At 63.4% G+C, this 330650-nt stretch carries 312 protein-coding genes, 1 tRNA gene, 5 pseudogenes, 1 riboswitch and 1 other annotated feature (1 of these 320 cut by a window edge); of the genes and pseudogenes, 147 read left to right on the top strand and 171 right to left on the bottom strand.

Features of this window, described 5'->3' with window-relative positions:
- The 3 genes from WG899_RS05985 to WG899_RS05975 all read left to right on the top strand — a co-directional run.
- On the top strand, window positions 1-262 hold a 262-nt coding region (locus WG899_RS05985; RefSeq protein WP_339594708.1), incomplete at its 5' end, for a hypothetical protein.
- 89 nt (window positions 263-351) lie between these two features.
- Complete coding sequence (locus WG899_RS05980) at window positions 352-4272, top strand: VanZ family protein (RefSeq protein WP_339594707.1); 3921 nt, start codon at window positions 352-354, stop codon at window positions 4270-4272.
- Window positions 4273-4403: 131 nt separating this feature from the next.
- The gene (locus WG899_RS05975) at window positions 4404-5951 is read left to right on the top strand and encodes an alkaline phosphatase D family protein (protein WP_339594706.1); all 1548 of its coding nucleotides are present in this window, start codon (window positions 4404-4406) and stop codon (window positions 5949-5951) included.
- Here WG899_RS05975 and WG899_RS05970 read toward each other — a convergent pair.
- A complete protein-coding gene (locus WG899_RS05970; RefSeq protein ID WP_339594705.1) occupies window positions 5944-7209 on the bottom strand; it encodes a serine/threonine-protein kinase in 1266 nt (421 codons plus the stop codon). The two genes, WG899_RS05975 and WG899_RS05970, sit on opposite strands and share 8 nt — an antisense overlap.
- Before the next feature lie 204 nt (window positions 7210-7413).
- Between WG899_RS05970 and WG899_RS05965 the strand changes: the two genes are divergently transcribed.
- A complete protein-coding gene (locus WG899_RS05965; protein ID WP_339594704.1) occupies window positions 7414-8367 on the top strand; it encodes an AEC family transporter in 954 nt (317 codons plus the stop codon).
- Window positions 8368-8441: 74 nt separating this feature from the next.
- Entirely contained in the window at window positions 8442-10904 is a 2463-nt protein-coding gene (locus tag WG899_RS05960; RefSeq protein WP_339594703.1) for an alpha/beta hydrolase family protein, read from the top strand.
- Window positions 10905-10950: 46 nt separating this feature from the next.
- Here WG899_RS05960 and WG899_RS05955 read toward each other — a convergent pair whose 3' ends face one another.
- Both WG899_RS05955 and WG899_RS05950 read right to left on the bottom strand, forming a co-directional pair.
- Window positions 10951-11412: a CopD family protein gene (locus tag WG899_RS05955; protein WP_339594702.1), complete on the bottom strand. Its 462-nt coding sequence runs from the start codon at window positions 11410-11412 to the stop codon at window positions 10951-10953.
- Between the two features lie 10 nt (window positions 11413-11422).
- On the bottom strand, window positions 11423-13210 hold the full coding sequence (locus tag WG899_RS05950) for a LuxR C-terminal-related transcriptional regulator (protein WP_339594701.1): 1788 nt from the start codon (window positions 13208-13210) through the stop codon (window positions 11423-11425).
- Between the two features lie 316 nt (window positions 13211-13526).
- On the opposite strand from WG899_RS05950, the gene WG899_RS05945 reads away from it, so the two are divergent.
- From WG899_RS05945 to WG899_RS05935, 3 genes are all read left to right on the top strand, one after another.
- Entirely contained in the window at window positions 13527-14183 is a 657-nt protein-coding gene (locus WG899_RS05945) for a hypothetical protein (protein WP_339594700.1), read from the top strand.
- Window positions 14183-16759, top strand: a complete 2577-nt coding sequence (locus tag WG899_RS05940) for a hypothetical protein (RefSeq protein WP_339594699.1) — start codon at window positions 14183-14185, stop codon at window positions 16757-16759. Before WG899_RS05945 ends, WG899_RS05940 begins: the two co-directional genes overlap by 1 nt.
- Before the next feature lie 99 nt (window positions 16760-16858).
- Complete coding sequence (locus tag WG899_RS05935; RefSeq protein ID WP_339594698.1) at window positions 16859-17530, top strand: PEP-CTERM sorting domain-containing protein; 672 nt, start codon at window positions 16859-16861, stop codon at window positions 17528-17530.
- On the opposite strand, the gene WG899_RS05930 is transcribed toward WG899_RS05935, so the two are convergent.
- Both WG899_RS05930 and hemE read right to left on the bottom strand, forming a co-directional pair.
- The gene (locus WG899_RS05930) at window positions 17527-19629 is read right to left on the bottom strand and encodes a primosomal protein N' (protein ID WP_339594697.1); all 2103 of its coding nucleotides are present in this window, start codon (window positions 19627-19629) and stop codon (window positions 17527-17529) included. The genes WG899_RS05935 and WG899_RS05930 overlap by 4 nt on opposite strands.
- A 360-nt stretch (window positions 19630-19989) precedes the next feature.
- Window positions 19990-21081 (bottom strand): uroporphyrinogen decarboxylase, encoded by a 1092-nt coding sequence (gene hemE / locus WG899_RS05925; protein ID WP_339594696.1) that lies wholly within the window; start codon window positions 21079-21081, stop codon window positions 19990-19992.
- Window positions 21082-21198: 117 nt separating this feature from the next.
- Between hemE and WG899_RS05920 the strand changes: the two genes are divergently transcribed.
- The 3 genes from WG899_RS05920 to WG899_RS05910 are packed head-to-tail and all read left to right on the top strand — an operon-like array spanning window position 21199 to window position 23279.
- On the top strand, window positions 21199-21816 hold the full coding sequence (locus tag WG899_RS05920; protein ID WP_339594695.1) for a LemA family protein: 618 nt from the start codon (window positions 21199-21201) through the stop codon (window positions 21814-21816).
- Between the two features lie 12 nt (window positions 21817-21828).
- A complete protein-coding gene (locus WG899_RS05915) occupies window positions 21829-22746 on the top strand; it encodes a TPM domain-containing protein (protein ID WP_339594694.1) in 918 nt (305 codons plus the stop codon).
- A gap of 5 nt (window positions 22747-22751) precedes the next feature.
- Window positions 22752-23279, top strand: a complete 528-nt coding sequence (locus tag WG899_RS05910) for a TPM domain-containing protein (protein ID WP_339594720.1) — start codon at window positions 22752-22754, stop codon at window positions 23277-23279.
- Between the two features lie 40 nt (window positions 23280-23319).
- On the opposite strand, the gene ppk2 is transcribed toward WG899_RS05910, so the two are convergent.
- From ppk2 to WG899_RS05730, 36 genes are all read right to left on the bottom strand, one after another.
- Window positions 23320-24171: a polyphosphate kinase 2 gene (gene ppk2 / locus WG899_RS05905; RefSeq protein ID WP_339594693.1), complete on the bottom strand. Its 852-nt coding sequence runs from the start codon at window positions 24169-24171 to the stop codon at window positions 23320-23322.
- Between the two features lie 64 nt (window positions 24172-24235).
- A complete protein-coding gene (locus WG899_RS05900; RefSeq protein ID WP_339594692.1) occupies window positions 24236-25057 on the bottom strand; it encodes a D-hexose-6-phosphate mutarotase in 822 nt (273 codons plus the stop codon).
- A 148-nt stretch (window positions 25058-25205) separates the two neighbouring features.
- A complete protein-coding gene (locus WG899_RS05895) occupies window positions 25206-25883 on the bottom strand; it encodes a 4'-phosphopantetheinyl transferase family protein (protein ID WP_339594691.1) in 678 nt (225 codons plus the stop codon).
- Window positions 25880-26320, bottom strand: coding sequence for an Sbal_3080 family lipoprotein (locus WG899_RS05890; RefSeq protein WP_339594690.1), 441 nt, complete (start codon window positions 26318-26320; stop codon window positions 25880-25882). The genes WG899_RS05895 and WG899_RS05890 overlap by 4 nt, the downstream gene beginning before the upstream one ends.
- Window positions 26321-26412: 92 nt before the next feature.
- Window positions 26413-26862, bottom strand: coding sequence for an excinuclease ATPase subunit (locus WG899_RS05885; protein WP_339594689.1), 450 nt, complete (start codon window positions 26860-26862; stop codon window positions 26413-26415).
- A gap of 19 nt (window positions 26863-26881) precedes the next feature.
- Complete coding sequence (locus WG899_RS05880) at window positions 26882-28114, bottom strand: beta-ketoacyl-ACP synthase (protein ID WP_339594688.1); 1233 nt, start codon at window positions 28112-28114, stop codon at window positions 26882-26884.
- On the bottom strand, window positions 28111-28866 hold the full coding sequence (locus tag WG899_RS05875; protein WP_339594687.1) for a 3-ketoacyl-ACP reductase FabG2: 756 nt from the start codon (window positions 28864-28866) through the stop codon (window positions 28111-28113). Before WG899_RS05875 ends, WG899_RS05880 begins: the two co-directional genes overlap by 4 nt.
- Window positions 28859-29347: a hotdog family protein gene (locus WG899_RS05870; RefSeq protein WP_339594686.1), complete on the bottom strand. Its 489-nt coding sequence runs from the start codon at window positions 29345-29347 to the stop codon at window positions 28859-28861. Before WG899_RS05870 ends, WG899_RS05875 begins: the two co-directional genes overlap by 8 nt.
- A complete protein-coding gene (locus tag WG899_RS05865) occupies window positions 29340-30563 on the bottom strand; it encodes a beta-ketoacyl-ACP synthase (RefSeq protein ID WP_339594685.1) in 1224 nt (407 codons plus the stop codon). Before WG899_RS05865 ends, WG899_RS05870 begins: the two co-directional genes overlap by 8 nt.
- Window positions 30560-31141, bottom strand: coding sequence for a DUF3261 domain-containing protein (locus tag WG899_RS05860; protein WP_339594684.1), 582 nt, complete (start codon window positions 31139-31141; stop codon window positions 30560-30562). The genes WG899_RS05865 and WG899_RS05860 overlap by 4 nt, the downstream gene beginning before the upstream one ends.
- Window positions 31138-32211 (bottom strand): class I SAM-dependent methyltransferase, encoded by a 1074-nt coding sequence (locus WG899_RS05855; RefSeq protein ID WP_339594683.1) that lies wholly within the window; start codon window positions 32209-32211, stop codon window positions 31138-31140. The genes WG899_RS05860 and WG899_RS05855 overlap by 4 nt, the downstream gene beginning before the upstream one ends.
- Window positions 32212-32269: 58 nt before the next feature.
- Window positions 32270-33496 carry an NAD(P)/FAD-dependent oxidoreductase gene (locus WG899_RS05850; RefSeq protein WP_339594682.1) on the bottom strand — a complete coding sequence of 409 codons (1227 nt, stop codon included), beginning with the start codon at window positions 33494-33496 and terminating at the stop codon, window positions 32270-32272.
- Between the two features lie 22 nt (window positions 33497-33518).
- Complete coding sequence (locus tag WG899_RS05845; RefSeq protein ID WP_339594681.1) at window positions 33519-35849, bottom strand: MMPL family transporter; 2331 nt, start codon at window positions 35847-35849, stop codon at window positions 33519-33521.
- Window positions 35842-36483 (bottom strand): outer membrane lipoprotein carrier protein LolA, encoded by a 642-nt coding sequence (locus WG899_RS05840; RefSeq protein WP_339594680.1) that lies wholly within the window; start codon window positions 36481-36483, stop codon window positions 35842-35844. Before WG899_RS05840 ends, WG899_RS05845 begins: the two co-directional genes overlap by 8 nt.
- Complete coding sequence (locus WG899_RS05835; protein ID WP_339594679.1) at window positions 36480-36905, bottom strand: acyl-CoA thioesterase; 426 nt, start codon at window positions 36903-36905, stop codon at window positions 36480-36482. Before WG899_RS05835 ends, WG899_RS05840 begins: the two co-directional genes overlap by 4 nt.
- A complete protein-coding gene (locus tag WG899_RS05830; RefSeq protein ID WP_339594678.1) occupies window positions 36889-38454 on the bottom strand; it encodes an HAL/PAL/TAL family ammonia-lyase in 1566 nt (521 codons plus the stop codon). The genes WG899_RS05835 and WG899_RS05830 overlap by 17 nt, the downstream gene beginning before the upstream one ends.
- On the bottom strand, window positions 38451-39398 hold the full coding sequence (locus WG899_RS05825) for a lysophospholipid acyltransferase family protein (RefSeq protein WP_339594677.1): 948 nt from the start codon (window positions 39396-39398) through the stop codon (window positions 38451-38453). Before WG899_RS05825 ends, WG899_RS05830 begins: the two co-directional genes overlap by 4 nt.
- An 11-nt stretch (window positions 39399-39409) precedes the next feature.
- Window positions 39410-40156: a glycosyltransferase family 2 protein gene (locus WG899_RS05820; RefSeq protein WP_339594676.1), complete on the bottom strand. Its 747-nt coding sequence runs from the start codon at window positions 40154-40156 to the stop codon at window positions 39410-39412.
- Window positions 40153-41856 carry an ApeI family dehydratase gene (locus WG899_RS05815; protein WP_339594675.1) on the bottom strand — a complete coding sequence of 568 codons (1704 nt, stop codon included), beginning with the start codon at window positions 41854-41856 and terminating at the stop codon, window positions 40153-40155. Before WG899_RS05815 ends, WG899_RS05820 begins: the two co-directional genes overlap by 4 nt.
- Window positions 41856-42401 (bottom strand): COG4648 family protein, encoded by a 546-nt coding sequence (locus tag WG899_RS05810; RefSeq protein ID WP_339594674.1) that lies wholly within the window; start codon window positions 42399-42401, stop codon window positions 41856-41858. The genes WG899_RS05815 and WG899_RS05810 overlap by 1 nt, the downstream gene beginning before the upstream one ends.
- Window positions 42402-42704, bottom strand: coding sequence for an acyl carrier protein (locus WG899_RS05805; protein ID WP_339594673.1), 303 nt, complete (start codon window positions 42702-42704; stop codon window positions 42402-42404).
- Between the two features lie 89 nt (window positions 42705-42793).
- On the bottom strand, window positions 42794-43066 hold the full coding sequence (locus tag WG899_RS05800; RefSeq protein ID WP_339594672.1) for a phosphopantetheine-binding protein: 273 nt from the start codon (window positions 43064-43066) through the stop codon (window positions 42794-42796).
- Window positions 43063-43836 carry a lysophospholipid acyltransferase family protein gene (locus tag WG899_RS05795; RefSeq protein ID WP_339594671.1) on the bottom strand — a complete coding sequence of 258 codons (774 nt, stop codon included), beginning with the start codon at window positions 43834-43836 and terminating at the stop codon, window positions 43063-43065. Before WG899_RS05795 ends, WG899_RS05800 begins: the two co-directional genes overlap by 4 nt.
- Complete coding sequence (locus WG899_RS05790; RefSeq protein WP_339594670.1) at window positions 43826-44557, bottom strand: beta-ketoacyl synthase chain length factor; 732 nt, start codon at window positions 44555-44557, stop codon at window positions 43826-43828. The genes WG899_RS05795 and WG899_RS05790 overlap by 11 nt, the downstream gene beginning before the upstream one ends.
- A 127-nt stretch (window positions 44558-44684) precedes the next feature.
- Window positions 44685-45101 carry a F0F1 ATP synthase subunit epsilon gene (locus tag WG899_RS05785; protein WP_339594669.1) on the bottom strand — a complete coding sequence of 139 codons (417 nt, stop codon included), beginning with the start codon at window positions 45099-45101 and terminating at the stop codon, window positions 44685-44687.
- Window positions 45102-45178: 77 nt separating this feature from the next.
- Window positions 45179-46597, bottom strand: coding sequence for a F0F1 ATP synthase subunit beta (gene atpD, locus WG899_RS05780; protein WP_339594668.1), 1419 nt, complete (start codon window positions 46595-46597; stop codon window positions 45179-45181).
- A 50-nt stretch (window positions 46598-46647) separates the two neighbouring features.
- Window positions 46648-47532, bottom strand: coding sequence for a F0F1 ATP synthase subunit gamma (gene atpG, locus WG899_RS05775; protein WP_339594667.1), 885 nt, complete (start codon window positions 47530-47532; stop codon window positions 46648-46650).
- A gap of 62 nt (window positions 47533-47594) precedes the next feature.
- Entirely contained in the window at window positions 47595-49148 is a 1554-nt protein-coding gene (gene atpA / locus WG899_RS05770) for a F0F1 ATP synthase subunit alpha (RefSeq protein WP_339594666.1), read from the bottom strand.
- A gap of 92 nt (window positions 49149-49240) precedes the next feature.
- Window positions 49241-49774: a F0F1 ATP synthase subunit delta gene (locus tag WG899_RS05765; RefSeq protein WP_339594665.1), complete on the bottom strand. Its 534-nt coding sequence runs from the start codon at window positions 49772-49774 to the stop codon at window positions 49241-49243.
- A 2-nt stretch (window positions 49775-49776) separates the two neighbouring features.
- Complete coding sequence (locus WG899_RS05760) at window positions 49777-50247, bottom strand: F0F1 ATP synthase subunit B (protein WP_263538886.1); 471 nt, start codon at window positions 50245-50247, stop codon at window positions 49777-49779.
- A 38-nt stretch (window positions 50248-50285) separates the two neighbouring features.
- Window positions 50286-50531, bottom strand: a complete 246-nt coding sequence (gene atpE, locus WG899_RS05755) for a F0F1 ATP synthase subunit C (protein WP_058721792.1) — start codon at window positions 50529-50531, stop codon at window positions 50286-50288.
- Between the two features lie 78 nt (window positions 50532-50609).
- Window positions 50610-51512, bottom strand: coding sequence for a F0F1 ATP synthase subunit A (atpB, locus tag WG899_RS05750; protein ID WP_339594664.1), 903 nt, complete (start codon window positions 51510-51512; stop codon window positions 50610-50612).
- A 24-nt stretch (window positions 51513-51536) separates the two neighbouring features.
- Window positions 51537-52037, bottom strand: coding sequence for an ATP synthase subunit I (locus WG899_RS05745; protein WP_339594663.1), 501 nt, complete (start codon window positions 52035-52037; stop codon window positions 51537-51539).
- Between the two features lie 195 nt (window positions 52038-52232).
- The gene (locus WG899_RS05740; RefSeq protein WP_339594662.1) at window positions 52233-53153 is read right to left on the bottom strand and encodes an SMP-30/gluconolactonase/LRE family protein; all 921 of its coding nucleotides are present in this window, start codon (window positions 53151-53153) and stop codon (window positions 52233-52235) included.
- A 73-nt stretch (window positions 53154-53226) separates the two neighbouring features.
- Entirely contained in the window at window positions 53227-53721 is a 495-nt protein-coding gene (locus tag WG899_RS05735) for a GNAT family N-acetyltransferase (RefSeq protein WP_339594661.1), read from the bottom strand.
- 44 nt (window positions 53722-53765) lie between these two features.
- The gene (locus WG899_RS05730) at window positions 53766-54455 is read right to left on the bottom strand and encodes a cytochrome b/b6 domain-containing protein (protein WP_339594660.1); all 690 of its coding nucleotides are present in this window, start codon (window positions 54453-54455) and stop codon (window positions 53766-53768) included.
- Window positions 54456-54624: 169 nt separating this feature from the next.
- Between WG899_RS05730 and WG899_RS05725 the strand changes: the two genes are divergently transcribed.
- Window positions 54625-55086, top strand: coding sequence for a c-type cytochrome (locus WG899_RS05725; protein WP_339594659.1), 462 nt, complete (start codon window positions 54625-54627; stop codon window positions 55084-55086).
- A gap of 67 nt (window positions 55087-55153) precedes the next feature.
- Here WG899_RS05725 and WG899_RS05720 read toward each other — a convergent pair whose 3' ends face one another.
- From WG899_RS05720 to WG899_RS05695, 6 genes are all read right to left on the bottom strand, one after another.
- Window positions 55154-55777, bottom strand: coding sequence for a glutathione S-transferase family protein (locus WG899_RS05720; protein WP_339594658.1), 624 nt, complete (start codon window positions 55775-55777; stop codon window positions 55154-55156).
- A 70-nt stretch (window positions 55778-55847) separates the two neighbouring features.
- Window positions 55848-56507: a VOC family protein gene (locus WG899_RS05715; protein WP_339594657.1), complete on the bottom strand. Its 660-nt coding sequence runs from the start codon at window positions 56505-56507 to the stop codon at window positions 55848-55850.
- A complete protein-coding gene (locus WG899_RS05710; protein WP_339594719.1) occupies window positions 56504-57355 on the bottom strand; it encodes a PhzF family phenazine biosynthesis protein in 852 nt (283 codons plus the stop codon). Before WG899_RS05710 ends, WG899_RS05715 begins: the two co-directional genes overlap by 4 nt.
- Window positions 57356-57357: 2 nt before the next feature.
- Window positions 57358-58566: an aminotransferase-like domain-containing protein gene (locus tag WG899_RS05705; protein ID WP_339594656.1), complete on the bottom strand. Its 1209-nt coding sequence runs from the start codon at window positions 58564-58566 to the stop codon at window positions 57358-57360.
- A 47-nt stretch (window positions 58567-58613) separates the two neighbouring features.
- Window positions 58614-59324 carry an aspartate/glutamate racemase family protein gene (locus WG899_RS05700; protein WP_339594655.1) on the bottom strand — a complete coding sequence of 237 codons (711 nt, stop codon included), beginning with the start codon at window positions 59322-59324 and terminating at the stop codon, window positions 58614-58616.
- 22 nt (window positions 59325-59346) lie between these two features.
- Window positions 59347-59961 (bottom strand): LysE family translocator, encoded by a 615-nt coding sequence (locus WG899_RS05695; RefSeq protein WP_339594654.1) that lies wholly within the window; start codon window positions 59959-59961, stop codon window positions 59347-59349.
- A 171-nt stretch (window positions 59962-60132) separates the two neighbouring features.
- On the opposite strand from WG899_RS05695, the gene WG899_RS05690 reads away from it, so the two are divergent.
- Both WG899_RS05690 and WG899_RS05685 read left to right on the top strand, forming a co-directional pair.
- A complete protein-coding gene (locus tag WG899_RS05690) occupies window positions 60133-61572 on the top strand; it encodes an aminotransferase-like domain-containing protein (protein ID WP_339594653.1) in 1440 nt (479 codons plus the stop codon).
- Between the two features lie 157 nt (window positions 61573-61729).
- Window positions 61730-62362: a response regulator gene (locus WG899_RS05685; protein ID WP_339594652.1), complete on the top strand. Its 633-nt coding sequence runs from the start codon at window positions 61730-61732 to the stop codon at window positions 62360-62362.
- A 24-nt stretch (window positions 62363-62386) separates the two neighbouring features.
- Here the strand turns inward: WG899_RS05685 and WG899_RS05680 are convergent, their stop codons facing one another.
- Both WG899_RS05680 and WG899_RS05675 read right to left on the bottom strand, forming a co-directional pair.
- Window positions 62387-62821: a hypothetical protein gene (locus WG899_RS05680; RefSeq protein ID WP_339594651.1), complete on the bottom strand. Its 435-nt coding sequence runs from the start codon at window positions 62819-62821 to the stop codon at window positions 62387-62389.
- Window positions 62818-64698, bottom strand: a complete 1881-nt coding sequence (locus tag WG899_RS05675; RefSeq protein WP_339594650.1) for an ATP-binding cassette domain-containing protein — start codon at window positions 64696-64698, stop codon at window positions 62818-62820. Before WG899_RS05675 ends, WG899_RS05680 begins: the two co-directional genes overlap by 4 nt.
- A 172-nt stretch (window positions 64699-64870) precedes the next feature.
- On the opposite strand from WG899_RS05675, the gene WG899_RS05670 reads away from it, so the two are divergent.
- Window positions 64871-65671 (top strand): formate/nitrite transporter family protein, encoded by an 801-nt coding sequence (locus tag WG899_RS05670; protein ID WP_339594649.1) that lies wholly within the window; start codon window positions 64871-64873, stop codon window positions 65669-65671.
- A gap of 82 nt (window positions 65672-65753) precedes the next feature.
- Here the strand turns inward: WG899_RS05670 and WG899_RS05665 are convergent, their stop codons facing one another.
- Window positions 65754-66203 carry a hypothetical protein gene (locus tag WG899_RS05665; protein WP_339594648.1) on the bottom strand — a complete coding sequence of 150 codons (450 nt, stop codon included), beginning with the start codon at window positions 66201-66203 and terminating at the stop codon, window positions 65754-65756.
- 266 nt (window positions 66204-66469) lie between these two features.
- On the opposite strand from WG899_RS05665, the gene WG899_RS05660 reads away from it, so the two are divergent.
- Complete coding sequence (locus WG899_RS05660; protein ID WP_339594647.1) at window positions 66470-66616, top strand: hypothetical protein; 147 nt, start codon at window positions 66470-66472, stop codon at window positions 66614-66616.
- A gap of 16 nt (window positions 66617-66632) precedes the next feature.
- On the opposite strand, the gene WG899_RS05655 is transcribed toward WG899_RS05660, so the two are convergent.
- Window positions 66633-67496 (bottom strand): helix-turn-helix domain-containing protein, encoded by an 864-nt coding sequence (locus tag WG899_RS05655; RefSeq protein ID WP_339594646.1) that lies wholly within the window; start codon window positions 67494-67496, stop codon window positions 66633-66635.
- 86 nt (window positions 67497-67582) lie between these two features.
- Here WG899_RS05655 and WG899_RS05650 point away from each other — a divergent pair, with 86 nt between their 5' ends.
- On the top strand, window positions 67583-68962 hold the full coding sequence (locus tag WG899_RS05650) for a cytochrome P450 (RefSeq protein ID WP_339594645.1): 1380 nt from the start codon (window positions 67583-67585) through the stop codon (window positions 68960-68962).
- A gap of 21 nt (window positions 68963-68983) precedes the next feature.
- On the opposite strand, the gene WG899_RS05645 is transcribed toward WG899_RS05650, so the two are convergent.
- Genes WG899_RS05645 through WG899_RS05635 form a run of 3 tightly spaced genes read right to left on the bottom strand, consistent with a single transcriptional unit; the run spans window position 68984 to window position 72260 of the window.
- Window positions 68984-70090, bottom strand: coding sequence for an S-(hydroxymethyl)glutathione dehydrogenase/class III alcohol dehydrogenase (locus WG899_RS05645; protein WP_339594718.1), 1107 nt, complete (start codon window positions 70088-70090; stop codon window positions 68984-68986).
- Window positions 70090-71052: a glutathione synthase gene (gene gshB / locus WG899_RS05640; protein ID WP_339594644.1), complete on the bottom strand. Its 963-nt coding sequence runs from the start codon at window positions 71050-71052 to the stop codon at window positions 70090-70092. Before gshB ends, WG899_RS05645 begins: the two co-directional genes overlap by 1 nt.
- Before the next feature lie 41 nt (window positions 71053-71093).
- Window positions 71094-72260: a benzoate/H(+) symporter BenE family transporter gene (locus tag WG899_RS05635; RefSeq protein WP_339594717.1), complete on the bottom strand. Its 1167-nt coding sequence runs from the start codon at window positions 72258-72260 to the stop codon at window positions 71094-71096.
- Between the two features lie 109 nt (window positions 72261-72369).
- On the opposite strand from WG899_RS05635, the gene WG899_RS05630 reads away from it, so the two are divergent.
- A complete protein-coding gene (locus WG899_RS05630; RefSeq protein WP_339594643.1) occupies window positions 72370-73146 on the top strand; it encodes a class II glutamine amidotransferase in 777 nt (258 codons plus the stop codon).
- A gap of 39 nt (window positions 73147-73185) precedes the next feature.
- On the opposite strand, the gene WG899_RS05625 is transcribed toward WG899_RS05630, so the two are convergent.
- The 3 genes from WG899_RS05625 to WG899_RS05615 form a co-directional block, all read right to left on the bottom strand.
- Entirely contained in the window at window positions 73186-75072 is a 1887-nt protein-coding gene (locus tag WG899_RS05625) for a potassium transporter Kup (RefSeq protein WP_339594642.1), read from the bottom strand.
- A 69-nt stretch (window positions 75073-75141) separates the two neighbouring features.
- Window positions 75142-77244 (bottom strand): S9 family peptidase, encoded by a 2103-nt coding sequence (locus WG899_RS05620; RefSeq protein WP_339594641.1) that lies wholly within the window; start codon window positions 77242-77244, stop codon window positions 75142-75144.
- A gap of 119 nt (window positions 77245-77363) precedes the next feature.
- The gene (locus WG899_RS05615; protein ID WP_339594640.1) at window positions 77364-80105 is read right to left on the bottom strand and encodes a TonB-dependent receptor plug domain-containing protein; all 2742 of its coding nucleotides are present in this window, start codon (window positions 80103-80105) and stop codon (window positions 77364-77366) included.
- 131 nt (window positions 80106-80236) lie between these two features.
- Here WG899_RS05615 and WG899_RS05610 point away from each other — a divergent pair, with 131 nt between their 5' ends.
- Window positions 80237-81211 carry a LysR family transcriptional regulator gene (locus WG899_RS05610; RefSeq protein WP_339594639.1) on the top strand — a complete coding sequence of 325 codons (975 nt, stop codon included), beginning with the start codon at window positions 80237-80239 and terminating at the stop codon, window positions 81209-81211.
- Here the strand turns inward: WG899_RS05610 and gshA are convergent, their stop codons facing one another.
- Entirely contained in the window at window positions 81212-82507 is a 1296-nt protein-coding gene (gene gshA / locus WG899_RS05605) for a glutamate--cysteine ligase (RefSeq protein ID WP_339594638.1), read from the bottom strand.
- A gap of 133 nt (window positions 82508-82640) precedes the next feature.
- On the opposite strand from gshA, the gene WG899_RS05600 reads away from it, so the two are divergent.
- Window positions 82641-83045, top strand: coding sequence for a response regulator transcription factor (locus WG899_RS05600; RefSeq protein ID WP_339594637.1), 405 nt, complete (start codon window positions 82641-82643; stop codon window positions 83043-83045).
- A gap of 81 nt (window positions 83046-83126) precedes the next feature.
- Here the strand turns inward: WG899_RS05600 and WG899_RS05595 are convergent, their stop codons facing one another.
- From WG899_RS05595 to WG899_RS05580, 4 genes are all read right to left on the bottom strand, one after another.
- Window positions 83127-84701 (bottom strand): M4 family metallopeptidase, encoded by a 1575-nt coding sequence (locus tag WG899_RS05595; protein WP_339594636.1) that lies wholly within the window; start codon window positions 84699-84701, stop codon window positions 83127-83129.
- Window positions 84702-85059: 358 nt separating this feature from the next.
- On the bottom strand, window positions 85060-86607 hold the full coding sequence (amt, locus tag WG899_RS05590) for an ammonium transporter (protein ID WP_339594635.1): 1548 nt from the start codon (window positions 86605-86607) through the stop codon (window positions 85060-85062).
- Between the two features lie 40 nt (window positions 86608-86647).
- Entirely contained in the window at window positions 86648-86986 is a 339-nt protein-coding gene (gene glnK / locus WG899_RS05585; protein ID WP_263570651.1) for a P-II family nitrogen regulator, read from the bottom strand.
- Window positions 86987-87017: 31 nt separating this feature from the next.
- Window positions 87018-87767: a TorF family putative porin gene (locus WG899_RS05580; protein WP_339594634.1), complete on the bottom strand. Its 750-nt coding sequence runs from the start codon at window positions 87765-87767 to the stop codon at window positions 87018-87020.
- Between the two features lie 308 nt (window positions 87768-88075).
- On the opposite strand from WG899_RS05580, the gene WG899_RS05575 reads away from it, so the two are divergent.
- Window positions 88076-89584 (top strand): YifB family Mg chelatase-like AAA ATPase, encoded by a 1509-nt coding sequence (locus tag WG899_RS05575; RefSeq protein ID WP_339594633.1) that lies wholly within the window; start codon window positions 88076-88078, stop codon window positions 89582-89584.
- A 33-nt stretch (window positions 89585-89617) separates the two neighbouring features.
- Here WG899_RS05575 and WG899_RS05570 read toward each other — a convergent pair whose 3' ends face one another.
- From WG899_RS05570 to metH, 3 genes are all read right to left on the bottom strand, one after another.
- Window positions 89618-90130, bottom strand: a complete 513-nt coding sequence (locus WG899_RS05570; protein ID WP_339594632.1) for a YybH family protein — start codon at window positions 90128-90130, stop codon at window positions 89618-89620.
- 110 nt (window positions 90131-90240) lie between these two features.
- The gene (locus tag WG899_RS05565; protein WP_339594631.1) at window positions 90241-90990 is read right to left on the bottom strand and encodes a glycine zipper 2TM domain-containing protein; all 750 of its coding nucleotides are present in this window, start codon (window positions 90988-90990) and stop codon (window positions 90241-90243) included.
- A gap of 137 nt (window positions 90991-91127) precedes the next feature.
- Window positions 91128-93875 carry a methionine synthase gene (metH, locus tag WG899_RS05560; protein WP_339594630.1) on the bottom strand — a complete coding sequence of 916 codons (2748 nt, stop codon included), beginning with the start codon at window positions 93873-93875 and terminating at the stop codon, window positions 91128-91130.
- 53 nt (window positions 93876-93928) lie between these two features.
- A riboswitch (S-adenosyl-L-homocysteine riboswitch) is annotated at window positions 93929-94047 on the bottom strand.
- An 86-nt stretch (window positions 94048-94133) separates the two neighbouring features.
- On the opposite strand from metH, the gene WG899_RS05555 reads away from it, so the two are divergent.
- Window positions 94134-95327: an HD-GYP domain-containing protein gene (locus WG899_RS05555; protein WP_339594629.1), complete on the top strand. Its 1194-nt coding sequence runs from the start codon at window positions 94134-94136 to the stop codon at window positions 95325-95327.
- 36 nt (window positions 95328-95363) lie between these two features.
- Here WG899_RS05555 and WG899_RS05550 read toward each other — a convergent pair whose 3' ends face one another.
- From WG899_RS05550 to WG899_RS05535, 4 genes are all read right to left on the bottom strand, one after another.
- Window positions 95364-96419, bottom strand: coding sequence for a homocysteine S-methyltransferase family protein (locus tag WG899_RS05550; protein WP_339594628.1), 1056 nt, complete (start codon window positions 96417-96419; stop codon window positions 95364-95366).
- Between the two features lie 117 nt (window positions 96420-96536).
- A complete protein-coding gene (locus WG899_RS05545) occupies window positions 96537-97355 on the bottom strand; it encodes a ProQ/FINO family protein (RefSeq protein ID WP_339594627.1) in 819 nt (272 codons plus the stop codon).
- A 98-nt stretch (window positions 97356-97453) separates the two neighbouring features.
- Window positions 97454-98128 carry a DUF4197 domain-containing protein gene (locus WG899_RS05540; RefSeq protein WP_444718814.1) on the bottom strand — a complete coding sequence of 225 codons (675 nt, stop codon included), beginning with the start codon at window positions 98126-98128 and terminating at the stop codon, window positions 97454-97456.
- A gap of 45 nt (window positions 98129-98173) precedes the next feature.
- Window positions 98174-99178 carry a fumarylacetoacetate hydrolase family protein gene (locus WG899_RS05535; RefSeq protein ID WP_339594626.1) on the bottom strand — a complete coding sequence of 335 codons (1005 nt, stop codon included), beginning with the start codon at window positions 99176-99178 and terminating at the stop codon, window positions 98174-98176.
- Between the two features lie 42 nt (window positions 99179-99220).
- Here WG899_RS05535 and WG899_RS05530 point away from each other — a divergent pair, with 42 nt between their 5' ends.
- The 3 genes from WG899_RS05530 to WG899_RS05520 all read left to right on the top strand — a co-directional run bounded on the left by WG899_RS05530 (window position 99221) and on the right by WG899_RS05520 (window position 103089).
- Complete coding sequence (locus WG899_RS05530; RefSeq protein WP_339594625.1) at window positions 99221-100225, top strand: DUF3108 domain-containing protein; 1005 nt, start codon at window positions 99221-99223, stop codon at window positions 100223-100225.
- A 169-nt stretch (window positions 100226-100394) separates the two neighbouring features.
- Window positions 100395-100688: a BTH_I0359 family protein gene (locus tag WG899_RS05525; protein ID WP_339594624.1), complete on the top strand. Its 294-nt coding sequence runs from the start codon at window positions 100395-100397 to the stop codon at window positions 100686-100688.
- Between the two features lie 100 nt (window positions 100689-100788).
- A complete protein-coding gene (locus WG899_RS05520; RefSeq protein ID WP_339594623.1) occupies window positions 100789-103089 on the top strand; it encodes an ATP-binding protein in 2301 nt (766 codons plus the stop codon).
- Here WG899_RS05520 and WG899_RS05515 read toward each other — a convergent pair.
- Window positions 103079-103495, bottom strand: coding sequence for a VOC family protein (locus WG899_RS05515; RefSeq protein ID WP_339594622.1), 417 nt, complete (start codon window positions 103493-103495; stop codon window positions 103079-103081). The genes WG899_RS05520 and WG899_RS05515 overlap by 11 nt on opposite strands.
- A gap of 32 nt (window positions 103496-103527) precedes the next feature.
- On the opposite strand from WG899_RS05515, the gene WG899_RS05510 reads away from it, so the two are divergent.
- The 7 genes from WG899_RS05510 (at window position 103528) to glcF (ending at window position 110566) form a co-directional block, all read left to right on the top strand.
- Entirely contained in the window at window positions 103528-104019 is a 492-nt protein-coding gene (locus WG899_RS05510; RefSeq protein WP_339594621.1) for a retropepsin-like aspartic protease family protein, read from the top strand.
- On the top strand, window positions 104016-104954 hold the full coding sequence (locus WG899_RS05505; RefSeq protein ID WP_339594620.1) for a TraB/GumN family protein: 939 nt from the start codon (window positions 104016-104018) through the stop codon (window positions 104952-104954). The genes WG899_RS05510 and WG899_RS05505 overlap by 4 nt, the downstream gene beginning before the upstream one ends.
- A gap of 154 nt (window positions 104955-105108) precedes the next feature.
- The gene (locus WG899_RS05500; RefSeq protein WP_339594619.1) at window positions 105109-105921 is read left to right on the top strand and encodes a PhaM family polyhydroxyalkanoate granule multifunctional regulatory protein; all 813 of its coding nucleotides are present in this window, start codon (window positions 105109-105111) and stop codon (window positions 105919-105921) included.
- A gap of 125 nt (window positions 105922-106046) precedes the next feature.
- Window positions 106047-107561 (top strand): FAD-linked oxidase C-terminal domain-containing protein, encoded by a 1515-nt coding sequence (locus tag WG899_RS05495; protein ID WP_339594618.1) that lies wholly within the window; start codon window positions 106047-106049, stop codon window positions 107559-107561.
- Complete coding sequence (gene glcE, locus WG899_RS05490) at window positions 107558-108643, top strand: glycolate oxidase subunit GlcE (RefSeq protein WP_339594715.1); 1086 nt, start codon at window positions 107558-107560, stop codon at window positions 108641-108643. The genes WG899_RS05495 and glcE overlap by 4 nt, the downstream gene beginning before the upstream one ends.
- Window positions 108630-109322, top strand: a complete 693-nt coding sequence (locus WG899_RS05485) for a class I SAM-dependent methyltransferase (RefSeq protein WP_339594617.1) — start codon at window positions 108630-108632, stop codon at window positions 109320-109322. Before glcE ends, WG899_RS05485 begins: the two co-directional genes overlap by 14 nt.
- Entirely contained in the window at window positions 109322-110566 is a 1245-nt protein-coding gene (gene glcF, locus WG899_RS05480; RefSeq protein ID WP_339594616.1) for a glycolate oxidase subunit GlcF, read from the top strand. Before WG899_RS05485 ends, glcF begins: the two co-directional genes overlap by 1 nt.
- A gap of 297 nt (window positions 110567-110863) precedes the next feature.
- On the opposite strand, the gene WG899_RS05475 is transcribed toward glcF, so the two are convergent.
- Together WG899_RS05475 and pssA are read right to left on the bottom strand one after the other, a co-directional pair.
- The gene (locus WG899_RS05475; protein WP_339594615.1) at window positions 110864-111964 is read right to left on the bottom strand and encodes a hypothetical protein; all 1101 of its coding nucleotides are present in this window, start codon (window positions 111962-111964) and stop codon (window positions 110864-110866) included.
- Between the two features lie 78 nt (window positions 111965-112042).
- A complete protein-coding gene (gene pssA, locus WG899_RS05470) occupies window positions 112043-112660 on the bottom strand; it encodes a CDP-diacylglycerol--serine O-phosphatidyltransferase (RefSeq protein ID WP_339594614.1) in 618 nt (205 codons plus the stop codon).
- Between the two features lie 438 nt (window positions 112661-113098).
- Here pssA and WG899_RS05465 point away from each other — a divergent pair, with 438 nt between their 5' ends.
- Window positions 113099-113785: a hypothetical protein gene (locus WG899_RS05465; RefSeq protein WP_339594613.1), complete on the top strand. Its 687-nt coding sequence runs from the start codon at window positions 113099-113101 to the stop codon at window positions 113783-113785.
- A 113-nt stretch (window positions 113786-113898) separates the two neighbouring features.
- On the opposite strand, the gene WG899_RS05460 is transcribed toward WG899_RS05465, so the two are convergent.
- On the bottom strand, window positions 113899-114072 hold the full coding sequence (locus WG899_RS05460; protein ID WP_339594612.1) for a hypothetical protein: 174 nt from the start codon (window positions 114070-114072) through the stop codon (window positions 113899-113901).
- Between WG899_RS05460 and WG899_RS05455 the strand changes: the two genes are divergently transcribed.
- The 3 genes from WG899_RS05455 (at window position 114072) to WG899_RS05445 (ending at window position 116988) form a co-directional block, all read left to right on the top strand.
- Window positions 114072-114986: an HprK-related kinase A gene (locus WG899_RS05455; protein ID WP_339594611.1), complete on the top strand. Its 915-nt coding sequence runs from the start codon at window positions 114072-114074 to the stop codon at window positions 114984-114986. The two genes, WG899_RS05460 and WG899_RS05455, sit on opposite strands and share 1 nt — an antisense overlap.
- On the top strand, window positions 114983-116062 hold the full coding sequence (locus tag WG899_RS05450; RefSeq protein ID WP_339594610.1) for a nucleotidyltransferase domain-containing protein: 1080 nt from the start codon (window positions 114983-114985) through the stop codon (window positions 116060-116062). The genes WG899_RS05455 and WG899_RS05450 overlap by 4 nt, the downstream gene beginning before the upstream one ends.
- Window positions 116063-116199: 137 nt before the next feature.
- The gene (locus tag WG899_RS05445) at window positions 116200-116988 is read left to right on the top strand and encodes a substrate-binding periplasmic protein (protein WP_339594609.1); all 789 of its coding nucleotides are present in this window, start codon (window positions 116200-116202) and stop codon (window positions 116986-116988) included.
- Window positions 116989-117008: 20 nt separating this feature from the next.
- Here the strand turns inward: WG899_RS05445 and ypfJ are convergent, their stop codons facing one another.
- The gene (gene ypfJ / locus WG899_RS05440; RefSeq protein ID WP_339594608.1) at window positions 117009-117890 is read right to left on the bottom strand and encodes a KPN_02809 family neutral zinc metallopeptidase; all 882 of its coding nucleotides are present in this window, start codon (window positions 117888-117890) and stop codon (window positions 117009-117011) included.
- 111 nt (window positions 117891-118001) lie between these two features.
- Between ypfJ and WG899_RS05435 the strand changes: the two genes are divergently transcribed.
- Window positions 118002-118925 carry a GGDEF domain-containing protein gene (locus WG899_RS05435; RefSeq protein WP_339594607.1) on the top strand — a complete coding sequence of 308 codons (924 nt, stop codon included), beginning with the start codon at window positions 118002-118004 and terminating at the stop codon, window positions 118923-118925.
- Window positions 118926-118965: 40 nt separating this feature from the next.
- On the opposite strand, the gene trhA is transcribed toward WG899_RS05435, so the two are convergent.
- Complete coding sequence (trhA, locus tag WG899_RS05430; RefSeq protein ID WP_339594606.1) at window positions 118966-119613, bottom strand: PAQR family membrane homeostasis protein TrhA; 648 nt, start codon at window positions 119611-119613, stop codon at window positions 118966-118968.
- 71 nt (window positions 119614-119684) lie between these two features.
- On the opposite strand from trhA, the gene WG899_RS05425 reads away from it, so the two are divergent.
- Window positions 119685-120503 carry a substrate-binding periplasmic protein gene (locus tag WG899_RS05425; protein ID WP_339594605.1) on the top strand — a complete coding sequence of 273 codons (819 nt, stop codon included), beginning with the start codon at window positions 119685-119687 and terminating at the stop codon, window positions 120501-120503.
- 46 nt (window positions 120504-120549) lie between these two features.
- Here the strand turns inward: WG899_RS05425 and WG899_RS05420 are convergent, their stop codons facing one another.
- The 3 genes from WG899_RS05420 to WG899_RS05410 all read right to left on the bottom strand — a co-directional run bounded on the left by WG899_RS05420 (window position 120550) and on the right by WG899_RS05410 (window position 127210).
- The gene (locus WG899_RS05420; protein WP_339594604.1) at window positions 120550-122238 is read right to left on the bottom strand and encodes an alkaline phosphatase family protein; all 1689 of its coding nucleotides are present in this window, start codon (window positions 122236-122238) and stop codon (window positions 120550-120552) included.
- 99 nt (window positions 122239-122337) lie between these two features.
- Window positions 122338-126255, bottom strand: coding sequence for a two-component regulator propeller domain-containing protein (locus tag WG899_RS05415; RefSeq protein WP_339594603.1), 3918 nt, complete (start codon window positions 126253-126255; stop codon window positions 122338-122340).
- Window positions 126256-126532: 277 nt separating this feature from the next.
- Entirely contained in the window at window positions 126533-127210 is a 678-nt protein-coding gene (locus tag WG899_RS05410; RefSeq protein WP_339594602.1) for a diguanylate cyclase domain-containing protein, read from the bottom strand.
- Between the two features lie 305 nt (window positions 127211-127515).
- On the opposite strand from WG899_RS05410, the gene WG899_RS05405 reads away from it, so the two are divergent.
- From WG899_RS05405 to WG899_RS05390, 4 genes are all read left to right on the top strand, one after another.
- Window positions 127516-128094: an ECF-type sigma factor gene (locus WG899_RS05405; RefSeq protein WP_339594601.1), complete on the top strand. Its 579-nt coding sequence runs from the start codon at window positions 127516-127518 to the stop codon at window positions 128092-128094.
- Between the two features lie 10 nt (window positions 128095-128104).
- Window positions 128105-130954, top strand: a complete 2850-nt coding sequence (locus tag WG899_RS05400; RefSeq protein ID WP_339594600.1) for a protein kinase domain-containing protein — start codon at window positions 128105-128107, stop codon at window positions 130952-130954.
- Window positions 130951-131301 (top strand): hypothetical protein, encoded by a 351-nt coding sequence (locus WG899_RS05395; protein WP_339594599.1) that lies wholly within the window; start codon window positions 130951-130953, stop codon window positions 131299-131301. Before WG899_RS05400 ends, WG899_RS05395 begins: the two co-directional genes overlap by 4 nt.
- 154 nt (window positions 131302-131455) lie before the next feature.
- Complete coding sequence (locus WG899_RS05390; RefSeq protein ID WP_339594598.1) at window positions 131456-132202, top strand: PEP-CTERM sorting domain-containing protein; 747 nt, start codon at window positions 131456-131458, stop codon at window positions 132200-132202.
- 39 nt (window positions 132203-132241) lie between these two features.
- Here WG899_RS05390 and WG899_RS05385 read toward each other — a convergent pair whose 3' ends face one another.
- Both WG899_RS05385 and WG899_RS05380 read right to left on the bottom strand, forming a co-directional pair.
- The gene (locus WG899_RS05385) at window positions 132242-132844 is read right to left on the bottom strand and encodes a PEP-CTERM sorting domain-containing protein (RefSeq protein ID WP_339594597.1); all 603 of its coding nucleotides are present in this window, start codon (window positions 132842-132844) and stop codon (window positions 132242-132244) included.
- A gap of 53 nt (window positions 132845-132897) precedes the next feature.
- Complete coding sequence (locus WG899_RS05380; RefSeq protein ID WP_339594596.1) at window positions 132898-134520, bottom strand: alkaline phosphatase D family protein; 1623 nt, start codon at window positions 134518-134520, stop codon at window positions 132898-132900.
- 171 nt (window positions 134521-134691) lie between these two features.
- Here WG899_RS05380 and WG899_RS05375 point away from each other — a divergent pair, with 171 nt between their 5' ends.
- Together WG899_RS05375 and WG899_RS05370 are read left to right on the top strand one after the other, a co-directional pair.
- A complete protein-coding gene (locus WG899_RS05375) occupies window positions 134692-135567 on the top strand; it encodes an ion transporter (protein WP_339594595.1) in 876 nt (291 codons plus the stop codon).
- 40 nt (window positions 135568-135607) lie between these two features.
- Window positions 135608-136999 (top strand): TAXI family TRAP transporter solute-binding subunit, encoded by a 1392-nt coding sequence (locus WG899_RS05370; RefSeq protein WP_339594594.1) that lies wholly within the window; start codon window positions 135608-135610, stop codon window positions 136997-136999.
- Here WG899_RS05370 and WG899_RS05365 read toward each other — a convergent pair.
- Window positions 136996-138396, bottom strand: coding sequence for a metal-dependent hydrolase family protein (locus WG899_RS05365; RefSeq protein ID WP_339594593.1), 1401 nt, complete (start codon window positions 138394-138396; stop codon window positions 136996-136998). The two genes, WG899_RS05370 and WG899_RS05365, sit on opposite strands and share 4 nt — an antisense overlap.
- A gap of 207 nt (window positions 138397-138603) precedes the next feature.
- Here WG899_RS05365 and WG899_RS05360 point away from each other — a divergent pair, with 207 nt between their 5' ends.
- On the top strand, window positions 138604-139614 hold the full coding sequence (locus WG899_RS05360; RefSeq protein ID WP_339594592.1) for an ABC transporter substrate-binding protein: 1011 nt from the start codon (window positions 138604-138606) through the stop codon (window positions 139612-139614).
- 8 nt (window positions 139615-139622) lie between these two features.
- Entirely contained in the window at window positions 139623-141281 is a 1659-nt protein-coding gene (locus tag WG899_RS05355) for a diguanylate cyclase domain-containing protein (protein WP_339594591.1), read from the top strand.
- A gap of 29 nt (window positions 141282-141310) precedes the next feature.
- Here WG899_RS05355 and WG899_RS05350 read toward each other — a convergent pair whose 3' ends face one another.
- Genes WG899_RS05350 through WG899_RS05340 form a run of 3 tightly spaced genes read right to left on the bottom strand, consistent with a single transcriptional unit; the run spans window position 141311 to window position 143389 of the window.
- A complete protein-coding gene (locus WG899_RS05350) occupies window positions 141311-141898 on the bottom strand; it encodes an NAD(P)H-dependent oxidoreductase (protein WP_339594590.1) in 588 nt (195 codons plus the stop codon).
- Between the two features lie 58 nt (window positions 141899-141956).
- The gene (locus tag WG899_RS05345) at window positions 141957-142388 is read right to left on the bottom strand and encodes a MerR family transcriptional regulator (protein ID WP_339594589.1); all 432 of its coding nucleotides are present in this window, start codon (window positions 142386-142388) and stop codon (window positions 141957-141959) included.
- The gene (locus WG899_RS05340) at window positions 142385-143389 is read right to left on the bottom strand and encodes an RDD family protein (RefSeq protein ID WP_339594588.1); all 1005 of its coding nucleotides are present in this window, start codon (window positions 143387-143389) and stop codon (window positions 142385-142387) included. The genes WG899_RS05345 and WG899_RS05340 overlap by 4 nt, the downstream gene beginning before the upstream one ends.
- 127 nt (window positions 143390-143516) lie before the next feature.
- Between WG899_RS05340 and WG899_RS05335 the strand changes: the two genes are divergently transcribed.
- The 3 genes from WG899_RS05335 (at window position 143517) to WG899_RS05325 (ending at window position 146179) form a co-directional block, all read left to right on the top strand.
- Window positions 143517-144524 (top strand): NAD-dependent epimerase/dehydratase family protein, encoded by a 1008-nt coding sequence (locus WG899_RS05335; protein ID WP_339594587.1) that lies wholly within the window; start codon window positions 143517-143519, stop codon window positions 144522-144524.
- A 2-nt stretch (window positions 144525-144526) separates the two neighbouring features.
- Window positions 144527-145024: a GNAT family N-acetyltransferase gene (locus WG899_RS05330; RefSeq protein ID WP_339594586.1), complete on the top strand. Its 498-nt coding sequence runs from the start codon at window positions 144527-144529 to the stop codon at window positions 145022-145024.
- Window positions 145025-145114: 90 nt separating this feature from the next.
- Window positions 145115-146179 carry a patatin-like phospholipase family protein gene (locus tag WG899_RS05325; RefSeq protein ID WP_339594585.1) on the top strand — a complete coding sequence of 355 codons (1065 nt, stop codon included), beginning with the start codon at window positions 145115-145117 and terminating at the stop codon, window positions 146177-146179.
- 6 nt (window positions 146180-146185) lie between these two features.
- Here the strand turns inward: WG899_RS05325 and WG899_RS05320 are convergent, their stop codons facing one another.
- The 8 genes from WG899_RS05320 to WG899_RS05285 all read right to left on the bottom strand — a co-directional run bounded on the left by WG899_RS05320 (window position 146186) and on the right by WG899_RS05285 (window position 156360).
- On the bottom strand, window positions 146186-146542 hold the full coding sequence (locus WG899_RS05320; protein WP_339594584.1) for a hypothetical protein: 357 nt from the start codon (window positions 146540-146542) through the stop codon (window positions 146186-146188).
- A 109-nt stretch (window positions 146543-146651) separates the two neighbouring features.
- Window positions 146652-147803: an AraC family transcriptional regulator gene (locus tag WG899_RS05315; RefSeq protein WP_339594583.1), complete on the bottom strand. Its 1152-nt coding sequence runs from the start codon at window positions 147801-147803 to the stop codon at window positions 146652-146654.
- Between the two features lie 53 nt (window positions 147804-147856).
- A complete protein-coding gene (locus WG899_RS05310) occupies window positions 147857-149446 on the bottom strand; it encodes an FGGY-family carbohydrate kinase (protein ID WP_339594582.1) in 1590 nt (529 codons plus the stop codon).
- A complete protein-coding gene (locus WG899_RS05305) occupies window positions 149443-151041 on the bottom strand; it encodes a glycerol-3-phosphate dehydrogenase/oxidase (protein WP_339594581.1) in 1599 nt (532 codons plus the stop codon). Before WG899_RS05305 ends, WG899_RS05310 begins: the two co-directional genes overlap by 4 nt.
- Window positions 151038-152663: an FAD-binding oxidoreductase gene (locus tag WG899_RS05300; RefSeq protein ID WP_339594580.1), complete on the bottom strand. Its 1626-nt coding sequence runs from the start codon at window positions 152661-152663 to the stop codon at window positions 151038-151040. Before WG899_RS05300 ends, WG899_RS05305 begins: the two co-directional genes overlap by 4 nt.
- Window positions 152664-152776: 113 nt before the next feature.
- Window positions 152777-153466 (bottom strand): PEP-CTERM sorting domain-containing protein, encoded by a 690-nt coding sequence (locus tag WG899_RS05295; protein ID WP_339594579.1) that lies wholly within the window; start codon window positions 153464-153466, stop codon window positions 152777-152779.
- 60 nt (window positions 153467-153526) lie between these two features.
- A complete protein-coding gene (locus WG899_RS05290) occupies window positions 153527-155743 on the bottom strand; it encodes a phosphocholine-specific phospholipase C (RefSeq protein WP_339594578.1) in 2217 nt (738 codons plus the stop codon).
- Between the two features lie 35 nt (window positions 155744-155778).
- Entirely contained in the window at window positions 155779-156360 is a 582-nt protein-coding gene (locus WG899_RS05285) for a PEP-CTERM sorting domain-containing protein (protein ID WP_339594577.1), read from the bottom strand.
- Window positions 156361-156715: 355 nt separating this feature from the next.
- Here WG899_RS05285 and WG899_RS05280 point away from each other — a divergent pair, with 355 nt between their 5' ends.
- The 5 genes from WG899_RS05280 (at window position 156716) to WG899_RS22405 (ending at window position 160026) form a co-directional block, all read left to right on the top strand.
- Entirely contained in the window at window positions 156716-157102 is a 387-nt protein-coding gene (locus tag WG899_RS05280) for a hypothetical protein (RefSeq protein ID WP_339594576.1), read from the top strand.
- Window position 157103: 1 nt separating this feature from the next.
- Window positions 157104-157814, top strand: coding sequence for a LiaI-LiaF-like domain-containing protein (locus WG899_RS05275; RefSeq protein WP_339594575.1), 711 nt, complete (start codon window positions 157104-157106; stop codon window positions 157812-157814).
- A gap of 15 nt (window positions 157815-157829) precedes the next feature.
- On the top strand, window positions 157830-158912 hold the full coding sequence (locus WG899_RS05270; RefSeq protein ID WP_339594574.1) for a sensor histidine kinase: 1083 nt from the start codon (window positions 157830-157832) through the stop codon (window positions 158910-158912).
- A complete protein-coding gene (locus WG899_RS05265; RefSeq protein WP_339594573.1) occupies window positions 158890-159633 on the top strand; it encodes a LytR/AlgR family response regulator transcription factor in 744 nt (247 codons plus the stop codon). The genes WG899_RS05270 and WG899_RS05265 overlap by 23 nt, the downstream gene beginning before the upstream one ends.
- 87 nt (window positions 159634-159720) lie before the next feature.
- A complete protein-coding gene (locus WG899_RS22405) occupies window positions 159721-160026 on the top strand; it encodes a transposase (RefSeq protein ID WP_506546867.1) in 306 nt (101 codons plus the stop codon).
- A 147-nt stretch (window positions 160027-160173) separates the two neighbouring features.
- Here WG899_RS22405 and WG899_RS05255 read toward each other — a convergent pair whose 3' ends face one another.
- Window positions 160174-160746, bottom strand: a complete 573-nt coding sequence (locus tag WG899_RS05255; RefSeq protein WP_339594572.1) for a GNAT family N-acetyltransferase — start codon at window positions 160744-160746, stop codon at window positions 160174-160176.
- A 168-nt stretch (window positions 160747-160914) separates the two neighbouring features.
- Here WG899_RS05255 and WG899_RS05250 point away from each other — a divergent pair, with 168 nt between their 5' ends.
- The 3 genes from WG899_RS05250 (at window position 160915) to WG899_RS05240 (ending at window position 162521) form a co-directional block, all read left to right on the top strand.
- On the top strand, window positions 160915-161619 hold the full coding sequence (locus tag WG899_RS05250; protein ID WP_339594571.1) for a helix-turn-helix transcriptional regulator: 705 nt from the start codon (window positions 160915-160917) through the stop codon (window positions 161617-161619).
- 109 nt (window positions 161620-161728) lie between these two features.
- Window positions 161729-161923 (top strand): YgaP family membrane protein, encoded by a 195-nt coding sequence (locus tag WG899_RS05245; protein ID WP_339594570.1) that lies wholly within the window; start codon window positions 161729-161731, stop codon window positions 161921-161923.
- A 67-nt stretch (window positions 161924-161990) separates the two neighbouring features.
- Window positions 161991-162521, top strand: a complete 531-nt coding sequence (locus WG899_RS05240; RefSeq protein ID WP_339594569.1) for a lipocalin family protein — start codon at window positions 161991-161993, stop codon at window positions 162519-162521.
- Between the two features lie 2 nt (window positions 162522-162523).
- On the opposite strand, the gene WG899_RS05235 is transcribed toward WG899_RS05240, so the two are convergent.
- From WG899_RS05235 to WG899_RS05225, 3 genes are all read right to left on the bottom strand, one after another.
- Entirely contained in the window at window positions 162524-163651 is a 1128-nt protein-coding gene (locus tag WG899_RS05235) for an acyltransferase family protein (RefSeq protein ID WP_339594568.1), read from the bottom strand.
- A 299-nt stretch (window positions 163652-163950) separates the two neighbouring features.
- Window positions 163951-165837 (bottom strand): S8 family serine peptidase, encoded by a 1887-nt coding sequence (locus tag WG899_RS05230; protein WP_339594567.1) that lies wholly within the window; start codon window positions 165835-165837, stop codon window positions 163951-163953.
- Between the two features lie 148 nt (window positions 165838-165985).
- Window positions 165986-166945 carry a LysR family transcriptional regulator gene (locus WG899_RS05225; protein WP_339594566.1) on the bottom strand — a complete coding sequence of 320 codons (960 nt, stop codon included), beginning with the start codon at window positions 166943-166945 and terminating at the stop codon, window positions 165986-165988.
- 106 nt (window positions 166946-167051) lie between these two features.
- On the opposite strand from WG899_RS05225, the gene WG899_RS05220 reads away from it, so the two are divergent.
- Both WG899_RS05220 and WG899_RS05215 read left to right on the top strand, forming a co-directional pair.
- On the top strand, window positions 167052-167996 hold the full coding sequence (locus WG899_RS05220) for an alpha/beta hydrolase family protein (RefSeq protein ID WP_339594565.1): 945 nt from the start codon (window positions 167052-167054) through the stop codon (window positions 167994-167996).
- Between the two features lie 70 nt (window positions 167997-168066).
- Window positions 168067-168639, top strand: a complete 573-nt coding sequence (locus tag WG899_RS05215; protein ID WP_339594564.1) for a DUF3617 domain-containing protein — start codon at window positions 168067-168069, stop codon at window positions 168637-168639.
- 2 nt (window positions 168640-168641) lie between these two features.
- On the opposite strand, the gene WG899_RS05210 is transcribed toward WG899_RS05215, so the two are convergent.
- Window positions 168642-169070, bottom strand: coding sequence for a GNAT family N-acetyltransferase (locus tag WG899_RS05210; protein ID WP_339594563.1), 429 nt, complete (start codon window positions 169068-169070; stop codon window positions 168642-168644).
- A 237-nt stretch (window positions 169071-169307) separates the two neighbouring features.
- Here WG899_RS05210 and WG899_RS05205 point away from each other — a divergent pair, with 237 nt between their 5' ends.
- Both WG899_RS05205 and WG899_RS05200 read left to right on the top strand, forming a co-directional pair.
- Window positions 169308-170723 carry an acyl-CoA thioester hydrolase/BAAT C-terminal domain-containing protein gene (locus WG899_RS05205; RefSeq protein WP_339594562.1) on the top strand — a complete coding sequence of 472 codons (1416 nt, stop codon included), beginning with the start codon at window positions 169308-169310 and terminating at the stop codon, window positions 170721-170723.
- Between the two features lie 372 nt (window positions 170724-171095).
- Window positions 171096-173402, top strand: coding sequence for a hypothetical protein (locus tag WG899_RS05200; RefSeq protein WP_339594561.1), 2307 nt, complete (start codon window positions 171096-171098; stop codon window positions 173400-173402).
- Between the two features lie 79 nt (window positions 173403-173481).
- On the opposite strand, the gene WG899_RS05195 is transcribed toward WG899_RS05200, so the two are convergent.
- The 3 genes from WG899_RS05195 to WG899_RS05185 all read right to left on the bottom strand — a co-directional run bounded on the left by WG899_RS05195 (window position 173482) and on the right by WG899_RS05185 (window position 176452).
- Window positions 173482-174327: a hypothetical protein gene (locus tag WG899_RS05195; RefSeq protein ID WP_339594560.1), complete on the bottom strand. Its 846-nt coding sequence runs from the start codon at window positions 174325-174327 to the stop codon at window positions 173482-173484.
- 98 nt (window positions 174328-174425) lie between these two features.
- On the bottom strand, window positions 174426-175532 hold the full coding sequence (locus WG899_RS05190) for an AraC family transcriptional regulator ligand-binding domain-containing protein (RefSeq protein ID WP_339594559.1): 1107 nt from the start codon (window positions 175530-175532) through the stop codon (window positions 174426-174428).
- On the bottom strand, window positions 175529-176452 hold the full coding sequence (locus WG899_RS05185; RefSeq protein ID WP_339594558.1) for a GGDEF domain-containing protein: 924 nt from the start codon (window positions 176450-176452) through the stop codon (window positions 175529-175531). Before WG899_RS05185 ends, WG899_RS05190 begins: the two co-directional genes overlap by 4 nt.
- Before the next feature lie 256 nt (window positions 176453-176708).
- Here WG899_RS05185 and WG899_RS05180 point away from each other — a divergent pair, with 256 nt between their 5' ends.
- Window positions 176709-179279, top strand: a complete 2571-nt coding sequence (locus WG899_RS05180; RefSeq protein ID WP_339594557.1) for a TonB-dependent receptor — start codon at window positions 176709-176711, stop codon at window positions 179277-179279.
- A gap of 17 nt (window positions 179280-179296) precedes the next feature.
- Window positions 179297-180880, top strand: a complete 1584-nt coding sequence (locus WG899_RS05175; RefSeq protein ID WP_339594556.1) for a phytase — start codon at window positions 179297-179299, stop codon at window positions 180878-180880.
- 60 nt (window positions 180881-180940) lie between these two features.
- Here WG899_RS05175 and WG899_RS05170 read toward each other — a convergent pair whose 3' ends face one another.
- The 3 genes and pseudogenes from WG899_RS05170 to WG899_RS05160 all read right to left on the bottom strand — a co-directional run.
- Entirely contained in the window at window positions 180941-183370 is a 2430-nt protein-coding gene (locus WG899_RS05170; protein WP_339594555.1) for a penicillin acylase family protein, read from the bottom strand.
- Window positions 183370-185103, bottom strand: coding sequence for an MFS transporter (locus tag WG899_RS05165; protein ID WP_339594554.1), 1734 nt, complete (start codon window positions 185101-185103; stop codon window positions 183370-183372). Before WG899_RS05165 ends, WG899_RS05170 begins: the two co-directional genes overlap by 1 nt.
- Window positions 185104-185298: 195 nt before the next feature.
- Window positions 185299-185415, bottom strand: a sequence feature (AL1L pseudoknot).
- Window positions 185302-185519: pseudogene (locus tag WG899_RS05160) on the bottom strand (IS3 family transposase); the annotation flags it as partial. Its footprint overlaps the feature before it by 114 nt.
- 320 nt (window positions 185520-185839) lie before the next feature.
- On the opposite strand from WG899_RS05160, the gene WG899_RS05155 reads away from it, so the two are divergent.
- From WG899_RS05155 to WG899_RS05030, 26 genes are all read left to right on the top strand, one after another.
- Complete coding sequence (locus WG899_RS05155) at window positions 185840-186241, top strand: hypothetical protein (RefSeq protein ID WP_339594553.1); 402 nt, start codon at window positions 185840-185842, stop codon at window positions 186239-186241.
- A gap of 95 nt (window positions 186242-186336) precedes the next feature.
- Window positions 186337-186603, top strand: coding sequence for a BrnT family toxin (locus tag WG899_RS05150; protein ID WP_339594552.1), 267 nt, complete (start codon window positions 186337-186339; stop codon window positions 186601-186603).
- Window positions 186590-186889 (top strand): BrnA antitoxin family protein, encoded by a 300-nt coding sequence (locus WG899_RS05145; protein ID WP_339594551.1) that lies wholly within the window; start codon window positions 186590-186592, stop codon window positions 186887-186889. Before WG899_RS05150 ends, WG899_RS05145 begins: the two co-directional genes overlap by 14 nt.
- Before the next feature lie 117 nt (window positions 186890-187006).
- On the top strand, window positions 187007-187378 hold the full coding sequence (locus WG899_RS05140) for a hypothetical protein (RefSeq protein ID WP_339594550.1): 372 nt from the start codon (window positions 187007-187009) through the stop codon (window positions 187376-187378).
- Between the two features lie 144 nt (window positions 187379-187522).
- Window positions 187523-187882: a DUF1801 domain-containing protein gene (locus WG899_RS05135; RefSeq protein ID WP_339594549.1), complete on the top strand. Its 360-nt coding sequence runs from the start codon at window positions 187523-187525 to the stop codon at window positions 187880-187882.
- Between the two features lie 57 nt (window positions 187883-187939).
- A complete protein-coding gene (locus WG899_RS05130; protein ID WP_339594548.1) occupies window positions 187940-188410 on the top strand; it encodes a GNAT family N-acetyltransferase in 471 nt (156 codons plus the stop codon).
- Between the two features lie 96 nt (window positions 188411-188506).
- Window positions 188507-188932: a cupin domain-containing protein gene (locus WG899_RS05125; protein WP_339594547.1), complete on the top strand. Its 426-nt coding sequence runs from the start codon at window positions 188507-188509 to the stop codon at window positions 188930-188932.
- A 146-nt stretch (window positions 188933-189078) separates the two neighbouring features.
- Complete coding sequence (locus WG899_RS05120) at window positions 189079-189660, top strand: hypothetical protein (RefSeq protein WP_339594546.1); 582 nt, start codon at window positions 189079-189081, stop codon at window positions 189658-189660.
- A 97-nt stretch (window positions 189661-189757) separates the two neighbouring features.
- Complete coding sequence (locus tag WG899_RS05115) at window positions 189758-190300, top strand: hypothetical protein (RefSeq protein ID WP_339594545.1); 543 nt, start codon at window positions 189758-189760, stop codon at window positions 190298-190300.
- 111 nt (window positions 190301-190411) lie between these two features.
- Entirely contained in the window at window positions 190412-190942 is a 531-nt protein-coding gene (locus tag WG899_RS05110) for a YdeI/OmpD-associated family protein (RefSeq protein WP_339594544.1), read from the top strand.
- Window positions 190943-191007: 65 nt separating this feature from the next.
- Window positions 191008-191382, top strand: coding sequence for a hypothetical protein (locus tag WG899_RS05105; RefSeq protein ID WP_339594543.1), 375 nt, complete (start codon window positions 191008-191010; stop codon window positions 191380-191382).
- A 150-nt stretch (window positions 191383-191532) separates the two neighbouring features.
- Entirely contained in the window at window positions 191533-192399 is an 867-nt protein-coding gene (locus WG899_RS05100) for an alpha/beta hydrolase (RefSeq protein WP_339594542.1), read from the top strand.
- A 266-nt stretch (window positions 192400-192665) separates the two neighbouring features.
- Window positions 192666-193301 carry an SGNH/GDSL hydrolase family protein gene (locus tag WG899_RS05095; RefSeq protein WP_339594541.1) on the top strand — a complete coding sequence of 212 codons (636 nt, stop codon included), beginning with the start codon at window positions 192666-192668 and terminating at the stop codon, window positions 193299-193301.
- 70 nt (window positions 193302-193371) lie between these two features.
- A complete protein-coding gene (locus tag WG899_RS05090; RefSeq protein ID WP_339594540.1) occupies window positions 193372-193965 on the top strand; it encodes a GrpB family protein in 594 nt (197 codons plus the stop codon).
- A 135-nt stretch (window positions 193966-194100) separates the two neighbouring features.
- On the top strand, window positions 194101-194427 hold the full coding sequence (locus tag WG899_RS05085; protein WP_339594539.1) for a hypothetical protein: 327 nt from the start codon (window positions 194101-194103) through the stop codon (window positions 194425-194427).
- A 112-nt stretch (window positions 194428-194539) separates the two neighbouring features.
- Window positions 194540-194929, top strand: a complete 390-nt coding sequence (locus WG899_RS05080; RefSeq protein ID WP_339594538.1) for a VOC family protein — start codon at window positions 194540-194542, stop codon at window positions 194927-194929.
- 128 nt (window positions 194930-195057) lie between these two features.
- Window positions 195058-195582, top strand: coding sequence for a GNAT family N-acetyltransferase (locus WG899_RS05075; protein WP_339594537.1), 525 nt, complete (start codon window positions 195058-195060; stop codon window positions 195580-195582).
- Window positions 195583-195621: 39 nt separating this feature from the next.
- Window positions 195622-196038, top strand: a complete 417-nt coding sequence (locus WG899_RS05070) for a GNAT family N-acetyltransferase (protein WP_339594536.1) — start codon at window positions 195622-195624, stop codon at window positions 196036-196038.
- Between the two features lie 152 nt (window positions 196039-196190).
- Window positions 196191-196601 (top strand): hypothetical protein, encoded by a 411-nt coding sequence (locus WG899_RS05065; protein ID WP_339594535.1) that lies wholly within the window; start codon window positions 196191-196193, stop codon window positions 196599-196601.
- Window positions 196602-196731: 130 nt separating this feature from the next.
- On the top strand, window positions 196732-197202 hold the full coding sequence (locus WG899_RS05060; protein ID WP_339594534.1) for a GNAT family N-acetyltransferase: 471 nt from the start codon (window positions 196732-196734) through the stop codon (window positions 197200-197202).
- Between the two features lie 295 nt (window positions 197203-197497).
- A complete protein-coding gene (locus WG899_RS05055) occupies window positions 197498-198022 on the top strand; it encodes a nuclear transport factor 2 family protein (protein ID WP_339594533.1) in 525 nt (174 codons plus the stop codon).
- Window positions 198023-198077: 55 nt separating this feature from the next.
- Entirely contained in the window at window positions 198078-198302 is a 225-nt protein-coding gene (locus tag WG899_RS05050; RefSeq protein WP_339594532.1) for a nuclear transport factor 2 family protein, read from the top strand.
- The gene (locus WG899_RS05045; protein ID WP_339594531.1) at window positions 198299-198805 is read left to right on the top strand and encodes a DinB family protein; all 507 of its coding nucleotides are present in this window, start codon (window positions 198299-198301) and stop codon (window positions 198803-198805) included. Before WG899_RS05050 ends, WG899_RS05045 begins: the two co-directional genes overlap by 4 nt.
- Before the next feature lie 48 nt (window positions 198806-198853).
- Window positions 198854-199375 carry a GrpB family protein gene (locus tag WG899_RS05040; protein ID WP_339594530.1) on the top strand — a complete coding sequence of 174 codons (522 nt, stop codon included), beginning with the start codon at window positions 198854-198856 and terminating at the stop codon, window positions 199373-199375.
- A gap of 48 nt (window positions 199376-199423) precedes the next feature.
- Window positions 199424-199861, top strand: a complete 438-nt coding sequence (locus WG899_RS05035) for a hypothetical protein (protein WP_339594529.1) — start codon at window positions 199424-199426, stop codon at window positions 199859-199861.
- A gap of 100 nt (window positions 199862-199961) precedes the next feature.
- Window positions 199962-200354 carry a VOC family protein gene (locus tag WG899_RS05030; protein WP_339594528.1) on the top strand — a complete coding sequence of 131 codons (393 nt, stop codon included), beginning with the start codon at window positions 199962-199964 and terminating at the stop codon, window positions 200352-200354.
- A 45-nt stretch (window positions 200355-200399) separates the two neighbouring features.
- On the opposite strand, the gene WG899_RS05025 is transcribed toward WG899_RS05030, so the two are convergent.
- Both WG899_RS05025 and aqpZ read right to left on the bottom strand, forming a co-directional pair.
- A complete protein-coding gene (locus WG899_RS05025) occupies window positions 200400-200966 on the bottom strand; it encodes a response regulator (protein ID WP_339594527.1) in 567 nt (188 codons plus the stop codon).
- Window positions 200967-201110: 144 nt separating this feature from the next.
- The gene (gene aqpZ, locus WG899_RS05020; RefSeq protein WP_339594526.1) at window positions 201111-201800 is read right to left on the bottom strand and encodes an aquaporin Z; all 690 of its coding nucleotides are present in this window, start codon (window positions 201798-201800) and stop codon (window positions 201111-201113) included.
- 289 nt (window positions 201801-202089) lie between these two features.
- On the opposite strand from aqpZ, the gene WG899_RS05015 reads away from it, so the two are divergent.
- A complete protein-coding gene (locus tag WG899_RS05015; RefSeq protein ID WP_339594525.1) occupies window positions 202090-203034 on the top strand; it encodes a hypothetical protein in 945 nt (314 codons plus the stop codon).
- Here the strand turns inward: WG899_RS05015 and WG899_RS05010 are convergent.
- From WG899_RS05010 to bufA2, 3 genes are all read right to left on the bottom strand, one after another.
- Window positions 203016-203849, bottom strand: a complete 834-nt coding sequence (locus tag WG899_RS05010; protein ID WP_339594524.1) for an HvfC/BufC family peptide modification chaperone — start codon at window positions 203847-203849, stop codon at window positions 203016-203018. The genes WG899_RS05015 and WG899_RS05010 overlap by 19 nt on opposite strands.
- Window positions 203846-204748 carry an MNIO family bufferin maturase gene (bufB, locus tag WG899_RS05005; protein ID WP_339594523.1) on the bottom strand — a complete coding sequence of 301 codons (903 nt, stop codon included), beginning with the start codon at window positions 204746-204748 and terminating at the stop codon, window positions 203846-203848. The genes WG899_RS05010 and bufB overlap by 4 nt, the downstream gene beginning before the upstream one ends.
- A 93-nt stretch (window positions 204749-204841) precedes the next feature.
- On the bottom strand, window positions 204842-205099 hold the full coding sequence (bufA2, locus tag WG899_RS05000; RefSeq protein ID WP_339594522.1) for a BufA2 family periplasmic bufferin-type metallophore: 258 nt from the start codon (window positions 205097-205099) through the stop codon (window positions 204842-204844).
- Between the two features lie 230 nt (window positions 205100-205329).
- On the opposite strand from bufA2, the gene WG899_RS04995 reads away from it, so the two are divergent.
- The 3 genes from WG899_RS04995 (at window position 205330) to WG899_RS04985 (ending at window position 208872) form a co-directional block, all read left to right on the top strand.
- The gene (locus WG899_RS04995; protein WP_339594521.1) at window positions 205330-206622 is read left to right on the top strand and encodes an MFS transporter; all 1293 of its coding nucleotides are present in this window, start codon (window positions 205330-205332) and stop codon (window positions 206620-206622) included.
- A complete protein-coding gene (locus WG899_RS04990) occupies window positions 206619-208223 on the top strand; it encodes a glycoside hydrolase family 10-like protein (RefSeq protein ID WP_339594520.1) in 1605 nt (534 codons plus the stop codon). The genes WG899_RS04995 and WG899_RS04990 overlap by 4 nt, the downstream gene beginning before the upstream one ends.
- Window positions 208224-208428: 205 nt before the next feature.
- The gene (locus WG899_RS04985; RefSeq protein WP_339594519.1) at window positions 208429-208872 is read left to right on the top strand and encodes a hypothetical protein; all 444 of its coding nucleotides are present in this window, start codon (window positions 208429-208431) and stop codon (window positions 208870-208872) included.
- Between the two features lie 94 nt (window positions 208873-208966).
- Here WG899_RS04985 and WG899_RS04980 read toward each other — a convergent pair whose 3' ends face one another.
- Together WG899_RS04980 and WG899_RS04975 are read right to left on the bottom strand one after the other, a co-directional pair.
- Complete coding sequence (locus WG899_RS04980; protein WP_339594518.1) at window positions 208967-210100, bottom strand: PEP-CTERM sorting domain-containing protein; 1134 nt, start codon at window positions 210098-210100, stop codon at window positions 208967-208969.
- Between the two features lie 439 nt (window positions 210101-210539).
- Window positions 210540-211646: a DUF2332 domain-containing protein gene (locus tag WG899_RS04975; RefSeq protein ID WP_339594517.1), complete on the bottom strand. Its 1107-nt coding sequence runs from the start codon at window positions 211644-211646 to the stop codon at window positions 210540-210542.
- Window positions 211647-211714: 68 nt separating this feature from the next.
- Here WG899_RS04975 and WG899_RS04970 point away from each other — a divergent pair, with 68 nt between their 5' ends.
- Window positions 211715-212407: a Crp/Fnr family transcriptional regulator gene (locus WG899_RS04970; protein ID WP_339594516.1), complete on the top strand. Its 693-nt coding sequence runs from the start codon at window positions 211715-211717 to the stop codon at window positions 212405-212407.
- A 48-nt stretch (window positions 212408-212455) separates the two neighbouring features.
- Here the strand turns inward: WG899_RS04970 and WG899_RS04965 are convergent, their stop codons facing one another.
- On the bottom strand, window positions 212456-212947 hold the full coding sequence (locus WG899_RS04965) for a glutathione peroxidase (RefSeq protein WP_339594515.1): 492 nt from the start codon (window positions 212945-212947) through the stop codon (window positions 212456-212458).
- A 20-nt stretch (window positions 212948-212967) separates the two neighbouring features.
- Window positions 212968-213852, bottom strand: a complete 885-nt coding sequence (locus WG899_RS04960; RefSeq protein WP_339594514.1) for a DMT family transporter — start codon at window positions 213850-213852, stop codon at window positions 212968-212970.
- 282 nt (window positions 213853-214134) lie between these two features.
- Here WG899_RS04960 and WG899_RS04955 point away from each other — a divergent pair, with 282 nt between their 5' ends.
- Entirely contained in the window at window positions 214135-215076 is a 942-nt protein-coding gene (locus WG899_RS04955) for a hypothetical protein (RefSeq protein ID WP_339594513.1), read from the top strand.
- 116 nt (window positions 215077-215192) lie between these two features.
- Here WG899_RS04955 and lplT read toward each other — a convergent pair whose 3' ends face one another.
- Window positions 215193-216473, bottom strand: coding sequence for a lysophospholipid transporter LplT (gene lplT, locus WG899_RS04950; RefSeq protein ID WP_339594512.1), 1281 nt, complete (start codon window positions 216471-216473; stop codon window positions 215193-215195).
- A 161-nt stretch (window positions 216474-216634) separates the two neighbouring features.
- On the opposite strand from lplT, the gene alr reads away from it, so the two are divergent.
- Together alr and arfB are read left to right on the top strand one after the other, a co-directional pair.
- On the top strand, window positions 216635-217747 hold the full coding sequence (alr, locus tag WG899_RS04945) for an alanine racemase (protein WP_339594511.1): 1113 nt from the start codon (window positions 216635-216637) through the stop codon (window positions 217745-217747).
- A 23-nt stretch (window positions 217748-217770) separates the two neighbouring features.
- A complete protein-coding gene (gene arfB / locus WG899_RS04940; protein ID WP_339594510.1) occupies window positions 217771-218175 on the top strand; it encodes an alternative ribosome rescue aminoacyl-tRNA hydrolase ArfB in 405 nt (134 codons plus the stop codon).
- A gap of 54 nt (window positions 218176-218229) precedes the next feature.
- Here arfB and WG899_RS04935 read toward each other — a convergent pair whose 3' ends face one another.
- The 3 genes from WG899_RS04935 to WG899_RS04925 form a co-directional block, all read right to left on the bottom strand.
- Window positions 218230-219783, bottom strand: coding sequence for a DUF4124 domain-containing protein (locus WG899_RS04935; RefSeq protein ID WP_339594509.1), 1554 nt, complete (start codon window positions 219781-219783; stop codon window positions 218230-218232).
- Window positions 219784-220009: 226 nt separating this feature from the next.
- Window positions 220010-220456: a carboxymuconolactone decarboxylase family protein gene (locus WG899_RS04930; protein ID WP_339594508.1), complete on the bottom strand. Its 447-nt coding sequence runs from the start codon at window positions 220454-220456 to the stop codon at window positions 220010-220012.
- On the bottom strand, window positions 220453-220719 hold the full coding sequence (locus WG899_RS04925; RefSeq protein ID WP_339594507.1) for a DUF2798 domain-containing protein: 267 nt from the start codon (window positions 220717-220719) through the stop codon (window positions 220453-220455). The genes WG899_RS04930 and WG899_RS04925 overlap by 4 nt, the downstream gene beginning before the upstream one ends.
- 98 nt (window positions 220720-220817) lie before the next feature.
- Between WG899_RS04925 and WG899_RS04920 the strand changes: the two genes are divergently transcribed.
- Entirely contained in the window at window positions 220818-221717 is a 900-nt protein-coding gene (locus WG899_RS04920) for a LysR family transcriptional regulator (protein WP_339594506.1), read from the top strand.
- A gap of 159 nt (window positions 221718-221876) precedes the next feature.
- Window positions 221877-222293 (top strand): PspC domain-containing protein, encoded by a 417-nt coding sequence (locus WG899_RS04915; protein ID WP_339594505.1) that lies wholly within the window; start codon window positions 221877-221879, stop codon window positions 222291-222293.
- 30 nt (window positions 222294-222323) lie between these two features.
- Here the strand turns inward: WG899_RS04915 and WG899_RS04910 are convergent, their stop codons facing one another.
- Together WG899_RS04910 and WG899_RS04905 are read right to left on the bottom strand one after the other, a co-directional pair.
- The gene (locus tag WG899_RS04910; protein WP_339594504.1) at window positions 222324-223211 is read right to left on the bottom strand and encodes a DMT family transporter; all 888 of its coding nucleotides are present in this window, start codon (window positions 223209-223211) and stop codon (window positions 222324-222326) included.
- A gap of 62 nt (window positions 223212-223273) precedes the next feature.
- A complete protein-coding gene (locus WG899_RS04905) occupies window positions 223274-223903 on the bottom strand; it encodes a LysE family transporter (protein WP_339594503.1) in 630 nt (209 codons plus the stop codon).
- Window positions 223904-224041: 138 nt separating this feature from the next.
- On the opposite strand from WG899_RS04905, the gene radA reads away from it, so the two are divergent.
- Genes radA through WG899_RS04890 form a run of 3 tightly spaced genes read left to right on the top strand, consistent with a single transcriptional unit; the run spans window position 224042 to window position 226259 of the window.
- Window positions 224042-225409, top strand: coding sequence for a DNA repair protein RadA (gene radA, locus WG899_RS04900; protein WP_339594502.1), 1368 nt, complete (start codon window positions 224042-224044; stop codon window positions 225407-225409).
- A complete protein-coding gene (locus WG899_RS04895) occupies window positions 225409-225810 on the top strand; it encodes an antibiotic biosynthesis monooxygenase family protein (RefSeq protein ID WP_339594501.1) in 402 nt (133 codons plus the stop codon). Before radA ends, WG899_RS04895 begins: the two co-directional genes overlap by 1 nt.
- Before the next feature lie 11 nt (window positions 225811-225821).
- Window positions 225822-226259, top strand: a complete 438-nt coding sequence (locus WG899_RS04890; protein ID WP_339594500.1) for a hypothetical protein — start codon at window positions 225822-225824, stop codon at window positions 226257-226259.
- A 115-nt stretch (window positions 226260-226374) separates the two neighbouring features.
- On the opposite strand, the gene WG899_RS04885 is transcribed toward WG899_RS04890, so the two are convergent.
- Entirely contained in the window at window positions 226375-226920 is a 546-nt protein-coding gene (locus WG899_RS04885; RefSeq protein ID WP_339594499.1) for a PEP-CTERM sorting domain-containing protein, read from the bottom strand.
- Window positions 226921-227218: 298 nt separating this feature from the next.
- On the opposite strand from WG899_RS04885, the gene WG899_RS04880 reads away from it, so the two are divergent.
- Genes WG899_RS04880 through WG899_RS04860 form a run of 5 tightly spaced genes read left to right on the top strand, consistent with a single transcriptional unit; the run spans window position 227219 to window position 230447 of the window.
- A complete protein-coding gene (locus WG899_RS04880) occupies window positions 227219-228142 on the top strand; it encodes a branched-chain amino acid transaminase (RefSeq protein WP_339594498.1) in 924 nt (307 codons plus the stop codon).
- Window positions 228143-228174: 32 nt separating this feature from the next.
- Entirely contained in the window at window positions 228175-228381 is a 207-nt protein-coding gene (locus WG899_RS04875) for a zinc-finger domain-containing protein (RefSeq protein ID WP_339594497.1), read from the top strand.
- Window position 228382: 1 nt separating this feature from the next.
- Entirely contained in the window at window positions 228383-228832 is a 450-nt protein-coding gene (locus WG899_RS04870; protein ID WP_339594496.1) for a YybH family protein, read from the top strand.
- Between the two features lie 49 nt (window positions 228833-228881).
- A complete protein-coding gene (locus WG899_RS04865; RefSeq protein ID WP_339594495.1) occupies window positions 228882-229877 on the top strand; it encodes a YheT family hydrolase in 996 nt (331 codons plus the stop codon).
- Window positions 229878-229901: 24 nt separating this feature from the next.
- Complete coding sequence (locus WG899_RS04860; RefSeq protein ID WP_339594494.1) at window positions 229902-230447, top strand: DUF2946 family protein; 546 nt, start codon at window positions 229902-229904, stop codon at window positions 230445-230447.
- A gap of 59 nt (window positions 230448-230506) precedes the next feature.
- On the opposite strand, the gene WG899_RS04855 is transcribed toward WG899_RS04860, so the two are convergent.
- The 3 genes from WG899_RS04855 to WG899_RS04845 all read right to left on the bottom strand — a co-directional run bounded on the left by WG899_RS04855 (window position 230507) and on the right by WG899_RS04845 (window position 233255).
- On the bottom strand, window positions 230507-231235 hold the full coding sequence (locus WG899_RS04855; RefSeq protein ID WP_339594493.1) for a substrate-binding periplasmic protein: 729 nt from the start codon (window positions 231233-231235) through the stop codon (window positions 230507-230509).
- A 176-nt stretch (window positions 231236-231411) separates the two neighbouring features.
- Entirely contained in the window at window positions 231412-231969 is a 558-nt protein-coding gene (locus tag WG899_RS04850; protein ID WP_339594492.1) for a c-type cytochrome, read from the bottom strand.
- Between the two features lie 110 nt (window positions 231970-232079).
- A complete protein-coding gene (locus tag WG899_RS04845; protein ID WP_339594491.1) occupies window positions 232080-233255 on the bottom strand; it encodes a hypothetical protein in 1176 nt (391 codons plus the stop codon).
- Window positions 233256-233602: 347 nt separating this feature from the next.
- Between WG899_RS04845 and WG899_RS04840 the strand changes: the two genes are divergently transcribed.
- Both WG899_RS04840 and WG899_RS04835 read left to right on the top strand, forming a co-directional pair.
- Window positions 233603-233677, top strand: a tRNA-Arg gene (locus WG899_RS04840).
- A gap of 163 nt (window positions 233678-233840) precedes the next feature.
- A pseudogene (locus WG899_RS04835) lies at window positions 233841-233981 on the top strand (Arm DNA-binding domain-containing protein); the annotation flags it as partial.
- A 253-nt stretch (window positions 233982-234234) separates the two neighbouring features.
- On the opposite strand, the gene WG899_RS04830 reads toward WG899_RS04835, so the two are convergent.
- Window positions 234235-234366, bottom strand: a complete 132-nt coding sequence (locus WG899_RS04830; RefSeq protein WP_339594490.1) for an ArsR family transcriptional regulator — start codon at window positions 234364-234366, stop codon at window positions 234235-234237.
- A gap of 412 nt (window positions 234367-234778) precedes the next feature.
- Here WG899_RS04830 and WG899_RS04825 point away from each other — a divergent pair, with 412 nt between their 5' ends.
- Window positions 234779-237778 carry a TonB-dependent receptor domain-containing protein gene (locus WG899_RS04825; RefSeq protein WP_339594489.1) on the top strand — a complete coding sequence of 1000 codons (3000 nt, stop codon included), beginning with the start codon at window positions 234779-234781 and terminating at the stop codon, window positions 237776-237778.
- A 643-nt stretch (window positions 237779-238421) separates the two neighbouring features.
- On the opposite strand, the gene WG899_RS04820 is transcribed toward WG899_RS04825, so the two are convergent.
- The 6 genes from WG899_RS04820 to WG899_RS04795 form a co-directional block, all read right to left on the bottom strand.
- Window positions 238422-239321 (bottom strand): FadR/GntR family transcriptional regulator, encoded by a 900-nt coding sequence (locus tag WG899_RS04820; protein ID WP_339594488.1) that lies wholly within the window; start codon window positions 239319-239321, stop codon window positions 238422-238424.
- Between the two features lie 109 nt (window positions 239322-239430).
- A complete protein-coding gene (locus WG899_RS04815; RefSeq protein ID WP_339594487.1) occupies window positions 239431-240618 on the bottom strand; it encodes an AGE family epimerase/isomerase in 1188 nt (395 codons plus the stop codon).
- A 26-nt stretch (window positions 240619-240644) separates the two neighbouring features.
- A complete protein-coding gene (locus WG899_RS04810) occupies window positions 240645-242183 on the bottom strand; it encodes a sialate O-acetylesterase (RefSeq protein ID WP_339594486.1) in 1539 nt (512 codons plus the stop codon).
- A gap of 32 nt (window positions 242184-242215) precedes the next feature.
- The gene (locus tag WG899_RS04805) at window positions 242216-243136 is read right to left on the bottom strand and encodes a dihydrodipicolinate synthase family protein (protein WP_339594485.1); all 921 of its coding nucleotides are present in this window, start codon (window positions 243134-243136) and stop codon (window positions 242216-242218) included.
- Window positions 243137-243191: 55 nt separating this feature from the next.
- A complete protein-coding gene (locus WG899_RS04800; protein ID WP_339594484.1) occupies window positions 243192-244505 on the bottom strand; it encodes an MFS transporter in 1314 nt (437 codons plus the stop codon).
- 3 nt (window positions 244506-244508) lie between these two features.
- On the bottom strand, window positions 244509-245603 hold the full coding sequence (locus tag WG899_RS04795) for a hypothetical protein (protein ID WP_339594483.1): 1095 nt from the start codon (window positions 245601-245603) through the stop codon (window positions 244509-244511).
- A gap of 435 nt (window positions 245604-246038) precedes the next feature.
- On the opposite strand from WG899_RS04795, the gene WG899_RS04790 reads away from it, so the two are divergent.
- Window positions 246039-246599 (top strand): cytochrome b, encoded by a 561-nt coding sequence (locus tag WG899_RS04790; RefSeq protein ID WP_339594482.1) that lies wholly within the window; start codon window positions 246039-246041, stop codon window positions 246597-246599.
- Between the two features lie 12 nt (window positions 246600-246611).
- Here WG899_RS04790 and WG899_RS04785 read toward each other — a convergent pair whose 3' ends face one another.
- Window positions 246612-248246 (bottom strand): mechanosensitive ion channel family protein, encoded by a 1635-nt coding sequence (locus WG899_RS04785; protein ID WP_339594481.1) that lies wholly within the window; start codon window positions 248244-248246, stop codon window positions 246612-246614.
- 348 nt (window positions 248247-248594) lie between these two features.
- Between WG899_RS04785 and WG899_RS04780 the strand changes: the two genes are divergently transcribed.
- Complete coding sequence (locus WG899_RS04780; protein ID WP_339594480.1) at window positions 248595-249203, top strand: hypothetical protein; 609 nt, start codon at window positions 248595-248597, stop codon at window positions 249201-249203.
- A 25-nt stretch (window positions 249204-249228) separates the two neighbouring features.
- Here the strand turns inward: WG899_RS04780 and WG899_RS04775 are convergent, their stop codons facing one another.
- Window positions 249229-250140, bottom strand: a complete 912-nt coding sequence (locus WG899_RS04775) for a LysR family transcriptional regulator (RefSeq protein WP_339594479.1) — start codon at window positions 250138-250140, stop codon at window positions 249229-249231.
- 103 nt (window positions 250141-250243) lie between these two features.
- Between WG899_RS04775 and WG899_RS04770 the strand changes: the two genes are divergently transcribed.
- Window positions 250244-251155 carry a DMT family transporter gene (locus WG899_RS04770; RefSeq protein WP_339594478.1) on the top strand — a complete coding sequence of 304 codons (912 nt, stop codon included), beginning with the start codon at window positions 250244-250246 and terminating at the stop codon, window positions 251153-251155.
- A 66-nt stretch (window positions 251156-251221) separates the two neighbouring features.
- On the opposite strand, the gene WG899_RS04765 is transcribed toward WG899_RS04770, so the two are convergent.
- Together WG899_RS04765 and ampC are read right to left on the bottom strand one after the other, a co-directional pair.
- Window positions 251222-251824, bottom strand: coding sequence for a LysE family translocator (locus tag WG899_RS04765; protein WP_339594477.1), 603 nt, complete (start codon window positions 251822-251824; stop codon window positions 251222-251224).
- Window positions 251825-252317: 493 nt separating this feature from the next.
- Window positions 252318-253502, bottom strand: coding sequence for a class C beta-lactamase (gene ampC, locus WG899_RS04760; RefSeq protein ID WP_444718812.1), 1185 nt, complete (start codon window positions 253500-253502; stop codon window positions 252318-252320).
- 202 nt (window positions 253503-253704) lie between these two features.
- Between ampC and WG899_RS04755 the strand changes: the two genes are divergently transcribed.
- The gene (locus WG899_RS04755) at window positions 253705-254616 is read left to right on the top strand and encodes a CHAD domain-containing protein (RefSeq protein ID WP_339594475.1); all 912 of its coding nucleotides are present in this window, start codon (window positions 253705-253707) and stop codon (window positions 254614-254616) included.
- Window positions 254617-254619: 3 nt separating this feature from the next.
- Here the strand turns inward: WG899_RS04755 and WG899_RS04750 are convergent, their stop codons facing one another.
- Both WG899_RS04750 and WG899_RS04745 read right to left on the bottom strand, forming a co-directional pair.
- On the bottom strand, window positions 254620-255669 hold the full coding sequence (locus WG899_RS04750) for an SdiA-regulated domain-containing protein (RefSeq protein WP_339594474.1): 1050 nt from the start codon (window positions 255667-255669) through the stop codon (window positions 254620-254622).
- A 30-nt stretch (window positions 255670-255699) separates the two neighbouring features.
- Complete coding sequence (locus WG899_RS04745) at window positions 255700-256368, bottom strand: lamin tail domain-containing protein (protein WP_339594473.1); 669 nt, start codon at window positions 256366-256368, stop codon at window positions 255700-255702.
- 277 nt (window positions 256369-256645) lie between these two features.
- On the opposite strand from WG899_RS04745, the gene WG899_RS04740 reads away from it, so the two are divergent.
- Window positions 256646-257410 carry a ParA family protein gene (locus WG899_RS04740; protein ID WP_339594472.1) on the top strand — a complete coding sequence of 255 codons (765 nt, stop codon included), beginning with the start codon at window positions 256646-256648 and terminating at the stop codon, window positions 257408-257410.
- Window positions 257411-257414: 4 nt separating this feature from the next.
- On the opposite strand, the gene WG899_RS04735 is transcribed toward WG899_RS04740, so the two are convergent.
- Window positions 257415-259178, bottom strand: coding sequence for a sensor domain-containing diguanylate cyclase (locus tag WG899_RS04735; RefSeq protein WP_339594471.1), 1764 nt, complete (start codon window positions 259176-259178; stop codon window positions 257415-257417).
- Window positions 259179-259646: 468 nt separating this feature from the next.
- On the opposite strand from WG899_RS04735, the gene WG899_RS04730 reads away from it, so the two are divergent.
- From WG899_RS04730 to WG899_RS04720, 3 genes are all read left to right on the top strand, one after another.
- Window positions 259647-261197, top strand: coding sequence for a methyl-accepting chemotaxis protein (locus tag WG899_RS04730; RefSeq protein ID WP_339594470.1), 1551 nt, complete (start codon window positions 259647-259649; stop codon window positions 261195-261197).
- An 82-nt stretch (window positions 261198-261279) separates the two neighbouring features.
- Entirely contained in the window at window positions 261280-262056 is a 777-nt protein-coding gene (locus WG899_RS04725) for a PA4824 family protein (protein WP_339594469.1), read from the top strand.
- A 159-nt stretch (window positions 262057-262215) separates the two neighbouring features.
- Window positions 262216-262587 carry a hypothetical protein gene (locus WG899_RS04720; RefSeq protein WP_339594468.1) on the top strand — a complete coding sequence of 124 codons (372 nt, stop codon included), beginning with the start codon at window positions 262216-262218 and terminating at the stop codon, window positions 262585-262587.
- A gap of 87 nt (window positions 262588-262674) precedes the next feature.
- Here WG899_RS04720 and nadC read toward each other — a convergent pair whose 3' ends face one another.
- Both nadC and WG899_RS04710 read right to left on the bottom strand, forming a co-directional pair.
- Window positions 262675-263541 carry a carboxylating nicotinate-nucleotide diphosphorylase gene (gene nadC / locus WG899_RS04715; RefSeq protein ID WP_339594467.1) on the bottom strand — a complete coding sequence of 289 codons (867 nt, stop codon included), beginning with the start codon at window positions 263539-263541 and terminating at the stop codon, window positions 262675-262677.
- Window positions 263542-263602: 61 nt separating this feature from the next.
- Entirely contained in the window at window positions 263603-264301 is a 699-nt protein-coding gene (locus WG899_RS04710) for a fumarylacetoacetate hydrolase family protein (protein WP_339594466.1), read from the bottom strand.
- A gap of 142 nt (window positions 264302-264443) precedes the next feature.
- On the opposite strand from WG899_RS04710, the gene WG899_RS04705 reads away from it, so the two are divergent.
- Window positions 264444-265502, top strand: coding sequence for a septal ring lytic transglycosylase RlpA family protein (locus tag WG899_RS04705; protein WP_339594465.1), 1059 nt, complete (start codon window positions 264444-264446; stop codon window positions 265500-265502).
- Between the two features lie 37 nt (window positions 265503-265539).
- On the opposite strand, the gene WG899_RS04700 is transcribed toward WG899_RS04705, so the two are convergent.
- Complete coding sequence (locus WG899_RS04700) at window positions 265540-266289, bottom strand: SDR family oxidoreductase (RefSeq protein WP_339594464.1); 750 nt, start codon at window positions 266287-266289, stop codon at window positions 265540-265542.
- Between the two features lie 103 nt (window positions 266290-266392).
- Here WG899_RS04700 and WG899_RS04695 point away from each other — a divergent pair, with 103 nt between their 5' ends.
- Together WG899_RS04695 and WG899_RS04690 are read left to right on the top strand one after the other, a co-directional pair.
- The gene (locus WG899_RS04695) at window positions 266393-267586 is read left to right on the top strand and encodes a GGDEF domain-containing protein (RefSeq protein WP_339594463.1); all 1194 of its coding nucleotides are present in this window, start codon (window positions 266393-266395) and stop codon (window positions 267584-267586) included.
- Window positions 267583-268743, top strand: a complete 1161-nt coding sequence (locus tag WG899_RS04690) for a GGDEF domain-containing protein (protein ID WP_339594462.1) — start codon at window positions 267583-267585, stop codon at window positions 268741-268743. Before WG899_RS04695 ends, WG899_RS04690 begins: the two co-directional genes overlap by 4 nt.
- A 23-nt stretch (window positions 268744-268766) precedes the next feature.
- Here WG899_RS04690 and WG899_RS04685 read toward each other — a convergent pair whose 3' ends face one another.
- The gene (locus WG899_RS04685) at window positions 268767-270293 is read right to left on the bottom strand and encodes a CoA-acylating methylmalonate-semialdehyde dehydrogenase (RefSeq protein ID WP_339594461.1); all 1527 of its coding nucleotides are present in this window, start codon (window positions 270291-270293) and stop codon (window positions 268767-268769) included.
- Window positions 270294-270387: 94 nt separating this feature from the next.
- Here WG899_RS04685 and WG899_RS04680 point away from each other — a divergent pair, with 94 nt between their 5' ends.
- Together WG899_RS04680 and WG899_RS04675 are read left to right on the top strand one after the other, a co-directional pair.
- The gene (locus WG899_RS04680) at window positions 270388-271338 is read left to right on the top strand and encodes a LysR family transcriptional regulator (RefSeq protein WP_339594460.1); all 951 of its coding nucleotides are present in this window, start codon (window positions 270388-270390) and stop codon (window positions 271336-271338) included.
- 473 nt (window positions 271339-271811) lie between these two features.
- The gene (locus WG899_RS04675) at window positions 271812-272609 is read left to right on the top strand and encodes a YecA/YgfB family protein (protein ID WP_339594459.1); all 798 of its coding nucleotides are present in this window, start codon (window positions 271812-271814) and stop codon (window positions 272607-272609) included.
- A 12-nt stretch (window positions 272610-272621) separates the two neighbouring features.
- Here the strand turns inward: WG899_RS04675 and WG899_RS04670 are convergent, their stop codons facing one another.
- The 3 genes from WG899_RS04670 to WG899_RS04660 form a co-directional block, all read right to left on the bottom strand.
- A complete protein-coding gene (locus WG899_RS04670) occupies window positions 272622-273656 on the bottom strand; it encodes a collagen-binding domain-containing protein (protein WP_339594458.1) in 1035 nt (344 codons plus the stop codon).
- 108 nt (window positions 273657-273764) lie between these two features.
- Window positions 273765-275087: an Hsp70 family protein gene (locus WG899_RS04665; RefSeq protein WP_339594457.1), complete on the bottom strand. Its 1323-nt coding sequence runs from the start codon at window positions 275085-275087 to the stop codon at window positions 273765-273767.
- 91 nt (window positions 275088-275178) lie between these two features.
- Window positions 275179-276453 (bottom strand): D-amino acid dehydrogenase, encoded by a 1275-nt coding sequence (locus tag WG899_RS04660; protein WP_339594456.1) that lies wholly within the window; start codon window positions 276451-276453, stop codon window positions 275179-275181.
- Window positions 276454-276629: 176 nt separating this feature from the next.
- Here WG899_RS04660 and WG899_RS04655 point away from each other — a divergent pair, with 176 nt between their 5' ends.
- Window positions 276630-277559, top strand: a complete 930-nt coding sequence (locus tag WG899_RS04655; RefSeq protein WP_339594455.1) for a LysR family transcriptional regulator ArgP — start codon at window positions 276630-276632, stop codon at window positions 277557-277559.
- On the opposite strand, the gene WG899_RS04650 is transcribed toward WG899_RS04655, so the two are convergent.
- Window positions 277553-277780: a hypothetical protein gene (locus tag WG899_RS04650; RefSeq protein WP_339594454.1), complete on the bottom strand. Its 228-nt coding sequence runs from the start codon at window positions 277778-277780 to the stop codon at window positions 277553-277555. The genes WG899_RS04655 and WG899_RS04650 overlap by 7 nt on opposite strands.
- Window positions 277781-278072: 292 nt before the next feature.
- Here WG899_RS04650 and WG899_RS04645 point away from each other — a divergent pair, with 292 nt between their 5' ends.
- Complete coding sequence (locus WG899_RS04645) at window positions 278073-278288, top strand: hypothetical protein (protein ID WP_339594453.1); 216 nt, start codon at window positions 278073-278075, stop codon at window positions 278286-278288.
- Between the two features lie 7 nt (window positions 278289-278295).
- Here WG899_RS04645 and WG899_RS04640 read toward each other — a convergent pair whose 3' ends face one another.
- From WG899_RS04640 to WG899_RS04625, 4 genes are all read right to left on the bottom strand, one after another.
- Window positions 278296-278718 (bottom strand): universal stress protein, encoded by a 423-nt coding sequence (locus WG899_RS04640; RefSeq protein WP_339594452.1) that lies wholly within the window; start codon window positions 278716-278718, stop codon window positions 278296-278298.
- Window positions 278719-278807: 89 nt separating this feature from the next.
- A complete protein-coding gene (locus WG899_RS04635) occupies window positions 278808-279593 on the bottom strand; it encodes a metallophosphoesterase (protein WP_339594451.1) in 786 nt (261 codons plus the stop codon).
- The gene (locus tag WG899_RS04630) at window positions 279593-280366 is read right to left on the bottom strand and encodes a UPF0149 family protein (RefSeq protein WP_339594450.1); all 774 of its coding nucleotides are present in this window, start codon (window positions 280364-280366) and stop codon (window positions 279593-279595) included. The genes WG899_RS04635 and WG899_RS04630 overlap by 1 nt, the downstream gene beginning before the upstream one ends.
- Window positions 280363-281334, bottom strand: a complete 972-nt coding sequence (locus WG899_RS04625) for a LysR family transcriptional regulator (protein WP_339594449.1) — start codon at window positions 281332-281334, stop codon at window positions 280363-280365. Before WG899_RS04625 ends, WG899_RS04630 begins: the two co-directional genes overlap by 4 nt.
- 126 nt (window positions 281335-281460) lie before the next feature.
- On the opposite strand from WG899_RS04625, the gene WG899_RS04620 reads away from it, so the two are divergent.
- Window positions 281461-281697 carry a hypothetical protein gene (locus tag WG899_RS04620; protein ID WP_339594448.1) on the top strand — a complete coding sequence of 79 codons (237 nt, stop codon included), beginning with the start codon at window positions 281461-281463 and terminating at the stop codon, window positions 281695-281697.
- A 103-nt stretch (window positions 281698-281800) separates the two neighbouring features.
- Here WG899_RS04620 and WG899_RS04615 read toward each other — a convergent pair whose 3' ends face one another.
- A complete protein-coding gene (locus tag WG899_RS04615; RefSeq protein WP_339594447.1) occupies window positions 281801-283681 on the bottom strand; it encodes a phosphoenolpyruvate carboxykinase (GTP) in 1881 nt (626 codons plus the stop codon).
- A gap of 335 nt (window positions 283682-284016) precedes the next feature.
- On the opposite strand from WG899_RS04615, the gene WG899_RS04610 reads away from it, so the two are divergent.
- Complete coding sequence (locus tag WG899_RS04610; protein WP_339594446.1) at window positions 284017-284589, top strand: MOSC domain-containing protein; 573 nt, start codon at window positions 284017-284019, stop codon at window positions 284587-284589.
- Between the two features lie 27 nt (window positions 284590-284616).
- On the opposite strand, the gene WG899_RS04605 is transcribed toward WG899_RS04610, so the two are convergent.
- On the bottom strand, window positions 284617-285687 hold the full coding sequence (locus WG899_RS04605; RefSeq protein ID WP_339594445.1) for an alkene reductase: 1071 nt from the start codon (window positions 285685-285687) through the stop codon (window positions 284617-284619).
- A 151-nt stretch (window positions 285688-285838) separates the two neighbouring features.
- On the opposite strand from WG899_RS04605, the gene WG899_RS04600 reads away from it, so the two are divergent.
- The 4 genes and pseudogenes from WG899_RS04600 to WG899_RS04585 form a co-directional block, all read left to right on the top strand.
- Window positions 285839-287047, top strand: coding sequence for a right-handed parallel beta-helix repeat-containing protein (locus WG899_RS04600; protein WP_339594444.1), 1209 nt, complete (start codon window positions 285839-285841; stop codon window positions 287045-287047).
- A gap of 47 nt (window positions 287048-287094) precedes the next feature.
- Window positions 287095-287952, top strand: coding sequence for a 23S rRNA (adenine(2030)-N(6))-methyltransferase RlmJ (locus WG899_RS04595; RefSeq protein WP_339594443.1), 858 nt, complete (start codon window positions 287095-287097; stop codon window positions 287950-287952).
- Window positions 287953-288064: 112 nt separating this feature from the next.
- Window positions 288065-288733, top strand: a complete 669-nt coding sequence (locus WG899_RS04590) for a CAAX prenyl protease-related protein (protein WP_339594442.1) — start codon at window positions 288065-288067, stop codon at window positions 288731-288733.
- 58 nt (window positions 288734-288791) lie between these two features.
- Window positions 288792-290123 (top strand): annotated as a pseudogene (locus WG899_RS04585) (MFS transporter); the annotation flags it as partial.
- A gap of 30 nt (window positions 290124-290153) precedes the next feature.
- On the opposite strand, the gene WG899_RS04580 reads toward WG899_RS04585, so the two are convergent.
- The gene (locus tag WG899_RS04580) at window positions 290154-290657 is read right to left on the bottom strand and encodes a hypothetical protein (protein ID WP_339594441.1); all 504 of its coding nucleotides are present in this window, start codon (window positions 290655-290657) and stop codon (window positions 290154-290156) included.
- A gap of 43 nt (window positions 290658-290700) precedes the next feature.
- Window positions 290701-291837 carry a tRNA guanosine(34) transglycosylase Tgt gene (gene tgt, locus WG899_RS04575; protein ID WP_263538635.1) on the bottom strand — a complete coding sequence of 379 codons (1137 nt, stop codon included), beginning with the start codon at window positions 291835-291837 and terminating at the stop codon, window positions 290701-290703.
- Between the two features lie 108 nt (window positions 291838-291945).
- Between tgt and WG899_RS04570 the strand changes: the two genes are divergently transcribed.
- From WG899_RS04570 to WG899_RS04560, 3 genes are read left to right on the top strand one after another with little or no spacing between them, the layout of a single operon-like run.
- A complete protein-coding gene (locus WG899_RS04570; protein WP_339594440.1) occupies window positions 291946-292758 on the top strand; it encodes a substrate-binding periplasmic protein in 813 nt (270 codons plus the stop codon).
- A 51-nt stretch (window positions 292759-292809) separates the two neighbouring features.
- Entirely contained in the window at window positions 292810-293646 is an 837-nt protein-coding gene (locus tag WG899_RS04565; RefSeq protein ID WP_339594439.1) for a substrate-binding periplasmic protein, read from the top strand.
- Window positions 293647-293692: 46 nt separating this feature from the next.
- Window positions 293693-294283 carry an IMPACT family protein gene (locus WG899_RS04560; RefSeq protein ID WP_339594438.1) on the top strand — a complete coding sequence of 197 codons (591 nt, stop codon included), beginning with the start codon at window positions 293693-293695 and terminating at the stop codon, window positions 294281-294283.
- 12 nt (window positions 294284-294295) lie between these two features.
- On the opposite strand, the gene WG899_RS04555 is transcribed toward WG899_RS04560, so the two are convergent.
- On the bottom strand, window positions 294296-295078 hold the full coding sequence (locus WG899_RS04555; protein ID WP_339594437.1) for an SOS response-associated peptidase: 783 nt from the start codon (window positions 295076-295078) through the stop codon (window positions 294296-294298).
- Window positions 295079-295147: 69 nt separating this feature from the next.
- Here WG899_RS04555 and WG899_RS04550 point away from each other — a divergent pair, with 69 nt between their 5' ends.
- Genes WG899_RS04550 through speB form a run of 3 tightly spaced genes read left to right on the top strand, consistent with a single transcriptional unit; the run spans window position 295148 to window position 297510 of the window.
- A complete protein-coding gene (locus tag WG899_RS04550; RefSeq protein ID WP_339594436.1) occupies window positions 295148-296017 on the top strand; it encodes an N-acetylmuramoyl-L-alanine amidase in 870 nt (289 codons plus the stop codon).
- Window positions 296018-296073: 56 nt separating this feature from the next.
- On the top strand, window positions 296074-296532 hold the full coding sequence (locus tag WG899_RS04545) for a hypothetical protein (RefSeq protein ID WP_339594435.1): 459 nt from the start codon (window positions 296074-296076) through the stop codon (window positions 296530-296532).
- A 36-nt stretch (window positions 296533-296568) separates the two neighbouring features.
- Window positions 296569-297510, top strand: coding sequence for an agmatinase (gene speB, locus WG899_RS04540; RefSeq protein WP_339594434.1), 942 nt, complete (start codon window positions 296569-296571; stop codon window positions 297508-297510).
- On the opposite strand, the gene WG899_RS04535 is transcribed toward speB, so the two are convergent.
- From WG899_RS04535 to queA, 6 genes are all read right to left on the bottom strand, one after another.
- Complete coding sequence (locus WG899_RS04535; RefSeq protein WP_339594433.1) at window positions 297462-300248, bottom strand: ATP-binding protein; 2787 nt, start codon at window positions 300246-300248, stop codon at window positions 297462-297464. The two genes, speB and WG899_RS04535, sit on opposite strands and share 49 nt — an antisense overlap.
- 68 nt (window positions 300249-300316) lie before the next feature.
- Window positions 300317-301756, bottom strand: a complete 1440-nt coding sequence (dacB, locus tag WG899_RS04530) for a D-alanyl-D-alanine carboxypeptidase/D-alanyl-D-alanine endopeptidase (protein ID WP_339594432.1) — start codon at window positions 301754-301756, stop codon at window positions 300317-300319.
- A gap of 51 nt (window positions 301757-301807) precedes the next feature.
- Entirely contained in the window at window positions 301808-302674 is an 867-nt protein-coding gene (locus WG899_RS04525) for an alpha/beta hydrolase (protein WP_339594431.1), read from the bottom strand.
- A 115-nt stretch (window positions 302675-302789) separates the two neighbouring features.
- A complete protein-coding gene (locus WG899_RS04520; protein WP_339594430.1) occupies window positions 302790-303977 on the bottom strand; it encodes an amino acid aminotransferase in 1188 nt (395 codons plus the stop codon).
- An 86-nt stretch (window positions 303978-304063) separates the two neighbouring features.
- A complete protein-coding gene (locus WG899_RS04515; RefSeq protein WP_339594429.1) occupies window positions 304064-304705 on the bottom strand; it encodes a substrate-binding periplasmic protein in 642 nt (213 codons plus the stop codon).
- Window positions 304706-304931: 226 nt separating this feature from the next.
- A complete protein-coding gene (gene queA / locus WG899_RS04510; RefSeq protein WP_339594428.1) occupies window positions 304932-305975 on the bottom strand; it encodes a tRNA preQ1(34) S-adenosylmethionine ribosyltransferase-isomerase QueA in 1044 nt (347 codons plus the stop codon).
- A 127-nt stretch (window positions 305976-306102) separates the two neighbouring features.
- Here queA and WG899_RS04505 point away from each other — a divergent pair, with 127 nt between their 5' ends.
- Both WG899_RS04505 and WG899_RS04500 read left to right on the top strand, forming a co-directional pair.
- Window positions 306103-306516 carry a TraR/DksA family transcriptional regulator gene (locus tag WG899_RS04505; RefSeq protein WP_339594427.1) on the top strand — a complete coding sequence of 138 codons (414 nt, stop codon included), beginning with the start codon at window positions 306103-306105 and terminating at the stop codon, window positions 306514-306516.
- A 59-nt stretch (window positions 306517-306575) separates the two neighbouring features.
- Entirely contained in the window at window positions 306576-306956 is a 381-nt protein-coding gene (locus tag WG899_RS04500; protein ID WP_339594426.1) for a hypothetical protein, read from the top strand.
- An 86-nt stretch (window positions 306957-307042) separates the two neighbouring features.
- On the opposite strand, the gene WG899_RS04495 is transcribed toward WG899_RS04500, so the two are convergent.
- Window positions 307043-307396, bottom strand: coding sequence for a hypothetical protein (locus WG899_RS04495; RefSeq protein WP_339594425.1), 354 nt, complete (start codon window positions 307394-307396; stop codon window positions 307043-307045).
- Between the two features lie 169 nt (window positions 307397-307565).
- Between WG899_RS04495 and recG the strand changes: the two genes are divergently transcribed.
- Window positions 307566-309629: an ATP-dependent DNA helicase RecG gene (gene recG, locus WG899_RS04490; protein WP_339594424.1), complete on the top strand. Its 2064-nt coding sequence runs from the start codon at window positions 307566-307568 to the stop codon at window positions 309627-309629.
- A gap of 94 nt (window positions 309630-309723) precedes the next feature.
- On the opposite strand, the gene WG899_RS04485 is transcribed toward recG, so the two are convergent.
- The 6 genes from WG899_RS04485 to panB all read right to left on the bottom strand — a co-directional run bounded on the left by WG899_RS04485 (window position 309724) and on the right by panB (window position 315942).
- Entirely contained in the window at window positions 309724-311067 is a 1344-nt protein-coding gene (locus WG899_RS04485) for a cytochrome-c peroxidase (RefSeq protein WP_339594423.1), read from the bottom strand.
- A gap of 68 nt (window positions 311068-311135) precedes the next feature.
- Window positions 311136-312506: a prephenate-dependent tRNA uridine(34) hydroxylase TrhP gene (gene trhP, locus WG899_RS04480; RefSeq protein ID WP_339594422.1), complete on the bottom strand. Its 1371-nt coding sequence runs from the start codon at window positions 312504-312506 to the stop codon at window positions 311136-311138.
- A gap of 90 nt (window positions 312507-312596) precedes the next feature.
- A complete protein-coding gene (locus WG899_RS04475; RefSeq protein ID WP_339594421.1) occupies window positions 312597-313271 on the bottom strand; it encodes a peptidylprolyl isomerase in 675 nt (224 codons plus the stop codon).
- Between the two features lie 129 nt (window positions 313272-313400).
- Window positions 313401-314093: a peptidylprolyl isomerase gene (locus tag WG899_RS04470; protein ID WP_339594420.1), complete on the bottom strand. Its 693-nt coding sequence runs from the start codon at window positions 314091-314093 to the stop codon at window positions 313401-313403.
- A 159-nt stretch (window positions 314094-314252) separates the two neighbouring features.
- Complete coding sequence (panC, locus tag WG899_RS04465) at window positions 314253-315086, bottom strand: pantoate--beta-alanine ligase (protein WP_339594419.1); 834 nt, start codon at window positions 315084-315086, stop codon at window positions 314253-314255.
- A 49-nt stretch (window positions 315087-315135) separates the two neighbouring features.
- Window positions 315136-315942 (bottom strand): 3-methyl-2-oxobutanoate hydroxymethyltransferase, encoded by an 807-nt coding sequence (panB, locus tag WG899_RS04460; RefSeq protein WP_339594418.1) that lies wholly within the window; start codon window positions 315940-315942, stop codon window positions 315136-315138.
- A gap of 147 nt (window positions 315943-316089) precedes the next feature.
- On the opposite strand from panB, the gene WG899_RS04455 reads away from it, so the two are divergent.
- From WG899_RS04455 to WG899_RS04445, 3 genes are all read left to right on the top strand, one after another.
- Window positions 316090-317010 (top strand): hydrogen peroxide-inducible genes activator, encoded by a 921-nt coding sequence (locus WG899_RS04455; RefSeq protein WP_339594417.1) that lies wholly within the window; start codon window positions 316090-316092, stop codon window positions 317008-317010.
- Window positions 317007-319862, top strand: a complete 2856-nt coding sequence (locus WG899_RS04450; RefSeq protein ID WP_339594416.1) for an ATP-binding protein — start codon at window positions 317007-317009, stop codon at window positions 319860-319862. Before WG899_RS04455 ends, WG899_RS04450 begins: the two co-directional genes overlap by 4 nt.
- Window positions 319863-319981: 119 nt before the next feature.
- Entirely contained in the window at window positions 319982-320836 is an 855-nt protein-coding gene (locus tag WG899_RS04445) for a methylated-DNA--[protein]-cysteine S-methyltransferase (protein ID WP_339594415.1), read from the top strand.
- Here the strand turns inward: WG899_RS04445 and WG899_RS04440 are convergent.
- The 3 genes from WG899_RS04440 to WG899_RS04430 form a co-directional block, all read right to left on the bottom strand.
- Window positions 320829-321869, bottom strand: a complete 1041-nt coding sequence (locus WG899_RS04440; RefSeq protein ID WP_339594414.1) for a substrate-binding domain-containing protein — start codon at window positions 321867-321869, stop codon at window positions 320829-320831. The two genes, WG899_RS04445 and WG899_RS04440, sit on opposite strands and share 8 nt — an antisense overlap.
- A 72-nt stretch (window positions 321870-321941) precedes the next feature.
- Window positions 321942-323600, bottom strand: a complete 1659-nt coding sequence (locus tag WG899_RS04435; protein ID WP_339594413.1) for an ATP-binding protein — start codon at window positions 323598-323600, stop codon at window positions 321942-321944.
- 138 nt (window positions 323601-323738) lie between these two features.
- Entirely contained in the window at window positions 323739-324452 is a 714-nt protein-coding gene (locus WG899_RS04430) for a hypothetical protein (RefSeq protein WP_339594412.1), read from the bottom strand.
- 204 nt (window positions 324453-324656) lie between these two features.
- Here WG899_RS04430 and katG point away from each other — a divergent pair, with 204 nt between their 5' ends.
- Together katG and WG899_RS04420 are read left to right on the top strand one after the other, a co-directional pair.
- Window positions 324657-326855 carry a catalase/peroxidase HPI gene (gene katG / locus WG899_RS04425; RefSeq protein WP_339594411.1) on the top strand — a complete coding sequence of 733 codons (2199 nt, stop codon included), beginning with the start codon at window positions 324657-324659 and terminating at the stop codon, window positions 326853-326855.
- Between the two features lie 78 nt (window positions 326856-326933).
- Window positions 326934-327065, top strand: a complete 132-nt coding sequence (locus WG899_RS04420; RefSeq protein WP_339594410.1) for a hypothetical protein — start codon at window positions 326934-326936, stop codon at window positions 327063-327065.
- Window positions 327066-327073: 8 nt separating this feature from the next.
- On the opposite strand, the gene WG899_RS04415 is transcribed toward WG899_RS04420, so the two are convergent.
- The gene (locus WG899_RS04415) at window positions 327074-327649 is read right to left on the bottom strand and encodes a phosphonate degradation HD-domain oxygenase (RefSeq protein WP_339594409.1); all 576 of its coding nucleotides are present in this window, start codon (window positions 327647-327649) and stop codon (window positions 327074-327076) included.
- Between the two features lie 115 nt (window positions 327650-327764).
- Here WG899_RS04415 and WG899_RS04410 point away from each other — a divergent pair.
- Window positions 327765-327899, top strand: a pseudogene (locus WG899_RS04410) (DNA starvation/stationary phase protection protein); the annotation flags it as partial.
- Window positions 327900-328014: 115 nt separating this feature from the next.
- Here WG899_RS04410 and WG899_RS04405 read toward each other — a convergent pair.
- Window positions 328015-328997, bottom strand: a pseudogene (locus tag WG899_RS04405) (IS3 family transposase); the annotation flags it as partial.
- 243 nt (window positions 328998-329240) lie between these two features.
- Between WG899_RS04405 and WG899_RS04400 the strand changes: the two are divergent.
- Window positions 329241-330650, top strand: partial view of a tyrosine-type recombinase/integrase gene (locus WG899_RS04400; protein ID WP_339594408.1) — the 5' portion only. The gene runs 81 nt beyond the window's last position; only the first 1410 of its 1491 coding nucleotides appear in the window; it begins with the start codon at window positions 329241-329243; the stop codon falls past the right edge of the window.

Here is a 330650-nt window from a genome sequence, read left to right as displayed (position 1 = left end):
CATTGAATGGGTAGCTGGATTCAAACACCCTCGCCAACTCTGCACCTTCGGCTACATCAGCACGTCAGAAGCTGAGGCAAACTACCGTCGGCAACTTCCAATCTGGCGGCAAAAGCTGCCTGACCTACGCCCATACAGCCTCCTCGGACCCCGGTGCGAATTACTCCGGCGCTCAGAAAACAAAACCCTGCTTGATGCGGCCATTTTTGTGAACATCGAAATGCCCAAAAGATTTCGATTTGTGACCCGGATTTCCCAATGAATCATTCGCAACACATCCAGCAGCCAGCCTTCCCCTCCAGCGCCCAGCCTGACTGCTCGAACGGATCACTCCAGTTTCCCTGCGGCGCCTTGCTTTGCGTCTGGGTCATCTTTTTGGTTTACGGCAGTCTGCTTCCGCTGGAATTCAGGTCTCTAAGTCTTGGAGATGTCTCAAGTCAGTTTTTGGGGCTCAGTCAGTCGGTAAGAGAGATCAAATCGTGGACCGATTGGATAACCAACATCGCCATTTTTGTGCCTGTTGGTTTTTTAGGTTTAGCAACCTTTAGTCAAGTTTCGAATATCGGTAAAAAACTGGCCGGTGGCTTATGGGTCATGACGAGCGCAACTCTGCTAAGCCTCTGTATTGAATTTGCACAGCTATTCGTACCGCCACGCGACTCCTCAATACTGGATGTCATCGCCAACAGCATGGGTACCGCGTTAGGTTTGATCGCGTGGCTACTGTTAGGGGACATCACACGCCGCCTTTACCAAGTCGTGGCACAGCAGCACTACACGGCACCGAATCTTCCGCACAAACGTGCGCCGCACCGCCTAGTAGGCATTGCATGTTTGCTGCTCATCGCTGTCTGGGCCGGGTTTTTTACGAGGAATTGGGTATCTTTTTCCGAGGCGGGCGCTCGTTGGCAGGCGCTACGTTTTGCGCCCTTTTTGCAACATCAGGCAGCCGACATCAATCTGGCTCTACTCAGCACAATTTTCGCGTTAGCGGCCTACATGCCAATTGGAATATGGCGCTATTGGGTCGATCGGCACACCGGACAGCTACGATCCATAGGCCGTCATTTACGTCGCGCCACTTTGCTAGCAAGCGCACTGGCACTCGTGGTCGAAGTGACAAAGCTGTTTTTGACAGCCCGCAGCCCGGATAGCGGCAACATTGTCATCGCGAGCTTAGCCGCTTGCCTGGGGTATTTCTTTGCGCCACTGATGATTCAGTCAGGTCGTAGCCAGCCTTTGGCTGCTGACAGCATCTCCTCGGTGGCCGCATCGTCGCCCCGCTCCCCGACCAAGAACCATGCGCTAGGCTGGGTGCTGGGGCGTAGCGCATCTCTTTTGAGCACGGTGGGCGCCATTGCCATCGTGATCACCTATCCCATTGGGCAGTTCATGCTGGGCGCGGCGCTATTGGCCTATGCCGGGTTGCTATTGCGTGTACCCAGGGCTTGGCTGGTGGTTTTGCCTGCTCTATTGCCAATACTCGATCTGGCACCTTGGACCGGTCGATTTTTCATCGACGAGTTTGATGCGTTCGTGCTGGTGACCTTGGCAGTGGGCCTGTGGCAAGCAGCCGGGCAGCCTTTAGTCAAGGTGAGCGGGCGCATTTTCAGATGGTCAGCCGGCATTTTTGTCGCTTCATATTTACTGAGTTCGGTCATAGGTTTGTTCCCCTTACAGACCTTCGATGGCAACGCTTTTGCGAGCCTCTACAGCCACTTTTCCTCCTTGCGCATGGGCAAGGGAATGGTGTTCGCGATCGGTCTGGCAATGCTATTCAGCAGCTTAGTGGCTAAGGGCCAGGATGCAGCGCGTACCCTTTGCACTGGCATGATTTTGGGACTGGCAGCGGCCTGTGCCACAGTCATTTGGGAGCGCCTGGCTTACGTAGGTTTGTCCGATTTCAACGGTGACTTTCGGGTCGTTGGCCTCTTTTCGACCATGCATACAGGAGGGGCACACCTCGACGCCTTCTTACTGCTGTCGCTGCCGTTTGCTGCAGTTTGGGGTTTACGTACCAAGCACACCGCGATGCGTGCAGCGGCAGGGCTTTTATTCGCTGCCGGGGTGTATGCCGTAATGATGACATTTGCACGCGCTGCGGTCGCAGCCTTGCTGCTATCGATGCTTACGGTCTCTACCTGGATGTTGCTATCAACGGTAGGCGCGAACAAAAGAGGCCAAACGATATCAGGCCTAAAGTTAGCGGCCGGTTTAGCGCTGGCGATGCTGGTGATTGCCCCGGTGCTGTGGGGCTCATTTATGCAATCTCGGCTAGCCAACACCGATGCAGATATGGGCACGCGCACTAGCCATTGGTCCGAGGCACTAGGCATGATGACGGACAACTGGGGTTCGCAACTGTTTGGCATGGGGTTGGGGCGTTATCCAGAGAGCTACATGCTACTCAGCAGCAACTCCGACAAGCCTGCCTTGAACCGCTACGAACTCGAGGGTAGCAACGGTTACTTGAGCATCCGCCACGGGGCCACACTATATGTGGACCAGATCGTCTTCCCCAAGCCTTCGCAAGACTATGTGGTCCGTCTAACGGCACGCACCCATGGCAAAGCATCAACGCTAAATGTACTGCTTTGCGACCGGACTTTCCTCCAAGGCTTTGCCTGTCAATCCAGCACCTTCCACGCTTCAGGAAGCACAACGCAGTGGCAGCACTTTGAGGCCCATTTGAATTCAGGTGCGGTCGGCCAACACCCACTGCGCATTAGCAAAATCTCGTTGGAGAACTCCAGCCCAGCGACATCAATTGACGTGGACGATTTGAGCATCGTGGATGACGCCGGTATTGATCTCATCCGCAATGGCGGTTTCCAAAACGGTGGAGACCACTGGTTTCCATCCTCACCGTATAACCACCTGCCCTGGCACATCAAGAATCTTTGGTTGGCGGTCTTCTTTGAGCAGGGCTGGCTCGGCCTGCTTAGTATTTTCTCGCTAACGGTGGCAGCTTGTATCCACTTGAGCCAACGCGCTTGGCCTGGTGATGCCTTTGCTGCCAGCTTGTTAGCTGCCGTGTTGGGCTTCTTTGTTGTAGGTGGCTTTGACAGCGTGTTTGACGCACCCCGATTGACAATGCTGTTCGGCCTGCTGATAGCTGCTGCGGGTTTCAGCCCCTTGCGAAAAGATATCGCTTTGGCCGCAGCCAGAGACGTGGATCGCGCGACTCAAGTCCCTCCGTCGCTGACGCTAAAGCCCACATTTGCCGCGCCCTCAGACTCCAAGCTATTGAACCTCCCTAGTTCTAATGCGGCGATGTCTCCAGCGCTTACGCCATCACCAGCCACACTGCCCAGCGGGCTCCCTTGGCGCCGTAGTGCACTCACTTTGCTCATAGGCATCATGCTATTGGCCATGGGCATAGCGGTGGTGGTGCGCCTGCCGTTTGTGCCCTACAACATTCGCGAGCTGCCCAATGAATACCATCCGGTACTCGCTCCAATTGCCTTGTCCGCCTTTTTATTTTGGGCATTTGGCCTCCCGGCTCTCGGCGCGCGCTGGATGAGTACTGCACGCGGCAAGGGTGCGTTCTATCCCGCGCTGCTGGCATTGCATGCACTCTTAGGCTGGGCCTTGCTTCAATTTGCGGTTTTGCCAGAATCGATTCATGACGTGATTGGCTCTCCTATTTTGGGTTGGCCAGGGCAAGCCGAATACGTCTACCGTTTCATCCCGTTGCTAAGCCTATTTACGCTCATGTTCACAGGCGGTGCCATATTGGCAGCGACTCTCAGCGGAGCTCGCATCGGCTTAGCTGGACTTTGGTGGATCCTTTCGGCGCTGTTCTTGCTACCTTTGCAGTATCACGTCATCGTCCTTCAAGCCGCCACAGACAACCTCGTAGAGCTAATCGCCGGGAGAGGAAGCGCAGAAGCCTGCGCGCCATTGCTTGGCTACCTGCTCCTGATCGCCTGCATCGGTTCCTTGCTTGCTTCCCGTCGGCGTATCGCCTGGGCTTTAGTCGGCACGCTGATCTCCTTGCCCGTTGGCTACCTTTTGCTAGTCAATGGCACCGAGCCATTGCTGGTACAGCACAACAGAGCGTTTTCAGCACTGCAATTTTTACTCAGTGCCGATCGCGAACACTACGTGACGGGGCCCGCGCTTTGGGGCAGATTTGCCGTCGCTCACCTCTCAATCATTGCTCTCATCGCCATGACTCAAACCGCGATTTGGTCGAGCTTTCCTCGCCCCAAACAACGGCGTGCCCACGGCCGTAGCCGGCCCATCGAACGGAGTACAGGGAATAGCTAGCAAGCAAACATTAGGCGCCAAACCGTCCACAGCAGCGGCCCCTGCAACCGAGCCGCTAAGGCCTACGCCCCCCTTTGCAGGCGTGGCCTTCACGTCCATCTCGACTCCTTATTTCCAAGCTCAAATTGCCGATGTCAAACCAAGTCCCCACCCGCCGCCGTCTCCTCCAAGCCGCCCTCGCCGCCAGCAGCGCCCCCCTCTTTGTCCGTCATGCCTTCGCTGCAGAAGGCATTGATCGATTTGCGCTCGGCCTAGCCTCCGGCTGCCCGCGTGCCGACAGTCTGGTGCTGTGGACCCGCTTGACCGGCAAAGATCTTCCCGCTCACACCGAGGTGCAGTGGGAATTGGCCGAGGATGAGGCCTTCGGTCGTGTCGTTGCCCGGGGCAGCGAACTCGCCATCGAGGCCGATGCCCATAGCGTGCATGCCGAACCGAGCGGGCTGAAGCCGGATCGTTGGTATTGGTACCGCTTCACTGCCTTGGGCGCGCGCAGCATGGTTGGCCGTACCCGCACGGCGCCGGCCGCCGATGCGCAGGTTCAGCAATTGCGCTTCGCCATCGCCTCCTGCCAGCGCTGGGACCATGGCCGTTATGCCGCCTGGGCCGATATGGCCCGGCAGGACCTGGACCTGGTGCTGTTCCTGGGTGACTACATCTACGAGAACGCCGCGATCTCGAATGCATCGGCCAGCGGCCCCTCGCCGCGCGTGCACCAGGGGGGCCTGTGCCGCTCGCTGGCCGATTATCGACAGCGTTATGCCCAGTACAAGAGTGACCCGGCCCTGCAGGCCATGCATGCGCGAGCACCCTGGATCGTCATCTGGGACGACCATGAGGTCGACAACGACTGGGCCGGCGACCATTCGCAGGGCCTGGAGGCAGACTTTCCGCAGCGCCGTATCGCTTCGGCCAAAGCCTATTGGGAACACATGCCTTTCACCAAGGCGATGCGGCCACGCGGCAGCGATATCCGACTCTTCAATCGCTACGACTGGGGCCGCCTAGCCCGCATCATCACCGTTGACGACCGCCAATGGCGTGACCCGCAGGTCTGCCCCAAGCCGGGGCGCGGGGGATCGAACACGCTGTCGGTGAAGGAATGTCCGGACTTCCTCGATCCACGCCGTAGCCTGCTCGGCGCCGCCCAGGAACAGCGCTTGGCGCAGAGCTGGGACAGCAGCCGGCCCTGGAATCTGCTGGCCCAGCAAACGCTGATGGCGCGCATGAACTGGCAAGCCGACCCGGCGGAAAGTCCGGTGTACTGGACCGATGGCTGGGATGGCTACCCGGCGGCCCGGCAGCGGCTCTTGCGTGATCTGCAAGCAGCCAAGCCACAAAACGCGGTGGTGCTGGGCGGCGATGTGCATGCCAACTATGTGGCCGACCTGAAGCTGGACTTTGCCGACCCCGCCAGCCCGGTGCTGGCGACCGAATTCTGCGGCACCTCGATCAGCAGCCAGGGCTTGGACCAGGCCCGCGTCACGCGTGCACTGGGACACAACCCGCATATCCGCTATGGCCGCAGCGACCAGCATGGCTATATGAGTTTTTCACTGCGCAACGATCGACTCGAGGCCGAGTTGCGCAGCGTGCGCGAGTTATGGGATGCCGCCAGTCCGGTCGATGTGTCGGCGCGCTTCGCCGTCGAAGCCGGGCGGCCCGGCGCGCAGGCTATCTAGTCTCGGGCTCGCTGGCCGCCTTGGCGCCATCGTCCTCGCGGGACGAGATGTCGGCGGTGGGCGACGCCTTCGGTTTGGCCATAGGCTGCGGCCTGGGCAGCCCTGTCGCGGCGGCCAGTTTCACCGAACCGGGGGCCTCGACGTTTGAACGGCCGGCCGATGGCGCGGAGCCGGTTGCACGATCCGTGACGGGCGCGGCTGCGTGATCAGGCGCATGCTCGGCCGAATGCTGCTGCCAGGCCTGCAGGCCAAACCAAGACAGGCCGGCAATACCAGCCAGCACCAGGGCCGTCTGCGCCATGCGTTTGACCGGATGTGCCTTGGGGGGCCATGTGGCCAAGTCGGACTCACGCTCCATCGACACCGGTGTGCTCGGCATAGGCGTCAGGGCCAAGGCCGAATGATTTTCTCCGGCCAACCAGGCGCGCAGGTCTTCGGCCAAGGCCTCCACCCCGGCATGACGGCGGCTGGCGCGCGGCGCCACCGCCTTGGCGCACAAGGCATCCAGGCTGAAGCGCTCTACCGCCGACAAACCCGGCCACGACGAAGCCGGCGAGGCGGCCTCGGGGTCCGCACCGAACTGACTCGGCAAGCGGCCGTCGACCAGCAAACACATCAGCGCGCCCACACCATAGACCTCGCTGACCAAGCTGGGCGGATCACCGGCCAAGGTTTCAGGACTGGCAAGTCCGGGCGCCGAGCCCAGGCTTTGGCCTCGCTCAAACGGGTCGGCCGGATCGGGCATGGGCAACAAACCCATGCCCATCAAGCTGAGTTTACGGTCCGGGCTCACCCACAACATGGCCGGGTCAAGTTCGGCCAGCAACCAGCCCTGCTGGTGCGCGTAGCGCAGCGCATCGCAAAGCGACACGATCAATTGCAGACGTTCCCGCAACGGCAGCGAGGTACAGGCCCGCACGATGGGCTGCCCCTCGGCGGCCGCAAAAATCATATAGGGCTGACCATCATTGGTGACACCGCTATCGGTCGGCACCTTGATGACCGGATGATTCAAATGCCCCAATTCGCCAGCCAAGTCACCAAAGCGCAGCATGATGCCGGCCGCCCGTTCACTGCGCGGCAACACCAAGACATTGCAATGCTGATCGGCAGCCAAGGCATGCCTGGCGCTGTACCACTGGCCATGCTGAGTCGCTTCACGGCCATGGAGCGCGGCACACAGGCGCCAAACGCCCAGAGCGGCGCCTTCGCGCAGCAAAGCTTGGGACGCGGGAGGGGGGAGGGCGAGTTCGGGCATGCGCATAGGGTTTATGCCGAGATGGTAGAGGACAGTCCCGCCAATCGGCAGCGCAGCAGGCCCCGCAATCCGGGGGTGATGCGCAATCGCTCACGCTCGCCGTGAATTTGTGGGCCCAACGCCGAGCTTCGCCTCGCCGGCCCGAGCGGGGGACAGCGGCCATTCAGCCGGCAGCAAGCCACGCTTGCGATACTGCGGGCCGCCATGCAAGCCATCTTCGCCGTCACCCTGCCCTTTTTCGCCCTGGTGCTGTGCGGCTACCTGGCGGCGCAGCGCGGCGTGCTGGCCGAGGCGGCGATTCCCGGGCTGAATGGCTTCGTGCTGTTCTTCGCCCTGCCCTGCATGTTGTTCCGCTTTGGCCTCAACACGCCCTTGGCAACGCTGCTGAACCCGCTGGTGCTGGGCGTCTATCTGGTCAGCGCCATGGTCATGGTGGCACTCACCATTGCCTTGACTCGGTCCCGGCGCGTCGGCCTGAAGGACGCCGCCTTCGGCGCCTTGGTTGCCGCTTTTCCCAACACCGGCTTCATGGGAGTGCCGCTGCTGGTGGCCTTGTTGGGCGAGGCCGCAGCCGGGCCGGTGATCTGCACCATCTTGGTCGATCTGTTCTTCACCAGTTCGCTGTGCATTGCCTTGGCGCGGGCGCATGACGCCGGGCCCGGCAATGCCCGCCAAGCGCTGCTGCAAGCCTTGCGCGGCGCACTGTCCAACCCACTGCCATGGGCCATCGCCGCAGGTCTGAGCGTTGCGGCGCTGGGCTGGACCCTGCCCGGGCCGCTGGCCACTGTCATCAAAATGCTCGGCGATGCAGCCACGCCGGTAGCCTTGTTCACCATTGGCGCGGTGCTGTGGCGTGCAGGACAGCAGGCGCACAGCCGCACACCCCTGGCCTTGTACCTGCCGGTCGCCCTGCTCAAGCTGATCGTTCACCCGGCCCTGGTGTTTGGCCTGGGTCGATCGGCCCAGGCGCTGGGCGCCCCCTTGGGCAGCTTTGAGTTGACCGTGCTGACCCTGGCTGCGGCCCTGCCCAGCGCCAGCAATGTCTCGCTGCTGGCGGAGCGCTATGGCGCCGACAATGGCCGGGTGGCACGCATCATCCTGGCCTCGACCTTGTTGGCGTTCCTGAGCTTTTCGCTGCTGGCCTGGCGGCTGGGCTAACGCTGCGGCGCCCCTCCGCTCTGCCTGCACCTGATCTGATACGCTTTCCCGCCACCCCTAGCCCCGCCCCCACCTTGCTGAACCGACTCTGTATCCGCCGCGCCCGAACCCTGTTGTGGCTCGGTGTGACGCTTTGCGGCCTCGGTCTGCAGGCTGCGCCGCAGCTCACTGGTTACCAGCAGCCAAGCAAAGCCGTGCGCGAGTTGCTGGATGCACCGGCCCTGCCCAAACACCTCGTTTCACCGGACAAACAAACCCTGGCCCTGCTGGAATTGCGCCGCTTCACCAGCTTGGCCGAATTGGCCCGGCCGACACGTAAGCTGGCCGGCCTGCGCTTTGATGAGGCCACCGGCCAACCGAGCCAGACGCCGGCCATCCAGGCGCTGCGCCTGCGCAAGCTGCTGGACCCACAGGCACCGGAGCGGGTGCTGGATCTGAATGGGCCCAATCAAGCGGACAAGGGCTGGTTTCACAGCTTCAGTTGGGCCCCCGACGGGCAGCACTTTCTGCTGGAGCGCCGCGGCGACAAGAACAACGAACTCTGGGTTGGCGACAGCGCCAGCGGGCAACTCCGTCGTGTGCCGGGCTTGCGCCTGAACAATGCGCTCAGCCAAGGTGAGTTGGCCTGGTTAAATCCGCAGCAACTGGTGTTGCTGGCCATGCCCGACAAGCGCGGCAAGGGCCCGCAAGAACCCAAGGTACCCGCCGCGCCGGTGGTACGCGAAAGCAGTGGCCGAGCGTCGCCCGAGCGCACCTACGCCGACTTGCTCAGCTCCCCGCATGACGAAGACCTGCTGGAGCACCATGGCCTGTCACAGCTGACGCGGGTGAGCCTGCCAACACTGCAGACCCAAAAGCTCGGCGCGCCGGCGCTGTTCTTCAGCGTCGCCAGCATCGGCGATGACGACACCTTGCTGACCGAGCGCATCACCCGCCCCTTCAGCTACAGCCTGACCTGGGATGACTTCCCTGAGGTTGTCGAGGTGAGGCGCGGCGATGGCAGCGTCTTACGCGAAATCGCCCGCCTGCCGCTCAAACGCGGCGTGGCCATCAACGGTGTGCTGCCCGGCCCGCGCCTGTTCTTCGCCTCGCCCAACCGGGACGCTGCGGTGTTCTGGGTCGAGGCCCTGGACGGCGGCAACCCCAACCAACGCGCGCCGCACCGTGACCGCTTGATGCGGCTGGACCCGCCTTACACCGGCGAGGCTCAGGAGCTGCTGCGCATTCCCTTCCGTTTCAGCGGCATGCGCTTTCTGGACGATGGGCAGCACGCCCTGCTGAGCGAAGAAGACCCTCTGCGCGCCCTGACCCGCAGCTATTTACTGACGCTGCGCGGCGGCAGCGTCAGCACCTTGTTTGAACATGCGCTGCGCGAACGCTATCGCCACCCCGGCACGCCGCTGATGCGCACCGATGCGCGCCGCGGCCGAGCGCTGGCACAAACCCAGGGCGGCGCCCTGCTGATGGTGGGCCAGGGCGCCAGCCCCAAGGGGGACCGCCCTTTCTTGGACCGGGTCTCGCTGCGCGACGGCAGCACGCAACGGCTATTCCAATCCAGCGACAAAGCCTATGAACAGGCACTGGACCTGTTGAACGGAAATCAGGTGCTGACGCTGCACGAAAGTATCAACAGCGCGCCCAGCCTGCACCTTCACCCGCTGCAGAGTGGGTCAAATGGCCAAGCCCAGACCGGCAGCCACCTGACCCGCGCGCCCGAGACCCACCCCTTGCTGCGCAAGATCCGGCGCGAGTTGATCAACTTCAAACGCGCGGACGGTGTCGAGATGTCGTTCTGGATGTACCTGCCGCCCGACTACAAAGAGGGCGAGGCCCGCCCGACCCTGGTCTGGGCCTACCCGCTGGAATTCAACGATGCGGCACTGGCCGGCCAGGTCAGTGGCTCACCGAATCGTTTCCCCAATTTCAGCGGCATCAGCCCAGTGATGTTGGCACTGGAGGGCTTTGTGGTGCTCAACGATGCCACCATGCCCATCATTGGCGATGCCAAGACCGTCAACGACGAGTTTGTCGAACAGATCACCTTGAGCGCCCGGGCCATCATTGACAAGGCCGAGGAACTCGGCGTCAGCGACCCCAAGCGCATGGCCATTGGCGGCCACAGCTACGGCGCATTCATGGCGGTCAATCTGCTGGCACACACCGATCTGTTCAAGGTCGGCATTGCTCGCAGCGGCGCTTACAACCGCACCCTCACTCCCTTCGGTTTTCAGAGCGAACGCCGCTCACTCTGGGACGCACGCGAGACCTACTTGAAGCTATCGCCGCTGTTGTACGCCCAGCAGATCAAGGAACCACTGCTCTTGATCCACGGCGAAGCCGACAACCGTTCAGGCACACCAGCCATGCAGAGCGAGCGACTCTTCCAGGCCCTGGCCGGCACCGGCGGTACGGTGCGTTATGTGTCATTGCCTTTGGAAGCGCATGGCTATAGCGCACGCGAGTCCGTCGGCCAGGTGCAGTGGGAAATGCGCCAGTGGCTGCGCCAGCACCTCGGCGACCCGAAAGCGGCGCGTTGAACTTAGAGCCATGGGCACTGAGCACTGATCGCTGAGCAGCCCTGCTTCAGAAAACGCGACCCAAGGCACCCAGTGCAAACACCAAAGCGGCTAGGCTGAGATTCACACCCACCAACAAGCGGATGCGGTTCAAAGCCTCGGCAGCCTTCGGCCAAGCCTCAAGCTGCGTGGCCCCGCGCAGGCGTGGGTACCAGGCCCAACGAATCCTGGCAAACACCGCCATCATCAACAGGCCTAACCCGGCCATACCCTGCAAGGGCCAAGAGGCCTGCGCGGCGGCGCTTGGCCACATGGCCAGGCCCGACAGCAGCAACACGACAACGGCCACCAGCACCAACGTTAGAAACCGCCCCAGCGCGCGGGTCAGCAAGGCCAGCCGCAGCGGCGGGGCCTCCAAGGTTTGCAGCACCGCGGGTCGCACTGCGAACAAAAATGTCGCCATGCCGCCCAGCCAAAACGCGGCCGCAAGCAGGTGCAGGTACAAGAGCGCCACATGCGTCAGCGTCATCGCAACCCCCTCATAGCAGCTTGCCCAGCATGCCCAAGGTGCGGGCTCGCGTTACCGCATGCCGACGCGAGCCGGCTTCAAGCTTGCCGTACAGACCTTTCAAATGCCATTTCACCGTCTCGGCGCTGACGCCCAGCGACTGCGCGATCTCTTTATTCGAGTAGTTGCGAGCCAGCAGTTGCAGCACCTCCTGCTCCTTCGGGGTCAAGAGACTGGCTTCCGGTTCTTGTCGGGTCCAGTGCGGGGAGGGCTGTAGCTGCGCCAGCTCCAGCGGCTTACTGGCAACCAGCGGGTCAGCCTTTTGGTAGCCCAGCAGATGCAATAGCGGCCGCGAATCTTTCAAGGCCATGCCGCTCTCTTGCCGCTGCGCCAGGCGCGCACGCCTCGCATAGGCATAGGCTTTGGCCATGTGATCGGCATCTTGATCAGCTTCGGCCCAGGCCTCGGCCAGATAGTCCAGCAAGGCCGGCGGCGGCCGCCAGCCATCAATCCCCATGCCGCGATCCAGTGCGGTCTGGGCATAGTGGATGGTGGCCGTGGGCGCGGTCATCTCCGGCGGCGTAGGTAGTTGCTGACGGCTACGCCGGTGCACCTCGGCCATGGCTTCGCTGATATCGACCTTGACGGTGTCGTAACCATAATGCTCGGTCAGCGCTTTGGATTCATCCAGCGCCGCCAAAGCGGCCTCGATCTGACCCAGTTGCGCCAGGGACTTGGCCTGACGCGCCAGGCTCAGCGCCAGATTGCACATATGTTTGCCGCTGCGGTAGAGCTGGATGGCCTCCCACATCACATCGACCGACTCCTGGGTGCGCTCCACCGCGCGCAGCGAAAAAGCAAGTTCGGCGCAGGCAAAGGCGGTGATCAGGCCGGGCGGTACGGCGCGCAACTGCGCCAAGGCTTCAGTCAGCGCCTGCAAACTTTCTTGCCCGCGCCCCAGCAGGCGCAAGACCCGGCCGACCTGCGTCTGCGTCATGCCCATCAAGGCCGGCCATTGAGTCTGCCGGGCTCGCTGCGCGGCGGCTTCGAAACACTGCGCCGCCTGCTCCATATCGCCCAGTTCCAGCAAGGCATTGCTGGCATTCATCATGGCGATGCAATGAAAGCGCAAGAAACCCATCTCCAAGGCCAGGGCGCCGGAGGCTTGAAACAGCGCGGCCGCCTCGGCCGGCTCGCGCAAACACAAAGGGAAGGCGCGCGAAGCCAGGTCATAGACCTGCACCGCCTTGTCCTCTTGCTCGGGCGCATCAACATCGTTCAGCGGCCCAGCGGCCAGAGCCGACTCGGCCTCGGCGCCTGGGTTGGCCAAGTAGAGGCCCAACTCGGAGCGCAGCAGCGCACGCGTTACGCCCCGGCGTTGCGGATCGGGCAAGGCATCAAACAAGCGCAGCGCTTGCTCCAGCAGCGAGATTTCCTCGGCGCGCTGCCCCCTCAGCTTGCGCAGCAAGACCTCGGCCAGGCAGGCGTCGCCCTCGGCATACACATCAATACTGGGGTTCAGGTGCGCACGCGCCCGGTCCAACCAGGCCTGCGCATCGTCAAAGCGGCAGAACAGGGAGGCGGTTTCACAAGCGGTCAGCGCAGCGCGCGCGCTCAGGGCATTGAGCTGATCCAGCGGCAGGCGGTGCCGGGGCAGCCAGCGCCAGAACTCGGCCAGCAGCTGCTCGGCGCGCAGGCTGTCGCGTTGGCGCAGATGCCAGGCCAGCGCCAACAAGGTATGCAAACGCGCGCTGCCGGAGGCTGACTCCAAGCTCAGCGCCAAGGTCTCGACCCTGCCATCACTCACCGCGTATCTCATGGGCCAAGTCTAGGGCCGGGCTAAGACCGCTCACCCCGGCGCTATCCCCTAGCCCATCCCCTCCATCCGGGGGGGGGCTGCGGGCACCAAGAACGGGCGGGCCTATCGCAGCCGCGCACCCCTTCGGCGCAGCGCTCAGCAAAAACCCTAGGCCGCCCAGGTAATCCATTAGCTGAAAGCGAACGACCCCACCCGCGGCGGGGGGGGATGACAAGGGAGCGAGTCGATAAGGTCACAACCCTGAGCCGCAGCTTCGTGCAGCTTTTCACGTTTTTGTGTTGGTCTTTCCTCCCCGCTGTCATTCAGGAGTTTTGCCATGAAAGTTCTTCGCCCTACCCTCGCGCCACCGCGCGCCCTCAGCAGCGCCATACGCACGGCGCTGCTGGCCGCCTCGGCCAGCTTGGCCCTGCCGGCGCTGGCCACCCAGTTGCCGCCTCAAAACCTCAGCCAGATGATTGCCAAGGCGGACTTGATCGTCAGCGGTCAGGTCACTGCCGTGAAAGACGGTATTGAGAACGGCCTGCCTTTCACCGAAGTGACGCTCAAAGTCAGCGGTAGCGCCAAGCAAACGCTGGACACCAGCAGCAGCTACAGCTTCCGCCAGTACGGCCTGCTCAAGCCACGCAAGATGAGCGATGGCCGCTACCTGCTGCCGGCCAAGATCGAAGGCATGCCGACCTGGCAGGTCGGCGAGCGCGTGCTGACCTTCATGAACAAACCAGCGGCTGCCACCGGCCTGCGCACGCCCGTGGGCCTGGCCCAGGGCAAGTTCAGCATCAACGGCAGCAAAGCAGCCAATGCCTTCAACAACGAGGGCCTGTTCGAAGGGGTCTCGGTCGATAGCGGCCTGCTGCGCAACAGCGAAACCGCCATGTTGGCCAAACGCTCAGGCGCCGTGGATCTGGCCGTGCTGCAAGGCCTGGTCAACCGCGCCGTCAAGAACAACTGGGTCGCCACAGGAGTGATGCGCTGATGAAAACCACCCAACTCTTTACCGCCCTGGCCGCCCTGCTACTGGCCAGCGCCGCTGCCCACGCCGCCGGCCCCCTCTTTCTGGACGGCAACCCCGCCAATCTGAAGCCGCTGCGCTGGGACACCAGCAAGGGCCCGATCAAGGTCTACACCGACGTCGGCGCCTTCTCGCGCAAGGATGACGGCAGCATCTTCCTCAACGAAGCGCAGGCCAACAAGATCACCGCCTTCTCGCTGAAGCAATGGAGTTCGGTAGCCACCTCGACCTGGCGCGCCGAAACTGACCCCGTCAAGTTCACCCCCTTCACCGCCGTGCCCAGCATTGGCGTGGACGTGAAGGACGGCGCCTCCGCCGCCCTGGTCTACGGCAAGTACAACGAGGGCGGCTTCTACGTGATCTATGACGTGGACGGTCGCGTGCTGGAGGAGTTCTTCGGCGTGCCCAAGGATCAGGTGCTGGGCATTGCGATGCCCGAGATCGCCGAAGACCTCGATGGCGATGGCTACCCCGAGACCATCGTCAAGGCCACTGCGGTGATGAACGGCTGGATGGTCAGCCATGAAACACCGCCGCCCGGCCAACGCAATCTGCCGCCCGCTGACGTCGGTGGCAGCCGTTATGCCGGCATCTTCACCCATGAGTTCGGCCATGCGATCAATCTGTCGCACTCGCAGACCAATGGCCAGCTGGCCTATATGAGCATGCCAGACTATGGGCGTGACCTCTACCCTGGCGTGGCGGGCTGCGTGGCGCCAGTGCACCATTGGCTGCGCGGGCCGGTGGCCAGCCATATCGACCCGAAGTACATCGAGACCATGTTCCCCTTCATCGACCCGAGCAGTGTGGCCAAAGGCCGCTCGGCCGGTTATGAGATGAGCACGGTGGACCGGCCCGATGACATCGCCGCCATCTCCAATCTCTACCCCACCGACGACTACCTCAGCAAGACCGGCTCCATCGCCGGCAGCTTGCTGCTGAAAGATGGCAAGACCGGCTACAGCGGCATCAACATCATTGCCCGCAATGTGAAAGACCCGCTGGGCGACGCGATCTCGGTGATGTCGGGCGACCAGACCCAAGGCCAGCTCGGCCCGGATGGGCGCTTCCGCATCAACAACCTGAAGGCCGGCGAAAGCTATGTGATCTATATCGAGGAGATCAATGCCGGCGGCTACCCGACCCGGCCGACGATGCTGATGTCGCAGGCCGAGTATTGGAACGAGGGTGAGTCCAATGACCCGAGCTCGGACACCCCCTGCAAGACCAACGCCATTCAGGCCGAGGCCGGCGTCACCAAGACGGCCAATCTGGTCTTCAACGGCCGCACCGAGGGCGTGCAGTACACCTTCCTGACCGGCGGCTATGTGACCAGCTTGTCTGACGACGCCCGGCGCGGCGGTGGCACCCTCGGCCAGGGCATTCCCTTCCTCTGGGATGCGGACGCCGGCCCCAGTCTCACGCCTGAGGCGCTCAATCTGGGCGGTTCGGCCATGAGCTCGATGACCGGCGACGGCCGCAAGATGATGGTGGAAGCCAACTTCGACGGCGAGGTGCAGTACGACCCAGAAGGCAACCCCTATCTGCTCAAGCAAATGGCCCTGTGGAACACCGACACCAACAAGGTCGTGCCCATGGGCGCCCTGAGCAATCGCTGCGATGAATGGGGCAGCGGCACCACCAGCTATGGCTGGGGCATGAGCCGTGACGGACGCTCCGCCGTGGGCTACAGCACCTATGAAAAGCCTGACGGCAGCTGCGGCACTTTTGACCCAAGCTCGCAGTCCCTCAGCGTCGTGCCTTACCTCTGGACGGCCGACAAAGGCGGCCGCGCTCTGCGTCTGGATGGCTTGAATCTCGACTGGATGCCCTGGATTCGCGCTGCCGGCGTCTCGGCCAATGCCGAGGTGGTGGTGGGACAAGGCAATGGCAGCAATGCCTATGCCTGGTTCAAGGAAGGTGCGCCGATTGACCTGACGGCCTTGACCGGCGCCTACACGGCCGACCTGGTCAGCGCTGATGGCCAGCGCGTTCCGCTGGCCACCGAGCGCAGTGTGCTGATGTGGAACCCTTACCTGGGCACCGATGCAAAAGCCATGCGGGACATCAGCTCACCCAAGTACTGCACGGACTTCCCGCTGCAGACATGGGACGGCAATGACTACTGCAAGACCGAAGGCGCCGCCTGGGTGGAAGCCAACTTCGGCGTGCCACCGCAGCAACTCAATGCCATCAGCGACGACGGCCGGGTGATCGTGGCTCGCGTCGGCAGCTTCTTCACCAGCCTGGCCGGCTTTATGTGGGTGGATGAGCTGGGCTGGATGAACTTGAACGACTTCTTCCGCAAGCAAGGCGTGGTCGAAGCCGCCAAGTACGGCATGGAAAACCCAATCGCCCTGAACGGCCCCGGCACGGCAATAGCCGGTGGCTTGACCGGCGTGTCCATGACCTGGTTGGTCGACATGAAGAAGGTCTACGTCTGCGAAGGCGGCAGCAGCAACACCCTGGTGGGCTTCCCGCAAGAAGCAGTCGCCAAGGTCAAGGCAGGCGCCCGTCTGGGTCGTTGCGAGACCCGCTAAGCCCAAAGATCAGCAGCAAGAAAAGCAAATCAGTCGCCGCCCGCGAAGCCCTGCGCTTCAAGAGCGGCGACACCGCCCACACAAGATTCAAGGATGTTTATGAAACGCGAATACTTCACCGCTCCCGTGCTGGCCCTGGCCGCCTTGTTTGGCAGCAGCGCCGCGCAGGCCGAGATCACCTTCTTCAACTCGCAAGCGGCCTATCTGGCGGCCATCTCGGCGCCAGCCGTGGACAAATTTGACGACCTGCCCTTCTGGGCCCAAGGCCCAGGCTATATGAGCCGCACGACCGGCGAACACAGCTACACCGCTTGGTCGGTGGCTGGCCCCGGCGAAGACTCCACGCTTTACGCCGCAGGCAGCACCGAGGACAGCTGGCTGTCCACCAATCAAGCCAGCGACTACCTGACCTTTGGCTACTTCTCCGACAAGGTTTATGGCATAGGCGGCTTCTTTTTCGGCACCGACGAGTCGGGCGCCTACAAGGCCGGCCAAACCATCCGCCTGAACGTGCTGGACGCCGACAGCAAGGAAGAGCTGATCCTGGTGAACAACCCCACACCGGGCAGCTTCTTTGGCTTTGTCTCGACCAGCCGCATCGATGTGTTCCAGGTCAGCGCGGTGCAGCCGAACGGCGACTTCGCCTGGGTGGCGGCCAATGACCTGACGCTGGGCAATGTGGCTGCCGTGCCCGAACCAGCCAGCTATGCCTTGCTGCTGGCCGGCTTGGGGGTGCTGGGCGCCGCAGCCAAGCGCCGCCAGCGAGCCTAAATCGCCAGCGGGTCCACATCGACCGCCCAACGCAGCAGGCCCTTGTGCTCACGCTTGAGGGCCTGCAATTCGGGCATCCAATGCCACAGCAGGCGTTGCAGCGCACCACGACTGCTGGCCTCGACCAGCATCTGCATGCGCTCAACGTTGGCCACCCGGGCCACGCTCATCGGGATGCTGGGATAGATCAACACCTGATCGGCCTCCGGCAAGGCACGGGCCCAGCGTGAAGCGGCCTCCAGGAAACCCTTGGCCGCCTCGGCGCTGCGGCCCTCGGCGCGCAGCAAAGCCAGGTGGGCAAACGGCGGCAGGCCGGCCGACTCGCGTTCGGCCAGTTGACTCTTGGCAAAGGCCTCAAAGTTATGTTGGGCCAGCGCCTTGTACAGCGCATGCTCGGGGTGCCAGGTCTGCACCCACATCTCGCTGCGCGCCGCCTGCTCCGCATCGCGCCCGGCACGCCCTCCGGCCTGCATCAACAAGGCGAACAAACGCTCAGGCGCGCGGAAGTCGCTGCTGAACAGAGCACCGTCCGGGTTGACCGCAGCCACCAGCGTGATGCGGCGGAAGTCGTGCCCTTTGGTGATCATCTGGGTGCCGACCAGGATGTCGATCTCGCCGTTGTGCACCGCTTGCAGTTGCGCCTCCAACTCGCCCTTCAGCTTGGTCGAATCGGCATCGATGCGCAGCACACGCGCGCCGGGCAACTGCTCTTGCAACTGCTCCTCCAAGCGCTCGGTGCCACGCCCCAAAGGCGCGATGTCCTGGTTGCCGCAGGTCGGGCATTCACTGGGCACGCGCTGGGTGAAGCCGCAATGGTGGCAGCGCAGCGTGCGGTCGCCCTTGTGGAAAACGCGCCAGGCACTGCAATGCGGGCAGTCGCTCTTCCAGTTGCACTCGGCGCAATGCAGCACAGGCGCATAGCCGCGCCGATTCAAGAAGATCAGGCTCTGCTCACCGCGCTCCAGCCGTTTGCGCAGCGCCTCCAGCAGCGGCGCCGTCAGCGCCGTGGTGACTCCCTTGGTGAGCGGCAGCGCCTTCATATCGAACAAGCGCACACGCGGCATGGCGCCGCCGCCGATGCGCTCCGGCAAGGCCAGGCGCTTGTAGCGCCCTTCATTGGCGCGCTGCCAACTCTCCAGCGAGGGCGTGGCCGAACCAAGAATGACGGGCACCTTCAGCTGATGGGCGCGGTAGACGGCCAGATCACGGGCCGAGTAGCGCGCGCCGTCTTGCTGCTTGTAGGACGGGTCGTGCTCCTCGTCGACCACGATCAGGCCAAGCCTCGGCATTGAGGCAAACACCGCCAGCCGCGTGCCCAGCACCAGCTCGGCCTGACCGGCATGAGCGGCTAACCAGTTACGCAGGCGCTGCGCCGGCGTCAGGCCGCTGTGCAATGAAACAATGGCGCGGCCAACAAAGCGTTCGGCAAAGCGCGCCTCCAGCTGCGGCGTCAAGTTGATCTCGGGCACCAGCACCAGCACCTGCCGGCCCTGGGCCAGCGCATGCTCGGCGGCACGCAGATAGACCTCGGTCTTGCCGCTGCCCGTGACGCCATAAAGCAGCAAGGGCGGCGGCGCCTCACCGGAGGCCAAAAGCGCATCCAACTGACCCAGGACCTCGGCCTGAGCCGGGCTGAGCTCGGGCTTGGCCGCGGCCGGCGCTACTCCGCCCTCCGGCACCGCCGCCTTGGCCTGCTCGGCCGCCCATTTATCCAGGCGTTTCAGGCGCAACTTCAGCTGCTGGCCATCCAATTCACGCAATTGCGGCGGCAGCACCGACAGCGCCAACTCGCCAATGCCGCGCTGGTAATAGGCGGCAGCAAACTCAAGCAGCCCGCACCAGGCCGGCGACAGCGGCGGAATACCGTCCAGACTACCCAGAATCGGCCGCAGCGACTCCGCAGGCGTGCTCGGGTCCGGCTCACCGGGCCAGACGATGCCCATCAACTCGCGCCGGCCCAAAGGCACCCGCACCAAACTGCCGGGCGGCAGGGTCTGCACACTCAAATAGTCCAGCGGGCCGCTGATGCCACTGTGCTGCGGGGCGTCCACCGCCACCCTCAGCCGTTGCTCCGCGACCGGCGCCAGCGCTTCACTCATGCCAGCCACCGGCTATTCAGATCAGGTATCAAATGAGCTTTAACGCTTAAGTGCATGATTTGAAAGGACTCGCGACTTTGCCCACAGTTTCTGTGGATAACTTTGTGGGGAAAGTTCTAAGAGTGCTGGCTGCGCACCGCTGTCGCAGTAGCGCCTCGTCAAAGACCATTCAACGAGCACTGGCGACGCCTTCATATAAATCAAGCACTTAGCCCGCAATCGGGAAAACGCGAATGTGCGCCGATGTATGTGAATAGGCCCATTCTCGTTAACGCGTTTCTGGGGATAAGTCCCTACCCTAAGTGCTTACTTCACGTTTCGCGGGCACTATTTCTGGGCCCTAGGGCCCAGGCCTCGCGTTCAGGCGCCAGCGCGAATGCGGCGTGAATGGGCGTGCACCTCATCCACCAGCGCCGTTACATGCTCGGGCGGAGTGAATTGGCTGATGCCATGTCCCAAATTGAACACATGGCCGTCCCAACTGCCGTCGGCGCGGCGCGGGTTGCCAAAGCTGTCCAGCACCGAGCGCACCTGTTCGCGGATCGCGTCCGGCGGCGCGAACAAGACGTTCGGGTCCAAATTGCCTTGCAGGGCCACCCGGCCGCCGACCTGGGCACGGGCGCGGCCGAGATTGGCCGTCCAGTCCAAGCCCACCACATCGGCACCAGCGTCGGCAATCTCATCCAACCAGAGCGCACCGCCCTTGGTGAACAAGATGCGCGGGATGCGCTGGCCTTCGTGTTCGGTCTTGACCTGGGCCAACACGCGACGCGAGTAATCGAGGCTGAAGCGCTGGAACATGCCGTCGGCCAACACACCACCCCAGCTGTCGAACAACATCACGGCCTGGGCGCCGGCTTCGATCTGGGCATTCAGATACTGCGCCACCGCGTCGGCATTGACCTGCAAGATGCGATGCATCAGGTCGGGGCGCGCATACATCAGGCTCTTGACCTGGCGATAGTCGTCCGAGCCGCCGCCCTCGACCATATAGCAGGCCAGGGTCCAGGGGCTGCCGGAGAAGCCAATCAGCGGCACGCGGCCATTCAAGGCCTTGCGGATGGAAGTGACGGCGTCAAAGACATAGCGCAGCTTGTCCATGTCCGGCACGGCCAACTCGGCCACGGCGGCCTCGTCACGCACCACCTTGGCAAACTTGGGACCTTCGCCGATTTGGAAAGAAAGGCCCAAGCCCATCGCATCCGGCACGGTCAGGATGTCGCTGAACAAGATGGCCGCATCGAGGTCGTAACGCTCTAAGGGCTGCAGCGTCACCTCGGTCGCGTAGTCGCGGTTGGTGGCCAGACCCATGAAGCTGCCGGCCTTGGCCCGCGTGTCGCGGTACTCGGGCAGATAGCGGCCGGCCTGGCGCATCAGCCAGACGGGGGTGTAGTCGGTAGGCTGGCGCAAACAGGCGCGCAGAAAGGTGTCGTTTTGAAGGGGGGCATTCATAGGGGAGCGATTATCCAATGCCGCGGGCTCGGCGCTGCGATACTGCGCCCGGACTTGATTTCGATCATCTCGCCACCACCTAGCGCGAGGTCCCCATTGCTGAAGGAGAAATTCCAGATGATGTCGACTCTGAAGCGCGGCGCTCTTGCCGCCATCGTGCTGAGCGCCAGCCTCGGCTTGTCCGGCTGCGGCTACAACCAGTTCCAAACGCTGGACGAGCAGGTCAATGCCGGTTGGTCCGAGGTGCTGAACCAATACCAGCGCCGCGCCGACCTGATTCCCAACATCGTCAGCACCGTCAAGGGCGAAGCGAATTTTGAGCAGGAAACGCTGACCAAGGTGGTCGAGGCGCGCGCCAAGGCGACCAGCATCCAGGTCACGCCCGAGTTGGCGAACAACCCCGAGGCGCTGAAGAAGTTCCAAGCCGCCCAGGGCGAAGTGTCGAGCGCCTTGAGCCGCCTGATGATGGTGACCGAGAACTACCCTAACCTGAAGGCCAATCAGGGCTTCCAGGACCTGCGCGTGCAGCTTGAGGGGACCGAGAATCGCATCACCGTGGCACGCAACCGCTACATCAAGACGGTCGCCGAGTACAACGTGCACACCCGCCAGTTCCCGACCAACTTGACCGCCATGATCTTCGGCTACAAGGTCAAGCCCAGCTTCACCGTCGAGAACGAGGCCGCGATCAAGGCCGCGCCAACGGTGAATTTCGACAAACCGGCGGCCAAATAAGGCTGGCCCGCGATGCGTGGACGCCTGTTCTCGCTGTTAGCCCTCTTGCTGCTTTGCATCGGGCTTGGGCTCGGGCAGGCCGTTCACGCCCAGGATGTCTTGCCCGTGCCCGCCTTGAGCGGCCGTGTGATTGACCAGACCGCCACCCTCAGCGCGGCGCAGAAAAGCGCGCTGGAGGCCAAGCTGGCCAGCTTTGAGCAAGAAGCCGGTTCACAGCTGGTGATTCTGCTGGTGCCCACGGTGGCACCCGAGGACATTGCGAGTTATGCCCAGCGCATCGGCGACAGCTGGAAGATCGGCCGCCGCGATGTCGGGGACGGACTCTTGATCGTCGTCGCCAAAACCGACCGCAAGGTGCGCATCGAGGTGGCCAAGACGCTAGAAGGCGCAGTGCCCGACCTGGCGGCGCGTCAGATCATCCAAAACGCCATCACCCCTGCCTTCAAGGCGGGTGACTACGCCGGCGGGTTGAATCAGGCCGTGGACCAATTGTCGGCACGCATTCGCGGCGAGGCCCTGCCGGCACCCAAACAAAGCGCCAAGCCCGGCCACGCCCGCGACGGCTTCAGCTTCGAGGAATTGGGGGCACTGTTCTTCATCGGCGTGCCGGTGCTGGGCGGTATTTTGATCGGCATCTTCGGCCGCAAGCTCGGCAGCCTGCTGACCGGCGGCGCGGCCGGCGCACTCGGCTGGGTGTTTGCCTCCAGCTTATTGATCGCCGGCATCGCCGCCGTAGCCTCGATGATTTTGGTCGGCGTGATGGGCGTCGGCGCCGGCCGCGGCATCAGCCGTCGGGGCTCTCACGGCGGCCCGGTTATTTGGGGCGGCGGAGGCGGTGGCGGCGGTTTTGGTGGCGGTGGCGGTGGCGGGGGTTTCTCCTCCGGCGGCGGTGGTGACTTTGGCGGCGGCGGTGCCTCGGGAGATTGGTGAACAAGATGCCTCAGCAAAGCCACAAGAAATCAATGCTGGGCCGCTTGCTCAAGCATCGCTGGGTCGACGCCAGCGACATTGCCCGTGCGCTGCCATCCTCGGCCATCGCCGGGCTGGAGAACCGCATTCGCGCCAGCGAGGCTAGGCATAGCGGCGAGATCTGTGTCTGCATCGAAGCGGGTTTGCCGCTGTCTTATCTGAGCAAGCGCCTGAGCGCCCGGCAGCGCGCGGTGACGCTGTTTGGCAAGCTGCGCATCTGGGACACCGAGGCCAATAACGGCGTGCTGATCTATCTCTTGCTGGCCGATCGCGCCATCGAGATCGTCGCCGACCGCGGGCTCAATGCCCAGGTCGATGACGCGTCCTGGCAGGCCATCATCGACACCTTGCGCGAGCACCTGCGTGCCGGTCGCATCGACAGCGGCCTGCAAGCCGCCGTCGACGCCGTCGACTCGCTGCTGCAAAGCAAGTTTCCACTGGCGCCGGGGCAGAGCAACCCGAACGAGCTGCCCGACGCGGTGGTCATCCTCTAAGCACCGGATCCCTGGCCAACCTGGCGGTCGTCGAAGCGTTTCAGCCGGTTCTGCTCGAGTTGATCGGCCGGTGTTTGCTGCCGAAGCTCTCCACCCAGGGCTTGTGGCCCAGCGGCGGAAAACGCAGCTTGGCCTGAGGCACGGTCACATCGGGCAGATGGGCCAGCAAATGCCGGATCAAGGCCAAGCGGCCACGGCGCTGGTCATTGAAGTCCACCAGCGTCCAGGGCGCATGGCGCGTGTGCGTGGCGTTCAACATCACATCGCGGGCCTCGCCGTATTCCTTGTACAAGCGGCGCGCCTCCAGGTCGATGGGTGACAACTTCCAGCGCTTCAGCGGGTCGGCCAAGCGCTCGGCAAAGCGGATCTCCTGCTGCTCTTGATCCACCGTCAGCCAGTATTTGAAGAGCAGCACGCCGTCATCAACCAGCAGTTTTTCAAACACCGGCGCCTGCTTCAGAAAGGCCTGTGTCTGCGCCGGCGTGCAAAAGCCCATCACCGTCTCGACGCCGGCCCGGTTGTACCAACTGCGGTCGAACAGCGCGATCTCGCCGGCCGCCGGCAGATGCGGTACATAGCGCTGAAAGTACCACTCGCCGCGCTCGCGGTCGCTCGGCTTGCCCAAGGCCACGGTGTGGCATTGGCGCGGATTCAAGGTTTCGGAGATGGCTGAGATCACACCGCCCTTGCCGGCGGTGTCGCGCCCCTCGACCACGACCACCAGGCGCTGCCCCTGGTGCTGCAACCAATGCGCCATCGCGTTGAGTTCCAGGTGCAAGGGCGCCAGTTGCTCAAGGTAGTCGCTCTTGCTCAGCTTGCCGGGAGCCCCGGCCTTGGCTTTGCCCTCGGGCTTGTCTCCGGTCCTGGACTTGCCGCCGCTCTTGCTTGCCATGGCTTGCTGCCTCTCTTTTTAAGGAGCAGACAGCTTATGTCAGCCAGGGGCTATCCGACAACGGTCAAAGCAAAGTCAAGGTCTGCATGCCGGCCCAACTCTCGCCGGGCGCCAAACTCAAGGGCCGCTCGACCTGGGCCGCCTCCACGCAGAGCATGTGCTTGTAGCCATCCGCCGGCATGTCCGCCAGCGCCGCGCATTTTTCGGCGCCCGGATTCCAGACCACGGCATCGTCAAAGCCCTGCTGGCGAATCTGCAAACGGCGCTCGCTGGTGGCCAGGCGCTCGCGCAGCGTCAACTCCTCGCGCACGCGGTGGTAGATGCGATCCAGGTCGCCGCCGGGCAGCAACAAATCGACCCGCTGCACTTTCTCCATCTCATCCACCGCGTCCCAATAACGCAAGGCGGTCAGGCCTTGAACGCTGGTGGAGTCGAGGTCATCCAGGCGCAAATAACTGTGCAGCGCAGCGGTGAAGTCAAAAGCCGTCTCGCCTTTGTTCTCGCAGGCCAACTCGATCTGCAACTCGCGGCCGCTGATGCGCACGCTCAGTTCCAGCTCAAACGCATGCGGCCAGAACATCCGCGTGGCCGCATCGTCGCTCAGACGCAAAACGGCCAAGGCATCATCCTTGCCCTGCTCGGCCATCACCAAGGACCAAGGCTTGCCGCGGGCAAAGCCGTGCCGCTGCAAGGGGCCACGGGCACCGAACTGCGGAAAGATCACCGGCACGCCGCCGCGGATCGCCTGCCCCGAGGCAAACGCCGACTTGGGCGACATATAGAGCTGTTCGTCGCCGCCGGCCGGCTGCCACGACACCAGATGGCCGCCATGCAACAACACGGTGGCCCGGGCGCCGTCTGGCGACAGCAGTTCAATGGCATCCATGCCTTGGTGACGGGAAAGAGAAATGGGCTTGGACACAGGCGGGACCGGTAAGTGAGGGAGAAATCATTCGGGTTCACAGCCACGAAGTGGCTGTGCCCGCATTTTAGTGGCGAGGCAAGACCCGCCCGCCTTTAGACCCCCGCCGGACTCAGCGGGCGGTCGCGTAGTCAAACCGGCACCAGACCGGCGCCATACCCGCCAACTCGCTCGGCAAGCGCGAGTGCGCGCAGGCAGGCCCATCCAGCGCCAGCAGCAGACCGATGTGCGGCAGCAAGCAGCAGACGGCAGAACCAGCACTCGGGCTGGGTTCGTAGCTCAGCTGCGGCATGCGCGCCATGTCCAAGCCCAAACCCTGGCGTTTGAACCAGGCTTCTTTCAGCGTCCACCATTGGTAGAACTGTCGGGCTCGCTCGGCCGCTGAGGGGGCCGCCTGGATGGCCTGGCACTGCGCGGGGCTATGCACCAACTCGGCCAAGGCCGCAAAGTCACGGCTGCGGCCGGTGTCCTCGATGTCCAAGCCGAGCGGCGCATCGGCAACAACGCAGGCAACCCAGGCGCCGCTGTGTGAAATCGACAGACACAAATCGGGCCGGTCTTCGACGTGGCTGCGGCCCTGTTCATCAACGATCAATCGGGGCTGAGAGAGCCCCGGCCAGCGGGCCAGGGCCAGTCGCATCAGGCGGCGACCAGCCAAAAAACTGGCCCGCCGCTGCGGATGATTGAAACCATCAAGGCGCTGCAACTCACTGGCGCTGAGCCAGTCTTGCGCCGCGGGCAAGTCTTGAACCAGCGCGTCCTGCCGCGCCAGTTCACAGATCAGGCTCACCGCGCGCCGGCACCGCCGGGAAAGAGCTTGTTCACCAACTCGGCGATCTTGACATCGGCGGCAATGAACTTGCCCATATTGCCGCCGCCGCGGGTCGCGTCGTAAATGGCTTCACCGCTAGGCTTGGCCTGCTTGTACACCTTGATCTCGGCATAAGCCATATAGAGCGCCAGGTCCCAGCGCCAGTTGGCCGTATAGGTGCTCGTGATCGGGCATTCGTTCAGCGCAGCCGAGGGAGGCAGCATGCGCACCTCATAGCCCTTTTGGACCAGCACCTTGCGATAAGACTCCAAGAAGCCGTTTTTGACCGCCGGGCTCTCAATGATGCAGATCTGCCGCTCGGTAAAGCTTTCGGCCGGTTTGACGTTTTGCCGGATGGCGCAGCCGCTCAGAGCGAGGGCCGCCAGTCCGAGCAGAGCAATGCGGTGCTGTTTCATCGTTTCCCTCATCGTTTTCCAATATTTCTTGTTTGCAGGCGGGCTGCTTGCCGGCCCCAGGTGCCGTGCAAGCAGAAGCTTAGCCCTGAGCCTTATTCGGCAACCTTGGCGTAAGTGCCCTTCAAGGCCACGCCGATGATCACGGCGCCGGCATGGCACTCAAAGGTGGTGTCGCTCTTGACTTCGTTCTTCTTGTAATAGCTGACCAGATCGATCACCGCGTTGGCGCCTTCGCGCTTGGCGCTGTTCTGGAAAGCGATCAGCGCCGACAGCGCCGCCCACTTGCAGCCGAACTCATCGCTCTTGCCCACGCCATTGGTCTTTTGGTTGGAAGAGTCGCTGGAGAAGGTCTTCTCAACCTTGGGGGTCTTCTGTCCGGCCAGATAGAACTTGACCGAGCCGTCGAGCTTGCCCTGCGCCTCGGGCATGGCCAACACATCGGCCAGAGGGATGTGCAAGGTGGTGTCACGGGCTTGCGCCACAGGGCTCAATGCGGCCAGAGCCAGACCCAAGGCCAACACTTGCTTGAACGATTTCTTCATTTTCCGCTCCTTGAAAGCCTCATTCGAGGCGTTTGAAAATCAGCGAGGTATTGATCCCGCCAAAAGCAAAATTGTTGCTCATCACGATGTCGGTTTGCAGTTCGCGGCCTGCGCCGGTGATGTAGTCCAACTCCCCGCAACGCGGGTCGACCTGGGTCAGATTCAGCGTCGGCGCGAACCAGCCGCGGCGCATCATCTCGATGCTGATCCAGGCCTCCAAGGCGCCACAGGCGCCCAAGGTATGGCCCATATAACTCTTCAATGAGGAGATGGTCAACTTGGACCCGAAGACCGAGTGGGTGGCCTGCGATTCGGCCACGTCGCCCTGGTCGGTGGCGGTGCCATGCGCATTGACATAGGCGATATCGGCCGGCTGCAGCCCGGCATCATCCAGCGCCAGGCGGATGGCCTGCGCCATCGTTTCGGCCTGCGGATGGGTCACATGGGCGCCGTCGCTATTGGTGCCAAAGCCGATCAGCTCGGCATAGATGCGGGCACCGCGGGCGCGCGCATGCTCGTACTCCTCCAGCACCAAGGTGCAAGCGCCCTCGCCCAGCACCAGGCCGTCGCGGGCAGCGTCAAAGGGACGCGGGGTCAGGTCGGGCGTGCCGTTGTACTTGACGCTGGTGGCGAACAAGGTGTCGAACACCGCCGCCTGGGTGGCGTCCAACTCCTCGGCGCCGCCGGCCAACATGGCGACCTGCTTGCCGGACTGGATGGCCTCAAAGGCATAGCCAATGCCTTGCGAGCCCGAGGTACAAGCACTGGTGGTGGTGATGATGCGCCCGGTCAGGCCCAGGAACACGCCGATATTGACGGCCGCCGTGTGCGCCATCATCTTGATATAGGTGGTGGCGTTGATGCCCTCAGTGCTCTTGTCCGCCATCATGCGGCCGAAGTCGCCGATGGCCTTGGGGGTGCCCGAGCTGGAGCCATAGGAGATGCCCATGCGGCCGCTCTTGACCAGCGGATCACCGAGCAGGCCGGCATCGGCCAGCGCCATTTCGCTGGCGCGCGTGGCCATCACCGCCACGCGCCCCATGCTGCGCATGCTCTTGCGGTTGTAGCGCTCATGCGGCAATTCAAACGCCATGGCCGGCGCGCCGACCTGGGTGTTCAGGCCCTCGTAATCGGCCCATTCACGCACCACCTGGACGGCGTTATGGCCGGCGCGCAGGCGCGCCTCGACCGTGGCCCAGTCATGCCCCAAGGGGCTGATGGCGCCCACACCCGTGACGACAACGCGTCTCATCCGATCATTCCCCCATTCACCGAAATCACCTGGCGAGTGATGTAGGCCGCATCCGGACTCATCAGAAAACTCACCACGGCGGCTACCTCTTCGGGCTTACCAATGCGCTTGGCCGGAATCAGCTTGAGAGCCTCTTCCAGCAAACGCTCATCCACCATTTCGGTCTCGATCAAGCCTGGAGCCACGCAGTTGACGGTGATCTCCCGGCTGGCCAGTTCGACCGCCAGCGCTTTTGTGGCGCCCATGATACCGGCCTTGGCGGCGCTGTAATTGACCTGCCCCCGGTTACCCATCAAGCCCGAGACCGAGGCCAAGGTGACGATGCGGCCCGGCTTGCGGCGCCGCACCAGCGGCATCGTCAGCGGTTGCAGCACATTGAAGAAGCCGTCCAGATTGGTGTGGATGACCGCGTCCCAGTCGTCACCGCTGAGCGCCGGGAAGGCGCCGTCGCGGGCGATGCCGGCATTGCAGACCACACCGTAATAGCAGCCATGCGCCTCCACATCCGCCAACAGCGCCGCGGCGGCCGCCTCGCGCTGGCCCACATCAAACTGCAGCAGCCGCGCCTGCCGACCCAAGCCCTGCACCTCGGCCACCACGGCCTCGGCCTCGGCGCGCTGGCTGCGGCAATGGATCACCAGGTCATAGCCCTCGCGGGCCAGGCGCAGCGCGATCGAGCGGCCAATGCCGCGACTCGAGCCGGTCACCAGCACGGTCAGGCCCTTGCCTTGCGCGTTTTGTCGTTCACCCATCTTGGGCTCCTTCGCCCTGTAAAAATTGTTCGGGATTGGTCGGGCCGAACACGGTCAAGGCGGCGCTGGCCACCAACTGCCCATCGATCAGGATCTCACACGCGAATTGGCCCAGGCCGTTGTCGGCCTGGAACTCGCGCCGCGCCCGCACTTCCAGGGTCTCGCCGGGCACAAACAAGGCGCGCTCGCAGCGGTATTTGCGGCTGCCCAGCAAGAGACCGATTTTCGGCGCTTGCTCGGACTGCCGGCCCTGCCAGCCGGCCCAGGCCGCCACCGCCTGCGCCATGTATTCGATGCCGACCCAGCCACCGACGCCGCCCAGCGCCGCGTCATAGAACAGGTCTTGCTCGCTGATCAGCACGCGGGCGTGGATGCCCTCGGGCTCGGTGTGCAGCAACTCGCTCAGCAGACACATGCGGCCGGCATGCGGCAGCAGCTCGCGGATATCCCAGTCGGACGCCAAAGTTCTGTCGCTATTCATGATCACCCGCGCACAACAGCAAGGCGGCATTGCTGCCCCCAAAGGCAAAAGAATTGCTCAGCACGGCACGCACCGGCCGCCCCAAGGCCTCGCCGGGACGCACCAGATGCAAGGCCGGCAGTTCCGGGTCGGCGCAACCGTCCCACCAATGCGGCGGCAACAGGCCCTGCGGGTTGTCCGTCAGCGTCAACCAGGCAATCGCAGCCTCCAAGGCGCCGGCGGCGCCCAGCGTGTGGCCGGTCAAAGGCTTGGTCGAGCTGCAGGCCAGGTTGGGGCCGAACAATTGCTGCACCGCGCGCGACTCCATCGCGTCATTCTGTCGCGTTGCGGTGCCGTGCAGATTGAGGTAATCGATGTCCTCGGGCCGCAGTCCTGCACGCGTCAGCGCCATCTGCATCGCACTGAAGGCGCCCTCGCCCGAGGCCAGCGGTGCCGAGATGTGGTGCGCGTCCGAGCTTTCGCCCCAACCCGCCAGCCGCACCGGCGCGGGAGACTCAGCCGACGCATCGCTCGGTTCACGGCTCATCAGGAACAAGGCCGCGGCCTCGCCGATATTGATGCCTTGCCGGTGGCTGCTGAAGGGATTGCAACGCCCGGCGTCGACCGACTCCAAGGCGTCGAAGCCCGCCACCGTGAAGGCGCAGAGCGAATCGGCGCCGCCGGTCAACACCGCATCGCACATGCCCGAGGCCAATAGCCGCGCGGCGCTGGCCATGGCCTTGGCGCTCGAGGAGCAGGCGGTGGAGATCACATAGGCCGGCCCGCCCAGGCCCAGCAACTCGGCCAACATCAGCGCCGGGGAGCCAATTTCTTGCTGGCGCAGGTCAAAGCCGGCCGGGAACTCGCCCTGCGCGGCACGCGCCTTGAAGGCCGCCTCGCTCTCGCCGATGCCCGAGGTGCTGGTGCCCAGAATCACCGCGACGCGCTCGGCGCCATAGCGGGCCACCGCAGCGTCCACCGCGGGGCGGATCTGCGCCAGCGCCTCCAGCAGCAGCGCGTTATTGCGGCTGCGATGGCGCTCGGGCAAGCCGGCCAGGTCCGGCAAGTCGGCGCGCACCGCGCCCAGGTGCAGCCGGCGGCCGGGCAACACGCCCTCCAGCTCGGCCACGCCGCTGGGCGCAGGCCCAAACAAGGCCGCGCGTACCTCAGCCTGGCCGCAGCCAAGTGCGCACACCAGGCCCAGCTGATGCAAATAGAAATGCTTGTTCTGATTCATGTCGCTTGCGGCTTCGATTCAATCAACAGCCGGTAGCCCTCGACGAGGTTGAGAAGCTCGATTTTTTCACCGTCCACGCCCAGCGTCTCGATGCCGACGTTGATGACCGTTCGTCCCTCTTGCAACAGTCGCCTCTCCCCAGCGTCGGACTCCAAGGTCCAACCCGACGGCAGGTGAGCTCGCAGGGCCTCGACCGGCCAGAACACCAGGCAAAGGTCGCGCAGCATGCGATCGGTGTCAACCTCGGCCGGCAGCATCAGATGGCGCTGCACCGTCAGATCACGGCCGTCCCACTGCAGCGCCAGCACGCGCTGGCCGAGCGCAAAGCCGGCCAGGCGCAGGCCGCTGGCGTCTGCCTCCAACAACACCTCGACGGTCTGCGGCGCTGCCTCGGGTGCGTCGAGCCGGTAGACGCTGAGGCGCTGCACCAGGCTGAGGCTGCGCCCCAATTCGGCCGGCGACAGATGCAGTTTCGGCAGCAGCGGGGGCGCGGCAGGCCGCGTCGCGCAAGCGGCGAGCAGCAGCGCCAGTGCAGGCCCCCAGGCCAGAGCCGTCCGCCGCGAAAGGGTCTTGCTCATGCCTTGGCAAACCTCAGCAAGCTGTGGCAATAGCCGATACCGTCGCGCACGGTCAGCAGCTTCAGGCCCGCGGCTTCGGCCAAGCGGATGTAGTCCGTGCTTTGGTAGATCTTGCTATTGCCGCTGGCCATCGCGGTGAAATAGGGGCTGGTATTGATCAGGCAAAAGGCCGCGATGTCGTAGCGCTGGCGATCCCAGAAGGTGTCCATGATCAAGATCTGGCCGCCGCTGGCCAGGGCGCCGGCGGCCCGTTCCAAAATGCTGGCGATCACCGGCTCGCTGAAACAGCTGAGGAATTGGCTCATCCAGATCAGGTCCATGCCGGCCGGAAAGGCTTGGGGCGCGGCCAGCATATCGATCGGATGCAGCACCGCGCGCTCTCGGCAGCCGGCCTCGCTCAGGGTCTGCGCCGCCACCGCCAGCTGCTGCGGCAGGTCCAGCAGATGCAGCTCAACCTCGGCGTTATAGGCCAGGGCGGCACGGCTGAACTTGCCGGTGTTGGCGCCAATGTCCATCACCCGGCGCGGCGCGCTGGCGAAGACATCGGGCATCACATCGGGAAACGAGGTGTCCGAGTAATGGTGGTCAAACTCGAACCAGCTTTGCTTGGCCGGCTCGGGCAGCTGCGACATGCCCTGATACAGCGTCGGCCAATCGCCCAGGCGCGCCAGCCCGAGCGGACGCTCCTGGTCGATGGCGGTCTCCAGATCGGCCAGGCCCAGGTAGCAGACATCGTGGACGAAATCGAGGTTGATCTGCGTCATGCGATCGGTGACGAGGATGAAGCCGGTCTTGTCCAGCACATAACGCCCATCGCGCAGCAGTACGACACCGGCCGACAAGCAGGTTTCCAGCACCAGCTTCAAGGCATACAAGGTCCACGGCCCTTCAGACGCCATCGCCTCCACGCTCAGGCCATCGCTGCCGGCTTGGGACAAACGCTCCAGCATGCCGCGCTTCCAGGCATAGCGCACGCACTGAAACACCACCGGCCCGAAGGCGATCTTCTGCGCCTCGAAGCGAGCGGCGAAGGCGCTCTGTTTGTCGGGTGAGAACTTCTTATCCAGCATCAAGGCTCCACAGGGGGTCGGCGACCCCGCATCCATTTCTATTTCGTTGCTATTGCGTTCAGCTCGCGCACAAGGCTTCCAGCGTCTTCAGCCGCTTCGGTTGCGCCACATAGGGATTGTTCAGGTCCCAGGCATAGCCGGCCAGGATGGAGGCGATCATGCGGCGGATGTCGGCCGACTGATCGGGATGGAAGATCACATCCTGGAAGCCGCCGCGGTACCAGCTCTCGACAAAAGCCCGGAAGGTGTCCACGCCCGCCTTGAGGGGCTGGGCATAGTCAGCCTCCCAGTCCACCGCCTCGCCGGCCAACTCGCGCCCGATGGCGGCCGCAGCCAGACTGGCCGACTTGACCGCGATCGTGACCCCGCTGGAGAACACCGGATCCAAAAACTCACCGGCATTGCCCAGCAGCGCAAAGTTGCGCCCCCACAGCGACTTCACATTGGCGGCGTAGCCGATCAGCTGGCGCGCCGGCGTGTCCCAAACCGCGTCGCGCAGCAAATGGGCCAGCATCGGCGTTTCGGCAATGATGGCACGCAAGCGCTCGGTCTCGCTGCCGGCATAACGCTCCAAAAACTCGGTACGCGCCACCACGCCTTGCGAGCAGCGACCGTTCGAGAACGGGATGGTCCAGAACCAGACATCTACATGTTCGGGATGCACGCTGACCAGAATCTTGTTGCGATCAAAGCTGGGGTCACTGATGTGGTCTTCCACATGGGTGAAGTAGGCGCCGCGCAGCGGAAAGTCGGAGGGGGTTTCGAGGTCGAGCAGGCGCGGCAAGGTGCGGCCAAAGCCACTGGCGTCGAGCAGGAAGCGGGCGCTCAATTGATAGCTCTCGCCCTCGGGCGGCTTGACCGTCAACAAGGGCCGCTCGCCACTCACATCAACGGCGCTGACCGCATGCCGGAAGCGCAGCTCGGCGCCGGCCTTTTCGGCCGCGCGGGCCAACACCTCATCGAAGCTGGCGCGCTGCACCTGGTAGGTGGTGCCCCAGCCGCTGCTGAACTTGTCGCGGAAGTCAAAGGCCGTGCGGCGCTCTCCGCGCTGAAAGGCCGCACCGTTCTTGAACTGGAAGCCAGCCTCAACCACATCGCGCAGAAAACCCGCCTCCTCAATGAAGGCCATGGACTGCGGCAACAGGCTCTCGCCGATCGAGAAGCGCGGGAACTGCTCCTTCTCGATCAGCAAGACATCACGGCCCTGCCGGCGCAGCAGGCCGGCCGCCACCGAACCCGAAGGCCCGGCGCCGATGATGACGATTTCACGCTGTTCAATATTCACTTTTTGCTCTCCCTTTTGTACTTCATTCTTCCGGCATGAACAGCGGCGTCAGCGCCCAAGCCAGGGCGATGCCCAGCAGCATGGTCAAACCAAAGGCCCGCAAGGCCGGCGTGCCCGACAGCGCCAGCAGGCCAAAGGCCAATAGCGTGGAGGCGGCCGCCAGCGTGACCGACAAGAAAGGCCGCAAGGCCTGTCGCGCCGGCTGCTCAAGCAGAAAGATGCCGTAGTCCACGCCCATGCCGAGAATCAGCAACAGGGCCAGGACATTGAAGAGTTGCAGCGGCTGGCCGAACAGCGCCGGCACGGCCAGAGCCAGGGCGCTGGCCAGCAGCGTCGGCAACAAGGCGCGCCAGGCGCGGCGGCCAAAGCGCCAAGTCAGCGCGGCGAACACCAGCCCATAGCTGAGTGCAATCACCCCGCCCATCAGGCCACGATAGCGCGCCAAGACCTGCGAGACCTCGCCGACCTTGTCGACCCACTGCACGCCCGCTTGGCCCTCAGCCAGCGCCGCCAGCCGCGGCAGCTTGTTGAAATCGCTCAGGCCACGCAGCAGCACCACGCTGGCGTAGCCGCCTTCAAATGGGCCCAGCCACTGGTGACGCAGCGGCTCGGACACCGGCGCCGCCAGCCACTCGGCCGGCAAGAGCGGCTTGAAGGCCTGCGCCGGTGTGGCCGTGGGCGCTTCACCCAAGATCTTCAGGGCCGCGGGCAAGACCTGACCCTGCACCACCTGATGCAGCAAGGCCGCGTCCGCGGCCTGCCGAGCCTGCGAAGGCAGCCAGTCGCTGACCGACTGCGTGCCGCTGACCAAGCCCGGCTCGGCCATCAAGGTTTGCTTCAGGGCCTCTTCACGCTGCAGCACCTCTTCTTCGCTGGCGCCACGCACCAGATAAAACTGCGCCGGGCTGGGCAGATCCATCAGCGCCGAGAAGGCACGCTGCTGCTCGAGCAAGGCCTTCGGTGAGTTTTGCAGCAAGCGGATGTCGTCATTGGCCTGCAGGCGCAACAAGCCCAGCAGCAGGACCGGCAGCACCACGAGGGCGAAACCCAGCGTGAAGCGGTTGCGACCCAAGACCGGCCAAGACGCGCGCTGCGCGCCAACCCAGCGCGAGAACGGACTCCAGGCCATCTCACCGCGATCAAAGAGCGGGAAGCACCACAGCGTGGTGATGAAGGCCGCCAACAGACCAACGACCGAGAACACCGCGATCTGGCGCAGACCGGGGAAAGGTGTCAAGGCCAGCAAGGCATAGCCAATGGCCGTGGTGCACATGGCCAGCACCATGGCCCCGCTTTGCTCGCGAAGCATCTGAAAGCGTTCGGCGAACGGCCGACCCAGGCGGCCGCTGTAATAGTTGCTGGCGTAGTTCTCGGCCACGCCGACCAGGCTGGCGCCGAACACCAGCGTGATCATGTGCAGGCGGCCAAAGATCAGGCTGGTGATGGAGATGGCGCAGAGCAGGCCAACACCGATCGACAGCGTGACCAGCAAACGCGGGCGGATCGCCTGAAAAGCAAACAAGGTCAGCACGATGATCCCGACCAGCGAGCCCAGGCCGATGGTGTGCACCTCATGCTCGGCTTGTTGCGCGGCCGCCGCGGCATGCAGCGGCACGCCGACCATCAGCACTTCCGCTTGAGGCTGAAGTTGTAGCGCCGCTTGGCGGGCGCGTTCCAGTCGCGGGATCAGGGCTTGCTGGCTGCTCATCGAGAAGCCCGACTCCAGCAACTCCAGCGTCAAGAAGGCGTACTGCCGCTGCGGACCGGACAGCGACAGCCGCCCCTCGGTGACGCGCACGCGGCTGTCACCGGCGCGCTCGGACAGCCAGGCGCCGAACAGATTGAGCGGGTCGGCCTGCCAGCTGCCAATGCGCGGCATGCCCATGGGCCGATAGAGCGATTCGACCGCGCGCTGCGCCAAACTTTCCGGGGATTCTTTTTGCAGCAAGGCGCGCTGCTCGGCCGTCAGCAATTGGCCTTGGTAGGGCGTGAAAAAGCCCAGCCACTGTTCGGCCGAAGCTTCACCGACCTGGTAGCGCAGCGTGATCGGCGCGGCCGGTGCTTCCAGCAACGAAGCGGCAAAGGCGTCGCCGGCCTGGCGCGCGGCGGCCCAGTCCTCGGCGCCGACCAGCACCACCACGCGGCGTGCCGCTGCATCGGCGAGCGCCCGCGTCGCCTGCTGGACCGCAGGCTGGCGCTCGTCCTGCGGCAGCATGGCCAAGACATCGGTGTCCAGTTGCAAGCGCCCGCCCAAGAGCAGCCACAGCGCATGGCTGCACAGCACCGCACACAGCAGCAGCCAGACGGCGGCGCGGCGGCGCAGAGGCAGCTGATCGGGGGCGGTCTCAGTCAAAACGCGCTGCCTCATCGGCACTCAGGCGCGCCGGCTCGCTGCGTTGCGCGCTGAAGCGCAGCTGGGTCAGATCCCCATTCGCTTCATCGAGGCGGATGCTGCCGACATGGCTGTCGCCATTCAGCTCGATCGCCTTGAACAGTTTGCTCAAGGCCGCTTGGCGCGGCTGCAGTTGCAGCTGCCAACGCCGGCCATCGATCTGGCCCTCGATACGGAAGTACTCGGACAAGGCCGCGATATCGCCATTCAACAAAGAGAACATCAGGCCATTGATGATGCGCACCGAGGGCTCCTTGCCGGCGTCGAGCCGAAAGGCGACCGCGCCATTGCCCTGGGTGGCGACGATCTCATCGCGGGTCAGACGCAGATTCGAGGCAAACGGCGTCTTGGTGCGCCACAGCACGCCGCGTTCGCGAGCAACGATGAAGTCGCCCCGCGACAGCAAGGGCTTGGCAAAGCCCTGCACCTGCTTGCTTTGCTCGAAATCACCGCGCAGCACCGAGGGCTGCTGCAGGCGCTCGCGCACCGCAGCGGCGAGCTCGGGGCCCGCCAAGGGCGCGGCCGTGGCAGCTCGGCTCATCAAGCTCAGGCCAAGCAGTCCCAAGAGGCTCACGCCAACAAACCGGCGCCTCATGTCGGCTCCACCCCGAGACGCCCCCACAAGACCGGCGGGCAGACGTAGAGCATCTCGCGCTCGGCGATCGAGTAGGCCACCTGGATGGTGTAGGCGCGGTTGATGGCTTGGCCGCTGGCCGCGTCGGAGATGAGGTATTCGATCTTCAAGCGGTTGTCCCACTCAACGATCTCGGCGCGCACCGAGAGGCGCTGGTTGAAACTGGCCATGCCCACATACTTCAAGCGCATATCGACGATGGGCCAGGCAAAGCCAGACTCACGCATCTGCGGATAGTCGTAATTGAACTTGGCCAAGAGCGCGCAACGCGCCAACTCCAGGTATTTGACATAGTGGCCGTGCCAGACGATGTCGAGCGGATCGAGGTCGTGAAAGGCCGGCGCCAGCTCGATGGTGTGGCTGAGATCAGGCTTGCTGTTCATACAGACTCCAGGATTGCTCGCGCACCGCATCCAGCATCTTGTGAAGATCGGCGTCCAGCGCGCGGTCTTCTTCCACCAGGGCAATGCGAGCCTCCAGATCGGCTTGCATCTGCGCCAGCGCCGGGCTCAGCGTCAGCGGCTGCAAGTTGGCGCGCAAGCTCAGGCCCTGGCGGGCCGCGATCAGCATCGCCGCCAGCACTTGCTCACTCAACTCCAGCACGCGCAGGCAATCGCGTGCGGCAATGGTGCCCATGCTGACCTTGTCCTGGTTGTGGCATTCGGTCGAGCGGCTGAAGACCGAGGCCGGCATCGTGCCTTTCAAGGCCTCGGCGGTCCAGGCCGAGACGCTGATCTGCAGCGCCTTCAGGCCATGGTTGATGGCAGCGCGCTCGCCGGTGGCGCCGGACAGATTGCTGGGCAGGCCGTGGTTGTAGCGGGTGTCCACCAACAGGGCCAGTTGACGGTCCAACAAATCGGCCACATTGGCCACGGCGGTCTTCAGCGTGTCCATGGCCAGCGCGATATGACCACCATAGAAATGCCCACCGTGCAGCACCAGCTCATTGCGAGCGTCGATCAAGGGGTTGTCATTGGCGCTGTTCAGCTCGTTTTCGATCAGCTGACGCAAAAAGGGCAAGGCGTCTTGCAGCACGCCGATCACGTGCGGGGCGCAGCGCAAGGAGTAACGGTCTTGCAGACGCTGCTCATTGCGGCTGGGCCGGTCGCTGGCCAGATCGGCCCGCAGGCGCTCGGCGCAGAGCTGCTGGCCGGGATGCGGCTTGGCGGCGAACAGGGCCTCGTCGAAGTGATGCGCATTGCCACCGCTGGCCACGACATTCATCGCCGTCAAACGCGTGGCAAGGCGGCACAGATAGTCGGCACGTTGCCAGGCCAAGCAGGCCAAGCCGGTCATCACCGCGGTGCCGTTCATGATGGCCAGGCCCTCCTTGGGGCGCAGGCGCAGCGGCTTCAGACCCACCAGAGCCAAGGCCTGCTCGGCCGCCATGCGCGCGCCCTTGAACAGCACCTCGCGCTCGCCGCACAAGACCGCGGCCAGATAGGACAAGGGCGTCAAATCACCACTGGCACCGACCGAACCCTCGGACGGGATCAAAGGCAGGATGTCGTGCTTGAGCAAGGCCTCGATCTGGGCCAGCAAGTCCACGCTAACGCCCGACATGCCCTGGCTCAGCGAGGCCAGCCTGGCCGCCAAGACGGCGCGCGTTTGCTCGGGGCTCAAGACCGCGCCCATGCCGCAGCCATGGTAGGTGTAGAGGTGATGCGGCAGATCGGGCACCAGGGCGGGCGGCACGGTGACGGTGCAGGAGTCGCCATAGCCGGTGGTGACGCCGTAAATGACGCCCTCTTCCGCCAACAAGCGGGCGACGAAATCGGCGCCCGCCTGTATATGGGCGCGGAAGGCGGGGTCACTGCTGAGGCGGGCCAAGCGCTGTCCAGACGCAACGGCGCAGATGTCTTCAATACGCAAGCGCTGACCGTCAAATTGCACGGCTTCGGTAGGGGTCGTCGTTTCGACTCGGGCTGTCATGGTGTTTGGTCCCAAAAGGGAAAGAAATTGAACCAGTCGTAGGGCGACTGGCGCAGCTGCGCGCTGAGCGCCGCCACAAACTGCTGGGCATAGGCTTGCATCGCTTGTTCGCGCTGACCGCGCGGCAACAGCACCTGCTCGGCCAATAAATCAAAACGCATCACATAGCCGCGCCCCTGGTGCAGGCAGGACAGCATATAGAGCGGACATTTCAGCAAGCTCGCCAGCACATAGGGGCCGACCGGGAAGTGCGCCGGATGGCCCAGAAAATCCACCTGCACCGTCTTGCTGTGGCGCACCGGAATGCGGTCCCCGGCGATGGCGACGAACTCGCCGCGGGCGACTTTTTCGCTCAGAACCATGGCCATGGCCGCGTCCATCTCGGTGACCTCGATCAGCTGCACCCGGCTGTTCGGCTGCAGGCGCTTCAGCAGCTGATTGAAGGCCTGCGCATGGGCGGTATGCACCAACACATTGAGCTTGAAGACGCTTTCGTCTTCGACCAACGCGCGGCACAACTCCAGGCAGCCGATGTGCGCGGTGATGATGATGCCGCCCTGGCCGGCCGCGGCGGCTTGGCGCAAGGCATCGGCGCCCTGCACCTGCACCCGCTCGGCCGGGTAGCGGCCGGCCATGGCGAGCAACTTGTCCAGCATGGTCTCGGCAAACAGACCGACATGGCGCAGCCCCTGGCGCCACCCCGGTGTGGCGGGGAAAACGCCGTATTGCGCATGCAATCGCCGCAGATACTGCAGCGAATCACGCCGCAGCTCGGGCCGACTGAGCCAATGCAGCAGCAGCACCGGCGCCATGAAGAGTCGAAACAGCCAGCGTCCGCTCAGGCGATGCACCCAGTAGAGCAGCCAGATGCCGGCAACAAAAGTGTTCTCGCCCAGGCTGGCCCAGTGGCTGCCGCGGGCTTGAGGCTCGACCGGGTCAGACATCTGCGGCCCCGTCATTTGGCGAAACGCCGCCACAAGAGCAGCGGCAGGCGCGGCAACATGCCGAAGAACAGGCGCGTGTGCATCCAGGAGATCAAGACGTTGTCATGCAGCGCACGGAAGTGCGAGATGCCGTCGCTGGGGTAGCTGACGCGGGTCGGCTGGTTGATGACCGGCACGCCGCGCCAGATCAGTCGCACCGCGATCTCGACATCAAAGTCCATGCGCCGGCCGATCTGGACCCGCTCGATCAAGGCGACCGTCGGCGCCAGCGGATAGACGCGGAAGCCGCACATTGAGTCGCGCAGCGTCGTCGACAAGGTGTTGATCCAGACCCAGATATGGGTGGCGTAGCGGCCGTACAAACGTGCCTTCGGCACCGAAGCATCGTAGACCGGGCAACCGCAGATGAAGTGCTGCGGGTGAGCCTCGGAGAGCGCCAAGAAGCGCGGCACATCGGCGGTGTCATGCTGACCGTCGGCGTCGATCTGCAGCGCGTGGCTGTAGCCTAATGCCAAAGCTCGACGCAATCCGGCCATCATCGCCCCGCCCTTGCCCTGGTTGACGGCCAGGCGTTCAACGCTGATCTGCGCCGGCTCGGCAGCGGCCAACTGGTCGAGCACGGCGGCACAGCCGGGCTCGCTGCCATCGTCGACCAAGAGCACCGGCAGTCCATGGGCGCGCAGCGCGTGCACCACCGCACCCACCGCCTCGCCATGGTTGTAGACCGGCACCACCGCCAGGGTTTTGTGCGGACTCATGCGGCCGGCCCGAACAGCACCCGACCGCTGGCGTGGACGCCGCGTGAGGAGCTGTATTTGAAGCTCAGCTGGCCTTGCTCGGGCTTGAAGCTCAGCGTCAAGGTGAGCGCCAGACCGGGCGTGATGACCTGCTGGAACTTGAGTCCTTCAAGCGCGCAGAAGCGCGGCGGCAGCGCGAACAGTTCGCGCCCGAAGCGTATTGCCCAGTCGACCTGGGCCACGCCGGGCAAGACCGGGTGACCGGGAAAATGGCCGTCGAACTGCGGCAACCCAGCCTCGGCGATCAGACTCAGTTCCGCCTCGGTGGCGCTGGCGCTGCGCACGCGCAGCTGCGGGCGACGCGGGTCAAACAAGGCCAGCAGATCGGCTTGCGTGCTCTTGCCCTGGCTATTGCTCGGCAGGGCCGAGACAAAACGCCAGCGCCGCGGCGCCGACACCGGCTCCAAGCTTTGCAGCAGCAGGCTGCGCAGTCGGTCGCCGAAGGCTTTGCGGCCGACTTGCTCCAACAAGGCCCACCCGGACTCGTTCGGCACCGCCACCACGGCGAGTTGCAATCGGCCATGCTGGGTATTGGAGGGCAGGCTCAACACGCGCAGCTCGCTCAAGCAGCCGCTGGCCAGCAAGGCGGCCTCGACGGCAGCCACCGAGACGCGCTTCTCCTCGATCTTCAACAAGCGGTCGGCACGGCCAAGCAATTCAAAGCTGTCGCCGAGATCGCGGGCGCGGTCAGCCGCGGCGCTCCAGTCCAGGCTGGGCAAATGGGGCGAGGAGATCTGCAGCAGCTCATCGACAACGCGCCACTGCACGCCGGGCAAGGCGGTCCAGGCCGCGGTCCGTCCCGGCTCGCGTTGGCGCCAGGCGATGCCGCCGGTTTCACTGCTGCCATAGACCTCGACTGGTGCCTGACCGAAGGCGCGCAGGCAGTCAGGCAAGGCCTCGTCGGGCAGCGGCCCGCCGGACGAAAACACCGCGCGCAAGGCCCTCAAATCGACCTGCGGCAGACGCTTCAGATGCGCTGGGCTGGCAATCAACAAGGCCTGGCGGCCGGCGCTGAGCGCCGCGACTACGTCTTCGACGAAGGCATAACGCTCGACATGGATGGCACGACCCGCGGCCAAGGGCCACAAGATGCGGAACAGCAGGCCGTAGATATGTTGGTGCGAGACGGTGGCCAAAACCTCGGCAGTGGCCAGTCGGTCACCAAAGGCCTGCTCGAGCGCGCTGACCTCGGCGAACAGCTGACTGAGTCGCTTTTCGATCGCCACCGGTTCGGCGGTCGAGCCGGAGGTGAAGATCTGCAGTTGCACGGCCGCTGGGTCGAGCGGCTGCCATGGCGGCTCGGCCAGGCCCTCGTCACCGTCTTCCGGTTCGGGCTGACGCAGTTCAGCGCCGGCAAACTCTCCGGCCAAGGCATCGACTCGCTGGCGCAACTGCGCGGCGGTGGCGGGCAGCTTGTCACCGGGCAAATAGGCGATCTTGCCGGCATGCCAAAGCGCAAACAGGGCGGCGGCGAACTCAAAGCTGTCGTCCAGATAAAGGCCGATACGGTGGCCCGACTGGCGCTCAAACAGGCGATACCAAGCCGCCGCGCGGCACTTGAAAAGGCCCCATGTGAGCGCTTGGCCCTGACGCAAAGCCAGGACTTCGGCGGGATCGCGGGCCTCGCACAACAAGGCGTTCAACGGATGCAGCGGCAACATCAGGACACCTTGCCCGCTTGTTTCAGCACATGCTGGCGCCACAACCATTCGCCGCCCAACAAGAGGCCGATCAGCCCATAGCTGAGCAAGCCGTTGTAGAGCGCCCAAACGGCATCACTGGCCCACAGGCCGGTGGCCAAGGCCACGCTGCCATTGAAGACAAAGAACACACACCAGACCTGGGTGACGCGCCGGGTGTAGGCGACACCGCGCGCGTCGAGATCGGGCTCGCGCAGGCGAGCCAAGCGCTCGATGGCCGAGGGGGGATTGAAAAGGCTGGCGCCAAACACCAGCAAAAGCACGGTATTCACCAGCACAGGATAGAGCTTCAGCGGCATAGCCGTGTTGGCGAACGCGGTCACGCCAGCCAGCAGCATGGCCGCGCCCGCGGCCCAGCGCCAGAAACGGTCAGGACTGCCGAGCGCGCGCAGCAGAGCCAAGCCGGCCAACAGCAAGGCCAGCCAGCGTGGTTCGAATCGACCCAGGCCGAAATAGACCAACAGCGGATAGGCCGCGGTCAACAGGCCCACCAACAGGGCGCGCATTCAGCTCAAGGCGGGGCGCTGCTCGGGGTTCGCCTGACCGTCCTGGCCCTCTGCGCCAGTGCCCTTGATCAGGCCTTGCAAGGCATCGATCACATCTTGCAGGGTTCGCACGGCCTTGAAGGCTTCGGGTTGCAGGCGCTTGCCGACCAAGGGACGCAGCTTCACGATCAGGTCAACGGCGTCGATGCTGTCGATGTCGAGGTCTTCGTAAAGTCGGGCTTGTGGCCGAATGGCCGCGTCGTCGATGTCGAAGGTCTCGATCAGGATGGCCCGCAGGCGCTCAAAAATTTCTTGGTCAGTCATGTCTCAATACTCCCGGTCACGCGCTTCGGCGTCACCGTGTTGCTGGCGATTGCCCACTGTTGGCGGGCGCTCGTCGTGGGGCTTGCTGCTTATTTGCTGCGCTTGTCGGCGACAAATTGCGCCAAGGCACGGATGCTGCCGAAATGCTTGCGAGTCTGCTCCGAATCGGCCGACATGCTGACGCCATAGCGTTGTTGTAGGGCCAAGCCCAATTCCAGCGCGTCAATCGAATCAAGCCCCAGGCCCTCGACAAACAGGGCCTGCTCGGGGTCGATGGACTCCGGGGTCAGGTCTTCGAGGTTCAGGCTGCTGATCAGAAGCTGTTTGATCTCCTGTTCGAGATCGAGTGCGACAGTGTTCATGTTGTAGGTCCCTGATGCGAAAAATACGCCAGCAAATGCGCGGTCAAGCGGCGAGCCGCCAGACCAGGCTCTTGCTGGGCTGAATCTAAAAATGGCTGGATCTGGATGTCTTCGCCCACACTGATCGTGAAGTGCAAAGCCCGATCGGCAACGCGCCACCAGGCTTGGCCCTTGGTCAATCCGGGCGGAGAACAATGGATACGGATCGGCGTGACAGCTCGCTCGGCCCGGATCGCGATCTGCGCCGCTCCCCGCTGCATTTTCAAGGCTTGGCCGGGTCGACTGCGCGTACCTTCCGGAAAAATTATCAGATTAGCGCCTTGGCCAAGGCTGTCCATACAGGATTGCAGCAATTCCGGACCTTCGTTATTGCGCACATAGGCGCAGGCGCGCACCGGGCCGAAGGTGAATGGGTTGTTGGCCAGGCCGGCGCGCACGACGCAGTCGGCATTGCGAATCAGCGAGATCAGGAACACCACATCGATCAGGCTGGGGTGATTGGCCAGGATCAGCAGCCCCGGCCGCTGCAGGCGCTCCAGATGCTCGAATTGATAGCTGATCAGGCCCAAGCGCCGCATCAGGGCGATGAAGGCCGCAAACACATGGCTGACCACGGTGCGCGCATGGCGGCTGCGGCGGGTCTGATTGCGCTGAAAAAGCAGCAGCAAGGGGAAATAGAGCAAGCCCAGCAGCAAGCCGCCCACACCAAAGGCAGCGAAGGCCAAAGCCGTGGCGGCAATCCGGCGCCCGCGCTGCAGGCTAGCCGGCATGGCGGGTCCAGAGCCAAGGACCGTGGCGCAGTTCTGCTTGTTCGCCGAGCAAAAAGGCCAGCGTACGCAGATCGCTGGGCAAGCTGTCGGCTGGCGCCGCAGCATCGCCCGGCATGACACCCGTCAGGCTGAGGGCGGCGGGCGTTGACGCATCAGCGGGCCGCAGCAAGCAAGCCCAAGCATGGCTGAATAGCAATTCACCGACAGGGCGAAACTGCGCATAAGCATCGGGCAAGGGTGCGTCAAAGCTGACCAGCAAAACGGCCTCGGCACCATCGGCCAGCAGCCCCTGAGCTTCGGCGAAGCCGGCCTCGGCGGAGTGTTCGCCGGCACTGACGGCCAGATAGTTGGATCGGTCTTGGCGCGCAATCGAATAGAGCGCGCCAATGGCGTTGTGAACGGACAGGCTGAAGGCCGTGGGCGACAGCGGTTGAGCCAGCGCCAGTTGCTCCAACATGCCGACGGAGCGAGCCAATTCGCCCCAGCGCGAGCTGAACACCAAGGGGCAAGGCGCCTGCGGTTGCACCGCATAAGCGCTTTGCAAGGCGGCACGACCGAGTGGGTCGATGCGCCGGCGCATCATCGCGGGCATGGCCGACAAGTCTGCCTGCTGATCGCCGACCGGTTGATGCGGCGCCGCGAACCATTCACGCCATTCGGACTGCGTCTCGAGGCCGGGGGCCCAGGCAGCCCAATCTTCGATCCAGAAACGTGCAGGCATGGTGGCTTCGCGGGCTTCCGAAAACGGCTCCGCCGCGACTAGTCGCGGCGGATATTCGAGAGTCCAATTCCAGTCTACTGAAAGGGTTCTACTCGCTTGACAAGGGCTTGATCAAGCCTGCGCCAGCTCAGTTCTTGCGGAACTTGCGCAGCGCAGCGATCTGGGCGGCCATTGCAGCGAACTCGCCTTGCGCCTTGGCAAAGTCGATATCGCTCTTGGCGTTCTTCATCGCTTCTTCGGCCAGTGCGCGGGCTTCCAGAGCCTTGGCTTCGTCCAGGTCCTTGCCGCGGATCGCGGTGTCGGCCAGCACGGTCACCTTGCCTGGTTGCACTTCCAGCAAGCCGCCAGCCACGAAGACGAATTCTTCTTGGCCGTTGTCGGCGCGCTGAATGCGCACCGCGCCGGGCTTGATGCGGGTGATCAGCGGCGTGTGATTGGGCAAGATGCCCAGCTCACCGCCTTCACCCGGCAGCGCAACAAACTTGGCCTCGCCGGAGAAGATTTGCTCTTCGGCGGAAACCACATCGACGTGGAGGGTTGCCATCTTTAATCTTCCTTAGCGTTGTGCGTAGAGAACTGTGCGAGAAACGGGGAGAGGCGTTGCCGCCCTCCCCGGCTTCATCAGCCCAGTTTCTTTGCCTTTTCGAACGCTTCGTCGATGGTGCCGACCATGTAGAAGGCCTGCTCAGGCAGGTGGTCGCATTCGCCAGCAACAATCATCTTGAAGCCGCGGATGGTTTCCTTCAAAGGCACGTACTTACCAGGCGAGCCAGTGAACACTTCGGCCACGTGGAAAGGCTGCGACAGGAAACGCTGGATCTTACGAGCGCGGCTCACGGCCAGCTTGTCTTCAGGCGACAGCTCGTCCATACCCAGAATCGCGATGATGTCGCGCAGTTCCTTGTAGCGCTGCAGCACTTGCTGAACGCCACGGGCGGTCAGGTAGTGCTCTTCGCCGATCACGTTGGGGTCCAGCTGACGCGAGGTCGAGTCCAGCGGGTCCACAGCGGGGTAGATACCCAGCGAAGCGATGTCACGCGACAACACCACGGTGGAGTCCAAGTGAGCAAAGGTCGTCGCAGGCGAGGGGTCGGTCAAGTCATCCGCTGGCACGTAAACGGCCTGGATGGAAGTGATCGAACCGACCTTGGTCGAAGTGATCCGCTCTTGCAAGCGGCCCATTTCTTCGGCCAGCGTAGGCTGGTAACCCACGGCGGAAGGCATACGACCCAGCAGCGCGGACACTTCGGTACCGGCCAAGGTGTAGCGGTAGATGTTGTCCACGAAGAACAGCACGTCACGGCCTTCGTCACGGAACGATTCCGCAATGGTCAGACCGGTCAGGGCCACGCGCAGACGGTTGCCTGGAGGCTCGTTCATCTGGCCGTAAACCATGGCGACCTTGGAGTCTTCGAGCTTCTCGAGGTTCACGACGCCCGAATCGGCCATCTCGTGATAGAAGTCGTTACCCTCACGAGTACGCTCACCCACACCAGCGAACACCGACAGACCGCTGTGGGCCTTGGCAATGTTGTTGATGAGTTCCATCATGTTCACGGTCTTGCCCACGCCGGCGCCACCGAACAGACCCACCTTGCCGCCCTTGGCGAACGGGCAGATCAAGTCGATCACCTTGATGCCGGTTTCCAGCAGCTCTTGCGAGGGGCTCAGCTCGTCGTAAGCGGGAGCCGCGCGGTGGATCGACGCGATTTGCGTCTGAGCCACAGGGCCACGCTCATCGATGGGCGCGCCGAGCACGTCCATGATGCGGCCCAGGGTCGCCTTGCCCACGGGAACTTGGATGTTCTCGCCGGTGTTGAACACTTGGGTGCCGCGGCGCAGGCCGTCCGACGAACCCAGCGCAATGGTACGCACCACGCCGTCGCCCAGCTGCTGCTGAACTTCCAGTGTCAGGGTGCTACCTTCCATCTTCAGCGCGTCATAGACCTTCGGCATTTGGTCACGCGGGAATTCCACGTCCACCACGGCGCCGATGCACTGAACGATCTTGCCAACTGCGTTGGTTTGAATGCTAGACATTTCGATTCCTTCAATCTGTATTCGTTGCGTCTGGTTTGGCTGGCGGTCGATCAACCGACCGCGGCCGCGCCACTGACAATCTCGCTCAATTCCTTGGTAATGGCGGCCTGACGGGTCTTGTTGTAGACCAGCTTCAGCTCACCAATCAAGGTGCCGGCGTTGTCGGTTGCGGCCTTCATCGCCACCATGCGCGCCGATTGCTCGGACGCCATGTTTTCAGCCACCGACTGGTAGACCAGTGCTTCGGTGTAACGCACCAGCAGCTCATCGATCACCGTGGCCGCATCGGGTTCGTACAGATAGTCCCAAGCGTGAGCTAGAGCGCCATCGGCCCCTGCGGTCTTCATGCCTTCGGTCGACAGCGGCAACAACTGCATCACCACCGGCTCTTGCCGCATCGTGTTGATGAACTTGGTGTAGCAGAGGTAGACCGCCGACAGCTTGCCTTCGGCATACGCGTCCAGCAAAACCTTCACCGGGCCGATCATCTTTTCGATGTGAGGCTGATCACCCATTTGCGTGACCTGCGAGACCACTTTGGCGCCGATGCGGTTCATGAAGCCCAGGCCCTTGTTGCCGATGGCAACGACCTCGGCCTTTTGGCCGGCAGCTTCGAGTTCCTTCAGCTTGGCCGTCGTCGCACGCAAGAGATTGGTGTTCAGACCACCGCACAGACCCTTGTCGGTCGTCACGACCACGAAACCAGCCGCCTTGGCGCCTTCGTTCGTGCTCAGAAACGCATGCCGATACTCGGGGTTGGCCTTGGCGAGATTGGCGGCGATATTGCCGATCTTCTCGCAGTAAGGACGAGCCGCGCGCATCCGCTCCTGCGCCTTGCGCATCTTGGAAGCGGCGACCATTTCCATGGCCTTGGTGATCTTCTTGGTGTTCTCAACCGACTTGATCTTGCCGCGAATTTCCTTGCTTGATGCCATGATTTCTCCTGTTCAGATGGGGCGGTTCAGCGCAGAGTGCTTGGTCCGCCCCGTCATGGGCATTAAGCGAAGGACTTCTTGAAGGAAGTGATCGCAGCGTTCAACTCGGCTTCGGCATCCTTGTCCATCGCCTTGTCGGCTTCCAGCTTGGCCAGCAGTGCGGCGTGGCTGGTCTTCAGGAACTGATGCAGGCCGTGTTCGAAAGCCAGAACCTTCTTCACGTCCAGGCTGTCCATGAAGCCCTTGTTCACCGCGTACAGCGTCGCGCCCATCAGGCTGATCGGCAGCGGCGAGTACTGAGCTTGCTTGAGCAGTTCAGTCACGCGGGCACCACGGTCCAGCTGCTTGCGGGTGGACTCGTCCAGATCGGAAGCGAACTGCGCGAAGGCAGCCAGTTCACGGTACTGGGCCAAGTCGGTACGGATACCGCCGGACAGGGACTTGATCAGCTTGGTCTGAGCAGCACCACCCACGCGAGACACCGAGATACCGGCGTTGATCGCGGGACGGATACCGGCGTTGAACAGCGAGGTTTCCAAGAAGATCTGACCGTCGGTAATCGAAATCACGTTGGTCGGAACGAAGGCGGAAACGTCACCGGCTTGGGTTTCAATGATGGGCAGCGCGGTCAAAGAACCGGTCTTGCCCTTCACTTCGCCCTTGGTGAATGCTTCGACATAGTCGGCGTTCACGCGAGCAGCACGCTCCAGCAGACGGCTGTGGAGATAGAACACGTCGCCAGGGTAGGCTTCACGGCCTGGAGGACGACGCAGCAGCAGCGAAACCTGACGGTAAGCCACGGCTTGCTTGGACAGATCGTCATAAACGATCAGCGCGTCTTGACCGCGGTCGCGGAAGTACTCGCCCATCGTGCAGCCCGAGTAGGCCGAGACGTACTGCATCGCAGCAGATTCAGAAGCCGAGGCCGCCACGACGATGGTGTACTCCATCGCGCCGTTGGCTTCCAGAGCGCGCACCACGTTCTTGATCGACGAAGCCTTCTGGCCGATCGCAACGTAGATACAGGTCATGTTCTGACCCTTCTGGCTGATGATGGCGTCGATCGCGACAGCCGTCTTGCCAGTCTGGCGGTCACCAATGATCAGCTCGCGCTGACCACGGCCCACCGGCACCATGGAGTCAATCGACTTCAGGCCGGTTTGCATCGGCTGATCCACCGACTTACGGGCGATCACGCCGGGAGCGACCTTTTCGATCACGTCCGTCATCTTGGCGTTGATCGGGCCCTTGCCGTCGATCGGCTGACCCAGAGCGTTGACCACGCGGCCAACCAGCTCAGGGCCGACCGGCACTTCCAGAATGCGGCCCGTGCACTTGACGGTGTCGCCTTCGGAGATGTGCTCGTAGGCACCCAGAATCACGGAACCGACCGAGTCGCGTTCCAAGTTCAGGGCCAGACCGAAAGTCTGTGTGCCATCGGCGGCAGCTGGGAATTCCAGCATTTCGCCTTGCATCACATCGGACAGGCCGTGGATGCGAACGATACCGTCAGACACAGACACCACGGTGCCTTGGTTGCGGACGTCCGTCGAAGTGCCAAGGCCTTCAATGCGGCTCTTGATCAGTTCGGAAATTTCAGCAGGATTCAAATTCATTGCTATGGCTCCCATCTGGCCCGCCGTCTTTTTGCAAAGCGATTGACACAGGGATGAACGGATAGGGTGGCGTCGCGCTCGGGCCTGAAAAATCAGGCCGTGAGCGCCACTTTCATGCGTTCCAGACGGTACTTGACCGAGGTGTCCAACACCTCATCGCCAACCACCGCCCGAATGCCGCCAATCAGCGAAGGTTCCAGCACGACTTGCGCTTCGAGCTTGCGAGCAAAACGCTTCTCCAGCGCCGCCTTGACGTCAGCCAACTGGGCCGCGTCGATGGGGAAGGCGCTGTAAATCAAAGCGTCGGCAACGCCGGCTGCAGCATTGGCCAAGGCATGGTATTGCTCCACCACCGCAGGCAAGGCGCTCAGGCGCCCATTGGCGATGACGGTGCGCAGGAAGTTCTGCACGCCTTCAGCCAACTCGACCTTGGCAGTCTGTGTCGTGACGACATAGATCTGCTCAGGCGTTGCTTTGGGGTGATCGGCAAACTGGCGCAGCTCAGGCGCCGCGGCCACTTGGGCCAGGGCGTCGAGTTGCAGGCCCCAAGCCTTGACGTCGTGCTGACGCGCTACTTGATAGAGCGCTTCAGCGTACGGACGGGCAATGGTTGCGAGCTCGGCCATGCTTACAGCTCCGTCTTCAGGCGGTTCAGCAATTCGGCGTGCACGCTGGCGTTAACCTCGCGCTGCAGAATTTGCTCGGCACCCTTGACGGCCAAGGCGGCGACTTGCTCGCGCAAGACTTCGCGGGCACGCATGGACTGCTGTTCGGCTTCGGCTTGCGCGTCAGCAACGATCTTGGCAGCCTTTTCTTCGGCTTGACCAGCGGCAGCGGCCACGATCGCAGCGGCGCGCTTTTCAGCGTCGGCCAGCAGCTTGGTGGTTTCGCCACGGGTCAGCGCCAATTGCTCGTCAACCTTCTTGTTGGCGTTGGCCAACTCGGCCTTGGCCTTGTCGGCCGCAGCCAGACCGTCGGCGATCTTGGCGGCGCGCTCGTCCAGGGCCTTCATCATTGGAGGCCAGATGAAGCGCATGGTGAACCAAACAAGGATCGCAAAAACGATCGCTTGCAGGAACAGTGTTGCGTTGATATTCACAGAGCTATCCTTTCAACTGTGAAAGGTTGGCGCATCAATTAGATGGCGAAAGGCTTGGCGAATGCGAACAGCAGAGCAATAGCAACGCCGATCAGGAACGCAGCGTCGATCAGACCAGCCAAGATGAACATCTTGGTTTGCAGTTCGTTCATCAGCTCAGGCTGGCGAGCCGAAGACTCCAGGAACTTGCCGCCCATCAAAGCGATACCGATCGAAGCGCCCAGAGCGCCCAGACCAACGATGAGACCGCAAGCCAGCGCGACGAGACCGAGGATGTTTTCCATGATTTGCTCCTGAAGGAAAGGTAAGAAAGAAAAAGAAAAAACGAACTAGAGAGAAAGAACCGAAGCTCGGGTACTCGATCAGTGTTGATCGTGCGCCTGGCCGGTGTAGATCAAGGTCAGCATCATGAAGATGAAGGCCTGCAAGGTGATGATCAGGATGTGGAACAGGGTCCACACCGTACCAGCCACCAAATGGCCCAGACCCAGCCAGAAGCCACCCGACAACGGGTTCAACTCCCAGGCCCAGACGCCACCCATCAGCGCGATCAGCATGAAGACCAGCTCACCCGCAAACATATTGCCGAACAACCGCATGCCGTGCGAGACGGTCTTGGCAGCAAATTCAATCAGCTGCATCAGGAAGTTGATCGGGTACAAGAACCATTTGTCGCCGAACGGAGCTGCCAGCAGCTCGTGCGTCCAGCCGCCCATGCCCTTGATCTTGATGCTGTAGAAGAAGCACATGATCAAGACGCTGGTCGACAGACCCAAGGTGGTCGACAAGTCAGCGGTCGGCACGACACGCATATAAGCGTGGTGCGGATCGTGGCCCATCGAACCGTAAACCTTGGCCCACAAAGCGGGCAGCAGATCGACCGGCAGCATGTCCATGAAGTTCATCAGGAAGATCCAGACGAACACGGTCAGCGCCAGAGGAGAGATGACCTTGCGGCTGGTGGCGTTGTGAATCACGCCCTTGGCCTGGTTCTCGACCATTTCAGCCAAGATTTCAACGGCTGCCTGGAAGCGACCCGGCACGCCGGAGGTTGCCTTGCGCGCAGCGCGCCACAGGAAGAAGCAGCCGATCAAACCCAAGATCACCGAGTAAATCAGTGAGTCCAGGTTGAACAAGCTGAAATCAACGATGGAGGTCTGTTTGACCATCTCACCCTTGAAATTCATCTGCATATGCTGCAGGTGGTGCTGGATGTACTCGCCCGCGTTGGGTGCGTGTTCCTGTCCGTGTCCTTCGGCTGCCATCGTCAGTTTCCGTCCGCGTATTTACTAAACTTTTCGAGCCCGGCCCTGCCAAAGCAGCGCCAGCCAATTAACCTTCAAGCACCCGACCAAAGCCGCCAACAAGGCCAGCCAACTCAAATCAGGCACCCCAACCGCAGTCACTGCCAAGATGGCAATGGCCGTCATGATCTTGATCAGCTCCCAGAACATAAAACCCAGCACCGCAGCACCAGGAATCCCTCTGAAGAGCCCGGTCATACCCCACGCCATCAAGGCATTGGGCAAAACCACCGCAGCCGCCCCACACAGAGCTGACCACGCCGTCTTGCTTTGCCCGGTGAACAGCCACCCCAACAGGGCGACCAACACCCCCACCACAGCCTGCATCGCAACAATTCGCCAGGGCGAAATCGGCGGATGCTTGGCCGACAAGGCCTGCGCTTCTTCTCGCGTCAGGGCCTTGAAAGGCAGCTCTTCAACCTCATCATTCCAATCAAGGTCGTTTCGAGCAACTTTGGAAGCTCCATTGCGCTCGTGCGAACTCATGTCGGTCTGATGGATGTCGGCAAAACCCAAAGATTATATGTGTAAACCCGTAGCGCCTCGACAAGACCCTTGTTGAGGCCAGACAACGCCTAGCCGGCAGGACGGCTTGTCAGCCCCCATGACTTCTGGCATGAGCCGTCCGGCGCAACCCAGGCAAGGGCGGCGCAGCCCCATGAATAGGGCATGCGGCTCGCTTTAGAGGCGCAAAAGATTGGCCGGCAAACCGGGCACTTCGACCCGCAGCCGCAATACGCAGCCCGCCCAAGGCTGCGCCGCCAACTCTTCGGCCGAACGGCCGGCGCGAGCGGTAGTGATGTAGAGCGTGCGCAGATCGGCATCACCGAAGGTCGGCATGGTCGGGCAGCGCACCGGCAGGCGCAATTCCTGTAGAACCTGGCCCTCGGGCGACAGACGCAGCAGACGCTGGCCTTCGAACATGGCCACCCAGTAGCAGCCTTCGGCATCCACCGCTGCGCCATCGGGCCGTCCACCATAAGCCTCCAAGGCCTGACCGGCGGCACGCGGTGAGAAGCTGGCAAACAACTGACGCTCGCCCAAGCTGCCGCTGGCAGCATCAAAACTGAAACGATAGATTTCGTGCGCCTTGGTGTCAGACCAATAAAGCGTGCGCTGGTCTGGGCTCCAGGCCAAACCGTTGGAGGTGACGATGTCCTTGGCCATCAGTTGGAACTCACCGCCCGCATAACGGTACAGACCAGCGTCAGGCAAGCGTGCGTCATCAATGGTGCCGACCCAGAGTCGCCCTTGCCCATCGGGCTTGCCATCATTGAAACGCTGCCGGCCTTCGTCATAGGGAGCGGCTGCCAGCTGTTGATGCGAGCCGTCTTGCGGATTCAAGCGCCACAAGCCATTGCGCTGGGACACGGCCAGACCACCGCCGTCAATCAGCGCGATGCAACCCGGCTCGCTGTCAAGCTGCCACGGCCGCAGCTCGCCGCTGGCGGGATGCAGGCGCAAGACCTGACGCTCAGGGATGTCCACATAGTAGAGCGCTTGCTCCTGCGCATGCCAAAGCGGCGACTCACCCAAGGAGGCGGCCTGGGAGCCGGCGGGCTCGATGCGGTACAGCGTGTCTGGGGTGTCGGTGTGGCTCATGACGTGCAGTGGATTCAGGGACGTGCCGCCATGCTATGCCGGTAACCGCCTGAAACTCTCGCCATCAGCTGAATTAAGCCAGATCAACTTTCAAATAGTGGGCGCCCGGAATCGGGTTGAAGTAGTAAGGCGGCACGGCCTCAAAGCCCAGACTCTCGTAGAGGCCGCGTGCGGCCTCCATATCGTCCAAGGTGTCCAGCAGCATGGCCGAATAACCCGCTTGTACCGCGGCGTCGATCAAGCCTTGCGCCAAGATGCGCCCGATACCAAAGCGACGAAATGCCGGGCGCACGTACAGACGCTTCATCTCGCAGGCATTGGCGTAATCCACGTCCGGCAAGGCCCTGAAGCCTACGCAGCCCGCCACTTGCCCATCCACCAGCGCCAGCAAGAGCAAGCCGCCGGGCGCCTCGTATTGGCCGGGCAAGGTTTGCAACTCGGCCTCAAAGTCCTGAAAGCACAGGTCTATGTTCAAGCTCCCCGCATAGTCGCGCAGGATCTGTCGGGTCGCCTCCCACAATTCGGGGCTGTCGGGGGCTATCAGTTGGATGTCGGGGCTGCTGTTCATTCAATCACGGCGAATCAGGCTTCAGTGTACTCAGCACTTGGCGTTCAGGCCGGGGCCAGGTTGATCAAGAGATAAACACCGGCCACACAAGCGATCAGCAGGGTCAGCGCAAACAAGCGTGTACCCCAGGAGTCTTGGCTGGCGGGTATGACCACAGACAAACGCTTGTCGCCGCTGAACATCGGCCCCAACAAGTCTTTGCGATGCCGCAGGCGGTAAAAAACAATCGCCACGATATGCAGAGCCACCAGGGCCAGCAATCCCCATTGGCCATAACTCTTGTGATACGAGGTCCAGGCCAAGCTGATCTCGCCCGAAACAAAGCCGATCAAGGGTCCGGTGGTGGCGATTTCGTCATCGGCAATCAAACCCGAGGCCACCTGGGCCAGCAACCAAGCCAACATGGCCAGCACCGAGAAAGCACCCAGCGGGTTGTGACCAACATCGAAGTGGTCATCTGGCAAGGCCCGACCCCGCAGATAGCGCAGCAGCGCGGCCGGGGAGTAGAAAAAGCTGCTGAAGCGCGACCAACGACCGCCCACCAGCCCCCAGAGAATGCGAAAGCCGACCAGAGCCAATACGCCATAACCCAAGCGCATATGCCAGACCATGGCATTGCCGCCCACTTTGGCGCTGACCACGGCCCCGAGGACGCAGACGACCAAGGCCCAATGGAACACCCGGGTCGGCAGATCCCAAACCCGGACGGTCTTCAATTGCCCCTGTTGACTCATACCTGATGCTCCTTTGCCATGGCAGCGACGATAGCGCATGCAGCAATGGCTGCAAAGTTCATCACTCTTGCCTACACTGCGCCCAGCAAGCCCTGGATAGAGGCCTGCCAAAACCTGCTCTCGCCCAGCCCCAAGCTCGGCCAGCCTCCCATTGATGAAGGATGCCCGCATGAAGATGAAGTCTGTTCTGATCGCCTTGGCCAGTGTGGCCGGACTCTGCTGCGCCCTGCCGGCCAGCGCGCAATTCCAGAAACCCGAAGACGCCGTCAAATACCGCAAGGCGGCCTTCACCGTGATGGCCACTCACTTCAGCCGCATTGGCGCCATGGCCCAAGGCAAGGTCCCATTTGACGGCGCCGCCGCTGCGGCGAATGCCGAAGTCGTGACCGAACTCTCCAAGTTGCCCTTTGCCGGTTTTGTCGACGGAACCAGCGGCACCGAAAAAGGCTCACCCAAGGCCAGCGTTTGGAGCGAGCGCGCCAAGTTCGATGAAGGCGCCCGCGCCCTTCAAAGCGAGGCCGCCAAATTGGCTGTCGCCGCCAAAGCCAACAACCTGGATACGCTCAAGGTCGCGTTCGGCAACACCGCCAAGACTTGCAAGTCCTGCCACGACAGCTTCCGCAACGACTGATCGTTCGCCCGAGCCTCTTTGGCTTCAGGAAGGGCTACCCGCGGGCAGCCTTTTTTCTGAGCTGTTGTCAGACGAAATTGAGCGCGTATTGCGCAAAGCCGGGACGTTGCGCCAGCCGCTCGCAATAGGCCTCGATCTCGGGCCAATGCGGCCGCTCGGGCAAGGGCGCCATGCGCCAGCGCTGCACCGACACGCCCAGCACCACGTCGGCCAGCGTGAACTGCTCGCCACACACAAAGGCCCCGGTCTTGGCGAGCGCCTGGGCCAAGATGCCCACATGCCGATTCCAACCCGCCACGCCAGCGGCCAGCAAGTCCGGATCCTGATGTGCGGGGCTTTGCCTGACCAAGCTCATGAAGGCATAGCGCCAGGAGTTGTTGAACTCACCGGCCTGCCAATCCATCCACTGCTCGACCAAGGCGCGCTCCTGCGGAGCGGCCGGTAGCAGATCAAAGCGCTGCTCTCGGGCCGCCAGGTATCGACAAATGCTGTTCGACTCCCACAGCACAAAGTCCCCATCGACCAGCACCGGCACCATGGCGTTCGGATTGAGCGCACGGAAGGCCGCCGTCTCGGTGGACGAAAAACCCGAGCCCCAGTCCTCGCGCTCGAACTCAAGGCCCAGTTCGCCACAGGTCCACAAGACCTTGCGCACATTGATCGAAGAAGCCTTACCGAGAATTTTCAACATATCTGCATCCGCAACAAAAACCGAGCACTCGGACGCACGCACCTGCGCGCCCGTTCATCCCCGGGACAACTCAAACCAGCATTTCCAAGTCCAAATTCAGCGGGCCGCGCGGCGTTTGCAGGCCGCAACGCAGTCCAGCGGGGCCCGCCTTGACCGCGATGCCCGGCAACAAGGCCGGCTGGGGCAGACTAGGCTCAAAACTGTTCAGCGTGACGCCACTCGGCGGCAGTCCATCCGCCGGATGCACATCGCCCCACTCAATCAACAAGGGCAAGGCGCCGCCCAGCAAGCGCTGACCATCGGCTCTGACGGCAATGCGCCAGCGCAACTCGCCGGCCGGCGTCTGGCGCGACGCCGCCAGGGCCTCGCCACCCTCGATGCCCCGAGCGCGCCAATCTGCCAGACGGGCATCAAGGCTCTCGCCCTCAACCCTGGCCACCCAGTGGATCAGCCCCGGGCCTTGGCTGCGCAAGCGCGCTTGCAGCGCCGGTGAATCGAGATCGAACCAACGGCTGCGACCGGGCGACGGCGCCTGCGGGTCGATAGCGATGATTTCCAAGTAGCAGCGCGCAAAGCCTGGAGCGCTCAGATTCAGCAGCCGGTTGTGTGTGCTCATCAACACATGTTGGCCACCACCGGCCGGCTTGACACCCAAGACCGCCTCGCACCAGGCTTCACCTTCGGCCAGGCTGGTGGCACCAATCACCAGGTGATCGAGCTGTACGCTCAAAGACGCACCTCGCCGCTGATCAGGGGCGTCACGTCGCCACCGATCCAGACATCGGCGCCATCGCGCTGCACCTGGATACGGCCGGCGCGGCCCAACTTCTTGCCCTGTGCGGCCACATAGCTGTCGCCCGCATGGCCCGCCTCCATCATCCACAAGGCCAGCCCGGCATTCAGGCTTCCAGTGACGGGATCTTCGGGCACACCCATACCAGGCACAAAGGCGCGCACCTCAAACTGCTGTTTGGCGCCACTCGGATAGGCGCCAATCACGCCCAGCTCTATGCCCGCCATGGCATTGAAATCCGGCGTTAGCGCCAACACCGCCTCGGCGCTCTTCAGGCGCGCGGCAATCCAGGGCGGGCCGTTGTCCACCCACACCACATCCAGCACCTCTTCGGCCGGCAAGCAGAGCGAGCGCAACACCTGGGCATGCAGCTCGGCCGAGACCGGGCCGCCGCGCCGCAGCGGCGGCGCCGCGAAGGCCAAGCGCTCCTTGCCGCTGCGCTCGAGCACCCGCTTGATCCGCACCAGCCCGATGCCACATTGCTGCACCAACTCGCCCTTGCGCTTGGGCACGCCGCCAGCCGCCAGCCAGCAATGCGCCGAACCCAAGGTCGGATGGCCGGCAAAGGGCAACTCGCCGCCCGGCGTGAAGATGCGCACCCGGTAGTCGGCCGCAGCATCGGTGGGCGGCAGCAGAAAGGTGGTTTCGCTCAGATTGGTCCAGCGCGCAAAGCTGGCCATGGCCGCATCGCTCAGCCCTTCCGCATCAATCACCACCGCCAAGGGGTTGCCCAGCAAGGGCATGGCGGTGAACACATCAACTTGGGCAAAACGGCGCGCCTGCAAGCTCATGGCGTCGGTTCCGCCCCGTCATTCAAGGCCTCGCGCAAGACGCGCCCGAGAATCGCCACGCCTTCCGAGATTTGCGGCGGCGTCAAGGTCACGAAGGACAAACGCATGGTGCGCGGGTCGGGCGTGTGCGCGTAAAAAGCGGCGCCGGGCACGAAAGCGATGCCAGCGTCGACCGCCTTCGGCAACAGCTCCATCGCATTCAGTCCCTCAGGCAGACGGATCCAGAAGAACATGCCGCCCTGCGGCATCTGCCATTCGCAGCCCTCGGGCAGATGCTGTTTCAAGCCCTCGGCCATGGCGTCACGGTTGGCCTTGTAGAGCGCCCGAATCTTCGGGATGTGCTGGTCCAAAAAGCCATTGCGCACCACCTCGTAAACCACGCGCTGGTTGAAGCCCGGGGTGTGCAAGTCGGCGGCCTGTTTGGCCTGCAGCAGCTTGGGGTAGAGCTCGTTGGGAGCGATCATGAAGCCCAGCCGGAAGCCCGGCGTCAACACCTTGCTGAACGAGCCCAGATAGATCGAACCCTCGGGCCACAAAGAGCTCAATGAAGGCAGCGGCGGCTCGTCAAACCACAGATCGCCATAGGGGTTGTCTTCAACGATCGGCACGCCGGCCTGCTGCGCGGCGGCTATGGCGGCTTGGCGACGAGCCAGGGGCATCACGCGACCGGTCGGGTTTTGGTAATTGGGCAGCAGATAGGCGAAGCGGGTGCCGGGCGCATCATGAGGCAGGCGAGCAATGGCCGCCGGGTCCACACCTTGCTCATCGCTGGCGAGGCTGGTGAAGATCGGCTCATACGGCGTAAAAGCTTGCAAGGCGCCCAGGTAAGTGGGCGTCTCCACCGCCACCGGCGCACCGGCGTCACACAAGATCTTGCCGACCAGATCCAGGCCCTGCTGCGAGCCGCTGGTGATCAGCACCTGCTGCGGCGACACCGTCATGCCCAGCGAGGCCGCGCGGTCGGCCACCCATTCGCGCAGCGGCGCAAAGCCTTCGCTGGCCGCGTATTGCAGGGCTTCCTTGGCGTTATCGCTGAGGACGCGGTCACAGGCCGCCTTCAACTCATCCACCGGGAAGGTGTCGGAGGAAGGCAGACCGCCGGCCATCGACAAAATGCCGGGCTTCTCGGTGACCTTGAGGATTTCTCGGATGATCGATGGGTTCATCCGAGCGGCACGGCGCGCTTGGGTCCAAACTGAGCTCATAGTCTTTGTCTCGCTTAATGTGGGCGGCGAATTTACGTTTTCACCGGCTAGACATCGGTTGTACCACCGAGCATCCACTCCACCGCGGCGCGCGCCTGCAAGGCGGTGCTGTCGAACAGTGGCAAGGCGGCGGGCATATCCGGGTCCAGCAACAGGCAGATTTCGGTGCACCCAAGGATGACCGCCTCGGCGCCGGCCGCGGCCAGATCCTGCACGGTCTGCAGGTAAAACGCCCGTGAGGCCGGCGAAATTTGCCCGCGACACAGCTCCTCAAAAATCACCCGGTGCACCTCCAGCCGCTGCACCGGCGGCGGCGTCAGCAGCTCGATGCCATGCCGATCACGCATACGGCCACGGTAAAAATCTTCTTCCATCGTGTAGCGGGTGGCCAACAAGCCGACCCGCGTGTGGCCGGCCGCCTTCAGGGCCTCGGCCGTGGCATCGACGATATGAATCAAGGGCAATGCGCTCAGTTGCTCAACCTCATCGGCGACCTTGTGCATGGTGTTGGTGGCGATCAACAAGGCCTGGGCCCCCGCGGACTTCAAGCCCCGGCCTGCCGTGCCCAGCAAGTGGGCGGCGCCAGCCCAGTCACCGGCCCGCTGCAAGGCCTCGATCTCGGCAAAGTTGACGCTGCGCAGCAGCAGATCGGCGCTGTGCAGGCCACCCAGCCGCTCCGCCACCTGGCGATTCAAGAGCTTGTACAGCTGCGCCGAGGACTCCCAGCTCATGCCACCCAAAATTCCCAATGTACGCATGGAGCTTCCTATCGTTTGCGTTTCAGACATTCAACATGGGCCAGATGCTGGCCAACAAGAGCAGGGCCGTGGCGGTATTGAAATACCGCCGCCGGGCCGGGTCAGCCAAGACCCGACTCAAGCGCGCGCCCGCCCAGGCCCACAGCCCTACACAGGGCATGTTCACCAGCGCACAGACCAGCGCCAGAGCCAACAACTCCCACCCGCCGGCATCGGGGCGCAAGAAACCGGCCACCGCGCCGATGGCAATCAACCACGCCTTGGGGTTGACCCACTGAAAGGCCGCGGCACCCCAAAAGCCCATCAGGCTTGGCGCAGCTTGAACCGCTGCGCCACCCTCGGCCTGCGGCGCACCGGCGCGCCAAAGTTGCCAGGCCAGCCAGACCATATAGGCCAGCCCAGACGCCTTCAAGGCCAGATAGAGCTGCGGCCATTGCGCCAGCAGCGCCCCCAGGCCCAAGCCGGCGGCCAGAAAGAGCAACATCAGGCCCGAGCTGATGCCGACCACATGCGGCAGCGTGGCCTTGAAACCATGGTTGACCCCGGACGCCAACAACATCATGTTGTTGGGCCCCGGGGTGATCGAGGTGACCAGCGCAAAGCCGGTCACGGCGAGCAGGGTTTGCAGATCCATCATGGGCTGATCCAATCGAGGTGGACTTTGGCGGCGCGCCGGTTCAGCGCGTGAATTCAGTATGCCCGCCAACACCAATACAGATGCAATACACTTTGGCAATCATGAATAGCTTCTGTATTGGCCGCACAAGCAATACAAATTGAAGCAGCCGCAACACAGGGAGCGAATCCGATGCAGCTTTCTCGCGACTCCAGCGTGCCCCTGGCGCAGCAATTGGCCCAACGTTTTGCCGAGCGCATTCAGCAGCGTTTGATCTTGCCTGGCGCCAAGCTGCTGTCGGTGCGCGAATGCGCGCGCCAGTACGGTGTCAGCACCTTCACCGTGGTGGCCGCCTATGACCAGTTGCTGGCCGGCGGCCTGCTGGAGGCGCGCAAGCAGCGCGGCTTCTTCGTGCGTGACTCGGCGCACCGTGCCTCAAGCAGCGGCCACCCGGCCAAGAACACGGCAAAAGCCTCGGCCGCCCAGAGCCAGCAACAGCCTGCGCCGGTCGACGCCACCGCGCTGCTGCGCGGCATGTTCCAGGCCGACCCACGCACCTCGCCGGGCCTGGGCACGCTGCCGGCCGAATGGCTAGACGCAGCCATGCTGCAAGCCAGTATGCGGCGCGTGCTCAGCGCCAGCGAGGCCGCCAGCGACCAACTCTTTTTGCACTACGGTGAGCCGGCCGGAGACGCCCGCTTGCGCAGCGCGCTCAGCCAAAGATTGGCCGACTTGAGCATCGCCTGCCCCCCCGAGAACATCGTCAGCACGGTGGGCGCCACCCACGCGCTGGACCTGATCACGCGCTGCTTTTTGCGGCCCGGCGACACGGTGTTGGTGGACGACCCGGGCTGGGCGATCGAATATGCGCGCCTGACCCAGGCTGGCATGCGCCTGGCCCCGGTGCCGCGCGGCGCCGACGGCCCCGATCTGGGCGTGATGGCCCAGCTGATCGAGCAGCATCGCCCGCGCATGTATGTGACCGTCTCGGTGCTGCACAACCCGACCGGCCATACCTTGAACTTGGCCCAAGCCCACCAGATCCTGAAGCTGGCCGAGGCGGGCGACTTTCTGGTGGTGGAAGACGACACCTACGCCTTTTTGGCCCCCAACCACGCGCCACGGCTGTCTGCTCTCGACGGGCTGCGGCGCAGCATCTATGTGTCGGGCTTCTCAAAAATCCTCAGCCCGGCCTGGCGCGTCGGCTATCTGGCGGCCAGCCCCGAGCGGATTCAAGCACTGACCAATCTGAAACTGATCAGCGCCCTCACCACCAGCCCCTTGAATGAACGGGCGGTGGCCCTGTGTCTGGAGCAGGGGCAGTTGCGGCGCCATGCCGAGCGGGTGCAAGCACGGCTCGACACCGCCCGCCAACGCACACTGCGCTTGGCCGAGGCGGCCGGCTGCCGTTTTGTCACGCCGCCGCAGGGCTTGTTTGGCTGGATCGATGTCGGCGTCGACACCGAACGCCTGGCCATGAGCATGCTGGACGCGGGGTGGATGACGGCCCCCGGCATGCTGTTCAGCGCCACGCGCTGCCCGGGTACGCTGATGCGCATCAACTTCAGCACCTCGCAAAACCCAGCCTTCTGGCGTCAGTTGCAGCAGCTGCGAGAGCGGCAAATGGCTTGACTCCTGGGCCCTCAAGCCGCACTGACCGGACGGCGGGCGTGCAATCGTGCCCAGGCCCTCGGCACTTTCACGACACAGTTCAGAACGCCTTCGCGGCAAGCCGCTAACATGAGGGCCAGTGTTGATTCCCGCCCCGCCTGGAGGCCCCGCCCCGTCCATGAGTGCCGATCTGCGTTTTTTAGTGGTTGATGGCCTGAGTGGTGTCCAAACCTTTGCCAGACAAATGCTGGAGGGCTTCGGGCTGCCGGCCGACAGCGTGCGCTGCGCCAGCGACACCGAGGCGGCGCTCGCCCTTGGCCTGGAATTCAAACCCGACTTTTTAATCACCGACTGGTTTCCCAAGGCGGAGCTGAACGGGATCGCGCTGCATCAACGCTTGAAGGAGGTCAGCCCCGGCTGCCGCCTGGCCTTGCTGAGTTTTGTCGTCGGCCCCGAGCAAGAGGCGCAGGCGCAGGCTGCCGGCTCACGCTTTTTGCTGCGCAAGCCCTTCACCGCGGCGGAATTGAAGGCCACCATGAGCCGTTCTCTGGAGGCGCTCGCCAAGGAACGACCGGAACTGCACCAAAGGCTGAGCGCCATCATGCGTGCGGCCAACCCGCCGGGTGCGGCACCGCCGCGCATCGTGCTGCCCGCCATCCCTGTGCCGCCGACACTGAAGCCCGGCGACCGGGTGCGCTTTGGCGACAAGACCGAAACCGTGCAGGTGGTGGTGGTCAGTCATGGTGAACTGGTGGTGCAACTGAAGGGGGGCACGACGCTGATCCCCGCCAGCAAGCTTCAACGGCTGTAGCTTGAACCGCCTCGGCCCGAAGACTCAGGCCATCCAAGCACTCAGGGCCATCAAGACCGGATAGGGAAATGCCACCGTCGGGCGACAGGCACTGCGCAGGTACTCCCGCAGCAAGCCCAAGCCGCCGGCACGCCCGGCCAGCCACTCGCTGTGCAATTGCATCGCCTGCCCAGGCGCCGCATCAGGCTCCCGCAACAAGGCCTCCACACGCAATAAGCGCTCGCCCAGTCGCCCTTGGAAGGTTTTGAAAATGGCTTCTTGCAACCACAGCAAGCCGATCAGCAGCCACAGCCCGCGCGCAACCGCGGCCCAGTGGCTGAAGGCGAGCGCGCACAGCGCCACGGCCAAGAGCTTGATGCCCAAGGCGGCACGCTCGTACTGCTCGTGATGGGCCTGCAAGGCCAACCACTCGGCGCGCAGACCGTCCATCAGACCGTCAAATTCGGGCGCTTGACTCACTTGGCCTCCAGGGCTTCCCAACGCTCCATCAAGGTCAGCAATTCGCTGTCGATGTCTGCGGCCCGCGCGGTCACCTCGGCAATACGGGCCGCGCCCTGGGTGTAGAGCTCGGTGCCGTTCAGCAGTGCATTCAGCTGCACCTGCTCGGCTTCAAGTGCGGCCACCTTGGCCGGCAACTCGTCCAGTTCTCGCTGTTCCTTGTAGCTGAGTTTTTTCTTACTCGCCACCACCGGTGCAGGCGCCGGGGCGGGTGCAGGAGTGGGCGCAGCGGCCGGCGCTTGCTTGGCCTTGGCTTCATTGATGGCTGCCGCGCGCTTGGACTGGATCAACCAGTCTTCCACGCCGCCCTCGTATTCGCGCCAGCGGCCATCGCCCTCGTTGACGATGGTCGAGGTGACCACGTTGTCGAGGAAGCGTCGGTCGTGACTGACCAAAAAGACGGTGCCGTCGTACTCGCTCAGCAACTCTTCAAGCAACTCCAGCGTTTCGATGTCGAGGTCATTGGTGGGCTCGTCCAGCACCAGCACATTGGCCGGCCGCGCAAACAAGCGCGCCAGCAAAAGGCGATTGCGCTCGCCGCCCGACAGGCTCTTGACCGGCGAATTGGCGCGCGCCGGCGAGAACAGGAAGTCGCCCAGATAGCTCTTCACATGCTTGCGCTGATTGCCAATCTCGATCCATTCAGACCCAGGGCTGATGGTGTCGGCCAAGGTGGCATCCAGATCCAAGACATCGCGCATCTGATCAAAGTAGGCCACATTGATCTTGGAGCCCATGCGAACCTCGCCGCTGTCCGGCGCCAGCTGCCCCAGAATCATTTTCAGCAGCGTGGTCTTGCCGGCACCATTGGCGCCGACCAGGCCGACCTTGTCGCCGCGCAGAATCGTCGAGGTGAAGTCGCGCACAATGACGCGGCCGCCGTAACTCTTGTTGACGTTTTCCAGTTCGGCCACGATCTTGCCGCTGGCGCCGCCGGTATCGATGTCCAGCTTGACCTTGCCCTGCACATCGCGCCGGGCAGCGTGGGCCAAACGCATCTGTTCCAGGCGCTGAATACGCGCCACGCTGCGGGTACGGCGAGCCTCGACGCCCTTGCGAATCCACACCTCTTCTTGCGCCAGGATTTTGTCGAAGCGCGCGTTGTAGAGCGCTTCGTTCTCCAACTCATAGGCCTTGGCGGCGGTGAAGGCAGCGAAGTTGCCGGGGTAGCCGCGCAACTGGCCACGATCGAGTTCAACGATGCGGTTCGCGACATTGTCCAAAAAGCTGCGATCGTGGGTGATCAGCAGCAGCGAGCCCTTGAAGCTGTTGAGCAACTCTTCCAGCCAGGTGATGGCGTCCAAGTCCAAATGGTTGGTCGGCTCATCGAGCAGCAACACATCGGGCTGAGCCACCAGCGCGCGCCCCAGGGCTACACGTTTCTTCAAGCCGCCCGACAGCGACCCCACCAGGCGCGAGCCGTCCAAGTCCAATCGGTGCAGGGTCTCTTCGACGCGCTGCTCCCAGTTCCAGGCGCCGATGTGCTCGATGCGCTCGGCCACCCACTCCAGGTCGTCCTCGGGGTCATGAATCTCATAGCGCTCGCGCAAGGCCTTGGCCTCGGCCACGCCCTCGCTGACCGTCTCAAAGATGGTCGACTCGGGGTTCATCACCGGCTCTTGCGGCACATAGACGCTGGTGAGCCCCTGCTGAAGCTGCAGCAGACCGTCATCGAGTTTCTCGATTTGAGCCAGCACCTTCAGCAGCGAGGACTTGCCTGTGCCATTGCGACCGATCAGGCCGACACGCTCACCCATTTCGAGCGAGAACGAAGCACCATCGAGCAGGGCCACGTGACCGTAAGCGAGATGGGCGTTGGAGATAGAAAGGACTGCCATAGCCCTCGATTGTCGTTGACTGGCGCGACGCGGCAAAGTCAGCCGCAAGAAATGCTCGCTAGGCGCGCCCTGCTCAAAGCATTCCTACCGGGCTGACGCCTTGCTTTGCCGCAAGGCTTGGTGAGCGCGCAGCGGTATAAGCTTGAACAAAGAAACACTGGAGCCTCAGCCCATGGCCGAAGTTTTTGGATTCGACGCCTACGCCCCGAAACAAATTGCCGCACGCGTCAGCGAAGTTGGCGTCGGCAAGGCCAAGTTGCCGCTGCTGACGCTGAGTCTGCTCGGCATCTTGGCAGGCGCCTTCATCGGCCTGGGCGCTTTGATGTACGCGCTGGTCCTCAGCGACGCCAGCCTCGGCTTCGCCGCCTCGCGTTTGCTGGGCGGTCTGGTGTTTTCACTCGGCCTGGTGCTGGTCAGCGTGGCCGGCGCCGAGCTGTTCACCGGCAACAACCTGATTGCGATGGCCTGGGCCAGCGGGCGGGTCAGCAGCGCCGCGCTGCTGCGCAACTGGTGCGTGGTGTGCCTGAGCAATTTCATCGGGGCGGCCGGGCTGGCCCTGCTGGTCTGGCAAAGCGCTCACACCGATATGAACGGCGGCGCGGTGGCGCGCACCGTGATCCGCATCGCCAGTGCCAAGGCCAAAATGCCCTGGCAGGAGGCCTTCTTTCGCGGCGTGCTTTGCAATGTCTTGGTGTGCATGGCGGTTTGGATGGGCATGGCCGGCCGCAGCGTCAGCGACAAGCTGATGGTCACCGTGTTCCCTGTGACCGCCTTTGTGGCCGCCGGCTTTGAGCACTCGATCGCGAATATGTACTTTTTCCCGCTCGCCATGCTGCTCGGCGCACCGCTGAGCTGGGGCGATATGTTGGCGAATTTGCTGCCGGTCATTGCCGGCAATATTGTCGGCGGCAGTGTTTTGGTCGCCTTGGTCTACTGGGTCATCTATCTGCGCGCCGACGGCACACCACCCTGAGCCAGGCCTGGACGACAAAGGGGCGATGCAAGCATCGCCCCTTTGTTCATTGAATGGCCCGCTTAGCCGGCCATTTCACACCTTACTTCTTGGTGCCTTCGGTGACGTGCAGCGCAGCGGTCTTGGCGGCCTCGACCGGCTTGGCTGCAACGGCAGGCGTCGTCGCTGGGCTGGTCGTGGCAGCAGGCACGGCAGCTGTCGGGGCTGCGGCCGCCGCGGGTTCGACCTTCTTGGCCTTTTCAGCCTTCTCTGCAGGCTTGGCGATCTTGGCCTCATGCTTGTGGGCTGTGCCGGCTGCGGTGGTCGCTGCGCCGCTGGCGGCCGTCATGGCTGGGGCTACGGCCGTCTTGGCGGCTGTAGTCGCGGCCGGAGCGGTCACAGGGGCGGTCACGGGTGCCGTCACGGCTGTTGCGGCCGGCGTAGTGGCCGGTGCAGTCGCCGTTGGGGCAGCGGGCTTGTCCTGGGCCATGCTCGCTTGTGCGGCGAAAACAGAAATCAAAGCGCCAACAACAGCCACAGAAAACTTTGCCATCTCAATACTCCAATCAATGTGTCGCCATCCGGCGCTGCTGCAACTCTCGTCTTGATTCAGACTTGCTTTGCTGCTGCATCAGTCGCCTGGCCCTGTCACAACGGAGCCCGATCCAAGCTTGTTGACGGCGCAATTGTTAGCAAATGCAAGCAAGGCGAAACAGCGACCCGCATCCGTCAACCAGGCCTCCGTGCGCCATCGCACAGAGACTAGCGGCGAGAACACGCAGACTGGAACCGCATCCCCCATCCACCGGAGTTCCACTCATGTCTAAGATCCAACGCGGCAATAAAGAAGCCAAGAAGCCCAAGCAGGCAACGGCACCACACAAAGATCTGGCCCCCTCGGCCATGGTGCTAACGCCACCCGCCACCGGCGCAGCAAGGCCCGGCGTTCCCTCTTCCAAAAAGTAAGGAAGAGCGAGCGCCTTCAGACCCAGATTCGATAGGCCCAAAAGGCCTCGTCGCTGTCGATGCGCTGGCGCAGCTCTTCGGGGCTGAAGCCGGTGACGCGACGGGTTTCGCGGCACAGATGGGCTTGATCTGCGTAACCGAGATCTTGGGCCAGGGCGCTCCAGATCAACTCACCCGCTTCAAGCTCGCGGCGCACCTGAAAGAAGGCCGCTTCCGAGCGGCTGACGCGACGCAGCGCGCGCATGCTTTGGCCGCTCCACTGCTTGATGCGGCGCTCCACCTGACGCAAGCTGGCTCCGTGGCCGGAGGCTACCGCGCGCGTCGCCAATTGCTGCATCCAATCCCGGTAGCGATGCGGCGGCTGCCCGGCCTGCTGGCAATGCGCTCGCCAGCGCGGCAGCAAGAAGGCCTCCAGAATCTGTTGGCATTGCACTTCATCGCGTGCGGCCAAGATATCGGCACTCATGGCCTGCCACTCGGGGCCCAGCACCGACTCCAGGCTCACGCAGCGGTCCATCAAGCTGCTGAGATCCAGCCCGGTCAGTGCGTGAAAAGCCTCGGGCAGCATGGCCACCATGAAGATGCTGCCACCGCCCTCAGAGCGGAACTGCGCCGGACCGCTGCGAGGCCCCACCACCAGGCTGGGGCCGGGCAGCGCTTGCAAGCTACCATCGGGCAAGACCTGGGCCCCGCGGCCTTGCAGCGCCCAGCTGAGGCCGCAAAACGGTGTAGCCGGGAACCATCCCGTGCGTTGGCCCTCGGTCAAAAAGGCAGCCGGCGTGGTGTCTCGCCACATACAAGAATGCACACAACCGCTCAGGCCCAAACTGGGGGCCAGCAGGCGCGCCACCGTGTCGGGATGCAGGGTCGAGTTGTCCATGCCGGCAGTTTAGTGCGCCCCTGGGCCCCAGACCGGATGTCGCATTCGTTCAAGACCCCAGGCGCCGCATTTCGGATGATGCCGCCATGAACACGCAGACCTTGAACTCCAAACCCCTCACCGCCTTGCCGCCCGGCCCGCCCTGCCATTTCTTCGGCTTCCCCGAATTATTCAAGCTGGGGCGCGACTATCTGGGCCACCTGCAAGGCCTGCAGCAACGCTATGGCGACGTGATTTACATGCGTTTCGGCAATCTCCGCGACTACAGCTTCTTTCACCCCGAACACCTGCGCGAACTGCTGCTGAGCGGGCACGAGCGCATGATTCGCTGGGAGCGCGCCACCGAGGTCTTTGCCGCCGTGCATGGCAACAGCGTGCTGGTGGCCGAAGGCAAGGCCTGGAACGAGAAACGCCGCATGCTGCAGCCAGGCTTCGGCCCCAAGCGGGTGGCTGGCTTTGCCGCCGCCATGGTGGACGCCGGCAGCGCCGCACTGGACAGCTGGCCCGACCAGGCCCAGCTGGACCTGGACTTCGAGCAGGCCATGACCCGCGTGACCATGGACGTCATCATGCGCACCCTGTTCAGCAGCGCCGCCAATGAGGAGGCACGCCTGGCCGAGGAAGCGGTTCGGGTGCTGAGCATCGAAGGCATGAAGGAGATGTACTGGCCCAAGAGCGCGCCGCTATGGGCGCCCTGGAAGACGGGCAAGCGCCATGCCATGCAGGCCTTGGACACCCTGATCCGCCAACACATTGCGGCCCGCAAGGCGCTGCAAGGCGAAGCGCCCGACGACTTGCTGGCCATGTTGATGCAGCTGCGCCACGAGGACGGCCAGCCGCTCAGCGACACCGAATTGCGCGACGAATGCATGACCACCTTCCTGGCCGGCCATGAAACCAGCGCGGCGGCGCTGACCTGGTGGGGCTGGTGCATGGCGGCCAACCCGGAGGCGGCGCAGCAGGCCCGAGAAGAAGTCGAGCGCGTATTGGGCGGCCGGCCGCCCACTTTCGCGGACTTGCCCGCCCTCGGCTATTTGGGGCAGACCATCAAGGAAACCCTGCGCCTCTATCCCGCCGCACCCGCGCTGATGAGCCGCCAAACGAGTGCGCCGATCGAGATCGCTGGGCTGACCATCCCGGCCGGCGCACTGATCCGGCTGACGCCCGGCGTCACGCAACGCGATGCGCGCTGGTTCCCCGAACCCGAAGCCTTCAAGCCGGAACGCTTTGCGCCAGGCGCACCGGAGATTCCACGCGGCGCCTACATGCCCTTTGGCGCCGGCCCGCGCGTCTGCCTGGGCAGCCACTTTGCGCAAACCGAGATCACGCTGATTGCAGCGCTCTTATTGCAGCGCTATGAGCTCCAGGCCGTGCCCGGCGACGCCGCGCCGCGCCCGGTGCTGAACATCACGCTCCGACCGGCCAAGCCGTTACGTTTGCGACTGCTGAAACGCAAGTTGGGCTGAAGCTGAGGGACCGAGCGAGCCTTAGAACTCCACCACCGCGCGGATCGACTCGCCGCGCTTCATCAAGTCGAAGCCTTCGTTGATGCGCTCCAGCGGCAGTTTGTGGGTGATCAGGTCGTCGATATTGAGCTTGCCGTCCATATACCAATCGACGATCTTGGGCACATCGGTGCGGCCGCGCGCGCCGCCAAAGGCCGAGCCTTCCCACTTGCGGCCGGTCACCAACTGGAAGGGCCGGGTGCTGATCTCAGCCCCCGCCGGCGCCACGCCGATGATGATGCTGCGGCCCCAACCCTTGTGGGTGCATTCCAGCGCATCGCGCATCACCTGGGTGTTGCCGATGCACTCAAAGCTGTAGTCGGCGCCGCCATCGGTCAGTTGCACGATGTGGTCGACCACATTCGCTACTTCTTTGGGGTTGATGAAGTGCGTCATGCCGAAACGGCGCGCCATCTCTTCACGCGCGGGGTTCAGGTCAACGCCAATGATCTTGTCGGCGCCCACCATCTTGGCACCTTGAATCACGTTCAAGCCGATGCCGCCGAGACCAAACACCACCACATTGGCGCCCGCCTCCACCTTGGCGGTGAAGAGCACCGCACCGACGCCGGTGGTGACGCCGCAGCCGATGTAGCAAACCTTGTCAAAGGGCGCGTCTTCGCGAATCTTGGCCAGGGCAATGCCGGGCACCACGATGTGATTCGAGAAGGTTGAGGTGCCCATGTAGTGGAAGATGGGCTTGCCGTCGATAGAGAAACGCGAAGTGGCATCCGGCATCAAGCCCTTGCCTTGCGTCGAGCGAATTGCCTGGCAGAGATTGGTCTTGCGCGAGAGGCAGAACTTGCACTGCCGGCACTCGGGCGTGTAGAGCGGGATCACATGGTCGCCGGGCTTGAGCCAGGTGACGCCCTCGCCCACTTCCAGCACGATGCCTGCGCCTTCATGGCCCAGGATGGCGGGGAAGATGCCTTCCGGGTCGGCGCCCGAGAGCGTGTAGTAGTCGGTGTGGCAAATGCCAGTGGCCTTCACCTCCACCAAGACCTCGCCGGCACGCGGGCCGTCGAGTTGCACCTCTTCAATCGTCAACGGAGCGCCGGCCTTCCAAGCCACGGCTGCACGGGTCTTGATCATGTGTTCTTCTCCGAGCGGAGCGCTGCTTCCAGCGCGTCAATGAACATTTTGGCCACATCGAAGCCGGTCTGATCGGTGATTTCTTGGAAGCAGGTCGGGCTGGTGACATTGACCTCGGTGAGGTTCTCACCAATCACATCCAGACCCACCAAGAGCAAGCCGCGAGCGGCCAGAATGGGGCCGACGCTTTCCGCGATTTCACGGTCGCGCTCGCTGATGGCGCGCGCCACGCCCTTGCCGCCGGCCGCCAGATTGCCTCGCACCTCGCCGCCTTGCGGAATACGCGCCAGGCAGAAAGGCACCGGCTTGCCGCCAATCACCAGCACGCGCTTGTCACCGTCCTTGATGGCGGGTAAGTAACGCTGCACCATGACGGTCTCGGCGCCGCCCTTGTTCAGCGTTTCGATGATGGCGCCCAGGTTCATGCCGTCGGCGCCGACGCGGAAGATGCCGGCCCCGCCCATGCCGTCCAGCGGCTTGAGGATGATGTCGCCGTGTTCGGCATGGAAGGCACGGATGGCTGCCTCATTGCGCGTCACCAAGGTGGGAGGGCAGAACTGCGGGAACTGCATCAAGGCCAGCTTCTCGGGATGGTCACGCAGCGCCTGCGGCTTGTTGAAGACGCGCGCACCCTCGCGCTCGGCCTGCTCCAGCAGATGGGTGGCGTAGAAAAACTCGCTGTCAAAAGGCGGGTCTTTGCGCATCAGCACCGCATCGACTTCGGCCACCACCAGATCAACCCGCTCGCCTTCAGCAAACCAGTTGAGCGCATCGCCGGTGAGCATGATGGCACGCGACTGGCGCGCCTCGACCCGGCCGCCGGAGCGCCAGATCAGGTCTTGCGGCTCGCAGGCCCAGAGCTGATGGCCGCGCTTGGCGGCCTCGCGCATCATGGCGAAGGTGGAGTCCTTGTAGGTCTTGAAGGTCTCCAGCGGGTCGGCAACAAACAGCAACTTCATGGTTCACTCGTCCTTTGAAAAGTTCTTGATTCTGATCTGACTCAGCGGCGCCGGTACTGCTGCACCAGCAACGCCAAGCTGCCGGCCAGCACGCCCCAAAACGCCGCGCCAATGCCGGCGATCGACACGCCCGACAGCGTGACCAAAAAGGTCAGGCAGGCCGCGTCGCGATGTTGTTCTTCCTTCAAGGCCGTGGCCATGCCGCCGGCGATGGTGGCAATCAGCGCCAGCCCGGCCACCGCCGCCACCAATTCGCGCGGAAATGCCGCCAGCAGCCCCACCACCGCGCCGCCTGCCAGGCCCAGCGCCAGATACACCAGCCCCGCCATCATCGCGGCCACATAGCGGCGCCGCGGGTCTTCATGGGCTTCGCGGCCATTGCAGATGGCGGCCGTGATGGCCGCCAGATTGAAGGCGAAGCCGCCAAAGGGGGCCAAGACCAAGCCCGCGAAACCAGTTACGGCGATGCTCTTGGAGACGGGAATTTCATAACCGGCGGCGCGCTGGGCCGCCACGCCGGGCAGATTTTGCGAGGCCATGGTGACCAAAAACAAGGGCAGGGCCACGCCCACCACGGCGGCCACGCTCAGCGTTGGCGCGGTCCAGACCGGCCGCGCCCAGGCCCATTCGACCGCCTCCATATGCAAGCCACCCTGCCCCGCGGCGACCAGAATGCCGACCAGCAACACACCCGGCACGGCATAGCGCGGCCACAGCCGTTTGCCGACTAGATAGGCAGCGCCCATCAACAGCACCAAGGCGGGCGCGGTCTTGACGGACAAGACGGCGTCGAGGCCAAAGCGTGTCAGCACCCCGGCCAGCAAAGCTGCGGCGATGGCCAAGGGGATGCGCCCCATCAAGCGCTCGAACCAGCCGGTCAGGCCAAACAACAAGATCAGGCTGGAGCTGACCAGGAAGGCGCCGATCGCCTCGGGCATGGACAGACCCGCGGTGGCGCCGATCAGCGCGGCACCCGGGGTGGACCAGGCGGTCAGGATCGGTTGGCGGGTCCAAGCCGAGAGGCCGAAACTGCTGATCCCCATGCCCAAACCCAAAGCCCAAATCCAGGAGCTGGTCTGCGCGGCGGTAGCGCCCAAGGCTTGGGCGGCCTGAAAGATGATGGCCACCGAACTGGTGAAGCCCACCAGCACCGCTACAAAACCCGCCACAAGTGCCGAGACTGAGAGATCATTGAGCCAACGCTTCATGACCGCAGCATAGCGGCCTGGCGCCAGCGGCGCTGCGCCGCTGGGGGAAGCCGTCAGGTCGGGCGGGGTTTGAGCGAACGAGGCCAACAAGGAAAGCGAGCGAGCAAGCATGTGCAGGTTTCTTGCCTATCTGGGTCCCTCAATTTTTTTGGATGAGCTGATCTGCAAACCGCAGCATTCGCTGGTACGGCAATCCTTGCGCGCCGACCAAGCCAAGGTGGTCACCAATGGCGATGGCTTTGGCATCGGCTGGTATGGCGAACTGCCCTCGCCCGGCATTTACCGCGAGGTGATGCCGGCCTGGTCAGACGAAAACCTGCTGGCCCTGTGCAGCAATGTGCGTTCGCACCTGTTCTTCGCCCATGTGCGCGCCGCCACCGGCACCGGCATCTCGCGGCAGAACTGCCACCCGTTTCGCTACGGGCCCTATCTCTTCATGCACAACGGCCAGATTGGCGGTTACGGCAAGATCCGTCGCGCCATGGAGGCGCGCTTGCCCGACCATCTGTACGCCGAGCGCAAGGGTGCGACCGACTCGGAATTGCTGTTCCTGCTGATCGTGGCGCGCATCGAGACCGGGCAATCGATCCAACAGGCGGTCAGCCAGATCCTTAATGAAACCTTGGCCATGATGCATGTGCTGCACATCCAGGAGCCGCTGCGCTTCGCCGGTGCGCTGGCGGACGGCCACCAGGTGCATGCCTTCCGCTTCTCCAGCGACAAGCGGGCACCGACGCTCTACCTGCGCCGCGATGAGACGAGCCAGGGCTTGGCGGTCGCCTCGGAACCGCTGGCCGACGACCAAGAGGGCTGGGAGCTGATCCCGCCCGGTACCGTCGTGCATCTGGATGAGCGGGGCCACAGCAGCAGCGAACTGCTGAGCTAGGGCTGAGTTAGGGCCTGTCGCCAAGCCCAGCCAAATGCTTCAGATTTCGACCTTGGAGCCCAACTCAACAATGCGGTTGGCCGGCAGGTGCAAGAAGTCTGCCGCCGCCGCCGCGTTGCGGTGCATATTGGCGAACAGCTTTTCGCGCCACAGGGCCATGCCACCATTGCCGCTGGTAGGGATGACGATGTCGCGCGACAGGAAATAGCTGGTTTCCATCTCTTCGATGTGGACGCCATGCGACTGCAGCAGTTTCAGCGCATAGGGCACATCAGGCTCGTTCTTGAAACCGAAATGCAGGCCCACCGCCCAGCAGTCATTGCCCAGCGGCTGCACCTCGACGCGCTTGTCAAAGCCAATCCAGGGCACCTCATGGTGCTTGACGCTGACGAACAGGTTCTGCGCGTGCAGCACCTTGTTGTGCTTGAGGTTATGCAAAAGCGCATTCGGGGTCACGCCGGTCTCGGCCGACAAGAACACCGCCGTGCCCTCGACGCGCACGGGCGGGTTGACGAAGACGGCCTCAAGGAAGCTGGCCAATTCAATGGCGTCTTCACGCAGCTTGTCGCTGAGCTGGCGGCGGCCCTGCTTCCAGGTCAGCATCAGCGTAAACATGCCGATGCCGATCATCAGTGGGAACCAGCCACCGGCCACCAGCTTCAGCATATTGGAACTGAGGAAGGTGACGTCGATGATGAAGAAGAAACCGGTCGCCAGAATGCACAGCGGCAGCGGGTACTTCCAGCCGTAACGAATGACGAAGAAGGTCATCACCGTGGTGATGGTCATGTCGATGGTGACCGCAATGCCGTAAGCGCCGGCCAGCTTGCTGCTGGAGCCGAACAAGACCACGGCCAGCACGATGAAGACAAACAAGCCCCAGTTGACGAAGGGCACATAGATCTGGCCGATGTCACGCACCGAGGTATGCAAGATGCGCATGCGCGGCAAGATGCCCAGTTGCACCGCCTGCTTGGTGACCGAGAAGGCTGCGGTGATGAGGGCCTGTGAAGCCACTACGGCCGCCAAGGTGGCGAGCACGAACAAGGGAATCTCGGCCCAGTCCGGCGCCAAGAGGAAGAAGGGGTTTTTGATGGCCGAAGGCTCGTTCAGAAGCATCGCCCCTTGGCCAAAGTAATTGATCACCAGCGCGGGCATGACCACCCCATACCAAGCGATGCGAATCGGCTTCTTGCCGAAATGACCCAGGTCGGCATAGAGCGCCTCGCCACCGGTCACCACCAGCACCACCGCGCCCAGGGCCACAAAGGCGACCAGCTTGTGGGCCATGCAAAACGCCACCGCGTAGGCCGGATTCACGGCCACCAGCACATGGGGGTTCTCAAGAATATGCGGGAGGCCCAAGAGCACCAGGCTGCCAAACCAAACCAGCATCACCGGGCCGAAGGCCTTGCCGATGCCACCGGTGCCAAAGCGCTGCACTGCAAACAAGCCGGCCAGCACCACCAGCGTCAAGGGCAGGATGGCGTCGTGCATTTGCGGTGCATAGACATCGATACCTTCGACCGCACCCAACACCGTCATCGCCGGCGTGATCACCGCGTCGCCATAGAAAATGGCGGTGCCGAACAGGCCCACCATCAAGAGCACTCGGCGCAGCTTTGGTTGGTCATTGACCGCATTGGTGGCCAGCGCCAGCATGGCGATCAGGCCGCCCTCGCCGTTGTTGTCGGCGCGCAGGATCAGCATCACGTACTTGACCGAGACGATGATGGTCATGGTCCAGAACAAGAGCGAGAGCACGCCCAGGATGTTGTCGGCCGTCGGCGCGACATGGCCGCCGTGGAACACCTCCTTCAGCGCGTACAAAGGGCTGGTGCCGATGTCGCCATAGACGACCCCGAGAGCGCCGAGGGTCAAACCGGCCAGGGCCGATGGCGAATGCGCCGAATTGGGTGAACTCACGTGATGTTGCTGCAGCCGAGGCAGCGTCAAGCCAAAAGTGCTATTTTGCGCCTGCTTTGCTGCACCGCGTCAATTCGCGTTTTCCACCGTCGCGGCAGCGTTGCCATTTGGCATCGCCGCTGCGCCAGCGGGCTCCGCGCTCGGTTCGGCCGCTGGCCCGGCCGTGACCCGGCGCACAAACTCGATGGTGGCCTGGAACAGGTAGTCGCGGTTGTCGGCCTTGGTGAAGCTGTGGCCCTCGTCCTCGGCGGTCAAGAACCACACCGGCGTGCCATGCGCACGCACCGCCTGCACCATCTGCTGCGCCTCGGCATATGGCACGCGCGGGTCATTGCGGCCATGCACCACAAAGAGCGGCTTCTTGACTGCATCGGCGCGATTCAGAGGCGAGATCTGTTGCAGGAACTCACGCATCTTCGGGTCGCGCTCGTCGCCGTATTCACCGCGCCGGTTGTCGCGCCGGTAGCTTTCGGTGTTCTCCAGGAAGGTGACGAAATTGGCGATGCCGACCCGGCAGATGCTGCCGGCAATGCGCTTGGATTCATGCACCGAGACGGCCAGCGACATATAGCCGCCGTAGCTGCCGCCGGCCACCACCACCTTGCCCGCGTCCATGTCGGCCCGTGTGGCAATCAGGTCCAGCAAGGCACTGATGTCCTTGACCGAATCCTCGCGGCGGCGGCCGTTGTCCAGACTGAGGAACTTCTTGCCGAAGCCATCCGATCCGCGCACATTTGGCAGGATCACATGCATGCCCATCACCTCGACCAGATGGCGCAGCGTGGCGTTCAGATAGCCGGGCCGCGACTGCGACGAAGGCCCGCCATGAATGCTGATGTAGACCGGCCGTGGCCCCTTGAAGCGGGCCGGTGGGGCGATGTGCAGGCCCGAGATGCTCAACCCGTCAAAGCTGGTCCAGCGCAGGCTGGCGTATTCGCTGCTGCCAGCGGTCGCTGATGCGGCGGCGCTGTCGTCCACACCGGTCCAGGCCTGCACCTCCGCACTATTCAGGTCCAAGACCTGGATGCGCCCCGGATGCTGCGCCGACAGATGGTCAAAGGCGAGCAGCGGCAGGCGTGCATGCCAGCGCGGGTTTTGAATCAAACCGGCCGGCAGCTTCTGAGCCACCCGCTGCGGCGCGGCTGCCGCGCCGGGCGTGTACAGGCGCAGCACCGAGACGCCGTCCTCGTTGTGGACCAGCGCAAAGGGCTTGTCGCTGCCCGCCGGCGGCGTGGCCATGGCCTCCAGATCGGCCTTGATGTCGGCCAACAGACCTTTGCGATGGCCGCTCTCCAGGCCCAGCGAACTGAGCAGCCGGAACTCGCTATTCAGCACGCGACGACCCCACAGCAACTCTTCCTCGGCCTCGGCCAGATCCGCATCGGACGCGGCCACCGAAGCGCCCAGCGCCCGTGCGGCGCCCTCGCCCAGCGGGTTGAAGCGCAGCGTCTGGCTGCGTCCGGCTGCGGTCAGGTTCACCACCACGAGTCCGCTGCTCGAGACACGCAGGTCGCTATAGCGCCCGCCCTCGGACACGCCGAGGCTGCGGCTGTTCTCCGGATTGAGCGGATCGACCCAAACCAATTGGCTGTTCGACTTGCGGGCGCCGCCCTGCAGGGCCGGATCGGCATGTTTGTCCAAACGGTCCAACACATAGACCAGGCCGCGCCCCTCAGGCAGGAAGGCAAATTCGCTGACGCGCCCCCCCACCGGCGTCAGAGCCTGCGGCTCCTCGGTCGGGCTGAGCAAGGCCTTGGCATCACCCGGCTGCATTCGGTAAAGGCGGTAGGCCTCATCGCCACCTTGGTCGCGGCTGAAGACCAGATAGTCGCCGCGGCTCGGCTCCCAGCGGGCAGTCTCGACCTTGTCGCGGCCCCGTGTCAGCGGCCGCGGCTTGGCGCCCGGTTCGGCCAGGCTGTGCAGTTGCAAGCTGCCGCCGGCCGTGGCCAGCACCAACATCTCGGCGCGCAGCGGATGCCAGTCGACAAAGCGCACCGCACTCGGCTCCTTGCGCTCCGCCGTGAGCACCCGCTCGAACACGGGAATGCCATCGGCCAGCAAGCTGGCTACTGGTTGCACTGGTTTGGCCGTAGCTGAGACAGCGGGCAGCCACAAACAGACGATCAGGCTCAAACCAAGCAGGCGGTGGGTTCTGAAATTCATAGAAAGCATGCGCATACCAAAAACTCACCGCCCCGACCTAACAGCCAGTTCAGTCAGCATCCAAACAAAACTGCCGGGCCGCTGCTGACAGCAGGGCCCGGCAAGCGGAAAGAACAGCAGGCCGACGATCAGAACTCGTAACTGGCGCTGACCGACAGATAGCGGCCGTAGGGGTTGCTATAGGTGCTGTCGAAACCGGTGTCACCTTCGGTCGGATCAAACGGCGGCTTGGAACCGGTGAAGTTGCGCAGCGTGGCGCCAATCTTCATGCCACCAAAACCACGGTAAACCAGCGACACATCGCCGGTCACCCATGCGGCCATCGTACACAGGTCTTCACGCTTGGCATCGACCAGTTCGGCCTGGCAGGTGCTGGTGGCGCCATGGCTGCGGAAGCTGCCGGCGTAGTTGCTGGTCACGGTCATCGACCATGGGCCACGGTCCCAATCCACGCTAACCCTGCTCTTGATTCTGGGCACACCATAGAAGCCCAGCGTCTCGATCACCGGCTGGCCGTCTTCGGTCTGCCGCTTGCGGGTCAGCATGCGCGAGCCACTGAACTTGAGCTTGAAGTCATTGCCCTCAATGGCCTTCCAGCGGTAGCTGGTCTCAAAATCGATGCCCCCGGTTTGCGACTGGGACAGATTGCGGAACTGGCGCAGCACCTGGGTGATCTGTCCCGGCTTGCCCGGCACATCGCTGCTCAGACGAATCACCGCGCCGGGGAATTCCGACTCGCGGTCGATCACTTGTTGAGCGCTCAGGCGATCCACTTCGCCCTTGCGATCGAAGTACCAGGCATCCAGCACCAACTCGGCCCCGCGGGTCGGCTCGAACAGCAGGCCCAGGGTGTAGGACTTGGACTTCTCCGGCTGCAAGGCCGGGTTCGACAGGTTGACGCTGGAGATGCGGCGCTCGCAGTCATCATTGCCGGTGCTCTTGACCGGGCAGAGCTGCTTGTCCTGCACGGTCGAGAAGGCGAACACCGCCGACTTGGCGATCTGCGACAGCGACGGCGCGCGAAAACCTGTGGCCACGGTGCTGCGCAGGGCCACAGCCTCGCTCAGCTTGTACTTGGCGCCCAGCTTGCCCGTTAGGGACGAACCGAAGTCGTTGTAATGTTCGCCGCGCAAGGCGATCTGGGTCTCCAGGCCCTTGAAGAAAGGCAGTTGCAACTCGGCGTAGGCGGCCGAAACATTGCGGGAGCCACTGGCCTCGCCAATGCCGCGGCCAATGATGTCGCCCTTGGCCATCAGCGGGTCGGCTTCGACCGAGAAGGTTTCGCGCCGCAGTTCACCGCCCAGGCCCAGCATCATCGCGCCACCGGCCATTTGGCCGAGTTCGCGGCTGCCGCGCGCATCGACGGAGCTGGTCACGCTGCGGCCTTCATCCAGCGTGTTGCGGGCGATGCCGGCAATCGCCTCGGGCGTGTTGTTTCCGCCGAATCGGTAGCTGCCGCTGGCCAAGGCCTGATTCAGGCCCGACAGACTCAAGCGCCCCTCACCGATGCGCTGATTCTTCTGGATATGGTGCAGCAGGCCGGTGTCGATGTCCCAGCCGGCCAGCGTGCTGGTGGCGCTCAAGACCATGCGCAGGTTGTCGGCCACGCTGCTACTCGACGCGGGGATGTCGGCGAAGCGATAGCGCAGACCCAGCACGGTCGGCTTGGTGAAGCTGTAGCTGCTGCTGCCGACCTTCATGACGACTGGCTTGGCCACGGTCGCCAAACGGGTCGGGTTGTCGGGGTGGGTGCCGGGCAGGGCCAGGCCGTTGAAGAGCACCGGATTGCCCTTCGCATCACCCCATTGCGTCAGCGACTCGGTGCGCGAGGTGGGCACATCGGTATAGGCGCTCTCGACCCGCGAGGCGAGCAATTCGGCCGAAATCGTCGTGTCCTTGTTGAGCGCAAAACTGCCGCGCAGGAAGCCGGCCTTGCGGGTCTGGTCGCCGGTGTATTGGATGCCGGCCGCGTCGGCGTTGTATTTGCAGATCGGCACCGCATTGGTGGCCGAGGTCGGCAACTGGTTCTCGGCCGCACAACCCGGCAGCATGGCCCGGAAGCTGCCAGACTTGCCATTGTTGTAGGTGTACAGATTGCCGGGGTAGGCGCTGCTGCTGTCGATCGCCAGGCGCGCGAACAAAGGGCCGAACAGGTCCTGGCGCACCAGGTTCGGCGCCTCGGTGATCATCACTCCGTCGCGTTTGTAGACGTCGATGCCGCCGAAGACATTGAAGCCATCGGTATCCAGATTGCCAAAGCCCAGCATGGCGCTGCCGGTGGCGGTCTTGAACAGCCCATCGGTGAGGCGCTGCTGCGCGTTGAAGGACAGCAACTTACCTTGGTAGTCGCGGCGCAAGATGATGTTGACGACGCCGGCCATCGCGTCCGAGCCATACAACGAGGAGGCGCCGTCCTTGAGGATTTCAATGCGCTCAATCGCCGAGACCGGGATCGAGTTGATGTTGAAGACAGTCGACTGACCCGAGTTCGGGTCGACCACGGCCGCCGGCGCCAGGCGTCGCCCATTGACCAGGGTCAGCGTTGCGGCCGAGCCCATGCCGCGCAGTCCGATGGAGGCAGTGCCGGTGGCGAAGCCATTGCCGGTGTCCATATCGTTGAGGCTGCCGGTGCCGGTGGCACTGTCCATGCGCAGCAACTCATCCAGCGAGGTGGCACCGCTGCGCTCAATCATCTGGCGCGAGATCACGCTGACCGGGGCCGGGGTTTCCGAGTCGGTTCGCTTGATCATCGAACCGGTGACTTCGACCCGATCCAGCTTCGATGCCGGCGCCTGAGTCGTGTTCTGGGCCTGGGCCAGCCCAATGAAAGAGAGAACCGCCAAGGCGATCAGGTGATGACGTTGTTGCACAAATGTCTCCGTTGTTTTGAAGCAGTGGTATTCCCGTGCAACTGCCACAAGCCTGGCGCAGCGCACTAGCGGCGCGACGTTAAGGGAATGTGTCCAAACGTCTATGAGGATTGGTTTGCTAAAGTTTCCGGATGGTTATTTCGAGTTCGGCCCCTACCCCAACGCCCTCGCCCGAGGCCGCAGAGAGCTTCATCAGCCGCCGACTCAGCCTGCGCCATCTGCGCGTCTTGTTGGCGCTGTCAGAGGCGGGCAGCCTCAGTGAGGCGGCCGAAAACCTGCATGTCACCCAGCCAGCCGTCAGCAAGGCGCTGGCCGAAATCGAGGCCGGGCTGGGACAAACCCTGTTCCAACGCCGCGGCCGCAGCCTGCGCGCAACACCGCTGGGTCAGCGGCTGATCGAGCTGGGCAAAAAACTGGAGGCCGACCTGCAGCGCGGCAGCGGCGATGTGGCCTCGATGGTGCGTGGCGCCTCGGGAGAATTGCTGATCGGGGCCACCAATGCGGCACTCGCCCAGGTGTTGCCGGACGCGATGGCGGCGATGAAGCTGGAGTACCCCAACATCACGCTGAGCGTGCGCACCCATGCGCTGACGGCGCTGATCAATGAGCTGCGCGAGGGCCGCCTGGATCTGGTCATTGCCCGCATGCCGCCGCAGGACATGCCGGCCGATCTGCATGCCCACTGCCTACTGGCCCAGCGCGAGGTCTTGGTCATCAGCACCGCGCATCCGCTGGCCAAGGGCAGCGCCAAGCTTGGCTGGGACACGCTCAACAGTCAGGGCTGGATTTGGCCGCTGCCGGGCACCCGCTCACGCTTGCTGCAGGACCGCCTGTGGCAGAGCATGAACCTGCCGCTGCCCACCAATCTGATCGAGACCGGCGATATCACCTTGACGCTCAGCATGATGAAGCGGATGCCGCTGCTGACCATCCTGCCCTTGCATGTGGCGCGCATCGCGGCGCAAAACGAGCTGGTGAAAATCCTGCCGCTGGACGCCGACCTCGGCCTCGCCGACCTGACGCTCTGGCACCTGCCCGAACCTCAAAGCCCGGTGGTCGAACGCTTCAAGCAACTGCTGAGCGTGGCGGCCGAGGTGCGGGCCTGATCAGGCGTAGACCTCGGCTTCGGGGTCGGTCACTTCCAGTTCGTAACTGGCCGCCAGCATCGCCAGTCGGGCGATCACGCCGTACATATAGAAGCGGTTGGGTCCGCTGGCGCCGGGTTTCTCACCCGGCCGCGGCAACTGTGAGGCCTGCGAAAAGGCCAGCGGCACAAAGCTGGAGCCGGGCGAGTTGAGGTTCTCGTCCGCGCCCCGGTCGGCGTGCACCCGGTAGAAGCCACCCACCACATAGCGGTCCATCATGTAGACCACCGGTTCGGCGACGGCCTCGTTGACACGCTCGTGCGTGACCACGCCTTCTTGAACGATGACCTGGTGCACCTCTTGGCCGTCCTTGATAACGCTCATCTTGTTGCGCAGGCGCCGGCTCGGATCGGCCAGTTCCTTGGCATCGCGCACGGTCAGGATACCCATGCCGTAGGTGCCCGCGTCGGGCTTGACGACAACAAAAGGCTTCTCCTGAATGCCGTATTCCTTGTACTTCTTGCGTGTCTTGCTGAGCACCATGTCGACCTGGGCCTGCAAGGCCTCCAGTCCCTGGCCTTCATTGAAGTCAATGCCGGTGACCGGCACGGTCAATGGGTTGATCAGCCAGGGGTCCATGCCCAAGAGCTTGGAGAATTTCTTCGCCACATCTTCGTAAGCCTTGAAGTGCTGGCTCTTGCGCCGCACGGTCCAGCCGGCATGCAGCGGTGGCAACAGGTATTGCTCGTGCAGATGCTCCAAGACGCGCGGCACACCGGCCGACAGGTCGTTGTTGAGCAAGATGGTGCAGGGGTCAAAGTCCTTCAGGCCCAGGCGGCCGCGGTTGCGCAGCAGCGGCTCCACCGTCAAAGTGCTGCCATCGGCCAAGCTCAGCTCGGTCGCTTCGGTGACGGCGGGGTCCAGTGAGCCGAGCCGCACATTCAAGCCGGCCTGCGTGAAGATGCGCTTCAGCGTGGCCACATTGCTCAGGTAGAAGGTATTGCGGGTGTGGTTCTCGGGGATCAACAAGAGGTTTTTGGCCTCGGGGCAGATCTTCTCGATGGCGGCCATGGCCGCCTGCACCGACAGCGGCAACATGTCCGGCGTCAGATTGTTGAAACCACCCGGGAATAGATTGGTGTCCACCGGGGCCAGCTTGAAGCCAGCATTGCGCAGGTCAACCGAGCTGTAAAACGGCGGCGTATGCTCCATCCACTCAAGCCGGAACCAGCGTTCGATGGCCGGCATCGACTCCAGCACGCGCTGCTCCAGTTCGTTGATCGGGCCGGTCAATGCGGTGATGAGATGGGGAACCATGGCGTGAGATTAGCAGCAGGCTAGCGTTTGATTCTAGAGACCTGCGCATGTGGGGTCGAAGCATCAAATGCCAAGCCCGGCAGAAGGTACAAACAGGAATATGCTTGCGCTGTGAGCATTCGATGGGACCCGCATGAAAGCCAAGATACTCGTCGTTGAAGATCATGCCGACATCCGCCGCCTGGTTCGCTGGGCGCTCGAAGATACCGGCCACACCCTGCAAGAAGCGCCGAACGGCACCTTGGGCCTGGAGTTGGCCCGCACCATGCGCCCGGACCTGGTTTTTTTGGACGTGATGATGCCGGGCGGCCTAGACGGCATCGAGGTTTGCGCGCAGATTCGCAAGGACCCGGCGCTGGCCCATACGCTGATCGTCATGCTGACGGCGGACGCAGCCCAGCAGACCAAGGCCAAGTCGCTGGCAGCCGGCGCCAACTTCTTCTTGCCCAAGCCCTTCAGCCCGGCCAAATTGCTCGAGTTGACCGAGGTGCTGCTGAACAACCGACCCAAGGCCGCGCCGGCCACCGAACGCGAATAAGACGCCGCGCCACAAAAAAAGGGGTGCCCGTGGGCACCCCTTTGCATTGACAAGCGGCGCCGCTTGATCGGCGCGGCGCTATCAGTTCACACCCACCGCCTTCCAGGCCGCGGCCACTTCGGTCGAATAGTCGCGACCCAAAGTGCCGGTCAACTCGGCCGCGGCGGCCAAGGTGGCGGCGCGCGCGCCGGCGTAGTTGGTGTTGGAGGTCATCTTGGTCGTCAAGGCGCGGTACCAGATCTTGGCCGCGGCGGTGCGGCCGATGCCCGTGACCAGGGCCGAGCCGGTGGCCACGCGGGTGTCGCCGGCCTGGCAGGTGGGGCTGGCGCCATAGCTGCTATTGCTGCCCTCTGCCAGCAAGAAGAACAAATGATTGGCCACGCCCGAGCTGTAGTGCACATCCAGGCTGCCCACACCGGCGTACCAACAATCGGCCGAGGCGCCGTCGGCGCTGGGCTTGATCATGCTGCGCATCCAAGGCGACTTGATCATGATCTTTTCGCCGATCAGATAGTCACCGGCGTCGGAGGCGCTGTTGGCATAGAACTCCACCATGGTGCCGAAGATGTCCGAGGTGCCTTCGTTCAGGCCACCCGATTCGCCGGAGTAGGTCAGATTGGCGCTGCGGCTGGTCACACCGTGGGTCATTTCGTGACCCGCCACATCCAAGGACACCAGCGGGCGCAGATTGGTGCCATCGCCGTCGCCATAGCTCATGCAGAAGCAGGAGTCCGACCAGAAGGCGTTGTTGTAGGCCCGGCCATAGTGCACGCGGTTGTAGGCGCCCTTGCCGTCATTGGCGATGCCATTGCGGCCATGGACATTCTTGTAATAGTCCCAGGTCATGGCGGTGCCGTACTGGGCGTCGACGGCAACGGTGGCCAGATCGCTGGTGGCGTTATTGCCCCAGCTGTTGTCGGTGTCGGTGAAGATGGTGCCGCCACTGGTGCGGTTCTTCATATTGGTGGTGTACTGGCTGCCACGGCTCAAATCGCGCAGCTCGTAGCCACCGGTGACGCTATTGGTGCTGAGGGCCACATTGCCGCTGAACAAGCTCTTGCCGGTTCCGGCCGCCGTGGCGGTATGGATGTCATCCCAGGCGTCGAGTTGGGCGCCGTTATGCGCGTCGATGATCACATGCTTTTCAAACGGCGTGCCATCGGCTTTGTCACCGGCCACCTTCACCTCCCAGGCCAATTGCGGCAGGTCGCCGCGAGCATAGACAACCAACTCGGGGTGTTGCATCAGGGCGCCGCCGTGCGCGGCCTGCGCCAGGCGCAGCGCCTCGTGCGCCTTGACGCTGGCCTTGCCGTCCACCTTGGCTTCGTGCCTGAGCGTATGACGAATTTCCTGCAGGCTGCCCTGGCGGCTGGAACGCACGATCAAATCACCGCCGATGACGCGCATGCCCTTGAAGGTGCGGTCAAAGCGCACATGCTCGGTACCATCGGCATCGATGAGCACATCGCGGGTCTGGTAGCCGTGATCACTGTTGTGCAAGCTGCGGCCGGCAAAGCCGTGCACATGCTCTAGCGCGCGAGCTTCTGCCTTGGCGCGATCGGCCAAAGCGCTGCTCGGCGCGAAGGCCATAGCGGCCAAGAGCGCGGAGACGGCGAGTGCCAGGGGACGATGGGACTGTGGGGACCTAGTTGCCATGATTTCCTCGTGATGCTGTAGGGGTGGACTCATCTCTCGGGAAGAGGGGGTTTGCGCTCAAGGGGTCACCTTGATCAGTCGCAAGAGCCCCAGTGTTCCGGCCCGCCGTCACCGCGCCCATCATGTCTATCCCTGTCGGTGTCTTCCCCGCTTGCCATTTGTGCGAATAGTGAAGTATTTACATTGCAGCAATATCGTGTCGCCAGCCCTCGCACCGGCGCCACCGACAGGCCGCGCCGACAGAACTTGCCCATCGGACATAAAAAAAGCTGCCCGAAGGCAGCTTGTGGGTTCTCACTCGCGGGCGGGGCGGCCGGGCGGTTCACACCGCCGCGGCTGCGCACCCGAGTTCAAAACATCACTTGTGATACGCGGTTTCACCGTGCGAGCTGATGTCCAGGCCTTCGCGCTCTTCCTCTTCGCTGACACGCAGGCCGATCACCAGGTCCACCACCTTGTAGGCGATCACCGACACCACAGCCGACCAGACCACGGTCACACCGACGGCCTTGGCCTGGGTCCAGACTTGGGCAGCGATGGAGTAAGCGTCGGGCGTGATCATCGAAGCCGTCACCCAGTCGCCGACGGCGCTTGGGCCGCCCAGGGCGGGAGAGTTGAAGACACCAGTCAACAAGGCACCGACGATGCCGCCCACACCGTGCACGCCGAAGACGTCGAGCGAGTCATCCACGCCCAACAGCTTCTTCAAGCCGGTCACACCCCACAGGCAGGCAAAGCCAGCCACAAAGCCGATCACCAAGGCGCCACCGACGCCCACATTACCGGCGGCCGGCGTGATCGCCACCAGACCCGCCACTGCACCCGAAGCCGCACCCAGCATCGAAGCCTTGCCCTTGTGCAGCGCTTCACCGATGGACCAGGCCAACACTGCGGCCGCGGCGGCCACAAAGGTGTTGATGAAGGCCAGCGCAGCAAAACCATTCGCTTCCAAGGCAGAGCCGGCGTTGAAACCGAACCAACCCACCCACAGCAGCGAAGCTCCGACCATGGTCAGCGTCAGGCTGTGCGGGGTGAAGGCTTCCTTGCCGTAACCGACGCGCTTGCCAATCATGTATGCACCGACCAAGCCGGCCACGGCGGCATTGATGTGCACCACGGTGCCGCCGGCGAAGTCCAGCGCGCCCCATTGCCAGATCAAACCAGCCTTGCCATTCATTTCATCGACCACACCCGCAGCGGTGTAGGCGTCAGGGCCCATCCAGAACCAGACCATATGGGCAATTGGCAGATAGCTGAAGGTGAACCACAGGGCCAGGAACATCAGCACGGCGCTGAACTTGATGCGCTCGGCAAAGGCGCCAACGATCAGGCAGGCGGTGATGCCAGCGAAGGTGGCCTGGAAGGCGGCGAAGACGATTTCCGGAATGACCACGCCCTTGCTGAAGGTGGCGGCATTGGCGAAGGTGCCGGCGACGTTGTCCCAGATGCCCTTCATCATCAAGCGATCGGTGCCGCCGATATAGGCATTGCCTTCGGTGAACGCCAGGCTGTAGCCATAGATGACCCACAGCACCACGATCATCGAGAAGGCCACCATCACCTGCATCAGCACCGACAGCATGTTCTTGCTGCGCACCAAGCCGCCGTAGAACAGGGCAAGACCTGGCACCGTCATCATGATGACCAGCAAGGTGGACAACATCATCCAGGTGGTGTCGCCCTTGTTGGGCACCGGTGCCGGGGCAGCTGCGGCCGACGCTGCATCGGCCGGCGCCGAAGCGGCGGCTGCGGGAGCGGCTGCTTCAGGCGCCGCCGCGGGGGCAGCGGCCGACGCCATGGCCACCGGCGCGGTGGCTGCGGCGGCCGAAGCGGCCTCGGATTGCGCCCAGGCGGCCGGTGCGAACACCGCTGCGGCCAGCGCCAGGCTCACAAGAAATTTTTTCATATCTGTTTCTCCAACGGAAAAATTGCTGCCGAGCCCGCGCTCAAAGCGCCTCGTTGCCGGTTTCACCGGTACGGATACGCACCACCTGATCGAGCGGCGACACAAAGATCTTGCCGTCACCGATCTTGCCGGTCCGCGCGGCAGCTTCAATGGCCTCAATGACCTGTTCCACCACCGCATCATCGACGGCCGCTTCGATCTTCACCTTGGGCAGAAAGTCCACCACGTATTCGGCGCCACGGTACAGCTCGGTGTGGCCCTTTTGGCGGCCAAAGCCCTTCACCTCGGTGACGGTCAGGCCCTGCACACCGATGGCGCTCAAGGCCTCGCGGACCTCATCCAGCTTGAAGGGTTTGATGATGGCGGTGATCAGTTTCATTGCATCTATCTCCTGTAACTCGGTTCTTGATTTAGAAGGTCTTCTTGACCGACACCACAAAGCCGTCTTTGCCCAGATTCTTCAAGCCGGGGCCGCCGACATAGGCCTTGGTGTCGGTGCCGACGATGGCGGCGCCAAAGGTGAAGCCGGCGTAGTCCTTGTTCAGGGTCAGCGAATAATCGGTGTAGCTGCCGGCGCTGTTGTTCTTGACCTTTTGGTAGCCGACATGCGGGACCAGCGTGAAGCCAGCGCCGACGTCGAAACTGGCCGTCACATCCAGATAGCCGCTGCCCTTGCTGTCGGCGGTGCCGAACAGATTGGTGACGCTGTGCGAGTACTTGGCCGTCAGCGGGCCGAAGCTCAGCGCGGTGTAGAGCTCGGTGGTGTTGGCGCTAGGGCTCAGATCATTGCTGGGATAGATGTAGGTCAGCGCACCGACGTCCAGCGTCAGGCCGCTGGCGATCTCCGTCTTGTAGCCGCCATAGACGTCGATTTCGACCGAAGCGCCGCCGTTGTAAGGCGCGTCCTTGATCCATTTGATGGTCGAAGCCCAGGTGCCGATGTAGAAGCCGCTCTCGAACGCGTAATCAGCACCACCTTGCAGCGCCGGGTCCAGGCGGGACTGCGAGATGCCGCGATAACGGTACTCATTGACCAGGCTGATATTGAAGGACAAAGGGCTCGCGGCAGGTGCAGCGGCCGCCTCTTCGGCGTGCGCCGTCCCGACGGGCAGTGCAGCGAGGGTCACAAGAGCAAAACAAGCAGCAAGAGTCGACTTCATCACGAGGTTCCTGTCTATTGAATGGAGAGGGAGGCGGAAGGAGAGTTTCAAAAGGACTTGTCTCTACCTCAGCAGCTTTCGTGCCAACTCGCTCAAATCGAATTCAGCCCCACACCACGGCAAGGCGGACGGTTTTGAGCGGCTGCCGGGCAGTTACCGCACCAAACTGGGCCATCCAACCGACTCGGCGACCCGAGCCTGCGCACCGTTTCTGTGCAGTCACCGCTGCAGCCCCTTGAAGTGCACAATCAGGGCACAGTGCGGCCCGCGACGGTGCGGCCGCGTGGAGCCAAGAAGCGGCGCACAAGATGTCTCTGGCAATCGTTCACAGCCGAGCCCTGGACGGATTGGCCGCAGCGCCGGTCAGCGTTGAGGTGCACCTGGCCAACGGACTCCCCTCTTTCACGCTGGTGGGCTTGGCCGACACCGAGGTCAAAGAGTCGCGCGAACGCGTGCGCGCCGCGCTGCAAAACAGCGGCCTGAGCTTTCCGCACAATAAAAGAATCACGGTGAATCTGGCCCCGGCCGAGTTGCCCAAGGAAGGTGGGCGTTTTGACCTGCCGATTGCGCTGGGCCTGCTGGCCGCCAGCGAGCAGATCGATGCCAGCCGGCTCGACGGCTTCGAGTGCGCCGGCGAGTTGTCACTCGGCGGCGAGTTGCGCCCCATCCGCGGGGCCTTGGCCATGAGTTTGGCGCTGCGGCGCGAGCAGTCGCGGCGCGCGCTGATCCTGCCCGAGGCCAGTGCGGCCGAGGCCGCCTTGGTGGACGGCGTACAAGTTTGGCGCGCACCCCACCTGCTCGACTTGGTGGCCGCCCTGACACCTGGCAGCGAGCAAACCTTGCAAGCGGCCCGGCCCCTGCCCCGCGGCGAGCCGCCCAGCCCCGCCGACCTGCGCGATGTGAAAGGCCAGGCCGGTGCCAAACGGGTGTTGGAAATCGCGGCAGCCGGCGCTCACAGTCTCTTGCTCGTGGGCCCCCCCGGCACCGGCAAGTCCATGCTGGCGCAAAGGCTGAGTGGCTTGCTGCCGCCGCTGAACGAAGAGGAGGCCCTGGAGTCGGCCGCGCTGTTGAGTTTGGCCGGGCAATTCGAGCCGGCTCGCTGGGGCCAACGTGTCACGCGCAGCCCGCACCACAGCGCCTCCAGCGTGGCGCTGGTGGGCGGCGGCTCACCGCCCCGACCGGGCGAAATTTCACTCGCGCTGCATGGCGTTTTGTTTCTCGACGAGTTGCCAGAGTTCAATCGCAGCGCGCTGGAGGCTTTGCGCGAGCCGATGGAAACCGGCCGCATCCTGATTTCGCGGGCCGCCCGTCAGGCCGAGTTCCCCGCCAGCTTCCAGTTGGTGGCAGCCATGAATCCCTGCCCCTGCGGGCATCTGGGCAATCCCTTGCGATCCTGCCAATGTGCACCCGGCCAAATCGCCCGCTACCAGAGCCGGCTCAGCGGCCCTTTCTTGGACCGGCTCGACCTGCTGATTGAAGTGCCGATGATTGCGCCGAAAGAACTGGCGGCCTTGCCAGACGGCGAAAGCAGCGCCGAGGTAGCCGCCCGTGTGGCCGCCGCACGCGAACGCGCTTTGCTACGCCAAGCCTGCAGCAATGCGCGCCTGAGCGCGCGACAGCTCGAACAACATGCCCAGGCGGAACCGGCCGCGCTGGAGTTTTTACAAAAAGCCGCCGGGCAGTTGGGCCTATCGGCACGCGGCTATCACCGCCTCTTGCGCGTGGCGCGCAGCATTGCTGATTTGGACGCGACGCGCGGCATCAAGCTGGGCCATATGGCCGAAGCGATACAGCTGCGCCGCGGCCTGCAGCACTGAGCCACGCGGGCTGCGCCAAACCCGGCGCAGGCGCTACCGGGGACGGCCTGGCTCGGACAAATGCACGTGCAAAAGCTGCCAAGCCCCCGATGCTGAGCTCACACCGACCTGGCTCGGCGCCTTACGCCAAAGCATGGTCAAGGCCTGTCGGCTGTCGAACCTTTGGCCGCTGGGGAGGGTGATGCTGCCAACGCGGTAACCCGTCACCAGGGCGGTGTCGCCCCCCAGCAGACGCGGCTGCAGATCGCTGACGCGCAGCGCGATCTTCGCGCCCGAGGTCATGACAGCACGGAAATAGTCCATCGTCAGCGTCTGCAGGCCTTCGGCTTCGGTGTTGAACTCACTAAAGCCGCCGGCCGGCACCAAGGCGGCAAAGCCCGCCACATCGCCACTGCCCAAACTGCGGTAGAGCTGCGCCACCGCCTCGGTGAGTGCCGCTTCGTCGGCAGATTCCGCTCGCGCCGGGCCAGCAAAAGCGGCCGAGGCCAAGGCCAACAGGGCGGCGTGCCCCCACTGGCGCGATGATCGGGGCAGAAAATTGAACATCAGCGGGTCAAGCCAAAGCCTAAAGCGACCCATTGTGCGCAGCCCTCAGCGAGCGCTGCACCCTGTGTGACGAGCGCCCCTTGGGCGATGATGAACGCGCCGCTGAACGATCAATATCGCTCAAGCACTCCGTCACGCACGCGCACGACGGTGTCGACGCGGAAATCGGGCTGATGGTCGAAATCAAAGCTGCGGGTGCGGCCGTCTGGGTAGCTGACCCGGACCACCCAAACCTGGCGTGCGTTGTGGCTCTTCTCCACCGCGTTGCCCGCAAAGCCACCGGCCGCCGCGCCGGCCACCGTGGCCAGCGTTTTACCGGTCCCGCCACCAATCTGGTTGCCCAGCAGCCCGCCCAACACCGCCCCACCGACGGCACCCAGGCCGCTGCCCTTGCCCTCGCGTTGCTCGCTGCGGATCTGCACCACGGTCGCGCATTCGGCGCACAGCTTGGGCGGCTCCGGCGCGATCACATGGGCAGGAGGGGCCGCCTCGCTGGGCGCGGCCGGCTCGGCCTTGGCGACATGGCTGCTTTCCGGCTGCTGCGGCGCCGAAGATGGCGCAGGTTTTGGCGCCGGGCGCGGCGCAGGCTTGGCCGGGGCCTTGGCCAGCACCGGCGGTGCAGGCACGCTCGCAGCCTCCTTCAGTGCGGGCACCGAGGCCGGCGCTTCGGCAAGCACGGGCACCGAGGCCGCTGGCGGAGCTGTAGCGACTGCAGCGCTGGCCTCGTTGGCCAGAGCCGAGGCGGCAACAGCCGGCGCGACGGCCACCGGGGCCGGCGCCTGGCTGCGACCAGCTTGAAAGGCCAAGCCGGCGATAGCAATGGCGGCGACGCCACCGATAGCGATATGTGCGGGCTTCATCTGCAAAACTCCTTTGAAAAGCGCAGTCAATAGCTAGGGCCTAACCCTAACATGGCGAGCGCCGCTGAGCCGGGCCAAGCCGGGCTCTTACTTCGGCTTACAAAGTCATCGGAAGAAGCCCGCCGATCACGCCAGCATCACAAGAGTGGCGCCAAAGCGCGCTCGGCCGCTTCCTTGTTCAAGCGCATGCGCTCGGCCCAGTCAGCCACTTGGTCTTCACCAATGCGGCCGACATTGAAGTAAGCCGCTTCAGGGTGAGCGAAGTAAAAGCCTGAGACGCTGGCGGCCGGCGTCATGGCCATGCTGTCGGTCAAGCCCATGCCGATTTCTTCGGGATTCAGAGCCTTGAAGAGATCGCGCTTGACCAAGTGGTCGGGGCAAGCCGGATAGCCAGGGGCGGGGCGAATGCCGCGGTACTTCTCGGCGATCAATTCCTCGCTGCTCAAGGCTTCATCGGCCGCATAACCCCAAAATTCCGTGCGCACCCGCTGATGCAGGCGCTCGGCAAAGGCTTCGGCCAAACGGTCAGCCAGGGCCTTGAACATGATGGCGGAGTAGTCGTCCAGATCGGCCAGGAACTGGGCTTCCTTTTTCTCAACGCCCAGGCCGGCGGTGACGGCGAACAGGCCGATGTAGTCCGGCACCACACCCTTGGGCGCGATGAAATCGGACAGGCAGCGGTTCGGCCGCTTGACGCCATCCACCACAGGTCGCTCCGACTGCATGCGCAGGCCGTGCCAGGTCATCAAGACCTCGCTGCGGCTCTCATCGGTGTAGATCTCGATGTCGTCCTCGTTCACCTGCGCGGCCGGGTAAAGCCCGAAGACGCCACTGGCCGTCAACCAACGGCCGGCAATCAGGCGCTGCAACATGCGTTTGCCATCGCTGAAGACGCGCTGCGCCTCGGTGCCCACCACCTCGTCTTTCAAGATGGCTGGGAAGGGGCCGGCCAGATCCCAGGTCTGGAAGAAGGGGCCCCAGTCGATGCTTTCTGCCAACTCGGCCAAGTCGTAATTGCGGATCACGCGGCGGCCGATGAACTGCGGCACCGGCGGCTGATAACTGGTCCAGTCCAGGGCATGCTTGTTGGCGCGCGCGGCAGCCAGGCTGACCATGGGGGTCTGCTTTTTGTTGGCGTGCAGATGGCGCACCTGCTCGTAATCGCTGCGCAGCTCGGCAATGAACTTGGCCGCGCGCTCGTCCGAGAGCAAGTCGCTGCAAACGCCGACGCTGCGCGAAGCATCCGGCACATAGACCACCGGGCCTTCGTAGTGCGGCGAGATCTTCACGGCCGTGTGCACCCGGCTGCAGGTGGCGCCGCCAATTAGCAGCGGCGTGCCGCGCGAGCGGAAATGCTCGTCGCGCTGCATCTCCGCGGCCACATGTTGCATTTCCTCCAGGCTGGGCGTGATCAGGCCTGAGAGGCCGATGATGTCGGCGCCCTCTTCCTTGGCCTTGGCCAAGATGTCTTGGCAGGGCACCATCACGCCCATATTCACGACCTCGAAGTTATTGCACTGCAGGACCACGGTGACGATGTTCTTGCCGATGTCGTGCACATCGCCCTTGACGGTGGCGATGACGATCTTGCCCTTCGGTTTGGCCTCGCCGCCGGCGTCGATCAAGGCCTGCTTTTCGGCCTCGATATAGGGCAGCAAATGGGCCACGGCCGACTTCATCACGCGGGCCGACTTGACCACCTGCGGCAAGAACATCTTGCCCGCGCCGAACAAATCGCCGACCACATTCATGCCGGCCATCAGCGGGCCTTCAATCACATGCAGTGGCCGGCCGCCCTTGGCTTGAATCGCTTGCCAGGCTTCTTCGGTATCGGCGGTGATGAACTCGGTGATGCCGTGCACCAGCGAATGGCTGAGGCGCTCATTCACATCGCCAGCACGCCAGGCCAGGCGGGTCGTGTCATCAATGGCCATACCCTTGGCGCGCTCGGCCACTTCGATCAGACGCTCGCCAGAGTCGGGCCGGCGGTTCAGCACCACGTCCTCCACGCGTTCACGCAACTCGGCATCGAGGTCGTCGTATACGCCCACCATGCCGGCGTTGACGATGCCCATGTCCATGCCGGCTTGAATCGCGTGGTACAGGAAGACGGTGTGGATGGCCTCGCGCACCGGATCATTGCCACGGAAGCTGAAGGACACATTTGACACGCCGCCCGATACCTTGGCGCCGGGCAGGTTCTGCTTGATCCAGCGCGTCGCTTCGATGAAGTCCACCGCGTAGTTGTTGTGCTCTTCGATGCCGGTGGCGATGGCGAAGATATTCGGGTCGAAGATGATGTCCTCGGCCGGAAATCCCACCTCGTTCACCAGGATCTTGTAGGCGCGTTCACAGATTTCGATCTTGCGGGCAAAAGTGTCGGCCTGACCTTGCTCGTCAAAAGCCATCACCACAGCAGCCGCGCCATAGCGGCGCACCAACTTGGCCTGGCGGCGGAACTCTTCCTCACCCTCTTTCATCGAGATCGAGTTGACGATGCCCTTGCCTTGGATGCACTTCAGGCCGGCTTCGATGACGGCCCATTTGGAGCTGTCGATCATGATGGGCACACGGGCAATCTCGGGCTCGCCGGCAATCAGATTCAGGAAGCGAACCATGGCGGCCTTGCTGTCCAGCATGGCCTCGTCCATATTGATGTCGATGACCTGAGCCCCGTTCTCGACCTGCTGGCGCGCCACGGCCAAGGCATCCTCGAACTGACCATTCAAGATCAAACGCGCAAAGGCCTTGGAGCCCGTCACATTGGTGCGCTCGCCGATATTGACGAACAGCGTGCCGGCGCCGATTTGCACCGGTTCCAGGCCCGACAGTTTCATCGCGTCGGGTTGAATGGCGGTGCTCGGGGCAGTAGTTTCAGCGGACATGGCGGCCTCAGAAGAGTCTTGGGCCGCGAACTCACCGCGGCCACGAAATCATGGATCGGTGAGCGTCGTTGTCAGCAGCCCAGATCAGGGTGAGCTGCCCGTTCAAGCCTGGCGAGCCCTCGCCGATCTCACGATCAATGCGGGTGGGCAGGTCGCAACGCTCCTTGAACCGTGCGTGATTTTACGCGCAGTGTGGGCAGCGAGCTCAATCGCCGCGAGGTTCAGCCGACAATCCAAGCAAAACATGAGCGAGACATCTTGGATCTGATACAGCTTCCCCCCCATAGTTTGCGGCCCGGTCAGCTGCTGACTTTCTCCCTGCGCGACGCGAGTGGGAAGCTGCTGGTGGCCAGCGGCCAGACGCTGCCGAACACGCCGCAAATGCAGGCCCTGCTGGCGCGCCCGATCTGGGTGCTGGCGCATGAGACCAAGGAATACCAGCGCGCCTTGGCCCACAAAATGGACACGATGATGCTGCAGGGCGCCAACCTGGGCGACATCGTCAATGTGCAAGCCGATTACAAGCCCGACCGCGCACAGCGCGTCGACTTGGGCGAGCAAGCCGCCTGGGCCGATTTGCAGATGCATGCGCACAGCCTGCTGCGCGACCCGCACACCGAGGACTTCCGCGGCCGTTTTCAGCAGCTGCACACCGATGCCATCGCCCGGCTCTCGCACCGGCCCGATGCGATCCTGATGTTCCTGATCTTTGATGCCAGCCAGGGTTTTGAGCGCTACAGCGCCCGCCACGCCTTGCTCTGCCTGGCCTTGGCCGAGCAATGCGCACTCAAGCTGGGCTGGCCGGACGACTGGCGGCTGGCCCTGACCCAGGCGGCCTTGAGCATGAACATCAGCATCAGCGCCCAGCAAGACCGCATGGCGGCGCAGGCCGACGAACCGAGCCACAGCCAACAACAAAGCCTGGTCTCACACGGGGACCGCTCGGCGAGCCTGCTGGCCGAACTCGGCGCCAAGTCGGAACTCTGGCTGAAGACCGTTTGCCTGCACCACGATGCCGGACCGGGCCCCTTGGCCGAGCGCGCGCCAGCCGAGCAGCTGGCCCGGCTGCTGCGTCGTATCGACATCTTTGCCTCACGCGTCAGCCCACGGGCATCACGCAAGGCCCAACCGGGCGCCATGGCAGCCCGCGCCGTGTTTCTAGATGAACTGAAACAGCCCGACGAAGCCGGCGCAGCCATCGTCAAAACTATTGGCCTCTACCCATTGGGCAGCTTGGTGAAACTGGCCAATGGTGAGGTCGGTATCGTCTACAAGCGCGGCCACAGCGCTACCGAACCGATGGTGGCCAGCCTACTGGGCAAGAGCGGCAACCCGCTGAGCGAACCGGTATCCCGCGACACTCGCTTGGCAACACAAGCGGTCGCCGCCAGCATGGCCCCGCATGAACTGAAACTGCGCGTCTCGATGGAGAAGCTGCTGAAGCTCAGCTGAGCCGCCACAGCGGCTCAGGCTGCTCTCAAAGCCCGATCAGGCCTCGACCAAGCCGCTCAGGAACTTCTCGCCGCTGGCGCGCGGCCGGTAGGCCGACACGCCCTTGGCGATCGCCGCGATGTGCTCCGGCGTGGTGCCGCAGCAGCCGCCGGCGATGTTCAGGAAGCCGCTGCGCGCAAACTCCTCCATCAGGCGGCCGGTCACGTCCGGGGTTTCATCAAAGCCGGTGTCGCTCATCGGATTGGGCAAACCCGCATTCGGGTAGCAGCTGATGGCAGTGCTGCCGGCGGCCTTGGCCAACTCTTCGATATAAGGCCGCATCAGCGTCGCGCCAAGCGCGCAATTCAGGCCGATCGCCAGTGGTTTGGCATGGCGCACCGAGTGCCAGAAGGCGGTCACCGTCTGGCCCGACAAGATACGACCGGATGCGTCGGTGACGGTGCCCGACACGATCACCGGCAGGCGCTCACCGGTGTCTTCCATCAATTCGTCCAAGGCAAAGATGGCCGCCTTGGCGTTCAAGGTGTCGAAAATGGTTTCGACCAGGAACAGGTCCACGCCACCGTCCAGCAAACCCTTGGCCTGCTCGTAGTAGGCGGCGCGCAGCGTGTCGAAGTCGACATTGCGGGCACCGGGGTCGTTGACGTCGGGACTGATGCTGGCCGTGCGCGGTGTGGGGCCGAGCGCGCCGGCGGCGAAGCGCGGCTTGTCCACCGTGCTGTACTTTTCGCATGCCGCACGGGCAATGCGGGCCGCGGCCACATTCATCTCGTAAGCCAAGGCTTCCAGGCCGTAATCCTCCTGCGCCACCGAGGTGGTGCCAAAGGTATTGGTCTCGATGATGTCCGCGCCGGCGGCCAGATATTTTTCGTGGATCTCGCTGATCACATCGGGCCGGGTCAGCACCAACAGGTCGTTATTGCCCTTCAGGTCCTTGGGATGATCGGCAAAACGCTCGCCCCGGAAGTCCGCCTCGCCCAACTTGTAGCGCTGGATCATCGTGCCCATGGCGCCGTCCAAAATCGCGATGCGCTGCTGCAGGATGGCGGGCAAGGCCGCGCCGCGGGTGAAGAGGGTGGAATTAGCGTTCATGGCGCCATTGTAGAAAGGCGTGGCGATCCGGGCTGCCACAAGGCCAAATCAGCCTGCCCAAATGAAAAGCGCCCACCGGCGGTGGGCGCTAGCAAGCAGGCAACGGGTGAAGACGCGTCAGCGCTGCGGGCCGGGTTTGCGGCCACCCTGCGGCCCTGGTCGGCGGCCGCGGCGCTCGTCTGGTCGGCCGCGCTCACCACGCGGCGCTTGGCCGGGGCGAGGCTCACGCGGGGCCTGAAACTGCGGGCGCTGAGCGGCGCGCTCGGCGGCCTCTTGGCGTGCGAGATCCAACAAACCCGGCAGCTCTTCGGGCGTCACGCCCTTCAGTGCGCAGAAGTTGGGCAGCGTCAAGGTGGTGCGTTCGAAGTCATGCAGCAGTCCGGCGCGGTTACGCGCCTGGGTCTGCTCCAGCGCCTGACGCTGCTGCTCCACCTGGAGGCGCTCTTGCTGCAGGCCGCGGCGGCGGGTCAACTCTTCCACGGCCGCTGCGCGGTGCTCATCGCTCAAGTCACCGGCGGGTTGTCCATCGAGGTCAAAGCGGTGCTTGGCCTTGCTGAGAGCCAGCAGATAGCCGGTACCACCGGTGTGACGGCGTAAAAAGGCCGACAGCTGAGCCTTGGTGAACACACCCGGGGCGCGCTCCTGGATATCGGCCTGAACGCGCAGCTTCAAGGGCTTGATGCCGCCACCGACGAACAGCGCCGGGAACAGTTCCTTCAGCTTGGCTGCGCAGGCAGCCGGCGACATGTCTTTCGCCGCGGCGGTCTCGGCTGCGGGCACATTCACCTCGGGCACGACCGCATCGACGGCAGGGGCTTCTTCGGCAGCAGCGGCGAGATTGTCGACGGCATCGACAGCGGCGACCGCCTCGACCGTTTCGAGTTCAGCCGGCGTTTGCGGCGCCGAAGTCGGCACCGTGTTGGGAGTTTCGTTCATGGGCAAGCGCCTCGGCGCAACTTCAAAGACAAAGAAAATTCAGAGCGCTATTGTCCACTGCCGCGAAGACAGCGCCTCGGGCCGCATATTGACGGGCTTCAAGCGCCTCCGCCGAAGACCTTTTTCAGGATCGCGCTGCCGCTGCCCAATGGGTCTTTGCGGATCTTGCGCTCCTCTTCGGCGATCATCAGATACAAGCCATCCAGGGTCTTGCCGGTCACGTACTGCTGGATGCTGGCATCCTCGCTTTTCACCAAGCCCAGCCCCACCGCCTTGCCGGCCACCGCGTTGTACTTGTCGGCCAAGGCCACTTTTTGCGTGGCCTGTGTGACCAGCGGCAGCAACTGCTGGCTCAAGGGTGCGCGGGTCTTGCCCACAAAGAACTGGGTGACGGAGTCATCCCCGCCCTTCAGGATTTGCAGACCATCTTCCACGCTCATGCCCTTGATCGCCGCGACCAACAAGGGCTTGGCCGCCGGCACCGCCGCCTCAGCGGCGCGGTTCATGGCCAGCAGTAGCTCGTCGACGCGCTTGCCCTGGCCGGTCATCTGCAAGAGCTTGGCGCCGTCTTTCAAATAACCGGGCAACTCGATGCGAACGGCCGGGTTATTCATGAAACCATCTTGCCGACCGAGGCCGGCAATCGCGGCATTGGCGCCACGCTCCAGAGCGGCGCGTATACCGGTCGCGGCATCGCTCTCACTCACAGCCGCACGCGCGGACCGGCCCAGCGCCAACAGGCCTGCGGCCAGCAGCATCGATCTACGCAACATCATCTTGAACTCCCTGCCTCTTGCTGGCGCGCTGTGGTCCCGACTTCAGGCGGTCGGGCTGGCTTCATTCTCATACAAGCCGACCACATCCTGGTCAATCGCCCCAAACAGGCTCAAGCCATCGGCGCCCTTCATCTCGATGCGCAGGCTGTCGCCGAAGGCCATATAGGCCGTTTTGGCTTGGCCGCTCTCAATCACTTCGAGTGCGCGCTTGTCGGCGATACAGCTATAGCCCCGGCCCGCGTCTTTATTGGACACCGGGCCCGAGCCGACCAGGCTGCCGGCACGCAGCGCGCGCGTCCTGGCGGCCTGGGCAATCAGCTGACCGAAATGAAAACTCATCTCCGGCCCAGCCTCGCATTGGCCGACCTTGCGGCCATTCCACATCGTCTGCAAGGCCAAATCAACCCGGCCGCCGCGCCAGGCCGACCCCAGCTCATCGGGCGTCACGGCCACCGGGCCGAAGGCCGTGGCCGGGCGGCTGTGGAAGCCGGCGCCCGGACCGCCCACGCCTTGGGGCCCCAGATGCCGCAGGCTCCACCCATTGGCCAGCAACAACAAACGCACGCCCTCAAGCGCCTGCTCGGGGTTGGCGCCTTGCGCCACATCACCGGTCATCACCGCGAGCTGGGCCTCGAAATCGATGCCCATGGCCTCGGATGCAAAACGAGCTGCATCACAAGCGCCCAGCAGTTCATCGCTGCAACCCTGGCGCATCAAGGGTTCGACGAGCAAGCTGGGCTGTTCGCCCGCCAGCGCCCTTTGCTGCAGCTCCACATGATTCAGATAGGCCGAGCCCTCCACCCATTGGTAAGCGCGAGGCAGCGGGGCCATGCATTGCTTGGGGTCAAAATTGAAGGCATGGCGCAAGCGCCCATGGTTGAGCCCAACATAGAGCTCCTCCAGTTGCGGCGCCAGAAAGCCCCAATCGTCCAGCACCTGCTGGAGCCGGCCCGCGATGCCGCTGGCGTAATGGGCCTGGCTCAGATCGCGCGACACGACCACCAATTGGCCGTCGCGGGATCCATCTTTCAAGGTAGCAAGTTTCATCGGAGGGTGAGAAATGCAGCAAAGCGATGGCAGCATTGTCCAATGCGCAGCATGCCCCCGAATATTTCCAGCCCGATTCAACGCCGCCAGCGGAAAGCCGCCTTGGCGGCCGCGCTGCTCAGCGTCATCGCGCATGCTTGGCTGCTGAGCCCGATCAAGCCCACGCAGGCCGTGCACAGCGCGGCCGCACCGACGCTGCGCCAAGGCCTGCAGACACGCACACTGGCGGCGCCAAACGTCACTAAGCCGCCCGCCTCAGAGCACATGGCCGCACCAGTCGGAGCCCGCCAGCCGCCGACACCGCCCGCGCCAGCCCAAACGTCCAGTATGGACACGCCCTCGCCCACCGGCAGCGACACCCATAGCCCAGCCGCGCCGGAAACACTCAGCGCGGCCAAGGCACCCAAGGTTTCGCCCGCGGTGGAATGGCGCTTTCTGCTGCTGCAAGACGGGCGCCAGGGCTTGGCCCGCTTGACCTGGCTGCCCAATCAGGATGCGAGTTATCAGCTTCGCCTCGATCGCCAACTCGACGGACGCCCCCTGCCCGGCTGGCGCAGCGAAGGCAAGGTCGGCCCGCAAGGCCTATTGCCCGAGCGCTTTGCGCAGCAGCGGCGCGGCCGCGACGCGCAGGCAACCAACTTTCGTCGGCCGGAAGGGCTGATCAGCTTTTCGGCCAACGCCGACGTCTTTGACTTGCCGGAAGGGGTACAAGACCGCCTCAGCTGGTGGTTCCAACTGGCCGCCACCCTGGACGCTGCCCCCGAACTTCAAACCCAGGGCGCCCGCCTGCACATGACGGTGATCGGCCTGCGTGGCGAAGCGCGCGACTGGGCATTTGAAGTCGTGGGGCCCGAGTTGCTGGACATGCCGGATCGTGCGGCGTTGCCGACTTTGCACCTGCACCGGCCGCAAATCTTCGCCCATAGCGGAGAAATCGACATCTGGCTGGACCCGATACGCCGCCACCTGCCAGTTCGGCTGGTTTACAAGCTGCCCGACGAGCGCAGCTGGGAGTTGCTGCTGCTGGATGACGGTCTGCCCCCCTGAACAAGGGTGTCAACACGTTATCTTTTGACGCTTTGAGCATGAAATTGCGCTCTCAGTCCCCCGAGAAGCCCAGAGTTCTGCCACTATTTATCCACGGCCAAGCGTTCAAGATGCCGATAACTCTTGAAACAAGCGCTGCTGGCCGCAGTTGACGCTGAAAGGAGCCATCATGCACATGCTTTACAACTCCCCCAGTTTCAGTGTCGTCAAGTTCGACGTCCAAGTGACAGAGCCCGTGCCTGGAGAATTCCTGCAGGCCAACCCGGAATTGCAACTGCACCGCGGCGGCTACGAGATCGTCGACAAGTTCAGCCGCAAAGAAATCTTCATCGAAGGCGCGCTGGCTCAGCAGTTTCAAGACGGCGTCGAGGCCTTGATTGAGCAGGATCCGAGCGAGGAAGACCTGGACGATTTCATTGAAGCCTATGCCAGCATGGGACATCAACCGGTCGTAATGCACTAAAAATCCCCCAATAAGGCTCTTGTCCTCGGCGCGCGGCTGGGACAAGATCGGGCAGCGTCACGCAGTCTGTGGCGTATGAGACTGCGAGGAGCTGCCCACTATGGTCAAGCGTTTGGCTGACGCGCGAGTCCTGCCCTCACCGGGCCTCAAGGAGGCGCCGGTGCTGGATCGGATGTGCACCCAGTTCGTGCTCACGCTGACGGTCAAGCATGCCGGCCGCTTCAATCTGCGCCGTGACTTCAACGGTCTGCTGTCATTCACCGGCCGCCACCTGGTTTGGCCGCTGCGCGTGTTGACCCGCTTGCGCGAGTACTTGAACCAACGCTGCCAGGGCAATGAGTTGTGGGCCGGCCAGGCAGACTTGAGCGATGACGCTTTTCTGCAGCGTTACGGCGTTTGGAGCGGGCCCTACTCGGAGGCCACGCTGTTTTTCTACCTGGACGAATACGTCAAGGACGCGCCCAAGGACATGATGTCGCTGCTGGCCACCACCAGTGAATGGCTAGACCGGCAACTGAAGCGCGAATCCACCCTGGTCGAAACCAATATTGCCGCGCTGGGCACGCTTTTGCAGCTGAATCCGGCGGAACGCGCGCTGCTGCTCTACGGCACGCTGGCCCGCTACCAGCGCGAATTACGTGGCGCTCTGGTCGAGTTCAAGGTCAACACCGCCCAGGAAGCCTTTGCCGCCATCGCCGCCGTCGCCGGGGTCAACCCGCAGGAGGTCGCCGAAGCCTTGCGCGCAGGCTCCCGGCTGGAACGCATCGGCATGGTCGAGAACCTGATCTCCGAACACAACATCACCGACCTGGCGGACCTGATGAAGGTCAGCGACCAGCTGCCGCCGGTGCTGATGCGCGAGTACAAGGGCCCGCATGACCTGATGGCGGTGTTCACCCGCCCGGCCTCCAAGAGTCCGCTGGCAGCAGATGACTTCCAGTTTGTGAACGAAGACCTGGCCGTGCTGCAAACGCTGCTGAGCCAGGCGGTTCGCCGTCACGAGGCCGGCGTCAATATCTTGCTCTATGGCCCCCCGGGCACCGGCAAAACCGAGTTGGCCAAGGTGGCGGCGGCCGCCGCCGGCCTCGACCTGTATGAGGTCGAATATGCCGACCGCGAGGGCAATTCGCTGTCCGGCCGCGACCGCTACCGCTCACTGCAAATCAGCCAGGTTTTCCTGAAGGCGAGCGAAAACGTGGCCCTGCTGTTCGACGAGGTCGAAGATGTGTTCCCGCCGCTGTCCAGCGACACGGCGCAGCTGATTGCCCGCATGGACTCGGCACTTGAGGCGCCCACCTCGGGGTCGGTCAGCGGCAAGGCTTGGGTCAACCAAATACTGGAAACCAACCCGGTGCCGGTGATCTGGATCACCAACCGCATCGAGCAGATCGACCCGGCTTTCCGGCGCCGCTTTCAGTACCACCTGGAGCTGAAATCACCGCCACCCGGCGCACGCCTGGGCCTCGTCACCAAGGCGCTGGCCGATGTGAACGTCAGCGCCGAGTTCACCGCTCGGCTGGCCGAACGGCGCGGACTGACCCCGGCGCAGATCCGCACGGCGGTGCGCTTTGCGCAACTGGCCGGTGAGGCGCAGGACTGCGAGCGGATGATCGAGCGCCAATTGGAAAATGCCGACAAGGCTCTCGGCCATCAGTCGCGTGAACGCGGGGCTCGCCCGGTGGTGACGCAGTACGCACTCGACCTGCTCAACTGTGAGTCACGATTCGAGATCCCGCGCATCGTCACTGCGCTGCAGCGGCGCGGCTGCGGCAACCTCTGCTTCTACGGCCCGCCCGGCAGCGGCAAGACGGCCTTGGCCGAGCACATTGCCCAGGCCCTAGGCCGCCCGCTGATGATTCGCCTGGCGAGTGACCTGGCGAGCAAATTCGTCGGTGAAACCGAGCAAAACATGGCCCGCATGTTCGAAGCCGCGAGCAACGAGAACGCGGTCTTGCTGCTCGACGAAGCCGACAGCTTTTTGCGCAGCCGCCGCATGGCGGAGCGCAACTACGAGGTCAGCGAGGTCAATGAAATGCTGGCCGGCATGGAACGTTTTGCCGGTATCTTCATCTGCACCACCAATTTGTTTGAAGACCTGGACGAGGCAGCGCTGCGCCGCTTTGCCTTCAAGATCGCCTTCAAGCCGCTGAAGCCCGAGCAACGCGAACGCATGTTTGTACAAGAAGCGCTGGCCGGCCAAGCCCAGCAACTCGACTCGGACCAATGCGCAAGGCTGGCCGCCCTGGATGCCTTGACCCCGGGCGACTTTGCCGCCGTGCGCCAGCAGGTCGAGATCCTCGGCGAGGCCCTGACGGCGGATGAGTTTTTGTCTCAGCTAGAAGCCGAACACAAGCTCAAGCCCGACGTGCGCAGCCGCCGGTCCATCGGCTTCAAACACTGAAGACGGTCTCCAAGGACGCGAAGCCCTTGATCTCGATCGGGTTGCCGAAGGGGTCGCAGAAGAACATGGTCCATTGCTCGCCCGCCTGACCGGCAAAGCGCAGCTGCGGCGGAATCACAAACTCAACACCGGCCTGCTGCAATCGGGCCGCCAGCGCCTGCCAGTCCGGCAAGGCCAGAATCAAACCCAGATGCGGCATCGGCACCATGTGATCGCCAACCCGGCCGGTCAGGCTGGTGGCGAAGGGCTCACCCAGATGCAGCGAAATCTGGTGTCCGAAGAAGTCAAAATCGACCCAGGTCGCGGTGCTGCGGCCCTCCGCACAGCCCAATAATCGACCGTAAAAATCACGTGCCTGGTCCAGATCGCGGACATGAAAAGCCAGATGAAAAATGCTGCGCGCCATAAAGCCTCCAAAGTTCGTGGCATCGTAGCGGCATGAGCCACCACAAAGAATTGCCCAGCAGCCTCAAGCTGCTGACCATCTGGCTGCTGATCTTCCTATTGGTCTTCCTGGCTTTCCAGGCCTGGGAGCGTCAGCGCCAGCAGAGCCGCTTCGCCCTCAACGCCGGCGAAATCGTGCTGAAACGAGCACCCGACGGCCACTTCCACTGGCCTGGCGAGGTCAATGGCCTGGCGGTTGATTTTTTGGTCGACACCGGCGCCACGGCGACGGCCCTGCCGCAGGCCCTGGCCGAACGAGTGGCGCTGCAAGCCGAAGGCAAGGTCAGTTCCAGCACCGCCGCCGGCATCGCCCAGGGTTATCGCGCTCGAGCCAGCATCCGCTTGCAAGGAGGCGTCGCGGCCGAGCAGTTGCCGGTGACGGTCTTGCCTGCCTTGAGTGCGCCGCTGCTGGGCATGGACATCTTGTCCAAGCTGGAGTTCAGCCAGCAAGGCGGTGAGTTGCGCATTGCGGCGGGGCGCCGATGAAGCGCTGCCTTGTTTTGGCCGCAGCGCTGTTCTTGGGCACCGTCACCCGCGCCGAGCCCGCCTGCCCGCCACCGGTCTTGCCCGAGAACGAGCCGACAGCAGCCGCTGCCCCGGTCGATGTGGGCATGCTCTGGCGCCTGACTCGCGGCGGCAGCAGCTCTTTCCTCTACGGCAGCATGCACATCGGCCGCCCCTCCTGGGCCCGCCCCGGTCCGGCGCTGCATAACGCCCTACAAAACGTCGATCTGCTCGCGCTTGAACTAGACGGCAGCGACGCCCAAACCCAGGCCGCCCTGGCACGCAGCAGTCGGCCAAGCAAGACACCACTGCCGGCATCACTACAAGCGCGACTGGACGCCCAAGTCCGGGCGGCCTGCCTGCCGGCACAGGCGCTGGTTGGCATGCACCCCATATTGCAACTCAGCACCCTGACCGTGCTGACGGCCCGTTGGGACGGGCTCGACGTGGCCTACGGCCAGGAAACCATGCTGACCCAAGTGGCGCAATCACGCCATCTGCCCATCGCCGCGCTGGAGCGCGCCGAAGATCAAATGAGCGCGCTGATCCCCAAGGACGGCAAGTCGCTACGCCGCAGCCTGGATGAGGGCTTGACTCAGTTGGAGCAGGGGCGTGTACGCCCGGCCATGCTCCGGCTAGCCCAAGCTTGGGAGCAAGGCGATCTGGCCGAACTACAGCGCTATGAACAATGGTGCGACTGCGTCCACAGCGCCGACGATCGGGCATGGCTGCGCCGCCTGAACGACGACCGCAACCCACATCTGGCCGCCGGCATCGCCGCCCTGCATGGCAGCGGGCGGCGCGTGCTGGCGGCCGTCGGTGCACTGCATATGAGCGGCCCAAAGGCCTTGCCCAAGCTGCTTGCCGAACAGGGCTTCACGGTGGAGCAACTGCTGCCGCCACCCAGCAAGCCTTAAGCGCCAAGGCAAGAATGGCTATCGCGCAACAGATGCCATGGGCCACGCAGCCCACCGGGCATGATTAGCCGTCGGGTTTGCGAGTTCTGACCCGTGCCGGCGTACCATCCAGCCGACGCCATTCGGCACGCGCGACAACCATTCAGGAGATCCCATGGCAGACAACGCTTTCAGCAAATTCGTCCCCGGCTTCGATTTCTTGCAAGGACTGGTGAAGAACGCCGGCGCGGCACTGCCGGGCATCGGCCAATGGGTGGCGCCCACCATCAACCCGGAAGAGCTGGGCAAGCGCATTGAAGAGCTGCGCACGGTGCAGTTCTGGCTGGAACAAAACGGCCGCATGCTGGGGGCCACCATTCAGGCGCTGGAGGTGCAAAGGATGACGCTGTCGACGCTGCAGTCGATGAACGTGCCGCTGGCCCAGTTGAGCGAAGCGCTGAAAATGCCCGGCACCACATCGAGCCCAGCCGAGGCCAACCCAATGGCCGCATGGCCCGGCGTGCCGCCGGAGATCATGGCGGCAGCGGCCAAATCGATGAACATGCCGGCTGCTGCGGCGGCGGTCAGCGCTGCCGCCAAGCCAGCCAGTGCCGCGTCCCCGGCTGCGGCCAAGGCGAAGAAGCCCGCCACGCCGACGGCACCCACTGCGCCGGCGCTGGCCGTCGACCCGATGCAATGGTGGGGCGCGCTGAGCCAGCAGTTCACCCAACTGGCAGCCAACGCGATGAAGGACACCGCCACGGACGCGGCCAAGAACCTGGCCGGCAGCATAGTCAAGCAATCCTTTGACGCGGCCGGCGAGACCCTGCGCAAGGCCGCCAGCGTGCCGGGCGCGGTCGCTGGCACCATGGTGGACACGATGGCCAAAACCCTGACGCCCAAGGCCGGCAGCAGCAAGACCTCCGCAAAAACCGTCAGCAAGGCCGCGCCCCGCAAGACCAGCGTGGCCGCCAAGCGCAAAACCTGAGTTAAGGCAGAAGTCTGAGCCCGATTGGCTGCACAACAGTCACAAGCGTTTGACCTTCGTGCATTCAGCTGGCCGCAAGCCGCGGCAGGCTACAGTCGGCGCAGCCCACGAGATCAAACGCCTTGATGCCCGCAGCCGCCAACTCATCCGTCGCTTCCTCGCCCATCGACCCGGCCCAGCGCAGCCATGCGCAGGCCCGCGTGGTGCAGGCCCTGTCCCAAGCCCTGCCGGCGCATGCGCTGCTCTGGCACGGGGAAGACACCACGCCCTATGAGTGCGATGGCCTGACCGCCTACCGACAGCGCCCGCTGGTGGTGGCCTTGCCCGAGACCGAGGAACAGGTGGCTGCGGTCTTGCGCATCTGCCACCAGCTGCAAGTGCCGGTGGTGGCGCGCGGCGCTGGTACCGGCTTGTCAGGCGGCGCCATGCCGCACGCGCAAGGCGTCACGCTGGCCTTGGCCAAGTTCAAACAAATCCTGCAGATCAACCCGGTGGCGCGTACCGCTCGGGTGCAATGCGGAGTGCGCAATCTGGCCATTTCCGAGGCCGCCGCGCCGCATGGCCTGTATTACGCCCCTGATCCGAGCAGCCAAATCGCCTGCACGATTGGCGGCAATGTGGCCGAAAACTCCGGCGGCGTGCACTGCCTCAAATACGGACTCACCCTGCATAACGTGCTGCGCGTGCGGGGCTTCACCATGGCCGGCGAAGCAGTCGAGTTTGGCTCGGAGGCGCTCGACTCCGCCGGTCTCGATTTGCTGAGCCTGATCGTCGGCAGCGAGGGCATGCTGGCCGTCATCACCGAGGTGACGGTCAAACTGATCCCCAAGCCGGCGCTGGCACGCTGCATCATGGCCAGCTTTGACGACATCCGTCAGGCCGGCGCGGCGGTGGCCAACATCATCGCCGCCGGCATCATTCCGGCCGGTCTGGAGATGATGGACAAGCCGATGACCGCCGCGGTGGAAGACTTTGTCCACGCCGGCTACGACCTCAATGCCGAGGCGATTCTGCTCTGCGAAAGCGATGGCACGCCGGAGGAAGTGGCCGAAGAGGTGGAGCGCATGCAGGCGGTGCTGCTGGCCAGCGGCGCCACCCGCTGCGAGGTGTCGGCCGATGAGGCGCAGCGGCTGCGGTTCTGGAGCGGCCGCAAGAATGCCTTCCCGGCCTCGGGCCGCATCAGCCCCGACTACATGTGCATGGATTCGACCATCCCGCGCAAGCAGCTCGCGGCGCTGCTGCTGGCCATCGCCGAGATGGAAAAGAAGTACCAGTTGCGCTGCGCCAATGTCTTCCATGCCGGCGATGGCAATCTGCACCCGCTGATCCTCTTCGATGCGCGCGACCCCGATCAGTTGCGCCGCTGCGAGGAATTTGGCGCCGAGATCCTGGAGACCAGCGTCGCGCTGGGCGGCACGGTTACCGGCGAGCATGGCGTGGGCGTGGAGAAGCTGAATTCGATGTGCGTACAGTTTTCGCCCGCCGAGTTGGCGCAGATGCACGGCGTCAAGAACGCCTTCGACCCGCTGCAATTGCTGAACCCCGGCAAGGCGGTGCCGACGCTGCACCGCTGCGCCGAATATGGCCGCATGCATGTGCGCGGCGGCCTGCTGGCCCACCCTGATTTGCCGAGGTTCTGACCGTGCAGCTGACGCAGATTCAAGAGCAGATCAAGGACGCGGCGGCACGCGGCGCCAAACTCGACATCCGGGGTCATGGCAGCAAGGCCTTTTACGGCCAGACGCCGATCGGCGAGCCACTCGATCTGAGCGGTTTCAGCGGCATCAGCAGCTATGAGCCGAGCGAGTTGGTGGTGACGGTCAAGGCCGGCACCCCGATTGCCGAATTAGAAGCGGCGCTGGCCGAACAAGGTCAACACCTGGCCTTTGAGCCGCCCCGCTTTGGCGGCCGCGGCACGGTCGGCGGCATGGTCGCCAGCGGGCTGAGCGGGCCGGCGCGCGCCGGCATGGGCGCGCTGCGCGACCATTTGCTGGGCCTGACGATGCTGAACGGCCGAGCCGAGGCCTTGAGCTTCGGCGGCACGGTGATCAAAAACGTGGCCGGCTATGACGTCTCGCGCCTGATGGCCGGCGCCATGGGCATCTTGGGCCCGCTGCTGGAGGTTTCGCTGAAGGTCTTGCCGCTGCCGGTGTCACGGGCCACGCTGCGCTTCGAACTGAGTCAGGCGCATGCGCTGAACCAGCTGAATCGCTGGGGCGGCATGCCGCTGCCGATTCAGGCCAGCGCCTGGTGGGACGGAGCCCTGGTGCTGCGTCTGGCCGGCGCCGAGGCGGCTGTGCGCGCGGCGATTCAAAGTCTGGGCGGGGAGGAAGTGCCCGACGCGATGGCGCAACCGTTCTGGACCGGCCTGCGTGACCACAGCGACGAATTCTTCGTCGGCGCCGAGCGCGCCGTGCAAGGTGGGGCCCAGCTCTGGCGCCTGTCACTGCCGCAGACCGCGCCGGCACTCAGCCTGCATGGTGAGCAATTGGTGGAATGGGGGGGTGCGCAGCGCTGGGTGACCACGCCGTTGCCCGCCGCCCAACTCAGGGAGGCCGCCGCCCAATGCGGGGGGCACGCCACCTTGTTCCGCGGCCAGAACAAAAACGCCGGCGTCTTCACGCCGCTGGCAGCACCATTGATGCAGATCCATCGGCAACTGAAAGCCTCCTTCGACCCACAAGCCCTCTTCAACCCTGGCCGCCTGTATGAGCAACTCTGACCCCATCGCCCAAGCTTCGATCGCCGAACATATGCCGCGCTATTACGCGCAGCGGGCCAGCGAGTACGAACGGGTCTTTGATCGCCCGCATCGCCAGCCCAATATCGCCACCCTGCAGCAATGGTTGGGGGAGCAATTCCGCGGCCGCCATGTGCTGGAGGTGGCCACCGGCACCGGCTTTTGGTTGCCCGCCGCAACGGCCGGCGCCTTGAGCTGGCAATGCACCGACATCAACCCCGAGGTCTTGGCCGAGGCGCGGTCCAAGCCGCTGGACTTTGAACGCGTCAGCTTCCGTCTGGCCGATGCCTACGCGCTCGACCTGGTCGCCGCCGGCGCCCCCTCGCCCTACGACGCGGCCTTTGCCGGCCTGTGGTTCTCGCATGTGCCAGTGTCGCGCCAACAGGCCTGGCTGGATCAATTGCATGGCCAGTTGCAGCCCGGCGCCACCGTGGTGTTGATCGACAACCGCTATGTGGACGGTGACAGCACGCCGATCTTCCGCGTGGACAGCGAGGGCAATGGCTACCAAATGCGCGGATTGTCCGACGGCAGCCAGCATGAGGTGCTGAAAAACTTCCCCACGCTCGAACGGATGCAGGCGCTGCTGGCAGCGCAAGCGACCGAGATCGAGTGGCAGGATCTCGACTATTTCTGGACCCTGAAGTACCGGCTTCGCTGATGCAGACCCAACTTGCCCCCGAGTTCAAAGGCTCCGCCGAAGGCGCGCAGGCCGAGGCCATTCTGAGCCGCTGCGTGCATTGCGGCTTTTGCACCGCCACCTGTCCGACCTACCAATTGCTCGGCGATGAGCTGGATGGGCCGCGTGGCCGCATCTACTTGATCAAGCAGGTGCTGGAGGGCGCCCAACCCACCCGCAGCACGCAGCTGCACCTGGATCGCTGCCTGACCTGCCGCAACTGCGAGAGCACCTGCCCCTCGGGCGTGCAATATGGTCAATTGCTGGACATTGGGCGCGGCATTGTCGAGACCAAGGTCGAGCGCCAGCTAGCCGAACGCAGCGTGCGCTGGCTCTTGAAGGAAGGGCTGACCTCGCCCGCCTTCAAACCGGCCATGAAGCTGGGCCAACTGGTGCGCCCGCTGCTGCCCGCCGCGCTGAAGGACAAGGTGCCCGCTGCAGCCGAGGCTCGCGCGCATGCCTGGCCCACACGCAGCCAGCCGCGCAAGATGGGTCTGCTGCTCGGCTGCGTGCAGCCCAGCATGGCGCCCAATATCAACAGCGCCACCGCTCGGGTGCTGGACGCGGCCGGCATTCAAACCTTGGTGGCGGACAGCGCCGGCTGTTGCGGCGCCATCCGCAGTCATTTGAACGACCATGCCGGCGGCTTGGCCGATATGCGCCGCAATATCGACGCCTGGTGGCCCTTGGTAGAAGGTTTGACCGCCGCCGGCAAGATCGAGGCCCTGGTGATGAATGCGTCCGGCTGCGGCGTGACGGTCAAAGACTACGGCCGACTGTTGGCCGGTGACCCCGCCTATGCGAGCAAGGCAGCCCGTATCAGCGCCATCACTCGCGACCTGAGTGAGCTGCTGCCGGACCTGATCCCCCGTTTGAAGCCACTGCTGCACAACAAAGCCGGCGCGAAGCTGGCCTACCACCCGCCTTGCACCCTGCAACATGGGCAACAGCTGCGCGGTGGCGTCGAGGCCGGCTTGCGGGAGCTAGGCTTTGAGGTCCACCTAGCGACCTGCGACAGCCATATGTGCTGCGGCTCCGCTGGTACCTATTCGGTATTACAGCCAACCCTATCCAAACAACTGCGCGACAAAAAACTCGCCGCGTTGGCACCGCTACATGCCGAGGCGATTGTGTCGGCCAATATCGGCTGCATTCAGCACCTACAAAGTGGCACCACGACGCCTGTGCGGCACTGGATAGAACTGCTGGATCAGGCTTTAATTTGAGGGATTCAGGGCTGAAGGGGTCACCCCAAGGGATTGCCCTAGGCTCGCGGCCAGATGACCGCTTGGCTTGTTCGCATAGCGCGCAAAGCAGGGCAAATACCAACACCGGTTCATGACCAGCTACGCACAATCGCCAGCACAAACAATGGAGGGGAGGGTCGAGGAGACCCTCAAGCCAGCCAGCCCAGGCATATGCCGGGTCAGCCAGCCACACGAAGACCGGATTGCTCGCAAGAGTGATCCGGTCTTTTTTTGAGCCGGAAATTCCTAAGCTCGCGGATTCAAATCAACGCGGCCTCAGTGTTCACCCGGACTCAATCGCTCACGTAATTGTTGAATGAGCGCATCAATAGCGTCGATGCCACGCCGAGAAGCGTCGGAAAGTTCTGCCTGAAGCAAGACCTCTCCCGACGTGCGCAGTGGGGCGGTCAAAAAGGCATAGCGTCGACTCAGGAGCGGATCGTTAGCTAGCTCCAAAAAACAAAGATGGGCATAAAGCGCTGGCAGGTTCTTGGTGTGGTGCGTGCCGATGCTGGTGCCGCCGACATGACTCGCTGCATTTGGCTGTTCAGCGTTTAGGAATTGAATTCGCTGCCCCTCGGCCAAGGCGACTCCGAGTAAGACATGCAGTGTGTCGCGGAAGTTGTGATAGTGCTTCCAGAACGTATTCGGCCCAAGACCAATACTCGCCATGGCCGTCTGTGCCCTCTCAGGAACCCAGCGGTAAAGCCGCGCATCGACACCATATTCATGCATCAGTGCCTTCAGGATTTCGGCATTGAAGTACAAGAAAAATGTCAGGGGGAAGGTGTGTCCGGCGCTTTGACTTTCCTCGGCGAAAAGACTCAGCAAGCAGCAGTCATCAATAGCAGGCTGCAATTGCTCAAAGATACTGCGATCAAAAACATAGCAGTCATGATCAACGATGCCGAAATTGCCACGATGGTTTTCAAGCAGCAGATTGATGACATGCCCATGGGCAATACTGGTCAAGGGCAAGGTTCGAAGTTTGAATACGGGCAGCGTGGGCCAGCGCCTTTGCAGCAGGTCCAATTCCCAGCGGCGAGCGCCGTTGGCGAGCAAGACCACCTGGGCTTGACCTTCCAGCAAAGCCAAGCAAGGCAGCAGGAAGTGCAAGGTGCAAGGCATCACGATGACATAAAAACGAGGCAGGGAACTCGCTGGGAGGCCATCCTGAAAGTCTGAGAAGCGCTGCCGATTGAAGGCCTGTTGAACCTTTCCCCCGTCAAATCGCTGAGCCCAGGCCCGCCAAGCTCGAAAGCACGCGGCAACCGGAACATGCCACAACACCACGCTAAGCACACTCCAACCACGCTCACGCATGGGCTGCATAGCGACCTGCCAACGTCGCAGAATGGAGCGGAGGCGCCAGTGCATTGCGTCCCTCAGCAAGTCAACTCAAGGCAAACGGCTCTGGCCGCGAGACGATCAAGAGACTGCCCGCTAGAAACCACATCATGGTTTAGGAATTCGAATGCGGCTGATCATCAGCGAGCCGGATACGGCGAACAGAAGCACCAAAGGGTGCAAGTAGAAGCCCGCAAGCTCCAATTTGCCGAACCAAAGTTGTTCGCCCAGTGCACCTTGTGCCGCAGCGGCCCAGAGTGCCAGTACCAACACCAGCGAGGTAGGAATTGGCGTGCCTTCGAAGTACTTGACCTTGTCACCGCCTTCGCTGAGGGCTTCGGCCGTCACATTGAAGCGCGCCAGGCGCGACACCCCGCAGGCGACAAAAAACACCAACACGATGCGGTCATAGAGGCCCTGCATGCCGCAACCATAGGCAATCGCGGCCGGCGCCACACCGAAGGAAATCACGTCGGCCAAGGAATCAAGTTCGCGGCCCATGACGGAAGACTGCTGGCGCCAACGCGCCACGCTGCCATCCAGCACGTCGAACACAAAGGCCAAGGGGATCAGTGCGCAGGCGTAATAGATATGCTTGACATCACCGGTCTGCAAGAAACTCATCACCGCGAACAGGGCCCCCATGCCGGCGAAAGCGTTGGCAAGGGTGAACCAGTCGGCGAGATGGAACTCGCGAATCATGGAGAAAGGTTTGGGACGGGTCATGGCAGCAGCATAAGGCAAGCCCGAGGGTTGGCTTTCGCGGATTCGCGGAGCAGGGGCCACATGCGCCAAAGCACCCACTCTCCAAGGTCGAATCCAGTGGCTATTGCCAAAACTCTATAATTTCTCCGCCCTACCCCCTGATGTATGGGGGTTGAGACTGTATCGCCGGCACTTGGCATGGTGTCAAATGTGCTAACGGTTGCTTTAAGCAACGCGCAGGGCGCCTTGTCTCGGTGAAACGCGTGTTGTATGTGCCGCCCTTTTGACCTCACCAGACGCGTGAATGTGGGTCTGTTTGTTCACAAACCATTGTTTGCGTGCATTCAGCCACATCAGTTTTCACAAATGCTGGGGTACCCTAGGCGAGCTCAGCGGCGCCATCAGGAAGCCATGTGGCTTTGCAGAAGCAAAATTTCGAATCGACCAGGGTTTAGCACCATGAATGACCAGATGAACGACAAAGACGGTGTGGATCAACATAACTCCTCAGGGGGAAAAGTTGACCAGGGTCGACGTCGCCTAGGTACCGTTGGCGTTACCGGCACGGCCGTTCTCTTGTCGGTGCCAAGTCGGTCGGCAGTGGCGGGCTGGGGCAGTTGCACCGGCTCAGAACTCGCGTCGGGAAATTTGTCGCGTGCAGGCGCAGCCAACCCTTGCGGCTGCAGCCCTGGTTTTTGGGGGCCACAAAACCAAAATGGCACGAATCTGTGGGCGAAGACGCCAAAGCTCTTCACCAAATATCCACCAACCACAAAATTCAATTCATTATTTGGCGCCTTCTTTGGGGACCAAAAAGACAGCGCGGGGAAAATCCTCGTTAAAGGGGATGATATTGCGTTGAATGAAGTTTTTCCGGGCCAACGAGCTGGCCCGGGAAGTAAATACCCCAATAAATGTTCTGCCTCCGATAGCACTGCTATGCACGCTGTGGCGGCTCTGCTGAATGCTGAGTTTTATGGCGCTCGTTACCCAGTAGCTCCGCCCTATATGGACGGATTGGCAGTAATTGCTGACTTCAAGAGCCGCTATCTCCCAAAAACTTTTGCGTCGTTCGTCACAAAGGTCGATGTCTACTCCAGTAGCAACACTTGGTGTAATGGCAAGGATCACGGCGGCATCGTGTAATCGAATTGCCTTTTGTGTCTGAGCCTAGATTACGTCTTGGCCGCGGGGTGAGATGGCGCGGTTTCGCTGATGGTGTTGTCGTTTACGTCGGCGAGACCTGCGAAACGCATCTTCTACCCCAGCAGTATTCGCTGCTTCTGAATAACCCGGAACGAATCAGGCGGACCGATCGACCGGAACTTATTGAGGTCGGTGATTGCCCGCCAGATCGCGTTCACTCTGAGATTCAGGCTTCCGGTCATCTCCTCGATGAACTGATCGAACTCAAAGTTCTCGACATCATCCATTGACGATCGCCAAGTTATCGCCCGCAGCACTGCAGCAGCGTCTCTCGCAGCAAGGCTTGCTCCTTCCCTGTGGGCCATTTAACGTCAAACTGCGCTCCGACCTGCCGTCCTTGGCTCGGGATCTGCTGCAGATGTATGGCGCCTTTCCAGTTCTTGATGCGCAGGCCTATGTCGATTTCGAGGTCGACTTGCGCGCGCCCTCATGGCCGCGTCGATATTTTCGACCGCAGGTCGTGCTGAACTGCGACGGCCGCATTCCCTTCAAACCCTTGCCATTGGCTCAAGCCTTCCCGATGCTGGAGTGGGGCCTGAATTGGGTAATTTCATCGCACGCGCATAACTATTTGGTCATCCATGGTGCCGTGGTGGAACGGGATGGTCGAGCGCTGATCTTGGCTGCCGACCCAGGCTCGGGCAAAAGCACGCTATGTGCGGCACTGGTTCATCGCGGTTGGCGTTTGTTGTCCGATGAATTGACCCTGGTATCTTTGACCGATGGCACGGTACAGCCGATCGCCAGGCCGATCAGTCTGAAGAATGCCTCGATAGATATCGTGCGAGGCCTCGGCCCCGACGTCGTCGTCAGCGAAGCCTGTCACGATACAGCCAAGGGCTCCGTGGCCCATATGCGCCCCCCTGCCGCTAGCGTGGCGGATATGAACAAGACCGCAATGCCGGCCATGTTGGTGTTTCCCAAATACCTCGGTGGGGCGGATCTACTCAGCCGGGAGGAGGGGAAGGCACAGGCGTTTATCGAATTGACGCGCCACACCTTCAACTTTTCGGTCCTCGCTGGCGACGGATTCGGCGCGCTAGGCAATTTGATAGAACAGGTCAACAGTTTTCACATTCAATACTCCTCATTCGATCAAGTCATTCCTGAGATCGATCGCTTGTGGTGCAAAACGGTATGACACGCGCCCTGGAGCAGGCTCATCTTCTGACCAATACGCTGCGAGAGCCGCAGACGGTAAGTCGCTTTAACATCCGCGATTGGGAGCGGCTGATCTGGCAAAGCCGTGCTGCGGAAATGATGGCGCAGTTGCATCAAATTTTGAGCGCGGCTGATGTTTTGCGACTAGCTCCGCCCTCGGCGCAGCGTCATCTCGAATTGGCTTGGCAGGTCTCGATCCGGCACGCCGAGGCCGTGAAAAGCGAGCTACGCGGCCTGCAAGAAGCTCTGCAAGAGCTCAATGTTCCGGTATTGCTCTTGAAGGGCTCGGCCTATTGCGTGCAGTCCAATTCGGCCTCGGTCGGACGAATCTTCAATGACATCGATATTTTGGTCCCCAAGCAGAGCCTTGCTGCGGTGGAACAAAACCTGAGTTGGGCTGGCTGGCATCCCTCGCACACCAATGCCTACGATGAACGTTATTACCGAGAGTGGATGCATGAAATTCCACCGCTCGAGCACAATAACCGCGGAACGGTTTTGGACGTTCATTTCACCATCTTGCCGCCAACCTCAGGGATTCGCCCCAACCCTCAAGACTTCTTTGATGCTTCGTTGAAGCTAAGCGGCGAATGGTCGTTCTTTCATGTGTTGGCACGCACCGACATGGTGATCCATTCGGCCTGCCACCTGTTCTTCGGCGAATTCCACAAGGGTCTGCGCGACCTCCACGATCTACATTGCCTACTCACCGAGTTCTCTACGCAAGCTGAGTTTTGGCCTGAGTTGATCGCACGCGCCAGGCACCTGCGACTGACCTTACCCTTGCTGGATGCGCTCAGACAATGTCGGCGTCTCTATGCAACCGAGGTCCCCGCCGACGCGATCAGCCAACTGCGGCAAGACCAGCAATCCCGCTGGCCAGGCTTTTTGCGAGAGTGGCTTTTTGAGCACGCCCTCCGCCCGGCTCACGCCTCCGCATTTGGCCCTAGCACTCGCCTGGCTCACTGGATGGTGTTTGCGCGCAGCCATTGGCTGCGCATGCCGCTCCCGCTCCTGGCCTATCACCTCGTGTACAAGGCTTTGTTTGCCAAATAGTCCGTAATGGGCGAACTATGGCTGTCAGGCATTCGGCCACGAGCACAGAGATTTCGCGTGCTGTACTAACACGTTGAGCCTCTGGATTGCTGTCTAATCAATTCCTCGGCTAGTGGCCTTAAACAACACACACCAAGATGTTTAAGCGGGACTTATTGCGGAGCATATTGTCCTTGGGTCTGGCTTGGCTGGGCCTTGAACCCATCGCCAAGGCGACGCCAACAGAGGAGCCCCTCCCTCTGCTCGTCCTCGTTGAGCCCGTCCCACCCTTTTCCTACCCCGACTCAAACGGCCGCCCGGTCGGCTACGCGGTTGAATTGATGGAAGAGATGCTCCGCCGCTGCGGCCTGCAGCACCGGATCGAGTTCAATAGCTGGGCACGGATTTATCAGCGCGCCCAATCGCAAAGCAGAGCCCTGGTGATCAGCATGGCCCGGCTCCCCGAACGGGAGACGCAGTTCCACTGGATTGGCCCGACGGCGGCCCGGCGCGTCTATCTTTATCGCCTCAAATCAAGACCAGACGTTCAGGCGAACACCTTGGAGGCGGCCAAGGCCTACAAGACGGCGGTGGTGCGCGAGGATGCGGCCGAGCGTACGCTGATGGCTCATGGTTTCGAGTTGGGCACGCATCTGGACCGCAGCCCCGACCACGCGGCGATGCTGCGCAAGCTCTTCATTCAACGCGTTGAATTGATTGCCGCCAACAGCACCGTCGCCGCTGCCGTGATGGAGAAACTGGGCTACGACTTCAAACAAATCGAGCCGGTGGTGAAGCTGTCTGAGATCAGCCTCTATATGGCGCTGAGCCGCATCGAAGGCAACCAAACCCTGTATGTCCAGCTGCAACTCGCCTGGGACAGCATGCGCCGGGACGGCACCGTGGCGGCCATCGCGGCACGCCACCCTTATGTCACGCTGGATTGAAGGCCGCTCGCCTTAAGGCCTCAAACCGACCCGCCCCTGAAGGTGTCACAGCCCTTCAAGTCACCCGCCTCTAGGCCGCGTTTGAACCACTTCATGCGTTGCTCGCTGCTGCCGTGCGTGAAGCTCTCGGGCACCACGGTGCCGCGGGACTTGCGCTGCAAGGTGTCGTCGCCAATTTGTGACGCTGCATTCAGGCCCTCTTCAATGTCACCCTTTTCTAGCCAGCCCTTGCTTTGCTGCGAGAGGTTGGCCCACACACCGGCGTAGCAGTCGGCCTGCAACTCCAAGCGCACACTCAGGGCGTTGTACTCGCGCTCCGACACGCGCTGGCGTGCCGCATCCATCTTGGCCGTGGTGCCTTGCAGATTCTGCAGATGATGGCCCACCTCATGGGCAATCACATAGGCTTGAGCGAAGTCACCTGGTGCGCCAAGCTGGTTGCGCAAGGTGTCGTAAAAGCCCAGGTCGATATAGACCTTGCGGTCGGCTGGGCAGTAGAAGGGCCCCATGGCCGCCTCGCCCATGCCACAACCCGTTGGGCTGCGGCCACGGAACAGCACCAGGGCCGGCGCCGGGTACTTCTGCTGGCTTGCCGCGAAATAGTTAGCCCACACATCTTCGGTATCGGCCAGCACCACGCTGACAAAACGCGCAGCGGGGTCCTGCGGCTTGGCGCCTGGCTGCGAATGTGGCACGGGCGCTGGCCCAGCGCCGCCGCCATCCATCAGCCCCAACACCGTCATCGGATTGATGCCAAAGGCCCATGAGGCCAGCAAGGCAATCACGATGCCCCCGAGGCTCAGCCCACGCCCACCACCGACACGCATGCCTCCGCCCATCCCAGCGGATCCATCGCGTCGGTCTTCAACGTTATCGCTCTGGCGTTGATCTTCCCACTTCATCATCAGCTCCCTTGCTTCAAACCTGTCGCGCATGGTATCGGCTTCGCCGCAATGCCGCCCCCAAGGGCTGGAGAATCCAGCAGAATCAGGCCTTGCCCAGGAGTGACCTCTATGACCGAAGCCGACGCGCCGCTACCGCAGGGCATGGCCGACATCTTGATGAGCCTGCATGAAGAGAGCCCCTTGCTGGTGGCCTTGTTCGACGCGCGGGACCGGCTGCGCCACGCCAACAAGGCCTGGCGGCAAGCCTATGTGGTCGGGCCCGACGAGCAGCCAACTTGGGCCGACATCATGCGTGACAACCACGCTCAGCGGCATGGCGCCGCCATAGAAACAGACAATATCGAAGCCTGGATTGCCAACATCAGCTCAAGGCGCGGCAAGCTGCCATTTCGCGCCTTCGAGGCCGACCTGTGTGACGGCCGCTGGATCTGGATGACCGAGACCTCCCAAGCGCAAGGCTGGATGTTGTGCGTGGGCAGCGAGATCACCCCCTTGCGCCAAGACAGCCGCTCGCTGCGCATCGCGCACAGCAAAGCCCTGGCGGCCGCCCAAACAGACGCGCTGACCGGGCTCAGCAATCGCCGCCGCGGCCTGCAACTGCTGCAAGAAGTGCTGAGCCATAGCGAGTCCTGGCCCATCTGCGTGGTCACGTTTGATCTAGACGATTTCAAACAAATCAACGACCGCCTCGGCCATGCGGCCGGCGACCGGGTAATCTGTGATTTCGCCAGCCAGATGCAATCCAGCAGCCGCCGCGAAGATGGCTGCGCCCGCATAGGTGGCGAAGAATTCTTGCTGATACTTCCGGCGGCCGGCTTGCCGCAGGCCCAGTCCATTGTTGAGCGCTTGCTGAGCCGGGTGCGCGTGTCACGCCCCCTGCCCGAGCACCCCGAACGCGGCTACACCTGTTCAGCCGGATTGGCCTTGGCGGTGTGGGGCGAGTCGGCCGAAACCCTGCTCGCCCGAGCCGACAAAGCGCTCTACCAAGCCAAGGCGGATGGGCGTGACCGCATCGCCATCGCCCCCCCCTGAAAGATGGTTTGCGCCCCGTGAAGGGACTATCCCTGCGCGCTCAGAAGGCGTACCAAAGCGCGGCAACAAAATGGCAGCCGCTGCCGGCCAGCACGAATAAATGCCAGACGAAATGGGCGTAACGCACCCGGTGGTCAAACAAGAACACCAGCGCACCCAAGGTGTAGGCCACACCGCCTGCCACCAACCAGGCCAAACCGGCCGATTCAATGCGGCCAATCAGCGGCCCCAGGGCGATGATGACCATCCAGCCCATCGCCACATACAAGCCGGTCGACCAAAGCGGATGACGCAGGCGGTTGAACAGCTTGGCCGTCACGCCGACGATGGCGCTGGTCCAGACCAGGCCAAACAAGGTCCAGCCCCAACCGCCATGCAAGACGCCGAGCGCGAACGGTGTGTAGCTACCGGCAATGAACAGATAGATCGCCGCATGGTCCAGCCGATTCAGCCAGACCTTGGCGCGGCCCTCGGGCACCGCGTGATACAGCGTCGAGATCAGATAGAGCAAGATCATCGTGGCCGAGAACACGCTGGCCGCAACCACATTGCGCGTCTGCCCTTGCTGTGCGGCGGTGTAGGTCAAAATAGGCAGCGAAGCCACGGCCAGCAAGAAACCCAGCCCATGGCTGATGGCATTGGCGATTTCCTCGCCCAAAGTTTGATCTCGCGCTGTCATGCGGCCCATTGTGCCTGGGTCGTGTGAGCGCTTGAATGACGCATATCAAGCGGCCAAGCCAGCCAGACGGTCCATTGTTCATGACAACTTGCCTCATTCAGTCCCTTGCCGGCAGCACCGGCCCCAGCCGCCGCGCCGCCTTGGTCTGGGGTGTTGCCGCCGCATTGGCGCTGCGCGAGGCCTCGGCTCAGCCGCTCGTCAACGAGCCCGGCAAGCTGACCGTGCTGATGGAAGAATTGCCGCCCTATTCACATCAGGACGGCGCAGGCCGCCCCAGTGGCTATGCCTATGAGCTGGCCTTGGCCCTGCTGAGTCGCGCCAAGATCGAGGCGACATTCGAGTTTGCTTCCTGGCCTCGCATCCTGCACCGCGCCCACAACGAAGCCAATATCCTGGTGCCCGCCATGGTGCGGCTGGCCGAGCGTGAGGCGCAGTTCTTCTGGCCGGCGCAAATTTCGGTGCGTCGCGGCACCTTGTACCGGCTCAAGTCGCGGCCCGAGCTCAGGCCGCGCAATATCGCAGAAGTCAGCGCCTACCGCGTCGCCGTGGTGAAGAGCGACGTCTCCGAGCGCGAGTTGCTGGCCCTGGGCCTGAACCAACAGCAGCACCTGGACCGCAGCGCCGATCACGCCAGCCAATTGCGGCGCTTCTTTGCGGGGCGGGCCGATCTGCTGGCCCTCAACCCCTCGCTGGCGCCTGCTTTGTTGCGGCAGTTTGGCCACGACCCCGATCTGATCGAGCCGGTCCTGAAGTTCTCCGAGTCCCGGCCGTCGATGGCCCTGAGCCTCGCCAGTGGCGAGCCCATGTTGCTGCGCCTGCAGCAAGCCTGGGCCGAGATGCGCCAAGACGGCAGCTGGGCCGCCATCCTCAAGCGCTACCCGATGATGACGCAGGAGTGAAGCGCCGCCGCCAGGCAGTGGCACTCGTTCGCCTGCGTCAAGCCAATTAGGGCGCCTTGGGCCAAGGCAGCGGCTTGCCCTGCGCTTGCGCCGGGGCCTTCACGCGCAGCATCTGTGCCAGCGAAGGCGCAATGTCCACCACCTCCACCGCTTGCGTCACCTCGCCACGGCCCACCCATTGCGGGCCCCAGGCCAAGATCGGCACATGCGTGTCATACGCATGTGGCGTGCCGTGCGAGCTGCCACCCGGGCGCGAGCTGAACAGCCAGTTCGGCTTGATGACGAACTGCACCGGCGCCGACACCTCCGGGTGCCAGGCCTTGCGCGCCGATTTCAGGAAAGGCGTACTCTCATCGCTGCTCAGCAATTGATCCGGCGTGAAGACGGCCAACACGCCGTTCACCTGCAGCATCAAACGCTTGGCTTCGGCGTACACCTCGGCCGGCTGCAGGCCGCGTGCGGCGATCTGCTTGTGATCGAACAAGACCCCCGCGGCCGAGAAGCCCACCACCCAGCGGCCCTCGCCAAACTTCTTCACCAAGCCCTCATTGACCGTGGCCTGCAGCAGCGCGGGGTTCAGCAACTCGGCATCGCGGCCCTGCGTCTTGGCCCAGGCCGGCGTGTCGGCAAAGCCGTGGTCGGCAGTCAGCACAGCCACATAGTTAGCGGCTCCAACCTTCTCATCCAGGTATTTGAAGAAGCCCTGCAGGTAACGATCCAGGTGCAGGAAGTGATCATGCGAGAGGCGCGACTCTGGGCCAAAAGCATGGTTGACGTAATCGTGGCTGGACAGGCTGACCGAAAGGATGTCGGTCTTGGCATCCGCCCCGAGCTGCTCGCCCTCAATGGCCGCGCGCGCAAAAGCCAACGTCAGCTCATCGCCATAAGGCGAGGGCAAGATATTGCCGTAAAAACGCGGTCCGGGGCCGTCCATCTTGTCGCCCAACACGGCCGGCAGCTTGTTGCCATTGCCCGCATTGCTCTGCCAGGGCTGGTTGTCGGGCACCGAGCGCGCATAGGCCGATTCGGGCAACAGCGGCGCCCAGGCCTTGCCAAAGAAGGCGTCGGCCGGCTTGGCGGCATTGAAGTTTTTCACCCACTGCGGGTGGCTGGGCATGTAATAGGTGCTGGAGGCGAACTGGCCGTCCTCGCTCATGAACATATAGGCCGTGCCCTTGTGGCCGGCCGGCAGAATCGCGCCGCGGTCCTTGCCGGAGATGCCGATCACCTTGGACTCGGGTTGCACGCCGCGCAAGACATCACCCACCGTTTCGGCGCGCAGATTGCGTGGGCTGGTGCCGGCCAGCGGGTCGGTCTTGTGATCGATGTACTGGTAGGCCGTGTCGCCGGTGTTGTAGACCTGCTCGAAGCTCTTGGCGTCGCGCCACTCATTGCTGATGATGCCGGTGCGCTCCGGGTAGGCGCCGGTCAACATGGTGGCGTGGCCGGCCGCCGTCACCGTGTGGCCGTGGCCATAGTGGGCATTGGCAAACCAGGCGCCGCGGTCCAGAAAACGCTTGAAGCCATCCGGCTGCAACTGGTCGCGGTAGCTCAAAACCTGGCGCATCGGCAGGCCGTCCACCACCAGGAAGACGATCAGCTTGGGCGCCGGCGCGGCAGCGCTCGACGGGGCGCCCGGCTGCGCCGGTACCTGCGCGCCGGGCGGCGTTCCGCAAGCGGTCAAGACCGCCAGGCACAAAGACAGCAGCGCGAATTGGGGCAAGGACTTCTTCATGATGAGCGTCGAGTCAAATGAGGCCAGAGCTTAGTCGATTCCAAGCCTTGGCCGCCGCTCGCCTGCGCGCCAAGCATCGATAGCCGTGCGCCTAGCGGGTCAAGGTGCCGTGCAAGGGATGTCGATGACGAAGCGCGCGCCCTCGCCCGGTGGGCTGCTGGCCTCGATGTGCCCGCCCAAGATGGCCGTCACGATGTTGTAGCTGATGTGCAGGCCCAGGCCGCTGCCACCCTGGCCCAGGCGGGTGGTGAAGAAGGGCTCGAAGATGCGGCCGAGGTTTTCGGCGCTGATGCCGCTGCCGTTGTCGCTGAACTCGATGCGCACCCATTCGCCCGGCCCCTCGCCGCCGGCATCTTCGCGGCGCCGCGCCTGCAGCCGCATGCGCCCTTGCTTGCGGCCATCCAGGCCGTGCAGCATGGCGTTCAAGATCAGGTTGCTGAGCACTTGGCCGAGCGGCCCGGGGTAGCTGTCCATGCGCAGGTCGGGCTCCACGTCCAGCACCAGTTCATGCTCGTCGCGGCGCAAGCGGTTGGCCAGCGTCAGCGCCACCTCGTCGCACAGCGTGTGCAGCTCAAAGCTGCGTCGCTGGTCCGAGGTCCGGTCCACCGCCAGCTGCTTGAAGCTGCTGACCAGGCCGGCCGCCTGCCCCAGGCTGCGCATCAGCAGATCGGAGGAGGACTCGGCATCCTCGCAAAACTGCAGCAGGTCCGAGCGACGCAGCCCGCCCGCCTGCACCTGCTGCCCTAGCGCCTTGCTGGTATCGCGCAAGGTGCTGGCCACCAGCAAGCTATTGCCCAGCGGCGTGTTCAGCTCATGCGCCACCCCGGCCACCAAGGAGCCCAAGGCGGCCAGCTTTTCATGCTCCACCAGCCTGGCCTGCGTCAGCTGCAGGCGCCGATAAGCCTCGGCGTTATCAAAAGCCACCGCGGCATAAGCGCCCAGCGTGCGCAAGATGTCAAGATCACCGGCGCCAAACGCTGACGGCTTGTCGCTGAGCGCACACACCACGCCGATCACCTCGCCCTTCAACATCATCGGCGCGTAGATGCAGGAGCGCGACGGAATCAGCTCCGCGCCACTGTGCAGCTCCACCCGCTTCGGCGCGGCGCCGGGGCTTTCGATGATCTCGCGGTTGTCAAAATCCATGTCATCGATGCAAATGTCGCGGGCCCCCAGCACGCATTGCACCGCCGGTTGCTCGGTGGCACTCAGGCTGCGGCGATAGGGCTTCAGCAGTTGGTCGTGGTGCATGACAAAGTCAAACGCCAGCACCTCCTCCTCCCGATCCAGCAAACCAACCCCGAACACCGAGGCGTTGACCAACTCCTGCGCATGCGCATACAGCGTGCGCTGAATCGACAGCACATCCAGCGACGCCGTGATCTGCCGGCCAATTTCGCTCAGCACCGCGATGTCGTGGCGTGCCTTGTCGGCCTGCTCGCGCTGAGCCTCGGCCTGCTGCTTCTCGGCCGCCAGTTGCAGCTTTTGCTCCTGCAACTCTTGCGTGCGCGCCGTCACCTGGCGCGCCAGGCTCTGCCGCGTGCGCTGCAAGAAGCGCACACGCCAGTGGTAAAACGCCGCCAAGGCCATCAGGACCAGCAACCCCAAGCCGGTCCGCCACCACCAAGTGCGCCAGTAGGGCGGCTGCACCTCCAGCGTCAGCAAGGCCTCCCCTTCGCCCCAAACCCCGTCCGAGTTGGCGGCCTTGACCAGCAAGCGGTAGGAGCCTGGGTCCAGATTGGTATAGGTGGCCAGCCCCAGCGCGCCCTGGCCGAAGATCCAGTTGGTGTCGAAGCCCTCCAGCATCCAGGCATATTGGTTCTGATTGCGGTCGCTGAAATGCAGCGCCGACAACTCAAAGCTGATCATCGATTCGCGATGCCCAATGTGCACCGACTTGGCCCGGTGCAAGGCCCCGGTGATGCCCAGGCTTTGCAAGCTCAGTTGGGCGTCGCTGGCGGGGCGATTCGCCTGCCGGGTGATGTCGGGCGCGGCCTCGGCATCGCTGCGCAGCGAGCGGTTGAGGATCAACAGATCGCTCAACACCACCTCCGGCGCCGACAGGTTGTCGCGCAGCAGCTCCGGATTGAAGCGCAGCAGACCATGCCCGCCAAAAAACAAATGGCCATCGGCGGCACGCCAGGCCGCCCCGAAATTAAAGCCGCCATCAAATCGCCGCGGTCCGTCGTAATAGCGCGCCACGCGCTGCTCGGGCTGCACGCGCACCAGCCCATGCTCGGTAGCAAACCAGACCTCGCCATTGCCGGCCACCTCAAGCGATTCGATCGAACCCTTGGTCGGCATACCCGGCAGCTCACGCCAAGACTTCAGCTCCCTGCGCCCGTCCGGGTCGAGCAACTCAAACAAGCCCTGATCGGTAGCCAACCAGAAACGCCCCAAGGCGTCTTGGCGCATGCCGTGCACGGCCAGTCGGGATGGATTGGGCATCAGGGCGCTGGGCCGCAACACGCTGCCGAAGCGCTCGGCCTGTGCATCCCACAGATACAGGCCACCCTTGCTGCCGACCCAGAGTCGGCCTTGGCGGTCCAGCAACAGACTGTCGACAATGTCGCTATAGCTCTTGCCGGTGGGCTGCAAATCGATCAGGTAATTGCGCGCCTTCAGGTCGGCGCCGATGCGGTAGACGCCCACCTTGCTGCTGGCCCAGACATCGCCCTGGGCGTCATAGGCCAAGGCGCTGATCGAGGCGCCGCCCACCGTCTTGTTGCCCAGCTCGATGCGCGTGCTCTGCCCCTTGGAGGGGTCAAACAAGACCAAGCCACGCTCGCCGCCCACCCACAGCCGCCCGTCCGACGCCCGCAGCAAGGCCTTGATCTGCGTGATCGGCAACTGCGTCTGCGGAATCCGCTGGGTGTGGCCACTGGCCAGATGCAGGCGGTTCAAGCCTTGGCCGTAGGTGCCGGCCCACACATGCTCGGCGCCGTCCGGTGCAATCGCCATCACCTCGCGGCCAGACAGCGACTCGGCGTCGCCCGGCACCGACACATAGGCGCTGAAGCCCTCGCTGCCCAGCCCGGCCACGCTGATGCCGTAATCCCAGCTGCCCACCCACAGAGAGCCGGTCGCATCCAGCGCCAGCGTCGACACCGAGTCGGCCACCAGGCTGCTTTGAATCGCCGGCAGATGCCGGATCGCCTCGGCCGTCAGCGCACCCTCGCGCCAGCGGTGCAGCGCCGGCGCCTGCGACTGGCCGATCCACATCGAGCCCTCGCGGTCACGCAAGAGGCCGTAGACATAGGTCTTGGGCAGGCCCAGCCGGTCGCCCAGCGGGTCGGGCCGTGGGCCGTCCCGCTCCATCCGCCAGATCTGCAGCCCGCCGGTCATGCCCACCCAGAGGCGCCCGGCGCCGTCCAGCGCCATGCGGCTCACCATCAACTCGGCCGGCTCGGCGCCATGCGCCTGCGTGGCGGTGTCGAACTGCATGCCGGTCGAGCCATCGGCGCGCAGCTGCAGCACCCGCGAGCCTCGCGCCACCCACACCCCGCCCTGCCCATCGGGCAAGAGGGTGCGCAAATTGCCCGGCGTCGCGGTGGCAAATTGCTGCTCCGCGGCCGAGCGCTCAAAGCGACCGCTGGCAATGTCAAACAAGAACAAGCCGCCATAGCAGCCCATCCACAGCTTGCCGGGTCCGGCCTGCAACAAGCCCACCACGCGGCGCTCGGCAGCGCTCAAATTGGCCGGCATCTGCTGGCGCTGAATCTGCTCGCTGCTGCTGTCCAGCCGGTCCAAGCCAGCGGCCGTGCCCACCCAGAGCCGGCCCGGCTGATCCTCCAGCAGCGCGTGAACAATCGGGTGGCTGAGCGAGTCGCTGCGATCCGCTTGCGACTGGAACACCTTGAAGTGGCGCCCGTCGAAGCGAGCCAGTCCGGCAATGGTGCCGATCCAGATCAGGCCTTGCCGGTCCTGATAGACGTTCAAGACCGCAGCGCTGGGCAGACCGTCAATCGTGCCCAGGTGAGAAAAGCGCAGGCTGTGCAAGGCATTGGCCTCGGCCACCCGAGGCGGCAGCCAAAGGCAGGCGCCCAGCAAGCACAGCCCGGCCAGCCACAGGCGCGGCCCCAGCAGCCATCCCGACCGACACGGCCATCGCCATTGAAGCGAGCTTCGAACAATCATCCCAACAGGCCTCTGCGCTCTCGACAGGCCCTATGGTCGCACGGACGCGGTCGATTTGCAGACCCCTGCGGTCAGCGGGTTGCTCGTCGCGTGGCAGATTTTTCGGGGTGACGCGGGTCGCGGTATCGCTGTACCGCTGTATCGCAACCCGGCAGTGTCAGGAAGCCGGCAGTCCCCGCACGTCGAAGTCATTCAGCCCCAGGGGGGCCGGCGCTGGCATGTGCAGGTCCAAGGCACGGCGGCCTTCTTGCACCGGCCAGCGTGCGTCGGTCGCGCCCAGTTGCAGGGCGGCCTCGGCGGCCTGCGTCATTTCGGTGGCGCTGATACGCGGGCATTCGCATTTGGCCAGACCCATCGACAAGACGGCGTGCAGGCTCAGCTGGTCCAGCTCATAGTGGCCGGACAAGGCCTTGTGCAAACGCGCCTGGATCGCCATCACATTGGCCCGCTCCACGTTCTGCAGCACCACGGCCAGCCGGCAGTCGCCGACCCGCAGCGCCACATCGGCCGCGCGCACCCGGCTGCGCAGCCGCCCCGCCAACAGCTCCACCAAACGCTCGGTCAAGCCCTGCAACTGCTTGGCGGTATTGTCGTCCTCTGGGTGACGCAGCCCCAAGGGGGAGCGCACCGCCACCTCGATCAGCAACAAGGCCGGTCGGGTGCCAATTCGGCGCGCCGCACTCAGCTCTCGGCTCAGCGTATGCGCCAACCCCGTCAAATCGGCCACCCGCCCCAGCTGCGCCAAGGGCGCGCGCGGTGCCGGCCCATGCGCCGCCACCATATCGGCCGAAACCGGCTTGCTGGTAAAGGGGAAGAGCGGAGGTTTGATGTTCACCATATTCGTTTTGGCGATGTTGTCGAGGAGGCTGGTGGTTGGTGGCAGGCCAAGCAGCTTGCCCGGGCCTCGCTGGCCCAAGCAAAGGCGAGGATCACAACGTCTCGACAACGGCCCAGCACCTGTGGTGCCGGCCTCCCCGCCCTCGACGCTCCGTCATGTCCTCAATAGGTAAAACGCAATCGGCCCGACAAACCCGACATCGATTTCAAAATATTTTTCAATCCCGCTCCGGCTCGCCCTCCGGCCTGCCGCTAGAGTGGCGGGCCCGCCCTTGTTTTCAGGCCTCCCCGCCGCCCGCCGCCTTGTCGAACAGCCCTCACAACCCCAGCCGCGACATCACCCAGCTGCTGCGCGCCGCCGGCGCCGGCGATGGCCTGGCCGCCGAAAAAGTCGCCACCCTGCTGTATGAAGACCTGCAGCGCCTGGCCCGCAGCCGAATGCGCCAAAGCGGCCACCTCACCCTGCTCGACCCCACCGGCCTGGTGCACGAGTCCTGGCTGCAGCTGCTGAAGGCCGGCGACCTGAGCTTTTCAGACCGAGGCCAGTTCCTCGCCTACGCCGCCCGGGTGATGCACAACATCGTCATCGACTTGGTGCGTGCCCGCGCCGCCCAGCGCCGGGGTGGTGATGTGGAGCACCTCACACTGAACACCGCCGTGGCCGAGCTGGCACCGCAGGGCGACGAGGAAATCCTGCGCGTGCACGAGGCGCTGGAAGAACTCGCCGCCCTCGAGCCGCGCCTGGCCCAGGTGGTGGAGATGCGCTACTTCGCCGGCCTGCTGGAGTCCGAAATCGCCGAAACCTTAGGCGTGACCGAGCGCACCGTGCAGCGCGACTGGCAAAAAGCCCGGCTCTTCTTGTCCATGGCCTTGAAGACATGAGCATCCACCCATGAGCGACGCCCGCCGCGACATCGACAAAGCCCGCTGGCCCCTGCTCAGCCCCCTGCTGGACGAACTGCTGGACCTGCCCGCCGAGCTGCGCGGCGCCCGCCTGCGCGAGCTGCACGCCCAAAGCCCCGAAGGCCCGGCCCTGGCGGCCGATCTGCAAGAACTGCTGCGCCGCCAAGACGCACTGGAAGCCGCCGACTACCTCGCCACCCCCGCCTTGCAACAGATGGAGCAGCAAGCGGCCGCTGCCGCAGAAGCCGCTGTTCCCAGCAACAGCCCCGGCCAGCAGATCGGCAGCTACACGCTGGAGCGCGAAATCGGCCAGGGCGGCATGGGCACCGTCTGGCTGGCGCGCCGCACCGATGGGCGCTTTGAGGGCCTGGTCGCCATCAAGTTCCTCAACGCCGGCCTCTTGGGCCATGGCGACGCCGGCCGCTTCACCCGCGAAGGCCAGATCCTCGGCAAGCTGGCCCATCCGCATATCGCACGCCTGCTCGACGCCGGTGTCAACACCGCGCTGGGCCCGGCCCAGGCCCAGCCCTATCTGGTGCTGGAATATGTGGACGGCCTGCCGCTGGACCGCTACTGCGACAGCCACTCGCTGGACATCCGCGCCCGCGTGACGCTCTTCCTCGACGTGCTGGCCGCCGTGGCCCACGCCCACACCCGGCTGATCCTGCACCGCGACCTCAAGCCCTCCAATATCCTGGTCAACACCGCCGGCGAGGTGAAGCTGCTGGACTTTGGCATCGCCAAGCTGCTGCACCAGCCCGGCGAAGACGACGCGTCTTCATCCTCCGGCGCCGCCACCGAGCTGACCCGCCAGGCCGGCCGCGCCTTCACCCCGCGCTACGCCGCCCCCGAGCAGGTGGAAGGCGGCGAAGTCACCACCGCCACCGACGTCTATGCCCTGGGCGTCTTGCTCTATCTGCTGCTCAGCGGCGGGCAACACCCCACCCAGCAGCGCGACGATGAGCGCACCACACCGCTGGAGCGCCTGCGCACCGTCGTCGAAGTCGAGCCCAAAAAACTCTCCGAGCGTGCCCGCAGCGCCCGCCGCGCAGACAGCGATCAATACGCCGGTGGCAAAGGAGCCAGCTACAAAGAAGCCCGCGCCCGCGCCAAAGAGCTGCGCGGTGACCTCGACACCATCGTCGCCAAAACCCTCAAAAAAGCCCCCGCCGAGCGCTACGCCAACGCCGCCGAACTGGCCGAAGACCTGCGCCACTGGCTCAACCATGAGCCGATCAGCGCACGGCCCGACAGCGCCGCCTACATCCTGGCCAAGTTTGTGCGGCGGCACCGCCTCGCCGTGGCGGCCGGCAGCCTGGGTCTGCTGACTTTGAGCGTCAGCATCGGCGTGGCGCTGCGCCAGGGCCAGGAGGCGCAAGCGCAACGCGCCCAAGCCGAGGGCCTGATCGAGTTCATGCTCGGCGATCTGCGCAAAAAGCTGGAGCCGGTCGGGCGGCTGGATGTGCTGGATGCCGTGGGCGAGAAGGCGCTGGGCTATTACGCCACCCAGCAAACCGGCCGCCTGGACGCCGACGCGCTGGGCCAACGTGCCCGCGCGCTGCACCTGATGGGCCAGATTGCCCAGCAGCGCGGCAAGCTCGACGAAGCCAGCCGCATGTATGACGCTGCCGCCGGCAGCACCGCCGAACTGCTGCAGCGCGCGCCCAAAGACGGCCAGCGCATTTATGACCATGCGCAAAGCGTGTTCTGGGTCGGCGATGCCGCCAGGCGGCAGGGCCAGGCGGAGCAGGCCGAAAAGCAGTTCAAGCGCTACCTGGAATTGGCCGAGCAGCTGGGGCCGCTGGCGGCGGGCAAGCCTGATTGGCAGGCCGAGCGGGCGCATGCGAGGGGCAACCTGGGTATCTTGCAGCTGCAGGCCGGTCAGGCTCAGACGGCATTGCAAAATTTCCAAAAGGCTTTGCTTGTCTATGAGGACCTGGCCCAGACGCAAACCGATTTGCGGGGTAATCAGATTTCGACACTGGGCTGGATCTCCCGGGCGCATCAATACCTGGGAAGCTACGCCGAAGCCCTTACGGCCGACCAGAGCAAGCTGGCGGTGCTGAGCGGCATTCCCAACCGCGAGCAAGACCACAAGTTGCAGGACCAAGAGGCCAACGCTCATCATGACGTCAGCCGCTCGCTGTTCTTCATGGGGAACAACGACGCTGCCCAGCAGGAATCCGAAAAGGCGGTCGCGCAATTCGAACTGCTGAGTGCGGCAGACAAGAGCAATCTTGACGCCTTGGAAAAACTCTGCTCCCTGCGCCTAGGCTTGGCCGAAATCCGCCTGGCCCGTGGTGGGCAAGACCTGACCCCCTTGCTGAACCAGCTCAAGACCGATATTGCGCTCTTGCTGTCCACCGACGCCAAGCAGATGAAGTGGCAGGGCAGTTTGCGTGGCCGCCTGCTGTGGCTTCGAGCACAAATCGAACGCAGCGAAGCACAAGTCCACGCGCTGAGCGCCGAGATGACCAGCTACTTGGCCGATATGCAGGCACGCATCCAAGCCGGCACGCGCGTCAACAAAGACCAGCGCTTGATACTGGCCCGAGTCGAGCTGAGCTTGGGTGAGCTTTTGGGCAGTAGCGAAGTCACCGAAGCCAAGTTGCATTGGCAAGCGGCCGTCGAACGCTTGCGTGCAGATGTCACAAAATCAGATGCGCCGGCGCTGGCCGTGAGCGCATTGGCCCATTTCCGCTTGAATGCAATTGAAGAAGCGCGCCGGCTGGCCGAAAAGCTGGAGGCCTCCAGCTATCGGCACCCGGACTACCTCCGGCTCCGAACGCTGCTGCAAAAGGCGCCAACTTCTTCAGCTCCGCCAACAGGGAAACCATGACAACACCTAGCGACAAACCGGTCTACACCTTCACCGTCAACGTCAGCGACGCCACCGACCCGCCCACGGTCACCACCGTCCCCGCCGAAATCACCGTCGGCACCAACAACGGACTGATCGAGTTTGATCTGGCCACGCCGGGCTATAGCTTCGAACCCGTGGCGCCCATCGTCTTCAGCGAAGCGACGACCGACTTCCCCGACCTGTGGGCGGTTAGCGCGACCCAGGTCTTTATGCGCGACCGTTGCTCCAAGGCAGCCACACTGAACTTCACCATCCATGTGTTGGAAGACGGCAGCGGCCGTCGCCTGAGCCATGATCCGCTCATCATCAACGATCCGGAGTGATTTGGGTCCGCTGAGCTGACTTGCCGGGCTGCGATACTGCGCGCGCCGAACAAGCGCAAGCCTTGTGGTTTTTTTTGCTTCGCGTTTTGAGTTCGGTCATCCATAGCAAAGCGAGCAAGCACGCACGCAAGCTCACAGACTGGCAGCAGACCGCATGAAGCAACTCGCCCTCCTCCGCCCAGCCGCGCTGGCCCTCAGCACCTTCTTGTTGAGCGCCGCGCCCGGCTGGGCCAGCGCCGCCGAGCTGTACAACAACGGCCCGGTGGTGGACGCGAACGGCTTGTCGATCAGGGCCGCCAACGCCGCGACCTTCAGCTTCAGCTCGAAATCCGCTTCCAAGAACGCACTGGCCGAGGACTTCACCGTCACAGGCGCGGGCTGGCTGATCAGCAGCATCGACTTCTTTGCACTGCAGAACAACGCCACAAGCTTCACCCTGAAGGACGTCAGCTGGAGCATCCTGGCCGACGACGCCAACAATGGCCCGGTCGTGGCCAGCGGCATCACCGCGCTGAGCAACGGCGGCCTGCTCGGCTACCGGGTCACCGAGAGCACCTTGACCGACAAAACGCGGCCGATTTACCGCGCCAGCGCCGACATCGCCGATGTGAGCCTGAGCGCTGGCCACTACTGGTTGCGCTGGAGCATGACAGGCTCGCTCAGCTCCGGCCCTTGGACGGCGCCCACCTCGGATGCCCGCGTCGGCAATGCCATGTATTCGGCGGCCGGCAGCAGCTTCGCCGCCATCCTGGACGCCGGCAGCCAAGTCGGCGTGGAACTGCCTTTTGTGCTCAACGGGGAGATGTTGGCCGCCGTGCCAGAACCGTCAAGCGCAGCCTTGGCGCTGCTCGGCGGCCTGGGCCTCGCCTGGCGCCTGCGCCGCAAGGCCCAAGCGTCCTGAGCCTTTGGGCTGACTTAGCGCGCTGACCTAACGTACTTCTTAGCGCGCTGACTTGGCGCGCCGGCGCGCCAAGCCCATCAAAACCACGCCGCCCAGGCCCAACAAAGCCCAGCTGCTCGGCTCCGGCACGGCGCTGCTGATGCTCAGCGTGACCGTGTCGCCCGCCTTCAGGCCCAGGCTGCCGATTTGCCAGTCGCTCTGGCCGGCGTGGGCAAAGGGGTTGCCCACATCAACACCAAAGCCTTCGGCCGGGCTCAGCTGATAACGCTGAGCCACAGCGTCACCGCTTTGCGCCGCCACGCTGGCAAAAGCCGGCGACAGGCTGCCCACCCAGGCGAACTCGGCGCCGCCGCTGAGGCGCACTTCCAGGTTCTGCAGCTCAAAGCCTTGCAGCGCAGTGATCACCGCGTTGAAGCCAAAGGCCTGGCCTTCGTCGGCGACGTCCAACGTCAGATCAAAGCGCACGGTGGCGCCGCGCGCAAAGCCGATGTCGGCGCTGAGCAGGCTGCCGCCCAGGCTGTCAGTCGTGAGCTGGGCTGTGGCGCTTTGGCCCTCGGTCTCGATGTGGCTGATGGTCAAGGCCTGGGCCGAGCCGGCGGCCAGCAGGGCCAGCGCGGCCCCTGTGAGTGAAGTGAATTTCATGGAATCTTGTCCTTGATGCAAATGCTGCAGGGGGCCGAGTTCTTAGACGGGGCTTAGACCGGACTCAAGGTCTTGCTGTAGACCTCGTTGCCGGCTATGTCCTTGAAGGCCACGCGGAACTGGCGGCTGCTGGCGTCGATGTTCACTTCACCAAAGAACTGCAGGCCAGCAAAGGGCGAGAGGTTGGCCTGACCGGCGGGCGGGGCCTTGAAGAAGTCCACGCGCGGGCCGAAGGTGGCGTCCAGGCTGTTGGGGCCAAAGCTGCCTGCGTTGAGCGGCCCGGCAACGAATTCCCAGAAGCCGTCGAAGTCTTGAAACTGGGCCTTGGCGGGCTCGTACTGGTGGGCGGCGCAGTAGTGCACATCGGCGGTGAGCCAGACCACGTTCTTGATACCGGCTTGCTTGATGCCGCGCAGCAGGCCGGCGATTTCCAGCTCGCGGCCCTTGGCCGGGCCGTTGTCGCCGTTGGCGATGGCTTCCCACTTGTTGTTGCCGGCGGCGTCTTTGCCGTCGCCCACATTCAATCCGATGGGCATGTCGGCAGCGATCACCTTCCAGGTGGCGCGCGAGCGGCGCAGCGCGGCCTTCAGCCACTCCACTTGCTCGCTGCCCAGGAAGGCGGTGAGGTCGCTCTCGGTCAGCTGCAAATTGCTGCTGTTGGGGCCACGGTAGCTGCGCATATCGACCACGAACACGTCCAGCAGCGGGCCGTAGGGGATGTGGCGGTAGACGCGCTCGCTCTCTTCGGCGGTGAAGGGGCGGAAGGGGGCGTATTCCTGGAAGGCGCGCGAGCCGCGAGCGATCAGCAGCGGCACGTCTTTGACGGTGTAGCGCGCATCGTTCATCAGGTCTTTGGAGGCCGACCAGTTGTTGACCACCTCGTGGTCGTCCCACTGCCAGATTTGCGGCACTTCGGCATTGAAGCGGCGCACGTTTTCGTCCAGCAGGTTGTACTTGAAGCGGCCGCGGTACTCGGCCAGGGTCTCGGCGACCTTGGAGACTTCAGGCGTGACGATATTGGTCCAAGTGCGGCCGCCCTCGGCGGTAACGGTTTCGCTGATGGGGCCGTCGGCGTAAATGGTGTCGCCGGAGTGGATGAAGAAGTCGGGCTGCACGCGGCGCATGGACTCATAAATCTTCATGCCACCGAAGCTGGTGTTGATGCCCCAGCCCTGGCCGGCGGTGTCGCCACCCCAGACAAAGCGCACATCGCGCTTCAGCGCCGGCGTGCGGAACTGGCCCAGGACCGGCTCGCTGGTGGCGCGGCTGTTGCTGAGGCTTTCGAACCAGGTACGCACATAGACGGTGCGGTCAGCGGGCAGGCCGGTGAGGTCCAGGCGGGCGGTGAAGTCGGTGTTGTCCAGCGCATGCGGGCCGACGCGTTTGACGGCGTTGCTGAACTGCGGGTTCAGCGCGTATTCCACATGCAGGCGAGCCGGGCGGTCGGCGCGACTCCAGAGCATGGTGCTGCCCAGGGTCATGTCGCCGAACTGGATGCCTTGCTCCATCAGCGGGCGCTCAGTGTCCGAGGCCATGATGGCCGGGGCTTGGCCAGCCGCCCAAGCGCGGCCGAGGCCGCCAGCCATCGGCAAGGCCAGGCCGCTGCCCAGGGCCAGGCCAGATTTCAACAAGAGTCGACGGCTGTCGGGGGATGGCTTCTTCGTGCTTTCGCTCATGGATCGCTCCAAGCTCAATGGGGTGGGGGGGGTGGACAGATGGCGCGAGATTAGGCGGCGCTGATGATGCGGGCGTGACCACAAAGCGGCGGACCATGAGCCGGATGGCGGTAGCCTGCCAAGCCCATGCCTGGCCCATGAGCGCCGCTGGCTCTCGGTTACGCTTGCGGCATGAATAGCGCAAGTACACAACCTCCCGAGTTTGGCAAACCGCTGCAAGGCTGGCGGCTGAAGGCCTACACCATCATTTTCGAAGCCGACACACGCGCCGGACATAACTTCGATCTTGCGCTGATTGCCGCCGTGCTGCTGAGCCTGGTGCTGGTGATGCTGGAGAGCGTGGCCAGCTTCCGCGAATCGCACAAAGGCTGGCTGAACTGGGCCGAGATTGCCTTCACCGCACTCTTCACCGTGGAATACCTGCTGCGCCTGGCCTGCGTGCGCCACCCCTGGCGCTACGCCACCAGCTTCTTTGGCGTGGTGGACTTGCTGGCGGTGTTGCCGATCTATCTGGCCTTCTTCTTCCCGGAGCTGTATGCGCTGGTGGACATTCGGGTGCTGCGCCTGCTGCGGGTGTTCCGCATCTTGAAGCTGCAGGGCTATATCAACGCCTATATGAGCTTGGGGCGCGCCCTAAAGGCCAGCGCCAAGAAGATCTTGGTGTTCTTGTCGGCGGTGCTGATGATTGTCTTGATCATGGGCACCATCATGTATGTGGTGGAGGGGCCGGAGCATGGCTTCACGAGCATCCCGGTCAGCGTGTACTGGGCCATCACCACCGTCACCACGGTGGGCTTTGGCGACATCACGCCCAAGACCGACCTGGGCCGCGCCATCGCCTCGATGATGATGCTCTTGGGCTGGGGCGTGCTGGCCGTGCCCACCGGCATCATGACGGCCGAGATGGCCGCACAACGCATGGGCGATGAGCGGGCCATCACCCCCACCACCCGCACCTGCCATGCCTGCCTGCGCGAAGGCCTGCAGGCGGACTCCAACTTTTGCCGGCACTGCGGCGCACCGCTGCCCGAGTATCAAAGGGACTGACCCGATGCGGGTGGGCACTCGGCCTCGCTAGACTGAGCCCATGTCTGCATCCCGTTCCCTGACCCGTAGTTTTCGCGACGGCCCGCGCGCCCTGCTTTGGCTGGCCCTGGTTTTGAGCTTGGGGCTGGCGGCCTACTTTGCCGTCAAGCACTTCAGCCCGGCGCCGCCCAAGTCCCTGGTCATGGTGACGGGCAGCCCCGACGGGGCTTATCACCAGTTCGGCCTCAAGTACCAGGCGCTGCTCAAGCTCAACGGCATCACGCTGACGCTGCAGCCCAGCAGCGGCTCGGTGGAGAACCTGGCGCAGCTGAACGGCGGCCAGGCCGATGTGGGCTTTGTGCAAGGGGGCTTGGGGCCCATGGCCATCGCCGCGCACAACCAGCTGCCGGACTTTGAAGCGCTGGAGGACGATGAACAGCCCAACACACCGCTGCGCTCGCTGGCCACGGTGGCGCATGAGCCGGTGTGGATCTTCTCGCGCACGCTGCGGCTCTCGGACGGCCTGGGCCCGCTGAAGGGTCAGCGCGTGGCGGTGGGCGTGGCCGGCAGCGGCAACCAGAAAGTGGCGCTGGAGTTGCTGAGCAGCTATGGCGTGACCGACCACCGCCACCACCCGCTTGACGGCACGGTGCTGGTGGCCGAGGGCGGCATGGCGGCGGTGGAGCAGCTGCTGGCCGACCAGATCGACGCCTTGATCTTGGTGGCCTCGGTGCAGTCACCGGTGGTGCAAAAGCTCTTGGCCTCGGATGGGCTGCGCCTGGCCTCGCTGCACCAAGCCGAGGGGCTGGCGCGGCGCCTGCCCTACTTTGAAACCGTGGTGCTCAAGCGCGGCTCGGTCAGCCCCTTGCTGGACCGGCCCAATAAAGACATCACCCTGCTGGCCACCACCACCAATTTGGTGATTCAAGAAGACTTGCACCCCGCCCTGGCTTACCTGCTGCTGGAGGCGGCGCGACAAACTCACCGCACGCCCAGCTTGCTGGCGCGGCCGGGTGAGTTCCCGAACCCGCAGGGCACCGACTTCCCGCTGGCCGAGGAGTCGGCGCGTTACTTCAAGAACGGCCGGCCGTTCTTGCAGACCTACCTGCCCTTTTGGATGGCGAATCTGGTGCAGCGAACGGTCTTGATGGTGCTGCCGGTGTTGGCCTTGCTGCTGCCGCTGGTTCGCCTGCTGCCCTGGCTGCGCACTTGGCGGCAGAGCCGGCGCATCTATCGCCATTACGGCGAACTGAAGTTCCTGGAGCAAGACCTGCTGAGCCACCAGCTCAGCCCGGAGGAGCTGGCCCAGGCCCGCGCCAGCCTGGACCGCATTGAAGCCGATGTGCTGGGCACCCGCTTCCCGATTGACTTCACCGACCGGGTCTACACCTTGCGCCAGCATGTGGAACTGGTGCGGCGCAAACTGGATCGACCCGGCTCGATTGAACGTTAGCGCAGCGTGTTCTTGTAGACCTTGCCGTCTTTCATGATGACGACAAAGTTCTTGGCCGCATCGGCCACCAGCTCGATATGGGCAATCGGGTCACCGTCCACCAAGATCAGGTCGGCCAGCGCGCCTTCTTGCACCACACCCAGCTTGCCAGGGTAAGGGTTGCGCGGGCCGCTGAGCGCCAGCAACTCGGCATTGCCGCTGGTGGCCATCTTCAAGACCTCCACCGGGCTGTACCAGCGCACCATCTGCGCTAGCTTTTGGCTTTGCTGGGCGGCCACCTTGGCGTTGAACAAGGTGTCGGTGCCCCAAGCGGTTTTGATCTTGTACTTCTTGGCCAGGGCGTAGGCGGTGTCGGTGCCGCTCATCATTTGCTTTTGCTTGATGCGGTTCGGCGAGCCTTCGGCAAAGGCGGATTTGCCGTCATCGATGAAGGGCTGCAAGCTCCACCACACGCCTTTTTCGGCCATCAGCTTGGCGGTGGGCTCGTCCAGCAGCTGGCCATGGTCGATGCATTTGACGCCGGCTTCAATCGCCTGGCGCACCGCACGCGGGGTGTAGGCATGCACGGCGACATAAGTGCCCCAGTTCTCGGCGGCCTCAACACCGGCGCGCAGCTCGGCGGTGGTGTATTGAGTGACGTCCAGCGGGTCGTAGTCCGAAGAGACGCCGCCGCCGGCCATCATCTTGATCTGCGAGGCGCCCAGGGCCAGTTGCTCGCGGGCGCGTTGGCGCACCATGTCCGGGCTGTCGGCGATGGCCGCAGCCGCGACGCGCTCGCTGTGGCTGAAGTCGCCGGGACGGGCCGGCAAGTCCACCGGCAAGCGGAAGTCGCCATGGCCGCCGGTCTGCGAGATGAAGGCGCCGGAAGACCAGATGCGCGGGCCGCTGGCCAGGCCCAGGTCAATGCCCTTCTTCAAACCGAGCGAGGGGCCGCCCAGATCGCGGATGCTGGTGAAGCCGCGCATCAGCGTGTCTTGCGCCTCTTTCACCGCCGCCACATTCACAAAGCCGACATCCGAGGTCAGGATGGCCAGTTTCGACATGCTGGAGAACATGATGTGGGTGTGGGCGTCGATCAAGCCCGGCATCAGCGTGCGGCCGGCGCCTGCAACCTTGAGCAGATTCACATCGGCCGGCGTGGCTATCGGCGTGCTGGAAATGGCTTGGATTTGATTGCCCACCACCAAGACGTGGGACGGCGGCGACAAGCGGTCGGCCGTGCCATTGAAGATGCGCACGTTCTCAAACAAGACGGCGCTGGGCTTGGCTGCAGCTGCAGCAGGCGCCTCGGCGGGCTCGGCCGAGGCTTCACCATGCGCCATGGCTGCGGGCAAACCTTGGGCCAAGAGGCAGGCGGCCAACAAAGACCGGATCAGGGGACGGCGGCGGAGTTGCATGAGCTTCCTTTTGGCAGATGACAGCGCCACAAATTCTGCCCCATAACCGTGAAATTTGACGCAGCGCAACAAGTTTCCCTTGCGTTTCACCGCGCAGCCCATGGTGCTGCCACAGCAAACGCTTCGTGTCAGAATCAACAAAGAGGGTGTGAAAAGTCAGGGGGGATGATGGATCGCGTTCGAAGCCTTGGGCAAGAAGCAGTAGCGATGCTATGGCGCGCGGCCTGCGGCTTGGGCGTGGCGCTTCGTTCGGCGAGCCACCCCCGACCATCACTCCTCATCGCCTGGGGACTGTTCAGCACCAGCGCCTTCGCCGCCGAACCTTTGAGGTTGGCTGTCTCGGCCTCGCCGCTGTGCCTGCCGATCTTTGTGGCCGACAAGCAGAATTACTTTGCCGACGAAGGCTTGAACCTGCAGTTGCAAGAATTGGTGGGCGGGCACCGCGCCATGCAGACGCTGCTGGACGGACAGGCCGATCTGGCCACCGCGTCAGAGACGGTGCTGGTTTTCAACAGTTTCAAATCACGGCAGTTTGCGGTGCTGGGCAGCTTCGTCAGCAGCAACAAAGACAGCAAGATCATCGTGCGGGCCGGTGCCGGCATTGCCCAGTGGCAAGACATGCCTGGCAAGCGCGTCGGCACCGTGCTGGGCGCCGCAAGCCACTATTTTCTCGACACCTCGCTCTTGGCCGCCGGCCTAGACCCTCGGGCAATGAAGGTGCAGCATGCCCAACCGGAGCACATGGCCGAGTTGCTCAAACACGGCGATCTCGACGCCGTGTCCATCTGGGAGCCTTTCCCTTTCAAGATTCTGCAAACCGTGCCCGGCAGCCGTGTGCTGCCCGGCAGCATCAGCTACCGGCTCAGCTTCAATCTGGTGGCGGGACGGGCGCTGATCGGGGCCAGAGACGATGAATTGGCACGCCTGCTGCGGGCGCTGGACCGGGCAGAGCGCTTCATCGCCGAAAAACCAGCCTTGGCCCAGGCCCTGCTGCGCGAGCGGCTCAAGCTCGACAAGGAATTCATCGATTGGATCTGGCCCAGCTACCAGTACCGGCTCACCCTCGACCAAGCGCTGCTGGCCTCGCTGGAAGCCCAGGCACGCTGGGCCCAGCGAGAGGGCCATGTGGCCGGCGAACGGCCACCCAACTACCTGGCCTTGATCTACTCCAAGCCGCTGCGGCAGGTTGCACCCGCAGCAGTGAGCCTGATTGAGTAGGCCCAGCCATGCGCCTGCGCAGCCTGTTGGTGTCCTTTGTGTCCTCGGCGTTGCTGCTGACGCTGGGCCTGGCGCTGAGCGTGGGCTATCTGGCGAATCGATCCCGTGAGGTGGCCCGCCTGGAGCAACAAGCTCACCAGGCCTCGACCCAGATCAGTTCTCTCTTGGTCTTGACCCATGAATTCGCCCTGCACGGCGAGCCCCGCACGGTGCAGCAATGGAAGGCCTTGCAAGCCGAGATTGGCGACACGCTGGCCGCCACCGAACAGAGCCCAATGCCCGCACCGCTTGAGGCCACGGCCGGCGTCGCTCAGTTGGCCGACGTCTTTCGCCAACTGGTGAGCAATGGGTCTGCGCGGCAAGCCGACACCGATGTTGGGCAGAACTCGGTGCAGGCCCGCCGCCAGGCGCTGCTGCTGAGTCAATTGCTGGCCGATTCACAAGCGGTGACCGAGTCGGTGCAGCGCTGGAGCCTGGCCGCTGACCAGCAGCGCCAGCACTATGAAAAGCTGACCGGCCGTTTGGCCATCGCCATCCCGGCGCTGATGTTGTTGCTGTTCGGCGCGTTGGCGGTGCTGCTGTTCAAGCGGGTGCTGTATCCGCTGCGTCGCTTGAACCGGGCGGTCGAGGCCATTTCCAAGGGTGATTTGAGTGTGCGCAGCGCCACCGGCACCGATGACGAGTTCGGCGAGTTGTCGCGTCACTTCGACGCCATGGCGGTGGACCTGGTCAGCGAATTGCGGCGCGAGGTCAAGGAGCGCCATCAAGCCGAGGCCCAGTTGCGCCTGGCGGCCAGCGTGTTCAGCCATGCGCGCGAGGGCATCATGATCACCGCCGCCGATGGCGCCATCATCGACGTCAACGACACCTTCAGCGAGATCACCGGCTACGCCCGCGACGAGGTCTTGGGCCAGAACCCGCGCCTGCTCAGCTCGGGCCGCCACGATGCCCATTTCTACCAAGCGTTTTGGCGCAGCCTGCTCGAGCAGAGCTTCTGGACCGGCGAGCTCTGGAACCGGCGCAAAACCGGCGAAATTTATGCCGCGATGCAGACCATCAGCGCGATCCGCGATCAGCAGGGGCAGATCACCCACTTTGTTGCACTGTTCTCGGACATCACCTCGTTCAAGCACCATGAGTCGCAACTGCTCACTCTGGCCTACCACGATGCCTTGACGGGCTTGCCGAATCGGGCGCTGCTGCAAGACCGCCTGCAACAAGCGATGGTCCAGGCCAAGCGCCGCGGCAATCATCTGGCGCTGGCCTTTCTGGACCTGGACGCATTCAAAGCCATCAATGATCGGCATGGGCATGCGGCCGGCGATGCCCTGCTGGTCGGCGTGGCGCATCACATCAAACAAGTGCTGCGCGAGGGCGACACCTTTGCGCGCCTGGGCGGCGACGAGTTTGTCGTGCTGCTGGCCGACCTGCCGGACGAATTGGCTTGTGAGCCGATGCTGCAACGCATCCTAGAGGCGGCCAGCCTGCCCGTGGCCTGGCGAGGCGTGAGCTTGCAGGTCTCGACCAGCCTGGGCGTGGCCTTCTATCCCGCGGACCGGGAGCTCAACGCGGACCAACTCTTGCAGCAGGCCGACCATGCCATGTACCGCGCCAAGCAAGAGGGGCGCAACCGCTTCGAACTCAGTGGGCCGGGGGATTTGATGTGAGGCAGGCTCGCGTTCGTTAGCGGGGCCAATCATTGCGCGCCTGCGCCAAGTCGGGCAACCTCGGCCAGCCAACGCTCGCGCTGGGCCGGCGTGCTGGGCAAGACCGGCCCAAACTCGCTGATGCGGACCGGCTTGATGCCGCAGAACTCCAGCACCGTGCGCCGCATCATGTGGTGAGCCGGTGCGCGCTGGAACCAGCGGAAGTACCAAGGCGGCGTGTCCATGCAGACCAGCAGCCGCGCGCTGCGCCCCGTCAGCAACTTCTCGGGCACGCTGTTGCCGGGGTGATATTTGAAGGCGAAGCCGGGCAGCAGGACGCGGTCCAGCGCGCCCTTCAGCAAGGCCGGCACGGAGCCCCACCAAACCGGGTAGGCCCAGACCAGATGCTCGGCCGCATGCATGGCCTGCTGCAGGCGCTGCAGGTCGGGCTCCAGCGCCTGTTCAACTTGGTAGCCCAAGTCCAGGCTCAGCTTGAACTGCAACTCGCTCAAATGAATCAGTTCGACGCTGTGACCCGATTCAACGGCAGCCTCGGCATAGCGCTCGGCCAGTGACCGGCTCAGACTGCTCGGTTTGGGGTTGCCATTGATGATGAGAATGCGTTTGGCGATGGACATGGGGGCCTTGTGATCAACAACAATGCCCGCAGTCTGCGGTCTGTCCCATGGGGCAGAGTCAAGCCCCCGTCGCCGATTTTTTTCTTGTTTGCTGTTGCAGTTGCAGTTGCGGGCAAGCACAAGCCAGTTCATGCGCGCCGGCCAAGGTGGCGGCAAAGGCCTCCAATCGCCCGGCCTGCGCTTGCAGCGCAAGAATCTGCAGCGCCAGGTCTTGGCGGCGCTGCGCCACCGCTTCGCGTGCAAAGGCCAGGCTGACTGCCTCCACCAGCGGCCCCTGGCTTGCCAGTTGCTTCAGCTCATTCAGCTTGAAGCCCAAGACCTGGGCCTGACGGATCAGGGCGACGGCATCCACATGCTCTTGCTCGAACACCCGGTACTTGCCGCGCCGGCGCGGCTGCGGCAACAAGCCCATGGCCTCGTACAAGCGCACGGCCTTGGCCGAGGCGCCGGTCAAGCGGCAGATCTGGCCGATCAACATGCCTTCGCTCATGACTGAGCTTGCTCCGACCCGAGGGACTCGGCCACACCGTTCTCAAGGCGCGCCTCCAGCACTTGGGCGGGCCGGCGGGTGTCGATCACCACGGTGTGGGCCGTCTTGTCCTGAATCGCCTGGCGATTGGGGTCCCAGATCAGTTGCAAGAAGCCGGCAAAGCCGGTGGCCATGCCGGCGGCATAACCGCCATAACGCTTGAACAGAATCAGCGGCGTCAAGCGCTTGCCGGTCAGCTCCAAGATGCGCAGACCGAACAGCCGTTTGCCGACGGTCTGGCCCGGCCACAGCGCCGGCAGCAAGGTGAAGTACAGCGCCGGCAAGATCAGGAAGCCAAACTTGTCGCGCCAGTAACGGTATTCCTCCACCAGCGCCAGGCTGCGCGGCGCCTTGGCACGCGCCAGTTCCGCTTCCAGCTGGCGGATGCGGCGCGACTGCTTTTTAGCGCGGCGCTCGGCTTCACTGGTGGAGGCGGCATCCGAAGCCTGTTCGGCTGCGCCCGCGACGCCCGACGCACTCGAGGGGCTGGTCAGCGGCTTCGGCGCTTCGTCCACGGCCTCGTCCGCCGGCTCTTGCTCTTCCACTGCAGTCGCGCTCTTGTGCCCGGCACGCAGCTCATCCACCAGCTCCATCACGCCCAGCACGCCAAACAGCGCCACCAGCAGCCAGGCCGCCAAGCGCGGCGGCCGCCCCGGCGTGAGCGCTTCGGCAGGCGTAGCCGCAGAAGCAGCCCGCCGGCGCAAGCCCAGGCCGACGCGCGAGAACAGGTCGGGGCGCTTCCACTTCAGCCACAACCAAGCACCCAAGCCCATCGCAATCACCAGCAAGGCGTTGAGCAAGCCATTCAGCACCGCCAGCAAGGCCACATCCACCCCCATGGCCAGCGCGCGCTGACGCGGCGTGGCCAAGGGCTGGCCCAACATTTCGGGCGCAAGGTTGAGGTCTTCGGGCGTGACCCAGGCACGCGGGTCGTAGGGGGGCTCGGCAGGAGTCACGGTCATGAGTCGCAGATGACACAGGGCGCTGCATCTTAGTCCGCTGCCGGGCCGCGCTATGACGAGCGGCTGCCTCGTGCATTGCTGAAACAATCGCTCCATCCCCAAGCCCCAAGCTCCAACACGCTCGCCCATGAAAATCCTGATCCTCGGTGGCACCCAATTCCTCGGCCGCAACTTTGCCGAAGCGGCGCTGGCCGCCGGCCATGAGCTGACCCTGTTCAACCGCGGCCTGCATGGCGCCTCGCTCTTTCCCGGCGTCGAGCAATTGAAGGGCGACCGCACGCAAGACCTGGCCCTGCTGCGCGGGCGCCGCTGGGATGCCGTCTTTGATGCCAGCTGCTACCTGCCCAGCGCCGCCAGGCGCAGTGCCGAGCTGCTGCGTGACTCGACCGAGCATTACGGCCTGATCACGACGATTTCGGTCTTCCCGGAGATCAACGCGGCCACCGACGAAGACTCGCCCAAGGCGCAGCTGACGGCGCAGCAGCTTGAAGAGGCCGAGCAGTTGAGCTTGAGCGGCGGCTCGCGCTCCGGCGGCGGCTATGGCGCAGCCTATGGCGGCCTGAAGGCCTTGTGCGAGCAAGAAGTGCAGGCCGCCTTCGGCGAGCGCGCCCTGATCGTGCGGCCCGGTTTCATCGTCGGCCCCTACGACTACAGCCCCCGCCTGCCCTACTGGCTGCGCCGCATGGCCGAGGGCGGCCGCGTGCTGGCCCCGGGCCGGCCCGAGCGCAGCGTGCGACTGATCGACGCACGCGACATCGGCGACTTCTGCTTGGCGATGGCGCAGAGCCGCCGCGGCGGCGTCTTCAACACCAGCGGCCCCGATGGCCAAACCATGGGCGAACTGCTTCTCGCCTGCCAGCAGGCCAGCGCGAGCCAAAGCCAGCTGGTCTGGCGCAGCGATGCCGATCTGCTGGCCGCCGGCGTGCAGCCCTTCCAAGACCTGCCCTACTGGCTGCCCGAGGCCGACAACGCGATGATGGACATCCGCAGCCGCAAGGCGGAAGCCGCCGGCCTGCCCTACCGTCCGCTGCTGCAAACCCTCACCGACACCGCACAGTGGCTGGCCGCGCAGCCCGCCACGGCGCCGCAGGGTTTGACGCGTGAGCGCGAGCGTGAACTGCTGGAAGGGCTTTGATCATGACCGCGGTTGAACTGCACGCCGCCGACACGCAGGCGCAACTCGACTGCATCGAGACGATGATGCAGTACTTCAACTACGAGCTCAGTGCCTGGTACCCGATTGAGTTCACCACCGAGGGGCGCATGCCGGTATCGCCCAAGGCGGCACTGTGGGCCACCGCCGGCGTGCGGCCTTTCTTGATCCATGTCGGCCAAGCGCTGGCGGGTTTTGCGGTGGTCGACACCGAGACCCAATTGCCCGGGAGTCAGCACAATATGGCGTACTTCTTCGTCACGCGACGCTACCGCGGCAGCGGCGTGGGCCGCTTGGCCGCCCAGCAGTTGTTTGCCCGCTTTCCCGGCATCTGGGAGGTGTATTACCTGCAAGCCAATGAAGCGGCGGCCGGCTTTTGGCCCCGCGCCATCGCCGCCTGCGTGGGCGAGTCTTACACCCACAGCACCCAAGCCATCGACGGAGAGGACTGTCAGCTGTTTCGCTTTGAGACGACAGCCTAAGCTCGAACACCAAAGCAAGGCCCGTAACGCCCCACTCAAGGGCATACTGGCGAGGCAGGGGCTTGCGGACAAGCCCTCGGAGCCTTGCCCATGCCGCGACGCCAAAGCCTCAAAGCCGCCCCGCACCCAGCGATCAATCTGGCCCTGCAAGGTGGGGGCTCACACGGCGCCTTCACCTGGGGCGTGCTGGACGCCCTGCTAGAAGACGGGCGCCTGCGAGTGGAAGCGGTCAGCGCCACCAGCGCCGGCAGCTTGAATGCGGTGGCGCTGGCCGATGGCTTGCGCAAGGGCGGGGTTGACGGCGCCCGCCAAGCGCTGCAAGACCTGTGGCGCGCGGTGGCCGACGCGGGCCGATTGAACCCGCTGCAAGCAACGTGGCTGGACGGCTTTATGCATGGCGCCCTACGCGGCCTGCAGCAGGCGGTGCCACCGGAATGGTCGGCACCGCATCTGTGGGCAAATGCGATGCTGCAGCTGTTCTCGCCCTACCAACTGAACCCGCTCAACATCAACCCGCTGCGCCAGATCGTGCAGGCGCAGGTGGATTTCGAGGCACTGCGGCAGGCCTCACCGATCCAGCTCTTCCTGAGTGCCACCAATGTTGAGACCGGCAAGATCCGCGTCTTCAGCGGCGCCGATGTCAGCGTCGACGCGGTGCTGGCCAGCGCCTGTCTGCCGACGCTATTCCAGGCGGTGGAAATCGAGGGCGAGTTCTTCTGGGACGGCGGCTATATGGGCAACCCGGCGATCTTCCCGCTGATCTATGAAAAGGTCTCGGCCGATGTGCTGATCGTGCATGTGAATCCGGTGTTGCGCAAAGGCGTGCCGCGCACGTCCGCCGAAATCGCCAACCGCATCAACGAGATCAGCTTCAACTCCTCGCTGATGCGCGAGATGCGCGCCATCGCCTTCGTCACCGGCCTGATCGACCGCGGCAAACTGGAGCCCGCGGACGCCCGCCGCATGCGCATCCACTCGATCCGTTGCGACGAGTTGATGGCCGCGCAACGCGTGGAAAGCAAGATGGACACCGCCTGGCCTTACCTCTGCAGCCTGCGCGACGCCGGCCGCCAGCAGGCGCAGGCCTGGCTGGAGGCGCATGCGGCCCAGGTGGGCGTGGAGTCCTCGGTGGATATCAGGGCCGAGTTTCTCTGAGGCCTATCAGCTGCAGCTCGGCACCTCGGGCTTGCCATTGGACTTCATGCATTGCTTGTAGCCAGACGGCAGATGGCTGACCTGGCGCGTTTGGCCCACATTGAGCTTGAACTGCTCGAACACCTGGTGGGTGCAGGTGGTAGTGGGCGTGCTGCTCTCGGCGCCCACGGACTCACAGCGGCTGGTGTAGAGCGCGTAATTGCACTCGCCACTCGGGCTGGCCACGCATTCGAACTTGGCTGAGCCGGGGGTCTTGACCGAGGCGCTGTCGCCGTCCTTGGTGGTGGTGATGTGGATGGCGCAGCCGCTGAGGGTGGCGGCAAGGGCCATGGCTGCAAGGGCAATGAGGCGGGTCTTGATCATCGGAGAACTCCTGAAGATTTATCGGCAGATGCCCGCATCCTAGGAAAACCCGCAAGACCTGACCCTGCGCTTGCGACGAACTGCAGAGTCGCCGCGACAGGCCGTCAATTCAGCTCGCTGCGCGCGAGCGCCAGGCCGCCGGTGTGCAGCCAAACCAGCCGCGAAAGGCGTGGTTGAAATTGCTCTGCTCGCTGAAACCCAGCAGAAAAGCGATCTCGGTCAGCGAAAGCTGCGGGTCGCGCAGCAAGACCTGCACTTGCTCGCGGCGCACCGCTTCCACCAGGGCGGTGAAGCTGGCCTCGGCCTCGGCCAGGCGGCGCTGCAAGGTGCGCACGCTCAAAGACAAAGCGGCGGCCACTGCCGGCAGCTGGGCCCTGTCATGCCGCAATTGGGTGCGTATGCATTCCCGCACCGCTTGCACGATGGCGGGCTCGGGCGCGGCTACGGCGGAACTGCTTTGCGTGCCGGCCAGGCCGGCTTCATGCAGGCGCTGGGCTAGGCGCTCCTCGGCGGCGCGCAGCAGCGGCGGGAACATGCCGACATCAGCATTCGGCAACGGCAGGTCCAGCACCAGGGCCGGGAAGCTGGCCTCGGTAACGCGGGCACCAAAGCGCACCGGCGCGCCAAACACGCGCTGGTACTCGGCCAGATCGGCGCCCTCTGGCGCGTCGTGCACAAAGGCCAACGCATAAGCCGGCACGCTGGCGCCGCCGGCCAACCAGCTAACAAAGGTGTGGATGCCGGCCATCACGCTCTCGCTCAGATGGCGCGCGCCGAGCTGATCCAGCCAGGGCGAATGCCAGCGGTAATGCGCCAGGGCCAAGCGGCCATCGACGGCATCCTCGACCACGATCTCCGAACGGCCCAGATCATGGGCCAAGCCTTCGAAGCGGCGCGTCTGCTCTGCAGCGGCCCGGAAGTTGGCGCAGGTGCAGAGCACTAGGCCATAGCTGGCAAAGGTCGAGAGGCCCATGCGCTGCCCCACATGCAGGCCAAAGAACACATCGTCCAATTGCAGCGCTGCGGCATTTAGCAGCGCGATATAGCGCTGCACCGGGATGGCCTCCGGCAAGGCCGCGCCGGGCTGGGCGAGCTCCGGCAGGCCGCAGGCCTTGGCCAGGCGCGCCATATCGGCGCCCAGCTCACGGGCGGTGTCCACCGCCGTCTTGGCATAGGCCCCGACCACGCGGGCCTGCGCGGGCGGCGGCAGGCTGCTCAAGGACTCGTGCTGGACAGGCGTGTCAGGAGAAGAAACGGACATGGCCGGCAGTTTGCCGCAGGCCCAGGGCGGCCACCATCCTTGCTCACCCGAAGTCAGCCCTCTTTGGCTGTATTCAAGATCTCTTGCAGATCGCCATACAGCGGGCCGAGCCGCTCGTACATGCGCAAGTAAACGCGTTTGTAAAGCTCGTCATAGAGTCGCGCGTTGGCGGGCTTGGGCTCAAAAGTGCGGCCCAGCCGCGTCATCGCCGCCACGGCTGTGGGGAAGTCGCGGTGCAGGCCCAGGCCTACCGCGCCGGCAATCGCCGCGCCCAGGCCCGAGGTTTCAAAAGTGTGAGGGCGCGAGGTGGGCAGATTGAAGATGTCGGCGCTCAGCTGCATGGCTGCGTCCGACTGCGAACCGCCACCCGACACCCGCAAGGATGTGAGCTTCACCTTGCTGCGCGCCTCGATCTTTTCTTTTCCCTCGCGAAGCGCATAGGCCAGGCCTTCCAGAATCGCCCGGTACAAATGCGCGCGGGTGTGCACATCGGAAAAGCCGATCACCGCGCCACGCGCGTCCGGGCCGGGGTGGCGGATGCCGGGCGTCCAGTAGGGCTGCAGCATCAGGCCCTGGCTGCCGGGCGGCACGGTGGACACCATGCGGTCAAACAAGGCCTCGGGCGTCACGCCTTCCAAGGGCGCGGCAGCCAGCTCGGGGTGGCCGAACTGTTCCTTGAACCAGCTGACCATCCAATAGCCGCGAAAAATTTGCACCTCGGTGTTGTACTGGCCGGGCAGCACCGCCGGATAGGGCGGCACAAAAGGCGTGGCCTCCACATAGCGCGGCGTGGTGATATCGATGGTGGCGGTGGTGCCGTAAGAGATGGCGCCGATCTCGGGGCTGATGGCGCCGGCGCCGATGATCTCGCAGGCCTTGTCGGCCGCGCCAGCAATCACCGGCAGGCCCTCGTCCAAACCGGTCGCTTCAGCGGCTTCGCGCGTCAGCCCGCCGAGGGTGCTGCCCACTGGCAGCAGTTCGGGCATTTGCTCGCGCCGCACCTGCAAGGCCTGCCACTTCCAGTCCCAGGCCGGGGCCCAGTCCTGGCGCTTGAAGTCAAAGGGCAGATAGCCCACTTGCGATCCGACCGAATCGGCAAAGCGGCCGGTCAAGCGGTAGTTCAACCAGCCCGAGACCAAGAGCACTTTGTGCGTCAAGGCATGGCGTTCGGGCTCATGCTCGGCAATCCAGTTCAGCTCGGCCTCGCGGCCGAAATAGTCGATGGTGGCGCTCACGCCTGCGGCTTTGAAGGCCAGCGCCCACCAGGGGCTGACGCGCGGCGCGCGGCTGGCGCGGCGCTGGTCCAGCCAGATGATGAAGGGCCGCAGCGCCTTGCCGGCCGCATCCACCGGCACCAAGGTGCCGCGCTGAGTCGTCACCACCACGCCTTTGACGCAGGCCCGCAGATCCGCATGCTGGGCCCACAAACCCCGGCACACCGAGGCCGCGGCCTGCCAGAAGGCTTCGGCATCATGCTCCAACCAGCCAGGCTGCAAGGAGATGTAGTCATCCAGCGGCTGCTGGCATTTGGCGCGGATATTCCCGTGCAAATCGACCAACAAGGCGCGCACGCTTTGAGTGCCGCAGTCGATGGCGAGCAAGAGTTCGTCTCGACTCTTGGATTGGTGATGGTCCGTGCTCACAGGCCCTCCTCCGCAGGCACCGCGTAGCAGCGCGCCACCCGGTCCAGGTAATGTGCCATTTCAGCGGCCCATTGCTCGGCCGACCAGCCCAGCTCTTCGCACACGATAGGTTCCAGCTGCGGCAGCAGCTCGGCGCCGCCCTGCGGCAGCAACAGGCCCAGGCGGCTGCGGCGCAAGAGCAAATCGTCCAGATGCGCCACCGCCTCGGCGCGGCAGGCGTAACGCAGCTCGATCCAGTTATTGGGGCTGCGGCCGATGCGCGCCAGCTCTTGCGGGTGCGCTTTTGCGCAGGCCAGCAGCGCCAGCGCGTCGATGCCGTACAGCGATTGCCAGCGGGCACGCAAGTCATTGGGCCAATCAGCCGGCCAATGGGCCGACAAATCCGCTTGCGGGGACAGCACCGCCGCATCGGGCCGCACATGGGCCAGGGCCGGTACCCGCGCGGCTGCCAAACGCAAAGCCTCGACGGCACTGGCACGGAAGGTGGTCAGCTTGCCGCCGGTGACGGTGATGAGACCTTCTTCGTCCTTGATGAAATGCTCGCGGGTGGCTTTGGAGGGGTCTGCGCCCTGCTGGCCCTCTTCCGCCAAGACCGGCCGCACGCCCGACCAAGTGGACAGCACATCGGCCTCGCCCAGCCCCAAGCTGGGGAACTGATGATTCAAGGCTTGCAGTAGATAGTCGAACTCGGCGCGGCTGATGGCGGGCTCTTCACCCAAGTCAGGTGCATGGTCCAGATCGGTGGTGCCGACGAGCGTGGCGCCCTCCCAAGGCAGGGCGAACACCGGCCGGCCGTCTTGGGGGTGGAAGAAAGCCAGGGCCTGCGCCACCGGCAAGCGCCAGGCATTGAACATCAGATGGCTGCCGCGCAAAGGCCGCAGCTTGGGCGCACAGCCCAGGCTGGCGCGCAGCTGATCGGCCCAGACGCCAGTGGCATTGATGACGCAAGCCGCCTTCACATCGAAGCACTCGCCGCTGAGCGCGTCTTGCAATTGCACGCCGTCCACACCTGAGGGACCTCGGCTCAAGGCGCGAACCGCCAGATGGTTGAGCGTCAAGGCACTGAGGCTGCGCGCCTCGGCCAAGACACGCAAGACCAGGCGGGCATCATCGGTCTGCGCGTCAAGATAGGACCAGCCGCCCAAGAGCCCCTGCAAGCCCAGAATAGGCGCGCGCTCTAACAGCGAAGTCACGCTGAACCAGCAGCGCGAGCGCGCCCGCGCCAAGGCGTCGTACAGGGCCAAGCCGATGCCGAGCACGCGCCGGCCTGTCTTGTCGCCCACGCGCACCGGCAAAAGAAAGCGCAGCGGCGTCACCAAGCCCGGCGCATCGCGCAGCAAGGCCTCGCGTTCGCGCACCGATTCGCGTGTCAGGCCGATGCGGCCCTGGGCCAGATAGCGCAGGCCGCCGTGCACCAGCTTGGAGGAGCGCGAGGAGGTGCCGCTGGCAAAGTCGCGTGCCTCCACCAGCGCCACCGAGGCGCCGGCCCGCGCCGCCTCCAGCGCCACGCCGGCCCCGGCGATGCCGCCGCCGATCACCAAAACATCAACCCGGCCGAGCGCGCGCAGCCGCGCCAGATCTTCGGCGCGCTTCACTGCGCCTGCCCTTGGCGCGGTGCACTGGGCAGCAGATTGCCCGAGTCCAGCAAGCGCTGCGGATCAAAGTGCTGGGCCAAGGCCTGCAGCGCCGCCATGCCGGCCGCGCCCTTCTCGGCCGCCAGATAGGGCGCATGGTCTTTGCCGACACCGTGCTGGTGGGTGATGGTGCCGCCGTTCTGCACAATGGCCTCGCAGACGGCCGTCTTCAGCGCCTGCCAGCGCGCCATCGCCGTTTCAAAGTCGGGCCCGATGCGGAAGACAAAAGTGCTGTAGACGCTGCTGCCCTGCGCATAGACATGCGAGAGATGGGTGTAGGCATGGCAGCGCTCGCCCTGCGCGGCCAGGGCCTCGCGGCCGGCGGCTTCCATAGCCGCCATCATGGCCGGCACGCGCGGCCAGTCCACCGCCGTCTCCATGGTGTCCACCGCATAACCTTGTGCCCACAGGGCATTGCGCAGATAGACGCCTTTGAAACGATTGGCCTGCCATTTCTTGCCCAAGAGTGCGCCGGTGCCCACCGCGCGATGGCGGCGCAAGATCGCTCTGGCCAGCGCCTTCATTGCGCTGACCTGCGCCGCGCCGCCGGTGAAGCCCAGCATCAGCATCACCTTGGCGCCGGGCGCACAGCCGCGCAGGGCCAGATAGCGCTCTAGCCAGGCGATGGCGCTGGCGTGGCCGGCCAGGGCCAGGGTGGTCAGCGTCTCAGTCGCATTGGCCAGACGCATCATCGACAGCCCCAGCTTGGCCTGGGCCAGCTCGCGCACCGCCGCCTCGCCGGCCGCCCAGTCGGGCAGGAAGAAGGCCAAAAAGTCCTCGCGCTCGGGCAGGCGGCTGATGCGCACTGAGGCCTCGGTCAGCACGCCAAAACGCCCTTCCGAGCCCAGCACTTGCTCGCGCAGATCGGGGCCGGCGGCCGAGGCCGGAAAGGTGGGCAGCTCCAGCGTGCCTTGCGGCGTCTCCAGCCGCCCGCCAGCGAACATCGCCTCGATGCGACCATAGCGGGCCGACTGCTGGCCGGAGGAGCGCGTCACCACCCAGCCGCCCAGGCTGGCGTATTCAAAACTCTGCGGGTAATGGCCCAGCATCCAGCCGCGTGCGCGCAGCTGCGCCTCCAAATCAGGGCCCAAGACGCCGGCCTCGAAGCGCGCCAATTGCGCCAGCGGGTCCAGGCTGAGCAGGCTGCGCATGCGGCCCAGCATCAGCGTCAGCACCGGGCGGGCATCGCCGGCGGGCGGGGTCAGATGGCCGACCACGCTGGTAGCGCCGCCGCAGGGAATCACCAGCGCGCCGACCTGGGCCGCCCAATCCAGCCACTCGCGAACCTGGGCCGAGCTTTCCGGCCAGACCACGCCATCGCTGACCGGACCCACGCGGCCAAAACGCAGACGTAACCAGTCGCCCAGGCTCTGGCCGAAACTGGCGCGCAAACGGGCCTCGGCGCTGGTGTCCAGGCCGGGATGCGCGGGCAGGCGGGATGGCGGAATTTGCGCCAAGGCCGCCGCCAAAGCCGCGTCTTGCGGCACCTCGGCCAACCCGACCTGGGCGTGCAAGAAGTCCAGTGCGCCCTCGTTCAGGGCGCTGGCCACCCCTTCGTCACCCCAACCATTCCAACGACGCATCACGAATCCCCGGCTCAAAAAAAGGCAAGGCCCGAGCTTATGCAGCTCGGGCCTTGCCGACTAGGGATTTTGTGACGCGGGCTTGTGCTTACGCGCCAGACTGGGGTTTGTCTTTAGGCTTTGCGGCGACGAGCAGCGGCGCCCAGGAAGCCCAGACCCAGCGCCATCAAGGTATAGGTTTGTGGCTCAGGCACGGCGCCGACATTGGTCAGCGAGAAGGCCAGGTTGTCGGCGTAGCCGTCGTTGTCATTCGAGGCCAGGCGCTCCATGGTCAGATCGAACTTGATCTGAGCGGTGCCAACCGGCACAAAGCCCTTCAGCTGACGGAACAGCAGACCGGTCTGGTTGCCACGGTCAGCGGGGGTGACAGGGCCCAGGGTGATGTTGCTGATGTCGGCGTTGGCCGCGTCAACAAAGGTCACCAGCAGCTGGGCGTTGTCGCCCTGGCTGGTCCAGCCACCCAGATAGCCGTTCAGGTCGAAGGCGACCTTGCCTGTGGCGATGCTGGCGCTCAGATCGCTGACGTTGACAAACTGGAAGCCGGCCGAGAAAGGCGAGCTTTCGCCGGCAAACATCTTGGCGCCGCGGTTGCTAGGGCCGGGCTGGGTGGGCAGCACCCAGTTGCTGCCGTATTCAACGGACTGGAACAGGTCGGTGCCTTCGTAGGCGGTCCAACCGGTCACGCCGGCTTCGGCGTCGCCGTTAATGATCAGATTGCTGCCGAAGCTGGTGGCGTGAGCGGCCAGGCTGGCGGCCAAGAGGGTCAGAGCGGCGGCGCCGCGGATCAGGGTCTTGGTAGTCATGATGAAAAGTCTCCGTGAATCAAACAAAGTGAACAGTGAGGTAAGAGCTGCAGCGGGAACTCAGACCGGCAGGCGGTACTGGTTCAGCTGAGCCGGGCCTTCCATGGCCGGGTCGGTGATCGAGGGCTCGCCGGTTTCCAGATGGCCGGCAAAGCGGCGGCTGAAGTCGGCTTGGCCGACCACGCGCACGCTGAAGTCGTACCAGTAGGCGCTGTCCTTCAGCGGCAGGCGCACGGTGATGCTGGCACGCGGCGCCAACTTGACGGTTTGCGGCTCCACCGCGTAGTACTTGTTAGCCACCAAGGTCATGCTGCAGGCGAAGCTGCCGGCGTTGCTCAGCTCGATGATGAGTTCGCCATTGACCATGTCCGGCGTCACACGCACTTCGGGGTTAGGCTGGGCGGCCGCAGCGACGCGGCGTGCATTGCCGGTGAAGTGACGGTGGTAGCCATTCGGGCCCAAGACCCACAGATCGTAGGCGCCGGTGCTGCTGGGCTGCCAGGTGCCGCTCAGCTGCTTGCCGGCTTCGACCGTGTAGCGGCGCGGCAGCGCGGCCAGGTTCAGGCGGTCATAGACATGGAAGACTGCTGCGGGCGCTTCGGTCACGCCGGTGTGGGCGAATTGCAGCTCGATGCGGCTGGAGCCGACACGGCCGGGGTTCACCTTGACGGTGGCCGTGGTGTGCAGCTCATAGGCCAGCGCGCGGGCCGGACGTGGGCCGCTCAGTTGCACCGGGGCTTGCAGGCTGCTCGGCGTGGGCGGCGTGCTGGTGCCGGGCAAGGCACGAGCGCGATTCGCCAACTCCAGCGTCTTGGGGAACTTGTCGAAGAAGGCGACATCATTGGGGTCGCGGAAGTTGAAGGCCGAAGTCATGTCACCGGCCACGGCACGACGCCAGCCGCTGATATTGGGCTCCATCACGCCGAAGCGCTTTTCGATGAACTGGATCACCGAGGTGTGGTCCGCCACTTCGGAGTTGACCCAGCCGCCCTTGCTCCAAGGCGAGATCACGTACATGGGCACACGCGGGCCAAAGCCGTAAGGCTTGTGCTGATGGGTGGCGGGAGTGCCGTTAAGGATGTGGTGGTACTCACCGGCGGTGTCGGCGGTGGAGGCACCGGCCAGCTCGGCCTTGGCCGGGTCGGCATCCCAAGTGATGTAGCTGGGCGCGGCCGGGGGCGGCATGTGGTCGAAGAAGCCGTCGTTCTCGTCGAAGTTGATGAACAGAACCGTCTTGCTCCAGACCTCGGGGTTGGAGGTCAAAGCGTCCAGCACCTTGGCCGTGTAGTCCGCGCCTTGAGCCGGGCTGGAAGGGCCAGGGTGCTCGGAGCCTTCGGCCGTGGCGACGATCCAGCTGACTTGCGGCAGCTTGTTGGCCAGCACGTCTTCACGCAGCTTGTCCAGATCACGGGTGTTGATGCCGCGCTCGGCCAGCTCGGCCGAGTAGCCGGGGCGCTTGTAATAAGCGTCGCGGAAGGGGCGGAAACCGAACAGCGCGTTGTCGGTGAAGTTGTCGTTCAGGTTCTGGTAGACCTGCCAGGTGATGCCGGCGGCTTGCAGGCGCTCGGGGTAGGTGGTCCAGGTGTAGTCGTCCAGCGGGTTCGGGTTGAACCACTCGTGGCTGTTGTCGGTCGAAGGGCCATTGCCCAGACCCAGGCCGTCATTGCTGCCGGTCCAGACGAACAGGCGGTTGGTGTTGGTGCCGGTCTGGGTGGCGCAGTGGTAATGGTCACAGATCGTGAAGGCATTGGCCATCGCGAACTGGAAAGGCATATCGCTTTCCTTGAAATGGCCCATCGAGTGGTTGTTCTTGGCCTTGGGCCAAGCGTTCATGCGGCCTTGGTCCCATGCGGCTTGCGCATCGGCCCAAGCGTGCGGCGTGCCCGAGACGCGCATGAAGGCGAAGTTCTGCTCGGTGTTCAGGTGGAAAGGCGCAATCGCGACCGGGCCGGTGGCCGGGCGGCCGGGTACAGCAGCGGTGGCATTGGGCTGCACCCAGACCGTGCGGCCGGTGATGCCGGTCTTGTCGGCCACCGGGATCGGGAAGGGGTCGGCGAAGCCGCGCACGCCATTGAGCGTGCCGAAGTAATGGTCGAAGGAACGGTTTTCCTGGGTCAGCACCACGATGTGCTCGACGTCCTGGATGGTGCCGGTGCGGTTATTGGCCTGGATGGCCAGGGCGCGCTGAATGGCAGGCGGGAAGCTGGCCAGGGCGGCCGAGGCACCAGCGGCCGAGGCCATGGTGCGCAGGAAACCGCGACGATCTTGTTGGGTCATGGTGTGTGCTTTCAGAGGAATTGGGGGAGGTGGGCTCAGACCGCTTGTTTGCGGCGGGCCACGCGGGCAACGACCATCAAGCCGGCCAGCAGCAAGGCATAGCTCTGCGGCTCAGGCACGGCCTGGGTGAAGCTGAAGTCGTCCATCACGAATTCGCCGTGGTTCAGGCTCTTGATGCGCACGGCATCCACCAGGCCGGCATAGCCGCTGGCCAGGAAGGTCGGCGTGGCGGACGGGTCCAGCGTGGCGCTGCTGGCCACGACTTGGCCGTTCAACAGCAGTTCGAAGCTCAGCACGGCCCCGCCCTGGCCGGAGAAATAGGCACCGTCGAAACGCGCCGTTTGGCCTGCGCTGCCAAAGCGGATCAGGCTGGCTGCGTCGCTGCCCAGGAACTCGTTGGTGATACGGCCATCGCCGGATTTGGCGGTGTAGGGCGCTGCCGGGGTCGAGAAGGCGATCCAGCCGGCGTTCGACCAGTCGAGCCCGCCGTAGTTGGCGCTGACGATGCCGTCGGGCAGGTCGTCAAAATTCAGCGTCGTCGCCATGGCGCTGGGCAGCGTGGCCAGCAAGGCCCCGCCGACTGCGACCTGGCTCAGCAAATACACAAATTTCCTCATGAACAAGCTCCTGTTTGTGGATTCCGTTCAATCTATTGAGGAAATAGGTCGTGCCGATGACGGCCAGGGTGCCAAACGGACTAGTTCAGCGGTATGGGCAGGGCCACAGCTCGCGGTCCTTGCGTGCCACGATGCCGCTGCAAGCGCCACCCCGCGGCCGCAGCAGGCCCACCCGCTTGCTTGTGCGGCCAGCGCACGCGCCATTCACCGAGACAATGCCGTCACTCACCGAAAAACCGGCGACAAGCCGGTCCGGCACGGATATCGTGACCGTCGTCACCACACATGACTTAACTCAACGCAGCGCAGCGCGTCCCGACGCCGCTCAAGAAAGCCCATCCACATGCGAGTTCACATGCGAGATTTTCGAAACTGCCGCCACCACGATCGCCCGCATCGGCGTCATCACCAGCTCTTCAACGGTCTGTTCCTGATCGCCATCGGCAGCCTGTTTCTGCTCGAGCGCCAAGGTCTGCTTGCACTGCCTTCGGTGCAGGTGCTGGGCACCGCTGTGTTGGCCCTACTGGGCCTTGGGCGCATGCTGTTTGCTTCCCACCCCGGGCAAGTGGCGCGCGGTGCCTTCTGGGTCTTGCTGGCCGGCTGGCTCTATGCCTCGCTGGAGCATCTGTGGGGCCTAACCTTCCACAACAGCTGGCCGCTGCTGCTGATCGCCTTCGGGCTGAGCAAGATGGTCGATGGCCTAGCCCGCCTGCGTGCGCCGGCGGCCGAGGAGTCCCGCTGACATGCGCCATCACCACAATCCACAAGGCCAGGTGATTTTTGGCGTGCTGCTTGCCCTGCTGGGCGGGATCTTTCTGCTCGACAACCTGCACATCTTCAACGCCCGCGCCATCTTGCCGTTCTGGCCAGTGGTGTTGATCGTGGTCGGCTTCGTCAAGCTGCTACAGCCCCGAGAGCCAGCGGGGCGCGTCTTCGGCCTGGGCCTGATCGTCGTCGGCAGCGCGCTGCTGCTGCGTCATCTGGGCCTGCTTGATTTCCACTGGCGCGACTGGTGGCCCTTGCTACTGATCGGCGTGGGACTCAAAGTGATATTGAAGGGCCGGTTTTCGGACGCTGAGCGAGGCGCCAGGCCGGATCACATGCAGCAAGAGCTGCTGCATGACAAGCAGGTCAATATCGCCGTGGTGATGAGCGGCAACCAGTCACGCGTCGATGCGCAGGACTTCAGCGGCGGCGATATTTCAGTGGTGCTGGGCGCCGTCGAGCTCGACCTGCGTCAGGCCTCGATGGCCGAAGCCAGCACGGCCACCTTGCGGGTCGATGTGGTGCTGGGAGGCTTGGAGCTCAAGGTGCCGAGCGATTGGAGCGTCAGCATCAATGGCACGCCGCTGCTGGCCGCCTTCGAGGACAAGACCGTGCCGCCGCTGGTGCCCAGCAAACGGCTGATGCTTGTTGGCCGCGCGGTCATGGGCGGCATCGAAGTCCGCAACTGAGGCCGCGGCCCGCCCATGTATCTGCTGCTGACGCGGCCTCGCGCCCTGCTGGGCTATTTGCTGGCCAGCGCCTTGCTGGGCGTGCTGCTGGCCGCTGGCCTGCAGCTGGGCGGCACCCTGCCCTGGGCGCCGGCCCTGCTGTTCGCGCTGCCGCTGAGCCTGTGCTTCGCGGTGCTGCTGCCCTCGGCCGGGCATGTCAGCCGTGCACTGCCCTTGGCGCAACGCTCGCTGGGGCTGGGCCTGAGCCTGTTTATGGCCGCGGCGCTCTTGGTCGCGCTGCTGTGGCTGGCCGCGGGCCTGCTGTGGGGCAGCCTGCTGACGCAGCTGGGCGAGGCCTGGGCCGCGAACCTGTGGACGATGCCGCTGATGCTGAGCGTCTTGGCGCTGGGTGGTTGCCTCTACTTTTGCGCCCTCTTGCTGGCCGATGCGCTGAGCGCCTTGCGCCTGTCGCGGCAGGCGCAGCAAAGCGCCGAGCAGGCGCAGCAGCGTGCCCGCGAGGCCGAGCTGCTGATGCTGCGCGCCCAGGTCAATCCGCACTTCTTGTTCAATTGCCTCAATTCGATCAGCGCGCTGACCAGCCTGGACCCGGCCGGAGCCCGCGCGATGACCTTGGCGCTGGCGCAGTACTTTCGCCAAACGCTGAGTCTGAGCGGGCAGTCACAGATCACACTGGCCCAGGAGCTGGCCCACTGCCGCTGCCTGCTGGAGATCGAGCAACTGCGCTTTGGCGACAAGCTGACGGTCGAGCTGGAAGTCGAGGCCGCGGCCGCGGAAGCCCTGCTGGCCCCGATGCTGCTGCAGCCCTTGGTCGAGAACGCCGTCAAGCACGGCGTGGCCCAGTTACTCGAGGGCGGCCGGGTGCAGATTCGCGCCGGTGTCCGCGCCAGTTGGCTATGGCTGAGTGTGGAGAACCGCTGCCCGGAGGCCGGCAGCAGCGCGCCCAGTTCCGGCTTTGGCCTGGACAATGTGCGCCGACGCCTGGCCAGCTTGTATGGCGAACAGGCCCGGCTGCTGGAACGACAGACCGGCGACCGTTTTTTGGTGGAGATCACCCTGCCTTGGAGAAGCTCACGCGATGCTGACGGCCCTGATCGTTGATGACGAAAGCCTGGCGCGGCGCCTGCTGCGCGAGTTCCTCAAGCCACACGCCGACATCGAGGTGATCGGCGAATGCGACAACGGCTTTGCGGCCGTGCAGGCCCTGACAGACCCCGACCCGGTGCGGCGCCCGGACCTGCTGTTCCTGGACATCCAAATGCCGCAGCTGAGCGGACTCGAGGTGCTGGCCCTGAGTGGCCGCGAGCATGGCGTGATCTTCACCACCGCCTACGACCAGTACGCGCTGAAGGCTTTTGATCTGCATGCGGTCGACTACTTGCTCAAGCCCTTCTCGCAAGAGCGCTTCGACGAGGCGCTGGCGCAAGCGCGCAAACAAATGCAGTTGGTCTCGCCAGGTTTGCAGCAAGTCTTGGCCGAACCAGCGCCGCAGCGCCTCGATCGCATCCTGCTGCGCGAACGCCAGCAGGTGCATGTTTTGCCGCTGGACAGCGTGCTGTGCGTGGAGGCCGAGGACGACTACATCCGCATCCATACCGCCGAGCGCAGCTATCTGAAGACCCAGCGCTTGAGCGATTTGCAGGACAGCCTCGACCCGGCGCGCTTTGTGCGCGTGCACCGTTCCTGGCTGATCAATCTCGACCATCTGCGCGGCCTGGAGCGCCAGGGCAAGGATCAGCTCCACGCTTTGCTGACACAGGGGCTGCGCGTGCCGATCAGCCGCGCCGGGCACGAACGGATCAAGCCCTTCATTCAGGGCTGAGCGAGGATTGCGGCTCTAGGGAAGGTCTGCATAACCCCCGTGCATATCAGCTACCCGGAGGTATGAGCAGCTGAGACGATTCGGGTCATGAAACAAACGAGTCTTGGACTGGGGCAATCGAGCAAGCGCACGCGGCGACGCGTGTTCCTCGAAGAGATGGTTCGCGTGGTGCCGTGGACCGCGCTGGTGACGTTGATCAGTCCGTACATGCCCGAAGGCCGGCGTGGCCGGCCGCCGTTTGCGGTGGAAGTGAGGCTGCGGATTCACTTCATGCAGCAGTGGTCGCAAGTGCGCTACCGCGGGCTGCCGAAGAACACGGCGCAGTTGCACACCCTATTCGCACTGTCCAATCTGTGGATGGCGCGCCGCCCATTGGGCGCAGTGCAGGCATGAGTGCGCCTGCAAAGCGCGAAGTCCGCCAACTCACCGACAGGTGGACGCGGCGATACGCCGAAACCTGCCGGTGATGAGGCCTCAGATATCACGAAGCAACTTCGATTTGCATCGAGCACAACCGCCTGTGCTTTGTGCAGACCCTCACTAGGTCCCAAGTAGTTTTTCAAAGAAGACCGTGAAAGGCTCGGCACGCCGGCCCGAGAACGGGCCGCAACGGCCATAGCCTTGCCGCTCCAGCAAGCCTTGCGTGCCGCGCTGTGAGGCTGCGACTTGCACCCGCAGCAAGGGTTGGCGCTGGCGCAAGGCCTCGCGCTCCAGCTCCGCAAGCAGCGCAGCACCCAGGCCCCGCTCTCTTTGGCTGGGCGAGACCACCCAGCTGCACAGCTCGGCGCTCTCATCAAACAGCTGCAAGCCGGCCAGGCCCAGGGCACGCTGACGTGCATCACGCACCACGGCCAAGCGCAAATTGGGCCGATCCAGTGCATCGCGATGCCGCTGCGCCAGCGGATGAGCACTGGGGTAATGCCCGATTTCAGCGTCATTCAGTGCGGCCAGCAAAGGGGACAGATCGCTGCGGCTGTTCGGGCCCAAGGCTTCGATCCGGACTTGCGAATGGACTGCACAAGCGCTGTCGCCGGCCCGCGCCACCCAGATCTGGCCCGGGCAGCGCTGATTCACATGCAAGGCTCGAGGGGAACCCGTGTAGGCGGTACGCATGGGCAATGCTCCCAGTCCAAAGGGTAAATGAGGGCGGGCTTCGCCCGCAGCGGGGACAGCAAAAATAGCCAAGGAGGTTCTCTTCATGGGCGCTTGGAGATGAACACGACACGCAATTGGCGTGCCATGTCTGCTTTCCACGCCTGAGGGGCCTGCACAATGGCGGCCATGCGCCGCGCCGACCGACTGTTTCAACTCGTCCACCTGATCCGGGGACGCCGCCTGTCCACCGCCGACTTCCTGGCCCAGCGCCTGGAGGTATCGCCGCGCACCGTCTACCGCGATGTGGCGGCCTTGCAAGGGCAAGGCGTGCCCATCGAGGGCGAGGCCGGCGTGGGCTACCGCATGCGCGCCGGCTTCGACCTGCCGCCGCTGATGTTCACCAAGGACGAGGCCCAAGCGCTGGTGGCCGCCGTGCGCCTGGCCCAGGGCCAGTTAGACAGCGGCTTGGCCCGCCAGGCCGAAGAGGCGATGCTGAAGATTCTGGGCGTGCTGCCCAGTGCAGAGCGGGCCGCCGCCGAGAGCCTGGCCCTGTTTGCTCCGCTGACCGGCTTGAGCCCCGAGATGCGCGAGCGCCTGGCGCTGCTGCGCGAGGCGACGGAGAGTCGGCAGCTCTTGCAGTTGGACTACCTGGACTTGAGTGAGGCGCGCAGCCAACGCCGGGTGCGGCCGCTGGCCTGCTTGTTCTGGGGTCAGGTCTGGACCCTGGCCGTTTGGTGCGAGTTGCGGCAGGACTTTCGCAGCTTCCGGGTCGACCGCATCCAGGCCCTGCAGGTTTTGGAGCAGCGCTTTCGCGATGAGCCCGGCAAGACCCTGGCCGATATGAACCGCGCCTCGGCGGCACGTGCCGCCGAATGGGATGCCTCGCGCTGAGGCTGGCCGTCGCCCAAGCCAAGGCAATTGATGCAGCGCAAGCCTGGTTGAGGCCGGAGCGGCTCACAATCGACTTCAGAGCCACTCCAGGCTCGGATTGAAACTTGCCATGAAGATCAATGTTGGAACCACCGATCGGGTCTTGCGTATCGGTGCCGGTTTGGCCCTGATCGTGTTGGCCGCCACTGGCACCGTCGGCCCCTGGGGCTATATCGGCATCGTGCCCCTGTTGACCGGCATCTTCCGTTTCTGCCCGGCTTACCCGCTGCTGGGCATGAACACCTGCTCGTTGAAAGACCGGTAAGCGCCAAGCCTTTGTCGGCTCTGCTAGGGTCAGGGGTTGCTGATCAACGCAACCCCTGGACTGACTCATGAACCGACACCTTCTGGTCCTGCTCTGCATGAGCGCCTTTGCCAGCGCCCCGCAAGCGGCTGAGCCCGCGCCCTTGCCGACGGTGGCCGCCGTCGATCTGCAGCGCTATGCCGGCGCTTGGTATGAGATCGCGCTGCTGCCGAATCGATTCCAAAAACAATGCGTGGCCGACACGCAGGCGCGTTACCGGCTCGACGGCAATCGCGTCGAAGTGATCAATCGCTGCCGCACCGCCAATGGCGAGGTGGACAGAACCGCCGGTCACGCCAAGACGGTGGACGGCAGCGGCAATGCCAAGCTGCGCGTCACCTTCTTCTGGCCGTTCTACGGCAACTACTGGGTGCTGGATCTGGACAGCGACTACCGCCATGTGCTGATCGGTGAGCCGAGTCGCAAATACGCCTGGATCTTGTCGCGCACGCCGCAGATGGACGAGGCGCAGCTGCAAAAGCTGCTGGACCGGGCGGCAGAACTGGGCTTTGACCGCCAAGCCTTTCAGCGCACACCGCAGACGCAACCGCTGGATTGAGCTCAGGCGCGCAAGGCCTTGGGCAGCAAGCGCGCCAGCAAAGGCATCAGGCGCAGGCGACCGGCGGGCGCCTCGATCCAGCGGAAGAAGGGCACGGCGGCCATATTGCTCAGGCCCCAGGCCAAGAGCATGGCCAGCAGCGCGCGCCCACCCAGTTCCGGGTCGCGGTGCTCGAACAAGGCGTTCACCATCAAGCAGATCGGGAAGTGCACCAGAAAGAGCGCGAAGGAATGCGTGCCCAGATGTGCCACCAGCGGCGCGCTGGGCCGGCCGGCAAACAGGCAGCGGCCGCTTTGATGACGCTGCTGCAACCAGGCCAAGACCCAGGCGGTCAGCAGCGCCAGCAAGACGCGCTCGCGGAAGTCCACCAGCAAGGCGAGCAACACGGCCACACCCAACAAGGCCAGCCCCAAGCGCCGATGGCGGACCAGGCCCAGCCAGTGAACCATTGCGCCCAAGCCATAGGCGCCGAAGAAATACAGGGCCCAGTTGTCCAGCGAGGGCATGCGGTTGAACAACCACAGCGACGCCAAGGTCGTCAGCAGCACCAGGGCCGGCCCGATCACGCGCCGCCAGGCGCGTGGCAAGGCCATGTGGCGAGCCATCCACAACAAGGCCAGCAGCAAGGCAAAAAGTTGCAGGTCGATGGCCACATACCAAGCCCCGACCGTCAACGACTCATAGCCCAAGACGCCGTGCAGCAAGGTCGCATGGGCCAGCAGCTGCGGCAGGCTCAGCGAGGCCGGCACCAGCTCGGGCAGCCAATGCGCCACCAGGGCCGAGACCAGCAAGGTGATCAAGACGGCGGCCATGAAGGGCAAGACCAGGCGCTGATAGCGACGCCAGATCAGTTCGGGCAGGCGGCCGTCGAGCAATTGCCCGTGGGCCGACAAGGCGCGCGCGCTCAAAAAGCCGCCCACCACCAGGAACACCTGCACCGCCATGCGGCCGTAGTGATAGAGCCAGTCCATCAGCTGTGGCAACACGGCCCGCACGCTGTCCGAGATCGGCCCATAGGCCGACAGATGGTGCAACACGATCAGCTGCGCCGCCAAGGCCTTCATGGCATCGACATGCAGCAAACGCTGAGTTTTGGGGAGCTGGATCTGATCGGACGCGGCAGAACTCATGGGCTAGGCGCCCGCAGCCTGGCTCTGCGGGGGCACGACTTTCTTGTATCGCTGGGAAAGAGCAGCTTGATGGGCCTGAGCGACAGCGCAGCGAAGATCGCCCGCGAAGTGACGCCCCCATCAACACTATCAACACCACCAGCCCATAAAACCGGACAGCCGCACAAGCCCAAGGGCCGTGCGGCTGTTCGAGAAAACCCACGATTATAGGGAGTCGGGCATTTTTCCCTAGAGCCCGGCCCCTAGATCGGGGGTGGTTCTGCCAGCCGCCCCCGCCAGCCCTCAGGGCAGAGCCGCGATCAGAGCTTGATGCCGGCCAGCTCCGCGCTCTTGCGCGGGTTGACCAGATTGACCCGGCCCGGCTTGCCGTCGGCGCCGGTCATGCGCTCGGCGCCTTGCAAGATCAACGCCTTGAGCTCGACCGGCTTCAGCTCCGGCTTCAGCGCGATCAGCTTTGCCGCCAAGTTGGCCACCTGCGGGCTGGCCATGCTGGTGCCGCTGAGCTTCATCTGCGCCCCGCCGGGGATGGGTGCCTCAACCTCGAAGCCATTGGCATGCACCACCACCGTCTTGCCGAAGGTCGAGAAGCTGGTCTCGCTGCCGGAACGGTCAACCGCACCGGCCGTGATCAGATTCGGCAACTCCAGGCCGGCAGGAATGTATTCCTGGAAGTCGGCGCTGTTGTCTTCATTGCCAGAGCCGGCCACGAAGAGGATCTCCGGCGCGCCGGCGATGGCCGCGTTCAAAGCGTCACGCTCGATCTTGAACAGGCGCAGCGCCTCGGCCTTGCGTTGCTCGGGCGTGCCACCCAGGTTGTGGAAGGCCATCATCATCTCGTACGCGCTGGGTCCGTAGCGCCAGCTCATATTGACAACGCGCACGCCGGCACTCTTGAAGCCCTGCACCAGGGTGGCGTAGTTGGCGGCGGTCTGGCGCGAGCGAGCCTCCGAAGGCTTGGCCGGCTCGGTCTTGTGGCTCCACAGCATGGTGCCGGCGTAGACACGTGCGAACGGGTTGCCGTCGACGGCGATGCCGGCCACATGGGTACCGTGCACATACATGCCGGTCAGGGCCATGTCTTCAGAAAAGCCCTTGGCCTGATCGGCCTTCAGGCTGCCCAGGGTGGCGCGGAACTGGCGCGAATCAGGCGTGTCGAGCGCGGCACGCTGGTCCATCGCGCCCTTGATCAGGCTGCGCAGCTGCGGCCAGCGCGGCTCAGCCTCACCCAGCGGGCGCAGCAGGTCTTTCGAAGGCTGACCGTCGTCGGTGAAGGCCAGGCCCTTGGCCGCGCCGGTCTTGAACAGGCTCAGGTCGACGCCCGAGTCCCACACGCCGATCAGCACCGGCGTGGCCTTGGCATCGGCCGGGATGCTGAAGGTGCGGGGCGTCCAGATGTCGGCCTTGGCGACCGTCTTGCTATTCGCGTCCAGGACCTGCTGCAGCCCGGCCACGATGGCGGCCTTGTTCGGGCCCAGCAGCTCCATCTGCATGCGGGTAGCGACAATCGCCTGCGCCAATTGCACCGGCACCACCATCTTGCCGTTCTGGGCCATCACATCGAGCTGAGCCTTGAAGCTGCCCACCATCAACTCGGGGTTGAAGGTTTCCACCCCGCCGCGACTGGCTTTGACGGTGTCTTGCACCTCGGCCCAGTTCATCGCGCCATAACGGCGCGCCACCTCGGTGCCGAGCCAGGCGGCATCGCGCTTCTCGAGTTGCTGCTGCGACAGCAGATCGGTCAGCACGCCGCTGGTCAGCTTGCCGGCGGGCTTGTCCTGCAGGACGCGGGCCTTGGCGGTCCAAGCGGGCACGGCGGCCCAGTCACCGCGCAGCTGCGCCAGGCTGGCCAGGGCCCCATAGGCCTCGCGCAAGGTGGCCGAATCCTGGATGTCGTAGGCGGCCAGATCGGCCTGGATATCGGCCTCCAGCTGGGCGCCCAGCGACTTCAAATCAGCCAAGGGTGCGCTCAGATAGGCACTGGGCAGCTGGGCCAGGGTGTAGCTACGGCGCGGCAGTTGGTCGGCGCTGCGGATGACCTTGCGCTCGGCTTGACCGGCAGTTGCCAGGCCGCCCACGGCTGCGGCAGTTTGCGCCAGCGCAGGCACAGCGGTCAGGCTGGCGGCGCACAGCAATGCGGCCGAGGCCACGGCGGTCAAGGGGCTGAACAGATGGGTCGAGGTTGTCAAGGCAGGCTCTCCACAAAGCGTTGTTGAACAGGAATGCTCGGCAGCTTAGCCAGCGAGCGCAGCGCCGACCGGGCTCGGGCGCCCGGCTGCGGATTCCATGTCATCAACTGCGGATTCCTTCGTACGACCTTGGCCGGCCCGGCCGGCATCACCCAGGCGGCGCCAGCGATTCACGCACAAAGCGCACCAGCGCCCGCGCGGTTTCCGAGCCGGTCGGCATCGGTAGGGTCAGCGCCTGGATCCACTCGCCCTCCTGCACCGCCATGCGCCAACCGGGCAGCAGGTCCACCAAGCCCGAGTTGGGGCCGACGCAAAAGTCCGGGCACAGCACCACGCCATCGCCATGGCGCGCCATCACCAGCAAGGTGTCCAGATCATTGCCCCAGGCGCTGGCGCGCAGGTCCAGCTCTTCGGTGGCGGGCTGCGCAGCGTCCGCCGGGCCTGCGTCTTTCACCCAGACGCTGTGCCCGCCTTCCTCATGGGTGCCGATCAAGAGGCAAGGCTGCTGCGCCAACTGCTGCGGCCCCGCCAGACTGGCGCGGCCGGCCGCACCGTAAGCACGCACCGCATAGCGCATGACCGGCTGTGCCACCCAGTCTTCGGGCGGCTTGGCGGTGGCGCGAAACGCCAGATCGACCCCTTCGCGCAGCAAATCCACACGCCGATAGGTCAGCAGCAATTCATAACGCAGCGCCGGATGCATGGCCTGAAAGCGCGCCAACAAGGGCGCCAACACATGGCTGCCGAACACCGGCGCGGTGCTGATGCGCAGCGTGCCGCTGAGCTGGTCGCGCTCGCTGCGCAAGGCCAGGCGCGCCCCTTCTGCCGCCTCCAGTACCGCGCGCGCCTTGGCCTGCAAGCGGCGGCCGGCCTCGGTCAGGCTCAGGCTGCGCGTGCTGCGGGCGAACAAGGCCAGGCCCACCGCCGCCTCAATGCCCGCCACCTTGCGGCTGACGGCCGCCCGCGTCAGCCCCAGCTCGCGGGCGGCGCGGGCAAAGCTGCCGGCCTGCGCAATGCGCGCAAACAGCTCCAGCGCATTGGCATCCAAGGCCTGGTCCGCCGCCGTGCGGCGGCTGCGTGAAATCGTCTTGGCCGGCTTAATTGTCAATTTATTGCTACCAATGTGTCGCAGATTCGCAGTCTATTCGCACATCAGTTGCCAATCTAGACTGAGCGCCAACAAGTTCAGCCCCTCGCCTGCACAGGAAACTCCGATGTCTACCCCCACCCCCGCCAGCCCCGCCACCAGTCACAGCAGCAGCACGCAATTGCGCTGCGCCGACGGGCGGCTTTTGCAAGCACGTTGGCAAGACCCGATCGGGCCGGCCCGGGCAGTGGCGGTGATCAGCCCGGCCATGGCGGTGGCCAGCCCGTTTTACAAGGGCTTTGCCGAGTGGCTGGCCGGTCGCGGCTATGCGGTGCTCAGCTATGACTACCGCGGCATCGGCAGCAATCTGCAGGGCGACGTGCGCCACGAGCCGGCCGGCCTGCGCGACTGGGCGCGGCTCGACATGGCGGCCGCCCTGCGCGCTGGCCACAAACGCCGGCTGGCCGAGCAGCAAACCCAGGGCCATCCCATCGGCCTGCTGATGATTGGCCACTCCTTCGGCGGCCAAGCGATTGGTCTGACCGAAGGTTTTGAGCAGGCCGACGCGCTGCTGGGCGTGGCCGCACAGGCCGCCGACTGGCGTTTCTGGGCCGGCCTGCAGCGCATCAAGGCGGCCTTGTTCTTCCACGCACTGCTGCCGGCTTTTGGCCACGCGATGGGCCACGCACCCGGTTGGCTACTCGGCGCCCGCGCCCAGGGCTTGCCCAAGGCCGCCGCGCTCGACTGGGCTCGCTGGGGGCGCCGCAAGGGCTATTTGTTCACCGACCCCAGCTTGAAAGCCGAGCTGGGCTATGACCGCTTCACCGGCCCGGTGCATCTGTGGAACGTGACGGACGACACCTTGTTCGGCCCCGGACCGGCGGTGGACCATCTGGCCAAGCAGTTCCGCGGCGCCGAGGTGGCCCGCCACACCCTCGACCCTCGCCAACTGGGCCTGCGCGGCATCGGCCACTTCGGCATGTTCCGGCGTGATCTGGGTGAACGCATCTGGCCGCTGTTGCTGGGGCCGGTGGAGCAGGCCACGCCGGTGCTGAAGGCGCGTCTAGCCTGAGCACCGACCACACGTCGGCCGGCCCCGCGGGGGCTGGCTACACTCGGCGCTTTCGACGCGGAGTTCTCGCATGAAGTCGCTCAGCCCCCTCCCTTCCTCGGTCTTGCTCTCCTTGGCGCTGCTGGCCGGCGCAACGGCTGCTCAGGCGCAGAACATCCGGCCCGGGCTGTGGGAAAACCAGCTGCAACCGCAGCTGAGCCCCGAGAGACAGGCGATGATGGTCGAAGCCCAGAAGCAGATGAACGCGATGCCGGCCGAGCAACGCAAGATGATTCAAGACATGATGGCCAAGAATGGCATCAACGCCGACCTCAACAGCGGTCAGGTGTCCTTGAAGGTCTGCATCACTCCGGAGCAAGCGGCCTTGAACGAATTGCCGCTGGACCAAAAAGGCAAGTGCAAGTACGACGTGCAGCGCAAGGGCAATCAGATCCAGGCCCATTTCAACTGCAGCGACCCGCAGCTCAGCGGCGACAGCACGGCCACGCTGAACGGCCCCGAGTCCTACAGGTCGACGACGCGAACCACCGCCTTGGTCAACGGCAAGAGCGAAACCATGTCCATGACCGGACAAGGCCGCTGGCTGAGCGCAGACTGCGGCAACATCGCCCCCATGCAGTCCAAGCGCAGCAAATCCGAATAGGCTCAGCCGCGCGAATAGACCTCGGGGTCGAGTCGCTCCATATAGGTTTGCGGCTTGGCCGCTGGCGTGAAGCCGTATTGCGCATACAGCTGCGGCGCGGTGCTGGTGACCAGCACAAAGCGGCGCAGCTCTTGCAGATCCGGATGCGCCATCACCGCCTCCATCAGACGTTTGCTATAGCCCCGCCCCTGCTGTTCGGGCAGCACGAACACATCGCACAGATAGGCGAACGTGGCTCCGTCGGTGATGACGCGGGCGAAGCCAACTTGCGCACCGTCCAAGTAAGCACCAAAACACAGTGACTGCTGCACGGCACGCTGCACGGTTGCCAGCGGGATGCCCAGCGCCCAGGTCGATTGCTCGCTGAGGAATCGGTGGATCAGGCCCAGGTCCAGGCGGCTTTTGTCGGTGCTGATGTCGAGCTGGCTCATGCGAACAGGTGGCCCCAGGGCGTTCACGGGTGATGGGGCGCCCATGCTACTTGAAGCCAACTGAGACAAGGCTGAACAAAACCAATCGTCGCGCCGGCTGTCGACTCGTCGCAATGCGGGGCGCGGCCGGCTCGCCGCTTCCTATGCTGCAGACCATGCATCAAGGCCTTGTTGCCGATGCACCCAAGGCACCCCGCCGACACCCCAACCCGCAGGATCTGTTTGAAAGGACTTTCCATGTCGTTCACCGCACAAGGCGCGCGTCTCAGCGCCATCGGCCTCGCTTCGAGCTTCGGTCTGCTGCTCGCCCTCCCCGCTCAAGCCCAGAGCATCCGGGTGCTGCCGGCGACCGAGGTGTTGGCCGGTACGGCACTGCACCTGAGTGTTGAACAACTCAAGCCCGGCAGCACATTGCGCCTGCAGGCCAGCCGTGTGCTGCCGACCTTTATGGGGCCAAAGCATTTCGAGTCGAACGCCCGCTTCATCGTCGGCGCCAGTGGCCGTGTGGATCTGGACACCCAGGCGCCGCTGGCCGGCAGCAGCTATCAAGAGGCCGACGGGCGCGGTCTGTTCTGGGCCATGCGGCCGGCCGCGACGCCAGCGGCCACCCGCGAAGGCAGCGACCCGGCCGCCGACGCCGAGCGCGTTCGGCTCCAAGCCTTTGCGGCGCAGGCCGACGGCCAGGAAGTCCTGCTCGGCGAGCAAACGCTGTACCTGCGCAAAGTCGCTGCCAATGTGCAAACCAAGCCGGTCGACGCATTCCCCGGTGCACGCTTCGCCGTCCCCTCGGGCGGCGGCAAGCGCGCAGCGCTGATCGTGCTGGGCGGCTCCGAAGGAGGCAGCTATGCTGCCAAGGCCATGGCGCCGGAACTGGCCTCGCAAGGCTATGCCGTGCTGGGCCTGCCCTACTACTCACCGGCCGGTTGGAGCAGCAGCGGCCCCACGCCCGCCGAGTTGCCGGCCCTGCCCGCGTCCTTCAAGAACATCGAGCTGGAGTTGCTGGAGAAAGCCCGCGACTGGCTGGCGCAACAGCCCGAAGTGGACGCTCAGCGCATCGGCGTTTACGGTATCTCCAAGGGCGCCGAGTTCGCCTTGAACGCCGCCGCACGCATGCCCTGGATCAAGGCCGTGGTCGCCGTCGTGCCCACCGATGTGGTCTGGGAAGGCTGGGGGCCCGATGTCAAAGGCCTGGACAGCGCCTCCTCCTTCAGCTGGAAGGGTCAGGCCTTGCCTTGGGTGCCCTACAAAGGCTTTCAAGACGAGTTTGCCAATGCGGCGATGGGCAAGCCCATCATCATCCGTCGCCCGCAAGACGCAGGACGCACGGCCCACCCCGAGCGTGTCCCCGCCGCGCGCATCCCGATCGAAAACTACAAGGGCCCACTCTTGATGGTCGGCGGCAGCGATGACCAAGTCTGGGACTCTGGCGGCATGGCCCGCAATGTCGAGGCCACCCGCGCCCGCCATGGTTTGCCCACCATCAGCCTGGTCTATGAGGGCGCTGGGCATGCCATCACCGGGCATGGCTACAACCCCACCACGCAAAGCAATGCCGGCCCGATGAAGATGGGCGGCACGCCCGCTGCAGACGCCCATGCGCAGGGTGACGCCTACCCCAAGCTGCTGGAGTTCTTGCGCAGCAGCCTGCGTTGAGATAGCGCCCTTCGGGCACCAAAGCAACTATTCAGACGCCCAGAGTGCGCGGCGGCAAAGTAACGATTGCCGATTGCCGATCCCCGTCGCCAGAAATCGTGCGACGCTGGGCGCCTGATCCCAGGCATTAGAGAGCCACGGGGTAAGCCTGCTTTTTTGCTGAGCTGGCACCGCTTTAACTCAAGGTTACAGTCCTTGCAATAAAAAGGCAGGGAGTAGGTAATGACAGCTTGGCGAACTTGGTTTGGCTTGTGTATTTCGGTCCTGATGCTGACGGCATGCGGCGGGGGCGGAGGGGGAAGCGCGGGGGGCGGGGGAAGCGGGGGCTCAGGTGATACCGGCAATGTGCCCGCACCTGCGTCCTATTCCACCGTGCAGCCCGCCTCAGCACCCGTGGCGCCAGCACTAGACACGAGTCGCGCCAGCGGCACAGTCTCCGTCACCGCAGACACCCTTGATGCCTCGGGTCGAAAGGCCGGTGTCGCGGTCGAACTGCACCAGATTCAAGCGGACGGCAGCCTCGGACCCATCATGGGCGTGACGAGTACAGCCTCCGATGGAAGCTTTTCCATCGCCATGCCCGCCGGAAGTTCCACCTCGGATGGCAGCTGGATGCTGGTGGCCAAAGCCGGAAGCGTCAGCCTGCGCGCTTACCTCTACCCAGGTGCAGTCCGTGTGGATGTCGGCTCAGAGGCTTGGGTCCGCGAAGTTATCGGTGCGGCCGGCCGCGTGCTCGCCTTTCCCGGCAGGCCACTGACCACAGTTGGCCAGATCGCGGGCACCTTGGGCTTGTATGCCGATGCCACCGGAGATCAGCGAGCTGCACTCGCGCCTTCGGCTGCAGCAGATCAAATCGTCCGCGCGCTCGCTAGCGACCATGCGATGAGCTACGTCGTCACTACCCTGCGCAACACCGGCACCTTGCCCAGCGAGGGTACTGGCGATATCGGCGCTTTCTACGCCATGTCCAATACCTACGCCGCCTTCTTCGTCGATGGCACTGGCCAGCAAGTGCTGGCAACGCTCAAGGACGAATTCGGCCGCACGATGACTGCGGATGGATCTTGGGGATACAACGCCAGTTTTTCCACGCAGAAAAATGCGCAATGGCAGCCCGTGGCCGGTTCGCGTGCAAACGGGCGGCTGAGCGCCAGTCGCGGCTACCAGACGCTCACGGGTTCGGGTACGAACGTGGCTCTCGTGTCCTACGTCGTCGGCGAATTCCCGGCGCAGAGTTTTCCGGTGCAGGCTGGCGCCCGGCAGCTCGACGCACGCAGGATCACGGACACCAAACTGAATTTCACTGGTGGATCTGACATCCAGCCCATGGCCTTTTCGGTGACCGAGCAGATCGGCGCAGTGGAAAGCATCTCGGTCGGGGCTGGCAGTTTCAGAGCGGTCCGCGTCGTGACGGATCAACAAATCGTCGTTCCTAAGTCAGCAAGCACCGTAACGACGCTCGTCTTGCGCTCGACTGTTTGGGTGGCGCCTGGTGTTGGGGTCCTGAAGGAGACAGATCAGGTCATCATCGACGGCACAGAGGACAAAGCCAGTGCGTCGAGTCTGGAACTCACAAATGCCTACGCCAACGGCACCGTGTGGCCCGCGCAGCTAACGATAGCTCTCAACTACCGCGGCCCCTCGGTCGATATGTACTACTGCGTGCCGGTGGTGTTCCCGGCCTTGCGCCGGGTTGTAACTGTGGAGTACGGGCCGCCAGTCCAATCGACACCAACACTGGCGCTCGCGCTCTGGGACATGGACACGGGCGCGCAGGTCGGCACCACGCGGAATTTTTCAGGCATTCTCTCCAAATGCCCGGTTCCCACTGGCGATTCTTCGAGCCTGCTGGTGGCCGAGAGCTTTCCGCCACTCAACTTAAACAATCCCTGGCCGAAGACGGCGGCCGAGGCATTGGCCCTGAGTGATGTGGTCCATCAGGTCAGCGGCAAAGATCTCGCTGAAATGGCCACCTATACGCTGCCGGCGGTCCCCGATGCCGCACAGCCCACAAAGTATTGGCCCGTAGTACTCGACGCCCTCTTCGCCGCACCGGACGGTAGCGGGCGCTTCGTCGCCGGCTTCTATAAGAAGAACTATTTCCAAACCTCCGGCGAGCCTGAGCACTACACACAGGTGCTCGGACCGACGCTGGCAAGCCCGCTTGCGCGCGTTGACAATGAACTGCTGCTCGGGGTCGATTGGACCAACGGCCGTTTCTTTTCGAGTCAGAACATCGACCCCTTGGCCCTGCGTATGAGGGCGTTTTCCCCGGCCGGTGGTGTCGATGTGGGTGCTGTCCACACCATTCGCTCAGGCAACTTTGTTCCTCAGATCTGGTACATCAGCAACAGCCTGCTTCACCTGATGGACGGCAGCACCATTCGCATCAGCGACGGCGCTCCAGGGCCCAAATTGCCTTACACATCGAATGTCTGCGCCTTGGGCTACGGCACCCTGGTCTGCGTGGATTCAACGACGGACCAACTTGTCAAGCTTGATCCGGACACACTGGCTGTTCAGGCCAGGGCGGGTCTCGGTTCTTACTTGCGCAGTTGGTCGCAACCGAACCCAGACTTCAGGATCTCAGACTCGAATGGCAGGGGCATGCAGTTCCTGGATGAGTCGACTTTGCTGATCAAAGGCTTCGTTGTTCACGTCGGGCGCTGGGCCAAGTAGAAAGCGGCCACCCAACTCAATATGCCCGACACGGTGTGCGGGTCGCGCTGAATTTGGCGCCCTAGAGCGCCGCCTGACCTCAAGGCAAGACCGGCAGCGCCTTCAAGTACGCATGCAACTTGGCAGCAATGGCTTCACGCTCCGCATGCGTCAAGCCCTCGGGCAGCGGCGGCATGCTGGTGCCCGGCTTGAAGGCCTGCGGCGTCAGCAGCCAGACGGACCAGGTGCGATCGTCCAGCAGCTTGGCACGAACGGCCAGATTCAGCGGCATCTTGTCGCCGCCAAAGCCATTGATCTGATGGCAGCTCAAGCAGTACTTCTGCGCCAGCTTGGCATGTTCGCCCCAGCGCTCGGAGGCGCCCTCACCCAGGCCAGCCGGCAGCAATGCGGCCGGGCTGTATTCGCGCAGGCTGATCTGCGTCACCTGATAGGGCCAGAAGGAAGCGCCCTCCGGCAGCAAGTCCGGGGCACTGATGTTGTCCCACACCAGGTAGTAAGGGCCGAGTGGCACGTTCTTTTCGCGCTGGCCCTTGTTGTCCACCGTAAAAGGTTGCGAGGCATCGGCCAAGGCAAACACCAGCGAAGCCTTGTAGCGGGCAAAACGCTCGACCGGAATGCGCGAGACATAACCGTCCAAGGCCCTGAACTCGACTTCTTGCTGAGGCCTGCTCTGCCAGCCCGGCCCCAGCACATTCCGCAGCACCTGCTCGGCCGGATAGCCGCGGTAGATGCGCCGCACCAGCGCTTCGCCTTTGACGCTCAGATGCGGTTCGACCACCTCCACCCGCTGGGGCGCTGCGCCCAACATGCGCTGCAGCGCCGCCGGATCGGGCAGGGTTTGGGCCCAGCAGGCACTGGCCATCAGCCAAGCCAAGGTCAAGAAGAACCACGGCCTCATGCCATGTTGGCGCGATCCGCTATCCATTCGATGGAACACCATGCAAGCCTCCGCAACTCAGCACGCCTGAGCAACTTGATTGCAGCACAAGCCGGCTGGCGCCGGTAGCGGACTTGCGCCTAGGCTCAAGCCAGCAAGCTCGGCACCAGGCCCGTCCAACGCTTGAAGGAGCGACGGAAATTGCTGCGGTCGTGAAAGCCCAGTTGCTGAGCCACGCCCTCGTTGCTGCGCCCTTGCAAGAGCAGCAGGTAGAGCGCCACATGGGTGCGCACCTGGTCGACCTGGGCTTGGTAATGGGTGCCATGCTGGGCCAGATGGCGCTTGAAGGTGGCGCAGCTAACACCGAAGAAGGCGGCGGCGGCTTCCAGCGTGGGCGCCTCCCGATAGCGTGGCAGCAGATAGTCGTAAAGCGCGGCCAAGAAGCCACGGGCGCGTGCCGCCGGCTCGGCGCCTTGGGCCAAGGCCTGCGCGGCCATGCTGGCTTGCACACCACGGGGCCAGGTCTTGCCCAGGCAGGCGGCCGGCAAGCGCATCGCATCAACCTGGCAATCAAACTGCAACTCGGGGCCCAGATAGACCGCATGCTGCGACAGATCGCGCGGCTGGGTGCGGTTGAAGCTGTAGCGCCAGGGCAAGCGTTCGCCGCCCAGCCATTGGCACATGGCGGTCACCGCGCTCATCTGCAAATCGACCACAAAGCCGCGCTGTGCAGCGGGCAGGCCGCAAGCCTCGGTCCAGAGCAGGATGATCTCGTCCCTGTGGCGCAGCAGCCGGGGCGTGAGCAGTGGTGAGAGGCGCCCGGCATGGCGCACCAACACTTGCAGAGCTTGGCCCAGGTTCTCGGCCTGGGCCAAGGCATGGCTGGGCAGGCCGTAATGGCCGGGCAAGCTCAGCTGGCCCAGCACAAAAGGCGTGTCAGCCGAGGCCAACTCTTGCTGCACCACCGCCATCATGCGCAGCAGTTGCTGCGGGCTGAGCTGCGCGGGCAGCTTGCCGGCCTCGCCAATCTCGGCGGACTGCTGAACGAGAGCGGGGCTGAGACCGCGACTGCGCGCAAACTCCAAAAGCAAGACCGGCCAATGCTCCCAGGCGAGACAAGGGCTGCTGGCTTGGTAAGGCTTGACTCGCTCCGCCGCCTCGGGCGGCACAAGGCCACACAAGGCCTCGGCCAGCGCGGCATCCTGTGCGGAGTGCTGCGCGCAATCCTGAGTCAAGGCGGCCACGCCACTCATGCCGCACGCAAAAGTTGTTGCGCCAGCGTCAGCAATTGCGTCTCGGGCGGCTGGGCCTGATCGATCACCGCGCAAGCCGTAAGCGCCTGCAATTGCAAGCGCTGGCCGCTGCGACTGTGGTGCGCCAAGCTGCGCACGGCCAAGCTCAGCTGCTCGGCTTGCAATCGCGCCGCTTCGGCATCGGAGCCCGGCAAGAGCACGCAAAAGCGATCGGCTGCATAGCGGCACAGCAAGTCTTCCGGATGCAGATTCAGCAGCAGCAAATGACTGAGGGCTTGCAGCAGCCGGTCGGCCTCGGCCAGACCCAGCTCGCGCGCCACCCGGTCAAAGTCCTTCAGGCTCAACATCAGCATGGCGCCGGGCCGGCGCATGCGCTGCTCCAGCGCGATCTGCTGTTGCAAATAGCGGGCGTCGCCGAGCTGGGTGACGCCGTCCATGCTGCGGTGCTCGCGGAACAAACGCTCGCGCTTGAGCAATTGCTCGGTCAGCGCACGCTGCTCCAGCCGCCAATGGTGCAGGCCCAGCGTCAAAAGCAAGGCACCCAGCGGCACCAAGGTGGACTCCAACCAGTTGTCCCAGACCACCGCTTTGGGCAGATGCCAGAACTCGTCCAGCAAGTCGACCCACTGCCCCAGCAGGATCGCGGCCAGACCGAGGCAGAACAAATCAGTGACGCGACCTCCCGGGCGGCTCAGTCGCAGCTGGAACAACCAGATGCCGGCCATCACCCCCATGCCGCCCTCGCCCACGATGTCGATCCAGCGCCACTGCGCCATCGGCTTGGCCTCTCCCAAGGTGGCAAAGGCCCAGAGCAGCGCCACCATCGGCAGCGCCAGCCACTGCGCAATATGGCTCAGGCCCAGCACTGGCGCCAAAGGGCTGGGCTGCAAAACCCGGAGAAAGGAGCGGAGCGAGGTCATGGCTGCGCATGCTAATGAAGCCATGTGACAGGGGTGTCACAAAGCGCGTTTGTGGACGGACGGGGTGCCAAAAGCTCACGCGGGCCCAGCCATTTGCGCCGATCGGTCCCCTTTGGCGTCTGCATGACGGACTGTCACGGACCCGCCATCTGGCCTGCCTAAGGTGCGCTCCGAAGCCCGAACGGGGCGCACACCAACGCCCGACAAGCCCACCAAGGGCACCCAACTTCCCTTCAAACCGACAATGTCCACTGCCATGAACTCACACCGCAAAGCTGCTCTTGCCACCCGCCCGCGCCTCAGCGCCCTCAGCCTGTGCCTGCTGGGCGCCCTGACGACCCTGACTGCCCAAGCCCAAAGCAGCGGCAGCACCCCAGCCAAGGAAGCAACCAAACCCAAAACCTTGGACACGGTGGTGGTCAGCGGCCAAGCCTCCAGCCTGCGCAGCGCGCTGGACAAGCAGCAAGCCGCCCAAGGCGTGGTGAGCGTGGTGCATGCCGACGGCATCGGCCAATTGCCCGACACCAATGCCGCCGAAGCCTTGGCGCGCATTCCCGGTGTCTCGGTCGAGCGCGACCAGGGCGAAGGCCGCTTCATCCGCATCCGCGGCCTGGGGCCTGACTTGAACGCCGTCAGCATCAACGGCACGCTGGTTCCCTCGGCCGAAGCCGACCGCCGCGCCGTCGGCCTGGACGTGGTACCGGCCGGCTTGATCCGCTCGCTGGTGGTGAGCAAGACCGCCACCCCCGATCAAGACGCCAACTCGCTGGGCGGCTCGGTTGAGGTGAATACCTTGTCGGCTTTTGACCAGCCGGGGCGATTCTTGACCCTGTCGGCCGGCGCCAACCATTCCAGCCTGACCGGCAAGGCCAAGCCAACAGCCGCGCTGATCTACAGCGACCGCTTCTTCGCCAACACCCTGGGCGTGGCCCTGGCCTTGAGCACGGACGAACGCAGCTTTGGCTCCAACAATGTGGAAAGCGGCGGCGCCTGGGACCTCAGCGGCGCCCAGCCAGCCCTGAGCAAGCTGGAGCGGCGCAGCTACACCATCCGCCGTGAGCGCCGTGGCGGCGCGCTCAATCTGGATTTGCGCCCCGATGCGGATCAAAGTTACTACCTGCGCAGCTTCAGCAGCCGCTTCACCGACACCGAGACCCGCCAGGCCCAGACCCTGGAGTTCTCGCCCGCGCTAACGGTTGCCGCCAGCGGCTCGGCCAAGGCCGCCCGCAGCCTGAAGGCACGTGAAGAGATTTCGCAGATCGACTCGCTGAGCCTGGGCGGCGAGCGCCGCTTTGGTGACTGGAAGCTGCATGCCGCCGTCGGCGCCGGGCGCGCCAGCGAGAACAAGCCCGACACCTTGTCGGGCGCCACTTACAAGAGCGCCAGCGCCCTGAGCGGTGTTTCTTTCAGCGACAGCCAGCAGCCCATCGTCAGCGGCCCGGCCGCCCTGGCCAGCGCCAACGGCTTTGTGCTCGACAAGATCAAGCTGGAAAAGAGCCTGGCCACCGACCGCGAGCGCAATCTGAAGCTGGACCTCTCGCATGAGCAAGAAGTCAACGGCCTGGAGCTGGAGCTGAAAGGCGGCATCAAGCTGGCGCGCCGCCAGAAAGACAATGAACGCGATGTCTGGAGCTATGGCAGCAAGGCCCTGGCCAAGGCCCCCTACAACTTCAGCAAGGACAAGCTGGCCTTGGGCGCCGTGGTCGCCGATGGCATGCCGCGTTATTCCTGGGGCGATTTGGGCCCGAATATGAGTGAGGCGGCCGTGCGCGACCTGGTCGCCGGGCTGAAGCCGGCCGACTTCCTCGACCCCAGCGATTCCGCCGTCAACGACTACCGCATCAAGGAAGACAGCGACGCCGCCTATCTGCAGGCCCGCCTCGAGTGGAAGGCTACGCAAATCATCACCGGTCTGCGCCATGAGAAGCTGGCCATGGAGGCCAACGGCACCGGCAACAAAAAGGGCACGCTGAGCGCCCAGCAAACCAGCACCCGCAGCCACCATTGGCTGCCAGCCTTCTTGCTGCGCCACGATCTGCAAAAAGATACGCAGCTGCGCGCCGCCTACACCCAGTCCGTCGTGCGCCCCACCTTCGGCCAGCTGAGCCCCGGTTTCATCATCGACGACAAGACGGCCGAGTTCGGCAACCCGGAGCTGAAGCCGCTGCGCTCGCAAAACCTGGACTTCGGCATCGAACGCCGCTTGGACCGCGACGGCGCGGTGTCGGCCTACGCCTTCCACAAAAACATCAAGGACTTTGTCTACCGCAGCAATCTGGCCGGCCAGGGCGCTTGGGTCGGCTTCGACTCGGCACTGACCTATGCCAATGGCGATGCGGCCAAGGTCAGCGGCCTGGAGCTGTCTTACGGCCAGGCCTTGCGCAGCCTGCCCGCGCCCTTCAATGGCTTGATCGTCGGCGCCAATGCGACGCTGGTGAGCTCTGAAGCCACCATCGGCGGCTACAAGGCGGGCCAGTGGCAGCAGCGCAAGCTGGCCCTGCCCAGCCAGTCTGACCGCAGCTTCAACTTCAGCCTGGGCTGGGAAGGCTATGGCTTCAGCACCCGTCTGGCGGCCAACTACAAGTCGGCCTATCTGCTGGAAGTGGGCGATGTCTTGAACGCGGACAAAGACGCGTGGGTGGACGCGCAAACCCAGGTGGACCTGTCGCTGCGCTATGACATCACACCCAAACTGCAAGTGAGCTTCGAAGCGCTGAACCTGCGCGACACGCCTTACTACGTCTACGCCGGCCGCCAGGCCCTGAACACGCAGTACGAGCAGTATGGCCGCAGCTACAAGCTGGGTCTGAAGCTGGCGGTGTTCTGATGCGGAGCCAGACAAGCATGAGAAGCCTACTGAGCGCGGCCTGCGCTCTGAGCCTGTTGATCGGCGGCGCGGCCGGCGCCGCCACCCCTAGCTCGCTGAAGCTGGACAAGAACGGCCTGCAACTGTTGGACGAAAGCGGCCGCACGCTCGACCGTTTGAAGCTGCGCGCCAAGCGCTGGGATCAGCGCAGCGAGGCCGCCAAGTCCAGCGAAGGCGGGCCTGCGCATATCGCCGTGCTGCTGGACGCCGACCGCGGCCGGCCGGTGCTGGTGCGCGCGCAGGGTCAGGTCTTGCGTGCCAGCGAGCTGCCCGAGCCCGGCTTCCAGGTCGAGGCCCTGTGCCTGCACCGCGACCCGCAAGGCTTGCTGCATCTCTTCTTACTCGGTGAAGAAGGCTTGAGCGAGCAATGGCTGATCAGCGGCAACACAGCGCGCACCCTGCGTCGACTGGCCACCGCACCTGCGCCCGAAGGCTGCAAGGTCGACGACGCGCGCCAGCTGCTGCAAGTGCAAGAGCCCGGTGTGGGCCTGTGGGAGCATGGCACCGAGGTCGAGGGCAAGCCGCAGCGGCGCTTGCTGAAGAGCGCTGCGGCCACTGCGAGCCCGGTCGCAACTGCTAAGCGCTACGACTGGCCCGTGCTGCAAGCCAGCGCGCAGACCGAGCCGGTGGCGCGCTTTGGCGATGCGGCGGACGACCCGGCCATTTGGGTTCACCCGCAAGACGGCAGCCGCAGCCGGGTGCTGGGCACCAACAAGAAGCAAGGCCTCTTGGTCTATGACCTGCAAGGGCGCGAGCAGCAATTGCTGGAGGTCGGCCGCATCAACAACGTCGATGTGCGCCAGCGCATCCAGACCGGCGGCCAGACCCTGGATCTGGCCGTGGCCACGCAGCGCGACGAGAACGCCCTGGTCTTGTTCGGCATTGACGATGAAGGCCGGGTCAAAGAACTGGCGCGCCTGCCCACCGATCTGAAAGACATCTACGGCCTGTGCCTCGGGCGCACGCCCGAGGGCCAGTTGGATGCCTTCCCTAACGACAAAGACGGTCGGGTTCAGCAGTACCGCATCGAGCTGAATGCGCAAGGCCAATGGCAGACGCGGTTGCTGCGGTCCTTCAAGCTGGCCAGCCAGCCGGAAGGCTGCGTGGTGCACGAGGCCGAGCAGCGCTTGTTTGTGGGCGAAGAAAAGCGCGGCATCTGGGCGCTGGACGCGCGTGCGGAAAGCCCCGCCAAGCCACAGCTGGTGATGCCGGTCGGCGGCGCCTTGCAGGCCGATGTAGAAGGCCTGGCCATTTACCAAGGTCGGGCAGGCAAGCCCAGCTATCTGCTGGCCTCCTCGCAAGGCAACCACAGCTATCTGGTGCTGGACGCCAAGCCGCCCTTCGCGCTGCGCGGCGGTTTCCGCATCGGCATCAATGCGCAGTTAGGCATTGATGGCACGTCGGAAACCGACGGGCTGGAAGTGCTGTCGTCCGACTTTGGCGGCCTCTACAGCCAGGGCCTGATCGTGGTGCAAGACGGCCACAAGCGCCTGCCCGACGGGCCGCAGAACTTCAAGTACCTACCCTGGGCCGAGGTGGCCCGGGCTTTGAAGTTGGACTGAGGTGCAAGCGCCGAGCGCGAAGTCTTCGCGCTCGGCAGCTTGATGGCGGCTCCGAGTTCGCTACTTCGCTGCTGCCGGCTTGAGGGTCAAGGTGCTGCGGGTGTGCGCCTGCACATCCTCGGCCGCCAGGTATTGCTGGCGGTACTGGCCGGCCGCATGCATCAGCGCCTGATCGGCGTAATGCGGGTCGCCGTAGACACCGCTCTGCCCCACCGGATTGATGCCCAGGCCTTTGGCGGGCGCGGCCAGATCAATGATGCGGCGCGTGGACGGTCCGTAAGCCACCGCCCAAGGCGCTGGGCCTATGCGCGCAGCCATATTGTTAGGCGTCTCATGGCTGCCCGGCGCCGCAAAAGGTCCCACGTTGAAGACCTTGTCCAGCGGCTTTTGCAGGCCCAGCGGATGGCCATGGGTGACGGTATGCGCGAAACCCCAGCGCCATTGCTTGGCGTCGGCGCCTAAGCTGCTGCGCAAGTGCTTCAAGGCGAGGCCCCAAGCTTCGGCGACCAGCTGGGCCTGAGTTTCTCGCTCCGGCGTGCCGCGCTTGTCCCACCATGGCGAGGCCGCATCGGCCATCAGGCGCGGCACTGCGTGGTCGAGCGAGCGGGTGCGGCGCAGGTTGTCGAACACCTTCTCGCCCAGCTCATCCTCCATCGCCAGCTTCAGCAGTTCAAACAACAACTGCTGAAACAGCACTGGCGCGCGCGCCTCGCTGCTGTAGGCGCCACTCCAGGCCGACAGCTCGGCCAACAAGGCGCGCTCTTCCTCGGATTTAACGGCCACCTGCAGCAGCGGCAACAAGGGCTTGAGCACCCGATGGCTGTAGCCGTTTTGCACATCCAGCTGCAGGGCGCGGGTATTGGCCGGGGCCCATTTGATGGCGGGGTCGCGCAGCAAGGAGTCCAGCCGCTCGGCTCGGTCCCAGAGGTTGTAATAGCCCGGCACCGGCTCGGCCGCAGCCGGCTGGTGGTTGGCCGACAAGATATAGCCGCGCGCGGGATTTTCTTCCTGCGGATTCTTTTCAAAGGGCAGCCAGCCAAGCTTCTCGGCCTCGCCGCTGGCGCCGTCAAGAATCAGGTTCGGGTTGACGCCAGCCGGGCGAATCGGCAACTTGGCTGCCGCCCACCAGCCAATATCGCCGTCGGCATTGGCCCAGACCACATTCAAGCCCGGCGCATGGATCTGGCTGACCGCTTGGCGCGCAGCGCTCAAGCTGCTGGCCCGGTTGAGCGCGTAAAAAGCCTCCAGCACCGGGTTCTCGGTTTCCAGAAAACCCCACCACAGAGCTATTGGCGTCTCGCCCACCGCGCCGGCCAAGGCGTCGTTGATGATGGGGCCATGCGGCGAGCGGCGCAGATTCAGCGTGAGCGGCGCGGCGCCCTTGACCTCGATGGTTTCTTCACGGCTTTGCAAGGCCACCCACTTGCCGCCGTCGGCAGTCTTTTGCCAGACCTCATTGGCATTGGCCGGGTTCGGCTTCTCCGCCACCAGATCGACATCGTCGTTCTGGAACATGGTCAGGCTCCAGGCGAATTTTTGGTTATGGCCCAGCAGCGCCAAGGGATTCAAGGCCTGGTGATGGCCATAAAGCTCAAAGCCCGGCGCCTTCAGATGGGCCTCGTACCAAACCGCCGGGGTGGCGAACTGGATGTGCGGGTCGCCCGCCAAGAGCGGCTTGCCGCTGGCGGTGCGCGCGCCCGACACGGCCCAGGCATTGCTGCCCTCAAAAAGCGGCTGGCCGGCGGCCTCCAGTGCGCTTTGGCTCAGCTGGGCCAGGCGGCCCAGGTCTTGCCAGTCGCCGGGGCGCAGGTTTTGGCGCAGCACGCCGTCGGGGCGCCAAGCTTCATCAAAGATCTTCAGATAGGCGCCGCCCAGCTGATCGCGGATCTGCGTCAGCGCCGGTTCGGTGCGAAAGCCGGCCGCAAAGCTGTAGGCCAGATAACCGCCAATGCTGACGGTGTCAGCCGGCGTAAAAGGCCGCTTGGGGATGCCCAAAATTTCAAACTCCAGCGGCGCCGGGCGCGTGGCCTGGTATTGATTGACGCCGTCCAGATAAGCCAGCAGGGCTTGCTTGGCCGGCGTGTCTGCAGCCGCGAACTCGCGGGCTACATAGGCATCGGCATGGGCGCGAATGCCGAGGGTTCGGAACAAGCGGTCGGTCTCTACCAGCTTGGGCCCGAGGATGGCGGCCAGCTCGCCGCGCGACAAGCGCCGCAGCATTTCCATCTGGAACAAGCGATCTTGCGCATGCACAAAGCCCAAGGCGCGGTAGAGATCGGCCTCGTTCTGCGCCTCGATATGCGGCACGCCCCATTCGTCATAACGGACCGACACCGCGGCTTGCAGGCCTTGCAGCGGTAAGTCACCCGAACGCACAGGGCGCAGCGAGCGCAAATGCCAGGTCACAGCCGCTGCCAACACGCCGGTGCTGACCAGCAGGACCACGCCGCTTCGCAGCGCCCACTTCTTGACTTTCGATGGCTTGTTCATCATGCAACAGTCTCCGACAAAGCGCCCCAGTTACGACGGGCCAGCAGCAGCAAGACCGCGCCCGCCGCCAGCGGCACCGCATAGATCAAACCTTGGGCCAGAGCTTGCAGGGCCGGCGCAGCCCCAGAGCCCAAAGCGTCCAAATACTTGCGCAGGTAAAGCGCCAGCAACAAAGGCGCCAGCCACAGGCAGGCGCGGCGCAGCGCGGCACCGGCTTGCGCGCCCAAGACTTCACGGCCAGCCAGCATGAAGAGCGCTGCCACCACAAAGACCAGGGTGAAGAAGGTGTTGAAGATGGCTTCAGCCGAGCCGGTTTCGGCGCGCCAGGTCCAAAACGGCAACCAGGCCAAGCACAGCAAGCCCAGCCCCAGGGCGCTGCGGCTGGCGCGGCCGGCGGCGTGGGCATCGCCCATTTGTTCGGCTTCGCTATCGGGCTTCTTCATCCAGGGGAGCAAGGCCAGGCCGAGCAAGCCGAATACCGCATCCACTGCCAGCGTGACCGGGTAGCCCCAGGCCTCGATGGCCAGGCCTTGCCAGGTGGCGGTGTAGGCAATCGCGACATTCATCAAGGCCATATAGGCAGTGAACTGGGTGGCAGCCACGCGCGGGTTGGTCACATCCATGAACAGGGCCGAGCGCACGCCGTACATCAGGCCCAGGAAAATATTGAAGCTGATGGTGGCCACCCAAAGCGCCGTCACCAAAGTCGGCGGCACCGCCGGCCCGCCGCTGCCGGGTTGGCGCGGCATCACATAGCCCGCTTTCAAGAGCTCCGCCATCAAATAGAGCACCGGCAAGCTCATCAAGGCGATGAAGATCGTCAGCACGCGGCGGCGCCCAAAGCGGTCCGACAAGATGCCGCCAATCACCATGGCCACCGCGCTGGCCACGGTGGAGGCCAGTTGCAGCCAGGCCACTTGGTCGTCGTTCAGGCCCAACTCCACCGAGAGATTGGACTGCAGGGCCAAACTCAAGGACATGGCCCCCGCTGGCAGCAAGGCAAAGAAGACGCCGACAAAAGCGCCGCGCGTGCCCAAGAAGGAGCGGAACGCGGCCACGGCGAAGTCGCGCAGGTCGGCGCCGGCTTGCCTCAAACCTGAACCGGCTCTCTTGGCCGTTTCGGCGCTGGCTTGAACCAAGGCCTCCTTCATTGGCAGCACCACCAGACCGGTCACCGCCAAGATGCACAGGGCCACAAAGATGAAGCTGGACTGGAAGCCCAGATAAGGCATCAAGAACAAAACACCGCTGCCGCCCACCGCCTGGCCAATGGCCGCGCCGGCAAACATCAGGCCATTGGCGAGGCCTCGCTCGTTCTCATGCAAGACATTGCAGGCCAGGGAATCAATCGCCACGTCTTGAATCGCCGCAAAGCTGTTGTGCAGCAAGAGAATGGCGGTGAACAAGGCCAGCTGCTCGGGCAGCTTGAGGAAGATCAGCACCGCCAAGGTGGCGGCCATCATCAGCTGGGTGCCAATGATCCAGGCACGCCGATGGCCAAAGCGCTGCGAACGGAACACGTCCACCAGCGGACCAAAAGCCCATTTGAAAGCCCAGGGCAGATAGAAGGCCGCCACAAAAGCGCCAATCTCGGCCGGCCCCACGCCCATGCGGCGCAGTTGGGTGGCCACCGCCGTAGCCGCAAAACCGAGCGGTATGCCCTCGGTCATGTACAAAAAGAAAAAGGCCGACAAGCGGCCATTCTTTGTGCCCAGCAAATTGGGAAGTTTCATCGGGTGCCCCTGGCGCGACGACTGCGCGCCCCTCGTGATCAATGCTGACGAATTATCGGGGGCGAGGAAGCGCTGGCTAGGTGGTTTACCCGATCAGACAGCAGGCAGCCCGATGCGGCCACGCACGGCCGGCAAGCTGAACCGGCGGAGCGCCCACATTGGTGCCAGGTGCGGTGGGAGCGAGCCCGTCCAATGGGCTGCCATCTCCAGAACTTGGCAGATGGGCTCGACACCCCATTGATGGCGGTGCTGTGCCACGAAGGCCCTCAGTTCTTGATGCGGCGGTCGAGCTCCGCCTGGGCGAAAAACGCGCTGGCCACCTTCAGGATCTCATTGGCCCGGCGCAACTCCTTGACCTCACGTTCCAACTCTTTGATGCGGGCCATGTCCATGCTCGTCGGGCCTGGTCTTTGTCCCAACCGTCAAAGATCAAGTCAAGCGATGAGAACCAGCGGTTTCGCGCCTAAGCACATGAAGCCCAACCGGTCGTTCGAGTCGACTCGCAACGACTGGTCAGAGATAGCCAAGGTCGTCATGATCCAGAAGGGGCGACCTGCATTGGCCCATTCTCGAGAGTTGGTATGCCACTAGAAAATAGTTGCTACGCATTGACGCCCAACCGGTCGCTCGAGTGGACCTCCGCCAGCTGGCGGCGCTACGCTGCCTTTATATTTTCAGCTCCGCGCCGCCAACTGGCTGCAGCCACTCAACTTCAACGTTGGGCAGAAGGCAGGGCATGAGCTGCGATCACTCCGTCTGGTTTCCCCATAAGCGGCTATCAAATGCCGAGGCGGGAGCACTGCATTCGGCTCTCTGCGAAGGTGATACCTCTGGCATCCAAGATCACCCCGCCGTCGACGCTTTCTACGAAGAGCTTGTCGCAAAGCATCCAGAAATCAACGACATCTCTGACGACCAAGTGGATGACCATGATCTTTGCCCGTGGAGCATTGCCTTCGATCGATCGGGCAGCCACATCATCATGTGTTGTGTCTGGTCCAAAGCCGACTACGTCAGCGCCTTGCTCAAGTCACTTGCTACGAAACACGGTCTCGCGCTTTACGACCCGCACTCCGAGCAAGTTCACTACCCCGACGGGCCATCAACCGCGTCAAAGCCGTGGTGGAAGTTGTGGTGAGCCCTTTGCCCAACCTATTGCTGCAGCGGACGGCTTCACCAAATCCAGCTTTCGCGGTTGGTTGCGTCGATTAATTGTTGTAGCTACAATTAAAAATGCGGATTGAATTGGACCCAGCCAAAGATGCGTCCAATCAAGAGAAGCACGGCCTGTCACTTGCTATGGCATCGGCGCTCGATTGGGACGAAGCTCTGGTGTGGGTTGATGATCGGTATGAATATGGCGAGTTGCGCATGATCGCGCTCGCACCCGATACCGGAATCCTGTACTACGTGGCGTTTGTGGATCGTGATGATGCCCGCAGGATCATCAGCTTGCGCAAGGCCAATCGACGCGAGGTGAAGCACTATGTCCAAAGTTAGTAAGCGGCCAACGGTTGTCATGCCGACCGTGGCTGAAGACAAAGCCATCACGGTTGCCGCCAAGGCCGACCCAGATGCGCAGCCCCTAACCCCGAAGCAGTTGCAAGCTATGGTTCCGCTCAAAGCGGTGCGCGGTAGGCCCAAGTCGGAAAACAAGAAGTTGCTTGTATCTGTCCGGTACAGCCCTGAGGTTGTGGCCTACTTTAAGTCAACAGGCGAAGGCTGGCAGTCGCGGATGGATGGCGTGTTGCAGCAGTACGTCGCCCGTCATTCGCGCAGGGCATGAGGCAGAACCTGTCGTTCGAGCCGACTCGCAACGGCTGGTCATTTCAGGCCCCCATTTCATTCTGGGCCCTCCGTGCACAGCCGTCGCTAGCGGCTCAACTTCGACGTTAGCCAGCGCATGCAGGAAGCTCACGTCGCTGACTTCATTAATCTGAAGCAGCAGGCAATACTCCAGCGATCAAGGGCGTTCTATGCGCTGCTTGTTGGCGGGTTTTTCACTACAGTTGGCGGCGGACTTGCCTTCTGGGTTTGGGGCGTGGCGACTGGTCAAATCAAGACTGCCGTTATTGCATTTTTCATCCTCACCATCCTCGGTTTTCTTGCGTATGTACTTGCCCATCGTTCACGCGCTACTTGCGCCTTATGCAAGGGGGATCTTGAGGTCTACGTCTGCGCAGAAGACAGCCCTCAAGGTCGATACTCCGGAAACATCTTTGTTTGCCGGCGCTGCAATGCATACGATGTCTACCTTACCGCCGAGTTCGACTAAGCCTCGCCGCCCGACCGCGATGGCTAACCCTTTGGTCAATTGGACCTTCGCCAGCTCCGCTGGCTTGTCCTCTTACCGCGAACGTTAAACACCAGCGGAACACCTATCGTCCTGCCGCCGGATTCACAGAGGACCTCATTCAAAATGGCCACAAAGTCTGTCCAGTCGCTGGTCGAAGACATCCGACTTATCAGTGAGGCAAACCACGAGATCGTTGAGACCGTGCGCGCCTTGGTCAAGCAGACATTCAAGTGTTCTTCCGAAGAGGTCAAGTACGGAGGAATCCTGTTCTCTTCAGAAGTGCAGTTCTGTGGTGTGTTCGCTTACAAGGAACATGTATCCGTCGAATTCGGAGCAGGCGCAAAGATCACTGATGAAATTGGTTTTCTTGAAGGGTCAGGTAAAGGTCGCCGTCACTTGAAGATCAGGTCCGTCGCAGAAATCAAGAGCAAGAAGCTTGCAGAGTACCTTTTGCTTGCGCACAAGGCAGCAAGTGGGGTCTAACCAGTCGATCGAGTGGACCTCCGCTTCAACCTTAGGCCCCAAAAAAACGACCATCACATGCGCGTGACCAAAGAAACCCCAGACCAACCCGACGTGATCGCACTGATCGCCGAACTGGACGCATACCAAGACACCCTGTACCCGGCCGAGGCCCGGTACGCGCTCGATCTGGCCTCACTGAAGAAGGCAAACGTCGTATTTGTGGTCGCCAGAGACTCAGGCGGCAAGGCTTTGGGCTGCGGCGCGGTTGTGGTCTCTGAGAGCCACGGAGAGCTGAAGCGCATGTACGTGCGCCAAGAGAATCGAGGTCAAGGAGTGGCTCAGCAAGTGCTCGTAGAACTCGAGGCGTCGGCGGCCAAGATGGGGTGCCAAGAACTTTTGCTGGAAACCGGGCCGTACCAGCCAGAGGCCTTGGCCTTCTACAAGAAACAAGGCTATGAGCGTAGGGGTCCGTTCGGCACCTATCCGGACCATCCGCTCAGTGTCTTCATGGGCAAAGGCCTCGCACCAGCGCACACTGGGGCCTAACCCCTCTTTCAAGCCGAGCTCAAACGGCAAGCCGGCTTAACTCGAACGTTAGGCATCAAAAACCGAACGCACCAAAACCACCATTGAAGGAAGCTCATGAGCGAAACTGAAATCAAAGTAGGGCAGCTTGGAATCAACTACCTCATCGATGGCTCGCACACCGGGAATATCGGAATATTTGAGCTGACCGTGCCACCGGGGTCGAACGTTCCGCCACCACACAGCCATTCCAACAATGAGGAGTGCATCTACGTTCTCGAGGGGACTCTTCGATTCACTGTTGGCGCCGAAACACGCGATCTGAAGCCAGGCCAGAGCATGGCCACACCTAAGGGCGTTGTTCATGGTTTTTCGAACCCATTTCCCGAAATGGCCAAGGCCATGGTCGTGCTGTCCCCAGACATCGGAGCCCAATACTTCACAGACGTCGCCGCCGTGGTCAACGCCGGAGGACCTCCGGACAAGGCGGCCTTGGTATCTGTGATGTCCAAGTACGGGCTTGTCCCGGCTGCACCGAAGTGATGCCCAACTTGTCGCTTCATTGGACCGCCACCAGCTGGCGGCGCTACGCTGCCTCTGTATTCTCAGCTTCGCGCTGCCAGATGGCTGCGGCCCCTCAGCTTGGACGTTAGCCCTCACGAATTCTCCTAGTTCCACGGCACCACGACATGCGAAACACTGCCCTCCTTTCGCTGCTGGCGACGCTCACGTGCTTCAGCGTCAGTCCGCTCGCTGCACAACAGGCCGCTGAAAACCAACCCGTCACGATCTGCAACGCGAATGGAACCTTTGGTCTTCGCTTCGGCGACAAGAATGCTTCCACTCAAGTGCCCAAGCGCACAATGTTCTTCGGTCGCCACTGCTATGAAGTAAGTCCGCCCGCTCCGCACCCCTTCTTCGACACCTATGCTGCCTGCGTGTCTGAGTTCGACGGTAAGGTGTTTCTAATTCAAGCGCTCAAGGTCTTCGACGACAAGCCTCCGCAGGGCTCTTCATCGTTGACCCCTACCCAAAGGGAGTCGAATCGTGCGCTCGGGCAGCAGGTCCTAGACGATCTATTGAATCAGCTTCCGCCGGCGGAAAGGGCCACGACAAAAGTCAGCGAGAACAGCCGATCCTGGGAGGTTTCTGTTGAGGGAGGCGTGTGGCTTGAGGTCTCCAACTATGTGGAATGGGCAGTGACTCTTGAGTGTCGCAACGAAGCGATGACGCAAAAAGTCTTTCGGCAAAGGCTTCAAGGTAGTCGCTAGTGACGGTGGCCTCATCGCCGGCGAGGCCTAAGCCCTCAGTCGAGAGGAAGTCTTACACCAGGGCGCAAGCCGCCCCTTACTTCGTTAGGCATCACGAATGGGCACCACCTATCGTTATCTGGCGTCTCCCACCGAGCCCTCTGAAGTCATGGCCTGGTTTCGATCACTTCCGCGCGCGCCCAAGGAATTGAAAGCCGAAAGAGGTACTGTCGTCCACTTCGAGGAGTGCGGGCCCCTGGTGTATGGCCCTGGCGGCCGACTTGATGCCAAGGCTTCACCAGTCGCCACGATCCTTCATCCGCGAATTCGGCGTGGTGCTTTGTGGACAGCAGGTGAAGTCCATTTTCTAGCCTCGCCGCTTCGGCAACGATATCCAGCACTGCACAAGACAAGCAAGGCCTTCTCAAACTGGCTCACTGGTCACCGCTGTGTTCATTCACAAGATAAAGCCGACGATCAATTCGCGTACTACCTAGAGGGTTCCATACGCAACTACGATTCGCCTGTCTTCGCCCTCGATTCCGGCCTTACTGCGCTTGAGGCGCAGCGTTACTTCGTGGCAGAAGATGACACGGAGTCGAGACTGGAAAGCATTTGCAGGTATCTTCGTCTTCGCGGAGTCGAATGCAGTGATGCCTAACCCTTGAATCGAGAGGGCGGGCTAAAGAACGCCCCTCCTGTCAAACCTTGGTCAGCACAAGGCTCTGTCCTGCGCCACGAGAGCGGGATATCCACCGAAACCTTCCAGTCCATGAAGCATTCGCCCAGCTTAGGAGAGCAGTTCTCATTCGACGCAGTCTTGGAAGACTGGGCTGAAGGTTTGGATTACTGTGCAGTCCCTGTGCCGGCACAGATCACGCAGGCGCTGGGAACAAAGGGGCCGATCCTTGTCCTGGCGCGGGTCAACGACTCCAATCCATTCCAGGTGAGCCTATTCCCAGTCGGAGGCGGCCAGCACTACGTTCGCGTCAAGGCAAGGATTCGGAAGGAAACGAATACCAAGACCGGCGACCGCATTCGGGTTCAGTTCACTGTTCTCGATCGCGACAGCGTCGAGATTCCAGACGCCCTGATGATTGCGCTAAGAACCGAAGGCCTTACGCAGGCATTCCAGTCGCTGCCGCCTGGCAAGCAGAACTTCATCATCCGCCGCATTGGCGAAGCTGCCAAGCCAGACACCCGCGCCCGGAGAATTCAAGAAGGGGTCTTGGCCGCCCACCAACGGCAAGAGAAGCTGAGTAAACGGACGCAGCCCATCACCGAAGTGCACGGCGCGCCATAACTCATTTTTCAATTGGTTTTTCTACGGCAGGCACCGTATCAAGTCGTCCCAACTAAGGAGCAAACATGAATCGCCGGAATTTCATTACCTTGACTTCGCTATGTATGGTCGGAGCAGGAACCCCAGTAGTGACCTCTGCTCAGGCTCCGCAAGAACCCGTCTATATCTACGCCTATCAAGAAGGCGAAGACCCTAACAACCATGTTAAGCATACGTTGTTCATTATCGGGGACGGCGCTAAAGGTGCTGCGCGGTACACCGCGGCTTCTTTTGTCAACGGCAAGCGAAGTTCGCTCGCTAGTTCTGGCTCCGGCACGTATACGACCGCGGGCGATTCGATAACAGTTAAGGCTGGCAAGCTCGACGGAAACGGTCCATTTAAGAAGGGCGAATCCATCGAGATTGGCGAACAGAAGTTCGTTTTCGCAATGAAGATGTAGGCATGAAAAACGCAACGGCCTAGCCAATTTTTTCACCCAAACATACTCCGGCGCTTCTCCGCCCAGCGCCATTTCATTTTGTCCGGCTACGTCACTCTTTCGTACGCCAGTTAACTCAGACCTTAGAGCGCCCCCAAATCGAGGCATCTCATGAAAACCGCTCAAGCCGCATTCCTTGCAGTTCTTCTTGTGCTCGGCAGCCCTGCCAAGGCCGCAGATGCCGCCACTCCAACTGTCGAGAAAATCACGAGCCAAGGCGCAAAGATCGAGGTGCGAGTCTTTTATCCCATTAATGGCGGGGAGAAGGCGCGTAGTGCCGTAGTTCTCTTCCACGGCGGCGGGTGGAGCGAGGGCGACGCAAGCTGGATGGATTCCATCGCCGAGCAATATGCCGAGCTAGGGCTGGTGGCAATATCGGTCGACTATCGACTCTCGCGTGACGGCGTCACGCCGTTTGACGCAGTGGCAGATGCCAGAAACGCCATCCGCTGGCTGCGTCGTGAGTCAAGCAGATTGCGGATCAACCCGAACAAGGTTGTCGCCCTAGGGACTTCATCTGGCGGGCATCTCGCAGCCTCGACGGCCATTTTCGACGAGCCTTTCGGAAGCGACGTCTCCTCCATCCCTAACGCCTTGGTGCTCCGCTCACCTGCCGTAGCGGTAGCGAATTCAGTATGGTTTCAGAAGCTCTCTGGTGGTGTCGCGCAAGCGGCCTCGTTGTCGCCCGTGTTGCACGTCCGCTCTGGCTTGCCTCCGATGATCCTGCTTCAAGGAGAGCTGGACAACGTCACGCCCGCATCAGGCGCGATCGAGTTCTGCCGACGCATGCAGGATCGCGGAAACACGTGCAAGCTTAAGCTCTACCCCGGTGTTGGACACCTATTCACGCGCAATCTGGCAGATCAGGAAGTGCCAGACTACAGGGCTATCGACAAGGATGTCACTAAAGATGCAAGCGACGCGGCAATTGCCTTTCTTAGGGAGCACGGCTTCATTGCAGACGCTAATGCGCCCTAACAATCCGGTCAATCCAATGCCGAGTAAGTCAATCGTTATGCCATCCAATAGCATCCAGCTTGCGGCACCTTGGTGCGTCGCGCAAAATGTCCACCTATGACCTCAACGTCTTCGCCTTCGTCCCTGCATCTGGATCTCTATATCCAGATGTGGAGTCCAGCGTTGACGTCTAAGTCACGTTAGGCCTCATAGTCACCGCCATGCGTCGCCTTCCAGTTCTGACACTGCCGCTGGCGCCGTTCCTTGCCTCAGAAGCCCTAACCTAGATGACTCAACGTTCGTTTCAACTCCCTCAGTCGCCCCTCGTTTGGGTGTTTGCCGGCGACAGCATCACTCAAGGCGTCCTCCATACCTACGGTGCGAGGTGCTGGGTGGAGCACCTGCATGAGCGCCTGAGGTGGCAACTTGATCGCTTCCTTGACACCATCATTAATAGCGGCATGTCAGGATGGTCAGCACCGGAGGTCCTAGAGAAGTTCGATCATTTGATCGGACGGTATTCGCCCCAAGTTGTCAGTCTCTCTCTGGGAACCAACGACTGCCTTCAGGGAGATGCCGGTCTACCGGAGTTCAAATCGGCGATGCTGGCGCTCGTAGAGAAATCTCAGCAGCTTGGAGCCACAGTCATCCTACAGACGCCCGCCTTGGTGACCAGTTCTGCTCCGCCCACCCGAAGGCAGTTCCTGCCGATCTACGCCAATGCAGTTCGTGAGTTGGCTGCGCGCCAAGGATGTCCGCTCGTGGATCACGAGGCCCATTGGAAGGTGAAGTTTGGCGCGCAGGATCCTATTGCCTGGATGGACGATCACACTCACCCCAATGCTGTGGGCCATGCAAATATGGCGCAACTGATCCTGGAGACCTTGGGAATTGGCCGCCTGAGCGACATCCATGTCCAGTGAGGCCTAACTATTTTGTCAAGCGGATTAACTAAACGACGCCGCCTACCTTGAACGTTTATACGCACAAAGCATGCCTCCGCGTACCGTAGCTATCGTCGAACACCGGGCCACTTGGAGCGCCGAGTTTGAGGCCATTGCAGCGCAGCTTCGGGAAGTACTGGGGAGTAAGGCGCTTCACATCGACCACATCGGGTCAACAGCCGTTCCTTCGCTCGCGGCAAAGGACATCATTGATGTCCAGGTGACTGTTCACAGCCTGGACGCCAGTATCTCGGGGGCGTTTCTCGCTGGCGGATTCACCGTCCATACAGAAATGATCAGGCAGGACCACCTTCCCCCTGGATTCGAGCCGCGAGATCAAGATTGGACCAAGCTCTTCTTCATGCAGCGCCCCGGAGCACGTCGGTGCAACATTCACGTCAGGCAGTTCGGCAGGCCAAACCAACGGTACCCCCTGTTGGTCCGAGACTTTCTTCGAGCTGAAGCACGGATCGCCGAAGCCTATGGCGAGCTGAAGAAACGGCTGGCTGTGGCTCTTGCCGACCCGGAGAGCTACCCGGAGGTCAGGGATCCAGTAGCGGACATCATCTACCTTGCAGCCGAGCGATGGGCGCTGGCGACTGAATGGAGGCAGGCCGATGCCACGTCATCGATTCCGAACTGAGCAAGTTTTCAATTGGCGCCTCAAGGGCATGCCCGTTTCGAGCCTCATTTAGGCTGGCCCTGCGGTCTCCTGCCGCTACGGGCCGGTTAGCTCAGATGTTAGGTACGATTTCCACCATTACCTCGCTGTCGCACCATGAAAAACTCAAGCACTCGCCACGCCCCAGGCAGCTACTCCCAATATTTAGAACCCGACTTCGACTGGATTAGCGGCAAGAAACGCTCAGCACTTCCCTCGGCCAAGCTTCGGGCGATTCCTCTTCTCGGCACCTTGGTCGGCATAGTCAGTGTCCTCATCGCCAAATATTTCATACCTGGGTTGCTTGCTGGCATTTCCGGCGAACTCCCCTCCACTTTTGCGCTCACTTGCGTTGGCGCCTTTCTAGGCGGTGGGCTCGGCCAAGTCGTCTACCAGGTTTTGGCACACAGGGCGCCCGGGTCTGTTGATGTCACAGAAAAATAAGCTGCTTCCGCCCCGCATACCGCGCCTTCGGCGCATCATTTCATTCTTGCCCAGCGACACTTTGCCGCTCAAGACCGTTTAGCTTCAAAGTTATTCATCTCATGGAGGCTCTATGAATAACCGGGTTGAGATGATTGGCCAGATCGCCCTTACCGTGAGCGATGTCAATACAGCCGTGGCTTACTACCGGGATGTTCTCGGCCTGACGTTTTTGTTTAATGCGGGGCCAAATTTGGCTTTTCTATCTGACGGGTCGATTCGAATCATGCTATCCACACCACAAGGATCCGGGGCAATAGGTAGCAACTCAGTTCTCTATTTCAAAACAAGCGATATCGAAAGCACCCATGCCGCCATGGTTGCCCGTGGTTCAGCCTCTGAAAGGCCTCCACAGTTCGTCTCAAAAATGCCTGATCATGATTTGTGGATAGGCTTCCTCCGAGACCCCGATGGCAACTTGGTTGGCCTCATGGAAGAGAAGCGTTCTGGCCCAGATACCTGAGCACTCGGTCAATCGGGGGAGCAACGGTTCGTCGGCATCGGGCCTAATTTCATTTTGACCCTCAGCAGCCGCGCTAGCTGCGCGCCGGCCACTTCAAACGTTAGACCGTAAAACCGATTCCCTCCGTCATGTCACTCGAAATCTGTTCGCCTTGCTTAGCGCACAAGACGGTCATCTGGAATCTGTTCCAGTTCTACTGCTATGACACATCAGCTGAAGAAGGCTGTGACGTGGAGGAGACCGGCTTCTACTCGCTTTCACAGGACTACTTCGCGCAGTACTGGACCGCGCCGAGCTGGAGCGCGCATCTCCTCCTATGGGACGGAGCGATTGCAGGATTTGCGCTTATCGAGACCTCTGACGCCTTGTCTGGCGCCCTGGAGCTGGCCGACCTCTTCATCATGAAGCGGTTTCGCCGGCACGGAATCGGGCGCCAGGTCGTGCGGCACTTCATGTCAAGCCGAGCCGTGCCTTGGACGGTTGTGGTCTACGACGAGGCCGTTGGAGCAACGGCGTTCTGGAACTCAATCTTCCAAGACCCGTCGTTCACGCCCTCACGACAGGTCCCGGACCCAGATGACAGAATGGTCACAACGCATGTGCTGGAGCCAACGATTGCGGCCAAGCCCCCCAAGGTCAAACTGAGCAACTGAATCAATATTCGTCGATACACCAACAATGATTGGCAGCGCGTGTGCGAGATCCACGACGCGGCACGTCGCGATGAGCTGGCTGCCGCCGGACTTGGCGAGGCCTACTTGACCCTTGCTGAGACGGCGGACAACGAAGGATTCCATGAGTACGAGATTCGCGTAGCCGAGCGTGACGGAGACGTGATGGGCTTCGTTGCATTCTCAATGGATGAGCTCGCTTGGCTTTACGTTGACCCGCGCCTCTACGGCACTGGGATCGGCACTGCGCTCATCCAGGCTGTACTTCACGAGATTCCCGCAAGCTTGAGCGCCGAGGTGCTGGACGGCAATGTGCCCGCCCTGGCCATTTACAAGAAGGCTGGGTTTGTCGAAGTTGGCCGTTCACACGGACGCATGCCGGGGAATGAAGATTTCGCAGTGTCTGTTACAGAGTTGAGGCATCCGGGTGTTACCTAAGCTTCACTAAACCGGATGCTCGACGGTATGGCGCCGCTGAGCGCCAATGACCTTGAAGTTTCAACGGCACCGGCAGCCCCTTCGTTCTTCTGAAGCTTGCCTCCGGTAAAGGCGCCGTTGTGCGCGCCCGGCCGCGCCGTATCATCGCGAGCATGGCTACACCTTCGAAACGCGCTCCTACCTCGGCCTCAAAGCATTCTTCGAAGCTAGCTTCGGAGGAGGCTGATCAGGCAGCCCAGCCATTCCTTCGGGTCTATCACTCCGAGGCACTTCGCAAGAAGACGCTGTCGTTGCTCAATACGTTGGAACAGGCTCCTGACGCTACGACCCACCGCGACGCCCTGGCCAATGTCGTGGTTGAGCTGACAAACGCAGGCTTGAACTACTGCTTCATGCGGCCGCTCAAGCTGGCCAAGCCTGGGTTCATCGTGGAGCAATCGGCAAACCTCGGCATGGCAGGCGTGCAGCAGGTCATGGCTTCGGTGACCCGACAGGTGATTGGGCGCATGGAGAGTCCGCAGTTATTGTCTGTATGCGGCTCCATTCGGCAACTCATGCTCTGAGCGCCTGCACAAGCAAGCTAATTTCAGGCTTGCCCGCCACGGAAAGAGTGCCATCTAATTTTTCAATCGAGCGCAGGTCACCCGGCAAGCCGGGACCCGCCACCGAGTTCAAACGCTAGCCATCTCCAGAATGCTTCTTCGTCCATCCACGAGCAGTGACGCGGCTGACATTGCGAAGATCTATCTCGCCTCAAGAGAGACTTTCCTTCCCTTTGCACCGCTGGCACATTCCAAGGAAGCCGTGCTTGCATGGGTACAAAGCGAGCTGGTCACAACTCGAAATGTGACGCTAGCGGTGGCCGATGGTGAAACCCTAGGCTTTGTTGCGACCGTCGTGTCGGACGCCGTCCTGTGGGTTGACCAGTTGTATGTTCGGCCAGACTCAGTCGGGCAAGGCTTCGGTGCTGCGCTGTTGCGGCAGGCACTGGCCGGCGCCCGCGGCCGAGTGCGGCTCTACACTTTTCAAGCCAACACGGGTGCAAGGCGGTTCTATGAGAGATTCGGCTTTGTACCCATCGAGCTGACGGATGGCGAGGCCAATGAGGAGAAATGTCCGGACGTGCTTTACGAGCTATGGATGGATGACAGATGCGTTGGCTAATGCTGCGCTCGAATCAACTCTCGACGACCGGCCGCTTCAAGCTTCCATTTCATTGCGTGCCACCTGTCTCCAGCCTTTTCAGGGCCGCTTGATTCATTCCTGATCTGCAGTGGCCGCACTGGAAAATGACTCGTGAGGCGAAGGCCATGTGGATCGCAGCAATTCGGTCTAACTACGGACTCGAGTAGACCGCTGTCAGCTGCCCGCGCTATGCTGCCTGAGCAATTCCGGTTCCACGTGGTCAGCCGGTTTCGCCCCATCAGCTCCAGCGTTAAGCCTTACGAAGGATCCCAGCATGAGCCTTCCTCACACCTACCCACTGCCACAGCGCCGCCACCGCAGTTGGCCTGGGCGCTTTGCCCCGGTACTCATCGCCATGAGCGCGAGCGCGTGCTTTGCGCAGGATGCCGCCCGCTCCGACCCACTCTTCGAAGAGCTTGCGCGCATGGATCACGAGTTGTTTGACGCAGCATTCGTGAGCTGCAACGCGAGCCAGTTCCGCGCACTCTTCACAGACGATGCAGAGTTCTATCACGACCGCACCGGCGCTTCGGTCGGCGAGGCCGCAAGAACTCTGAAGTCATGTCCCCGCGACAACGGCGTCACCCGAACCCTTGTCACGGGAAGCCTTGAGGTCTATCCGATGCAGGGCTACGGCGCCATACAGATGGGGCGTCATGTCTTCGCGCGCAAGGGTGAGCCTGGTTCAGAGGAAGCCAAATTCGTGCACCTGTGGAAGCGCGAGAACGGCGCGTGGCGCTTGGCCAGGGTTCTGAGCTTCGACCATAGGCCGTCGGCGCCTGAGAAGAAACAGGACTGAGCCAGCTAGCGCCTTGACACCGCATCCATCACTCAGGCAGGCAGGCAGAAGACTTATGTCGCACCTTGCCAATGATTCATTCGCCAATGCTGAGGAGCGGCTGCGCTTAGCGATGCTGGCGTCTGATTCGGTCGCACTCGACGAGTTAATCGCTCCAGAGCTGCTCTTCACCAATCACTTGGGCCAGGTGCTGCCCAGTCATCCGGGCCTTAGTATTGGCTTGCTGCTACGCCCCACGCCACCTTTGACCTTAACCCCTCACTCCAGCTCGACGACATGAACCCCATCACCCTGGCCGCTTTGCGCGCCTTTCCCCAGCAACTTGAAGAGCATTACGAGGCCTTCCCGGCGGAGTTTAAGAATTGGGCACCCACCTCTTGGGAGGGTGTGCCAAGTGAGGCGCTGACGGCCATTGAGCAGGTCTGCCACGTACGTGACATTGAAATCGATGGCTATCACGTTCGGCTTCGCCGAACTCTGACTGAGGTGCGCCCCAGCTTGGCGTCTATCGATACGGACAAGCTGGCCGTGGAGCGCGCCTACAGCAAGTCAGATGCAAACGCTGCCCTTGCCACCTTTCGCGAGGCCCGCCAGCAAACAATGGCGCTGATTGACAGCCTAGAACCCGAGCAGTTTGATCGAACAGCCGTGTTTGAAGGCTATGGTCCTCTGTCGCTGCGCAGCTTGGTGCACTACCTCTGCAGCCATGATCAACAGCACCTTGCGGGGCTGCAGTGGCTGCTGGGCAAGTTGGATGCGTCTCGTGTTTCGCCACAGGGCTAAGCCCGCTGCAAGGCCTCTGACGTCGACGCTTAGTAGGGTGCATCGCCCATGAGCGCTTCGGTAAAGGTCGTTCCTTATAGTGCTGAGTGGCCCGCTCTGTTTGAGGCCGAGAAGCAGCTACTTCAAACCGCTCTTTCGCCTTGGATGGCGGGTGAAATCCAACACATCGGCAGCACCGCAGTGATTGGGCTTGCAGCGAAGCCGGTCATCGACATCATGGCTCCCGTTGCCTCGCTCCGCGAGTCTGAAGCGGCCATTGGCGCGGCCTGCCGCGTCGGCTACGTCCATCACCCGTATCGCGCTGAGGTCATGCACTGGTTCTGCAAGCCCTCGCCGAAGGTCCGGACGCATCACCTCCACCTCGTGCCGTTTGGAAGTCAGCTGTGGCTCGAACGCCTGGCTTTTCGCGACGCGCTACGCGCCAGCCAAGAACTTGCCGACGAATACGCCCAACTGAAATTGCGCCTAGCGACCCAGTTCGCCCATGATCGCGAGGCTTACACACAGGCCAAGACACCCTTTGTGCAGCGCGTTCTTGCCCTTGTCGGGTCACGACCCACCTGGCCATGACGCCCCTGCAAACTCTGAACCGGACTCGCGATGACTACTAAACCCGAGATGAGCCGATCGTCCCTCGCATGGATCTATCTGGCCGCCGCCATTTCGTTGATGGGCGTGGTCATCCACCTCGGCGCCATCGTTGGCGGCGCGCCCTGGTTGGTCTTCTTCGGCGCACCACCTTTCGTGGTCGAGTCCGCCCGCTCGGGCACGCTGCTGGCCCCCTTGGGTTCACTGGCCATTGCGTTGGCCATGGGACTGTGCGCGGCGTATGCCTTGTCTGCCGCGGCCTATATCCGTCGCCTGCCTTTGCTCAGGCTCGGTCTCGCCAGCATTGCCAGCGTCTGCCTTTTTCGGGCCTTGGTGCTGATTCCTCTGGCGCTGCTGCATCCGGCGATGCTCAACACCTTTGAAGTCGTCGCAGCGATCATTTGGGGCCTGGCGGGTGTGGGCTTCGCGCTTGGTTTTTTTGTGGTTCGCGCTCGTCCACAATCGTGAATGGGCGCGGCCTAGGAATCAAGCGCCGAATCGGTCACGCGAGTTGCTTTGCATGAGCGGCCCGCTGCATCCATCGCCAACCCCTCGCAGCCATAGCACCATGACGCACCCACTCCGCATTGCACGCCCCGTCAGCCAGCTTGCCAAAACCAAGGCCATGTACTGCGAGGGCCTGGGGCTGGCGGTGCTGGGCAGCTTCGAGGATCACGAGGGCTTCGATGGCGTCATGCTGGGCCAAGCCGGCGCGAACTACCACTTCGAGTTCACAAGCTGCCGGCATCACCCGATTCATCCCAGCCCGACCCAAGAGGACTTGGCGGTGTTTTACATCGAAGTCGAATCCGAGTGGCAGCTTGCCTGCGCCCAGATGCAGGCGGCTGGATTCAAGCCGGTGACGTCATTCAACCCGTATTGGGAGCGCTGCGGCCGAACTTTCGAAGACCACGACGGCTATCGTGTGGTCTTGCAGAACGCGGCCTGGCGCAATGCTTGAGTTCTTCGCAGCGCAGCGGGCCTAAGCCTTCACTTCGACGGTCACTTAAAGCTTGCGCGCGGCCGGGCGCAGGCTTGCCAGGGTTTCAACACGTTTCAGCAGTTCACGGTCGTTCCACGGCTTCTTGAAGATGCCGTAGAGGCCTTGCACCTGATGCACGCGGGCCTGCATTTCGTCATGGCCGGTGATGGCGATGATGGGCAAATCTTCGGTGGTCATGCTGCCTTGCACGTCGGCAATCAGCTCGAAACCGTCCTTATTGGGCATTTCCAGATCGGTGACCATGACCGAGAAATGTTGTTCGGCCAAGCGTTCCAGCGCCTCAAGCCCATCCTTGGCCAGGGTGACGCGGTAGCCGGCTGCCTCGAACAGCTTGCCGAGCTTGGCGCGGGCCACGGCGGAGTCGTCCACCAAGAGCACGGCGGCGGGCGCGGCAGGCACCGGCGCGGCTTGCGCTGCAGCAGGCGCGGCGGGTCGGCTGTCAGTGCCCCCACGATCTTCGCGCTCATCACCGCGACGCGTGCTGATGAGGAAAACCACAATGGCCAAAGGCACTGCAATCAGCAGCGGCAGCAGATAGGGGCCCAGCAAATCCGGCAGGTCAAAAAGCATGATGAACAGTCTCCAGCCTTGCGGCCATCGTCAGCCTGCAAGGGACCGACCAATCTAACACCGCAAAGCGGCGTCAAAGCATGAAAAAGCCGGCGCTTGGCCGGCTTGTCGAGTCTTCGCGCCGCCACAGGCGGCGTCATTCACTCAACGCTCGCTGCTGCCCACGAACTTGTAGGCCAAGGCGCCAATGACAGCGCCGAGGATGGGGGCGACCCAGAAAAGCCACAGCTGCTCAACCGCCCAGCCGCCCACATACAGGGCCACGGCCGTGCTGCGTGCCGGGTTAACCGAGGTGTTGGTGACGGGGATGCTGATCAGGTGAATCAGCGTCAGGCACAGGCCGATAGCGATCGGCGCAAAGCCGGCCGGGGCGCGCTTGTCGGTGGAGCCCAGGATGACGATCAGGAAGAAGGCGGTCAACACCACTTCGATCAGCAGGGCCGACTGCATCGAGAACTTGCCCGGCGAATGCTCGCCAAAACCGTTGGAGGCGAAGCCACCGGCCAAGTCAAAACCGGCCTTGCCACTGGCAATCAGGTAGAGCACGCCGCCGGCGGCCAGACCACCCAGCACCTGCGCCACGATGTAAGGCAACAGCTTGGAAGCCGGGAAACGGCCACCAACAAACAAGCCCACCGACACAGCCGGGTTGAAGTGCCCGCCCGAGATGTGGCCCACCGCGTAAGCCATGGTCAAGACGGTCAGGCCGAAGGCCAGCGACACGCCGGTGAAGCCAATGCCCAACTCGGGGAAGGCCGCGGCCAGCACCGCGCTGCCACAACCACCCAAAACCAACCAAAAGGTGCCCAAAAATTCGGCGCCGTAAGCTTTCATTGTTATCCCTCTCTAGGTGTTTCAAATTGGCCGGCAAGCACAGACGCCGGACAGGCGCGCAATGATGCCCGAGAAATATGTCACGAACAGCGAGGGCTGACCCCTAGGCCTAGGCTCAGGGGTCAGCAAGGTAGCGCCAGGCGGCACGCCGAGGCGCAGCTTTCAGCACCTGCGACAGGCGGCTTGGCGAAAGCACGCAAACAGGCACACTGCGACGGCGCTGACAAGAAGGAAGCCAATTCCTGGAGCCACAGGTCCAAGCCAGCCTCATCAACAGGGAGTTATCGATATGCACGCTCAAGACTCAAACCGGCCCGCCCATCCAAGCCAAGGCCTGAACGCCTCGCTTCAGTTGCCCCTTCAATCGGCCTACCCGAACGCCCGCAGCGGCATGCAAGGCATCAGCGGCGTCACGGCCCTCGCATTGCTGAGTGCACTGGTGCTCAGCGCTTGCGGCGGCGGCACCTTGCAGGAGCAGATCGACAATTTCATTGACAACAGCGCCTGCGCGTTGAGCAATTGCAAGCAGTCCGACACGCTGCGCATAGAGGACATTCGGCCGGAGTACAAGATCACGCAAGACCAGGGGATCGTGCGCGTCGAGTCGCGGCTGGGCTTTGGCGACAACCCCTTCTCCATCGTCTACCGCAGCGGCAGCGACCGCTTGTCGGCCGCCATCGGCGCGCAGCGCATCGATCTGAGCGACGACACCGGCAAGGGCATCGTCTACGTTGCGAAGCTGGCCGACACCACCGAGCAGCCCAGCGTGGCCGTCAACTTCCACCGCGGCAGCCAGGTCTACACCAGCACCATCACGATGCAAAAGCCCTTCAGCGTGGTCTCGCCCACCGGCGTGGCGCTGATTGCGCGCTCGGCCGGGCAGTTCAAGGTGCAGATGAGCCAAGCGCCGGCCGGCGGCATGGCCGTGATGGTCTCGGCGCAGTGCGTGCGCGCCGACGGCACCAGCTTTGACAGCAAAGACCTGGGCCTGGGCACGAGCATCGACGGCGCCAGCTACCGCATCAGCACGCTGGATCTGGACCTGGCCCTCAACACGGCCAGCAAGAACTACAACCCCAACAGCCCGAACAGCTCGCTGGTGCAGACCTGCGATCTGAGCTTCAACTGGACGCAGCGGATGACCGGCACCACCGCCACGGGCATGCACCGCTCGGGATGGATTGAATCGCTGCGCTCGGCCAGCCATAAGGCCAGCTACGACGCTCGGCTCTGAACTTCGGCCGACGCGCCCAGGGCGTCGGCCAGCAAGCCTTGCGCCACCCAGGCTTGCAAGGCCCGCACCACGGCCGCCGCAGCACCGGCCTCGCCGACAAATTGCGCCGCCAAGCAGCAGATGGACTCAAAGCTGTGAGGGGCCTGCAGTGCCGCGATCAAAGCGGCCTCGCAAGCCTCCAGCGAGCGCCAGCGCGTCTCCAAGCCCTGGCGCCAGACCAACAAGTTATGCGGCCGGTGCTCGGGGGCCGGGCCGTTGGCCTGCTCGGCGCGCAGGGCCAGCCAGGCCGCCTCTATCGCCCAGTCCAGGGTCAAGAGCTGCACCGTCGGATGCAGCGTGAAGCGCAGCGAAGGCCAGGCCTCGGGCGCCAGCGCGGCCAAACGTTCAAACGCCAAGGGAGGTGCATCGGGGCCGTCAAAGGCGGCGCGCAAGGCCCAGTCCATGCGCGCGAAGTCCAGCAGCGCCGGATGCGACAAGGCGCCAGCCTCCTCGCTGGCCATGAACTCGGCCAGCGCATGACCAAACCAGCGAATCGATGGCTGCGCCGAGGGATGAGCGGCCGCATAGGCTAGACCCAAGGCTTCAAACGCCTCATCACCCATGGCCAGGTGCAAGACCGCATAGTTGTCGCGCAGGGCGGACAGCAGCCGGGCCAGATAAGCCGCTTGATAGACCGCCAGACCGGCCTCGCCGCGCAAGCACGTACCCGGCGCGGCCTCCCGGCCCAGCCCAACGTCATGCCCAGCGCCCAAGGTCAAGGCCTGTAGCGCCTGTTGTTGGCTGCGCAATTCGGCCAAGCCACTTGTCCCGTTCACAGCGCCAGCTCCGAAGGCTGCCGGATCGGCCGGCTCAGCCGCGCGGCGGGCCTTTGCCGACCCAACACGGTACGCATCAGACAGCGCGCCTGGTCGAGCTCTTGCAAGAGCTCGATCAAGGGTGGGATATGGTCATCGCGCTCAATCATGGTCGGCCGCGCGCCGATGCGCAGCAAGGCATAGCAATACAGCTGCCACACCGCGTCGCTGATCGGATGGTCATGGGTGTCCACCACCAAGTCGCCGCGGTCCTCATGGCCGGCCAAATGGATTTGCACGATCTGCTCGGCGGGCAGGCGGTTGATGTAATCACGCGCATCAAAGCCGTGGTTGCGGCTGGACACATAGACGTTGTTCACATCCAGCAGCAGGCGGCAGCCACTGCGTCGCAAGAGCTCGGCCACGAACTCGGCCTCGCTCATTTCATCGGCGGCGAAGTGCACATAGCTGGAGACGTTTTCCAGCACCAGCGGTCGCTGAAATAGATCCTGCACCTGCGCAATGCGCGGCAGCAGATGCTGCAAGGCTGCCTCGGTATAGGGCATCGGCAAGAGATCATGCAGATTGCGGTGGTCGACGCCGGTCCAACACAGATGATCGGACACCCAGGCGGGCTCTAGCCTTTCGGCCAGAGCCTTCAGCTCGCGCAGATAGTCCAGGTTCAAGGGATCGGTACTGCCGATCGACATGGACACGCCATGCATGACCATGGGGTAGTCGCGACGGATGCGCATCAGGTGCTGCAGCGGCTTGCCGCCGGGCACCAGATAGTTCTCGGAAATGATCTCCAGCCAGTCGGGCCGCAAAGCGGCCGGCAACGGGGATTGCGGATCACTGATGTCGGCATAGTGCTCGGGTCTGAGGCCGAGTCCAAAGCCCTGCAGCGGTCTTGTCGGCACGGTGGCCTCCCAAGCATCTTGGAGAGAGAAATGAAGTCGGCATGGGCGGCCGCTGAAACGCGGCTAGCCCATGCCGACCCGCTGGCAAAGGGCTTACTTCTCGACCTTGCCGCCGGACTTGCTGCATTCGGCCGCCGACTTGGCGCTGACCCAGCCCTGGCCCTTGCAGCTGTTGTGGCCCTTGCACTCGCTCTTGGCGGTCTTGCACTCGGAGCTGCCCTTGCAGCTGTTGATGCCGCTGCACTTGACCATGCCGTCTTCGGCGTGGGCAACGCTGGCGATGCCGGTGGCGGTAAACAGAGCGGCGGCGGCTGCGGCAATGCTCAGGCCGGTCTTGAGGGTTTGTTGCATGTGATGCTCCTGAAAAGGTAAGTGTGGATACAAAGTTACGAAGCTCAGAACTGCAGATCCGGGCCAGTGGCCGTTCAACGTGCCTGACTCTGTCGCGTCAGCGGCGCGCAAACTTACAGCCCGTTTGAAAAAACTTTTGGCGGGCGGCACGCTACAGTCGCCCGAGCCCCGCACTCGCTGTCCTTTGATCGCTATCCTTCGCCCGCCTCGACGCTTACCCGCGCACTCGCATGTCCGACTCCCCTTCCCTCAGCCGCAACCCATGGGCCTGGGTGCCCTCGCTTTACTTTGCCCAAGGCCTGCCCTATGTGGTGGTGATGACGCTCTCGGTCATCATGTACAAGAACCTCGGGCTGTCGAACGCCGACATCGCGCTCTACACCAGCTGGCTCTATCTGCCCTGGGTGATCAAGCCGCTGTGGTCGCCGCTGATTGAGCTGTTCCACACCAAGCGCGCCTGGATCTGGGCGCTGCAGTTCTTGATTGGCGCGGCCTTGGCCTTGGTGGCCTTGACCATTCCCGGCCCCAAGGCCTTCCAGATGACGCTGGCGGTGTTCTGGTTGATGGCTTTTGCCTCGGCCTCACACGATATTGCCGCCGATGGCTTCTATCTGCTGGCCTTGCCGCAGCGCAGTCAGGCTGCGTTTGTCGGTGTGCGCTCGACTTTCTACCGGCTGGCCAATATCGGCGGCCAAGGCGGCTTGGTCTACCTGGCCGGCGAATTGCAAGAACGCACCGGCAGCATGCAAACCGCCTGGTCGCTGGTGTTTGGGCTGATGGCGGCGGTGTTTGTGATGCTGGGCTTCTTCCACCTGGCGCTGCTGCCGCGCCCCGCGGCAGATCGGCCCGGCCCCGGCAGCCGCGCCGCCGGTGGCTTGATGGCCGAGTTCTTGCGCGTGTTTGCGGATTTTTTCCGCAAACCCGGCATCACCATCAGCATCGGCTTCTTGCTGCTCTACCGTTTCCCCGAGGCGCAGCTGCTGAAGCTGGCCACCCCGTTCTTGCTGGACGGAGCCGCGCAGGGCGGGCTGGCCCTGTCGACCAAGCAAGTGGGCATTGCTTATGGCACGGTGGGCCTGATCGCACTGACCCTGGGCGGCCTGCTGGGCGGCTGGATCATCTCGCGCGTGGGCCTGAAACGAGCGCTGTGGCCCCTGGTGTTGGCCATGCATGTGCCCAACATCGTGTTCTTGTTGCTGGCCATGTCCCTGCCGACCAATTTGCCGCTGATCAGCCTTGGGCTGGCCGTCGAGCAATTTGGCTATGGCCTGGGGTTCACCGCCTACCTGATGTACATGATCTTGGTGGCCGACGGGCCGCACAAGACCTCCCACTACGCCATTTGCACCGGCTTCATGGCCTTGGGCATGATGCTGCCGGGCATGTGGAGCGGCTGGCTGCAGCAGCAACTGGGCTACCCCTTGTTCTTCACCTGGGTGTTGGTGGCGACCCTGCCCTCGCTCGCCATGACCGCATTGATCAAGATTCCAGCCGACTTTGGCAAAAAGGAGGACGAGGCATGAACGCCGAGCGGCGCAGCTTCTTGATCGGCGCCACTGGCTGCTTGGGCATTACCGCCTGCACCAGCCCCACCGTCCCGCCGGCGCCACTGGATGTAGAGCCTGGCACAGCGCTGCGCTTGAAGCTCGCCCCCGAGTTGGCCGCGCTGGCCCCGCAAGCGCCGCGCGAGTTCCGCGCCGCTTGGGTGGCCACCGTGGCGAATATCGACTGGCCCAGCCGCAAGGGTCTGAGCAGCACCGAGCAACAGGCCGAGGCCATCGCCCTGCTCGACCAGGCCACGGCCCTGAAGCTCAATGCCATCGTGCTGCAGGTGCGCACCAGCGCCGACGCGCTGTACGCCTCGACCTTGGAGCCATGGAGCGAATACCTCAGCGGCATTCAGGGCCAGGCCCCGGAGCCCTTCTATGACCCGCTGAGCTTCTGGGTCGAGCAAGCTCATCGCCGCGGCCTGGAGTTGCACGCCTGGTTCAACCCGTTTCGAGCCCGCCAAAGCCATGCTGCCTCCAGCACGGATGCGCGCCACCTGAGCCGCAGCCAGCCGCAATGGGTGAAACGCTGTGGCGATCAGCTGTGGATCGACCCCGGCGAGCCCGCGGCGGCCGAACACACGTTGGCCGTCATCCAAGATGTGCTGCAACGCTACGACATCGACGCGGTGCACATCGATGACTACTTCTACCCCTACCCGGTGCTGGACCCCGTCAGCAAGCAGGAGCTGGACTTCCCCGACGAGCCGGCCTGGCAGCGCTATCTACAAACCGGCGGAACGCTCAAACGCGCCGACTGGCGGCGCCAGAACGTCGACCAGCTGGTGCAACGGCTGCAGCAACTGATTCGCAGCACCAAGCCGGGCGTGCGGTTTGGCATCAGCCCCTTTGGCCTGGGCAAGCCGGCGCTGCGGCCGGCCGGCATTGCCGGCTTCAGCCAGTACGACAAGCTCTACGCCGATGTGGAGCGCTGGCTCAGCGAAGGATGGTTGGACTATCTGGCCCCACAGCTTTATTGGCCAATTGCGCAAAAAGCACAGGCCTTTGAGGTATTGCGAGACTACTGGCAGGCGCAGAACCCGCAGCAGCGCCACATCTGGCCCGGCTTGTTCACCAGCAAGATCACCGACAAGGCGGACAGCTGGCCCAGCGACGAGATCGTGAACCAGATTGCACTGAGCCGCGACTCGGGCGCCAACAAGCCCAGCGCCGGCCATCTGCACTTCAGCATGGTGGCCTTGAAACAAAACCGTCGCGGCATCAAAGACGCCTTGTTAGCCGGCCCCTATGCCTCGCCGGCGCTAGCGCCGGCCACGCCCTGGCTGGCCGAAGCGGTCGAGCCCGCAACCGCCCCTCAAGTTCGGCTGAGCCTGGCCGCCCAGTCAGACCATGTCGAAAGTTACCGTCTCCGCCTGAGCGGAGGAATCGGCGGCAGCTTGCGCGGCGGTGGCGGCCCGCAGCGCTACGCGGTGTGGCTGCGTTATGCCGGCTCGGGCTGGGTTTTCAGCAGCGGTTCCGAGCTATTGATCGCCGCGCCCGGGCTAGAAGTCATGGTCGTGTCGGCACTCGACCGCATCGGCCGCGAAGGCCCTCGCGTGGCCTATGCGCTGAACTGATCTCAAACAGGGACAAACCCCTAAGGCTTTCCCGCAGTTCATCGCGGATTCCTGCTCTTCGTCTCATCAAAACCGACGTTGGTCTTGTCCAGCTTGGACGGCGCCATGGTCGCTCCTATTCTGACCACAGATCAGCACTGTTTCACGCCAAATAAAGGGAGCGGAAGCGGTTGCATCTTGGCCCGATGAACACTAGGAGTAACTCATGAACCGCACGTCTTTTTCCAAGCTCGCTATTGCCGCCATTTTGCCCATGACTTTGGGCATGGGACTCGCTCACGCTGAGACCCCTGTGACGATGAAACGCGTCGAAGTCGCGGGGCAAGCCAACCCCGATATTGCCAAGCTGAATGTCGCCAAGGCCTGCCCCGGCATAGAGAAGACTCTGAAGGAAGAGTTGGACTCGCAGTGGGAGCGTATTGGTCAACCAGGTCTGGTGCGGGTGCAGTTTCGTCTGCACGGTGATCAAATCAATTCAGTTTCTGCGCGCGGCGGCCCAGACGCCTATCGGCAATCGATTCGCCGCGCCGTACATCATCTGAGCTGCTCAGATAGCAGCGGTACCAACCAACTTTATGCCTTTGAACTGCACTTCAAAGAAACGGGCAGCCCAAGCGGCGCACAAACGGTCGCATTGCTGAGCAGATAAGCCCGCCGCCTCAAAGGGGGAGGCTTCAAAAAGACCCGCAGCGCATCAGCCTTGCGGGTCTCCCTTTTTTTTGGGGGAAGCCCGACGAGCAAATTTAGGCGACGCGTTGGCGCCTCCGCATCAAGCCAAACAGGCCTAGCAGGCCCGCCAACAGCATGGATGAACTGGCTGACTCCGGCACCGGTGTGAGCAGGAAGATATGCTGGCTCCATTGGCCGCTGGCGCTGTCGAAATAATCACCGGCGCCAAGGATCTGACCGCTTTCATTGATGTCTCTGGCCTGGGTCAGCTTGCCAAAACTCGCGCCTGTGTAGCTCAAGGTGTTCAGGTCGACTTCATTCCAGCCCAGCGCGCCCGGCGTCCACATCATGGCCCGCTCGTCATAGGGCCCATAAGAACCGAAGCCGACGATGACATTGGATTCGTTGATGCCGCCGACCCCGCCAACATTCAACTGCCAACTGCTGGCGGTGGCGCTGACAGACAATGGCATCACCGTATTGCCCTGCCACACATAAGTCTGGTTCCAGCTATATCCCGCCGCCTCATAGAAGGCAGCGCCGGCCACCGTGTTTGAATTGTTGATGGCCGCGCCTGCAGGCCTGAAACCGACCCGCTCGGGGATGAAAGTGGTGGCACCGACGCCGTTTGAATAGCCAGTTTGGAAATTGGCCGTCGGTGAATTGACATTGCTCATCAAACCCATGCCGGCATCGTTGATGGCGCTGCCCGTGCTCCATTTATTCAGCTCTGCGATGTCGTAGCCGCCGCTGCCATTGGGCGTCCAAATCGCGGCGCCGTCACCGGTGTTGCCGATGATCTGACCCTTGGCATTGATCTGCCGCACTTCAGAGGCGACATAGTGATCCCAGTTCGCCAACTGCGGCAAGTTGGTTCTGCTGCCGGCCTGCCACACAAAGGCCTGCGACGAACCCGCATTGCGATCAACACCAATCACGGTGTTGCTGTTATTGATGCCGTACAGGCCAAAGTTATTGGCATTGCCCTGCGCATTGAACAACTCCGTGACCGTGTAGCCGCCCGCTGAAGGACTCAAAATCCTGTTGCCCAACACAATCCAGCCTTGATCGTTCAAGGCCATGGTCTGCACATTGTTGGCCGAGCCAAGATCGGTGATGGTCCAAGCATCGGCAGCCTCGGCTGGCTTGCTGCACATCAGCGACAGCGCCACGCCCGCCGCTAACGCCATGGTTGAATATTGCGTCATCTTTACTCCCTTTGCGTCTATTGACTAGAACCCGGGCAAAGAACTTCAGATGAAACCCTGAGCCTTACATAAATGATGCGGGTTTGAGTCGGACACCATTTGACTTAGGTCAGATGGGCATCAAAGTGAGTAGAGCCCCCCAACAAGCAAAGCAAGTCGCCACGCCGGATTTCCCGGCATAGCTATGGCGAGAAATCTATTCTTCCCCGTAGTCGGGAAGCGTTATGCAGGGTTGACCTGGGCTTATCCCTTTGGCGATGCAAACGCTTCGCTCCGAGCGCACACATGGCCGGCAGTAGGGTATGAGCAGCAGCACTTCGTACACCAGCACGCCGCATGAGTCGGCTATTGAAAGTGGCTCAGGTCCCTTGAGCTTTGACTGCGCCTCCGAAGGCACTTTTCGCGGGCTCAGTCTAGGCTTAACCCTTGGCGCAGGCCCTCAGGCCGTCCACTGCAGCCAGCGCCCATGCGGGTGCGACCAGGCCAGGACGGCCTGTTGCAATTCACCTTGTTGGGCCCACTGCAGGGTCCACAGGGTGGACGCTTGCGCACCCTCGGCGAGCGCGGGCAATTCAAGCCCGGCCGGCCGCAATTGCGGCGACTCGGCGCTGAGCCAACACAGAGCGCGTTGCCGCATCAAACCGGCCACGCGCTCTCGCATTTGCGCCAGAGCCTCGGCGTCGAAGTAGTGCAAGACCCAACTGTTGAACAGCACCGGTTGCAGACCGTCCGGCAGTTCATTCAGCCAGTGTTCCAAGGCATCCAGGCAGTCTGCCGACTGCAACACCTGGCGCCGCTGCACGCGTGCCAGCGCCACGGCCTGTTGCAAGCGCGATGCACGCGCCCGGTCATGCGGCCACAAACAAGCGGCCAGCCAGCGCACGGCATCTTCGTTTTGCACATCAATGGGCGCCGGGTCTGCACCGATACGCTCTGCCACCCGCCATCGGGCGGCAGGCATGGCCTTGGCGGAGCCTAACCACTGGCATTGAATCAGGGGCCGGTGCAGCGCCGATATAGCGCCCGCCTCAAAGCCGCCAGTGGCGGACTCATAGCGGTAGCAATATTCATCGACGCCCAGGTTCAAGCCGGCACTGCTGCCGAAGTCAAACAAGGCCAGTTCGGTCCGCCCGCTCAGCGCGGCAATGTGTTGCAGGGCTGGCCACAGCACGGCGCAGCGGCCGATTTCATTGGTCTGCGTATTGCGTGTGCGCAAATGGGCCGTTAGCTGCACGCGTTGACGGCGAGCGAAGTCCAGCAGGGTGGCGGGCAAATCGGCGTCCGGCATGCGTTGCCCACCGACGCTGGGGTAGTAGTCAGCCAGCGGGTGCTGCACACCGGCCAAAACCCGCTCGTGCAGGGCGGCCAACAAGAGATTGGGGCGAGCCTGAGTCGGCGGCGCGTGGTCCAACAAGGCCAGGAGTTCGGCCGAGTCGGCCACCAGCAGGCAGATCGCTGCATAGAGCGGATCCTGGGGGCATTCCACATGAGCGAACTGGCGGAACTGTTGGCCTCGCAAGGTCTGGGTCTGGGCTTCAGGTTTCATGAATGCAAGCCTAGCGGCGCCAGTGCCGGCAGAATGTCGGATAGCCGACAAATGACAAAAGAATGCCGATGAACGAAGCGGTACAGGAATTAGGCAAGGTGCTTCTCGGCAACTTCCCGGCATTGCCCCTGGCAAACGAGGCCTTGCTGCGCTTAGCGACTCTTGTCCCCGTGCGCAGGCTCGCCGCCGGCCGTACATTGTTTGCCCAAGGTCAGCCGGCCCGGGCCTTCTACGCGGTGATGTCAGGCGAGATCGAGGCCCGCTTTACTGGCCCCAATGGAGAGATTTCCATCCTCGAGCACGTGCAGTTCCCGCGCCTATTCGGGCTGGCTGCGTTTGCCGCAGGCCAGGCCTCCAGCTACGAGGCTTTGGCGACGCAAGCCAGCCGAGTCATGGTGTTCGGCCCAGCGGCCTACACCTTGTTGATGGACGAGGTGCCGGGCTTCGCCCGCGCTTTGCTGCGTGAGTTCGCGCAACGCTATGGCGGCACGCTGCGCTTGCTGGAAGCCTCTCGTCATCGCTCGGCCGCCGAGCGCTTCAGCCTGGCGCTGGCGCAGCTTTTGAGAGAGCGCGCCGATGGGCCAAGCGACGCCGAAGGCTGGCAAAGCATGCGAGCCAGCCAAGCCGAGTTGGCAGCGCTGGCCAGTCTCTCCAGACAAACCACCAATCAAATGCTGGGCACGGCGGTCGCTGAAGGCTATATCCGCCTGGGCTATCGCCGAATCTGGGTGAGGCCGGCAGGGATTGGGTCGCGCCGCTGACACCGCGCCACCCTCGCCCCTCCACCGTCGAAGGCCGGGATGGCGCGCTCAGCTCGCTTTCAAAGCCGCCTCGATATCGGCCCGCATCTTCAAGGGCTCGTCATTCGGGGCGTAACGCTTGATCACCTGGCCATTGCGGCCGATCAGAAACTTGGTGAAGTTCCATTTGATGCCCTGGGTGCCGAGGATGCCGGGCGCCTCGCTCTTCAACCATTGCCAGAGCGGGTGCGCCTCGGCGCCATTGACCTGGACCTTGGCCATCATCGGAAAGCTGACGCCGTAGTTCAACTCACAGAAAGAAGAAATTTCTTCATTGCTGCCGGGGTCTTGGCCGCCGAACTCATTGCTGGGGAAGCCGACCACCACCAGGCCCTGCGCCTCGTAATCCTTCCACAACTGCTCCAGGCCCTTGAACTGCGGCGTGAAACCGCAAGCGCTGGCGGTGTTGACGATCAAGATGACCTTGCCGCGTTGACTGGCCAGATCGGCCGGCTTGCCCTCGATCGAAACCGCCTGAAAGTCATAAACACTGCTTGCCATGGTGGATGCCCTTGCTTGAATCAGGTTGCGATCGTAGCCGCCGCGGCGTTTTTTTGCCGCTCCAGCGCCGCCAGCAAAGCGGCAGCCAAGATGCAGGCGCCACCCAGGCCGGTTTTCAAGTCCAGACTGCCGCCTCCCAGCCAGATGGCCGAGACCGCCGCAACAGGCACCTCGGTCAACATGACGATCGCCGTCACATTCGCCGGCAAGCGCCCGGCGCCATATTGCAAGGACAAATTGGAGAGGAAGAACAGCAACGCCATACCGGCCAGTGGCAGCAGCCAGATCGGGCCGGGCAAGGTGGGCCAGGCGACCAGACCGATGCTCGCCATGACCGAAGCAGCCGCGCCAGCCACCAGCACGCCACCGCTGAACATGGCCAGCGCACGGGCATGGGCACCGCGATGCGCCTCACGACGCAACATCACATTGTTCAAGGCGAAGGTGAAACCGCCCAGCAGGCCCAGCCCGTCGGCCAGGCTGGACGGCCAGGGCAGCCCGCCCCCCTCGGGCGCCAGCACGATGGCGGCGCCACCCAGCGCCAAGACCATGCGCAGGCCAGCCAGGGCCGTCAGGCGTTCGCCCAGCATCAAGCGCGCCAGCAGCACCGCCCACAAGGGCATCAGGTAGAACAGCAGCACCACCCGCACCACGTCACCAAGTGCCACGCCCCAGTTGAAGGCGGTGTTGGTCACACCGGCCGCCAGCATGATCAGCCACAAGGAGGGTGTGCCCAGGAACTCGCGCCAAGCGCGCCACTGGCTCAGGCTGATCACCAACAGCGAGAGGATGTAGAGCGTGACCGTGGTCCACAAGGGGTGCAAACCGGCGCCCGCAAACGCTCGGAAGGGCCACCAGGACAGCCCCCAAACCAGGGCGTTGAACATCAAAGCAAGTACAGGCATGAGGTGGCGGGCAAGAGGAAAGCCAAGGGAACGGGGAGAGGATCTGGAAGAGGAAGGGTGAGGGCGCCGCCTTCGGTTGGTCGCTAGCAACACCTGACCCCAAAAGTCGCTGACAAAGTGGGGGCGGGCGGCCAACAATGCCGAGGGTTTATAGCATGGTGAAAACTGCCGCGCCGAGCGCCCAAGTGCCACTTTTGAGATAGGCTTGCGCGGCGCACAAAACGCAGCATCGCGCACGCTTTCGCAACGCCCCAGCTTTTTGTAAAAAAGGGAGAGTCTCTCTTGGATCATCTGGCCTGCTTTACCCCGGAAGACCTTGCGTCGACACCGGTCCCTGACCTGAGCAACTTCCGCTGGCGTTTGCTGGCGCAAGGCGACTCTTGGTTTTCAACGGCAGCCGCCAAACTGAACGCGCACGCCAATTTGCTGCAGGAAATGGTCTTCAAGCAGCCGACCTGCGCCATCAACTGCGCCGGATCCGGCGAGGCGCTGAGCCATATGGTCGACCTGGAGTCGGCACCCGACTTTGTGCGCCTGCTCAGCAGCGACGACGCCCCGGCCTGGGACGGCGTCTTGCTGTCGGTCGGCGGCAATGACCTGATCGCGGCCGCGCAAACCCCGGCACACACCGCCGATGGCCAAGATGTGCCGCTGCACCTGCGCCTATTGCGCCGCCAGACCGAGTGGGGCCCCCCCTCGGCCGGTGTAGCCCGCTACTTCTCGGAGCCCGGCTGGGCCACCTATAGCGAATACCTGCGCACCAATGTGCGCCACCTGTTGACCCTGCGGGACCAAGGCCCCTCGGCCGGCAAGCCGGTCTTCATGCATTGCTACGCAGTGCCGATGCCGCGGCCCGCCGGCGCCGAAGATGCCGGTCTGGGCGCCTCCGGCCCCTGGCTCTACCCGGCGCTGAAGGCCTGCGCCCTGCCCGCGGCCGACTGGGCGGCGGTCAGCCGCCTGATGGTCTTCCATCTGGCCCTGCTGTTGAAGGGCATGGCGGCCGACAAGGAACAGTTCCCCGGCCTGCATGTGTTCGACTCCACCGCCGTGCCCTTGGCCCCGGCCACGCCCGGCTCTAGTGGCAGCAGCGGCGACTGGCACAACGAGATTCACCTGAACCACAGCGGCTGCTTCAAGATCGCACGCGCCTGGTCGGAGAATATTGAGGCCGTGCTCAGCGGGGTCAAGCTGGTGGAGCCCACCAGCGGGCGTCGCAAGAGCTGAGCCAGCGCCAAGACAGAACCCGACGAAAGTCGGAGCCATAAAAGACGGCGGGAGGCCTTCAGGGCCATCCCGCCGTTTTTTTATTCAGACGCTTTTTTAGATGCGGTGCGCGCCGATCAGTGGCATTCGTCGCAGCGAGCCAATTCCTGCAGGCGCTCCACCTCGGCGCCATGGTTCTTCAGATTGTGCTGATGCCAGCGGTAAACCATCCACATCGTGAGGGCAACGATCAAACCAAAGATGCCGATCGCCGTGAAGGTGGACAGGCCCAGCTTGGCCATGCCGGTGTAGAGCGCGCCCAGGCCCAAGATACAGGCCTGTTCATTGAAGTTCTGCACCGCGATCGAGCGGCCGGCACCCATCAGGTTGTGTCCACGGTGCTGCAGCAGCGCATTCATCGGCACCACCAGGAAGCCGCCAATCAGGCCAAGCACCACCAGGAAGGGCACGGCCACCCAGACATTGGTAACCAGATTCAAGCCCGTCACCAAGATGCCAATGCCGATGCCCAGCGGAATCACCTTGGTGGCCGCATCCAGGCGCATGACCGAGGCGGCGATGACGGCGCCGGCCACGGTACCAATCGCCACCACGCCGGCCAGATTGGACGCTTGGGTGGTGGTGTAGCCCAGCGCCACGGCGGCCCAGGGGAACACGATGATGCGCATATTGCCGGAGACGCCCCAGAACAGCGTGGTCGTGGCCAGCGAGATCTGACCCAGCTTGTCTTTCCAGAGGCGCGAATTGCAATCGGCAAAGTCACGCACCAGGCCAACCACCCCATGACCCAGCGGCTGCAGCGGCGAATCGGTGCGCGGGATATACAGATTGAAAATCGCCGCAACGATGTAGAGCAGCACAATGCTGGCGATCGCCGCTTCGGGCGGCGTGTCAATGCCGAAATCAATGAAGGGGAAATCCAGCCCCATCAGCGCAGGCGCCAGGTGCGGGCCCACCAACTGGCCGCCGAGCAAGATGCCCAGCACCACGGACGCAATCGTCAGGCCTTCCATCCAGCCATTCGCCTTGACCAACTGAGAGGGCGGCAGCAACTCGGTCAAGATGCCGTACTTGGCCGGCGAGTAGGCCGCGGCGCCCAGGCCGACGATGGCATAGGACAAAAGCGGATGGGTGCCAAACAGCATCATCAAGCAGCCGGCAATCTTGATCAGGTTCGAATAGAACATGACCTTGCCCTTGGGCACGGCGTCGGCAAAAGCGCCGACAAAGGGCGCCAACACCACATAAAAGAGCGCGAACATCGGCCCCAAAGCGGGAATCTGCCAGGCCGGCGAGCCGGTGCTTTTAAGCAGTTCGATCGCTCCGACCAGCAAAGCCTGATCAGCCAGCGAGCTGAAGAACTGCGCTGACATGATGGTGGAAAAGCCTTTTTTCATGAACCCAATCGATACTGCGAGAGATTCGCGCCGGCACCCATGCGGGGGCTGCTGGAGACCGAGCTCACAACAAGCGCTGCGCCGGGTTTATAGCATGCAGGGCTTGCGCCAGCCTGGCTGAAGTCATGCCAGTGCCCCAGGGCGGTGCCACAATTCGCCCCATGCCACGTCCTATTGAAGCCCTGATCCACGTCCCCAACCTGGCCCACAACCTGGCCCGCGCGCGCGCTTGCGCACCGGATGCGCAGGTCTGGGCCGTCGTCAAAGCGAATGCCTATGGCCATGGGATTGAAAATGTTTACGAGGGCCTGCGCGCCGCCGACGGCTTCGCCTTGCTGGACCTGGACGAAGCGCAACGCATCCGTGCACTCGGCTGGCGCGGCCCCATCTTGCTGCTGGAAGGCTGCTTCGAGACCCGTGACCTGGAGCTGTGCTCGCGGCTGAAGCTCTGGCATGCAGTGCATTGCGAACAGCAGATTGACTGGTTAGCCATGCACAAAACGCACGAGCCGCACCGCGTTTTCCTCAAATTGAACAGCGGCATGAACCGGCTCGGCTTTGCGCCGCAGGCCTTCCGCGCCGCCTGGACGCGGCTGAACGCCCTGCCCCAGGTCGACGAAATCTCGCTGATGACGCATTTCTCGGACGCCGACGCGCTGCGCTTCGGCACCGATGGCATCCAGCACCAGCTCGACATCTTCAACCAGGTCTGCGCGGATCTGCCCGGCGAACGGACGGTCTCCAACAGCGCCGCCACCTTGCGCCACACCGCGCGCGTGAACAGCGACTGGGTGCGCTCCGGCATCATGACTTACGGCGGCGTGCCCGACTACCCGGAGCATGGCCCGGAGCATTGGGACTTGTTGCCAGGCATGACGCTGCGCTCCAAAATCATCGGCATCCAGCACCTGCAGCCGGGTGACACCGTGGGCTACGGCAGCAGCTTCACCGCCAGCCAGCCCATGCGCATCGGCATCGTCGCCTGTGGTTATGCCGACGGTTACCCCCGCCATGTGCCCAGCGGCTCGCCGATTCTGGTCAACGGCCAACGCACCACCACCGTCGGCCGGGTATCGATGGATATGTTGGCGGTCGATCTGACCGCCCTGCCCGCCAGTGCTGGCTTTGACAGCGAAGTCACACTCTGGGGTCAAGGGCCCAAGGGTCAGGTCTTGCCCATCGATGAGGTGGCCAAGGCCGCCGGCACCATCGGCTATGAGCTGATGTGCGCGCTGGCCAAGCGGGTACCAGTGACGGTTCAGCACCTGGAATGAGCGCCCGCGCGGACGCCTGAACGGTGAACCTGCACTGGACACCGGCCGACTGGGAGCTGGACTTCAGCTTCATCCGCGCCAGTGGCCCGGGCGGGCAAAACGTCAACAAGGTCTCCAGCGCGGTGCATCTGCGCTTTGACATCCGCCGCTCGACGCTGCCGCCGGTCATCAAGGAACGCTTGTTGGCCCTGGCGGATCAGCGTGTCACGCAGGACGGCGTGATTGTCATCAAGGCCCAGGAGTCGCGCAGCCAGGAGCAAAACCGCGCCGATGCGGTGGCCCGCCTGGTGGAAATGGCCCAGAGCGTGGCCCACACGCCCAAGGCCCGCCGTGCCACCAAGCCGACATTCGGCTCCAAAATGCGCCGCCTCGAGGGTAAGGCCATACGCAGCAACGTCAAGGCCGGGCGCGGCCGGGTCAGCGAGTAAGCCTCAAAGCGTTGAAACACGCTGTGAGCCAAGTCTGAGTGCTGTTTCCGTCGCCTACTCCAGCATCTTGTAGGTCAGCTGCGCCTTGCGGGTGCCCAGCTCATAGGTCCAGATGTGCGTCACACTTGCATTGCGCACATTCACCACCGCCACCGTGTTCCCGGAGGCAGCGACGGTGAGTCCTTCTAAGCGAGTGTTGCCGCGGTCATAGGTGCTGCCAAGGTCCGGCAGCAGGTCCGCCAGGGGGCGCACTTCTTCCAGTTCACCGCGCTCACTGAAGATCAGCAGTTCAGCGCTGGCAGAGATGGAGACGTAGCCGCCGGTTTCTGCGTTCAACGCCAGGCTGTACAAATCTCGGTTCTGCAAGGACCGCGCGCCCAACCACTGCTGCTTGCGGGTGTCATAACGGTAGAAATAGCCCTCACCGCCAAAGGAGACGATGGCGAGCACGCCCTTGCGTGAATCCCAGGCCATCCCGGAGCCCCAAGACAATTCGGGCAGCTCCTTCGGCAAGTCCACTTTTTTGGACGGCCCACCCAGCCCTTGAGGCATCCAGACCAGGGTGCCGCCGTTGCCTTCCAACTTATAGGCCTCGCTGCCGTTCTCGCTGACTGCAAAAGACACAGCGCCCAGCGTGCCGCCGCCGATGATGCCGGTGTAGCGCTTGCCCTCTTTGGGCCCCGTATTGGTCCACGGCAGGCGCCGTCCATCGGTGCTCATCAGATCGAAGCTTATGCGAACTCTGGGCACCTCGGGGCGCAAGCCCTCGAGGGACAGATTCGGGTCTGGCGTGAAGGGACCACTCACCGGCACCAGTTCCGGCAACCTGTAGCCGCCACGGTAACCCGTCACCTTGTTGACGCCATAGCGTGCATTCAACTTGCTGATCAATTCTCGAAATTTCACATTGGCCGTCTCCACGGCGTAAGGGAGCTCATCATTGAGGACCGGCACCTCTGGCGGCGCGAGCACGGTGGCCCTGCGATCGTTTGAGGCCAGCACAATGGCTTTGATCCGGGTGCCCGGCGAAGGCAAAACCTTCCACTGCGTGCCGCCGTTAGAAGTCAGCACCAGCAAGACCGGGGCGTTGGGGTGATTCACATGGAGCTTGGTGACGCTGGCGGAGAACTCATAGCCGGAAACGATGATCACGTCAGCGTCCGCGCCCCATTGCGCCGTCCCTTGCGGGGTGGAGACGGGCTCTAGCACGCGCTGCTGGGAGGCGCGCGTCGGCATAGCTGGCGGCTGATTTGGCGTGCCACGCGTGGGCGCCGGGGACGCAGAGGGAGCAGGCATGGCACGCGGGGCCGGCTGCGCCAGCTCACTCGGTGAAAAAGGCAAATTCCACGCCTCTGAATTCCCTCGCGAGTTGGGGGGTACCGTCTTGTTCCTGCTTGTCGAGGTGTCGGTGCCCCCTTTGACATCCATGCGCTGACCCGCCTGGGCATTGGCGCAAGCTTGGGCTTGGTACGAAACCTTGCCTTCGGCATCCACACATCGGTAGACATTCGCCTGCGCAGATACCGTGCCGGTGCCACCACCCAGCAATGCAAAGACCAGCCCCCAAGCGCAGCCCTTCTGGCCACGCGTCAGAAAAGTCGTCAACATAGTTATTCAGCTCCCTGGCGCGAATGTATCTGCCCCACCTACCGCAGCTCGACGTGCGCTGCATTTTGTTGACACCGCCACAGGGCGCCGCGGTCACTTGTCACGACTCAAGCGCAAGTCCGGCAAAAAACGCCCTAGAAAGACCCGGCGGGTGGCCACTCGAACCAGCCTTAAAGGGGCTGGTAGCGGGCAGTTTGTCAGCTGACAGAAACAGCTAGCGAAGCCCTCATTGCCGCATGGCGATTGCCACCCGATTGAATGCATTCATCGTGGCCACGGCCAGGGTCAGGTCGGAGATGGCCTGTGCATCAAAGTGCGCTCGCATGGCCTCGAAGTCCGCATCGCTGGCCTGCGCGGTGGCGATATCGGTCAAGGATTCGGCCCAGCGCAGCGCTGCCCTTTCAGCCGCGCTGAAACGCGCGCTGGCGTTCCAGCCGGCCAGCGCGTCCAGGCGTTCCTGACTTTCACCCCGGGCGCGCAAGGCCTTGCTGTGCATTTCTAGGCAAAAAGCACAGCCATTGATTTGCGAAACCCGCAGATACAGCAACTCGATCAAGCTCAGCCCAACCGCGCTCTGGGCCACCGCCTTCTTGACCTCACGAAGGCCTTGTAGAGCCGCGCTTGAAAGCTCGGCATAGGGCAGGCGCAAGTGAGTTTGCAAACTTGCACTCATGGCCGCGCCTCCTGTGTTGTGGCCGGAGTCCACTTCGCCAAAAGCACCAACAGACGCTGACTGAAGCGCTGCACGCTGGGTGCCGTGGCCAGCACGATCACACAAGCGGCGGGCCAAGCCAGCACAAACGCATGCAGCCAGCGGGCCAGGAACTGCGCGCCAAAGCCCAGATTCACCCAGGTGACCCAGCCGGTCATCAGCAAAGACATTTCTAAAGACATCAGCAAGGCGAAAACCAAGCGAAAGCGGGTAGCGGCAGACATCGAATACTCCTGAATCTCAAACAGGGCTCTAGGCTAATCAATGTCTGAAATAGAAACTACACTCAAAATTCAAATCTTAAATTTCAAATTTAGCCCAAATGTTGGACGATCTGGCCCTGTTCGTGGCGATTGTTGAGGCCGGCAGCTTGCGCGCCGCGGCCCAGTCTGCCGGCCTGCCCGCCGCTAAAGTGACGCGCCGCCTGCAGGCGCTCGAGGCCTCGCTGGGTTGTCGGCTGCTGCACCGCAGCGCCCGTCGCCTGCTGCCCACACCCGAGGGACTGCAGTACTACGAGCAATGCCGGCCTTTGCTGCAGGCCTTGCAGCAGACCACCCAGTCGCTGGACGCCAATCTGAACCAGCTGCGCGGCACGGTGCGCGTCTTGGCGCCCATCAACTTGGCCAATGGGCCCTTGCGCGAAATGTGGAGCCAGTTTCTGCTGCGCCACCCCGAGATCCATCTGGAGCTGCAACTGAGCAATATGACCGAAGACCTGCTCGGCAGCGCCGCCGATCTGGCGATTCGGGCCGGCACGCTGAGTGACTCGTCCTTCGGTCAGAGGCGGTTGGGGGCAGTGCAAAACGTCTTGGTCGCCGCGCCCAGCTACCTGGCGCAAAAGCCGGCACTGCGCAGCCCGGACGACTTCGACCAGCACGACTTCATCATCAACGAGCCCGTGACCCAGTGGCGCCTCACCCATCGCAACACCGGCGCGGAAGTGAAGATCGTTCCGCAAGCGCACTTTCGCGTCAACGAAACCCAGCTGGCCGTTCACATGGCCTGCAGCGGCATTGGCCTGATCTACTGCCCGTTGACCCAGGCGGCGGCCGAGCTGCAGGCCGGGCGTTTGGTCGAGGCCATGCCTGATTGGACGGGCGAGCTGCGCGTCATCAGCGCCGTGTGGCCACACAGCCGCAGCATGCCCGCGCGGGTGCGCGCCTTGTTGGATCACTTGATTACCTGCACCGCGGCTCACCCGCTCTTGAACACCCAGGGCTGAGCGCCTCGCAGCAGGACTCAGAAATTCGGGAATACCCTTGATTTCGCCGACCGTACGGCGCCCGCTGCAGTTCATCGCATGAAGCTGGTTGCGCTCGCCAGTGCTGGGCAGACTTGCTCGCAAGACAGATCCATTTCCCCTGTCGGCAAGGAGCCTCTCATGTCACTCAGCAACGAATTCGAACGCCTGTCCGACTTGCACCAGCGCGGTCATCTCACCGACGAGGAATTCAGCCTCGCCAAGGCGCGTTTGCTCGGGCAAGCCGAGGCCGAAGGCCAGCGCGCAAAGGCCAGCAAGAGCGGCAGCACACCGCAACAGCCTGCTCAGCCTGGTCTGGGCGGCGCCATCAACGGACTGCAGCGCAGCCGCGAAGACCGTTGGCTGGGCGGTGTCTGCGGCGGCCTGAGCCAAATCAGCGGTCTGGCGTCATGGATCTGGCGCCTGATCTTTGTGCTGATGCTGCCCTGCCACGCCGTCAGCCTGGTGGTCTACCTCTTGCTGTGGGCCTTGGTGCCCGAGCGGCCCGCCCCACTGCCGGCGCTGGAGTGGAACGGCAGCAGTCGCGGCGAAGGTTGAAGCGTTGAGTGCCAGCGTGCCCCCGGGCCTTCACCGCCCAGGCCGGGTGGCGGCGTAAATACTGCCCAAACACAAACCCATGCCGGCCACCGACTGCAGGCTGGGCACCCAGCCTTCCAAGGCGGCGGAGATCACCAAGGCAATGACCGGGATCACCACCCCGGTCAGCGCCGCGCGGGCCGGGCCTTGCAGCTGGGCCAGCTTGAAATACAGCACAAAGGCCACCACCGAGCCGAACACCGCCAGGTACAGCAGGCTGACGATGTAAGGCGCCTGCCAAGCGAAATGCAGGCCCTGGCCGCTGAGCAGCGACATCAGCAGCAGGAATGCCGAGCCATAGCCCATGCTCCAGGCCAAGATGGGCACCAGGGCCAGGCCGCGGCGGGTCAGCGTCAGGGTCAACACATTGCCGACGCAGGCGGCCAACACGGCCAGCAAGCCCAAGCCCAGGCCAAGCGCGGCGGTGGGCCGCGCGCCGGTTTCTGCGATCTCGGGCCAGAAGATCATCACCACTCCCACGACCCCGCCACTGGCCGCCAGCAGAAAGCGCCGCGTCACTTGCTGACCAAAAAAAACTCGGCCACTGAGTGCATTGCCAAACACCATCAGGCAGAACAAGACCGCCACCAAACCGGTCGGGATGTGGCGCTCGGCTTCATAGACCGAGTAATAGTTGCCGCTGTATTGCACGATGCCGGTGGCCAGCATCAGCAGATGCGCCGAGGCCGGCATGCGCAGGGACTCGCGCCGCCACAGTGCCAGGCCCAGCAGCAGCACAGCCGCGATGGCAAAGCGCCAAGCCACCGAGTTGAGCACCGGCACGCCGCTGTCGAGTTGATACAGGATCACATGCCAGGTGCTGGCCCAGATCAGAGTAGGGCCCCAGAAGAGCAGACGAATCGGAAGAGCTGTAGGCATCAGTAAAAAAGGCCGCCCCGGCGGAACGGCCTATTCGAAAAGAACTGAGAAGGCTTGATGGCTCAAGCGCTGCGTTTGAAGGTGGCCAGCAGGGCGCCGGCGGCAATGAACAAGGCGCCGAAACTGCGATTCATGATCTTGATATGGTGGCTGGAACGCAGCGCCGACAGCACCCGCGCGGCCAACACGGTGTAGCCCGCCATCACCACCAGGTCGGTGAAACTCAGCGTCGCGGCGATGACCAGGTATTGCTGCGTCAAATCGGCCTTCAGGTCGAGAAACTGCGGCACCACGGCCAAGAGAAAAACGGTGCCCTTGGGGTTGACGGCATTGATCATCCAGCCACGCAAGACCAGCTGCCGACGCGTCACCATCCGCGGCTCATCATCGGCCGCCACCATCGGCGTGGCCGGTGCGCGCCATTGCTGAATGCCCAGGTACACCAGATAGGCCACGCCCAGCCATTTGACGATGGCGAAACCCAGGCTGGAGGTGGCGATCAAGGCGCCCAATCCGGCGCCCACCAGCACGATCTGGGTCAGGATGCCCAGAATCAGGCCAAAAGTGGTGAAGTAGCCGCGCCGAAAGCCGTGATTCAGGCCGGAGCTCATTGCCGCAATGGCACCCGCGCCGGGGGACAGGCTGATAGCCCAGGCTGCGGCAAAAAAGGCCAGCCAAGTTGAGAACTGCATGAGATTGACTCCGACTGCTCGACAAAGAGCTGGGGGCATTGTCTCTTGTACCGCCTCACGGCGCCCGGCAAAGGTCTATTGGCCGGGCTCCGCGAGAGCCCTGGCGCTGATTTGGCAAGAGCCATGGACAATCGCCCCATGGCCAAAGAAAAATCGATCTACACCTGCTCTGACTGTGGAGGCATCAGCCCCAAATGGCTGGGCAAATGCCCCAGCTGCGGCGCCTGGAACACCTTGGTGGAAGGTATTGCCGAGGCGCCCGGCGCCGGCGGCAAGAACAACCGCTACCAAGCCCTGGCCAAGAGCCAGCCGGTCGCCACGCTGAGCGAGATCGAGGCCACCGACTTTGAGCGCACCCCCACCGGCCAAGAAGAACTGGACCGGGTGCTGGGCGGCGGCATCGTCGCCGGCGGCGTGGTGCTGATCGGCGGCGACCCCGGCATCGGCAAGTCCACACTGCTGCTGCAGGCGATTGAAGACCTCTCGCACAAGCTGCCGGTGCTCTATGTGACCGGCGAAGAATCGGGGGCGCAGATCGCCATGCGCTCGCGGCGCCTGGGCCTGGCCGGCAACAAGGTGCGGGTGCTGGCCGAGATCAGCCTGGAAAAAATCCTCGCCACGCTGGAGGCCGAGAAGCCGGCGTTTTGCGTCATCGACTCGATCCAGACCCTCTACTCCGAGCACCTGAATTCGGCCCCCGGCTCGGTGGCTCAGGTGCGCGAATGCGCGGCCCAGCTGACCCGCACCGCCAAGGCCAGCGGCTGCGCCATCGTGCTGGTGGGTCATGTCACCAAGGAAGGTGCGATTGCCGGCCCGCGGGTGCTGGAACACATCGTCGACACGGTGCTGTACTTCGAGGGCGACACGCACAGCAGCTTCCGCCTGGTGCGGGCGATCAAGAACCGCTTTGGCGCGGTCAATGAGATCGGCGTTTTCGCCATGACCGAAAAAGGTCTGAAGGGCGTGGCCAATCCGAGCGCCATCTTTTTGAGCACCCATGGCGAGCCGGTGCCGGGCAGCTGCGTGCTGGTGACGCTGGAAGGCACGCGGCCGATGCTGGTGGAGTTGCAAGCCCTGGTGGACAGCGGCGGGCCCAGCCCGCGCCGGCTGTCGGTGGGCCTGGACCGGGACCGCCTGGCCATGTTGCTGGCGGTGCTGCATCGCCACGCCGGCGTGGCCACCATGGACCAAGATGTGTTCATCAATGCGGTCGGCGGGGTGCGCATCAGCGAGCCGGCAGCCGACTTGGCGGTGCTGCTGGCCATTCAAGGTTCGCTGCGCGGGCGCGCTTTGCCCAAGGGCTTTATTGCCTTTGGCGAAATTGGCTTGGCCGGCGAGATTCGACCGGCGCCGCGCGGGCAGGAGCGACTGAAGGAAGCGGCCAAGCTGGGCTTTTCCGTCGCCATCGTGCCGAAAGCGAATGCCCCGAAAAAACCGATTGAGGGCTTGACCGTGCATGCGGTAGAGCGAATTGAGGAAGCCATGGAAATGGCGAGAGGACTTTGATGGACAAGGCAGCAGAAGCACAACACCCCGGCCTCGCGCCCTTGTTCGAGCCCCCGTATTACGCGGTGATCTTCACCAGCCAGCGCAACTCGGTGGCGCTGGGCTATGCCGAGACCGCCGATCGCATGGTGGCCCTGGCGGCCCAACAGCCGGGTTACCTCGGCGTGGAAAGCACGCGCGGCGCCGATGGTCTGGGCATCACCGTCTCTTACTGGCGCAGCCTGCAAGACATCGCCGCTTGGCGTCGCGAAGGGGAACACCAGACGGCACGCGACCAAGGCCGTGCCGATTGGTATTTGCATTACACGCTGCGCATCGCCAAGGTCGAACGCAACTATGGCTGGGACCATCTGGACGGCCGCGCCGACCCGATGCTGAACCCTGCCGCGCAGGCCGGTTAGCATTCGCCCCCATGAATACTTGGATAGGTAGTGCGCTGGCCCTGGCCGCGCTAGTTTCGGGCGGCCTGCTGTATGGCTGGAAGGGTGTAATCCTGGCGCTGACGGTGGTGGTGTTCTGGCTGCTGCTGCAGTTCGCCAAGCTGATGCGCATCATGAAGGCCGCCTCCGAGGCGCCGGTCGGTCATATCGAAAGCGCGGTGATGTTGAATGCCAAGCTGCAAGCCGGCATGAAGCTGATCGACCTGCTGCCGCTGACCCGCAGCCTGGGGCGCAAGCTCAGCGATGCGCCGGAAACCTATGGCTGGATCGACCCCGGCGGCATCCAAGTCGAAGTGGTGCTGAGCAGCGGCAAGGTGCAGAGCTGGAATTTGGTTCGTCCCTCCAGCTTTGGCGATGCCGACACCGAAGCCAATACCGAAACCATGACCCGGCCGGTCGAGTCGACCTGAACTACTTGATCGACCCGTTAACTCTTTCTTTGCGCTCTGTTCCCTCAACGGGGCTAGCGCCCAACAAGAAAGCCCCGCAGTGCGGGGCTTTTCTCATTCAGCGCAAGGGCTTGCTTCAGCGAGCCGTCCGACGCCGCGCCACGAAACCGACAACGGCCAAACCGGCCAGCATCAGGCCATAGGTCTGAGGCTCGGGCACAGCCGACACTGAATACAAAGCCGCATTCGACGAGCTAGCCAGGTTGAAGGTGAACGTGTCGAGGTTGCTACCGGCATTGATCTTGTAGAACGCAGTACCCTGGTCTTGCCCGCCACCTTTGTGGATGCCCAAGAAGCTCACGCCGTTCAGCGGCGTATTGAAGTTCAGCACGCTGGCGCCGTTCAAATTCTCGATCTTCTCAACCCATACACCGCCGGTGCCTGCCAGGCCCAAGGCCGAAAGATAGCCATCCACGGCGAGTTGGTCTGTCGGGTTGCTATTGATCAGATTGCCCGAAAAGTAGCCGCTGCAACTCAGAAAGGTCACGCCGGACAAATCACCGGCCCCACAGGCGCTCATCTGGGGTTCAGCCGGCTTGGCCGCCACCGAAAGACTGAGGGACATCAACAACAAGGCTGTTGCGCCGAGCTTGTAGCCGCGTGTCGTGGTGTGGACCTTCATGATGATCGCTCCTTGAGGATGTCGGGCCGGGGGCCAAGCGCTTCACGCCAAGCCATGGCCCAACTTTGACTGAAACCCCCACGGCGGTGGCCTTGGCCGCCCCCGCGCTTGAGGGGGCGGCCAGCGTGCAAAAGTCGCGGTGCGCAGCATCAAAGGCGCCAAATGCCCAAGATGTCACGAGATGGCGCCCCGCTAGAATCGCAGGCCATGAAGCGCCGCATGGCGCCGCGTGGTGCCGGGATGCCCCATGCACCCGAAACCCTTGAGCACAAGCACTGAGATAGGCAAGGAGAGCCCCATGTCACTGGACGACCGCGACGGCAAGATTTGGATGGACGGCGAATTGGTGGAGTGGCGCGATGCCAAGATCCACGTGCTGAGCCATACGCTGCATTACGGCTGCGGCGCCTTTGAAGGTGTGCGGGCCTACAAGACCGACAAGGGCCCGGCCATCTTCCGCCTGAAGGAACACACCGAGCGCCTGCTCAACAGTGCCAAGATCCTGCGCATGAAGATCCCCTTCACGCATGAGCAGATCGCCGAAGCCCAAAAAGAAGTGGTGCGCGCCAACAAGCTGGAAAGCTGCTACCTGCGCCCGCTGACCTGGATCGGCTCCGAAAAGCTCGGCGTCAGCCCCAAGGGCAACAAGGTGCATCTGATGGTGGCGGCCTGGGCCTGGGGAGCCTACCTGGGCGAGGAAGGCATGCGCCGCGGCATCCGCGTCAAGACCAGTTCCTACACCCGTCACCACGTCAACATCACGATGACGCAGGCCAAGACGGTCAGCAACTACACCAATTCGATCTTGGCCAATATGGAAGCCACCGACGATGGTTACGACGAGGCCATGCTGCTGGACGCTTCCGGCTTTGTCTCCGAAGGCGCGGGCGAGAACCTGTTCGTGATCAAGAACGGCGTGGTCTACACCCCCGATCTGTCGGCCGGTGCACTGAACGGCATCACCCGCAATACCATCTTCCACATCTGCCAAGACCTGGGTCTGAAGCTGGTGGAAAAACGCATCACGCGCGATGAGGTCTATATCTGCGACGAGGCCTTCTTCACCGGCACCGCCGCCGAGGTGACGCCGATCCGCGAACTTGACCGCATCGAACTGGGCTCCGGTTCGCGCGGCCCGATCACCGAGAAAATCCAGAGCGCGTTCTTTGACATCGTCAATGGCCGCAACCCCAAGTATGCGGACTGGCTGACCCTGGTCTGACCGACCACCCTGCCCCGCCAAGAAAGCCCAAGATGAGCGAATCCAAATCTGTTGTTGAAGTCGTCGCCGCCGATGTGCAAGGCGCCGGTGTGGTGGCCTGCCCGAACCCGAAGATGGCGCTGTGGAGCAGCCACCCGAAGGTCTTCGTCGACGTGACGCATGAAGGCGGCGGCAAGTGCCCGTACTGCGGCACCGTCTATCGCCTGAAGGCCGGTGAAGTGCTGCACAGCCACCACTGAGATGCAAAGCACCAAGGCCCAAGCCGCCGCCCTGCTGTCCTCGCCCGAGGACACCGAGGCGCAGTTCTACGAAGCGCTGCAGCAGGCCGATCTGAGCCGGCTGATGGCCGTCTGGTCGGAGGAGGAAGAGATCTCCTGCGTTCACCCGGGCGGACCGCGCGTGGTGGGCATGGGCGCGATTCGCGCCGCCTTTGAGGTGGTGTTTGCGCAAGGCGCAATCGCGGTGACGCCGGAGCGGGTGCGACGCATCCACACCGGTGACACCGCCATTCACCAGGTGCTGGAGCGCGTGGTGGTCGAGGGTGCAGACGGCCAGCAAAGCGCCTGGGTGATCGCCACCAATGTCTATCTGAAGACCGCCTTTGGCTGGCGCATGGTGGTGCACCACGCCAGCCCCGGCACCGCCCACGACATCCAAGAAGTGGTGGAAGAACCGGCCACTTTGCATTGATTTCCTTGCGGGCCGAAGTCTGGCCCGGTCCAGCTCTGTTCCTTCCCGCATGCAGCGATCCGCCCGAGTGATGCAGTACCAAGCCCCACGGTGGTTGCCCGGCGGCCATGCGCAAACGATCTGGCCCGCCCTGTTCTCGCGACATCGCGGCGGACCCGAACTGCTGTTTCGGCGCGAACGCTGGGACACCCCCGATGGCGACTTTGTCGACGTCGATTGGCTCGACTACCCCGACCGGGGCGTGGTCGAGCGTCCCTTGCTGGTGCTCTTCCATGGTCTGGAGGGCAGCTCGCAAAGCCACTCCTCCCAAGCCTTTGCCACCGTGGCGCGCTCACGCGGATGGGCCTTTGCCTTGCCGCATTTCCGCGGCTGCTCGGGCGAGTTGAACCTGGCGCCACGCGCCTATCACTCCGGAGATTTTGAAGAGGTGGGCTGGATGCTGGCCCGCTTCAAGGCCGAGCATGACGGGCCGGTGCTGGCTGCCGGCGTTTCGCTGGGTGGCAACGCGCTGCTGCGCTGGGCCGAGGAACACGGGCAAAGCGCCTCGGCCACCACCCGCGCGGTCTGCTCGATCTGCTCGCCGGTGGATCTGGCGGCGGCGGGTCACGCCATCGGGCAGGGCATCAATCGCCTCTTCTACACCCGCATGTTCCTCAAGACCATGGTGCCCAAGGCACTGAAGAAGCTCGAGCAACACCCCGGCCTGTTCGATGGCGAGCGCCTGCGCGCGGCGCGCGATCTGTATGAGTTCGACAATCTGTTCACCGCTCCGCTGCATGGTTTTCGCAATACCGAAGACTACTGGCTGCGCGCCTCGGCCAAGCCGCATCTGAAGCGCATCCGCATTCCGGCGCTGGTTCTGAACGCGCGCAACGACCCCTTTGTGCCGGCCGCTTGCCTACCGCGCCAACACGACGTTAGCGCCTACGTCACCCTGTGGCAGCCGGAGCACGGCGGCCATGTCGGCTTCGCCCAAGGGCGGCCGCCTGGCCATGTCTTCGGCATGCCGGAGCAGGTGTGCGATTGGCTGGCGCGCGCGCTTTGAAGTCAGGCCACCTACACTGAGCCGATGGATGCAATCGTTGAAGCGGCGCTGAAGAAATGGCCGAATGTGCCGCACTGCTATGGCTGGCTGGCCTTGGATGCGCGCGGCGACTGGTATATGCGCGATGAACGCATCCAGGCGGCCGGCCCCTTCCCCGCCGTCAAGGGCAGCCGCATCACGCACGAAAAGCTGCGCCAATTCATCGAACGCAACTACGCCGCCGACGAGGCCGGCTGCTGGTTCTTTCAAAACGGCCCACAGCGCGTCTATCTGCAATTGGAAGCCGCCCCCTGGGTGTTTCGCCTCGATGGCCGACTGCTGACCGAGGGCAAGCTCAGCACCCATACCGGGCTAGACACCACCGTCAACGCCTGCTGGCTGGATGAGCATGACCGGCTCTTCGTCGCCACCCCGCTAGGGCTGGGCCTGGTGCACAGCATGGACATGGATTGGGCGGCCCAAGCCGTGGACGCGGGCTTATGGGTACCGGAGCCCAGCACGCATGCGGCCCTGTTGGCGCAATACGGGGTGAATCTCAGCCCCGCCGCAAACGCTCAACTGAAGCGTTAGTGAGTCGTCTGCCCGTGCCTTGAAGGTCTGGGGCTAAGGCCGCGCGAATAGCTCGCCAACTAGCGCGGCCGATATTCGGGCTTGTCACGCAGCTTGGCAATCGCATCCCACCAAGCCTCGGCCTGCGCTTGGCGCTCGGGCGATTGCCCAGTGCGAATGCCCAAATAGAAATCACTGTTCGACACCGGCACAGGCAAGACTTGCAAGCCATGACGCGCCAGTTCATCCGCATGGGCCTCAGCTTCTTCGCGCAGCACGGCCACCACATCCACGCGATGGGCGGCCAGTTTGCGGAACAGCTGCGACACATCAAAGGCTGTGTCATCCACCTTCAGCCCCAGTGCGCGAGCGGTTTCGATGGCGGCGCGGAAAGAAGCTCGCGTGCCGACCAACACTGCGCCGGCCTCGGCCCCCTGCAAGTTCTGGCCATCCCAAGCCAGGGCTGAATCCTTGCGCTTGACCCACACCAACTGCGCACTCGCCACCCGGCGGTTGAAATCGACCGCCCCGTTTCGCATCGGAAACTGCATGTCATTCAAATTGCCTGCGGTTGGCGCCACGGGTATGGCATCGGACTGCCCCAATTGCAGCCTCAGCCGACAGCGCTTGGACGGGAAGACGTCAAAGTCCAGACTCAAGCCCAGCTGTTTGGCCGTGTCCTGCAACAAGCGCTCGGCGATGCCGGGTCGCTTGGCATCCAGGCTTATATAGGGCGGAATGGGCACGTCCGCCAAACAGACCCGCCAATGTCGACTGACCGGTGGTGCTGTAGCGCTGTCTTGAGCCATCACCACAGGCGAACTAAAGCACGCAGTGGCACACAACCACCTAGCGATGCGGGGCTTGGGCAACATGCTCAGCGACAGAGTCCACATGCACCGCAGCATAACGGGCGAATCAAACACCGTCAGGCGAAAAAAAACCGACTCCAATGAGTCGGTTTTCTGTCTAACCGGCTGAGGGCTCAGTTGGCAGCGGAGGCCGCAGCGGCCGGTGCCTTGGGTTCGTCGAACTTGGCGCCACCTTTGTTGGCCATATAGACCACGGCGCGGGAGATTTCGAAGTCGCTGAAATCACCGCCGCCTTGCGCGCCCATCGCGCCCTTGCCCTTCAGGGCCGAGGTCAGCAGGGCTTCAAAGCCGGTCTTCACGCGCGGGCCCCAGGCGGCTTCATCGCCGACCTTGGGTGCACCAGCGGCGCCGGTGGCGTGGCAAGCCGCGCATTGGGCCTGGAACACTTGTTCGCCGGTCTTCAAGGCGGCGGCGTTGTTCAGGTCCTTCAGCTCGATCGAGCCGACCGGCTGGATACGAGCGGCCACGGCCATGGCTTCCAGAGCCTCGGTGCCGGCCGACGGCTTGGCATCGGTGGTCACATAGTTGGCCAGCATGATGATGACGATGATCGGCACCACAAAGGCAAAGAACACGGCCCAGGCCAATTGCTTAGGCGTCTTGATCGGGCCCTCATGGGCTTCGTCATGTGCGTGATCGTGCGCGTGGGCGTGGTCGTGGTTTGCGCTCATGAAATCCTCGTTGGCGTATCGTCAGGGAGATGCAGACAGATGGGCTGTGCCCCACACAAACGCAGGGCGCAAAACCGCGAGATTATATCTAGGCCCAGAGCCTGGATGGATCAGGGACGTTGGCGCTTTACCACCCGGGTGTCAAGTTCTGCCGGTCGGTAGTCGCTAAGCACCCGGCAACCCGACCCAAAGCGCGCTTCCATGGCCCGGCAGCGCTCGGCCACCAAGGCCGGCGAGGGCTTGTTGTGTTCGCCCCCACCCGCTGCCTGCCACACCATCAAGGCTTCCATGAGCGCCGGGTAGATCGGGTCGCTCAAATAGCTGTGCTCCTTGTCATCGCTGAACACCTGCACCAAACGATGGCCCTGGCCGGCCGCCGTCATGGTGTGGCGGAACTGTGTTTCCAACTCGACAAAGGCGGTCGGGTCATAGATGCCATGCACCGTCAGTACCGGCACGCCGATCCGGCCACTCGGGTCACTGTCGTGGCCGAAACGCTGCAGCGCCACCGGGTCGGCGGCGTAGCGGGCCACCACCGCGTTGAGGCCGCGATCATCGTCCGACCCGGCATAAACCGCTCCCACATTGCCCCAGGGGCTGAGGCCGCCACTGCGCTTTTGCACCACATCTTGAAAATGCCAGGTGGCCCAGTTCAGGTGCGGAAGAACGGAGGACTCGGGAATTCGAATCACATCGACCAGGGTTTTCAAACGCCGCTGTTGCTCCGGCGTGCGCTGAGCCGCCGGCTGGCGCAGCCCCAGGCAGGCCTCGGCGCGCGCCGCCAAGTCAGCCCGCGTCAGTGACGAGTTGACCGGTAGCCCCATCCACAACGGGTACTGCGGCTCGTCCGGGCGTGGGTGGTTGGCGCACAAGGCCTGATAGACGACGCGCAGATCGAGTCGAAAGTCGTAGGAGCGTGTACCACCGCCCAGCACGCCATTGCTGAGCAGCACGGCGTCATAGGCCGGCTTGGCCGCGCCCGGCCCGGCATACAGCTCGGCCGCCTTGGCCGCCACCCCGGCACCCCAGGACTGGCCGTGCAAGATCGTCATCCGAGGCTTGCCCACATGCTGTTCAAAGATTTGACGCAGTCGCTCGGTGTCTTCGGCGGCGGCCCGCACTGCCACACCACCTTGCCGAAAGGTCGAGCCGGCCCAGGCATAGCCGGCCTTGACCATGATGGCCCAGCGCTTCAGGTCTTCGGCGCCGCGCTCGGCTTTCGGCGCCCCTAACTCCGGGCCACCATGGGCATGCAAGACCAGCACGCCGCGCCAATCTTTGGGCATGGCGATCCAGTAAAAAGCGCCTGCAGAGTCTTGACCGGACAAACACCGCGCGTCGGGTGGCAAGTTCGAAGGACAGCTTTGCGGCACTGGGGCAGGCTCTGAGTCTGCCCGGCCCTTGATCGCCGGACTGCTACAGGCCGTCAGCAAAGACAGAGACAAGGCCAAGACGGCAGTGAGCCAAGCGCCCTGACCAGAGCGATGTCGACCCACGGATTGCGCTGACGATTCATCCATCACGACTCCACCCCTTTTGCAGCCTGCTTGCCTGCAATGTACGGCAGCGGCGCCCCTTCAAGTCGGGTCAACGGCTTGATTGCGCGGCCGGGTTAGAATGCGCGTCCAACACGGCGACCGTGGTGAAGTGGATATCATTGGGCCCTCCGAAGGCTTAGGCGCAAGTTCGATTCTTGCCGGTCGCACCAAATTAGTGAATCAGGATGGTTCACAAAGCATCAAGCCTCTAAGTAATTCAAAGACTTAGGGGCTTTTTCTTTGTCAGTTTGAGTCACGTTACAGCTTTACAGCGCAAGCAAGGCGGGGGGAACAAACGCCACCTACCCCCACCCTCCTAAGCACTGTTCCTCCATGCTGACCGATCCAGCCTGCAAACAAGCCGTCTGCCCCCAGGACAAAACCCGTATCCGCCTCTCCGATGCTGGCGGGCTTTACCTCGAAGTCACCCCCAACGGCTCCAAGCGCTGGTTCGTCAAATACCGCTTGGCTGGCGTCTCCCGGCACAAACACCAGCGGCACGAACGCGCCCTGAATATTTGGCACCAACTGAGATGCCGTCCATTGCTTCACGCAAAGCTGCACGCTGTCATAGGCCCCGCGCGCGATAGCCTTCACTCTGCAAGCCTTCAAACAGCCGCTTGGCCTTGCGCCGCTGAGCCTTGGGCAGGTGACGCTCGGTTTGCAGCGAGCTCTCCAGCGCGGCTTGAAAGCAGCCCAGCTTGGGCGCAGGCTGATGCTGGCGGGCTTAACCCAGCGCTTCAACGGTTTGTAGATGCTTGCGCACCGTCGGCCGCGACAAGTTCAGATCCCTCGCGATGGAGCTGACGCTCTCTTTGCCGACCAAATGCCGCCGCCGGATCTCGGCAATTACTTCCATGCTTAACACCCCAGATTCCCCGGCGAAAACGCCGGATGGCCGCACACCCCAGGGCGGTGGAAACTATTGGACGCTGTTTACCCCGGGTAACCTGGGAAGCTTTGCACGCTGTTTCGCAGTCAAGCGGCTGGCGCATGAAACTTGGCACATTTGAAGGCGAGCCGCGATAACTGGTGCATCGCCTGGTTGACGGCTATGCGCGGCACCGCTGGAGTCCAGCCACCACAGCAACCCACCCTCAACAACGTTCGCCGACGGCATGCGTCAGCGGCGCGGGATGGTTATCGCTGAGCGCCAGAGGCAACTGTTTGCCACCAGCAACGGACAAATTCCTGACTCGCGATTCCCCTCTTGACCAGCCGTGCAAGTTGTTGTCTGATTAGATCTCCGATATCTGACATCTGGAGATTTCATGGGTAATCGTCAAAAGTGGGAAGAATTTCAGTTGAGTCGCCTGGCGACTGCAATCGCCGGCGTGTTGCTGCTTGGCTGGGCGCCGCTGTCATCTGCGCAGCAGTCGATGACTGACGATGCGTCGAAGACCGGAGATTCGAAGGTGTTGGCTACAGCCCCGGCGCCCATTCAGGCTGAGCAGGGCAGCGTTGCCAAGCAGCCGGACGCAACGGTGGCGATTGAAAAGGTCATCATCACCGGCTCCAATATCCGCAATGCGAATTTATTGTCTTCGGCTCCGATCACACAGCTGAGCAAAGAGGTCCTCCAGGCATCAGGTGCAATAACGCTTGGAGACAGCCTGAGCCGTATTCCCTCGATCACTGCGGGGCTGTCGGCGTCCAGCAACAACACATCGACCGGTGGTGATGCTGCCAACGTCGGGGTGGCGTCGATTTCCTTGCGCAATCTAGGCGCGGCCCGCACGCTCGTGCTGGTTAACGGTCGGCGTTGGGTTTCGGGCGTTTCAGCCAATACTGGCTATGGCGTTGACCTGAACAGCATTCCCGCCGCCATGATCGAGCGCGTCGAGGTGCTCACTGGCGGGCAGTCCGCTATCTATGGCTCCGACGCCATTGCAGGCGTGGTCAACATCATTACCAAGTCCAATTTCAACGGTCTTGCGTTGAACGTGTTCGCTTCCGACTCGGCTGCCGGAGGGGCAGGTAAGAGGAGCTTCGACCTCACCTACGGGCGCAAGTTCGATGGCGGCAATGCCTGGGTTTCCTTCGGTCAATCTGAGCAGAAAGCGTTGCTCTCGTCGGCACGGCCGTTCTCGGCCAACGAACTGAACTTCATCGACGCGAACAAAGACGGCACCATCGAGACCATCGCGGTCCGCAACGGGCCGGCCCACATCCCTGATGGCGCACTCTTCTTCGGCAGCGTGGCGGTGCATGGGAACGGCACCGCTTTCAACACCAACCAGCCGCTGCTGGATGCCAATTTCAATCGTCTCGGTACAACGGACTACGACAACCAGTTCGCGCGGCGCTATCTCGTTGCGCCATCCAAACCCACCTACATCGCCTCGGGTCTTAGCGTGGATCTGAGCGAGAAGTCAAAAGTCGATTTCGAGCTGAACTACACCAAGACGACTTCATTCGTGGCGCTTGAGCCGGCACCAGTTTCTACGGTGGCCGATGTGTTTCGGGTGTCCACCGGCGGCAAGACTGGAATCGACGTAGCAACCAGCCCCTACTTCGTCGGCAGCAGCGCAGGCACCCAGTTGCAGGCTGCGATGGGAACCAACACCTCGCTCGACCGCGTACAGACCTTCCGCCGGCTGGTGGAACTTGGGGATCGCACGGTGTCGAATAGCAGGCAGACGCTGCGCACGGCCGTCAGCCTGACGCATGACCTCAGCGACGGCCTGCAATGGAAGACCAGTGCGGTTTATGGGGAGACATCGTCGCTGCAGCGCAATACCGGTGACTTCAGTATCCCCAGCTTCCGCAACGCCGTGACGATCGAACCCGACGGAAAGGGGGGCTATCGTTGCGCCAACATGCAGGCCCGCCTCGAAGGCTGTCTTCCGATCAACCCCTTCGGTACCACCGACAGCCTAGCCGGAAAGGCTGGGGTCACCGGCATTTCCGCCGCCGCGGCCAAGTACCTTGCGATTCCAACAGGGCAAACGGGCGAGATCAAGCAGGCTGTCGTGACATCGGTGCTTTCCGGAGAGCTCCCACTGTCGGTTTATGCCGGCGCTCCTGCCAACTTCGCTGCCGGCGTCGAGTACCGTCGCGAGCAGGCCGAAGAAACCCCGGATGCGTATCGTCAGCTCGGGCTTTCGCGCGATCTTCAGGTCTCCGCGATTTCCGGCAAATTCGATGTCAAAGAAGCATTTGGAGAAATCGAGCTGCCCATCGCAAAGCAGCTGACTTTGAGCGCGGCCGGTCGGTTCAGTGACTACTCCAGCGTTGGTCGGACCTACACCCATCGTTACGGCTTCAGTGCGCCGGTTCTGGATACGCTGCGCCTGCGTGGCAGTATCTCGCCACGGTCCGTTCGCGCTCCCAACATCAACGACCTGTATTCAAATGGCATCACCAATGTGGCGCCGGCGAATACCGATCCTTGCAATGGGGTGACGGCCGCCAGCACCGGCAACATCGCGGTCAACTGCCGCTCGATTCCTGCCATCGCCAATCGCATCGCAGCCAATGGCTCATTTACCCTGATCTCCTCCGAAGCGAACAATACGCGCCTGCTACTTGCCGGCTCGCCTACGCTCGCCGCGGAAACTGCGAGAACGGTGACTTTGGGTGGCGTGTTGACCCCAATGCGCGGCCTATCGCTGTCGGCCGACTTCTACGATATCGACATCAAGAGTGGCATCGCTCGCTTGACGGCGGATGTGCTGGCGAAGAATTGCTATTCGGCGGCGCCGGGTTCCTTTGACGCAACCTGCGGTGGCATTCTGGTTCGCGACGTGAACGATGGCCCAGTGCTGACCCTGCGCTCGCCGCTGTTCAACGCGGCCAGCATCAAGACGCGCGGCGTCGATCTCGAGGTCGGCTATGTCGGTAGGGGCTACAACGTCGGCATCTACGCCAACCACCTGAGTAGTTATGACGTCGTGAATGCTTCCGGTACGACGTCGTCCGCGGGACGCCCGCTCTATCCAAAATGGCGCCTCACAAGCAACGTCAGCTACGAGGTCAACGATCAACTCAGTCTTTTCGGTCAGGCCCGCTATCGCAGCGAAACCCAAAACTACCTGACCCCGAATAGCTATTCGGAAGATCTGAACAAAATGAAGGCAGTGACTTACGTTGACTTGCGCGTGAACTACAAGGCCAATAAGTCCCTGAGCTTCTATCTGGGATCCAACAATGTGTTCAATGTCCAGCCCGACATCAATGTGCGTGATGCGGCGGTGGGGACCAATACCGAGCCCGGTGCCTACGACGTAATTGGCCGCCAATACTTCCTTGGTCTGAAGTTGGCGATGTAATCACGGCTTATGCCCTGACCTGCCCGCCACGCGCTCGCGAGGCGGGCTTTTTGTTTTGCTGACTGGTTGTCGAGATCCACCCGCTTATGCGCTGAGCATCTGAACACGGCAGGGCAGAAAACATACCAGGTCTGAAGACCTCGCACGGGTGAGCGACGCTCACAGCCGCTGAGTACAGCGGTGATCTTCATCGGCGCGGCCTCCCGCGCTAGCTAGCTCCAAAACGGCAACGCTGTTGGCCTCGCTCCGATCTGCGTTCCCACGCTGGAACACCCAGCGCATGGCCCAGTCGATGGCCAGCAAGTGGTAGCGCCGAGCGGGAGCGTCCGACATCTGTGGCAGATACCCGATGTCTCTGTCTGTCCACGAAGGCCTGCCTCGACGTCCTTGAAGGCATTTTGCAGGTAGGGCGGCATCGCTAGCCACCTCAACGGGACAGGAGACGGGTGCGAGCGCATGCGGCCTGCCCCTTGCCGGCGCAGGCACCCGTCCCCCCCCCCCCCCGCTCCCGCGACGGGTTGACGAACTCGCGCATTACCTGCAGAACGTCCAGCGGAAGCAAGCTCAGGCGGCGCGCCTCAACCGCCAGCTCTTCAACATCTGAGCCTTCGTGTTTGCCGGCGTGATCGCTGCAGTCCCTGGTCTAATCTTTGCCGAGACCGTCCAACCGGCCAGACAGGTTCATGGCGGGAATGGGGTCAATCTGCGCATCGCGTTTCGCCGGCCGGCTCTCGGGTGCACCAGGTGCACTGCCTTCCATCGATTGCTGGAGCCGCGTGAAAATTCCTTGAAAGTGCTTCTGCTGCGCGTCGATCAGGCCTGCCTTGTCGTTGCTTTCAATCATCTCGACGATACGCATATGGTCTTTGGCCGTACCCTCAGGCGACCACTGCTCAACGTCGAAATTGCTGGCTTGATTCAGTCGTCGGAAAACCTGCCAGAACAAATCAACCAAGCGCGAGAGGAAGGGGTTGTTCAGGCAGCGATAGAGCGTTGCGTGGAACTCGCCGTCCTCTTTTTCGAAGGTCTCATTGCGGCGCGCCGCGTCAAGCATGCTGTTGGCTAGCGCGCGCAGGCGCTGCTTGTCCTCGGGGCCGATCCGGTCGACGATGTCGCAAATCACACCGTTCTCCAGCGCCGCCCGAACCTGAAGCAGATCGAACAACTGCTTGCCGTCAGCGACGGCGGCGTACGGCAAATTCTCGATGATGCTGTCGAAGGAGAAGGCGCTGACGAACAAGCCATCTCCGTGACGAGCTTCGACGATGCCCAAGGACTCAAGTGCCTTGACACCTTCGCGCAAGGAGGGGCGACTGATACCTAGCCTTTCGGCGAGCACGCCTTCGGGTGGCAAGGCGTCACCAGGACGCAATTTCTGCGCTTCGATGTATCGCTTGATTTCAATTTGAGCTTGCCGGTACGCGGGGATGCGAGTTGCCATCTGATGTCCTTGGACGTGCGGGTGATCAGACCGCTGTTGGCAGACGTCTGATATGTATCGGACTGTAGCTGACCCAATCACACCTGACGCAGGTTTTTTCATTGCAAGTTCTCACCGCAGTCACAGCATCCGGTCCGTTATGCCAACAGCAGTCGAGCCTTTGGCTCTCGGACTCGCGCAGACCCTTGGGAGTTGACGGCCTACCGTTTCTTCAGGCTTCAAGCAGTTGCCAGCAATACCACTTCATGCGCGGCATGTGAAATGGCCCCTTCCACATATTGCCTTTGAGCTCCGTGGTCGGGTTGCCGGCGCGGTCGAGGTAGCCGTACCACTCGCCGTGCTCCTGGTCAGGAAAGTGGGCATAGGCCCAGTCGTGAACCTGGCGGTGCATGTCGGCGTATTTGTCATCGCCGGTCATCGTGTAGGCGAGCAGCGTGGCGATAACGGCCTCGTTGTGCGGCCACCAGAACTTCATGAAGTGCCAGTACTCTTGTATGGGCTTGCCGTAAACGTCCACGAAGTAAAGCAGGCCACCATGCTTGGCATCCCAGCCGCGCGCCCACATCCAGTCGAGGATGTTCAGTCCGAGTTGCTTCCACGCTGCGTTGCCAGTCCGCTTGGACTCGTGGAGGATGAACCAGGCCGCTTCGATAGCGTGGCCGGGGTTGAGCAAGCGGCCCTCAAAGTGATCGACGATCTCGCCGTTCACGCCGACGCATTCCATGACGACCTTGAGATCGGGCTTCACGAAGTAACGCTCGTATTCGGCGATCATGCCGGCAATGTGCGCGGAGAAAGTCTTGCCGGCCGCCTCGATGTCGCCGAGCGATTCGCGCATCTCCTGCGCCGTAACGATGCCGATCATGAGCGGGCCGCAGCTGCGCATGGGGCGCGTGGGCTCGGTCTTGGCCGTCATCAAGCCAGGCGTGAAAGAGTAGCGAAGGTAAGTCTCGAAGGCCTGGATCGCGAGTGAGCGGTACTCGGCGTTGCCGCTCGCCTTGTGTGTGGCGGCGAAGGCAATCGCAGCAAAGCTTTCCGCATACACGTAGCGACGCATTCGCAGCGGCTTGCCATCGCGCGTGACCGTGAAGTAGAGCTTGCCGCCCGGCCCGTAGCACTTGGTTCGAAGGAACTCACAACAGGATATGGCGGCCTCAAGGTAGTCGGCGCGCGGCGTCGTGTTGTACATCGTTGCAAAGGTCCAGCCGGCGCGCCCCTGGAACCACACGGATTTGTCGGTGTCGATCACCTCGCCGGTGCGGCCGAGCGCGGTCATGATGCCGCCGTGTTCGCGATCAAGTCCGTTTTTCAGCCAAAACGGGAGGACTTCGTCGACGAGGCGGTCGCGGTATTCGGCCAGAAGTTGGGCGCGGCGATCAGGGGTCAGGTAGTTCGACATGGTGCAGTTGCTGGCGGGTGGCATGCTTACTTGATCTGCATGGTGAAGGTCGGAGCCGGCAAGCCAGCGCCGTTCACGAGGTTGGCATCGCGGGTCCACGGAGCCCACGCGTAACGGACAACTGTCGGGCTCTTCACGCCGTCGGCCCGCAATGTGACGGTCCCGCCACCGATGGTCGCCACGGCGGGCACGAACTGAATCCCGTCGTCCGAAATCTCAAAGCCCGCCACGTCGTCCGATTTGGCTGCCAGGCCGGTGGCGCTCCCAAAGCGAATCCGCACGCCGTCGCCCGCCTTCGTGGCAGCCATCGGCTGAGGGCCTTCAGCGACCAAGCCTGGTTTGCCGTACACGTCCCGCAATGCAAGCAACGCCAAGCGTTCGCCTACTGGGCGCTTCTGCGCCGGATGCACGTCACCCTTGGTCGCAGGTGGCGGACCGAAGTCGTATGAGACCGCCATGCCAGAAGGCGCTGGAATCAGGTCGACGGCACGGCGCTGCAGGTCGCGAAACTCGCCCCAGCGCATGCGGTTGCTGTCCTCGCACGACGACAGCTGAACGAAGTAGAACGGCAGTTTGTCGTCGCCCCATCGCGCGCGCCAGTCCGCGACCATCACCCGCTGCAACTCGGGGTATTCGGCCACGCGGCCCGCCTCGATGGCGTTGGACTCGCCCTGGTACCAGAGGAAGCCGCGTATCGGAAACGCGGTGATGCGCCCCATACCCGCCTCCCAGGCCAAGGCCGGCTTGTAGGCGTGGTTCCTGCCGAGCGCATCGCTGGGAACACCTGCCACATCGGCCAGGTTCTGGGCGCCACGGCTTCGCACCCAGTTCGGCAGTTCTGGGTTGTGCATCCAGTCCCCAGACAGCTTCTTGCCGAAACCACCTGCTTGGAGTGCTTCTCTCGAGATGAAGCTTTCGAGCGGTGCGCCGCCGATGGCGTAGCCGACGATGCCGATCGGCAGGCCCGTTTCCGCGCGAACCTTCTTGGCGAACCAATATGCGACCGCAGAAGCGCTCGAGGCGGCCTTGCCAGCGGCAATGGCCCAGCCGCCGGCATAGAGCCGGTCTGCCTCCACCAGTTTGACCGAGACTTGGTCTAGCGGCTTGGCACCCACGGCTATGCTCGGGGCCCTGAAGCTGGCCACACGCACAGCATCGTCAGCGGCGGCCTGGAGCTCGGCGCCGCCCTCCACGTCTTGGTCCAACGGAAATTCCATATTGGACTGGCCCGCGGCGACCCACACGTCGCCGACGAGCACGTCCTTCAGCACCAAGGCGGAGCCTGCACTGTCCACCCTGATCTCTGCAGGCACGGCATTCGCCGGACGCGCGGGCAACTTCACGATCCAGCGGCCGGAGGCTGAGGCCTGAGCCATGACCGAATCCTGGCCAAATGTGACTCTGACACTCTCACCAGCAACGGCCGAGCCAAATACCACCACCGGCTTGTCTCGCTGGATGACCATGTGGTCGCCAAAGATGGCGTCCACCGATAGCGCTGCAATGGCCGGCGTGCAGGCCAGAGCCAGCACGAGCGGTAGGCAGAAGTTTGCGAAGCGCTTCATGGGCTGTGGTTCACAGATCCGTGGGCAGGCGCTCAGTCCTTCCATGCAAAGAACCCAATCGCCTCAAGTTCGCCGATCATCGCCTCCACCCCTTCGGGCGACGGGTTGCCCACTGGCAGACGCGCAGGGCCGACGGGTACGCCCAAGTGCCCCATGAGCGCCTTGGCGCAGCCCATGTAGCCGCGCTTGGCGACGATCTTCACCACCTGCACGGCGCGGAACAGTTCGTCAGCGGCGGTCTCGTTGTCGCCCGCGGCGGCGGCGGCCATCAGACGTTGGTAGACGCCAGGGCAGAAATTGAAGGTCGAACCGACGGCGCCCTTGGCGCCCATCGCCACCGCGCCGAGCATGTATTCGTCATTGCCGTAAGGGATGTCGAACTTGCCGTCCTTGTAGCGATGACACAGCTGGAACTGGAGATAGTCGGGGTTGGTGAATTTGATGCCGTTGAGGTTGGGGATCAGGCTCTCGGCTTTTGCTAGAAACTCCTCGGCGTTGATCGTCACGCCAGTCAACACCGGAATGTCGTACAGGTAGAAGGGCAGCGCAGGCGCTCCCTTGGCGACCTTGGCACAGCATTCGACGAGCAGGTCCAAGCTGGCCGGCTTGAAGTAGGAGGGCGACAGCATCGAGGTCGCTGCGGCGCCAATTCTTTGCGCATGCGCGGCGAGGTCAGCGGCGTCATTGAGGCAGTTGGATCCGACATGGACGATGACGGGCAGGTCGAGGCGGTGAGCCTTGACCACCTCGACCCAGCGCTCGGCCAATGCCTTGCGTTCCAGCAGGGTCGTCGAATGGCTTTCACCGGTGGTGCCTCCGATGAAGACCGACTTCACGCCGCGCGCGGCGAGGTACTCGGCCTGTAGCTCGACGGCGCGCAGGTTCAGTTCGCCGCTTGCGTCGAATGGAGTGTGGGTGGCGGCGCAAAGTCCGCGGACTCGGAATTGGGTCATGGATGCAGGGCCCGATAGGGGTCTAGAGTTGAACAAGAGGAGACGCGCAGCCGCTTTACTCGCGGTTATGGGCGTCCGAGCTGATCTGTTTGCCTGGCCTGAAGAGCAGGAGCCCGAGGGCAGCTACGGCGAGGCCTGCTGCAGAGATACGGAAGAAGGTCTCGAATCCGAGGCCAGAGTCCCTCAGCCGTCCGCCGATCAAGGCCATCACGCCGCCGGTCAGGGTACCAACGAGGTTGAGCAGCCCGTAGCCTGTGGCTGCGACGGTCGGGCCGGTGATCTGACGCACGATGGAAATCATGTTCGCATCCAGAAAACCCTGGGCTATGCCCTGCATGGCGAAACCGCACAGTCCGAGAGTGAGTAAGTCGGTGAGCGTGCCCAAGGCGATGCCGGGCGCAGCGATCAACAACCCAACCGCGGGGATCAACGATCGCGCGCGCGGGTTGCTGCGAGCGAGCCAATCGGACATCGCGCCTCCGATGAGCACGGCAACGAATTTGGCGGCGGTGTTCCAAGTTGTCGCGTGCAGGCCGGCAGGCCCGTCAGCCAGCTGGAACTGCTCTTTGAGGAAGGCGGGTAGCCAGACGAGGACGCTCCAGTTGCATGCACTGACGAGTGCGAACACACCGAGGATCAGCCAGAAGCGCCCCTCCTTGATCAGCAGCAGCAACGCGGCGGACAGGCTGGCATAGCCGGCATCGCCCGCCACCCTGCCCGAAGCTGGTGCCTCATGCTTGGGCAACAAGAAGATCAGGGCGAGCGCATATGCGATGCCAATGGCGCCGAGGCCGATGAAGACCTTGTGCCATCCGATGAAGAGGTCGATGCCTAGCAAAGTCTTGCCGGGCGTCGCTAGATAGCCACCGAGGCCGCCGAGCACCACGCCGGCGTAAAGGCCGCTCATGTGCAGGCCGGTAGCAAGCGAACGCGTGCGGTCGCGGTGGTGGTCGGTGATCAGTGCGAGCGCGGCAGGGATGTAGCAGGCCTCGCTCACCCCCATCAGCCCGCGCGCTACCAGCAGTTCGTGGTAGCTGGATGCATGGCCCGTCCACCAGGTGACGGCGGACCACGCGGCCAACGAGACGAAGATGACGGGTCGGCGCCCAAAGCGGTCGGCGGCGTAGCCGCCCAGGGGGCTCACCAGGCCGTAGATCCACAGGAACATCGAGGACAGCAGACCGAACTGGGCGTCGGTCATCGGCACGCCGGCCACTAGGATGTCGCCCTTGATGGCATCGCGCATCGTGATGAGCACCTGGCGATCCAGGTAGTTCAGGAGAGCGACGACCCAGAGCAGGCCAACGACCAGCCAAGCGCCACGTGCGAGGCCAGAGGAAGGGCGGCTTGCTTGACTTGTGGTGGCCATGGCCTATTCCCGCCCGATGATGGTGACTGAGTTGGTGCGCTTGCCGGGGCCCGTCTCACCGGAGACAAGTAACACCTTGCCCTGCCATTGGACGGCCGGTGCGGTGACGATGCCGACCGGCAACTGGCCCGCCACTGCGTAACTGTCGTCGGCAGGCCGGTAGGCGTAGATCGTTCTGGGCTGGCCGGGGTGCTCAGCGGGGGACTTGCCGTTGTTGTAGAAGAAGCCTGTGTCGCCGCCGAGCAGCAGCAGAGCGTCGCCGGCCACTGGCGCCGGACCGACCGAAGCCACGAGCGGCTCGGGCAATTCGCGTATGCGCTTCCATGGCCCAGCCTCCGATTCGAGGACGAAGGCTTCCTTCAGATAGCTACGCAAGGGCTTACCCGCTGCGTCGGGTTCGAGGGCACAGCCTCCAAAAACAAAGAGCTTGCCGCCGAAGGTGCCGGCGACTGACAACATGCGGCCACGACCTGGAAGCGGAGGCAATGCCGCCCAACCCTTGGACGGAGTCGCGACGTCGAGCGCATGGACGTCATTCAGCGCGACCGTGGCCGACGGTGTGCCGATGCCGCCGATAACGACAAGCTTGCCGCGCCACATGGCGCTGGCGGCAAAGGCAACCGGAACTGGCAGTGCAGGAAGGTCCTCGCGAACTAGGCGCCCGCCCTTGAGCGCCACGCGGAAGACCGCACGGAAGTTTTCGTTGTCGTTGGTGCCGCCAGCGATGACGAGGCCATCTGCCGTGCTCGCGTAGGCGGGATAGGCCAAGGCACTGGGCAACTCGCCCGCCACATGCCAAGCACCGCCGCGCTCCAAGGCGTAAACGAACTTGTTATAGACCTTGCCCCCACCCTCCCATGGCTTCTTGTCGGGGAAATGCGCACCGCCGAGGGCCAGTAGCGCGTCCCCGCTGACGCCGGCCCCCATGCCAGCAAAGCCGATGGGGTCAGGCAGAGGCGGGGCTTGCGTGAATGTGAGCGTAAGGGGGGCGCCGGTGCAGAGGTTTGCAATCATGAAAAAGAAGATGGCGAATGCGACTGCGGCGCGGCGCTTGCCGCCGCGCTCGAAATGCTCAGAAGCCGTAGACATGAAGCTCATGATGCTGCGCGGCGTCCTTGAGATGCGTAGGTGGTTACAAGAGATCTGACAACAGATGTCAAATATTAGCACGGAATATTCAATAGGCACATCGAACTTCTTGCTGATGCAGAAATGTGTTGGCGGTCGCATCGCCTTGGGCTCGCTTCGCTCGGATCTCCTCATTTCCACGTTGAGCGGCTGCTTTTGAACCTCGGACTTGAGTCCGCACTTGCTTGAATGCGTCGGCCCCAAAGCCGCTGAAGCTGCGAAGTAAGGTTCGCATTTGCTTTACTTGCAGCCTTCATTCAGCCGACTTGTCAGCCATTTCTGTTTCGGCTCTCGCCTGCTGGCCACCACATTGCGAACCCCAGCATGCCCTCTGGCCGACCCGCTCCAGGCGGCAATAATCGCGAGCAATTTTTACTAACGGATCTCGACAATCCGGCTCGACCGATGGACACCCCGAACCAACTCAGCCGCACCACCGTCTTGCTTCACTGGACGGTCGGCCTGCTCATGATTGCGCTGACCGCGGTCGGCCTTGTGATGAGCCGAGCCGATATTGGCTTTCTCTACCCCATTCACAAAGCCATTGGTGTGCTGGCCTTTGGCTTGATCCTCGCGCGCGTTGTTTGGCGGCTTCGCAATGGCTGGCCCGCGCCTCTGCCGGGCGGCAAAGCCTGGGAGCATCGCCTGGCCAGCATCGCGCATTGGCTGCTGATCGGCCTCACCCTGGCCATGCCCATCAGCGGCATGATGCACTCGGGCTTGGGCGGCCATGGCATCGATGTGTTTGGCCTGCAATTGCTGCCCAGCCGACACAGCCCCGACAACCCGGCTCAAGCCTTGCCCTACAACGAGACCTTGGCCGAGCTGGGCGAAGGCCTGCATGAGTGGCTCGGCTATCTGCTGATTTTGACCGTCATGCTGCATATCGCCGGAGCGATCAAACACCATTGGGTCTACCAAGACGGCGTGCTGAACCGCATGCGGGGTCGGCGCATCGAGCGATGAGCGCCTCGGCACTCAAGCCGAATCGGGGCTCTTGGCGGGCGCCGTGAACCAGGCACTCTTGGGCACAAATTTGGCTTGCGCCGGGTCACCCAGGTAATGCGGCGACATGATCTGCACGCCGTATTCATTGAACACATCCTGAATATTGGCGTGCAGAGCGCTCAAGACCTCGGCGCGCGGGCGCGGCTGGCTGGGCACGGCCTGGCACACCAGGCGGTACTCAGGATAAAAGTCTGACAAGGCGGTCTGAAAAACCCGCGCAGCCGGGTTGCTCAGCACACCCGGCGTGCGGTGAGCCGCCTCCACCAACATCGCCTCGACCTGCCGCCAGGGCGTGTCATAACCAATCGTCACCGTGGTGTCGACGATGAAGCCCGGGCCCTTGACGGCGCGTGAGTAGTTCTTCGTTACCGACCCCATCACCAGCGAATTGGGCAGCGTCAACTCCTCGCCAAGGCCGGTGCGGATGCGGGTGGTGAACATGCCCAGCTCGGTGATGGTGCCCTCGTGGTCAACGATGCGCACGAACTCGCCGACCCGTATCGTGCGCGAGAACATCAGGATCAGGCCGCTGGCGCCCTGCCCCACGATGCTGGAGGCGCCCAGCGAAATCATCAAACCCAACAAGACCGAAACGCCCTTGAAGGCCTCGCTGCCCGAGCCGGGCAGATAGGGGTAGGCCATCACCAGCGCAAACAGCCAGATGCCGGTGCCGATGATGCGGCGCGAGGGCCGCACGGTGTCGCGGTCCAGCCAGCCAATGGAACCCTCGCCGCGTTCGATTCGGTTGAAGATCGGATTCAGCACATTGATCACGCCGCGCGCCAGCATGAAGATCACCAGCGCGACAAACAGATCAGGCAGTGCCCGCAAGATCGCCACAGCAATGCCGGCCACCACCTGGAACAAATAGGCGCTGAGCTGCTCGCCCCATGGCCGGGTGTAAGGGAACTGACTCAGCACATAGCCCAGGAACTGATAGCTGAGCAGGGCCAGCAGGGTCCAACTCAGGCCGCGCACCAACCAGCGCGCCAGCGTCCACACCTTGTCGCGCTGCAAGAGTTGCGTGCCGGCCACTTCAATGCCCGCGGTTCGGTCGCTGACCCGGACCAGCAACCAATGCCCAGCCACGCGCTGGCCGCGCAAGAGCAGCGTGACCAAGGCCAGGTAGATGGCCGTGGCCACGGTGGCATGGGCCAAGCTGCTCAACAAACGCTTCTCATCGCGGCTCTCACGCGTCTCCGCGATCACCTGCTCAAGTTGGTGCTTGGCGCGTTCCGCCGTGATGTCCAGCGTTTCGCCAGCGGCCACATCGACGTCATCGGGCGTCAGAATCAGCGCCATCTCGCCATCGATCGTCAGGATGCGCCCCTGCGGTTCCTTACCGACCGCCACCACCCCCTCGCCCGATCGCGCCAGCACTTCATTCATGTACAGATGAGTGCGCCGGGCCCGTTCTGCCGGGCTAACGCCAAGAAATGACGCACGGTAGACCGCCACGGTGCGGTTGAAGATCAGCACCGGCGCCGCGGCCGGGCCTGCAGCCACGACCGCGGAGGCCGCGGACAGAGCCTGCGGCGCTTGAGTGGAGACTTGCGCTTGCGCCTGCGCAACACCCGCGGCGAGCCCCACCATGCCGATGAACATCAGCGGCAGGACAAGCCTGCCCCTCAGGCAGCAAAGAAGGCGAACCGAAGCAGATGGATGGCGCATAAGGCATCGACGGAGCAGGAATGAGCGGGGAGCATATCGCCGTCCGCCATGCGCGCCAAACAAACCCCAGGGCAAGGCTTTCGCGATGGACTCAAGCCCGGCCACATCGGTGCGCTCACAGGCAGCGCGATGCCCTCTCGAGTGCTGCGCCAGCCCGGCTGAGATCTGTTTGTCACACAGTCTGCCTAGACTGGCGCTCATTCCACCTGCCCGGTCGTCATCGATATTTCACGCAAGGTGGCAGCTTGCGGGCCTTGCGTCTGCCTTTGATCTGGGTTTTTCATGGAAGCGTTGGACCTCTCCGTGCTCTTACGCCTGCTGGCCTTGTACGCGCATGTACTGGCCTGCTTTTCAGCGGCCGCGGGCATTGTGTTGGGCGACATCGCCATCTTCGCGCCACGCCGCATCGACGCCTACCTGCTGGGCCTGGCCCGAAAAATCGTCTGCTGGGCCTTGCTCTGGCTGTGGCTGACCGGCCTGGTGCTGATCGCTATCGACACGGGTTTCGTGCTGGAAACCATGGCCAGCAAATCGAAACTGCTGGCCAAACTCAGCGTCGTGACGCTGTTGACGCTGAACGGCGCCGCCCTGCACCGCTGGGTGTTCCCCGGCTTGGGCCGTGTACAAGCGCAACCCGCACGTGCCGCTTGGCTGCCGAGTTTGCTGGGCGGCTTCGCCGCAGCCAGTTGGCTGTTCGCGGCTTTTCTCGGCGTCGCCAAGCCGCTGGCCTCGGTCGTCGGCTACTCGGGCTTCATGTTCTTGTATGGCGGCGCCTTGCTGCTGGCCTCGGCGACCAGTTTGATCCTGCTGCGGCCCCGTTTGAGCGCGCAATTGATGCGGGCCGGTGATGCCCTGCCGGCGCCTCGCCTGAGCCTGGCCCGAGCCGGCTGAGCGCCAGCCGGGAGAACGGCGGGCATCACTCGCCCAGGCTCGCCACCAGATGGTCGATCCAAACGCGCAGTTTCGGGGCTAGGAATCGGCCCGAGGGGTAGAGCAACCAAGCCATGCCGGCGTAGTCGGTGGGGTGCTCCCAGTCTGGCAACACCAGCTGCAAAGCGCCGCTGCTCAGAGCAGCGCGGGCACAGAACTCCGGCAAGCTGGCGATGCCCAGATCTGAAAGAGCGCCTTCCAAGCGCATTTCACTGTGGTTGGCCACATAACGCCCGTTGACCTTGACCGCAAAGGTCTCGGTGCCGCGTTTGAAACGCCACAGCCGGTCTCGCTCGTCCTCACCCAGGTACAAGCAGCTATGCCCAACCAACTCGCGCGGATGGCTGGGCACGCCGTGCTGCGCCAGATAGGCGGGGCTGGCACAAAGCAGATGCCGTAGGCGCAGCAAGGGGCGGCCAGCCAGCCCAGGTGGCGGCGTATCGGTGACGCGAATGGCCAAATCGATGGATTCATCGAATAGGTCCAGCGCACGGTCGGTCACCACCATTTGCAGATCGACCTGCGGATAGCGGCGCAGAAAAGCAGGCACCCGCGGATGCACCAACTGGCGCGCAATCGCCTTGGGGCAGCTGATCCGCAACAGGCCCTGCGGCTCGGCCGAGGCGGTGTCGCTCAAGGCCATCACCTCACGCGCTGCCGCCAACATGCTCTGGCAGCGCACATGCGCCGCTTGGCCCGCCTCCGTCAGGCGCAGCTTGCGGGTGCTGCGCTCCAGCAGCCGCACCCGCAGCAAGGCCTCCAAGCGGGCGATTTGGCGGCTCACCGCCGAAGGGCTCAGCCCCATCTGCCGCGCCGCCGCCGAAAAGCTGCCGGCCTCCACGACGCAGGCAAAGGCAGCCATGTCCGGCAGGCTTTCAAACGAATGATTGATGCTCATGGCGCACAAGTGCTATTCCAGATCGACCAATTATCAATCTGAACGCGCAATTGAATAATCGCGGCAACCTGTTCATTCACTCCACGCTATTGCCCCGCCCGCCATGAGTCACACGCTAAGCCTGCCGAATCCATTTGCCCCTGGGCCCAATAGCAAGTTGATGCGCCTGTCGGATCTGTTGCTGTTGGCGGTGGCGATGGTGTGGGGCAGCAGCTATGGCGTGGCCAAGGGGGCGCTGGTCTTCTACCCGGTGTTGGGTTTTCTGGCGGTGCGTTTCTTGCTGACCTTTGCGCTGCTACTGCCCAGCCTGCTGATGGCCACGCGAGCCCAGCGCCACGACGCCCTGCGCAGTGGGCTACCGCTGGGCGCGCTGATGTTGAGCATCTTTTTGGCCGAGACCTATGGCGTGGCGCTGACGCAAGCCAGCAATGCCGCCTTTTTGATCAGCTTGTGCGTGGTGTTCACGCCCTTCTTTGAATGGGTCTTGTTGGGCCGCCGGCCCGCTCCCTCGCTGTTTGGCTTTGCCGCCGTGTCGCTGGTCGGTGCGGCCCTGCTGAGTGGCGGCCTGCACGGTGCGCTCGGCCTGGGCGAAGGCTTGATGCTGGGGGCGGCGCTGCTGCGCGCGTTGACGATGTGCATGACCGCCAAGCTCGGGCGCAACAGCACGGCGCCAGCGCTAGCCTTGACGGCAGTGCAGGCCGGGGTGATCGGCTTTGGCAGCGTGCTGTTGGCCTTGGCGGCCAACCAGGGCCTGCCCCAGCTCCCCACGCAATCGGCCTTCTGGTGGGCCAGCGTCTATCTGGTTCTCGGCTGCACAGTGTTTGCCTTCTTCGCGCAAAACTGGGCCCTCAAACATGCCTCGCCCAGCCGCGTGGCCTTGTTGACCAGCAGCGAGCCCGCCTTTGGTGCCTTGTTTGCCGTCTTTTGGCTGGGCGAGTCGCTCGAACCCTCGGCTTGGCTGGGTGGAGCGCTGATCGTTTTGGCGGCGTTGTGGACCAGCGCAAGGCGAGCTTGATTCACGGATTCGGCTCTTTTTTCGCTTCAATGGGGCCAATTGTTTTGAACCCGAATACAGGGCACGTTATCCGATTGCCAACTTCACCCCGAAACCCATGAACGCCAGGCCAAGGATGCGGTTGATCCAGAGAGTCCAGTGCGGAGCCTCGTCGAGGTGCCCAATCACCCAAGCGGCACCACTGATAAGCATTGACTGATACAGGCAATTCATGGCGACAAACACCGCACCAAGGGTAGCGAAACTGGATGCGCCACCACCGGGTGAGACAAATTGCGGAAAGAACGCCATGAAAAAAACGACTGCCTTGGGGTTGAGCAGTGTCACCAAGAGGCTTCGCTTGAATGCATGGCCCGGCTCGGGCGTGATTAGGGCCAAAGCTTGCTCTTTTGATCGCAGTGCCTGCAGGCCAAGCCAAACTAGGTAGGCGCCGCCCCCATACCGCAAAACATCAAACGCGCCAGGGTAGCTACGCAAAAGTGTTTCAGCGCCGAGAGCCGCGATAGTGATGAGGGTTGCGTCCCCCAAGCTGGTCCCTGCCAAAGCTTCGAATCCAGCACGACGCGACCCGGTGGCTGCGCCGAGGATCGCCAAGGTCCCTGGACCGGGCGACAAGATGAGCAGTGTTGACGCAACCAGAAAGGCTGAAAAATTGTCGATATGGTTCACGTGGAAGGGTCTAGCCAGTCAGGGAAACACGATAACGGCAGGAGATTAGTCGCTTTGGAAATAGTCTACTCTTGGCCCGCAGCTGCAATTTAGTGTTGCGCTGGTCGTGGCCATCGGGTGCATGCTTGCGCTCATGTCCTCCGGCCTGCGGCCTCCCCCTTTGCTTCGCTTCAGCACACACCCGACGACCTCGACGTTCGCCCGTGCCGCGAGACCGATCCTGCCGGAGCAGGACGGCTGGGAGCTCTGCATAGCGAAGTAAAGGCGGAGGCGAAGCCGGGGGACATGAGCGGTGCAGAGCGCCCAGTCGGCCTGCTCACCGCCCAAGTCTCAAAGTCCGCTCCGGGCACATTGCCGCCAAACATCAAGCCCGGAACCAGGCCAACACCGCGCTTTAGCCTACCAAGATGGATTTGATCCATCAGCCAGTTCCTTCCACTCAGCCATGCGGCAAATCGCGTGACCGGTCACCGCATTGAGCCAGCCCCGTCTCTCAGCGTGGGCCCGGCGCCAGCTGGTTCAGGATGGCATACGCCGCCTCGATACGCGCTGGGATGGGGTAGCTTCTGTTGGCCAGCATCACCAAGCCTATCCGCTGCGTCGGCACGAAGGCGACGTAGGCGCCGAAGCCACCTGTCGAACCGGTCTTGCCGAACAGGCGTGGCCCTGAGGCCGTCGGAGGGACGATGGGATACGCGGGATTCGGATCGAAGATCAGTTCTTCCGAATTGCCACCCAGCAGCCACTCACGGGAAAGCGGATAAGGGAATTGCTCCCAGCCGAAACCCTGCACCATGCCGCCGACTCGGAAACGGCCCAGCTGCGTCACGCCGACCGCGCGGCGCATTGGCGCCTCAAGGCGATTCGGGTCAATATTCGCTTGCAGGAAGCGAATCATGTCGGAGGCCGTCGACTTGAGGCCATAGGTGGGCTGGTCCATGGGGCCGGGATTGACCCGGACCGGCTTGCTCTCGCGGTAACCCCAGGCATAGTCGCCCATCGCCTGCGGTGGCACCTGGATATAGGTATGGCTCATGCCGAGCTTGGCCAGGATATGTTTCTCGACCAGGCTCGCAAAACGATCCTGCATGGCGGCGGCGGTGACCAATCCGAGCAGTCCAATGCTCGGATTGGAATACTCCCTCAGCGTGCCCGGCGGGGCGTTCGCCTTCCAGGCTTGGTAGTAGCCAAGCACGGCGGCGTCGTCCGCGACATGGTCGGGAAACTGCAGCGGCAAACCACCGGCCGTGTACGTGCCAAGATTGAGCAGCGTGACCTGGTTGATCGGCCGGCCCTTCAGGCCAGCCACATAACGCCCCGGATGATCGTCAAGTGACAGCTTGCCGGTCTCCTGCGCCAAGGCCGCCAGCGTGGTGGTGAACATCTTGCTGACCGAGCCGATCTCGAAGATGGTCGAGTCGCTGACCGCGGCCTGGCTCTCTTTCGATGCCAAGCCATAGTTAAAAACATAGGATCGACCATCAAGCGTCAGCCCCACCGACATGCCGGGTATGTCGTGCTGCGACATGAGAGGACGAATGGCCGCATCGACCACCGAACGAATCCGCACTGCCGGATCCTCACTGGCGAGCGAAGCCAAGGGCGCAGAGAGGGCCGCGACAGCAAAGCATAAAACTGCCCGCGCATTAGAGCGCTTGGACGGAGTTGGTGAACTCAAAACTGGTACTTTCTTTCAACTGGGCAGGCGCAGCGGCAAAGCCTATGCGCTGAGGAGGCGGATCTTAGTGTCCGCCAGCGGGCAAGAGGCCGACCAGGCACGACACGACCGCACCCCTTGATGCGAGCCAAGATCCATATCGAACCGACCGCCATGGCGTAAGCTCAAGCCACAGGTACAGCCACCCGCAGAGTCCTTCCCCATGTCCAGCACAGCACAGGCCAGCAACGTCAATCTTGAGCAGGGCTTCGCGTCAATCCTCTGCAACTGCCTGGAACAAATACGCGCCAACGAAGCTGGCCTGCTGAGCAGCGCCGACCCCGAGTTTGTGCACCAAATGCGCGTTGGCCTGCGACGCCTGCGCTCCGCACTGGGCCTGTTCAAGCGCTGGTTCGCCTTGCCCTCCGATCTGAGCGATGAGATCACCTGGCTGAGCCATGTACTGGGCGCCGTACGCGACGCCGAAGTGCTGGCGCACACGACCCTGCCTGCCATCTCCCAGGCCTCGCCCAACGTGCCCTTGCTAGCGCTGGAAAAAGCAGCGCAGGCAGGGGCGCGCCAACGTCGCAGCGCTGCCGCCAAGGCGGTGAAGTCGCGGCGCTATCAAACCTTGATGGCCCGCCTGGCGCTATGGATAGAAGAAAGAAGTTGGCGAGAGAGCGGCACACGCAGCAAACCAATGGGCCGCGCACTGGCGGGATTCGCCCAGCGCCTGCTGTCGAAACGAGTCCGCAAAGTTCGCAGCCAGATTCGGCTTTGCTTGCGGGCGCAAGCCACCGCGAGCGATCGGCACCGGCTGCGCATCGCCGTCAAAAAAGCACGTTATGCCATCGAGTTCTTTGGCGGCGTGGTCGACACACAAGACCGTCCAAGCCCGGCGAGCTTGGCAAAAATTCAAAAACTGCTGGGCCAACTGAACGACGCCGAGGTCGGTACCGCCTTGCTGCAAATGCCCGCTCTGGCCGGGCCGGCACTGCTGCTGCCAAGCGCCTTTGTGCGCGGCGCCCTGTGGGCGCAATCGCAGCAACTCATTGCCGAGCTACCCGCGTTGCTACGGGGCTTTGGCCCCTTGCAAGACCACAAGGCCCACCCGACGGAGGGTGCGCCGCGCTAGGCTCTAAACAGCGTTTGACTCACCGCGGCCGCGACGACGCATTTGCACGCCCATCAAACCCAGACCAAGGGCCATCAAGCCATAGCTTGAGGGCTCTGGCACCGGGGCCGTGGCGCTCAGAACAATCAGCTGCGACTGCACGCCTGGTAGAGCCGAGCCGGTCTGGTCCTGTTCGGCCACCAGATAGATGGTGCCCTTCTCGTCGATTGTCACGCCTTCAATGCCGTTGTTCGGCAACACCTGGCTCAAGTCAAAACGACTCAAAACCTGCCCCTGACGATTCACCTCCAGCAAGCTGCGCGAACCCAGGCTCAAAACCAGCAGATTGTCAGCCGCAGCGCTGCCGGCCAAGGCGTCCACCGAGGACAAGGTATGCACGTCCGACAGCGTGCTCAGTCCCATCGAAGCGGGGTTGAACAGACTGCTCATGGTGGCAACGCCGCCACCGGGGGGCGTGGAGCCATCACCGGAGGTAGTCGCCGGGCTGCCGGTTGCGGCGGCGAAACTGAGCGTGCCGGCCATGACGTTTTGAGGTGTCTGCTGCTTGACCGTGACAAAACTGCCGCCATTGCGGGCGTCATAGCTGATGCCCTCAATGCCGTTATTGCCGACCGCGTCATTGGCGATGGAAACAAAGCTGTTCTTCAGCGTGGCGCTGCCGCCATTCGTATAGCTGAAGCGGTAGGCATCTTGCAGTCGCTCTTCGCTGACGACCAAGACGCCGCCGCCCAGATAAGTCAGGCCTTCGGTGTCATGCTTGCCGCTGCCGGTGCCGGCCCAGTCAAACGCCATCTTGCCCAGGGTCTGGCCGGTCAGCGAGATCTCGACCACTCCGGTGCCTTCATCGCCGACAAAGAACAGCGTGCCGCGGTCACGTGCATAGGCCACGGCCGAAGCCTCCAGGCCCGAGATCTGGCCCGCCGTAGTGCCGCCCAAGATGTCTAGCGCATAGGTCTTGCTGACTTGGTAGTTGGCCAGGTTGAGGGAATTGCCCGCTTGGGCGAGGCCGCAGCCGGCTGCTGCCAGCGCCAGGATCAAGGATTTGATTTTCATTGTGTGCAGTGTTTGAGTTTGAGGCCTTGTTCAGGACTGACGCTTGCGAGCAATGCATCCCAGCAGGGCCAGACCGGCCAACATCAGGGCATAGCTTTCGGGTTCCGGCACCGCGGCGGCAATCGTTCCCGGAGAGCCCACTTCCAGGCCATCTGCCGACAGAAAGGCGCCATTGACGCCGACCACGCTCAGTTGGCTGATGCTGCTGTTGTTCAGGCCGGCAGCATTGTCAAAGCTCTGCAGCGGCGAGGTGCCCCCCGAAGCACCGAACACGACATTGGCCTGCAGCACGCCGCTGGCGTTAAATACATTGACAGCATCACCGTTAGCGCTAAGGCCCACGCCCGAGCCGGTGTAATTGCCGATCTTCAAGCCCGCCGGAATCTGAGTGCCGAACCAGGCACTCAGGAAACTGGCCGAGGCGGCTGTCTCGGTAAAGATTACCGATTCGCCGGCCGCAATACTGCTGATGCCGGTCAAGGCGACCTTGGCCGTACCGTTGGAGTTGTCATCCATGGTCCAGCCGCTGAGATCCACGGCGCTCGCGCCGGTATTGGTCAACTCAAACCAGTCGGTCTTGTAGCTGGTATTGCTGCTTCCCCACGCCGACACCTCGGTGATTCGCAACTGCGCATGAGCGGTGGGCGCGTTCAGGGCCATGACGACCGCCAAGGCCATCAATTGAAGTGCAGATTTCATGTTTTTCCTTATGGAGAAGGGATAGCCAACGAGCGCATTCGACCCGAGTCCTCAGCAAGCCGGGACAGTCGGAGAGCAAGGCGGAGCCAGTGTCGCCATCGGCTGTGACAGATTTATTGGGATTCCCACCAAAGCAGCAGATGACACGGATGACCCACCCCGGGTGCGGGGGTCATGCCGGGTTGCATGTCTCGGTGAATGCCGCGATGTCTGCCCAAGCCGCCCCCTCTTTGCTGCAGTGCACAATACGCAGATTGCAAACAGCTGGGGATCTGGAATGCGCCGTGTCGTTTTCAACCAGAAGGGTGGGGTCGGCAAATCGACCATCACAGCCAACCTGGCGGCGATTGCCGCCCATCAGGGGCGGCGCACGCTGCTGGTCGACCTTGACCGGCAGGGCAACTCCAGCCGCTATTTGCTTGGCGACGAGGCCGACACGCCCCAGCCCGGCGCGGCCGAGTTCTTTGAAACCACGCTGAAGTTCAGCGTCAGGGCGCCAAAGACCGCCGACTTCATCGTCGAAACGCCTTGGGAGAATCTTCACCTGATGCCGGCCAGCCCGGCGCTGGACGAGTTGCACAGCAAGCTCGAGAGTCGCTACAAGATCTACAAACTGCGCGACGCGCTGGCCGAACTGGCGGACGACTACGACGAGATCTGGATCGACACCCCGCCTTCGCTGAACTTCTACACTCGCTCGGCCTTGATCGCGGCCGAGGCCTGCTTGATTCCCTTTGACTGCGACGATTTCTCGCGACGCGCGCTCTATGAGCTGATTGAAAACGTCAACGAGATCCAGGCTGACCACAACAAGAACTTGGTGGTCGGCGGCATCATCGTCAATCAATTCCAGGCCCGCGCCGCCTTGCCGCAGCGCACGGTGCAAGCCTTGATCGACGAAGGCCTGCCGGTGCTAACGCCTTATCTGAGCGCCAGCGTGAAGGTCAAGGAGTCGCATGAGTTGGCCCGGCCGATGATTCACCTCGACCCACGCCACAAGCTGAGCCAGGAATTCGTCGCGCTGTACGAGTCGCTCGGCTGAGGCCTTAGACCAAGTCGGCGCGCGGCGCCGGCTGAACGCGATTACGCCCGCGCCGCTTCGCTTCGCGCAGCTGCTCATCGGCCGATTGGATCAAGGCGTCCAGATTGGGGTGCGCGGCACGTTCCGCCACCCCGATGCTGATGGTGAGCACCGGCGCCACATTGTTCAACAAAGGGCGCCGCGCTTCGATCGCCAGGCGAATTCGCTCGGCCAGGGCGCAGGCCTGATCCAGATCGGTTTCTGGCAACAAGAGCAGGAACTCCTCGCCGCCCCAGCGCGCCAACACGTCGCCGGCCCGGCTCTCACGAGTCAAGACCTCGGCCGCTTGCATCAAGGCCCGGTCGCCAGCCTGATGGCCGCCATGTTCATTGATGCGCTTGAAATGATCCAGATCCAGCATCAGCAGGCTCAATGAGCGCTGATTGCGCATGGCCGTGCTCCACACCGTCTCGGCCAGCTCCCAGAAGGCGCGCCGGTTGCGCAGGCCGGTCAAGGGATCCAAGCGCGACAACTGCTCCGCCCGCAGGGCAGCGCGCTGCTGCTCACGCACCCAATGGGCCAGCGCCAGCACCAGCAAGGTGGCCTCGATCACGATGCCCACTTCCAAGGCATGAAAGGTCCAGGAGCGGTAAGGCATCCAGCCGCCAACCGACAAGGCCGTGATCGCCGTGCCCACCATGCCACACAGCGCCGCCATCAAGAAGTAGCGACCCGCCAGGCGTCCATGGCGCAAGGTCAGCACGCCCAGCGCCACCATGATCACGGTAAAGAGGCTGACGAAGGCAAAGGCTAGATAGGTGGCCGCGACATGCAGACGAGCCAAGTACAGCAGGATCAAACTCAGCAGGCCTAGCGCGCAAAACCAGCGCACCAGTCTCAGCACCCGCGGCGCATGTTCGGCCAAGGCCAGGAAGCGCGCGGCGAACAACAAACCGCTACAGCCGAACAGGACCATCAGCAACAATATGATGTGGCGCTGGACCAAGGGTGCGTTAGGCCACAGCCATGCGTAGCCATGGCCGGTGTAAGCCATATTGACGCCGATGATGGAGAGCAGATACAGCCCGTAAAGCAAATAGCTGCGCTCCCTGAGACCCAGATAAATCATCAGGTTGTAGGCACACAGCGCCAGCAGGAAGCCATACAGAAAGCCGTAGCCATAGCTCAGCTGGCGCTCAATCTGCTGAGCCTGCGCCGGCGTCATCAAGGTCAATGGCAGCAACAGGGGGTCGTTGGACGCCAGCCGCACATAGAGTTCACTGCGGCCGGGCTCAAGCGGCAAGGGCAAAACAAAACCCTGCACCGGCGTCAAACCCTGCGCGGGCACTTGCTCGTCGCCGGTCAGCACCGAATGTCGCACTTGGCCCTCGGGGCTGAGTACATAGACTTCAAGCCGATCGAGCCAGGTGGTGCCGACCTGCAATTGCAAGCTCAGGGCTTGCGGCTGCGGGTTGTCGATGCGCAAGCGCAACCATACGGGCCGCGCCCCAAGGCCGAAACTGAGAATATCCTGCGTGCTCGGCGTGAACGAGGCCAAGCGCGCTTGCTGCAGGTCCAGGGTTCGGCCCGCCGACTCATGCAAGACCTCGACCCCTGAGCCGAGTGCGATCGGCGCCTGCAGCGCCGCGTCAGACAAGACCAGCGTGTCGGCCGCAGCTCGAGCGCAGGTCAACAGCAAGGCTAGGCAGAACAACAGGCGCGACAGCAGGCTCGCGAGCCGGAGCTTGGCCCATAAGGGATGCATGACGTGGCGATGTATGTCGGACATGAGTGGACCAGGCTCTCGACCTCTTTGGCGCAGTCTATAGCGCATTCCGACTCGCCAAGGCGTCGAATTGGCCCGCAGGCAAGGGCTAACTATGCGAACAAGGGACTCGGTCGGGCGATGGGGAGCAAGCCTCCGGCGGCCTTGGCGCTTTGTTCAATTGGCCCTGCATGAGCGCAGTGAAGATGAAGACAAACACCGCCACAAACCCAGCGTGCAGCGCGGCTCGGTAGCCGGGGCCCACTTGACGCCCTTACTGCCGCCGGAATGCCTGGGTTTTGTCTGGCATCGCGGCGCTGCTCGTCTAAGACGGGCGGGCTGCCCTCGCCGTCGGCAAGGGTATCTGCATGCGGCCGCCCTTCAAAAAAACAGCGCAGCCTCAAGTCCGCCATATCGGCGCCGACAACAGAGGATGGCGGCCTGCCTGCCTTTCACCGTGACCCATTGAAACCCGCTTTCTTGGAGTTCTGTATGAAGCTGAATTTGGCACAACGAATCGTGCTGTCCAACAGCATCTTGCTGTTGTTGTTCACGCTGGTGATCGGGGCCATCATGGCGATGATGAGCCGCATGAATGCCATCAACACCGACATCACCGACAACAATATCCCGCAATTGACGGCCCTGTCGGCGTTAAACGATTCGGTCAACGGGCGCGGCATCGCCCTGCGCAACCTGGCCCTGCTGCCGGCCGCCAAACACGAGGCCGAGCTGGCCACGCTGAGCAAATTGCGGGAACAAGGCAACGAGGCCATGAAGAACATCGGCGAGCAGTTCGTGCCCGGCGATGCGAGCGCGGGCGAGATTGCCCAAGCGAAAGAGATCATGACCAAAAACCTGGCCTCACGGGCCATGGTCGATGAACTGGTGGCCCTGATCAAGGCCGGCAAGAAGGACGAATACATCGAACTGCTCTATGGCCGCTACGACGGCTTGGAGGACGAGATCCTCGCCATGCTCGACAAATTGAGCACGGAGATGGAGGCCGGCGCCAAGGCGGACGGCGCCACCGCCACGGCCGCCTACGGGAATGCCCGTCTGACCGCCTTGTTGGGTCTGCTGACTGCCGTGGCCGCGGCCGCCACGCTGGGCTTCACGCTGCGCCGCCATGTGGTGCAACGGCTCGGCGCCGACCCGACCGATCTGGCCGAAATTGCCCAGCGCATTGCCGACGGCGATCTGCGCGCATTGAACCACCAAGGCGTGACTTTCAAGGGCAGCGTCGTGCACGCAATGGCGACAATGCAAGGCTCTTTGGCGGAGCTGGTCAAGGCTGTTAGTACCGGCGTTCATGCGGTGGCCAGCACCAGTGACGAAATCGCTCACGCCGGCCATGAACTGAGCAACCGCACCGAACAGCAGGCCGCCAATCTGGAACAGGTGGCGGCCACCGCACAAGAACTCAACGGCAGCGTGCGGCGCACCTCGGCCTCGGCCCATGAAGCGCATCAATTGTCCAACGCCACCAGCCAGGCCGCCGATGCCGGCGGGCTGGCGGTGGGCAAGGTGGTCAGCACCATGGAGCAAATCCAAGCGGCCTCTCGACAGATCGGCGAGATCAGCTCGGTGATCGACGGCATTGCCTTCCAGACCAATATCCTGGCCTTGAACGCCGCCGTGGAGGCGGCCCGCGCCGGCGAGCAGGGCCGTGGCTTTGCGGTGGTGGCCAGCGAGGTGCGCAGCCTGGCCCAGCGCAGCGCCGAGGCTTCCAAGCAAATCGGCGCCCTGATCGCCCGCTCGACCGAGACCGTCAATGACGGCGCCGGCCTGGTCGAGAAAGCCCGCCACACGATGGAAGATCTGCGCGGGTCGGTGCAGCAGGTGCAAGGCATGATCAGCCAAATCTCCAGCGCCACGCAGGAGCAAGCTACCAGCCTGGGCGAGGTGTCGCAGGCGATTCGGCAGTTGGACGAGATGACCCAACAGAACGCCGCCATGGTGGAAGAAACCACCGCCTCTTCGGACAATTTGCGTCGCATGGGTGCCGAGCTGAAACAGCAGACCGAGCGCTTCCAGACCTGAGACTGTCGCATCCCAGTCATCGGGTGTTTGCCATGTTTTGAGGCCCATCGGGCGAGGTCTCGTTTCAAAAAGGAGCCGGACGATGATGAAGACGAGTCAATCTGGAGAGTCGAATCTGGGTCAGTGGCTGCAAGGCCTGCGCGTCGGACTGGGTCTGGCCCTGGTGTTGAGCCTGTGGCTGCCCATCAGTGCATTGGCGGGGCGGCCCTTGTCCAGCGATGACGCGGCCACCGCCGACCCCGGCACCTGTCAGCTCGAGGGCTGGGGCGAAAAGGCCGGCGGTAGCCGAGCCTTGGTGGTGGCCCCGGCTTGCGGCGTGATCGAAGGCCTCGAAATTGGCATGGACTACACCCATCCGAACCCGCAAGACGAGTTGCGCGGCGAGGCGGGCTTTGCCGTGAAATGGGTGCCTAAAAATTGGTCGCTGCTGACGCCGGCCGGGCAGATCAACTTTGGCCTCAAGCTCGGCGTGGGCTATGAACGCCCGGTTGACGGGGGCTGGCGCCGCAATGGTCAAGGCCTGCTGGGCCTGGCGACGCTGGCCGTCAGTGAAACCTTTGCCGTGCACGCCAACCTCGGCACCCATCAAGACCGCGCCAGCTCGCAAATGGGCACCTTGCTGAACCTGGCCGTAGTCTGGGTGCCCAGCCCGATGGGCTTGCTCTTCGCCGAAGTGCAGACCAATGACCGCAAGTCCCTGCTGGGCAGCACCCAACGCACCGTCGGCGGGCTGTGGTGGCTGACGCCGGAAAAATTAGGCCTGAGCTTGACCGTCGGACGCGCGGTGGGCAGCAGCCAGACGCTCTGGACCCTGGGTTTTGGCTGGTACGGCTTGGACGCCTGGGCCAACCCACCGTGAAATCAGCCCCTGAATTCCGTGCACTAATGCACAAACTGGGGCAGACCCGCCCCCGCGGGCAAGGGTGGCGCACCTGGCTCTGCGCATTTAAGCTTGCGCCATTGCTGTCGGCTGCGAATGCCGATCCCAACACAAACCATTGAGCAAGGCAGTTTGACCATGAAGCACCGCATCACTTCCATCGCATTGTTGGGCCTGAGCCTGATCGGCGCCGCCGCCCACGCCGCCAGCCCCACCCCCGAGTCGGCCGAAGGCCGCGCGCTGCGCGGTGAATGTGGCAGCAAGCACAGCGTTGGCTATGCCGCACCGGCCGCCGCGGCCGACACCGCTGAATACACCTTTGTGTACAACAAGGGTCAGTTCAAGGGTGAGCAAGTCGCCGGTCAAACCCAGGCCTGCACCGAGCAGCAATACGCTGCCTTCCTGAACACCGTCGACACCGACCGCGTGATGGCCGCCTACCCCACCGCCGCTGGCCGCCCCAGCGTCAAGGCGCCGCGCCTGCCGCGCACGCCCAGCGCCGGCAAATAATTCGCAGGCTCTCCGCAAGGAGAGATGCCCCAGAAAGGCTTGGCAGCATCAGCGCTGCCAGGCCTTTTTTCTTCTCGGCTGGGCGACTCAGGCCGCCCCTTCGACCCGCATCGAGTAGTCGACCGCCCGTACATCCTTGGTCAGGCGGCCGATGGAAATGCGGTCCACCCCAGTGGCGGCAATCCAGCGCAGCTGATCCAACGCCACGCCGCCCGACACCTCCAACAGGGCGCGGCCGGCCGTCAGGGCCACCGCCTCGCGCATCATCGGCTCGGTGAAGTTGTCCAAGAGCACGCTGACGGCGCCGGCGCTCAGGGCCTCTTGCAACTCGGCAATCGACTCAACCTCGACCTGGATATCCACACCGGCATTCAAGGCCTGCGCCGCTCGCAGGGCCGCAGCGACACCGCCGGCCGCGGCAATGTGGTTTTCCTTGATCAGGATGCCGTGGTACAGGGCCAGGCGCTGATTGGCGCCGCCGCCGACGCGCACCGCGTACTTTTGCGCCAAGCGCAGGCCCGGAATGGTCTTGCGGGTGTCCAGCACCGCGCAGCCGCGCGGGTTGCTGCTGGCGCCCTCGATCGCCTTGACATGGGCATGCGTCAAGGTCGCGGTGGCGGACAACAGTTGCAGGAAATTCAGTGCCGGCCGCTCGGCCGACAACAACAGCCGGCCATCGGCCTCGATGCGACACACCACCGTGTCGGCGGCCATCTCGGCCCCCTCGGCGTACAGCCACTCGATGTGGCTGCTGGGGTCCAAGGCGGCGAACACGCCCTCGAACCACTCACGCCCGCACAGCACGGCCTGCTCGCGCACCCGCACATGGGCCTTGACCCGACGCTCGGCCGGCACCAGCTGGGCGGTCCAGTCGCAGACACCCACGTCCTCGAACAAGGCGTCGCGGATATTGCGTTGGCGGGCTTCGGCGAGGGTTTCGTTGTGGTCAAACATGGCGGCTCTGAGTGAAATTCTGAGCCGCCAGTTTAGAACCTCGCCGGACTACAGGCTGCCGTCAGTCGGGCGCGACGATGCTCAGGCTCAAGGCGGGCAGGCCGTTGATCTGCCCGGTGATCAGGTCGCCGGGCACGACCGGGCCGACGCCTTCGGGCGTGCCGGTGTAGATCAGGTCGCCCGGATGCAGGTGATAGAACTGCGACAGATTGGCGATGATCTCGGGCACGCTCCAGATCATGTCGGCCAAGTCGCCGCGCTGCTTTTCCACGCCATTGACAGCCAGGGTGATGGCGCCCTTGTCCATGGCACCGGCCTCGCTGGCGCGCACCAACTCGGTGATGACGGCCGATTGCTCGAAGCCCTTGGCCGTGTCCCAGGGCCGACCGGCGGCCTTGGCGTCGGCCTGCAGATCACGGCGCGTCATGTCCAGGCCGGCGGCGAAGCCCCACACGGCGGCGCGCGCCACCTCGGGTGTGACCTTGAAGACCGGCGCGCCAATAGCGATCACCAGTTCCATCTCGTAGTGGTAATTCTTGGTGCCAGGCGGATAGGGCACGCTCGAGCCCGAGGCCACCAGCGCATTGGCCGGCTTGGTGAAGTAGAACGGTGGCTCGCGGTCCGGGTCGTAGCCCATTTCGCGGGCATGGGCGGCGTAATTGCGGCCGACACAGAAGATGCGCGAGACGGCGTAACGGGCGCTGCTGCCGCGCACGGCCACGCTGGGCTGCTCGGGCACGGGAAAGATGTAGTCGCTCATAAAAATGGCCTGCCAGATTAGAGGAGAACAGAAGGAGTGCAGAGCATACGACCTTGCCCAGACTTGGCAACCGAGGCCAATTCGGCCCTGGTCAAACGCTCAAATTTTGCAGATCGGCCCACAATCGTTTAGGGTGGCGCCCATGTCTGTGCATCGCCCTCGTCTTTTGAGCTATTTCAGTCCCCTAGCCGGCCCTGCGGCCCACACACGCACTGCACCTCTCGCTTGGCCACGGCTGTGCGCCTCGCTGCTGGCCGCTGCCGGCCTGCTGTGGCTGGGGGGCTGCGCCAGCCGTGCGCCGCTATCAACCAGCAATTCAACGCCGACGCGCCCCACCAGCTGGCCCGATAAAGATGGCCCGGAAGCGGTGATTCCGCTCGACCTGCTGAAGGTGCCCGACGCAACGCCGCAGCTGGAGAACATCCGCAAGGGTGGGCCCAACAAGCCCTATGAGGTGCTGGGCCAGCGCTACGAGCCGATGACCGAGGACAAGCCCTTGGTCGAGCGCGGCCTGGCCTCCTGGTATGGCAAGAAGTTCCATGGCCGCTCCACCAGCAGCGGCGAGATTTACAACATGTACGCGATGACGGCGGCGCATCCGACCATGCCGATTCCCAGTTATGCCCGCGTGCGCAACCCGGCCAATGGGCGCGAGGTGCTGGTGCGCATCAATGACCGCGGCCCGTTCCACTCCACGCGCGTCATCGACCTCAGCTACACCGCGGCCTTGAAGCTGGACATCTTGCGCGGCGTCACGCCGGTCGAGGTGGAGCGCATCACCTTCGAAGACATTCGCACCGGCGCCTGGCAAGGCAGCAAAGCCACCGAACCGGGTCGCAGCGAGGCGCCGGTGTTTGCCGCGGCCGAGCCGGCCGGTGCAGCGCGCCGCGAAGACACGGCGCTGATCGCAGCCGCCACCGAGGAGGCCCGCCCCATCACCGTGGTGACCGTGCCCCGTCATGCCAGCCCCGGCTTTTGGGTGCAGCTGGGCGCCTATAGCAAGCTCGACGGAGCCGAGTCATTTCGGCAGCAATTGCTGAAGGAGTTGGACTGGATGGCACCACTGCTGGCCGTCTTCAAGGACGGCGGTGTGCACCGCCTACAAGCTGGCCCCTACAACTCGCGTGATGATGCCCGCCAAGCCGCCGAACGCGTGCGCTTGGCGCTGAATCTGAAGCCCATGGTGGTGGAACGGCGCTAAGACGCCGCCGGCCGAAACGGCGGGCAAGCGCCCGCGGCTAACGCCCGCCGCCCACGTCCAGCATGCTGCCCACCGTGTAACTGGAAGCGTCGGAGAGCAGCCACAAAACCGCCTGCGCCACCTCCTCCGCCGTGCCCATGCGCCGAATCGGCAGGCTCGCCACGGCCTCATCCAACAAGTGCGCCATGCCACCCGAGGCGTGGATTTCGGTGTCGATGATGCCGGGCCGCACACCGTTGACGCGGATGCCCTCGCCGATCACCTCGCGCGCCAGGCCCAGCGTCAGCGTATCGATGGCGCCCTTGCTGGCCGCGTAGTCCACATAGATGCCGGGTGAGCCCAGTTGCGCCGCGCGAGATGAGATATTGACGATCACGCCACCCGCGCCGCCATGCCGGGTGCTCATGCGCTTGACAGCCTCGCGGGCGCACAACAGGCTGCCGATCACATTGATGCCCATGACCTGCTGCCAGCGGGCCAGACTCATCTCATCCAAGCGTGCCGCCGGCGCCACCACCCCGGCGTTGTTCACCAGCGCACCGAGCGGACCCAACTGCCGGTCCAATTGTTCGAACATGCGCAAGACCTGACCCTCGTCGGACACATCGGCCTGCAGGGTGATGGCACGGCGCCCCAGGGCGCGCAGCTGCGTGGCCAGCGCTTCGGCGGCGGCTTGGTCGCGGTGGTAGTTGATCGCCACGTCCCAGCCCGCCTTGGCACAGCACAGACTGATGGCGGCGCCAATGCCGCGCCCTCCCCCGGTGACCAGAATATTGTTGGCTTGCATGCAGTTCCCATTGTGTCGGCCCACAGCCTGGGCGATCATCAGGGGCAGATCATGCCTGTTTCCTTGCGCATTCCACACCCATTACCCGTTCAACGATCCACCCATGGACCAGTTTGACGCCGGCACACTCACCACGGTAACGGCCGTGATCAACGGCTTCATGGCCTTGGTCTGGCTGCTGTTGGTGCAGGCCTTCCGCATCGCACCGGCGGCCGGCAAGCTGCTGGCCGGCGCCTATGCGCTGTTCATTCCGGGAATGTTGTGCCTGAGTTGCCTGAGCTGGTGGCCGGTCTGGCTGGGCGGCTGGGCGCAGGCCATGAGCAATCTGGGCGGGTTCACGCTAATGAGCCTGGGCGTGCGTCAGCTGATGCGCTTGCAACAGCGGCGCGCCGATCTGCTGCTGATCTCGGGCACTGCGACCTTGGCCCTGTTGCTGGCGGCCAGCTTAAGTTCTTTCCGTTTGGGCATGCTGGCCTTGTCGCTGGCCAGCGGCCTGCTGTTCCTGCTGTGCACGCGCGATGTGCTGAGCGGCGGCCGGACCGAGCAGCCCGCTTGGGTGACGACCTTGTTGGCACTGCCCTTCTTGCTGACCAGCTTGTTGATGCTGGCGCGTGCCGCCACCTTCGCCTGGCTGCCCGAAGCCAACAGCCTGATCATGCGCAAGCAGCAGGCCAGCGCCGGGCTGGCGGGGCTGTACTTGTTTTTGACCATCTTGATCGCGCTGGGCCTGGTCAGTGTGGTGGTGACGCGCCTGATCGCGCGCATCCGGCACATGACCTTGCGTGACCCGCTGACCGACACCTTGAACCGGCGCGCCTTCGGGGCTGAACTTCGGCAACTGCAGGCGCAAATTGAGCGCGGCCACCAGCACTGCGTGGTGATGATCGATGTGGACCATTTCAAGCAGGTCAATGACCGACTGGGCCATGCGGCCGGTGACGCGGCCTTGCTCCATCTGGTGTCGGTGCTGCGCGCCAATATGCGCGAACTGGACCGCCTGGGCCGGCTCGGCGGCGAGGAGTTCTGCCTCTTGCTGCCGCACACCAGCGTGGCAGACGCCGGCCGGGTGGCGCAGCGCATTTGCGAAGCGCTACGGCGACAGTCCATGACTTGGAAGGGCGAGCCGGTGCCGATGACGGCCAGCTTTGGCGTGGCGGCCTGCCAAGCCGATGACCCGCAAGGCGAGGCCACGCTGGCGATGGCCGACTGGCAGCTCTACCGCGCCAAGTCGGAAGGTCGTGACCGCGTCTGCGTGGTTGGGCCCGAGGCGAAACTGGGGCGAATGGTGACGCCATGAACAACGGCTCCGATCCGCTAACGCTGCTGGCCGCCATCATGCTGGTGTTCTTCCTGGCCAGCTTGGCCTGGGGCTTGCTGGCCAGTGCGGCGCAGGTGGAGCCGCGCATGTGCCTGTGCTTGGCGCTGGTCAATGCCTTGCTGGCCGGCTCTTTGGCCACGCACGCCATGCGCGGATTGGCGCCTGCCTGGCTCACCTATTGGAGCTCGGACGTGATGGCCATCGCCGCCATCGCGTTGTTACGGGCCAGCATGCCGGCCTTGACCGAGCCACGTTTGGCCTGGCGCAGTGCGCTGTTGGTGCTGTCGCTGGCGGCTGGCGGACTTGCGCAGTTGCCTTATGACGGCGATATGCACCGGGAGTCGCGCTTGATTTTTGCCAGCATGTCGGTGCTGACCGTGCTGGCCAGCCTGGACGCCTGGCGGCAGTTGCGCGCGCGTGTCGACGTCGGGCTGTCCGCCCTGCTGGCCGGGCCGCTGTTTTTCATCAGCGCGATGATGCTAGCGCGCCTGCTGGAGTCGCTGCTGCGACCCGGAGAAACCACTGATGTGCTCGACAGTGGCGCCTTCAACCTGGCCTGGCTGTGGTCGATGCTGGGGATGAATCTGATCATGAACGCCACGATGGCCTTGCTGGTCATGGCCAAGCTGATTCTGCGCATCCAACGCCTGACCCGCCATGACCCGCTCACCGGAGTGCTGAACCGACGCGCCCTGAGCGAGGCGATAGAGCTTGAACACACACGCCTGCAACGTGGCCGCGGCTATGCGCTGGTGATGATCGACATGGATCACTTCAAGCAGCTGAATGACAGCTTGGGGCATGCGGCCGGCGATGCAGCACTGAAGCGCGCGGTCGAGGTGCTGAGCCTGTGCGTGCGCGACATCGACCGCTTGGGGCGACTCGGCGGCGAAGAATTCTGCGTGCTGCTGCCGCTGACCGATTTGGCGGGCGCCTTGCTGGTGGCCGAACGGATGCGCCACAACCTGGAGCATTCAGCCTTCGAGTGGGCCGGCAAGACCTGGCCCCTGACCGCCAGCTTTGGCATCGCCGAGGGTCAGCCCGATGACATCAGCGCCGACGCGGTGCTGCGCCGGGCCGACCAGGGCATGTATCAGGCCAAGTCACAAGGTCGGAACTTGGTGCAGGCGACCTGATCTGCCCTGGCCTTGCGAGGCCATTACTTGCTGGTCGGCATCACAAACTCGGCCCCCTTGGCCACGCTGGCCGGCCAACGCTGCATGATGCTCTTTTGCTTGGTGTAAAAGCGCACGCCCTCTTCGCCGTAGGCATGCATATCGCCGAACAGGCTCTTCTTCCAGCCGCCGAAGCCATGCCAGGCCATCGGCACCGGGATCGGCACATTGATGCCGACCATGCCGACCTGCACACGGCGGGCGAACTCGCGGGCCACATTGCCGTCGCTGGTGTAGCAGGCCACACCGTTGCCATATTCATGGTCATTGACCAGCTGCACCGCCGCGGCAAAGTCGGGCACTCGCACGCAGGCCAAGACCGGGCCGAAGATCTCTTCCTTGTAGATGCGCATGCGGGGCGTGACATGGTCGAACAAGGTGCCGCCGGTGAAGAAGCCGTCCTCGTAACCCGCTACCTTGTGGCCACGGCCATCGACCAGCAACTGCGCACCCTCTTCCACGCCGGTGCCGATATAGCCCTCGATACGGTCACGCGCTTCGCGGGTGACAATGGGGCCCATCTCGGCATCCAGCTCCATGCCGTTCTTGATCTTCAGGGCCCGCGCCCGCTCGGCCAGCTTGGGCACGATCTTGTCTGCCACATCGCCGACCAGCACAGCCACCGAGATCGCCATGCAGCGCTCGCCTGCCGAGCCGTAGGCGGCGCCGATCAAGGCGTCGACGGTTTGATCGATGTCGGCGTCTGGCATCACCACCATATGGTTCTTGGCGCCGCCCAGGGCTTGCACGCGCTTGCCCATGGCCGCACCGGTTTGGTAGATGTACTGGGCAATCGGGGTCGAGCCGACAAAGCTCAGCGCCTTCACATCCGGGTGATGCAAAAGCCCATCCACGGCCAGCTTGTCGCCTTGCAGCACATTGAAAATACCGTCCGGCAGGCCGGCCTGCTTGAACAGTTCGGCCACCAACAGGCTGGGCGAGGGGTCGCGTTCGCTCGGCTTCAAGATGAAGGCATTGCCGGTGACGATGGCCAGCGGCGCCATCCACATCGGCACCATAAAGGGGAAGTTAAAGGGTGTGATGCCGGCCACGACGCCGAGCGGCTGGCGCAGCGTCCAGTTGTCCATGCCGGTGGAGACCTGTTCGGTGAAGTCGCCCTTCAAAAGCTGCGGCGCACCGCAGGCGAACTCGACAATGTCGATGCCGCGCGCCACCTCGCCCTGGGCATCGGTGAAGACCTTGCCATGTTCGGCGGTGATCATGGCGGCCAGCTCGTCCTTGTGGGCGTTGAGCAGTTCCAGGAATTTGAACATCACCCGCGCACGGCGCAGCGGTGGAGCGTCGGCCCAGGCCGGGAAGGCCGCTTGGGCGGCCGCCACCACGGCATTCACATCATCTTGGTTGGCCAACTGCACCTGTCGCGCCACCGCACCGGTGGTCGGGTTGTAAACCGCTTGGCTACGACCCGAGCTGGCCGCTTGGGGCTGGCCGTTGATGAAATGGGCGATGTCTTGGGTGCTGCTGTAAGCGGCGGTCTTGGGGCTGTTCATGCAAGGTCTCCTGGAATGCTGTGCAGTCTAGGCAGCGAATGCGGCGCTGCCAATCCAGTTTTGTCGATTTGATTGTTTAGTAATATGAACAATCATGACAAAACCCTCTGAACTTCGGCAGGACGTGCTGTGGGGCCAACTGCACGCCTTGACCGTGATTGCGCAGCTTGGCAGCTTCACCAAGGCGGCGCAGCGCCTGGGCCTGTCCAAGGCAGCGATCAGCCAGCGCATCAGCGAACTCGAGCGCGCCATGGGCGTGACCCTGGTGGCGCGCACCACCCGGTCGGTGAGGCTCAGTGAAGCCGGTCAGCGCCTGGTGGAAGAGACCGAAGCCAGCTTCGCTCACATCGGCCGCACGCTGAACGCTGCGCGCGACGCGGTCGGACAGGCGCGCGGGCTTTTGCGTGTCACCGCCCCGGTCGCACTCGGCCGGCAACATATCGCGCCGGCATTGCATGATTTTTTTCGGCAATACCCGGAAATCCGTATCGAACTCGATCTCTCCGACCGTTTGGTACCGCTGGCGCAGGAAGGCTTCGATCTGGCCTTCCGCCACTGCAGCGCGCCACCGGACAGCCATGTGGCCGTCAAGCTTTGTGCCTCGCGGGCGCTGCTGGTGGCCAGCCCAAGCTATTTGCAGCGACGCGGCGAGATCAATGACCCGATGCAGTTGAGCGAGCACGCCTGCCTGCCCTATCTGCGGCCGGGACCGGCGTTCTGGCTTTTCGAGCGCGGCCCCGCCAGCGAGGAACCGCAGCGCCTGCGCGTCCCGGTGCAAGGCCCCCTGCGTGCCAGCAATAGTGAAATCTTGCGCGACGCAGCCGTGGACGGTTTAGGTCTGGCCTTGCTGCCCGACTTCAGTGCTGCGCCAGCCTTGCAAAGTGGCGCCCTGGTCGAGGTTTTGCCCGACTGGCGCCCGGTCGGTTTTTTCGGCGACGCCATTTATGCCGTTTACCCCTGGACCAACCACACACCGCGCCCCTTGCGCCTCTTGATCGATCACCTTCGGCAGGTTCTAGCGACGGGATTCCTGCCTGCACGGTAGGCGTCGCACAAAACCATCCACGACCAAAGTCGCTCGAGAGTGTTCGGAGAAGGTAGGAACCGGCACTTTGCGGACTTTAGTGTTCCTCTTGCCGAGGCCATCGGGCGCAAGCCCGGGGCGGGGGACAGGAGCGGGGCAGAGTGCCCAGTCGGCCTGCTCAACCACAGCCTTTGCTCTTTCGCTAAGGCCGGCAAGCAGTCGCTCCAAGTCGGATGTCCGCAAAGTGCCGACTCCAGACCCGACAAAGACCCAAAAAAAACGCCCGCCTAGCAAGCCAGGTGGGCGTTGAAAGTCCTCGAAAGGACGTCGTTGGGATCGGTGCAAGGCATTGGTTACGTGACTTGCTTGCTGATGACTGTAAAGACTCGCCCCTGTCGCCGCCATCCCCACCAAGTGGGATGCCGAAAGTCAGCAGCGACTCTAGCGAGGGCAAGGTTTTGCCGCCAAGCCCGGTTCGGCGGGACAATAGCAAGATGAATCAAGCCAAGCCACCACGTTCTTTCTCCTCGCGCTCGCCGGCTCAAGCCCGCGGGCCTGCTCAGCGCTCGGCGCCGGCTCGCAAGCCCATGAACAGCCAGCCAACGCCGCCGGCGCCGTTGCGGCCACTGGACGAAGCCGAGATGGAACAACTCCAAGACATGCTGGACCGCGTGCCAGCCCCCTTGGAGCCACTGGATGTCAGCATGCTGGATGGTTATTTGGTCGGTGTCTTGCTACAACCCAAGGCCGTACCAACCTTTGACTGGTCACGCCATGTGCTGGACAGCGAAGAAGGTCGCAACCCACCCGCGGGTTTCGACAGCAAGGCCTTGATGGCCCTCGTCAAGCGCCGCTATCAACAGCTGAACCAAGCCATCACCCAGCGCCAATGGTTTGATCCCTGGGTGTTTGAGCTGGCCAGCGAATACGAGGATGAAGAAGGCGACGACGGGGACGATGAGTCCGATCCGTCCGAGGTCTTGTTCCCCTGGGTGGCCGGTTTCTCTCTGGCTTGCGAACTGTTCCCCGACTTGATGCGCAAAAACGCGGCCGATCTGCTGGAGCCGCTGGCCGCCATCTTCCGCCACATCGACCCTGAGGATTTGGAAGACGCCGATGACTTGCTGGAAGAAATTGAGTCGCTGGAGCCTGCCGCCAATCTGGAAGAGGCGGTCGAGAGTCTGGTCAGCGCCTGTTTGATGCTGGCCGATGTGTCGCGCCCCCAGGCCAAACCCGAGGCGCCACAACGCCCACCCGCAAGGCGCGGGCCGCCGCCGCGCGGCCGTTACTGAAAACTCGGCGGATTAGCTGGCGTCTGGCCGGCGCCCTCGGGCGAGCCAGCCCAACAGGCCCAGGCCGCTGAGCAACAGGGCGTAAGTGGCAGGCTCAGGAACGGCCGTGGTGATATCACCAGTGAAGCCGTTCCACGTGATCTTGCCGCCCTGATTCAACTGGTTGACCAAGACCGAACCCTGGATGGTGTTGTAGTTGTTCAGCGTGGCATTGGGCGCCAGGATCACGCCGCCGAATTGATTGTGGATGGTGAGGTCGGTCGCTTGGTGAAAGTTCCAGATCACCTTGCTGCCCAGTTCGGACGCACTGCCGTTCAAGAATTTGCTGGCGAAGTTGAGGCTGGTCTCGTCAACATTGAAGATCACCGTATTGGCGCCCTTCAGATCGAAAGCGAACTCGCCTTTGGAGAAGATCTGCTTGTCCAGGCTGCTCAGATCAAAAACGGCCAAGCCTTGGCTGTTGGCCACCGCGCTGAAGGTCACGCGATTTCCCTGGTCGCTGATATTGACCGTGCTGCCCGTGCTGGCCAGCTGACTCAAAGATGAAGACAGGCCTTTAATCTCAGCGGCGAAATTGCTGTTGTTCGCCGCTTGCGCAGCGGCTGTAGCCTGGCTGAGCTTGCCGCCATTGAACTTGTTGTTGGCACTGGCGCCCGCCACATAGCTCGGGCCGTTGAAGTGGTTGTTAAGCGCAGTACCGAGCACCGAACTGCTGCCCTGAATGACTCGGCTATCGCTCAAGCTACCCAAGACCACAGCGCCCTGGTGGTGCACCTGCACGCCGCTAGCCGAACCCATGACCGTCAGACCGGCATAGTCAGAGCTCCCCATCGCACCCGGCCACATGCCGAATTTCCCGCCAATCAGGCTGCCGCCGATGAAGCTGCGACCGTCCACCTGCTGGTTGCTGGATACCGCGTCGCCCAAGGTGACCAAATTGAACTGCGTCAGGATTTGCTGCGCCGTCAACGGCGCTGCAACAGCAGCGGGAGCGGCCAGAGCCGTCAGAGTCACAAAAGACGCGAGAGCGGTAACAGTTGTTTTCATGCAGAGGCAAGTGGGTGGGTTAACCCTTAGTTTGCCTGATGCTGAGCGCTCGCTTTTGAGACTTGCCTCTAAAAATCCTCGCGATAGATGCCCGCGATGCGCTAGACCTCAGGCGCGAAACAAGCGCGCTGCATGCAGGCCCAGACCGGTCGCCACCGAAGCAAAACGGTCGCCCCGCACCTGCACGGCGGCCGGGTAGTCGGCCGCAATCCGCTCGGCCAGCAGCCGCAAACCGGTCGAGCCGCCGGTGAAATACAAGGCATCGATGTGCTCGGGCTTCAGACCGGCCTGGGCAACGGCCTCGCGGCCCGCTTGGGCGATACGGTCGATGTCGGCGCCGATGGCGGCCACGGCCACCGTCTCGGTCAATTCGATTTGCAAACCATTCTCAACCACGCCCAGGTCGATGACGGTGTCGCCACCATTGGCCACCGCGATCTTGGCCGCCTCGGCGCGCCCTGCCAGCTCATGACCCAGATGGTCCTCGACCACCGTCATCAGGCGCTGGTGGTGCTGCAGATTGCCGTAGAAGCTGCGCATATTGCGCAACTCGGCGACCCGCAGAGGGCTGTACACGGTGTTGATCAAGTGCCAGGTGGCCAGATCGAAATAAACGCCGCTGGGCACCTCGCGCGCCGGCGAGCCGGGCCGCTCAGGGCCGTAAGAGCGGTAGCCAAACTCGCGCAACACACTGGCGAGTTCGACGTGGCGGTCGAAGTCGGTCCCGGCGATATGCACGCCGTGGTTGGCCAGGATGTCATCGCGGCGATCAACACGCTGCATGCGCTCGGGCCCAACCCGTACCACCGAAAAGTCAGAGGTTCCGCCACCGATGTCGGCGACCAGAACGATCTGCTCGCGTTCGCTGTGCTGCTCGAAGTCGAAGGCGGCGGCAATCGGCTCGAACTGGAAATGCACCTCGTCGAAACCCACCGCGCGCGCGGCTTGCTCCAGGGACGCCTGTGCCGCGGCGTCGCGGGCCGGCTCACCATCCACGAAAAAGACCGGCCGACCCAGCACCAACTGATTCAAATTCTGCGGCCGACCTTCGGCCTGGGCCGAGTTCATGGCGGTCTGGCGAAGCCGCTTCAGGTAGCCGGACAAGATGTCCGAGTATTTGACCCCGCGGCCGCCACCGACATCGGTGGTTTGATCGATCAGACCCGAACCGAGGATGCTCTTCATCGAGCGCATCAAGCGCCCATCAACCCCCTCGACATAGGCCGCCACGGCGGCACGACCAAAGGCGCGCGGTGGGCCGTCAGCATCGTGACGACCTTCCACGAAATAGAACACCGCCGTCGGCATGGTTGGCTGGCCGGCCTCCAACTCCACCAGCCGCATGGCACCGCTGCCGTCTTGGCGCGGAATCGCAATGGCAGAGTTTGAGGTGCCAAAGTCAATGGCGCAAAAAGAGGACGTGGAGGACATGGCAGACGACGACGGGAGGGGCGCGGATTGTAACGGCCAGCCCCTTCCAACAGAGTCACAAGCTTGACCGCGATGCGGTCAGCTACGCCGCTCAGACCCCGTAGAAACTGAATTCCAGCGGTGGGCGACGCCCGGCCATCAACTCGGCCATGGCATGGCCGGAGCCGGCGCCGTGGGTCCAACCCAGGGTGCCGTGGCCGGCATTGATCCACAAATTGGACGCTTTCTTGCTGCGGCCGATGTAGGGGATATTGGTCGGCGTGCTGGGGCGCAGGCCCGTCCAGTAATTGGTTTCGCTCAGATCGGCAACGCCTGGGAACAGTTCTTCATAGCGCTTGACCAGGGCCTCGCAGCGGACCCGCGAGGTCGGCCGACTGAGGTCGGAGTCAAAGCCACAGAGCTCGGCCGTGCCGGCGATGCGGATGCTGTCGCCGAGGCGAGAAATGGCGATCTTGCGGGTGTCGTCGAGCAGACTGACCACGCTGGCTTGATCCGGCTTTTTCAGCTTCATCGTCGCCGAGTAGCCCTTGGCCGGGTAGATATTGAGAAACTCCCCCAGCGGCCGCACCAGAGCCGGTGTGTAGGAGCCCATCGCAGCGACAAAGGCATCGGCCTTCAACTCGCTCTTTTTGCCACTGCGCACCGAGGCGATCTGCACCGCATCGACCCCCTGCCCATTGCGCGACAGCGCCAGCACATCATGCTCGTAAAGGAAGGTGGCGCCGCGCTCGGCACACAAGCGGGCGAGCTTTTGCGTGAACACGCAGGCATCGCCGGACTCATCGCTAGGAGTGAAGGTGCCACCGTGGATGTTGTTGCCAAAGCTGGCCAGCGCCGGTTCGATCTTCAGCACCTCGGCGCGATTCAAGACGCGTCGATCGACGCCATGGCGACGCATGATCTCAGCGCCGGCCGCGCCGGCCTCAAAGTCGGCCTGCGACGAGAAGAAGTGCAGAATGCCGCGCTCCAGACGGTCGTATTCAATGCCGGTCTGCGTCACAAGACCCTTCAGTGACTCGTGGCTGTAGCGGCCCAGCTGCACCAGTTGCTCAACATTGCGCTCGAAGGCGGCGGTGGTGCATTGGGTCAAAAAGCTCAAGCCCCAGATCCATTGCTTGGGATCCAAGCTAGGGCGGAACAGCAGCGGAGAGTCGTCGCGCAACAACCACTTGGCCACCTTGAATGGCGCGCCCGCATTGGCCCAAGGCTCGCAAAAGCTAACCGAGATTTGCGCGCCATTGGCAAAGCTGGTTTCCAAGGCGGCATCGGCTTGGCGATCGACCACCGTCACCTCATGGCCTTGCTCCAACAGATACCAGGCGGTGCTGACGCCGATGATGCCGGCTCCCAAAACGACGACTTTCATAGCGACTCCAGCCGGCCCTGTGTGGACCACTCTTTGTTTGTAAACCCAGAACGAATATCGGCCAAGTCCTGCCTTCACTGCAGGTCATTGCGAGACCGGTCGGGGGCGGATTGTCGACAGGCTCCGGTTAAACCAGAAGGAAAATTAATATTTCTCTGGATACATTAGCAATACTTATGAAAGACCTCGACTCCGCCGGCCTCGATTGCCTGGCCGCTCTGGCCGATGAACGCAGCTTTGAACGCGCAGCGCAACGCCTGAGCATCACCCAAAGCGCCATCTCACAGCGGCTGCGCAGCCTGGAGTCACAGGTCGGCCAGTTGCTGGTGGTGCGCTCGCGGCCGCTGCGCTTGACCGAGCCGGGCAAGGTGCTGCTGCGCTTTGCGCGCCAGCTGGCAGCCTTGCGGACCGATGTGGCGCGGGAACTGGGCGCGCAGGCGGCGCCGAGCGAGCGCATCGCCATCGCCGTCAACGCCGACAGTCTGGCCACCTGGGTGCTACCGGCCTTGGATGCGGTGGTGCAACAAGGCCTGAAACAAGGCTTCGGCCTAGAGTTGGTGGTCGACGATCAGGACTTCACCCATGACTGGTTGCGCCAAGGTGAGGTGCTGGGCTGCGTCAGCACGGTGCGCCAGGCGCTGCGCGGCTGCTTGGTGCAACCTCTGGGGGTGATGCGCTACATCGCCGTGGCCAGCCCGGACTTCATGCGCAGCCGGCTACCCGATGGCTTGAATGAGGGCAACTTCGCCAACACACCCTTTTTGGTCTTCAACCGCAAGGATGACTGCCAGGTGCAATGGGTGTCCAAGGCCTTTGGGCTGCGCGCACCCCGTCTGCAGGAACGCTATGTACCGTCCAGCGAGGCCATCGTGCGCGCGGTATGCAGCGGCTGGGGGGTTGGCGTGGTGCCGGAGTTGCAGGTGCGACCCTTGATCGCCAGCGGCGCCTTGTTGGCGCTACGACCGGAGTTGAGCGTGGAGGTGACGCTCTACTGGCATCAATGGAAACTGGTTTCAGATCTGGTGGCGGCGCCCATGCGGGTCGCGCTCTTGGATCAAATCGGTCAGGCCTTGGCGCTGGGCGCCAAGGCCGACTTGGCTCACTGAGTTTCTAGGCGAATCGCTTTGCCGCTGACGGGCCGCTGCGCCGCCGAAGCGGTCATGGCAGGAGCATGCGCAACCTTGATATGTTGCGCCTGTGCCGTCGACAGCAGCGCCAGCCGGTAAGCCGAGGGCTGCGACGCCTTTTGATCAACCAAACTACCTAGCCAAACAGAACTGCCGACCACCAAGGCGATCACGCTTGAGGCAAGCCATTTCAAAATCATGGTGCTCATTGGATTCCGTGACAAAGTGAACAAAAGGGTGGGCAGAATACCTACTCCGCCCAGCTAGATCAACCCTACCTTAGTAGGATATTGGGTCTTTCCCGAATCCATGCTGAGTTGTACTCAAATCAGCGCGAAAGGCGCGCATGTTCGCACCGTCACGAGGCGTGACATTTCTCCAACTGAGGCGCTTAAACCACCCAGTTCAGGGGTTCGAAAAGCCAGTTCATCGCGCACACTGTTCACTCATGGCGATCTGGCCGCCAGATTCAACCGAGATGCGAGGTTTGATATGCGATTCGCCCCGGCATTGCGCTTCTTCCGCCGAACCCCAGCAGCAACCCACGAGCAAGACCCGGCCGATTTGGGCACCGCGTTTGGCATGGAGGCCAGTCTCGAAGAAGGCGACGACTATCGCGCCAGCGTCACCGAGCTTGAGCTGGAATCGCAGCGTGCTCGGCGCGCACTTGAGTCGCCGCTGGCTTGGCTCTCCAAGCGCAACAGCTGACTTCAGTTCAGCGAATCAACAGCACCGGTGTGCTGCAGTTCGCCATCACCTTGGTGGCGACCGATCCCATCACCAAGTTGCCGATGGCACTGTGGCCATGCGACCCCAGCATCAGCAAGCCAAACTTGCCCTTGTCTGCGCTTGAGGCGATCACGTCCGCGGCGGAGCCGACCTTGTTGATGTAATCCGCCTTGATGCCCTGCTTGGCAAAGAAGTTGCGTACCGTTTTCAGCACTTTTTCGCCTTCATCGGCGTAATAGCTTTTCAACAGTTCCTTGTCCAACACCGCTGCAGCGCGCGGCGGCACGGCAGGCACTACGTGCAAGACCGTGTACTGGTGCGTCTCACCCAACCACTCGTCATGCGCGGCCAAATAAGCCAACATGCGCTTGGTATAACTGCTTCCGTCAACGGCAACCAAAATCTTCATCATGCGCTCCTTTGCAGGTTACTCAACCTTGCCGACAGTCTGACACAGGAAGCTCCCGCGCTATTGATGTCCATCAAGTCGCTTGCCACTCAGGCAAACACCTCAATCAGATGCTGCGCCTGAAAGCGGGCCGGCTCGCCCTTTCGCACATGACCGCGGGCATTGCAGATGACGCGGGTATGGGCTCCAGTCGCCGACTCGATTCGATAGTCGTGCTGGCAATGCAAATGCCCATGCAGCCACAAACGAGCCTGCGGCAATAGCGCCTCATCGTCATTGCAAAAGCTAGCCGTACCCGGTTGGCGCCCATAGCGCGGGTCAGCGCTACGCAAACTGGGGGCGAAATGAGTTATGACGACGGTGGCCTCCCAGTCTTCGGCGGCGTCGCCGGCCATCAACTCTCGCGCCAGCCAATCTCGGCAGACCAGAGCCTCAGCACGCACCGCCGCCGCATCAAAAGACGAACCATGCCGTGAAGCTGCCATGACCCGTTGAAAATAACCGGCGGCCCGCATCGCTCGCTCGCGCTCAGCCGGACCGAAGACGTCAAAGTCGCTCCACCGCGTGCTACCGACAAAGCGCACCCGCCGCCCTTGAGCATCCAAGCGCACGCAGGTGGCGTTGTCGAGCATGATGAAACCCAACTCATCCGCCAGTGCTCGAAGTCCAGCCCGAGCGGCGTCAATGTCGCGGCCATCGTATTCATGATTGCCGGGCACAAAAATCACCGGCACCGGCCAATCACGAAAACGGTGCAGGCCTTGCCAGCTGCTATCGACATCACCGGCCAAGATCAACAACTCGGCCCCAGGCGCCACTTCGGGCTCAAACGCTTCGGTCTCCATATGGAGATCCGAAAGCAACTGCACAAGCATCAGTTAGCGCCGTGGCACTGTTTGTACTTGCGGCCCGAACCGCAGTGGCAGGGGTCGTTGCGACCCAGCTTGGGGCCTTCGCGGCGCAGGGTTTCCACGTGATAGCGCTGCTCTTGCGTCAGGTCGCAAAGATCGGCCACGGTGACGACCAATTCCTCAATGGCGTCGTCGACGTCCTTCAAGGGATGCTCGCGATCCAGCGTTGCGACGACTTCTTTCTCTTCATCGGTCTCGGCCGGCAGATGGCGATACAGGCGCGCCAGGGCCGCCATCACCGCGTCATCGGGCATGTCCGACAGCTCGGGGAAGCACAGCGTTGCATGCTGGAAGCCGGCCACCCATGGCATCAGCGTGCGCGAGATCAGGCTCATGCCGTCATAGGTCGCACGGGCTTGCCGCTCATCGGCGTCGAGCTCTTCGTCTGTGGCGGGTTCAGCGTCTGCCGCTTCTGCAGCATCTTCCAGATCGAGCACCACAGGGTCGAACCAACCGTCTTCCACCATGGCCCGATTCAGAGCCGAATGACGACGCTCAACCAACTCGCGGATGCGTGCCAACCAAGTTGGATCTGCATCCTCCGGCAACACGCCACCGTCGTAGTCGAAGATGTTTGGCAACCATTCGTCCACCTCAATCAGGCGGGGCTGCACCAGCACGCCACAGAGGTAGCCATCCAGCATCGAAGCGTTCAGCGCCTGCAAGGGCTCCGGTGTGGTGGCAAGGAGTTCATCGAGTTCAGCAAACTCGGCATCGGTCAGGTCTTGTGTACTCATGTGCCAATTGTCGCCTCTGTTGTCATCAAAGCGCTAGCCTGAGCGACACGGGCGGCTTCGACCAGCCGTTCTCGCATCCACTGCTGGGCGCTGCGGCTTTCGCTGCGCAGATGCCAAAGCATGTCCACATGGACCGGCGAAAGCGGCACCGGCAGTGGGCGCTCAATCAACTCGGCCTTGTAGCCGGTGGCCTCGACAAAAGAGGCCGGCAACACGGTCAGCAAGTCGGAGCGGGTCACCACACGGCCAGCAGTGAAAAACTGGTTAACAGTCAATACGATGCGGCGGCTGCGATTCATGGCGCTCAAGGCTTCATCGACAAAACCATGTGGTCGGCCCGAGAAGCTGACCAGCAGATGGTGGGCGGCGCAAAAAGCGTCTAGGTCCAGCGTCCGGTCGGCCAAGGGATGGCCGCGCCGCATCACGCAGACATATTCACTGTCGTACAGGCGGTGTTGGCGTATCACCGACTGCCCCCCCTGAGCGCGCAGCGCCGCCACCGCACCTGGGAAATAGCCGACCGCAAAGTCGGCCTCGCCCTGGTCCAGCAGAGCGCGCGGGTCGCGCGTGGTCAGTGGCAGCACATGCACATTGGCCAATGCCTGCGCTTGTTCCAACTGCGCCACCAAAGGCGGCAGCAGTGACGCAGCGGTGGCATCCGCCATGGCAATACGAAAGGTGTACTCCTCCTCGGCGGGCCGAAATTCACCCGGCACCAACAGCGCCTGCAGACGCTGCAAGATCAAGCGCACTTCGGGCCACATACCCTCCGCTCGCGAAGTCGGCTTCATGCCAAAGGCCTGCCGCACAAACAAATCCTCTCCGAGCGCCTCGCGCAGGCGCTTCAAAGCATGGCTGACGGCCGGCTGCGTCATCGCCAAGCGAGCCGCGGCGCGCGTCAGGCTGCGCTCGGCCATCACCGCATCAAAGACCCGCAGCAAATTCAGATCCAGGGTACGGAATTTCATGATGAAGACGCCTGTGATATTCGCGCAGTTTATATATTCAATTCCTACAATTCATTGGCGGCATGACTAGGGTTTACCCGACAATCCATCCATCGGGCCAAAAGCCCACCCAAATAGGAAAGTCCCATGAGCGTCGCGACCCAAACCTTTGGCTTGCCCATGTCCCGCAGCATCCGCCACGGCGGATCGTTCACATCCATTGGCGCCCGCCTGTGGATGCACTTGATCGCCAACGTCAAGGCCCGCATCACGGCCGCGGCCGAAGCCCGCGCCGAGCGCGAATTGCTGGCTCTGGCGCAGCAATATGAGTCCAGCATGCCTTCGTTTGCGGCCGAGTTGCGCGCCGCAAACTGCCGCCGCTGAGCCTCACCCTGCCCCAGCGTAGGGCGGCAAAACGACCCAAGCCACCAGGCAAAAAAAAGCCCGCTGAATCAGCGGGCTTTTTCTATTCCGAGCAGGCTCGGGCTTATTCGGCAGCCAAGCGAGCTTCGATCTTCAACTTCGTGGCTGGCAACTCAGCCGGCAGACGATAGGCCAGTTGCTGGAACAGTTCGTCATGCAGCTTCATCTCGACGGCCCAGGCGGCCTTGTCGATATGGGTGGTGATGTTGAACTGCTCCTGCGTGAAATCGAGGCCATTCCAGTTGATGTCTTGGTAACGCGGCGTCACGCCGAAGGCATGCTCCTCGCCCTGACCGGTGCCTTCCACGCGGTCCAACATCCACTTCAGCACGCGCATGTTCTCGCCGTAGCCGGGCCAGACGAACTTGCCATCGTCACCCTTGCGGAACCAGTTGACGCAGTAGATCTTGGGCAACTTGGCGCCAGAAGCCTGCAGCTTCTTGCCCATATCCAGCCAATGCTGGAAATAGTCACTCATGTTGTAGCCCATGAATGGCAGCATGGCGAAGGGGTCACGGCGCACCACGCCTTGCTGACCGGCAGCGGCGGCAGTGGTTTCCGAACCCATGGTCGCGGCCATGTAAACACCTTCGACCCAGTCGCGCGCCTCAGTCGCCAAAGGCACGGTGGTGGAGCGGCGGCCGCCGAAGATGAAGGCATCGATGGGCACGCCAGCCGGGTTGTCCCAATCAGCATCCAGGGCCGGGTTGTTGATGGCCGAGACAGTGAAACGGGCGTTCGGATGCGCAGCCTTGGCGCCGGTTTCCTTGGCGATGGCGGGCGTCCAGTCCTTGCCTTGCCAGTCGATCAGGTGAGCCGGCGGTGTGTCGGTCATGCCCTCCCACCAGACATCGCCCTCATCGGTCAGGCCGACGTTGGTGAAGATCACATCCTTGTTCAGGCTGGCCATGCAGTTGAAATTGGTCAGCGTGTTGGTGCCCGGCGCCACGCCGAAATAGCCGGCTTCCGGGTTGATGGCATACATGCGGCCATCAGCACCCGGCTTGATCCAGGCGATATCGTCGCCAATGGTGGTGACTTTCCAGCCGTTGAATGCAGCTGGCGGAATCAACATCGAGAAATTGGTCTTGCCGCAAGCGCTGGGGAAAGCTGCCGCAAAGTGGTACTTCTTGCCCTCGGGCGAGGTCACGCCCAAGATCAACATATGCTCGGCGAACCAGCCTTGGTCACGACCCATGGTGGACGCAATGCGCAGCGCGAAGCATTTCTTGCCCAGCAAGGCATTGCCGCCGTAGCCGGAACCATAGGACCAGATTTCGCGGGTTTCGGGGTAATGAACGATGTACTTGGTCGGGTTGCAAGGCCACTTCACATCGGCCTGACCTGCTTCCAAGGGCGCGCCCACGGTGTGCACGCAGGGCACGAAAACGCCGTCTTCGCCCAGCACGTCGAGTACGGCACGGCCCATGCGGGTCATGGTGCGCATATTGACGGCCACATAGGGGCTGTCCGACAACTCAACGCCAATATGGGCAATCGGTGAGCCGATCGGGCCCATGCTGAAGGGCACCACATAGAGCGTGCGACCCTTCATTGCGCCCTTGAACAAGGCCGGTGTTCCGTCTTTCTGACCCGTCTGCAAGAGCTGGCGCATCTCGGCCGGAGCCATCCAGTTATTGGTCGGACCGGCGTCTTCCTTCTTGGCCGAGCAGATATAGGTGCGGTCTTCCACGCGCGCCACATCGCTGGGGTCGCTGCTGGCAAGGTAGCTGTTGGGGCGCAGCGCAGGATTGAGTTTCTTGAAGGTACCGGCCGCCACCAGCTGAGCGCAAAGGCGGTCGTACTCGGCTTGGCTGCCGTCGCACCAATAGACGTCGCGCGCCTCGGTCAACGCGGCGATCTCGGCCACCCAAGCAATCAGGCGAGAGTGTTTCACATGAGCCGGCACGTTCAAGCGCAGGCCTTCCATCACGGGTTGGTTCATAGCAGTTCCCATCAATATAAAAGCAGTATTGGGTCAAGCTCGTAAGCGAACACTCACCTCAACGGTGTGTTTCGCCTTCGGGCTTGACCCAATGCCACTCATCGCTTGGCCCCTGTTTGGCGCCTGATGCTGACCGGTCCCGCCTGTATTTCCACTAAAGCCAGCCACTCCGACCTAGACCGAAGCAACACCCGCCCCACAAGAGCTTCAATTGTCACCCCAATGTAACCATGCCGTAACTTGTCAGGAACCCGCAGTTATGCATTTCCAGAATGAAGTCATGCCCGGCGGGTTTTGCCGCGAGAACAGCCGCGACTTTTGTCACACTGCGGGGCATGAAACTGATCAGCATCAATCTGGCCCGCGCCCAAGACTTGCAAACCCTGGATGGCAAAACAGTCGCCAGCGGTATTCGTAAACGCAGCGTTTCGGGCCCGCAAGAAGTGCGGCCTCTCGGCCTGGTCGGCGATGAGCAGGCCGACCTCAGCGTGCATGGCGGCCTGAGCAAGGCGGTGTATGCCTACCCTTCCGAGCATTACGCCTTTTGGCAGACCGTGCGCGGCCAGGCCAAGGCGCCAGGCTGGGAGCAGCCACTGCCGCATGGCGCCATGGGCGAGAACCTGACGATTGCCGGACTGCTGGAGAAAGACGTTTGGATCGGCGACTTGCTGCGCTTTGCCGATTGCGAATTGTTGGTCAGCGAGCCGCGCTTTCCTTGCTTTAAGTTCAACGCAGTGATGGGCTTCAACAAGGCGGTCAAGCTGATGGGGGAAAGCGCCTGGTGCGGCTTCTACCTGGCCGTCAAAAAGCCCGGCCAGCTCACCGCCGGCGAGCGCTTTGAGCTGCTGCCGGGGCCGCGCGAGGTGTCCATCACCGAGTTGTTCCGGGCCAAGATCCGCGGCGGGTAGCGAAACCAGCGCCGCCCGCAACGCCCATCAAAGAAACGGGTAGTCGGTATAGCCCTTGGCGTCCCCGCCATAGAGCGTGGCGCGGTCGAGTGGCTGCAAGGCGGCGTTGAGGCGCAAGCGCCGTACCAGATCGGGGTTGGAAATGAAGTCACGACCAAAGGCGACCAGATCAGCCTGCCCCTCGGCCACCGCCTTCAAAGCCATTTCGCGGGTGTAGCCGTTGTTCACCATCCAGGGGCCACCGAAACAGCGGCGCATGGCTTGGTAGTCAAACGGGGCGATATCGCGGTCGCCACCGGTCTGGCCTTCCACTACATGCAAAAAGGCCAGCCCCAGCGGCGCCAGTTGCTCGGCCACATGGTTGAACAAGGCCTGCGCCTGGCTGTCGGGGCCGGCATCGTTGCTGGGCGTGACCGGGCTCAGGCGCAAGCCGCTGCGGCCTGGGCCGATGGCGGCAGCCACCGCCGTCATCACCTCCACAGTGAAGCGAGCGCGATGCGCAATGCTGCCGCCGTAGTCGTCACTGCGGTCATTGATGCTGTCACGCATGAACTGGTCGAGCAGATAGCCATTGGCACCGTGCACCTCTACCGCATCAAAGCCCGCCTCCATGGCGCATTCGGCCGCGCGAGCAAAGCTGGCCACTACCGCCGGAATTTCTTCAATAGCCAGCGCGCGTGGCGCCGACACCGGCACAAAGCCGCTGCCGGTGAAGGTCTGGCCCTTGGCCGCTCGTGCGGTGGAGGACACCGGCGCGCGCCCCTCGGGCTGGAACATCACATGCGAGATTCGCCCCACATGCCAGAGCTGCGCGGCGATCTTGCCGCCCTCGGCATGCACCGCGTCGGTCACCCGCTTCCACGCGGCCACTTGTTCGCGGCTGTGGATGCCGGGCGTATCCAGATAACCCTGACCCTCGGGGCAGATTTGCGTGCCTTCGCTGATGATCAAGCCGGCCGTGGCGCGCTGCCGGTAGTACTCCACCGCCATCTCGCCGGGCACAAGCCCCTTGGAACGGCTGCGCGTCAGCGGCGCCATCACGATGCGATTGGCCAGGGTCAAGGAACCGAGTTGAATGGGGTCAAAGAGATTGGGCATGAGCTTGAAAATTTTGTCGGCACGGGGCTTGAGAGGCGCCAAGCGTAGCTGCTTCTTGAGAGTCTTGCTGCGATGGCGCAGCTTCGCAGACAAGCCTTAGACTCGCGGCGCAAATACCCCTTGCCCACAGAGTCGAATACAGGTCCTCGCGATGACGCCCAAGCCCAGCCCCCTGCCCCTCTACCCTTTGCCTAGCGCGCTGAATCGGCGGCAAGGCTTGCAATGGCTGGGGGCCGGGTTGCTGGCTGCAGCACCGCTTGGGCAAGCCAGCGCCGAAAAACCCAGCGCCACGCTGCGTGTGGGCAAGCTGCAAGCCGTCAAGACCCTGGCAGCTGCCGCCAAAGTGGCCCGCGACGGCATGGTGATCGAAGTCGAAGCAGGCGACTACCCCGCCGACGTGGCGGCCTGGCCGCAAAGCCAGCTGAGCTTGCGGGCAGTGGGTGGGCGGGTGCGCATGCTGGCCAACGGCGCGGCAGCACAGGGCAAGGGTATTTTTGTGATGAGCGGTGACGGAGTCAGCATCGAAGGCTTTGACTTCATCGGCGCGCGCGTGCCCGACACCAATGGCGCCGGCATCCGGCTGGAGCGCGGCTCCTTGAACGTCAAAGATTGCTCCTTCAGCCGCTGCGAAATGGGCTTGCTGACCAATAACGACCCCAACACCCAATTGGAACTGCAGGGCTGCGAATTTTCATTCGGCGAGCGCCCTGGCAGCTTCAGCCATCTGCTCTATGCCGGCAGCATCGCCAAGCTCTCGGTCAGCGGCTGCTATTTCCACCACGGCATGCGCGGCCACCTGCTCAAAAGCCGCGCGGCGCTGAACCACATCTTCTACAACCGCCTGACGGACGAAATCGGCGGCAGCGCCAGCTATGAGCTGGAGTTCCCCAATGGCGGCCAAGCGCTGGTGATTGGCAACCTGATCCAACAAAGTTCGGGCTCGGACAACCCGCATATGGTGTCCTTCGGCGCCGAGGGCTACACCTGGCCCAAGCAGGAGTTGCAGCTGATCCATAACACCTTGGTTGATCTGATGCCCTCGCAAGGCGTCTACCTGCGAGTCAAACCCGGCCCCGCCAAGGTCCGCCTGATCAACAACCTCTTGGCCGGCAACCGCATCTTCAACGCCGAGAGCAGCTGGGAGCAGGCCGGCAATCATCTGATTGATCTGGACGAATTCGTGCTGGCGGCCCGAGAGAACTATGCGCTGCGGCCCAACTCGCATCTGCGAGGCAAGGCGGTCGAGCCTGGCGAAGCACTGGGCATGGCCTTGCGTCCGACACGCCAGTACCAGCACCCGCGCAGCACGATGGTCCTGCCGCAGCCGGCCCGTCACCCCGGCGCGATTCAGCTCCCTTAAGCCGGCTCGGGCTCGCGCGCGGACGCCCGCCACGCTACAGTTCGCACATGCTCGCCTACCGACACGCCTTCCATGCCGGCAACCATGCCGATGTTCTCAAACACCTGATCCTGACCCAGGTGCTTCGCTATATGGGCGAAAAAGACAAGCCCTACACCCTGGTCGACACCCACGCCGGCGCCGGCGGCTACTCGATCGAGGGTCAGTACGCTCAAAAGAAAGGCGAGTATGTGCACGGCGTTTCGCGCCTGTGGGACGCCAAAGACCTGCCCGAGCCGCTGGCCCACTATATGGAGCCGGTGCGCGCCTTCAATAATGACGGCCAGCTGCGTCAATACCCGGGCTCGCCGGCCATCGCCAACCTGCTGATGCGTGCCGAAGACCGGCTGCGCGTCTACGAGTTGCACCCGACCGACTTCCGCATTCTCGAAACCTATCTCTCCACCCGCCCCAACACCCAGGTCAGCGACAAAGACGGTTTCAGCGCGCTGCGCGCCGAACTGCCGCCGCCCTCGCGCCGCGCGGTGGTCTTGATGGACCCCTCGTATGAGTTGAAGACCGACTACGCCAAGGTCGTGACAGCGGTGCGCGAAGGCCTGGAGCGCTTTGCCGAAGGCGTGTTCCTGATTTGGTATCCGCAGCTGCAGTTGCTGGAGTCGGCCCAGCTGGCTCAGAAGCTGAAGGCCGCCGCCGATGCCGGAGCCAAGAAGGGCTGGTTGCATGTCCGCCTGACCGTGCAACAACAAGCCGATGTGCGCGGCTTCGGCATGCTGGGCAGCGGCATGTTCGTCATCAACCCGCCCTTCACGCTGCACGATGACCTGCAGGCCTGCATGCCTTATCTGGTCGATAAGCTGGGTCAATACGACGGCGCTAACTTCCTGCTCGAGCAGCGAACCTCCTGATTCGACGCGGCCTTCGCCCGGCTCACCCGGGCTTTCACCGCATCGTTTGTCATCATCTTCGCGTTAGGCTTGCGCCCTTGGCCCGATGCTGGGCCCTTCCTTTCACGCAAGCATGAACTTCAGCCTCGCCGCCCTGGCCCGCATCATTCCATTCGCCGCCTTCATGGCCTTGTTGGCGCTGCGGGGCTTTTTGCCAGAAAGTCAGCACCTGGATCCACGCTGGATCTATGGCGCCAGCGTCTTGGTGGTCGGCGGCCTGCTGGCCTGGTACTGGCGCGGCTACGGTGAGCTGGCCCGCCAAAACCTGCCGAATCGGCGCGAGACGCTGTGGAGCGTAGGCATCGGTTTGCTGGTGTTTGCACTGTGGATCCATCTGGATGCGCCCTGGATGCAATTGGGCGAAGCCACCGCCAGCTTTTTGCCGCTGGACGCCGAGGGTAGGCCAATCTGGCCCATGATCGCGCTGCGCTGGATAGGCGCGGCGCTGATCGTGCCGGTGATGGAAGAACTGTTCTGGCGCAGCTACCTGATGCGCTGGATTGAGAGCCCGCAGTTCGAAACCGTGGACCCGTTGCGGGTTGGGCCCAAGGCCATCGTGCTGTCCACCTTTGTCTTCATGCTGGCGCACACGCTCTGGCTGGGCGCCATCGTGGCCGGCCTGGCCTACGCCTGGTTGTATGCACGCACCGGCAAGCTGTGGACCGCCGTCATTGCCCACGCCGTGACCAATGGCGTGCTGGGCCTGTGGGTCATCCACAGCGGCCAATGGCAGTTCTGGTGAACCCCCTCCGGCAAGACCTGACCCCGCCAACTAATTTTCTATAAAAAAAAAGGCCTTCATGAGCTCACCCACGCCCGAGCACAGCAGTCAGTTCGCGCTACTGAAGCAGCGTCGCTTTGCACCCTATTTCTGGGTGCAGTTCCTGAATGCCGGCAATGACAATCTGTTCAAGTTCCCGCTGATCATCCTGATCACTTACCAGCTGCAGCTGAACTGGTTGCCCGCCTCGCAGGCCGGCCTGGTGGTGAATGCGCTGTTCATCCTGCCCTATGTGTTTTTCTCCGCCACCAGCGGTCAGCTGGCCGACAAGCTCGAAAAACACAAGCTGATGCGCTTTGTGAAGTCGCTAGAAATTGCCATCATGGCCCTGGCGGCCTGGGGCTATTTGACGACCCAAGTGCCCGTGCTGCTCTTGTGCGTGCTGCTGATGGGTTTGCACTCCACACTGTTCGGCCCGGTCAAATACGCCTACCTGCCACAGCAGCTGAATGAGCGCGAACTGATGGGTGGCAACGGCATGGTGGAGATGGGCACTTTTGTGGCCATCTTGCTGGGCCAGGTGGCCGGTGGCCTTTTGATCGCCATGCCCGAGGTGGGTCCCCGTTATGTGGCCATCGCCTGCTTGTTGACCGCGCTGCTGGGCCGGCTGTTGGCGCAATACATCCCGCCCTGCCCGGCCACCGATCCGCAGCTGAAGATCAACTGGAACCCCTTCACCGAAACCTGGCGCAACCTGAAACTCTCGCGCGAGGTGCCGGTGGTGTTCCGCTCGCTCTTGGGCATTTCTTGGATGTGGTTCTTTGGCGCCGTTTACTTGAGCAACTTCCCGGCCTTCGCCAAGGAAGTGCTGCATGGTGACGCCCAGGTCGCCACCGCCTTGCTGGTGATGTTCTCGGTCGGCATCGGCGTCGGCTCGCTTTTGTGCGAGATGCTGTCACGCCGCCATGTCGAGATCGGGCTGGTGCCAGTCGGTGCCATCGGCATGACGCTGTTCTCGGTCGACCTCTACTTCGCCTCGCGCGGTCTTTCCAGCCAGCCCGACTTGATGGGCCTGGCCGCCTTCTTTGCGCACCCCGAGCATTGGCGTGTGCTGGCCGATCTGGGCCTGCTGGCCCTGTTCACCGGCCTCTACAGCGTGCCGATGTATGCGCTGATTCAGCTGCGTTCTCAGCCCACGCACCGGGCCCGCATCATTGCCGCCAACAACATCCTCAACGCGCTCTTCATGATTGCCAGTTCGCTACTGGCCGGCGTCTTGCTCGGCAGCTTCGGTTTCAGCATCCCCGAGCTGTTCTTGTCGGTGGGCTTGGCCAATCTGCTGGTGAGTCTGTATGTGTTCCTGCGCGAGCCGGAATATCTACAGCGTTTTGTCGCCATCATCAGCGGCCGACGCGGCGAACCCACCCACAGCGATCAGGCCTCAGCCAACACGCCGCCAAGCCAGCCTAAGGCGTAATTTGAAGGCTCGCGCCCAGCGCCAGGCGGCGCTGCGGCGCACCCAAGCCAGCAAGCCTGCCTTCCACAGGCTCCAGCGCTGGTAGAGCTTGGCGAACCACGCCATCCGCAACAGCGCCGGCCGAGTCAGTTGAAACAGCCGCGCCACGATGGCGGTGCCGATCAGCTTGACCACCACGATCACCAGCAGCCCCAAACCGGCGCGGCCAATGCCGATCAGCCACAGCGCCAGCAGCTTGACCGGCAGCAGCAAAAGCGTGGGCAACAAAAGGACCGCCAAGGCGGCAGGTGGCGGCAAGCGCCCGATCCACGCCTCCAGCTGACGCAATACCGGCAGCTGCCCCAAGCGCGCCATCAGGCGCGCCAGCGGCGCCCAGCCCCATTCCTCAAACAAGATCAGCAGCGCCAGCAAGAGGCGCAGGATCCCTCGCAGCGGGGCCAGCAGGGCGAGCAACAGAGCTTTCAGCATGGCTGCATCATGCAGCGAGAGCGCAGGCTTGCAGCGTGCCGAATTACACCCCGCGGGCGCGGTCCTCGGCGAACTTGCGACGGAAGGCTTCAAAACCGCCGGTACCGGGCAGGTCCAGCGCATCCCGCGCTTCCTTCATCAGGTTCAGGTAGTAGTGCAGGTTGTGGATGCTGGTCAGCATCGGGCCCAGCATCTCGCCGCAGCGATCCAGATGGTGCAGATAGGCGCGGCTGAAGGTCTTGCAGGTGTAGCAGCCGCAGGTCTCGTCGACCGGCCGTTCATCGGTCTTGTAGCGCGCATTGCGCAGGCGCAGATCGCCAAAGCGGGTGAACAAGTGGCCGTTGCGCGCATTGCGGGTCGGCATCACGCAGTCGAACATATCGATGCCGCGGGTCACGCCTTCGATCAGGTCTTCCGGCGTGCCCACGCCCATCAGGTAGCGCGGTTTGTTGGCCGGCAGCTGGTGGCCAATGTGGGCCAGCACGCGTTGCATGTCTTCCTTGGGCTCACCCACCGAGAGGCCGCCGATGGCATAGCCCGGCAGGTCCAGCGCGGCCAGGCCGGCCAGCGAATGGTCGCGCAGGTTTTCATACATGCCGCCCTGCACGATGCCGAACAAGGCGTTCGGGTTCTGCAAACGGTTGAATTCATCGGCACAGCGCTTGGCCCAGCGCAAGCTCATCTCCATCGAGACGCGGGCTTCCTTCTCGGTGGTGATGTGGCCCTTGCTCTCGTAAGGCGTGCATTCGTCGAACTGCATGACGATGTCGGAGTTCAGCGCCGTTTGGATCTGCATGCTGATCTCGGGCGTCAAGAAGAGCTTGTCGCCATTCACCGGCGAGGCGAACTTGACGCCCTCCTCGGTGATCTTGCGCATCTCGCCCAGGCTCCAGACCTGAAAGCCACCACTGTCGGTCAGGATTGGCTTGTTCCAGCTCTCGAAGCGGTGCAAGCCGCCGAACTGCTTGATGATGTCCATGCCGGGGCGCAGCCACAGATGGAAGGTGTTGCCCAGAATGATCTGCGCCCCCATCTCCTCCAGCGAGCGCGGCATCACGCCCTTGACGGTGCCGTAGGTGCCCACCGGCATGAAGATGGGCGTTTGCACCACTCCATGGTTGAGCGTCATCTGGCCACGACGTGCGTGGCCCTCGGTTTTGAGCAGGTCGAACTTCAGCATAGTGCCCCGATTGTCGCAGCTGTCATCCGGCCGTAAACTGAGCCGACCAGGGGCGCCCACAGATCCGCCAAGCGGACCGGGCAGGCTTGATTGCGACAAACAACTGCCATGCGTTCACTGGCCCTGGTTTCCCTGCTGCTGACTGCCCTGCTCTGGCAAGACCCCGCGCTTGCCGGTGAATCGGCTTGCGGCCATTACACGCTGGCCTACTACGAGCTCGGCGCGCTCTACTACCGGGACAGCGACGGCCGCTTCGCCGGCATCGACAAGGACGTGGCGGAAGAACTGTCACGCCGCAGTGGCTGTCAGTTCAAGACGGTACTGGAGTCGCGCGTGCGCATCTGGGATCAACTCTCCAGACAAGTGTTGGACCTGAGCGTTTCCGGCATCGCCACGCCGGAGCGCGAAAAGTTCGCCGACTTCATCCCCTACTTCCAAACCCGCAACTACGCCCTGTTGCGCCAGGAGTTGAGCGAATCGCTGGCCACACCCGAAGCCTTTCTGGCCGATGGCCGGCGTCTGGTGGGCGTGGTCAAAAGCTTCAAACACGGCGCTTTTTACGACGCCTGGCTGCAGCGCCTGCGGGAGCAGCAGCGCGTGGTTGAGCTGGCCGACTTCGAAACCGCCGTTCGCATGTTCAAGCTCGGTCGTGTCGATGCCTTGCTGGCCCTGCCCACCAGTCTGGCGCGCCTGCTGCAACAGGCCAGCCTGCAGCACCAGATCAAGGTGATGGACTGGGCGCCACAAGACCGCATCGTTCACGCCTTGATCGTCTCGCGACAGCGCGTCAGCGAAACCGACCGGGAGCGCCTGCGTGTCACCATCCAGGCCATGCAGGCCGACGGCAGTCTGGAGAACATCTTCACGCGCCATGTCGGCGAGCGCTTGGCTCGAGAGATGCGTTTGAGCGATGCACCGTAAACTCTGCACCTCTGCCGGGGAGGCTCTCTCCGGCCAAGCGAAAGACTTGGCATGCGTCGACTATTGCGGTTGATTTCACTTTGCGGTGCCTGCACCCTGGGCCTGAGCTTGCCGGCCCAGGCCGCCCCCACTGCGGCCAAATGCGGCCCATACGCCCTGGCCTTTTATGAGCACGGGGTGCTGTACTTCCGCGATACCAAGGACAACTACGCTGGCATTGATCTGGATGTGGTCAATGAGCTGGCCAAACGCAGTGGCTGCGTCTTCAAGACGGTACTCGAATCGCGCGTACGCATCTGGGACCAGCTGTCTCGCAATCAGCTGGATCTGAGCGTCTCCGGCATTCCGACCCCGGAGCGCGAGCAATACGCCGAGTTCATGCTCTATATGCAAAGCCACAACTATGTGGTGATGCGCAAGGGCATGAGCAAGCAAGTGGGCTCATTGGCTGATTTTTTGGCCGACCCGAAGCGCCAGATCGTGGTGGTGAAGAGCTTCAAGCACGGCAGCACGCTAGACGCCTGGCTGGACCAGCTGCGCAGCCAGCAGCGGGTGGTGGAGGCGCCGGACTTCGAGGCGGCCTTGCGCGTCTTCAAGGCCGGGCGTACCGATGCCATGCTGGCCCTGCCGACCACCTGGTCACTGCTGACGCGCCGTGAGGCCGTGCAGCAGCAATTTGAATTGCTGGACTGGGCGCCTCAAGACCAAATCCTGGCCGGCCTGATCGTCTCGCGCCAACGCGTCAGCGAGGCCGACCGGCTGCACCTGCGCCAGGCCCTGATGGCGATGCGCAAAGACGGCACGCTGGACGCCATCTTCAAACGCCATGTCGGCCCCGACTTGGCCCAGAGCATGCGCTTGGACCCTGCCCTCGATTCCGCCCGCTGACCCGGCCGCCGTGCCGGCCTCTGAGCCGGCCGGCGAGAATGGTGGCATGCCGTTTTCACTCGCCGCCACCGTCCACAGCGAAGTCATCATCAAGAAGAGCCGCTTCATCGCCTGCGTGGAGCGTATGGGTGATCGTCAGGGCGCCAGCGAGCGGGTTGCCGCCTTGCGCGCCGAGCACCCCGGTGCCGTGCATGTCTGCTGGGCGCTGCTGGCGGGCGGGCAATCGGCCGCCGTCGATGATGGCGAACCCAGCGGCACGGCCGGTCGGCCCATGCTGGAGGTGCTGCGGCATCAGGATCTGGAGGGCGTGCTGGCCACCGTGGTGCGCTACTGGGGCGGCTCCAAGCTCGGCGCCGGCGGCCTGGTGCGGGCCTATACCGACGCGGTGGCACAAGCGCTGCTGAAGGCCGACAAGGTGCCACTGATTCGGCTCAAGACCCTGCGCTGCACCGTGCCCTATGCCTTCGAGGGGATGCTGCGCCGTGAAATCGAGGCCGCACAAGCCCAGCACTTGCAGGTCCAGCATGGCAGCCAGGTCGAGCTGAGCTTTGCCTTGCCGGAGGCCGACGCCGCTGGCTTTGTCGCCCGCCTCAACGAGGCCGGTCAGGGGCGCATCGGCTGGTTGAAAGACGACTGAAACAGGCCCGGCTCAGAGCAAAGAGCCTTGCTCCGGCGGTGGTGGTGGAGCGGGTGAAGCTGGTGAAGGAGGCGATGGTGGCGAATGAGCCCCCGCCCGCCGCAAGCGCGCCAGCAGCGCATCGGTCTCTTCGGCCGGGCGCAAATCAAACAGTTCCGTCTGCGGCAAGCGCAACAACTCCTTCGCCGACGCCAGCGGCCCATTCAGCCACAGGTCCCAGTCTTCGGCCGCCAAGGGAATGGCGGCGCGTTTGTCCTGCGCGTCCGGCGGCAGTTGCGGGTCAGGCTTGTGCAGGCGGCTGAGCAGCGGGTGGCCGTCGCAATTCATCGTCAGCATCGAGTAGTTGGGCAGCAACTCGCCACTGACCGGATCCACCCACTCCGACCAGATGCCGGCCAAGGCCCATGGCGCCCCGTCGGCGCGGCGCAACTGCCACCAGATATTGCGACCGGTCTCCCAGTTCGGCTCCTGGTAGCTCTGTGCCGGGATCAGACAGCGCCGGCCACTCAGCCAGGCATCCCGGTAGGTCGGCCGCTCGGCCACCGATTCGATACGCGCATTGTTGGTGAGAATGGCCCGAGAGGACGGCCTGGCCTGGCGCGCACGCGGCGCGATCATGCCCCACTGGCCGGCCACGGCAATGCGCGCACTAGGCCCCTCCTCGGACACGCCGCCACGCACCAACACGCCCCGCCCAAAAGGGCCCACCGCCCCCTGCGGCAGGTCCCCACGCACGCTGGCCCGAAAGTGCCGCTCGATCTCTTCTTTGGCCGAGACATGGTAAAGATTGCACATGCTGCCGACTGTAGCGCCCAAGCCCCTTGCCGGCCGGCGCCCGCGCCACAACCCTTACCATTACGGCCCATGAACAAGACTCTTTTGAGCGCCGCCGCAGCCTTGCTGCTGAGCGCCTGCGCCAGCGGCCCCCAAGTGCCGACCGGCCTGCAGATCGATCGCACTTACAGCGCCGTGGGCCAGGACAGCCGCTCACAGTTTCTGGTGCTGCACTACACCGCCCTGAACTGGGAGCGCTCGCTGCAAGTGCTGAGCACGCAGCAGGTCAGCGCCCACTACCTGGTGCGCGACGAGCCGCCCAGCATCTACCAACTGGTGGATGAAAACCGCCGCGCCTGGCATGCCGGCATCAGCTCTTGGGCCGGCCACACGCAGCTGAACTCGGCCTCCATCGGCATCGAGATCGTCAACGCCGGCTTTACCGACAGCCCCAAGGGCCGTGTCTATGTGCCCTACCCGCCGGCTCAAATCGACAACGTCATCGCCCTGGTGAAGGACATCGTCGCCCGACATAACATCCGGCCCGAGCGCATTGTGGGTCACTCCGACATCGCCCCCGGTCGCAAGCAAGACCCCGGCCCGCTATTCCCCTGGCGCCGCCTGGCCGATGCCGGCGTGATCCCTTGGCCGGATGCGGCGCAAATCAGCGCCAAGCTGCCGCTCTATGAAAGCCTGCCGCCGGACGCGGCCTGGTTCCAGGACAAACTCAGCCGCGTCGGCTATAAGGTGGAGCGCAGCGGCAGCTTCGATGCCGCCACCATCGCCGCTCTGTCCACCTTGCAAACCAAGTACCGCCCCAGCGACTACAGCGGCTTTGGCGATGCCGAAACCGCCGCGCTGCTGGACGTGCTGACCTCGCCCAATGGCATGTGGATGATCAAGCCCGGCCCTGAAGGTCGCCCAGAGCCCTATGCCCAGCCCTATACCGCGCGCTGGTAATTGCTGAATCCCGCAGCGCCCCTTTTGACTCCCCCGCACGAAAGCAAACGTCCACCATGCTGACCGATTTGATTGCCGCCTCCGCCGATGATGCCGCGGTCATCCCCCACACCCCCGGCCACGCCAATATCTGGCCCACCTTGGAAGTCCCCAGCGTGGAACCCACCCAATGGGCCAGCTTGCGCCTGATCTTGCAGCAGAGCCAAGGCCTGCCGGGCGCGATGGCCGCACCCGCCGCGCTCAGCCACGCGATGCAAGACTTTGAGCGCATCGGTGCCGTTGGTGAAATTGGCGACCCCTGGCTGGTCTTGCTGCCCGAAGACCTGAGCCTGCGCCTGGCCCAGGTGTCGGAGGACCAGATTGCGCCGCTGGCGCGCGCCTGGGCCGCCAGCGAGGCCGAGCGGCGGCCGCAATGGAATGCCGAGTTGCTGGAGTTCATGCTCAGCGATATGTCGGCCTTCGCCGCCAGCGCGGTGGCGCAGGGGCATCGCCTCTTCCTTTGGATCTGCCCTTAAGTCCAATTTCAAACGTCAACACCGGGAGTGCCGCCCATGGGTCAGTTCGCTTTTCTCAGTCAGAACGCTTTCATGGCGGTGCCCCGACATGAAGCCGCTCGACCATTTGCCGTGGCCGGCATCGCCTGGGACGGCTGCGTCACCAACCGCCCCGGCGCCCGCTTTGGGCCGAGCGCGATTCGCCAGGCCAGCCAGATGCTGTGCGACGGCATCCACCCCTGGTTCAACACCACACCCGAAACCGTCTTGACGGATCTGGGCGATCTGGCCCTGCCCAATACCAGCCTGGAGGCCATGCGCGCCGCCATGATGCCGCTGATCGCGCCGATGATTGCCCAGCACCACATGGCCTGGCTGGGCGGCGACCACTCCATCACCCTGCCCTTGCTGCGCGCCTACAAAGCGCACTACGGGCGGCCGCTGGCGGTCATCCACTTCGATGCGCATTGCGACACCTGGGAAGACCACTTCGGCGAGCCCAGCGGCCACGGCACCTGGGTCTATGAAGCGATTCAAGAAGGCCTGGTCATCAAGGAGTGCTTTGTGCAGTTCGGCATTCGCTCGGCCGGCGTGCGCGAGGCGCGCGAGTATGTGGCCGACCAAGGCGGGCTGATCTTCAATGCCCGGAGCTTGCGCGGCTTGGACAACCCGGCGCAGCTGGCGTCGATCTTGCAGCAGGTGCGCGAGCGCATGGCTGCACATGGCCACCCGCCGCTCTATCTGAGCCTGGACATCGACTGCCTGGACCCCGCCTTCGCCCCCGGCACCGGCACGCCCGAGCCCGGCGGCATGAACACCAACCAGGTCTTCAGCATCCTGGAAGAGCTGGTGCCGGCGCTGAACTTCGTCGGCATGGACTGTGTGGAAGTGGCTCCTGCTTACGACCACGCCGAATTGACCAGTTATGCCGCGGCCCAGTTCGTCTGGACCTATTTGTGCGGCAAGCTGAGCTCAAAGCAAGTGCCCGCTCCGGGCTGAGAGCGGACCCGCAGCTGGCCCTGCATCACGCCATGCACCAGGTTGTGGCAGATGTGCAGGCCCAGGCCGCTGCCGCCCTGGCCGAAACGGGTGCTGAAAAAAGGGTCGAAGATGCGCGGCAGGTGCTCAGGCGCAATGCCTTTGCCGTTGTCCATCACCTGCAGCAAGAGCGCATCGGCTTGCGCTTCGGCGCGCAAGCGCAGCCAGGCTTCACTCGGCATGGGCGACGCTGAACTGTGCTTCTCAAAGGCATGCAGCAAGGCATTGCCCAGCAGCTGCAACAAGACCTGCTGCAGCGGGCCCGGGTAACCCTCGACGCGCGGCGACGCGTCCACCTCCAGCTGCAGTTGCACGCCGGCCCGCTCGGCCTGCTCGCGCATGGCGGACATCACCAGCTCGCACACAGGCCTGAGCGCAAAGGCCTGGCGTTGCTCCTGCTTGGGGTCGGCCGCCACTTGCTTGAAGCGCTGCACCAGCTCGGAAGCGCGGTCCAGGCCGCGCAGTAACAAGGCGCTGCTTTCGTTCGCGTCTGCCAGGTACTGGCGCAGGTCATGCAGCTTGACCGAGCGCGCCTCCACCATATGACCGAAGCCGACGGTGCGCTCTTGCAAGGTGCTGGCCGCCAGCAGGCAGTTGCCAATCGGGGTATTCAACTCGTGGGCCACACCGGCCACCAGACTGCCCAGGGCGGCCAGCTTTTCTTGCTGCACCAGCAAGGCCTGGGCATCGCGCAAGCGCTGGTGCGCGGCGGCGTTGTCCAGCGCAATCGCCACATAGGCGCACAGGGTGCGCACCACCAAGCGGTCGCGCGCCGCATAGCCCAGACCCGGCCGCGCCGGCAGCAAGAGTGCGCCCAGCAGTCGCTCACCCAGGCGCAAAGGCAGGCACAGACCAAGCGGCGGCGCAGTCGCTTGCAACCCGTCTTGCACCCCGTCCACCATCGCCTCGGGCGCAGTCTCGCCCGCCAAGGCTTGGCTCAACAAGGCCTGCTCTTGCGGCGTCAGCCCGCCAAGCTCGACAGCGGGCGCGTCCGCGCCCAAGCGGCGCACGCCCAGCAGCTCGGCCCGAGGCCCCAGCTGCACCAGCGCCAGGCGGTCCAGGCTCAACATCAATGACAGCGCCCGCGCCAGTGCTTGCAGCACCGCGTCAAACTCCAGCGATGCGGTGATCTCGCGCCCCATCTCGCTGAGGTGCTGCAGCGTGTCCATGCTTTGCTCCAGCATCTCGGCGCGCTGCGCTTGTGCCGACGCCAGCTGGCGCAGATGTTCGGTCTCCAGCCGTGCGCGCTCGGTCTGCTGCATGACCTGCAGCGCCATCAGGCGCTTGCTCGCCAGCTCGCTCTGGATCAGCTGGCGGGCTTCGGCCGCCTGGCGAGCCAAGACATAGGCCTGGGTCATATCGCCCAGCCGCGCATGGGCTTGGGCCAGCATGTCGATCAACTCGCCCGGCACCCGAAAGCCCGCAATGCTTTCGGCCAAGCTCAGGGCCTGGCGCAGATAGTGCAAGCAGGCCTCGGCGCCACTGCCGGTGTCGGCGGGCCGGGGCAAAGCATGCGCCAGATGCAGCTCAGCCAAGGCCTTCAAAGACTCGATCTGGCGCAGCACATGCTGGCTGCGCTGCGCCAGCTGCAAGGCTTGCTCGGCCGCTCGCAAAGCCTCTTGCACCCAGCCCATGGCCGCCAGCGCCAGCGATCGGCCTCGGCAGGCATTGATCTGCTGATCGGGCTGGGGGTCGGTTTCGCTGATCGCCTGCACCTGCTCAAACAAATGCAGCGCTTGCAGCCACTGCTGGCGGTCCAGGCAGAGATCGGCCTGGTACTTGAGCAGCAAGCCGTAGTTGCGCGAGTTGGCCATCGTCGCCAGCAGCTGCGCACTTTCGCAAAGGGTTTCTTCGGCCGCATCCAGCCGCCCCATGCGGCGCAGGGTTTCGCCCAGCTTGGCCAAGACCATGCCCAAGCTACCCGGCCAGCCGCGCGGCCGCACCAACTGCAATGCTTGCTCCATCCACTGCAGCGCCAGTTCATGGTCATTGAGGCTGAGCAAGGCATCGGCCGCATTCATGGCGGCCAGAATCGCCCTTTGGATCTGGCCGGTGGCCAGCGACAGCTCAAACGCCCGCATGCGCTCGGTGGCGGCCAGGCCGTAGTTGCTGTCTTGCGCGGCCAGCACGCCGTTGAGTTCATGCGCCCAGGGCTGCGCGCCGGGCGACAGCGCCGCCAGCGCTTGCGCATCACAGCCGCCTTTGGCGCGGCCCGCCAGCGGGTCGCGAAAGGTGGGGTAGATGTCCAACATCAGCTGCGCGACCTCCGCCCGGCAGCGATCGCCCTGCGCTTTTGCGCCATGCAAGGCCTCTTGCAGATAGGCAATGGCCCGCTGGCTTTGCCCCAGCAGCTGCGAAGCAACAGCCAGCAAAAGGGCCGCGTCGATCTGCACCCAGGCCTCGCCGCAGCCTAGGCTCAAGGCCTGCGCTTGGCTTGCGGCGGAATGGGCCTCACTCAGGCGGGCTTGAAGCAGCGCCGTTTCAGCTTCGACCAACAGGCAGCGTGCCTCTTGCGCGTCCGACAGCCGGCCAGCGGCGCGCAACTCCTCGCCCAGACGCTGGGCGAGATCGGGCTCGCGTTGGCGCAGATGCCAGTTCAGCCAACGCAGCAGTTCAAGCCGCCGGGCGGGCGGCAAGCTGGCCTGGGCCAGTTCCGCCTGCCAGGCTTGCACCACCTCATTGCGAACATACAAGTCCATCGCCGCGCCTCCAGCTCGCGCTTCGAGCGTAACCCGAAAGCGCCGTGCTGCGGCTTAAGCAGCGGGGTTCAAGGCCGCTTGGCCAGCCATTCCACCAGCGCGTTCAGCACCGGCCGGCCGCGCGCGGCGGCTTCCTCGTGGTTGACCATGGCCACCAGCACCCAGTGGCGGCGCTGCGCGTCTTGCACAAAGCCAGCCAGGCCGGTGACGTTGTCCAGCGTGGCGGTCTTCAAGCGCGCACGGCCTTCGACGGCCGTGCCTTTGAAGCGGCGCGTCAAAGTGCCATCCACCCCCGCCAGTGGCAAGCCGCTCAGCAGCTCAGGCGCCAAGGGCGAGTCCCAAGCAGCGGCCAAGACGGCGGCCAGCTGGGCCGGCGCGATGCGCTCGGTGCGCGACAAGCCAGAGCCGTTCTCCAACACCAGACCGGCATCGGCGATGCCCTTGGCCGCCAGCCATTCGCGCACCACGCGCTCGGCCGCTTGCGCGGTGGTTTCGTCTGCATGGGCTGCACTGGCGCCCAGGCGCAAATAGACCAGCCGGGTCACCGGGTTGTCCGACTGCTTGAGCGCCGTACGCAGCAGCTCGCCCAGCGGACGGTCGCGGTGGCTGGCCAGCACCCGGGCGTTGGGCGGTGTGAGGCCCTCACGCACCTCGGGGCCCAGCGTGCCGCCCAGCTCGGTCCAGATCTGGCGCACGGCTTTCTCAGTCAGCCATTGGCGATCGAGCAAATTCAGATTGACCCGCTGCTGGCATTGGCGCGGAAACGTGCCCTTCAGCAGCACCGTCATCTCGCCGGCCGTCGCGCGCACCTCGGGCAAGCGCCAGCCCTGCTCCCAGTCGACGCAAGGCTTGTCGACCAAGCTCATGCCGCTGAGGTCGAACTGCAGGCCCGGCCAGGCTGGCAGGCTGCGGGCGCTGAGGCGCTGCGTGTCGGCGCTGAGCTGGTAGCCGAGCAAATTGCTGTTCAGGTGCAAGGCATCGGGGATGACGTTGTAAGGCCACTCGGGCGAGGCATCAAAAGGCGGCTGGCCAAGCTCTGGCCGCGCCGGGCGGAAGAGGCTGCGGTCCACCACCAGGCCGCCGCGCAGCTCGCGCAGGCCCTCTTGCTCGCGCAGCTGGCGCAGCATCAACCAGAGCACGCCCCAATCCAGCTCCGCATCGGCGCCGCCGCGCAAGTACAGCGGGCCCGGCAAAACATCGCCCTGCACCGGGCCGTCAACCAACAGATCGGTGCGGCCCCGCGATGCCGGGCCCAGTCGGTCCAACGCCACCACGGCGGTGAGCACTTTCATCACCGAGCCGGCTTGAAAAGCCGTCTCGCCTTGCAGACTCAAGACCTGGCCCCGCCGGTCCAGCGGGAAGGCGTGCACCGCCAACGCCGTTTCGGGCAAGCCCGTCTTGGCCATGACTTGACGCACCTCGGGCGGTAGCGTCAGGTGGGCATGGCGGTGGTGTCCTCCTGCTTGGCCCCGCTCCTGGGCGAGAGCCACCCAGGGCAGAGCCAGCACGCAGCCTGTCAAAGCGAAGACGACACGGCGTCGGACCGCGGCGCGCATCCCTTATGCCCCCAAGCCGCGGACGAACGCCAGCAACTGCGCCACCATGGTGGCGCTGGCCTTGGGCGCTTCGATGTCGCCGGCCAGCACATGCTGCCCCTGGCTTTCGCTGTAGTCGACCTCGATCAGGCATTTCGACGCACTACCAAAGCGCGCAAAAGCGGCCCGCGCCTGCTTCACATTGATGACGCTGTCGCGCGGCGAGACGAACATCAGCAGCGGCGCCTTGATTTGCTCCAAGGCACTGGCGCGCACATGGCGCACCAAGCTCATCATCGGCCCCAGGGCCGAGGTCGGGTACTCATGGGTCCAGACACGCGCGCGCCGCTCGTCGCGCGGCTTGAAGCGCATCTTGCCGCCATGCACCAGGTGAATCAGGGCGCGACCCCAGGACCAGTTGATCAGGGCCGCGAACGGGTCTTTGGGCCCGAAGTTCGGAGACACCATCACCCAGGCCGCGACCCGCTGACCTTCCGGCTGCAAAGCCGCCCAGGCGGCCAGGGTCGCGCCGGTGGACGTGCCCATGACCAGGACTCGCTCACCCAGGCGATGACCCAGGGCCAGGGCCTCCAGTGCATCGGCCTTCCACTGCGCCACCGACATCTCGCCCATGGCCGCGCCGGGTCGGCCATGGCCAGCCAAGCGGGTGTAAAAGACGTGGCCCCCCAAGCCTTGAGCCAGCATTTCGGGCACCGGCGCCATCTCCTGACGGCTGGCGGTGAAACCATGCAGATACACCACGGCCCAAGGCGCGCGCACGCGGCCCGCAGGCCCCCAGACGATTTGCTTCTCAGCCCCTGGGGTGACGTCCGCCAGCCGCGCCTCGGCCGCGGCCAGATGGGCGTCCAGCTGATCCAGCTGGGAGGGCAAGGCGTCAACGGATTCCGGTGGCATCAAAACCTGTGAGTGGCATGCGGTGGGTTCAAAAAAATGGCGCCCTAGGCCAAGCTAGGGCGCCACGGTTCAGACCTGACCCTGCTTAGCCTTAGGCCAGCACGGCTGCCATGGCGGCGGCGGTCGCCTCAACATTCTTGTTGTTGAGGCCGGCGACGCACATGCGACCCGAGCGCACCAGATAAACGGCGAACTCGTCCTTCAGGCGGTCCACCTGAGCGGCCGTCAAGCCGGTGTAGCTGAACATGCCGCGCTGGGTCAGGAAGTAGTCAAAGTTGCGGCCCGGCAGCTTGGCCGTCAGCACTTCGTACAAGGCATTGCGCATGGCGTGGATGCGCTCACGCATCTCGTTGACTTCACCTTCCCACAGCGAACGCAGGGTCGGGTCGGTCAGCACGCGGGCGACCAGTTGGCCGCCATGCATCGGCGGGTTGGAGTAGTTGCGGCGGATCAAGAACTTCAGCTGGCCCAGCACATTGGCGGCCTGAGCGGCGTTCGGGCAGACCACGCTGAGGGCACCGCAGCGCTCGCCGTACAAGCTCATGCTCTTGGAGAAGCTGTTGGCAACGAAGAAGCTCAAGCCGGCGTCGGCCATGGCGCGGATGGCAAAGGCGTCTTCCTCGATGCCGTCGCCATAGCCTTGGTAAGCCAGGTCCAGGAAGGGCAGCAGCTCACGCTCTTTCAACACCGGGATCAACTCGTCCCACTGCAGCGGGGTCAGGTCCACACCAGTCGGGTTGTGGCAGCAGGCATGCATCAAGACCACACTCTTGGCGGGCAGGGTCTTGATGGTGGCCAGCATGTCGGCGAAACGCACGCCGCCGGTGGCCGCGTCGTAGTAAGGATAGGTCTTGACCTCGATGCCCGAGCCTTCGAAAACGGCGCGGTGGTTGTCCCAAGTTGGGTCGGAAACGTAGATGGCGCTGTCGGGGAAGTAGCGCTTGATGAAGTCGGCACCGACCTTCAAGCCACCGCTGGAGCCGACGCTCTGGATGGTGACCGTGCGCTCGCGCACCGGGTGCTTTTCACCGAACAGCAGGGCCTGCACGGCGGAGCGGAAATTGGCCGCGCCTTCCATCGGCAGATAAGGGCGGGCGCCGGCCTCGGCCACCACGGCCAGCTCGGCCTTGCGCACCGAGTCCAGCATCGGGATGCGGCCTTCGTCGTCGAAGTAGATGCCGATGGACAGATTGATCTTGCCCGGACGGGTGTCCTTCTGGAAGGCCTCGTTGAGGCTGAGGATGGGGTCGCCGGCGTAGGCGTCAACGTGATGGAACATGGTCAGGACTCCAGACTTGAAGGGTTCGCCGCATTATCGGCCGGCTTGAAGGCAAATCTGCGAGCCCGCGCAATCAGAGATGGCGATCAGAGATAAGTCCGTACGATTCGTTGCCAGCTGCCGTCTTCGCGCATCAGTTTGAAAGTCCGCTCCAACTCGGGCTGTTGGCTCAACCAAGGCGAGCGCAGAGACACCACCACATAGGGCGGCTCGCCAGCCAAACGCAGCGGTTGTTTGAGCAAGTGAAAGTCATGTTGGCGCAGCAGCAGATCACCCTGCCGCTCCGGCACGATGGCCAGCTCCAAACGGCCTCGCACCACCATCTCCAGGGCCACTCGGTAGTCGTTGACCTCTTGGCGAAGTGGGCCCGACCGTTCGTCAAACGCGCTGCCATAGCGCTTGCCGCGGTGAACAGCAATGCTGCGGCCATCCAAATCCGACAAGCTGTGCACCGGTGCCGCAAGTGGCAAGGCATAGAATGCTTTGTCCTCGCTCGGCAGTTGAACCTCACAGTACCTCAGGAAACGCATGCGATCGGCCGTCATCAATGGCCCTAGCATCACATCGGCATCCCCTTGCTCCATCATCTTGAAGGCCCGGGCCGAAGGCACCTCGGTGAAGCTAAGCCGCCACCCCAGGCGACGGGCGGCCTCGGTCATCAGGTCGAAATAGAGCCCACGCGGGGAACCAGGGCCGAAAATGCGATAGGGCGGGTCGGCGCTACCCACAATCCGCAACTCCGTGGGCAATGCTGCCGGAGTCTGCGCTTGCGCGACAAAGGGGAGCAGCGCAAGTGCACAGGCCGCCAGCCCGAAACGCCGGCGCCGAAGCAATGGATCCCAAGCACTGGACGCCAACACCCCAATCCTCCTGCAAGTTTCAACGACTCAGCGGTTTTGACACCAGGTCGGCGGTTTCACAAGATCTTAGCCTGCGGACCTTGCTAGACAAGACTCAAACTGCGCGATCCAGCAGCATCGCATCGCCATAGCTGAAGAAGCGATAGCGCTGCGCGATGGCATGACGGTACAGGCCCATGATGTGCTCGTAGCCGGCGAAGGCGCTGACCAGCATCATCAGCGTGCTCTTGGGCAGGTGAAAGTTGGTGATCAAGCGATCCACCACTTGAAACTCGAAGCCCGGGGTGATGAAGATATCGGTCTCGCGAGCGCCGGCGCACAAGCCGCCGCCCAGCGCGGCCGACTCCAGCGCGCGCAAGGTGGTGGTGCCCACCGCAAAGACGCGTCCACCGCGTGCACGGCAGGCAGCTATGGCAGCCACCGTCGCCTCGCTGACCTCGAACCACTCGCTGTGCATCTTGTGGTCGGCCAAGGCCTCGACCCGCACCGGCTGGAAAGTGCCCGCGCCCACATGCAAGGTGACATGGGCGGTCGCCACGCCGCGCTCGGCCAATCGCGCCAGCAAGGCCTCATCGAAGTGCAGCGCTGCGGTTGGCGCCGCCACCGCGCCTGGCTCGCTGGCAAACACGGTCTGGTAACGCCGCACATCATCGGCTTCATCCGCATGCTCGATATAGGGCGGCAGGGGCACATGGCCATGCTGCTCCAGCAGCGCGAAGGGGTCGCTGGGCAAGCGCAGGTGGAACATGCCATTGTCAGGGCCGCAGCGACCCAGCACCTCGGCGTCAAAAGCGTCGTTGAAGCGAACAAAGGAGCCAGGCTTGGGCGACTTGCTGGCGCGCATATGAGCCCAAACCTCTTGCGTGCCGGGGATCACCCGCTCGACCAGGGCCTCCACCGCGCCACCGCTGTGCTTGGCGCCGTAAATGCGTGCCTTGATGACCTTGGTGTTGTTGAACACCAGCAGGTCGTTCGGGTTCAGCAGATCGGGCAAGTCCCGAAAGATGCGATCGACGGGGCTTGAACTTCGACCATCGAGCAGGCGCGAGGCGCTGCGCTCGGTCGCGGGATGTTGAGCGATCAGCTCGGGCGGCAACTCGAAATCAAAGTCGCTGACGGTATAGATAGAAACAGACATGCAGTGTTGAGGGCCGGACGGACCCGTACCAAACGGAGAAGGCCGACATTGTCCCACGCAGGCCTTTGACGCAGGTCAATTGCGCCCAGCGGGGCTGGTGCGAATATCAATGCCAAGGAGCAAAGACATGAGCGCATCAAATACCGCCACGACCCTAACGCCGGGCCAGCACGCACTGCTGGAATCCGCTTTGCTGCAGCGTCAGCAATCACTGGAACATGAGTTGCAAACTCAGCTGGGTGCGCAGGGCCGTGTCGAGCACGCGCGTGAGCAGCTGCTGCAGGATGCCGATGGTGAGCATGCCCATGCCACCGACCGCGAGGTCGACTTGGCTCGCAGTGATCAGACGCTGGAGGCCTTGCGCCAAGTCAACGAAGCCCTGCAGCGCTTGCGCCAGCCGGACTTCGGTCTTTGCGCGGCTTGCGGCGAGGCCATTGCCTTTGACCGGCTTCGCCACAGCCCCGAGGTCTTGCGCTGCATCACCTGCCAAGAAAACCTTGAGAAGACCCAACATCCGGGCGCAGCGGCTCACAGTCTTTGAGACGCTGCGCGCCGCACAAGGATCAATTACCCCCACTTTCACCACCCAAAGGGAGCACCATGAGTTTGTTTCACGCCGTCGTTTGGCTCGATCATCAAAGCGCCAAGGTATTGCAGTTCGATGCCGAGCATGTGCAAGCCGAGAAGGTCAAGGCCCACACCCACCACACCAAGCAGCATGGCAGCGCGGTGCGCAGCGAGCATGAGTTCTTTGGCGAAGTCTGCGATGCCTTGAATGGCATTGAAGAAGTGCTGGTGGTCGGCTCGACCACCGCGCAAGCCGACTTCAAGCATTACGCCGACAAGCACCGCCCGCAAACCGCCAAGCACATCGTTGGCTACGAGACCGTCGATCACCCGACCGAGAACCAGCTGGTCGCCATGGCTCGCCAGTACTTCGTCAAGTACGATCGCATGGCAGGCACACCGTCACCGATGTGAGTTTCGCCCCCTCCCTGCATAGGCGCAGGGACCGGGCAGGATGGCGGCAGCATCGCGCCGCCGCCATCGACCCAGCCAACCGGCAGTCAGCGCACCTCGGTGACCGTGGCGTTCAAAGAACCGTCCGGATTGACAATCTCCTGCGACTGGCGCCTGACCGTCAAGCAGCGCTCCTCACCCTTGCGAATCTTTTGCCATTTGGCGCAATAGCCCTTCTCCCAGAGGCGCCAAGTTCCCTGGTCTGAAATGCGGCTGCCTTCGATGGTGGCCGTCATGTCGGCATTCAGTTTTAACTGGAGCAGGTCATTGGCCGCTGTCCTGACCAGCACCGTTTTACCCACCCACGCCGCCTGGATTTCCTGCGGTGACAGCAAGTCCTCTTGCGCCAGCGCCGCCAATGGCAGCAAAGCCAAATTCATCACAAACGCAGATCGGAACATGAGAAACCTCAGTCACTAGAGTCACATCGGGTGATGAGTATTTGTCTGCAGCGATGTTTTAGCAAGCCCTGGCATTGGTTGGCACCAGCCGCGCTGCCAAGCCCGCGATACCGAGGAGTTAGCGGGTCAGGGCTGAGGGCGCAGCCCTCGACAAGGCAGAATCGCGCCCATGCCCGAGGTCGATGCCAAAACCAATACCGCCAACAAGCCCAAGTCCGCGCCGCAAAAGGCGATGGAAAAACTCGGCCTGCTGCGCGATATCGACCTGGCCCTGCACCTGCCGATGCGCTATGAGGACGAGACCCGGCTGACACCGATTGGCCAGTCGCGCGAAGGCGAGACGGTGCAATGCGAGGGCGAGGTGATCGAATGCCGCGTCGAGACCCGCGGGCGCCGCGTGCTGCTGGTGCGCATGGAAGACGAGAGCGGCGACCTGCTCTTGCGCTTCATCCATTTTTACCCCTCGCACCAAAAAACCATGGCGGTGGGCCAACGCATCCGCGTGCGCGGCGAGTTACGCCACGGCTTTTTTGGCCGCGAGATGGTGCACCCGACCTTCAAGACGGTCAGCGAAGACACACCGCTGGCCACCGCGCTGACCCCGGTCTACCCGGCCAGCAATGGCTTGCCGCAGACCTATCTGCGCCGCGCCATTGCTTCGGGGTTGAAGCGCGCTGATCTGGGTGAACTGCTGCCCAGCGGCGTGGTGCCGCCCAGCCTGCCCAGCTTGCGCGATGCGCTGACCTTTTTGCACCACCCGCCGGCGCAGGCGCGGCTGATGACGCTGGAGGATCACAGCCACCCGGCCTGGCAACGGCTCAAGTTCGAGGAGTTGCTGGCCCAGCAGATCAGCCAGATGCAAGCCCAGCGCGAGCGCGCCTTGCTGAAGGCGCCGGCCCTGAAAGCGCAGCGCGGCGGCCTGGTGGAGAAGCTCTTGGGCGTCTTGCCTTTTGGCCTGACCGGCGCGCAGCAGCGGGTCAGCGAAGAGATTGCCCAGGAGCTGGCGCTGCCGCAGCCGATGCACCGCCTGCTGCAAGGCGATGTCGGCTCGGGCAAGACCGTCGTGGCGGCGCTGGCAGCGGCCGTGGCCATCGATGCCGGCTGGCAATGTGCGCTGATGGCGCCGACCGAGATCTTGGCCGAACAACACTTCAAGAAACTGATCGGTTGGCTGGAGCCGCTGGGCCTGAAGGTGGCTTGGCTGACAGGCAGCGTCAAAGGCAAGGCGCGCCAAAAGATGCTGGACGCGGCCGCCGATGGGTCGGCACAACTGGTCATCGGCACCCACGCGGTGATCGAGGACAAGGTCAAGTTCGCCAAGCTGGGCCTGGCCATCATCGATGAGCAGCATCGCTTCGGCGTGGCCCAACGTCTCGCCCTGCGCAAGAAGCTGGCTTCGATGGACTTGGAGCCGCATCTCTTGATGATGAGCGCCACGCCGATTCCGCGCACCTTGGCGATGACCTATTTTGCCGATCTGGCGGTGTCCACCATCGATGAGCTGCCGCCCGGCCGCACGCCCATCGTCACCAAGGTGTTTGCCGATGGCAAGCGCTTCAATGTGATCGAGAAGATCCACGACGAAGTCGCCAACAAGGGCGCGCAGGTCTATTGGGTTTGCCCCTTGATCGAAGAGAGCGAGGCGCTGGACCTGAACAACGCCACCGAGACGCACGCGGAGCTCTCCGCCGCGCTGGAAGGTTATGCCGTGGGACTGCTGCATGGGCGCATGGCACCGGCCGACAAGGCGGCGGTGATGGCGGAGTTTTCAGCCGGGCGCACCAGCGTGCTGGTCGCCACCACGGTGATTGAAGTGGGCGTGGACGTGCCCAATGCCAGCCTGATGGTGATTGAGCATGCCGAGCGCTTTGGCCTGAGCCAGCTGCACCAGCTGCGCGGCCGGGTCGGGCGCGGCGCGGTGGCCAGCGTTTGCGTGCTGCTCTACACCGGCCCTTTGTCCGACACCGGCAAGTCGCGGCTGAAGGCCATGGCCGAAACCAATGATGGTTTCGAGATCGCCCGCCGTGACCTGGAGATTCGCGGCCCTGGCGAATTCATGGGCGCGCGCCAAAGCGGCGCCGAGCTGCTGCGCTTTGCCGATTTGCAAGAAGACTCGGGGCTGCTGCAAGCCGCACGCCGACTGGCGCCGCAATTGCTGGACAAATACCCGCAAGCGGCCCGCCGCCAAGTGGAACGCTGGCTGGGCTCGAAGGCGGAGTTTCTGAAGGCCTAAGCCGGACAGCGGCAAGGCTGGCGCCTTGCTGCTGCCTGCGAAGGAGTGCTGCGTCCTCGCAGCACGCGGGCGGCAAGCCTGATCCAAAGGCAGCTCAAGAACAGCCTGAAGTCGTGGGCGAACCCGCGCTGTAGCCATCGGTGAGCGTGCGCAAAAAGCACAACAGATCGGCCTGCTCGGCTTCGTTCGTCAAAGGCCGCGCGCTGAAGGGTGCGTCACGATTGACATTGCCGCGCAGGGCTGCCGGCAGGTCGTCATAGAGCTGCACCCGGTTGGCCACACTGGGGTAGAAAAAAGCCGAATTCGCATCGCGCAGCTGATAGAAGAGCAAAACCGTTTCCAGGTTGCTGAACTGGCCGTTATGGAAGAACACCGGCCTTTGCACGGTGTTGCGCAAGGTCGGGATGCGGAAGAAGCCGCAACTGTCCTGCCGATCTTTGAGCTCAGGGCGCGGCGACTGGCACAGGCCAAGATCAAAGACGGCAGCATCCGCATTGGCAGGGATCTTGGTGTTGCGCGGCACACCCAAGGCGGCATAGCCAAAGGTGGTGAAGACTGGCGGGCGGCCGTCGGCACTCGTTGAGGGATGGCAGGCCGCGCAGTTGCCGCGCTTGGGGTCATTGAAGACGGCCAGGCCGCGTGCCTCGGGCGCAGTGAACTGAGCCCGGCCCTGCTGCACCCAGTCGAACTTGGCGTCATAGGGGTGGAAGCGTGCATCCTCCAGTTGGAAGCTCTGCAGGGCTTGGCTGGCCTGTGCCACCAGGGCGGCGTCATCGGGCGCATCAGCACCGGCCGCGGGCACGAAGACGCGCGCGAACTCGGCCGCGTAGCTGGCCCCTCGCAGTTTGCGGGCCAGATCGGCGGGCGTGCCGTTGTCCATCTCACGCGGGTTGAACCAAGGCAGCAGCGCCTGCGCCGCCAGGTCGTCGGCGCGACCATCGGCCATCAAGCCGCCACGCAAATCTGCAACGGGGGTGTTCGTCGTGCCAGAGAAAGCGCCGAGGCGCTCCAAATAACGCAAGGAAGGCGCAGCACGCAAGCCGAACTCATTGTTCAGCCTCCCACCCTTTTGCACCGGCAGGCTGTTGGACGGGCCATGGAAGAAGGCGGGGTCATGGCAGCTGGCGCAGGACAGGCGCCCCGAGCCGCTGAGGCCCGCGTCGTGAAAGATCTTCTCCCCCAGCAAAGCCTTGGCGCTGAGGACAGGGCTGCTGGCCGGCGGGCTGGGCGGCACGGGGCTGGAGGCGGCCGAGGCCGGCGGTGTAGGCGGTGTAGGCGGTGTAGGGCTGGAGGCCGCGTTGGCGGCAGCGCCAGGCCCCGCACCACCTGCCCCTCCGCCGCCGCAAGCGCTCAGCAGCAGAGCCAGGGCGGCAAAGCCACCTGCGGCCCAAGCGAGCCGGGCCCAGCAAAGCGTTAGACGATGTGTGGCGCACCCCATACGCTGATTATGGCGCTTAGGTTTATGCGGCGCCCACCCCACTCACTGGGGGGAGCCTGCTTCTGAATTCAGGCTTCGGCTTCGTCCAACAAGCGCGCGATCAAGGCACCCTGCAGTTCAGCCGGCAGCTGCAAGCTGACCTTGACGCCATTGCCGGCGGCCGCCTGCACCGGCTCGCCCTCGCGGCCGCGCAAGGCCTGCAGCGTGATTTCTCGGTTGCCGCTGGGGTGGATGATCTCCAGGCGGTCACCAATGGCAAAGCGGTTCTTGACCTCGATCTCGGCCCAACCGTCGGCCGCCACCGCGCCCACTTCGCCAACAAACTGGCTGCGCCTGGCCTTGGAGTGTCCGTCGAGGTAATTCTGCAGGTCCTGGCTGCGATGGCGCTGGTAAAAGCCGCTGGTGTAGCCGCGGTTGGAGAGGCCATCCAGCTCGCCCAGCAGGGTCGGGTCGAAGGGCCGACCGGCCACGGCGTCGTCGATGGCGCGGCGATACACCTGTGCGGCGCGCGAGACGTAGTAGCGGCTCTTGGTGCGGCCCTCGATCTTCAACGAATCGACGCCAATCTCGACCAGGCGCTGCACATGCTCCACCGCGCGCAGGTCCTTGGAGTTCATGATGTAAGTGCCATGCTCATCCTCCTGGATGGGCATCAACTCACCGGGGCGCTGCGATTCTTCGATCAGATAGGTGCGATCGGCCAGTGGGTGGCGCGGCGTGCCGCCAGCGGCAGCAAAGTCTTGATCGGCCTGCTGCACCGCCTTGTGGAAGTCGAACTGGATGGCTTGAGCCTGGCCGGCTTCGTCCTCAAAGGAATCGCCTAATTTGTAATCCCAGCGGCAGGCATTGGTGCAGGTGCCCTGGTTGGCGTCGCGGTGGTTGAAGTAGCCCGACAGCAGGCAGCGGCCCGAGTAGGCGATGCACAGCGCGCCGTGGACGAAGACTTCGAGCTCCATGTCCGGGCACTCCTGGCGGATCTGTGCCACCTCGTCCAGGCTCAGCTCACGCGAGAGGATGACGCGCTTCAAGCCCTGCTTCTGCCAGAACTTCACCCCCGCGTAATTGACCGTGTTGGCCTGCACCGAAAGGTGGATGGGCAACTCGGGCCAGCGCTCGCGCACCATCATGATCAGGCCGGGGTCGGCCATGATGAGGGCATCAGGCTTCATCGCCACCACCGGCTCCATATCGGCCAGATAGTTCTTCAGCTTGCCGTTGTGCGGCAGGATGTTGCTGGCGACCAGGAACTTCTTGCCGCGCGCATGCGCCTCGGCAATGCCGGTCTTGAGGTTCTCAAGCTTGAAGTCGTTGTTGCGGGCGCGCAGCGAGTAGCGCGGCTGGCCGGCATAGACCGCATCCGCGCCAAAGTCGAAGGCGGCACGCATGCGATCGAGATCGCCGGCGGGCAAGAGCAGTTCGGGGGACTTGTGCAAAGACATGGTCGGGCGGGCGGTGACAAACAACCCGCCAGTCTAAAAAGTACCGCCCTCGCCCGCCTTGCCGCAGGTCAAAGAAGTCTCAACATGCCTTCACTTCAGCCGCTGCACCCAGTAAATCAGTACCTCTTGGCGCGGCCGCAGGTCCACATCGCTGTAGGCATAGACCGGCACTGCGTTGATGGCCTCCACCGTGGCCATGCCGGAGATGACGCGGCCAAAGACCGCATAGCCGGGCTTGTCGGCCGATTGGTAGTCGAGGCTGGGGTTGTCCTTCACATTGATGAAGAACTGATTGGTGGCACTGTTGGGGTCGCTGCGGCGCGCCATGGCGATGGTGCCCGGCAGGTTGTACTCGCGCGACTCCAGCGGAATCGGCGCATAGCTGGGGTAGCGCTCCACCATGCCGCTGGTGTAGCCGCCGCCCTGGATGATGAAGTCGCGGTCGACGCGGTGGAACAAGGTGTTCTTGTAAGCACCGTCTGCCACATAGCGCAGGAAGTTGTTGACCGTATTGGGCACCGTGTCCGAGTACAGCTCGAAGACGATTTCGCCGCTGCTGGTCAGCATGCACACCGTGGGCAGCTTGCTCAGGGCCGACTTGGCCAAGCCTTCGTTGCTGCAACTCAGGGTGTTGGGGTAAGGGTTCGGGTTGGGCGTCGGCAATTGCGGCCCCGGGCGGTAGCCCTCATCACCGCTGCCGCCGCCGCAAGCCGCCAACAACACCACCATGGCGGCCGCGGCCGCACGCAAAACAAAAGAGCGCATTGAGCTGACTCCTGAAACAGTGTCTGCTCAACGCGCTCCATCGAAGCGCCGATGACGGCGCTCACAAGCTGTTACCTTGTGGCCGTCCGCGGCACTTGCGCCGCCTCGGCCACTTGGCTCGCTTCCGCTTTACTTCACTTGCTGCGCCCAGTAGGTCAGCACCTCGGTGGCCGTCATATCGGCACCGTTGAACAACTGCGGCTCGGCATTGATGGCGTCAATCACGGTCAGGCCCGAAATGATGCGGCCGAACACCGCGTAGCCATTCTTGCCGGACACCGCTGCGTTGTAGTCGAGCCCCTTGTTGTCGACGGTATTGAAATAGAACTGGCTGGTGGCGGTGTCTGGCGACGCGAGGCGGGCCATGGCGATGGTGCCGCGCACATTGGACAAGCCGTTCTGGTTTTCCAGCACGATGGCGGCCTGAGTACCGGGCTTGGCCGTTCCTCCGCTGATAAAGCCCCCGCCTTGAGCCACAAAGCCCGGCACCACACGGTGGAAGATGGTGTCGCTGTAATAGTTGCTCTTCACATAGGCCAGGAAATTGGCCACGGTGATCGGCGCCTTGACGCTTTCAAGCTCAACGACGATTTCGCCCTTGCTGGTCAAGATGCAGACGACCGCGGGCATAGGACTGGCCTTGGCCGCGGCAAGACCCGCAGCGCTGCAGGTCGTCGTGGGCGCCACCGGGACTGGATTGGGCTTCGGCGTTGTCGGCGACACCGTGCCTCCATCCGAGCCGCCACCGCCGCATGCGGTCAACAGGGCCAGGGCGCCAAATGCGGCGCCGACAAACAAAGGACGAATCGTGGTCTTGAACATGGTTTTCGCTAGCAAACTGAAAAAATGACCCAAAGGGTCGCGGGGATCGTTGTTGGGGCGCTCAAGAGCGCAGCGAAGTATCTCCGCTTCTGAAGAGGCCTGGCCGCCCGCATAAGCCATCGACGGCCACGCGGGGCAGGCCACTGCTGACGCAGTCGGCTAAGCCTCGAGGTTGTCGATCAAGCGCGTCGCACCCAGCTTGGCCGCGGCCAGCGCCACCAAGGGCTGACCTTCGACGGCGGCGCCCAGGTCATGCTGGCGCCGCAGCGTCACATAGTCGGGCTGCCAGCCATGCGCGCGCAGATGTTGGATCGCCTCGGCCTCCATCTTGGCCAGATCGCGCTCACCGGCATGCCAGCGGGCAATCAGCGCCTTCAGCGTCTGACTCAGGCGCAGCGCCTCGGTTCGCTCGGCCTCGCTCAAATAAGCATTGCGCGAAGACAGCGCCAGGCCTTCGGCGCTGCGCTGCGTTTCACCGGCAATGATCTCGATCGGCAGCGCCATCTGCGCCACCATGCGGCGCAGCACCATCAGCTGTTGATAGTCCTTCTTGCCGAACAAGGCAATGGAAGGCTGGACGATATTGAACAGCTTGGCCACCACCGTGCAGACGCCAATGAAAAAGCCGGGGCGGAAATGGCCTTCCAAAATATCGGACAGCTCCGAGGGTGGGTGCAGCTTGTAGCCCTGGGTCTCGGGATAGAGCTCGCCCTCAGAAGGCGCAAACACATAGTCACAACCAGCACCGGCCAACAAACCGGCATCGCGCTCCAGCGTGCGGGGATAACGGTCAAAGTCCTCGTGCGGCGCGAACTGCAAACGGTTGACGAAGATGCTGGCGATGACCGCACCGCCCTCGCCCACCGCAACACGCCCCTGGCGCACCAAGGCCAGATGGCCGTCATGCAAGCTGCCCATGGTGGGCACAAATGCGCGTTGACTTTGGCCGACCAAGGCTTGGCGCAGCTCGGAGATGGTGTGGATGACTTGCATAGAAGGGGTCTGTTCGCGGCGCCTGAGCTGGGCTCGACGAGAAGCTCGCTCAATAACCGTGGAGTTCGTTCTGCGGGAAGGTTTGCGCCTTCACCTCGCCGACATAGCGGCGCACCGCATCTTGCACCGAGGAAGCGCTTTGCATGAAATTCTTGACGAAGCGCGGGCGGCGGCCCGGCGTCACATCCAACATATCGTGCAGTACCAGCACCTGGCCCGAGCAACCGACGCCAGCACCGATGCCGATGACCGGAATGCCCAGCGTCTGCGTCAGCTCGGCCGCCAGCGCAGACGGCACCATTTCCAGCACCAGCATCTGCGCCCCGGCGGCCACCAACTCTTGCGCTTGTTGTTTCATCAGCGCGGCGGCCGCGTCTTCGCGGCCCTGCACCTTGTAGCCGCCCAGCATGGTGACGGTCTGCGGCGTCAGGCCCAGGTGAGCGCAGACCGGAATCCCGCGCTCAACCAAGAAGCGAACCACGGGCGCCGTCCAGCCGCCGCCCTCAAGCTTGACCATATGGGCACCGGCCTTGACCAGCGCGGCCGCGCTCTTCCAGGCTTCCGCGGTCGAGGCCTGGTAACTGTCAAAGGGCAGGTCGCCGATGATCCAAGCACTCTTGCGGCCCCGCGCCACACAGCGCGTGTGATAAACCATCTCTTCCAGCGTCACCGGCACGGTGCTGCTTTGGCCTTGCAAGACATTGCCCAGCGAATCACCGACCAGCATCACATCGACGCCGGCCTCATCCAGCACGCTGGCGAAAGCGGCGTCATAGCAAGTCAGCATGGCGATCTTGTCGCCGCTGGCATGCATGTCCAGCAGGCGCTGCAGGCTCATCGGTTTACGCTCGGTCATGGTGACACCTCTCTCATCAAGTCTTTGGCCGAGGGATCAGAACCAGGCTGCCCTCCAATTTGGCCGCAGTGTAGCCGGCCCTCCCCGGGTTTGCTCTAGGGTGGGCAAACCAATGCCAAGCACAATGTGGGCTCTGGAGGAGTACGCATGACCCTGACCGAGTTGCGCTATATCGTCGCCGCGGCCCGTGAGCGGCACTTTGGCCGTGCGGCCGAAGCCTGCCATGTTTCGCAGCCCACCTTGAGCGTGGCGATCAAGAAGCTGGAAGAAGAGCTGGACCTGAAGATTTTCGAACGCGGCGCCAATGAAATCAGCGTCACACCGCTGGGCGAAGAAATCGTGCGCCAGGCGCAATCGGTGATCGAACAAGCCAACGCCATCAAGGAGATCGCCAAGCGCGGCAAGGACCCGCTGGCCGGCCCGCTGCGGCTGGGCATCATCTACACCATCGGCCCCTATTTATTGCCCGCCCTGGTCAAGGGTGTGATCGAGCATTACCCGCAGATGCCCTTGATGCTGCAGGAAAACTTCACCGTCAAATTGCTGGAAATGCTGCGCGTCGGCGAGTTGGACTGTGCCATCATGGCCGAGCCCTTCCCCGACAGCGGTCTGGCCGTGGCCCCGCTCTACGACGAGGACTTCATGATTGCCGTGCCCGCCTCCCACCCCTTCGCCACCCGCGATGCGGTCAGCGCCGAAGAACTGAAGCAAGAAACCATGCTGCTGCTGGGCGCTGGTCACTGCTTCCGTGACCAGGTGCTGGAGGTCTGCCCCGAATTCGCCCGTTTCAGCAGCGATGCCGAGGGCATACGCAAAAGCTTCGAGGGCAGCTCACTCGAAACCATCAAGCACATGGTCGCCTCCGGCATGGGCGTTACCGTGGTGCCGGCGCTGAGCGTACCCAAGGAGGCCTTGCCGCATCTGCGCTTCGTCCCCTTCAAAGCGCCGGCGCCGAGCCGCCGGGTGGTGCTGGCCTGGCGCAAGACCTTTACCCGCTACGAGGCCATCGCGGCGCTGCGCAATGCGGTCTATGGCTGTGAGCTGACCGGGGTGAAGCGCCTGTCATGAAACAGGCACCGGCCTTGTTCGCCTTGAACGCCGAGGTCGAGGCCCTGGAGGAGGAAGTCGCCAGCCTGCCCTCGCCGCAGCGCCTTCCAGCGCAAACGCGGCTGGCCTGGCTTTTGCGCGAACGCGACTGTGGCCGCGCCCTCGCCCTGGCCCAGCAGGTCGAACAAGCGCTGAGCCCCGCGGTCTGCGCGGCCCTGCCGCCCGAGCTGCTTGCTTCGCTGCGTTGGCGCCTGCAACTGACCGGCATTGAAGTCCGCCGACTGCGCGGCGAAGCGGCTCAAGATGAGGCCCTGGCCGCGATGATTCTTCAACAAGCCGAGGAGGCAGGCGACTGGATTTCGGCCGCCGATGCCTGCTGGGTTTCAGCGCTATTGACTACCGTCGGCGGCGATATGGTCCGTTGCCGCGACTTGCTTGGTCATGGCATTGAGCTGGCGGTCCGGGCCGGTGACCTGGATCGGCAATGGCTGCTGGAATGCAGCCAGGCCCGTTACGCCGGCTTGACGGACCGCTACGCCGCGGAAGCCCGATGGGGCGACCGTTTCGAGCACATCAGCGCCTCGCTCGCGCCCGCGTCGCGGCCGCTGATCGCGCTCTACGGTGCGTATCGGACCATGCGCGCCAGCAAACTGAGCGAAGCGATCCAGCGCTTTTCGACCCTGATTGAGCCGCTCATCGACGCAGGGCATGTTCGTGAGGCCATCACCGCCCAGGTCAATCTGGGCAATTCCTTCAATGAATTGAACGCCCCGGAAGCGGCGCTGGAGTGGACCGAACGCGCCCTGGATCTGGCGCGTGGACAGGGCTGGCGGCACAGCACAGGCATCTGCCAGATTCAGTTGGGCGAGACGCTGCGCCGGCTCGGACGGCTGGATTTGGCCCAGCAGCAACTGACCGAGGCGCTGCAAAGTTTTGCCGACCTGCCCCAGTCGCGCAACTACGCCATGGGTCTGAGCTATTTGGGGCGTTTGGCGCTCGATCAAGCGCAGGCGCAAGAGGCCATCGATTTTTTTGCGCGCCTGCAAGCGCTTGAGGGTTTTGCCGATCTGCAAATGATTGCGCTGCGCGGCCAAGCTCAGGCCTTGTTGCAACTGGATCAATTGGAAGAGGCCGAGCGTTTTGCGCAGCAGGCCTTGCAGTTGGCGGTTTCGCGCGGGGCGGGTGAACTGGAGGTGGAACTGGGCCTGCTGCTGGCGCGCATCGCGCAGCGCCAGCCGACCGATCGGCAAAGCCTGGCCCTGCAATACCTGGAACGCGCCCGCGAGCGCGCCAAGTCGATCGCCGGCTACCAAGACGGCGCCGATCTGCTGAATGCCTTGGCTATGGCCTATGCCGATGCAGGGCGCTACCGGGAGGCCTTTGAGGCCAGCCAGCTGGCGGCCAATTCACGCGCCCAGACGCTGGGGCGTGAGGCGGACAAGCGCCTGGCCTCGATTCAGTTGCGCAATTTGAGCGAGAGTGCGCGCGCCCAGGCCGACTACCTGGGCCAGCTGGCCGAAGCCGAGCGGCAAAAGGCCCAGCTGATGCAGCGCAATAGCGACACGCTGGAGAAACTCGGCCTGATCGGCCAGGAGCTGACCCGCCAACTCGACCTGAACTCGATCTTCTCAGCGCTCAGCCAGCACATCCCCTCCTTGCTGGATGCCCGCTCTTTCGAAATCTATCTGCTCGACACCGAGGGCCAGGGCCTGAGCTCGGTGTTCGGCCTAGAGGATGGCGTGCGCCTGCCGCCCGACCATATTGCGCTGAACGATCCCGCTTCGAACGCGGTGCGCTGCGCGCTCGAACGCAGCGAACTGTCGGTACAACTCGCGGCCGACGGCAGCGACCCCAGCCAGATCCCCGGCACCATGCGCACCCTCAGCGCGCTGTTTGCGCCACTGTTGATTGGGGATCGTCTGCTCGGCGTGGTGACGGTGCAGTCGCCGCTGGCCGATGCTTACGGCGAACATGAGCGGATGATTTTTCGCACCCTGAATGCCTACACCGCCATCGCGCTGGACAACGCCAACGCCTACCAGCGCCTGCAGCAGGCGCAAAGCCAGCTGATTGCCCAAGAGAAGCTGGCCGCCCTGGGCGCGCTGGTGGCCGGCATTGCGCATGAACTGAATACACCGCTGGGCAATAGCCTGCTGATGGCCAGCACGCTGGAGCAAAGAACCGCCGAGGTGGAGCGCGCCGCCGTTGCCAAGGCCTTGCGTCGCAGCGAGTTGGAGGCCTTCTTTGACGAGGCACGCTCGATGGCGCGGCTGATCATGCAAGGGCTGGAAACTGCCGCACGCCTGATCACCAGCTTCAAGCAAGTGGCGGTGGACCAAACGGTGGAGCAGCGCCGCGACTTTGATCTGGCCGGCATGTGCGAGCAGCTCGTCGCCACGCTGCGCGCCAGCATCCGCAAGCAGGGACACCAGATCACGCTGGACATCCCGGCCGGCATCTTGATGAACAGCTTTCCCGGCCCCTTTGGCCAAGTCTTGAGCAATCTGATCAACAACGCCATGCTGCACGGCTTCGGGGAACGACGGGGCGGCCAGATGCATTTGAGCGCCCAGCTGCTGAAGGACGGCCGCGTTGAGCTTCGCTTCGTGGACGATGGACTCGGCATCAGCCCGGCCCACGCCAAGCGCATCTTCGAGCCCTTTTTCACGACCAAGTTCGGCCAAGGCGGCAGCGGCTTGGGCCTGTCGATCAGCCACAACATCGTGAGCTCACTGCTAGGCGGCAGCCTGACGCTGGAGCCCAAGTCGGGGCCGGGCGCCTGCTTTGTGGTGAACCTGCCCCTGCAGGCGCCACTGCGGGCGGATGGGGGGGCGGCGCAAGAACCGGGTGGGCAGAGCGGCAGCGCAATTTGACAATGCGCCCATCCGCAGCTTCAGCCCCTTGCCATGCACCTCGGTCAGTTTGATCTTCAAGCCCATGCCGATAGAACGTCCGCTCTGCGGCGCCGGCCATGCCAGCAGGTAGCGCCGCAATGAAAGAGCGCTATCAACGCATTCGCGCCGCCATTGAGCGGCTCGCCGCGGCCGAGCAGGCGCCGCCCTTGCAAGCGCTGGCCGACGAGGCCGGACAGAGCCTGTTTCACTTCCAGCGCAGCTTCGTCAGCATGGCCGGCGTGACGCCCAAGGAGTTCAGCCAGGCGCTGGCCCTGCAACGCGCCAAGCAAAGCTTGGCACAGGCCGATTCGGTGATGGAGGCGGCGCTGGCAGCGGGTTTGTCTGGACCGTCGCGCCTGCATGACCTGTTCATAGGCTTGGACAGCATGACGCCGGGTGACTTCAAAAACGGTGGTGCTGGTCTGACGCTGCGCTGGGCCTGCGCCGACACCTTGCTGGGGCCGATCTGGCTGGCCGCCAGCGAGCGTGGCGTGCACTCGCTGGTGTTCAGTGACGGGCCCGCGCAGCCAATGGCCGAGGCCGCTGCCACCCTGCCGCAGGCCGAATGGCGCGAAGCCACCCAGGAACTGGCGCCCATCACCTTGGAGGTGCAGCGGCGCATCAGTGGCCTGGGCCCGAGTCGGCCGATTGGCCTGGCGCTGGCCGGCACGCCGCTGCGCCTGAAGGTTTGGCAGGCCTTGATGGCGGTACCCGAGGGTCAGGTCTTGTCCTATACCCAGCTGGCCCATCTGGCCGGCGCACCGAAGGCGGTACGGGCGGTGGCCAGCTGCGTGGCGGCCAACCCCATCGCCTATTTGATTCCCTGCCACCGGGTGATTCGCGCCAATGCCGAGTTCGGTGAGTACCGCTGGGGCCCGGCGACCAAGCGCGCGCTGCTGGGCTTGGAGTTGGCGCGCGGCACCGCCTCAGGCCGGCAAGCTGTGTCTATTTGACATCCGCGCCAAAGACCGTTTTCTTGGCCACGGGCAGCCACTGGTCGATGTTCTGGCTGGTGGCGATCAAGACCGGCACCAAAATCTGTTTGGCCGGCGGCGACGCTGCATTGCGGCTGGCAAGCAAGGCCTCGGCGGCTTGGCTGCCCATCAGCAAGGGCTGCTGCATGCCCACCGCGACCAAGGACTTGCGCCGGAGCAGGTCGACAAACTCGGGAATGCCATCGAAGGACCCCAGCAGCAAATCGCTGGAGCGCTTCAATTCACGAATCGCCTGCAAAGCACCGAGCGTGGGCTGATCGACCTCGACAAACAGGCCCCGCAGCTTGGGGTGCTGAGTCAGCAAGTCTTTAACGAAGCCATAGGTCTCTTCGGTGCTGTAGGTCTTCATCTGCCGCAGCGCCAGTTCCTTGCCGAAGCCGGCATCGCGCATCGCATCTCGAAAGCCGTTGGTGCGGTCTTGGCCGTTTTTTCGGTCCAAGGCAATCGTGCACATGGCATAGGGCTCGCCCTGCCAGCCGCGCTCCTTCATGGCCAGCGCTACGGCCTCACCCACGCCGTAAGCGCCCTTGTAGTTGTCTGATTTGACATAGGAAACATAGTCACCGCCATTGGTGCCGATATCGGCCACCACCACCGGCACCCTCGCCTTGCTGGCCAGGTCCAGCACATCGACAGCCGACTTGCTGCTGGTGGGCGAGATCACCAAACCCGCCACACCTCTCGCCAGCGCAGCCTGTGCGTTTTGCAACTGCAGGGCGTCGCTATTGCGGCTGTCCATGACCTGAAAGCCATGCCCCCGGGCTTCCACAAACTGCTGGACGCCCTGACCCAGGGTGCGCCAAAAAGGCAGATCCAAACCCGGCGTCAGGTACACCACTTGCGGCGCCGCGGCCTGCGCGGATTGCAGACCCAAAGCCCCCAAGGCGACACCGGCCAAGGGCGCCAGCACTAAGCCACGGCGAATGGTCTGCGGTTTTTGTTCCTGAAGTTTGCGTTCGTCCATCAGCGTCCCCTTGATTTCTCGCTTCATGGCGGTCTTGGTCTGAGACGATATCCCGAGGCTCAATCCCGTTCAGACATGCACATCTTGGCCCAGCCGTCCTCAGCTGTCTATCGTCTCCAGCGGCAGCAAGAGGGTGACGGTACAACCCTGGCCGGGCGCGCTGTCGACGCGGATCTTGCCGGCCAAAACACTGGTGACGATATTGAAGGCGATATGCAGCCCAAGGCCGGAACCGCCACTGCCCAGCCGGGTCGTGAAAAAGGGTTCAAACACACGGTGCAGATGTGCCGGATCAATCCCCCGCCCGTTGTCCTGCACCGTCAGTTCAAGGTGACCGGCGTCTTTCATTGAAGCGGAGATGCGGATCAGGCCTTCATCGCGATCTTCAAAGCCATGGCGAATGGCGTTATTGATCAAATTGCTGAGCACCTGACCCAAGGGGCCGGGGTAGCTGAGCATCCGGATTTCAGGAGGAATCTGCTGCTCCAGCTGAAAAGCGCCGGCTTTCAAGGAGGGCTGCAGCGTCAAACAAACCTCGTTGACCACATCAGCCAGCGCAAAGCGCCGCTTTTGCGCGTTCTGGCGATCAACCGCCAGTTGCTTGAAGCTAACGATCAGTTCCGATGCACGCGACAGATTACGCAGCAAGATATCGCCTGCGGTTTCCACCTCGTTCAGGTAGCGCACCAAGCCGCTGCGCGTCAGGCTCTGCAAACCGTTGCGTTCGAAGTTGCTGGTTTTATCGACGATGGTGCTGGCGGCCAACAAGCTGTTGCCAATCGGCGTATTCAGCTCATGGGCGATGCCCGCCACCAAGGCGCCCAATGCCGCCAGCTTTTCCTGCGCCACCAGTTCGCTCTGGGTCAGGCGCAGGGTCTCAATCAACTGGACCAGTTCCGCATTGGCTTGCTGCACCGCTTCATCTCGTTCGATCAGCTTGCCACGCATCAACTTCATCGCATAGAGCAGGCTGCTCGCATCGCTGTGATGCACCGCCACGTCCACACGCAAATTGCCAGCGGCGATGCTGCGGGCGATTTCGGCCGCGTACTCCGGTTCACCGCCCAACTTGGCCAGCAAGGAGCGCGTGATCGAGACCGTCACCAGCACGCTGAGCACAAGCGCCAAGGCGGCAATTGAAAGTATCCAATTGCGCGAGCTGATGTAGGCGCGTTCCACTTCTTGACTGGCCGTCACCATGCGTTCGCTTTGAAAGCGCCGGAGCTGCTCCAACAGTTCGAAATAGGTGTTTTGGTAGCCGTGCAGATCCACCACCAGCAGGTTGCGCGCCTCGCCCATGCGCTGGCTGCCGATCAGTTGGATGAAGTCGTCCTGGTTGATGACATAGGCCGAATGCACCACGCGGATCTTGTCCATCAAGTCCAGCGCCACCGGCTCGCGGACACTTTGCTTGAGCTCGACCAAGGTCTGCGCCATCCGCTCCTTTGCCGCAGAGATATCGCGCACTTGCTCCGCGACCTGCTCGTCTTCGGCCAAGATCAGCGCGTTGCGCATAGCGCGCGCAATCAGGCCCAACTCCTGCGTCAGCTGGTTCACCAGCAGGGTCTTGGGGTAGCGGTCGTTCAGCGCCTCTCCGGTGGTCTCACTCAGGGTCTTGAGCTGAAAGACAGCCGTCGCCATGGTCAGCACCAGCAAGAGAATCACCGCGCCATAGCTGAGGGCCAAGCGATGGCCAATCTTCAAACTGAGGGGCCGCAAACGCCAGCCATTCAGCAAGCTTTGAAGGAAGGATTTCAAGCGCAAAGCTCTGGTTGCATGGTTTACCCAAGAAACAGCAGGATCGACGATGGGATTCAGTCTACATGCCTCAATGCAGCCGATAGCGCTGCGGCCTTGCGCCTGGTCAAAAGCGCTCAGCAAGACCCTTCAAAACCCCTAGCGACTTGGCCGCCGCCAGGCTCGACGCAAAGCCAAGGCACTGAGTGCCAGTCCGCTGGCGACCAAGAGCAGGGCTGCGGCCGCGGCGGCGCGCAGCAGGCTGTTGTTGAAGTCTTCTCCGCCGCGGTAATCCATCAGGTGCAAGCGCCAGAAGAAGTCGTACAGCACCCAGGCTTCGTTGCGCACGGTCAGAAACTCGCCGCTGCGGCCGTCGAAGTAAAAGCGGGTTTTGAAGCGATCATCGAACTGGGCTAGCCAGAGGTCTCGCTTCTCGCCCAGCTCATGCACCAAGCCCAAGCGAGTCGGCACTTGCTCGATCCGGCTGACGCCGCTCAAGGCCCCCTCGCCCTTGTAAAGCGACCGGGCAAAAGCCTCGATGGCGGCGGTGTCCGCGAGCGGCAGCGCCTTTCCGTCGGCGCCCAGCAGCCAATCGCCTTCTGCAAAGTGCAGTTTCAAGGCCGGCCCGTGGGCCGTGGCCACGCTTTGCATGCCCAGCAAATGGCCCTTGTCGCTGGGCATGGCCGGCAAGCTTTGGGCCCACTGACTGGGCCAGACTTGATGCGGCTTGTTCAAGACATCGCCGCCCTTGACCCAGGCCTGAAAAGGCATCCAAGAGAACAAGAGCCCGCCGACGATCCAGGCCAGCACCTGCAAGGCCACGAGGTAGCCCAGCCAGCGGTGCCAACGAAACAGAAAAGGACTCCAGCGCATGGTTCGGGCTCTGAAAAGTGATGGGGAGCTTGCCGCCTGCACCGGCAACGCCGTGCTTGCAGAACCGGGGGATTGTGCGTCTAGGCCTGCGGGCCCAAGCTTTTGACTATTCAATCATTAAAACTATTTAATTGGCATTATTGATAGAACAAATCTAAAGTCCTTCCATCCCAGCCAGCCACCCACCTCAGGAGAGAGCGAATCATGTCCAACGAAGCCAAGTGCCCCTTCCACCACGCCGCCGGCAGCGGCCTCAGCAAAGGCGACAGCACCAGCAACCGCGACTGGTGGCCGAACCAGCTCAATCTCAAGGTCTTGCATCAGCATTCCCAGCTGTCCGACCCAATGGACCCGGATTTCGACTACGCCAAGGCTTTCAAGAGCCTGGACTACGCGGCGCTGAAAGCCGATCTGCGCGCCCTGATGACCGACTCGGAAGACTGGTGGCCGGCCGACTTTGGCCACTACGGCCCGCTCTTTGTGCGCATGGCCTGGCACAGCGCCGGCACCTACCGCACCGGCGACGGCCGTGGCGGCGCCGGCACCGGTCAGCAGCGCTTTGCGCCGCTGAACAGCTGGCCCGATAACGGCAATCTGGACAAAGCCCGCCGCCTGCTCTGGCCCATCAAGCAAAAGTACGGCCGTGCCATTTCCTGGGCCGATTTGATGATTCTGGCCGGCAATGTCGCGCTGGAAGACATGGGCTTCAAGACCTTTGGCTTTGCCGGCGGCCGCGCCGATGTCTGGGAGCCCGAGGAAGACGTGAACTGGGGCGCCGAGAAGAAATGGCTGGACGACCAGCGCTACAGCAAGGAACCGGGCACCCGCGAGCTGGAGAACCCACTGGCCGCCGTGCAAATGGGCCTGATCTATGTGAACCCGGAGGGCCCGAACGGCAACCCGGACCCGATCGCCGCCGCCCGCGACATCCGCGAGACCTTTGCCCGCATGGCCATGGACGACGAAGAAACCGTCGCCCTGATTGCCGGCGGCCACAGCTTCGGCAAGACCCATGGTGCTGGCGACGCCAAGCATGTGGGCGTAGAACCCGAAGGCGCCAGCATCGAGGAGCAAGGCCTGGGCTGGACCAGCAGCTTCCGCAGCGGCAAGGGCGCCGACGCCATCACCAGCGGCCTGGAAGTCACCTGGACCAGCACCCCCACGCAATGGAGCAATAACTTCTTCGAGAACCTGTTCGGCTATGAATGGGAGTTGAGCAAGAGCCCGGCCGGCGCCCACCAGTGGGTGGCCAAGAACGCGCAGGCCACCATCCCCGACGCATTTGACGCCGCCAAGCGCCAGCTGCCGACCATGTTGACCACCGACTTGTCGCTGCGCATGGACCCGGCTTATGAAGCGATCTCTCGCCGCTTCCTGGCCCACCCGGAGCAATTCGCCGACGCCTTTGCACGCGCCTGGTTCAAGCTGACGCACCGCGATATGGGCCCGCGCGCCCGCTACCTCGGCCCCGAAGTGCCGGCCGAAGAACTGCTGTGGCAAGACCCCTTGCCGGCCGCCAGCGGCACGCCCATCGATGCGCAAGACATCGCCGCCTTGAAGGCGCAAATTCAAGCCAGCGGCTTGACGGTGTCGCAGATGGTGTCCACCGCCTGGGCCTCGGCCTCGACCTTCCGCGGCTCGGACAAGCGCGGCGGCGCCAACGGCGCCCGCATCCGCCTGGCCCCGCAAAAAGACTGGGCGGTGAATCGCCCGGCCCAGCTGGCCGAGGTCTTGCAAAAGCTGGAGCAGATCCAAGCCAGCTTCAAGGCGCAGCAACCGGCCAAGGCGCTGTCGCTGGCGGACTTGATCGTCTTGGCCGGTGGCGTGGGTGTGGAGATGGCGGCGCACAAGGCCGGTCACCGCATCGCCGTGCCCTTCACACCGGGCCGCACCGACGCCTCGCAAGCGCAGACCGATGTGGCCTCCTTCGCCGTGCTGGAGCCGATTGCCGATGGCTTCCGCAACTATCGCAAAGGGCGCTACACCGTGGCCACCGAGGCCTTGCTGGTCGACAAAGCCCAGCTGCTGACGCTGAGCGCGCCGGAGATGACGGTGCTGGTGGGCGGCCTGCGGGTCTTGGACATCAATGCCGATGACTCCCAGCACGGTGTCTGGACCGAGCGGCCGCAGACCCTGAGCGCGGACTTCTTCGTCAAGCTGCTGGACATGGGCACGGCCTGGAAGGCCGTGGACCGCGAACAAGAGCTCTTCGAAGGCCGCGACCGCAAGACCGGCGCCCTGCGCGGCACGGCAACGCGGGCCGACCTGGTGTTCGGCTCCAACTCGCAGCTGCGCGCCATTGCCGAGGTCTACGGCAGTGCCGACAGTGAGGCCAAGTTCGTGGCCGACTTCGTCGCCGCCTGGACCAAGGTGATGAATCTGGACCGCTTCGATCTCGCCTGAGTTTGAAGCTGGCCTGGGCCGGTGGCTGGACCACCGCGCTCAGGCCTTGTTGATCAGTCTGAAGAAAGACCTCGCACCATGCAAACAACGCAAATACAGAGCCTCCACAAGCCCCGCTGGCAGCTGGCCCTTGGCCTCTTGATCACCGGGTCCGGCAGCGCCTTGCTGGCCCAAGACCTGAGCCAATGGATGCATCACAACGTGTTCTGAGGGCTGCTTCAGCCCCGCTCGCTGGCGGCTTCCAAACGGCAGCGAGCCATCAACAGCTCCAACTCGGCCAAGACCTGCTCGCTGGCCGGCCAGGACAGCTCGCCGTCCTTGGCTAGATCGTCCCAGACGCGCAAGCGCTGGGCCTCGCGCGCAGCCGGCAGCGCCGCAAATTGCGCGCATTCCTCGTCCGTCATCGGGCCGCCTTGCAAAGCCAAGCTGCGCACCGAGTCGGCTGACAAGCTCTCGGCATAGCCAGGCTTTTGGCTCACCAGATAACGCTTGGCCGGCACATGCAGGCGCACCGGCTCGGCCACCGCCGGGCCAAACAAGGGCAGCAAAACACGGGCGGCCAGTTCCTCGTGCGCATCGTCGATGCCGCGCTCGGTCGGCGAGCCTTCCAAATCGGTCATCAAATGGCCGACATCATGCAGCCAAGCCGCCAACTGCAGGGCCTCGGTGGCCCCGGCCTGACGCGCCAAACGCGCGCATTGCCAGGCATGCTGAAGCTGCGTCACCGGCTCGCCGTCGTAGGCCAGCGCTCCGCGGCGCTCGAAGAGTTGCAAAAGAAATTGATTGGTCATCATGGCGGCATCGTTCCAGCGCACCATTGTGCAAGCGGCAGGTGTCGAGCGCATGTCGGTCTATAGTGATCGCACTCTCTCTGCTCGCAGCACTGCGTCCACTTTTTCAGGAGTCCTCATGGCCAAGAAGACCAGCAAATCCACTGCCACCCCCAGCAGCATCAATATCGGCATCAGCGACAAAGACCGCGCCGCCACGGCCGAGGGCCTGTCCAAGCTGCTGGCCGACACCTACACGCTCTATCTGACCACCCCTATTGCACCCAAGTAAGGCCTACCGATTGTCATTCACTGGTGGTTCGTACGAATCAGAGGTGGATCCGTTTGTTTGAACACAAATCGCTGATCGATAAGTGGAGCCGGTCCGCTCAAGCTGCCTGTTGAATCGCCGGCAGCGACGCGAAGTAAAAGTCATCCGGGGTTTTCTTGCCAAGCGAGGAATGAGGTCGGCGCGTGTTGTAGAACTCGATGAAGCGCCCGATCCGCTGTCGCGCATCGCTGACCGACTCGTACGCTTGCAGGTAGTCCTCCTCGTACTTGATCGTGCGCCACAGCCGCTCGACGAAGACTTTGTCCCGCCAGGCCCCGCGGCCATCCATGCTGATGGCCACGCCGCGGTTCTTCAGCACGTCGGTGAAGGCCACGCTGGTGAACTGGCTGCCCTGGTCGGTGTTGAAGATCTCGGGCTTGCCGTGCCGCGCAAACGCCTCTTCGAGTGCGTCCAGGCAGAACGCCGTGTCCATGCTGATCGAGACGCGGTGCGCGAGCACGCGCCGGCTGGCCCAGTCCACCACCGCCGCCAGGTAGACCCAGCCCCGGGCCATCGGGATGTAAGTGATGTCCATCGCCCAGACCTCGTTGGCCCGCTCGATCTTCTTGCCTCGCAGCAGGTATGGATACACCGTATGGCCGAGGTGCTTCTTGCTCGTGTTGGGCTTGCGGTACAGCGCCTGGATGCCCATCTTGTCCATCAGCGTGACCACATGCCTGCGGCCGACTTTGAAGCCTTCCCGTTGCAGCATGTCGCGTAGCATCCGGGCGCCCGCGAACGGGTGCTCCAAGTGCAGCCCATTAATGCGCCGCATCAGCGCTTGATCGGCCGCTGACGCCGTTCGAGGCACGTAGTAGGCGCTGCCCCTGGCGATGTTCAGCTACTCGGCTTGGCGCTAGATGCTCAGTTCGTGATCCGGCTTGATCATCTCTTTGCGCTCAGCACTCCGGCCTTGCCGAGCGCGCCTGCCAAAAAATCTAACTCCAATGCTTGCTGGCCAATCTTGGCGTGCAACTCCTTGAGATCGGCCTTGGGCTCTTCAGCCTGCTCGGCGCCGAACACGCCGGCCGCGCGTTGAACCTCGGACGTCGTTTTTCCTCTGATGCGGCATCACTCCGCAAGGTCACGTAGCTAAGGTTTGGTTGAATACTGAAGGCAGCCCAAAAAATACAAAAGCCGTTCAATTGCATGTGATCCACGTCTGCGCAAAACTGTTTGGAACTTCACTATTCCAATGACCCGCGTTCGGTCCAAAGTGCACAAGCGGGTCATGTTCCGCACGGTTGTCACATGGGCCGCGCTCAGGTTCAGTCAGACGCCAATATGAATGTTAATGCATGGCGAATTGTCTATGTGTATCTAAAGGAACTTCCGCATGTGAAGTTCCCGTTGGCCTTCCTGGACGGACGGGCTAGCTTCGTTGTCAACCATTGGGTCTTCGACATGATCCGCAGAGGTGTGGGCTTGTCGTTGCTAAACGAACGCCTGCGAGCTGTTCTTCACTTGTACTCGTTCTATGTCGCAAAACATCGGGCTGTGGACCTTGATGAAACACAAAGTTCTCAGCTCGTCCTCGACTTCTTAAATGCAAAAAAGTGCGGGACAGGCACGAGCGAATTTCCTGAGGTGGTCGCACTTGGGTGGAAACCTCTCAAGTACAGGTCTTTCAAGCGCTACGTTACAGCGCTTGAAGCTTGGGATAAGTGGCAATCAGCTTTCCACAAGGGTCCTCGACTAACAAGCACCGAACAACGTCTCATGACGGCTTGGGAGCAGTATTCCGATTTTCTTCGACGAAAAAACTGGGATCCGCTCCTTCACCTGTTTCCCGCCAAGACTAAAACAAAGAAGTCATCCAACCTCGAGCTCATCGTCTATCACCGCCGCCTCTCGGTCAAGGGCAAAGAAATACCGAAATGTTTTCCGCCAGACTTGTTTGTCGAACTCGTCGAGGGCAGCAAGAGCAGCCGGGACAAGCTGCTATGGCTAGAGCTCTTTGGGCTTGGGCTGCGTGAATCTGAGCCTCTGCACCACTTCCTGCAGGACGTGCACGGCGTTACTCCGGCTGGCGAGGCGCTTGTTCGGCTTGACGACCCTGAGGTCGGCCAATGGGAGTGGGCCAACGGTGCTGGCCGCCTGATCCGGGGGACTAGGACAGAGTACCTCCGCACACAGTGGGAAAACTCTGATCTTGAAACAAGCTACCCCGACTTGGTCAATCTAGCGCCAAGGACCCAATACGTTTGCCATGGCCAAATGCGTGCGGGGTTCAAGGGCATGACCTTTCATACAGATGACTCGATCAGCCCAAGCAATTGGGGTCACGAAGGAATCTGGATAGCTCCGCCCGTCGGCCGCTATTTTTTGGCAACGTTCAAAGAGTATGTTGAGGAGCATTTTCACGGGCGCCCTAGGCGTTGGCCATACCACCCATGGCTGTACATCAAACTCGACCGAAAGGATTACGGGCTCCCGATGACGATTCCCGCCTTAAGAAAGGCTTGGAATCGTGCATTGAGACGGCTGGGCCTCGCTGGATCAGATCTTGGGCCACATTCCTTACGCCACTTGGCTGGCTACTTTTGTGCTAACCAACTTGGCCTATCAATAGAAAAAACGATGCTGCTTCTCCGACATGCAAAGTCAGAAAGCACGGAGAAATACTATCACCTTAGCAAGAACGAAGTACGTACTGCAATTGCAAAGGCAGCTACCACACAAAGCGGCCACCAC

Origin of the sequence: Paucibacter hankyongi, from assembly GCF_037482915.1 — a bacterium.
GTDB lineage: Bacteria > Pseudomonadota > Gammaproteobacteria > Burkholderiales > Burkholderiaceae_C > Paucibacter_A > Paucibacter_A hankyongi.
The sequence above is the reverse complement of the archived record's forward strand: the minus strand, read 5'-3'. Positions and strand labels throughout refer to the sequence as shown.

Excerpts from the sequence above, each read along its gene's own strand:
- WG899_RS05975 (WP_339594706.1), top strand. The coding sequence starts at position 4,404 with ATGTCAAACCAAGTCCCCACCCGCCGCCGTCTCCTCCAAGCCGCCCTC.
- WG899_RS05970 (WP_339594705.1), bottom strand. The coding sequence starts at position 7,209 with ATGCCCGAACTCGCCCTCCCCCCTCCCGCGTCCCAAGCTTTGCTGCGC.
- WG899_RS05965 (WP_339594704.1), top strand. The coding sequence starts at position 7,414 with ATGCAAGCCATCTTCGCCGTCACCCTGCCCTTTTTCGCCCTGGTGCTG.
- WG899_RS05955 (WP_339594702.1), bottom strand. The coding sequence starts at position 11,412 with ATGACGCTGACGCATGTGGCGCTCTTGTACCTGCACCTGCTTGCGGCC.
- WG899_RS05950 (WP_339594701.1), bottom strand. The coding sequence starts at position 13,210 with ATGAGATACGCGGTGAGTGATGGCAGGGTCGAGACCTTGGCGCTGAGC.
- WG899_RS05945 (WP_339594700.1), top strand. The coding sequence starts at position 13,527 with ATGAAAGTTCTTCGCCCTACCCTCGCGCCACCGCGCGCCCTCAGCAGC.
- WG899_RS05940 (WP_339594699.1), top strand. The coding sequence starts at position 14,183 with ATGAAAACCACCCAACTCTTTACCGCCCTGGCCGCCCTGCTACTGGCC.
- WG899_RS05935 (WP_339594698.1), top strand. The coding sequence starts at position 16,859 with ATGAAACGCGAATACTTCACCGCTCCCGTGCTGGCCCTGGCCGCCTTG.
- WG899_RS05930 (WP_339594697.1), bottom strand. The coding sequence starts at position 19,629 with ATGAGTGAAGCGCTGGCGCCGGTCGCGGAGCAACGGCTGAGGGTGGCG.
- hemE (WP_339594696.1), bottom strand. The coding sequence starts at position 21,081 with ATGAATGCCCCCCTTCAAAACGACACCTTTCTGCGCGCCTGTTTGCGC.
- WG899_RS05920 (WP_339594695.1), top strand. The coding sequence starts at position 21,199 with ATGATGTCGACTCTGAAGCGCGGCGCTCTTGCCGCCATCGTGCTGAGC.
- WG899_RS05915 (WP_339594694.1), top strand. The coding sequence starts at position 21,829 with ATGCGTGGACGCCTGTTCTCGCTGTTAGCCCTCTTGCTGCTTTGCATC.
- WG899_RS05910 (WP_339594720.1), top strand. The coding sequence starts at position 22,752 with ATGCCTCAGCAAAGCCACAAGAAATCAATGCTGGGCCGCTTGCTCAAG.
- ppk2 (WP_339594693.1), bottom strand. The coding sequence starts at position 24,171 with ATGGCAAGCAAGAGCGGCGGCAAGTCCAGGACCGGAGACAAGCCCGAG.
- WG899_RS05900 (WP_339594692.1), bottom strand. The coding sequence starts at position 25,057 with ATGGATGCCATTGAACTGCTGTCGCCAGACGGCGCCCGGGCCACCGTG.
- WG899_RS05890 (WP_339594690.1), bottom strand. The coding sequence starts at position 26,320 with ATGAAACAGCACCGCATTGCTCTGCTCGGACTGGCGGCCCTCGCTCTG.
- WG899_RS05885 (WP_339594689.1), bottom strand. The coding sequence starts at position 26,862 with ATGAAGAAATCGTTCAAGCAAGTGTTGGCCTTGGGTCTGGCTCTGGCC.
- WG899_RS05880 (WP_339594688.1), bottom strand. The coding sequence starts at position 28,114 with ATGAGACGCGTTGTCGTCACGGGTGTGGGCGCCATCAGCCCCTTGGGG.
- WG899_RS05875 (WP_339594687.1), bottom strand. The coding sequence starts at position 28,866 with ATGGGTGAACGACAAAACGCGCAAGGCAAGGGCCTGACCGTGCTGGTG.
- WG899_RS05870 (WP_339594686.1), bottom strand. The coding sequence starts at position 29,347 with ATGAATAGCGACAGAACTTTGGCGTCCGACTGGGATATCCGCGAGCTG.
- WG899_RS05865 (WP_339594685.1), bottom strand. The coding sequence starts at position 30,563 with ATGAATCAGAACAAGCATTTCTATTTGCATCAGCTGGGCCTGGTGTGC.
- WG899_RS05860 (WP_339594684.1), bottom strand. The coding sequence starts at position 31,141 with ATGAGCAAGACCCTTTCGCGGCGGACGGCTCTGGCCTGGGGGCCTGCA.
- WG899_RS05855 (WP_339594683.1), bottom strand. The coding sequence starts at position 32,211 with ATGCTGGATAAGAAGTTCTCACCCGACAAACAGAGCGCCTTCGCCGCT.
- WG899_RS05840 (WP_339594680.1), bottom strand. The coding sequence starts at position 36,483 with ATGAGGCGCCGGTTTGTTGGCGTGAGCCTCTTGGGACTGCTTGGCCTG.
- WG899_RS05835 (WP_339594679.1), bottom strand. The coding sequence starts at position 36,905 with ATGAACAGCAAGCCTGATCTCAGCCACACCATCGAGCTGGCGCCGGCC.
- WG899_RS05830 (WP_339594678.1), bottom strand. The coding sequence starts at position 38,454 with ATGACAGCCCGAGTCGAAACGACGACCCCTACCGAAGCCGTGCAATTT.
- WG899_RS05825 (WP_339594677.1), bottom strand. The coding sequence starts at position 39,398 with ATGTCTGACCCGGTCGAGCCTCAAGCCCGCGGCAGCCACTGGGCCAGC.
- WG899_RS05820 (WP_339594676.1), bottom strand. The coding sequence starts at position 40,156 with ATGAGTCCGCACAAAACCCTGGCGGTGGTGCCGGTCTACAACCATGGC.
- WG899_RS05815 (WP_339594675.1), bottom strand. The coding sequence starts at position 41,856 with ATGTTGCCGCTGCATCCGTTGAACGCCTTGTTGTGCGAGGCCCGCGAT.
- WG899_RS05810 (WP_339594674.1), bottom strand. The coding sequence starts at position 42,401 with ATGCGCGCCCTGTTGGTGGGCCTGTTGACCGCGGCCTATCCGCTGTTG.
- WG899_RS05805 (WP_339594673.1), bottom strand. The coding sequence starts at position 42,704 with ATGACTGACCAAGAAATTTTTGAGCGCCTGCGGGCCATCCTGATCGAG.
- WG899_RS05800 (WP_339594672.1), bottom strand. The coding sequence starts at position 43,066 with ATGAACACTGTCGCACTCGATCTCGAACAGGAGATCAAACAGCTTCTG.
- WG899_RS05795 (WP_339594671.1), bottom strand. The coding sequence starts at position 43,836 with ATGCCGGCTAGCCTGCAGCGCGGGCGCCGGATTGCCGCCACGGCTTTG.
- WG899_RS05790 (WP_339594670.1), bottom strand. The coding sequence starts at position 44,557 with ATGCCTGCACGTTTCTGGATCGAAGATTGGGCTGCCTGGGCCCCCGGC.
- WG899_RS05785 (WP_339594669.1), bottom strand. The coding sequence starts at position 45,101 with ATGGCAACCCTCCACGTCGATGTGGTTTCCGCCGAAGAGCAAATCTTC.
- atpD (WP_339594668.1), bottom strand. The coding sequence starts at position 46,597 with ATGTCTAGCATTCAAACCAACGCAGTTGGCAAGATCGTTCAGTGCATC.
- atpG (WP_339594667.1), bottom strand. The coding sequence starts at position 47,532 with ATGGCATCAAGCAAGGAAATTCGCGGCAAGATCAAGTCGGTTGAGAAC.
- atpA (WP_339594666.1), bottom strand. The coding sequence starts at position 49,148 with ATGAATTTGAATCCTGCTGAAATTTCCGAACTGATCAAGAGCCGCATT.
- WG899_RS05765 (WP_339594665.1), bottom strand. The coding sequence starts at position 49,774 with ATGGCCGAGCTCGCAACCATTGCCCGTCCGTACGCTGAAGCGCTCTAT.
- atpE (WP_058721792.1), bottom strand. The coding sequence starts at position 50,531 with ATGGAAAACATCCTCGGTCTCGTCGCGCTGGCTTGCGGTCTCATCGTT.
- atpB (WP_339594664.1), bottom strand. The coding sequence starts at position 51,512 with ATGGCAGCCGAAGGACACGGACAGGAACACGCACCCAACGCGGGCGAG.
- WG899_RS05745 (WP_339594663.1), bottom strand. The coding sequence starts at position 52,037 with ATGAGTTCGCACGAGCGCAATGGAGCTTCCAAAGTTGCTCGAAACGAC.
- WG899_RS05740 (WP_339594662.1), bottom strand. The coding sequence starts at position 53,153 with ATGAGCCACACCGACACCCCAGACACGCTGTACCGCATCGAGCCCGCC.
- WG899_RS05735 (WP_339594661.1), bottom strand. The coding sequence starts at position 53,721 with ATGAACAGCAGCCCCGACATCCAACTGATAGCCCCCGACAGCCCCGAA.
- WG899_RS05730 (WP_339594660.1), bottom strand. The coding sequence starts at position 54,455 with ATGAGTCAACAGGGGCAATTGAAGACCGTCCGGGTTTGGGATCTGCCG.
- WG899_RS05725 (WP_339594659.1), top strand. The coding sequence starts at position 54,625 with ATGAAGATGAAGTCTGTTCTGATCGCCTTGGCCAGTGTGGCCGGACTC.
- WG899_RS05720 (WP_339594658.1), bottom strand. The coding sequence starts at position 55,777 with ATGTTGAAAATTCTCGGTAAGGCTTCTTCGATCAATGTGCGCAAGGTC.
- WG899_RS05705 (WP_339594656.1), bottom strand. The coding sequence starts at position 58,566 with ATGAGCTCAGTTTGGACCCAAGCGCGCCGTGCCGCTCGGATGAACCCA.
- WG899_RS05700 (WP_339594655.1), bottom strand. The coding sequence starts at position 59,324 with ATGCGTACATTGGGAATTTTGGGTGGCATGAGCTGGGAGTCCTCGGCG.
- WG899_RS05695 (WP_339594654.1), bottom strand. The coding sequence starts at position 59,961 with ATGATGGATCTGCAAACCCTGCTCGCCGTGACCGGCTTTGCGCTGGTC.
- WG899_RS05690 (WP_339594653.1), top strand. The coding sequence starts at position 60,133 with ATGCAGCTTTCTCGCGACTCCAGCGTGCCCCTGGCGCAGCAATTGGCC.
- WG899_RS05685 (WP_339594652.1), top strand. The coding sequence starts at position 61,730 with ATGAGTGCCGATCTGCGTTTTTTAGTGGTTGATGGCCTGAGTGGTGTC.
- WG899_RS05675 (WP_339594650.1), bottom strand. The coding sequence starts at position 64,698 with ATGGCAGTCCTTTCTATCTCCAACGCCCATCTCGCTTACGGTCACGTG.
- WG899_RS05670 (WP_339594649.1), top strand. The coding sequence starts at position 64,871 with ATGGCCGAAGTTTTTGGATTCGACGCCTACGCCCCGAAACAAATTGCC.
- WG899_RS05665 (WP_339594648.1), bottom strand. The coding sequence starts at position 66,203 with ATGGCAAAGTTTTCTGTGGCTGTTGTTGGCGCTTTGATTTCTGTTTTC.
- WG899_RS05660 (WP_339594647.1), top strand. The coding sequence starts at position 66,470 with ATGTCTAAGATCCAACGCGGCAATAAAGAAGCCAAGAAGCCCAAGCAG.
- WG899_RS05655 (WP_339594646.1), bottom strand. The coding sequence starts at position 67,496 with ATGGACAACTCGACCCTGCATCCCGACACGGTGGCGCGCCTGCTGGCC.
- WG899_RS05650 (WP_339594645.1), top strand. The coding sequence starts at position 67,583 with ATGAACACGCAGACCTTGAACTCCAAACCCCTCACCGCCTTGCCGCCC.
- gshB (WP_339594644.1), bottom strand. The coding sequence starts at position 71,052 with ATGAAGTTGCTGTTTGTTGCCGACCCGCTGGAGACCTTCAAGACCTAC.
- WG899_RS05635 (WP_339594717.1), bottom strand. The coding sequence starts at position 72,260 with ATGAAGCGTTGGCTCAATGATCTCTCAGTCTCGGCACTTGTGGCGGGT.
- WG899_RS05630 (WP_339594643.1), top strand. The coding sequence starts at position 72,370 with ATGTGCAGGTTTCTTGCCTATCTGGGTCCCTCAATTTTTTTGGATGAG.
- WG899_RS05620 (WP_339594641.1), bottom strand. The coding sequence starts at position 77,244 with ATGCTTTCTATGAATTTCAGAACCCACCGCCTGCTTGGTTTGAGCCTG.
- WG899_RS05610 (WP_339594639.1), top strand. The coding sequence starts at position 80,237 with ATGGTTATTTCGAGTTCGGCCCCTACCCCAACGCCCTCGCCCGAGGCC.
- gshA (WP_339594638.1), bottom strand. The coding sequence starts at position 82,507 with ATGGTTCCCCATCTCATCACCGCATTGACCGGCCCGATCAACGAACTG.
- WG899_RS05600 (WP_339594637.1), top strand. The coding sequence starts at position 82,641 with ATGAAAGCCAAGATACTCGTCGTTGAAGATCATGCCGACATCCGCCGC.
- WG899_RS05595 (WP_339594636.1), bottom strand. The coding sequence starts at position 84,701 with ATGGCAACTAGGTCCCCACAGTCCCATCGTCCCCTGGCACTCGCCGTC.
- amt (WP_339594635.1), bottom strand. The coding sequence starts at position 86,607 with ATGAAAAAATTTCTTGTGAGCCTGGCGCTGGCCGCAGCGGTGTTCGCA.
- glnK (WP_263570651.1), bottom strand. The coding sequence starts at position 86,986 with ATGAAACTGATCACCGCCATCATCAAACCCTTCAAGCTGGATGAGGTC.
- WG899_RS05580 (WP_339594634.1), bottom strand. The coding sequence starts at position 87,767 with ATGAAGTCGACTCTTGCTGCTTGTTTTGCTCTTGTGACCCTCGCTGCA.
- WG899_RS05575 (WP_339594633.1), top strand. The coding sequence starts at position 88,076 with ATGTCTCTGGCAATCGTTCACAGCCGAGCCCTGGACGGATTGGCCGCA.
- WG899_RS05570 (WP_339594632.1), bottom strand. The coding sequence starts at position 90,130 with ATGTTCAATTTTCTGCCCCGATCATCGCGCCAGTGGGGGCACGCCGCC.
- WG899_RS05565 (WP_339594631.1), bottom strand. The coding sequence starts at position 90,990 with ATGAAGCCCGCACATATCGCTATCGGTGGCGTCGCCGCCATTGCTATC.
- metH (WP_339594630.1), bottom strand. The coding sequence starts at position 93,875 with ATGTCCGCTGAAACTACTGCCCCGAGCACCGCCATTCAACCCGACGCG.
- WG899_RS05550 (WP_339594628.1), bottom strand. The coding sequence starts at position 96,419 with ATGAACGCTAATTCCACCCTCTTCACCCGCGGCGCGGCCTTGCCCGCC.
- WG899_RS05545 (WP_339594627.1), bottom strand. The coding sequence starts at position 97,355 with ATGAACGAAACTCCCAACACGGTGCCGACTTCGGCGCCGCAAACGCCG.
- WG899_RS05540 (WP_444718814.1), bottom strand. The coding sequence starts at position 98,128 with ATGTTGCGTAGATCGATGCTGCTGGCCGCAGGCCTGTTGGCGCTGGGC.
- WG899_RS05535 (WP_339594626.1), bottom strand. The coding sequence starts at position 99,178 with ATGAAACTTGCTACCTTGAAAGATGGATCCCGCGACGGCCAATTGGTG.
- WG899_RS05530 (WP_339594625.1), top strand. The coding sequence starts at position 99,221 with ATGCGCAGCATGCCCCCGAATATTTCCAGCCCGATTCAACGCCGCCAG.
- WG899_RS05525 (WP_339594624.1), top strand. The coding sequence starts at position 100,395 with ATGCACATGCTTTACAACTCCCCCAGTTTCAGTGTCGTCAAGTTCGAC.
- WG899_RS05520 (WP_339594623.1), top strand. The coding sequence starts at position 100,789 with ATGGTCAAGCGTTTGGCTGACGCGCGAGTCCTGCCCTCACCGGGCCTC.
- WG899_RS05515 (WP_339594622.1), bottom strand. The coding sequence starts at position 103,495 with ATGGCGCGCAGCATTTTTCATCTGGCTTTTCATGTCCGCGATCTGGAC.
- WG899_RS05510 (WP_339594621.1), top strand. The coding sequence starts at position 103,528 with ATGAGCCACCACAAAGAATTGCCCAGCAGCCTCAAGCTGCTGACCATC.
- WG899_RS05505 (WP_339594620.1), top strand. The coding sequence starts at position 104,016 with ATGAAGCGCTGCCTTGTTTTGGCCGCAGCGCTGTTCTTGGGCACCGTC.
- WG899_RS05500 (WP_339594619.1), top strand. The coding sequence starts at position 105,109 with ATGGCAGACAACGCTTTCAGCAAATTCGTCCCCGGCTTCGATTTCTTG.
- WG899_RS05495 (WP_339594618.1), top strand. The coding sequence starts at position 106,047 with ATGCCCGCAGCCGCCAACTCATCCGTCGCTTCCTCGCCCATCGACCCG.
- WG899_RS05485 (WP_339594617.1), top strand. The coding sequence starts at position 108,630 with ATGAGCAACTCTGACCCCATCGCCCAAGCTTCGATCGCCGAACATATG.
- glcF (WP_339594616.1), top strand. The coding sequence starts at position 109,322 with ATGCAGACCCAACTTGCCCCCGAGTTCAAAGGCTCCGCCGAAGGCGCG.
- WG899_RS05475 (WP_339594615.1), bottom strand. The coding sequence starts at position 111,964 with ATGCACTGGCGCCTCCGCTCCATTCTGCGACGTTGGCAGGTCGCTATG.
- pssA (WP_339594614.1), bottom strand. The coding sequence starts at position 112,660 with ATGACCCGTCCCAAACCTTTCTCCATGATTCGCGAGTTCCATCTCGCC.
- WG899_RS05465 (WP_339594613.1), top strand. The coding sequence starts at position 113,099 with ATGAATGACCAGATGAACGACAAAGACGGTGTGGATCAACATAACTCC.
- WG899_RS05460 (WP_339594612.1), bottom strand. The coding sequence starts at position 114,072 with ATGGATGATGTCGAGAACTTTGAGTTCGATCAGTTCATCGAGGAGATG.
- WG899_RS05450 (WP_339594610.1), top strand. The coding sequence starts at position 114,983 with ATGACACGCGCCCTGGAGCAGGCTCATCTTCTGACCAATACGCTGCGA.
- WG899_RS05445 (WP_339594609.1), top strand. The coding sequence starts at position 116,200 with ATGTTTAAGCGGGACTTATTGCGGAGCATATTGTCCTTGGGTCTGGCT.
- ypfJ (WP_339594608.1), bottom strand. The coding sequence starts at position 117,890 with ATGAAGTGGGAAGATCAACGCCAGAGCGATAACGTTGAAGACCGACGC.
- WG899_RS05435 (WP_339594607.1), top strand. The coding sequence starts at position 118,002 with ATGACCGAAGCCGACGCGCCGCTACCGCAGGGCATGGCCGACATCTTG.
- trhA (WP_339594606.1), bottom strand. The coding sequence starts at position 119,613 with ATGGGCCGCATGACAGCGCGAGATCAAACTTTGGGCGAGGAAATCGCC.
- WG899_RS05425 (WP_339594605.1), top strand. The coding sequence starts at position 119,685 with ATGACAACTTGCCTCATTCAGTCCCTTGCCGGCAGCACCGGCCCCAGC.
- WG899_RS05420 (WP_339594604.1), bottom strand. The coding sequence starts at position 122,238 with ATGAAGAAGTCCTTGCCCCAATTCGCGCTGCTGTCTTTGTGCCTGGCG.
- WG899_RS05400 (WP_339594600.1), top strand. The coding sequence starts at position 128,105 with ATGAGCGACGCCCGCCGCGACATCGACAAAGCCCGCTGGCCCCTGCTC.
- WG899_RS05395 (WP_339594599.1), top strand. The coding sequence starts at position 130,951 with ATGACAACACCTAGCGACAAACCGGTCTACACCTTCACCGTCAACGTC.
- WG899_RS05390 (WP_339594598.1), top strand. The coding sequence starts at position 131,456 with ATGAAGCAACTCGCCCTCCTCCGCCCAGCCGCGCTGGCCCTCAGCACC.
- WG899_RS05385 (WP_339594597.1), bottom strand. The coding sequence starts at position 132,844 with ATGAAATTCACTTCACTCACAGGGGCCGCGCTGGCCCTGCTGGCCGCC.
- WG899_RS05380 (WP_339594596.1), bottom strand. The coding sequence starts at position 134,520 with ATGAGCGAAAGCACGAAGAAGCCATCCCCCGACAGCCGTCGACTCTTG.
- WG899_RS05375 (WP_339594595.1), top strand. The coding sequence starts at position 134,692 with ATGAATAGCGCAAGTACACAACCTCCCGAGTTTGGCAAACCGCTGCAA.
- WG899_RS05370 (WP_339594594.1), top strand. The coding sequence starts at position 135,608 with ATGTCTGCATCCCGTTCCCTGACCCGTAGTTTTCGCGACGGCCCGCGC.
- WG899_RS05365 (WP_339594593.1), bottom strand. The coding sequence starts at position 138,396 with ATGCAACTCCGCCGCCGTCCCCTGATCCGGTCTTTGTTGGCCGCCTGC.
- WG899_RS05360 (WP_339594592.1), top strand. The coding sequence starts at position 138,604 with ATGCTATGGCGCGCGGCCTGCGGCTTGGGCGTGGCGCTTCGTTCGGCG.
- WG899_RS05355 (WP_339594591.1), top strand. The coding sequence starts at position 139,623 with ATGCGCCTGCGCAGCCTGTTGGTGTCCTTTGTGTCCTCGGCGTTGCTG.
- WG899_RS05350 (WP_339594590.1), bottom strand. The coding sequence starts at position 141,898 with ATGTCCATCGCCAAACGCATTCTCATCATCAATGGCAACCCCAAACCG.
- WG899_RS05345 (WP_339594589.1), bottom strand. The coding sequence starts at position 142,388 with ATGAGCGAAGGCATGTTGATCGGCCAGATCTGCCGCTTGACCGGCGCC.
- WG899_RS05340 (WP_339594588.1), bottom strand. The coding sequence starts at position 143,389 with ATGACCGTGACTCCTGCCGAGCCCCCCTACGACCCGCGTGCCTGGGTC.
- WG899_RS05335 (WP_339594587.1), top strand. The coding sequence starts at position 143,517 with ATGAAAATCCTGATCCTCGGTGGCACCCAATTCCTCGGCCGCAACTTT.
- WG899_RS05330 (WP_339594586.1), top strand. The coding sequence starts at position 144,527 with ATGACCGCGGTTGAACTGCACGCCGCCGACACGCAGGCGCAACTCGAC.
- WG899_RS05325 (WP_339594585.1), top strand. The coding sequence starts at position 145,115 with ATGCCGCGACGCCAAAGCCTCAAAGCCGCCCCGCACCCAGCGATCAAT.
- WG899_RS05320 (WP_339594584.1), bottom strand. The coding sequence starts at position 146,542 with ATGATCAAGACCCGCCTCATTGCCCTTGCAGCCATGGCCCTTGCCGCC.
- WG899_RS05315 (WP_339594583.1), bottom strand. The coding sequence starts at position 147,803 with ATGTCCGTTTCTTCTCCTGACACGCCTGTCCAGCACGAGTCCTTGAGC.
- WG899_RS05300 (WP_339594580.1), bottom strand. The coding sequence starts at position 152,663 with ATGCGTCGTTGGAATGGTTGGGGTGACGAAGGGGTGGCCAGCGCCCTG.
- WG899_RS05295 (WP_339594579.1), bottom strand. The coding sequence starts at position 153,466 with ATGACTACCAAGACCCTGATCCGCGGCGCCGCCGCTCTGACCCTCTTG.
- WG899_RS05290 (WP_339594578.1), bottom strand. The coding sequence starts at position 155,743 with ATGACCCAACAAGATCGTCGCGGTTTCCTGCGCACCATGGCCTCGGCC.
- WG899_RS05285 (WP_339594577.1), bottom strand. The coding sequence starts at position 156,360 with ATGAGGAAATTTGTGTATTTGCTGAGCCAGGTCGCAGTCGGCGGGGCC.
- WG899_RS05280 (WP_339594576.1), top strand. The coding sequence starts at position 156,716 with ATGCGAGATTTTCGAAACTGCCGCCACCACGATCGCCCGCATCGGCGT.
- WG899_RS05275 (WP_339594575.1), top strand. The coding sequence starts at position 157,104 with ATGCGCCATCACCACAATCCACAAGGCCAGGTGATTTTTGGCGTGCTG.
- WG899_RS05270 (WP_339594574.1), top strand. The coding sequence starts at position 157,830 with ATGTATCTGCTGCTGACGCGGCCTCGCGCCCTGCTGGGCTATTTGCTG.
- WG899_RS05265 (WP_339594573.1), top strand. The coding sequence starts at position 158,890 with ATGCTGACGGCCCTGATCGTTGATGACGAAAGCCTGGCGCGGCGCCTG.
- WG899_RS22405 (WP_506546867.1), top strand. The coding sequence starts at position 159,721 with ATGAAACAAACGAGTCTTGGACTGGGGCAATCGAGCAAGCGCACGCGG.
- WG899_RS05255 (WP_339594572.1), bottom strand. The coding sequence starts at position 160,746 with ATGCGTACCGCCTACACGGGTTCCCCTCGAGCCTTGCATGTGAATCAG.
- WG899_RS05250 (WP_339594571.1), top strand. The coding sequence starts at position 160,915 with ATGCGCCGCGCCGACCGACTGTTTCAACTCGTCCACCTGATCCGGGGA.
- WG899_RS05245 (WP_339594570.1), top strand. The coding sequence starts at position 161,729 with ATGAAGATCAATGTTGGAACCACCGATCGGGTCTTGCGTATCGGTGCC.
- WG899_RS05240 (WP_339594569.1), top strand. The coding sequence starts at position 161,991 with ATGAACCGACACCTTCTGGTCCTGCTCTGCATGAGCGCCTTTGCCAGC.
- WG899_RS05235 (WP_339594568.1), bottom strand. The coding sequence starts at position 163,651 with ATGAGTTCTGCCGCGTCCGATCAGATCCAGCTCCCCAAAACTCAGCGT.
- WG899_RS05220 (WP_339594565.1), top strand. The coding sequence starts at position 167,052 with ATGTCTACCCCCACCCCCGCCAGCCCCGCCACCAGTCACAGCAGCAGC.
- WG899_RS05215 (WP_339594564.1), top strand. The coding sequence starts at position 168,067 with ATGAAGTCGCTCAGCCCCCTCCCTTCCTCGGTCTTGCTCTCCTTGGCG.
- WG899_RS05210 (WP_339594563.1), bottom strand. The coding sequence starts at position 169,070 with ATGAGCCAGCTCGACATCAGCACCGACAAAAGCCGCCTGGACCTGGGC.
- WG899_RS05205 (WP_339594562.1), top strand. The coding sequence starts at position 169,308 with ATGTCGTTCACCGCACAAGGCGCGCGTCTCAGCGCCATCGGCCTCGCT.
- WG899_RS05195 (WP_339594560.1), bottom strand. The coding sequence starts at position 174,327 with ATGGATAGCGGATCGCGCCAACATGGCATGAGGCCGTGGTTCTTCTTG.
- WG899_RS05190 (WP_339594559.1), bottom strand. The coding sequence starts at position 175,532 with ATGAGTGGCGTGGCCGCCTTGACTCAGGATTGCGCGCAGCACTCCGCA.
- WG899_RS05185 (WP_339594558.1), bottom strand. The coding sequence starts at position 176,452 with ATGACCTCGCTCCGCTCCTTTCTCCGGGTTTTGCAGCCCAGCCCTTTG.
- WG899_RS05180 (WP_339594557.1), top strand. The coding sequence starts at position 176,709 with ATGAACTCACACCGCAAAGCTGCTCTTGCCACCCGCCCGCGCCTCAGC.
- WG899_RS05175 (WP_339594556.1), top strand. The coding sequence starts at position 179,297 with ATGAGAAGCCTACTGAGCGCGGCCTGCGCTCTGAGCCTGTTGATCGGC.
- WG899_RS05170 (WP_339594555.1), bottom strand. The coding sequence starts at position 183,370 with ATGAACAAGCCATCGAAAGTCAAGAAGTGGGCGCTGCGAAGCGGCGTG.
- WG899_RS05165 (WP_339594554.1), bottom strand. The coding sequence starts at position 185,103 with ATGAAACTTCCCAATTTGCTGGGCACAAAGAATGGCCGCTTGTCGGCC.
- WG899_RS05155 (WP_339594553.1), top strand. The coding sequence starts at position 185,840 with ATGAGCTGCGATCACTCCGTCTGGTTTCCCCATAAGCGGCTATCAAAT.
- WG899_RS05150 (WP_339594552.1), top strand. The coding sequence starts at position 186,337 with ATGCGGATTGAATTGGACCCAGCCAAAGATGCGTCCAATCAAGAGAAG.
- WG899_RS05145 (WP_339594551.1), top strand. The coding sequence starts at position 186,590 with ATGTCCAAAGTTAGTAAGCGGCCAACGGTTGTCATGCCGACCGTGGCT.
- WG899_RS05140 (WP_339594550.1), top strand. The coding sequence starts at position 187,007 with ATGCAGGAAGCTCACGTCGCTGACTTCATTAATCTGAAGCAGCAGGCA.
- WG899_RS05135 (WP_339594549.1), top strand. The coding sequence starts at position 187,523 with ATGGCCACAAAGTCTGTCCAGTCGCTGGTCGAAGACATCCGACTTATC.
- WG899_RS05130 (WP_339594548.1), top strand. The coding sequence starts at position 187,940 with ATGCGCGTGACCAAAGAAACCCCAGACCAACCCGACGTGATCGCACTG.
- WG899_RS05125 (WP_339594547.1), top strand. The coding sequence starts at position 188,507 with ATGAGCGAAACTGAAATCAAAGTAGGGCAGCTTGGAATCAACTACCTC.
- WG899_RS05120 (WP_339594546.1), top strand. The coding sequence starts at position 189,079 with ATGCGAAACACTGCCCTCCTTTCGCTGCTGGCGACGCTCACGTGCTTC.
- WG899_RS05115 (WP_339594545.1), top strand. The coding sequence starts at position 189,758 with ATGGGCACCACCTATCGTTATCTGGCGTCTCCCACCGAGCCCTCTGAA.
- WG899_RS05110 (WP_339594544.1), top strand. The coding sequence starts at position 190,412 with ATGAAGCATTCGCCCAGCTTAGGAGAGCAGTTCTCATTCGACGCAGTC.
- WG899_RS05105 (WP_339594543.1), top strand. The coding sequence starts at position 191,008 with ATGAATCGCCGGAATTTCATTACCTTGACTTCGCTATGTATGGTCGGA.
- WG899_RS05100 (WP_339594542.1), top strand. The coding sequence starts at position 191,533 with ATGAAAACCGCTCAAGCCGCATTCCTTGCAGTTCTTCTTGTGCTCGGC.
- WG899_RS05095 (WP_339594541.1), top strand. The coding sequence starts at position 192,666 with ATGACTCAACGTTCGTTTCAACTCCCTCAGTCGCCCCTCGTTTGGGTG.
- WG899_RS05090 (WP_339594540.1), top strand. The coding sequence starts at position 193,372 with ATGCCTCCGCGTACCGTAGCTATCGTCGAACACCGGGCCACTTGGAGC.
- WG899_RS05085 (WP_339594539.1), top strand. The coding sequence starts at position 194,101 with ATGAAAAACTCAAGCACTCGCCACGCCCCAGGCAGCTACTCCCAATAT.
- WG899_RS05080 (WP_339594538.1), top strand. The coding sequence starts at position 194,540 with ATGAATAACCGGGTTGAGATGATTGGCCAGATCGCCCTTACCGTGAGC.
- WG899_RS05075 (WP_339594537.1), top strand. The coding sequence starts at position 195,058 with ATGTCACTCGAAATCTGTTCGCCTTGCTTAGCGCACAAGACGGTCATC.
- WG899_RS05065 (WP_339594535.1), top strand. The coding sequence starts at position 196,191 with ATGGCTACACCTTCGAAACGCGCTCCTACCTCGGCCTCAAAGCATTCT.
- WG899_RS05060 (WP_339594534.1), top strand. The coding sequence starts at position 196,732 with ATGCTTCTTCGTCCATCCACGAGCAGTGACGCGGCTGACATTGCGAAG.
- WG899_RS05055 (WP_339594533.1), top strand. The coding sequence starts at position 197,498 with ATGAGCCTTCCTCACACCTACCCACTGCCACAGCGCCGCCACCGCAGT.
- WG899_RS05050 (WP_339594532.1), top strand. The coding sequence starts at position 198,078 with ATGTCGCACCTTGCCAATGATTCATTCGCCAATGCTGAGGAGCGGCTG.
- WG899_RS05045 (WP_339594531.1), top strand. The coding sequence starts at position 198,299 with ATGAACCCCATCACCCTGGCCGCTTTGCGCGCCTTTCCCCAGCAACTT.
- WG899_RS05040 (WP_339594530.1), top strand. The coding sequence starts at position 198,854 with ATGAGCGCTTCGGTAAAGGTCGTTCCTTATAGTGCTGAGTGGCCCGCT.
- WG899_RS05035 (WP_339594529.1), top strand. The coding sequence starts at position 199,424 with ATGAGCCGATCGTCCCTCGCATGGATCTATCTGGCCGCCGCCATTTCG.
- WG899_RS05030 (WP_339594528.1), top strand. The coding sequence starts at position 199,962 with ATGACGCACCCACTCCGCATTGCACGCCCCGTCAGCCAGCTTGCCAAA.
- WG899_RS05025 (WP_339594527.1), bottom strand. The coding sequence starts at position 200,966 with ATGCTTTTTGACCTGCCGGATTTGCTGGGCCCCTATCTGCTGCCGCTG.
- aqpZ (WP_339594526.1), bottom strand. The coding sequence starts at position 201,800 with ATGAAAGCTTACGGCGCCGAATTTTTGGGCACCTTTTGGTTGGTTTTG.
- WG899_RS05015 (WP_339594525.1), top strand. The coding sequence starts at position 202,090 with ATGCACGCTCAAGACTCAAACCGGCCCGCCCATCCAAGCCAAGGCCTG.
- bufA2 (WP_339594522.1), bottom strand. The coding sequence starts at position 205,099 with ATGCAACAAACCCTCAAGACCGGCCTGAGCATTGCCGCAGCCGCCGCC.
- WG899_RS04995 (WP_339594521.1), top strand. The coding sequence starts at position 205,330 with ATGTCCGACTCCCCTTCCCTCAGCCGCAACCCATGGGCCTGGGTGCCC.
- WG899_RS04990 (WP_339594520.1), top strand. The coding sequence starts at position 206,619 with ATGAACGCCGAGCGGCGCAGCTTCTTGATCGGCGCCACTGGCTGCTTG.
- WG899_RS04985 (WP_339594519.1), top strand. The coding sequence starts at position 208,429 with ATGAACCGCACGTCTTTTTCCAAGCTCGCTATTGCCGCCATTTTGCCC.
- WG899_RS04980 (WP_339594518.1), bottom strand. The coding sequence starts at position 210,100 with ATGACGCAATATTCAACCATGGCGTTAGCGGCGGGCGTGGCGCTGTCG.
- WG899_RS04975 (WP_339594517.1), bottom strand. The coding sequence starts at position 211,646 with ATGAAACCTGAAGCCCAGACCCAGACCTTGCGAGGCCAACAGTTCCGC.
- WG899_RS04970 (WP_339594516.1), top strand. The coding sequence starts at position 211,715 with ATGAACGAAGCGGTACAGGAATTAGGCAAGGTGCTTCTCGGCAACTTC.
- WG899_RS04965 (WP_339594515.1), bottom strand. The coding sequence starts at position 212,947 with ATGGCAAGCAGTGTTTATGACTTTCAGGCGGTTTCGATCGAGGGCAAG.
- WG899_RS04960 (WP_339594514.1), bottom strand. The coding sequence starts at position 213,852 with ATGCCTGTACTTGCTTTGATGTTCAACGCCCTGGTTTGGGGGCTGTCC.
- lplT (WP_339594512.1), bottom strand. The coding sequence starts at position 216,473 with ATGAAAAAAGGCTTTTCCACCATCATGTCAGCGCAGTTCTTCAGCTCG.
- alr (WP_339594511.1), top strand. The coding sequence starts at position 216,635 with ATGCCACGTCCTATTGAAGCCCTGATCCACGTCCCCAACCTGGCCCAC.
- WG899_RS04935 (WP_339594509.1), bottom strand. The coding sequence starts at position 219,783 with ATGTTGACGACTTTTCTGACGCGTGGCCAGAAGGGCTGCGCTTGGGGG.
- WG899_RS04930 (WP_339594508.1), bottom strand. The coding sequence starts at position 220,456 with ATGAGTGCAAGTTTGCAAACTCACTTGCGCCTGCCCTATGCCGAGCTT.
- WG899_RS04925 (WP_339594507.1), bottom strand. The coding sequence starts at position 220,719 with ATGTCTGCCGCTACCCGCTTTCGCTTGGTTTTCGCCTTGCTGATGTCT.
- WG899_RS04920 (WP_339594506.1), top strand. The coding sequence starts at position 220,818 with ATGTTGGACGATCTGGCCCTGTTCGTGGCGATTGTTGAGGCCGGCAGC.
- WG899_RS04915 (WP_339594505.1), top strand. The coding sequence starts at position 221,877 with ATGTCACTCAGCAACGAATTCGAACGCCTGTCCGACTTGCACCAGCGC.
- WG899_RS04910 (WP_339594504.1), bottom strand. The coding sequence starts at position 223,211 with ATGCCTACAGCTCTTCCGATTCGTCTGCTCTTCTGGGGCCCTACTCTG.
- WG899_RS04905 (WP_339594503.1), bottom strand. The coding sequence starts at position 223,903 with ATGCAGTTCTCAACTTGGCTGGCCTTTTTTGCCGCAGCCTGGGCTATC.
- radA (WP_339594502.1), top strand. The coding sequence starts at position 224,042 with ATGGCCAAAGAAAAATCGATCTACACCTGCTCTGACTGTGGAGGCATC.
- WG899_RS04895 (WP_339594501.1), top strand. The coding sequence starts at position 225,409 with ATGGACAAGGCAGCAGAAGCACAACACCCCGGCCTCGCGCCCTTGTTC.
- WG899_RS04890 (WP_339594500.1), top strand. The coding sequence starts at position 225,822 with ATGAATACTTGGATAGGTAGTGCGCTGGCCCTGGCCGCGCTAGTTTCG.
- WG899_RS04885 (WP_339594499.1), bottom strand. The coding sequence starts at position 226,920 with ATGAAGGTCCACACCACGACACGCGGCTACAAGCTCGGCGCAACAGCC.
- WG899_RS04880 (WP_339594498.1), top strand. The coding sequence starts at position 227,219 with ATGTCACTGGACGACCGCGACGGCAAGATTTGGATGGACGGCGAATTG.
- WG899_RS04875 (WP_339594497.1), top strand. The coding sequence starts at position 228,175 with ATGAGCGAATCCAAATCTGTTGTTGAAGTCGTCGCCGCCGATGTGCAA.
- WG899_RS04870 (WP_339594496.1), top strand. The coding sequence starts at position 228,383 with ATGCAAAGCACCAAGGCCCAAGCCGCCGCCCTGCTGTCCTCGCCCGAG.
- WG899_RS04865 (WP_339594495.1), top strand. The coding sequence starts at position 228,882 with ATGCAGCGATCCGCCCGAGTGATGCAGTACCAAGCCCCACGGTGGTTG.
- WG899_RS04860 (WP_339594494.1), top strand. The coding sequence starts at position 229,902 with ATGGATGCAATCGTTGAAGCGGCGCTGAAGAAATGGCCGAATGTGCCG.
- WG899_RS04855 (WP_339594493.1), bottom strand. The coding sequence starts at position 231,235 with ATGGCTCAAGACAGCGCTACAGCACCACCGGTCAGTCGACATTGGCGG.
- WG899_RS04850 (WP_339594492.1), bottom strand. The coding sequence starts at position 231,969 with ATGAGCGCAAACCACGACCACGCCCACGCGCACGATCACGCACATGAC.
- WG899_RS04845 (WP_339594491.1), bottom strand. The coding sequence starts at position 233,255 with ATGCCCAAAGATTGGCGCGGCGTGCTGGTCTTGCATGCCCATGGTGGC.
- WG899_RS04830 (WP_339594490.1), bottom strand. The coding sequence starts at position 234,366 with ATGGAAGTAATTGCCGAGATCCGGCGGCGGCATTTGGTCGGCAAAGAG.
- WG899_RS04825 (WP_339594489.1), top strand. The coding sequence starts at position 234,779 with ATGGGTAATCGTCAAAAGTGGGAAGAATTTCAGTTGAGTCGCCTGGCG.
- WG899_RS04820 (WP_339594488.1), bottom strand. The coding sequence starts at position 239,321 with ATGAAAAAACCTGCGTCAGGTGTGATTGGGTCAGCTACAGTCCGATAC.
- WG899_RS04815 (WP_339594487.1), bottom strand. The coding sequence starts at position 240,618 with ATGTCGAACTACCTGACCCCTGATCGCCGCGCCCAACTTCTGGCCGAA.
- WG899_RS04810 (WP_339594486.1), bottom strand. The coding sequence starts at position 242,183 with ATGAAGCGCTTCGCAAACTTCTGCCTACCGCTCGTGCTGGCTCTGGCC.
- WG899_RS04805 (WP_339594485.1), bottom strand. The coding sequence starts at position 243,136 with ATGACCCAATTCCGAGTCCGCGGACTTTGCGCCGCCACCCACACTCCA.
- WG899_RS04800 (WP_339594484.1), bottom strand. The coding sequence starts at position 244,505 with ATGGCCACCACAAGTCAAGCAAGCCGCCCTTCCTCTGGCCTCGCACGT.
- WG899_RS04795 (WP_339594483.1), bottom strand. The coding sequence starts at position 245,603 with ATGAGCTTCATGTCTACGGCTTCTGAGCATTTCGAGCGCGGCGGCAAG.
- WG899_RS04790 (WP_339594482.1), top strand. The coding sequence starts at position 246,039 with ATGGACACCCCGAACCAACTCAGCCGCACCACCGTCTTGCTTCACTGG.
- WG899_RS04785 (WP_339594481.1), bottom strand. The coding sequence starts at position 248,246 with ATGTTCATCGGCATGGTGGGGCTCGCCGCGGGTGTTGCGCAGGCGCAA.
- WG899_RS04780 (WP_339594480.1), top strand. The coding sequence starts at position 248,595 with ATGGAAGCGTTGGACCTCTCCGTGCTCTTACGCCTGCTGGCCTTGTAC.
- WG899_RS04775 (WP_339594479.1), bottom strand. The coding sequence starts at position 250,140 with ATGAGCATCAATCATTCGTTTGAAAGCCTGCCGGACATGGCTGCCTTT.
- WG899_RS04770 (WP_339594478.1), top strand. The coding sequence starts at position 250,244 with ATGAGTCACACGCTAAGCCTGCCGAATCCATTTGCCCCTGGGCCCAAT.
- WG899_RS04755 (WP_339594475.1), top strand. The coding sequence starts at position 253,705 with ATGTCCAGCACAGCACAGGCCAGCAACGTCAATCTTGAGCAGGGCTTC.
- WG899_RS04750 (WP_339594474.1), bottom strand. The coding sequence starts at position 255,669 with ATGAAAATCAAATCCTTGATCCTGGCGCTGGCAGCAGCCGGCTGCGGC.
- WG899_RS04745 (WP_339594473.1), bottom strand. The coding sequence starts at position 256,368 with ATGAAATCTGCACTTCAATTGATGGCCTTGGCGGTCGTCATGGCCCTG.
- WG899_RS04740 (WP_339594472.1), top strand. The coding sequence starts at position 256,646 with ATGCGCCGTGTCGTTTTCAACCAGAAGGGTGGGGTCGGCAAATCGACC.
- WG899_RS04735 (WP_339594471.1), bottom strand. The coding sequence starts at position 259,178 with ATGTCCGACATACATCGCCACGTCATGCATCCCTTATGGGCCAAGCTC.
- WG899_RS04730 (WP_339594470.1), top strand. The coding sequence starts at position 259,647 with ATGAAGCTGAATTTGGCACAACGAATCGTGCTGTCCAACAGCATCTTG.
- WG899_RS04725 (WP_339594469.1), top strand. The coding sequence starts at position 261,280 with ATGATGAAGACGAGTCAATCTGGAGAGTCGAATCTGGGTCAGTGGCTG.
- WG899_RS04720 (WP_339594468.1), top strand. The coding sequence starts at position 262,216 with ATGAAGCACCGCATCACTTCCATCGCATTGTTGGGCCTGAGCCTGATC.
- nadC (WP_339594467.1), bottom strand. The coding sequence starts at position 263,541 with ATGTTTGACCACAACGAAACCCTCGCCGAAGCCCGCCAACGCAATATC.
- WG899_RS04710 (WP_339594466.1), bottom strand. The coding sequence starts at position 264,301 with ATGAGCGACTACATCTTTCCCGTGCCCGAGCAGCCCAGCGTGGCCGTG.
- WG899_RS04705 (WP_339594465.1), top strand. The coding sequence starts at position 264,444 with ATGTCTGTGCATCGCCCTCGTCTTTTGAGCTATTTCAGTCCCCTAGCC.
- WG899_RS04700 (WP_339594464.1), bottom strand. The coding sequence starts at position 266,289 with ATGCAAGCCAACAATATTCTGGTCACCGGGGGAGGGCGCGGCATTGGC.
- WG899_RS04695 (WP_339594463.1), top strand. The coding sequence starts at position 266,393 with ATGGACCAGTTTGACGCCGGCACACTCACCACGGTAACGGCCGTGATC.
- WG899_RS04690 (WP_339594462.1), top strand. The coding sequence starts at position 267,583 with ATGAACAACGGCTCCGATCCGCTAACGCTGCTGGCCGCCATCATGCTG.
- WG899_RS04685 (WP_339594461.1), bottom strand. The coding sequence starts at position 270,293 with ATGAACAGCCCCAAGACCGCCGCTTACAGCAGCACCCAAGACATCGCC.
- WG899_RS04680 (WP_339594460.1), top strand. The coding sequence starts at position 270,388 with ATGACAAAACCCTCTGAACTTCGGCAGGACGTGCTGTGGGGCCAACTG.
- WG899_RS04675 (WP_339594459.1), top strand. The coding sequence starts at position 271,812 with ATGAATCAAGCCAAGCCACCACGTTCTTTCTCCTCGCGCTCGCCGGCT.
- WG899_RS04670 (WP_339594458.1), bottom strand. The coding sequence starts at position 273,656 with ATGAAAACAACTGTTACCGCTCTCGCGTCTTTTGTGACTCTGACGGCT.
- WG899_RS04665 (WP_339594457.1), bottom strand. The coding sequence starts at position 275,087 with ATGTCCTCCACGTCCTCTTTTTGCGCCATTGACTTTGGCACCTCAAAC.
- WG899_RS04660 (WP_339594456.1), bottom strand. The coding sequence starts at position 276,453 with ATGAAAGTCGTCGTTTTGGGAGCCGGCATCATCGGCGTCAGCACCGCC.
- WG899_RS04655 (WP_339594455.1), top strand. The coding sequence starts at position 276,630 with ATGAAAGACCTCGACTCCGCCGGCCTCGATTGCCTGGCCGCTCTGGCC.
- WG899_RS04650 (WP_339594454.1), bottom strand. The coding sequence starts at position 277,780 with ATGATTTTGAAATGGCTTGCCTCAAGCGTGATCGCCTTGGTGGTCGGC.
- WG899_RS04645 (WP_339594453.1), top strand. The coding sequence starts at position 278,073 with ATGCGATTCGCCCCGGCATTGCGCTTCTTCCGCCGAACCCCAGCAGCA.
- WG899_RS04640 (WP_339594452.1), bottom strand. The coding sequence starts at position 278,718 with ATGAAGATTTTGGTTGCCGTTGACGGAAGCAGTTATACCAAGCGCATG.
- WG899_RS04635 (WP_339594451.1), bottom strand. The coding sequence starts at position 279,593 with ATGCTTGTGCAGTTGCTTTCGGATCTCCATATGGAGACCGAAGCGTTT.
- WG899_RS04630 (WP_339594450.1), bottom strand. The coding sequence starts at position 280,366 with ATGAGTACACAAGACCTGACCGATGCCGAGTTTGCTGAACTCGATGAA.
- WG899_RS04625 (WP_339594449.1), bottom strand. The coding sequence starts at position 281,334 with ATGAAATTCCGTACCCTGGATCTGAATTTGCTGCGGGTCTTTGATGCG.
- WG899_RS04620 (WP_339594448.1), top strand. The coding sequence starts at position 281,461 with ATGAGCGTCGCGACCCAAACCTTTGGCTTGCCCATGTCCCGCAGCATC.
- WG899_RS04615 (WP_339594447.1), bottom strand. The coding sequence starts at position 283,681 with ATGAACCAACCCGTGATGGAAGGCCTGCGCTTGAACGTGCCGGCTCAT.
- WG899_RS04610 (WP_339594446.1), top strand. The coding sequence starts at position 284,017 with ATGAAACTGATCAGCATCAATCTGGCCCGCGCCCAAGACTTGCAAACC.
- WG899_RS04605 (WP_339594445.1), bottom strand. The coding sequence starts at position 285,687 with ATGCCCAATCTCTTTGACCCCATTCAACTCGGTTCCTTGACCCTGGCC.
- WG899_RS04600 (WP_339594444.1), top strand. The coding sequence starts at position 285,839 with ATGACGCCCAAGCCCAGCCCCCTGCCCCTCTACCCTTTGCCTAGCGCG.
- WG899_RS04595 (WP_339594443.1), top strand. The coding sequence starts at position 287,095 with ATGCTCGCCTACCGACACGCCTTCCATGCCGGCAACCATGCCGATGTT.
- WG899_RS04590 (WP_339594442.1), top strand. The coding sequence starts at position 288,065 with ATGAACTTCAGCCTCGCCGCCCTGGCCCGCATCATTCCATTCGCCGCC.
- WG899_RS04580 (WP_339594441.1), bottom strand. The coding sequence starts at position 290,657 with ATGCTGAAAGCTCTGTTGCTCGCCCTGCTGGCCCCGCTGCGAGGGATC.
- tgt (WP_263538635.1), bottom strand. The coding sequence starts at position 291,837 with ATGCTGAAGTTCGACCTGCTCAAAACCGAGGGCCACGCACGTCGTGGC.
- WG899_RS04570 (WP_339594440.1), top strand. The coding sequence starts at position 291,946 with ATGCGTTCACTGGCCCTGGTTTCCCTGCTGCTGACTGCCCTGCTCTGG.
- WG899_RS04565 (WP_339594439.1), top strand. The coding sequence starts at position 292,810 with ATGCGTCGACTATTGCGGTTGATTTCACTTTGCGGTGCCTGCACCCTG.
- WG899_RS04560 (WP_339594438.1), top strand. The coding sequence starts at position 293,693 with ATGCCGTTTTCACTCGCCGCCACCGTCCACAGCGAAGTCATCATCAAG.
- WG899_RS04555 (WP_339594437.1), bottom strand. The coding sequence starts at position 295,078 with ATGTGCAATCTTTACCATGTCTCGGCCAAAGAAGAGATCGAGCGGCAC.
- WG899_RS04550 (WP_339594436.1), top strand. The coding sequence starts at position 295,148 with ATGAACAAGACTCTTTTGAGCGCCGCCGCAGCCTTGCTGCTGAGCGCC.
- WG899_RS04545 (WP_339594435.1), top strand. The coding sequence starts at position 296,074 with ATGCTGACCGATTTGATTGCCGCCTCCGCCGATGATGCCGCGGTCATC.
- speB (WP_339594434.1), top strand. The coding sequence starts at position 296,569 with ATGGGTCAGTTCGCTTTTCTCAGTCAGAACGCTTTCATGGCGGTGCCC.
- WG899_RS04535 (WP_339594433.1), bottom strand. The coding sequence starts at position 300,248 with ATGGACTTGTATGTTCGCAATGAGGTGGTGCAAGCCTGGCAGGCGGAA.
- WG899_RS04520 (WP_339594430.1), bottom strand. The coding sequence starts at position 303,977 with ATGTTCCATCACGTTGACGCCTACGCCGGCGACCCCATCCTCAGCCTC.
- queA (WP_339594428.1), bottom strand. The coding sequence starts at position 305,975 with ATGTCTGTTTCTATCTATACCGTCAGCGACTTTGATTTCGAGTTGCCG.
- WG899_RS04505 (WP_339594427.1), top strand. The coding sequence starts at position 306,103 with ATGAGCGCATCAAATACCGCCACGACCCTAACGCCGGGCCAGCACGCA.
- WG899_RS04500 (WP_339594426.1), top strand. The coding sequence starts at position 306,576 with ATGAGTTTGTTTCACGCCGTCGTTTGGCTCGATCATCAAAGCGCCAAG.
- WG899_RS04495 (WP_339594425.1), bottom strand. The coding sequence starts at position 307,396 with ATGTTCCGATCTGCGTTTGTGATGAATTTGGCTTTGCTGCCATTGGCG.
- recG (WP_339594424.1), top strand. The coding sequence starts at position 307,566 with ATGCCCGAGGTCGATGCCAAAACCAATACCGCCAACAAGCCCAAGTCC.
- WG899_RS04485 (WP_339594423.1), bottom strand. The coding sequence starts at position 311,067 with ATGGGGTGCGCCACACATCGTCTAACGCTTTGCTGGGCCCGGCTCGCT.
- trhP (WP_339594422.1), bottom strand. The coding sequence starts at position 312,506 with ATGTCTTTGCACAAGTCCCCCGAACTGCTCTTGCCCGCCGGCGATCTC.
- WG899_RS04475 (WP_339594421.1), bottom strand. The coding sequence starts at position 313,271 with ATGCGCTCTTTTGTTTTGCGTGCGGCCGCGGCCGCCATGGTGGTGTTG.
- WG899_RS04470 (WP_339594420.1), bottom strand. The coding sequence starts at position 314,093 with ATGTTCAAGACCACGATTCGTCCTTTGTTTGTCGGCGCCGCATTTGGC.
- panC (WP_339594419.1), bottom strand. The coding sequence starts at position 315,086 with ATGCAAGTCATCCACACCATCTCCGAGCTGCGCCAAGCCTTGGTCGGC.
- panB (WP_339594418.1), bottom strand. The coding sequence starts at position 315,942 with ATGACCGAGCGTAAACCGATGAGCCTGCAGCGCCTGCTGGACATGCAT.
- WG899_RS04455 (WP_339594417.1), top strand. The coding sequence starts at position 316,090 with ATGACCCTGACCGAGTTGCGCTATATCGTCGCCGCGGCCCGTGAGCGG.
- WG899_RS04450 (WP_339594416.1), top strand. The coding sequence starts at position 317,007 with ATGAAACAGGCACCGGCCTTGTTCGCCTTGAACGCCGAGGTCGAGGCC.
- WG899_RS04445 (WP_339594415.1), top strand. The coding sequence starts at position 319,982 with ATGAAAGAGCGCTATCAACGCATTCGCGCCGCCATTGAGCGGCTCGCC.
- WG899_RS04440 (WP_339594414.1), bottom strand. The coding sequence starts at position 321,869 with ATGAAGCGAGAAATCAAGGGGACGCTGATGGACGAACGCAAACTTCAG.
- WG899_RS04430 (WP_339594412.1), bottom strand. The coding sequence starts at position 324,452 with ATGCGCTGGAGTCCTTTTCTGTTTCGTTGGCACCGCTGGCTGGGCTAC.
- katG (WP_339594411.1), top strand. The coding sequence starts at position 324,657 with ATGTCCAACGAAGCCAAGTGCCCCTTCCACCACGCCGCCGGCAGCGGC.
- WG899_RS04420 (WP_339594410.1), top strand. The coding sequence starts at position 326,934 with ATGCAAACAACGCAAATACAGAGCCTCCACAAGCCCCGCTGGCAGCTG.
- WG899_RS04415 (WP_339594409.1), bottom strand. The coding sequence starts at position 327,649 with ATGATGACCAATCAATTTCTTTTGCAACTCTTCGAGCGCCGCGGAGCG.